Origin of the sequence: Corynebacterium stationis, assembly GCF_001941345.1 — a bacterium.
In the GTDB taxonomy this organism is placed as follows: domain Bacteria; phylum Actinomycetota; class Actinomycetes; order Mycobacteriales; family Mycobacteriaceae; genus Corynebacterium; species Corynebacterium stationis.
Map to the genome: position 1 here is coordinate 341187 of NZ_CP009251.1, position 461373 is coordinate 802559.

The window sequence follows — 461373 nt, forward strand, 5'->3', positions numbered from 1 at the left end:
GCACTTACTTCTCTTCGCCACGTGGGTCGCGCACGCCGATTAGTGACCAACCCAGATGCGCAAAAACGCCGCGCGATGGCGATTAATCTAGCCGAAGATGTCTTTCACGGCTCCCAAGCTTTCCAATCTGCTCAGGCGCTCATCAAGCTGGTTAATGACGAAGCTAAGTCAGACGGTGCAGAGCGGGAAGAAAAGGAAGTTTCCAACTTGGAAGTCGCCTATGGCGCCGGCGGAAAAGGCAAAGGCACCGGGCGTGAAAACCGCGACCTAAAATCTGCGGTTAAGCGATTGCAAGACCAACACAAATTGCAGCAAACCCGCCGCCAGCGTGACTATCTGGACTTAGTGCTCATTGACCTGGCTGGTATTTACCGCGATGCCCTCATGCGCAAAGTTGGAGCCGACGTGGAGCTCACGCATCCAGATTTCGAGGGACTAGCTGATGAGCTTGCCGCCCGCGTGAGCGAAGAAGGACTGTTAGCTTGCCAGAACGCGATTTCGAAGTGTCGCGAGCAAATGGGCCACAACGTCACCCAGCAAATTGCCTTCGATGGACTCATCGGAAGACTGCGTCTAGCTTGTAAAACGCGCTGATAGCCCGGCTGATTTCACGCCTGCAATGTAGCTAAGCTATTCTTTATAGGCGCCGATTTCTGTAATTGGCGCAGGCCGCTTTAGCTCAGTCGGTAGAGCGTCTCACTCGTAATGAGAAGGTCAGGAGTTCGATTCTCCTAAGCGGCTCACATTGAAACCCCAGTTCAGAACAAAACGTTTCTGGACTGGGGTTCTTTTTTAATTTTACCAGTTCGAAAAGTAGGGGCAGAGAAGTCCCAGGTTGACCAAGGCGGATATGCATGCAGGATGAAGAGGCTTCATGAAATTGCTACTTTTCCAGTGACTCAAGCCTGGTAGCATCTCAGCCAGCGACACCAACCCTAGAAAGATTAAGCTGGGTTCCCGATTGGGAGTAGGGCTACGGGCCGAGAATTCCTTTGCTGCCGTCGTTAGAGATTCATGAAACCGCGACTAGAGCATGCGCGGTACGACTTTGCCGGTGGGGTTGCGTGGAAGTTCATCGCGGAAGTGCACGTCGCGGGGAACCGAGTGATCGGCAAGGTTGTCGCGGACGAAGTCGCGGATGGATTCATCGGTAAGCGACTGGCCAGCCTCATCCCCATTACGTACTACCCACACGGCGACGCGGGCGAAGGTGTCTTCGTCTTCAACGCCTTGGGCGTGAACATCTTTGATGCCGGGCATTTCTTCCAAGACTTCAATGACAGATTGTGGGTGAACGTTTTCGCCACCGACGATGATCATGTCGTCGGCGCGGCCAACCACGTGCAAGTGGTTATCTTCATCGATAAATCCAAGGTCACCGATGGATACTAAGCCTTCATTCTTTTTTACCTGCTTATCCGGGTTCGTGTAACCAATCAGAGCAGTCTCGTTGAAGAGGAAAATCTCACCGATTTCACCGCGTGGCTTTTCTTTGCCGTCTTTGCCTAAGATGCGCAGCTTGGTACCGGAGGCAATCTTGCCGGCGGTGGTGGGATCTTGGGCGACCTGCTCAGCGGTCGCAGCAGATGCCAATGCGAGTTCGGTAGAACCATAGGCGTTGCACAGGATTGGCCCGAAGCGCTCGTGCACATCTTTGACCAGCTGCGGGGACACGGCGTTGCCGGCAGAAGCGATGAAGCCCAAAGTAGAAGTGTCGTACTTCTTCTCCGGATCTGCTTGGATCATCTCTTTGTAGAACACAGGAGAAGAAACCATGCCTTCGAGTTCATAACGCTCAATATCATCGAGCACGGTCTCTGGGTTAAACAGGCGATGGGTGACAATAGTATTACGCGCACCAAGGCCAAGGTTTACAGCGGCCCAACCCCAGGTGTGGAACATCGAGGCGGTGATTTGAACCTTTTGGTCCGCGCGCCACGGGATGGTGCCCATAAGAGTTGCGACCACGACGGGGAAGACCGGCTCGTTGCGCATGATGCCCTTAGGAATTCCGGTGGTGCCCGAAGACATCAACACGATCATTCCATGATGGGGAAAGAGCGGCAGCTTGATATCGCGAAGTAGTTCAGGGTGCGCCACGATATCCTTCATCAAAGGATAGTTGTGTTCAATAACCTCGTAAGGCTCATTCCCGGTGCCTTGGGTAGCGGTATCGAAACCAATGATGACGGGAATGTCATCCAAAATCTCGGTCGGCATGCGTCCAGCAAACTCATCATCGATGACAAGAACGTTGATGCCGCATTCCTTAATAGATCCAGCGAGCTGTTCCTTCGAGGAGCTGACATTGAGTAGATAAATAGAGGCACCGGCGTAGCCTTTAGCCGCCATCGGGGTGACAATTCCGCGGCCGTTACGCGCCATGACGCCCATGCGAATCTCATCAAGACCCAGCGTTAGAAGGTATTTAGCTAAAGTTTGGGAGTCATTGCGAAGCTGACGGTATGAAATTGCCCCGGTGTCATCGATAAGAGCAATGCGTTCGGGGCAAGTAGCGTAGCCCTGTTCGAGCTCACGTGCGGTGGTCAGGCGGTAGCGCGCCAGGTTTGCGGGAAGCACGGCTGTTGCTTTAAGGCCGTGCGCACCAATGATGCCGGAATTCACCAATGCTGGGACGAGCTCAGCAACCCCTTTGGCCTGGAACATTAACTCCTGGATTCCCTTGGGGGTAAATAGTGCTGAAACGTTTAGTGCCATAGCTACGATGAAGTCCTTGTAATAGAAAATAAAAAGAAAAAGTTGATCCCCCGAGGGGTTAATCGCTCGGGGCTTCCCGGACGTTTCTTTTGTTGCTAGTGTGACAAATGATAAAGATGTTACGATGGTTGCGAAACCTACGCTAGCGAATATAGTGTACTTTTGTCAGGGAATACAAACGTATCTGAGGAATCGAAGGCCAAAGAATTGAAGAAACTTCGTACATTACTTGCTGCGGCGCTCATGGCGCTGACTGTTGTGGCAGCCCCGACCGCCTCGGCGGCTGAAAGAAATCTAGTAGCCTTCGGTGACTCGCTGCTGGCGGATCCCAGTGCCGACATTTATCTGTCTACGCGGGTAACTTCCTCGACAGCAAATGGTGCGAACTGCCCGTCAGGCAATAACTACGCCAAGCGTACGGGCGCCAAACTGGGCCTTCGCGTGCGGGACCATTCCTGCTCCGGTGCAGTGTCCATGTCCCCCGGGCCGCAGATTTCCACCCAGGTTTCCACCGCAATTCGTACTGGTTCCCTGAATCCATCGACGCAGCGCGTTATTTTCACTTCAGGTTTCAACGACACCTACAACAACCGCAACCTTACCCGTCAGCAGCTGCGGGATCGTTTTGTGCGCACCACCGCGCCGCAGATCGAGCGCATCAAGCGCGCAGCCCCTAATGCCCGGATTCAAATCGTTGGCTACCCAACCATTGGCTCTGGAAATTACTACTGCTTAGTTCACGTGTCCTCGCGCCCATCGGATACCACTTTGTTGCCAGAAGTTCGCAGCTGGGAAGATTCTGCGCAGTGGATGCAGGTTGACCTTGCGCGCGCGACGGGCACTGAATTTGTAGACCTTAAGGGCGCTACCCGTAACAACGGCATGTGCGCTAATGCTAGCCAGCGCTACTTCGCCGGATTGATTGATTTTACGGCTGGTGACGGCAATCTTCCTATTCACGTCAACGCCCGTGGACATGAGGCGCTCGCGAGTATTTTGGCGCGTACCTAAATAACCTCAGCGCATAGTCGTTCTCACCGTCGCATCTCTCAACGGGGGAACGATTTTTATTTTCCGCCGGAAGCTAAGTTTTCAGATAGTCTGGCTACATGAGCGAAAACGTAACCGGAGTAATCGCCCGCGAAAAGGGCGCAGAAGTAGAAACTGTCACCATTGTTATCCCTGAACCAGGCCCTAATGACGTCATCGTCAAGATCCAGGCTTGCGGTGTCTGCCATACCGACTTGGCTTACCGCGACGGCGATATTGAAGACGCTTTCCCTTTCCTGCTCGGCCATGAAGCCGCAGGCGTTGTAGAAACCGTCGGCGAAGATGTTACCCACGTTAAAGAGGGTGACTTTGTCATCATGAACTGGCGCGCAGTGTGTGGCGAATGCCGCGCATGTAAGAAGGGCGAGCCAAAGTACTGCTTTAACACCCACAACGCATCCAAGAAGATGACCTTGGAAGACGGCACGGAACTGACCCCAGCGCTGGGTATCGGTGCATTTGCAGAAAAGACCCTTGTACACGAGGGCCAGTGCACCAAGGTCAACCCAGAAGAAGACCCAGCAGCAGCGGGCTTGCTCGGCTGCGGCATAATGGCAGGCCTTGGCGCTGCAGTTAATACCGCTGATATCCAGCGCGGGGAATCCGTTTCAGTATTCGGCCTCGGTGGTGTAGGCATGGCAGCTATCGCAGGTGCCAAGCTCGCTGGAGCTTCGAAGATTATTGCTGTGGATGTCGATGAGAAGAAGCTGGAATGGGCGAAGGAATTCGGTGCTACCGATGTTATTGATTCCTCGAAGCTATCTGGCCAGGGTGAAGACTCTGAGGTTGTAGCCAAGATTCGTGAGCTCACCGGTGGTTTCGGCACCGACGTCTCCATTGACGCCGTGGGCATCATGCCGACCTGGGAGCAGGCGTTTTACTCCCGCGACCACGCTGGCCGCATGGTGATGGTGGGCGTGCCAAACCTCACCTCCCGCATTGATATCCCAGCCATTGATTTCTACGGCCGCGGCGGCTCCTTGCGCCCAGCATGGTACGGCGACTGCCTGCCAGAGCGTGACTTCCCAACCTATGTGGATCTGCACCTGCAGGGACGCTTCCCACTGGGCAAGTTCGTTTCGGAGCGTATCGGCATCAACGATGTTGAAGAAGCCTTTGGCACGATGAAGACTGGCGACGTCCTGCGCAGCGTCGTGGAGATTTAAAAGTATGGATTTACAGCTACAAGATCAAGTAATCCTCGTCCTCGGCGGCAATGGCACCATCGGTGCAGATGTGGTGAACGTGCTGAAATCCGAAGGGGCCATTCCGCTGGTGGCTTCTCGCAGCAGCGAGCTCTCCATTGATGCCTCCGATGAAGCTTCAGTGCGGGCAGGCATTGAGAAAGTCGTCACCGAGTACGGGCGTTTGGATGGGTTGGTGGTTTCCTCCGCACCAGCGGCGCAAACCCTTGACCCAGCCAAGGCAGATGATCCGGAACAGGTTCTTACCGCTATCGATGGCAAAGCGATGACCTTCCTGCGTACAGCAAATATTGCGCTGGATGTCATGAAGAAACAAGGCTACGGGCGCATCATTGCGCTATCTGGCAAGAATTCTTATGTCACCGACAGCACCACGGCCTCGGCGCGCAATGCGACGCTTAATGTCATCGTCAAGAACTTGGCGGATCAAAATGCCGGCAGTGGCATTACGGTCAACGCCATTAGCCCGGGCTTTGTCATCGAAGATCCCAATGCTGGAATCGACCGTGCGGATGGTCAGACTTCACTGCGGGAAGTCGCAGACACCCTCGTGTTTTTACTGTCTCCAAAGATGGCGTCAATCTCCGGGGAAATCATCTCCGTGGGCCATAAAGCGAAGGGAGTAATTCTTCCGTAGATAACTGCAGATAACTGTTGAGAAATATTCGTTCCTAGGCATTGAGAATCCTCTTCAACCTCCAGCGAAAGGCAGATTCATGAAGATTGAAAAGTTTGTTACCTCCGGAAAATTCCGTCTCGACGGCGGCGAATGGGATGTGGACAACAATGTCTACATTCTTGGTGGCAAGGGTGGTGTTTACATCATTGACCCATCTCATAATGCTGAGCAAGTCATTGATGAGGTAGGCGATCGCCCAGTGCGTGGCATCATTTTGACCCACGCGCACAATGACCACTGTGAGCTTGCACCCCAGCTGGGTGAGCACTACGGTGTTGAGGTGCACCTGCACCCAGAAGATGATGAGCTGTGGAAGGAAAGCAATGGGGATGCACCTTATGTCCCGTTGACTGATAATCAGCAGTTTGAGCTTGATGGTGAGAAGATCACGGTCTTCCACACCCCAGGCCACTCACCAGGTTGCGTGGTACTCCACCTCCCGCAGGATAACGTGCTGCTATCAGGAGATACCTTGTTCAACGGTGGTCCGGGTGCCACTGGCCGCAAGTACTCCGACTTTGATGTCATCATCGAGTCTTTGCGCAACGTAGTATTCAACCTGCCGGGCAATACCAAGGTCTACCCAGGCCACGGCGATGAGACGACAGTTGGTGCGGAAGCAGCGCGTATCGATGAATACGTAGCGCGCGGCTACTAAGAATTGCTCCGGTTAAACCGAGCGAATCGTAACCCTAACCGGGTTACCAGCACTTAGGGTTAACCTGGTACGGGTTTAACCCTCTCGGGCTGCGGTGCGTAAATATGCGCCGTAGCCCGATTTTTCTAATGGTTCCGCTAGCTTTTCTAGTGCTGCGGCGTCGATGAAGCCTTCGCGGTAGGCTGCTACTTCGGGGGAGCCAATGACAGCGCCGGTGCGCTTTTGGAGCACTTCTACATAAGAAGATGCCTCAGACATGGAATCCACGGTGCCGGTATCGAGCCACACATCGCCGCGCAGAAGCTTTTTCACGTGCAGCTTTCCTTGCTGCAAGTAAGCGTCATTGATAGCGGTGATTTCTAATTCCCCGCGGGCAGAGGGCTTAATTGTCTTGGCGATATCGACAACGGAATTATCGTAGAAATATAAGCCCACGACAGCATGATTGGACTTAGGATGAGTAGGTTTTTCTTCAATCGATAATGCGTGCCCGGCTTCGTCGAATTCCACAACGCCGTAGCGCTGGGGATCAGAGACCTCGAATGCAAAGATGATGCCGCCTTCAGGATTGCGGCATTGCGCTAGCGCAGTGGAGAAGCCGTGGCCGTCAAAGATATTGTCACCCAATACTAAAGCGACGTGGTCCTCGCCGATGAAATCTTCTGCGATGATAAAGGCCTGCGCTAAGCCCTCAGGACGCGCCTGCACGGCGTAGCTGAGCATGAGGCCGAGCTGGGAGCCATCGCCAAGCAAGCGCTCAAAAGCCGCCGAGTCCTCCGGCGTGGTGATGATGAGGATTTCCCGGATCCCAGCCTGAATCAGCGTGGACAGCGGGTAGTACACCATCGGTTTGTCGTAGATCGGCATTAATTGCTTCGATATGCCCTTGGTAATGGGGTACAATCGCGTACCGGAGCCGCCAGCGAGAATGATACCTTTCATAGCTATAAACCCTAGCGTCTAGCTTTCCAAAAGCGCGAGGTACAAGGCCAAAGAAGCACGCCAATTCGACGGCTTGAAGCCAGTGGCTTCAATCTTTGATAAATCAAAGGTGGATTCTGCCGGGCGAGGTGCTTCCGCTTCCGGTGCAGGCTGACCTTTTTCCGCAGCTTGCTGGGCACGGTGCGTGTTGTATTGCGCAGTCGTTGCGGAATGCACTTCAGCGGGGTCGTGGCCAACACCAATGAACACAGCCATGGCGATTTCATCGCGTCCCACGGCATCACCTGCAGAGGAGAGGTTATAAACGCCGTATTCAGCTTGGGTTTCCAGCAGGTGTTTAATGCCTTTGGCCAGATCTTCAGCGTAGGTTGGCCTGGCCTTTTGGTCGTTGATGACTACCGGTTCAATATTGCGCTTAGCTAACGATGCCATCGTGGACATGAAATTATTGCCATCGCCAAAGACCCACGAGGTGCGGATGACATAATGCCGGGGTGCCGTTTGTGCAGCAGTATCACCAGCAGCTTTCGATGCCCCATAGGTCGATAGTGGCGACGGTATTTCTTCCTCCGTGTGGATTTCACGAGTGCCATCGAAGATGTAGTCAGAAGAGACGTGCACGAGCGTAAGATTATTCGCCGCAGCGATTTTCGCGAGCCGCGCTGGGGCAGTGGCATTGGTCTCCCAGGCACTTTGGCGATCTATTTCGGCGCCATTGACATCGTTATACGCCGCGCAATTGATAATCGCGTCGTACTGGCGCCACGGACGCGCGGTAGCGATATCGGGGGCTGTGATATCGAATTCTTGCCGGGTAGCAAATTCCACGTGCGCAGCATTCTTATAAACTTCGCGCAGAGCACGCCCCAGCTGGCCATTCGCACCGGTGACGAGGATCTTCCGCGGTGGCATCGGGGTGACATCGACAAGCTGCGGGTGGTTGCGGTCCTTGTCAGAAATCTCCGTCGGGGTCAGCGGCCAAGAAATCATGTCGAGGTTTACTGCCGTGTAGTCAGCGTCAGGAGACCAGTGATCGGAGACTAGGTAAGAATAAGCAGTGTTGTCTTCTAGGGCCTGGAAACCATTAGCCACCCCGCGGGGGACAAAGACCGCCTTGTCAGGGCCAATTTCTTGCTCCACTACCCTGCGATAAGTATCTGATCCTTCGCGCAGATCGCACCACGCGCCAAAGACTTTGCCGTGTGCAACGGAAACCAACTTATCCCAGGGCTCAGCGTGCAGACCGCGGGTAACGCCTGCCTCGGCATTGAAAGAAAGGTTGTGCTGCACAGGGGAAAAATCCGGCAAACCAGCCTTGCCCATGGTCAACCGCTGCCAATTTTCTTTAAACCAGCCTCGATTATCCCCATGGACATCGAGGTGGATGATCTTCAAACCAGCAATCGCAGTGGATTCAATGTGCACGAAAAATAGCCTTTCTTTCTCTTTTGTTAAAAACTTCTGGACAGACTACTGACCTTGTGCAGCATAAGTAGATTCCACTTTTTCCTTAGCATCTTGCCACCACGCGGTATTCTCGCGGTACCACGCGATGGTATCGATTAACCCCGCGCGCAGATCGGTATAGCGCGGGCGCCACCCTAATTCCTCACGCAGCTTGGACGCATCCATGGCGTAGCGCTGGTCATGGCCAGGGCGGTCTGCCACAAGCTCATATTGCCCCGGAATATCCATGAGCTCACAAATCAGCTCAATGACCTCGCGGTTATTGACGTCTTTTTGATCAGCACCAATATTGTAGGTCTCGCCGAATCTCCCGCGCGCGAGAATCTCCAGCACCGCCAAGTTGTGGTCTTCAACGTGAATCCAGTCGCGGACTTGCTCACCGGTGCCATAAAGCTTGGGTGTGCGACCAGATAAAATATTGGTGATTTGCCGCGGTATGAACTTTTCGATGTGCTGGTAGGGGCCGTAATTATTTGAGCAATTCGACACGGTTACTTGCAGCCCAAAGGACCGCGCCCAGGCACGCACCAGGTGGTCCGAGCTAGCCTTTGATGCCGAATACGGCGAGGAGGGAGCATAGGCAGTGGATTCAGTAAATTTTGTGGGCGCGCCGATTTCTAGATCCCCAAAAACCTCATCGGTGGACACGTGATGCAGATACACCGAATGCTTACGGGCAGCCTCAAGCAGCACGAACGTCCCCATAATATTGGTAGTGATAAACGGTGATGGGTCATGCAAAGAATTGTCATTGTGTGACTCTGCTGCAAAGTGCACGATGACATCAGTGTCTTTGACTAAAGAATCCACCAACGCAGCATCAGTGATATTTCCTTCGACAAACTTTGCGCGGGAACCAGCCAAATTGGCGCGGTTGCCGGCATAAGTTAGCTTGTCGATGACAGTGACCTCACATTCTGGCCACTGCTTTTCCACTAGGTGCACGAAATTGGCGCCAATGAATCCCGCTCCGCCTGTTACCAGCATGCGAGAAAATGAACGCGGCTCAGTACTGGCGTGAACATCCTTGATGTGAATATCCTGCGGGGTGGAATCGAAAGTGCGCATGAGAAATAAGTCTAGCCGTTGATAGTTCTTTAAGGCTTAGGCAGGAAACTTTGGTAGCTGCTTGTGGTTGAGCCAAACATCGAAAAGCTCGGCGACCTCGTCCAAACTAACCCCGGCCTGAAGTGCTGCATCATCGACGTGGCCAAAGAAGTCTTTGGGTATCACGGTGCTATTGCGGCCGGCCTGTAAATAGTTGCGAACAGCGCCGAAGAAAGCCTCATCACCTAATAAACGGCGCAGCGCATGAATGGTGATAGCCCCGCGCTTATACACGCGGTCATCGAACATATCGTGCGCGCCTGGATCGGCTAGCAAAAGGTTTTCCGCCTTACGGCTTAAGACCAAATAGTGGCTGCGTGCGACCTCATGCGCGGAATCCGTTCCTTTGTGCTCTATCCACAGCCATTCGCAGTAGCAGGCAAAACCTTCATTGAGCCAGATATCCTTCCATTCGGAAATTCCGACGGAATTACCAAACCATTGGTGCGCTAATTCATGCGCGATGAGCCGCTCAAAGCGATGATTGCCAGCGATGTGGTTGGAACCAAAGATGGATAAACCTTGTGCTTCAAGTGGAATTTCCAGCTCATCTTCGGTAATGACCACCTGATAATCCGGGAAGGGGTATTCCCCGAAGAGGGTTTCATAGAAATCGAGCATCTCTTGCTGCTGTTTGAATTCTTCCAGCACACGCGCACGCAAGTGCCCCGGGGCCCAGGCGGTGGTATTGCGACCGAGTTTGAACTCGGTAAATTCGCCTATCTGCATCGTCGCAAGGTACGTCGCCATGGGGCTTTTGACCTTATAGTTCCATTCTGTGGCACTATTGCGACGCTTCTTCGACACCAAAGTGCCGTTGGATATCACAGTGAAGGGATCATCGGCGGTCACACGGATGTCATAGGTGGCTTTTTCACTGGGGGTGTCGTCACACGGGAACCAGCTCGGCGCGCCATTGGGCTGTGATGCAACGAGAGCACCAGACTCGGTTTCTTCCCAGCCGATTTCACCCCACGTCGTGCGGATTGGCCGTGGGTTGCCGCCGTAGCGCACGGTGAGAACAAACTCTGTTCCTGCTTCGATGGCCTCATCAAAAGTGACGCGGATCTTGCCGCCGGATTGGCGAAAGCGTGTAATTTTAATGTGCTTATTAGCCGAGATGCGACGCGCGGCCATCGCTCCGCCCAAATCTAGCGTGAGATTGTCTAAGTCCTCTGCCATGGAAATGTGCAGGTGGGCAACGCCGGAGAGTAAATTCGGCTCAACCCGGTAGACCAATTCCAAATCATAATGGTAGATGGAAAAGCCGACGTTGTAATCAATACCGGTGTAAGGGTCTGTAAATTCCCCGGATAAACGCCGAAGGGCGGTAGAAAGCAGCGATTTCATGATGCTGCAATTCTACCGCCCTTTAGGTTTCTACCTAATCTGGCTCAACTCGAATTAGGAGAGTGCCTTTTCAAATACTGGCCACGACTTCTCCAAGTCTTCGCGCCAGCCCGGCCAAGAGTGGGTGCCGGTGTCGCGGAAGTTGTAGGTAGCTGGGATGTTCTGGCTCTTCAGTTTGGCTTCCAAGTTGTGAGTGCAGTGGTTTACGCCAGCTTCGATGATGCCGCCTTCAATCTGCAAGGTAGCTGCGCCAACGGAAGCTGCGGTTGGGTCTACACCCTGCTTGGTGTAGTAGGAAGGCATGTCAGTCTCACCTGGCAGGCCATTGCCCGAGGAGATGTACAGTGCGGTGCCACGCAGCTTGTCGGAGTTCAGCAGCGCATCATTATAGCGATTGGTGCGAGATCCCATCTTGCCCCACATCTGCTCTGGCTCGCCACCGCCACGGTTCACAGTCAGGCGCATAGCCTCGTACTCAAACGGAGTGGAGGTACCAGCACACCCGGCATAGGAGCCAACTGCATCGTAGAAGCCCGGGTTGTGCTGAGCCAATAATAGGGAAGAGGTAGCAGACATGGACATGCCTGCAATTGCGCGCTTGTTATTGGACTGCAGACGCTCTTCCAGTGGACCAGGTAGTTCCTTGGTCAAGAAGGTCTCCCACTTCTGCGGGCCCTTCAGGTAGCTCTTATTAGGGGTGGTGTTCCAGTCGGTGTAGTAAGAAAACGCACCGGCCTGGGGAATAACGACGTTTACGTCTTTATCGGCGTAGAAGTCTACTGCCTCCGACTGGTTCAACCAGTCTGTATCCTGCTCAGCGCTGCCTGCGCCGTTGAGCAGGTAGATCGTTGGACGGTCTGGGTTTTGAGCCCGAATGATGGCGAGCGGAACCTTACGACCATCCATTGCTGGGGAGGTCGCTTGAAGCTTGAGCACCCGCTCATCATCTACGTACTTTTGGTACCACTTCTGCCCTTCAATTGTGGAGTCAACTTCCAATTCCTGAATCTCAGACAGTGCAGTGTCTCCAGCGATATCAGCAGGAGTTTTTTCTGCTGCCGTTGCCACAGGTGCGGCCAGCATGGCCCCAGCGACGGTGAGCGCCGCAGCCAGCGATTTCATGCGTTTCATGGTGTTAATTATTCCGTTCTGTGTGAGTTAAGGGAATGGAAGGTTCCGATTAATTCTCTGCTAGTTCTTCACAACGCGCAAACGTAGAAGAAATCCCTACGAAAACAAGGCGTCGCTTCATTTCTATCAGATACCTGAAAAATGACTAGGTGCGAGATATTATTCCGCTGTTTAATTATCGCAGACTATCCAGATTTCGTTATCAGTTCCCAAAATCTCCTAGGCTAACGGGCTTTGGAGCTGGAAAGGGGAGTTTCTCAAAAGCCTGTTAAAGAAACCTGTATGACTTCTAGCAAAGATGGAGCATAAGAGAAGGGACACAGACAGCTTAACAGTAGAATGGCAGGACTGCTGGTGCGAATGTGACAAATATGTCATAATCTTTTCAGGCTCTTGACGGCGCGTGGACCGAATCCCAAAACCGAAAAGTTCATTTATCATGGACCAAATCTCAATTTTGGCTTCTGGGCAAAGCTTGACGCGCTGACTTTAGGGTCTTTTCTTTTGCTGGGGTAACAACCCCGGCATTTCAATCGTTAGTACTAAATGTCAACGCGAAACCTTGAAATGCAGTGTGAGTCTGAGCGTTAGCTGGATGCTAATGTTGACCACATTCGCGCACGATAGGTCGCCACCGGTAAATCCACACAATACGAAAGAACATCACATGAGCTTCCTCGATAACTTGATCGTTGCCTTCACCACCGCTATCGGCCCATTCGTGCATATGGGTTCCGCTGCATCCTCGAACCTGGCTTTGATGCTTGGGTGGATCTAGCCCCTTCAGAGACATTTGCGTGAGCAGTCGTCCGTGACTATTTACCTCATTTTGGGGTGATAGGTTCCCACATACCACCCAGTCCAACTGGGTGGTTTTGTTGTTTTATCCCCAGTGCTTGCGCGTCAGGGCCCAGAAATGGCTAACAAAAGGCGAATAAGTCATCCCGATGCAGACATTTCAATAACGATTTAAGTACCCTAGTAGGCGTGACTAATGAACATTATGACGTAGTAGTAATCGGTGCGGGCCCTGGTGGCTACGTATCCGCCATCCGTGCAGCGCAGCTGGGAAAGAAGGTTGCGGTAGTAGAAAAGCAGTACTGGGGCGGTGTGTGCTTGAACGTTGGTTGTATCCCATCCAAGTCACTGCTTAAGAATGCTGAAGTAGCGCACACCTTCAACCATGAGGCTAAGACCTTTGGCATCTCCGGCGACGTGAGCTTCGACTTCGGAGTCGCACACCAGCGTTCCCGTAAGGTTTCTGCGGGCATCGTCAAGGGTGTCCACTACCTGATGAAGAAGAACAAGATTACCGAAATTGACGGACTTGGCTCTTTTAAGGACGCTAAGACCCTCGAGATTACCGAGGGCAACGACAAGGGTAAGACCATTACCTTTGATAACGCCATCATTGCTACCGGCTCTGTTGTTCGTTCTCTGCCAGGCGTAGAGATTGGCGGCAACATCGTATCTTACGAAGAGCAGATCCTTGACGAGGAAAAGCCAGATTCCATGGTTATCGTCGGCGCAGGAGCCATCGGTATGGAGTTTGCTTATGTTCTTGCGAACTATGGCGTGGACGTCACCATTGTTGAGTTCATGGACCGTGTTCTTCCAAACGAGGACAAGGATGCCTCCAAGGAAATCGCAAAGCAGTACAAGAAGCTTGGCGTTAAGCTTTTGACTGGGTACAAGACCACCTCTATCAAGGACAATGGCGACGACGTCACCGTTGAAATTGAGTCCAAGGATGGTTCCAAGAAGGACACCTTGACCGTGGACCGCTGCATGGTTTCCATCGGCTTTGCTCCTCGCACCGAGGGCTACGGCCTGGAAAACACCGGCGTGAAGTTGACCGAGCGTGGCGCTATCGACATTGATGATCGCATGCGCACCAACGTTGACGGCATCTACGCTATCGGTGACGTCACCGCTAAGCTGCAGCTCGCACACGTTGCTGAGGCGCAGGGCATTGTTGCCGCAGAAACCATCGCTGGTGCAGAAACCCAAGAACTGGGCGACTACATGATGATGCCACGCGCAACCTTCTGTAACCCACAGGTTGCATCCTTCGGTTACACCGAAGAGCAGGCTAAGGAAAAGTTCGCTGATCGCGAGATAAAGGTTGCGACTTTCCCATTCTCTGCAAACGGTAAGGCAGCAGGCCTGGCTGAGACCGCTGGCTTTGTAAAGCTAGTTGCAGACGCTGAGTTCGGTGAACTGCTCGGTGGACACATGGTTGGCGCCAACGTTTCTGAGCTTTTGCCAGAACTGACCATGGCACAGCGCTTCGACCTAACGGCTGAGGAAATTGGACGCAATGTCCACACCCACCCAACCTTGTCTGAGGCAATGAAGGAAGCTGCCCACGGCATCGCTGGCCACATGATTAACCTCTAAAAGCCGGTCGGCTTTTAGCAGATGACAATCAAATAGAAGGATAAAACCTTCAAGGTGGTGCACCTACACAGTGTAGGTGCACCGCCTTTTTGGTTGATTTTTCTAGTACGGCGCTATCGAACTGCGGTGGGCATCGATTTCCAGGGGTTCGTTGATTGCTGGAAAAGCTCGTTGCGCACAATTTTCGCGGGGACACATACGGCAGCCGATGCCGATTGGGGTGGCAACAGACATATCGCTTAGGTCGAGCCCTTCGGCATAGATGGTGCGGTCAGCATGGCGGGCCTCGCAGCCAAGACCCACTGAGAACATTTTGCTGGTGTCTTTGAATTGCCCTTGCGGGTGCCGGATTGCTCGCGCAACCCACAAATAGTTACGACCATCGGGCATTTGTGCAAGTTGACGGGAGATAACACCGGGCTGTGCAAAAGTTTCATACACATTCCACAGTGGGCAGGTGCCGCCTGAATTGGAAAAGTGTACGCCGGTTGCAGACTGGCGCTTCGACATATTTCCCGCACGATCCACGCGAACAAAGGTAAATGGGATACCGCGCTGATTAGGCCGCTGCAGGGTAGAGAGCCTAGATGCGACGGTTTCATAACCGACGCCGAATGCCTGGCACAGGTACTCGATATCGTATCCACACTGTTCAGCTTCGGTATGGAAGGTGTCGTAGGGCATCAAAGTCGCTGCAGCAAAATAGCTTGCGATGCCACGTCGCGCCAGGTTCAAAGAGGCTTGAGAAGTAAAGGGCTCGGAATCGGTGAGCTCATCGAGCATGTTACCCACTTCCATAAAGGATAATTCCGAAGCCATGCGAAAAGCACGCTGCCCTTCCGTAAGCCGGCTAGCTAAAGCCAGGACCCCAGTCTTGGCATCAAAACTATGTTGCGTGCCATCGAGCGGGGAGGTTGTGATGACTTCGACGTTGTGTTTATCCTTCAGTCGAGCAACCAACGCTCGCTCGGTATCGCGAATCCTAAACTTCGAGACTCCTAATTCAAACGAGAGACCTTCGGCAGCATTATCTAAATCATCAAGATAATTCTGCCGGGCGTAGAAGAAATCACGAACTTCATCATGTGGCATCGATAAAGCCTGCGAACCATCCCGCGTGCGGCGTGTATCCGTAGCTAAAGAAAGCTTGTCCCGTGCATTGCGGTAGCGCCGATGAATATCCACCATGATGCGAGCAACCGAGGGGTGGTTGTACACCAATTCACTTAGCTCTTGGAACTCGACCGGGGTGGGGCAAAGCTCTTTGTCCTGAACGACGTCTTGGATTTCGGCGAGCAACCGGGAGTCATCGTCACGCGAGAAAAATGTGGCGTCGACGCCGAAGACTTCAGTAATCCTTAACAAAACCGGAACGGTTAACGGACGGACATCATGTTCGATTTGGTTGACATAACTAGCTGACAACCCCAAGGTAGCTGCCAGCGAAGCTTGGCTTAAGTCTCTTTCGCGGCGCAGTTGTCGCAACCGGGAGCCCACGTAGGTCTTACTCATGCAGGCAACGTTACCCAATGCAAATAACAGTTATCAGGAAATTAGCAAAGTTTGTGTACTTAGGCTTCACGAATTTGCAAATATGGGCGTGATTAGGTGTTTGTTGAAAGTCGTTGGTGTAGTGAGGGGGAGGGGTGGGGGAGTACTTACTAAAGTATGACACCGATCGGGGTGGATACCTCACCCTTGGGATTGCCTGTGCTTAACCTCACAGTCCGCTCAGGTTTTACGCAATGCCAATGTTCCTTAAAGGGACGATCCCAAGCGTGCGGCGGTATTTATCGCCAGAAACGAAGGTAACCCTAACCTTATATATGGGCATGTGTCAACAAGGGGGTGCCTGAAAACCTTCGAAAAGAGCTATATCAACTGGTAAACGCCGGTTATTCCTGCGTAAGGTATTAGCGACAATGGAGGTGTCATGACTGTTAAGAATCCGGACCGTGAAGCCATAGATCACGGCCACATTACTAATGAGCCACTTCGCGCTAAGCCGTCAATTCCGTCTTGGGTGCTGAAGCTGACCATGGCTGTAACAGGCCTACTTTTTGCTTTGTACGTTGTCGGCCACATGGCCGGTAACTTGAAGCTTTACGCACCAGCGCATGGCGGTGAAGAAGCGCTTGACGTTTACGGTGAATTCCTGCGTAGCATCGGCGAGCCACTCTTGCCGCACGGTACTTTGCTGTGGATTATCCGCATCGTATTGCTTGCTGCCCTGTTCGGCCACATTTATGGCGCGGTTGCATTGCACAGCCGTTCCAAGAATTCCCGCGGTAAGTTCAAGCGCACCAACCTGATGGGCGGCCTGAGCTCGTTTGCAACCCGCACCATGCTGGTAACTGGCGTTGTGCTGTTGCTCTTCATCATCTTCCACCTCTTGGACCTGACCATGGGTGTAGCTCCAGCTGCTCCAGATGCTTTCGTAGCTGGTGCTGTTAAGGCGAACATGGTGGCAACCTTTAGCCGCTGGCCAGTCACCATTTTCTATGTACTGGCAATGGTGTGCCTCTTCTTCCACCTGACCCACGGCATCAAGCTTGCAGCTAATGACCTGGGCCTGACCGGTTACAAGACTCGCCAGACCTTCTTGTTCCTGTCTTATGTCATTCCCGCCGTCGTTTGCTTGGGCAACATTGTTATGCCACTGTCCATTGCTTTTGGCTGGGTCAGCTAGGAACCAGGACTGATAGGAAAGTTTGAATAACCCCATGACTAATACTGAACTCTTGCGCGAGCACCCAGATTTCTCGCACCCGAAGTCTATCGTTGACGGTGTTTCTGCCGGTCGAATCCTGGAATCCCACGAGCCACACGGCGTTCCTATGAAGGACATGTGGAACTACCACAAGGACCACATGGAACTTGTGTCTCCACTGAACCGTCGTAAGTTTACCGTCCTCGTTGTCGGCACCGGCTTGTCCGCAGGTGCAGCAGCGGCAGCACTTGGCGAGCTGGGCTACAACGTTAAGGTCTTCACCTACCATGACTCCCCACGTCGTGCGCACTCCATTGCTGCGCAGGGTGGTGTGAACTCTTCACGCTCGAAGAAGGTTGACAACGACTCCGCTTACCGTCACGCAAAGGACACCGTTAAGGGCGGCGACTACCGTTGCCGTGAGTCTGACTGCTGGCGCTTGGCGATGGAATCCCCACGCGTTATTGACCACATGAACGCAATCGGTGCGCCGTTCGCCCGTGAATACGGCGGCACCTTGGCTACCCGTTCCTTCGGTGGTGTGCAGGTCTCCCGTACCTACTACACCCGCGGACAAACAGGTCAGCAGCTGCAGCTGTCGACGACCTCTGCGCTTTACCGCCAGTTGGGACTCGGCAACGTGGAGCTTTTTGCTCACCACGATATGCAGGACGTTATTACCTTTGAGGACAACGGTAAGAAGCGCGCCGGCGGCATCGTTACCCGTAACTTGATCACCGGTGAGCTCAAGGCTCACACCGGCCACGCAGTTGTCTTGGGTACCGGTGGCTACGGCAACGTCTACCACATGTCCACTTTGGCTAAGAACTCGAATGCAGGCGCCTTGATGCGTGCATACGAGCAGGGTGCGTTCTTTGCTTCCCCAGCATTTATTCAGTTCCACCCAACTGGTCTGCCTGTGAACTCTTCTTGGCAATCCAAGACCATTTTGATGTCGGAGTCGCTGCGCAATGACGGCCGCATCTGGTCACCCAAGAAGGAAGGCGACGACCGCGATCCGAACTCCATTCCGGATGAAGAGCGTGACTACTTCCTAGAGCGCCGCTACCCAGCGTTCGGCAACCTCGTTCCCCGTGACGTTGCATCCCGTGCTATTTCTCAGCAGATCAATGCCGGCTACGGCATTGGCCCACTGAAGAACTCCGTTTACCTTGACTTCCGCGACGCCATCCAGCGTCTGGGTAAAGACACCATCCGTGAGCGTTACTCCAACCTCATTGAGATGTATGAGGAAGCAATTGGTGAGTCTGCATACGAAACCCCAATGCGTATTGCACCTACTTGCCACTTCACCATGGGCGGTCTGTGGACCGACTTCAATGAGATGACTTCCATTGATGGTCTGTTTGCAGCAGGCGAGGCATCGTGGACCTACCACGGCGCTAACCGCCTAGGCGCTAACTCCCTGCTTTCGGCATCTGTAGATGGTTGGTTTACCTTGCCATTTACCATTCCTCACTACTTGGCTAACCACCTCGGTGAGGAAAAGCTGCCAGAAGATTCTGCAGAGGCGCAGGCAGCTGTTGAGCGTTCACAGGCTCGCATCGACAAGCTGATGAACATCCGTGGTGAAAACCCACACGGTCCTGCGTATTACCACCGCCAGCTCGGTGAGATCCTGTACTGGGGCTGTGGCGTTTCTCGTAACGTCGAAGACCTTAAGACTTCGATTGAAAAGATTCGCGAACTGCGCAAGGACTTCTGGGAGAACGTACGTATCCCAGGTGCTGCTGATGACATGAACCAGGTACTCGAGTACGGTGCCCGCGTTGCGGACTACATCGACCTCGGTGAGCTCATGTGTATTGACGCTCTCGACCGCGATGAGTCCTGTGGTGCTCACTTCCGTGATGACCACTTGTCCGAGGACGGCGAAGCTGAGCGCGATGATGAGAACTGGTGCTTCGTGTCCGCTTGGGAGCCAGGCGCGGCCGAAGGCGAATTCATCCGCCACGCTGAACCACTGTACTTTGATTCGATCCCGTTGATGACTAGGAACTACAAGTAATGAAGCTGACTTTAAAGATCTGGCGTCAGGCTGGACCAACCCACGACGGTAACTTTGAGACCGTTCAGGTCGATGACGCCGAAGAACAAATGTCAATCCTCGAACTTCTGGACCACGTCAACGACCAGATTATTGAGCGTGGCGAAGAGCCATTCGCTTTTGCATCTGACTGCCGTGAAGGCATCTGTGGTACCTGTGGTTTGACCGTAAATGGCCGCCCACACGGTCCTGGACAAAACACTCCTGCTTGTCAGCAGCGTTTATTCCAGTTCACTGATGGCGACACCGTAACCTTGGAGCCTTTCCGTTCCGCGGCTTACCCTGTCATCAAGGACATGGTTGTTGACCGCCGCGCTCTTGACCATGTCATGGAGCAGGGTGGCTACGTCTCCATGGATGCAGGTACTGCACCAGATGCAGACACCTTGCACCAGAACCACGAGACCGCAGAGCTTGCTCTGGACCACGCGGCCTGCATTGGCTGTGGCGCGTGTGTCGCAGCTTGCCCAAACGGTGCAGCGCACCTGTTCACCGGTGCCAAGCTGGTTCACCTGTCCCTGATGCCTTTGGGTCAGGACGAGCGTGGCCGGCGTGCTCGCAACATGGTCGACGATCTGGAGACCAACTTCGGTCACTGCTCCCTCTATGGTGAGTGTGCCGACGTTTGCCCTGCAGGTATTCCGTTGACTGCTGTGGCAGCTGTTACTCGCGAGCGTGCTCGTGCAGCTTTCCGCGGCAAGGATGACTAAGCTATAGTTATCTATAGAAAATAGAAATACACAAGGTACGAGAAAGAGATATGAGCCGCCATGAGTGCACATAATCCCGCAGTAGCTGACTTCCGCAGCGAGACCTACCCTAAGTTCTCTGGAAAGATTCAGGATACTTACATTGAGGGCTATGTCCCTAGCTCCTTGTCGGCACCCCACTCCTCGCTCCAGCGCACTTCCACTTGGTTGGGCATGGGTTTGTTGATGGGTACCCTGCCACCCGCAGGTATCTTGATTTGGGCCCTTGGAGTGATGACAGAGCCAGCCGGTCTTCAAAGCGCTCAGCAGCACCAGACTCTGCTGTGGATTGGTATTGTTGTCACCGTAATTGTCGGTGTAGTTGCTTCTTTCTTGATCTGGTACGGTCGCCGTTACTACCGTCAGTACCGCGCGGAGACCGGTCGTAAAGACTAGTTCTTAGGTCTTTCACCTCCTTGCAGAACCCGCTGGTTTTACCAGCGGGTTTTGTGATCGCATAGACTAAATTGGATTAAAAGTTTTAGGTTTCAACAAGGATTTCGGAGAGACATCACCATGGGGAAACACCGCGCCGTAGACCCGGAAACAACCGGTCCGGAGATCGCGTTGCAGCGCGAGGAGGTGGCTACTAAGCCATCCAAGTCCCAGCCGCCGGCACGGCGTGATGACTTCCGGAAAGTTCCGGGCCCCTCACCGGAGGTAGAGGCACAACGCCGTCGTACCTTAAGAAATCACAAGATTTTCGTTACGGCATTGCTTATTGTCGCCGCGATTATTTTCCTCGCGTGTTCCTGGTGGCAAAACCAGGAAGGCGGCGCGCCGACCTGGGCAGGTTATGTCCGCGCTGCTGCTGAAGCGGGCATGATTGGTGGTTTGGCGGACTGGTTTGCCGTAACCGCACTGTTTCGTCACCCTTTGGGCATTCCTATCCCGCACACAGCCCTGATTCGGGAGAAGAAGGACTCCGTCGGAGAAGCTCTTTCGGATTTTGTGGGCGAGAACTTCCTCAACGCCGAATTGATTACCGATAAGGTGTCCCAGGCTAATCTGCCTGAAAAGCTCGGCACTTGGTTGTCGCAGCAAGCCAACGCAGAAAAGGTTGCACGCGAGGCGGGGCGTTTAACTGCGAATGCAGTTCGCGCCTTAGACCCAAAAGATGCCGAACTGCTTATTCAATCGCAGTTGATTGACAAACTCGCGGAGCCACAGTGGGGGCCGCCATTGGGCAAATTGCTTGCAGGGCTTATCGAAGACGGCAAAGTTGAGCCTGTCGTTAATGAGATTATTGACTGGAGCCACAAGAAGGTTCTGACCATGGAAGATTCTGTGGTCACCTTAATTGATGAACGCATGCCCAACTGGGCGCCACGTTTTGCCCGTTCTTTGGTAGGAGAGCGCGTTTATAAAGAACTGGTTTCATGGGTTACTGATGTCAAAAACGATGACGAGCACGAAGCACGCCAGGCAATTCGCCGCGGGTTAAAGAATTTCGCCGCGGACTTGCAGTCCGATCCAGAGCTCATCGCGCGCGTGGAGTCTTTGAAATCAGACATTATGGGCTCTACTCCAGTTCAAGGTGCAGCGGAAGCTATCTGGGCTAAGGCCGCCGAAGCGATCATCGACCAAGCTGAAACTACCGATTCAATGTTGCGGCAAAAGATTGTGGAGCTGTGCTTGAAGTGGGGTACCAACATCGTGGAAGACCCACAGCTGCGTGAGTCTTTGGATAAACGCATCCAAGGTGCTGCAAGATTTTTGGCTGATAACTATGCGTCCGAGGTCACCAGCATCATCTCGGAGACCATTGAGCGCTGGGATGCAGACGAAGCCTCAGACAAAATCGAGCTCATGGTGGGCAAAGACTTACAGTTCATTCGCCTCAATGGCACGATTGTCGGTGCGATTGCCGGATTGGCTATCTATACGGTCAACCACCTGCTTTTTGGCATCTAAAGTTTTCAGATTGAAGAATATCGGGAGCGTTGAGTGACCTGTGCCGCTAATATGGAAAGCACACTAACGCGAACGAGGAGAAAATCATGGCAGACCCAACATCCCCGTATGATTCCTATGATGACGCAGTCAACGCAGACCGCGATGCTGAGGGGGCAAAGCACCGCAAGGACGAAGACACCGACGCTGGTGCGAATGAGACCTTAGAGTCTCTCAAGGCAGCAGGTACGTCCGCGCTTGGGGCGGCTAAGGAATTTACCAACCGTTTCCGCGAAGACCGTGCAGCAAACGCGGATGGTAACGAAACTCCAGAAAGTGTTGAATCTCCGGGTGAGGAGAAGAAGGGTTCTTTCTTCGACCGCGCTACGGATTTTGCGAAGGATATTGGTGGATCTGTTCGCCGAGCAGCAGAAGGTACCCGTGATACTGAGGCTTTTAGTGAAGCTAAAGAAAAAGCTGGCAGTGCCTTTGGGGTGGTGCGCGAAGAAGCAAGCGATGCCGTTAACAACGTCAAGTCGCGCATCAATGAGCGCCGAGACGCAAAGTCTGTTGACGACGCCCAAGACACGAAGCCACAAAAGGGCGATGACGTAGCTGATCCAACTGCAGAAGTGGTCGAAGGTGAAATTATCTCTTCAGATAATGACACTGACAATCAGACTGGAAATCCTAATTCTTAGTCCGAGCACCAATCTTTCTTTGCCCTCTACCGCCCACTAGGTGCATTGGGTATTAGGCTGCTAGGATCACTAAGAGTATTGCGCGCCTAGAAACTTCTGGGCGCGAACCACCTTTAATGATTGAGACTTGACTGACGCATCATGGCTTTTGCAACTAATTTTATTTTTTTCGTGAGTGTCTTCCAGAATAATCTGTTTCGCGCGCTCGCTATTGCAGCGATCGTTGGTCTCATCATGGTGGTGATGACCCGGGAGGATGCTTTTCCTGCTGGTGACCGTCAGCCGAAGATGATCTGGGCAGCAATCTTGGGCGGCTCTGCTTTCGCAATGATTTTGCCGCTGCCGATTTTGTCTTGGGTAGGAGCGGTAGCCACCGGTGTTTATTGGTTTGATGTGCGGCCGCAGTTGCGCTCCATCATCAACGGTGAATACAACTACTAGTCAGTAGAACTGTTCTGAGAAAAGAAACCATAAAAGGACAGGGCGCAGAGTACTCTGCGCCCTGTCCTTTTATACGAGTAAGCAGGGAATACTGTGTCTGATTTTCATGCTCTATCGCTGCTGGGGGCATCTGCACAGCAGGTAGAAAAGGTAGTAAAAGAGCTAGGTTCTTTGCCGCATATTGGCAACCAGCGCGTTCGCCTCGTTGTAGATCCGCCGCAGGTAACGCTAGTTGTTCAGTTGCTCAAAGAAAGCCAGCTGCCGGTCATTGTCGTTAGTGTTGCGGGATATCCCACGGGCCGGCATCACACCCTGATTAAAGCCTCAGAGGCGCGCCTAGCAGTGCAATCTGGGGCAGAGGAAATCTGGGTCAGTGTTGATGACACCATCACGGATTCAAATACGCATTTAAGTGAATTCATTACTATCCGGGAAGCCTGCCCAGACCCTATTGAGCTGGGGCTTATTGCGCCTGCCGGTGCCAATGCTGAGCCAAGTGCTCAATCTGCCGTACAGGCAGCGAGCTTGGCGGCATTTCAGCGCATCGTCTCCACCCCCGGTGCGCCGGCTTTCGAAGAAGCCGCTAGCCCCCTGGAGATAGTCGAGGTAGACCTTTAGCTTGCCGGTGCTGGTTCTTCCACTGCATCGACAGTTTGAGACATCTGGCTATTCATTTCTTTGAAATTGACGTTGTCGCCAGAGACACGAATAGACACTGCGCCGTCAATGATGGTGACATCTTCGATTGTTAAATCACCGGTGAACTGTTCCTGCATTCCCTTGCTTAGTCCTTCAGAGATGGACTGCGTTGCTTGTTCTGGCAAGGACATGCCAAAGAGCGTGGAATCAGTAGCTTCTAGTTGAATCTGACCATTGGCAGCTGAAGGGCGCAAAGAGATAGTGGCGAGCCCGCTGCCCAATTCGAAGTCCAGCACGCCAGATTCACCATTGGCGGTGATATCAGTGACGACAACGTCGCGTAGCATATCCACCCCAGACTCATTGGCGATGGAGTCTTGGAACGTTACTAGCAGGTAGTCCTCTGGAATAACCGTGGCGGCGATCATATGTCGCGCAACGGGATCGTCAGAGACGGTCATGCCTTCTATTTCAATGGTGGATTCCGGCTGACCGGTAATGACATCACCGTTAATCTGCAAGGTCGATGGCGTGTGCAAATTCAGCTGGGAGATTTCGCCTTTAGCTAAGCCGAAAATCAGCGGAGAAGAACCGAATGAAACCTCGGGTTCTTCCGATACCTCAATGCCATCTGCTTGCGCGGAGGCATGAAATTGTTCTTTAACCTGTTTTGCGGTGAACCAACGCATGCCGAACTCAGCCAGCAATACGATGATGAGCAGCACCACCAGTATGCCGACGATGATTTTCCACGCGGTTGAGCCCGCTGATTTAGTCTTTGCCATAGCTACCAGTGTGACGCATGTGCACTACTTTGGGCAACGCGAGGCACATGTCAGGGGGCTAACTCACAGCTAACCTGCAGGGGCTACAACGTCCCAGTCCACGGTGAGTACACAATCGCGGATTCGACGTCGGATAGGGTGGAGTGCAACCCCCTGCGCAATCATCAATTTACGAGCCTCGCGCCAGCGAATCCGCGGACCATGCGGGGCCCAACCAGCAGCTTGCGCCCAGGCGGCGTCGGCAGCCTGCAGCAGCTCATAAATTGGCTCGCCCGGTACGTTGCGGTGAATAAGTACCTTGGGCAAACGCTCGGCCAATTGCGAGGGAGTTTCCACATCAAATGGGTCCCACGCCAAAGTTAAAGTCTTAGGGCCATTGGCATCTAATAAAATCCAGGTGCTGCGTCGCCCGAGTTCATCGCAGGTGCCTTCGACGAAGAAACCTCCCGGTGCCAGGCGCGAAGTTACAGACTCCCAGGCCGCAGGAACCTGGTCCACGTCATACTGGCGCAAGACATTAAAGGCACGCACAAGCTGCGGGCGGTAGTTGCGCAATTCGAATCCGCCTAGTTCAAAGTTCACGCCATCGCGCGGAGGCAAAACCCGCTCGGGATTAATCTCTAATCCGGTAACGCGCACATTCGGATTCACGGTGCGCAGCCAGCGGGCCCACTCCACGGTGGTGGTGAAAGACGCGCCATAGCCCACATCTAAAGCCAATGGTGCATCCGTCATGCGCAGCAAGGAGGAGATTTCAGGGTGATAAGCCATCCACCGGTCGCAGCGCCTTAGCCGGTTGTGGTTGGTGGTGCCGCGGGTAATAACGCCAAAAGGCCGACCAGCAACCGCGTCAGCGCGCAGGTTATGTGCATGGTCGGCCATGGAAAAATAAAGCCCGTGTGCTTAGAAAAGTCGAAGTGGAGAAAACCTTAGAGGTTCTCAGAAATCCACTGATCAGCGAGTTTAGCTTCGTTGCCGAAGAGCTCTTCTAGTGCTTCAGCAACCTTAGGTTCAATAGCAGCACCCATCAATGGGATGTTGATGGAGACGTCAGTGGTGTAGTTCAGGTCGGTCTTCTCGCCTGCGCCAACCAGGTTGATATCGCCCTTGAAATCTACTGGGGTGCCCTTGACATCAGCGTTGAAAGCGGTGGTGAACTTCTCCGCATCCAAGCCGCCGATGTTGAGCACGCGCTTGACCTTCAGAGACTGAGAGACCATGGCGCGAACAGCTTCTGGCAGAAGGGTGGTTGGCAAAACCTCGAACAGGGTTACTTCTTCAGTGGTGAACTCGTTGACCTCACCTGGTTCAGGGGAGAGGTTGGCGGTAATGAACTCCCAAAATTCCTTGGTGGAGTATGCCTTGTGCACCTTTTCAATGGGGTGATTGATAGTTACGGTGTTTTCGCTACGGGTTGACATGCTTAACAGACTACCTTGGTAAGGGTGAACGATGAATTAATGACCCAGCACCTGAAAGAATTCGTCGGCGTGGAAATAGATACCACTTCTACTTTCGCCGACATGACCACGTTGCGCGTGGGCGGAAAACCCCGCTACACCGTGCGTTGTAGCAATGCGGATGCCGCAAGCTTTGTCGTCCGCGTGCTTGATTCAGAAAATATCCCCTTGGTCATTGTTGGGGATGGCTCTAACCTTTTGGTGGCGGATGCGTCCATGGGCCAGGCGGATTTAGATTATGTCGTGGTCTCACTGGATTTTCCACACATTCAGGTCAACCAGGATTCCGGCATTGTGCGCGCGGGGGCTGGCGCCAATTGGGACAAAGTGGTGGCAGAAGCTGTCGATGCAGGCCTCGGCGGCATTGAGTGCCTCTCCGGTATCCCGGGGCGCGCTGGTGCCGTACCGGTACAAAACGTGGGCGCTTATGGCACCGAAGTATCAGATGTCTTAACCTGGGTGCGCTTGTATGACCGTAAGACGCAAGTTGATGAGTGGGTTGAAGCCTCCACGTTGAATCTGCGCTATCGCTACTCGAATATTAAATTTACCCAGCGTGCCGTCGTATTAGCCATTGAGATGCAGCTGACTACCGATGGTTTATCCGCACCGCTGAACTTCCGTCAGCTGACCGAGAACCCCGGTGAGCGCCGGCCGGTCAAGGAGATACGTGACACCGTATTAGAGCTTCGTCGCGGCAAGGGTATGGTCTTAAATCCCAACGATAGGGATACCTGGTCTGCGGGTTCCTTCTTTACCAACCCAATTGTGCCGGCAGAAAAGGCCGACGAGGTCGCGCAGCGTGTTGCCGCCAAGCTTGGCGATGAAGTCGCCGAGACCATGCCACGCTTCGATGCTGAGGGCGGCAAGAAGCTTTCAGCTGCGTGGCTCATTGAGCGCGCCGGGTTCAAGCGTGGTTACCCTGGTATCGAGGCGCAAGCTCGCTTGTCGACGCTCCATACCCTCGCGCTCACCAACCGCGGTGAGGCAACGTCTAAGGACATTGTGGACTTGGCGCGCACCATTCGCGATGGCGTCTTCGATGAATTCGGCGTCAAGCTCGTTCCTGAACCAGTTTGGCTCGGCACCGAAATCTAGGGCGAAAATTTAACGGGAATCAGGAGAGCCTATTGTGGTACATCTTGTACAAGATGTACTAATCGAATTATGAGCACTGAAGTAACTACCAGCGAGTTTCGCAATGAACAGAGCCGCTACCTCGACGCTGCTCAGCGTGAGCCCGTTTCAATTCTCAGCCGTGGGGCTCGCCGTCGTGCAGTCGTTGTCTCTCCTGATTTCTTCGATCGCGCAATTGAAGCTCTTGAGGATATGGAAGGTATCCGCGCTGCTGCGGCTGCCCGTCGAGAGGGCGGCGAAATGACTCTTAAAGAACTCAAGGCTGAGTTCGGTCTGGATTAATCTCTAAACAAATGTCCGAATCCAAATACTCGGTGTCGTTTAGAACTGCAGGGAGGAAGCGGCGAGTACCGCATTCGGGTCGGCTCTTATCGCGTGGTTTATGAAATTCAAGATAAACAGCTAATAATTCTCGTTCTTAATGTGGGGCATCGCAGAGAGATATATCGATAGAAAGACTGCCCACACGTTTGCAATCAACAAGGTTCAAACGTGTGGGCAGTACTTTTATTTATCAGCCTGATGCTTGTCGAATTCAGCAAAAGCTGTCAGGAGATCCAAGGTTGAACCCCGCTCAGCTTTGTTCTGGACGGGCTCTTCAACCTGTGTCAAAAGAGGAGTGTAGGAACGGTTGGTAGTGTTCTCAAGTCCGATGCCAATACACTCGGCATAGGGCTCTTCCTCAACGGGGCCAATTGCCCAGCATGTCCCGGTGGTCGCGATCATCCACGTGCCGGCAATGACGAGGATGAACAAGCTCCCTCCTGGTTGGATGTGGTTTCCCACAGTACCAATTCCGGGAGGGAGCTAATTTCTCTTGCGTGGCGTTAGCCTGTTAACTGCACCTTACTTAGCCGGAGGGAAAGTGCCTTCGGCGGTGAGACGGATGTCGTCGTCAAGCAAGAGCGCGATTTCTGCGGCCTTGTCTGCGGCGACTGGGCCGTAGTTCTCAATCTCTACAGTGCCAGCTGCCTCAGGCAGGCGGCGGCCGTCGATGACCTCGAACAAGGTCTCCTTGCCAATCATGCCGGCTTCGAAGCGAGCAGCACCAGCAGCCAGACGAGCATTGGCCTTCTCGCGCCACTCGTTAGCAGCCTCAGCAGATACCTGCTGAGCAACGGCAGCCTCGAAGACACCTGGGTGAGCGTAAACCAGCAGGGCGCCGACGTGGCCGAAGCCCAGGGAGGTCAGAGCTGCGGCCTTCACCGGACGGTTAGCTGCTTCCACATCAAGTGGGGAACGCAGCCAGACCAGGTTCTTCGCCTTAGCCTCAATCAGCGGGTCAACACAGTCTAAGGACTGGTTGGCTGGGATGCGGCCAGTGCGGAAGACGTCAATCAAACCACCGGTCTGGAACAGTGCTGCACCAGCCTTGGAGTGACCAGTCAAGGTCTTCTGCGAGATGACGAACAGTGGCTGGTCCACGTCGCGGCCAATAGCTGGCCACAGGATGGAGTGTAGCTCCGACTCGTTCGGGTCATTAGCGTTGGTGGAAGTGTCGTGCTTGGACAGAACCGAAACATCGTTCGGGGTCAGACCAAGCCCTGCCAGGCCCTTGGCTAGACGGGAGTTCTTACGTCCACGGCCAGCACCCAAAGCACCCAGACCTGGAGCAGGAATGGAGGTGTGTGCACCGTCTCCGTAAGAAGCCGCGTGAGCAACTACAGCGTAGACCGGAAGACCCATCTCACGAGCCAAGGAACCACGAACCAGAAGCACGGTACCGCCGCCTTCTGCCTCGAGGAAGCCGCCACGACGACGGTCATTCGCACGGGAGATGAAGCGGTCATCGATGCCCTGGTCGGTCATCTTCTTGGTCTCAGCGGTTGCATTCATGTCGCCGAAGCCGGTCAAAGACTCAACCTGAACGTCATCAATACCACCGGCAACAACCAGGTCAGCCTTGCCCAGAGCAATCTTGTCAACGCCCTCTTCGATGGATACCGCAGCGGTTGCACAAGCACCGATTGGGTGAATCATCGAACCATAGCCGCCAACCAGCGACTGCATGGTGTGCGCTGCAATAACGTTTGGCAGAGCTTCCTGCAGGATGTCGGACGGACGGTCCTCGCCGAGCAGACGGGTAACGAATACCTTGTGCAGGGATTCCATGCCGCCGATACCGGTACCTTGCGTGGTTGCAACCTGACCTGGGTGGATTACCTGCAGCAACTCAGCTGGGCTGAAACCTGCTTGGGTAAACGCATCGACTGCGGTGACCAGGTTCCATACGGCCATGCGGTCGAGAGCATCCAGCATGTGATCTGGGATGCCCCACTTGGCAGCATCGAAGTGGTCAGGCATCTGGCCCGCAACGGTACGGGTCAAGGTTGCCTTGCGTGGAACACGCGCGGTTGCGCCCTTGAGGCGGGTGACTTCCCACTCGCCGTCAACTTCACGCAGCTTGGTGAAGCTTGGGTCTGCTTCTTCAATGTCGCGTGCTTCTTGCTCAGATGCAACGGTGAAGACAATATCGCGGTCCAAGAATACGGAGGTCAGGTCAATGGAGCCCTGGTCAACCATGTTGTTCTTGTCGGTCAGGGTACGGATACCGGAGCGAGCAACAACCTCATCGCGGAAGCGGTTGTAGATATCCGCTTCGTCGACTTCGTTGCCCTCTTCGTCGTACCAGGCTGGACGTGGGTCATTTGCCCACTGCACCAGACCGGTCATCCATGCCAACTCCAAAACGCCAGCTGCAGTCAGGTCAACAGCACCGTCGCGCTGCAGGCCGTATTCTGCCTCGAAGCGGGTACGGCCGGATCCCCAGGAGGAAACCTCGCCGACACCTGCGATGACAACCATGTCATCAAGGTCGGTGGTGACATCGCCAACTTCGCCTTCGGCAAGTGGTGCGGGAAGCTCGACTTGGCGCGTGTTTGGCAAAGCAGCGATGGTTGCCTTTTCTGCTTGGAGAGTGCTGTTCGATTCGTTAGAAGCGGACGCACTCTCTGCCTCTTCGCGGACCTGCGCTGCAAGCTCAGAGATGGAAATCTTGGAAGAACCAAGGCCACCGGTCAGATCCAGCTCGAGTGGAGCCTCGGCTGCCTGTGCGCGGGACTCAGCGGATGCCAAAGACATCAGCTCAGAAGAAATCTCCTCTGGGTCCCAGACGTGGATGCCAGCTTGTTCTGCAGCTGGAATCAGGATGTCGTTGCCACCCATCAGGGAAGTACCGGAAACCCAGCCAATCTTTGCCTGCGCCAGGGTAACACCTTCTGGCCAACCTGCTTCAGCAGACCACTTCGCCAAGATAGCGTCCAAGGCTGCCTTGACTTCGCCGTAAGCGCCGTCTCCGCCGAACATGCCGCGGTTCGGGGAACCTGGCAGAACGATGTGGCAACGGGTATCAACTGCTTGCTGCGCAAGGTTGGACAGACCAGCAATCGTGCGCTCAACCGACCACAGCAGCAGACGGGTCTGGTTTTCAGCCTGTGGGCCAGCATCAGCAACTGAACCAGACACGGAAGGTGCGGCGAATGGGAATGCCAAGGTTGGGGTCAGCGCTGGCTTGGTGATCTTGACTTCGTTGCCAACAGATTCACGCTGCTCAGTACCAATCCAGTCGATGAGAGCATCGACATCGCGGTAGGAGCTCAAGTTCGCAGGAACCACCCACAGGGCAGCGCCTGGAATTGCGTGTGCAGCATAGAGCTTGCGGGCGAATTCCTTACGGGATTGGCTTACGCGTGATGCGGTCATAATGACGGTGGCGCCGCCTTCAAGCAGACGCTCAACCAATGCGGTTGCAATCGAGCCAGGGGCTGCACCGGTAACCAGTGCGACATCGCCAGCGAACTCACCGTCGAGTTCCTCGCGTGCGGCAGCAGCAATAGCCTGCAAGGTAGCAGCCGGGGTGGCCTTCGCGTGTGCGCCGGTGGCAGCAGCAGGGTTATTAGCCCACCACTCCGCCTGCTTGGCGATGGTCTCTCCGGTTCCACGGAAACGCTCCGCTGGAAGATCCAGCTCACCGAGTGCTACGCGCGCAAGGTCTTCACGCGCTGATGCCCAGCGGTCATCGAAAAGCACTGCGCGCTTCGCGTCGAAGGATGGGGTGACGGTCTTTGCCCAACCGGAACCAAGCTCGGCCTCGACGGTCTCGAACAAGGTGTTGTCGGTCTCTGGGGTCTCTGGTGCTTCTTCCACCAGACCCAACTGGGACAGGACCTGACGAGCAGCAGTTGCCAGAACACCGTTTTCACCGGTGACGGTATCTGCATAAGCATCCAGTGCTGCGGAGTCAACAACTCCACCGCCGCCGCCAGCTCCAGCCGAGCCCATGGACACGGAAGTGCCGTGAGCTGCTGCGACAGCCTGAACTGCGGCATCGACAAGAGCGTCAACGTCAGACTTGGAAGAAGCTGTGGTCGGAACGGTAGACAGGGAGCCACCGCGCACGGAGTCCTCATCGCGGGAGCCGAGCAAGATTTCGGCCTCAACGTGTGCAGCCCAGGACTGGGGCAAGCCCCAGGTGCCGGTAACGCGCTCAGAGATGTATGCGGGCTTTACACCTGCTGCACCGGTGAGCTGGCGCAGACGTGCGGTCACAGCCTCGGAAAGGACAACGCCGAATGGGGAGTAGCCCGGAGCTGCAGTCTTGACGCGCTCACGCAGGGTAGCCACGTCAGCATCAGCAGCACCATCAATAGCTGGTACGCCGATTTCTGCGGACATATCCATGAGCAACTGGTTACGGCGGGAAGAGACACCATTAGTGAGCTCTTCAACCGTATCGGTGTCATTGATCTGGTCCTGGCGGATCTTGTTCTGGAATGCGAACAGAACCATAATCGCCTCAGCTGCGCTAAATGGCAGGTCCGGAGCGTCAGCCGCAGCAGTACCGCCAGCTGGAGCAGCGGAAGGTGCCGGTGCGGCAGCAACGGTCTGTGCCTCAGCAGAAGGAATAGACTGAGTGTTGTCAGAGGCAGCCGCTGCCGACGCCTCAGCGGTATCCCCGCTGAGACCAGCCGCAGAGGTGGACGAGGTTGCTTCGCCTTCTTCAGCATCGAAGGTTTGAGCTGGTGCTTCTTTCACGTCTTGCAGCATGACCTGATCCTGGTCGCGCTCAACGTTGAATACTGGCAGGTCAACGCCCGCGATATCCATGGAACGCTTAGCCAGGTTGGTCAAGGTAGGCGATGCCGCGAGACCAACTTCAATGATCTGGTCTACTTCATCAAAGAGCAGTTCCTGGGTTTCAATCCAGCGCACTGGTGATGCGAACTGCCAGGACAACAGCTCAATCATGAGCAGACGAGCAAGGGACTGCTCATCGAGGTCTTCGACCTTGAGGTTGTCCAGCTTGCCGGAAGGAGCCAGTGGCTTAACCTTCTCGATGAATTCCTGGGTGAGCTCGAATGGGGAAGCCACCAGGTTTGGCACATAACGGCCAACCAGTGCGTCCAAGTCGAGGGTTTCTGGCAGCAGCTCATCGAGCTTTTCAGCGAACGCTGGAACGCCGCCGCGCAGAACCTGGGAGTGGAAAGGCACGTCAATGCCAGGAACCGTGACATATGCGCGGTCCTTGACGGAGTTAGCCTTCTTCTTCAACGCCGCAAGACCTGCCTTGGTACCCGCGATGGAGTACTGCTGGCCAGCGATGTTGTAGTTGACGATTTCGAGGAATTCGCCGGTTTCTTCAGCGGTCTGAGCAATGTATGCCTCAACCTCATCAGCTGGAACACCAATCATGTTTGGACGCAGTGCGCCCATGCCGTAGTTGGAGTTACCGTCTTCGTCGCGCTCAACCAAGGTGCCCATTGCGGAACCACGGGAGTAAACGATGTCGATGACTGCTTCGAGGTCGAAGATATTCGCCAACGATGCCAGCGCGGTGTACTCACCAAGGGAGTGACCGGCATACATGGAGTTGGTACCCAAAGCGCCAGCTTCGCGCAGACGCTCAGTCTGAGCGTAAGCAACAACAGCAAGCGCAACCTGGGTGAACTGGGTCAGGTGCAGGACACCGTTCGGGTGGATGAACTTGGTGCCGCGAACAACCAGCTCGGTTGGGTTGTCGTCGATGATCTGACGGATGGAGAATCCCAGTGCGGTGCGGGTGTGGCGGTCAGCACGACGCCATACTTCGCGTGCAGCTGCCGATGCATCGCGGTCACCACGGCCCATGCCCTCAGCCTGGATGCCCTGGCCTGGGTAAACATAAGCGGTGCGTGGCTGCGCCATCAGAGCCTGACCGCGAGATACTACCTCGCCGTCGATACGACAGGTGACCTCGAATGCAGCGTGGATGCCCTTGCGGCCAACGCGCTCGACGGTGATCTCAACTTCATCGTTAAGCTGCACCATGCCGAACATGGAGTAGGTCCAGCCCACAACGGTGCCGTGGTTGCCAGCGAGGTGCTGAGCGGTAGCCGAGAGCCACATGCCGTGCACCAGTGGTGCCTCGAGGTTGACCAGGCGAGCTGCGTTGGTGGAGGTGTGAATTGGGTTGTAGTCACCAGAAACCAGCGCGAATGGGGTCATATCCGCAGGTGCGGTGACATATGCGCGGTCGACGAAGGAACGTGGAGTGACCTCTACCTTGTCCTGGGACTTTCCGCCGCCCCATGCTGGAGCAGGAACCGGAACGGAGGTACCAGTCGCGCGACCACGGATGGCGAAGCGCTGCATCTGTGTTGCCACGACTTCTTGGGTCTGTGCATCGCGCAGTTCCAGCTCAACGGTGACAATACGGCCAGCGTTGGACTCAGCGATGGATGCACAACGGGAAGTTACGTCAATGCGACGGCCTTCGCCCTTTGCGCCTTGTGCCAGTTCGTCGAGAGGAACGCGCACGTCCACGACGTGGTCAAGGTGAACTGCGTTGAGCAGGCCTTCAATGACTGGGAAGTCGGTGCCAGCTGGCTCGCCGTGTTCTTCGGTCAAACGGCCGGTGCCCAGCGCGGTGTAGATTGCTGGCCAGCAAGGTCCAACCAAAGCATCTGGGGCGCCCGCATTGACGGTGCCCAGTGCAGCGCCGGTAACCGCGGTGTGTGCGGTCAGCAAGGTGGAAGGCAAGGTGAAGGAGTATTCGACCAGGCCGTATGGGTTTTCTTCAGAAACAGAACCTTCGATGACCTTTGGCAAAGCGGTGATTTCATCGCCGGTCTCGGAGATAGAACCAACACCAGCAACGCCTGCGAGCAGGTCAAAGACTGCCTTTGGCAGACGTGCATCATCTACAACTGGGGACGCACCGGTTGCTACTGCCTCAGACAGTGCAACCGGGATATCGACGTGCTGGACGTAGAAAGGGCGCTGCTCTTCAGGCAGGTTATCCCAGTAAGAGTCAGAGTTGATGCGAATTGCAAAGCCTTCGCCATCATCAACGATGTCGAATGCTTCTTCTGGCAGCTCATATGCAGGGTTAGCAATGAGGTGGCCGTGCCACATAATGGTTGGCGCGTTGCGCAGGAACTCTTCTGCGTTCTTGGCAGAAGCCAAGCGGGAGTAGAGCTCAACTGGCTTGACGCCGGCATCGTTAAGCGCTGCGGTGGTGGCATCTTCGAAGCGGCCCAGCAGCTCAGCTACTGGCTCATTCTTCTTGGTAATACCTGCAACCGCGACTGGACCAGGAATGATACGAACGCCATCAGCGTCGTAGCGTGGGTCCTGTGCCTGCCACAAGGTGTCCTTTGCGAACCATTCCTTAAGGTCACCGTCAATAGCGGTGGTCCATGGCATTGGCTTAACGTGCTTGCGGATAAGGGTTGGGAACCAAGCCTCATCACGAGTGTTGACCTTGGTGATCTTCGCATTCGGGTAAGCAGCAATAAGCTTTGCTACTGCCTCTGGTGCGTTCTCGGAATCTTCGAGTGATGGGAATAGGGTAGGGATTTCACCGTGGTCTGCTTCGTTGAGACGAGCCTCAACGCGCTGCAGGAGATCGTGGAAACGGTCGTGCCAGGTTGGATCAACCCATGGGTAGGCCTGTTCTGCGAAGCGGGAAACCCACTGCTCGTAGGTCATTTCGGAGACGTCGCCGAAGTAAGGCTTCGAGGTCTTTGCCAAAGCCGCGATGATTTCATTACGACGGGAGTCGTATTCCTCGATTGGGATCGAGGTGATCAGGCGAGATGCCTTCGCGAACGAGTTATCAATCTCGTGCAGGTCAGCCAACAGGTGAGACTGGGAGGAGGAAACGCCGCCGTCAGCCTTCAAACGGCCAACCCAGCCGCCGTTGGTATCTGGGGTGATACCTGGGGTGTCAACGAGCAGCTGCTTAACGTCATCGTTAGCGGTTGCTTCCTTGGTTGCCATGGCTACGGTGCCCAAGAAGACACCATCAACCGGCATGATTGGAAGGCCGTACTTGGTGGACCAGGAACCGGTCAGGTACTCGGATGCGCGGTCCGGGGAGTAGATGCCGCCACCGACGGTGATGGCAAGGTTGTCATGCTGGCGTGCTGCTGCATAGGTAGCAAGCAGCATCTCATCCAGGTCAACCCAGGAGTGGTGGCCACCAGCGTGGCCGTCTTCGATCTGGACGATGACGCGGTGAGAAGGGTTATCTGCAGCAATTGCGATGCAGTCCTGAATCTGCTTGGTGGTACCTGGCTTGAAAGAGATATAAGGGAAGCCATCAGCGGTGAGCTGATCCAGCAATTCTGTTGCTTCTTCTGGCTCAGGGATACCAGCGGAGATGGTCACACCGGTAAAGGCAGCACCATTTGCACGAGCCTTAGGCACGATACGTGCCTGACCGAACTGCAGGTTCCACAGGTAGCGGTCGAAGAACATGGTGTTAAACGCTGCGGTGCGGCCTGGCTCTAAAAGCTCCATCATGCCATCTTTGTTGATGGTGAAAGCTTCGTCAGAGTACTGTCCGCCACCGGCCATCTCTGACCAGTAGCCACCGTTTGCTGCTGCAGCAACGATGCCTGGATCCATGGTCGTTGGGGTCATGCCGCCCAAGATGATTGGGGACATACCGGTCCACTCAGAGAAACGGGTCTGAGTGTAGGACTTGCCGTTAGGCAGGGAGATGAGCTTTGGTGAGAACTCTTCGTAGTTCACAGCGGTTGGCAGCTCGGTGCCTGGGGTTGCCAGGTTATCGCGCTCAGCGGCGGTAGCAGCTGGAATAACAACCTTGCCGGTGCCAGTGATCAGTGGTGCGGTCAAAGAAGACAGGCCACGATCCAGGGAAATCAGATAGTTACTGTTGAGAGCGTTCACGCTCTCAACCCAGTTGTGTGGCTGAACCAAGATGGAATCAGCGAGCTCACGCGCAAGATCTGCATCCAGGCCACACTGGGTGGCGTATTCGACGGTCAGATCCGCTGCTGCCTGCAAGGAAGCGTGGTGGAAAGGAAGAGCAACGCGCAATACGTCAAAGACTGGGTTGATCTCAGAACCACCAATCAGACGCTCTTCGAGCGCCTCATTGTAAGACTCAGCTGCCTGCGCAATGTTGGACTCGGTCTTTGCCAAGTCTTCTGGGGTGCCGGACAGTGCGAAGTGTACGCGGCCGTTAACTACAGCAATAGCTGCGTCACCAGCGAGGTACTCTTCGATCATCTCGCGTGGCACGCCACGTACAGACAGCATGTGGGAGCGGGAGTCATTCGCGCCCTGGGTGACAGCAGCTGCAGTACCCATCAAAACTGCCAAGGCCAGGGCCTGGCGTGCATCCTTCACGGCTGCAACGCCCAAAGAGCCCTGGGAGTGACCAGCAAGCTGCGCGGAATCTACATCCACGCCCAGCTCGCGCAGGTGCTCGATGGCACCGATTTGTCCCAAAACAATGCCTGGGATGGAGTATGCCGGGTATGCGTCATATTCCTTAGCCACTGGGCTTTCATCAGCCGGGGTGTTAGCTAGTTCTTCTAAACGCTCATAAACTCCTGGGCAAGAAGACGCGATGATGCGTGCTACCGGGCCGGTGGTCGTGCGTACTTCTTTTAAGATGTCGCGCAGCTGTGCTGCCTGGTGTGGGCTGGCTGCGGCATCGGCGATGGCCTTTTGCCATGCAGAACCCTGACCTGCAAACAGCACTGCCGGGGCAGTGCTGTCATTAGACAAGGTGTGCAAGGGGGTCAACGACATATTAAATAGTCCTCTTTAAACGTATCGGTGAAAGGTTTATGGCTTTTCCCTAAGCCAGAAAATATGACGCGATAGGCGTCCGGGGTTTGCTACACGAAAACAAACTATCGCGATTACGCCACCGTAGCCTACTTAGGCGTAAGTTGGCGGCCTCACACGCCCAAATGTGAGGTTTTTCTCATATTTATAGAATATGTAACCGATCGATGTCTGACCACGTCAATCACCATGAAAGAGCTCGCCAAATTTCCCGGAGTTAGACTTAAAATCTGCCTGTAATGCGCCTGAAATTGTGCTGAAAATGCCTGTCTTTTCGGCCAGTAAATGCGATGCGAACAACAGGACTAGAAACGGATTCATGGGATGTCGAGGCCGTAAACCCTTCTCGGTGGGATACATGCTTAAAGCCCCGTTTGAGTAGCGAGAGGGACAAGAAATCCAACTCAACACTCAAACGGGGTTTTGTTTTCTTAAGCTTTAAATTTCTGCGTTTAGAAGGTAGCTGCTTCTTGGCCAGCTGCAGCACGTTCCGCGGCGATAGCGTAGATGCGGCCGCGGCAGGCATACCATCCGGCGATGAGGATTGGAATGATGACCAAAAGTCCTGCAACCGTCCAGGTTCCCACTGGGTTATCGAACGCCATCAGTACCACGATGAACACGAGCGCTACTAGTACGAACCAGCTGGAATATGGTGCGAAAGGCATGCGGAAGCTCGGGCGTTGGAGCTGGCCACGTTCTGACTTCTTTACCAATGCGATGTGGCAGAGCATGATCATGCCCCAAGAAGCGATGATGCCGATGGCTGCGAAGTTAAGAACAATTTCAAATGCCTGAGCTGGAACGATTGCGTTAAGGACAACGCCGACGGCTGCGACGACTGAAGTGATGACGATTCCGCCATAAGGAACACCATTGGCGCTGATGCGTCCTGCGAACTTTGGCGCAGAACCGTTCAACGACATCGAGCGCAGGATACGGCCGGTGGAGTACAGTCCCGCATTCAAGGAGGACATTGCTGCGGTGAGAACCACGAGGTTCATGACCACGTCCATGCCGGGAACGCCGATGGCGCCGAAGAAAGTAACGAATGGGCTTTCGCCTGCTTTGTACTCAACATAAGGAAGCAGCAGCGACAGTAAGATCAAAGAGCCTACGTAGAAGATAGCGATGCGGAAGATAACAGTATTGATTGCCTTCGGCATGACCTTCTCAGGGTTTTCTACCTCGCCTGCGGCGGTGCCCAAAAGCTCAATGGATGCATACGCGAAGACCACGCCCTGCATGAGAACCAGAACTGGCAGGATGCCGTTAGGCAAAATACCGCCGTTGTCTTGAATGAGGGACCAGCCGGTGGTGTGGCCTTCAATAGGGGTTCCGAAGACGACAAAGTAGCAACCGGCTACCAGGAAGGCAGAAAGTGCGACGACCTTGATGAGTGCGAACCAGAATTCCAGCTCGCCGAGCGCACGAAGAATAAGGAAAGCCAGCTCGCCACAGATGGCGTAGCTGATGACAATTCCGGGACCAGCTTGGGCAAGGCGGCCGCCGGCACCCATGAACAGTCCGGTACCAATGGCACCGCCGATAGCGATCACGTTGACCTGACGGGTGCTTAGCCCCTTGTGGTAGTCACCATCGCCAGCAGTGATTGCAGATTCAGTTGCGGAATTTGCCGGCTTTGTCGTGGCTGCAGAGCCTGAGACTTGAGTCGTTGACATAGTGTGCCTTTTCTTTAAAGGAATGAAACGGTTGGGGTGTCTATTAACAGAGCTTAGGGCTGCTTTTTGACGATCCCATCAACAGCAACGCGTACTGCGGAAAGGTGGAAGGCCATCGCTTCTTCAGCGGCGTCTTTGTCTTGAGCGGCAATCGCTTCGACGATGATGCGGTGTTCCTTGTCGGAAGGTTCTCTGCGCCCGGAGACCACGTTGACGGTCTCGGACTGACGCGCCAGGGATTCGCGAATATCGCGGACAATCTTGGTAAAGACCGAGTTTTTGCTAGCGCTGGCGATGGTTGCGTGGAATTCAGTATCCAATTCAACCCACGCGACGTGATCGTCTTCGGCCTCCATCTGCTCCATGATGTCTTGCAACTTCTTCAGGTCATCAGTGGTTCGGCGCAGCGCAGCGAGGCCAGCGGCGGGGACTTCAATGTGCGGACGGGCCTCGTGAATGTCGGTTGAGGAATAGTTGCCGAGCACTAAGTCGTTCGCAGGCGTTGCAGAAATGACAAAAGTGCCTCGGCCAGTTTCGGTTTTAGTTAGTCCCAGCGTTGCCGAGGAACGTAGCGCTTCGCGGATGACCGAGCGGCTAACGCCAAAAGATGCCGCAAGTGAAGCTTCCGAGCCCAGCTTTGAGCCGATGGGGATTTCTCCGGATTCGATTCCTTGGCGAATGGAGTTGAAGACTTCCTCGGCAGCACTGGTGCGCGAAAGCACCGGCTGTCGGGGTGTCCAGCTGTCAGACAGGTTCATACCGGAAGTTTGTGCACTGTGATGCGCCTTACGTCAACAGCCAAATGTTGTATGCGCTGATATTCTGCTCAATCTAGCCTGCGTAACAGCTACGTTTTAAAATTTCACGCAGCTGGATTCCTATTGCACATAGCGTGTGCGTGGCTCGGCCAGGAGATGCTCTGCCATATACGGCTGGGTGAAGCGCACATACCCGTGTGAGGAAGGCTCAATGAGCTCTTGCTTAATTAGTGCCGCGCGGATTCTGCTGATGCCGGTGGTGGTCTTCTTCAACAGCCCGGCGATTTCACTAATGGACTGTTCCTCACCGCCCAAACGCGCCATTGATCGCAAAAATTCACGCTGTAAGTCGGTGACATGCCGCAGCGCTGGTCGATGCACCTGCGAGCCGAAAGTATCAATTGCCTCTTTGAGGATGGCATCGATAGTTTCTTGCGCGACTTCCTCTTCTACCTGGTCTTTAGTTACCCGCCACGCATGCGCGCCAATGAGCTGAACCAAGTAGGGAAACCCGAATGATGCGGTGGCCGCGCGCCGGGCAGCAGCATCGCCAAAGTGGATACCGGAGCCATCAGCGGTAGCGGCGAGAAGATTCACGGTGTCATCGGCAGTCAATGGGCCTAGCTCATAGGCACTTGCACGGCGTAAGAACGTGGTGCCCGGCAAGTCCAAGAGGTCCCGGGTGCCAACCGTTAGGCCTGCGAAGGCAAGAGCGACAGGAAGTTCATCCTTGATGAGATTCTGGAAGGCTTGCGCTACCGCAGCGAGATCCTCACTCGGGGCGTCTTGGACCTCATCAATCGCAATGAATACGCCGCTTCCACTAGTGTATTCCAGAAGTTGCCGGATACGAGTTTCTACCGTGGGTACAGGTTGCAGCTGCCCGTAACGGGGATCGAGTTCGGTTTCTACACGGCCTAGACCTGCGACACCAAGCGACTTCAACCGGGTCTCCGCCTGTGGGTTGAGCCTGGCAATCTGCGCTGGAATAGCCGTATTAATAAGGTGCTCGGCCATGCTCGTGCTACCGATGGCCCGCACTGAGATCCACCCGCGAGCTTCGGCAATATCTTCGAGCTCCGTCAACAGAACTGTCTTGCCAATTCCGCGGGTACCGCTGATTAACATCGCGCGATCAGGATGGCCCACGGGGCTGTCGAGAGCTTCCGCGAATCCTTCTAAAATTACCGTTCGTCCTGCCCAAAAGCGTGGCGAGGCACCAAAAGTAGGACGAAACGGGTTCGGAGTTTCTGCTGGAAGCTCAGGACTTTTAGAACGCGGGGACATATGTACAAGTTACATAAATTATTTCTCGAGCAGCTTAAGCAAGTCCGCCTGAACTTCACGGCGGCGAATCTTGCCCAGCTGGTCTTTGGCGAGCTCTTCGAAGTGGTAGAAGGTGCGCGGCACTTTGTAGCGGGTAAGGCGTTCACGGGAGAAGTCCTTGAGGCCTTCTGGATCCAAAGCCGCACCATCGCGCAAAGTCACACACGCAACGACGTCTTCGGAGCCATCGTGACGCGGACGGCCAACCACGGCAACATCGGTGATATCGGGGTGGGTAAGCAGAATTTCCTCGACCTCCGCCGGGTAGACATTGAATCCACCGGTGATGATGATTTCTTTGATGCGGGCTACCAGGCGGACAAAGCCATCTTCTTCCATTACACCGACGTCACCGGTGCGGAACCAATCACCGTGGAAGGCTTCTTTAGTGGCTTCAGGCTTGTTGAGATAGCCCTTAAAGACCTGCGGCCCGCGAACCAGCAGTTCGCCTTCTTCACCATCGGGCATAGTTTCATCTAGGTTCTCTGGGTTAGCAATGCGCACTTCGGTATCAGGGAAAGGAAGACCAACATAGCCCGGACGGGTCTTGCCGTTCATGGGATTACCACAAATAACTGGGGAGGTTTCAGTCAGACCGTAGCCTTCCACCAGCTTGCCGCCGGTAAGGTTTTCCCAGTCCTCAACGGTGGAGACTGGCAAGGTAGAAGCACCGGAGAAAGCATTGTCGATGCCCGTGATCTCGATATTCTTCTCATTCGCTGCGGCAATGATCTTCTCGTATAGCGTCGGTACGCCCGGTGCAAAAGTTGGAGTGTGCTTCTTCAAAACATCGATGATGAGTGGGATCTGTGGTGCTGGGAGCAAAACCATCTCAGCCCCAACATAAGGGCCAAGGGTTGCCACCATGGTGAGGCCATAGACGTGGAACATCGGCAAAGTTGCGAGGAAGCGCTGTTGCTTATCGCGCAGTCCCGGGACCCAGGCATCACCCATGACAACCATGGAAGCCATGTTGCCGTGGCTGAGCATCGCGCCTTTGGGCTGACCCGTAGTACCAGAGGTGTACAGAATCAGCGCAGTGTCTTCACGCGTGACTACGGGGTATTCAATGTCCTTGCCGGAACCGCCAATTGCGTGTGAGCACAAGGTGGACCAGGGCACGGTGTTCGGAGCATCGCCGGTGAGAGCATCGCGCTTGGACGTAATCGGTGGAACTGGAATGCGCAGCAAAAGCTGCATACGCCGTGGCATGGCTTCCGTCATGTTGACGGAGATGATGGTCTCCAGCGGGGTTTTCCCACGCAGCTTTTCTAATGTTGGTGCGGCCTTGTCCCAGGCAATGGCAACACGCGCACCGTGGTCATTGAATAGACCCTCTAATTCATGTGCGGTGTAGAGCGGGTTATGCTCCACTACCGTTGCACCCAGCTTTAATACGGCATAAAAGGCTGCGATGTGCTGCGGGCAGTTCGGTAAAACCAAAGCCACGCGGTCGCCTGGGCGAATGCCAAAAGCTTTCAGGCCTGCGGCGGCAGCGTTTACCTGGTGGTCTAAGTCGCTATAGGTTTGAGTGCGGCCGAAGAAATAGGTAGCAGACTTATTGCCATTCTTTTCTAGGTTGTTGTCGTAAAAATCAACCAGCGTGTCATCGCCATAGTCCAAGTGTGGCTCGGTCCACGCTGCGTAATTGTGGATCCAGGCTTTGGTTTGAAATGCCGACATAAGACGTCCTCCCAGGGATATTTTATCGATGGTGCATCTGCAACGGTCAGCGCGAAAAGCTTAAAAGGCTAACCCGCCGTAAGGCGAAGAAGAGTGTGCTTCTTTTTAAGTTTAATGCACCACGGTCATATCGCCGGGGAGGACGACTTAATTACTTGTTGCCAAGTAATTACTTACTTCCGAGCATCTTCAGAAGGTCTTGCTGGACTTCGCGGCGGCGAATCTTGCCCAGCTGGTCTTTCGCTAGTTCGTCGAAGTGGTAGAAAGTGCGAGGCACCTTGTAGCGAGTAAGGCGCTCCCGAGCGAATTCTTTCAGGCCTTCGGGGTCGAGAGCTGAGCCATCGCGCAGCGTGACACAGGCGACGACATCTTCAGAGCCGTCTTCACGCGGGCGACCAACAACGGCAATGCTTTCGATATCGCGGTGGTCGGACATGGCCTCTTCAACTTCGGCCGGGTAGACGTTGAAGCCACCTGTGATGATGATTTCTTTGATGCGGGCAACAAGACGCACAAAGCCATCTTCTTCCATCACGCCGGCATCGCCAGTACGGAACCAATCGCCGTGGAAAGTAGCGGCGGTTGCCCCAGGGTTGTTGAGGTAGCCCTTAAAGACCTGCGGACCGCGAACTAGCAGCTCACCTTCTTGTCCATCCGGCATGAGCTCATCGAGGTTGTCTGGATTAACAATGCGTACTTCGGTATCTGGGAAGGGAATACCGACATAGCCCGGACGGTGATTGCCATCCATCGGGTTTGCGCAGATAACTGGTGCGGTTTCTGTGAGACCGTAACCTTCTACCAACAGCCCACCGGAGAAGGCCTCCCACCGTGCAACAGTGCGAACCGGCAGGGTAGCTGCGCCGGAAAACGAGTTAGCAATAGGGTGTTGGGTCTTGTCCATGCCCTTTTCCTCGGCCGCCGCCAAAATCTTGTCATAAAGCGTCGGCACACCTGGAGCCCATGTTGGAGTGTGCTTTTTAATGACATCCATGATCAAAGGAATCTGCGGGGCAGGCAGCAAAATGATCTCTGCGCCAACGTAGACGCCCAGTGCCACCACGGTGGTCATGCCGTAGACGTGGAAGAAGGGTAAAGCGGCGAGGAAGCGTTCAGGTTTGTCACCGAGACCTGGAACCCAGGCTTTGCCCATGACGCAGTTGGCCAAAATATTGGCGTGTGAAATCATTGCGCCTTTCGGCGCACCGGTTGTACCCGAGGTGTAGAGAATCAGTGCAGTGTCATCGGCAGTAACTTCATTGTTTTCAAAGTCTTTGCCGTTGCCGCCAATGGCTGGGGAGATAAGGGTTGACCAAGGGACAGTATTTGGAGCATCGCCCGTTAGCGCATCACGCTTAGCAGTAATTGGTGGAATCGGGATGCTCAGAAGCAGCTGCATGCGCCGTGGCATAGCTTCAGTCATATTGACTGAAATAATGGTTTCTAAGTCCGTGGTTGCGCGAATCTTTTCCAAGGTTGGGGCCGCTTTGTCCCAAGCAATAACAACGCGTGCACCGTGATCCTTGAACAGTCCTTCGAGCTCATGAGCGGTGTATAGCGGGTTGTGCTCAACCACGGTCGCGCCGAGTTTTTGAATAGCGAAGAAAGCCGCAAGGTGCTGTGGACAGTTAGGGAGCACAATGGCGACACGGTCGCCAGGGCGAATACCGAAGGCCTTAAGTCCTGCTGCTGCTGCACGAACCTGTTGGTCAAGCTCTTTGTAGCTTTGCCCGCGCCCGAAAAAGTAGGTTGCAGGTTTATCTGCGTTGAGCTCAAGGTTGCGGTCATAGATGGACGCTAAAGTGTCATCGCCATATTCAAGTTCGTGGTCAGTCCAAGGGGCATAGAGTTTGGTCCAGGCCTTGGTTTCAGATGCTGACATGCGGGTCCTTCCAAATGTTCGGGCTCGCGGTGATGCGATTGTGTCCGGTCTTCGTTGTTTATCGACGCCGAAACAACAGTTGCATTTAGACGCCTAAATATTTTGCGCTCTATAATACATTGCAAACATGACGGAAACCTCATATTTGGACGGTTTGTCACAGGAAAGTTTCTATTTCTACCCCCAATTACAGAAAAATCCCACAGGGATTGCCCCTGTGGGAAAATTGAAACAGCTATTACTTGCTTTGCTTGTTTAACCGGTCAATGAGGTCCTGCTGGACTTCGCGGCGGCGAATTTTCCCCAGTTGGTCTTTGGCTAGTGCTTCGAAGTGGTAGAAGGTACGCGGCACCTTGTAGCGGGTAAGAAGCTCCCGTGAGAACTCTTTGAGGCCTTCGGGGTCAAGTGCGGCGCCATCACGAAGCGTTACGCAAGCAACGACATCTTCGGAGCCATCCTCACGCGGGCGGCCCACTACGGCGGCTTCTTCCACGTCAGGGTGGGAAAGCAGGGCTTCTTCAACTTCAGCGGGGTAGACGTTGAAGCCGCCGGTGATGATGACTTCCTTCAAACGCGCGACCAGGCGGATGAAACCGTCTTCTTCCATGACTCCTAGATCCCCGGTGCGGAACCACCCATTGTGGAAGGCTTGCTCGGTGGCCTCAGGGTTGTTGAGGTAGCCCTTGAAAACCTGGGGGCCGCGAGCGATGATTTCGCCTTCTTCGCCATCAGGCATTACCTGATCAGGATTTTCTGGATTCACAATGCGGATTTCAGTGTCCGGGAAAGGAATGCCGACGTAGCCGGGCCGGCGGCTATCGGTCATCGGATTGCCAATAAGGATGGGGGAGGTTTCCGTAAGGCCAAAGCCTTCCACCAGGCGGCCTTGGGTGAGCTCTTCCCAATCTTCCACGGTAGATACTGGAAGGGATGCCGCGCCGGAGAAAGCGCTGCGAATGCCCTTAATCGCAATGCCCTTGTCTTTAGCTGCTTCCACGATTCGGCTGTAGAGAGTGGGCACGCCGGGAACCCAGGTGGGTGTGCGCTTTTTCATGATGTCCATGATCAGCGGAATCTGTGGTGTTGGCAGAAGAACTAGTTCGCCGCCGATGAACTGCGCCAGGGTCAGGTTCATGGTCAGGCCATAAGCGTGGAAGAAGGGCAAAGCGGCGAGCATGCGCTCGTCCTGATCGCCAAGCCCTGGAACCCACGCTTTGCCTTGTGCAATATTGGCAAAAAGTGAACCGTGGGTAAGCTCAGCGCCTTTGGGCTTGCCGGTGGTACCGGAGGTGTACATCACCACGGCAGTGGTATCTGGCGTAACTGATGGTTCGGATTCAATATCGCTGCCGTCGCCACCAATGGCATTGCCAATAAGGGTATCCCACGGAACGGAGTTGCGAGCTTCGCCCGTGAGCTGGTCGCGCTTTGCTTTCAAAGGCGGGATTGGAATACGCAGGGCGATCTGCTGCAAGGTGGGCATCGCGTCAATCATGTTGACGGAAATAACCGTTTCCAAATCAGTGGTGCCACGCAGCTTTTCCAGCGTAGGGGCTGTCTTGTCCCAGGCGATGGCGATGCGCGCGCCGTGGTCCTGGAACAGGCCCTCTAATTCGTGCGCGGTATACAAAGGGTTGTGCTCAACTACCGATGCTCCCAGCTTCAGCACCGCATAAAATGCCGCTACGTGCTGCGGGCAGTTCGGCAATACCATCGCGACGCGGTCGCCAGGACGCACGCCGAAAGCTTTAAGTCCGGCGGCCGCGCGGCGAACTTGGCGGTCCAGATCGATATAAGACTGGCTGCGGCCAAAGAAGCTTAAGGCAGACTTGTGGCCGTTGATAGCCAGGTTATTGTCATAGACGTCCAGCAAGCTGGTGTCGCCATAGTCTAGAGAATGGGGGGTCCATTCGGGGTAGTGCGAAAGCCAGGTCTTATTTTCTGAAGCAGACATTTCATCCTTCTAATCTCATTGAGAAATCAAAGTATTGAGCAGCGCAGCATGGACAGGGAGTCACTATCTGTCTCTCACCATACCGTTGGTTACGTAAGTGTTTATTTGCTCCAGTGTAGCTACATAAACCTGAGGATTTACTCAGCAACGAAGGTAAAATAGATCACGGATAAAACTATTTCTCGATTAGATCAAGTTTAGATTCATCGACACATAGCGCAGGCTGGCAGTGATTCAGGCATTAATGCAGGTGTGGTTTAGTAGTTGTGGTTTCTGTTATTCAATGTGTGCGCAACCGGGTGAAAGTCTAGGATATCCGGTATGAGAGTCGCCATGATTTCGATGCATACTTCGCCGATTGCCCAGCCCGGCTCTGGCGATGCCGGCGGGATGAATGTCTACGTGCTGTCGATTGCGACGCAGCTCGCACGCAAGGGCGTAGACGTGGATATTTTTACGCGTGCGACCCGCCCGAGTCAGGGGGAGATTGTAGAAATTGAGCCGCACCTACGCGTGATCAATATTGTGGCCGGTCCATATGAGGGCTTAAGCAAAGAGGAATTGCCAACCCAGCTCGCCGCATTTTCTGGCGGCATGGTGCAATTTATTAAGTGCAATAACTTGTACTACGACCTTATTCACTCGCACTATTGGCTTTCTGGCCAAGTGGGCTGGTTACTGCGGGATTTGTGGGGCATTCCCTTGATTCATACTGCGCATACCTTGGCGGCTGTGAAGAATGCCTACCGCGCGGCTGATGATTCGCCTGAATCAGAGGCCCGCCGTATTTGTGAACAGCAATTATCGGATAACGCGGATGTCTTGGTGGTCAATACTGAGGACGAGAAAAATGAGCTCATTGCGCATTATGATGCCAATGATTGTCATATCTCTGTGATTACTCCGGGTGCTGATACTGAGCTCTTTACCCCAGGAACAGATCGCAACACTGAGCGCAGTCGCCGTGAGCTGGGTATTCCATTGCACACCAAAGTGGTGGCTTTCGTTGGACGGTTGCAGAAGTTCAAGGGCCCTGAGGTTTTGATCCGCGCGACCGCCGAGTTATTTAAGCGAGATCCGCAGAGGAATTTGCGTGTGGTTATCTGCGGCGGAGCATCGGGTGAGACTTCGAATGTGCAAAATTATCACGATTTAGCGCGTGAGCTGGGTGTTGCGCACCGCATTCGTTTCTTGGATGCGCGTCCCCCGCAGGAGCTAGTTGCGGTGTATCAAGCAGCGGATATCGTGGCGGTTCCTAGCTACAACGAGTCTTTTGGGCTGGTCGCAATGGAAGCGCAGGCAACTGGCACCCCAGTGGTCGCAGCGCGCGTTGGTGGATTGCCGATTGCAGTGGATCACGATGTCACCGGCTTGCTTATCGATGGCCACGGGGCCTCGCAGTGGGCAGATGCCTTGGCGCAATTGCTGGACGATGACGAGAGGCGCATCCATATGGGCGAGCAAGCTGTGGAACATGCCGCGAAATTTAGCTGGGCGGCTTCCGCACAAGAGCTTTTAAAGGTGTACGAGGAAGCCACCAAAATCGACATGTCAGAATGTCACGGACCGCGCCAGGCCGCAGGTATTTAAGCCCAAGGGCTCTCTTGAGCGGAAATTCGCTACCCAGATCACAGAAATAAAAAGCCCCTCAAGGCTCATTTCGTGGCATGCTTGATGACATGACTAACGGAAAGCTAATTCTTTTACGCCATGGCCAGTCCACCTGGAACGAATCCAACCAGTTCACTGGCTGGGTAGATGTAGATCTGACCGAAAAGGGCGAGGCTGAGGCAAAGCGTGGCGGTGAGATGTTGGTAGAGCACAACATCTTGCCTTCTGTTGTGTACACCTCCTTGCTGCGCCGTGCGATCCGCACCGCGAATATTGCGCTTAATAAAGCTGATCGCCACTGGATTCCAGTCATTCGTGACTGGCGCTTAAACGAGCGTCACTATGGTGCGCTGCAGGGCTTGAACAAGGCTGAGACCAAGGATAAGTACGGCGATGAGCAGTTCATGGAGTGGCGTCGTTCCTACGGCACCCCACCACCAGAGCTTGCGGATGACGCTGAGTACTCCCAGTCTGAAGATGCCCGTTACGCAAACCTGGACACCGTTCCTCGCACAGAGTGCTTGAAGGATGTCGTGGAGCGTTTCATCCCGTACTTCAAGGAAGAAATCCTGCCACGTGCCCAGCGCGGTGAGACCGTTTTGATTGCAGCGCACGGTAACTCCCTGCGCGCATTGGTGAAGTACTTGGACAATATCTCTGATGAGGATATTGCAGGTCTGAATATTCCAACCGGTATTCCACTGGTCTACGAAATCACCGAATCGGGCGAGGTTGTAAACCCAGGTGGTACCTACCTTGATCCAGAAGCAGCAGCAGCTGGTGCGGCAGCAGTAGCAGCCCAAGGCGGCAAGTAAGAAAAGCGTCAGCTGGCACAACGACCCCAGGGAGAGCATAATTTCCCTGGGGTGCTTTCACGTTAGACCCAAGTTTAAAACACAAGGAGATCAGTGGCCGTAGTCATTGCATTTATCGCAGGCGTTATCGTCTGCCTTGCCGCAATGCCAGTTTCGCGTTTTATCCAGCGTCGGATTTTAAGCTCACGGCAATCAAGTTCGATTGAGGCCAACCAAGTCACAACCGTCAGCCAGGTTTTGCATCTAGCTATCCAAGGCGCACCCACTGGGGTCACGGTGGTGGATCAAAGTGGCGATGTCATCTTGTCTAATACCGCTGCGCATGAAATGACGATTGTGCACGACCGCAGCATCAATCCGGAACTGTGGCGTGTGGCCGAAAAAGTCTTTGATGATAAAGAAGAGCGCACCATCGATCACTCCGTGTCGAAGCGTCGCACGGGCAACCGCGTGCTGCAGATCCGGGCGCTGGTGAAGCCTTTAACGCTTATCGATGACCGCTTTGTCATCATCTTTGCCACCGATGAATCCGAATCCACCCGCATGGAATCAGCGCGCCGGGACTTTGTTGCCAATGTTTCCCATGAGCTAAAAACGCCCGTTGGCGGTATCGCGCTGCTGGCTGAGGCGCTGTTGGATTCTCCAGATGATCCAGAGCATGTGGAGTATTTCGGATCCCGGGTACAAAAAGAGGCCTACCGCATGGCCGATATGGTCAATGAGTTGATCGCGCTGTCGAAATTGCAGGGTGCGGAGGCTCTACCTGAGCTGGAACCAGTGTCTGTGGATGCGGTGATTAATGAAGCCATCGTGCGTAATCAGCTCACGGCTGAAGCACATGAAATCCAAATCACGCGCGGAGTCAGCGTAGGCGCTTTTGTTAAAGGCGATAAGGCTTTGTTGGTGACAGCGGTATCCAACCTGATTTCTAATGCCGTGCATTATTCGCCCGAGGCCATGCCGGTGTCGATCTCGCAAAAGCGCGTCAATGATGATGTCGTGGCAATTCGCGTCACAGACCGCGGAATCGGTATTGATACTGAAGACCAAGCGCGCGTTTTTGAGCGCTTTTTCCGTGTTGATAAAGCCCGATCTCGGCAAACCGGAGGTACTGGCCTAGGATTAGCAATTGTAAAACATGTTGTGGCCAATCACGGAGGAAACATCAAGTTGTGGTCTCGTCTTGGCACCGGCTCAACCTTTACAATTGAACTTCCTATTTATCACGAGCCCGAACCGGAAAAGATTCCAGCGGTGACCGATAATGAACATGAGAAGACTCCGAAGGCTGACCTGCATTCCGCAGTTGCCCGGGAAGCTTCTCGTCGAAAGGATAAAACCTCATGACGACCATTCTCATCGTTGAAGACGAGGAATCGTTGGCGGATCCGCTGGCATTCCTGCTTCGAAAAGAGGGATTTGAACCAATCGTTGCGCACGATGGGAAAACCGCATTAGAGGAATTTGAACGCCACGATGTGGACATCGTATTACTTGATTTGATGCTGCCTGGCATGTCTGGCACGGATGTGTGTAAGCAACTGCGCGCGACATCTTCCGTGCCGGTCATTATGGTCACTGCACGTGATTCAGAAATCGACAAAGTTGTTGGCCTCGAACTTGGCGCTGATGACTATGTCACCAAGCCTTATTCTTCTCGTGAACTTATTGCACGTATCCGCGCTGTACTGCGCCGCGGCGGAGACGCAGTGGAAGTAGAAGAAGAATTTGAAGAGCAGGTTCTCGAAGGTGGCCGCGTGCGTATGGACGTGGAGCGCCACATCGTGTCCGTCGACGGTGAACCTATCTCGATGCCTCTAAAAGAATTCGACCTGCTTGAATACTTGCTGCGTAACGCTGGACGCGTACTTACTCGCGGTCAGCTCATTGACCGCATTTGGGGAGCTGACTATGTCGGAGATACCAAGACTCTCGACGTACACGTCAAGCGCCTGCGCTCCAAGATTGAGCAAGAGCCATCTCGCCCTCAGCACCTGGTGACGGTGCGTGGCTTGGGATATAAGTACGAGGCTTAAAACCTCGCTTATCTTGGCAGCAGGGCCGGCTTGGTAGATTTCTACCAGCCGGCCTTTGCGCTTGCTGGGTGCAAAGGCAACTCAATGTTTGCGGCCTTGGCTGCACCGCGAAGCTCTGCGCGCTGCTGGCAATGTGCAGCTAGAAGCTCATAAGCCTTTTTACCCATCAACGCGGTCAGCTCAGAAATGTGGGAACGCCACATAGGTTCGGGGGAGTTGTGGCAGGCGGAATCTGTGGTGCAGTACCAGTCAAAATCCTCGCCGCCATTGCCCCAACCCCGGCGGTCGTATTCGCCCAAAGTGGTGCGTAGGATTTCTTGGCCATCGGTACGCTCTTCCCATTCTTCATGTCGGCGGATAGGAAGTTGCCAACAAACCTCAGGCTTTACAACCGTAAGTTCTTGGTCCTCTGCCATTGCCCACTGGTGCAATGCGCAGCCGGCGCCGGTGGCCCAGCCCGCGCGGTTGGCAAAGATGCAGGCACCATCTTGGACTTGGGTTTTCAAGGCGGGTTCTGGCTCGCCATCATCGTCGTCGAGTTCATCCCATACGAGCCATGGCTCAATTTGGAGGGGATCTTCGGCCGATAGGAAGGCGTCTGTGTCGGCTGGACGATTTTGCCAATATTTTGCTGGCATTTGTGCCACGGCATCGTAGAGCTGATCCCGGTCGGTTTCGTCAGCCATGAAAGCGCCGTGCCCACAGCAACCCACATCTGGGTTTTCTGAGTCAATACCGAAGCATCGCTCAGTGCCGAATTGGCACGTGTAATGAGACTCTAACCAGGTTAAATCCACGCTAAATACGTGGAACTCATCATCGGGATCAGTAAATTCAAACCATTCCCGTGGAAAGTCCGGCGCTAACTCGCGGCCTGCGCGGATCGATGCGGCCGCCGGAGAAAATTCGGGGAAACCTAGGTGAACGGTTTTCGACGATGGTTGATACTGCTGTAAAAAATCCGGGCGATTCACACTTACCAACGGTAGACCTACTACGCTTAGGGGTGTGCGATTAGGTGTATTAGATGTCGGAAGCAATACTGTCCATCTCGTGGCAGTCAACGCCACCGTTGGCGGTCGCCCGACCCCGATGAGTGACTGGAAGACTCCGTTGCGCCTTGTGGAGCAATTGGACGACGACGGTAACATTCACGCCAAGGGCGTCAAAAGGCTTATCTCCGCAGTTAAAGAAGCTTCTGAGCTGGGCAAAAAGCTGGACTGTGATGAGTTCATCGCCTTTGCTACCTCCGCTGTGCGTTCTGCGCCGAATTCCGATGAGGTGTTAGCCTTAGTCGAGAAAGAAACAGGCGTCCATCTCGAGATTTTGTCCGGTGAGGAAGAAGCGCGCCTGACTTTCTTGGCGGTGCGTCGTTGGTATGGCTGGTCAGCCGGTCGTATTACCAACATCGATATCGGCGGTGGCTCGCTCGAGCTATCTACAGGTTCAGACGAAGAGCCAGAGATGGCATTCTCCTTGGACCTGGGTGCCGGGCGTTTGACGCATAACTGGTTCGATACTGACCCACCTGCCAAAAAAGATGTGCAGGCGCTGCGTGATTACATCGATGCTGAGCTCGAGGATGCAGCAAAGCACATGAAGACTCTAGGTCCAGCCCGCTTGGCGGTTGGTACCTCGAAGACTTTGCGCTCCTTGTCACGCTTGACGGGTTCGGCACCTTCTTCAGCTGGTCCGTTCGTCCAGAGAACGTTGACGGCTGCCGGTTTGCGTCAGCTGATAAACTTTATTTCTCGTATGACTGCGGCAGACCGTGCCGATCTGGAGGGCGTAAGTTCCGACAGGTCGCACCAAATCGTTGCTGGTGCCCTGGTGGCTGAAGCATCGATGCGTGCATTGGGCCTAGAAAAGTTAGAAATCTGCCCGTGGGCACTGCGAGAAGGCGTAATTTTGCGCCGGACTGACAAGGGACTGGATTAAGAACATGGCTGAGGATAAGCAATTAACAGTTGCCGAACTGCTTGCTCGAAGCTCGAAAGAGCGAGAGCGCCGCGGCAGTGCGGGTGCCTCTGAACAGGGAACTGACGGCAAGGAAGTTCCACGCCGTCGACGTCGCCGCAGCTTAGATGAAGGCGGTATCTCTGTCGCGGAGCTCACCGGATCAATTAAGCGCGTGCAGTCGGAGCCAGCACGTTCCCGTCACTCTGAAACAGACACATCCGCTGCCGCCGCAGCTTCAGCAGCTCAAGCAGCGAAAAAGCCTACGCAACCTTCGGCGTCGAACGCCCCAGCGGATTCTGACACTTCAAAGCCTGCAGACGCCAAGTCGGTGGGCGCTAAATCTGCTGATGCCCCGGCAGCTTCCGCCAAGACTGCTCCTGCTGAGCCAAAGACTCGTGCTGCCAATGCGGCGAAACCTGGTGACAAAGCAGATGCGAAGGCGGCAGATGCTTCTGTAGGCAAGGAAACTCCTGCAGCAGCTAAGCCACAGGTTGCGAGCGAAGCTGAAGCTGAAAAGAAGGCTGATACTCCGAGTAATGATGACACCACTGTCATTAGCAAGGTAGAAGCAGATTATTCGAAGTCTGAGCCCCAGAAGCCTGAGGCGCAAAAAACCGCAGCAAAGCCAGCAAAAGTGAAGGCTGATACGGCGAAGCCAGCAGCAAAACCAGCTGAGGCGAAGGTCGACGAGACCACTGTGATGCCAGTGCAAACTGCTGCGCCTAAGCCGGTTGCTTCTGCAGATGCGCCACAAGTGGAAGATGCTGCAACGGGTGAAATCCCAGTGGTGCCTGCAGACTCACACGGTGATGCTGCAGTGGCTCAGCGTGAAGACGAAGATTTTGAGGATGAAGAAGACGGCAAGCTAAGCGCAGTATCCATCGTGGTACTCGCGTTGATCGGAATTATCCTCGGCGCAATCGTATTCAAGGGCTTTGAAGTCCTGTGGGGACGCTTTGACCGCATCATCGTTTCGATTCTCGCGCTAGTTGTTACCGGTGCAATGGTCGGTATCGTCCATGCCCTGCGTACAGCGCGTGATTCTGTCTCCATGACCTTGGCTGCTGTTGTCGGGTTGGTTCTTACCTTTGGCCCTTTACTGATTATCATCCTGTAAAGACTTACCTCGGTCAGTTTAAAAAGCCGGTTGCTACGAAATGGTGGTGGCCGGCTTTGTCAATATCTGGCACGCTAGATCGCATGACAAAAATTGCAGTAATCGGCGGTGGCCAAATCGGTGAAGCTTTAACCGGTGGGCTTATCGCATCAGGATCTGATGGACACGACATTGTAGTCACCAACCGTCGGGCAGAGCGCCGAGAAGAGTTTGAAGAAACCTACAAGGTAAAAACTACGGACAATAACCAAGAAGCGGTTAAAGGTGCCGATGTTGTCTTCGTTTGTGTAAAGCCTTATGCAATCGTGGATATGCTTGCTGAGATCAACGACAGTCTCGCGAAGAACGCAGTGGTTGTTTCGATGGCCGCAGCAATTACTCTCGATAAGCTTGAAGGGGCAGTGGGGGCACAGGTTCCAGTGGTGCGCTCGATGCCAAACACGCCGATGTTGGTGCGAAATGGCATGAATATCGTCGTGCCCGGAAAAAACGTCACTAGCGAGCAGCTAGACACCGTAAAAGAGCTCCTATCGACGGTGGGCAAGGTTTTGGAAGTCACGGAAGACAAGATGGACGTGGCTGCCGCGTTGGCAGGCTCTGGACCGGCGTACTACTTCCTCGTCACTGAAGCGCTCATCGATGCCGGCGTAAATTTGGGTCTGACTCGTGAGCAGGCATCAGAATTGGCTAATTCGACCGCAGCTGGTGCTGGCCAACTGTTGGTGGAATCAGAGCAAAACGCCAGCAGCCTCCGCTACGGAGTCTCGTCTCCCGGCGGCACCACAGTCGCGGCATTGCGCGAACTTGAAGAGTCCGGTATCCGCGGTGCTTTCTATCGCGCTATCGACAAGTGCGTTGAACGTACCCGCTCGATGAACTAGAGACCTTGTCGGACGAGCGCATTGTAAACAATGTGACAAATCTGACTCAAGTGTTCTGAGGGCTTTGTGGTTCCCCAGTTATTCGCAGGGTAAATAACGTACGTGTGATACCCACGGGGGTAAAATAAATAGTTGTGACGGGAAATTTTTGCACTTGAGTCGCATTAGTCACATGTTTCACGTTAGGCTGGTTCCAGCACGAGCGTGATCATCCTGTGGGAGGGGAAGCCTACAGCGCGTTTCGGGCTGAAAGGTATTGAATTATGGCTAATGAAGATAAAGGAACCTTTCTCACTGTCGCAGAGGTCGCAGACATCATGCGTGTCTCGAAGATGACTGTGTATCGATTGGTTCACGCAGGTGACCTGCCAGCTGTTCGCGTGGGACGTTCTTTCCGCGTTAACGACAAGGCAGTTCAGGATTACTTGAATAACTCCGTCTACGACGTTGGATAATCCATCCTGCACAAGCTCTCGCAGCGCCCTCCTCTTTGTGTCTCACATTTATTGTGGACAGAAGGTGGAGGGCGCTGTTGTATGCCATGGAATCTCTCTAAAATAGGGGCGTTTTGGTTAGCTGGTACATCAATCAGTAGAATGGTTGGCATTCGTGTCAGCGCCCGCGCGCCGATTCTGGCTGCGGCCTGCTAAAGAGTGCACCTTGAGCGGGCAAGGAGCTGACAGGTTTAGTACGTACTAAAAGTTCGAAAGGAAACCTCCTATGGGTTCAGTTATTAAGAAGCGTCGTAAGCGCATGTCCAAGAAGAAGCACCGCAAGATGCTTCGTCGCACCCGCGTGCAGCGTCGTAAGTTGGGCAAGTAAATCTTGCTTGCAAAAGGCTCTGAGTCTCCACTTCGGTGGGAGCTCAGAGCCTTTTTCGTGAAATACCGCGTATTAGGTGTTACCGGCTGCAGGTGGTGGGTGCACGCGCCCCAATAGGATTATTGCTCCTTACCGCCCCGTTTGAGTAAGAAGCGCCAGCTGCCAAACGAGAACGCTGCGGTAACTAGAGCGGGGAGGCCATAGGCGCGAATAGCGCGGCGTACTGAGCGATAATCACGGATGAGCCAATCTCTATCTTCTGCGATATCGCGTAATTTCCGGTCGGGGTTGATAGCAACAGCGGTGCCGACCATGGACAGCATCGGCACGTCATTGGCAGAATCAGAATAGGCAGTACAGCGGGGAAGATCGAGGTTTTCGATGGTTGCCAGTGCCGCCACTGCATGACGTTTGCCAGGCCCGTGCAAAATATCGCCGACTAACTTGCCGGTGAATTTACCGTCTTTGACCTCAGCTACCGTGCCAAGCGCGCCGGTAAAACCAAAGCGATGCGCGAGAATCTGGGCCAGCTGCACAGGCGTTGCCGTCACCAGCCAGACTTGCTGGCCAGCATCCAAGTGCATCTGTGCTAACTCACGCGTACCTGGGTAGGCACGCCGGGCCATCGAGTTATCAACGATTTCTTCGCACAGGGCCACCATGTCTTCGACCGAGCGGCCTTTGAAAAAATCCAGCGCCAATTCGCGGCCTTTATCCACATCTTGGGCATTTTCTTTGCCGGAGATACGGAATTTCAGCTGCTTCCACGCAATGGTTCTGATTTGTTTGAAGGTTAAAAACCTTTTGCGCGCAAGCCCAAGACCAAAAGAAATCAGCGAGGAACCCTGAATCAGAGTGTTATCGACATCGAAAAAGGCCGCGGTGCCGCTATCGATAGGAATATCGGGATCTGCGGCTGTGATGTGTTTGGCACCGGCGGCATCAAAAGAGCCGGAAACAGAGTCAACACCCTTGGCATAAGAATCTAAATCGAGGTCATAGACCTCATTAATAGCAGCGGCAGCGGCTGCTTCACCAGCTTCACGCTGCGCTTCATCATCAATAGGCGGCAGGTAGGTATTTTCTAGGAAATTACGCAGGTTGCCGCGGCTAGCTGTCCAGTTGGCTAAGAAATCGCGAGGAGAATCTGGAAAGCCGGGAGGGGTAGGGTGAGATGTCATCGCGTTCCTGGGGAAGAAGTTAAAACTTAAAGTCTTTCAGTAATGTTTCTATAGTAATGGTTTTCAGCCCACCCGTCTTGTTCAAAGTAGCAAGCGGAGAATTTAAGGAGGAGCGCTATCCATACCGTCGAATTGATGGTTCGCACCACCTGCGGATCGTGCAAGCGTGTACATGAACAAATCACACCAGTTGTTGCTGCAGCAGGTGCTGAATTAGTGGTGCGTAATGTTGACCACGATCCGGAGCTCGCGGCGGAATACGGTGACCGTGTACCGGTTGTAGTAGTTGATGGTGAAGAATTTAGCGCCTGGGAAGTCGACAACGAAGAATTAGCTGCTGAGCTTTCTTAAAACACGTGCGCATAGGCTGCAGTTCGGGATCCGTCGCCTAAAAGGGTATCCTTTGGTTTGATGTAAGTTATCGTACTTTTTATTGATATGCGTAGTGCTGCGTGTGACACGCTGAAATCCCCTAATGACGCTGCCTTTGGCGCCAGCTTTAAAGCCCGGATAAAGCTTTGAAAGTCATCGCTGTCGTTGCTGTTGTCGCTGCACTCGTACACGTGGAGGAATGTTCATGAGCATGCTCGTTGTGGGAATGTCCCACCAGTCAGCCCCAGTGGCACTGCTTGAACGGCTCAGTATGGATGACACGGTTCGCAATGATACGTGTGAAGTTTTAGTGTCAAAGCCTTCATTGTCTGAGGCAATGATTGTGTCAACGTGCAACCGTTTAGAGGTCTACACCGTGACCAATTCTTTCCACACTGGTGTCCAAGATGTGGTGAAGGTGCTAGCTGGTAACTCCGGCGTAGATGAAGATGAGCTGCGCGGATACCTATACGTGCGCTATGCCGATGCCGCAGCAGAGCACTTGCTCACGGTTACCGCTGGGCTGGACTCGATGGTGGTCGGCGAACAGCAGATTATTGGCCAGGTGCGCACGGCTTATCAGCTAGCAGCAGAGCAGGGCGCGGTAGGGCCGCGCATCCATGCGCTCGCGCAGTCTGCGTTGCACACCGGCAAGCGCGTGCATTCGGAAACCGACATTGATGAAGCCGGTTCTTCCATGGTGTCTTTCGCCTTCGATCAGGCCATGATGGCCATGGGCGCGGTGGATCTCAAGGGCAAGACGGCTCTAGTGCTGGGCGCGGGCGCGATGTCTTCCTTGGCTGCGACGCAGGCGGGCCGGTTGGGCATCGACAAGCTCATTATTGCCAACCGCACTTTTGATCGCGCGGAACGCCTTGCAGGTCATGCACACGAGGCAGGGGTCCACGCTGAGGCCATCGAGTTTCATCGGCGTACCGCAGTGCTTGACGATGTCGACGTGGTCATCTCCGCCACCGGTGCCCAAGAATTCACGCTGACCAAGCAAGATATTCCAGCGGGGCACAACTTAATGATCATTGACCTGTCATTGCCGCGCGATATTGATAATGCCGTGGCAGAGCTAGACAACGTTACCTTGATCAATATCGAGCGCCTGAGCAATTCGCTCGATGCGGCCGATACTGAAGTCGCAGGCGGCGCCGACCCCCAGGTGGCAGCGCGCGCTATTGTGCGGGAAGAACTCGAGGCATATAGCTCTGCACAGCGCGTACGCGAGATTGTTCCAGCGGTTGCAGCTTTGCGCCGCCGCGCGGCTGATGTCGTGGAATGCGAATTAGGTCGTCTGCAGCAAAAATCCCCCGATTTAACGGATGAACAAATTGGTGATGTCTCCCAAGCCTTAAAGCGCGTAGTAGACAAACTTCTCCATGAGCCGACCGTGCGTGCGAAGAAACTCGCCGCAAATTCCGGTACCGTGAGCCATGAAACTGCACTTCAAGAACTATTTGGACTGCAGCTTGAAGGCTCCGGTGTATCCGTAGATGTCAAAGAGCTCCCCGAAAATCTTGATGCTTCCGTTTCCGGAAAGGATGTTTAACCATGGCTGAACTGAAAAAGATTGGCACCCGCGGATCCAAACTTGCCACCACCCAGGCAGGACATGTGCGCGACTGGATTACAGATAATGGCACGCCTAGTGAATTACATATTGTGACCACCGAAGGCGATATCAATATGGCGCCGGTTGAGCGCATCGGTGTTGGGGTATTTACCCACGCTTTACGTGAAGCGCTGCATGCACAAGAATGCGATATCGCCGTGCACTCTTTCAAGGATCTGCCGACCGCGCCCGATGAGCGCTTTCACCTCATCGTGCCCAAACGCGAAGACAACCGTGAAGCACTTATCGCACGCGATGGTCTGACCTTGGATGAACTTCCTCAAGGTGCCAAGGTCGGCACCTCGGCGCCACGACGCATCTCGCAGCTCAAGGCGCTGCGCCCGGACCTGGATATCCGCCCACTGCGCGGCAATATTGAAACGCGCATGTCTTATGTCACCGATGGCGAACTCGATGCCGTCATGTTGGCTTATGCCGGCCTAGTGCGCGCGGGCTACGCCGATCGTGCAACCCAGGTATTTTCCCCTGATGTGCTGATGCCGGCACCAGCACAAGGCGCACTGGCTGTGGAGACTAACGCTGAAGATGCAGAGCTGGTCAACGCGATTAATTGTATTGCAGATGCCAAGGCCGGCCTGCAGGCAGCAGGCGAGCGCGCCATCTTGCGCCGCCTGGAGGCAGGATGCACCGCACCGGTGGCTGCAACCTCTGTGATTGATGAGGATATTATTACCGTCCACGGCGGCGTCTTTGCCCTCGACGGCTCCCGTCAGGCAGTCGCCTCTGAAACCGGACCGTTGGAAAATGCTTATGAAATCGGCGTGAAGGTCGCGGAAGCACTTATTGAACAGGGCGCTTTTGAAATCATTGAAGCCAGCTAGGAGCCATTAAATAGGTGTGAGATGGCACCTGATATAGGCGCGGGTTTTGATTGCTGCCTATTCAACTTATATGGTGTAAATATCACAAGGTCTATTGCGGATGTTTTATCGGCTCCCTTTAAGGGCCCCCAGGGTTGGAAAACCCTGGGCTTTTGGCCGTAATGACCAGTTCATATTTTCCGTTTTCCACATTGGCTCAACGGTCTTTAGCGCACAGCGCAGTCATCGGCACGTTGTAGATGGTGGCGTGTGATAAAGACCGTCCTGATCGCCGTTGATATTAGAAAAGAACCTTTAATGAGCAATGCCGTGCCCCAGCTTGGCAAAGTTATCTTCGTTGGCGCAGGCCCAGGAAATCCTGAGTTACTGACCGTTCGCGCCCGTGAAGTGCTAGCCCACAATGCGATAGCGATCGTAGACCCTGAGGTATTAAACGGCGTAAGAGACATAGTCGGTACCGCTTTACCTGTTCCGGAAGACAAGCTCGCGGCTCATGAAGCTGAATATGAGCAGATGGTGGCGGACGCGAAGGCGCAAGGCGCACGCCGCAAGCCACCGCGTCCAGCGGCACCGACTGCTGCGGAATTGCGCGAAGCAACTCCTACCAACGGTGAATCCGGGGTAGAGGCCAACGTTGCTGCAGTCCAGCAAGGCTTGGAAGACGCTCAGGCTTTTGCTGTGGAGTACTCGCATCCAGAATCTTTAGACGTTATTCGTCTGGTATCCGGCAACCCTTTAAACCGCGCCTCCATTAAGGCGGAAATCTCCGCTGTGGCTGCTGCCGGTCTAGAGTTCCAGGTCGTACCAGGTATGTCTTTGCCTTCGACCGTGCCCTCTTTTGCTGGTCTGGCTTTAGGCTCCACGTACACAGAAGCGGATGTCACCGATGGGGATGTGGACTGGGACCTTTTAGCCCAGGCGGCGCAACCTTTGGTTTTACAAGCAACAGCTGAGCATCTGCCTTTGATTTCCCAGGAACTTTTGTCTCGCGGATTGCCGTCAGAGATGGAAGCGTTTGTGACTGTGCACGGCACCACCCGTTTGCAGCGCACTTATGAAACGAACCTGGGGACCATCGGCAAGCTTAATGCTGAGTTAGTAGGGCATTTAGTGATTACTTTGGGACGTAGTTTTGATGACCGCACGAAGTACTCGTGGTGGGAAAACCGCTCCTTGTATGGCTGGCGCGTCTTAGTGCCACGCACCAAGGCGCAAGCGGCAGCGATGTCTGCGCGCTTGGCCTCCTATGGTGCAATTCCGCAGTCGGTACCAACGATTTCTGTGGAGCCACCCCGCAACCCTGCGCAGATGGATCGCGCAATCAAGGGCATTGTGGAAGGCCGCTACAAGTGGATCGTGTTTACATCGGTCAACGCCGTGACCGCGGTGTGGGACAAGATTGCTGAACTTGGCCTGGACGCGCGTGATTTCGCCGGTGTTAACCTCGCTGCCGTGGGGGAGAAGACCGCCGATGCCATCCGCGAAAAGGGCATGAGCCCTGAGGTCTTGCCAAAGCCCAACCGTCAAAATGCTGAAGGTCTGGTGGATGTATTCCCGAACTTCGTCGAGGATATCGACGCTGTCGGCCGCGTACTTTTGCCACGCGCTGATATCGCCGGCGAATCCCTAGTTACTGGCCTTGAAGCTTTGGGCTGGGAAGTTGATGACGTCGTGGCTTACCGCACTGTGCGCGCGGCACCGCCATCAGCTGAAGTTCGCGACATGATTAAATCCGGTGGCTTTGATGCCGTGGCCTTTACTTCGGGCTCCACCGTGCGCAACCTTGTTGGCATCGCCGGCAAGCCGCACCAGCGCACCATCATCGCGTGCATTGGCCCATCGACGAAGGCTGCAGCAGAAGAGATGGGGCTGCGCGTTGACGTTGTCCCAGAAGTCGCCGACGTGCCAGCGCTTGTCGATGCTTTGGCCGACCACGTCGCCGCCCTTCGCGCCGCAGGCAACCTGCCTGCACCGCGCAAGAAACGCCGCGCGCGTAAGAAGACGGTTAAAGTCGAAGGGTAAAGAACTAAAGTTCTTTACCTAGATATAAGTAAGGTTTTAGCCTTATACCGCAAGACAAAGGAGCCTGATTAAAGGTGAGCTATTTTCCACAACGTCGTCCCCGTCGTCTCCGCCAAAACCCTGCCATGCGGGATTTGGTTGCGGAAACACAGCTTTCACCACGCGATCTCATCTTGCCGATGTTTGTGGCCGATGGAATTGATCAACCCAAAGAGATTTCTTCCATGCCGGGCGTCTACCAGCACACTGAAGAGTCTTTGATCCAAGCCATCCGCGAGGCCCAGGAAGCCGGCGTGCGCTGCGTTGACCTCTTCGGCGTTCCACGAGAAGAAGACAAAGATGCTCAAGGCTCCCCAGCGTGGGATCCAGAAGGCATACTAAACCGTGCTTTGACCCGGGTGCGCAAGGAATTCGGAAATGACATTTTGATCATGGCTGATACCTGCCTGGATGAGTTCACCGACCACGGCCACTGCGGCGTGCTCGATAGTCAAGGCCGCGTCGATAACGATGTAACACTCGAGCTGTACGTCGCTATGTCCATCGCGCAGGCGCGCGCTGGTGCACATATCGTGAGCCCTTCGGGCATGATGGACGGCCAAATTGGCGCTATCCGTGAAGGCCTCGACGCTGCAGGCTTTGAAGATGTTGCAATCATGGCCTATTCCGCCAAGTATGCTTCGGCCTTCTTCGGACCTTTCCGTGAAGCAGTCGGTTCTTCTTTGGAAGGCGACCGACGCACCTACCAACAAGACCCTGCGAATTACCGCGAGTCGATGTTGGAAGTAGACCTCGATATCGAAGAGGGTGCGGACTTTGTCATGGTCAAGCCAGCTCTTCCTTACCTCGATGTACTGGCTGGTACGGCTGAACGCTCGCCAGTGCCAGTTGCGGCTTACCAGGTCTCTGGTGAGTACGCGATGATTAAGGCCGCTGGTGCAAATGGCTGGGTTGATGAGCAAGCCGTTATGATGGAGTCTTTAATCTCGATCAAGCGCGCTGGCGCTGACCAGATTTTCACCTACTTCGCTACTGAAGCAGCACGAATCTTAAACCAGCAGGTTTAAAACAAGGAGGCCTCCCCACAGTGATTTCCGTGCCATTGACTGCCCAGCAGCGCTTTGCTGCTTCGCAGGACTTAAACCCCGGCTCTCCGGAAGCTTCTTCGGAAACGGGCGGGAATCCCGGGGAGGGTGACACCCACGGTAGCGGGAATCAACCTGCGCCGACTCCTCCTGCCAAAGACAGCAAGCCGGCAGATGCTAAAAGGCCGGAATCAGCTCAGTTGCTCATCAACGTTATGGGCGGCGCGCTGATTCTGGAGTTTATCCACCAGGTATTTTCTTTCATCCTGGCGGTGTTGAACTTTGATGTTCTCAAAGCCACCGCAAAACGCACCGTGGGGGAAGAGTCAGCTTTTTCTGACACCCTGATTAACCTCACCGCATGGGGTTCGCTGGCGATGACCACGCTTATTTCCCTGGTTATCATCGCGGTGCTGGCGTCCATGGTGTGGCTTTTTAATAAACAGTCCAAGCACGCTGGTACAGCGCGACGCATGCTGTTTATCTTTTCTTTGTATTTTACTTTCCGTCTCTTCCTGGTATTTATGACCAGGCCTGCCACGGGCACGGATTCTCCCGATTGGCTCTATGTCATCGATGGGTCTTTGCAGATTCTCGTCGGCGTTGCCGCAGTTCTAGTGATTGTCTTTGCTAATCGTTCTGAGACTTTGGAATACACCGGCGAGATGGAAAAGCTTCGCCAGCTCGAGCAAGAACAAAGGAAGCTACAAGAACAGCGGGCTCGGGAAGCCAGAGAAAAGCTCAACAATGCCGATAAATCAGGCAAGTCCGGCAAGTCGGGTAAGGCTGGCAAGAATTCGCCGAAGGTGCACGACGAAGCAGACTATGGCACCTTCAAAGGCATGATTGGTCGCTGGTTTAAAGGCGGCAAAAATGACAAGAACGACAAGAACGATAAACACGACAACACCAACGGCAAAAACTAGGTCGTCTAATAAACTTGGCCGTGGGTAAAATTGTGGCCAACTAGCGAATTAAAAGCCTTAAAGGAAGCACGCGATGGATGATTACGATCGACGGCAAGGCCCGGTTGACTACAACCGCGCATACACTCCGCCACGCGTGCCGCAGGAAGTTTCGCCTGCGTCTTTGCGCTGGGCTTATTGGGCACTGGTAGCAGCTGCCGTAGTGATGCTCTGTGCGGGACTATTCGGCATTTTTGAAAACGGTCCCGAATCTGGAATGGATGAACCAGGCGCGGTAAAATTCAACCGCTATTTGATTGCCGGGTTCAATATTGTCGGCGCCATTATCTTCTCCGTCATTTCTCCGCAATTGGCGCAGGGCTCCAAATTGGGCCGCCGCATCATCACCGTCACCGCAGCCATCGTGCTATTTATCATCGTCGCAGGTTTCCTGATCGGTGTCTCGGGCTTCTTCTTAGTTATCATCCCGGTGCTCATCGCCATCGCGCTATTACTGATGTTTAGACCTGCCGCAAATGACTTCATCGCGAAGAAAGCTGGTAGCCCAACTTGGGATTAATAGCCGCGCCACACTGCATGACTCATACTTTTGGACGATAGTGGGGCATAATGTCATGTATGTCGAAACGTAACCTCACCAATGCTCCCTTGCTTGATGCTGCAGCTGGTAAGACCCCGTCACGCCCGGCCGTATGGTTTATGCGCCAGGCTGGTCGTTCACTTCCTGAATACCGCACAGCACGCGAAGGCATCTCGATGTTGGATTCGTGCTTCATGCCAGAACTCCTCGCCGAAATCACCCTCCAGCCAGTCCGCCGTCATGATGTCGACGCGGCGATCTTGTTCTCCGATATTGTTGTCCCGCTCCGCGCCGCAGGAATCGGCGTAGACATTGTTGCCGGCCGTGGACCGGTCATGGATAAGGCGGTACGCACCCGCTCCGATATCCACAATCTTCCAATCTTGGACCACCACGTCGACGAAGTCGCCGATGGCATCAAGATCATTTTGGATGAACTCACCGATACCCAAGCTCTCATCGGCTTTGTGGGCGCGCCCTTTACCTTGGCTTCCTACCTGATTGAAGGTGGTCCATCTAAGAACCATGAAATCACCAAGGCGCTCATGCACTCCGATCCGGAGACCTGGCATGCCTTGATGAAGCGCCTGGTGCCAACGATTATCAACTTCCTCGACGTTCAAATCGAGGCAGGCATTGATGCCATGCAGCTCTTTGACTCGTGGGCAGGCTACCTCAACCGTGATGACTACCGCGAGTACGTGCTGCCATATTCCACGGAAATCCTGGAGCATGTTGCAGGTGTTGTCCCACGCATCCACTTCGGTGTGGGCACTGGCGAGTTGTTGCCAGCGATGGCTGAAGCAGGCTCGGAAGTCATGGGTGTGGATTACCGCGTGCGTATGGATGAAGCAGCTGAGCGCATCCACGCGGCGCACGGTGCACACGCATTGCAGGGTAACTTGGATCCTGCACTGCTTTTCGCTGGCGATGATGCGGTTCGTAAGGCTGTACGTTCTATTCGTGACCAGGTGGCCACTGCGCAGGCCGCAGGCCACGCAACCGGACATATCTGGAACTTAGGACACGGCGTATTGCCCACCACGGATGCTGAAGCGATTACGCGTGCAGTAGCAATTATCCACGAGGAGGGTTAAATGAGAATTGCCATTGTTGGCGCAGGTCTAGCGGGATTAACCACCGCATATGAGCTTCGAGGCGGAGACTTAGGCGCAGATGCGCATATCGATGTCTTTGAAGCCTCGGATCGCATTGGCGGCAAGCTGTTTACGGTGCCGTTTAATGATGGGCCCGTCGACCTTGGCGCTGAGGCATTTTTAGCACGCCGCGAAGATGCTCTGGAATTTTTTACCGAACTGGACCTCGCCGATTCTCTGGTGGAACCTTCCGGCAAGTCCTCGTTGGTGTACTCCCAAAGCAACCTGCAGGATCTCCCACGCGGGGGAGTCATGGGTATTCCATCAACCTCCGCGCCGGTAGCCCACCTGGTCAGCGAAGAAACCGTACGTCGCATCGACGCGGAAAATGATGCAGAGGCAATCGATTGGACCGTGGGTGAAGACCGCAGCATTGGCCAACTCGTGCGCGAGCGCTACGGCGATGAAGTAGTCGACCGCATTGTCTCATCACTTCTGGGCGGAGTGTATTCCTGCCTCGCTGATGATTTAGGTGTACGTGCAACCGTGCCGCAGCTAGCAGAAGCACTTGATTCCTTGGCACAGGCCGGGGAAAAGGTCACCCTCTCGGCTGCAGTGGCGCAGATTGAGAAGTCACGGCCTGCGCCTAGCGATGGCCCAGTAAAGCCAGTCTTTAATGCCTTTGCAGGTGGCTATGCCGAACTCTATGAAACCTTGGCGGAAAAATCACAAGCAGATATCCACCTGGATACCTTTGTTTCTGGGATTACGTTTGATGCCAAGACGTCGAAATACACCATCACGGGCCAGGGTGTCCCCGGTGATACGGAGGCTTATGACCGCGTTGTCGTGGCAGCGCCAGCGCCAACGACTGCGCGTTTGCTGAGCAAGGTTGCTCCCGAGGCAGCCGCTGCGCTCAAGCCCGTAAAGCTGGCCAGCTCCGCGGTCGTGGGATTGAAATTCGATTCCGATGCTGGCTTGCCCGATAACTCCGGGGTGTTGATTGCTGCGGATCAACCTGGCGTGCACGCTAAGGCTTTTACCTTTAGCTCGAAGAAATGGCCGCATCTGAAAGAGCGCATCGGTGATGGTGCACTGATTCGGGCCAGCTTCGGACGCTTTGGCGATGACGCCCTCGCGCGTGAAGAAGAAGATACGTTGGTCGATTACGCCCTAGATGATCTACTGACCATTACTGGCTTTGATGCGCGCGCTGCGGGCGTGAGCGAAATCTACACCCAGCGCTGGTTCGGCGGGCTGCCACGGTTTGATGACAACCACCTAGCGACCGTAGCGACCGTGCGTGAAAAGATCGCTGCGCAGCCAGGCCTAGAAGTTACCGGTGCTTGGGCTGGGGGAGTGGGCGTGCCAGCGGTTATCGCTGATGCCCGTGCTGCTGCGCAGCGGATCCTGGGTAGCTAAAGCTTCGGCTTAAAACCTGGCAAAACAAACCCCAGCCTGCTTTTCTTCGGGAAAGTGCAGCGCTGGGGTTTAATGATTTTTAATCCTTGCGGTAGACGAAAATAGAGGAGAAGTCCTCATCGCCGTGGCCGAGTTCTTGTTGGCGTTCAAAGTTCTTGATGGCAGCTTGAACTGCAGGCAGTTCTTGCTTGGCGGTATCCACCATCAACTTAGAGTCTTTGCACAGCGCATCCACGGTGAAATCACCCGGGGCAGTCTCACGTTCGCCCAGGATAAACGGTGCCTTCATATTCTTCATGAAAGCAAGGCCCGTGATATCGAGCATCTTCAAGGTCTCTTCTTCACCCAAGCCTTCGGCCTCGCCCAGTGCCAAAGCTTCGAGAACACCCTGCGCGGTGACTGAGAGCGCTAAGTTAGCCAACAGCTTGCCGGTCGCAGCTTTCGCAGCGGAATCCACGCCGATGAGCTTGTTCTCACCAGCCCATGGACGAGCAATCTCTAATGCCACCTCGCGGCGGGCATCATCCGGGGTGCCTACATAGACACCCAATTCGCCATTGCGTGCAGGAATCAAAGAACCAACGACTGGCGCGTGGACATAAGAATCAACCGCGTCTGCGAATTCGCGTGCTGCCTCTGGAGAGACGGTGGTGGTATCAATCCACGTCACGCCCGGCGGAATGAGGTGCTGTGAGATAACAACCTCACGGATATCATCTGGTCCGAAGAGGGAGGTAATAATGACCTCGGCACCATCAACGGCAGCAGCAGGCGAATCCGCGAGTTGTGCTCCTTCATCAACCAATGGTTGCGCGCGCTCGGGTGTGCGGTTCCATACGGTTACTTCGTGGGATTTCATCACATGGAGCGCTAATTCTGAGCCCATGCGTCCAGTACCTAAAAATGCAATCTTCATAGTTGCCCATTGTGCCAAAGATTGCCAAAGTAGGATCTTATGGCATGGATCATTTTAGTTCTCTCGGGTGCATTTGAATCAGTATGGGCAATCGCGCTTTCCAAATCTGATGGATTTACCCGCCTGTGGCCGGTGGTGACCTTCTTTATCGCTGCAGCTATTTCCATGGGTGGGCTGGCATGGGCGATGAAGTACCTGCCGGTCGGCACAGCCTATGCCGTCTGGGTAGGCATCGGCGCATCCATAACCGTTATTTACTCTTTTGCTACCGGCCAAGAAGCCGTGACTGTCCTCAAGATTGTTTTTCTGCTGATGATTGTGGCAGGGATAATCGGCTTGCGCGTGGTTAATTAAGGTACGACCAGGCGGAAATCAGGCAGGTTGGTGCCGGGGAGTTTCAACACGGGTCCCTTCTTCGCCGGTTCCTGTGGTGCTGGAGCTGGCGCAGGTCGCGGAGGAGCAGGACGTGCTGGTGCAGGCGCAGGTTGCGGTGCTGGTTGTGGCGGCGGCTGCGGGGCCGGGTGCTCCATCACGGGAGCCGCCGGAGCAATTGGGGCGACCGGAGCAACAGGTTCTGCTGGGGCAGCAGGCTGCGGACCCTCTGGTTGATTTGCTTCTGGAGAGCGCGAAGCGCTCGAAGAAGCGGACGTTTGCTGTGATGTCGGTGACTGTTCGAGGCGCTTCACAAACTCCGGGTTGCGCGATATAGGCTGTGGTAAATGCGCTGGTTGCCACGATTGCACGTCATGCGAAGCGGTACGTGTGACCGGTTCTTCCTGTGCGCAAGCGCTTAAACACACGCCTGCCAGCCCAAGCATTAACCCAACTAGCAGCGGATATCGCTGGCGGTGGGTGGGTGAAGAAGGGATGGATGGAACATCGACAATCATTGCGAAACCCCCGAAATATTTTCTGCAACTTAATTGTGAGTCTAACCTGAGAAAATCAAAGCTGCATCACAGCAATTACTCAAACTTTTGTATGGCGGCAAAATACGTACAATGAGGGCTATGGCTTCTTCCCCGGACTCCTTGAATTCTTCTCAAACTTCTACTTCTGCGCAGTGGTTTTCCCGCGCCACTAAGGTCACCCCAGGCGGTGTGAATTCCCCCGTACGTGCCTTTGGTTCCGTCGGTGGGCAAGCGCGCGTGATTGCCTCGGCAAAGGGCTCGCAGCTCACGGATGTCGACGGCAACACCTTTGTTGACCTGGTCGGCTCTTATGGCCCGATGATTCACGGCAATGCACACCCTGACATCGTTAAGGCTGTGCAGGAAGTAGCTCAAGATGGCTTGAGCTTCGGTGCTCCTACCATCGGGGAGACCTTGCTGACGGAAGAAATTATTTCCCGTACCGCTGCGGAAAAGGTTCGCCTGGTCAACTCCGGTACGGAGGCCACCATGTCTGCTGTGCGTTTGGCACGTGGCTTTACTGGCCGCGCGAAGGTCCTGAAGTTTGATGGCTGCTACCACGGTCACGTGGATGCGCTCTTGGCTGCTGCCGGATCGGGCGTTGCTACCTTGGCTTTGCCAGATTCACCTGGTGTCACCGGTGCGGCTGCGGCAGATACCATCGTTGTGCCTTATAACGACTTGGATGCGGTCAAGCAGGCTTTTGCTGATAACCCAGGTGAGATTGCCTGCATTATTACTGAAGCTGCCGCCGGCAACATGGGCACGGTAGCACCCGCGGAAGGCTTCAACCAGGCACTGAAAGATATCGCGCATGACGATGGTGCCTTGCTGATTATCGATGAGGTTATGACCGGTTTTCGCACCTCGCATCAGGGTTGGTTCGGCGTGGACCATGTTGCCGGTGATTTGGTGACCTTCGGCAAGGTTGTCTCTGGTGGCTTGCCCGCTGCTGCTTTTGGTGGCCGCGCAGACATCATGGATTACCTCGCACCGGTTGGTCCGGTCTACCAGGCGGGTACGTTGTCCGGTAACCCAGTGGCCATGGCATCGGGTTTGGCATCGCTCAAGCTTGCCGATGAATCCCTGTACCCACGCCTTGCCGCGCATGCAGACCGCCTGTCGGATTTAATCTCTTCGGCACTTTCCGCTGAGGGCGTAGCGCACCACATGCAGCGTGCATCTTCGATGCTTTCTATTCGCTTTGCCGAAGGCGAAGGCTGCAACTTCGATGACATGAAGGCGGCTGATACCTTCCGCTTTACCCCGTTCTTCCACGAGCTTTTGAATGCTGGCGTCATGGTTCCGCCAAGCCCATTTGAGACCTGGTTTGTATCTGATGCCTTAACGGACGATGATTTTGAGGTAATCGAAAAGGCTCTCAAGCCTGCTGCCCAGGCAGCTGCTCAAGCGGAAGGATAATCCAGCTGTGACGAAAACTCTCGTCCACCTCGTGCGCCACGGCGAGGTCCACAATCCCGATAAAATTTTATACGGCCGCATTCCTGGCTATCACCTGTCGGCACGTGGGCATTCCATGGCGGCACGCACGGCAAAAGCCTTTGAAGGCCACGACGTCGCATATTTGGCGGCATCGCCGTTGCAGCGCACCCAGGAAACCGCGCAGCCTTTTGCCAAAGTCACGGGGCTTGATGTGGAAGTTGATAAGACCCTGATTGAATCGGGCAACCGCTTTGAGGGTCTGCACGTCAAGGGTCTGCGTTCGGCATTGTGGAATCCGCAGCGGTGGCCGCTTCTGCGAAATCCACTGCAACCAACTTGGGGTGAGCCATTCTCCGAAATTGCTTCGCGCATGATGGATGCCGTGGAACGTGCACGAGTTGAAGCTGAAGGCCGTGAAGCTATTTTGATCAGCCACCAGCTGCCGATTGTCATGGTGCAGCGGACGGTCTTAGGTTTGCGTCTGGCGCATGCGCCGTGGAACCGTGAGTGTGATTTGGCATCCGTGAGCACGTTGGTGTTTGACGGTGAGCAGATTATTGACATTTTCTACTCTTCACCTGCCCAAAGTATCTAAATATACCGCACCATTTACTTCTAGAAAGTCTTCTTCATGTTTGCTTCTAAGCGCCTAGCGTCAGCAGTTATGATCGCTGCCGCCAGCGTGGTCTTAGCCTCGTGTGCTCAAGATTCTGAGAATGCCCAAAATGCCGTTGCTACTGGCGCGACCTTTGAATTCATCACCCCTGGCGGCCAGCAGGAGATTTTCTATGACGAAGTAGACCGCAAGCCTTTGCAGTCTTTCTCAGGCGAATCCCTGATGGATGAATCTGAGACTATCTCCTTGGATGATTATGAAGGCCAGATTGTGGTCTTAAACTCCTGGGGACAATGGTGCGCACCGTGTCGCGCAGAAGTCGATGACTTACAGCGCATCCAGGAGGATTTGGAAGAGCGCGATCTGGGCACCGTGTTGGGCATCAATGTGCGCGACTACAACCCGCAGATTGCCCGCGATTTCAAAGAAGATAATGGCGTAACCTTCCCGTCTATCTATGACCCACCATTTAGAACTGCGGCTGCACTCGGTGGTGTTCCTACCTCCGTGGTGCCGACGACTATTGTCTTGGACTCTCAGCACCGCCCAGCGGCAGTGTTCTTGCGAGGTATTACGGACAAGGAAATCACAGAGGTCGTTGATAGTCTCGAACAGGAACAGGCGAGCAAGTAAGTGACTGAAATTGGAAGCGCCTTCGCAGACGCCGCCGCAGGTGGGCCGCTGCTTTTGGGGCTATTGGCTGCTGCTGCCGCTGGACTAATCTCTTTTGCCTCGCCCTGCGTGGTGCCGCTGGTACCGGGCTATATGTCTTATCTTGCAGGCCTTGTCGGTGGGCAAGTGGAGTTTAAAAATAACCAGCCGGTGGTCACCAAACAACGCCAATGGGCAGTCGTCGGTGCCGCGCTGTTGTTCATTGTGGGCTTTACCGTCGTCTTTGTGCTCGCGACCGTGTCTGTCTTCGGCGCTATTTCGATGCTTACCCTCAATGCTGATGTGCTCATGCGCGTTGGTGGCATAGTCACCATCTTGATGGGCATTGTCTTTATGGGTGGCATTGGCTTTATGCAAAATGACACCCGCATGGCTCCGAAGCGCTGGACCAATTGGCTGGGTGCGCCGCTTCTGGGAGGCGTCTTTGCCCTGGGGTGGACACCGTGTCTAGGCCCAACACTGGCGGCAATTATCTCGGTCTCGGCTGGTACCGAAGGCATGACCGCGATGCGTGGCACGTTGCTAATCATCGGCTACTGCTTAGGGCTGGGTTTGCCCTTCTTGCTCGTCGCCTTGGGTTCAGCACGCGCGATGCGCAGTATCGAATGGATGCGCAAGCATTCCCGCATCATTCAGATCATCGGTGGCATCACCATGATCATCGTTGGTATTTTGCTCGTCTCGGGCGCATGGGCATATTTCATCAACTGGGTTCGTCAATGGACCGTCGAATACGGCATGACGCTGATTTAAGCGTAAGGAATAGGAGACCGTCCACATTATGAAGAAAATCAGTACCGCCCTCCGCAAGGCCTGGCACTGGCTGACCAGTATGCGCACCGCGTTGGCACTGCTGTTTTTGCTTGCACTTGCCGCGATTCCCGGATCGCTTTTGCCACAGCGTGATTTAAACGAGTCCAACGTTAATGACTTCATTGCGTCAAATGGGCGCGTGGCAGAAATCTACGACAAGCTTCAGCTTTTCGATGTTTTCTCCTCCACCTGGTTTAGCGCGATCTTCGTATTGCTTACCATTTCTTTGGTGGGCTGCATCATCCCGCGTTCGTGGGATCACTACAAGGCGTGGAAGACGCCACCAACGCGTGCGCCGAAGAACTTAAACCGCATGCAAATGCATGCCAAGGGCGAGTCTGAGCGCAGCTTTGAGGAGATGCGCACGCAGGTGAAAACCCGGCTGAAGAAGTGGCGTGTCTCGGAATTTTCTGCTGAAGAAGACCGCGCGGGTGCGTACACGATTTCCGCAGAACGTGGTTATGGCCGTGAGTTGGCAAACCTGATCTTCCACATCTCTTTGGTAGCAGTATTGCTCACGGTCGCTTTCGGCCGCTTGGTCTACTACGAAGGCCAGGTCATCGTGATTACCAATACTGGTTCTACGGATCTGGAACAGTCGACCGAATTTTGCAATACTTCCTTGTCGAACTATGACAGCTTCCGCGCGGGCCCGCTTTTCGATGGCACCGGTCTGCACGAATTCTGCATCCAAGCCCATGACTTTGTGGCGGATTACCTGCCTAATGGCCAAGCAGAGATGTTTACCTCGAATATCTCCTATGCCAAGGGTGAGGACATCTTTAATGACCCAGAGACCTGGGAAGATTACCAGCTTAAGGTCAATCACCCGTTGCGTACGGATAACAACCGCATTTACTTGCAGGGACATGGTTTTGCCCCAACCATCACCGTGGAATGGCCAAATGGCGAAAAGCGCACCCAAACGGTGCAGTTCCGTCCCGATGACCCAACCTTCTTCCTCTCTTCTGGCGTGATGCGTTTCGATCCACCAGCGGGCATGTACCCGGACCTTTATGATCGCCGTCAAAACCAGCTGGCGATTCAAGGCCTGTTTGCTCCTACTGCGAGCTGGGATGGCGACAACGGTGAGCTGTTGACTTCGAGCTACCCATCCATGACTGACCCAGCCATGGCGGTGGATATCTACCGTGGTGATGCTGGCCTGGACACGGGCACCGCGCAGTCCATCTTCGACTTGGATTCCACTTTGGTGCACTCCGGTCAGCTGCAGCGCATCGACCGCGTGAACCTGACAATGGATGAGTCAGTGACCTTGGACGATGGCACCACGGTAACTTTTAATGGCGCCAATGAATTCGCGAACTTCCAGGTTTCTTATGACCCAACCCAAAAGTGGGTTTTGGTCTCGGCGATAACCATGTTGGTGTCTTTGGTCTTCTCTCTGGTCATTAAACGCCGCCGCATCTGGATTCGCCTCCGCCCATTGGATGTCGCATCCAATGGAAGCGCCGGAACAGGGATTGAGATGGCAGGTCTGGCTCGTACCGACCGCGCAGGCTGGTCCGAGGAATTCGACGAACTCTACCGCGAGCTTCTCGAGTTGCCCGACCCGGACGAAGTCGAAGAGGACGAATTATTCTCTGAGGACTAAAACCCTCATTCATAGTGCTCAACGCCCTACACCTCATCCATCTAAAGTTGGTTAAGGTTAGACAAAAGTAGTAGGGTGATGAACATATAAGCCGCTTTGTGGTGGTCTAACTCCGATAGGTAAGAAAAATTGATGCCGGTTAATCAGAATCTGTCCAGCTTTTCAGACATCGCATTTCAGACAGCATTTGTTGTTTATGCGGTCGCGTTGATTTTGTCTCTCATTTATTATGGGCGACTTAATGGCGTAATTGATGCGCGTCGTCAGCGTTCCGAAGCGACAGTCAACGCTAAGAAGCTGAAGGCGCCCGTAGCCGCCCACGGCGTTGCTGGTGCTGACAGTGTCAGCAGTGCGGATAGTGCTGAAGGCTCCGGAAGTGGCACGGCGGGTGTATCTGCTGCAGATCTTGCGAAGCAGGAATCTAAAGTTGACCGCCTCGGTGGAATGACGCAGTCACTGTTGTGGGTTGCTATTGCTTTGCATCTCGCATCGATTGTGCTGCGTGGTCTTGCGGTCAACCGCTTCCCGCTGGGCAATCTTTATGAATACATGATGATGATTACCTTCGGCGCGCTGCTTGCGATGATGGTTGCTATGCAACGCAAGGAATGGCGCACCTTGTGGCCATGGGTTCTCACCCCGCTGCTCGCGTTGATGTTTTACGGCTCCACCAAGCTTTATGCAGAATCCGCACCAGTGGTACCGGCATTGCAGTCCTACTGGCTGCCAGTACACGTCACCATTGTTTCTCTCGGTGGTTCCCTAGGTATCGTTTCCGGTATTGGTTCTGTCTTGCACCTGCTGCGTCGTTGGCAGCCAAAGGGTAAAGAGCATGGTTTCTTTGGTGCGGTTGCAAAGCCATTGCCGTCAGCGAAGAAGCTCGACCAGCTGGCGTACCGCGTCGCGGTGGTTACCCTTCCAACCTTGGGTCTGGGCATCGTGTTGGGCGCTATCTGGGCAGAAGCTGCCTGGGGTCGTTTCTGGGGCTGGGACCCGAAAGAAACTGTCTCCTTCGCAACCTGGATTCTGTATGCTGCCTACCTGCACGCGCGTGCAACCCCATCCTGGGCGAAGTTCGCGCCATGGATTAACGTTGTTGCGCTATCCACGATGATTTTCAACCTCTTCTTCATCAATATGGTCGTATCCGGACTCCACTCCTACGCTGGGCTAAACTAGTTGTTATGACGAACCCAACCCGCAAAAAGCAGGGCAAGCCCGCCAGCGATAATCACACGCTAGTTGAGCTTGGTCAGCGCCTCGCACAAAGGCGCCGTGATTTTGGGATCGTACAACAAGATTTAGCTAAGACCGTTGGAGTTTCACGCTCCACGCTGCACACCATTGAACACGGCGGCGAAGGCGTGCGCTGGGAAAAGGTTATTGCTGTAGCCCAAGCTCTCGATTTCGATATTAAGCTGGTGCCCCAAAACCCAAAGGCTTAGCGGCTTAAGCACTAAGCCTGGGGACTATCTTCGCCGGAATCGGGTTTCTCCCCAGGATTCGGAGTATCGGGAGAATTAGAAGTATCCGGAGTATCTGCAGCGTTATTTTGATTCTTGGGCTTGGGCGGACGCTTTTCTTCTGCTGCGCGCTCGCGTTGGCGGCGCTGTTTGAAGGCTTCTTTTTCTAATTGCCACAAGAAATCTTCATCGTCGTCGGGTCCCTTAATTTCGCGTGGCGGCGCCACCGTCGGGGTTTTCTTCTGGTTCCAGGAGCTAGGTCCAAAGGCTTTCCAGACTAAAACCACGGCTGCGATAAGCAAGAGCAATAATATAATCCGACCCATGTAGGCCATTCTACGTGGCGAAAATCTCAGGAGGTAAACTAAGTGCCTGTGGATGATCAAGCACCAATTCCGGACCCCGAACTTCGCAAGAAGTCGCGCCGCGCAGTAGTAAAATACGGGCTCGCGCGCCTTGCCCTGTTCATTATTCTCACTGTCGTTATTCAAGTAGTGGCAGTTGTCATTGATGCGCCGATCCCGCTGGTATTTACCGCGCTGCTCGCACTCTTTGTAGCATTGCCGCTCTCGATGCTGGTCTTTTCCCAGTGGCGCCTAGAAGCTACTCAGTCCATTGCCGAATACTCCCGCCAGCGCCAAGAGCATAAGGCTTGGGTGCAGCGCGAGCTCTCCGGACGCGGCAACGAGGAAAACGACTAAACCCCGAACTCTGCGCCAAAATCCGCCCAGCGGGCTTTCACGGGCTGGGCACCAAGGTGCTCCAACAAGGCTGCGCGCCACCATCCCCAGTCATGTCCGCCGTCATAAACGTGTAATTCATGCGGGATTTCGCGCGCCTTTAACGCCATGGCCAGCAGGTGTGCTTGATTGACCATCGCGCCCTCACGCACCCCGACATGGATGTCGAAGTTGGTGTCGTGCGGAAGTGCTTTGGGCTTGGTTTTATAAAACTGGTCTATTAGCCACCCATGAGAAGGGTGCTTTAAATCACGCGGGGTGCTGCCTTTTGCGGGGCTCCACCACAAGGATGGGGACTGCGCGATGACCGTGGAGTATTTCTCCGGATTTAACAGGCCGGCATACAGCGCGGATAGCCCGCCGAGGGACTGTCCGGCGATGGTGTTGTCATCGGGATTTAGCTCCATCCCACGCTGATTTGCTTCATTGTGAATCCAGGTTTCACCAATGTCGCCGACCTTTTCTAGAAATTCCGGATTGGCCTTGAGCTGCTCAACCCGGTGCGCATTGTCGTGATTGGCAATTCCTAAAACAGCAACTGGTTCCATGCCATGGGCGACAGCCCTTTCGAGTACGTAGGGCAGGTCGAATTTGAAGAACCAGGTTTCGGCATCGAAAAGCGTGAGCACCCGGCATGGCTTCTTCGCAGCAGCGCCAGAAAATTCATGGGTGGGAAGATACGCAAAAATCTTCAGGTCTGGGTCTTCGAGATAAGCGGTAATAACTTGCCCGTGCAGCCGATGATTGTCACGATTCCAATGGTCTTGGTTCGGGGCCAGCGGACCTGAAACAAGTTTGGTGCCGCGGCCTTCCTCATCAACATCAAGCCTACTGCGCATTGAAATGTCTGAAACGCTGGCATGATCCGGATAAGCCGTGCGAACTTGCTGGCGGACACGGGTGTGCGGTGGTTGGTCAATGACTTCGTCATCGTCTGTAATCAACCGGAAACTATAAGCTCCCAAGTAGGTTGGGGTAATCGGGATGGTGCGCACCCAAATAGAGGTGCCGGGCACATACCGCATCAGGCCGTATTCGTAATTTTCCTTGTCCGTAATCCGGTTGAGATTCACGTGCACGGCGGTAACTTTTTGAGATTCCAACTCTAACTGCCAATGCCGGGAGGCAAGTTGGCGCACATCAACGGCGAAGGTGACGGTGTTGGTCTTGTCATCGATCTCGCCGGATTGCCATTGCGTGAGCATGAATGCGCGTCGGAGCTCGTCGGGTTCCAAACCCGTGAGTTCGCGGACCAGCCTGTTTTCAATAATTTTAGCAAGCTGTTCTGGGCTCCTGCGGGATTTCGCAGTGGGCTTTTTCGCGTGTGCTGAGTTCTTCGGTTTGGACACAAGACATACCATCTAGCTGATAGGAAGACTTAACGTCCAAACAATAGCGCGATAATCAGCATCACCGGAAGGGATGCAAAGGTGGTGATGAACACGGTATCGCGCGAGATAGTTTGGCCGCGTTCAAATGTAGCGGCGTAGTTGTAGACATTTTGGGCCGTAGGCAGCGCACACAAGATGGTGCAGGCATAGACCAGGTCGGTTTCAAGCCCTAGCAGGGTAGCGGTGATAAAACCTGCCAGCGGCATGCCGACAAGCTTCAAGGTGGTTGCAGTCAGTACAGCAGGGCGGGATTTCACATCAGAAAGTACGCCCGCACCGCTAATCGATGCACCAAAGCTCATCAAGACCATCGGAATGGCCGCACCGCCCAACAGTGCGATTGGCTCAGCCACAGGATCGGGGACTTCCCAGCCCATTACTGCGACGATAAAACCGGCGAAAGAAGCCAGCACAACCGGGCTTAAAAGCCCCGTCTTGACGGCACCGAAGAAGGAGCCGCCGCCCAACATTCCCAGGATGACCGGGGTATAAAACATCATCTGCAGCAACATGATGGGGACTACGTGGGTGGCATCACCAATGACGTAGATACTGACCGGCAGGCCGATATTGACAGAGTTGAAATAGCTTGACGATGCCGCACCAATTCCAATTCCCGCGATTCCTTGCCGGAAGAAAATCACCCCATAGATAACTGAGACCAGCACCGTGGCAATCGAAATGACCAAGGTGACTGGGGTGAGGAAGTTTTCTGGGTCGGCTTTGGAGACGGCATCGAAAAGTAGCGCGGGTGTCGCAGCATAAAAAGCCACCCGGTTGAACATCAAACGCTCTGAACTAGAGCGAATGATTTTTGTGCGCGCTAGAATCCAGCCGGTGAAAATCACGGCCAAGATGATGGCGAAGCCAGTAATAACCCCCAGCATTGTTTAAACCACCGCCACAGCAAGAGCGGATAGTACTGCCCAGATGAGCATGGCGCGCCCGGTGAGACCAAGCACAGGAATGAGTTCTTTGCCCTTCGCGCCGCGGTTGACCGTGCGTACGGACTTCAAAGCGAACGGTATGTAGACCAGTGCGACCAGTGCCGCCCAGGAGCCGAAGGCAATGAGGATGGTGTAGAGAACCGGCAGCGTAAGCAACACGGTAAAGAGCAGGCGGGAGCGGGCATCGCCTAAGCGTACGGCGAGGGTGATCTTCCCGGTCTGTGAGTCCGATGGGATATCCCGGATGTTGTTGGCCAAGTTCACTGCAGCGCTCATGCCACCAACACCCAGCGCCAACAGCAGGCCGGTAAAGGAGACTCTGCCAGCCTGGGTAAATTGGGTGCCCAGTACCGCGACGAGGCCGAAGAAGACGAATACAGCGACTTCACCCAGCCCGCGGTAGCCATAAGGGTTTTTCCCGCCGGTATAAAACCACGCGCCAGCGATACACAACGCGCCGATAAGGATAAACCACCACGCGCCAGCTGCCAGCGAGAGCCAGATGCCAGCTACGGCTGCAACCGCAAAGCAGCTAAAAGCTGCGAACTTCACGTGCTGGGGTTTGGCTAATCCGCCGCCGGTAAGCCGCTGCGGGCCAGTACGGTCATCATCGGTGCCGCGAATGCCGTCGGAATAATCATTGGAGAAGTTCACGCCAATAATCAGAGCCCACGCGACAATAAGCGCTAAAAGCCCTCGGCCAAAGTGGAACCCGCCGACCGCGGCGGCAGCACCAGTACCTGCCAAAACAGGGGCAAAAGCATTTGCCCAGGTGTGTGGGCGCGCGCCCTCAAGCCAATTTTTCGCACTAGACATAGCGTCCATTGTCTCACGGTGCGCTGTTGCGCGTTGACAGGCGTATTAACTTGTGCTTTTCGACGCCGAGCTTCGTCGCAGCCAGATAAGAAAGTTAGGTTGCTAACGTCGCGGCCTAAATACCTTGCCCCAGCTAGTGGTGCGCTAGTTAGAGGTCTACTGTTTATGGAGATTTATCCACCCTGTCTTATCCCCTTGATGCCTTCGTGAAAAAGGAAGGAGCTTTCGCATGTCTAATCTCGCTGCTGCTGAATCTCGTGAATCCCGTTTCCTCATTGTTCCTTTGACCGCCATGAGCTTTGCGGCTTTTGTGTATGTCACTTTTGAGATGTTCGCCGTCGGGTTGATTAGCCCTATGGCGCGTGACTTAGATGTCTCTGAATCGCGCATTGGTTTGCTGATGACCATTTACGCTGGCGTTGTCGCGGTGGTTACCATACCTGCGATGATCTGGTTGGGGCGTTTTGATAAGCGCACCATTTTCCTTGCGACCTTAGGCTTTCTCATTACCGGCATCGTGGTCCAAGCGCTCACCGTTAACTATTCGATGCTGGCGGTTGGCCGCATTACCGCCGCTTTGACGCATGGCGTGTTTTGGGCTCTCGTAGGGCCTATGGCCGCGCGCATGTCGCCGGGGCATACCGGCAAGGCAGTGGGCATTGTATCGGTGGGCTCCACCATGGCGCTGGTGGTGGGCTCACCGTTGGCTACCTGGCTCGGCGGACTTATCGGCTGGCGCCCAACCACCTGGGTATTAGGCGCGCTTACCGTTGCCGCGCTGATGGTCTTGCTGCCCACGGTGCCCTCGCTACCACCTTTGCCTAGGGATTTAGCGAGCCAGGAAAAGCGTTCGATGCCGTGGGGACTTATTTCCCTGGTGCTCTTTTTGATGCTGGCGGTCACCGGTGTGTTCGCTGCTTATACCTACCTGGGATTGATTCTTTCGGAGACCGCCGGCGCGGGCTTCGTCTCCATCGGTCTTTTCGTCTTCGGCGCGCTGGGGTTACTCGGCGTTACCGTGGCGACGCGCACCGTCGATCGCCGCATGCTGCGCGGCAGCGTGCATACCACCGCGCTATTTCTCATCGCTGCGATTTTAGGCCAGTTGGCTTTCGGGCTTTCAGGGGTCCTCTCCACGGCGTTGATCTTCTTGGCGATCATCGTCTTCGGTGGGGCCTATGGCGCGCTGCCGACTTTGGGCACGACCATCTTCTTGCATGCGGGTCGTCATAACCCGGATGCGGCGTCCTCTTTGTATGTCGTGACCTATCAAGTAGGCATTGCCTCCGGGGCTGCTTTGGGCGCGGTGGCTGTCGATGCTTCTTGGACTGCCGGCACCTTATGGATTATGGCGGGATTGTCTTTGGCTTCTACGTTGGTTCTCGCCCTATGGTCGCGACCACTGTTGCGCTAATTCGATGACATGTATCGCGAGCAGTTTGATTTATATTCGCTGTTAAGCGATTCGTTGCAAAGCTAGCAATAAAGGTCAGTGCGATATTCACAAATGTTCGCAATCCGTATTTCCTATAAGGCGATAGATTTAACTAGTGTTTTCTGGTTAGAAACTACTCCCGACAATCTCACACGAGATAGCTAGGCAAAACGATGACTGCAGTATTGAAACGCAATACTCAGAATCTCACCGAAGAAGAAATCTTTGACGCGCACGCTGGTGGCAAGCTCTCGATTGCTTCGACCCGCCCCTTGCGCGATATGCGCGACCTTTCTTTGGCGTACACCCCAGGTGTGGCCAAGGTATGCGAGGCTATTGCTGTCGACCCAGAAGTTGCCCGCACGCACACCGGCGTTGGCAACACCGTTGCTGTTATCTCCGATGGCTCCGCAGTTTTAGGCCTGGGCGATATCGGACCGCAGGCCTCCCTGCTTGTCATGGAAGGTAAAGCACAGCTGTTTAGCGCATTTGCTGGTTTGAAGTCAGTTCCCATCGTCCTGGATACCCAGGATGTTGATGAGCTGGTGGAGACCATCGCGCGCTTGGCGCCTTCTTTTGGTGCAATCAACTTGGAAGATATCTCTGCACCGCGTTGCTTTGAGATCGAGCGCCGTCTCATTGAGCGCCTCGACATCCCAGTCATGCACGATGATCAGCACGGTACCGCCGTGGTTATCCTCGCCGCACTACGCAACTCTTTGAAGCTGCTCGGTCGTGAGCTTGCAGGCCTGAAGATCGTCATCTCTGGTGCTGGTGCTGCCGGTGTAGCAACCGTCGACATGCTCACCAATGCAGGCGCGACCGATATCATCGTGCTGGATTCGCGTGGTGTTATCCAAAAAGACCGCACCGACCTTTCGCCGACCAAGCAGGCGTTGGCTGCCAAGACCAATCCACGCAACGTTACTGGCGGCGTCAATGAAGCCTTTGAAAGCGCAGAGCTTTTCATCGGCGTGTCTGGTGGCAGCATCGGTGAAGAAGCCGTGAAGTTGATGGCTCCCCAGCCCATCATTTTCACCCTGGCAAACCCAACCCCAGAAATCGATCCAGAGATCTCACGGAAGTACGCCGCGATTGTTGCGACCGGCCGCTCTGATCTGCCGAACCAGATCATCAATGTCCTGGCTTTCCCAGGTATCTTCGCTGGTGCACTCGCTGCGAAGGCCGCGAAGATCACCCCAGAGATGAAGCTGGCTGCTGCCGATGCCATTGCGTCCATCGTCGCAGACGAACTCGAGCCAGGCTGTATTGTGCCAGAAGCTATCGATGGCCGCGTTGCTCCAGCAGTTAAGGCCGCAGTCCAGGCTGCTGCTGAAGCGCCGGGCGCTTAAAGCCCAAAGCGGCTTAAGCGCGATAAACAAGGACTCGATAGCCCGTAAGTAGTGGAGGATTTACGGGCTATCGAGTCTTTTGTCTACCTCAGGTCTTTAGCTACCGGATTGTTGGCTGGCAAAGAGTGCTCCTTGCTCGAGGATTACGGATTTAAACGCCATCTCAAGCGGGGAGAGGGCTCGCTCTTCCCGCTGCCCGAGGAGGGTTCGCCGCTGAGGCGGAGTTCCTTCGATTTCAAGCACTCTTACATTCGGGTGCTGCACGGACAAGGCGCTGCGGGGTGCGATAGCAATTCCAATACCGACGCTGACCATTGCCTGGGTTTCTTGGTAATCGTTGGCGTACATGCTGATTTGAGGGCGGAAACCTGCCCTGGATCCAGAACGCTCGATAACTTCGACAACCGGGTGGTCGTCACCTCGCGCCACCCACTTTTCAGTGGTTAACTCGGAGATCTTTACTGAAGCTCGGTCAGCTAATTTATGGGATTGTGGAACGAGAATTACGAAGGGCTCGGTGAATACTTCGACGAGTTCTATCCCCTCGGTGGTGAGGGGATTCCACGGATAGTCCCAAAGCAATGCCAACTGCACTTCTCCTTCCTCCAAACTGCTGATTAGTTTGTTGAGGCGGGCGCTTCGTATCGATAGATCAATATTTGGATAGCGGCTATTGAATTCGTTGATTGCTAGCGGAAGAAAAGATGCTGCTGTAGTGGGGAATGCGCCGATAGACAAGCTGCCGACTCGCCCAGCTGCTAGGTCAGAGATATCTGCTCTTGCGGCAGCGAGCTGGCGGAGAATTCTTCTCGTGTGCTCTGCGAGAACAAGGCCCGCCTCAGTCGGGACTAGGCCGTTCTGAGTGCGCCACACCAGTTGGAGTCCAACCTCTGTTTCGAGCTTCTTTAACTGTTGCGAGACTGCTGATGGGGTGAAGGAAAGTTCATCCGCAGCATCGCTCACGGACCCTAGTTCAATGACCTTCGCGAAGGTTTGGAGACGGCGAACATCGTACATTTTTGAAGTTTCCCTCCAGTACTACCTAAATAGTTATTTAACTCCGTTAAGAATTACTTAATTCCGAGGTTGAGTGGCCCTAAAAGCTCGGAATGGTTGAAACTAGGATACCGCGTCAACATCAAACAGCAATTTATTTTAAGTATTGCTTAAAAGACATCAAAATACTTTACATTGACTTAAATCTCTTGTGGGTTGAAACTTGCTTTAGTTCAAAAGTGAGAGGAGTTACACAAGATGGAAATTCAAGCGCGTTGGATGCGTGGCGGTACAAGTAAGTGCTGGGTGTTCGAGTCTGAGGAACTGGAAGCGCAGAGTTCGACCGTGGATGATGTACTATTGCGTGCTTTCGGTAGTCCCGACGTGCGACAGCTAGATGGTGTTGGAGGTGGAACCTCAACCACGAGTAAAGCAGTCATTATTTCTCCGAGTGAGGATCCTGATATCGACATCAAGTTTTCCTTCGCTCAAGTCGGCATCGAAGAGGCAAAGGTTGACTGGGGGAGCAATTGCGGGAACTGCTCAGCAACAGTTGGCTTGTACGGAATTGAAACGGGACTGGTTAAGGCAGAGCCAGGTGTGACACGTATTCGTGTGCTTAATGAAAACACCAACCAGGTGATCGTTCAGTCATTGGACACACCTAACGGAAAACTAGTGGAATCACCAACCGAAACTATGCCCGGAACTAAATTTGCTGGCCATAAAGTAGTTCTCGGGTTCACCGACCCTGAAGGTAAGACAACCGGTGCGCTGTTTCCAACTGGTAACAAGATGGATCAGATAGAAGTTGGTGGACGAGTTTTCAATGTGACCTTGATTGACGCGGGTGCTCCAGTGGTCATGGTGGCAGCGAGTGATTTTGGATTGGCATCTGAGAATTATGAAGATTGGCCTGCAACGGTTGCTTCGCAGCTGGATCTTCTAGATGAAGTACGGCGTAAAGCCTCGGTCATGATGGGATTGTCAGATTCGTTGGAGTCGGCAGCACGGGCAATTCCAAAGATCGGTGTTGTTACTCCTTCGACTAGCGAAGGGTCGGACCTGAATATCTTGATGCTGTCGATGGGAAAGCTGCATCCAGCAATCCCGGTTACAGGAAGCATCGCAATTTCCAAGGCAATTCTTGAAGAAGGAACGGTAGCCCATTCTGCTTCTGCCCAGCCAGAATCTTTGAGAATTCTGACCCCTGTCGGAGTGATTGAAACTAAAGTTTCTAAAGATGATTTTGCTACCGAAATCGGTGTCGTGCGTACCTCGAGGACTATCGCGGACGCAACGCTCTTTCTGCCGGAGCACGATGAGGTTGGTCCACGAATTGAGGTTGCGTGATGTCTCGTATATTTGAAAATGGAAAGAAAGCAGTCACTGGAGCTGTTCTTGCAGCTGTGACATTCTTGGTCGGTTGTGCCCCAGCACAATCCTCCTATAATCCTTCGGGCAACGGCATCATTGACGTCGTTGTTCCATACGGCACGGGTGGCGGTACGGATACGTGGGCTCGATTCATCACGCCATACTTCGCTGAAAAGCAGGATGACGTCAATCGCTATCAGGTGGAGAATATTCCAGGTGGTGAATCAATTACCGGAACCAATGCTTATGTGCAGGCAGGTGTTCAAACAGGGGATCAAGTAATGGTTGCTTCGGCTACCACCTATTTCCAAAGCATGCTCGGGCACCCAGCGGCTGAGTTCAAGTTCTCTGAGATGGAGCCATTGGCATTCAACGGCACCGGAGCTGTGCTCTGGACGAGTGATAAGAGTGGCATTACCGACATTGATAGCTTGATCAACCATGAGGATGAAGTCCTGTACGGCGGGATGTCGGCCACAGGTTTAGACCTGGTTCCATTGCTTGCACTTGAAGCTTTGGGAGCTCCCGTTAAAGGCGTCTTCGGAATGGAAGGACGTGGTCCGAGCCGCCTTGCAGTCCAACGAGGGGAAACAGACCTGGACTTCCAAACAACAGCTTCCTATTTATCCCAGGTTGGTCCGTATGTAGAAACCGGTGAAGCTCTTCCTCTGTTTAGCGTCGGCATCTTGGAAGACGGCGAAGTCGTCCGAGATCCAAACCTCCCTGAAATCCCAACTTTTGAAGAAATCTATCAAGAGTACGGAGGAAAGACCGAAGAACAGCGTAAAGCATATGAGGCCTATCGCGCGTTTGTAGTCCCAGGCTTCTTCTACCAGAAAGGGCTTTGGGCAAACGAAGGCACAGATCCAGCGGTCGTAGATACCTATGACCAAATGATTGATGAACTTAATGCAGACTCTTCGTTCAAAGAAGAAGCTAACTCAGCATTGGGTGGGTATGACTTGCTCTCCGGAAAACAAAACCGCGATGAATTTAGGAAAGCGCTAAAAATCGATCCGGAGATTATGAGCTATACCAATGAAATTCTTGCGAATAAATATGATGCACCGGTTCACGGATAGGAGGTTGGAATAATGTTTGATGCAGCTTTACAAGCGCTTTCACAGTTCGCCGACCCATCGATGTGGCTGTACTTAGGTGCGGGTGTCATCGTAGGCATCATCATCGGTGTTATCCCAGGTCTGGGAGGCACGGGAGCGGTTGCAGTACTTCTTCCTTTCGTATTCATTCTTGAGCCAAATCAGGCCATTGCGATGATTATTGGTGCAGTAGCAGTGGTCCACACATCTGACGTGATTACCTCAGTTGTGTTGGGCATCCCCGGGTCCGCAGCCGCCTCGGTGTTCTTGCTTGATGGACATGAAATGGCGAAGAAAGGCCAGGGCGGACGTGCCTTGTCCGCGAGTTTCATTGCTTCGATGATCGGCGGAATTATCGGCATCATTGCGCTAACCGTCATCGTTCCCATTGCACGACCAGTTGTCACAGCATTCGGCTCTCCCGAAATCTTCGTCCTCATTGTTATGGGTATCTTCCTAACCGCAATGTTGTCAAAGGGAAATGTCATCAAGGGACTTTTGATTTCAACGTTCGGTTTGGTTCTCGGAATGGTTGGTGTCTCACCAATCTCCGCAGAGTATCGGTTTACTTTTGGCTCGGAATACCTCACTGATGGTATCGGCCTCGTGGCCGCAGCTCTGGGTATTTTCGGCTTGGCTGAAATCATTGACCTCACTGCGCAGAAGACCAAGGTCGCCAAAGGCGGTATGGATCTCGGCGGTGGATGGAGCCAAGGTATTCGAGATATTGCAAAGCATTGGACGGATGTTATTCGTGGGTCTGCTGTCGGTGTTGGTGTCGGTTTCCTGCCAGGCGTCGGTGCAACTGCAGGCTCATGGTTGGCATACGGACAAGCTCAAGCTTTTGCATCAAGGAAACCTGGAACGAATAACTTCGGTAAAGGCGACCCACGCGGCGTCATTGCGCCATCCGCAGCAAGTAACGGTATCGAGTCGGGTTCCCTGATTCCGACATTGCTATTCGGCGTTCCTGGTGCAGCGCCATTCGCATTGCTGTTGGGTGTTCTTCTAATCTTTGGTATCCAGCCTGGTCCTGGTCTGATTACAAATGAACTGGATCTTGTTTACTTCATCGTTTGGGCTTTTGCTATCGCCAGCGTCCTAGGTGCTGCCGTAGCTTTCGTTGCTGCGAAGCCGTTGGCTCGTTTGAGCTACGTGGCCTTCCCGATTCTTGCTGCAGCTCTTATTCCGTTGTTGTTCTTCAGTGGATTCCAGGAGCCTCTGAACCTCAACGTCTTCTACATGATGCTTTTGCTTGGTGTTGTGGGTTGGATTTGCAAGATGACAAATATCCCGCGAGCACCATTCCTAATCGCATACGTGTTGGCAGAACCTTTTGAGCGGTACTACTTCCTGACAGTTAACGTGTTCTCCCCAGCAGAATGGATGACGCGTCCGTTCGTGATGGTTGTAATCTTGATTCTCGCGGGTGCAGTAATCATTCCATTCGTCCGGAAGTTCTTCCGCAAGACAGAAGAAGGAGTTGAAGAGGTTCAGGTCTCGGAAAAGTCGGACTTGCCTGTTCCAATGAAGCTGGATATTGCGGTTTCGCTAGTCATGTTAGTATTCTTCGCTGCTACCATCGTTATTTCGTTCCAGTTCTCAAATAGCGGTCGACTCTTCCCTCTGGCTGTCGGCATATTGGGAGTTGTCTTAGGCGTGCTAAGTATTTTCCGTGACATTAGAGTCGGCAAGGACGTCAAACTAACCGCTGGTGAAAAAGACAATTGGCGAGCCAGAGTCATTATTGTCTTGGCTTCCATTGCATGGATTGTCGGTTACATTTGGCTAATCTTCTTGTTTGGAATGCTCATCGGAACTGTAGCTTTCTCTCTTGTATTCTTACTGGTAGTTGCTCGGATGAGATTAATACCTACAATCATCTACACTCTTTGCATTGGTGCAGCTATTTGGGTACTCGCAGAATACGCACAGCTGGTGTTGCCCGTTGGATATCTCCTACCTGTTTAACCTGTATGGCAAAAGAGCTCGTGCACCGAGAGTGTACGAGTTCTTTTCTTCACGTCTGCGTTCATCGGTCCTCGACGAGACCGCGCAAGCGGGCAAAGATGCCCGCTCCATCATGGCCAATGCCGTCGTGTTGGAACACATTGGTGACTTCGAATCTCAGGTCGCCGTAGGTCTGCGCGGTCTTTAGTGATTCTTCGAAAGGCACGTAGATGTCATCGAGGTATATTTCAGCAGCGGAGATGGGGGCATCACCAAGCACTGCGGCATCATAGGGCGAGGATTGCCACTCATGCGCTGCTACTGCCATCGCTGCTTCTTTATCGGGAATAAGAGCCGGATCCTCGTCGAATTGCCACGGGAAGATGTGCTCGCCGGTGAGATAGAACTTATTAGCCGTACGCGGATCGAGACTCTCTTCGAACCCCGGGATTTCTTCACGCATGCGGTGCGCCGACCAATTGGTGGCCTTTTGCCCACCGACGCCGCCATAAATGCTTTCGTGGATTGAGGCATACAGAGGATTACCGGCAAAAGAGACTTGCGCGCCGACGGTGTTGAGGAAATCCGTGCGCAGGCGCTTTTCGCCGCCGTGGGCGTGGAAAGGATTTTCCAGCAGATACGCCAGCGAGTGGAATCCGACTCCGCGGCCTAGATTGATGCCGATGGTGCGAAAGCGTCGTGCCGATAGTCGCTCGCCGGTCGGCAGAATTTCCGCTGAGTCTTCCAAGTGTGCGCAGATTTCGCGAATGCGATCTTCCGCCCACGGATACTCGCGGTAGAAACGATCGTGGCGTACCTGTAGCTTGGCAAAGGTGGTGCGATATAAATCATCGACGCTTTTCTCCAGCGTCGGCAAACCACCAGTAAGGTAAGCGTGCTCAACGGATTCGGGGTGGCGGGAAAGATACGCCGTAATACAGAAGCCGCCGAAAGACTGGCCAAAGAGCGACCACTTGTCGATGTTCAAATGCTTGCGCAGCGCTTCTGCATCCTCGACGATGTACTCCTGGCGCAGTAAGTTCAGACGCTTCGCATCCGCTGGGTTTGCCGAATCGATGCGGTGCGAATTCCCTGTGCCGCGCTGGTCAAGCAAAATAACGCGAAACTCTTTGAGCATTTCCCCAACCAGGCCCGAAGCATTCAGTGGTCGAGGAGCGGGCGATCCCGGTCCGCCTTGCAAATACACAATCGCGGGTGCGTCGTGCTTATCGGGGGCAACAATCTCGCGTGCGAAAAGCTCGAAAGTCTCACCATCCGGGGCATTAAAAGGATCCCAGGGGACCTGGATGGTGTGGGTGAAAAAGTCATAGCCGAAATGTCGATTAGTGCGCATAACACCTAACATTACGGCGAAAATAGTTTCACTACCGCCTGTCGGTCAATCTTGCCGGGGCCAGTGACTGGCATCTCCGGTAGCTGCTTGAGATCTTTCGGCAGCTGCCAGCGTGGAGTGTGTGCTTCTTCGAGTGCTTCTAAAATATCGGTCATCGACGCATTGCCGGTATAAGCAGCGACAATTGCCTGTCCCAAGCGCGAGTGGGGGATGCCCACAACACAAGCCTGGTCGACGCCGGTAACTTTTAGCATCGCGTTCTCCAGCACCTCTGGGTGCAGCTTGAGCCCGCCAGAATCGATGATGTTATCCAAGCGCCCTGTCACGGTGAGCACGCCATTTTCTAAGACACCGCCATCAGAGGTTTGAAACCACCCGGGCTCCGCGAAAGCTTCATGGCCGGGCGCATTGCGATAACCATGCGCGATGGTTGGCCCACCTAGATAAATGCGGCCCTCATCCACGCGTACCTGCGCGCCGGGCAAGGCTACTCCGTCATAGACACAGCCACCGGCAGTCTCAGAAGAGCCATACGTGGTCACAACATTGATCTGCATTCTGGCTGCTGACTCCAACAACTGCGGATTAGTGGCAGCACCGCCGACCAAAATTGCATCATAGGATTGCAAAGCTTCGATACCCACCTGGGTATCCATTGCCTTGGCCAGCTGCATCGGAGCGAGCGAGGTATAAGTGCGCTCGCCCGTCTCTTTTAACTCCCGGGTAGCACGCGCGAACTCGGAGATATTAAAGCCGGCGGAGACATCGATAGCCAAGGGCTCCACCCCTGCAACCATGGAGCGAATAAGCACCTGCAGTCCGGCGATATGGTGCGCTGGCATCGCGAGCAACCAGTGCCCCGGCCCGCCCAGGTACTGGTAGGTCGCATCTGCACTAGAGATCAGATTATGCGCCGTGAGCTGTGCGCCCTTCGGAGTACCAGTCGAACCTGAGGTGGGCACCACCAATGCGATATCCGCGTCGATTTCTTCGCCCGCGCGCTGTGAATTTTTCAACAGCGTGGACTTGGTCTTATCCGCAGCGGGTAAAGGTAGGAGCGAATAGCGGCCCGTAATGGCTAATTCCAGGTCAGGCAGGATAGCTAGCGGATCGGCAGGTGAGATAGGTAAAGGACGAAGAACATGTGGCACGACTTAAAACCTTAGTCAGTTAATGCCAACTTTCGCGGTGCGACGTGGAACGATAATGAAACGAAGAACAAGAATTATGACAAAGATTCCCGCGTAGGTCACGGCCATAAACGCCGAGGTTGACGCGTTCGCGTGATAAGCCAGCCAGAAACCAACCGGTGCGGTGCAGATGGAAACGATGCAGGCGATAAGAAACATCATCGGCACACGATTGGTGAGAAGGCGAGCGCAGATGGCGGGAAAAATCATGAGCGCGATGACCAACATGGCACCAGCTGCGTGGAATGCAACGGTAGCAGTGGCGGCAACCAATGCCATGAAGATGGTGTGCAGGGCCCGTGTGCGGATGCCTGCGACACGGGAGTAGCTGGGATCGAAGGTCGCGGTAGTCAGCCGCGGCATGGTGGCCAAGATGAAAGCAGCATTGACGGCGGCTACAGCCAGCATGATGAGGCTATAGCCGGGATTGGTAAAAGCAACCAGGTTCAAGTCACCGATGAGCACTACGTGAACATCTAAGTGCACATTAGACATGCGAGTGGAAATCAGAATAATGCCGGCGGAAAAAAGTGCAGGAAAGATCAGACCGAGTGCCGCATCATTAGTGATGATTCCGCTTCGTCCCAACCAATCGGTGCCCAGGGCAACGGCGAGACCACCGAGTGCGGCAGTCAGTAGCAGCCAGGGGGAATCGATATCGGAGGTAAAGAGATATCCGACGGTGATGCCGGGTAAGACGGCGTGGCCGATTCCATCGATAAGCATGCTGTCGCGCTTTAAAACCACGAAGACTCCTGGAATCGCGCAGGCCAGCGCTGTGGTAATCGCTAATATGCAGGCGCTAAGAGCTAAAGACATGAGTGGAGCGCACCTTCTTTGCTGTGAGGGAAGCGGCTGCGATGAGTCCTTGAACCAAGACAATCGCGGGGCCGGTGGGGATGGATCCAACTGCAGTTTCGCCCGCGGCAATAGAGAAATACGTGCCGAGTACAGCCGAAAGTCCGCCGATTGTCCCAGAGCAGGCGATGAAAGGGATTAGCCGGTTGGTCCATTGCCGTGCGGCGACGGCAGGCGCAATGACGACTGCGACCATCAGCACGACGCCAACCACTTTGACGCCGATGACGGTGATTGCTACCAGGGCGATAAATCCCAAAGATCTGACGATATTTAATTTGATGCCCGCTAGCTGGGCGAAAGGGGCGTCAAAGACGACAGCGGATTGCTTAAGGTGTACCAACGAAAGAATAAGCAATACACCGCCGCCGATGACAAGCGCGGATTTCACATCGGAGCGGGTGAGCGTCGAGGCATTGCCCAAAAGGTAATTTTGGATTCCGGCTTTGCCGGGGATGGGATTACGGGAAATGTATTGAAGCAATAGCATGCCGAGTGAAAAGAAAGTCGTTAATGTTGCCGCCATCGCAGCATCCCGATGAATCACCGTGCGGTCAGTGATAACGGAGATAATGGCGACGGCTACTAGGCCCGTGAGGATAGAGCCTGCGATGAGCAGCAGGGGATTGCGGCCATCTAAGCCAAAAGTGGCGACGAAAAGGAATACACCGAGGAGACCAAGCAAACTGGAGTGCGCGATGGCATCGGCGATCAACGCTTGGCGCTGGACCAGCACCAAAGGTCCTAAGGCGCCGGCGCAGACACCGATGATGACCGTACCCAAAAGCGCTTGGGTATACGTGTAGTCCGTGAGGAGATCAAAAGGGTTCATAATGGGGGACTAACGTGGGAGGGAAAAGAGCTGGGAGATGGCGGTATCCGTTAGGGTTTGCTGGGTTGGACCGGAGGAAATGATGCGGCCGGTACCAAGCAAGATAACGTCATCACAATAATCAGCGACTTCAGCCAGGTTGTGATGAACCAGCAATACCGTGACGCCACTATCGCGTAAATCGCGCAATACACTGACGATGGCGTCTTGACTTACGGCATCCACGCCGGCGAAAGGCTCATCGAGGATGAGCAAGTCTGGGTCAGTAGCAAGCGTGCGCGCCAGCAGTACCCTTTGTCGTTGCCCGCCTGACAATGCGGCGATTGGTCGTTTGGTTAAATTTGCAGCGCCGGTGCGCTCTAATGCCCGATGCGCTGCGGCTTTTTCTTCTTTGCCAGGCCAGCGATACCACGGTAGCCGGGCGCTAAGTCCCATGATGGCGAGATCTTCCACAACAGCGGGAAAAGACCAATCTAGTGCAGCTTGCTGCGGCATATACCCGAGCCGGTCACGAAAATGTTCCAGTGACTTGGCATCGAAAGTGATGCGCGCGCTGGGCTCAGCGCGAACGAGGCCAACGGCTGCTTTGACGAGAGTGGATTTACCTGCGCCATTCGCGCCGACAAGACCGGTTATACGGCCGCGTTCGACATGCGCGCTGATTGAGTCCAGTACTTTATTGGCGCCATAGCTAACAGAGAGATTTTCAATGTCGATCATTTACTTAAGCCTTCTGCCACTGCTTGAGCATTGTGGGCAAAAGCCCCCAGATAAGTATCAGTTGGCTCAGTCGCACCGAGGGTATCTGCGAAGAGTTCTTCATCAGAGACCTCCACTGCCCAGCCGCGGGATTCTACCGCTTCGCGCAGCGCGGTAATGGCCTGCGGATTGGCCTGGTTGTCCTGGAAGATAACTGGTATTTCTTTCTGTGCAATCAGATCCGCGAGTTCTGAAATCTCCTGGGGTGACTTTTCAGCATCGGTACTGACAAAGTCCGTGGCGTGAACTTCAAAGTCAAAAGTGTCGCCAAAATAGTTAAACGCATCATGGCCGGTAATAAGGGTGCGAGAGGAGACGTCGGCAAGCATTGCTTCCGCTGCTTGGGCCGCGGCTTCGATTTCTTCCGAGTAGGCCTTGGCATGGGCATGGTAGGAATCCGCGTTAGCGGCATCGACTTCGGCTAGCTTGTCACCAATGTGGCTTACAACCTCGGTCCACAGCTCCGGCGAGTTCCAAATATGAGGGTCATAAAGCTGCTCACCACCGTCGCCTTCCTCGTCCCATGAAAGAAGCTTGGAGGGATCCAATTGTTCACCGACCGCCAGCTGCCGCTCACCGAGCGACTCCAGCTGCTCAATCATCTGCGCTTCTAGGTGCAATCCATTCCACAGCACAAGGTCTGCAGCCTGCATTTGCTCGATGTCTTTGGTGGAGGGCTGGTACGTGTGTGGGTCACCGCCCGGGCCGACCATGGTGATGACATCAGCATCTGGGGCGAGGTTTAGCGCCGCATCCGCCAGGTAGCCCGTGGTCGCATAGATCGTCAACGGTTCAGAACCGTCAGCTCCAGTTGCGTTTTGCGCAGTGGTTGCAGAACATGCCGTGAGCGCACATGTAGCGCCAATGGCGCTAAGTCCTAAAAATATTCGTTTCATTTCCATCCTTGAATGTTTAAGTTCAACAGGTTGAACACTTGAAAGCATACGGATGAAGATTTGTTTTTAAAACGGTTTGTTTAGGATGGGGGTATGCACGTGACAGATTTGCCGGAGCGCACGCAGGACTACCTCAAGGAACTGTTTGACCATGAAGAGCGCAACGGGGTAGACCTTCCACTCGCGCTAGGCGATCTGGCGGCCGCGTTGAATCAAAAGCTGCCGACGGCTTCCGAGGCTGTCAAGCGTCTTGCCGCCAAGGAATTAGTGGTGCACGAGCGCTACCGCGGGGTGACGCTAACGGAATTGGGGCGCGATTTATCGCGGCAGGTCGCGCGCCGTCATCGCCTGTTAGAGACCTTCCTGGTGGAAACTTTGGGCTATACCTGGGATGAAGTCCATGATGAAGCGGACGTGCTGGAGCATGCCTGTACCGACCGCTTTATCGCGCGTCTCGATGCCCACCTGAATCACCCCACCCGCGACCCGCACGGGGATCCGATTCCGCGTGCCGATGGCTCCACCGACCCGCTTTCTACCTGCACTCTTGCGGGGCTTTCGGTGGGTCAAAAAGTCATCATGGAGCAGGTCAATGATGACGATCCTGAGCTACTGCGCTTCCTTGCAGCACAAAACATGCGCCCTGGTACTGAGGTTGAGCTAGTGCAACCCCCACTTGCCGGGCTGCTGCATATTAGCGTTGATGGTGGCGAACCCTTTGCGCTTGCTGAGGTGGCCGCACATGAAATTACGGTGCGTTCGAATACGGAATAGCTTCCAGTCTTTGCCTGTCCGATCCAGCGGATAACTTGGGTGCATGGATAAAGGGCAGGTGATAGAAATTGCAAACAATTTCGACCCTACGTATCAGTGGGTACCTTCGACTCAACTGAGTAGCGGCGGTTGGATTTTAGAGCCAGCTGATGCTCGAATCGTCATAGACGACGGCTTGGTGGTCACGAATGGTGGTCTCCCCGGCATGTATATCGACTCTGAGGGGCGTCCGTACATGATGTATGGTCCGCCTGGGGGCTGGCCGCGAGAAGCTATTGAAGCTCTGAGTGAATTGACCGAGACGGACGAAAGCGAATATATCGAGCTGTTTGACAAAGATTAATTCAACGGCGCGGGAAAAACGGGGACAACATAATCAAGTTGACTCCCATTCGTACAGCCGCTGCGGATTGCCTTCTCATAAGGGATTGAGGATTAATCGACATTAATCGCGGGAAAACCTAAAAGGCCGGCACCTGAAGGTGCCGGCGGAAAATAACGCGGACTCATTGCGGAACCAAGCCAGGTGAAGTGCCTTGGTAGATTGTCCGGGATTTGAGGTTAGGCAGCTACTGGAGTCTTGGCTGCAGCTTCTTTGTTCTTGAAGATGAAGTTGTCTGCGGCGTACTGGCCAGGGCCTGCTGCGAGAAGAATTACTGCAACAGCGGCGATAACCATAACTAGCTCCCAGCCGTTCTCGGTAACCATGACGCCGGAGCTGAAGTGGCCGCCCCAGATACCGGCGCCAACCATTTGCAGTGCAACGAGTGCGGCAGCAATGCGGGTAATCAGACCGATGAGAATCAAGATGCCACCGACAAGTTCAATGGCAGCTGCGATAGGTGCTGCGATGCCAGCGGCAGGAACACCCATACCGGTGAAGGCTTCAGTGGTTCCCGCAATGGTCCACTCGTTGAACTTCTGCCAGCCGTGGGCAATGAGAACTACGCCTAGGATGATGCGTGCAATGAGGAGGCCGGCGGACTCAGTTGGAGACTTAAAGGTTGAAGTGAAATTCAGCATGGCGAAAGTGTAAACCATCGATGTTGTCGCGTCAACTTAAAGCTTTAACTAATTTTCTAACGTCTTCTAACGCAGCTTGGAAGTAGCAGCGTGTCGGGGTAATTTTGCGGTAGATGGCGTCGACAAAGGTCGGCGCAAGGTACCCCACAGCCCCGAGTGAGTAATTCGCGCGGGGCTGTTGTATTTCCTAGTAGTAGTAAGGGAATTCTTCCCAATTCGGGTCGCGTTTTTCTAGGAAGGAGTCGCGGCCTTCGACGGCTTCGTCGGTCATGTACGCCAGGCGGGTGGCTTCGCCGGCGAAGACTTGTTGGCCCATGAGGCCATCGTCGGTGAGGTTGAAAGCGAACTTCAGCATGCGCTGCGCGGTGGGGGATTTGGTGTTGATTTCGCGGGCGGCTTCGATGGCTTCTTGCTCGATGTCTTTGTGGTCAGCCACGATGTTAACCGCGCCCATTTGCTGCATGCGTTCAGCGGAGTAGGTGCGGCCTAAGAAGAAGATTTCGCGGGCATATTTTTGGCCAACCATCTTCGCGAGGTAGGCAGAGCCGTAACCGGCATCGAAGGATCCGACATCGGCATCGGTCTGCTTAAAGGCAGCTTCCTGGCGTGATGCGATGGTCAGATCACAGACCACGTGCAGGGAGTGCCCGCCGCCGGCAGCCCAGCCGTTGACCACGGCGATGACAACCTTCGGCATGGTGCGAATCAGGCGTTGTACTTCCAAAATGTGCAGGCGCCCGCCCTCCACCTTTTCGCGGGCCGTGTCGACGGTGTCAGCAGTTTCGCCGTCGGCATAGCGGTAGCCGGAACGGCCGCGGATGCGCTGGTCACCACCGGAGCAAAATGCCCAGCCGCCATCTTTTTCACTCGGGCCATTGCCAGTTAAAAGCACGGTTCCGACATCTGGGGTACGCCGCGCGTGGTCAAGAACGCGGTAGAGCTCATCGACGGTGTGCGGGCGAAAAGCATTGCGGACCTCAGGGCGGTCAAAAGCAATACGCACGATGCCATTGGCGCGGCCTTCGCCGGTGTGTCGGTGGTAAGTGATGTCGGTGAGGTCGGAAAAACCTTCTACCGCGCGCCACTGGGAAGCATCAAAAGGATTATCAGTGCTATAAGTTCGGGTTGCAGTCATGCACTCTAATCTAGTCGCCGCCTAAAGTAGTCAGCATGCAGATCGACGATATCTTAGACCGCGCGCACGTTGTCGCACTTCCAATGGCTGTAAAGTTCCGCGGAATCACCACCCGCGAAGCATTGCTTATCGATGGCCCCGCCGGCTGGGGCGAATTTTCCCCCTTCGTAGAATATGGCCCTGAAGAATCCGCGCATTGGCTCGCCGCAGGACTCGAGGCAGCTTATGAAGGCTTTCCGGAACCTGTGCGTGACACCGTTGAAGTCAACGGCACCATCCCGGCAGTAGCGGCAGAAGAAGTTCCAGAGGTCATGTCGCGTTATCCCGGCGTGCGCACGTGGAAAGTCAAAGTCGCAGAATCCGGGCAAAGTCTTGAAGAAGACATCGCGCGCGTAAAGGCTGTGCGCGAATACGCGGCGGTGCACACGCCGAACTTGGTGGCCAATATCCGCATCGATGCCAATGGTGGCTGGAGCGTCGAGGAGGCGATTGCCGCAGCGAAAGAAATGATGCCGCTGGATTACATGGAACAGCCCTGCCGCACCACGGAAGAGCTCGCGCAGGTACGCCAGCAGCTGATGCGCAATGGGCTCTTTGTGCGCGTTGCCGCTGATGAATCCATCCGCAAGGCCAGTGACCCCTACCGGGTGGCGGAATTGCAGGTGGCGGATGTAGCCATCGTTAAGCCTGCTCCACTAGGTGGGGTGCACAAGACCTTGGAGATTGCGCAGAACCTTCGCGCACGCCACATGGATGTCACGGTGGCTTCTGCCTTGGATACGGCCGTCGGAATTTCCATGGGACTGGCAACGGTCGCTGCGTTGCCGAAGATCTATGACGATGAAGATATCGATGTCGTACCTGCCGCTGCCGGGTTGGCCACGGGCTCGCTGTTTGTCGAAGATGTTGCCGCACCGCGCACGCTTGTCGATGGCTCCCTTCCCGCCGCGCCCGTTGCCGCCGACCCGGATCGCGTAGCTGCCCTAGCTGCGAGCCCAGAGCGCCGCGACTGGTGGTTTGAGCGTGTCCGCGCGAGCTATGAATTTTTGAAATCAAAATAATTTTGACGTCGTTGTCCTGCACTTATGGCGTGAAACTATCGAAGTTTCACGCCATAAGTGTTGAGGGCGACCTAACCTACCGCTAGTCTGTGGCTCATGACTCACGGCAAAGTTTGGGCAAGCGTGGTCATGGCGGTGGGGTTAGGCATAACGAGTGCTCCTATTGCCATGGCTCAAGGCAGCCAAGAAAATACCGTTCCTCCAACCATGGTCATCCTGGATGCATCGGGCTCTATGGAGCAAGCTGATGCCGGCGGGAAAACCCGTATGGATGCAGCTAAAGAAGCAGCGCATACTTTCCTAGATGGCGTTTCTGATGATTCGGAGCTGGGTTTTATTACCTATGGCACGGGCACATCTAATGCGCCGGAAGAACGGGAAGCCGGCTGTAAAGATGTCACCACCTTAGCGCCGCTGGCCAGCGGACAGGTAGATGATATCCGCGGGGAAGTCGATGATATCGAGGCCTCCGGCTATACCCCGATGGGTCCTGCGCTGCGCCAAGCTGCCGATGAGCTTCCCGATGAGGGGGCCCGCAATGTTGTGTTGGTCTCTGACGGTCTGGACACCTGCGCACCACCGCCCGTATGCGATGTAGCCAAAGAATTACATGAACAAGGCATTGACTTAATCATCAACACCGTGGGTTTCTTGGTTGATGATGAAGCACGTACCGAGTTGGAGTGCATCGCGGAAGCCGGCGGCGGACAATACCTGGATGCTAATGATGCCGATAGCTTGGCCGAATCCATGCGCGTTCTGCACACGCGCTCCATTAATGCTTATGAGACTGACTTAGAAGAATACGAAGGCTCCGATAGCGAGACCACACCGACGGAGATTCCTGCGGACGTCGACACTTTTTCTTCGCCGTTGCACTACTCGGGTGCCGCGCTGAATAGCATCAACGGTGATGCCCAGTACTGGCGCGTACCGGTGGAAGAGGGCGAGCGCCTAGCTATTTCCGCATTGACGGTGCAGCCCCCGAGCTTTGGTGGGCTTACCGATAACCGCTATGGAATGAGCCTGGAGTTCGACGATTCATCCTGCCTAGGCGACACATGGAGCCAGGTTGAGCCCAACTCGGCTCAGGGCACGCAAACAGCAGCTGGCATTACCAAGATCACCGGCGAAGACTGCGGTGCAGATGGCTACGTGGACTTTTCTATCTCGCGCCGTGGCAATTTCTTAAAAGGCCAAGACATTCCGCTGGAGCTAAAAATCACCCGCTTTGCTGGCGAGGACACAAGCGGCGTGCCGGACCCTGAAGAGGAGTCGGAGGTACCGGAAATAGAAATCCCAGACGATACCGTAACCGCCCAGCCAGGCACCTGGTTTGATGATGCTGCTGAATTACCCGATGGCAATGAGCAAGGCGTCAGCGCTGATATCGTTCCTGGCGAGACCCACTTTTACAAGGTTCCCGTCGAATATGGGCAGCGTCTTGCTGCAGCGATTGCCACCGAAGGAACTGATGTTGAAGGCGGCCGTGGCATTTCAGTAGATCGCTTGGACATCAAGGTCTACAACGAGGCGCGCCAGCCGGCGATGAATTCTGAAGGCATTACTTTAGAAACTGAATCCTCAACTACTTTCGGGCACGCAGCACCACTGAATTACCGCAACATCGAAGACGGTACTGTCCCAACCAGGATGCTCTTCCAAGATGGCTCGCAGTACATTTCCGTGAACTACAACAGGCTGTCCAACAGCGACAATGAAGAAGTCGGTGATGGTGAGCAGCACACCGCGCGCTACTCGCTCGCCGCTGTCGCCGAAGGTGAGCCGCAACCCGGCCCGACCTTTAGAGAAAAATCATCAGATTCTCCTGATGCCGCCGGCGCGAAAGAACCATCAGATTCTTCCGACCCAGCTACTGAATCGGTAGATGCAGCTGCAAGCAGCGAAGGAATGGGCGTAACTACATGGGCGCTGATTGCCCTAGCCGTTCTGGTCATCGCGGGTATTGTCGGAGGATTCATTGCCAAGACCCGAAAGACTGGCACGAAATAGTGCAGCTGCGAAGCAGCAAACTATTTCAGGTTCTGAGAAGATAAATACTCCAAGATGGCCTTGACGCGGCGGTTATCCTCTGAGGCGTCAAGGCCTAATTTCATGAAGATATTAGACACGTGCTTGGCAACAGCAGCGGACGACAGCACGAGCTTCGCGGCGATGTCTTTATTGGAAAGCCCCTGCGACATCAGCTCGAGTACTTCTTGCTCACGCGGGGTCAGGGTGGCAAGCCCGGAGCGCGAGGTGGACATCAACGCGCTCGCTACCGTCGGATCAATGACGGTGCCGCCGCTGGCGACAATTGCCAAAGAGTCTAAGAATGAGGCGACTTCACTAATGCGGTCTTTGAGCAGATAGCCGGTACCACCGGTGGCATCGGCGAAAAGCTCGGAGGCATAGACCGGCGCGACGTATTGGCTCACCACCATTACGGCTAAGTCAGGGTAGGTCTCCCGCAGGGTGACTGCGGCTTGCAGGCCATCATCGGACATTGATGGCGGCATGCGCACATCGGTGATGACGACATCAGGAACTTGGGTTTTGACAACTTCGATAAGTTCCGGCGCGCTAGCGGCCTGGCCGATAATTTTGTGTCCGCGACGCTCTAATAACCCAGCGATACCTTCACGCAAAAGTGCGGAGTCATCTGCCACCACGATGGAAAGTTCTGCCATTGCTTTCTCCTTATTTGCCGATATGAAAAGTGGGTTGCCCGCGGTCCAGAAGTAGCGGAATCCGCGCCGCTAAACTTGTCGGCCCGCCTTCGGGCGAGGTGATTTCTAACCAGCCGCCAAAGGCGTCGAGTCTATCGCGCATCCCGGCAAGACCCGCGCCGGGTTTAAGCCGCACCCCGCCGGGGCCTTGATCGACCACGGTGATGTGTAAGTAGTGATCTGCAATGAGCAAGACTGACACTTCAGCACCCGGGGCGTGCTTGGCGGCATTGGTTAATGCTTCGGCGCAGAAGAAATACCCAGCAGCCAGCACACTCGGCGAAAGCTGGGGCAGTGGATGCGGTGCCGAGACCAACACGTGTGGCCCGTAACCCGCGGCCATATCTTTAACAGCGGCAACCAAACCACGCTCGGCTAAGACCTGCGGGTGGATCCCATGCACGGTTTTGCGTAGCGCCTCAAGTCCTTTGTTCAAATCCTGCTGGGCAGCATTAATCAACTCCGCGACGTCAGCCGGTGCGTCCAAGAGCGCTTCGCCCAATTTGATAGACGCCGCCACTAGGTATTGCTGCGTGCCATCGTGTAAGTCGCGCTCAATGCGTGAGCGCTCCACTTCGTAGGCATCGGCGATAGCGCGCCGGGATTTGGTCAGCTCAGCAATCTTTTCGGCCTGAGCTTGCTCGCTCGATTTGCCAGATTTATCGCGGTTGCGCTTTCTCCACATGCATCCCAGGGTAGTGCCAGCACTACCTGAAAGTGCAACGCTGGCACCATGGTTTCTATCTGCCCGAGCGAGTGAAATAGAGACCATGGAAAACAACACCGCAGCCGTTCTGCATTTAAACGATGTCACCAAAGACTTTGGTGGCGCGCCCGTACTGTCTGGAATCACACTCGATATAAACGCCGGCGAGACCGTCGCCATCATGGGACCTTCGGGCTCCGGTAAGTCCACGCTCTTGCACTGCATGTCCGGGGTGCTCACCCCCACCTCCGGACAGGTGCTGTTTAAAGACGCAGTGCTTTCCGATGCCTCCGACGCCGCCCGGTCCCGTACCCGCCTGGCTGATTTTGGTTTCGTCTTCCAAGACCACCAGCTACTGCCAGAGCTCAGCGCGCTCGATAATGTAGCGCTGCCAGAGATGCTCAACGGAACCTCGCGCTCTAAAGCACGTGCGAAAGCACAAGAATTGCTCAACCAGTTGGGCCTTGGCTCCATGGTGGACCGTCGCCCAGGGCAAGTCTCTGGCGGCCAGGCCCAACGCATCGCGATTGCGCGTGCACTGGTGACCTCCCCAGCGGTTATCTTCGCCGATGAACCCACTGGTGCACTCGACCAGGCCACGGGCCATGAAGTCATGCAGTTGCTGACTGCCGTGGTGCAGCGCACCGGCGCGGCATTGGTCATGGTCACCCATGATTCCCGCGTGGCCGATTGGATGGAGCGCCGCATCGAAATCCGCGACGGCATCATCCACGACGATCGTTTGGTAGGAGGCCGACGATGAAAACCAGCACTTTAGTCCTTGACTTACACAAAGCAGCGCTTCGAACCCGTACCGGCACAGGCCTGGTCACCCTAGTTGCGATTATCAGCCTGACCGTTAGCTCCACCATCGCCTATCTGGTCGCCGGCGGCACCTGGATGTTTTACCAGCGCTCGTTGCGCCCCCAGGATTTCCATGTCGTCCAAGAATCTTTGGCCAATGGCCCCGACGATCCAATCATGTCTACGTGGGTCATCATGGCTCTTTTTGCCTGTGCCTTCCTGGTACCCACGATTGTCTCGCTGACTGCCCAAGCAGCCGTGCTGGGGGCATCGGGACGCGAAAAGCGCCTAGCTACGCTACGCCTGATTGGCCTATCATCTGGGGATATCACCCGCATGACAATGCTAGAGACCGCAGCCCAAGCGGCCATCGGTATCGTGCTCGGCGGATTTTTTAGCGTGCTGCTCGCACCAATTTTTAGCAACATGAAATTCCAAGATGTCTACATCCAAACATCAGAGCTCATCTTGCCCTGGTGGGGATATCTCACCGTTGCGGTCGTGGTCTTTGCGCTCGCTGTCACCGCGTCGGTAGTAGGTATGCAGCGCGTTCGCGTGGAACCTTTGGGTGTTTCGCGTAAAGAAATGCCACCGGCATTGAAGTACCGCAGCGTCATCCTCTTCGTGATATTCACGGTGTTTACGCTCATTATGGTTGACCGCACCTCCATGAGCTCTGGCATCGCAGCGATGGCGATTGTCGCAGCAGTGGTCTCTATCAACGTCATGTTAATTAACTGGGTGGCACCATTTTTGTTGCAAGTCTTCTACCGCATGGTCTCGATTATGCCGGGTACCTCGCACTTCGTGGCCAGCCAACGTATTGCTGCCGATGCCAAAACGACCTGGCGCCGCAGCGCCTCCATGGCTTTTTTCGGTGTCATCGCCGGCTATTTGGTAATTTCTCCCGTGGGTGAGGATGGTTTGACCGCGATGATGAGTGAGGAACCTGGAATCTTCATGATGTTCCGTGATTTAGCTATGGGCGGCGTTCTCACCCTGGTCTTCGGCTTCATCCTGTCCGCCATGTCAGTATTTCTGGGCCTAGCCTCGCAAATCTTTGAACAAGCTCACCTGTCGCGCTCCTTGCACCTGATGGGAGTTCAACGCAACTTCTACTTCCGCACCCAAGTCTTTGAAACGCTCGGGCCCGTCGTCATTGTTTCTCTCATTGGCTTTACCTTTGGTGTCATGCTGGGAAGCGTCATGCTCTCTAGCGGCATCGCAGATGTGAACTTCCCGATGCGCCTGTCGATGGCCGGTTCGATTCTAGGCATCGGTTGGCTCTTCCCGCTCGCTGCAATTGCCGCGGTGGAACCACTGCGAACTCGGACGTTAAATGTGGGGCGAAACAATGATTAAAAAGATTCTGCTTTCTGTCTTCGTTGTCATTATTGCTGCCGTGGTTGCCACTGTGTATTTCCTCGGCCCCACGATGGGCGCGATGCTAGTGGGTCGGCCTATTTTCTTAGGGCACGACAGTCCTAAGCGCTACGGCGAAGCGATACTTACCCTGGCCGAAACCCAAGGTATCTATGCGGACTCCCAAGATTTTGCTCGCGCGAAAGTCGAAGCCCAGGCAGCGATAAAAACCGCCGAAACTCGGGAGGAGCTATACGCTCCTTTGCGAAAGGCGGTGCAAGCTGCCGGCGGCAAGCACTCGAATCTCCTTACACCTCAGGACAACGCCGAGGCGGAGGAGGCGATTGCTGGGGATGAGCAGCCGAGCATCGATAAGCACGGCGATATCGTCACCGTAAAAGTGCCAGCCGTGAGCCGCAAAGCAGATGTGCAAAGCTACGCCGATACCATCGCGGCAGGCGTTGAAGATGCTGCTTGTGCCGTTGTTGACCTACGCGGCAATGGCGGTGGCGATATGGGGCCGATGCTCGCTGGGCTCTCGCCGCTTCTACCAGATGGCAATGCGCTTTACTTCCACTCGGCGATGGGCGATAGTCCCGTGACCGTCGATGGCACCTCAACCTCAGGTGGCGGAACAAGTTTGAGCGTCGATGCGCAGAAGAACACTGATATTCCGATCGCCGTGCTTGTCGATGCTCACACGGCCTCGTCTGCCGAAGCTACCATGCTGGCCTTTAAAGGCTTGGAAAATGCTGTGTCTTTTGGCCAGCCCACCGCAGGCTATGCCACGGCCAATGCCGTCTATGACTTCCCGGATTCTAGTTCGCTGATGCTGACAATCGCGCAGGATATGGACCGGAATGGCGAAGTTTACGGCGATGAACCGGTTGAACCTGACCGTGTTGTTGATGATGCGGCTGCGGCCGCGCAGGCTTGGCTTTTGCAACAAGGTTGCCGGTAGCGTGTGAAGGCATGAATGATCGACCACGGCAATATTTCCCCGGCGAAGACGGCCCAAACCCCGCGCAGCAGGACTATAACCAGCAACCCCAGAACGCGCAGCAGCCGGAGGGATACTATGACTTCCCTGAAGACGAGTCCGTTTATCCCGCAGGTGGAGGTTACGACACTGGTCACGACACCGGTTCCGACGGCAACGGCCTTACCGTGACCTTGGGCATTATCGCCGCGCTTGCGTTGCTGGCTGCTGGTGCCCTGCTGTTTCTGTGGCGCTCTTCAGCCGCAGAAGCAGATAAAGAGCCACCGCCGCCGGTAACAGAAACCGTGACGGAGACTGAGACGGAAATGCAGACCGAAACTCAGACCGAGACGGAAACAGAAACCACCACGGTGACTGAGAATCCGATCCCAGATGTTTCCGATCTGCCCGAGGTACCAGAGGACCCCGATGAGGTTGAAGACTGGATCAACGACCTTTTTGGACAGCGGCAATAAGCAATTTGGTTAAGCACAGTAGATTAGAGGCATGAATTCAACGTCTTTGAATCTTGCACAGGCCATCGCCGCGCAACTGTCTCGGCACATCACCGATGTTGTGATCTGCCCGGGCTCGCGGAATTCTCCATTGTCTTTGGCGCTTTTGGCGCGTGAAGACTTACGCGTGCATACCCGCATCGATGAGCGCACTGCGGCTTTCTTTGCCCTTGGTTTAGCGCGGGTATCTGGCCGCCATGTCGCAGTAGTGATGACTTCTGGCACGGCCGTGGCCAATACTTTGCCGGCGATGGTTGAAGCGCACTACGCGCACGTGCCGCTGGCGATTGTTAGTGCTGACCGTCCAGCACGTTTAGTGGGCACGGGCGCTTCGCAGACTATTGAGCAGCAGGGGATTTTCGGTGTGTACGCCGATACTGTGCAGGTCACTGAACCTGCGGATATCCCGCAGATCGCTGAAGCTTTTACCTCCCAGCGCCAAGTGCATATCAATGTGGCTTTTGACGCGCCATTGTTGGGCGAGACCGCGCTGGATACGCCGACGGATATCACTCAAAAGCGCGCGCCGGTTCCTGGCTGGGTCAACCACGGCGAAGTAAAAGTGGATCTCTCGCGCAACACTTTAGTAATCGCTGGTGATGAAGCGTGGGCTGTGGAGGGACTAGAAGATGTTCCCACCATTGCAGAACCTACCGCGCCGGCGCCGTACCACCCAGTGCACCCGGCGGCTGCCCGTGTCTTTAGGCAAAACCAGGTCTCTGCCAATGATTACGTGGTCAATACCCGCGTTGAACAAGTTATCGTGGTCGGCCACCCCACGTTGCACCGCGATGTCATGGCGTTGATTTCAGATCCTGATGTGGACTTGATTTCGCTCTCACGCACGACTGATATCACCAATCCTCGCCGTGTGCAGTCGAGCGATGCACACGCCACTGACACCAAGACGCGTATTGGCACCACCGTGACGGTAACCGGCACACCGACCTCGGATTGGATGAAGATCTGCGAAGGCGCTGCGGTTGCAGGCTCAGATGCCGTGCGCGAAGCACTAGAAAATACCGACCACGGCTTTACCGGCTTGCATGCGGCCGCCGCGGTTACAGATACCTTGGCCGTTGGTGATGCACTCTTCGTCGGCGCATCCAACCCAATTCGCGATGTATCCTTGGTGGGAATGCCTTTTGATGGCGTAGAGGTATATTCGCCGCGCGGTGCCGCAGGAATTGATGGCTCGATATCGCAAGCACTTGGTGTTGCCATTGCTACCCAAACCCGCGAGCGTGATCTTGCGCGTGCACCGCGCACCGTGGCGCTGCTAGGCGATATCACTTTCTTGCACGATCTGACCGGCATGATTTTAGGACCGGAAGAAATCCGTCCGGAAAACCTCACCATCGTTATCGCGAATGACAACGGCGGCGGCATTTTTGAATCGCTTGAAACCGGGCGGTTGTCATTGCGTGGAGACTTTGAAAAAGCCTTCGGCACCCCACACAACGTGGATATTGAGCCGTTGATTGAAGGCTTTGGCGTGGACTATCGCCGTGCCGATTCCGCGCAAGAGCTCCTGGATACGCTGGCGGAACTAGCAGAATTTGCCGTGGGTATCACCGTGGTCGAAGCTCGCGTGGCACGCGATACGCGCCGGGGATTGCACGCTGAAATCTCCTCGAAGAACGCGTATTAATCCTCATGCGGTTTCGATTCCGGCGCAGGCTCAACCAGCTCATCGTGGCGCTTTATGCCGTCGCCATTTTGGCAGCAGTCGCGATGGTAGCTGGTCCGTTTCTCAATGACTTAAAGATTGCGGCGAACCCGCAGCGGGCATTGGGCACGGTTACTGGCGTGGACTGGATGCGCACCGCCGTGGAATACCAAGACAGTGATGGCATCTACCATCAGCCATCTTCCGGGCTGCTGTATCCCACGGGGCTTGCCGCAGGTCAGCAAGTGTGGGTGACTTTCTCCGGCGATGATCCTGAGCTCGTCAAAGTTGAAGGTCGCGAATGGACATTGTCCATCATCCCGGCGATATCGGTTGCTGTGGTGAGCTCGATTGTGGCTGGCGGGGCATGGTGGCTGGTCAACTATCGGCGCTCACGCGACGTCGTTGAGCAAGATGAATAGTGCGTATTGGACAGTAACCAACATCACTGCTAAAAGCGGCGTGGGTGACTACGATGGGTCGGGTGTGCGCCAAGCTGCGCAAATGCTGGATAGCTAAGAAATTATCCACAATTTCGTGCAGATTTTACGCAAATATAACCTTATTCGCCGAAGATGAGAGATTATGCGTGTAGCGATTGTTGCGGAGTCCTTCTTGCCCAATGTCAATGGAGTAACTAACTCCGTGCTGCGAGTATTAGAGTACTTACACGCGCAAGGACACGAAGCATTAGTTATTGCCCCCGGTGCGCGCGATGGGCAAGAAGAAATTGCTGATTACCTAGGATTTCCCATCCGGCGGGTGCCCACGGTTAAGGTGCCGCTGATTGATTCTTTGCCGGTGGGTGTTCCTACCTCCGTCGTTGATAGTGAGTTGCGCGCTTTTCGCCCCGATATCATTCACCTGGCTAGCCCCTTTGTACTCGGCGCGGCAGGAGCATTCTCAGCTCGGCAGCTGCGTATCCCGGCCATCGCGGTGTATCAAACTGATGTTGCAGGCTTTGCGACGAAATATCAGCTCTCCGCATTAGCCTTCGGGGTGTGGGAATGGCTGCGCACCATCCACAACGCCTGTCAGATGACCTTGGCGCCGAGCTCTTTGACGATTGCTGCGCTAGAAAAGCACAACATTAAAAATGTGCGCCACTGGGGCAGGGGAGTCGACGCGAAACGTTTCCATCCCTCGAACCGCTCTGACTCCTTGCGCGCTGTGTGGGACCCGACGGGCAAGAAACGCATCGTTGGCTTTGTTGGACGCCTGGCCGCAGAAAAAGGCGTGCACCGGCTGTCCGCGCTCAATGACCGCGAGGATATCCAGCTCGTCATCGTTGGTGATGGGCCAGAACGCCCGTTGCTGGAAGCGCAGTTGCCCACTGCTGTCTTTACTGGAGCGCTCGGCGGCAAAAAACTTGCGCAAGCATATGCATCGCTGGATATTTTCGTCCACGCTGGAGAGTTTGAAACCTTCTGCCAGGCGATTCAGGAAGCGCAAGCCTCTGGCGTTCCCACCATTGGCCCGAATGCCGGAGGGCCGGTAGATCTTATCGATGCAAGCTATAACGGCTACCTCTTAGAAGTAGACACCTTCATTGAGGATTTGCCCGCGGCTGTCGATGCCATCGATAGCCCCGAATTTGGGATTCGTGCTCGGGCCTCTATTGAGAATAAAACCTGGGAGGCGCTGTGTGCTCAGCTCGAGGGCTATTACGAGGAAGTATTAGAGTCCACGCGCAAGGTCCCGTTGACGATTTTGGGGCAGCGCCCAGAGCTGCCGCGGTGGGCTGCGCGAGCTCTCGGTGCGCGCGTAGCTTAAACTTAACCGCGTGGGTAAAAAGGCAGATTTAAACAAGAAGCCCTTTGACGTTGCATCCATGTTTGATGCCGTCGGGGAAAAATACGACATCACCAATACGGTGTTGTCTTTCGGGCAAGACCGCCGGTGGCGCAAACTGACGCGCAAGCGATTGAACCTGCAGCCAGGGGAAAAGGTGCTCGACCTGGCTGCAGGCACTGCCGTGTCAACGGTGGAACTATCCAAGTCTGGGGCATGGTGCGTCGCGTGCGATTTCTCACGCGGAATGCTGGCTGCGGGCACTGATCGCGATGTGCCCAAAGTCGCCGGCGACGGTATGAAGCTGCCTTTTGCTGATAACACTTTTGATGCCGTGACCATCTCTTATGGACTGCGCAATATCCACGACTTCGAGCTGGGCCTGCGTGAGATGGCGCGCGTGACTAAACCCGGTGGACGCCTGACCGTGGCGGAATTTTCCAAGCCGGTTATTCCCGTCTTTGGCACTTTCTACAAAGAATATTTGATGCGGCTTTTGCCACCAATCGCGCGCTTCGTTTCCTCAAACCCGGATGCATATGTCTACCTGGCAGAATCCATCCGCGCGTGGCCAGAGCAGGAAGAACTAGCAGCGATCATCAACCGCAATGGGTGGACCGATGCCGGCTGGCAAAACCTCACCGGCGGAATCGTTGCCCTGCACTCCGCGGTAAAGCCTGGCTAAAAAGTCGAATCCCACAGCGGGGAGCCTGCCCGCGCGGTAGAAACCGCTGTGCCTGCGGTGCGCCACAAGCGCGCGGTGAAATCCCGGTCTTCATCGGTGATGAGATTGCCCATCAACCGTGCCGCTACGTGCATAGGCCCGCGTAGACCAATCGGGCCGGCAAGTGGCAAAAACTGCGGGTAGGTAAGAACTCGCGCCAAGGTGCGCGCGAGCATGAAGGCCTCACCATAGTGCTGGCGCAGAAGATCTGGCCAGACCAAGGTGAGGTCTTTATTTGTGCCCAAAATTTCCGTAGCAAGTGCCGCGGTTTCGAGCCCATAATCAATACCTTCGCCGTTGAGCGGGTTCACGCACGCGGCAGCATCGCCGATAATCATCCAGTTGGCGCCCGCCACATTGGACACCGCGCCACCCATGGGGAGGGCAGCGGATGTGATAAATTTCTCATCGCCAAGCTGCCACTCAGCTCGCTGCTGGCTCGCATACTGCGACAACAGCTTTTTGGTATTGACCTTCGCCGGACGCTTATTCGTCGACAGCGCACCGCAGCCTAAGTTGACCGAGCCATCACCAATCGGGAAAATCCAGCCATAACCAGGCTGCACCACCCCTTCTTCATCTCGTAGCTCCACATGTGAGTGCATCCAGGGCTCGTCCGAAAACGGTGACTCACAATAGGAGCGCGCAGCGATGCCAAAGACTTCGCCCTTGTGCCAAATACGGCCCAGCTTTTGCCCAAAGGTCGAGCGCACACCATCAGCAACGATGACTTCTTTCGCGCGAATCTTTTTCTCACCCACCCTAAACTCCACCAGGCGATTGCCCTCAAGCCGTGGATCTGTCGCGGGTTCTCCGGTTAAAAGGTGGGCGCCGGCGGCAACGGAGGCATCGACAAGCAATGCGTCTAAACGGTGCCGCTGTAAAGCAGTCCCCTCAACACAGGGGTAGGTCGAAGGCCACGGCGCGGTAGCGGATGTCCCAAAGCCATGCAGCTTCAAACCCTTGTTGCGATAGGAAGAATTAACCTCCACGCCTAACTGGTTAAGCTGATGAAGACCACGCGGAGTAAGGCCATCACCACACGTTTTATCGCGCGGAAATTCCGCAGAATCAATCAAAACCGTTTCAAAACCACGGCGCACGGAATGCAGCGCAGCCGCCGCTCCACTGGGGCCCGCGCCGATGACCGCAACCTCATAATGCTCAACCATGCAAACTATTGTCGCACGCGGGTACCCTGAAGTGCGTTATGCGTCTAGTTTGGACTACGGTTATTGTTTGTCTAAATATAGTTTCATCGAGCACAAGGACCTGTAAACAATGAGCAATCACGCCGTGGATCTGGGGGATGACCAGCTCAATGATCGCGTTGCTGCCGGCGTTGCCGCCGTTGAACGCTTGCTGCACGATGAGACTAACCGTGGGGCGTCCTTTGTATCCGATAAAGCACAGCACCTGTCTGAAGCTGGTGGGAAGCGTTTTCGCCCCATCATGTCGCTGCTAGCGTCTGAATTCGGACCGGAGCCTGGCAACCCCCGCGTTGTCAAAGCTGCCACCGTGGTGGAAATGGTGCACGTGGCAACGCTGTACCACGACGATGTCATGGATGAAGCCGACCGTCGCCGTGGAGTGCAATCAGCAAATTCGCGCTGGAATAACTCGGTTGCGATTTTGGCCGGTGATGCACTGCTGGCCCATGCCTCACGCCTGATGAGCCAACTCGATACCCATACCGTTGAGCATTTTGCCGAGACCTTCGAAGAACTTGTGACCGGGCAAATGCGCGAAACTATCGGTGCGGGTGAAGCGAATCCGATTGACCACTACATGAAGGTCATTCAGGAAAAGACCGCCGTGTTGATTGCTTCGGCAGGCTACTTCGGCGCCTACCATGCTGGGGCCTCGAAAGAACACGCTAAGGCGCTGCGCACCATTGGTGGGGCGATTGGAATGGTTTTCCAGATTGTTGATGACATCATCGATATTTTCTCCGAATCTCATGAATCCGGAAAGACTCCGGGCACAGACTTGCGTGAGGGCGTCTTTACCTTGCCGGTGCTTTATGCCCTCGAGGAAGGTTCTGAAGCCGGTGCGGCGCTGCGTGAGCTGTTGACGGGGCCTTTGGAGGCCGATGAGGACGTCAACCGTGCATTGGAGCTGCTGCGCGCGAGCAACGGCCGTCAGCGTGCCCTAGAGGTAGTGAAGCACTATCTCGATGTTGTGACGACTGAGTGCGAGGCGTTGCCAGATATTCCTGCGACCCGCGCGTTGCGTAGCCTAGCGTCCTATACTGTCGCCCGCGTCGGCTAGTTGCGATTTAGCTGCTATGACCAGCCGATTTGCCATATAGCTAGGGGTGCATAGTAGAGTAATGAACCGCACCGAATAGTGCCTGCCAGGTTGTCCGAGCGGCCAAAGGAAGCGGACTGTAAATCCGCCGGCGTACGCCTTCAGAAGTTCGAATCTTCTACCTGGCACCAAATTTTAAGTTCAGCCCCGATTGAGATTTCAGTCGGGGCTGAACTGTTTCTTTTTCACGGTGGTTGGGGGTCAGTGCTCAGGGGTTTTGGAAAAGGGATCGCCGAATTGCCCGACTAGCCCGGATATCTAGTCGGGGGTGTGCGTGATTGCTGCTTTGCGGCGCAGGGGCTGTTAGATGAGGTTCATCGCTCCCATGCTGCTCACGTGGTGGGTGTTGCCCACAAGCTTTCCGCCTGGGGTGTGCAGGCGGACTTTGCCGCGGTGGCGTCGCATTCTTCCGTGGCTCGGCTTCCCTTTTCCTCGCTTATTTTTTCTTTTCGGTGACCCGGGATTAGCCGGGTCATCGTCGTCGTTGACGCCGTTGTGGTACTTACACAGCATCGTCAGGTTCGAGGGTTTGGTGTGTCCACCATGTTTGTGAGCGTCGATGTGGTGCACTTGGCATCTATCGGCAGGTACGGTGCAGTCTGGCCAGGGGCAGACGAGGTTCTCTGCCATGGCTAGAGTGCGCAGTTTGTCTGATGCGAATCGGGCTTCGTACAAGTTCACCGGTCCGGCGGTGGGGTGGAAGAGCCCGACGTAGAGCTTGTCGCCAAGCGCGCCTTCCATCGCAGCGTTGATGAATTCAGAGCCTGTCATGGTCGTGCCGTCGGATAAAGCAACAACGACGTCCTCGCCTTTGCCGCAGGAGACTTTCGCGAAATCATCAAGACCAATAGCAATCACAGTGCGGTATTCCGGCTTGATAAGCCCGGTGCCGCCTCCTTCGACGAGGTTCCAGAAGGGCTCCAACAAAGCTTCAGAGCGAGGTTGGTCATCGTCTTTGATAGCGGCGTCAAGCGTCTTTTCTAAATCGGTAATGCGGCGTTGGGTATCGGTGATGCTGATGGTTCGTAGGCCATCGATAGCGCGGCCCACGCGCACCCCGGGTTTCTTTTTGGTGTCGCCGACTTCTTCGGTGACGCGTTTCTTGGCGTAGGCTTCGACGTCTTCGAAGGTGCCTTCAAACGCGATAAGTTCGGCACGCAGTTTCCACGCGGCACCGCGGGTGTTGAGTTTCTTGGCGTGTTTGTTGACCATTTCTAAGTATTCGAGGCTTAATTGCCTCGCTTCGGCAAGCGCGACCGAGTCGCGCTGCACCTTGGGAGAATCAGCAGGACCAAAGAAAACTGTGGCTAGCCGGGTGTATTTTCGCGCCGTGTTCAGTGGCATCAGGTCACCGGCGAGGTCGTGTGGGGAGCACTCGTAAACGTCGCGGAGGATGGTTATTCCGCTGGTGTAGAAGAGTTTTATTATTTGTTGTCCGTTCATAACTTCGACACTAAAACGCCTTTGCAAGCCCGCGCTAGGGGAAGCTTGAAAATCTGTGGATAACTACGTTGACGCGTCACGCAACGGGCAAAGTTATCCACAGGCGAGTTGCTTTGCGTAACTTGAGTACACAAAGAAACCGCCCTTAACCAAAAGATTTTGGCTAAGGGCGGTGCTAATTGGGTGGCTTTAGGCAGACAGTGGAATGACACCAATGCCGATTGCCGTTGCGAGCATGACGACGGAGACCACTACCGCGCGCCACAGCACCTTCTTGTGGTGGTCGCCGAGGTTGACCTTGGCCAAAGACACCAGCAGCAAGATGGCTGGAACCAGAGGAGACTGCATGTGCACAGGCTGACCGGTAATGGATGCCTGGGCCATCTCTACGGGCTCAATGCCGAAGTGGGATGCGCTTTCTGCCAGGACAGGCAGGATGCCGAAGTAGAAGGCGTCGTTCGACATGAAGAAGGTCATCGGGATGGACAGCAGACCGGTAATTGGTGCGAGGTAAGAGCCCATGGACTCCGGAATGATGGAAGTAATCCAAGAAGCCATTGCTTCGACCATGCCGGTGCCGGAGAAGACACCCACGAGTACGCCAGCAGCAAGGACCATCGAGACCACGCCGACGATGGAAGAAGAGTGTGCCAGCATCTCGGTAGCTTGGTCTTTCACCTTCGGGAAGTTGACGGCTAAAGCCAGTCCAGGGCCGACCATGAAGACGAATGCCAGTGGCAAGATATCAGCGACCAAAGCCACCATGACCACGACGGTTAGCGCTAGGTTGAACCAAATCAGTTTCGGGCGCAGCGTGGAGCGGTGTGGGTCCAACATGGTGTCGGTCAAGCCATCGTGCTCGTCTTCGTCGATAGCGCTGAGCGATACGTGTTCTTCGTCTTCTTCGCGGACATCGACTGCGATGCCACCGCCGCTACCGTCAGGTTGGATATCGTGAGGCTGGCCGTCGCCAGAGCGGCCAGTAGAAGAGCCACCAGTGGCACTAACGCCGTCAGTTTTGGAGCCGCCACGCAAGTCGTCGCCGTTGAAGCGAGACGCGTCCACAGAACCGCCCAGACGCTTGCGCTCAGAGATGCCCAGGAACCATGCGAAGGCGAATACGACAATGACGCCAACAACAAGCGATGGAACCATCGGAACAAAGACCTCAGCAGGGTCGAGGCCCAAAGCTGCGGCCGCGCGAACTGTCGGACCGCCCCACGGCAAGATATTCATGGTGCCATTGATAAGACCCGCGACCACGGTAAGAACCACGGGGCTCATGCCCAAGCGCAGGTACAGCGGCAGCATCGCAGACGTGGTGATGATGAAGGTGGTGGAGCCATCGCCATCGAGTGAGACCACGCCGGCCAGCAACGCGGTACCCATCACGATTTTCGCGGGGTCGTTGCCCAGTGCGCGCGTGATGATGCGGATGAGGGGATCGAAGAGTCCGACATCGATCATGATGCCGAAGTACATGATGGCAAACATCAACAGCGCAGCGGTGGGCGCCATGTCCTTGATGGCTTCGATGACCATGTCGCCGATGCCAAGGCCTGCGCCGGCAATCAGGCCGAAGATGGTGGGCACCAAGATGAGCGCGACCATCGGGGTGGAACGGCCAATCATGATGAGCGTCATGAACGTGAGGATCATGGCGAACCCTAAGCCGACGAGGATTCCGTCGGATAGAGTATGCGTTGGCACGTAATCAGCTGCCAACGTAACAATGGTGGGGGAGAACATTCTGGCTCCTTGCACGGGGAAAGATTGCGGTAGCTTCAGTAGCACTGCAGTGCCCTGGAGAACGCCACTTAGCCTAAAGTGGTCTTAGTCACTGTCCAAGCGTTTGGCGCGTAAGGTAACTAATTGTGCAATTTCATCTTTGAGTGCATTTAGTGCACGTATTTTGTAGCTCGTGGTTTCCCGTGCTCAAATGGGACTTTGCTTGGTAAAACATGAAGGATTTCAGTTATGCGCTTTGCCACCCGCGTACTGCTTTTGCAACTGTTGACGGTGGTCGCAGTTGTCAGCACTAGCACCATCGTGTTCATCTTTTTGAGCATGGAGCAGCTTCGCGATGAAGCAGAGACCTCCGCGTTGATGATCGCGCGCACTATTGGCGCGGATCCGCAGGTGCGCGAACTGGTGGCGGAAGAGTCGGCGGATCCAGAAAATCCATCGTCAAGCGTGCTCGCGGAAGGGGAACTGCAGCTCTATGCCACTGCTGCCGCGGATTCCACTGATGCATTGTTTGTGGTCATCACCGACGATAATGGCATGCGGCTTGCGCATCCCGATGACCACCAGTTGGGCCAGCAGGTCAGCACGAGCTTTGCTGACGCGCTAGCGGGCCGCGAGGTGGTGGCCTGGGAGAAAGGCACCTTGGGCGAATCGGCGCGTGCGAAAGTGCCGGTCTTCGCGCCTGGTACGAAGAATCCAGTCGGCGAAATTAGCGTCGGCTTTGAACGTGCGGGTGTCTTTGATGACCTTCCGCGTAAGTTGCTGTTTATCGGGGCGGCGGCACTGCTGGCGCTGCTTATCGGAATCATCGCCATGTTCGTGCTGCGCAAGCGGTGGGAGCAATTAACTTTGGGTGTGCAGCCGGAAGAGCTTGTCGTGATGGTGCAAAACCAGGCCGCGGTGCTCGACGGTGTCGGCGACGGCGTCATCGCGCTTGATACGGCAGGGGTTATTCGCTTGAGCAATGGCTCTGCCAAGCAGATCTTTGGCCTGCAGGACGCCGAAGGCCATGAGCTTTCAGATTTGGGGCTGCCGGGCGATGTCATCGATGACCTGCTGGCAGGAAAGGCACGCGACGGGATCGTTGTTAACGGCCGCGTGCTCTTCTTGGAGGCACGGGCGGTAGACCGCGGTGGGCAATCCCTTGGCGCGGTCATAATCATTAGAGACCGCACTGACGTCATGGCATTATCCGAGCGTTTGGATACCGTGCGCACCATGACCTCAGCGCTGCGGGTGCAACGCCACGAATTTGCCAACCGTATGCACGTAGCAGCGGGGCTGATTGAGTCAGGCCGCGACGCGGAAGCCACGCAGTTTCTGCGCGCTATGTATGCCCGGGGGCCGGTGGAATATCCACTCTTGGGCATGGATCTTCTCTCCGAGCCCTTCTTGCAGGCTTTCTTAGGTGCTAAATCGCTCGAGGCTTCCGAGCGCGGGGTGACCGTGCAAATTCGCGAAGAGACTTTAGTGCTCGGCAAGGTAGTGGAGGTCGAAGATATTGCGACGGTGCTTGGCAATCTCGTCGATAACGCCATCACTGCGGCTTTGGGCAACGAAGATTTGCGCCTGGTGGAGGTGACGTTGATGGATGAAGCATCGGAATTGGTCATTGTCGTTGCAGACTCCGGATACGGAATCCCCGAAGGTGCTGACCCATTTGCGCCTAAGGCACAGGCAGCTGATGGGGAGCAGATCCCAGCGGACCAAATTCATGGCCGCGGAATTGGGCTGACTCTTTCACAAGAAATCGCGCAACGACGCGGCGGGGAGATTTGGGTGATCGAAAGAGGTGGTGAGCCTTCCGGACGCGGTGCAGTATTTGGCGCAAAGTTACCCGGGGTGATGGAACAAACCGACAGTGTGAATTACGTTGAAGTGCGAGAGGAAGAAAACTAATGACAGATCGCACATGGTCAGTACTCGTAGTCGACGACGATTTCCGCGTCGCAGGCGTGCACGCAGACATCGTGGAGGCCGCACCAGGCTTTAGCGTGAGCAACACAGCGCGCTCGCTCGCGGAAGCGACGGAAGCGATTAAAGTCTCGCCGCCAGATTTGATGCTTGTCGATGTCTTTCTGCCCGACGGGGACGGCATCGAGCTAGTCCACCACAGCGGAATTGATGCCTTTATCCTCAGTGCCGCCGATGAAGCAGCAACGGTGCGCCGCGCGATGCGTGCGGGCGCCTTGGGCTATCTGGTCAAGCCTTTTCAGCGCGCAACGCTGCTGGAGCGGTTGGACCGCTACGCGCGCTATCGCCATGTACTGCAGGGCAAGCGCGGCAAGCGTCAGGACAAAATTGACCAAGCGCTATCGATTTTGCACGGCGTGGCACCAGTGATGCCTCCGTCGAGTTCCTCAACGGAGCAGTTGCTTCTCGATGCCCTCGGTGCCGGCGAGCTGTCTGCTGCCGAAGCCGCGGAAATTGCTGGGGTCTCGCGTCCTACCGCGCAGCGTCGACTAGCGACCATGGCGAGTCAGGGAATAGTCCAGATTCGACTTCGTTATGGCGCGGCTGGGCGCCCGGAACACTTGTACTCCAAGATGGACTAAAATAAGCGTTATTGAAGGCGTTGAAAAGACGGAATGAACTGCGGATTTGTGTTTGTATGTCGTTTCGGGTTAATCTTTTCAAGGCTTCAGAGAGAGCGCGAAAGCGAATAATCAAAGAAGCTAAGCCCCCTTAGCTCAGTCGGCAGAGCGTTTCCATGGTAAGGAAAAGGTCGACAGTTCGATTCTGTCAGGGGGCTCTGTTCATTTATGACGAGGATTTGTATCCTGGTTTATAAATGGCCTCTGGCGGTGTAGCTCAGTGGTAGAGCAAGCGACTCATAATCGCTGTGTCGCGAGTTCAATTCTCGCCATCGCTACCGGGTAAAGGCTCCCGCATCTTCGGTTTGAACATTGAAGAAGTAGGAACCCTTTTTCTATCCCAGATGATGACTCTGGTAAGGTGTACATCGTCTTCCAAGGGGCGTGGCGCAATTGGTAGCGCAACGGTCTCCAAAACCGTAGGTTGCAGGTTCGAGTCCTGTCGCCCCTGCCAAGTAAGTAACTTAAGGCCCGGCCAGCAATGGTCGGGCCTTAAGTCTATCTTTCGATTGGCCGCTATAGTGGGCTTTGGTAGACTCGTTCGGGTTCAACAAGATCTGGATAGGATCTTGGTACGTATTTTTCTTGAGGAGCATTCTCGCTGTGACTGACAATTCTGGGGCGCAACGCCCAACAGGCAAGCGTCAACGTACTGGTGCTGCTGAGACGTCCACGGATGCTTATCAGAATAAGCGCGTAGTACGCGGCGAAGCCGGCGAAGGCGACAGCAAGCCAGGCGGCGGTGTAGCAACATTTGTGCCCGAGGTCGTCACCGAGATGAAAAAGGTGGTGTGGCCGACCGCGAAGGAAATGCTGCAGTACACCTTGGTGGTCTTTGGCTTCCTCATCGTCTTGACCGCCCTTGTCTGGGGCGTCGATGCGCTTACCGGTATGGGCGTAGAGTGGCTGCTAGTTCGCTAGAGCTATACAAATTGGCTTTTTTACCGTAGAATATCGCTTAAGTTAACTATGATCCCGCTTGTTCCTTCCCGTGGAACGGCGGGATAATTTATTGAAGATGGAGCATATTATGACCGAAAATAACGAGGACACCGGCAACAACATCGGTGACGCTGTTATCGAATCTGTCCAGGAGCAGGCAGCAGAAGCTGCCGAGGCCACAGAATCTAACGATGCCACCGAGGCCATGGACACCGTTGAGGCACCTCCGGCAGAGGTAGAGGCTGTGGACGCAGACCCTGCTGAAGCTGAGTCTGCTGAAGCTCCGTCCGCTGAGGAAGAGGCTGAATCCGCTGAGACTGAAGCCGGCGAGGTGGACGCGGATGCAGACTACCGTCGCCGTTTGCGCAAGTACACCAAGGAACTGAAAGAGCTTCCTGGTCAGTGGTACATCATTCAGTGCTACTCGGGTTATGAAAACAAGGTAAAGACCAACCTGGACATGCGTGCGCAGACGCTGGAAGTTGAAGACTCCATCTTTGATGTGGTTGTTCCAGTTGAGCAGGTTATTGAAAACAAGGACGGCAAGAAGAAGCTCGTCAAGCGCAAGCTGCTGCCTGGCTACGTTCTTGTGCGCATGGAGCTAAATGACGCTGCATGGTCGGTTGTGCGTGACACCCCGGGTGTTACCAGCTTCGTGGGTAACGAAGGCAATGCCACCCCAGTCAAGCACCGCGACGTTGCGAAGTTCTTGCTACCTAAGGAAGGCGCGGCATCGGCAGGCGAAGCAGCGGCAAATGCAGCCGAAGGCGAGCAGGTCATCTCAATGCCTGAGCAGGAAGCAGCGAAGAAGTACGCACACGACTACGTTGTGGGCGAAGCGGTCACGATCTTGTCTGGCCCATTCGCATCGGTTTCCGCAACCATCTCTGAAATTGATGAAGAGACCGGCAAGATGGTTGGCCTAGTTTCCATCTTCGGCCGTGAGACCCCAGTGGAGCTTTCTCCAACGGAGATTGAGCGCATTAACTGATTTGGGTAATGCCTAGGGTCTAGATTAGGCTTGGTCGACGTGTGTAAATTTTTACGCACGTCGATTTTTCATTTATCCCCGGTGGCCGCACAAGGTGGCATCCGGACGGGTCCTACTATTCATCGTGGTGGGGTAGCCCGGTATCACGGAAAGAGGTAATTCGATGGCTCCGAAGAAAAAGAAGAAGGCCTCAGGCTTTATCAAGCTGCAGATCGAAGCAGGCGCTGCTAACCCAGCTCCTCCAGTTGGTCCTGCACTGGGTGCACACGGCGTCAACATCATGGAATTCTGCAAGGCTTACAACGCTGCAACCGAATCCATGCGCGGCAACGTCATCCCAGTTGAGATCACCGTCTACGAAGACCGTTCATTCGACTTCATCCTGAAGTCCCCACCAGCAGCTAAGCTGCTGCTGAAGGCTGCAGGCATCAAGAAGGGCTCCGGCGTTCCACACACCGACAAGGTCGGCTCCGTGACTTGGGATCAGTGCAAGGAAATTGCAGAGACCAAGAAGAACGACCTCAACGCACGTGACATCGAAGCTGGCGCAGCGATCATCGCTGGTACCGCTCGCTCCATGGGCATCACCGTTGACGGCGCTCCAGAGTAAACAACTTCATGTGGCAGGGCCAGCTTCGGCCCGCTAAACACCACACCAATCCACCAACTCATTTTTAAGGATTTGATTCAAATGAGCAAGAACTCCAAGGCATACAAGGCAGCTGCAGAGCTCGTTGACAAGGACCGTCTCTACCGTCCAATCGAGGCTGCAAAGTTGGCTAAGGAAACCTCCTCCAAGAACTACGACGCAACCGTTGACGTTGCTTTCCGCTTGGGCGTTGACCCACGTAAGGCAGACCAGCTGGTTCGCGGCACCGTATCTTTGCCACACGGCACTGGTAAGGACGTTCGCGTTGCTGTCTTCGCTGAAGGCGAGAAGGCAACCGAGGCAGAGGCAGCAGGCGCAGACATCGTCGGCACCGAAGCTCTTCTTGAGGCAATCAACGCTGGCAACCTGGACTTCGACGTTGCTATTGCAACCCCAGACCAGATGGCTAAGGTTGGCCGCGTAGCTCGCGTTCTGGGCCCACGTGGTCTGATGCCTAACCCTAAGACCGGTACCGTTACCGCTGATGTTGCTAAGGCAGTTGCAGACGTTAAGGGCGGCAAGATCTCCTTCCGCGTTGACAAGGCAGCTAACCTGCACGCAATGATCGGTAAGGCATCCTTCGACGCTGAGAAGTTGGCTGAGAACTACGGCGCACTGCTCGACGAGCTGCTGCGTATCAAGCCTGCTTCTTCCAAGGGTATCTACCTGAAGAAGGTTACCTTGTCCACCACCAATGGCCCTGGTATCCCAGTTGACTCTAACGTTCAGAAGAACTACGCAGAGTAATTTCTTAGCCACGCATCATGCTGGCTAAAGCCTTAGGCGCCTTCACTTCGGTGGGGGCGCTTTTTGCGTCGTAAGGTGGGAGGGAAGATGTCAGGTTTGTCATATCCGAGGGGGCTGGTCGGGGCCAGCCTGAAACTTGCTGAGGGCACATTGCTTGTCGATGCCCCCTGGTACCGCGTGGACTATGCTGAAGTAATTGGCCACGGCGAGGATGATTTTCAGCGCGCGGTGGATAATCTCTTCTCGTGGCGTGCGCATCGTGCGGCACACGTGCGCGTTGATGGGAAACCAAGTGCCGGCGAGGCGGTGCAATTGCATTTTGGGCCGACGGTATCGCCGTGTCGGATTATCTCCGTAGAGCGCAGCCGCCATCGGGCGGTGTTGGTATATGGAACCATGCACGGGCACATCGAGTGCGGTGAAGAAGCCTTTATCGTGGAGCTGAGCAAGGGCGGTGAAGTCACCGGACGCTGCGTGGCTTTTTCGCAGCATTCGTGGTGGTTGGCCAGGGTGTTTAGTGGCCCGGCATCCATCGTCCAGCGATGGGCAACTAAGCGCTACGTGCGGGGGATGGGCCGCGATTTGGTAAATGTGGTATAGACGCGTTAGAGTAAAACCCGAAGTTTGAACGGACGCATCTGACTGCAGATGGCGTTCGTGCTCAAGTTTCACCGAAGACCGTAGGTTATCTGAACTATTCGGATCGAAGGACCCCGCACTCAATGGGGCAGCCCACGCAGGAGACGCTTGTTGCACTCTAGTCATTAGTTTGGCTTGATTGTGTGCCTCGTGCTCTTGCACGGGGCTTTTTTGATGCCTGTCATCAAATTTGCTCCGGCGGAACAAAAGAGATGTTTTGAAAGGAGGCGAGTAAGAAAATGGCAAACCCAAAGAACACTGCGGAATTGGCTGAGCTGAAGGAGAAGATCGCTGCATCTTCCTCCATCGTCATCACCGAGTACCGCGGCCTGACCGTTGCACAGCTTCAGGAGCTGCGCACCAACCTGGGCTTTGATGTTGATTACTCCGTCGCCAAGAACACCCTCTTCAAGATCGCTGCCAACGAAGCTGGCATCGAAGGCCTTGACGAACACCTCTCCGGCCCATCCGCATTTGCCTTCATCAAGGGCGAAGCAGTTGATGCCGCAAAGGTTATGAAGAAGTTCGCTGATGATAACGACGCACTCGTTCTCAAGGGCGGCTACATGGACGGCAGCGCTTTGTCTGCTGACCAAGTCAAGGCTATCGCCGACCTGGACAACCGCGAGACCACTCTCGCAAAGCTGGCTGGCGCAATGAAGGGCAACTTGGCAAAGGCCGCTGGCCTGTTCAATGCCCCTGCTTCTCAGGTTGCACGCCTTTCGGCTGCACTGCAGGAGAAGAAGGAAGCTTAAGTCGCACACCGCGTGCGCAACACAATCTACAACTTGTTGGATTTAGAAAAATCCGACTGAAGAAAGGATGCCTACCATGGCTAAGCTCACCAAGGACGAGCTCATTGAAGCGTTCAAGGAAATGACCCTCATCGAGCTCTCTGAGTTCGTTAAGGAATTCGAAGAGGTCTTCGACGTAACCGCTGCTGCTCCTGTAGCTGCTGTTGCTGCTGCACCAGGTGCAGAGGCTGCTGCTGAGGAAGAGAAGGACGAGTTCGACGTTGTCCTGACCGACGCTGGCGCAAAGAAGATCGGCGTTATTAAGGCTGTTCGCGAAATCGTTTCCGGCCTGGGCCTGAAGGAAGCTAAGGAGCTCGTTGAGGGCGCACCTAAGGCTATCCTCGAAGCTGCAAGCAAGGACGACGCTGAAGCTGCTAAGGCTAAGCTGGAAGAAGCTGGCGCTTCCGTCGAGCTCAAGTAATTTTGAGCTTAATTGCACATTCCCCCTAGGTGACTGTTGGTTTATTCCAGCAGTACCCAGGGGGAATTTCCCGTTTTAGGGGTTAGCTTCACGTCTAACCTTGGCCTGTGAGGAGTTCGTGGGCTGTGCCAAGCGTGTCGATTGCGAGCGTGGTATCAACCCGTACGAGTGTAAACGCGCTAATAATAAGGCCCGTGATGGCATCAACTAAACGGGTTTGTTCAGCGCCACCTAGTTCGGGGCGGGCGGCGCCGACACCCCGGGCGATAGCGCCGCGTAGTTCGTCGAGATAGTCGGTGATGACGCGGCAGATTTGTTCATCTTGCGCCAATCCAGAGCCCGAAGCATTCACTAAAAGACAGCCCGGGGCGTGATCGAGAGCTTCGAAGGCGTGGCCCAAGCCTGTTATGTAGTCGGTTAAAGCAGTGGGGGAGACTGCATCGACAAGCAAAGGGCGAAGACGGGGCCGAACAACTTCCTCGAGGTAGTTATCCACGGCGGCATCGAAAAGCCCGCGTTTGGAGCCGAAAGTGTTGTAGATGCTGGAACGGTTAAGCCCCGTTGCCTTTTCCAAAGCTGGAAGCGCGGTCTCGGCGTAGCCATCGCGCAAAAACACATCACGTGCGGCCTTGATAGCTGCTTGTTTATCGAATGCTGCAGTGCGTGACATGCATGCTCCCTTGCGCTTTACTTGCTGGTATTGACCAGCAGACTAGCTGAACTGACCGTTTCAGTATATATTTGAACCGTTCAGTTCAAAAAGCGACGTCTTGATTGCCACACTCACAGAAAGTCACCGCCATGGCTATTGCAGGCCTAGTACTCACCGGGGTTGCGGCCCTTATTCACGTCTATATCTTCTATCTTGAGTCACTTGCTTGGACAAGCAAACGTGCTCGTGCCACATTTGGCACCTCCGTTGAAGAGACCCAGAGCACGAAAGAACTAGCCTTCAATCAAGGTTTTTACAACCTCTTTCTGGCGCTCTCGGTAGCTGCTGGTTTGTTCTTTTGGGGTTTTGGCAATCACACCGTTGGTTCGACACTGATTTTCGTCGGTGCTGGGTCTATGGTTGCCGCTTCTGTTGTTCTGTTCATTTTTAGCGCTGATAAGCGTCCTGCCGCGTTGAAACAAGGATTAATTCCCGCGCTCGGCATCCTCTTTTTGGCGCTTGGCCTAGCCATTTAGCAGCATCACAACACTATTTTCTAAAGTTTAGGAAGTACATCTACATGTCCAATTCCACAAGCACACAAATTCAGTTGGTTAATCGCCCAACCGGTTGGCCTACCCACGATGATTTCCGCACTGCAACCATTGAATATGGCGACTTAGAACCTGGCCAGGTGCGCGTGCGCAATGAGTATGTGTCGGTTGATCCGTATATGCGCGGGCGCATGAATGACACCCGCAGCTATGTAGCTCCCTTCGCATTGGGGGAGACCATTACCGGCGGGGCTGTTGGCCGCGTGATTGAATCTGAATCTGATGCCTTGCCAGTGGGCACCCCTGTTCTGCACCAGCATGGCTGGAGCGATGTTATCCAGGCTGATGCGGAAACCTTCCGCCCCGTGCCAGATATTGAAGGCCTACCTCTATCAGTACACCTGCATATTTTGGGAATGACTGGTTTGACTGCATATGTAGGCTTGACCGCGATTGCAGGCATGAAAGAAGGTGATACTGTCTTTGTCTCCGGTGCTGCTGGCGCCGTGGGTACCGCGGTTGGCCAAATTGCCAAGCAGCTGGGCGCGAGCCGAGTTATCGGTTCTGCTGGTTCGGCCGAAAAAGTCGCTCTGCTGACGCAGAAGTACGGATATGACGAGGCCTTTAATTACAAGGAAGGCAATGTCCGCGAACAGCTTCCTGTCTCCGCACCCGACGGTGTCGATGTCTACTTCGACAATGTCGGCGGTGACCACTTAGAAGCTGCTTTAGATGCCATGAATGATGGCGGTCGTATCGCGCTATGTGGAGCTATCTCAGGCTATAACACCACCGACCGCACGCCAGGGCCTGACAATATGGCAAATATCATCACCCGTGGCTTGAAGCTGGAAGGCTTTACTTTGGCGAACTACCTGCATCACGCTCCGGCATTCCGGGAGAAGATGACCAAGTGGTTCGCTGAAGGCAAGATTGCCTATGACGAGACCGTAGTCGACGGCATTGAAAATACCGTCGACGCATTTCTGGATATGATGCGCGGGGCAAATACCGGCAAAATGTTGGTGCGAATTTAGTTCTTACGCCGCGGCCAGAAGGTGCCAAAAGCGCCCAGGGCAATGAGTACACCGCCGCCAATCAACAGGCCAAGACGAACGTTGTGCGCGGTGGCTTCGCGCGGTACCTTCCCTGCCTGGGCGAGCATCGCCGAGCGGTCTTCGTCTGAGCTCGCTGCTTGAAGTACTAGCGCATCGTGGTCAGCGTTGCCTTCGCGGTCGGCGTAGTAGTCATGGATGTCGACATCGAGGCCAACCAAGAGGCCGGTTTCTTGATCGACGTAGAGATCACGCGTGCCAGAGTGGAAGAGGTAGCCGGCCTCGGTGCCGCCGTCTTCGGTTTCTAAAGTCGTGGTGTTGAAAGCGCCAGCGTAGAGCGTGGCTACATTTTCAGGTGCGATGTCCTGGTGATAGCGGTATACCGTGCGGCCATCGATATCGAGTTCTTCTTCAAAGACTGCGTCGCGGGCAGCTCGCAACGTCGGGTCGAATGCAGGATAGGTGGTCTTTTCCGCATTTGACGGGAACTTAAACCAATAGCCTTCCACGGCAGATGTCGCCATAGGCGAGGCCAGTTGATAGCTGATATCTGCCTCACTGGTGGCCTCACCAGTGACGCGATCAATGGAATAATTCCAAATCTGGGCTTGTACCAGGTTGGAAATCGCGTCGTCCTCGGCGTGGCCACGCAAAGTCGATTCACCAATGCTTACTGTCGCATTATTGGCATCTGCCGGTTCCTGAAGATCCACATGCATCTGATAGGTCACAGGCCCTGTGTACTCATCGGTGCCGTCTTCACTAAATTCTACAGCCGCGCCATCCTCGTCGGTCAGCGTGTACGTTGCGCCAGATAAGTCGAGGGGTAAACGGGCGCTAGCGTGAAGAAACTGCGGAGCGATAATGCCTGCAACCAGCAGTGCAGCGCCGAGACCTAGCAGCACAATGGAGATAACTCGAGACTTTGGCAGCATGGGTATGTAGTCTACCTTCCGCGTGGACAAAGCCGACGCGCGCGGGGCGCATTTTTAATAATCTCTACAATGCGTGGTAGATTGCCGCGGTAGGACACCCCATGCAATGTGGTACTAGTTCGCGCACGTTTGATTTATTCCTCCGTGAGCCCAAGCTCATTTTCCGCTGGGCGCAAGACCGCAGGCTGATCAAGCCTTGTCTGTGGTTGGGAATCCGCGCAGCGCATGCACTACAATGATCCGGAGTAGCACATGCATTAGTCGGTGTTAAATAAAAAAGTCAAGTCTGACTTTACATGGGGGCAAAGTTGGACTAGGCTATTTCTTTGCGCTGGAATCCGGATCTTCAGTGCGCATTTAGCCTTGGCGAGCAGCGATGGTAAAGCTGATTTGACAGGGTGATTTTGTGCTATCTGAACCCGACTATTCCACAGCAGACCGAATGCTAAATCTACCAGCGGTTTTCGTTCCTCAAGGTGGTTCTTGAGAGGACGTTCCGCGTGAGGTGCTGGAAGGACCCATCTTGGCAGTCTCCCGCCAGACCAAGTCAGTGGCCAATATCCCTGGAGCCCCGAAGCGTTATTCGTTCGCTAAAATCAGCGAGCCAATTGCGGTTCCCGGCCTCCTTGATCTACAACTTGAATCCTTTGCATGGCTCATCGGCACGCCTGAATGGCGTGAGCGTCAGCAGGAAGAACGTGGTCAAGACCATGTCTCCTCTGGCCTCGAAGATATCTTGGCAGAGTTGTCTCCAATTCAGGACTACTCCGGCAACATGTCTTTGTCGCTGTCTGAGCCACGCTTTGAGCCGGTGAAAAACACCGTCGATGAGTGCAAGGAAAAGGACATCAACTACTCTGCACCGCTGTATGTCACCGCAGAGTTCATCAACAACGACACCCAAGAAATTAAGTCCCAGACTGTTTTCATTGGGGACTTCCCAATGATGACCGATGAAGGCACCTTCATTGTCAACGGCACCGAGCGTGTTGTTGTTTCTCAGCTGGTACGTTCCCCTGGTGTCTACTTTGACCAGACTATTGATAAGTCCACGGAGCGTCCTTTGCACGCCGTGAAGGTCATCCCATCCCGCGGTGCATGGCTCGAATTCGACGTGGACAAGCGCGACACCGTTGGTGTGCGTATTGACCGTAAGCGTCGTCAGCCAGTCACCGTCTTGCTGAAGGCATTGGGCTGGACCGAAGAACAGATCCGCGAACGCTTCGGCTTCTCCGAGTTGATGATGTCGACTCTGGAGTCTGATGGTATTGCTAACACCGACGAAGCTTTGCTGGAGATCTACCGCAAGCAGCGCCCAGGTGAGCAGCCTACTCGCGATCTTGCACAGTCCTTGCTGGACAACTCCTTCTTCCGCGCAAAGCGCTACGATCTCGCACGCGTTGGCCGCTACAAGGTCAACCGCAAGCTGGGTCTTGGTGGCGATCATGAGGGTCTGATGACCCTGACCGAAGAAGACATTGCAGTCACGTTGGAGTACTTGGTTCGTCTGCACACCGGTGAGCGTGAGATGAAGGCACCTAACGGTGACATCATTCCAATTAACACCGATGACATCGACCACTTTGGTAACCGTCGTCTGCGCACCGTTGGCGAGCTGATCCAAAACCAGGTTCGCGTTGGTCTGTCCCGCATGGAGCGTGTTGTGCGTGAGCGCATGACCACGCAGGATGCTGAGTCGATCACTCCTACCTCGTTGATCAACGTTCGTCCGGTATCGGCAGCTATTCGTGAATTCTTCGGTACTTCACAGCTGTCGCAGTTTATGGATCAGAACAACTCGCTGTCGGGTCTGACCCACAAGCGTCGTTTGTCTGCGCTGGGCCCGGGTGGTCTGTCCCGTGAGCGCGCTGGCATTGAGGTTCGAGACGTTCACCCATCTCACTACGGCCGTATGTGCCCAATTGAGACTCCCGAAGGCCCGAACATTGGTCTGATCGGTTCTTTGGCTTCTTATGCTCGCGTGAATGCCTTCGGCTTCATCGAAACTCCTTACCGCAAGGTGGAAAACGGTCGCGTCACCGATGAGGTTCACTACCTCACCGCTGATGAAGAAGACCGTTACGCTATCGGCCAGGCAGAAGTTGAGCAGGACGCTGACGGCAACATCATTGATGACCGTATTGAGGTTCGCCTCAAGGACGGCGATATCGGCGTGACCGATGCCAATGGTGTTGACTTCGTTGACGTTTCACCTCGTCAGATGGTCTCTGTTGGTACCGCCATGATTCCTTTCTTGGAGCACGACGATGCTAACCGTGCACTGATGGGTGCGAACATGCAGAAGCAGGCTGTTCCACTGGTTCGTGCCGAGGCACCTTATGTTGGTACCGGTATGGAGCTGCGTGCTGCATACGATGCTGGCGATATGGTCATCACTCCAAAGGCGGGCGTTGTTGAAAACGTGAACGCTGATCTCATCACCATCATGGATGATGAAGGCATTCGCGATACCTACATGCTGCGCAAGTTTGAGCGCACCAACCAGGGCACCAACTACAACCAGACGCCTTTGGTTAACATGGGCGACCGCGTTGAGGCTGGCCAGGTTCTGGCCGATGGTCCTGGTACCCACAATGGCGAAATGTCCTTGGGTCGTAACCTGCTCGTGGCATTTATGCCATGGGAAGGCCACAACTACGAGGACGCAATTATCTTGAGCCAGCGCGTTGTGGAAGAGGATATCCTGACCTCTATCCACATCGAAGAGCACGAGATTGACGCTCGCGATACCAAGTTGGGTGCAGAAGAGATCACCCGTGAGATTCCAAACGTGTCCGAAGATGTTCTTCGTGACTTGGATGACCGCGGCATCATCCGCGTCGGTGCCGATGTTCGCCCTGGCGACATCCTCGTCGGTAAGGTCACCCCAAAGGGTGAAACCGAGCTGACCCCAGAAGAGCGTCTTCTGCGCGCAATCTTCGGTGAGAAGGCTCGTGAAGTTCGCGACACCTCCATGAAAGTTCCACACGGTGAAACCGGCAAGGTCATTGGCGTTGCTCGTTTCTCCCGCGACGAAGATGATGATTTGGCACCTGGCGTCAATGAAATGATCCGCGTCTACGTGGCTCAGAAGCGTAAGATCCAGGACGGCGATAAGCTCGCTGGCCGCCACGGCAACAAGGGTGTTGTCGGTAAGGTTCTGCCACCAGAGGACATGCCATTTATGGCAGACGGTACCCCTGTTGACGTCCTGCTTAACACCCACGGTGTTCCACGTCGTATGAACATTGGTCAGGTTCTGGAGCTGCACTTGGGCTGGCTGGCACACACCGGCTGGAAGGTTGACACCGAGGATCCAAAGAACGCTGAGTTGCTCAAGACTTTGCCGCAGGAGCTTTACGATGTTCCAGCGGATTCCTTGACCGCAACCCCAGTGTTCGATGGTGCTACCAACGAAGAGATTTCTCGTCTGCTGGCGTCTTCGAAGCCTAACCGCGATGGCGACGTCATGATTGACGAAGACGGCAAGACCGTACTCTTTGATGGTCGTTCAGGTGAGCCGTACCAGTACCCAATTTCGGTTGGTTACATGTACATGCTGAAGCTGCACCACCTCATTGATGAGAAGATTCACGCCCGTTCCACTGGTCCTTACTCCATGATTACCCAGCAGCCTCTGGGCGGTAAGGCACAGTTCGGTGGACAGCGCTTTGGTGAGATGGAGGTGTGGGCAATGCAGGCTTACGGCGCTGCCTACACCCTGCAGGAACTGTTGACCATCAAGTCCGATGACGTTGTTGGCCGCGTGAAGGTCTACGAGGCAATTGTTAAGGGCGACAACATTCCGGATCCAGGTATTCCTGAGTCCTTCAAGGTGTTGCTCAAGGAGCTGCAGTCCCTGTGTCTGAACGTGGAAGTTCTTTCCGCAGACGGCACCCCAATGGAACTTTCCGGCTCTGATGATGACGATATGGAATCTGGTTCTTCCATGGGCATTAACTTGTCCCGTGATGAGGGCTCTTCCGCAGATATCGCTTAACTAGTGCTATGCGTTCTCGGTGTGAAAGCACCGGGAACGGACGAAACGTTATTAAGAACTAAAAGCCAATCAACTTCCTCCGTCTTAGGAGGATGAAAGGGAGACGTTACGTGTTCGACGTAAATCTCTTCGACGAGCTTCGTATTGGACTGGCCACCGCCGACGACATTCGCCGTTGGTCTAAGGGCGAGGTTAAGAAGCCTGAGACCATTAACTACCGCACCTTGAAGCCAGAAAAGGACGGCCTTTTCTGTGAGCGTATCTTCGGCCCTACCCGTGACTGGGAGTGCCAGTGTGGTAAGTACAAGCGTGTCCGCTACAAGGGCATCATTTGTGAGCGCTGTGGCGTTGAGGTCACCAAGTCCAAGGTTCGTCGTGAACGCATGGGCCACATTGAGCTTGCTGCTCCAGTGACCCACATCTGGTACTTCAAGGGTGTCCCATCCCGTTTGGGCTACCTGTTGGACCTGGCTCCAAAGGACCTGGAGCGCATCATCTACTTCGCAGCTAACATCATCACCTCTGTTGATGACGAGGCTCGCCACAACGACCTGTCGACTCTTGAGGGCGAAATGCTCTTGGAGAAGAAGGACGTAGAAGATGACGTCAATGCTGAAATTGCAGAGCGTGCATCCAAGCTGGAAGACGACCTGGCTGCTCTAGAAGCAGAAGGCGCTAAGGCTGATGCTCGCCGCAAGGTTCAGAATGCTGCTGATAAGGAAATGCAGCACATTCGTGAACGCGGTGAGCGCGAAGTTGCACGCCTCGACGAAATCTGGAACACCTTCAACAAGCTGGCTCCAAAGCAGATGATCATTGATGAGACCATCTACGAAGAGCTGGTTGACCGCTACGAAGATTACTTCACGGGCGGCATGGGTGCAGAAGCTATTCAGACCCTGATCCGCAACTTCGACCTCGATGCAGAGGCGGAGGAACTGCGTGATGTCATCAACAATGGCAAGGGTCAGAAGAAAATGCGCGCGCTGAAGCGTTTGAAGGTTGTCGCAGCATTCCAGCGTTCGGGCAACGATCCAGCTGGCATGGTTTTGGATGCGATCCCAGTGATCCCACCAGAGCTGCGCCCAATGGTTCAGCTTGACGGTGGCCGTTTCGCGACCTCCGACTTGAATGACCTGTACCGTCGCGTTATCAACCGCAACAACCGTCTGAAGCGCATGATCGATCTCGGCGCGCCTGAGATCATCGTGAATAACGAGAAGCGCATGCTGCAGGAATCTGTTGACGCGCTGTTCGACAACGGTCGTCGTGGCCGCCCAGTTGCTGGCCCAGGTAGCCGTCCACTGAAGTCCTTGAGCGACTTGCTCAAGGGTAAGCAGGGTCGTTTCCGTCAGAACCTGCTGGGTAAGCGTGTTGACTACTCCGGTCGTTCGGTAATTATTGTTGGTCCTCAGCTGAAGCTGCACGAGTGTGGTCTTCCAAAGCTGATGGCACTGGAGCTGTTCAAGCCATTCGTTATGAAACGTCTGGTTGAAAACGACTATGCGCAGAACATTAAGTCTGCAAAGCGCATGGTTGAGCGTCAGCGTCCAGAGGTATGGGACGTTCTGGAAGAAGCTATTTCCGAGCACCCAGTACTTCTGAACCGTGCACCAACCCTGCACCGTCTTGGTATCCAGGCATTCGAGCCAAAGCTGGTTGAAGGTAAGGCTATTCAGCTGCACCCACTGGCTTGTGAAGCTTTCAACGCCGACTTCGACGGCGACCAAATGGCAGTCCACCTACCACTGTCCGCAGAAGCACAGGCTGAAGCTCGCGTGCTGATGTTGTCCTCGAACAATATTTTGTCCCCAGCATCCGGTAAGCCACTGGCTATGCCACGTCTGGACATGGTTACCGGTTTGTACTTCCTCACCATGAACAAGGGCGAGGATGAAATCGGTGGCAATGGCCGCTACGCACCAGCTGATGATAATGGCCCAGCGCAGGGCGTGTACTCGTCCTACGCTGAAGCGATCATGGCTTATGACCGTGGCGTACTTGGTCTGCAGGCACCGATCAAGGTTCGTATTGATCACCTGCGTCCAACCGAAGCAATTGAGGCAGCGCAGTTCCCAGATGGCTGGACCAAGGGCGAATCCTGGATGGCTGAGACCACCCTGGGACGCATCATGTTCAATGAGCTCCTGCCATGGAACTACCCCTACCTTGAAGGTGTAATGGTCCGTAAGGGCGGCTCCAAGGACATTGTCCTGCTTGGTGACGTCATTAACGACCTGGCAATCAAGTACCCAATGATCACCGTTGCACAGGTACTGGACAAGATGAAGGATGCCGGTTTCTACTGGGCAACCCGTTCTTGTGTCACCATTACCATGCACGACGTTCTGGTTCTTCCAAATAAGACCGACATGCTTGAGTCTTACGAGAAGGAAGCAGAACGCATCGAGCGCAAGTACTGGGATCAGGGTGCGCTGACTGAGCGTGAGCGCTACGACCGTCTGGTTGAGCTGTGGAAGAATGCAACCGACTCCGTGGGTAACGCGGTTGAGGCACTGTACCCAGATGACAACCCAATTCCGATGATCGTTAAGTCTGGTGCAGCAGGTAACATGCGTCAGATCTGGACCCTGGCCGGCATGAAGGGCATGGTTGTGAACTCCAAGGGTGACTACATCACCCGTCCGATTAAGACCTCCTTCCGTGAAGGTCTGTCGGTTCTGGAGTACTTCAACAACTCCCACGGTTCCCGTAAGGGTCTGGCGGATACCGCTCTGCGTACCGCTGACTCGGGCTACCTGACCCGTCGTCTGGTTGACGTTGCGCAGGATGTCATCGTTCGCGAAGACGACTGTGGCACCCGTCAGGGCGTTCGCGTCCCAATCGGTGAGGAAATTGCAGAAGGCACCTACGCTGTTCACGAGCTGTGGGAGACCTCAGCATCTGGCCGCGTTGTTGCAACCGACGTCAAGGATGCTGAAGGCAACGTTGTTGCTGAAGCTGGCTCGGACCTGACTGAGGAACTGACGGAGAAGCTGGTTAACGCTGGCATCACCGAAGTTAAGGTACGTTCCGTACTGACTTGTCAGACGCCAGCTGGTGTTTGTGCGAAGTGCTACGGCAAGTCCATGGCTTCTGGCAACTTGGTTGATATCGGCGAAGCCGTCGGTATTGTTGCTGCTCAGTCCATTGGTGAGCCTGGTACCCAGCTGACCATGCGTACCTTCCACCAGGGTGGTGTCGGTGGCGATATTACCGGTGGTCTGCCACGTGTTCAGGAACTGTTTGAGGCACGTAACCCGAAGAACCGTGCACCAATTGCATCCGTCGACGGCACGATCTCTTTGTCCGATGAAGGTAACTTCTGGACTTTGACGATTACCCCAGATGACGGCTCGGATAACGTGGTCTACGAGAAGCTGTCGAAGCGTCAGGGCCTGGCTCAGGTTCGTCGTCCGATGGAATCCAACCCGAACGCAATGATCGAGCGCTCCCTGCGCGACGGTGACCACGTCACCACCGGTCTGCGTCTGATGCGCGGTGCTGCTGACCCACACGACGTGCTTGAGGTTCTCGGCCGCCGTGGTGTGGAAAAGCACCTCATCGACGAGGTTCAGGCTGTTTACCGCGCCCAGGGTGTAGCCATCCACGACAAGCACATCGAGATCATCATCCGTCAGATGCTGCGTCGCGGTACCGTTATCGATGCTGGTAACACCGATCTGCTGCCAGGTACTCTGGTTGACCTTTCTGAGGCTCGCCAGATCAATGCTGGTATGCAGGCAGAGGGCAAGGAACCAGCTCAGCTGCGTTCTGAGATTATGGGTATTACCAAGGCTTCCTTGGCTACCGAGTCTTGGCTGTCTGCGGCGTCCTTCCAGGAGACCACCCGCGTGCTTACCGATGCCGCTATCAACAAGCGCTCCGATAAGCTCATCGGCCTGAAGGAGAACGTCATCATTGGTAAGCTGATCCCAGCTGGTACTGGTATCTCGCGTTACCGCAACATCTCCGTCAAGCCAACCGAGGCAGCACGCAATGCGGCTTACTCGATTCCGACTTACGGCGATTCCATCTACGGTGACGACGGCTTCGGTGAATTCACCGGCGCTTCCGTCCCACTGGATGAGGACTTCACCTTCTAGTCCAACTCCCGTGTTCAACGGCTTCAGCTGTTTAACACCGCAGCGCCCGCGCTACTGATTGATTTTCGGTAGCGCGGGCGCTGCTTTGTTATTTGCGCAGGTTATACGGGCTCTGGTAGGTATTGAAGGGCATCATATTCATTTACGGGTGCTCGCAAGCAAAGTGCGGGCTGAGACCTTGGCGCAGGCGCTGGGAAACCGTCGAACTTGAACCGGATAATGCCGGCGAAAGGATAAAGAAGTGGTTACTCAAGTTAACCCTGCTCGCTCTTTAAACTGGCGAGTGGTAGATATCATCGTTGCCTCCATCCTCGCAGTTGCCTGCGGGCTGGTCTTCGTCTTTTGGAACTCGGTGGGATACGCCTGGTTCATGGCGATGGATGCGCTCACCCCGGGCCTCGGTGGCATTGCCACTGGCATTTGGCTTGCCGGTGGTGTAATCGGCGCGTTGGTTATCCGTAAACCCGGCGCAGCGATTTATGTAGAAACTCTAGCGGCGACTGTCTCCGCGGTATTTGGTTCCCAGTGGGGACCAGAAACTCTTTACTCTGGTCTTGCCCAAGGCTTAGGCGTAGAGATTGTCTTCGCAATCTTCCTCTACCGCCGCTTTAGCCTGATGGTCGCCATGCTCGGCGGCATTGGTGCCGCGCTTGGTGCATTTGTGCTGGAGCTTTTCACCTCAGCAAATATCGCCAAGTCGTTGGAATTTAACCTGATCTACCTGGCTTGTCTCGTCGTCTCGGGAGCTATCTTGGCCGGTGCCTTGAGCTACTTTACGGTTAAAGCTTTAGCGAAAACCGGGGCCCTGGATCGCTTTGCTGTGGGACGGGAACAGCGCGCGCTGTAATGTCACAAATCTTATTGCGCGGTACCACGTGGCAGCACGCTGGTCGCCGCACCCCAGCTATTTCCGATATTGATATCCGCGTCGAACGCGGTGAACGAATCTTGCTCGCTGGTGATTCCGGCTCGGGCAAATCGACGCTGCTTTCAGCACTGGCCGGAGTACTCGGCGGGGATGATGAAGGTACCCTGCGTGGCGAGCTCACCATCAACGCCGCCGCAGTGGGTTTGGTTTTGCAAGACCCGGACTCTCAGGTTATTGCCTCGCGCGTTGGCGATGACGTGGCTTTCGGCTGCGAAAATCTCGGCCTTCCACGCGAGGAAATCTGGCGTCGTGTGCATCAAGCATTGGAAATGGTCGGCTTAGATCTAAGCCTTGAACATCCCACCGCGCGGCTCTCCGGCGGACAAAAACAGCGCCTTGCGCTGGCAGGCGTAATCGCCATGGGAGCCGAGGTGATTTTGCTCGATGAACCCACAGCCAACCTTGACCCGCAAGGTGCAGCCGATGTTGTCGCAGCCGTTGACCACGTGGTTAAAGAAACCGGCGCAACTCTCATTGTCATTGAGCACAACTATACGCAGTGGGAACACGTGTTAAACCGCGCCATTGTTTTAGAACACGGAAAGCTTATCTACGACGGGGAAGTGGCTCCAGCTGTCGCCGCACGGCGCATTACCGGGTTGCCCACGGCATCGCCAGTACCTGCCGATGCTCCGGCAGCGCTGTGGTCGCATAACCTTGCCACCCGTTTTGGTCCGGCCCGCACGCTGGCCATTCCGCAGGGTGCATCGACGGTGATCACTGGCGCCAACGGTTCTGGCAAAACTACCTGGTTGATGACGATGGCAGGGTTGATTTCTCCGGTAGCGGGGAAGTTGGGCTATTCCGAAGAGATTCGCCGCGGCTTGGCAAAAAACCCACACGCGTGGAGCTCTGTTCAGCTGGCGCAGCGCATCGGCTTTGTGTTTCAAAACCCTGAGCACCAATTCGTCGCCCGCAGCGTGATCGAAGAAATGCGGGTGGGGCCCAAAGTGGTCGGATCCCTAGTAAGGGGATCTAACCAGGGAGTAGAAGAGCGCATCGACAAGCTCTTGCAACGCCTGCGGCTGGAGTCTTTGGTTGAAGCCAACCCCTTTACCTTGTCTGGCGGCGAAAAGCGCCGACTATCTGTGGCCACTGCTTTGGTCACCGCACCGAGTGTTGTCCTTTTAGACGAGCCGACTTTCGGCCAAGACCCGGAAACTTTTAAAGAACTGGTCTTTATGATTCGCGAACTGGTTGATGAGGGCATTACTGTCGCATCGATTACCCACGATGAACTATTTATCAATGCTTTGGCCGATGCCCACCTGGTGGTGAGCGCGCATGCCTAATGTTTTAACCGGTGTGAACCCGTTGACGCGGTTGGCGGTCATTATCTTGGTGACGACACCGCTGCTGTTGTCTGTGGACTGGGTGAGCGCGGCCGTCTCTCTTGTGATTACCTTACTATGCGCGCCGTTGTGCCGGGTGAGCTGGTGGCGTCTACTCAAAATGTCTTGGCCGCTGATAATCATCGCGCCGATATCGGGGATATCGATGCTGCTCTATGCCCAAGAAGGTGGGAGGGAGTATTTCTCCTTCTTCCTGGCCACGGTGACCGATAATTCCATCGAACTAGCGGTGGCGATGATGTTGCGTGTGCTTGCTGTCGCATTGCCGGTGATTGTGCTGGCGCGAGATATCGACCCGACGGAATTAGGCGACGCCCTGGCGCAAATCCTGAAACTTCCCGCCCGCTTCGTCATCGGTGCGGTAGCCGGCGTGCGCATGCTGACCCTGTTCAAAGATGATTGGCAAGCAATGGGGCAAGCTCGTCGTGCGCGGGGACTTGCTGACCGCGGGCGCATCAGCCATCTGGTGACCATGACTTTTGGGCTATTGGTGCTTGCCCTGCGCCGCGGTGGGAAACTAGCTACGGCCATGGAAGCCCGCGGATTTGGCAAGCCCGTCACTACTTCGCCGCGTACCTGGGCGCGGGAATCGAAGCTCGTGCGTAGGGACTGGATAATCATGGCCATCGGAGTGCTACTCGCGAGCTTGCCGGTGATAATTTCTGTCGTGTCAGGCTCCTGGCGCTTTTTGGGCTTGTAGAAATGCTTGTAAAATAGAAAGCGTAAATCCGGACAAAAGCAGTCAATCCGCTAACATGGATTAGATAAAGTTCTAGCTTAAATCGTGTGGCAAAAGCATTTGAAAGGTGTGGCTAGGAAAGTCTTAGTGGCTGATCCCAACTCCATGACACTGATTATTAACACCACCATTGACCCAGCGACGCAGTCTGAGGGCGTGCCCAGTGGATTTCTGCCGGTCGAAGCTAGCCAAGCAGAGCCGGCGACACGTGTTCCCGGGCAAGACATCCAGGATGAAGACCCACCGGAAGTTGTTGAAACCAAGTCTTTTTTGCAGGCACAAGACCTGTTAGAAGAAAATATTGACCGCCTTGCACAAGGGCGCAATAAGCCAATGAAACCGGTCACCGTGCTTATCGATGGCCCCTCAGGCGCCGGCAAGACCTGGTTTGCTGCGCGCCTGGCGGAACATATGGGGTGGCAGACAGTCCACCTGGACGAGTTCTACCCCGGTTGGCACGGGCTGCAAAAAGGCAGTGAGATGGTCAACAGCCAAGTTCTGCGGAAAATGAATCCGGGCTTTTGGCGCTGGGACTGGAATGCGCATGCTCCTGCCGAGTGGTTTAGCCTCGACGGCCGTGACAATTTGATTGTCGAAGGTGTAGGTGCGATTAGCGTTGACAATATTGCCGCTGCGTACAAGCGTGGTTCGGTAGTAACCGTCATGGTAACGGGCCCGCGCGAAGCACGCAGAACCCGCGCCTTGGATAGGGATGAGGGCTATGAAGACTGGTTTGAAACGTGGGAAAGTCAAGAAGCAGAGCACTTCGCGAACTTGTTGGAGACTGACCTCAAGCCAGACCTGTTGTGGCAGTGGCAATACGCTGCGTCGTAGTGGCGTCTTCGGCCTATCGGCGCAGATCAGCGTGGTCAAAGACTGTTTGTAAAACCCCACTGGCTTTGGTAGTGTCGGTAAAGGTTCGTTGCATTATGTGACGAAGAGTCTGATCCTTTTCTCAGCAAAACACACCAGTCAGTTGTGACTCGGTGGGGAATAGGTATCTGGACACGCGGAAGGACCCCGGAAAAGAGTCCTTATTTTTGCGTGTTTAGGCACCTGTTTCTCACCGGAGAGCATCTACAAGTGAGTTATTAAAAGCTGAGGCAAGTAATTTCTACCGATAAGAAAGACTGATAATGCCAACTATTCAGCAGCTGGTCCGCAAGGGCCGCAATACTCCGCGCACGAAGGTTGCTACCGCTGCGCTGAAGGGTTCCCCTCAGCGTCGTGGCGTTTGCACCCGCGTGTACACCACCACTCCTAAGAAGCCTAACTCCGCTCTGCGTAAGGTTGCCCGTGTGCGCCTGACCACCGGTATTGAGGTTTCCGCATACATCCCAGGTGAGGGCCACAACCTGCAGGAGCACTCCATGGTGCTTGTTCGCGGTGGGCGTGTGAAAGACCTTCCTGGTGTTCGCTACAAGATCGTCCGTGGTTCTTTGGATACCCAGGGTGTCAAGGACCGTAAGCAGGCCCGTTCCCGTTACGGCGCAAAGAAGGGACAGTAATAAAAAATGCGTAAGAATGCTGCTCCAAAGCGTCCCGTCGTCAAAGACCCAGTTTACAACTCTGAGCAGGTTACTCAGCTGGTAAACAAGGTTCTCATCGACGGCAAGAAGTCCACCGCAGAGCGTATCGTCTACGGCGCTCTCGAAATCTGCCGTGAGAAGACCGGCACCGAGCCAGTAGGTACCTTGGAAAAGGCTCTGGGCAACATCCGCCCTGACCTTGAGGTTCGTTCCCGTCGTGTTGGTGGCGCAACCTACCAGGTCCCAATCGAGGTTCGTCCAGACCGTGCTAACACCTTGGCACTGCGCTGGATGGTCACCTACACCCGTCAGCGTCGTGAGAACTCCATGATTGAGCGTCTGGCAAATGAGATCTTGGATGCATCCAACGGTCTGGGCGCTTCTGTTAAGCGTCGCGAAGACACCCACAAGATGGCTGAGGCTAACCGCGCCTTCGCTCACTACCGCTGGTAGTTTGTGGCTGACCATGACCCGAGCACCACACCGGTTAAGTTCGTGTTGCATTGCTTGTCGATGCAACATCCCAAGCACGTTGAGTGACTGGGCCGGATAACTTAAAAAATGTGACTGCTCGGGTTATTGTTTTCAATGCACAGAGATCAATCTTGCATCCCGTTGACAACCTGAGTCTGTGGCGTGGGAGTTATTAAGGTAAATTTCACCTGAAAATCCCTCCTACGGGCTGCTAAAGGCCGCAATAAATGGCAAGATTGATCAAGAACTACTGTAAGTAACTGCGTTCGTGTTAAAGAAGCTTTCTTTCAACACTTACGTCACAACAAACGAGTTGGGGTATTAACCGTGGCACAAGAAGTGCTTAAGGACCTGAAGAAGGTCCGCAACATCGGCATCATGGCGCACATCGATGCTGGTAAGACCACCACGACCGAGCGTATCCTCTTCTACACCGGTATCAACCGCAAGGTAGGCGAGACCCACGACGGCGCATCCACCACTGACTGGATGGAGCAGGAGAAGGAGCGCGGTATTACCATTACCTCCGCTGCTGTTACCTGTTTCTGGGAAGGCAACCAGGTCAACATCATTGACACCCCGGGTCACGTTGACTTCACCGTTGAGGTTGAGCGTTCCCTGCGTGTTCTCGATGGCGCAATTGCTGTTTTCGACGGCAAGGAAGGCGTTGAGCCACAGTCCGAGCAGGTTTGGCGTCAGGCTGCGAAGTACGACGTTCCACGTATCTGCTTCGTTAACAAGATGGACAAGATGGGTGCAGACTTCTACTACACCGTCGGCACCATCGTTGACCGCCTGGGCGCAAAGCCATTGGTTATGCAGCTGCCAATCGGCGCTGAAGATGACTTCGACGGCGTTGTTGACTTGCTCGAAATGAAGGCTCTCATGTGGCCTGGCAAGGTTGAGATCGGCACCGAAGCTACCGTTGCTGAGATCCCAGCTGACCTGGTTGACCGTGCCAACGAGTACCGCGAGAAGCTCGTTGAGACCGTTGCTGAGTCTGATGAAGAACTCATGGAGAAGTACTTCGCTGGCGAAGAGATCACCATCCCTGAGCTCAAGGCAGCTATCCGTAAGCTGGTTGTTAACTCTGAGATCTACCCTGTGTACTGTGGTACCGCGTACCGCAACAAGGGCATCCAACCACTGCTCGACGCAGTCATTGACTACCTACCAAACCCACTCGATGTGGGCGAGGTTCACGGCCACGCTGTCGGCAATGAGGATGAGGAACTGGTTCGTAAGCCATCCATCGACTCCCCATTCTCCGGCTTGGCTTTCAAGCTTGCTGCGCACCCATTCTTCGGTCAGCTGATCTTCGTCCGCGTTTACTCGGGCAAGGTCACCCCAGGTGATGAAGTACAAAACACCACCAAGGGCAAGAAGGAACGCATTGGTAAGCTGTTCCAGATGCACGCCAACAAGGAAAACCCTGTTGAAGAGGCAGTAGCTGGTAACATCTACGCCATCATCGGCCTGAAGGACACCACCACTGGTGACACCCTGTCCGACCGTGCAAACCCAATCATCCTGGAGTCCATGGACTTCCCTGATCCAGTTATCAAGGTTTCCATCGAGCCAAAGACCAAGGCTGACCAGGAGAAGCTGGGTACCGCTATTCAGAAGCTTGCTGCTGAGGACCCAACCTTCACCGTTGAATTGGATGAAGAGTCCGGCCAGACCGTTATCGGCGGCATGGGCGAGCTGCACTTGGACGTTCTTGTTGACCGCATGAAGCGCGAATACAAGGTCGAAGCGAACATTGGTAACCCACAGGTTGCTTACCGCGAGACCATCCGCAAGTCTGTTGAGTCTTTGGACTACACCCACAAGAAGCAGACCGGTGGTTCTGGTCAGTTCGCTAAGGTTATCGTCACCATCGAGCCTTACAACCCAGATCCAGCTGAGCTGGAAGAGGGCGAGTCCGCAACTTACAAGTTCGAAAACGCTGTTACCGGTGGCCGTATTCCTCGCGAATACATCCCATCCGTCGACGCTGGTATCCAGGATGCAATGCAGTACGGCTACCTGGCGGGCTTCCCACTGGTTAACGTCAAGGCAACCCTGGAAGACGGCGCTTACCACGACGTTGACTCCTCGGAAATGGCCTTCAAGTTGGCTGGTTCCCAGGTTCTGAAGGAAGCTGTTGCTAAGGCAAAGCCAGTCCTTCTGGAGCCTGTCATGGCAGTAGAGGTCACCACCCCTGAGGAATTCATGGGCGATGTTATCGGTGACATCAACTCCCGTCGTGGCCAGGTTAACGCCATGGAAGACCGCGCTGGTGCCAAGCTGGTTAAGGCTAAGGTCCCATTGTCTGAGATGTTCGGCTACGTAGGCGACCTGCGTTCCCGCACTCAGGGCCGTGCAAACTACTCGATGGTCTTCGACTCCTACGCTGAGGTTCCATCCTCCGTTGCTCAGGAGATCATCGAAGAGCGCACCGGCGCTAAGTAAGCTACCTGCTTACCAGGCTGTCTGACTAAGGCTGGGTTGGTTCTTCGCCAGTTGAACCGACCTTAAGTCCAGGCGGCATACTGGGAGGGTAGGGGTCACGCTGAATTAGCAGGTCACATCCTGTTGCTTGAGCTGGCCGTTACCCTCCTAGGATCCGAGATGATTCTTGTAGAGGACTAACGTCCGCACAAATCTTCCGCGGGATGCTCAAATCACCTTTAGCTGGTTTGAAAAATCCGTGGCATAAATCTAGGATCGTGTAACTGGCACGAAAAGAAAGCGTCATCGGCGCTTGGGAACATCTTTTTAAGATATTCCTCAAGTGCCGTGACATCTGTCAACCACGTGGCTGCGAGAGTCGTAGTCACAATGAAGTCCAGGAGGACATACAGTGGCAAAGGCTAAGTTTGAGCGTTCGAAGCCGCACGTAAACATCGGCACCATCGGACACGTCGACCACGGTAAGACCACCACGACCGCAGCAATCACCAAGGTACTGGCAGACCAGTACCCTGAGGAGAACGAAGCGTTCGCTTACGACATGATCGATAAGGCTCCTGAGGAGAAGGAGCGTGGTATTACCATTAACATCTCCCACGTTGAGTACTCCACCCCTAAGCGCCACTACGCACACGTAGACGCTCCAGGCCACGCCGACTACATCAAGAACATGATTACCGGTGCTGCTCAGATGGACGGCGCTATCTTGGTTGTTGCTGCAACCGACGGCCCAATGCCACAGACCCGTGAGCACGTTCTTCTTGCTCGCCAGGTTGGCGTTCCTTACATCCTCGTTGCACTGAATAAGTGTGACATGGTTGACGATGAGGAAATCATCGAGCTCGTTGAGATGGAAGTTCGTGAACTTCTGGCTGAGCAGGAGTTCGACGAGGAAGCTCCTATCGTTCACATTTCCGCTCTGGGCGCCCTGAACGGCGAAGAGAAGTGGGTACAGTCCATCGTTGACCTGATGCAGGCTTGCGATGACTCCATCCCAGACCCAGTTCGTGAAACCGATAAGCCATTCCTGATGCCTATCGAGGACATCTTCACCATTACCGGTCGTGGCACCGTTGTTACCGGTCGTGTTGAGCGTGGTCAGCTGAACGTCAACGAAGACATCGAGATCATCGGTATCCAGGAGAAGTCCCTCTCCACCACCGTTACCGGTATCGAGATGTTCCGTAAGATGATGGACTACACCGAGGCTGGCGACAACTGTGGTCTGCTTCTGCGTGGTACCAAGCGTGAAGAGGTTGAGCGCGGTCAGGTTGCTATTAAGCCAGGCGCTTACACCCCTCACCGCAAGTTCGAGGGCTCCGTCTACGTCCTGAAGAAGGAAGAGGGCGGCCGCCACACCCCATTCATGGACAACTACCGTCCACAGTTCTACTTCCGCACCACCGACGTTACCGGTGTTGTGAAGTTGCCTGAGGGTGTCGAGATGGTCATGCCTGGCGACAACGTCGACATGTCTGTTGAGCTCATCCAGCCAGTTGCTATGGACGAGGGCCTGCGCTTCGCTATCCGCGAAGGCTCCCGTACCGTTGGTGCTGGTCGTGTGACCAAGGTTGTTGAGTAAATCTTTACTCTCTAACTAACGCATAATCCGCTTTCTTCCTCCGGGAAGAAAGCGGATTTCGCTGTTTTACCTACTTGCCTAGCTTCAGCTCGTCGTCGCACCACGGTGTAGGTCGCACCACGGGGTAGTCGGGCTTAGCATGGCAGCCAAGCCCGTCAGCCCGGTAGCCGAGCTGCGGCACGCCTAGCCTGAGGTGCGTAGACCTGTCGCAAGCCCGTTCATGGTCACCTGGATGGTCTTAGAGACCAAGAATGTATCCTCGCCCGCGCGGTAGCGGCGCAGCAACTCAATCTGGATGGCGTTGAGCGGCAGTAAGTATGGATAGCGTCGCTGTACTGAACGCTCCAAACGCTCATTACCAGCCATGAGCGAATCATGACCAGTGATGCGGAAGAATACCTCTTTGGTTAATTCGTATTCGTCCAGGATGGTGTTAAACACGCGCTGGGATACGGCGGAATCATCGACAAGCGTGGAGTAGATCTGTGCGAGATTCATCGACGCTTTCCCCATGACCTGCGCCATGTTGTCGAGCACGGAACGAAAGAACGGCCATGCCTGATAAAGCTTGCGCAAATCTTGCCAGCGGGTCTCGTCTTCGCCAGCCCAGCGCATGATGCCTGTGCCCACTCCGAACCAGCCCGGCAGGTTAACGCGCGACTGCGACCATGACAGGACCCATGGAATCGCGCGCAAGTCACCGATGGATTCGGTCTGCTTGCGAGCAGTTGGGCGTGATCCCATATTGAGGTCGCCAATTTCGTGCAATGGCGTGGATTGCGTGAAGTAGTCGATAAACCCGGAGTCATCGCGCACCAATTGCGCATATTTCTCACCGGCCAGCGAGGCGATATCCCGCATGATGCCATAGGCGCGTTCAGGCTCTTTTAGCTTTTCAGTATCCAGTAGAGAGGCTTCTAGCGTGCCCGCGACAAAAGCTTCCAGGTGGCGGCGCGCGGTACTCGCTGTGCCGTAGCGGGCAGAGATGACCTCACCTTGCTCGGTAATACGCACGCTGCCCCGGACCGCACCTTCAGGCTGGGCCAAGATGGCATCGTACGTCGGCCCGCCACCGCGACCCACAGCACCGCCGCGGCCATGTGAAAAGCGCAACCCGATGCCGTGCGTATCGCAGGCCTTGACGATGGCTAGCTGCGCATCATATAAAGCCCAATTCGCAGACAAATACCCGCCGTCTTTATTGGAGTCGGAATACCCCAACACGACTTCTTGGACGTCTTCGCGCCCGCGCAAGTATCCGCGGTAAAGGTCAACTTCCCATAGTTCTTGAAGGATCTCCGCGCCAGCCTTCAAGTCTTCAATGGTTTCAAAAAGCGGTGCGATGTCCACTGAACCCACGAGGCGTTGCTGGGCTGGGTTAAAGCTTATGATGCCTACTTCTTTGAGCAGTACCATCGGTTCCAAAATATCGCTGACTGTACCGGTCATTGAAACAATGCAGTGCGGGACAACACCTGGCCCCAGTAACTCGACGGCCTGGGCTGCTGCCCGGAAGATCCCTAGTTCGCGTTCCGTGTCTGCACTGAAGTCTTGTGACCACGGGAAGACCAGTGGGCGAGCAGAGGTGAGCTCAGCTACTAGTAGTTCACGCTTGGCGCTCTCATCCAGGCTGGCGTAGCCGGCATCTGTTGCAGTAACGCCCGCGGCAGCGAAAAGTTCGTCCAAGACGGCCTCGAAAGACTCCGAGTTCTGACGCAGATCCAAAGCATTGAGGTGGAAGCCAAAAGTATCCACGGCAGAAAGAATTCGCAGCAGCCTATCGTCGGCGATGATCGCATCATTAAATTGCCGCAAAGACCGGTCAATAACCTGCAAATCCGCGCGAAACTGGGTCGGGGAGGCATAAGGTGAAAATTCCCCAGACTCAGCTGCGGCTTCTCCTGCAACGGCTGCGCGGGTAGCTACCATGCGTCCGTGCACTCCGTGGATTGCCCTGCGGTAAGGCTCATCGACGCGGCTTGGAATATCGTTTCTCCCGCGCGTGGCCAGTTCTTGTAATTCCGCGGAACTTTCTGAATAGCGGTCTGATAAGCTCAGTTCTTTTTCTAGTGCTGCGAGCTCATCAACGTAGTATTCCAGGATGGTATCCGCGGCCTGTCGCGTCGCGTAGGTCAAAGTATCGCCGGTGACATAAGGATTGCCATCGTGGTCGCCGCCGATCCATGACCCTGTGCGCACAACTTGCCGGTTGGGCACTGATGCGCCGAAGACATCGCGAAGCCCGGCGATGGTGTCGCGGTTAATCGCCGGCACCTGCTCTAAGAGGCTGCGCTTGAAGTAGCGCAGACCTACGTTTACTTCATCTTCGATCTGTGGCCGTGCAATGCGAATTAACGCGGTTTGCCACAGGATGGTCATGCGCAGGTGAGCCTCGCGTTCAATCTCAGCAAGACGGGCTTCAAGCCGTGCTGTTTGCGGTTGGGCCAAGATGCTGTGGCGCTCACGCAATAGCGCCACGATGCGCTCCTGGACATCAAATACCGTACGACGCCGTGTCTCCGTGGGGTGTGCGGTAAAAACAGGGGAGACTTGCGCGGCATCCAAGATACGGGTGACATCACTTGTTTTGATGTCTTTCGCCGCCTTGAGCTTGCCCAAAACCCCATGCAGGGAAGCATCGGGAGCCTGTGCACCAGCATCCTCGCGGGCTGCAAGCGCCGTTTCATCGTCGAGGTCCTCTGCGATATTCGCCATCAGCGCAAAGTGGCTGAAAGAACGCGCAACGAGGTTGATGCGGTTTTCATCGATAGTCCGGAAGGTCGCCAGCAAGGCCTCAGCTTTTTCCTCACCGCGCGCCACCCCGAAGGCCAAGCGGCGAGTGCTTTCCACCAACTCAAATACATCTTCGCCTTCTTGCTCGGCAATTACTCGGCCGAGGATGCGTCCTAGCAGTCGGATATCATCGCGCACCTGTTCACTCATTGCAGTGGGGTTCCTTTCCAGCGAAACGTCAGTGCTATTGAACATAGTCGCTGCGTTGCGCTTGCGCGGCGGAATTTACAAAACGGGTGTAACAAAATTAGCAACGAACGTGCTTTCTGCAATCCGTGCATCGACGTTTAAGGTAAGTGGCATGAACGATCCCACCCGTTTAGATGAAGTCCTGCGCGCGGTAAAAGGCGCGTGGGCTGGCCAGCCGGATTTGAGTTTGCCAACGTTGATGGCAATGGCAGCCACGCAAGGCATTGGGTGGGGCAGTAGTGATGACGAGCTCGTTGATTATCTCGCGGAGCTTGCGCAGCAATATCCGGCGGAGCTTAAACCTGGGGACCTGGCTGATGGCTCGGGGTACATGCTGTCCTTAATGGATAATGCCATGAGCATTTCGCTTATTGATGCCCACGTTATCGTCCACGCCCCACACCGTAAACAAACCGTGGTGTGGAAATTTGCCTCCTTCCGCACCATGTCGCCAGGATTTCCATTGGTCATTACTGATGGGGAAGGGATCGACCACCGCCTAGGAGTAATCGAGCGCATTATCCGCATGGATATACAACAAAAGCGCGAGAGCCTGCAAGGGCTTACTCGCGCCGAAATTGGGGATGTCGTCCACGTTGTTACTACCGACGATGGCACGACTATTAGATTGTCGCGGCGTGTAGATATTGTTGCAGCTGCAAGGCGCAGCCTGGAGGTGGAATCCCAGCAGTGGACGAGGGTTGTTCAGCATTCACCGTTGGTTATTGAACTAGCGGGAGGAACCACGATGAACCTTGGAACCCCCGCAACCGTCTTGCTCGCTGCTACTTAGAGACCTTGTCGAAGTGCAGGTTATAGACCGTGCGCACCGCGGCATCGGGAAAAGCTGCGCGGAAGTCACGTTCGGTCTCTTCGACCAAGCGGCGTACATCAGTGAGCTCCGTGGTGGCCCGCGCCAATACGGTAAAGGTCAAAGTTTGCTGCTTTTCGATGACATTTACTTTGCTCTTGGCACTTTGAATACCAGGCTGTTGCGCCAATGATTGCGCAATGCCTTGACCCGCGCTATTGAAAAGCGTGGTGACAGAACCTGCGTCATCACTAACAGCAGACTCGACGGCGTTGAAGCGGTGTGAGCGCACGTTAGTGATGGTCAGCCACAGACCGAGAAAAAGCGCGATGATACCGGTGGCAATCAAAACGTAGATATACCAGCTTTGTTCGGGGATGCCAGCCCACACATCGTGTTGTACCCACCTGGCCAGTTCAGTGGCAAAGGCGACGTTGAAGTACATCAGTATGGGCCAGATTCCCAATACGATGAGCACCAGCGCCAGCAGAATGAAGATTGTGCGGTCTAGTCCGCGTAATGCCTTAGACATTGTTTCCCAACTCCTGCTTCTTTTCTACTTCGACGCTGACTTCAATTTTGGTGCCCAGCTGCGAAAGTGAATGCTTAACGCTGTCGCTGACGCGCTGAGCAAGCATCGGATCATCGACATCGCCAGCAATGGTGACTTCGACTTTGAGGCCCTTTTTGGTATTGCCCGTCGTACGCGTTTGCGCGGTGCTTACACCCGGCAGACGGCGAGTTGTGCCACTGACCAAACGCGCAATATCTACGTTGCGAATCCACATCGTGGCCCCAGAACTTTCAGTACCTTCAGTACCTTCAGTACCTTCAGCAGAGGCGATCACGGGAACATGCGTCATTCGTCCTGGGCGCACGGCGATGATAAAGAAGAGCAGACCGACTACGACAGACGCAACGCCTGCCCAAACCATCCACATCGGAAGTGGTGGAGTGCCAATTAAGTCAAAGACCGGAGCGGTCCACAGGGAACGCGTGGAGTCGGAATAGCTGACCCACACATCACGCCATGCCAGACACGCAAGGGCGATTAACGCAAGGCCCAGCAAGATAGCGAGCCAACGTACTGGCGGAGACATCCGGGGCTGCACGCGGGCAAATTCGGGCGTGCGGTTATCAAGCTCAGTGTGTGCGGCTGTCACATAGCCATCAGCTGACGTCCGCGCCGGGGTTTCATTCTGCGGCGCTGCGACTTCCAGCGTGGTTTCGGTATCTGCGACTGCTGTGTCAGCGGGGACACTGTGTGCGGACTTGAATTCCACGGTTTCAAACGAGGACTGGTTACTCGACGTCTTATCACTCATGACCGAGCTCCTTCCTCATCGTTTGAACCTTCACTGTGCACTCCGGAGCCTGGTGTCCACGGCGTCACCTGAGGGCTAAAGACCTCCACGGGATGAACTTCAATGTGGCGAAGCTGCGGGGGAGTAGGGGCTGAGATGTGCGATGGTTCAGGATTCGCGGATTCTACGTGAATCTCACGCAATGGTGTTTCTGGTGCAACCTCAATGTCTTTGAGCTGAATCTCGCGCGAAGTAAATTCCGGCACGGCAATCTCCTCCACATGCTTGGTGATTTCACCGCTGGGACGAATCTCCTTCGCACTAGGCGCTTCTACCGAACGCACTGACGTTGGAAGAGGAGCCTCGACTGAGTGGACCTGCTGTCTGCCTACCCATTGGTCTGGATCGAATCCCCGTACGTTAGTAGAGGAAGACCGCGTGGTGGGATGAACAATGCGCGTGGGGCTGACCACCGGAATCGCCGCATGAAAATCAACCGGTCCGTTGACGACAGAGGCGGCAACACGCGCACTTGGTTCCAAATGACCCACCGTGACATTGACGCGGGTGGTGGTGTAGCCGGTAAATTGTGCCAGCGCGGCGATAATGGCGGCGCGGGTTTGGGCCGCAACTTCCGTGACTGGTGAAGGCCATGCAACCGCAATAGTCGTATCAACCGCGGTCATTGATGCATCCGGGTCAGCTTGCACGATGCTGCGCGGATACCCACGACCAGCAATGCCCGCGAGCTTCGGATCAATAGCCACGGTTCCCGGAACGGACTTGATTGCTTGGGCAACAATGCGCTCTAAAGTGCGCACGCTAATCTCTGTGGTGCCCGGGGCGTTAGCAACGTGGACACCACCGGCGACCGCTTCTGGTGCTTGTGGTGTGGTTGTCATTAGCCTCTGCCTTTACCAACGACGTTGTTCCAGATTTCGCCCAAGTTAATGCGGCCATCGAAGTGCGCGCCGATAACTCCGCCGACAGCACCCAAAATGACGGCCAAGAACAACAGGGACCAAGCATTGGTGATGATGGCGATCGCTAAAATAATGCCCAGCGCGACGCCAATATAGGTGTAGTTGTTCATAAGAACTCCTTCGCTACGTTAATGAGAAAATGGCACGGCTTAAACGTGCGTGCCCAAAGTGGCGTCGGCAAATATGACATCAACCCGCTTGAGCTGCGGGCACGCAGCCATCGCCGCGCGCCGAATTTCGGTGCCTAATTCCTGCAAAACTTTTTCCGCAGCAACATCGACCACGACGTGAATCTCAATAGCCGTGTCTTCGCGCGGGGAGGGTTTGCGGATTCCGCCTACCCGAGCCCCGGCGAACAGCAAAGAGATTTCGCCGAAAGAACCAGCGGACAAACCCGCTACGCCTTCAAGGCTGGTCACGGCTTCTTTGATGCGCTGTGCAGCGTCGAGGTCTAGCTGGAAACGCTGCTGCGTTTGTGAAGAAGGACTAGGAGATGTCATATACCTTGACTTCCGTTCTACTACTTACGCCTGGACCTTAATTAGAAGTGATTGATCGCAGGAGTTTGCTGCGCTGCCACAGCAGCGTTGTTGTTGTCAGAATCCTCCTGGGAGTCTTCGACCTTTTCATTAGGCAGCTTCACATCGTGGACAACTACGTCGACACGTTCTACATCCAAGCCAGTCATGCGCTCAATCGCGTTGATGATATTGCGGCGGATAGCTTCTGCGAGTTCGTGGATAGCAACGCCGTATTCGGCGATGATTGCTACCTCGATGGAGGAAACACCTTCTGCAACAGTGACGGAAACGCCCTGACGTACGTCTTCATTACCACCGAAAGATTCGCGAATGGTGCCAACCAGGCGTGCACCGCCACCGCCGAGAGCAGCAACACCAGAGACTTCGCGTGCTGCAATACCAGCAATCTTGGATACGACAGCGTTGTCAATAGTGGTTGTGCCGTACTCGGTCTCCAAGTTTTCATTGACCTTGCGTGGAGTCTCTACCGCTTCAGTGGTTGCGCCAGTGGTGGCTTCGGCAACAGTCTTTTGGGTAGGAGTTTCGTTGTTGTTCGCATTGTTGGTGTTATCGGCCATGATATTTCACTCGCTCTCGATAGATTGTTGTAGACACTGTGGAAATTTCTCATCTAGCGCCTTTGCACAAAGGCGAATGACCAAAAGTCTACGCAAATTCGCAGGCGCGGGAGGTTGAGTGGAAATATCTTTAGCGAAACTAGACAGAATCGTTACCGAAGTTTTTCCCGCAAACATATAAACGCGGTTGGTCGCATGGCTTATCGATGCAGTTATATCTGCGCTGGATGTGCGCAGTCGTGAGTTGAATAACGTTTTAAAAAATGGTTTGGAAAACGGCCCTGAGCATGATTTAATACATAGGTTGCCTTAACACGTCGCAATGAGCACGGTTTCACCGTGTAAAGAACGGCGCTGGTGAGGTGAACATGACACCTTCGATGTCCGTACGAAAGTACAACGACGGGAAGGCTGGCTATATCGGGCGATGTCCGCGCTAAAGCAGAGACAACCCGAGACGCCAGACCGGAGAGGGAGCATGGCAAATGAACAGCGGCAGTATACGTAAGGGATTTTTGCGTGCCACGCATAATGCGTGATTACACCATCCCCTTCCGGATTTTGGCTCTTTATGAACCAGTACTGTGCCTGTGCTTTTGCCAGGTTGCAGTAGCTGTTATGTAAGTCAGAATCAAACTGGCGTTGGAACCAGGCTCTTTGCCCGGACAACGTTATAGAGAACATCGAGAAGCAATTTCCCACCGCTTCGCGCCCCGGATACGCCGGGGAATGTGAATGTGGGGAAGCGAGGAAGAGGATAAGCGTGGCGGGACAAAAAATCCGCATTCGGCTGAAGGCCTACGATCACGAGGCAATCGACGCTTCTGCAAAGAAGATCGTTGAGACGGTAACCCGCACGGGTGCTCGTGTTGTCGGCCCGGTGCCACTACCGACCGAGAAGAACGTATACGCCGTTATTCGTTCTCCACACAAGTACAAGGACTCTCGCGAGCACTTCGAGATGCGCACCCACAAGCGCCTCATCGACATTCTCGACCCAACCCCGAAGACTGTTGACGCTTTGATGCGCATCGATCTTCCGGCAAGTGTCGACGTCAATATCCAGTGATCGACGAATAAAACTTTGGTGGAGAAATAATAATGACTAACGAGATCAAGGGCATTCTGGGCAAGAAGCTCGGCATGACTCAGGTCTTCGACGAGGAGAACCGTGTAGTACCGGTAACCGTCGTCGAGGCTGGGCCATGCGTTGTGACCCAGATTCGCACCGTAGAAAACGATGGCTACAACGCCATCCAGATCGCCTATGGCGAGATCGACCCACGCAAGGCAAACAAGCCAGCATCCGGCCACTTCAAGAAGGCTGGTGTAACCCCACGTCGCTACGTAGCAGAAATCCGCATGGATGATGTCTCTGCTTACGAAGTTGGCCAGGACGTCACCGTTGACATCTTCGAAGGCATCACCTTCGTTGACGTCACCGGCACCTCCAAGGGCCACGGCTACGCTGGTGCTATGAAGCGCCACGGCTTTGCTGGACAGGGCGCTGCTCACGGTAACCAGGCTGCTCACCGCCGCGTCGGTGGCATTGGCGGCGCTGCTACCCCAGGCCGCGTCTTCAAGGGCAAGCGCATGGCTGGCCGCATGGGTTCCGATCGCGTAACCACGCAGAACCTTAAGATTCAGAAGATCGATGCCGAGTCCAACCTGCTGCTCATCAAGGGTGCTGTCCCTGGTGTTCGCGGTGGCCTCGTCACCGTCAAGACCGCAGTGAAGGGCGGTGCACACGCATGAGCAACCTTAAGCTAGACGTTCTAACTGCTGAAGGTAAGACCAATGGCTCTGTCGAGTTGCCGGCCGAGATCTTTGACGCCGAGGTGTCCATCGCTTTGATGCACCAGGTTGTCAACGCTCAGCTTGCTGCTGCTCGTCAGGGCACCCACTCGACCAAGACCCGTGGTGAGGTTCGCGGCGGTGGCCGTAAGCCTTTCCGCCAGAAGGGTACTGGTCGCGCACGCCAGGGCTCCATCCGCGCACCGCACTACACCGGCGGCGGCGTTGTTCACGGCCCTAAGCCACGCGACTACTCACAGCGCACCCCTAAGAAGATGATCAAGGCTGCTCTCTTCGGTGCTCTGTCTGACCGTGCTCGTAACGAGCGCATTCACGTAATCGAAGAATTGGTAGCTGGCCAGACCCCATCTACCAAGTCTGCAAAGGCATTCATCGAGCGTCTGACCGACCGCAAGACTGTCTTGCTGGTTGTCGGCCGTGAAGACCTGAATGCTCGTCGCAGCGCCAACAACCTGCCTAACGTTCACATCCTGGACGCTGGTCAGCTGAACACCTACGACGTTCTCAATGCTGATGACGTTGTGTTCTCTGTTGAGGCTCTGCACTCCTTCATCAACCGCGCAGGCGGCAAGGATGAGGCTAAGGAGGCCAACAATGTCTAAGATTGTTAACCCACGCGACATCATCCTCGCACCAGTAGTGTCTGAAAAGTCCTACGGTCTGATGGAGCAGAACGTTTACACGTTCTACGTTGCAACGGATTCCAACAAGTCCCAGATTAAAGATGCCGTCGAGAAGATCTTCGGCGTGAAGGTCGACTCCGTGAACACCGCTAACCGCGAGGGCAAGCGCAAGCGCACCCGTACCGGCTTCGGTGTCCGTAAGTCCACCAAGCGCGCCTACGTGACTCTCCGTGAGGGCAGCGACTCCATCGACATCTTCGGCGCAAGCGCCTAAGAGGAAAGTCGAGAGGTAAGGAATAACTATGGCTATTCGTAAGTACAAGCCGACAACTCCGGGTCGCCGCCAGAGCTCCGTTTCCATGTTCGAAGAGATCACTCGTTCGACCCCGGAAAAGTCTCTGCTGCGCCCAATTTCCAAGACTGGTGGTCGTAACAACCACGGTCGCATCACCACCCGCCACATCGGCGGTGGCCACAAGCGTCGTTACCGCGTGATCGACTTCCGTCGTCACGACAAGGACGGCATTCCGGCAAAGGTCGCTCACATCGAGTACGACCCAAACCGCACCGCAAACATTGCTTTGCTGCACTACTTCGATGGCGAGAAGCGTTACATCATCGCTCCTAAGGGCCTGAAGCAGGGTGCTGTCGTTGAAGCCGGCGCAACCGCCGACATCAAGGTTGGCAACAACTTGCCATTGCGCAATATCCCAACCGGTACCATCATCCACTCCGTGGAGTTGAAGCCAGGCGCTGGTGCAAAGCTTGCACGTTCCGCTGGTTCTTCTATCCAGTTGCTGGGTAAGGAAGGCAAGTACGCAGTTCTGCGTATGCCATCTTCCGAAATCCGCCGCGTTGACATTCGTTGCCGCGCAACCGTGGGTGAGGTCGGCAACGCTGACCAGATGAACATCCGCTGGGGCAAGGCCGGTCGTATGCGTTGGAAGGGCGTTCGCCCAACCGTCCGTGGTGTTGTTATGAACCCAATCGACCACCCACACGGTGGTGGTGAAGGTAAGACTTCCGGTGGTCGCCACCCAGTGTCCCCATGGGGTCACAAGGAAGGCCGCACCCGTAACCCGAACCGTTACTCCAACAACATGATCGTACGACGTCGTCGTCCGAACAAGAAGCGCTAAGAGGAGGTAAACAATGCCACGCAGCCTTAAGAAAGGCCCATTCGTAGATGAGCACCTCCTCAACAAGGTGGATGCTCAGAACGAGGCAAACACCAAGCAGGTCATCAAGACCTGGTCTCGCCGCTCGACCATTCTTCCAGATTTCATTGGTCACACCTTCGCCGTCCACGACGGTCGTAAGCATGTCCCAGTGTTTATCGATGATTCCATGGTCGGTCACAAGCTCGGTGAGTTCGCACCAACCAAGACCTTCAAGGGTCACGTTAAAGAAGACAAGAAGGGACGTCGATAAGCGATGAGTGACACCATCACCTCCGCATCCGCAACGGCCCGCTTCGTTCGCGTAACCCCAATGAAGGCACGTCGCGTTATTGATTTGGTACGCGGCAAGTCCGTATCCGAAGCTCTCGCAATCTTGAAGTACGCACCTCAGGGCGCTGCTAAGCCAGTCGCAAAGGTTGTAGCTTCTGCTGCAGCTAACGCTGAGAACAACTTCGGCCTGGACCCACGCACCCTGGTTATCTCCGAGGCTTATGCCAACGAGGGACCAACCATGCGTCGCTTCCAGCCACGCGCCCAGGGCCGTGCATTCATGATCCGTAAGCGCACCAGCCACATCACCGTGGTGGTCGAGAGCCAGAAGGAAGGGGCCAAGTAATGGGCCAGAAAATCCATCCTCACGGCCTACGTTTGGGCATCACTTCCGACTGGAAGACCCACTGGTTTGCCGATAAGGACTACGCAAACTACGTAGCCGAAGACATCAAGATCCGCGAGTACCTCTCCAAGGGTCTCGAGCGTGCCGGCATCGCTGACGTTGTCATCGAGCGCACCCGCGACCGCGTCCGCGTCGACATTCACACTGCTCGTCCGGGCATCGTGATTGGCCGCCGTGGCGCTGAGGCTGACCGCATTCGCCGCGAGCTGGAAAAGCTCACCGGCAAGATGGTTGCCCTCAACATTCTTGAGGTCAAGCAGGTTGACGCAAACGCTACCTTGGTTGCACAGTCCATCGCTGAGCAGCTCGTTAACCGTGTGGCTTTCCGCCGTGCAATGCGCAAGGCAATCCAGGGCGCTATGCGTCAGCCACAGGTTAAGGGCATCAAGGTCCTGACCTCCGGTCGTTTGGGCGGCGCAGAAATGTCCCGTACCGAGCGTTACCACGAAGGTCGCGTTCCATTGCACACCCTTCGCGCAGAGATCGACTACGGCTTTGCAGAAGCTCACACCACTTTCGGCCGCATTGGCGTCAAGGTGTGGATCTACAAGGGCGACGTTGTCGGTGGCGTGCGCGAGTCCGAACTGAACGCTCCGTCCCAGGGCCGCAACCGCGGTGACCGTGGCGGCCGTCCACGCCGTGGTGGCCAGCGCCGCCAGCGTGCACAGAAGCAGGAGGGCTAATTCATGCTTATCCCTAAGCGCGTAAAGTACCGCCGCCAGCACCGCCCAAACCGTAGCGGTCTGTCCAAGGGCGGTAACCGCATCACTTTCGGTGACTACGCAATCCAGGCTCTGGAGCCTGCTTACGTCACCAACCGTCAGATTGAGGCAGCACGTATTGCCATCAACCGCCACGTCAAGCGTGGTGGCAAGGTATGGATCACCATCTACCCAGACCGTCCTTTGACCCAGAAGCCACTTGGTGTTCGTATGGGTTCCGGTAAGGGGCCAGTTGAGAAGTGGGTGGCTAACGTTAAGCCAGGCCGTATTCTCTTCGAGATGTCCTACCCTGATGAGGCAACCGCAGTTGAGGCTTTGCGTCGTGCAGGCCAGAAGCTGCCTTGCAAGGTCCGTATCATCAAGAAGGAGGACCAGTTCTAATGGCACTAGGTACCCCTGCCCACGAGTTCCGCGAACTCGACAATGCTGAACTGGACAAGCGCCTTGCGGATGCGAAGGAAGAACTGTTTAACCTTCGCTTCCAAAAAGCAACCGGTCAGTTGACCAACAACCAGCGTGTTGGCGCGGTTAAGCGCGACATCGCTCGCATCTACACCGTTCTGCGTGAGCGTGAACTTGGTCTTTCCGTCGTTCCGGAAGCTGAGGCATAAACATGAGTGAGGCAATTGTGAACGATACCCAGAAGAACAAGGGCAATCGCAAAAACCGTACCGGCATCGTTGTTTCCGACAAGATGAACAAGACCATTGTTGTCGAGTTGGAAAACCGTAAGCAGCACGCACTGTACGGCAAGATCATGCGTAACAACCCACGCGTGAAGGTCCACGACGAAGACGAGACCGCCGGCATCGGCGACCGTGTTCTGATTCAGGAATGCCGTCCTTTGTCCAAGGACAAGCACCACCGCCTGGTTGAAATCGTAGAGAAGGCTAAGTAATACTTACACCCTCTTCACGGCTTCACCGCGAAATATAGAAATGGCCTACATGAGTAAATCATGTAGGCCATTTTTCTGTCCTGTGCACTATTTAGCTAGTCTTGGGTCATGCCAAGCGAACATGAAAGAAGTAGTTACCGCCAAGACTTAATTGTCGCGGCTGCCGTAATGCTCGTGTGTATTGTCGGCTTCCTATTAGTTGAGCATCCCGGTGTTAAGGCATTCTTTGTATCCATGTTCGTTATTCGTCTCCTTTTTGCCGCTCGACAGTACATTCGTATTGACAAGCTTAAAAAGTCACGCAGCGATCTGCCCTAGATACGTTAAGCCCCTTTCCATTACCTAGGTATCGACGTCGTGGAAAGGGGTTTGTTGAGTTAATGAGCAAATCATGTGTGCCCCTGCTTCCTGCTTGGAGCTAGCTGGTAACCTCGAGGCATGCTATCTGAGTGGGAGACAAAGCAGTTCCGGTGGAGTTTGTGGGGCTCTCTTGTTGCCATGTCGGCTTTTATCGGCGGCCTAATTTTCGCCGATGGGATGCCCGCGACAGGAATCCTTTTAGTATGCTTCGTTCTCCAACTGGGTATCTTCATTCAACAATATCGCCGTATGGAAAAGCTAAAGAAGTCCCGCAGCAATTTGCTGTAGATACGCGAAACCCCTTTCCAACACCTAGTCAACTAGGAGTCGGAAAGGGGTTTGTTGTGTCTATACCGCGGTCTATTTCTTCACTTTAAGCAGTGAGGAAACGACGAGCTGCGAATGCAGCAGATCCCAAAACAGAGATTGCAGCCAGAGCAGCCAGTACGCGCGCTACGGTGTTGTCGCCGGTTTCAGCGTTGATACCGCGGTCACCCAAAGTGGTGGTTTCGCAGTTCTCGCTATCGCCCTCGCGTTCACCGTTCTCGTTGTACTCGCACTCTTCACGGTTGTTCTCGCCACCTGGGGTGCGCTCACGGTCGCGGTCACGATCGCGCTCGCGGGCTCCGTCGGAGCCTTCGTAGTCACAGCTGTAGCCGAATTTCTTCGCTGCAGCCTGGTCAGACTTGAACTCGTCCTGCTCGGACAGCTCGCCGTCTCGGTTAGCGGTGTCGGTGACGTAGTGCTCGCCGTCTTCGTGTAGGAACCAAGTGTTGCCTTCAAACTCGAAGGACTCTGGACGCTCTTCGCCCCACTTGATGTTCAGGGTCGCGCCGTCATCGTCGGCGCACTCTACGCGGGACTTGGAGCCACCGTCGTAAGGGGTTTCGCCTTCACGCTCACGCTCACGCTCGCGTTCACGTTCGCGCTCGTTTTCGCGATCGCCATCGTTGTTTTCCTCGTTGACGCCACGATCCCCCAGGGTGGTGGTTTCTTGCGGGACCGCGCCTTCAGATGCATATGCTGGAACGCCAGCAAATGCGATTGCGCCAGTTAGCGCTGCTGCGGCTAGGGAAGTGCCAAAACGCTTCATACTGTTTCTCCTAATTACGTTGTGTGTAAATGCGCGGAACGAGATCCACAGAGGCCCCACACGCACTATCAGAGACAATACCAACACCATTCACATATGCCACACAGCGACACGCCGGAAACTATTACAACTTCATTCACATCTTTAACATGGGTAACAGTATGTGTCTTGGTGTCGGGGTTAAATGGCATCCACAACGCGGGAGTATTGCCAGCCCACAACGGCATTCTTGACTGCCGCCTGCAAAAGGTTCGCCGGTTGGATACAACTAATGGTTAGCAAACGCCCGGGTGTAGCTGAGGTGCCCCAGATCTCGTCTGACTGTGATAATCCTGACTTTTCTGGCTCGTGTAAGTCGGTTGCTTCATAGACCAACCACAAATCGCCCGATTCTTCTGTGCGGATAAAAAGCTCATCACCGATATGGACCTGGTGTTTGTCCGCACTGCCGTCGTATAGGTCGTTGAACACTGCTGGTACGCCCGCGCCGGTATGCCCAGCAACCACCACAATGTCAGAAGCGTCAGTGCCTGGTAGGGAATAAGGCCTGTCATCTGCGGTATAGGTACACGCCTTCGACATGGAGTCTGGGTCGATTGCGCCATCAGTAGTTGCACAGCTTTCCTGTTCAAATTCCGCGCGTAAGTCCAAGGAAGGGATATACATCTCCACGGGTTTCGAGGGATTCACGGAAACATCAAGTGGGGCAGGGGACGTGGTAGTTGCAACTGGCTCAGCGACATCTTCTTCACCGCCGCCTGAAAAGACAGCGGTGAGCAGGCTTGCGATGATAACTACCAATAGCGCAATCGCAATATAAAGGCGCATACGTGGTGGAATGCGGAAGATGGCATCGACAAGCTTTTGGCGAAAGGTCTTGCGCGGGCCAAGCGTGCCCCGACCGCGTTGTTCACGAGACGGCGGACGCTGATATTGCGGCGAAGGGGTGCGCGAAGTAGTGCGCCGGGAATAGTTGCGCCCTGAAGTCATATTCTGTGCCCACCTTGTGTCACGATAGAAGTTATCCCCTTATATTAGGGCTATCATGTGAGCTTATGGACCAAGGCGCGTTATCACCACAGCCGCGAGGGCCCCTGCGTGATGAGCTCGGGGCAGCGAAATACCGACACGAGGCAATTGCTGCGATCATGCGGATAAGTTTCGACAAGGGGCTGCAAGTTATGGCCCACCGGCGTGAGCGTGCGCCATTTGCTGGCAAGTGGGCTTTGCGATCGGGGCCTTTGGAAGTTGATGAAACCATCGAGCAGTCCATTCGACGCCATATCGGTGTTCCTGTGAACTTTATGGAGCAACTAAGTACCCACTCGGCGCTGGATCGCGACCCTTTCGACCGCACTATTGCGACTGCTCACGTCGGCCTGGTCGCCTGGGACGAGCTTGGCGATACATCCTTCGTCGACTTGGACCAAGACTGGGCTTTTGACCACGGCGAGATTGTCGCTGAAGCGGTAGCGCGACTGCGCGGCAAATTGTCTTATACCAATATTGCTTTTGCGCTTTGCCCGGAAGAATTTACTCTCGCGGAATTGGCGCGGGCCTATGAATCGGTATTGGGATATCCAGTTGCGGTCAGCAACCTGCAACGCGTGCTCAAACGTCGCGGGCAGTTGGAATTGACAGGAAACTTGTCTCGTCCTGGCCGTGCAGGTGGCCGTCCGGCCAAACAATTTCGTTTTGTGCGACGCGAACTAGTGGTCACGGATCCGTTCGCGGCATTCGCGCCAGCAGCCGCAGGGCTGGCGGAAAATTAAGCCACCCGTAATGCTGTGCCTTTGGGGTGTGTTGAACCATTGGCGAAATTCACCCCAGCGTTTTGACCTGCAGGTTAGGAGATTTGGAGTAGGGGGTGTGGGTGTGGTTTAATGCTTAGGTTGCATTGGGCGGTAAATGCGCGGTGTGGTGCGTTTCCGAACCACGCTGTATTTACTCGAATGGGCTTGTGTCTCATTCCCGTCAGTGCATTGAAAGCAAAAGACCGCGTGTGTCAAGGTCGGAAATTTTGGCACACATTAATCCAGGTCAGGAGACCCATAGTGATTCAGAAAGAATCGCGTCTGCGAGTCGCTGATAACTCTGGTGCACGTGAAATTCTGTGCATCCGTGTTCTTGGCGGATCCGTACGACGTTTCGCTGGCATTGGCGACACCATCGTCGCAACTGTCAAGGAAGCAACCCCAGGCGGCAACGTAAAGCAGGGCGAAGTTGTTCGCGCTGTTATTGTCCGTGCCAAGAAGGAAACCCGTCGTCCAGATGGTTCCTACATCAGCTTCGACGAGAACGCAGCTGTCATTTTGAAGAACGACAGCGAGCCACGCGGTACCCGCATCTTCGGCCCTGTTGCTCGTGAACTTCGTGACAAGAAGTTCATGAAGATCGTTTCACTTGCACCGGAGGTGATCTAATCTTATGAAGATTCATAAGGGAGATATGGTGATTGTCATTTCGGGCCCAGACAAGGGCGCGAAGGGCAAGGTCATCGAGGCATACCCAAAGCGTGAGCGCGTCCTAGTAGAGGGCGTTAACCGCATCAAGAAGCACGTTGCAAACTCTGCTCCAGAGCGTGGCGCAGAGTCCGGCGGCATTGTTACTCAGGAAGCTCCAATCCACGTTTCTAACGTTGCGATTGTTGACTCCGAGGGCAACCCAACCCGCGTCGGCTACCGTTTTGATGAAAACGGCAAGAAGGTCCGTATCGCGCGTAGCAACGGGAAGGACATCTAAAAATGAGCGAGAACTACACCCCTCGTCTAAAGACTCGCTACCGCGAGGAAATCAAGGATGCTCTTAACAAGGAGTTCTCCTACGACAACGTCATGCAGATCCCTGGCGTCGTCAAGGTTGTTGTCAACATGGGCGTCGGCGACGCTGCCCGTGATGCCAAGGTCATCAACGGTGCTTTGGAAGATCTGACCCTCATTACCGGTCAGAAGCCACAGCTGCGTCGCGCAAAGAAGTCCATTGCAAACTTCAAGCTGCGTGAAGGCATGCCAATTGGTGCTCGCGTTACCCTGCGCGGCGACCGCATGTGGGAATTCCTCGACCGTCTGCTGACCATCGCGCTGCCACGTATTCGTGACTTCCGCGGTCTGTCTGACCAGCAGTTCGACGGCAACGGCAACTACACCTTCGGTCTGTCTGAGCAGACCATGTTCTACGAAATCGACGTGGACAAGATTGACCGCCCACGTGGTATGGACATCACCGTTGTTACCACCGCTACCAACGATGAGGAAGGCCGCAAGCTGCTTCGCGAGCTTGGCTTCCCATTCAAGTAAATAGCGTTTAAGAAATCCGCTAGCCCTGATAAGTGGCTGGCGGATTTTTTGATCGCGGAACACTGCCTGTGGATAACTCACGCAGTTAGTTGACACGTCATGTGAGTAACTGGCCAAATTATCGAGCGTCGGTGGATTGTGTTTGCGCTATCAACTTAGGTTAAGGGCATGAACACATTTCAAACAGACATAGTTCAAGACGACCTAGTACCCAGCGACCCATACCAAGCATTCGTTTATTTTCAGTCCCACGGGATGGAAATCCTCCGAGAAATTTTTGGATACCCAGCGCAGGAGCTGGCTGATGCAGGAATGACCCTAGATACGGCACAGAGTTACACCGAGCTCGCAGATGTATTCTTCGGCCCCACCAACTCACCGCGCTTGCAGCAGCTAACTGTCGAGACGGCACAGGCACGTGGATTGAGCATGGACCAACTTCTCATGATCGACCGGCATGCTCAGAGTCTTCACATTCAGGATGCGGCGTGGATGCTGCGTGCGGAATTGATAGCTTTTGACGGTTGCTACGATGAAATGGATGCATACGCCTTCGCACGTGTGGAATCTCTCGGTGGCATCAAGGCGAAAAGATGGATGCGAGCCACTATGGTTGCCGATACGCGTCGGCGTATTGCAAAGTTGAAGAAGGCCTTGGGGATCATTGGGTCTGCGAGCCAAGCCGAAGTGGGACTAATTCGGTCACGCTGTTAGTCACCCACTAAAGTAGTACAAATCAAAAACATCCTCCGTGCGGCTAGGGATCATGTGGCTTTTGGTCATGTAACTCTCTAGCCGTGGGACCGTTCGACCGGGAAGACACCTATTTTGAGTTTGAATGAATCAGTTGCAGCTGCTGTTGACAAGAAAGTTATCCTGTTTGACCAGGATCAGCCGAGGTTTTTGACCCGTGGCGTATTAGCGGGGGCCTACCTGGCTCTCGGCACGGCGTTCGCGGGTGCAGCCGGACACGCTGTTGAGCAGCTTGCGCCAGGTTTGGGAGCGATGGTATTTGCCGCGCTATTTGGCCTGGGCCTGTTTGCGATCGTGGTCTTAGGAGCGGAGCTGGCCACAGGCTCGATGATGTTTTTCAGCTACGCCGCAGCGACCAAACAAGTCAGGTGGGGCAAGGCCGTGTGGATTGTCTTTCTCACCACGGTCTACAATCTCATCGGCGTGATTCTGATCGGTGCAGCCTTGGGGGTTTCGGCCAAGTTCGCGGATATGGATCCGTCGCACTTGTTGTCCACCATTTCCAGCGGCAAGGTAGAAAAATCTGTTCAGGGAATGTTGGTCGAAGCGATGGTGGCAAACTTCGTAGTCAACATGGCTATTATCGGCGGCATTTTATCTAAAGAAGTGGTCTCTAAGTTCTTTGCGATTGTGCCAATTATTGCGATATTCGTAGGGCTTTCTACCGAACACGTCGTCGCAAATTTCTGCGTCATGGTTATTACCTTGTTCGCCTCGGACCCGATCCCCGCAGCGATGACCGTTGGGTCTGTTTCCCTTAACTGGGTAGTGGTGTGGGCCGGCAACTTCCTCGGCGGCGGTATTTTGATGGGCGGAGTTTACGCGTGGCTTAATAAGGGGCCACAGGAGTATCGCGATTAGCTTTTAAACGGCCGGAGTAAAGGTTGAAACGGTTACCGCGTGCAAAACCCACTAGGTTCATCCCCAGATCGCGGGCGGTTTCAACCGCGAGCGAGGAGGCAGCGGATACGGCAATCAACGTGCCAAACCCCGCCATCGCAGCCTTTTGCACCAGTTCAAAAGACGCTCGCGAACTCATCACCATAATCAGGTCGTTGGCTGGCAGCATGCCTTCCATAATCAAGTGTCCGATGACTTTATCGGCTGCGTTATGTCGTCCGATATCCTCGCGCACCACAATCGGATTGCCCTCATAATCAAAGGCGCCGGCGGCATGGATTCCGCCGGTCTTGCGAAATTGCTTCTGAAATTCGCGCAACTTCTCCGGCAGGGTAGCAGCCAGTTCCGGATCCAAGCCCACCTCGGGGATGGGGTGATAAAGCTTATGCGTCAATTCTTCAATGGATGAGGTGCCGCATACGCCGCAGGCGGAGTTTGTCATCGTCAAGCGAATTGCTTCAGGCGCCAAAACGACGTTATTGGCTAACTGCACGTCCAGAACGTTATATGTATTCTCGCCCTGCGCATTCGTGCCCGCGCAATACCGCGCCACGGCGATATCTTCCACCGTGCGGATATGGCCTTCCGAATGCAAAAAGCCATGGGCAAGCTCAATATCATTGCCCGGCGTACGCATGGTGGTGGTAATTGTCTGCTGCCCGACGCGAATCTCTAGCGGCTCTTCGGCGGTAACACTATCGGCACGGGTATCTTCTTCCCACCCAGTGCCATCGTTAGTCCGCCGCATGCGCGTAACCGCGAAGTTTTGGTTCAATCGTCCTGCCATGTGTTCTCCTTAAATTTCCTGTTGCTCACTATGCGTCGCATTAATCAACGCGCTTAGCTTTTCGATGTTCTCCTCGACCTCCTGTGGAGTCTGCGAGGCTAAACCAACCAAGAAGGAGGTTAAAGGCGCAGCCGGACGCGAGCGATTGTGCGCGACATCCCGGGTTAGTGCTAGCAATGCGCGAATGTGTGGGGTGACATCGTCAGGCGCAAGACCGAGTGCGGTGGATGCTTCCACGAGCCATTCATGCGCGGTCTGCACCGCTTGGTCATCAGAGGACTTACTCATACCCACACTGTAGTACTTCTAGAGAAAATCAAAACATGTGAAATTCACCGCAAGTGTTTTGGAAAACGCCAGCTAAAACGGTAATGTAGCACCTCGGACTAGCACCATGAAGGCGCTGACGCGGTTCACCTGCGAAAAGCGGCTTTGACTAGCTACTCCGAGCACGATTTTAATACATCTACTTTGTTGTAGGCCCCTCGCCAAATTAAGCGGCCCGTGTATGCATCAAAGGGTAGCGAGCGCCCACCGGTACTGACCGATGGGAGCGTAAGTAGCCCGAAATCACACGGAAAACGCAGGTGAGTTACGGGAACCGCGACAAGAAAGGCAAACGGTCACCTAACTATGACCATGACAGATCCAATCGCGGACATGCTGTCACGCGTGCGTAACGCAAACCATGCGCAGCACGACACCGTGTCCATGCCGACCTCCAAGATCAAGGCAAACATTGCTGAGATCTTGAAGCAGGAAGGCTACATCGCTGACTACTCCGTCGAAGGACACAACCTGTCCTTGGAGCTTAAGTACAACAACCGTGAGCGTGCCCTGTCGGGCCTTCGCCGCGTGTCTAAGCCAGGTCTGCGTGTGTACGCAAAGTCCACTAACTTGCCAAAGGTTCTAGGCGGCCTCGGCGTGGCTATCATCTCCACGTCCAACGGCTTGCTGACCGACCGTCAGGCTACCGAGAAGGGCGTAGGCGGAGAAGTTCTCGCCTACGTCTGGTAATAGGGAGGTATGCACAATGTCACGAATTGGTAAGGCACCCATCGCTTTGGCGAATGGCGTAGAAACCACCATCAATGGCCAGGCCATTGAGGTCAAGGGCCCTAAGGGAACCCTCAACGTTGAGATCCCTGCTCCTATCACCGCTGTCGTTGAGGACAACGAAATTCGCGTTGTCCGTCCAGATGACCACCGCGAGAACCGTGCACTGCACGGCCTGTCGCGTTCCCTCATCAACAACGCAGTCGTTGGTGTCACCGAGGGCTTCACCATCAAGATGGAAATCTTCGGTGTTGGTTACCGTGTAGCACAAAAGGGTAAGGACCTGGAGTTTGCTCTGGGTTACTCCCACCCGATCCTCATTGAGGCTCCAGAGGGAATTACCTTCGCTACCGATGGCACCACCAAGTTGTCCATCTCCGGTATTGACAAGCAAATCGTCGGACAGATCGCTGCGAACATTCGTCGTCTGCGTAAGGATGATCCTTACAAGGGCAAGGGTATCCGTTACGCTGGCGAGCAGGTCCGTCGCAAGGTCGGAAAGACGGGTAAGTAAGCAATGGCAAACACTGAAACCGCAAAGCGCACCCCAGTCGGTAAGGACATCTCCACCCGACGTCGCGAAGCACGTGCTCGTCGCCACTTCCGCGTCCGCAAGACACTGCGTGGTACCCCAGAGGCTCCACGCTTGGTTGTCCACCGCTCCTCCCGCCACATGCACGTCCAGGTCATCGACGACTTGGCTGGCCACACCTTGGCTGCAGCTTCCTCCATGGAAGCTGATGTGCGCGCACTGGAAGGCGACAAGAAGGCTAAGGCATCTAAGGTCGGCGCACTAGTTGCTGCTCGTGCCAAGGAAGCCGGCATCGAAGCCGTCGTCTTCGACCGCGCAGGCTACAAGTACCACGGTCGCGTCGCAGCTCTTGCAGACGCCGCTCGCGAAGGTGGTTTGAAGTTCTAATGGTCAACGGAAACATCAACGGAAGGAACGCCTAATGTCGGACCGTGAACAGCGTGACGGCGGACGCTCCGCCGAAAACAACAACAACCGTGGCGGCCGCGGCCGTCGCGACGATCGTCGTAACCAGCAGGACAACGAGCGCGATAAGTACATCGAGCGCGTTGTAACCATCAACCGCGTCTCCAAGACCGTGAAGGGTGGACGCAACATGTCGTTCACCGCACTGGTCATCGTTGGCGACGGCCAGGGCATGGTTGGCGTTGGCTACGGCAAGGCTAAGGAAGTACCTGCTGCAATCCAGAAGGGTGCAGAAGAGGCTCGCAAGAACTTCTTCCGCGTTCCAATGGTTGGCGGCACCATCACCCACCCAGTCCAGGGTCGCGACGCAGCCGGCATCGTTATGATGAAGCCTGCAGCTCCTGGTACCGGTGTTATCGCTGGTGGCGCTGCTCGTCCAGTTCTTGAGTGTGCTGGTATCCAGGACATCCTGTCGAAGTCTCTCGGCTCCGATAATGCCCTCAACGTCGTCCGCGCAACCGTGGATGGCCTAAAGCAGCTGGTCCGCCCTGAAGAGGTTGCCGCACGTCGTGGCAAGTCCTTGGAAGAGGTCGCTCCAGCCCGTATGCTGCGCCAGCGCGCAGGACAGGAGGCATAATCCAATGGCTCTGAAGATTACACAGGTAAAGGGCCTGGTAGGTACCAAGCCAAACCACCGCGCAAACATTGAGGCTTTGGGTCTTAAGCGCATCGGCCATTCTGTTATTCAGAAGGACACCCCGATCATCCGTGGTATGGCCAACAAGGTACGTCACCTGGTCACCGTCGAAGAAGTGGCAGGGGAGTAGATAAACCATGGCTGATATCATCAAGCTGCATGATCTGCGCCCAACCAAGGGTGCAAACACGCCAAAGACCCGCGTCGGCCGCGGTGAGGCTTCAAAGGGTAAGACCGCTGGTCGTGGTACCAAGGGTACCCACGCTCGTAAGCAAGTTTCGGCTGCTTTCGAAGGTGGTCAGATGCCAATTCACATGCGTCTGCCGAAGCTTAAGGGCTTCAAGAACCCAAACAAGATTACCTACCAGGTAGTCAACGTTGCGGATTTGGCAGAAGCATTCCCACAGGGTGGCGACGTCGCAGTAGCTGACATCGTTGCCGCTGGCCTGGTCCGTGCTAAGCAGCCGGTCAAGGTTCTGGGCGAAGGCGAAATCAGCGTCAAGCTGAACGTCACCGCAGACAAGTTCTCCAAGTCTGCAGTAGAAAAGATCGAGGCTGCTGGTGGCTCGACCACCGCAACCAAGTAGTAGGTCAATTTAAGACCCACTAGAGGGCCTTATGAGAGCGCAATGTTCTCATAAGGCCCTTTCGCTGTTTTCATCCCTTTCCTGGCATAGGGGCTTTGAGAAAGGAATACGTCACATCGACGAGAACTTGTCGCTGCAAGCAGGTAAAGTTGAGCGAGCATTAAACCGTACCTAAGTACCACCTAACTATTAAAGGCTGGTACTGTTTGACTGTTGTGTAAGTTGTGCTCATTATGAGCAACAATTGATAGCGAAACTAAACTTAGTGTGCTTTCCTCCTGCCAGACCTTGGCCCGGTAGGGAAGTCTCAGGAGGCATCTGTGTCCGCCATTATTCAGGCATTTAAGGACGCCGATCTCCGGAAGAAGATCATTTTCACCCTCATAATGATCATTGCTTACCGGATCGGTGCCCAAATCCCGACCCCGGGAGTGGATTACGCAAGTATTTCAGCGCAGCTGCGGCAGCTCACCCAAGAATCGGGCGACCTTTACTCGGTCATTAACCTGTTCTCCGGTGGCGCACTGCTGCAGCTGTCTATCTTCGCCATCGGCATCATGCCGTACATTACGGCGTCGATCATCGTCCAGCTCCTCACGGTTGTTATTCCGCACTTCGAGCAATTGAAGAAGGAAGGTCAGTCCGGCCAGTCCAAGATGACGCAGTACACGCGTTATCTGACTCTGGCACTGGCACTTTTGCAGTCCGCAGGCATCGTGGCTTTAGCGGATCGTCAGCAGCTTCTCGGCCAAGGGGTAGAAGTGCTGGATCCAAACCGCAACCTGTTTACGCTCATTGTCATGGTCATCGTGATGACTTCTGGTGCTGTGCTGGTGATGTGGATGGGCGAGCTGATCACCGAAAAGGGTATCGGCAACGGTATGTCGCTTTTGATCTTCGCCGGTATTGCTACTCGCCTTCCAACCGATGGTCTGCAGATTCTGCAGAATAACGGTGGCCTTGTCTTTGCGATGGTCGTTATGGGCATCATCGTGCTTGTTGTTGGTATTACCTTCATCGAGCAGGGCCAGCGCCGCATCCCAGTGCAGTACGCCAAGCGTATGGTTGGCCGTCGTCAGTATGGAGGTTCTTCGACCTACCTGCCACTGAAGGTTAACCAGGCTGGTGTTATTCCAGTCATCTTCGCATCGTCGCTGATTTACATGCCGGTGCTGATTACTCAGATCGTCAACTCGTCACAAGCAACTCCGCCGGATAACTGGTGGCAGCGCAACGTCGTCGCATGGCTGCAGGCACCATCATCCTGGCAGTACATTTTGATGTACTTCGTGCTGACGATCTTCTTCTCGTACTTCTACGTCTCTGTTCAGTACGATCCAGCAGAGCAGGCCGATAATATGAAGCGCTACGGCGGCTTTATCCCAGGCATCCGCCCGGGCCGTCCAACTGCTGAATACTTAGGCTTCGTCATGAACCGCCTGCTATTCGTCGGTGCTATCTACTTGGCCCTGATTGCCGTGATGCCAAATGTCCTGCTTGATATGGGCGTTGGCGGACAAGGCTCGGGTGGCGGCATGTCTGCCTTCGGCGGTACCGCTATTCTGATTCTTGTGTCTGTAGCATTGACAACGGTGAAGCAAATTGAATCCCAACTACTCCAATCCAACTACGAAGGACTTCTAAAGTAATGCGACTCGTACTCCTCGGCCCTCCCGGCGCTGGCAAAGGCACCCAGGCAGCAATCCTGAGCGAAAAGCTCAACATCCCACACATCTCTACCGGCGACCTGTTCCGCGCCAACATCGGCGAAGGCACCCCACTAGGTGTTGAGGCTAAGAGCTACATGGATGCTGGCAAGCTCGTACCTACCGACGTCACCGCACGCATGGTTGAAGACCGCCTGTCGCAGGACGATGCCGCAAACGGCTTTTTGCTCGATGGCTTCCCACGCACCGTTGAGCAGGCAGAGATTCTCAAGGACTTGCTTGCTAAGAAGGACCAGGTTCTCGATGGTGTATTGAACTTCCAGGTATCTGATGACGTCGTCGTTGAGCGCATGCTTGCCCGCGGCCGTGCAGATGACAACGAAGAGACCATTCGTACCCGCATGTCGGTCTATCGCGATGAGACCATGCCACTGATTGATTACTACGGTGAGAAGATCATCGACATCACCGCTGAGGGCACCATCGAAGAAATTAACGACTCTGCGATGAAAGCTATCGGCAAGTAAATGGGACGACGCAGCCGTAAAAACCTCATTCCTGCGCGTACCGCAGGTGAGCTCGACGCCATGCAAGCCGCCGGTGAGATTGTTGGCCGGACTCTGCAGGCCGTTAAAGCGGCTGCCAAGCCTGGTGTTTCGACCATGGACCTAGACCTCCTGGCGGAACAAACCATACGTGAAGCAGGTGCTATCCCTACCTTTTTGGGATATGGGGGCTTTACCGGCAGTATTTGCACGTCGGTCAATGACGTCATCGTGCACGGTATTCCGAATGAAGAACACATCTTGAAAGAGGGCGACTTAGTCTCCATCGACTGTGGCGCGACCCTTGATGGATGGGTGGGGGACTCCGCGTGGTCTTTCGGTATCGGGGAGCTTGCGCCAAATGCGCAAAAGCTTAACGATGCCACCGCGTGGATCTTAGAACAAGGTATCCAAGCTATGCAGCCGGGCAATCGCCTGACGGATGTTTCCCATGCTATTGAATTAGCGACTTATGAAGCTGAAGATAAGTGGGACGTGGAGCTTTTCATTGTTGATGGCTTCGGGGGCCATGGTATTGGCCGCACTATGCATGAAGATCCTTTCTTGCCGAATGAAGGCAAAGCCAACCGTGGCCCTTTGATTCAAGAAGGTTCCGTTTTGGCGATTGAGCCGCTGATTACTCTTGGCACTGAAGATAACTTCGTTGATGCTGATGATGAGTGGACCGTCTACACGGAAGATGGTTCGTGGGCTGCACACTGGGAGCACACCGTTGCTGCGACGGCTAATGGTCCGCGAATTTTGACGCCGCGCTATTAAATAACTATGCGAAACTTGGCAGGAAGGTTTATACTTCTTGCCATGTTGAAAACCAGCTTTGCAGGTATCCGTCGCTCGGTCGTAGCGCTTGCTGCTTCGGCAGCTACCGCGGTCGCGCTCTTGGGAGCATCTCCGGCTGCGCAGGCCCAGTCCGCGCTTCCGCAGGTTCCCGATTTTGCTCAAAGTTCCACCGATATCACCTTCGATGAAGTGCTCAAGCAACCACGCGAAAATGCGTGGGCTTCACGTAACGCTTTCTTGAAGCAGGTGAGCGAGTTTGACCCCAACGCCGCTCGTCAAATCAAGCCAGTAATTGATAACGCTCTGGATATCACCTTCCCTGGGCTGCGTGCTCAGAAAGAACGTGAAGAAAAGCAGCGCTTGGCTGCTATCCGTAAGGCACGTGCTGCAGAGGTAGCTGCTGAAAAAGCACGCGCTGAACAGGCAGCACGCAAGGCTGAGGCCGCTCGCAAGGCCCGCTCCTTCAACGTTGGTCCTTGTCCAGCTGACGCGGACGTGTGCGTCGACGTCGATGGCCGCCGTACTTGGCTGCAAAACAACGGCAAGGTTAGCTATGTTGCACCTTCCATGGCTCCTGGCAAGCGCGGTCAAGATACCCCACGCGGCACGTTCTACGTCAACCGCAAGGTAAAAGACGAGATCTCTTACGAGTTCAACAACGCACCAATGCCATACGCAATCTACTTCACCAACAACGGACACGCCTTCCACATGGGCGACCCAGCGTATGACTCAGCGGGTTGTGTTCGTCTCCCACAGCAGGCCGCCCTGCGCTACTGGGACAACCTGCAAATCGGCGATAAGGTCTTCATCTACTAAGAGCTTTTCATCTCGATACCGCACAGCTTCATTCGCGCGGGCTTCCTAAAATTCGGAAGTCCGCGTTTGTTTTGCTGCCAGAACCGGTGGCAGCAGTTCACCAGCGAGAAAGATAGATTTGCATATTTGGAAAACCGCTGCTTAACGCGTAAGCTATGACGATGGTGTATGCGCACGTGCAATCACGTGTTGGCTGCATCAGGTAGTAGACATTTAAAAATGCAGGTAGCCGGCTTAAAACGGCTGCCAGAAAAGTAGAGGTTATGGCTAAGGAAGGCGCAATTGAGGTAGAGGGTCGCATTGTCGAGCCGCTGCCAAACGCAATGTTCCGTGTCGAGCTCGATAATGGGCACAAGGTTCTTGCTCACATTTCCGGCAAGATGCGTCAGCACTACATCCGTATTCTCCCAGAGGACCGCGTAGTGGTGGAGTTGTCTCCTTATGACCTGACCCGCGGACGCATCGTCTACCGCTACAAGTAAAAACCGAAAGCCTCCTTAATCAGGGGTGCCCGCAAGGTCGGGCGCTCTATTTATACCTCAGGCCACGGTGGCCAGAGCCTGCACCACAATGTTGCCCATAGACCCGGTCGGACCGGGCGAAGCGTGACATGGTGCGGGGCGGTTAAGGAGAAAACCACCGTAACAACCCGAAAGGACAAGCCACATGGCACGTCTAGCTGGTGTTGATCTTCCACGCAACAAGCGCATGGAGATCGCGCTCACTTACATTTACGGAATCGGCCCAAGCCGTTCCAAGGAGCTGCTGGAAAAGACCGGCATTTCTCCTGACCTGCGTACCGATAACCTGGATGATGACCAGTTGTCGGCACTGCGTGACGCAATTGAAGCTTCCTGGAAGGTAGAGGGTGACCTCCGCCGTCAGGTTCAGGCTGACATTCGTCGCAAGATTGAAATCGGTTGCTACCAGGGTCTGCGCCACCGTCGTGGCCTGCCAGTCCGTGGTCAGCGTACCAAGACCAATGCGCGTACGCGTAAGGGTCCTAAGAAGACGATCGCAGGAAAGAAGAAGTAATAAATGGCTCAGAAGACTCAGTCCACGTCGCGCCGTTCCGGCCGTCGTGTAGTCAAGAAGAACGTGGCCCAGGGCCACGCTTACATTAAGTCAAACTTCAACAACACCATCGTGTCCATCACGGACCCATCCGGTGCTGTTATCTCTTGGTCCTCTTCCGGACAGGTTGGTTTCAAGGGATCCCGTAAGTCCACTCCATTCGCAGCGCAGATGGCAGCAGAGTCTGCAGCACGCAAGGCGATGGAGCACGGCATGAAGAAGGTTGACGTATTCGTTAAGGGCCCAGGTTCGGGCCGCGAAACCGCAATCCGCTCACTACAGGCCGCCGGCTTGGAAGTTTCGTCCATCTCTGACGTAACTCCTCAGCCACACAATGGCTGCCGACCACCGAAGCGTCGCCACGTTTAAGGGAAGGAAGAGAAACTAAACTATGGCTCGTTATACCGGCCCCGCTACTCGTGTATCCCGCCGTCTTCGCGTCGACTTGGTCGGCGGCGACATGGCTTTCGAACGCCGCCCATACCCACCGGGACAGGCTGGCCGAAACCGCATCAAGGAATCTGAGTACCTGCTGCAGCTCCAGGAGAAGCAGAAGGCAAAGTACACCTACGGTGTGCTTGAGCGTCAGTTCCGTCGCTACTACGTAGAGGCAAACCGTCAGCCAGGTAAGACCGGCGACAACTTGGTTGTTCTGCTGGAAACCCGTCTTGATAACGTCGTCTACCGCGCAGGTCTGGCACGTACCCGTCGTCAGGCACGTCAGCTTGTCTCCCACGGTCACTTCACCGTGAACGGCAAGAAGACCAATGTTCCTTCTTACCGCGTATCGCAGTACGACATCATCGATATTCGCGAGCGTTCCCAGAAGATGGAATGGTTCGAAGAGGCTCAGGATCGTCTCGGCGAAGCTGTTGTACCAGCTTGGCTGCAGGTTGTACCTGAATCCCTGCGCATCCTCGTGCACCAGCTGCCCGAGCGCGCTCAGATCGACGTGCCGCTGCAGGAGCAGCTCATCGTCGAGCTTTACTCGAAGTAAACTGTTTATCCGTACGGTGCCAATTACGGCACAGTGCGGTTTGCACAGGAATCAATCGGATTCCTTCCATAATTTTCACCCTCTACCGGCGTCAAATAGCGGTCGTCGACAAGGAGAAGTTCCATGCTTATTTCACAGCGCCCACAGGTTACCGAGGAGTTCATCGATTCCTCCCGCTCCCGGTTCGTCTTCGAACCACTGGAGCCAGGTTTCGGCTACACCATCGGTAACTCCATGCGTCGTACCCTGCTGTCTTCCATCCCTGGTGCAGCAGTAACTTCCATCAAGATCGAAGGTGTTCTCCACGAGTTCACCACCGTCAACGGTGTGAAGGAAGACGTTTCTGAAATCATCTTGAATGTTAAGAGCCTGGTGCTTTCTTCTGACTCTGATGAGCCAGTAGTTATGTACCTGAGCAAGGAAGGCCCTGGCGCAGTCACGGCTGGCGACATTCAGCCGCCAGCTGGTGTGGAAATCCACAACCCAGACCTGCACATCGCAACTCTGAATGACACTGCGAAGCTGGACATGGAACTCGTCGTTGAGCGTGGCCGTGGCTACGTTCCTGCAGCACCAACTTCTGGTGACATCGGACGCATTCCGATCGACCAGATTTACTCCCCAGTGCTGAAGGTCTCTTACAAGGTTGAAGCTACTCGTGTTGAGCAGCGCACCGACTTTGACAAGCTGATCATCGACGTGGAAACCAAGAACTCAATTTCTGCTCGTGACGCCCTGGCTTCTGCCGGTGGCACCCTGGTCGAACTCTTCGGCCTGGCTCGCGAGTTGAACACTGCAGCTGAAGGTATCGAGATCGGACCATCCCCACAGGAGTCCGAATACATCGCGGCTTACAGCATGCCAATTGAGGATCTGAACTTCTCCGTACGTTCGTACAACTGCCTGAAGCGTCAGGAAATCCACACCGTCGGTGAGCTCGCAGAGTGCACCGAATCGGACCTGCTGGATATCCGCAACTTTGGACAGAAGTCCATCAACGAAGTGAAGATTAAGCTGGCTAACCTGAATCTGGCTCTCAAGGACACCCCTGAGGACTTCGATCCAACCCAGCTGGAAGGCTACGACGCTGAAACCGGTGACTTCAAGGATCCGGCTGAATCCGAGTAAATAGCAATTGTGCTCGACCGAGAAAATATTCGGTCGCGCGCTCTACCTAATCCGCACACGAGGAGTACTTAAATGCCTACCCCTAAGAAGGGTGCCCGTCTCGGCGGCTCCGCTAAGCAGCAGGCTCACCTGCTGAGCAACTTGGCTGCTAGCTTGTTCGAGCACGGCGCAATCAAGACCACCGATGCGAAGGCGAAGATCCTTCGTCCATACGCTGAAAAAATCATCACCAAGGCTAAGGGTGGAACCCTGGCTGACCGTCGTGCAGTGTTGAAGCTCATCCCACACAAGGATGTAGTTGCACACCTCTTCGACGACTTGGCGCCACAGTTTGAAAACCGTGCAGGTGGCTACACCCGCACCGTTAAGCTGGACAACCGTTCCGGCGACAACGCTCCAATGTCCCAGATTTCCCTGGTTCTTGAGGAGACCGTTTCTGCAGAGGCATCCCGCGCAACCCGCGCAGCTGCTTCCAAGAAGGCTGAAGAAGAAGCTGTTGAAGAAACCGCTGTAGAGGAAGCTCCAGTAGAGGAGACCGCTGCAGAGGAAGTTCCAGCAGAAGAGGCTAAGGAAGAAGAGAAGTAATTCTCTAGCTTTATAAAGCTTCAAAGGGCCCTGTACTAAAAACCATTTGGGATTAGTACAGGGCCCTTTTTTCATGCGCTTGGCTGCTTATTCAGCTAGCGCGGAAGAATTAATTAAGGCAGGAAATTCTGGAACTGTGGCCAGAAGTTGGCGATGCCAGCGATGATAGCGGCGATGATGCCTACGCCCAGGATGGCCTGCTCGTTCTCGGAAGAACCTTTGTCCTTGTCGCCTTCGGACTTATCGGAGCTGGTGAGCTCCTTGTTGCCCTCTTCAGATCTGGACTTCTGGTCATCCGGGGTGTCCTCGTCGCCGTTGGAGGAACCAGAGAAGATGCTGTCGTCAGAGGACAGATCCTCAATGCTTGCCTTGATGTCGGAGGAAGTGCCCTCTCGGTCCTCTGCAGCGCCAGCAACAGCGGTGAAGTTCTTGAACTTCTTCATTCGAGTATTTCCTTCCGGACTTTAAAGTCCTTGTGTGAGCAAAGTGGCACATCACAACGTAAGTCGCTGTTGTGAAGCAAGAGACATGTCCGCAAGCCGTATTGCAGCATGGTTAAGCCCGCGTCTACTGTTAAATTCGATGACAAATCACCAATATTTCAGGTGTTTACTGACTCTTTAGACATTGTCCACCGCGAACGTGGCAGCGATGGAGTTTTTCAATCGCCCTCATGCGGGGGTAGGATCGGGGGCTATGACTGACTCTAGCGACCTTGTCCGGCTGCGTTTCGATATCGCCTACGACGGCACCGATTTTCATGGTTGGGCAAGCCAGAAAGGCGACTTGCGCACGGTGCAGGGGGTCCTGGAGAACAGCTTGTCGATGATTTTGCGTCATCCAATTGAACTGACCGTTGCAGGACGCACTGACGCCGGGGTGCATGCCGCGGCTCAGGTCGCGCACGCTGATGCCCCGCGTGAGAGCCTGAACCAACGCAGTATCGATGGCGATCCAGCCAAATTGGTGCGTCGTCTAGCCAAGCTTGTCGATGCCGATATCCGCGTCCAGAATGTCAGCTTTGCGCCGGCAGGTTTTGATGCCAGATTCTCGGCGCTGCGTCGGCATTACCTGTATCGCATCACCACAGACCCAGCGGGAGCTTTGCCAACGCGCGCTCGCGATACGGCTATGTGGACAAAGCCGGTTGACATTAACGCGATGCAGGACGCTGCTACGGCCCTGGTGGGCCTGCACGATTTCGCGGCCTTTTGCAAGGCCAAGCCCAATGCGACCACCATTCGGGACTTGCAGGAATTTTATTGGGTCGACGCTTCGACGCCGACCGAGCCCAATCTTTATGAAGCACACGTTAGTGCCGATGCCTTTTGCTGGTCGATGGTGCGCTCACTTGTCGGCTGCTGCTTAGCCGTAGGAGAGGGGCGTCGGGATATCGATTTTGTAGGGGCGATGTTGGAGGAGACCGCGCGGTCGTCTTCTATTCCTGTTGCCGCAGCAAAGGGATTATCACTCGTGGGTGTTGAGTACCCAGACGATGTTGATTTGGCTACCCGGGCTGCTGTCACTCGGGATAAAAGAAGCGCTGCCAAAGATCTCACTGGAGGCTAAGCTAGCAGATACAGCACTGGCATTTCGGGGGAGAGTTTCGCTGTGTCTAAAATCTTGCCAACTACTAAAGCACAGGTATCAGGACATAAATTTCTGGTGCGGCGAATGCAGCACGCACTAGTGCTGGGTGATATCAGCATGATTCATGACCCACTCGCAGCCAGACGGCGTGCCTTGATATTTGGCACCGTCGCTGTCGTGTTGATTGCCTTAGGCTCTGGGCTTTTGGCGTGGTTGCGGCCCGATCCGAATCCTGGTCAGGCCGAACTTTTAAGCTCTGAGCAAGGCCAGCTCTATGTCCGCGTGGATGAGGTAGTGCACCCAGTTGCAAACCTTGCGTCTGCACGCTTGATTCTGGGCAAAGCTGCCGAGCCGGTCACGATCGGTGCTACGGCACTGGATGATGTTTCATTGGGTACGCCGTTGGGCATTGTCGATGCGCCCCTTGCGCTGTCCACCCCACCGCAGTTAGAGCAGCTGGGGCCGTCACAACCGCATTTGTGGGCAGCGTGCCTTGCCCAACCCCGGTTTGATGAACCACCGTTTATCACCAGTGCTACCCGTGATAAGCCACAACGCGGACATGAACTCATCGTGAGTGTCGGTCATGAATTACAACCTTTAGCGCAACCAGCAGCAGCGTATCTCAGCCACCAGGGCCGCGACTGGCTGGTTTCTACTCAAGGCAGAGCACTACTGCCGGATGCCGATAGCGCCGATGGTCGAACTATCCGTCGTATTTTAAAACTAGACAATCCCGTGGATGTTCCACCCGAGTTTCTCAATGCTTTTACGGAAGCCCCGCCAATAGAGATTCCTGACTTCCAGCTCTTACGTGCGGGAGACGAGCTGTGGGCTGAAGTTGGCAGTGATATAACCGAGGTAACCTCGACCCAAGCCGCCATTTTGGCTGCAGCGGGAGCCACTACCCGTATGGTCACGCACGCTGAGCTGGCAGAATCTAGAACGGTCTCGCATCCAGCTATCGATGCATTGCCTGCCACCGTGCCGAGCATCTTGGATAGCGTTCAACCTGGCACTAGCAATGAGGACCAGGACTGGTTATGTGCTGACTCAGAAGGTTCTGCAGTGTCCCTGGCGCCGGTGAAAAATGCAGTGGAGCTTTCAGGCGATAGCCCGGCGCGCTATTTCACCGGACTGACTGGTGGAGCGGTGGCGGTCGATACCGGATCGGGGCTGCACATCATCGAAGAAACTGGCCGGCGCCACGAGTTGCCCGATGTCGAGCACGTCGATGCTTTGGGCGTTGCCGTTCACGAGGCTGCTTGGCCGATTGTCCGCTTACTTCCGGAAGCTTCGCCGCTAACACGTGAGAGCGCTGTCGCCGCGAGTTATTAATTACTCCGGTAATAAATAGCGCAAGAAGGACCACCGCACCGGTTGCTGTAATCAGCATTTTCAGACGCGCCGGAGCCGGCGATTCCTCAGCAGTTTCGGGGGATAAGGCTACGGTGCGTATCTCCTTGGGCATACTTTCGGGCAGATACCCTAGTGCTGCGAGTGGATCGTGAACGTGATGGGCTGACTGTGCGGAGGCGTAGATAATCTCACGAATCTCCGCCGGGGTTAAATGCGGATTGCGTTCTAGAAGTAGTGCGACGGTGCCGCTAACCGTTGGCGTGGCATAACTTGTGCCATTAAAGCCACCTTCGGTGCCATTTTTGATTGCTCCGCGCATCCATCCGGTGCCGTTAGGATGCGCAGCAATATCGACCGTGCCAGGTGCTGAAACCCATTGTCCTTGTGCAACAGGGAGGGAGTATTCGGCTAATTCATACGCGCTGGATAAAGCGGCAACCGTAATGACGGTATCTTCGACCGCAGGATAGACCACCATGCCAGGCTCGCACTCGCCATCGATATTGCCCGCTGATGCCAGAACCACCACTTCTTCATCTTCGGCACGGCCCAGAGCCTCGGATAGCCCATGCGAATCCAGTGTGGCGGCGCGTTCTTCGCTGATACACGCCACGATAGACAAACTAATGACGTCAGCTCCATTATCGATAGCAGAGTGCACCGCCTCAGCCATCGTTGCTAAAGAACCTGAGCTTTCCGAGCCCGGGGAATTGCGATAGTGCTGGGAGGATTGCCGGATAGATAATAAGGTCGCATCGGGAGCAATGCCCATATCGCGGGCACCGATGACACTGGCAACCACAGTGCCGTGGATATCGCAGTCATTCAAAGACTCGGCATTATCCGGTGTGACTAAGTCCTCCCCAGGCTCAAGCCGTGAAAATTGTTCATGCCCGAACACCCCCGTATCAATAATTGCGACTTTGACCCCGCGTCCTGTTGCCAAAGCATGCAGACGCGAGCGATAGTCCTGCTGTTGCGGGCTAAACCCCGGCCCTTCAGCAGAACCGATAGGCACAGCGCAGGGAACATCTTGTGCCATTGCGACGGGGGCCATTGGATACAGCGGTTCCAATGGCCCGAAGGGATCGAATGACTCGAGTGTCATATGCGGTAAGGCCACTATGCCCACGATGGCTGCCAGTGCGATTTTTACCTTGCGCATTAGCCCAGCCCCCGGATGAAGTCGAATAATCCGGCTACGTGCGCGGCCATTGGCAGACACAGCACCAAAGCTGCTGCCTCAAGACGTTCGCACCACTGGACCATAGTCGGTGAAGCTTGTGAAATCCGCGGCGCCCACCACGGCGATAAAAGCGCTGCAACAAGGGGAAGGCACGCGGCGATCCACAGTAGGGGATGGACCTGCCCGTAATAGTCTGCGACTGCCACAACCACGGGCGCAGATAATGCAGAGCACGCAGCCAACACCGTTAGCGACCACTGCACCATGAGGTGCCGATGCCTGCCAGCATGCAGGACAACTGCAGCGCACAGCATCAAGCACAATAAAGTACTAATAATTGGGGTATTGGCGCTGGTGAGGGCAAGATATCCCACAGCGCTAATGGCAGCGGCGCAGACACCTAAACACATGCCTTCATAAATAAAATGAGCTTGAGCAGAACGTTCATCAACATCATCGATAAGCTCATCTGAGACCGCCAAATCTTGCCCAGCCGTGGGCAACTGCGGGACGCGTAGGCCAGCAAACATCGTCGACAGTCCCGGCGCGCTGGCAAGGATAGCAATCGCCGCAGCAATAATTGCGCCGTCGCTGTGCGGGGCACTAAGCCCTGCAAGAAATAACATCACCGCGATGACACCTGCCGCACTGGTGGTGCGCGCATGCGCAATACCTAATACATGACATCCCACAGCCACTATCGCGCACATCAGCGCGGCTGCGTAGAAGCCAAAGCTCAACTCGCGCGCAGACTGTATGGTCCAGCCTGCTGCGGAATTACCTGCAATTGCTGTACCAGCAGCAATCGCGGCCGAAGAAATAATCAGCCATCCTAAAGGCAACCGCCGCTTCCACACCGCTAACACCGCCGCGCCGACCGTAACTATTAGTGCTGCCAACGCCACTGCCAGCGCGAGCGATTGCCCGCTTAGAAACCCTCCAACTGCACCAGTTGCGATTAGCGCTACAACCGACCACAACAGCACGATTCCGCGCGGTGCATCTGCAGTGGCTGAATCCACGAGCGCCTCCGCCGAATCCCGAATCACGGGTGCCGGGGTGTCTTCGGCAGGAGACAGGAGCACCACGGAGCCATCGACAAGCTGGGTAGCAAACAGCGGTGCCGATTGATCCACGGGCCTTCCGCCAGCCGTTGTAGCCCGCCACGGCTTAGTCACCGATGGCGCCCCGATAAAGTCTGTGACCTCCGCGAGTAGTTCATTAAAAGACGATGACACCGGCAAAGCCAGATCGGCTTCTTTGCGGAATTCACCAACATGACAGCGCACAGTAACGCGCACACTTTGTGAAAAATTCACTATTTCCCCCGAAATGAATATGAAAGTTGCAGGCTCCCCACCTTGCCCAACCGCCTCTATTGTGGCTTACTAGTGGGGGCGTGTCCACACCGACTGGGTGGGCGCATGCTTCTTCGGGGGAAGAGGGGGAAATTAAATGGCGGTCATTGAACCGGTGTCATTTGCGTTGCGCGATCCTGCGCCACCGTTGCCCACGGGCAGCTTAGATGCAGAAGCTGTCCCGCAAGCTACGCGCAGCCAACCGCTGCCTTTAGTGCGCATACTTATGCCGCTGGTGATGGTCGTGGCGATGCTGGGCATGGTGGCGATGATGGTGCTTTCTTCACAAGGGCCACCTAACCCGCTGATGTTGATGTTTCCGGTGATGATGCTGGCGAGTATGGCGATGATGTTTAATCCCCAAAGCGGTAATGATCCGGATGAGTCCCGGCGCACCTACCTGCGGCATTTAGCATCGTTGCGCACACAGGCCCTAGACAATGCGCAGACCCAACGGCGCCACGGACTGCATCGCCACCCCGCGCCGGGGGACCTGCAGGCGATGGTGAAATCCACCAGGATGTGGGAGCGCGCAGTCGACGATGAAGATGCATTTGAAGTACGGGTGGGGTTGGGGCCGGCAGCGCTGGCCACGCCGATTAACGTGGCAGAATCCGGTGCGACCGAAGACCTTGACCCGGTGTGTGCGGTGAGTTTGCGGCATACTTTAGCCGCGGTGAGCACGGTGGCAGATATGCCGGTTGCGTTGCAGCTGCAGGCTTTTCGCTTCCTCGGCCTAGCAGGTGAGGGAGCGCGTGAGGTCGCACGGGCGATAGTGTTGCAACTAGCAACATTCCATGGCCCGGAAACGGTGGGCTTTCGCGCAATTGGGCAGGGGTGGGACTGGCTAAAGTGGCTACCGCACACGCGGCGGCCAGAAGCCGCGCAGTTTACATGCTTGCTTGTCGATGACACCCCGACCACCGGAATTGAGCCTTTCATCGACGACGCCAGCATAGATTGCATCATCGATATCGCTTCTCGGCGCACGACAGCTTTAGGGATTCGCGCTGAGCAAGAAGGGCTTTTCTTGCTTGTCGATGAAGCTTTGCGCGTGGTTACGGCGACCGGCGATGAAGAACTCGGCATCCCGGATAAGGTGAACGCGGAAACCGCACTGACCTGTGCCCGCGCTATGGCTGAGTGTACGCGGCCTGAGACGACTGGCTCTGATACACGCGTGGATTTCCTCAGCCTGCTGGGCTTTGCTGATGTCTCTGAGATGTCGGGTCCTGCGCTGTGGCCAGGGCGAGCCGGATCCGCCCGTCTCGCCGTGCCGATCGGCCTTTCGCCGGCACAAACTCCAGTGATGATTGATTTGAAGGAATCCGCGCAAGGTGGCATGGGCCCGCATGGGCTATGTATTGGAGCTACCGGTAGTGGTAAATCCGAAACCTTGCGCACCATTGTTTTAGCTCTTGCAGCAACGCATTCACCAGAGGAATTGAATTACGTACTCGTTGATTTCAAAGGCGGTGCCACCTTCCTCGGGTGCGACCATCTGCCGCACACGGCAGCGGTGATTACCAACTTAGAAGATGAAGCCGCACTGGTAGAGCGCATGTATGACGCAATTTCGGGGGAGATGAACCGGCGGCAAGAACTCCTGCGTGAAGCGGGAAATTTTGCCAACGTTAGCGAATACACTGCCGCACGTGAACAAGGCCGCACGGATTTAGCACCACTTCCTGCCCTGGTGATCGTGGTGGATGAGTTTTCGGAATTGCTGATGCAACATCCTGACTTCGCCGAGCTCTTCGTCGCTGTCGGACGCCTAGGTCGTTCCTTACATGTTCACCTGTTGCTTGCTTCCCAACGTCTGGAAGAAGGCCGGTTGCGCGGGCTGGATTCTCACTTGTCATACCGGTTGGGTTTAAAGACTTTCTCCGCTGCCGAATCTCGCCAGGTTTTAGGAGTTCCTGATGCATATCATCTGCCGAGCGAACCCGGCGCGGGATACTTAAAAACCGATGCCGATGCGATCGCGCGATTCCAGGCCTTTTACGTGTCCGGCGGAATCACCCGGCGCAGTACTAGTACTTCCACGAACACTGACGTGTATCGCGGAATCATGGAATTTACTGGCTGGGAAGAAGATATTTTCCCAGGCCACACTGAAGATACTTACGTGGATAATTCCACGACATTGCTAGCTGAAGTCGTGGATGCCACCCGTGCTGAAGCCGTGGCGCGCGGGCAATCCGCGCATCAAATCTGGTTACCACCATTGCCACCAGCAATTGAACTCTCCGCCGTCGCGGCCGATTTTCACCCGCACCGCGATGCGCGTAGTCGCGACTCACGCATCCACGCACCCATTGGCATTATTGACCGTCCGTATCATCAACGCCAAGACTTGCTCATGGTGGATTTAACTTCCGGCCACTTTGCGTTATGCGGCGGCACCCAGTCAGGGAAATCTACTGCCATGCGCACCATCGTTGCATCTCTTGCAGCGGCCTATTCACCCGACTTCTTACGCTTTTATGTCATTGACCTAGGTGGCGGGGCATTAAGCGCTTTGCAGCGTTTACCGCACGTAGCTGGGGTTGCAGGACGCCATGATGCAGAGAAAGTCCGGCGCATCGTCGATGAAGTTACGGGATTTATTAACGCTCATGAATCGCGCCACACTTTTCTGGTGGTTGATGGCTGGCATGCTATTGGTACCGCGGGCGCGGATTTCGAAGATATAGCGGAAGCTATTACCAAGATTGCAGCCGATGGACCATCTGCCCGGGTGCACGTGATTATCTCCACGCCACGCTGGACAACCATGCGCCCTGCCATCCGTGACCTCATCTCGGAGCGGTTAGAGCTTAAACTCGGCGAGCCGATGGACTCGCTGTTTGACCGCAAGAAACAACAAGGCCTCCCCAGCGCGCCGGGACGTGGAATTACCCCTGCTGGTGAGTTCTTTTTATGTGCGCGCACATCAAACCAAGATATCGCGCACATCGAATCTACATGGTCAGATATCCAACCGGTGCCACGATTGAAGATGCTGCCTGAACAGCTTAGTGTCAGCGACCTTCTATCCCCAGAAGTTGATTCCAGCACCCGTAGCGAGGATGGAATCCTGTGGGCTGTGGGAGGACGCGACTTGGATATCCAAGCGTGGGATACTCGCCGCAACTTTGTAGTAATTGGCACCTCTGGGGTGGGCAAATCTTCAGTGCTTGCAACATTATTGCAGGGCATTGCCGCCAAGTCACGGGAAGAAGCACGCATTGTGCTCATCGATGAACGCCGCAGCCACCTCGGCACCATCGATGAGTCGATGCTTGCCGCTCATTCAGCAACCTCAGCCGCTACGGAGAAAGCCTTGCGTGACTGCGCGACCACGCTAAAAGCCCGTTTGCCCGGCCCAGAGATTACTCCAGCGCAACTAGCGGCACGCAGCTGGTGGTCGGGTCCAGATATCTATGTGGTGATCGATGATCTCGAGTTGATTAGCGATATGGCACTTGCACCACTCGTCGAGTTATTACCGCATGCCCGCGATATTGGTTTGCATGTAGTCGTGGCACGAAAATCAGGAGGAATTGGCCGCGCGCTCTTTGGACAATTTCTCTCACAGCTGCGCGATACCCAACCGGAAGTCTTTGTCATGGACGCTGCCCGTGATGAAGGCACGATGTTTGGCATCAAACCAGCGGCCCAGCCTCCTGGACGTGGGCAGCTAGGTATCGGCGGAGAACTCGTCGGCCTATGCCAGGCTGCGTTACCGCAACACGCGGTAACGCAGGAAGCTGTCAAAGTAGCTGAAGGATAAAAATGTCACTGTATGAATCACACACCATTGACCTGACCATCACAGTTTTAGATACCGCCACCATCTTTGAAGGCCCAGAATCCATCTATCGTTATGACCTCCCTGGTACCGCAGTCGTTGAAGGGTGGGCGCTATCTGGGGTGATGGAGCAAGCTCAAAAATTACTCCCCGCCCAATGGCCAGAGGTATCCATAGCAGTGGTCGCGGACTCTTCCGGGGGACCGATGTCGCATGAAGCGGTTAAGATTATCCGCCGTCAACTGCAGGTGCACAATGTCACTCTTGTTGACCGCGAACCGGTCGCCGTAGGTGCAACCTATGACGAGCCGCCACAAAGAGAGCAGAGGGAACCGCGGGAAGAGACCGAAATTGTTCGGCCTGCACTCGAGGAAGAGACCTTATTATCGCGCCTTTTGGATAACAAGGGCCTCATGGCGATTATCGCTGGGGTAGTTGTGGTCGTGATTATGCTTGTCTGGCTGCTGCTACGAGGCAGCGGTCAGCAACAACAAGAAGCACTTGCAGGCACCGTTAGCATTACCGCAACACCTGGGGTGACAACACCAGCGGTTACCACCGCCGCCCAGACTCCCACGACGTCATCATCGGCGCCAGCACACCAATCGATTGAAGCTGGTGGATTACGGGTGTTACTGCCCGAAGGCTTTAGCCACACCGAAGAAGATGGACTAGTTACCGCAATTGGACAAGATCCGAATCTGCGCATCCTGATGGTCATGGATCCGCTATATGCAGTGCCCGCGAATGCTTTATTCGCCGAGGTCCGCGCGCAAATTGATAGCGATGAGACTCTTTCCGATCCCCATGAAGCCAATGGGCGGTTGAGCTATATCGAAAGGCCCGGCGATGACTCTGAAGTGAAGTGGACTACCTGGGTCGAAGATGACCAGCAAATATCTCTTGGCTGTCATACCCGCGAGGAGCCAAGCATGGCGCAGCGCGCCGCCTGTCGCATGGCGTCGGAATCGATAGAAACCGTTCCTGAACGATAAGTTCCTGAACGATAAAACGTGCCTTAAAGAAAAGGCACGGAACCTTCCGGAAGATGTGTCAGTCCAATGTAGTTAAGGAAACACGGTAGCAACACAACTGCGGTTTCCGATGGACACTGTCACGCCGATGATAAACCCACAGAAGGGGAAAGCACCATGACCCAAATGTTTAAAACCGAAGCAGAAGTAATGATTGCGACCGCAGGTCGCGTGGATACCACCAATGATGAAGTCGCCGCTGAACTCACCCGCTTGCAGGGCGTAGTTGACCAAGTACGTGCAAGCTGGACCGGTTCCGCACAGGTGTCTTTTGACAACCTGATGAACCGCTATGACGCCTCCGCGCAGCAACTACAGGAAGCACTGACCTCTATCAGCGAAAACATTCGATCGAATGCTCGCAACTTCGACAGCGTCGAGGCTCAGAACCAAGATGCTTTCAACAACGTCGGCGGCGGGCTCGCGCTCTAAAAAACACACCGCACAATCAACTGGATTTATACCTCTATATATAAGGACAAGAAGGAACTAGCCATCATGAGCGAAATCAAATACCAATTCGGCGCTATCTCCAATGCTGCAGCAGATATCAACTCCACTTCCTCCCGCATCAACGGCCTGCTCGATGATCTTAAAGGTGTCATCGCACCGATGGCCGCAACTTGGGAAGGCGAATCCGCTGCCGCGTATAACGAAGCGCAGGCCAAGTGGGACAAGGCAGCAGCGGAACTCAACACCGTGCTGGCTACCATCTCTAACACGGTCTCGCAGTCCAATGACCGCATGAGTGATGTCAACCGCCGTGCGGCAGCAAGCTGGGGATAACTGAATTCATTAATCATTCATTCAGTTTTGAACTAATGTCCCAGGCGGGATAATGCACCAGGGCGCTGTTCGAAGAAGTGAGCTTTTTGAAGGCTGGGGCTTGGCATCGAAAAGCAAGGCACTTTCAGCGTCTCTGGTGTGTTTTGGTTTTTGCGGGCGTGGACATTATGCTGTATACCCTGTGTGCTTTGTCGGCGGATGTCGGCGCACGGTCAGCAGGTCTCCACCGGCCGCTGCTTGACTGTGTATGAGCACGTAGCGCTGGCCGGCAGCCCCCAGAGACAACTCCAAGGAGTCATTTTGTCTACTTTCCACCCAAAGAGCGGTGACATTACCCGTAAGTGGTACGTCATCGACGCAACTGATGTGGTTCTGGGCAAGCTTGCTTCCACCGTGGCAGACATGCTGCGCGGCAAGCACAAGCCTCAGTACGCACCAAACGTTGACTGTGGTGACCACGTCATCATCATCAACGCTGAAAAGATTCACATTTCTTCCAACAAGCGCGACCGCGAAATGCGCTACCACCACTCCGGTTACCCGGGTGGTCTGCGCTCCATGACCCTGGGTCAGTCCCTGGACGCCAACCCAGCGCGCGTAATCGAAGAGGCTGTTACCGGCATGATGCCGCACAACAAGCTTTCCCGTTCCTCTGCAAAGAAGCTTCATGTCTTCAACGGTGCAGAGCACCCATACGCCGGCCAGAAGCCGGAGACCTTCGAGCTTAAGCAGGTGGCACAGTAATGGCTGATAACGAGAACTTCGAGAACAACGTAGCTGACGCTGCTGACATCGCTGCTGCGGCTGCTGCTACCGAAGAATTCACTAACACCATTGGTGATTCTATCGCTCCAGAGGCAACCGCTGAGACCGAAGCTGAGGCTCCAGTCTTGCACGAGGGCCCAATCCAGACCGTTGGTCGTCGTAAGCGCGCAGTTGCTCGCGTACGCATGATCCCTGGTTCCGGTGAAATCGTCGTTAATGGCCGTAGCCTGGACGACTACTTCCCGAACAAGCTGCACCAGCAGGACATCTTGCTGCCACTGACCTTGCTGGACCGTGAAGGCCAGTTCGACATGAAGGTTTCCGTCAACGGCGGTGGCCCAACCGGTCAGTCCGGCGCATTGCGTCTGGCTATTGCCCGTGCACTGAACGTTTACAACCCAGCTGACCGCACTGCCTTGAAGAAGGCTGGCCTGCTGACTCGTGACGCACGTGCAGTTGAGCGTAAGAAGGCTGGTCTGCACAAGGCACGTCGTGCTCCGCAGTACTCCAAGCGTTAATCTTTCGCTTTTTATTCAACTCACCCGTTGTTGTTTCCTTTCCGGAAGCAGCAACGGGTTTGTTGTTTTTGTGCCTGCATGTGGGGGCACGATAGAGCTTGTTGCCGCCCCAAATCAACAAATCAGACATACACCAGGCATAATCTATAATTATGACTCGACTTTTTGGTACTGATGGCGTTCGTGGCTTGGCTAATAAGAAACTCACCCCGATCCTGGCGTTGAAATTAGGACAAGCCGCAGCTGAGGTCCTAACCGCGGACCGGGAATCTTATGAGCTGCGCCCAACCGCAATCATTGGCCGTGACCCGCGCGTATCGGGAGAAATGCTCGACGCTGCCATTGCGGCTGGTCTAGCATCGCGCGGTGTGGATGTTGTCCGGGTCGGCGTGCTGCCAACCCCAGCGATTGCATTTCTCACCGATGACTACGGCGCAGATCTGGGCGTGATGATTTCCGCCTCGCACAACCCTATGCCAGATAATGGCATCAAGTTCTTTGCCGCTGGTGGTCGCAAACTTCCCGATTCGGTCGAAGACCAAATCCAGTCCACCATGGAGCAACTTAGCGATGATGGCCCAACGGGCACGAAGCTGGGCCGGATTATCTCTGAATCTCCTGATGCTCGTGACCGTTACCGCAAGCACCTGCGCGAAGCGGTACCGGTGGACTTGTCGGGTTTAAAAGTAGTCGTTGACGCGGCCAATGGCGCTGCCTCCCGCGTTGCTATTGAGGCCTACCGCGAAGCCGGTGCTGAGGTTGTACCTATTCACAACAAGCCCAATGCTTTCAACATCAATGAAGATTGCGGTTCCACCCACATTGATAAAACACAAGAAGCAGTGCTTGAGCACGGCGCACACTTGGGCCTAGCCCACGACGGTGATGCTGATCGCTGCCTGGCTGTCGATGCCGAAGGCAACGTAGTTGACGGTGATCAGATCATGGCAATTTTGGCAGTCGGTATGAAAGAAGAAAACAACCTGCGTTTCAACACGCTCGTTGCCACTGTCATGTCAAACTTAGGTCTTAAGCTCGCGATGAAAGAGCAAGGCATCGAGGTTCGCGAAACCAAGGTCGGTGACCGCTACGTGGTCGAAGAACTCATTCGCGGCGATTACTCCTTGGGTGGTGAACAGTCCGGCCACATCGTGCTGCCGGAGGATTGTCCTACGGGCGATGGCATCTTGTCTGGTCTTTCACTTATGGCTCGCATGGCGAAGACCGGCAAGAGCCTGAAAGAGCTGGCGTCGGTGATGACAGTTTTGCCGCAGACACTTATCAACGTGCCAGTGTCCAATAAGTCCAAGATTTTGGATTCTCCAGAAGTACTGACCGCCATTGCGGAGGCAGAAGAAGAACTCGGTGAATCTGGCCGCGTTCTGCTGCGCCCATCGGGTACGGAGGAGCTTTTCCGCGTCATGGTCGAAGCCGCAGAGGCTGAGCAGGCCCGCAAGGTTGCAGGCCGCCTAGCTGCGATTGTTGCAGCTGCCTAGAGTTTAGAGATCTAACTCCGTTTTCTTGCCCTTTCCCGGAACCTTCTGGTTGCGGTGGCAGTCCAATATGGATAACGCACGAAATTTGTGTATTTGCCACTTAAAACCATAAAGGGGGAGGGCTTTCGCGTGTCTGACATAGACTTCGACTACTCAGAAGCCGTTGGGAAATTGCAGGGGCTTATCGATGCCACGGCTTCGCGCCAAACAGCGCTTAACCGGCAGGTGCCGCATTTTCCGCAGGCTGCTGCCGGGCGTGATTTCACCGGCTATGCCCAAAGCATCCAGTCGATGCTCGCGCGAATTCATCAACGGCGAAATAATCAGCTGCACAATATCACTCGCTCTGCTATCGCTGCGATTGGTGAATATGACGTGGTGAAAGCAACCGATGATGATTCAGCTGCAGTATTTAGTCGATTCAACATTGAGGGTGACCAATGAGTGCTGTGTCATCTGTGTCATCTATGTCTTCCATGTCCTCAATGGCAGCGGGAAAGCTCGCCGATTACCATGCGGCGGTCGCGCAATTTCAGGCAGCTTCTTTAGGTGCTTACCCAGGGCCATCGACGCCCTTTGATTTTCTCCAGCAAAAAATAGGCGCCGTTGATGGACTCAACCCGCAGGAATTAATTACTGGCACTAAAGCAGCTGTAGGGCCGGTGACCGCAGATGCACGCGGTGGTAAAACCACGACGGGCGGGCGAGGAATCGGGGGATTTTTCCTGGAGATGGCCACGGGTGTGCTGGGTTCTTTTGGTGGCGGGGCACTGTTGGGTTTCTTCGACAAGCTTGCGACCGATGATGAGGAAGATGACCAGCAATGCCGGAACTTGGTGAAAGACTCTGAGCAGTGTGCGGAGACTATCGAAGATATTTGCACGACTTCAGATACCGCAATGTCGGAGATACTCGAGCCGGCTACGCATCTAATTTCAATTCTCACTCAGTTTATTCGGCGAACCCCCATGGGAGCTCTTGCTTCTGCGGCGGTATCGGTGGCGGGCAACCTGATTGAAGATACCAATGAACAGATCATTGGCACCTGCCAAGACCGCGATGACAGCGTGGAGAAATGCTACGAAGAATTCCTCCGTCGCTGTGACGGCATTAGTGAACGCCCATTACCGTGCGAGCCACCTGAGACCACAGAGTGTCCACTGCCAGTCCAACCGGCTGGGGAGCACACCTGCGAACCGCCACCCAAAGAAGTCGAGCCGTGTCCAGAAGAACCGGCTCCGAAAGATACGAAGCCTGTAGGAACAAAGCCTGTAGACACTAAGCCCGTGGAGACCGCACCTGGTGAAACTAAACCAATTGAGACCAAACCTGTGGAATCCAAGCCTGCACCGGAGACACCCAAACCACAGCCAGAGACTCCGCCGAGCAAAACTCCAAACGCCCCGGAGAGTAAAGACTGCGATAAGCCGAAGCAAAAGCCCGAACCCAAGCCTGAACCTAAGCCCAAGCCCAAGGCGTGCCCACCGCCGGAACCTGAGTGCGTTGAGGAACCAACTAAGCCTGCGCAGCCTTCCACACCGCCAGAGCCAACGGTGCCGGCAGAACCACCGGCGCCCGAAGAGCCCTGTGTACCTGAAGACTCGTGTGAGCCGTCTACGAGCTGCTGCGGAATTTTAGGCTTGCTCGGCGTTGGCGTCGCCATTGTCGGCCTAGGAGCATTGATGTGGGGGATTGCTGAGTGCCTAGAGAACATTGGTGACACACCCGAGCCAGAACCCGCACCAGAGCCGGAACCAAAGCCAGAACCGGAACCAAAGCCAGAACCGGAACCAAAGCCTAAACCTCAGCCGGACGATTTATCGAAGGTGCCCGAACCAACGCCTCCTCCGAAGAAGCTTTCTGCGGTTTCCGGGGCGGCGGATGTTCACGTAGATAATGTGCCGAGTGCACAGGCAAATGCGCAACCTGCACCACAGCCAACACCTCAACAAACCCAAGAACCTCAAGCAAGCTCCGCAGGAAGCGCAGCTGCACAGTCAACCCCTAGTTCACCGGCACGGAAGGCAGGCGCGTGGTAATGGATTTCGAAGATTTTGCTCTACAGTTTCGCAAGCGTGCAGCAGCCCGCCTGACAGAGTTTGAAGCAACGCTAGAAAAAGCCCAAAAGGATTTAGAAAAGTCTGCTGAACGAGAAGCAGCACGCGCACGCGAGGCTGCGCAGAAGAAAGCAGCAGTGGCTGAAGCCGGTGGTAGTTCGCACATGCAGAATCGTCCGTTGGACTACCGGACACCAGCAGTACCGCAAGGCACACCGCCGCAGAAACATCCATATAAGCCGGGACACATACCAGCAAATGGGGAAGCGATAGCTTCAGAAAAGCAGCAAGCCCCGGCGCCGCCGAAGGCGCCAGGGCAAGATAAACCAGGACGGGTTAAGACCGGGCAGGTGAAGTCAGTACTGCGAAGAGGCTAAAGAAGTAGGCTTCTAGTCCTTGTTGACCGGAGCTAGCGCGCCGGCAGATGGTTCGCCGGCGCGGTTGGCAAGGTCGTCGTCAAAGAAGCTTTCGACGCCTTTGGCTGTGGCCTCAGGGTCTGAGAAATCAGAATAAGTCTTGTCGCCTTCGAGCTGGTGCAGCAAGAAGCCGACCATGAGACCGCGAGCTACCTCAGCCTGTGATGCTTGGAAAGCGCCAGAGCCCAGTGCGAGTTTGAAGAAGAAGTCTTCCGAAAAACCTTGCTGGGTGCCCTTTTCTACCTCGCGGTAGGCAACGTCGCCGCCCCAGTTATAAGCCAGCTTGGCTGGGTTACCGGCGTTGAAGATATCGGAACGGCCCGAACCGATGACCAAGCCAGGGATTTTCAGGCTGCGCGCTGCGGCATCTGCGGAAGGCGCGGACTGCGCAGGATAAAATGCGCCGACGGCCTTAACCTTGTCATTATCAACCGCAGCGAGCACTGCAGCAGCGCCACCCATGCCGTGGCCAATAAGTCCTAGCTTGTGTGGGGAGACGGTGATATTGCCGTTGCCGAGCCTTACGCCAGCGGCAACCTGCAGGCTAGATTCCAAGTCAGCAGCTAGGTTGCGGTGGTTAGGAATTAATCCGGTTTCAGTATCCGGGGCGACTACAACAATGCCCCAGCTTGCTAAATGCCGCAGGGTTGCGTGGTAATCCTTGACGTGTTTGCGCCAGTCATGGCCAAAAGCTACGGCCGCGAGGCCTTTGCCTTCCGCCGGGGTGTAGACCTTGCCAGGCAGGCCGGCGTAGTCAAGATCGCCGACGAGCACGCGGTGGCCTCCACGCTTGGACAACGTTGCCAGGTGTTTCTTCAAATTCGCAGACACACTACCCAGGATAGAACAAACTACTAACGCGTGATGCATAAACATCCCAGCCCCGGGTGAAATTTTGCCCACACCACGGATTTCTGACCGCCGGTTTTTCCTGGTATCGCCGAATTTGTAGAAACCGTGCCGATTCTCGTGGTGAAAGGATGAGAAAACCTGTTGTAAAGTTTGTGGTTATGTGTGGAATCGTAGGATATGTCGGTCGCTTTTCCGAGAACCGAGAGTACTTTGCCGAGGACGTTGTCCTTGAAGGTCTTCGTCGGCTGGAATACCGCGGGTATGACTCAGCAGGACTTGCTGTGTACTTTGATGGTCAGCTCCAGTGGCGTAAGAAAGCAGGCAAGGTAGCGGCGTTGGAGGCAGAAATTGCTGCGCGCCCGCTACCGAACTCGGTGCTGGGCATTGGCCACACCCGCTGGGCTACTCACGGTGGCCCAAGCGATATCAACTCGCACCCGCACGTTGTTGCCGGCGGCAAACTCGCCGTCGTACACAACGGCATCATTGAAAATTTCGCTGAGCTGAAAACCAGCATGCAGGACAAGGGCTACCACTTTGTCTCCGATACGGACACTGAAGTTGCAGCCGCGGTTTTGGCGGACTTGTTTGAGCAAACCGGCGAGCTAACCCTTGCTATGCGTAAGGCTTGCCAGCTTTTCGATGGCGCCTTTACCCTTCTGGCTATTCACGCCGACCAGCCAGATCAGATTGTGGCTGCGCGCCGGGATTCGCCATTGGTTATTGGCTTGGGCGAGGGCGAGAACTTCCTGGGCTCCGATGTCTCTGGCTTTATTGACTACACGAAAAAGGCCGTTGAGATGGACAACGATCACATCGTGACGGTCACCGCTGATGAAGTCGTCATCACCGATTATGACGGCAACCCACAAGAGGGCAAGCGCTTCGATATTGAGTGGGACGCTGCCGCTGCCGAAAAGGGCGGCTTTGCCTCCTTCATGGAAAAAGAAATCCACGACCAGCCTGCTGCCGTGCGCGATACCTTGATGGGGCGTGTGGATGAAAAGGGCAATTTGGCTATCGATGAATTGCGCATTGAAGAATCGCTGCTGAAATCCATCGATAAGATCATCGTCATTGCCTGCGGCACCGCGGCTTATGCCGGTCATGTGGCGCGCTATGCCATCGAGCACTGGTGCCGCATTCCGACCGAGGTAGAGCTCGCGCACGAGTTCCGCTACCGCGATCCGATTGTCAACGAAAAGACCCTAGTGGTCGCGCTGTCGCAATCGGGTGAGACCATGGATACGCTCATGGCGGTGCGCCATGCCCGCCAGCAGGGTGCGAAGGTTATTGCGATTTGTAATACCCAAGGCGCATCCATCCCACGTGAGGCTGATGCAGCGCTTTATACCCACGCTGGTCCGGAAATCGCTGTGGCTTCCACCAAGGCTTTCTTGGCGCAGATTACCGCGACTTATGTCTTGGGTCTGTACTTGGCGCAGCTGCGCGGGAACATGTTTGCCGATGAAGTTGAAGCCATCTTGGATGATCTGCGCGCGATGCCTGAGAAGGTCCAAACCGTCATCGACGGCAACGAAACCGTGACTTCTTTGGCTAAGAGCATGCAAGATGCCACCTCCGTGTTGTTCTTGGGCCGTCACGTCGGTTTTCCAGTGGCACTCGAAGGTGCGCTCAAGCTCAAAGAAATTGCTTACCTGCACGCCGAAGGTTTCGCAGCGGGCGAGCTCAAGCATGGGCCTATCGCACTGGTCGAGGAAGGCCAGCCGGTCTTTGTCATCGTGCCTTCTCCTCGCGGGCGGGATTCCTTGCACGCCAAGGTTGTCTCCAACATCCAAGAAGTCCGCGCGCGTGGGGCTATCACCATCGTCATTGCCGAAGAAGGCGATGAAGCTGTGGAAGCCTATGCCAACCACATCATCCGCATCCCGCAAGCACCAACGCTGATGCAGCCGCTGTTGGCCACGGTGCCTTTGCAAATCTTTGCCTGCAAGGTCGCAGAAGCCAAGGGCTATGACGTGGATCAGCCACGTAACCTGGCTAAATCGGTGACAGTGGAGTAGCCGACCTACAATAAACCCATGTCGCTACTTTCCACTCGAATCAATTTGGATGCCATTTCACATAACGTGCGACGACTAAAAGAATTGGTCGGCCCGGATGTTCGCTTAATGTGCGTGGTCAAAGCAGACGCTTATGGCCACGGTGTCGAAAAAGTCGCTCCGGTCATGCTCAAGGCTGGCGCAGATGTTTTAGGCTGCGCCACCGTGGATGAAGCCGTAGCGCTGCGCAAACTGGGCATCGATGCCGAGTTAGTAGCGTGGATGTGGGAACCTGACCAGGACCTCTCGGATGCTTTAAGCTCCAATATCGTCATCGGCGTGCCATCGCTTGCGCATGCACAGGTCTTGGTCGATATTGAGGTACCGGTCAAGGTTGTTATCAAGGTCGAAACCGGGATGCACCGCAATGGCGTCGACCCAGCACAGTGGGATGAAGTTTTTACCGTGCTGCGCGACGCTGAGCACATTGAGGTCACTGGTTTAATGTCGCACTTAGCCTGCGCTGATGAGCCAGATAATCCACACACAGATATTCAAGCAGCGGAGTTTCAGCAAGCTGTTGACCGCGCGCGCGAGCTGGGCCTGGAATGCCCGATTAATCATCTGGCGAATTCACCAGCGACACTAACGCGCAAAGATTTGCACTTTGACCAGGTCCGCGTCGGGCTTGCCTGTTACGGCCTTGAGCCGGTCGCAGGGCTAGATCATGGGTTGGAACCAGCGATGACCTGGGCATCCAATATCATGAACGTCAAGCCCATTAAAAAAGGCGAGTCATCCTGCTATGGCCTGACGTGGACAGCGCCTGCCGATGGCTACCTAGCTGTCGTGCCCGTGGGCTACGCCGATGGTCTGCCACGCTCTATCCAAGGTTCTTTGGAAGTGACTATCAGCGGTAAAAGCTATCCGCATGTCGGCCGAGTCTCCATGGATCAGATCGTGGTTGATTTAGGCGAGAATCCATTTGGGGTCAGCCCAGATGATGAAGTCATTATCTTTGGCGAAGGCGGGCAAAGTGCTACACAGCTTGCCGATGCCGCAGGCACTATCAACTATGAAATCGTCTGCCGTCCCACAGGACGCACGAAGCGTACCTATGAGGGAGGCATTGACCTGTGAGCTTTGCAGAATCCGGAAGCATAGAATGCGCAACCGCAGAAGAAACCCAAGCCTGGGGTGAAAAACTCGGGCGCAACCTCAAAGCCGGCGACGTGGTGATTATGGATGGGCCTTTAGGCGCCGGGAAGACCACCTTGACCCAAGGTATCGCCCGCGGCATGCAGGTCAAAGGACGCGTCACCTCACCAACTTTTGTTATTGCCCGCGAGCACCGCTCGTTGGTCGGCGGTCCGGCGCTGGTGCATGTCGATGCCTACCGCATGCTAGGTGAAGATGGTGCGACAAGCGCGGATCCGCTCGGTGAATTAGATGCCTTGGATCTTGATACTGAACTCGATGAAGCAGTCGTGATTGCTGAATGGGGCGGGGGATTGGTTGAGCAAATCTCCGAGCGCTACTTGCTGATCACTTTGGACCGGGAATCTGCAGTAGTAGACGATCCCGAATCCCAGGCACGCATTATCCACTGGCGCTGGTTTTCAACCCCTTGACGAAGGCGCGTACTGTTAAGCAGTGAATATGCATACCCCATGCGCTAAACAAAACATGCGCTTATTGATTGCGTTTACTAATTAAAGGAGTTCCATGATGACGGAAAAGACCAAAGCACTCATCGGCGTAATTGTGGCCGGCTGGTTAGTCGTGCTCATGGGCCTGGTTGCCTTCAACGCCACCCGTGCTGAGGCCGCTATCACGGGAGACCTCGAATCCAGCATCGAGAAAGTCGATGAAATCGGGTTGCACGGTACTTCTTTGGCACCGCTTGATATCTGGGGCGAAAATATCAGCGCCGTTATGCCAATCTGCCCAGGCGTGACTGAAGAAAACATTGCGCAGCTCGGTGTTGACCCAGCGATGTTGACCTTTGAAAATGGCCAGATCCCAGAGCACAGCAACTACATGCTGGTGTTGCCAACTGAAGGCGCACCGATTGCAGAGAAGTACTTCCGCCAAGACATTGACCTGTGCGGCCAGCTGCAGTCTGTGCAGCCAATTAACCCAGCGGCCTTGGTGACTTTCATCAAGGATCCTAACGATACTTGGCTCATGGTTGGATAATGCGCGTTCTTGCTTTAGACACGGCTACCCCGGACCTTGTCACCGGAGTAGTCGACTTGGAATCAGGACAGGTTACTGAACAAGTCATTGAAGATACCCGCCTGTTGAGTGAGCAGTTGATGCCGGCGGTCGAGGGAGTCATCGACAAGCTTGACCGCGGCTATGCGGATATCGATGCCTTCGCAGTGGGCGTAGGCCCTGGTCCATTTACCGGCCTGCGCGTCGGGATGGCCACGGCTTCTGCACTGGGGCAGGCGGTGGGCAAACCAGTCCACGGCGTGTGCACCCACGATGCGATTGCTTTTGAACTCGCGAAAAACTTTTCGGGTCCTGCAACTGCGCTGGTAGCCACCGATGCACGCCGTAAAGAAATTTACTTTGCCTTTTACAGGTTAAACGGTGGCAATGCCACCCGCCTTGGCGAGCCTGATGTGGTCCGCCCTGAAGAACTTGTGATTCCCGAGGAACTTCCCGTGCAAGAAGTTGATCTCGTATCTATCCCACCGCACTTGCTGGAGCGTTTGCCAGAAGTTTTCCATGCTGCTGAGGTTGTAAATCAGCGTCCCACCGCGGCAGGCTTGGTCGGAATGGCCCAAGCTGCCGTAGTTGACGTTGCGGAGGGGATGGCTACAACCCCGCAGCCTCTGGTGCCGCTGTATCTGCGCCGTCCGGATGCAAAAGAACCAGCTGCGAAACCACGTTCCGCAGCGATTCCAGAAGTGGAGCTGTAGATGAAATTGCGCGAGCTGGTCCGCGGTGACGCTGCGCGCTGCGCCGAGCTGGAGATGCAGCTATTTGCAGGCGAGACACCATGGTCGAAGGAAAATTTTGAACTGGAATTCCAGCAGCCTTATAACTTCTACCTGGGCGTGGAAGATGAGAACCAATTAATCGGCTACGCCGGAATCGGGCTGCGTGGGCATGCAAAAGACCCAGAGTTTGAAATCCTGACCATCGGCACGGACCCGGCACACCAACGCCGCGGGGTTGCGCGGATGATGATGGACAATATCTGCCACATCGCAGACTTAAAGCGTGCGCCAATATTTTTAGAAGTCCGCGTCGGCAACGATCCCGCCATTGAGATGTATAAGGCCTATGGCTTTGTGCACTTAGGCATTCGCCGCAACTATTACCAGCCTTCAGGCGCAGATGCGCACACCATGAAGCGTGATATTTCGGCAGAGAAAACAGCAGGAAACACATCGGAGAAACCATGATTGTCTTAGGTATTGAATCCTCCTGCGATGAAACCGGCGTGGGCATTATCAATCTTGATGAACACGGCAACATGGAAATTCTTGCGAACACGGTTGCCTCGTCGATGCAGCAGCATGCACGTTTCGGGGGTGTGGTTCCAGAGATTGCCTCGCGCGCGCACTTAGAAGCCATGCCGCAGGTGATGCAGGCGGCATTGGAAGAAGCCGGAATTGAAAAGCCTGATGCCGTGGCCGCCACCGTCGGTCCGGGCCTGGCTGGTGCGCTGCTAGTGGGGGCATCAGCAGCCAAGGCTTATGCCTCCGCCTGGGGTGTACCTTTCTACGGCGTCAACCACTTGGGCGGACACGTAGCAGTAGCCAATTTAGAAGGCGGGCAATTGCCGCATTCTGTAGCCCTTTTGGTCTCCGGTGGGCACACACAGTTGCTCGAGGTAGATGCCGTGGGCAAGCCGATGAAAGAGCTGGGCTCCACGCTTGACGATGCCGCCGGCGAAGCCTACGACAAAGTCTCTAGGTTGTTAGGCCTGGGATATCCGGGCGGCCCCGTCATCGATAAGCTAGCTGCGCGCGGGGCCGCCACGATTGATTTTCCCCGCGGACTCAACCGTGCGGAAGACCTGCGTGGACCACACCGCCATGATTTTTCTTTCTCGGGCTTAAAAACCGCTGTTGCTCGCTACGTGGAAAAAGCAGAGCGCGAAGAACGCGTGATTTCTGTGGAAGATGTCTGCGCCTCGTTCCAGGAAGCCGTGTGTGACGTGCTTACCGCCAAAGCGATCCGTGCGTGTGAAGATACTGGCGCTCGCGTGCTATTGCTCGGCGGCGGGGTAGCAGCGAATTCGCGGCTGCGTGAACTTGCTGCCGCCCGGTGTGCTGATGCTGGGGTGGAATTGCGCGTGCCGAGATTTGAACTGTGCACCGACAATGGCGTGATGATTGCGGCACTCGCTGGGCAAGTTATCCACGAAGGTGCAGCTCCCTCAGGCTTGGCAGTGGGGACTGACACTTCGCTAGACGTTGAAATTCCCGTTGTTTCTGCTAGTTAATAGCTTAACCAGCGCGAAGTTACAAAGCAGACTAAGTTTATAACTGATTATTGCAATGATTTAGAAAAACCCTGTGTGTTTAAGGAGCGTGGGCTCGTCCATGATTACTGGATTCCTTGTCAACCCTGACCTGACCCGCCGCAAGATTGAATTTGAGCTAGAGCACGCCAATCAGTTTCTTGGCGGAGCGACCGAAGATCGCGTAGCCGTTGCATTCCAAGAAGATGGATCGCACTATGCCGCGCTTTTTAACGCCGAAGCTAAAGCCGAAGGCGCAGAGCCCAACCCGGTTGCTTCCTTGGCACGTAATACTGCAGATACCGGCAACCCTTCCTTCTTGCAGGACCCGCTGCGCGCGATTTCTGGTGCGGTTATCTTCGTGGAATCTGAAGGTGGCGACGTCACCGATGAGATCATTGAGGGCGTTGAAAACTCCGTCCGCGCGGTAGAGAACTACCGGGAAGATTTTGAGGAAGAATACCGCCTGTGGCGTGCGGCGGTTATTAATTCAGGTCGTGCTGAGGCAGCTGCAAAGCGCCAAGCGCAAACTGATACGCAGTAGTTGCAGGAGTTAATGCCTGCTTTAAGCAGAAGATGATTCCGGGGAGTTCGCGGCCAGCGAACTATTTGTGCCCAAGCTTTTGTTGAGAGCTGGCACTTGCGCGGGTAGAGTGCTAATCAAGGTTGTTTGACCCACAGTTGTTCACCCGCGACGACGGCTGTGCTGGACTAATGATGCAACCGGCACAAACGCAACTTCAAGATTTCACATGGAGGAATCATAACCATGGCAAACATCAAGCCACTTGAGGACAAGGTACTCGTCCAGATCGTAGAAGCTGAGACCACCACCGCATCCGGTCTGGTTATTCCAGATTCTGCTAAGGAAAAGCCACAGGAAGCTACCGTCATCGCAGTTGGCCCTGGCCGCGCGAATGACAAGGGCGAGCTGACCCCAGTGGGTGTTAACGAAGGCGACACCGTTATTTTCTCCAAGTACGGCGGCACCGAACTGAAGTACAACGGCGAAGAATACTTGCTGCTGTCTGCACGTGACCTGCTCGCTGTTATCGAGAAGTAAGTAAGGCGGTTTAGCCAAACATGGCAAAGCTGATTGCATTTGATCAAGAAGCCCGTGAGGGCATCCAGCGCGGCGTAGATACTCTCGCCGACGCTGTGAAGGTCACCCTTGGCCCACGTGGTCGCAACGTCGTGCTGTCGAAGTCTTTCGGTGGCCCAACTGTTACCAATGACGGTGTCACCATCGCGCGTGATATCGACGTTGAGGATCCTTTTGAAAACCTCGGCGCACAGCTGGTCAAGTCCGTTGCGACCAAGACCAACGACAACGCTGGTGACGGCACCACGACTGCTACGCTTTTGGCACAGGCTTTGATTTTTGAAGGTCTGCGCAACGTTGCTGCGGGTACCAACCCAATTGAGCTCAACCGCGGTATCGCGGCTGCTGCAGAAAAGGCAGTGGAAGAGCTCAAGGCACGTGCGACCCCGGTTAACTCTGCGACTGAGATTGCGCAGATTGCTACCGTGTCTTCCCGTGACCCAGAGGTCGGCGAAATGGTCGCTGGCGCTATGGACAAGGTGGGCAAGGACGGCGTTGTGACCGTTGAAGAGTCCCAGTCGATTGAGTCCAGCGTGGATATCACCGAAGGTATCTCCTTTGACAAGGGCTACCTGTCGCCATACTTCGCTACCGAGGAAGAAACTTCCCAGGCGATTTTGGATGACGCGCAGATCCTGTTGGTCCGCAACAAGATTTCTTCTCTTCCAGATTTCTTGCCACTGCTGGAAAAGATTGCGGAATCCAACAAGCCAACCCTGATTATCGCTGAAGATATTGAAGGCGAAGCTCTGCAGGCGTTGGTTGTCAACGCTATCCGCAAGACCCTGAAGGTTGCTGCGGTGAAGGCACCTTACTTCGGTGAGCGTCGCTCGGCGTTTATGGATGACCTGGCTGTGGTTACTAACGCGACTGTCATTGACCCAGAGGTTGGCGTCAACCTGAATGAGTCTGGTCTGGAAGTTCTCGGCCGTGCACGTCGCGTGACCGTGACCAAGGATGACACAGTGCTTGTCGATGGCGCCGGTACCGCCGAAGCCGTCGAAGAGCGCCGCGCATTTATTCGCCGCGAAATTGAGCGCACCGATTCCACTTGGGATAAGGAAAAGCTCGAAGAGCGTCTGGCCAAGCTCTCTGGTGGCGTCGCGGTTATCCGCGTTGGCGCTGCTACCGAAACCGAAGTCAATGAGCGCAAGCTGCGCGTTGAAGATGCAATCAACGCAGCTCGTGCAGCTGTCGAAGAAGGCGTTATCGCCGGCGGCGGCTCCGCTTTGGTACAGATTGCTAAGGGCTTGGAAGAGTACGCCAACGAGTTCGACAATGAAGCCAAGATTGGTGTCTTGTCGGTTGCTCGCGCGCTGACTCGCCCGTCTTACTGGATTGCATCCAACGCAGGCCTGGACGGCGCTGTTGTCGTCTCCCGCATTTCAGAGCTGCCTAACGGTGAAGGCTTCAACGCTGCCACCTTGGATTACGGCAACTTGATTGCTAGCGGCATCATTGACCCAGTCAAGGTCACCCACTCCGCTGTGGTGAATGCTTCTTCGGTTGCCCGCATGGTGCTGACCACTGAAGCATCGGTTGTGGAAAAGCCAGCTGAAGCAGCGCCTGCTGCAGCGGCCGGCCACCACCACCACTAAAAGTGTCATAATCTCGGAAGCGTCCTGTTGACTTTGAAAAGTCGCAGGGCGCTTTTGCCTTCCTGGAGATCGGTTATATCTTGACCTCGCAAATGTATGTTGAGCAGGGAACATGAATGTAAACTTGCGCAAGTGATTGGTCAAGAATATATCCGCGTTGTCGGCGCAAATGACAACAATTTGAAAAATGTGAGCATCGATATCCCCAAGCGTAAGCTCACCGTCTTTACTGGCGTGTCTGGATCCGGCAAGTCCTCGCTGGTCTTTGACACCGTCGCTGCCGAATCCCAGCGGTTAATCAATGAAACCTACCCAGGCTTCGTGCAAGGTTTCATGCAATCTCTCGCACGTCCTGATGTGGAGCACCTCGAAGGCCTTACCGCGGCGATCATCGTCGGCCAGGAGCCGTTGGCTGCGAATACGCGCTCAACGTTCGGCACCGTCACCGATATCACCGGCATGCTGCGCGTGCTCTTCTCGCGTATCGCAGAACCGCACGTGGGTGGACCAGGTGCGTATTCGTTTAATGTGCCATCGGTAAGCGCGCAAGGCGCGATGAGCGTCAATGACGGCAAGAAGACCGTCACCAAGTTTGAACGCACCGGCGGTATGTGCCCGCATTGTGATGGCACTGGCCGCGTGTCTGATATTGACCTGACGGCCGTGGTGGATGAAAGCCTCTCGCTCAACGAGGGTGCGATTTTGGTGCACGGGCTCAAGGTAGATTCCTGGTCGTGGAAGACCTGCGCCGATTCTGGTTTCTACTCAGCCGATAAACCGGTCAAGGACTTCACCGAAGCCGAAAAGCACAAGCTGTATTTTGCTGAGGATGAGAAAGTTAAATCCAGCGGCATCAACATGACCTATAACGGTCTGGTGCCACGGCTGAAGGGTTCTTTGTTGGCCAAGGACCCAGATTCTTTGCAGAAGAACCTGCGTGAGTATGTTGACCGCGCGGTGACTTTCGTGTCCTGCCCGGACTGTGGCGGCACGCGTTTGGCGGAGCATGCGCGGACTTCGACGATCAACGGCAAGTCCATCGCGGATATCAGCGACGTCGAGTTGGGTGAAGTTCTCCAGTGGCTACGTGGAGTCGATGACAAGCGCGTTGCCCCGCTCGTCGATGTCTTAGCCTCATCCCTTGAAACCGCCATAGACTTGGGATTGGGATATCTTACTTTGTCGCGGCCTTCGGGCACGTTGTCTGGCGGTGAGGCACAGCGCTCACGCATGGTGCGACACTTGGGTTCCGCGCTGACCGATGCCACCTACGTATTCGATGAGCCCACCGCTGGCTTGCACCCAGCAGATATTGAGCGCATGAACCGTACCCTGCTGCAGCTGCGCGATAAGGGCAATACAGTGCTGGTCGTTGAGCACAAGCCAGAGACCATCGCGATTGCTGACCACGTAATTGACCTTGGTCCACGCGCTGGTACACACGGCGGCGAAATTACTTTTGCCGGCAGCTTTGAGGAACTCAAAGCATCGGATACCGTGACCGGCAAGCATTTGGGCGACCGCGTTCCGGTTAAAGACGAGGTGCGCAAAGCAACCGATGTAGTCGCGATTCGCGGGGCATCGCGCAACAACTTGGACAACGTCGATGTGGATATTCCACTCGGTGTGCTCAGCGCGATTACTGGTGTGGCCGGTTCAGGTAAGTCCTCACTGATGGCGTGTTTGCCGCAGGACTTGGTGGATTCCGGACGCATCCTCTTTGTCGATCAATCTGCGATTCGCGGTTCACGGCGTTCCAACCCCGCAACCTATACCGGCGCGCTGGATTCTATCCGTAAGGCATTTGCTAAAGCCCACGGTGTGAAGCCGGGGCTGTTTTCGGCGAACTCCGATGGCGCCTGCCCACATTGCAACGGCGCCGGCGTGGTCTGGGTGGATTTGGGCCTGATGAGCAGTGTGGACGTGCCGTGCGAGGTGTGTGAAGGCCGTCGCTTCAACGATGAGGTCTTGGGCAACGAGCTCGCAGGCAAAAACATCGCCGATGTACTAGAGCTGCCAGCAGAACAAGCCGCGGCCTATTTCAAGGATAAAGAATCGAAGGTCCCCGCAGCCGCCAAGATTTGTGACACCCTGGTCAGCGTCGGATTGGGCTATATCACCTTGGGGCAGGCGTTGAATACGCTTTCAGGCGGTGAGCGGCAGCGTCTCAAACTCGCTGTACACCTGGGCTCGAAGGGTGCTGCAGATATCTTGGTGCTCGATGAACCCACCACCGGTTTGCACTTGGCAGATGTGGACATGCTGCTGGGGCTTTTGGACACGCTGGTGGAGTCAGGAAACACAGTGGTCTGCGTGGAACACCACCTAGCGGTAGTAGCTCACGCAGACCACGTGATTGACCTTGGCCCAGGCGCTGGCTCGGAAGGCGGCACCATCGTCTTTGCCGGTGCGCCAAAGGACCTGATGAAGGTTGAAGAATCACAGACCGGACAGTATTTGGCTAGCTACGCTTAATACCAATCCAGCGGTCGTCGGTGAATTCTTCAATCGCCCAGTCACCATTGAAGCGGCCCAGACCGGAGTTCTTCATTCCACCGAACATTACGTGCGGCTCATCATTGACCGTGAGGTCATTGATGTGCACCATTCCAGATTCGATCTGCAGTGCTACCTGCGAGGCGTGGTCAATGTCGGTGGAGTAGATGGCTGCGGATAGTCCGAATTCTGGGTCATTGGCCAGCTCGATGGCATGTGCTTCGTCATCGGCTTTCATCACGCCGATGATGGGGCCAAAGATTTCATCGCGGGCAAGTTCCATATCGCGGGTGACATCCGTAAAGACGTGCGGCGAAATCACACGACCCGTGATATCACCTTCCAGCGCTACAGTCGCGCCTTCTTCCTTGGCCCTCGTAATCTTGGACTTCACGCTCTCTAGCTGACTGTCGTTGATGATTGGGCCCACCACGACCTTGTCATCAGAAGGATCACCTGCTGAAATATTCTTCGCAGCTGCGACGAATTTCTCAACGAACTCGTCGTACACCGCGGCATCGACAATCACCCGGTTGACGGCCATGCAAATCTGGCCCTGGTGCAAGAATGAACCGACGGCGGCATCGTGTGCTGCCTTGTCCACGTCGGCATCGGCAAGCACTACCAGCGGAGCATTACCACCCAGTTCGAGCGAAACATTCTTCATCGGCCCGCCGTTGATAGCAAGCTCGCCGACGCGGCGTCCCACCGGGGTAGAGCCCGTAAAAGAAATCAGCTTCGGCACAGCGTGCGTGACAAAGTCATCACCGATTTCTGAACCAGCGCCGGTGACATTGCCTATGACCGCAGCAGGCACGCCCGCTTCCTCAAAAATGCGCGCGGGGATAAGCCCACCGGTAATCGGAGTATCACTCGCAGCCTTAATCACTACCGCATTGCCTAGCGCCAACGCCGGTGCGACCGAACGAATAGAAAGGTGCAACGGGAAATTCCACGGGCTAATGACACCCACAACGCCCTTGGCCACGCGATAGACACGGTTTTCTTTGCCAGGCGTATTCGATGGCGAAATACGCCCGTGCATGCGCGCCGGGAAAGATGCAGCTTCGCGCGTAATGCCGGCCGCGAGAGTTACTTCTAGATTCGCTTTATCGCGGGTCGAGCCAGACTCAGCAATGAGCAGCTCAACGATTTCCTCGCGCTTTTCTTCTAGTAGCTCCGCGGCCCGGTACATAATCGCCGAACGCTTAGCAGGCGCTAGCGCAGCCCACTTGGGCTGTGCCTGCTGCGCTGCGACATAAGCCTCATCGACATCGGCTGCCGAAGCCAAGGGAATCTCCGCGATTACCGAGTCGTCATAAGGGTTGAGATCAGTAGTACTGCGCTGTGAGCTGCCTGTGCGCCAGGTACCGGCGATTAATTGTTGCTCAAGCTCAATGCCAGAAAAAGTAGACATGTGGGGTACTTCCTTAGCTTTTCGACTACAAACGGTGAAGGCCGTTATGGCCCCCACCATACTGAATGCTGGAAGTATCGTGGGCTGGATTTCTAGACAGTGACCTTCCGCTTGCGCTCACCGCGCAGCGCAACCGAGCGCTCGGATTCGCTCATTCCGCCCCACACACCATAAGGTTCAGCTGATTTTAGAGCATGATCGCGGCACAGCTGGAGAACTGGGCAGTCTGCACAAATTGCTTTCGCTCGGTTTTCCCGCTGGGAACGAGCCCGGCCGCGCTCGCCGTCAGGATGGTAGAACACATCCGAATTTTCTCCCCGGCAAGAACCATGTAGCTGCCATTCCCAAAAATCAGCGTTGGGTCCTGGAAGCAGATGTGGCTGTGACACGGTTTTAGACTCCTTATTGGAAATAAGAACGACAGAGGTTTAAAAAATGCCAAAATAATGGCCAGGAGGTAGTGTTTCGCGAAGGGGTAAACAAAAAGTAGCCAAATGGTTGCTTTTGTGTGCCCTTACCCAGGAAAAACAGGATTTCTCCCACTTGACCTGCATGATTGTCCAAGGTTAAAGGTAAATGAACTCTTTTAGTGCAGGTCGTGCGCGCTCGTTTTCTGACAAAATGCAGGTAACTTGTTAGGCTATTACGGTTTGTGTGAGGCACAAGGGGACTAAGATTTAGATTTACTGGTTACGCAGCGAAGGGCAAAAGGAAACGTGAACGATACCGAAAAGGAGCTAGCGGAGCTTGTCCCGCTGGCTGTGGACGGCAGTCGTCGTGCGATGCAGGACATACTGCGGATCATTTACCCGCAGGTCCTGCGCTATTGCCGCGCCCGTATCGGGGGAGGGCGCCAACCCACTGCTGAAGACGTCACCCAAGAAATTTGCTTGGCCGTAGCTAATTCAATTTCTACTTACGTAGATAAAGGCCGCCCGTTTATGGCGTATGTCTACGGAATCGCTTTTAACAAGGTCACCGACGCGCACCGGGCGATGGGCCGAGACCGCACTTTGCCCACCGAAGAAGTGCCGGATGAAGTGGATCAAAGCGATAATCCAGAAGATTTCGCATTACTTAACGATGGTAGTAACAGAGTCCGTTCTTTACTCGATACATTAAGTGACAAGGCCCGCAACATTATCATCTTAAGAGTGTTCGTCGGGCTGTCTGCGGAAGAGACCGCGGAGGTCTGCGGAAGAGACCGCGGAGGTTGTAAATTCCACCCCCGGCGCTGTACGCGTTGCCCAGCACAGGGCACTAGCGCAGCTACGGAAGGTAGTAGGCGCAACCAACGAAAACTGACGGAGACTTAAATCTTTATCCATTGTTCGTTATAAATCGATAGTGACATAAATAAAATGACTAATCGCCAGGGAAAGGGGGAGTAGACATGGTTAAGAAAAATAATGATGGGCCGGGTTCACCTGAGTCCATGGCTGAGCAGCTTCAGCCGCTGATCGACGATGATGCTTTCATGACCGAGCTTTCCTTAGGTAATGATCCTTCAGATGGTGCGGATGAGCTTGCTGCACTGTTTTTGGAGCTGCGTGAAGACGTTGAACGTCAAATGCCTGCTGCGCCGAAGGTTGAGGGCGCGGATTTAGAACCTGAAGTTATCTCTTTGTCGAGCGCACGCAAGCGTCGCCGCAGAAACCGTCCGCTTATGAGCGGACTAATCGGTGCGGCTGCCGCAACCGTGTTGATTGCTGGCTCAGGTGCCGCAATCTACAACGCCGGTCCTGGCTCGCCGCTATACGGCATGAACCAGAGCCTGTTTAGCTCTTCTGATGATGCCTTTGTGGAGCTTGCGAGCACCTTGGAAGAGATGGATGCGGCAGCTGCTTCTGGCGATTTAGCGGGCACCCGCGCGCTGTTGGAAGAAGCACGTAATCTCGCAGCCCGAGCGCAAGGTGATCGTCGCGCTGCGGAAAGCGAAGCTAGTGAAGCCAGCCGGGCATCGCGTGCCAATAAGGCTAATACCACCACGGTGACGGAAACTGTGCGTGCTCCTGAATCTTCGCCGAAGTCGCAGACGCCAGAACCAAGCGCAACGCCAGAAACAGAGACCACCACGACCACGGTGGTTGAGCGCTACACCGATACCGTAGTGGAGACCACCACGGTCTACGACAACACGGTGCCTAACCCGTTGCCTTCGCCGACGGAAAACCCCGAGCCCACCGAAGATCCGGATAGCCCCGATGATGGGCTCGCGCCACCGCAGGTACAGCGTTAAGAACAAAGCCTCTGCTTCCTCCCGAAATACTGGGAAGGAGCAGAGGCTTTGAAGCTTTTAACGGAAGCGGTGCGAGTGCATGCCGTCGATAAAGCCCACCGCATATTCCCACGGCACGTAGCGGTTAGGGTCGGGCTCGGCGCCGGGCTCGTGGACGGCCGAGAGCTCATCGTTAAGCATGCTCTTCATATTTGAAGCCATGATGTCCCACTCATAAAAGTGGGGCTCTTCGCAGTCCTCACAAAACATGAAAATGCCATCAATTCCACGTGGGGACAGGTGCTTGGCAAACTCTTGCACAAGCTCTAAATCGCGGTTCAGAGCAAAGCGCTCTTCCGCGGTCAATGGCTCTACGTGCTCATCATCCTCAATGAAAGATGCCGGATCATTGGGATCATCAGCAAAGGGATCTTTGGGCATATTGGCGAAAAAGTTCACACTCCGAAGCCTAGGTAATACTTTCGGTTTAGGCAATTATCCAGGCACACCTTATTAACTGCATTACACGGATATGTATATCGCGCCGATAAGGATTAAGGTAGTGAAAAAGAAAAGCGTGTGCGAAGGAGAAGACCCGTAATGACCGAAAATCGTGTTTCTACCGGTGGAGATGACCCAAATAAGGTTGCACTGCATGGCTTGACGTTTGATGACGTGCTGCTGCTACCTGCCGAATCCAATGTTGTTCCGTCGGAAGTAGACACTTCGGCGCAGTTCACCCGCAATACTCGTTTAGGTATTCCTTTGGCATCGGCTGCGATGGACACGGTTACTGAGGCGCGCATGGCTATTGCCATGGCACGCCAGGGTGGCATTGGTGTCTTGCACCGCAACTTGTCCTCGCAAGAGCAGGCGGAGCAGGTCGAAATCGTCAAGCGCTCTGAGTCCGGCATGGTCACCGACCCTGTGACCGCGAATCCAGACATGACTATCCAGGAAGTTGATGACCTGTGTGCACGCTTCCGCATCTCTGGTCTTCCTGTGGTCAACGAAGACGGCACCTTGTTGGGCATTTGCACCAACCGCGATATGCGCTTTGAGCGCGACTATTCCCGCAAGGTTTCTGACATCATGACCGCTATGCCGCTGGTTGTGGCAAAAGAAGGCGTCAGCAAGGAAGAAGCCCTGGATCTGCTGTCGACAAACAAGGTAGAAAAGCTACCTATCGTTGATAAAAACAACAAGCTGGTCGGTCTGATTACCGTTAAGGACTTTGTAAAGACCGAGCAGTTCCCGAATTCCTCCAAGGATGCTTCGGGCCGTTTGCTAGTAGCAGCAGGTATTGGTACCGGCGAGGAGTCTTATGAGCGTGCAGGCTTGCTTGTCGATGCCGGCGTGGACGTTCTCATTGTCGACTCCGCACACGCGCACAATAACCGCGTGCTGGAAATGGTCTCGCGCGTCAAGAATGACTTCGGCTCCAAGATTGATGTTGTCGGCGGCAACCTGGCAACACGCTCGGCAGCAAAGGCGATGATTGAGGCTGGCGCAGACGCCATCAAGGTGGGTATTGGTCCTGGTTCTATCTGCACCACCCGTGTGGTTGCTGGTGTTGGTGCACCACAGATTACCGCGATCATGGAAGCAGCTACCGTGGCTTCTGCTGCGGGCGTGCCTTTGATTGCAGACGGCGGCATGCAGTACTCCGGTGACGTTGCTAAGGCTTTGGCTGCTGGCGCGGACTCGGTCATGCTGGGCTCGATGTTCGCAGGCACCCTGGAGGCTCCTGGTGACATCGTGATTGTCGGCGGCAAGCAGTACAAGCGCTACCGCGGCATGGGTTCGATGGGCGCTATGCAAGGCCGTGGCCTCTCCGGCGAGAAGCGTTCTTACTCCAAGGACCGCTACTTCCAGGCAGATGTGCGAAGCGAAGACAAGCTGGTTCCAGAAGGCGTGGAAGGCAAGGTTCCTTACCGCGGCGAAATTGGTCAGATTACCCACCAGATTGTGGGCGGTTTGCGCGCGGCAATGGGCTACACTGGCTCCGCTACTATTGAAGAGCTGAAGACCAAGCAGTTCGTGCGTATTACCACTGCTGGCTTGGCCGAGTCGCACCCGCACCACCTGCAGCAAACTGTAGAAGCTCCGAACTACCGTTAAGGATTAAAAATAATTCATGCGTGACTACGTTGAAATTGGTATTGGCCGTGAGGCGCGCCGAACCTATGACTTAGCTGATATCTCTTTGGTGTCGAACCGCCGTACTCGTTCCTCCTCGGATGCGAGCACGCAATGGCATATTGATGCCTACACGTTTGATATTCCGGTGGTTTCTCACGCAACGGATGCTTTGGCTACCCCTGAGTTTGTTATCGAGATGGGCAAGCAAGGCGGCCTGGGTGTTATTAACGCTGAAGGTCTGTGGGGCCGCCACGAAGACCTGGACGGGGTCATCGCGGAGGTCTGCAAGAGCTCAGACGATCTTTCGGTGCTGCAGGAACTTCACGCAGCTCCGTTGAAGCCGGAGCTTTTGGCTGAGCGTATTTCTCAGGTTCGTGATTCGGGCGTGACGGTTGCTGTGCGCGTGTCTCCGCAGAATGCGCGTGAGATTGCACCAATCGTTATCACGGCTGGTGCTGAGTTGCTGTTTATTCAGGGCACGCTGATTTCTGCTGAGCATGTTTCTACCGGCGGTGAGCCTTTGAACTTGAAGGAGTTCATTGGCACCTTGGAGGTTCCGGTCATTGCTGGTGGCGTGGTGGATTACACCACTGCTTTGCACTTGATGCGCACCGGTGCTGCAGGTGTTATCGTCGGCGGCGGCGTGAACACTAACGCTGAGACCGTCGGCATCGATGTGCCTATGGCAACTGCCATCGCCGATGTCTCCGCCGCCCGCCGCGACTACCTCGATGAAACCGGCGGCCGCTATGTGCACATTCTGGCAGACGATGACCTTAATTCTTCTGCCGATATGGCCAAGGCTATTGCGTGTGGTGCAGACGCAGTTGTGCTGGGGCCGCTCTTGGCGCAGGCTGCGGAAGCCGGTGCTGGTGGCTTTTACTGGCCAGCGGTTGCTGGTCACCCGCGTTTCCCACGCGGCGTTGTGGACTACGCTGGCGATCCAATGTTTGACCTGGATGGCATGGAGGGCAATAACAAGCCATCTTTGGAAACCGTGCTGTACGGTCCATCCAATGAACCATTTGGACAGCTGAATCTGGTTGGCGGATTGCGCCGCGCGATGGCCAAGTGTGGCTACACGGACTTGAAGTCCTTCCAGAAGGTTGGACTTGCGGTTCGCTAAATTAGCGCAAAGGCCGTTCGGAGATTTTCTTCCGAACGGCCTTTTTCGATCCCTAAAGCGGTTCCTGCCGCTAGCTGCGCACGTTGCTTACGCGCCGAAGGCGCTGGCGCAGACTGCGTTTGCGGGCCGGCTGATAGATGGGTTCTTCCACGTCGGGTTCGGGGACTTTCTTGGATGGTTTGGCCACGGTTTGGATGATGGAAGCCAGAACCACCAGCAGGATGGCGGAGATCTTCAACGTGCTGAGGTTTTGAGATAGCAGAATCCAGCCGAAGAGTCCGGCGAAGACGGGCTCGAGTGAGATGAGGATGGAAAATACGTTGGGCTCCAGCCGACGCAGTGCGACCAGTTCGAGGGAGTAGGGAACCAGGGACGCCAGGATGGCCGTGCCGATGGCAAGGGCGAAGAGGTTCCAGTCAGTAAACACCACCAGTGCCTTAGTGCCAGATAGCGGCGCGAGCAAGATACCACCGATAATCAGCGCGACTGCGAGCCCTCCTTGGCCTGGGACCAGGGTGCCGACATTTTTAGAAGCCAGGATGTAGCAGGCCCAGAATGCCCCGGCGATGAGCACGAAGATGACGCCGAGCAAGCTCAAGGACTCCCCGGTGAAGGAATCCAGGCCGAGTAAGACCATGCCGAGCAGCGCTAGAGCTACACAGGCAGCGTCGCGGAAAGTGCGCGATAAGAATGCGGCCAGCGCCAGGGGACCTAGGAACTCAATAGTCACCGCGGTGCCCAGTGGGATGCGGTCGATGGCGTTATAGAAAAATCCGTTCATCATTCCCAAGGAGGCGCCGAAAAGCGCGACGCCAACCCATTGTTTGCGCGTCCAGGTATGAAACTTCGGGCGCGTTATCACCATCAAGATCGCACCCGCCATGAGAAGGCGAATCGACGCTGTACCCCAGGCGCCGGCGTGCGGGAAGAGCTGGATGGCTAATGCCGCGCCGACCTGCAAAGAAATACAAGAGCCGATGATGCATAAAACTGCGTATGGATTGGTCATACATGTATTTTGCGATAGATCATTCTGTTAGTCTATCTACAATTAATAGCGTTAATAGTTAAGATTTTCTACCAAATAATTCGATGAGATTCTTCGGAGCGAAACATGCTCGATTTACACCGTTTGCGTATCTTGCGGGAGCTGCGCAGGCTCGGCACAGTAACGGCTGTGGCGGAGCTTTTAAGCTATACGCACTCGGCGATTTCCCAGCAGCTCGCGCAGTGTGAAAAGGACGTCGGGGTCAAACTCTATGAGCGCTCGGGCCGTCGGATTGTGCTCACTGAGCAGGGAGAGCTGTTGGCAGATTATGCTGATGAGCTTTTAGCGCTTGCCGATGCCGCCCAGTCCGCCGTCCTCGACTCCACCTCGCAGGTCCGCGGGCGGATTCGCGTGGCAAGTTTTCAAACGGCCTTGGCGTCGATTTTGCCCTCGGCACTGGATTCACTGAAACATAAGTACCCGGATTTGCGGCTGGAGATTAAGCAGCTCGATATTGAAAATGCGATGCCGGCATTATCCAAAGGAACCGTGGATTTGATTTTGGGCGAGGACTATCCCGGGGTGATGCCGCTGACGGACAACACCGTGGACCGTGAGCATTTGATTGATGATGAATTGGTACTGATCACTCCGCAGGATTCCACCCTGACGTTCCAAGACGTGGAGGAGTTAGCCGGGCATGAGGGCCAACCCGGCGTGAGCTTTGCTTTGGACTCTGTGGAGTTTTCTCTGCGCAGATTCTTTCAGGCGTATTGCTTGCAATATGGGTTTGAACCCAAAGTGGATTTTGAAACTCCAGATCCGTTTCTCCAGACCTATCTGGTGCGTACGGGCCATGCGTGTTCGGTGACCTCGGCGCTTTTCGGCCCGTTGCAGCCCGGCGTGCGCTTTGTTCATCTCCCGGGGCGCCCGCACCGCACGTTGTACACGGCTGTGCGTGCTGGCCGCGCGCAGCACCCAGCACTGCGCGCACTGCGAGAAGCGTTGGCTGAATCCGCCGCAGAAATCGCAGCACAATCGGTAGTGGAATCCGAAGCGGAGCCGGCAGCGGAGCCGGGAGCGAAGCCGGGAGCAGACCATGGCAGTAGCTGAAATCATTGCGGCGTTTAGTACCGCCATGAGCCCGCGCTACTTGTTCGTCGTGGTGTTTATCGCAGCAGGCATCGCCATGTTCAAGAAGGTCTCACCATGGCTAGCTACGTATGTGCCAGCCAGTCTCGTGCTCGCGCAGGCGGTGACCACCTTGTTGAAATACATCATCCAGCGCCCCCGCCCGCCGATAGAAGAGCAGCTGGTTTACACCCACGATCCGTCTTTTCCATCAGGGCATTCTTCCGCAGCTTTTGCGATCGCCATAGCACTAAGCGTTTTGTGGCTGAGCAAGACCTGGCGCGTGAAATACCCGTGGGTGTGGGTGGTCGTGGCGGTGGTGGGGGCATCGGCAAGCGCTGCATCCCGGCTGTACTTAAAGGTGCATTGGCTAAGCGATGTGATTGCCGGTGCCAGCATTGGGATAGCGGCCGCGATAATCGTGTGGATGGTTTACCGCCGCAGGCCGCGGGTGCGTTAAACTACCTGTGTGACTCAACCTGCAACAACTCCGCGCCCAGTCCTCGTGGTGGATTTCGGTGCCCAATACGCACAGCTGATTGCTCGTCGCGTACGTGAGGCATCGATTTACTCCGAGGTAGTCCCACATTCCGCTACCGTTGAAGAGATTAAAGCTAAAAACCCTGCAGCTTTGATTTTGTCCGGTGGCCCGTCCTCTGTTTATGCCGATGGCGCCCCGCAATTAAAGCCTGAACTGCTCGAGCTTGGTGTGCCAGTCTTTGGCATCTGCTACGGCTTCCAGGCCATGAACCATGCTTTGGGTGGCAACGTTGCGCAAACCGGTGACCGTGAATACGGCCGCACCGAAATCACCCATACCGGTGGTGTGCTGCACGACGGCTTAGAAGAAAACCACAAGGTCTGGATGTCCCACGGTGATGCTGTGGATAAGGCACCTGAGGGCTTTACCGTGACCGCATCGTCGGCTGGTGCGCCGGTTGCAGCGATGGAATGCGTGGCCAAGCAAATGGCTGGTGTGCAATACCACCCCGAGGTTATGCATTCCCCACACGGACAGGAAGTACTCGTTCGCTTCCTCACCGAGGTAGCAGGGCTAGAGCAGACCTGGACCTCGGCAAATATTGCGCAGCAGCTTATCGATGATGTCCGCGCGCAAATCGGCCCTGAAGGCCGCGCTATTTGTGGCCTGTCGGGCGGCGTGGACTCCGCAGTCGCTGCAGCGCTCGTGCAGCGCGCCATTGGCGACCGTTTGACCTGTGTGTTCGTGGACCACGGTCTGCTGCGCGCCGGTGAGCGTGAGCAGGTAGAAAAGGACTTCGTGGCTTCGACTGGTGCGAAGCTGATTACCGCGCATGAAGCTGATGCTTTCTTGTCTAAGCTCGCCGGTGTTACCGATCCTGAGGCTAAGCGCAAGGCTATCGGCGCGGAATTCATCCGTTCCTTTGAGCGTGCCGTGGCTCAGGCTTTGGAAGAATCTCCTGAAGACTCCACAGTGGACTTCCTGGTCCAGGGCACCTTGTATCCGGATGTGGTTGAATCCGGCGGCGGTGACGGCACCGCAAATATCAAGTCCCACCACAACGTTGGCGGCCTGCCAGACGATGTCGAATTCGAGCTCGTCGAGCCACTACGCCTGCTGTTTAAGGACGAAGTCCGCGCCGTCGGCCGCGAGCTCGGCCTGCCTGAGGAAATCGTTGCCCGCCAGCCATTCCCTGGCCCTGGCCTAGGCATCCGCATCATCGGTGAAGTCACCGAGGAGCGTCTAGAAATCCTGCGTCAAGCAGACCTGATTGCGCGTACCGAGCTGACCAACGCTGGCCTCGACGGTGATATCTGGCAGTGCCCAGTCGTACTGCTTGCCGATGTCCGCTCCGTGGGAGTCCAAGGCGACGGCCGCACCTACGGCCACCCAATCGTGCTGCGCCCAGTGTCCTCCGAGGATGCCATGACCGCCGACTGGACCCGCGTTCCTTACGACGTCCTAGAGAAAATCTCCACCCGCATTACCAACGAAGTCAACGACGTCAACCGCGTGGTCGTCGACATCACCTCCAAGCCACCGGGAACCATCGAGTGGGAGTAAAACTTCTAGGAAGTTTTACTTAGAAGAGTAGGACAAAGCCCCAGCCAGATATTTATCTGAACTGGGGCTTCGCCTTTAGTAGGTGGTGACTGTCTGCTGACTTCCTAGAGCTAGTTAACGGCCAGTGTTGGTGAGAGCCTTGTCGGCTTCCTCGCTCATGAAGCCATAATCAATGGTGGTGGTGCCGATACCGGCGTCGATATCGATGGTGAGCTTGGCATCATCGTGGTGTAGTTCAACACAGTTGCTTTGACCAATCCCAGAATCACATGTCACATTGACCGGAGTATTTTCTGGCAGATCCAGGTTGATTGCACCGATACCGCCATCGATGGTGACGGTGCGGTTCTCGGTCATGTTATCTAAGCCCTCAGTCTGTGAGAGGTCGAGGGTAAAAGTGCCGATTCCCATGTCGTAAACATCTGTGAGGGCTGCTTCATTGGCTGGAGTATATGAGCTCGTTCCCCAGTTCGAAGAAGTCCAACTTGGGCTATTAGCTGTGAGACCGAAGGCGAGCACGATGCCGCCGATAATTAGACCCCATACCGCGATAACCGCGCTGATGATGCCGAGTACACGACCCCAGCGACGCTTCTTCTTCGGCTGTGGCTCCTGCACAATCGGATCTGGGTCAGGCAAGTGCCAGGTATCAGGTGCCGCGCCTAGCGGATCCCAGGCCGGTGGGGTGGTGCGGCCATCGGGGAAGGGGTAGCCATCGATAGGCTCGAACATCGACAAGTCAATGTGCTCATCCCGTGGTGGCTCGGCGTGCTGTTGCGGGGTAGCCAGCAAACCTGCCGGTGCGTCCGGGCGACGTTTGTGCAGCAAGTACCAGCCACCGACACCGGCCGCGATAGGTAGCAGCATGGTCAGCGAACTCGAGGAGAAAATCAGCGGAAGGATAAAGCCTACAGCGAAGATAATCGCCAGGGTCATGCCCAAGGACTTCTCCGAAGTGGATTTACCATCAGAATTTTTTGGAAGGTCCTTCTTCTCTCCAAAGGCATCCTCAAAAGGTGAGGTGGTCTTGGAGTAGCGCGGCATGAACATCCACGCCAGCAGGTACAGGGCAATCGAACCGCCCCAGCAAAAGGCCGTGACGACGAAGACAACGCGAACCAGGGTGGGATCTATCTGATAGCGAACCGCGATGCCCTCGGCCACACCGGCAATCTTGCCGCCGCCACCTTGATCGGATGGCAGGCGTACTGGGCGTGATGCCCACATTTCTTTGAACTGCTTCTTTACGTCATCGAAGGTGGTCTTGGGGGCATCGCTAAGCGATGCGTTATCATCGCCCTGCTTATCTGACTTTGGGCTCTCTGACCGCATCTCAGTGAAAGCAGAAGTGATGCTGTCTTTGGCTTCAGTAAAAGCATTGGTGATTTCTTCCATGAAATCAGGCTGTGGCTTTTTACCGTTCGCGCTTGTTTGGGTGCTGTCCGCTTGCGCGTTGTCCGAAAGATTCGATGGTTTCTTGTACGGATTGGATTGGGATGATGCTCCGTGGGCATCTGGGCCGTATGGGGAAGGCTCGTAGGAAGTCATGAGTTAATTATCAAATCCACAGCAAAAAATTACTATCGGGGACTGCCCTGATCTTTTTGATTCAGGGTTCTCCCCGATACCCTCGGGGGCATTGGCCGTGCCACAATAAAGCCATGACCACTCCTGCGCCTTATGCAACTGCTGAGCGCCCTGAACCATATCCACGCTTAAAACGTGCCTCTGATGGCAGCGTGGTGGCGGGCGTCGCTTCTGGTGTGTCCGCACACCTGAATGTGGATGTGCTTCTTGTCCGTTTAGTCTTTGCGGTAGCGGCTTTGGCTTCTGGCGTGGGCTTGTTCGTCTATGCCGGGTTGTGGATGCTGGTTAAAGCTGGCGATGTTTACCCTGTTACCGGTGCATTTAGCGACCGTTTCGCGGGGAAGCTGCCGCGCGGTGTCAACAGCTTAATTATTGCTTTTGCCATTGTGGGGCCAATTCTCTTTGCCACTCTGGGCGCGGGATTGTCCCTGTTTGCCCTGCTGCCGCTGATTATCGTGGCAGTTGGTGCTTTCTTAGCGTGGCGTGCCTATGACCGCGGGCTCAGCGGTACCACCGGCATTATTAGCGTGGTCTCTGGTGCGGTGCTGGTCTTTTCCGGCGTGCTATTTATGGTCTTAAGCTGGCAGGGCAATGATTCTTTCGGCTCTGCTGTGTTGGCTGTCGTGCTGACCTTAGGCGGTATCGGTGCGCTGGTGGTACCGCTGGGCATTCGCATGTGGAATCAACTCAGTGAGCAACAAGCGGCGAAGGCAGCGTCCGATGAGCGCGCGGAGATTGCCTCGCGTTTACATGATTCGGTGCTGCAGACCCTCGCTCTGATACAAAAGCGTGCCGATGACCCCCAGGAAGTCGCACGCCTCGCCCGCGGGCAAGAGCGTGAGTTGCGCGGCTGGTTGTTTGATTCGGAAGAAAAGACCTCGCAATCTGTCTTTGCCGCATTAGATACTGCCTGCGGTGAGGTTGAGGATCTGTTTGGTATTTCAATTCGCCCGGTGACCGTCGGCGAAGACATCCCGCTGGCGGAAGACACCAAACTTACGGTGATGGCCGCGCGCGAAGCTATGGTCAATGCCGGCAAGCATGCCGGTGTGGATTCCGTTGATGTCTACGCCGAGCACCTCGCCGGCGAGCTTTCTATTTTCGTTCGCGATCGCGGCGCAGGTTTTGATTCGGAGGCTGTTCCCGAAGACCGCCACGGTATCCGCGATTCCATCGTGGAACGCATGAACCGCATCGGCGGCACGGCGAAGATTAAGTCCACTCCAGGTGAGGGCACCGAGGTCACCCTCACCATCGCGAGTTAAAGGTTTTTTATTTTTATGCTTCGAGGGAGCGTCGTTTAGCTGCCGTGTAACCTTGTGAACATGGTGAATGTCTTTCTGGTTGATGACCATTCCGTATTCCGTGCCGGGGTGCGTGCTGAACTAGGAAATGCTGAAGGTATTTCCATCGTTGGTGATGCCGGCACGGTAGCTGAAGCAACCAGTGGAATTACAGAAACCAACCCAGATGTCGTGCTTTTGGACGTGCACATGCCAGATGGTGGGGGACTGGCGGTGCTGAGCAATATCACCAAAGCGCAGCTAGGTGAAGATGGTCCGAAGTTTCTCGCGCTATCAGTCTCTGATGCAGCAGAAGATGTTATCGCGTTGATTCGGGCTGGCGCGCGTGGGTACGTAACCAAGAATATTGGCGGTGCGGAACTCGCAGAGGCTATTGAGCGGGTCCATAGCGGCGATGCGTATTTCTCCCCACGGCTGGCAGGTTTTGTCCTCGATGCCTTTGCCTCCGGTGAGCCGGCACCCGACCCAGCGGGTGGTCCGGACTCGGAACCAGAACCAATTTCAGATCCGGTCGTGGATGCACTTACGCGCCGCGAGCTCGAAGTGCTGCGGCTTTTGGCACGTGGCTATACCTACCGCGAAATTGGTCAAGAGCTGTTTATTTCAATCAAGACGGTGGAAACGCACGCCTCGAACATCTTGCGCAAGACGCAGCAGTCGAACCGCTATCAGCTCACGCGCTGGGCAGCGGATAGGGACTTGGATTAGTCCTAGCCGTTTTGGGGATTTTTATGGGTAAAAATCCCTTTGTTCTGCCCTTATTGCAAAAGGGCGGGATAGTTATAGGGTAGTTTTGTGCAGTTTTAGGCTGCTTTTAATGGCATTGAAAAGTGTTCGATTACCCTACCAGCGTTTTCGAACATATAGTTGCAATGTGTCCGTTGCAGGTTGCATACTAATACCGTGAATCAAACAAGTGTTCGCTACGGTGGGATTGAAGGATCTTCTGCCGTTGACCTGGAGGGCCTCAGTCGCAGTGAGTGTGTTGCTGCGCTGCGCTCGCGTATGGCCGCACTTGGATCTGGGCAGGCGCCGGAAATTGAAGAATCCGCAGATGAAGACGTTATTTCTGTGCCTACAGGGCTTACTTCTGTACTGCCGGGAGGTGGCATTCCGCGGCGGCAGGTGATGTCGTTGTCTAATTCGCCGGCGCTGGCGGTCGAGATTATTTCGCACGTTACCGCCGCTGGCGGGCATGTTGCGGTGGTTGGATGGCCAGAATTGCTGCTCGCACAGGTTGTCGAACAAGGGGATTTATCGCGCGTGGTGACTATCCCGGACCCGGGTGCTGATCCCTGGAGCATTACTGGCGTATTAGTCGAAGGCATGGACGTGGTGTTTCACCACGGCGCGCCGGTGGAACTTAGCCCCGCGCGGGCACGGCCACTCTTGGCCAGGCTGCGCGCTGGGCAAGCGGCTTTGGTCACCATCGATGCGCGATTGCCGGGCACCTCGTTACACATGGACGCGAATGTGGTGGGCTATCACGGGATTGGTCGTGGCACCGGAAGAATCCGGGGCGTTGATATTGCGGTGCGGACAGAAGCGAAAGGCATGCGCCCGAAGTCCACAACAATTTTCTGCGGGAAGCAGGCAAGTACGCCACGGCCGGATAGACCACGTCCAAAGCTGAGGGCAGTATGAGTGATGGACAACCTCGTATTGCAGCCCCGCGCATTGCAGCGCTGTGGTTTCCGGACTGGCCCATTCAAGCTGCGCAGATTGAAGATTCCTCGCTGACAGGTGCCATCATTGTGGTGCGGCACCACCATGTGGATGTGTGCAACCGCGCGGCCCGGGCGGCCGGGGTCAAGCGCGGGATGCGGTTGCGGCAGGCGCAAGCCATTTGCAGTGAAGCCACGGTGGTGGAAGCCAATGAGGACCGTGATGGCGCGCTGTTTGCGGTCATCGCTAGCTCTTTGGATGATGTGGCTTCGTCGGTGGAGGTGTTGCGCCCGGGGCTGGTTATCGTCGATGCCGGTGCGGCGGAGCGGTTCCACGGTGCAAAGGCCATGGAGATGCTCATTGACTCCGTTGCGCGCCAGGGGGTGGACACTACGGTAGGTGTCGCGGATGAAATCGCTACGGCGATCATTGCCGCGCGAGATCAGGAAACAGGACAGGTAGTAGCTCGTGGGGCTTCTAAAGATTACTTATCGATGCAACCTGTCTCCGTATTATCCGCCGAAACCGCATTGGGGATTCCGCATGAGTTAGTACAGCAGTTTCAGCAGCTGGGCCTGCGGAGATTAGGCGATGTGGCGAATTTGCCCCTGCACCAGGTGGTCAACCGTTTCGGGCCACCGGGTGCGCGGGTGCATGACATCGTGACCGCACGTGCGGATCGGAAAGTTGCGCCTGAGGAAGCGCGCAGTGACCTGTCTGTCGCGGTGATTCCTGCGGACCCAATTGCGCGCGTGGACTCGGCGGCTTTCGCCGCGCGCCAGTTGGCGGCGAAATTACATGAAAAGCTCGCGGCTGCAGGCGTGGTGTGTCTGCGGTTGAAAATCCGCGCGGAGTTTAATCGTGGGCAGGCGCTCGAGCGTATCTGGCGCACGCGCGAAGCATTAAGCGAGGATGCCACGGCAGACCGCGTGCGCTGGCAGCTCGACGGTTGGCTCACCGCTGCGCGGGCAGCGGACGCAGGAGCGGCAGATGGGCATCCCGCAGACGATGCCGAGTCTGAGGGTGCCGGCATCATTGAGCTGTCTTTGGAACCGATGGAAACCAGCGCGCCAGATTTCATTGGCCAGTTGTGGGGCAGCGGTAGCTCCGATGAGCATGTTAAAAGGGCTATCTCTCGTGTGCAGTCGACGCTGGGCACGGATAAAGTCCTGCAGCCCTGGGCAGCCGGTGGCCGGGGAGTGGCAGAGCGGGTGGATTTTGTGCCCTATGGCGATGAAACCCCACAGAAGGGCGACAAACTGTGGCCCGGGCAGATTCCAGGGCCTTTGCCGGCTCGTCGTGGCGGAGGGCCACAGCACCCCGCGTCACGCATTCGGCTTATCGATGCCACCGCGAAAGACGTCGTCGTCACCGCTGAGGCAGTGCTGTCCTCGGTGCCTTATGCCATCGGCTGGGGCAAGCATCGCTACAAGGTGGTGGGCTGGGCAGGGCCGTGGCCTGTCGATACCTTCTGGTGGCAGCCACAAAACGCAGAGGCCGCAGAAAACCCACGGCGGGTGGCGCGGTTGCAACTGGTGGGCAAGGCCGAAAATGAGCCCTATGAAAGGGCGTGGTTATTGCAGTGGGTCGCGGGGCAGTGGAGAGTGGAAGCTACCTATAGTTAGCTACCTACAGCTAACGCAGGATATCGATGACGATGCGCTTGGGGTCTTCTAAAACCTGTACCGAATAGGGGCGGGCTTCATCCAGGCAGATGAAAAACTGCGAGCGCCCCTCATAGGTGCCGGTGCTGATGACCTGGGAGATGAATCCATCCTGGCTGGAAACGGTATGAAGCTCCGGGTCTTCCATGTTGAGCTCATGCGGGTAGACGGTGCCATCGATATTGACGTTAAGCGTGGTACGCCCATCGTGTTGCACGAGTGCGCCAGAGCCTTGCTGCATGGGCTTATCCGTGTAATCAATAAACCAGCCCGGATCGCCATTGCCGTCTAGATCTAGAACCACGCGCTCAAAGCTGTCGTGAATCCCAAGACGGACATCAGTAACTAGCAGCTGGGCAGGTTTATTGGGACGCGAGGTTTTCATCGCGATATTGGTATCGCCCAGCGGAGAGATCCCCGATTTGGTAGACGCCGCCATGGTGACTTGGTCTTTGCCCTCCACGCTGCATGCACAAAGCGTCAGTGATGTTGTAAGCAGCAACGCTGGCACCACGCGGAGGGATTTATTCATGAGAAATACAATAATCGGTAATGCAAAGGATTGCGAACTTTCTAGTACCAAATTTTCTTAATGCTTTTGACCACCTAGGTAGAGTGAAAATATGACTTTCTGTTCTGATGTTCAAGGCGAGCCGCTTGCAGGAAGCGCGAAGCAAGGCCGCGCCTATGTGCTATTTGAGTGGCCTGGTGGGTGGTCCCGTGACGTGTTAGACGGCAAGACCTTTTCTAAAGATCTCACATCGGCGCTGAAAAGAAAGCTCAAGGAAGCAGGAAAGGGCGCTGGCCTGCAGCTTATTCGCCGCCCCGGCCGCGCGGGACGCGATGTCGGCCAGCTGCACCGCTGCTATTTAGTCTGGGCTGAGCAAGAAATCATGGAATTAGTACTGCTGGAAGACCCGGAAGAAATCCTTACTCTGGATTTGTCGGGGCCGGGTAAAAATGGCGCCGAGGTCATCGATAAGCCTGTGCTTTTAGTCTGTGCCCATGGCAAGCGCGATGTCTGCTGCGCGGTCAAAGGTCGCCCGCTGGCCGCCGAGCTCAGTGAGCATTTTGGTGAAGGCCTCGTCTGGGAAGCCTCGCACATGAAAGGCCACCGTTTTGCCGCCGTGAGTTTGCTGATGCCCTGGGCTTATTCCTTCGGCCGCCTAAACGCAGAGGCCGGCAAGCAGCTGGTTGAGGCAGCACTAAAGAAAGAATATTTCTTCCCCGGTAACCGCGGCAATGGCCAGCTGGCACCGCGCGCCCAGGTCGCAGAGCTAGCGGTGGCGCAGCAGCTTATCGATGCCTCCGAGACCCTCCACTACGGCGACCTTACCGTGGTCGATGAGGAGCCGAAAGGCAAAGACCATCAGCCCGTGGAAGTAACCCACGTAGACGGTCGCAGCTGGCGCGTGGAGCTAAAGAAAAAGGAAGTCCCTGGTGTTATCTCCTCGTGTGGAGACAAACCAAAGACTTCCTCAGTCTGGGTGGCTGCGCGAGTTATCGGCGCATGATCTTGGCAGATAGCCAGTTGCCGAAGAACTGTGCAGCCTGAACCAGGACGATGATGATAAGGGTTGCTACCAGGGTGACTTCCCACTCGAAGGCTCGGTAGCCGTAGACAATCGCGAAGTCACCCAGCCCGCCGCCGCCGACGTAGCCGGCCATCGCGGACATATCAACCACACCGATGAATAGGAAGGTGTAGCCCAAGACCAGTGGGCCAAGTGCTTCAGGGATGATGACGGTGGTGATGATTCGCCACGGACCTGCACCCATGGCGCGAGCAGCTTCAATCACGCCAGGGTCAATGGCGACCAGGTTTTGCTCAACGATACGAGCAACCGCAAAGGTCGCGGCGATAGCCATGACGAATGTTGCGGGGTTGCGGCCAATCGACGTGCCCATCACAGCCAAGGTGACTGGCTGGACAAAGGCGAGCAAGATGATGAACGGAATCGGGCGAACAAAGTTCACCAGCACGTTCAACACGGTGTAAACCACGCGGTTTTTCAAGATACCCGAAGGTCGCGTGGTGTAGAGCAAAATACCAATAAACAACCCCAAAATGCCCGCCACCAGCATGGTGACAATGACCATGATGAGGGTGTCTTGGATAGCGGTGGTTAAAGTGCTGCCCAGGCGATCCCAGTCGGCTTCTGCCAGATAGTTGATGTTCATCGGGTGATCTCCTGAATATCGGTCGTGGCGTTCAAGGTGTTGTAGAAGTTCTGGATTGCAGCCTGTGGGCCGTTAAGGCGAACAGTCATCTTGCCAAAGGAATGCTTTTGCAGCGTGGTCACACCACCGTGGACGATGGAGATATTAACGCCGGCGTTGCGAGCATCGGCAGCCGCGCCAAAGAAGCCGGAGTCCTCAGCCAACTCGATGGTGAACAGGCGGCCATCATAAGCCAGCAAGTCATCGGCTTCGACTTGGTCAGGAGTATTACGCAGCGAGGTAGCCACGAAACTTTGCGCCACGGAAGTCTGCGGATTGGAGAAGACCTCATAGATAGAGCCCTGTTCCACGACGACACCGTTTTCCATCACCGCAACTTTGTCAGCGATAGAACGAACAACTTCCATCTCGTGAGTAATCACCACGATGGTGATGCCGAATTCCTTGTTGACTTCACGCAGAAGCTCGAGCACCTCCTTGGTGGTGGAGGGGTCAAGGGCGGAGGTGGCTTCATCGGCAAGCAATAGCGTCGGGTTGGTAGCCAACGCACGAGCGATACCCACGCGCTGCTTCTGGCCGCCTGAAAGCTGCTCCGGGTAGTTGCCGCCACGGTCAGCCAGACCAACGAAGTCCAGAAGCTCAGCCACGCGCTTTTTACGCTCAGCCTTACCCATGCCCTGCAGCTTGAGTGGATACTCAATATTGCCCGCTGCCGTGCGTGAGGTAAACAGGTTGAACTGTTGGAAAATCATACCGATATTCTTACGAATTCCGCGCAATTTAGACTCCGGCATCTTCGCGATGTCGGTGCCGTCCAGTAACACGCTGCCCGAAGACGGCTGATCCAGTCCATTAATCATGCGCACCAGCGTGGACTTACCGGCACCGGAATAGCCGATAATGCCCATGATTTCGCCTGCCTCAACGGTCAGCGAAACATTGTCTAGTGCTTTAATCTCAGCTTTTTTCTGTTTGAAAACCTTGGTGAGATTGCGGAATTCTACCCGCGTTCCAACAGTGCTCATGGCTTTACTCATTTCAGTTGGAAACCCCGTCAAGCGCGATTCGCCGACGGGGTGTTCGATGTGTACTTAAGAAATCTTAGCTGTTGCGCTCTGCTTCTTCGAGGCGGTCCAAGATTTCTTGCAGCTCTTCCTGAGTGCGCTCTACCTGAACGGAAGTGCCCTTGGCATCTTCATCGACAGCAGCCTGGACTTCTGGGGAGTGCCAGAGTTCAGCCAACTTCTTGATGGTCTCGTTGTCTGCGTCTTCTGCGCGGACTACGAAAGCGTTGATGTAAGGCTCAGCCTCTGGGGAGTTTGGATCGTCTTGGAAGACAGCCAGGTTAGGGTCAATGCCTGCGCGGTCTAAGAAGGAGTTGTTGATGATTGCTGGGGTGCCCTCGCCGTAAGCGGATGGGGTCTGTGCAGCGTCAACTGGGGTGATCTGAACCTTGGAAGCCTCGGTGTCGATGTCAGCTGGGGTTGGGGTAACCAGACCCTCTTCCTTCAAGGTGATCAGGTCAGCCTGGACCAGAACGTTGATGGCGCGACCCTGGTTGGATGGGTCATTCGGGATAGCGATGGATTCGCCCTCAATGCCGTCGATGGAGTCGTGGTCCTTCCAAAACAGTGCCAAAGGAATGATTTCGGTGGCCACGATTGGGGTCAGATCCGAGTCGTTGCCGACGTTGTACTCAGCCAGGAACTTCAGGTGCTGGAAGTTGTTGGTGTCCAGCTGGCCCTGTTCCAAAGCCTGGTTAGGGGTGGAGTAGTCAGCGAAGTTCTCGATTTCGATATCGATGCCTTCAGCTTCAGCTGCCTCTTCCAGCGCAGCCCATGCCTTCTTGGCGGCATCGGTGGTGCCTACGCGGATTGGGCCGTCTTGCTCTGCGGACTCGGAATCGCCGGAAGCGGAGTCGGAGGAATCAGAGGAGCAGGCAACCAGGCCAGTTGCAGCGATAACTGCTGCCGAGGTAGCGGCTAGTACGCGACGAATCTGCATGTTTATTACGTCTTTCTTTTCAAAACGGAGGTTGTGGTAACAGGGATTATTGGTTTATTGCTGGATTGAAATTAACAACTAGCGAACCGCTTTGTCTATTCGACGTTTTATTCACGATGGTTGAAATAGGTGTTTTCGCTGCCTGTAACCAGCTTATATAGCAATTTTCACGCTGCTGAATATTAATAGACCGCACTGTTTCTCGGTACTTTTTGCTAAGGCGCCTGCTGGCTGTCACGAAAAGGCTGCTCGTTTCTTGGCGATTAGAACAGGCGTTCGTATCGGGTGTAGTGTTTTCGCTATGAGGTTCAACGGCGGAAGTCAGCTGTCTTGGTCGCGCATTGAAAGGATTTTATCCGGCCGGCTAGGACCTACTCCCGTGCGGGTTTATGACGATTCGCCACAGCTTATCGACGCCACCCCGCGCCGCCCTAAGACTCAATCTCAAGTACCTTTTGCGGAACTACATGCCATCTCATGCTACTCCTTCTTGGCCGGTGCTTCCGAACCGGAAGAGATGGTGGATAGGGCAGTTGAACTGGGGTTAGAAGCTTTAGCGGTGGTGGATCGTGATGGCTTTTATGGCCTGATGAAATTTGCTGAAGCTGCCGCTTTGCGTGGGCTGCCGACGGTCTATGGAGTGGAGCTGTCCATCGGCAAAGGTCTGCTTGCGATCGCGCGTGGGCCAGAAGGGTATCGGCGTCTATCGCGACTGGTGGCGCAGGCGCGGATGGCGACGGGTGAAAAAGATGAAGTGCGTTATCCTCCGCTTGCGGAAGTTGCCGAACACTTAGGCGAGGAGTGCGTCATTGTCGTTGGGTATGAGTGGGCCGATGAGGTTGATGGGCTGATAGCGGATTTCGGCGCTGAGAATGTGGTGCTGGAATACGCTGCGACGCTAAGACCAGAAGATACTGACCACCACGACATAGTAGATGCCATGCGCGCGCGACATCAGCTGTGCGCGATTGCTACCGCGCTGCCGGCTGCCGCGACGCGAAAGGATGCGCGCCTGGCTGCGGCAAAGCACGCGCTTTTTCGCCGGGAGTCTTTGGAACAAGCAGAATCTACCCAACACCCCATGGGGGCGCAGTGGCTGCGCTCAGGCGAGCAGATGCGCATGCTTATGCCCGACCGCGCTGAGGAAATCGCCTTTACTGTTGAGCTTGCCCGAGCATGCGCCTTTACCTGGGATGCACTCGCCCCGAATCTACCGCACTGCGGGGTACCCGAAGGCTTTGATGAGATGAGCTGGCTACGCGAGATGGTCGCCCAGCGTGCCCCGCGGCGATACCGCGCGCACCCAAAGTCGTGGAACAAGGCGAAGAGGCAGATTGAGCATGAGCTGGGGGTCATCGAAAAGCTAGGCTTTCCCGGCTATTTCCTGATTGTCACCGATATCGTGGATTTTTGTTCCCGCAACAGTATCTTGTGCCAAGGCCGTGGCTCTGCGGCGAACTCCGTGGTGTGTTTTGTCCTCGGCATTACTAATGCAGAGCCGATTTCCGCGCAGCTGCTGTTTGAACGTTTCCTTTCCCCGGACCGCGATGGCCCGCCCGATATTGATGTTGATATCGAATCCGGTCGCCGGGAAGAAGTCATCCAGTACGTCTATGATTTCTACGGCCGCGACCGTGCGGCGCAGGTAGCGAATGTGATTACCTACCGCCGCAAGGGTGCGCTTCGCGATGCCGCGCGTGCCTTGGGCTACCCACAAGGCGCCGGCGATGCGTGGTCGAAAGGTATTGCGGATCCTCCCGAAGACGTCTCCCACCTCGCCGAGCAATTTCGTGGCCAGCCGCGACATTTAGGTATTCACTCGGGCGGCATGGTCTTATGCGACCGCCCGATTGCCGATGTCGTGCCCATGGAGTGGGCGCGCATGGATAATCGTTCGGTGCTGCAGTGGGATAAAGACGACTGTGCCGCAGCCGGGCTGGTGAAATTCGACCTGCTGGGCTTAGGCATGCTCGAAGCTATTCACCACATGGTGGACTTGGTGAAAGAAACCCGCGGCAAGACCATCAATCTCTGGGAGCTGGACCTTGCGGACCCGGAGGTTTACGCGATGTTGTCGCGTGCCGATGCCGTGGGTGTCTTCCAAGTCGAATCCCGCGCGCAGCTAGCAACCCTGCCGCGTCTTAAACCCCGCCGCTTTTTTGACCTAGTGGTGGAAGTTGCCCTGATTCGTCCCGGCCCCATCCAAGGTGGTTCGGTGCACCCGTATCTGCGCCGACGCAATGGGGAAGAAGAGGTGAGCTATGACCATCCGGTGTTGGAGAAGTCCTTGGGTAAGACCTTAGGTATTCCGCTGTTTCAGGAACAACTGATGCAGATTGCTGTCGATGCCGCCGGCTTTACCGGCGCCGAAGCCGACGAGCTACGCCGCGCGATGGGGTCGAAACGCTCCCCAGAGCGTATGGATGCCTTGCGCCAGCGCTTTTTTACTGGTTTGTGGGAGACCAACCAGATTGAGGGCGAGGTCGCCTTGACCTTGTGGAATAAGATTGTGGCGTTTGCGGCCTATGGCTTCCCCGAATCGCACGCGCAGTCTTTTGCCTCCCTGGTGTATTTCTCGGCATGGTTTAAGCACTATTACCCGGCGGAGTTCTGCGTGGGTTTGCTGCGCGCGCAGCCCATGGGGTTTTACTCGCCGCAGTCGCTTATTCAGGATGCCCGTCGGCATGGGGTGCGCATTTTGCCTGTCGATGTCAACGCCTCTGGCACCGAGGCTCGCCTCGAAGCGCACTCAGATGGTGCTTTTGCCATTCGCGTAGGCCTCAACCTTGTGCAAGGACTGAGCAAAGTCACTGATCGGATTGAAGAGAATGCGCCGTATAAGGACATGGCGGATTTAGCGCGCCGGGCTGATTTGAACACGGCGAATTTGGAGGCACTGGCAAAAGCGGGCGCGTTGGATTGCTTTGGGCTAAGTCGCCGGCAAGCGTTATGGAATGCGCGCGTGGCGGCAACGGAACGTGAGGGCATGCTGCCGGGGCTAACTATTACTGAAGCACCCGCGCTGCCCGGGATGAGCCTGATGGAGCTGGTTGCCACCGACATTTCCTCGACGGGTGTTACGCATAATCTGCAACCGATGCAGCTGATTCGCCCGCCGGGCGTGTTAACCGCGGCGGAGCTCAAGACTGCTGAGGACGGCTCGCGTATTCGCGTGGCGGGCATCGTCACGCACCGGCAGCGCCCGCAGACCGCGAGCGGTGTGACCTTTTTCGGCCTCGAAGATGAAACCGGGCTGATTAATGTGATGGTGACCCCGGGACTGTGGAAGCGCAACAAGGTCGTCGCACGCACGGCAAAGGCTTTGGTGATTCGCGGAATTGTTTCTAATGCCAATGGCGCAGCAACAGTTACTGCCGACAAATTGGAAGCACTTGATGTGGGCAGTTTCTTCTCACGCGGCAGCCGAGATTTCCACTAGACGTGCGAAGGATTCGCGCTTTCGGGAAAAGAGATCGCCGAATTGGCTAACTAGCCCGGTTGACTAGTTAGCTTTCGCTAGCTGCGGGGATCGCCCTGGTTTTAGATGAGGTTCATCGCTCCCATGCTGCTCACGTGGTGCGTATTGCCCACAAGCTTTCCGCCTGGGGTCTGCAGGCGGACTTTGCCGCGGTGGCGTCGCATTCTTCCGCGGCTCGGCTTCCCTTTTCCTCGCTTATTTTTTCTTTTCTGTGACCCGGGATTAGCCGGGTCACCGTCGTCGTTGACGCCGTTGTGGTACTTACACAGCATCGTCAGGTTCGAGGGTTTGGTGTGTCCGCCGTGTTTGTGGGCGTCGATGTGGTGGACCTGGCATCTATCGGCTGGTACGTTGCAGTCCGGCCATGGGCACACGAGGTTCTCTGCCATGGCGAGAGTGCGAAGTTTGTCTGATGCGAATCGGGCTTCGTACAAGTTCACCGGTCCGGCGGTGGGGTGGAAGAGCCCGACGTAGAGTTTGTCGCCGAGTGCGCCTTCCATTGCGGCGTTAATGAACTCAGAGCCCGTCATGGTCGTACCGTCGGAAAGAGCAACAACGACGTCCTCGCCTTTGTCGCAAGAGACTTTCGCGAAATCATCGAGACCAATGGCAATCACGGTGCGGTATTCAGGGCGGATAAGCCCGGTGCCGGTGCCTTCGATGAGGTCCCAGAAAGGCTCCAGTAGGGCTTCGGAGCGTGGCTGGTCTTCATCTGTGATCGCAGCATCAAGCGTCTTTTCTAAATCAGTAATACGGCGCTGCGTATCGGTAATACTAATAGTGCGCAGGCCGTCTACAACCCGGCCAAGGCGCACCCCGGGTTTCTTTTTGGTGTCGCCGCCTTCTTCGGTGACGCGTTTCTTAGCGTAGGCTTCGACTTCTTCGAAGGTGCCCTCAAACGCGATAAGCTCGGCACGCAGCTTCCATGCGGCGCCGCGGGTGTTGAGTTTCTTGGCGTGTTTGTTGACCATTTCTAAGTATTCGAGGCTTAATTGCCTTGCTTCAGCAAGAGCTACTGAATCGCGCTGCACCTTGGGAGAATCAGCAGGACCAAAGAAAACTGTGGCTAGCCGGGTGTATTTTCGCGCCGTGTTCAGTGGCATTAGGCCATCGGCTAAGTCATAAGGGGAGCACTCGTAAACATCGCGGAGGATGGTTATTCCGCTGGTGTAGAAGAGTTTTATTATTTGTTGTCCGTTCATAACTTCGACACTAAAACGCGAACGCAAGTCCACGCTAGGGCAAGACAAAAAACCTGTGGATAACTACGTTGACGCGTCACGCAACAGCCAAAGTTATCCACAGGAAGCCCATTTATGGAGGAATTGAGAGTAGTTTGGAGACTTCTGGGGCTGCCACGCACGACCACAAGGAGACACTTTCCTATCGCGGGGCAGTAGGGAATTCCACTAGGGTGGGGCTTTATGAACTCACGCGATGTCGTACCCGATGGCATGAATCCGGTATCCAGGAAACTGATCAAAGCACGTTATATTGTCAATCTTTCTTGGATGGCGTTTTTTACAATTGCAGCGGGCGTCGCGGGGTATTTTTTGCACTGGTCCTTTTATATTATCGCCGGTGTCTTTGTCGCGTTGATTCTATGGCTGTTGTGGCTCATTCCTTCCCAGGTCAAACTCATGGGCTGGCAAGAAACTGATGATGAGCTGCTGATTACTAAGGGCCGTTTGTGGCACAGGTTTACCGTCGTGCCCTATGGCCGTATTCAATTCGTGGATGTTTCCTCCGGACCCATTGCACGCATGTATGGATTGAAAGCCGTCAAACTGCACACCGCATCAGCTGGCACCGATGCGACCGTCAAAGGCCTCGAGGCAGATACCGCCGATGCTCTGCGTGAGCGCTTGGCCGATAAGGCGCGCGAGAGGATGAGCGGTCTATGAGCCACGACTTTGAAGAAGAACGTAGTGAGGCTCCCGAAGACGTTGCGGTGATCGATGCAGATGCCGCACCTGCCGATGCAGGCTACCGGCGGGTACACCGCCTAACCCCGTTGCTGCGCTTTTGGTCGGTAATTCTGGCCATGATCACGGTCTTTGTTTTGCAGGTAAATCTGGAAGTGCTGGGTGATATCTACGCTTTCTTCAACGATGGTCACTTAGGTGAAGCAATGCGGGGTACTGCCATTGCGGTGGGCGGTTTTATTCTGCTGTGCCTGATTTTGTGGTTTGTTTCTGGTATCTGGTGGCGGCGCTTAGGATTCAAGCTTGGAGAAGAAGAAATTTCTTTGCGGCGGGGAGTGCTATCGAAGTCACTGCGCTCTGCCCGTTATGACCGCACGCAGGCTGTCGACGTGGTAGAAAATCTCATCGCGCGCATCTTTGGCCTGGCGGCGGTGCGCGTGGAAACTGCCGGCGGTACCTCGTCAGCGATTGAAATCGCTTACCTGAAGAAATCCGAAGCGGAAGATTTACGCTTGGAAGTCCTTGCTCATGTGCATGGCGTCGTCGAGGCAGCGCTTGACGATGAACCAGAGCAAACCAACGAAGCGCAAATCAACCCAGATATTGTCCCCGAGATTCCTATTTGGCGGTCAATCGCGGCGGCAACTTTGCGCGCCACCACGATTTTTACCGTGGCTTTTGTCGTCGTCATTATCGTCACCCCGGTGCCGTTGAGCACTGTTGTTCCGATTCTGGTCGGTATCGTCCCCTCCGTGTGGGGACTGTTGGATTCTTCCTGGCGTTTTAATGCACAGGTCAACGAGGAAGAAAATACGCTCAATATTGCCTACGGTTTAGCCGACCGTCGCCGGCAATCCATCCGCATTGAACGTATTCACGGGGTGCGCATTACCCAGCCGCTGTTGTGGCGGTTCTTTGGTTGGTACGAAGTCAATGTCTCAGTAGCAGGCTATGGACAAGCCAGCGGTGGCAAACAATCTGGTTCCACGCGCATCCTTCCCGTCGGCAGTAGGGATTTGGCGCTGACATTATTTGAACGCGTGAGTGACTTAACCGCAGAACAAATCGCGACGTACGCACAGCCCGAAGGGCATACACAGGCCGATTTCACTTCGCCACAGCGTGCGGTCTGGTCGTCGCCGCTGGACCATACTAAGCAAGCGGTTACGCTGCTTGACGATGACACCATCGCCATCGCGCACGCAGGCCGGATCAACCGTCGAGTAATCGCGGTGACTACCTCGCACATCCAAGAGCTGACCTTTAAAGCAGGACCAATTCGTCAGATGCTGCGCTTAGGCACCGTGAGGTTTGAGATGGTCGCAGGTCCTGCCACCTTAGCGGGAGAAGACTTAGAATTTACTGCCTGCGTGGAAATAATGGATAGGCTTCGTGCCCGCAAGCTTCCCGCCATGACATCCGCCAGCCAACCCACCATCGCCGAAGTCGAAGACAAGGAATAAGCGGGTTAAGCCGCTTCGAAACGGATCTTGAGCCCAAGCGCGTGAGCAACCTTGATAATGGTGCTCAGGCTTGGATTTCCGTCTTCGCCAAGAGACTTGTACAGACCCTCTCTGCTCATGCCAGATTGGCGGGCAATCTCGCTAAAGTTTCGCGAGCGGGCGATATATCCCAAAACTCGCTTGATTGCTGCTGAGTCATCACCGTCTTCTTCGAGAGTTGCCTCAAGATACGCAGCAATGTCCTCTGCTGTATTGAGGTAGTTGGCTGGGTCCAATGGCATGAACGTTTCATCAAGAGTGCTCATGATTGATTTCCCTTCTGATTTCGCCATGTTTCGGCAATTACTAGCGCTGTCTTAATGTCTTCTTTTTGAGTTGATTTATCTCCACCGGTTAGTAAGAGAATCAGCCTGTCTTGTTCACGAATGAAATACACCTATATCCAGGGCCTAAGTTGATGCGTAGCTCTGAAATCCCCATTCCAACGGGTTTAATATCGCCAGGATTACCCGCGGCCAAACGTTCGATAGGTTTCAATATTCGAGCTGCAGCCTGGCGATCCTTTAGTTTTCTCAGCCAGTTGTCGAACGATGAGGAAGTGCTCACTTCAACCAGGGTGCCAACTGTAGTTCACGACTGGATGGTGGGCAAGGGATATCAGTGCCTAGACGCCGCCAGGAAAACCTAGTTGGCGCCAGGCTTCGTACACTGCGGTAGAGGCGGCGTTGGATAAATTCATCGAGCGGCGCGCGGGGACCATCGGGATGCGAACCTCTTCGGTGATACGGGGATGCGCCAGGTGTTCGGCGGGCAAACCACTTGGTTCGGTGCCGAAAAGTAGTATGTCCCCGTCGGTGTATTCGACATCACTGAACCATTTAGTTGCAGAGGTTGTAAACGCGAATACCCGCGCGCCGGGCAACGCTTCCATGCACGCGTCAAAGTCGGCGTGGATTTTTAGATCTGCCAGGTCATGGTAGTCAAGGCCTGCGCGTTTGAGGTGCTTATCGTCAAAGTTAAAGCCCAGTGGTTCCACCAAGTGCAGCTTGGCGCCAGTCACCGCTGCGGTGCGGATGGCGTTGCCAGTATTAGTGGGAATGACAGGATTATCGAACACGATGTGTAACGGCATAACCATAAGTTTAAGATGGGTGCATGACTGCAACCACTTTGGATGGAAAACTGTACCGCGCCGAGCTATTTGAAGACCTCAAAAAGCGAGTTGCCGCACTGGATAAGCAGCCAGGGCTGGCCACCGTTTTGGTAGGTGAAGATCCAGGTTCACACTCTTATGTGAAGATGAAGCACCGCGATTGCGAAGAACTTGGAATCGCGTCGATTCGTAAAGACCTGCCAGAAGACACCACCCAGGAAGAGCTTGAAGCAGTCATTGCGGAGCTCAACGCCGATGACAATGTCACCGGCTACATCGTCCAGCTGCCGCTGCCGAAGCATCTCAACGAAAACCGCATCCTGGAATTGATTGACCCGGAAAAAGATGCTGACGGTCTGCACCCGGTAAACCTCGGCAAGCTGGTCCTCAACGAGGACGCACCACTGCCATGTACGCCAAATGGCTGCATTTCTTTGCTGCGTCGCTACAACGTTGAAATTGACGGCGCCAAAGTGGTTGTCATCGGCCGCGGCGTGACCGTGGGCCGCCCAATCGGTTTGATGCTCACCCGCCGCAGCGAAAATGCCACGGTGACCCTGTGCCACACCGGTACTAAGGATCTGAAGGCAGAAACCTTGGAAGCTGACATCATCATCGCTGCAGCAGGCAAGCCACACATGCTCACCGCCGACATGGTCAAAGAAGGCGCAGCTATCTTGGACGTGGGAGTCTCGCGTGTCGATGGCAAACTTGCCGGCGACGTACACCCTGACGTGTGGGAAAAGGCCGGATTTATCTCTCCGAACCCAGGTGGCGTGGGCCCATTGACCCGTACCTTCCTGGTTTCTAATATCGTCGAGCGCGCAGAGCAGCTCGCAGCCAAGTAGCTCAAAGTAAAGCCCGTAAGAATATGCTGTCAGTGTCGAACCCGCACGATATCCACGTGAAGCCTTCGCCTTTACCAGGCTGGCTACAGTGGGTATTTATCGCGCTGTTTGGCCTCGGCGTTGTGGCTTCCGGCGTGATGAGCCTGATGGAGCATTGGCGCCGCGCTACTTTCCTGTTAGGCGCCGCCATGATTTGGCTCGCAGTCGTGCGCAGAACCTGTGATTCTGACCGGGTAGGCGTATTCGCCGTGCGCTCGCGCCGATTCGACATGGCATTTTCTACTGCCCTCGGCGCAGCGCTTGTGTGGCTCTCAGCTTCGGTGGATGCCCTCGGAAGCTAATGCTCACGGGATGCGCGCTCCCCGAAGCGCGCTCCTGCTAGATGATGTATTCGTCGCCTAGCCGGTATTCCACACCATCGACACTTTCTGTCGCATTAGGCAAGGACTGCTGGATAAAGTTGCGCAGAATCCGGTCCATTTGGCGGCCTTCGACCAAGAAGGCGTCGTGGCCGACAGGGGAGGACAGCTTGGCCATCGCCAACAGGTTGCCTAGGTTGCGGGAGATGTGTTCTTGCTGGTGATACGGGTATAAGATATCTGTATCCACGCCCACCACCATGGTCGGAACTTCCGATGAGGCCAAGGCCTTATTGAGACCGCCTCGCCCGCGGCCAATGTCGTGCCGGTTGAGGGATTCAGTCAAGGTGACGTAGGAGCCTGCATCGAAACGCTGCGTTAGCTTCGCTCCCTGGTAATCCAAGTAGGAATTCACGGCAAAGCGCTGATCGAGCTTGCGATAGGGGCCGAGCGGATTTTCCCCCGCCTGCGCGGAAGTTCCAAAGCGCTCATCGATTTCCATCTCCCCGCGGTAGGTCAAGTGCGCAATGCGTCGTGCCGCAGCCAAGCCTTCAGCAGGGTATTCGCCGTCGTAGTAGTCACCACCTTGCCACAGCGGGTCGCGCTCAATAGCAGAAATCTGCGCCGACTGAATACCAATCTGCCAGGCCGAAGCCCGCGCCGACACGGCAATAACGCACGCTGCCTGGAGCATCTCCGGATACAGCAACGTCCATTCTAAAGTCCGTGCTCCACCCATGGAGCCGCCAATAACGGCATGAACCTCGGTGATTCCCAAAACATCCAGGAAGCGCTTTTCGGCCTCTACCTGGTCGCGAATGGAAATAGCCGGAAAGCGCGAACCATAGGGCTTGCCATCGAAGTCCGAGCTCGGACCGGTTGAGCCGTTGCAACCGCCTAAGACATTGGTGGCAATAACGCACCAAGAATCCGTGTCCAGCGCTTTGCCTGGCCCCACCAGATCACACCACCACGTGGCTACATCAGAGTCGCCTGTGAGTGCATGCTCAATGAGCAGCACATTGGAGCCGCGGAATTCACCCCAGCGCTGATATGCGATATCAACGCTGGCGATGTCAGCCCCGGCTTCAGTGGTGAAAGAGCCGATGGGGATGGTCGTCAAAACGCCTTCATCGGCAAGCAAAACGTGCGTTGAAACCATTAGATTGCGGCGAATCCCAACTCAAGGTCAGCGATGATGTCAGCAATGTTTTCAATACCGACTGACAGACGGACGGTGGACTGGGTAATACCAGCAACACGCAGTCCTTCTTCATCGGACTGGGAGTGCGTGGTGGTTGCAGGGTGGACAACCAGCGAGCGGGTATCGCCGATATTGGCCAGGTTGGAGTGCAGCTTCAAAGCGTCGATGAATGCCCACGCTTCGTCCTTGCCGCCGTCGATTTCAAACGACAGGACGGAGCCGGTGGAGGTGTAGCCGAGGCGTTCTTTGACTTCCTTGTACGGGCTGGAATCCAGGCCGGCGTAGTTGACCTTGGTGACCTTGTCGTGGGCTTCAAGGTACTCGGCTACCTTTTGGGCGTTTTCACCATGCTTGTCGATGCGCAGTTGCAGCGTTTCCAGACCCGTCAGCGTTACCCATGCGTTAAATGGTGACAATGCGGCGCCGGTGTCGCGCAGGATGCCAGCACGGGCTTTGAGTGCGAATGCTGGTGCGCCAAGGTCCGCATACTTTAAGCCGTGGTAGGCAGCATCTGGGGTGACGAAGTATGGGAAGACTGGCTTGCCGTCTCGCTCAACGGTCCAGTCGAACTTGCCGCCGTCCACGAGGATGCCGCCGATGGAGGAGCCGTTGCCGGAGTAGAACTTGGTGGTCGATGCAACAACGATGTCAGCCCCAAGCTCCAGCGGGCGTGCGACCGCAGCGGTAGCGATGGTGTTGTCCACAATCAGTGGCACCTGGTTGTTGTGCGCAACCTCTGCAACTGCTGGGATGTCCAGGATGTCAGCGATGGGGTTGCCGAAGGTTTCTGCGTAAAAAGCACGGGTATTAGGCTTGACGGCATCTGCCCAGGACTGTGGGTCATCTGGGTTATCAACGAGGGTGACTTCAATGCCTAGGCGCGCCAGGGTGATGGTAAATAGGGTGTTGGTTCCGCCGTAAAGGCGTGGGGAAGAAACAATGTGGTCACCAGCCGAAGCTAAGTTGATAAGCGCTGCGGTCTGCGCTGCCTGGCCCGAAGCGAAAGCGACGGCGTCCACGCCACCTTCCAAGCTAGCGATGCGTGCCTCTAAAGCACCCGTGGTCGGGTTGGTCAGGCGGGTATAAATCGGGCCGGCATCCGAGAGGTTAAAGCGATTTGCCGCACGTTCAGCGGAGTCAAAAACATAGGAAGTTGTTTGATGGATTGGAACATTACGGGAATTTGAGTTGCCGTCGAGGTCCTGTCCCACGTGCAAGGCACGGGTTTCTAGAGACCAGTTTTCAAAGTTGCTGTTATCGTATTTCGTCATATCAGGCACCGTACCCGTGCGGTGCGGCACCTTTCACTTTTAAAAATAAAGACGCTGGCAGATAAAGAATATAAATAGACAAAGCGGTATTGTTTTCCGCAATGAGCGGTCTAAGTAAACTTCATTCCATGCGCGTTTAGGGCCTCCAAATACGGGGCGCCGAGTGCGGTGGCGGGAGTAAGAATGCCACCAGACACCTCTGGCATTCCGGCGGGTTCGGTGGCTAGGACTACGGCTGCTTCGCCCAGCATCATCGAGGTGACGCGATATCCCGGATCGCCGTGTGCTGTCACCGTGGTGCTGTGCACTGCGCCAGTTGTGCTTAACCCGTAGTGGGTAATGCGAAACCCGCCGTCGTCTAGCTTCTTTGGTCCCTCTCCGGGCTTGGGTAAAAAGCGGGCGAGACGTTTATTCATAACCACGGCAAAGCCCAGCGCAGTGACAGCGAATAATGCGTGGGCTTTGATGCGGCCGAGTAAGCCTTTACCCGTGGTCATCGCTTCGCGGTAGTGTAGCTTGTCGCCGTAGGCGTAGCCGGACAAAGTATTCGACCGGCGCACGATGCGGGTATTAAACATCGCCATGAAAAACGGTCCAGTCCATTGCTGTGTGAGTGAGTCGAAGGAGACCTCGAGGTCTTTTTGCTCGCCTAGGTCTGGCTCGAGTTTGTGGTTGGGGGAGAGCGTATACGGGCTGTGCAGAATAGCGCCGCCTTTTTCCATCTTCTTGGCATCCGCGCTAACTGCTCGCATGGAATCGATGGTGCCGCCCGATAGCCCGCCGGACAGAAACTCCACGGCCATCGTGACTTTGCTAAATGCGGTCTGCGATACCTGATGCAGATGAAACATGCCCATGTCTGAGGGAACAGAATCGAAGCCACAAGAATGCACAATCTTTGCACCGGTGACCTGCGCGCTCTCATGCCTCTTATCGATGGTGCGTCGAACAAACAGCGCCTCCCCACACAGATCGACGTAGTGGGTGCCATTATTGACGCAGGCCTCGACAACTTTGTCGCCAAAGTAGGTATACGGCCCCACAGTGGAGATGAGAACCTTAGCGCGCGCGGTTAATTCACGTAGTTCATCGATACGCGATGCATCCGCAACAAGTATGGGCAGCTTAATACCTGATGTGTGCGCTAGTTCTTGGAGCTTTGACTCATTGCGTCCGGCAACCGCAATGGCAAGCTCCGGATGGGTGTCTACCAGATACTGTGCGGTGAGCTTTCCAACAAAGCTGGTGGCACCGAATACGATGATGTCGAATTCGCGCGCGTTACTGGGATGTGTCATGCATCCAAGTCTAAAGGCTGTGAAAGATCCAAGGGGGTTCCTTCTTCAAGCCGGGCGTAGCCAGGGACCTTCATCTTGATCATGACGTTGTCGTAGAGCGTGCGGCCAAACTTACTCAGCACGCCATCGTGGATCGGGATGGTGCGGGTCGCTGAGACGGTGCGGGCGTAGGCAGCGGCTTCAGAGTTTTTCACCCACGGCGCGGAAATCGGAAGCAGCAAAACTTCAACATTGTGTAGACCCTTGATGTACTGATCGCCGGGGTGCAGGACGCCGTTGAAGTAATAACCTAGGTTCACTGGGCGCGGCAGGCGTGGATGGATCTCGTGGTGTAATCCGCCTACTGCCTGGATGGTGATGCCTAAAAGTTCAAAGGATTCACCGGGGCGGAGAACTGTGCCCTCACCAATTAATCCAACAGCGTCAGCTGGGCCCCAGACTGGCAAGCCAGATGCTTTCACGGTTTCAGCGTCCACGTGGTCTGGATGTGAGTGGGTCAAAAGCACAGCGTCTGCCGAAGCTAAGATGGAAAGGTTCGAGGCCGGGCCAGGGTCAATGACAAAGACCCCCTGGTCTGTGGAAACGGAAGCGCAAGAGTGTCCATGGAGTGTAAGTTTCATACCACCAGCCTAGATAAAACTTCCAATCCAGTGACGCACCTCAGGATGAGGCAATAAGTCTAACCTAAGGTTTGACCTGCATAAATGTGGCAAAATAGACATGCAATAAATCTCGTTCGGGGATATAGTGAAGTTATGACTCAGTACACTGTTCCTGGTTTGTCCGATGTTGATTCCAAGAAGCTCTCTGAAGAGCTGCAGGCTCGTCTGAATGATTATAATGACCTGCATTTGATTTTGAAGCATGCCCACTGGAACGTTGTGGGACCAAACTTCATTGCTGTTCATGAGATGCTTGACCCACAAATTGAACTGGTTCGCGGCTACGCAGACGAAGTCGCTGAACGCGTCTCCACCCTCGGCTTTGAGCCACTGGGTACGCCAAAGGCGCAGGCCGAGGATCGCACTCCGTTGAAGTACGACCTCAACCGCGCTAACACCCAAGATCACCTCGCGGCTATCGATGAGGTTTACACCACCGTCATCGAAAACGTCCGTGAATCCTTGAAGGTCTCCGGCGATATCGACCCAATCACCGAAGACATCTTCATCGCACAATCTGCTGAACTGGAGAAGTTCCAGTGGTTCGTGCGCGCACACCTCGACAACGCTTAAGCGATTAGAAAAAGCGGAGGCCATCCGCAATTGGGTGGCCTCCGCTTTGCGCTGTGTAATGGACTTCGAAGTATTAGGCGCTTGGGGTATTCAGGCCGCGACGAACTAGCAGTGGGGTGAGGTCCTTGTCGCGGCCGCGTAGCTGTGAGTAGACCTCGGAAAAATCACGCGAGGCGCCGGTCGACAAGATGAGGTCGCGGAACTTTTGACCCGCGCGCCGGGCATCGGCATCAGAGACTTCTGCCGATGCGAGGGTATCGACCGACGCCACAGCGTTGTCGGAAGGGGCGGCGGCGTTTTCTTCGCGGAACCACTCGAAGCCATCGGCATCGAGGGCCTCTGCCCACAGATACGAGTAGTAGCCAGCGGAGTAGCCGCCGGCGAAGATGTGCTGGAAATAGGTGGAACGGTAACGCGGCGCGATGGCATCGATGTCCATGCCGGCTGCGTCTAGAGCATCTTGTTCAAAGTCGGCGATAGCTTCAGGGGTGGATTCGAGCTTGGCTGCTTCCTCAGGAGAGAGCGAGTGCCATGCGAGGTCAATGATGGATGCTGCGACGTATTCGGCGGTGGCGAAGCCTTGGCCAAACTGGGAGGCCTTGGAGACGGCATCGAGAAGCTCGTTGGGGATGACCTCACCGGTGTCCACGTGGCGCGCGTAGTTTTTCACCAGCGCCGGATCGAGTGCCCAGTTTTCGTTGATTTGCGAGGGGAATTCCACCCAGTCACGCGGAACGTTGGTGCCGGAGAAGGTGGGGTAGCGGACGTCGGAAAGCAGGCCATGCAGAGCGTGGCCGAACTCGTGGAAGACGGTGTGCAGCTCATCGAGGCTCAGCAAAGGCGTGGAGCCATCTGCTGGGCGCGATATACCCATGACGTTGATAACCACCGGGCGGGTCTGAAGAAGATGCGACTGCTCCATAAAGGTCGACATCCATGCGCCACCGCGCTTGGTTGGGCGGCCGAAGTAGTCCGTGAGGAAAAGACCGATGCCAGTATTGGGCTCTTGCTCTTGGCCATCGTCGAAGACTTCCCATACGCGCACGCCCTCGGCATAACCTTGTAAATCATCGCGCGGAACCACCGTGATGCCGTAGAGGCGATGGGCGGCGGCGAAGACGCCATCGACAAGCACTGCGTCCAACGGGAAGTATTTGCGCAGCTCATTTTCATCCAAGGCGAAATCACGCTGGCGCACCTTGGCTTCCCAGTAAGGCCAGTCAGCGGGGCCGAAGCTTTCGCCATTAAGCTCTGCTTCTTCGGCCAAAATCTTGTGCTCGCCGGCCGCATTGGTATTAATGGCAGGCACCAAACCGCGCAGCATGTCACCTACAACCGATGCTTCCTTGGCGGTTTCTTCAGCAATGACGTAATCCGCGTGGGTGTCATAGCCCAGCAGCTGGGCGCGCTGTGCACGCAGTTGCGCCATCTCCACCAGCACTGCGGAATTGGTCTCCGTGCCGCGTAGACGGGCGGCATCGTAAAGCGCTGCGCGGGCGTCCGGCGTTGCTAGGCGCTGCTGCTCGGACTGCACCGACGGCAACTCCAGCGGGAAGACGTAGCCTTCCTTGCCGAGTTCTTTGGCGTACGCCGCTGCTGCATCGATGCGATCTTGCGGCAAACCAGCAAGCTCCTCGGCGTTATTAAACTGCACCGCACGGGCGCGGGTATCTGCCATCAAGTTACGGCCAAATTCCTCCGACAAGATGGACAGGCGCTGGTTGATTTCTGACAGGGTGTGCTTGTCGGCATCGGAAAGCTCTGCGCCCTTGCGCGCGAATGTGCGCAGCAGGTGCTCATGTAAGCGCTGCGATTCCGTATCTTCTGGTGCCGTGACGGACTTGAAGCGCTCGTACAGTGCTGCGTTCTGATAAATCGCATCCAGGTGCGCTGAAAGCTGCGGGTAAATATCCGCGGCAATCTCTTCCATTTCCGCGGTGATATCCGTGCCAGAGAGGTTGCCGAAGACCGACATGACCCGTTCGAGGTCGCGCCCGGAACGCTCCCAAGCTTCGACGGTATTAGCCCATGAAGGTGCTTCAGGATTATCCACAATGGCAGCAATTTCTGCCGCGTGACGTGAGAGTGCTTCAGCGAAAGCTGGACGGTAATGCTCAACGCGAATTTCAGCAAAAGGTGGTAGCTGATACGGCAGTTGAGAAGGATTAAGTAGTGGGTTAGCCATAAGAGACCAATCTACCCGTGCCTACCCGTGAAACGACGACGTCCTCTTGACCCAGTGCCGGATCAAGAGGACGTCGTCGGGTTTAAGACGCGATGTGGTCTAGATGTCGCGTCTAGGGAAGAACTACTTCTTCAGAGATTCCAAGATCTCGTTGTAAACGGAGGAAGGACGCATGACTTCTTCAGCCTTGCTCTCGTCGAACCAGTAGTAGCCGCCCAAGTCTGCAGGCTGGCCCTGGATGTCGATGAGCTCCTGCGCGATTGCGTCGAGATTCTCATTGAGCTTGGCGGAGAAAGCCTTGAAGCCTTCTGCCAGCTCAGCATCATCGGTCTGCTTAGCCAGTTCTTCTGCCCAGAATGCTGCGAGGTACAGGTGGGAACCGCGGTTATCGATTTCCTTGACCTTGCGGGAAGGGGAGTAGCCTTCGGTCAGCAGACGCTCGGTTGCGTTGTCGAGTGCAGCAGCAAGGACGCCAGCGCGCTCATTACCGTGGTTCTGCTGCTCGTGGCGGAAGGACTCCGCCAGCGCCAAGAACTCACCGAGGGAGTCCCAACGCAGGTGGTTTTCTTCCTGGACCTGCTCAACGTGCTTAGGAGCAGAGCCGCCAGCACCGGTCTCAAACAGACCGCCGCCAGCCATCAAAGGAACAACCGAGAGCATCTTTGCAGAGGTGCCGAGCTCCAGAATTGGGAACAAGTCGGTGTTGTAGTCACGCAGAACGTTACCGGTAACGGAGATGGTGTCCTCGCCGCGACGGATGCGCTCGACGGTGACCTTGGTTGCCTCGATTGGGGAGAGGATTTCAATGTCCAAGCCCTCAGTGTCGTGGTCGCCCAAGTACTTATTGACCAAGTCGATGAGGTTGCGGTCGTGTGCGCGCTCGGTGTCGAGCCAGAAGATGGTCTTCATGCCGGACAGACGTGCACGGTTGACAGCGAGCTTGACCCAGTCCTGGATTGGGGCATCCTTGGTCTGGCATGCGCGCCAGATGTCGTTTGCCTCAACGTTGTGGGAGATCAGAACATCACCAGCGGAGTTTACAACCTGAACTTCGCCGTCAGCTGGGATCTTGAAGGTCTTGTTGTGGGAGCCGTACTCCTCAGCCTTCTGAGCCATCAGGCCAACGTTAGGGGAGGTACCCATGGTGGTTGGGTCGTAAGCGCCGTTTTCGCGGCAGTCTTCAATAACTGCCTGGTAAACACCAGCGTAAGAGGAGTCAGGGATGACAGCGAGGGTGTCCTGCTCTTCATCGTTCTTGTTCCACATGTGGCCGGAGGTACGGATCATCGCTGGCATAGAAGCGTCGATGATGACATCGGACGGAACGTGCAGGTTGGTAATACCCTTGTTGGAGTTGACCATTGCCAGGTCAGGGCCGTTTTCCAAAGCGGCATCGAAAGCAGCCTTGATTTCAGCACCGTTGTCGAGCTTCTCCAGACCGGAGTAGATAGCGCCCAGGCCGTTTTCGCCGTTCAGGCCAGCCTCGAGCAGCTGCTCACCGTACTTGTCGTAAACGTCAGCGAAGAATGCGCGCACAACGTGGCCGAAGATGATTGGGTCGGAGACCTTCATCATGGTGGCCTTCAGGTGTGCGGAGAAGAGAACGCCCTCTTCCTTCGCGCGGGCAACCTGTGCCTTCAAGAACTCATCGAGAGCCTTGGCGGACATGAAAGTGCCGTCGATAACTTCCTTGTCCAAAACCTTCAGGCCGTCGAGCAGAACGGTCTCAGCGCCGTCGGTGCCAACCAGCTTGATGGTCAAGGTGTCATCACCATCGATGATGACGGACTTCTCATTGTGGCGGAAGTCGTTTGCGTCCATGGTTGCAACGTTGGTCTTGGAATCCTTCGACCATGCGCCCATGCGGTGTGGGTTTGCCTTAGCAAAGTTCTTGACAGCCTGTGGTGCACGACGGTCAGAGTTGCCCTCACGCAGGACAGGGTTTACAGCAGAGCCCTTAGCTACGTCGTACTTATCCTTGGCGTCGTCATACTCTGGAAGGTCGAAGCCAACAGCCTGCAGCTCGGCAATAGCCTTGCGCAGCTGAACCTCAGAAGCAGAAATATTTGGAAGCTTTACGATGTTCGCTTCCGGGGTCTTAGCTAGCTCACCGAGCTCGGACAGTGCGTCTGGAACCTCGGTCTCAGGGAACTGAGCCAGGATACGAGCAGCCAGTGAGATATCTGCAGTCTCTACCTCGATGCCAGCAACGGAAGCGAATGCTTCAACGATTGGCTTGAAAGAGTAGGACGCAAGCAATGGTGCTTCGTCAGTACGGGTCCAGATAATCTTTGCCATGCTTCTCCTAAAAATTAATGTTTTGGAAAATGTTCAACATCCAAGAATACCGGTTTACCGTATCTTTTGGGAGCAGTAGCCCCCTTTTGCGATAAGGCCGGACTAAGTGGTGCGCACAAGCAGCTCTTAACCGAGCGCTTTGACACCGGTTTTCCAGTACCCCATGAAGGAAACGCGGTGGCGGGAAATGCCCGCGCCTTTAACCAACATGCGACGAATAGTGGTGACCATGCCGGCTTCACCAGCGATCCAGAAATAAGTATCTGCAAAGCGTTCAGCAACAGTTGAAGCTGGTTCGGTGGCATCAGTATCGTCGTCGAAAGAACTATAAGCAGGAGTTTCCCAGACCAGCGGGGCAGGCTCGGCGTCATCGCTAGTCGATGGCTCCGGCGGGGTGCATTCACCGCGTGGGTTCTCAACTTCAAAAAGCCGCGCTGCAGATTCAACCAATAGGTCACCGTACGCGTGCTCTGGGGTGCGTGGGACCCAGTTGACTGTGAGATTTGCGGGGAAATCAATCTGCGGGATATCTGCGCTATCGACCAATTCGCAGTACATGGTGCCGGTGAGTTCCGCGGGCCATTCATCGGCGATGCGCAGCATAGCTGGCAGGGCAGTTTCATCACCTAAAATGACAACATTTGTGGCTTCGCCAGGCTGAAATTCAATGCCCGGGCCGGATTCGTCGTCTTTTTGTGGTGCCACAACATAGAGCTGATCGCCAGGCTGTGCTTCAACCGCCCAGGTGGCTGCGGGACCGCTATCGGGAGTGCCTACGCCGTGCAGAGCGAAGTCAATATCGAGCTCAGCTTCACCGTTTGCACCTTCGTCGTGCTCACCTGCTCGACGAAACTCGCGGATGGAGTAGGTGCGCATGCTGCCGCGCTTGTCCGGGTCAATGGCTTTCCATTCGTCGTACCAGTTTTCCTCACCGGTCATCTTTGGCAGGCCGTGGTCACCCGGGATGACTAGTTTGATGCGCAAGTCCATGATGTGACCTGCGGGGCCCATGTCATCTAAGCCAGTAAAAGTTACCCGCTGGAAGTTAGGGGAGATGCGTTCGGAGTTTTTGACGGTTGCGAGAAATGGGAAAAATGCCATTGAGAATCTACTTATTCCTTAGGTGGTGGCGGCCAATAGGCATGACCGCTGGTTGATCGGAAACCGGGTCAGTGATGATGACCGAGTCGATTCCGAATACGGACTTCACATTTTCTTTGGTGATGACTTCGCGTGGATGCCCATGCGCGAAGACCTTCCCGCCAGAAACTGCAACGAGCTCATCGGAATAGCGTGCGGCCAGATTGAGGTCGTGCAGCACCATGACGATGGTGGTGCCACGATCGCGGTTGAGCTCAGTGAGCAAGTCCAAGACATCTAACTGGTGCTTGACGTCTAAGTACGTGGTGGGCTCATCGAGAAGCAATGTATCTGTGCGTTGTGCTAACGCCATGGCAATCCACACGCGTTGGCGTTGACCACCGGACAGCTCATCGATGGAGCGTTCAGCGAGATCGGAGATACCGGTGGTTTCCAAGGCTTCTGCAACGATGTCGTAGTCTTGCTGGCTCCAGCGCCCTAGGATGCCTTGGTGCGGGGTGCGGCCGCGGCCAACTAGGTCTGCGACGACGATGCCATCGGGAGCAATCGGGGTCTGCGGCAAAAGGCCGAGCTGGGTTGCGAGCTTACGAGTCGGGATGTCATGGATGGACTTGCCATCGAGGACAATTTCGCCCTTGGTCGGGTTTAGCAAACGCGACATGGTGCGTAGCAGCGTAGATTTGCCGCAGCCATTTGGCCCGACAATGGAAGTTACGGTACCTCGCTTGATGTCGACGTTGAGCGTGTCTAAAACCGTGCGCTCACCGTAGCCGACCGATACATCTTTAACGTGTAGAGCGGTGGAATCCAGCTGCTGCGCCGTCGAGGCATGTTCATTGATATTCATTGCAGTCATGAATGTCCTATCGCGAGGATCGAGTAAGTAGATACATTAAGAAAGGCGCACCAATCGCACCGGTGATAACGCCAGCAGGGTAGCGGGTGCCAAAGAGGTATTGGCCAGCCAGATCCGCGACTAGCACGAGCAATGCGCCGATGAGCCCCGCGGGGAGAACGAGGGAGGCACCGGGTTTGAAAATCCGTGAAGCGATGGGGCCTGCCATAAAGGCGACAAACGCGATGGGGCCGGTGGCAGCAGTAGCCAGGGCGATGAGTACGACAGCACCGACGAATAACACCACGCGGGTCAGCGTTAAATGAGTGCCGAGACCGCGTGCTAAATCATCACCGAGTCCCAAGATGGACAGCAGGTGCGAGCAGGCAATCATCAGCGGTGCGAGCACGATGACGGTCAAGATAACCGGCAGGCCGCGCTCCCAAGTCATGGTGTTGAGCGAACCGGTAATCCAGCGGGTTGCGGTAGCCAAATCCCAGGCAGCAGCATGCGAGAGCACATAAGAAGTCCACGCCTGCATAATCGCTGCGCAGCCAATACCGATGAGGATTATGCGGGTACCAGTAAAGCCGGACTTCATGGACAACAGATAGACAGTCAGCGCGATTACCAGCGAGGCGATGGTCGACATGATCGACACTGCGGTCTGACCGAGGCCGAACATGATGATGCCGGTTGCGCCAGCAGCCGATGCACTGGCGGAAATTCCAATGATGTCAGGTGAGGCCAGTTGGTTGCGCAGCATGGTTTGGAAAATCGTGCCGGCAATACCGAATGCTAGGCCGACGAAAATCGCTACCGTTGCGCGCGGAAGTCGCAGCGCGCCGACAGTAAAGCTGGCGCCAGGCACGGTTTCACCCATGACAACGGCTAGGACGTCTTGCAAGCTATAGAAGGTCTCGCCAATCATGAGCGAGGCTAACCAGACGCCGATGACCGCGATGACAAGCAACGTGACTAATGCCCAGTATTGGTGTGCGCGCTTTTTGCGGCCTGCGGCTAAAGATGTTGCAAGTTCCGTGGTTGCTGCGGAGTTGGGCTCGCTTGAAGAAGTGGTTTGCGTGGAAGTGGTCATTAGGCAAGCTCCCGAACCTTGGTGTTGCGAACAATCCAAATAAACAGCGGGGCGCCGATAAGCGGAACCAAAATGCCCACTGCTAATTCCGAAGGACGGGTGACCACGCGGCCGATGGTGTCAGCAATGGTGAGCAATAACGCTCCGGCAAGACCGGTCAGGGGCAGCAGCCAGCGGTGGTCAGTGCCGCAGACAAGACGAATCAGGTGCGGAACAATCAAACCGACAAAGGCAATCGGGCCTGCGAGCGCGGTTGCAGTACCGCACAAGATGACCGCGCCAAAGGTGGCGACCAAACGGGTGGTCATGACTTTGATGCCCAGGCCGGTTGCGACATCATCGCCAAGCGCTAATGCGTTAAGCCCTGGTGCGCAGCCTAAAACGACAAGCAAACCAACGGCTAGGAAAGGTAGCGATAAACCCAGATTGGGCCACTCGGCACCGCCGACGGAACCAATTTGCCAAAAGCGGAATTGATCCATGACATCGGCGCGCGGCAGCAAAATTGCAGAGACCAAGCTTGAAGCTGCCGCAGCGGTGGCAGCACCAGAAAGCGCGAGTTTCAGCGGGGTGGCACCACCGCGGCCCAAAGAGCCCACGAAGTAGACAAAGACCGCGGCCGCCAAAGAGCCGACCATAGCGGCAATCATGGTGGGCACTGGGCGTGAGAGCCCAAAGAAAGCAATGCCCGTGACAACCGCGAGTGAGGCGCCAGAGAGTACGCCGAAAATACCCGGATCGGCCAACGGGTTGCGGGTGATTCCCTGCAAGGTAGTACCTGACATCGCCAGTGCTGCGCCGACGAGTAGTGCCATAACCGTACGCGGCATGCGCGCAGCGGCGGCGGCTTGTTCCGCTGTTTCAGTTGCGCCGCCGATAGCAGCGATAGCGTCTTCCACCGAGATGGAACGAACACCAAACATTACGGAGGCAACGCACGTGATTGCTAAAGCGATTAGCAATCCGATTAAAACTGCGATGCGCATGCCGAGGGGGTGCTTTTTTCCAGCGACTCCTGCTTGGGAAGCACGGGCTGCTTCAGCCAGCCCAGATGCGGTTGAAGAATGGTGCGCTTGAGCCTGTTTTTGAGCTTCCGCTGATTTTACTGACGCTGCGAGGTCTACCACTTGAAAATCTTTCTTAGCTTCGGCGAGTCAGTTACTCAGCTTCGAAAGCAGTATTTAGAGCTGCGAAGTAGTCATCGATACCCCAAGGGATAGACAGTGGGGATGGGTTAGCGGATGCACCCAGTGGGCCATTTTCCAAGAAGACAACGCGGCCTTCAGCAATCGCTGGGATCTTGGAGGTCAGCGGATCTGCCTGCATCTTTTCTAGTGCTTCCTTATCTGCTGCTTCATCACCTGAAGAGTAGGAGATGAAGAAGTCGACGTCGTCGAACTGCTCTGGGTTCTCAGTCGAGACTTCTTCCCAGAAGGAATCGGAGTTTCCGGTGTAGTCCTTCACGATTTCTGGGGTTTCAAAACCAGCTTCCTCCAAGAAGCCCGCGCGTGGATCGTCCAGGGTGTAGAAACCAATCATGGATTCGCTCGAGGCGCCGCCGAAGGAGGTAAACAGTGGCTTCTTGCCTTTGAGCTCTGGGTAGTTCGCCATGGCATCATCGACCTGCTTCTTTAGGTCTTCATTGAGCTTTTCGCCTTCATCAGCCAGGCCCAGGCCTGCTGCGTCCAAAGAAACCATGTCAAAAGCAGAAGTGGTCCATGGCTTATCTGGGTATGCCACGACAGGGGCGATCTGAGACAAGGTGTCGTAATCTTCCTGGGTCAGGCCAGAGTATGCAGCCAAGATGACATCAGGCTGGGTATCGGCGACCTGCTCGAAGGGGATGCCGTCGGTTTCATCGAAAAGCACTGGCTCTTCGCCGCCGAGTTCTGCAATCTTGTCTTCGGTCCATGGCATGATGCCGTTTTCATCATCATCGCCCCAGGTGGACTTGGACATGCCTACTGGAACAATACCGAAGGCGAGAGGAACCTCGTGGTTTGCCCATCCAACGGTGGCAACGCGCTCTGGCTTGGACTCAATGACGGTTTCTCCAAGTGCGTGCTCCACGGTGATGGGGAACTGGGACTCATCCGCCGGGTTGTTGGATTCTGCGTCAGACCCGTTTCCGTCTGCGGACTCGGATGCTGCAGAAGAGTCAGTATTTGCAGAATCGGAGCTTCCGCTGTCGGAGCAAGCAGTTAGCGAAAGTGCTGCGATGGCAGATACAGCAGTGAGACGAACAAGTTTGGATGTTTGCACGATGTGGTCCTCCGCGTAAATAGGTAGGCTAGACTGCCTTAATTTGTCTAAGGCTAACCTATGTTAATCGGCAGGCAACCGCTTTTGTCAATATGATCACTCTGTGAATCTCAATAGCGCAAACCTATTGCTGGTATTTAGGACTTGCGTGGTCAGTTGCACACCGGTAGGTGGTTTTGATGGTGTGTCACTTGACATGCGGATATAAGGCTAGCTTCGGTAAGGTTTCCCGCGTGAGAGACAAGCGGATTAATGATGAAAATGCGAAGCAGTTTGGCCTAAGTGATAATGCGCACACAGGCCAACCTTTCGATGGGTATGAGGAGCCGACTTATGGGGAGGTAAGCACTGAGGAAACTGCCGCTGAAGTTGCGGCTCGGCGTGCGCGGATTCGGCGCCGTCCACGTCCTCTGCAGACCTCTATTTCTAATACTCGTCGCATCATCGTAGTGATTGTCTTAGCGATGGGTGGGTTTGCCATCGGCACCACGGAGTTCGTGTCGATGGGCCTTTTGCCCATGATTGCTAGCGACCTGGAAATTTCTGAAGGTCAAGCTAGTCATATTATTTCCGCTTATGCCTTAGGTGTAGTTGTTGGCGCGCCATTGATTACGGCGTTGACCGGCAAGATTCCGCGCCGACGCCTGCTGCTGTTTCTAATGCTGGCATTTATTATCGGCAATGGTTTAGGTATCTTTGCTGAAAATTACTCGCTGCTCATGGTGGCGCGTTTTATCGCAGGTCTGCCACACGGCGCGTATTTCTCGGTCGCTGGTCTATCAGCTGCGTCGATGGCTCCGGCTGGTGCGCGCGGTAGAGCTGTCGCGATGGTGGGCATGGGTCTGTCTGTGGCTACCGTGCTGGGCGTTCCTGCAGCACAAGCGCTGGGGTCGGCCTTGGGCTGGCAGGCGGCCTACGTGCTTGTGGTCTTAGTAGGTCTTGTGACTCTGGCTGGATTGTGGGTTTTGATGCCGCATATGGTGAGGATGCCCGCGACCTCCGTGAAGACAGAGCTTGGTGCATTTAGTCGCCCACAGGTATGGCTTTCTTTGGCGATGGGTGCGATTGGATTCGGCGGCATGTTCGCCGTGTATACCTACATCACCTGGACGATGACGGAACGCGCTGGAATGGCAGAAAGCCTCATGTGGCTGGTGCTGATGGTCTACGGTATCGGTAATGTTGCCGGTAACTACTTCGGTGGCTGGCTGGCCGACCGCAGCTTGGAAAAGGGCATTTTATTCTCCCTGATTACAATCACGTTGATTCTCGTGGCCTTCTTCTTTACCTCCCACAATCCAATCTTGGGCACCATTAACTTTGGACTTATCGGATTCTTTGGCGCATCCCTGACCCCAAGCCTGCAGATTCGTCTCATGGATGTTGCCGGCGATGCACAAACTTTGGCAGCGTCGTTGAACCACTCGGCATTGAACCTGGCTAATGCGGCTGGTGCTGCCATCGGTGGCGTTGTCGTGGGGGCTGGCATGGGATATGCATCCCCAGCGCTTGCGGGTGCGGCGCTTTCTGCGGTGGCAATTCTGATTTGGATTGGCGCTCAGTTTGTCAAGAAGTGACGTTACTTTTTTCAAGTAATGTCACCGAAGGCGTACCGAAGATGTACGGAGTATGCGCAGGATAAGGCTGATGCAGCAGGGAAGCCTGGCTGGTAGCTAGAATGTTGCCATGTCTTTAACTATCGCTTCGGTCAACGTCAACGGTATTCGCGCTGCCTGCAAGCAGCGCAATGAACTCAACCTGGGAATGAATGAATGGTTGAAAGAAACCAGCGCCGACATCGTGCTCATGCAAGAAGTGCGCGCTAATCCAGCCCAAACTGAGCTGGCTTTAAAACCAGCGCTGGAAGCAGGCTGGCACCTGGCCATGGCTGATGCCCTAACCCCAGGCGCCAAGGGACGCGCCGGGGTCGGAATCTTATCGCGTACTCCATTAACGGATGTTGAGATCGGATTCGGCTCCTTCCTGGAAGCTGGCCGTTGGATTGAGGCCACCACCGCTGGTGTGCGCGTGGCTTCGCTCTATCTGCCATCGGGTGATACCAACTCCCCGAAGCTGGATGAGAAGTACAACTTCCTAGATGAATTCGCGGAAATCTTAAAAGACCGTGCAAGTCAGCACCCAGAGATGGTCATCGGCGGCGACTGGAATATCTGCCACCGCGCTCAGGACCTGAAAAATAACAAGCCCAATGAAAAGAAATCTGGCCACTTGCCAGAAGAGCGCGCCTTTATGGACCACGTTTTCGGCGCGTTCCCAGACGCTGAACCACAGGTGAAAAAGGGCCTTGGTGACTGGCTGGGAATCATTGATTATGAAACCAAGACCAACTGGGAAGCAGCTGCGGATCCGCAGTGGTTCGACGTGGCGCGCCGACTAGCGCCTGAGGTAGAAGGCCCTTATACCTGGTGGACCTACCGCGGACAGGCCTTTAACAATGATGCAGGCTGGCGCATCGACTACCAGGCGGCAACCGATGCGATGCTGCAACGTGCACAGCGCAGCTGGGTGGAAAAGGCCCCAAGCGTTGAAGAGCGCTGGTCTGACCACTCGCCTTTGATGGTGGAATACAGCTAAGTGCGATTGGGGGGTAAAGCTTAGTTTTTAGCTATGAGGGTGCTAAACTACCTGTGAACAATATTTGGTGAAGCTGGCTTTATCCTGATTTCACGTAGCTACCGTCATGACAGCAATGGAGTAGACCGTATGTCGCAAGCAATTCTTTACTACGTCCTCGGAGTCATTGGGCTCGTCGTGGGTATTTGGTGGTGGACCGTAGTTGGTCCGTCCTTCGCTTTCCTTGCTCCGTTGATCGTTATGTCCGCAGGTGGCGCATTCCTCGTCGCTGGCCTTGCAACAACCCTTGACGTTTACTCTCCAACGAGCCGCAAGATTTAAGAATGAACGCTTGTAAATAGCGTGATTTCTTAAACTTTCCTTCATAAAGCGCCTTGGCCGGATAGGCACACAAATTTCGTGTGTTCCGGACAAGGCGCTTTTGCGGCTTTTCAGAGCCAAGTAGTGCGCAATTTTTACAACACATTAAGGTATTTACTATGACTGAACCCACTTCCTCACCAGTAGCTGCTCCGACTCCACAGCCTGGCGATCGCATCTTGTCCGGTATTCAGCCCACGGCTGATTCTTACCACCTAGGAAATTACCTCGGTGCGCTTAAACAGTGGATTGATTTGCAGGACGGCTTTGATGCTTTCTACTTCATCCCTGACCTGCACGCGATCACCGTGGAACAAGACCCAGCGGAATTGCGCGAGCGCACCATCGCTGGTGCAGCACAGTTGATTGCTTTGGGCATTGACCCGAAACGTTCTACTTTGTACGTGCAATCGCAGGTGTCGGCGCACGCGGAGCTGACGTGGGTTTTGCAGTGCATGACCGGTTTCGGTGAGGCTTCGCGCATGACGCAGTTTAAGGACAAGGCGACGCGTCAGGGACAGGACCGCACCTCGGTAGGTCTGTTTACCTACCCAGTGTTGATGGCAGCAGATATCTTGCTCTACTCGCCGGATTTCGTTCCGGTGGGTGAAGACCAGCGTCAGCACCTGGAATTAACGCGTAACTTAGCTGAGCGTTTTAACTCTCGCTACGGTGAGACCTTCCGCGTACCTGAGGCTTATATTCCGCAGGGCTCGGCGAAGATCTACGACCTGCAGGATCCAACGGCCAAGATGTCCAAGTCAGGTCCTAACCCCAAGGGTCTGATTAATCTCTTGGATGCGCCGAAGACGTCGGCAAAGCGCATTCGCTCCGCGGTCACTGATGATTTGGGGGTAGTGAATTTCGATCGTGAAAACCAGCCTGGTGTATCTAATTTGTTGGCGATTCAGTCGGCGTTGACAGGCGAAGACATCGACAAGCTAGTAGCGCGTTACGACGGCCAAGGGTATGGACAATTAAAGGTCGATACCGCCGATGCGCTGGAAACTTTCGTCACTCCACTGAAGGCTCGCTTTGATGAATTGATGGATGATCGCGGTGAAATAGAGCGTTTGCTTGCCGATGGCGCCGATAAAGCCACCGAAGTTGCTACACCACTTTTGGAAAACGTTTATGACAAAGTTGGGTTTCTTCCTGCACGCCGACGCTAAATCCGATCTACGCTAGGTAAAAGCCCGCTGAACGTTTCATAGAAAGGCCTTGACAATGGCTGCTCCAACGAAGCCTCGTGACAACAGGACTGATGAATCCGGCATTGAACGTACCCGGCAGGATGAGCCAGGCGCGGTTGATAAAATTCGCGAACGTTCTGGCTTTGTCGACCACATCATGCGCATGCAAAACCGGTACACAGCGCAGGGCGGCAACCAGTTCTCAGCCGGCGTTACCTACTATTCGGTCTTGGCGATTTTCCCTCTCTTCATGCTCATGGTGGCTGTGGTGGCAACCGTGCTGGCCAACCGCGATGACTTGATGCAGCAAGTCCAAGACGCCATTACCGGTGCAGTCGAAGGTGACTTGGGCGAGACCATTAACCAGCTGCTGGTTACTGCCATTGACCAACGCGGCGCCATGTTCGGTGTGGCAGGTCTAACTACCTTGTGGTCGGGACTGGGATGGATGAATAACCTGCGCATCGGTATTTCTGCCATGTGGGGACTCGATGCCAACGAAGGAGGCGGAAACTTCCTAGTCAAGAAAATCAATGACTTGCTCCGCCTGATCGGTTTACTCATTGCTTTGATCTTGGCTTTTGGCGTTACTGCTGCTGCTACCTCGGGCATTATCCCGAAAGTATTTGACTGGATTGGCCTAGACCACTTCCCAGGCATGAACTGGATTATCTTCGCTGCTGGTCTGGCTATCGGTTTGTTGGCGAATTTCTTGGTGATGTGGTGGATGATCGTGATGCTGCCGCGCACTAAGGTGCCGTTGAAATCTGGTCTTAAGGGCGCAGCGTTGGGTGCCATCGCGCTTGAAGCAATCAAGCAGCTTTCCACCGTCATCATCTCTTCGGCTACTGGTAACCCAGCGGGTGCAGTCTTCGGCCCAGTAATCGTGCTGATGGTCATGATGTACCTAATCTGGCGCGTGGTTATGTACATCAATGCCTGGACGGCGACCACTGAAGAATCTCTGGCCTTGGAAGAGCCAGCTGTTCCAGAACCAGCTGTCATCCGGGTGCGCCAAGAGATCTCTTCGGGTCCTTCTACCGGAGCTAGCTTCGGGGTTGGCGCAGCTATCGGTGCGATTGGTGCCGGTGCGGTTGCACTTCTGCGCCGTAAATAAACCTTCCGCCCAACCTTGATAAATGAGGTTGGGGTAAGGGCCAGGGGAACCATTGACGTTGGACGATGCCCCTGTTGGATGTCTATAACGCACGCTATAGTTGGGCATATGAGTCACAGTTTTGCTCCCGATCTGTACAAGCACATGAAGCTTGATAGCGCCGATGAGTGCGCGGCCTTAGGTATTTTGCTGGCTGCACGCGATGCAGACTTAGAAGGCTATGGTGTGACGGCAAATGATCCACGCCGGAAGGAGATTCAACTGTGCTACTCCATCTTGTCCAAGCCCGAGGTGCGCAAGCACTATGATGATGCCCTTTCGGCTGGCCGTAAAATCACCTGGCCAGAAATTGAGCATCTCGCTAATTTCGGGAGCTGGCCTGATCCGGTTACGCGTATGAACGTGAGCGAAAACCCGCCGCAGACTCACGGCTGGTCGAGTCCGCAGGGAAGCCCCCAGCAAGGGCCGCAGAGGCAGTCCTTTATTCCGCCGCAGCCCCAGCAACAGCCACAACAGCAGCCGCAAGCCCAATCACAGCAGCAGCCTCCGTATGCGGCGCCTTATGCACAGCCCCAGCAGCCGGCGCAAAGCCCGTACGCGCAGCCTTTCAATCCGTATCAGCAAGCCAATTATCAGCACCAGCAGATGGTTCCGCAGCAGGCACAGGGTTTATATCAAACTCCAGTGGATAGCCGGATTGCAGATCGACCGTCGTCGAGCACGCGCGTGGGAATGGCCTTTTTAGATTATTTCTTGCTGTCGATTGTGCCTTTGGGGCTGCTCGCCGGTGACTCGATATTCGCCAGTGTTATCGCCGGAGTGTTGATGGCAGTAATTTTTGTTGGCACCGAGGTTGCTTTCGGCGGTTCCCCAGTGAAGCTGATGATGGGCTACCGAGTGCGCGATGTTGATACCCATGAAAAGCTCAGCATCGAGCAATCCATTAAACGCCAGTGGTTTAGGAGCATCCTGATTGTGCCAGGACTGGGTCAAACCATCGGTTTCATCGGTGCGGTAGTAACGCAATTTACTATCAACCCGGCTAACGAGCAGCGTGGCGCCCACGACCGCTGGGCGAACGCAGAAGTAGTAAAGAAGAAATAATCACAAGAACCAGCACTGCTACACCGGCCACAATCAGCCACGGCATCCAGGTTGGGTGAGTGGGGCTTTCTGCTGCTGATGCCGCATCGGTTACTGGTACATTTTCTGCATTCGCCGCTGTTGCGGTAGGAGCAGGTGTTTCTTCTTCTTTGGTGATCTTTTCTGTTTCCTCCAGTGATGAGACGCCTTGGCCAGCGGGAATCTTATAGGCTTCATCGAGAAGCATTTGTGCTTGCTCCCAGGCGCGGGGACCGTGATCGATGGTGGTGTCCAAAATGACCGCCATCAGCCGGCGCCCATCGCGGTCTAAGGCACCAACGAAGGTGTGGTTGGCGTCATCGGTATAGCCAGTCTTGCCGCCAATTCCATCGGGGTCATTCATAAAGAGGCCATTGTCATTGCCCAGCTCATAGCCTTCTAAATCACCGTAGCCGGGAAATTTCACGCTGTCGGTGCCCACGATGCGGGCAAAAGTGGGGTTTTCAAAAGCTGCCGTATAAAGCAGCGCCATATCGGCTGCCGAGGTAGACATACCGGGTGCATCGAGGCCAGAGTAGCTAGCAGCGAAGGTAGAGCGTGCGCCCAGATCGGTTGCGAGCTTGTTGATCTTGGTTAAAGTTTCCTCATCGCCGCCGAGCTGTTGCGCCAACGCGTGCGCAGCATCATTGCCAGAAGCCATAAGCAGGCCTTGCAAAAGCTGCTCGACGGTATAGCGGCCCCCGGGGCCAAGGCCCACGGCGGAGCCATCGATAGCTGCATCTTCGTCGGTGCCAATGACGACCTTCTTCAAATCTAACTCTTCGATAGCCTCGAGTGCGAGCAGGACTTTAAGAATAGAAGCCGGACGATAGCGGCCGTGGGGATCTTTCATCGCTACAATCTCCCCGGTATCAAGGTCTGAGACCATCCACGCGGATGCGCGCACGTCATCATTGACGTCGAATCCAGCAGGAGCTTGCACACCACAGTTGGAATCTTGTACCTCCGGCAAAGGCGCTGGGGATTGCTGACCAGGAGCTACTACTTCTGAGGTTGTGACAGGTTCTGGGGGAAGCAGTGCTTGTGGGCAATTATCAGTATTGGGTGCTGCCTCGCGGGTCGATGAAGCAGGGGCGTCGTCTTCCTCGTCACCTATGGGGGAGTCATCGAAAAGCCCATCAAATACCCCAGTGAGACCTTGCTCTGTGGGTTCTAATTCTTGCGCCAACACCGCCGGGGCAGAGGTACTAAGAATCGCCGCGCTGGCTGCGGTGGCAACAACGGTATTTAACGAGAACCGCAAGCGTCGTGGAGTAGTTCCAGTACCAGCGGGTTTAGCTTCGGAAGCGGTATCGCGAGAGGAAAAGACAGTCATTGTATGCAATATCTTAGGCTCAGGCTTAGGATGGCTCCCATGTATGACGCACCTTTAATTAGCCCAGAAAACAAAGATTCTTCCGCCGACACTTTGGCTTCCTTGCCCAAAGTAGCCCTTGCTGCCAAGGTTGCCGCAGGGCACAGTGTTTCTGACGCCGTGAAAACTGTCTTAGACAAGCTGCAGGCCGATAATGTGATTTACGCCGAGTTGCGCTTAAACCCGAATGATTTTGTAGACGCACACGATGCATCGACAAGCGAAGCATTGCTTAGCGATGCCATCGCGCAAGCCACTTCCGCGCTTCATTCCCACGACGTCGATGCACGCATTATTCTGAGCGCCGATACCCAAGCAGCGAATGTCGCAGAGATTGCCGATGCTGCCATTGCCCACGACGAGGTCGCAGGCTTTGCACTGGTGGGTGACAATGTTGCGGCTCACGCAGGCGTTTTAGACAAGCTGCAGGCTAATTTCGTACCATTTGTCATCGACGGTGGCTTTGACGATATTGAAGCTGGCGTCAAAGCCGGTGCCACTCGCATTTCCGCAGGTGTTGATATCATCGATGACTTTAGCGCCACCGTCGAAGGTATTTCCCCAGGCAAGCTGACCAGCTGGATTCGCGACCGCCACATTGCCGTGGAAATTACTCCCGATGAAGATATTGCTGCCGAGGAAGTAGATTCTTTGGCGGATCACCCATTGCCACTATTGCAGCAATTGGGCTTTACCTGCGCGGTGGGAGAATCCGCATTGACAGAGCAATTTGTCTCACTTAATGAAGCTTTAGGTTATGGCCTGGAGGAATTCTTTGAGCTGACCGTGGCTGCGATGCAAAATAGCTTTAGCACCCAGGAACATCGTCAGCATCTTATCGAAACCGTGATTTTGCCTGCTTATGAAGAACTTTCTGACACCGAGTTTGCCGAAGACACCCAAGAACCCGAAGACGAGGCCTAAGACACGCAAAATTGCGGGCGCTGCCGTGGCCCTTGGCGTGGGTGCTTTTAGCGTCGGGGCTTTAGGAGCGGGGCTCAAGGTTTATAAGGAAAGCCGGGAGCCGTATCTGCGGCAGGTGGATCCTGAGTTGCGGACTTGGTCGTTGTATCTTCCCAACCACGTTATTTCGCCGGCGTTGATGTTATTTATCATGGGTTTGGTCTCCAAGATTGATGCGATTAGAGAGACCGACCGTGACGTTGACATCCGCACAATTGAAGGTGAAAGCCCCGATGATGGGCATCCGTTTAGCGCGCGGCATATTGTGCCGCAACGAATAGCTGATGCTGGAGCAGATGCTTCAGCATCTATGCGCCCGGCGATGATATGGACGCATGGCGGCGGGCATCTGATTGGCACTCCGGGATTTTATGACCCGCAGAATGCGAAGATTGCTGATGAGCTAAATATCTCGGTATTCGCGCCGAGCTACCGGAAAGCGAATCAAGCTCCTTTTCCTGCTGACCTAGATGATTGCTATGCGCTGGTGCGTTGGGTGCAAGACAATGCTGAAGAATTGGGAGTTGACCCGCAGCGCATTGCCGTGTGTGGCGATAGCGCTGGTGGTGGTCTAGCAGCGGGCATCGTGCAGCGGGCGATCGATGACGGGCACTCCGTTGCCTTTCAAGGATTGGTCTATCCCATGCTGGACCACCAAAGCGGCAATGCCTCTAGCGCGGGATTTGATGCCCATGAGCGCTCATGGGGGCAGTTTATCTGGACCGCGCGGTTAAATGCTGCAGCGTGGAACCTGTATTTAGGCAATGACCATTCGGACTCAGAATTAGCGCCCTATGCGTCACCGCTGTATCGCGAGGACCTCGTAGATTGTCCGCCGACGTGGATTGGCATTGGGGATTTGGACTTGTTTTACCCCGAGGCTTTAACCTTCGCGCAGCGCTTAGATAAAGCCGGCGTTCCCGTAGAATTTATTTCTTACGATGGTGCCTATCACGGGTTCGACCACCTGGCGCCACAGTCAGAGAAAACAGCAAAGCTTCACGCAGACCTTATTGCGGCGCTGCGTGAAGCTTTGGAAACGGATTAGCTGGCGGCGTTAGAACTTCGAAAAACGCTTCGTCAGCATTTCTTCGAGGCCCTTCCACGCTTCTGCGTGATCATTGAAGGGCTTGGAAGGAACATAACCTGCGGTCTCGGTTGAGCCCAGCATGTAGCCCAAGTAGTCCTGGAAACGTGGGTGCTGCAGCATATACGAGTTAATCGAGTCATCTCCGGCCCAGTCAGCAGCATCCGCGCAGATTTCATAGCAGCTGCTCATCTGCTGTGCATCGACAGCTTCTGGGCCCTTGGTGATATCACGCACGATGCCATTGAAGGTGTACTGGTTATCTGGGTGAACTATAAATTCGAGTTCGCCGGCATTTGCCGCGGTGACCAATTCTTCCCAGGTGGAAACGCGTGCTAGGTCGTGATCATCATTTTCCATGATCCAACGCATGAGCTGCTTGGACGATGGGAAGGTAAAAATTTCGCCCCACTTGCCCAAAAAGACGGGGGATTCACCGATATAAGTGCGCAGGGTGTAAACCGAACGCGCATCGATGGTGATTTTGACCGGGTCGATACCGGCAGCAGCCCACGCGGAACCATCATAAGGATCTGCCGCCTGCTTTTCTTCCTTGCGCTGCTGTTCGAATCGTTCGCGCTTTTCTTGAGCAGCCTGTTTCGCAGTGGAAATCTTTGATGCAGCCGAGGTAACCGTTTCTTCGTTGAACTCAGTAGAAGGCACGATGCGGATCTGGGCGTCGAGGTCATCAATGACTTTTTGCCAATTGGTCAAGACAATGCGACCAATTGCAGTCCATTCCTGCAAACCTTGCTCGCCAGAGAAATGGTCCAAACCGCGTGAAGCGTTGCGTAGCAAGGAGTGGCTGGCGAAGAAAATGCTGGTTTGTTGCGCAGCAGTAACTGACGCGATGACCTCTGCCATCTGGAAATTGCGTGCCACAGCGGAGATATTGGTGTGGCTCGGGCGGCCGGCTAAAAATTCTGGAGTTCCGATGAGATCGTAGGTATCGCGCTCTTCGGGGCTGACGCGGTTTGCTGGACCCTGGTTAAACTCTTCCCATTCCGGGTGGTCTTTAAGATCATGTGGTTCATCAGATTCAATGAAGGTCAAAAGCTCTGCTTCAGTGCGAAAGCCCAAGACAGTTTCATCATCGCCCAATAGGGCCTGCCATTCGGTGCCTTGCTGGCGCCATTTCGGAGCCCAGAGGGTGTAGAAGTCGCCTTCAGTTAAAGAAATTTTAATCGGAACAATCGCGCGTGAGCTCATGGGCGATAATTCTACCCAAAGCCTAAGAAGTCGGACGCCAGAAGCCCTTGAATTCCATCCCCATGTTGGAGGTTCGCAGTGGATTGACCTGAACCGGGTCGCCGGCTTCGACAATTTGTCCATCACCGGCATACATAGCAACATGCCCATCCCAGACCACTAGATCGCCTTTGACCAGCTCGTCGGCGCTGACCTGGGTGCCTATGGTTTGTTCTTCTGCCAGGCGCGGGATGTCTACCCCGGCTGCGCGGTAGGCATATTGGGTAAGACCTGAGCAGTCGAATCCCTGTGGGGTAGTCCCACCCCATACATACGGGGTTCCGACCATAGATAGCGCAGTATCCACGGCCTTTTCACCCGCCGCAGACCCCGTGGAAGAACCAGATGTAGATGAAGTACCGGCGACAGACCCTGCCGCATCCTCTTCGGCCATGGGGGTTATGCCCGGCTCCAATGAACCTGCAGCCGTGCGTCCTGCGGGAGTAAAACCTGCTTGCCCAGAGACTGCTTGAAGTTCCTTTAACGCGGGTTGTCCGCCATCGACGTGTGAGGAAACCGTACGCGTCGCGATCTCAGCCAACGGTGCGCTAATCGCCGCTAGCTCATTGATAAGGCTGCCGGTACGCGCCACAGCCCGGCCAAGATATTCCATTGCCAACGCTTTTAAGGCTGCCTCAGCGCTAAGGCGCGCAGCGGGGTGGGGAACCAATAATCCGACGGCTAATGGCACAGCGCGCGAGGCCAATTCCATAGCGAGCCCAATGAGATCCTGCGCGCAGGCGCCAATTAAGCCGCTCGCTTCACCGGCGATGCGGCGGATAGTGTCCTGATCTTTTTCCAGCACACCGGCAGCACTTAGCATCTTGCTGGGATCGGTTCCCGCAATGCTTGCAAGCGGTGAGACCGCAGAGATATCTGGAACATTTACTAGGGAAAGCTGCGGGAGGGGAGGCGGCTGCAGGCCGGCAACTTTCGCGATGGTATCAACAATGACATTCATCTTTATCCCACCTGGAAGCCATCAAACGCGGAACTTGCGGCAGAATCGGTGGCCTCGGCGGCATCGGCAAGCGCAAAGCCACTGCGGGCAATATGCGCGACATCGCTATGCAATTGCTGCGAGCGCGCGGTGAGGTTATCCAAGGCCTGGTTGAGGGTGCCCACAAAATCAGCCAAGGTGGAATCAGTGGGCATGACAGCCGGCTGCGGCGGGGTAAAAGCCGCGGCCACATCCAAATCGCGGGCGAGCGAGCGCGTGTACTCTAGGTCAATTTCAAAAGTGTGAGGTGGGTTCATACTCAATTAAGACTGCGTGAATATAAGAATGGTTCCCGCGATGATTTACGATGTAGCTTATGGATATCCACGTAGTAGACCACCCACTTGCTTCATCTCGTCTGACGCTCATGCGCGATGAGCGCAGCGATAACGCAGCATTTCGTGCAGCCCTGGCTGATCTTGGCGGAATGTTAGTCTATGAAGCCTCTCGCAATCTGCCCGTTGAGCACTTCGAATGCAATACCCCAGTCGCTGTAGCCGACGGCACGCGTTTGCTTGACCCACCGATTATCGTGCCTATTATTCGCGCGGGTTTGGGCATGATTGACCCAGCACTGTCGATGATCCCAGATGCTCAAGTTGGCTTTATCGGCATGGCGCGCAACGAAGAAACTCATGAGCCAGTTCCGTATTTGGAAGCATTACCCGAAGACCTCAGCGGACGCACCGTCTTCCTGGTTGATCCGATGCTGGCCACCGGTGGTTCACTGCTTCACTCTTTGAAGCTGTTGGTGGACCGTGGCGCAACCGATATTGTTGCTATCTGCCTGATTTCGGCACAGCCTGGTGTTGATGCCCTCGCGGAGTCTGGCTACCCAGTGCGTTTGGTTACCGCCTGCATTGATCCTTCATTGGATGAAAATGCCTACATCATTCCAGGCTTGGGGGATGCTGGTGACCGACTTTACGGTCCGCGCAACATCGATTTATAAAAGCGCACGCTCGGTGCCTAACGTGCGCCGAGCCATTTGTGCAACACGCACAGTGACATTTTCAACGTGGAAAGATCGCCAAAGCTAGGCTAAGCTCGCAGACGTCCATGACTGCCAGGATCCTGGGGGGAGCCTGGATGCACGTCAGGGGCGTCTTCTAGCTTTAATTGATAATTTTTAAGCAATCTTTTTGGACAGACCTTGGGGGGTGAGGTCCATGGCGCCAAGCGTTGGACGTTTGCTGTGGGCAAGTTATGGTTTTCGGTTTTCGCAAAACCTGAAAAAGATTCGACGAAAACGCGGAGTGACGCAACAAGCATTGGCTGAAATTGCCGGTTTGTCGCGGACACAAGTGTGCAATCTGGAACGCAATGAAAATAACTCTGGAACTAGTGCGGATCCGGCGCTGTCAACGGTGTACAAGTTAGCGTTGGCGTTAGAGGTTCCACCGGCTCTGTTACTGCCGCAACCAGAAGACAATGTGAAATCTGTGTGCGCAACACCTGCACCTCGGGTGACGCAAGAAAAAATTCAGCCCGCAGAACTTGCAGAGATTGCACCTGTCGATGCGATGCCCGCAGGCAGAGTACAAGCACTTTTGGTGAAATCTGCACCAGTACATCCAGCACCTAGCCAGCAGCATTTAATAAGCAGCGAGTTACAACAAGAAGGCGAGGGGAGCGGGTCTTCGTTAGAGAAACTAGCGCCATTTTCTCCCGAGTACACGGCGCATAAACGACTCGTAGCGAGTGCAAAGCACAGTGGCTCAGCACCTAAGACAGCGCATTCACAACGCACCAAAACTACCCGAAGGCTGCGAATAGATGGTGTGCAGTTATCTTAAATTCTTTTTAAAATCACAGGTTGGCACATAGGTTGGCCTATCCTTGCACTGGTTGGATTTATGAACCGCACGGTCTAGTTGTAGAATCGGACGGAGCACAACAAATCTATTGCGCACCACTTTTGGGGCGCCGGGTGTATCAAGGAGGGTCTGACTATGACGCAGCCGACCGTTTCGGAATTCGTCAATGACTGGTTTGATACTCACCGTTCGGAGATCATTGGCTGGCGCCGGCATATCCACAGCCACCCAGAAACGTCCAATCAAGAGTTCGAGACCACCAATTATCTCGCCAAGATTTTAGGCGAGTACGGCGTTGAAGCTCAGCGTTTCCCAGAAACCGGGCTCATGGTTGATATCGGACCTGATACCGAAGAAGGCCGCATTGCTTTCCGCGCGGATATTGATGCGCTGCCGGTACAAGAAGTAACTGGCCTCGAGTACAGCTCCCAAACGCCTGGGGTATCGCACTCCTGTGGACATGATGTGCACACCACCATTGCTTTGGGCGTGGCTTGCGCGGTGGCAGATTATAACCGCGAATTCCCGCTGAGCATTGGTGTGCGCGTTATTTTCCAGCCCGCAGAAGAAGTCTGGGTCGGTGGAGCAACTGACGTTATTGAATGGGGTGCGCTCGAAGGCGTGCACTCTATCTACGCCGTGCACGTGGAGCCCAAGCTGCGGGTTGGTCGCATCGGACTCCGCGCCGGCGCGATTACCTCTGCCACCGATATCGTCGAAATCGATATCAAAGGCCCCGGCGGGCATACCTCCCGGCCGCACCTGTCTGCTGATGTCATCTACGCCATGAGCAAGGTTGTTACTGATTTGCCGGCGCTATTATCGCGCCGGGTGGATCCGCGCACGGGCACGGTTTTGGTCTTCGGCACCATTAACTCTGGCTATGCTCCGAATGCCATTCCACAAACCGGTTCGATATCCGGCACGTTGCGCACCGCCGATATTGGAATCTGGCGCGAAATTTCTGGCATCTTCCAGGAATTGGTTGAGCAGGTCCTTGCCCCAACTGGGGTAAAACATGAGCTGACTTATCATCGCGGTGTTCCGCCGGTGCTTAACGATGATGTAGCAACCGCGCTGATTGCATCGGCAGCTAAGGCGATAGACCCGCAATCAATCGTGCAAGCTCCGCAATCTTCTGGTGGCGAAGATTTCTCGTGGTACTTAGAACACGTGCCAGGCTCCATGGTTCGCTTGGGCTGCTGGTCTGGTGATGGTGATATGCACGACCTGCACCAGGGAGACTTAGTTGTGGATGAGCGTGCAATTGGCGTGGGTATTAAGTTATTTAGTTCTGTGATTAGCCAATTTATGACGGCTATTGAAGAAGAAGCCGCCAAATCCTAGCGCTATTTTCTTTCATAGGCTGCTCCAACGGTTGCCCTGGCTAAGAACTTTTAACCTTTAACAGTTAGACTCTAAGGGAATAAATCCCCATGACTTTTAAAGGAGTCGGTTAAACATGGCTGAGCACCAAAAGCGCATTGTTATCATCGGCGGTGGCCCGGGCGGTTATGAAGCCGCGCAGGCAGGCGCCAAGTATGGTGCAGATATTACTGTCGTTGAAGATCAGGGCATGGGCGGCGCAAGTATCTTATTGGATTGTGTTCCTTCTAAGTCTTTTATTGCGGGCGCAAATATTAAGACTGACCTCCGCCGTGCTGATGATATGGGGCTTAGCGGAGGCTTTTCCAACACTGAGGTGGCCTTGCAAGCGCTTAATGAGCGCGTGACGGCACTTGCTAACCGCCAGTCCGATGATGTGCGGGCACGTACTGAGGAACTCGGTGTTCGCATCATTGATGGCCGTGGACGCTTTGACAAGGACCAGGTACCGGCTTCCAGCGGTGGGCACAAGGTTACCGTTACCCACAACGACGATGGACATGAAGAAGTCCTAGATGCAGACCTGGTTTTGATTGCCACTGGTGCGACGCCACGCGTACTGCCGGGGGCAAAGCCTGATGGTGAACGTATCTTGACTTGGCAGCAGGTCTATGACATTACTGAGCTGCCTGAACATCTCATCGTTGTTGGTTCTGGCGTCACCGGTGCGGAATTTGTTTCCGCCTTTGCTGAGCTGGGCGTGAAGGTCACTATGGTGGCTTCCCGCGATCGTATTTTGCCGCACGATGACGCCGATGCTGCAGATGTATTGGAAAAGGTTCTGGCAGAGCGCGGCGTAGAGCTGGAAAAGAACTGCCGCGTTGATACCGTCACCCGCACCGAAGATGGCGGCGTTGTAGTCAAGACCACCGATGGTCGTGAGATTTACGGTTCGCATGCTCTGATGTCCATTGGTTCGGTTCCTTCTACGGCTGAGCTTGGCTTGGAGCACGTCGGTGTGGAAACCGCACCTTCTGGCCACATCATGGTCGACCGCGTATCGCGTACCAATATCCCAGGTATCTACGCTGCCGGTGACTGTTCTGACCTGTTCCCGCTAGCTTCTGTTGCTGCGATGCAGGGCCGTATTGCGATGTATCACTCTTTGGGCGAAGGTGTTTCCCCACTGCGCCTGAAGACTGTTGCAACTGCTGTGTTCACCCGTCCGGAAATTGCTGCGGTTGGTTTTACCCAGAAGGAAATCGAAGCCGGCGAGGTTGCTGCGCGTACCGTCGTGATGCCGCTGTCAACCAACCCTCGCGCGAAGATGCGTTCGCTGCGCCACGGTTTTGTGAAGCTGTTCTGCCGCGCGACCTCTGGCCGCGTCATCGGTGGCGTTATCGTTGCACCAACTGCTTCCGAGCTGATTCTGCCTATTGCCGTTGCCGTGACCAACCAGCTGACTGTTAACCAGCTGGCTGACTCGATGGCTGTCTACCCATCCCTGTCCGGCACCATCACTGAGGCGGCCCGCCGCCTCGTTGCCCACGACGATCTGGAGTAGGTTCTCGATCGCCTGCTCAAGTTGCTAACTAAAAGAAAATTCTTAGAGATCCAGTGTCCTCAAGTACAGATCACAAATGTGCGAGTGACCCCAGGATTCTCTAAGATTTTCTATTTGCCTGTGAAATACAGTGGCCTTGAAAGCACTTATCTATGATTCCCTACTGAAAGAAACCGTAGACTGGCGATATGCATGTGATTCGACCTGATATTGAAGCATTTAGACTTCCGAACGATGAGAAAGAGAAACTTCCTGACTACATGGTCTTTTTCTGGAGGGAAGTTGAGGAGCAAGAATTCGACTGGAAATACTTAATCCAGGATTATGTCGTAGTCGAAGGAGCAGAAGACGCGTGTGAAGTGATCTCTTGGGCAAAAGATCAAGCGAAGGGCCGTATTATCGCGGTATATCTGATGGCTTATCCCAAGGTATCTCGCGAACCGTCTGTTGCCCAGCTAAGTCGAGTTTATGGCGACTATCCTGAAGGAGAAAAGCATCGTGAAGATGACTTTTTCGAATTCACGGTTTGATATCTCTTCCATTTTTGGGAAGGATTCGAAAGTCCAGAAAAGGGCTTAACAGACAACATATGCTTGTTTGACATATGAAGCGGTTCCTGTTTGAGGCCGTGCACCGAAGGGCGCGATCCAGTTGATATAAGTCGATGCCTTGTAGTGGTGCTTCTTTCCGTCACAACGCATGGATACGTTTTCTTTCCAAGATTTCTTATGCAAGACCCGAGGGCCAGTACTCGTCTTGCTTGTTTTATTATCACGGATGAGACGAACGAATCCATCGATTTCGGGAAGCGGGACCTGGCACGTGATTCGGGCCTGGGAATTTACTGTGCCAGGAACATGGTGAGAGTGATGAGGCGTATCAAGTGATCCTTTACACCGAACAGGCACGACTCCAGCTTTCGTGGTCAAATTGGCACGAGCAGACTGTTCCGACGGATAGGAGTTCGGAACTTTGTGTCGCAGATCTTGGTCGCTTTGTTGGGCAGTCGGATCAGCATTATCCGGTTCCGTTGGATCGTCATTTGCAGGTATTTCGACTGTGAAATCGAAGTCGTAATCCAGCTGATTAAACTCTTCTGGAGAGGGCGTATCGCCTGTCAGTATGAGAGGAGCTGTGACTTCAGGGGTCTCTTTAGCAGTTGCTAAAGGCGTAGTAAAAGACAATATCGTGAGGATTGTGATCGCGTACGCGAGAGTTCTTTTCATGCGTAATGGTTCCTAAACCGGTAGGGAGATTTGAATCTCTATTTAAGCACGAGATCGAGCCAATTTGAGCAAACTTATCGGTTCCTACCACTGTAGTGAGCAACACGTAGTATCCAATTGTTTAGTGTGGATTCCTTGGCTTGCTATGGAAGTCACTACTAGCGTGGACTACAACGCGCTAATTGCGAAATTGTCGTTGGGTGGACCTCTCCACTCCGAGCATATGACCGTTCGCGGGGGAGCGGTTTGCGTCATTATTAAGGGGAAAGTACAGAAGTGTTTATTAGTATTCCATTATGAATGAAATTAGGGATAGGGGAAGGCTCCAACAACGTAGTTGCGGAGCCAGATCAGATATTGCCGGTGTACGAAAGTACCAATGCTTAAAATGTAGGTGATTGACGCCTCGCCTAAATGTGAATGCTGCTCGGCGAGAATGGTGTTCAGAGAAGACCTTGTTCAGGTGGGATGCTAGTTTTGCTAGAGGCCAACTGCAGTGACGGCGTGCTGAGCTTGCTCCGGGGTGAACTTCTCGCCGTAATCAGAGGTGAGCTGGTTGAGCAATTCAGTACCCGACATTGGCATGAGTTCCTGGTAGCTTTCAGCGGCCTCAACAGCCTCGGCGTTCCAGTCTGCGTCAACGGTATCTACCGCGTACTGCGCTTGTTCGGGGGTGAACTGCTCGCCGTATTCAGAAGTGAGCTGGTCGTAGAGCCCCTGGTAGGAGAAGTGGCTGAACTCAAGGTAGTTCTCTGCGGATTCTAGAGCTTCTTCGTTCCAATCAACGGTGACAGTGTCCACGGCGTATTGGGCTGCATCGGCTGGGTACGCATCGGCGTATTCGGAGGTCAGCTGGTCATAGAGACCCTGGTACGAAAAGGAGCTGAAGTCCAAGTAACGCTCGGCGGAACGTAGCGCATTTTGGAATTCTTTAGAGACATTGTCGTCAACACCAGCGGCATCAGAGTTAGGGGTTTCTGCTGCGGTGTCTGCGTTGGCGTCTGCGCCAGCTGCGGCGTCTGGTTCGGTTTCGGCTTCTGCTTCGGCAACCAAGTCGACGCTCTTGTTGGTATCGGCGGAATCGGCGGTGGTGGTGGCTGCGTCATCGTCATCATCATTGTTGGTAAAAGCACTGAAGAGAACAACGACTGCAACGATACCGACGCCCCATTTTAGAAAGCCGCGCTTTTTCTTCTTAGGTTTCGCGGAGTCTTGCGGGGCGAAATTAGGGGACTGGGAATCCTGGGGAAAGGTCCCATAGGGGTTGGGCTGGGAGCCAGACATACTAAGACATCCTTTGATAAGTGATAGGGAGGGAATAGGTACTCATGCAGCTACTGCTTGGGTACGTCACTTATGATGTCAAAGGCGCTAGACAATGCCCTGAGACGAGCTAGAATTTATGTGCTAACCATTCGAAATGGGACAGGTAGAAGCACCTGCCGGTGTTCGAACAGGCCTTAAGAAATGCTCAGTTCTGCCAACGCGTGGTCTGCCTGCTGGTCGGTAAACCGGCCGATGGTATCGGAGACCAAAATATCGCGCAACTCCTCAGGGGTTATATCAATATTGTCATTGCTCCAGTAGGATTCGGCGGCTTCAACGGCCTCGGCATCCCAATCGGCTTCGACGTTATCTACCGCATACCGCGCCTGGGCATCAGTGAAGTTATCTGCTGACTCAGCGCTGAGCTGGTGGTGCAAACCTTCATAGGAATAGTGACTGTGTCGCAGATAGCTTTCGGCGGACTCTAAGGCTTCGGCATTCCAATCGGCATCGATGTTATCCAGTGCGTATTGCGCAGCTTGGTCAGTGTAGACCTCGCCATATGGGCTGGTGAGGTATTCGGCGAGCTCGGATTCAGAATAATGACCTTGCTCAAGTGCTTCGCGGGCAGCGACCAAGGCTAACTCTCCATCGGTCGATGCATTGAGCTCATTGATGCGGTTGCTACCTTCCTCGATGGCACCGCTGATTCCATCAGTAATGCCATCCTGGACTTTTTCATCCATCTCTGAATCCCACACGCTGTTAAAACCAATGGCGCCGCCGATAACAATCACCATGGCAGCAATAGCAATGATTTTATTTCGATTCCCGCCGGATTTCTTCTGCTTTTTCTCTGGCTTCCGGTCGGAGGCAAACACCGCATTCTGCTTGAGAGATTCTTGGTATTCGGCATAACTTTGGGTGGAATAATCCGCCTGTGGCTGCTGCTCATAGTTTGGGCCGGACATAAGATTCCTCCGCGGGAGATGAGTAAAAACTTTAGTAGATGCTGATTCTACGCTAGATCAAACGGCGTATCCGAGGTGGTGTTGAGATTAATTGCATGCTCGCGGCCCTGTTGTGGGAAGGCGCGTTGCGGGCATGCCTCACGCGGACAAATCGTACAGCCCGGGCCGATAGGTGTAGCCGAGGCAGGGGAGAGGTTCAGCGCATCGGAGTAGATGAGCTTATCGGCATGCGAGATCATGCAGCCAAGCCCCACTGCGAATTCTTTGCGTGGGGTGCCAAAGGATTTCACCTGGCCTTGCACATGCCGTGCAATCCATAAATACGTGTGCCCATCGGGCATGGTGGCGACCTGCCGGGTAATGCGGTTCGGCGTCTCGAAAGCGCGGTGAATTGCCCACAACGGACAGGAACCGCCAGTGCGGGAGAAGTGAAAAGACGTCGCAGACTGGCGTTTGGAGATATTGCCTGCGCGGTCAGTGCGGATAAACACAAATGGCACGCCACGCGCACCGGGGCGCTGAAGCGTCGTTAAGCGCTGCGCGGTGGTTTCAAAACCTGTGCCGAAGATCGATGCAATCCGGTCGATGTCATAGCGGGTATTTTCTGCAGTCTCTAAAAATTCTGTATACGGTAGCGTGACCGCAGCAGCGAAATACTGCGCGAGCCCATAGCGCCCAGTTTGCCTGGCGAGACCTGTGGGAAGTTCGTGCACCAGGTTATCCAAGACTTCGGGGTAGGCGAGAAGGCAATATTGCATCGCTAGTTGGAAGGTCAGTTGGGCATCGGAAAGCCCTGCACGTAATGACAGCTCACGCGAGGAAGCTTCAAAGATGCGGCGCTCGGTTTGCGCGGAGCGGCCAAAGCGCGTGTGCACATCAAATTCACGGTCCAGCAGGTTAGCCAAGTGATTAAGGCGCAAGATTTTATCGCCCAATTTCCCCGCGAGTTCTTCTGCCAACACATCTAATTCATGGATGTAGTTATGTGATTCAAAGAAGAATTTCTGCACCATATCGAGCGGAGAAGTCGGTTCTTCCTGCGGATCCGTTTGCGCAACAGACACCAACTTCGGCATCAGCTCCGGAAACCGGGCGGCTAAATCATGCAGAGTGTCATCTTCTACCGTGGGAAATAAAGAACGCAGCTCATTAACGACGCGCAGGTCTTTATCAGAAGAAAAATAGGTGCTATCAACATTGAATGCCTCGGCCAGCTGAATCAGCACGGTAACAGTGAGAGGGCGCTGGTCATTTTCCAGCTGGTTGAGGTAGCTGGTGGAAAGGTTAAGCTGCTTGGCCATCTCCACCTGGGTGAGTCCATGAGTCTTTCGCAGTGCATGGATCCTTGCCCCCGCATAGTGTTTGCTCATCGCATGCCTTTCTTCAAAACCCTGTAGTACCTGCGGGTTACGCAAGTTTTGCAAGTTTTACAATTTAACACCACATTATTACACAAGCCCAGCCTATGGCGTAGGTCATTGGCTAATCTCTAGTGTGATGGGTAGCTCATATATTGGACGTGTTTGAAGAAAAGGACTTGTAAAAGCGAAATGATCGAGCATTCAGTACGTACCCATAAGTCAGCAGAAGACTTCCCACTTGAGGAGCACTTGGCCTACAAGATTGCTCAGGTGGCGGCCGATCCGGTTGAGGTTGGGCAAGAAACCAAAGACATGATCATCAACCGCATCATTGATAATGCATCGGTTGCGGTGGCTTCGGTGATTCGCCGTCCAGTAACTTCCGCGCGTGTGATTGCACAAGGCCATGAGGTGGCAGAAGGCGGCGCGACCGTCTTTGGCGTCGATGGCAACTACTCCGCGGAGTGGGCAGCGCTTGCTAATGGCACTGCCGTGCGTGAGTTGGACTTCCACGATACTTTCTTGGCCGCGGATTACTCACACCCCGGCGATAATATCCCGCCGATTCTGGCCGTAGCGCAGCACAAGGGCCTTGATGGCAAGGCGCTATTGCGCGGTATTGCTACCGGCTATGAAATTCAGGTCAATCTCGTGAAAGGTATTTGCCTGCACGAGTGGAAGATTGACCACGTGGCGCACCTTGGCCCATCGGTTGCAGCGGGGCTGGGCACCATGCTGGATTTGGATGTAGATACCATCTACCAAGCTATTGGCCAGGCGCTGCACACCACCACGGCAACGCGTCAGTCCCGCAAGGGCTTAATTTCTTCCTGGAAGGCCTACGCGCCAGCGTTCGCAGGCAAGATGGCGATCGAAGCCGTTGACCGTTCCATGCGTGGGGAAGGTGCACCAGCTCCGATTTGGGAAGGTGAAGATGGCTTCATTGCTTGGATGCTGCATTCGCCAGAGCGCACCTACACCGTGCCGCTGCCTGAGGCAGGCGAGGAAAAGCGCGCCATCTTGGAGACCTATACCAAGGAGCACTCTGCGGAATACCAGTCCCAGGCACCGATTGACCTAGCGCGACGCATGAAGGCCACCTTGGCAGACAAGGGGCTTGCCACCGCCGATATTGAATCCATCGTCCTGCACACCTCGCACCACACGCACTATGTCATCGGCACCGGCGCGAATGACCCGCAAAAGATGGATCCGAATGCCTCGCGTGAGACCCTAGATCACTCCATCATGTACATCTTTGCCGTAGCTCTGGAAGATGGCACCTGGCACCACGTGGATTCCTACGCGCCAGAGCGTGCGAATCGCCCGGAGACCATTGAGCTGTGGCACAAGGTTTCCACTGTCGAAGATGCCGAGTGGACCCGCCGCTACCACTCCCATGACCCGAATGAGAAGGCCTTTGGTGCCAAGGCGGTCATTACCTTCAAGGACGGCACGGTTATTGAAGATGAAATGGCTGTGGCCGATGCCCACCCATTTGGTGCACGTCCCTTTGCGCGCGAGCAATACATCGCTAAGTTCCGCACGCTTGCTGATGGTCTTGTGTCCCCCGAAGAGCAAGACCGCTTTTTGGCAGCGGCTGAAAATGTTGAGAACTTAAGCGACCTGCGTGAGCTCAACGTCCGGCTGACCGATGAAGCGCTTGCACAGGCACCGCAGACTCCAGAAGGGATTTTCTAAATGGCAGGCCTATTTGGCTCTACGAAATCTAATGCCCAGAAGCGCGCGGAGTTTCGTGCATCGCTAGAAAGCTCCGAGCTAACCAAGCTTCCGGGGGCCTTCAACCCACTGACCGCCCGGCTTATCCAGGACATCGGCGGCTTTGAAGGCGTGTACATCTCCGGCGCGGTGTTAGCTAATGACCTGGGCCTTCCCGACATTGGCTTGACTACCTTGACCGAGGTTGCGCAGCGCGCCGGGCAGATTGCGCGGGTTACGGACTTGCCAGTGCTTGTCGATGCCGACACCGGCTTCGGTGAGCCCATGTCCGCCGCACGGACCATCGCCACGCTAGAAGATGCCGGACTGGCGGGCTGCCACTTGGAAGATCAAGTCAATCCCAAGCGCTGTGGGCACCTTGATGGCAAGGAAGTCGTGCCGACCGATTTGATGGTGCGCCGTATTACTGCCGCGGTCAATGAACGTCGCGATGAGAATTTCATCATCTGCGCGCGCACTGACGCCGCCGGTATCCACGGTATTGAGGAAGCCATCGAACGCGCTAAGGCTTATGCCGATGCTGGCGCGGACATGATTTTCACCGAAGCTTTGTACACCGAAGAAGACTTCGCGAAGTTCCGCGCGGCCGTTGATATCCCGCTGCTGGCCAATATGACCGAATTCGGTAAGACCAAGCTGCTCTCGGCGCAGAAAATCCAGGACCTTGGCTATAACGCGGTTATCTGGCCGGTATCCACCTTGCGCGTGGCGATGGGGGCAACCGAAGAATTCCTCCGCGATATGCAGTCAGAAGGGCTGCAATCCGAAGAATGGCTAGACCGCATGCAGCACCGCTCCCGGCTGTATGAACTTGTCCGCTATCAGGAATATAACGACTTCGACCAGTCCGTCTTTACCTACTCCCAAGAAAACTACAAGCCTACTTTTTAAGGAGAACACCATGTCTGAAACCCCAGAAATCCGCAAGGGCCTCTACGGCGTCGTCGTTGATGAAACCGCCGTGTCCAAGGTTGTCCCAGAGACCAACTCTTTGACCTACCGTGGCTACCCGGTCCAAGAGCTGGCGCGCTACTGCAGCTTTGAGGAAGTAGCCTACCTGCTGTGGAATGGCCGTTTACCCAAGCAAGAATCCCTCATCCGCTTCTCTGCGCGTGAAAAGGCCCTGCGCCACCTCGACCGCCACCTCATCGACCTGGTGATGTCCATGCCGCTGTCTTGCCACCCGATGGACGTGCTGCGCACCGCAGTTTCGTTTATCGGCGCCCAAGACCCAGATGCCTACACACGCAACTCAGAGCATGTGCGCCACTCGGCGCTGGAGCTGATGGCCAAGCTGCCGACGATCGTCGCGTTGGATATTCGCCGCCGCCAGGGCAAAGGCTACATTGAGCCTTCACGCAAGAAGGGGTTTGCAGAAAACTTCCTGTGGATGGTCTTCGGTGATGAGGAGGGATCGCCTGCGAATTCCCGCTCCGATATCGAAGCTTTTGATAAGTCGTTGATTCTCTACGCCGAGCACTCTTTCAACGCCTCGACATTTACTGGCCGTGTAGTGACCTCGACCATGTCCGATACCTACTCGGCAGTAGTGGCTGCTATCGGCGCGCTCAAGGGCCCGTTGCATGGTGGTGCCAACGAGGCCGTCATGCACAATATGCTGGAGATCGACGACCCATCGAAAGCTGAAGCCTGGGCGAAAGAAAAGCTCGCCAACAAGGACCTGATAATGGGCTTTGGTCACCGCGTCTACAAAAAGGGCGATTCTCGCGTGCCAACCATGGAAGCGGCATTTAAGGAATTGGCAGAAGAGCATGGCCAGACCAAATGGGTAGAAATCTACGACATCTTGGCTAAGACGATGGAGGAAAATACCTCCATCAAGATCAAGCCGAACCTGGACTTCCCAGCGGGTCCTGCGTACTACATCCTCGGTTTCCCAATTGAGTTCTTCACGCCAATCTTCGTCATGGCGCGCATTACCGGCTGGACTGCGCACATCGTGGAACAAAATGAAAACAATTCCCTCATCCGTCCGCTGTCTGCTTATGTAGGCGAAGAGCAGCGTTCGGTTCCTCCACGCTCCTTCTAAAACCCTTGTTAAAGACTCGGTTGGCTTAAGAAGCGGAACAAATCCCGTATTTGGCAAATTTTGTTAAGTACGGGGTTCGCTTCTTGTTTACGGGCTTGACATGCGGCGAAGCCATGCCGTAGATAAGCGAGATGTCGTACGACAATGTCCACAATCTGCTGGTTGAGGCTTCTGTGTCCGGTGGCAGCGGAAAACTAGTGTGCCGGTCATGGACGTAAATCCACATCCACATAAGGTAGCTAGAATTCAATTTTGCGAAAATGTTTTGTGGAGCCACCAATAGACGTATAGTTATGGACGTCACCCTAGATGCGTCTGTGTTTAGGAGATGCTCTTATTCATCCCAGTCAGCACGATTGGTACTGCGTAACCACCACCCCGGTAAGAAACTGGTGAACAAAGAAAAATCCAGTTTCGCGGTACTTTAATTTTGCTGGCTTTAGGAAAGGACATGTAACCGTGGTCGATTCCGCGCTTCCATCGTTTAAGAAGATTCTGGTCGCAAACCGCGGCGAGATTGCAGTTCGTGCATTCCGTGCCGCATATGAGACCGGTGCAAAGACTGTTGCTATTTATCCGCGTGAAGACCGTAACTCCTTCCACCGCGCATTTGCGGATGAAGCAGTTCGCATTGGTGTTGAGGGACAGCCTGTTAAGGCTTATCTCAACATTGATGAAGTCATTCGCGCTGCTAAAAAGTCAGGCGCGGACGCTATTTACCCCGGCTATGGATTCTTGTCCGAACGCGCCGAACTTGCGCGCGCTTGTGATGCTGAAGGCATTACCTTTATCGGCCCGTCCGCGGACACGCTGGATCTCACCGGCGATAAGGCAGCAGCAGTTGAAGCGGCCACCGCGGCTGGTCTTCCAACCCTGCACGACTCCGTCGCGTCCACTGACGTGGACGAGCTTTTCGCTGCGTCTAAGGATTTTGAATACCCGATGTTTGCGAAGGCTCTAGCCGGTGGCGGCGGCCGCGGCATGCGCTTTATTGAAAATGAGAAGGAATTCAAAGAGCGTGTCGCGGAAGCCTCCCGTGAGGCTGAAGCAGCTTTCGGCGATGGTCGCGTGTACCTCGAGACTGCTGTAATTAAGCCACAACACATCGAGGTGCAGATCCTGGCTGATGGCGAAGGCAATGTCATGCACCTATTTGAGCGCGACTGCTCGGTGCAGCGTCGTCACCAGAAGGTTGTCGAGATTGCTCCGGCGCCATTTTTGGACCCCGAGCTGCGTGACCGCATCTGCCAGGATGCGGTGAATTTCTGTAAGCACATCAACTACAAGGGTGCTGGCACCGTTGAGTTCTTGGTCGATGAGCGCGGCAACCACGTCTTCATTGAGATGAACCCGCGCGTGCAGGTAGAGCACACCGTGACCGAAGAGGTCACCGGCATCGATATCGTAAAGTCCCAGATGCAGATCGCCGCTGGCGCGACCTTGGAAGACTTGGATCTGCGCCAAGAAGACGTCAAGCTCAATGGCTTTGCGTTGCAGTGCCGCATTACCACCGAAGACCCTAATAACGGCTTCCGTCCAGATACCGGCACCCTGACCGCCTACCGTTCTCCAGGTGGCGCTGGTGTCCGCCTGGACGGTGCGACTTCCGTGGGTGCGGAAATCTCGCCGAACTTCGACTCTTTGCTGGTGAAGATGACCTGCCGTGGCAAGGATTTCCAGCAGGCCGTGCAGCGTACTCGCCGTGCCCTTAAGGAATTCAACATCGCTGGTGTTGCTACCAACATCGGTTTCTTGCGCGCGCTGTTGCGTGAGCCTGACTTTGTGTCCAAGCGGATTGACACCAGCTTCATCAACAGCCACCCAGATCTGCTGAAGGCTCCTCCTGCATCCAATGAGCAAGACCGCATCTTGGAGTACTTGGCTGATATCACGGTCAATAAGCCAAATGGCAAGCGTCCAACGGATATTCGTCCTTTCGATAAGCTGCCAAAGATCGACCGCCAAAATATCGATCTGCCACGCGGTTCACGTGATGAATTGCTGGAGCTGGGACCAAAGGGCTTCGCGGAGAAGATTCGCTCCCAGGACGCGCTGGCCGTTACCGATACCACCTTCCGTGACGCCCACCAGTCGCTTCTAGCAACGCGTGTGCGCGGTACCGCGCTGGTGACCGCAGCTGAGCACGTCGCGCGTTTGACCCCAGAGTTGTACTCCGTTGAAGCCTGGGGCGGCGCGACCTACGACGTCTCCATGCGTTTCCTCTTCGAGGATCCATGGCAGCGTCTCGACCTTCTGCGTGAGGCTATGCCAAACGTGAATATCCAAATGTTGCTGCGTGGCCGCAACACGGTGGGCTACACGCCATACCCAGATAGCGTGTGCCGCGCTTTCGTGCAGGAGGCAGCGAAGTCTGGCGTGGATGTCTTCCGCATTTTCGATGCGCTTAACGATGTCTCCCAGATGCGCCCAGCCATCGAAGCGGTGCTGGAGACTAACACCACCGTCGCCGAAGTTGCGATGGCGTACTCCGGTAACTTGAGCGATCCGAATGAGAAGCTCTACACGTTGGATTACTACCTGAACTTGGCGGAAGAAATCGTCAAGTCCGGTGCACACGTGCTGGCGATTAAGGATATGGCTGGTCTGTTGCGCCCAGATGCCGCTGCGACTCTTGTGACCGAGCTGCGTAAGAACTTTGACTTGCCAGTTCACGTACACACTCACGACACCGCTGGTGGCCAGCTGGCGACCTACTACGCAGCAGCATTGGCCGGTGCAGACGCCGTCGACGGTGCCTCGGCACCGCTGGCAGGTACGACCTCGCAGCCATCGCTTTCGGCCATCGTCGGCGCGTTTGCGAACACGCCTCGTGATACCCAGATCGAGCTGGAAGCAATCTCGAACATGGAGCCTTACTGGGAGGCCGTGCGTCAGCTGTACGCGCCTTTTGAAAACGGTATCCCTGGCCCTACCGGGCGTGTGTACAAGCACGAGATCCCAGGTGGTCAGCTATCCAACCTGCGCGCGCAGGCCTCGGCTCTGGGCCTGGCGGATCGCTTCGAGGTCATTGAGGACAACTACGCAGCCGTCAACGAGATGCTGGGACGCCCAACCAAGGTCACCCCATCGTCCAAGGTTGTTGGTGACTTGGCCTTGCACCTTGTGGGTGCAGGTGTGGCGCCAGCTGATTTTGAAGAGAATCCAACCAAGTATGATATCCCGGATTCGGTTATTGCCTTCCTCCGCGGCGAGCTTGGTACTCCTCCAGGTGGCTGGCCACCGTTGCGCGATAAGATCTTGTCGGGCCGCAACGGTGAGCTTCAGCTTTCCGATGTTCCTGCAGAAGAAGCCGCTCACCTCGAATCCGATGATTCCGCAGAGCGTCGCCCTGCGCTTAACCGCTTGCTGTTCCCGAAGCAGTGGGATGAGTTCAATGAGTTCCGTCGCCACTACGGCAACACGGAAGCTTTGAACGATGCTGACTTCTTCTACGGCCTCAACGAGGGCGAAGAGCGCATCATCCACCTCTTCCCAGAAGGTTCTAACGATCGTGCTGATTTGAAGCAGATGGTTGTGCGTCTGGATGCAGTCGGCGAACCAGATGAAAAGGGCTTGCGTTCAGTCATCTTGAATGTCAACGGGCAGATTCGTCCGCTGAAGGTCCGCGACAACTCTGTTGAGTCCGTAACCTCCACGGTGGAAAAGGCCGACACGAAGAATGACGGCCATGTCGCCGCACCATTCTCCGGTGTGGTCAACCCAACAGTGCAGGTGGGCGACGAAGTCAAGGCCGGCGATCAGGTTGCTGTCATTGAAGCGATGAAGATGGAAGCATCCATCTCCGCTACCAAGGACGGCAAGATTGAGCGCGTTGCTATCGCGCAAGCTACCAAGGTTGAAGGCGGCGACCTCATCGCTGTTATCAGCTAGACGCTAGTCGCACATAAAAGCCCTCTGCCTCCCATATTTAGGGAAGCAGAGGGCATTTTCATGCTCTGGATACGAATTAGAAGTACTTGATCATCGCCCCTGGTGCGGCGTTAGGAATAGCGATGTCTTCAAAGCCGGCGCTTTCGTAGAGCTTACGGGCGCGCGGATTTTCCGAATCTACCCACAGTGCAATAGCCGGGGCATCTTGTGCGCGCGCAAGGTCGACAACATTTTTTAACAGAATCTCGCCCAAACCTTTGCCTGCATAACGGCGTTCCACAGCGATGCATAGCTCCGGAATGGTTTCCGGATCGAACGCGGTTGCCCACAAGTTTTCATCATGCGGGTCAGCGCCAGGTTGCTGCGCACCCATAAACGCCGCACCCTTGTTCTCCCCGGTGAAATAGCGCAACCAGGCCCCACCCGCTGGTACCTCGTGGTCGGATACGGCGATGACCCCGCCATCGACAAGCGGCGACCAATCATCTACATACCGTTCAACGTCCGGGATATGGGACTGCGGCAGCGCGGCACTCTCATCGCCAAAGACGGAAGTGAGATACAAAAGCCGCAATAAGTAGGTACGGTCTTCTTCCTGGGCAAGCCGAACACGAAGCTGCGTGTCATTTACATTGCTGAGATCCATATCCTCGAGCATAACCAGAGTGAGGGGGTATTCGCACGTGCTTATCGATGCAAAAAGCTGCAGCACACCATATCCGGTGCCTGCAGCTTGATGCGTTTGCTAAGAAGCTAGTGCAGCTTACTTAATCTCGAGGATTGGGTTGCCCTTGTTGATCTGGGAACCAGTTTCAACAGCCAAGTCGGAGATGATGCCGGACTTGTGTGCCTTGACTGGGTTTTCCATCTTCATGGCTTCCAGAACAACGATAACTTCGCCTTCTTCAACCTCTTGGCCGTTTTCGACGTTGACCTTGATGACGGTGCCCTGCATTGGCGCTACTACGGTGTCACCGGAGACAGCGGCCTTGGCACCAGCGCCGCGGCGCTTCTTGGACTTCTTACGTGGAGCTGCACCGCCACCAACAACCAAGTTGCCAGGCAAAGCGACTTCGACGCGACGACCGTCTACTTCAACAACGTACTTCTGTGCTGGCAGCTCGTCAGATTCTTCGGCAGCTTCAGCTGGGTCGACGTACGCAGGTACTTCGTTCTTCCACTCTTCTTCAATCCACTTGGTGTAGATATCGAAGCTCTCGCCATCACCAATGAACGCAGGGTCTGCGGTAATTGCCTGGTGGAAAGGAATAACCGTAGGCATGCCTTCGACCTTGTACTCGGAAAGGGCACGACGCGAACGAGCAAGTGCTTCTTCACGGGTTTCGCCCCAGACAATCAGCTTGCCCAGCATGGAGTCGAACTGACCGCCGATGACAGAGCCCACGCGCATACCGGAGTCGACGCGGACGCCAGGACCAGCTGGTTCTTCGTAGCGGGTGACAGTACCTGGTGCTGGCATGAAGCCTGCGGCTGCGTCTTCACCGTTGATGCGGAACTCGAAAGCGTGGCCACGTGGGGCAGGGTCTTCCTTGATGCGCAGCTCTTGGCCTTCAGCGATGCGGAATTGCTCGCGCACCAGGTCCAAGCCGGTGGTTTCTTCAGTGATTGGATGCTCTACCTGCAAACGGGTGTTGACCTCGAGGAAGGAGATGAGGCCATCGGAGCCGACCAGGTATTCCACGGTGCCGGCACCGTAGTAGCCTGCCTCGCGGCAGATACGCTTTGCGGACTCGTGAATGGAGGCGCGCTGCTCATCGGTCAAGAATGGGGCAGGAGCTTCTTCGACGAGCTTCTGGAAACGACGCTGCAAGGAGCAGTCGCGGGTACCAGCAACAATGACGTTGCCATGCTGATCGGCAAGTACCTGAGCCTCGACGTGGCGTGCCTTGTCCAGGTAGCGCTCAACAAAGCACTCGCCGCGGCCGAAGGCACTAATTGCCTCACGCGTTGCGGACTCGAAAAGCTCTGCAACCTCAGACTTTTCATAAGCAACCTTCATACCGCGGCCACCGCCGCCGAAAGCTGCCTTAATAGCGATAGGCAAACCGAACTCTTCAGCGAAAGCCTCTACCTCAGCAGCATCTGCCACTGGGTCCTTGGTTCCTGGGGTCATCGGTGCTTCTGCGCGCTCAGCAATGTGGCGTGCAGTGACCTTGTCACCCAGATCTGCGATGGACTGTGGTGATGGGCCGATCCAAATCAGGCCCGCGTCGATTACAGCTTGCGCAAATTCTGCATTTTCAGCCAAGAAACCGTATCCCGGATGGACGGCATTTGCTCCTGACTTCTGCGCGGCATCCAACACCTTGTCAATGGCCAAGTAAGACTCTGCGGAAGTCTGACCGCCAAGGGCAAATGCTTCATCCGCAAGCTCTACGAATGGTGCATTTGCATCCGGTTCTGCGTACACAGCCACTGACGCGATGTCGGCATCGCGGGCGGCGCGAATAATGCGGACCGCGATTTCGCCGCGGTTGGCGATCAGAACCTTGGTGATCTTTCGGGATTCAACTGCCACGGCTAATAGACCTTCCTAAACATAACTACTTTGAACTCTAACTATTCTTACACACAGAAACATGAGAATACCGTCATATTTTGCTTTTTCGCAACAAACCATATTGAAAACGCCCGTACCTGCGCAAATGCTTGCGGATACGGGCGTGTCTTTGGTTACATCTGGCTCAAAGGGCCTTGACGGCCGAGATTCAGAGGTGCAAAACCGCTTGCTTTACTTCTCGGTTACTTCTCAGTTACTTCTCGATGGGCATGCGAACCATGTTGCCCCACTCAGCCCACGAGCCGTCATAATTCCGAACATTGTCGAAGCCCAGGAGGAACTTCAGAACAAACCACGTATGGGCAGCCTGCGCGCCGACGTGAGAGTACAGAATTACTTCAGAAGCAGAACGCAGGTCGGCGTAAGTCTTTTCCAGTTCCGCAAAGGGGCGGAAGGTGGCATTGGGATACGTTGCTGTGTCCCACTTGATGTGGGTAGCGCCCGGGATATGTCCGTGGCGGAAAGTCGTGCCGTACTGGGAGTCGCCATTGGTGGAAAAGACAGTCGGCTCGCCATTGAATTCCTCGGCGCTACGGGTATCAATCAGCGCCCGGTTTGCTTGCTTGTCGACGAGCTCCGCGACAAACGCGCGGTGCGCCGCATCATTGCGTGGCGTCTCTGGATAATCCGACTCAGGGAAGTCTGGAACCGCGTAGGAGGTATCGCGCTCTTCGGCCATCCAGGAGTCACGACCACCATTGAGTAGGCGAACGTCCCCATGGCCGTAAAGCTCAAAGATCCACAGAGCGAAAGCAGCCCACCAGTTGGATTTATCACCGTAGATAACAATGGTGTCATCGCGCTTGATGCCTTTAGAGCGCATTAAGTTAGCAAATCCCGCGGAATCCACGACATCGCGGGTATTTTGATCTAATAGTTCAGTATGGAAGTTGATCCTCGTGGCGGTAGGGATATGCCCGATATCGTAAAGCAGGGAATCTTCGTCAACTTCAATAACACGTAGTCCCTTGATGCCTAAACGTGCGGAAAGCCATGGTGCTGATACCAGGCGACCGGGGTGTGCATAATCCTGAAAAGGAGGGTGCGGATCAAATTCGGTCACGTTGGCGGCCTTTCTTTCGGGGGATACTTTCATGTGCTCCAATGCGTCGATTCAATATTACAGTGCTCGGCCTTGAATGGTCACTTGGGATGGCAAAATGTGGTATCGGCTACAGCAAATCACGCATGCTCATTGACGCAGTTTGGCGCTTGCTGAAAAATCTTTATCTGACCTTGATTTTCTTAATTCCTATCACGCTAAAGGCAGTGGTTACCCCCATAAAAATCGCAGCCGTTCTAAGTGCACACAACACTCTTTCATAGACTACTTTTCTCTAGGGAGGGTGCGGCTAAAAGTGATGAGCCTTGGCAGTACCCGCTACTTATCACTTTTCCTCACTAGCCCTTGAAGGGAGTGTTTCCCCATGCACAAAGCAATTGTGGTTTTCGAAGTCGAAGGCGGATCGGACAAATATTTCAACGGTCACCGTAAAGACACCATGCCGATCGTCAATTCCATTCTGGATGCCGGCTGGCACGCGGAGGTCGTGTATTTCCGCCCAGAATGGAGCGAAGACATCTTCACCTATGTTTCAGAAAACTTCGATGCCTATATCTCCCGCGTCAATCCCGGCAATATCCCCAGCGGCGAAAAGGTCTACTTCGAACTGCTCACTCGGCTTTCTGAAGCAGGGCTCGTGGGGATGTCTACTCCCGAAGAGATGATGGCCTATGGCGCGAAAGATGCTTTGGTCAAGCTCAACGAGACCGCCCTGGTTCCATCAGATACCGCGGCATACTACGACGTGGAAACATTCCACGCTACCTTTCCTATCTCTTTGTCATATGGCGAACGTGTTCTGAAGCAAAACCGGGGTTCCACTGGCAGTGGTATATGGCGCGTGCAGATTGAAGACAAGGAACTCGCCGCGAGCATCGTGCCAGGGACCCCGTTGCCGCTGGATACGGAACTCAAATGCACCGAGGCAGTGGATAATCACACGGAAATTCGCCAGCTTGGAGAGTTCATGAATTTCTGTGACCGCTACATTATCGGTGATAACGGCATGTTGGTGGATATGCGCTTTATGCCGCGCATCGTCGAAGGCGAAATTCGCATCCTGCTCGTAGGACCCGATCCAGTATTCGTTGTACACAAAAAGCCCGCAGAAGGCGGCGATAACTTCTCTGCTACATTGTTCTCTGGCGCTACCTATAGCTACGACAGTCCTGAAGCCTGGCCGGAGTTGGTGGAGATGTTCGCCGCGGCACGCCCGGTTATCGCCGAAAAGCTCGGCGGAGACAATATTCCGTTGGTCTGGACTGCTGATTTCATGCTTGCCGATGCCGCCGACGGCCATGACACCTATGTCCTTGGAGAGATCAACTGCTCGTGTGTGGGCTTTACCTCGGAGCTCGACATGGGTATCCAGGAAAAGATCGCGGCTATTGCTATTTCGCGCGTTGAAGAAAAAGAAAGAGCTCTTGCCCACGGCGACCGTGGTGGTCACGACGGACAAGAACTCCTTTTGAGCCACTGACGAAATGCAGTAAAGAGCGAAGTTGCTTTAGCTCCTACTGCTTATTGATTAATTCTGCTGCGCGTTCGCCGATCATCATGCAAGTGATGTTCGGATTGACAGCGACTAGTTGTGGCATGACGGAGGCATCGGCCACACGTAGACGGTTGACGCCCTTAACGCGCAGTTCAGGATCTAGTGGCGACATGTCATCGTCAGCCGAGCCCATGCGGCAGGAGCCCGCTGGGTGGTAAACCGTGTTGTGGGTCTTCGCAATGTAGTCGGCGATTTCCTCATCGGTTTGCACCTCCGGACCAGGGGAGAGCTCACGCTTGACTACATCGGCAAGCGCTGACTGCGACGCAATCTTGCGGGCCAGCTTGATGCCTTCGACCGCAATGCGCATATCGTAGCCTTCCTCATCGGTGAAGTAGCGAGGATCGACAGCTGGCTTATCGCGAAAATCATTCGAGCGAAGACGCACCGTGCCACGGGACCGCGCGTGGGTCACGTTAGGCGTGAGCGCGAAAGAATTTTCTGCGGTTGGGTAACCCTGACGCAGGGTGTGCATATCAAAAGGCACGGAACCGTAGTGCATCATCAAATCCGGCAGATCGGTGTCTTGGTCGATCTGGGTAAAAATACCGATTTCCCACCACTGAGTTGAGTCAGAAACCATGTCAACCGTGGTTTCAAAGTTGATGACAGCTTCTGGGTGGTCCTGCAGGTTAGAACCAACACCAGGAGAGTCAACACGCACATCAATGCCAACCTCTTTAAGGTGTTCAGCTGGGCCGATACCGGAGAGCATCAACAGCTGAGGCGTGTTAATCGCGCCAGCAGAAATGATGACCTCACGCTTTGCGTTGAGAACTGCACGGCGGCCAAAAACATCACGCTGGTATTCAATTCCAGTCGCGTTGTTGTCTTCGTCGAACAATGCGGGAAACCCACATATCGGTGAGGATATCTAGATTCTCACGGCCCTCAATTGGGTGAAGATAGGACACAGATGAAGACGAGCGGGTGCCATCCTGCTTCGAGTTGATCTGGAAGAAGTTTGCACCGTGCTTGACGGTTTCTCCCTTGTTGAACTCTTTACGCGGAATGCCGACCTCTTCGCAGGCATCAAGAACAGCGACGCCAACCGGGTCAGTTGCCGGAACAGTCATGAGGTTGACCGGACCATCATGGCCATTTTGCTCGCCCTCGTGGTCATTAGTTTCTAGCTTCTTAATCAAAGGAAGCACATTCTCGCGGTTCCAGCCGGTTGCACCAAGCTTCTCCCAGAGATCAATGTCTTCTGCAGGAGTGTGGAAAGCGATGCATGAGTTGTGGGAGGAACAGCCACCAAGCACCTTTGCGCGGGAGTGGCGCATGAAAGAATTGCCATTTTCTTGCTTTTCGATGGGGTAGTCCCAGTCGAGCCCCGACTCCAGCAATTCTGGCCAGCGGTTGAGTGTGAGCACCTCATCATGCTTTGAATCGTGCGGGCCAGCCTCAAGAAGGGCGACGGTCACGTCAGGGTTTTCACTCAGACGAGCAGCCAATGCGGCGCCACTCGATCCACCACCAACGATGATGTAGTCATAGTCCTTCTGATCAGCCATTAAATTCTCCTTTTCGGTCTTTGCTTTTCTTGTTTGGTCTTGCTTGGTCTTGCTTAGTTGCTGCTGGTCTTATCTGGGAACCAACCCGTGACCGCAGGCTCAGTGTTTTGATAGATGTGCTTTGACTGCTGGTATTCCTCAAGCCCCGATGGTCCCAATTCTCGGCCTACACCGGACATCTTGAACCCACCCCACTCAGCTTGTGGCATGTAGGGGTGGTAGTCATTGATCCAGATGGTGCCGTGGCGCAACTTGGTAGAAACGCGGTGTGCTGTGCCCTGGTTGGAAGACCACACAGCGCCGGCCAATCCATAATCGGTGTCATTGCCCAGAGCAATGGCTTCAGCTTCAGTTTTGAAGGTTTCCACTGTGATGACAGGGCCGAAACCTTCTTCCTGCACAGCAGGGTTATCGGATTTGACCTGGTCAATAACAGTTGGGGCATAGAAGTAGCCGTCGGCTAGTTCATCTCCGCCCCAGTGACCGCCACAACGCAGACGTCCGCCGGCTTCGACGCCACGCTCGACGTAGGAAGTGACCTTGTCTCGGTGCTGCTTCGAGATGAGTGGACCGGTTTCTGCCTTTTCGTCGAAAGGACCACCCATGACAATGCCTTCAGCGCGGCGTACGAGCTCATCGACGAATTTCTCGGCGATGGATTCTTCAACAATCAGGCGGGTACCAGCGGAGCACACCAGTCCGGAATCCAGGAATCCGGCATTGAGCGCATTATCCACGGCGGCATCGAAATCGGCGTCAGCGAAGACGATATTTGGGTTCTTACCACCAAGCTCGAGAGCTACCTTCTTTACGCCTTGTGCCGCGGATTCTGCAATCTTCTTGCCGGTCTCCAAACCACCGGTAAAGGAGATAAGGTCAATTTCGGGATGGGAGGAAAGCACCGAGCCGACATTGGCGCCGTCGCCCATAACTACGTTTGCTACACCAGCTGGAAGACCAAGGGAATCCAGAACATCAGCAATCAACAACGTGGTTGAAGGCGTGAGTTCTGAAGGTTTAATAACAAATGAATTACCCGTTGCCAGCGCTGGTGCAATCTTCCATGAAGCCTGCAACAGTGGGAAGTTCCACGGCGTAATCATGCCGCAGACCCCCATTGGTTCATAAGCTACGCGGGATAGAACCGTAGGGTCACCGGCATCAACGATCCGGCCTGGGTTGGAATCAGCGATCTTGCCGTAGTAACGGAAGCAGTTAGCGATATCGTCCATATCGCCTTCGGCTTCAACAAGACGCTTACCGGTATCAAGTGCCTCTGCGCGGGCGAATTCATCTTTGCGGCGTTCGATTTCCTCAGCCACCTTGATTAGGAAATCGCCACGCTTGGAAGCTGCAACACCGGACCACACGCCAGATTCAAATGCCTCGCGTGCTGCCAAGATGGCCTTTTCTGCATCTTCTTTGCCGCCCTCGGCTACCTCGGCAACGAATTCTCCGTTGGCAGGGCAGGTGATCGTACGAGTGGCGCCGGAAATGGAGTCCACCCATTCACCATTAATGAAATGTTGATTCTTAGACAATTTCAGTACTCACTTTCCTAGTTAGAGTTAGTGTCATTTTCCGTTAGCTCGGAATCGACGGTACCTGTTCCATCCCACTCCGTGGGGGCCTCGGCTTCGACACCGGTAAAGGACGTGCCCGCGGTACCACCCATGGCCATGTAGGTGAGGTGGGTTTCATAGGAACTGACAACGTCTGCGATGACCTGCTCTTTTGTGAAATCCATGACGTTGACGCCACGGGTGCCGCGGGCGGTAAAGACCTCCACCGTGTGATAGCTTTTGTCTTCTTCGTCATGGTTCGGCGCCCACGCTGGGGTGGCATGCATAACAGGGCACAGCTGATACTTGAAGTCTTCTTGTTCGGGGAACTTCACTGTTACATCAACAAATGGCATGCCGTCTTCTGCAGATTCACCTTGAGAAAGCGTGACATCCGCGCCTAACTCACGAAGCTCAAGCGCAACCGTCGCTACGGCTGGGGTACCGGTCTCTTCAACGAACTTCCGCGCTTCCTCCGGCCCGGGGAATGCCATGCGGCCGGCAAGACGCTCTTGCCACGGAAGCGGTTCCGTGCCGGCGGCAGTACCGCGGGTTGCTAGAGCCACGGATTGAAGCCTGGAATCAAGGCTGCGGGTCTCTGCACGCAGCGCCTTGAGCACACTCGCCATGAGCAGGTACATCACCACTGAAAATGGCAGACCAATCAACACGGCCGCCGCCTGGAGGGTGTAGACACCGTTAATAAACAGCATTACTAAAGTAAGAGCACCAGTAATAACCGCCCACACAATGCGCAGCCACGGTGCGCCATCGGAGTCGCGTAGCGATGCCTTCGAGGTCATATTGGCCATGACCAGGGAACCGGAATCTGCCGAAGTGATGTAAAAGAGCATGCCGACGAATACTGCGATAGCGATCAGCACAGTGCCACCCGGGTACTGCGATAGTAGATTGAAGAAACCTGATTCGGGGAGGTCGACAGCTTCCTGGAGGAAGGCGTCATCGCCTGCCCGGAAGTAAGACAGCGCTGCGTTGCCGAAGATGGACACGAACAGCAGGATGAATCCGAATGGAATGATGAGCACGCCGAAGATGAATTCACGCAGCGTGCGTCCCCTCGAAATACGCGCGAGGAACAGACCTACGAATGGCGCCCACGCCATCCACCACGCCCAGAAGAACAGAGTCCAGTCACCCAACCACTGTTCGGCTGGGTAGCCGGGCGCTCCCTCTGTATAAGCGAAATTATTGAGCAGCATGCCGGGGAAGCGACTGAAGAAATCACCGATATTTTGAACCAGCTGGCCAAGCAGCTCAGCGGTCTTGCCGGTAATCAAGATCCACAGCAGCAGACCGAGCGCGAGCAACACGTTGAGCTCGGAGAGCCGGCGAATACCTTTATCAACACCGGAGACGGTGGAGAAGATTGTGATAGCTACCGCCAAAACGATTAGAGCAACCTGCACAGTAGCGTTTGTGGGAAGACCAAAGAGCTCCGAAAGACCGTAGTTGAGAAAGACAACTCCGATTCCCAAGGAGGTGGCAATACCAAAGATGGTTCCCAACGTTGCTGTGATATCGACAGCATTACCGGTCGCACCGTGGATGCGTTTGCCGAAGATGGGAGCCAACGCTGAGCGAATACTCAGCGGTAAATGGTAGCGATACGCGAAAAGCCCCAGGGCAACGCCCATGAGCGCATACATGGCCCATCCCGGAATACCGTAGTGGAACATGGTCCAAATCGCTGCCATGCGGGCGGCTTCGTCCGAGAGCGGTTCTGCTTCGGGCGGCGTAAGAAAATTTGTTGCCGGCCCCGCGATGGAGAAGAACATCAGGTCGACGCCGATACCGGCGGCGAACAACATCGATGCCCAAGTGAACATCCGATATTTGGGCCGAGAATGATCCGGTCCGAGCCGGGTATCGCCCACTCGGCCGAGGGCGATGATAATGACGAAAAGTACGATGATCCCCGCGGTGAGGATGTAGTACCAGCCAAGATTCGCAGCAATCCAGTTCATGGAGCCGAAAATCACTGTTTCTGCCTGCCCCGGAGCTATCCAAGCCCACAGGACGAAAGCAATGATCAGGCCCGCAGTTATGAAAAATACGGGCTTATTGACAGTTGAATGCTTGAATTCGTCTGAAGAACCAGTACTTGTCGGATCCTCAGAAGTGTCTCTTGAATGAGACTTGGCAAGGTATGCCATGAAACCTCCGTAATCCTTTTGCATGAAAATACCTGCGCAGGCACTCGTACTACGGTAGGGGGTTTCTAGCTCTGAAGCAAAAATAGATATATTTTATATTTTGGCGGCATTCCCGAGGGAAAACCTATATAATACCAAGAAAATTTTTCAATCCGGTAGCTAGGTATGCCTGCAGATTGATAGCGCAATAATACCGACGGGAATCTTCCGAGCTGTGCTTCAACGGAAAGCGGCGCTCAAAGAAACGTCGAAGATTCTCATGGTTGCCAAAGCCGGAATGCTGCGTCGCCGCGGTAGCGCTGTAGCGTCTGAAGGGCATATCTTGGGTTGAATGCAGCCACATACTTTCCATTCAGCATCCCGGTGGTATGTCTAATTCTTGCTGGAAGAGCCTGCCTAGGTGGCGAGAGTTGCCTGAGACGGCTTGCGCCACGCTTCCTAAAGAATGCTTTTCGTGAGGTTCAGTCTCAAAGGCGTCTAGGGCTTTGGGACAACTGGCTTGCTTACCACAGGGGCGATGTGCCAAACCACCATCTCTGTGGTGATGGTCCGGGCAGTCTACGTGCGGTGGCCTTTATCCGCGAAGGAATATGCTCGGTCGAAGTCAGTGAAAATGTCCGTAGAGGTGCTAAAACGGCAATGGTCAACGCGCGATGTATCTGGGTCTACCTCAACCTGGGGATAGTGTTTGTCCAGCTCAAGAATGCCTCGCCAATGCATAAACTTCTGATAGGACTCGTAGCATTCATATTCGAAACCAACTAACAGACTGTCTCGAGCAATCCCTTCGGTCTTGGCTGCGCGTGAAGCCAATCGGCGCCCGGATGATGAGGTAGTCCAACAGGGCTTCCTCTACAGGCGCTGGTTTAACAGCATTGGCAAGGGGGACTCCGCTGGGCCGGAGACGTCCATTAGCCTGGCTCTGGGAAACGCCAGAGCCAGGTTTTCTTCGAATTTTGCCCTAATTCTAAGAAGCGCCGGCACAGCATGTCGTTTTCCTGCTGCTGTGATCCAAGTAACATGGATTCAGTGTAGTGTGGTGTGGAAAGGTAAAGCGGAGCAGTGAAACCACACTATCGATATGACGCATATCTTTCTCAAGGAGTATGACGTGGCAGAGATTATTTCCGGTGTTACTATCCCCGATTCCAAGCTTGCCCAGGAAGCTACTGAGCTCGTTCGGGAATTTGCATCCCAGCTTATCTATGATCACTCGCGCCGGGTGTATGTATTGGGCGCACTGCGCGGGCAGCGAGATGGCATTTCCTACGACCCGGAGCTGCTGTATGTCGGTGCGATGTTCCACGACTTAGGCTTGACGGATAAATACGCGCGCAATGACCAGCGCTTCGAAATTGACGGTGCCGATGAGGCACGCCGCTTCTTGCTCTCTCACGGCGTGGGCGATGTGGATGCGGATAAAGTGTGGAACGCTATCGCGCTACACACCACCCCAGAGATTCCACTGCACATGGCAGCCGAGGTCGCCTTGGTTACCCGCGGTGTTGAACATGATGTCTTGGGCATTGGCTTTGACACCATTACCGAAGAACAGCGTGCCGAGATCGTGAAAGTGCACCCGCGTCCGGATTTCAAAAATCGAATCCTGCAAGCCTTCACCAACGGCATCAAGCACCGTCCCGAAACTACCTTCGGCAACGTGAAAGCCGATGTCTTAGAGCACTTTGTCCCGGGGTTTGAACGGGGTGACTTTGTAGAAGTTATCCGGTCGAATAAATGGCCCGAGTAGAAATACGTTCGACTCCGAAGAAAATCCTTAGAATTCTTCGTACACCGCTGGATCTTGGTTCTTGATCCGGCCGTCGTGACGCCCAAGCGCGGTTATGGCCGCGATTTCTTCGGCGCTGAGCTCAATGTTTACAGCATTCAGGTTGGACTTCTGTCGCTCCGGCTTGGTGGAGCGCGGTATGGGAACGATGCCGCGTGCGTGGTGCCAGGCCAGCGCGACCTCGCCACCGCCGACGCCGTGGCGTTGGCCAATCTCAACCAAGGTAGGTTCTTCGACCAGGCCGCGGCCATTGCTTAACGGACTCCACGCTTCGGTGATAATGCCGCGGGCATCGTGCCATTCCACCAGCTCTTGCTGCGGGAAGTAGGGGTGCAGTTCAACCTGGTTCACTGCGGGCAGCTCGCCGGTTTCTTTCTCTAGGCGCTCCATGTGCTCAGGTAAGAAATTGGAGACGCCGATGTGGCGCACAAGGCCGCGGTCGCGGGCATCGATAAGCGCTTGCCAGGCTTCAACATAAAGATCTTGATTCGGATTTGGCCAGTGGATGAGCAATAGATCTAGGTAATCGACGCTGAGGCGGTAGAGGCTTTCTTCAATGCGCGGGCGCGCGAGGTCGAATTTGTGAAAGCGGCCCGGTAGCTTGCTGGTCACGGTAAGCTCCTCACGCGGAACGCCAGAATCACGCAGTGCTACGCCGACCGCGCCTTCATTTTCATAGTTGTATGCGGTATCAATTAACCGGTAGCCGGTCTGGATCGCCGAGGTCATCGTCTCGACACCAGCAGCGCCATCGAGATGCACCGTGCCAAAGCCGATGGGGGGAAGCGAAAGAGAAGAATCATTAGTAACCATGCTCGCCACCCTAATGAAAAAGCCTGCATATCTCACTGCTTGAGGAAGAAACGCAGGCTAGTGGGGTAAAACGCTAATTATTAATGACCGTCGAGCAGCGTTGCCACGGACGCGGGGTCGGCATCGGAAAGCATTTGGCGAAGACGGTCATATTCTTCCGTTTCACCGATAGCCTGAGACGCGTGACCTAGCGCGGCAATAGCGCGCAGTACCCCTTGGTTAGGCTCGTGGTCAAAAGGAACCGGGCCCCAGCCCTTCCAACCGTTGCCGCGCAGGCGGTCGAGCCCGCGGTGATAGCCGGTGCGCGCGAAAGCATAGGCAGTAATGAATGCAGCAGGTTCTGCGGTGGTATCTGAAGAAGACTGGGCGGCTTTCAACTCCGCCTCAGCCAGCTCAGCCCACGCATAGGGGCTGGCAGGAAACTTCGCCGCGAGTTCTTGTGGAGTGTAGTTGGAAGCCTCCGCCTGGGCTGGGTCTTCCGGCAACTTTACGGGTGGTGGGGCAAGCATGTCATTAATTTCCATGCCTACCAATCTACCTGCCGGTGTTAGTTGGTGACGGCACTCATCGTGGCATCAGTTGGTTGCGCAGGTTGCTGGGCAGATTCTGTCTGGCCGCTATTCCATAATTCACTCACGGAAAGACCAAAGGAATACAGCGCGCGGCGAACAACCGGCAGCGATAGCCCGATGACCGAGGAAGGGTCGCCCTCGATGCGATCGATGAACCAGCCACCGATTGCTTCGAGAGTAAAGGCGCCTGCACACTCTAGCGGCTCCCCGGTTGAGGCATAGGCCCGGATATCAGCCAGGGTGGCCTGTGCGAAGCGCACAGTGGTGCGTGAGGTCTCTACATGGACTTGGTCTCCCCAAATGATGCAGTGGCCTGTTAAAAGCTCTGCGGTCTTGCCTGCTTGTTGCTCCCAGCGGGCGACGGTGGCGTCAACGGTGTGTGGTTTGCCTTGCAGTGTGCCATCTAAAAGCAGCATGGAGTCGCCGCCGATGACGATGTCGTTGGGAAAGTCTGGGGCGATTTCTTGTGCTTTGGCCATCGCCAGTTGGGAGACGACCTCAGCTGGAGCAGCATCACCGAGGGATTCGATAAGGCTTGCTTCATTCACGTGTGCCGGGCGCAGAACCGGCTCAACACCCGCGCCGCGCAGAATGGATGCGCGCGAAGGTGATTGAGAAGCGAGAATAATTTGCATGCGGGGAATTCTAGATCACCTTTGGTGCCTACACCTAAAAAGAAGCGGTGGTGCACAGATTTTGCAATCGTGTGCACCACCGCTTTTACGCGAAGACTGAGCGAATTCTAGTAGAAACGAACATTTCTAAACGCAGCTGGGTTAAATTGCAGCTGGGAGTTGAAACGGTCCTCGGGGCGGCCCCACAGGTTGCGTTCGCCGTGCTTGGAAACGCCTGCACCAGCAGCCTCGCGGCGGGACTGGTTGGAAAGCTGCGCAAATACTGCAGTTAGTGCCGCGATTTCACTTGCCGAAGGATTGCCTTTGACCACGTTAAACAGTGGTGCTGAGGGAGCCTTGGCGGCGGAGTCAGTAACAGTTGATGTGGTCATTTCTTTCTACTTTCCTTTTAAATACGGGTTATAGCGTGATGTTGCCGTGCTTTTTCAGCGCTGCGGGAACTACCTTGCGCTCAAGAAGGCGCAGGCCTTCGATGAGATGACCGCGGGTGGCATCAGGGGAGATAACTGCATCCACCATGCCGCGCTCGGCGGCCTGGTAAGGACCCATGAACTTATCTTCCAGCGCTGCCTTTTGCTCTTCAGTTGCATCAGCACCGTAGATGGACTCAGCCGCCTGGGAGGTCTGCGTTACCGCGATTTCTGCGGTCGGCCAGCCATAGGCTAGGTCTGCCCCGAGGTCTTTGGAACCCATGAACACATAAGCAGGTCCGAAGGCCTTGCGGGTGATCACCGTGATTTTGCCAACGGATGCTTCTGCGTAGGCATAGGCAAGCTTGGTAGCACGACGTACCAATCCAGCCTTTTCCACCTCCACGGAAGGGATGAAACCAGGGGAATCTACGAAGGTCACCACAGGGGTGTTGAAAGCATCGCAGGTGCGGATGAAACGCGCGGCTTTTTCTGCAGCTGCGGAATCAATGGCGCCCGCACCAGCTAGCGGCTGGTTGGCGACAATGCCTACGCTGCGGCCTTCGATACGTGCAAAACCGGTAAGCACGTTATCGGCAAAGCTGCCGCTTATCTCGAAAAACGATGCTTCGTCGACGATATTGTCAATGACGTCGCGCATGTCATAAGCGGAAGAATCCTCATCTGGGATGATGCTCAACAGCTTCTTGTCGTCTTCGCTGATATTTTCTGCAATCGAGCCAGCCATAATATCTGCCTCAGTGCGAGGTGCCTCCGCGCGGTTATTCACCGGCAGGTAGCCCAAAACATCGCGTGCCATAACCAGTGCTAGCTCATCGGACTCAGCAACAAGTTGCGCGGTTCCATTATCAGCATGCACGGCAGCGCCGCCTAGCTCCGCAGCGGTGACTTCCTCACCAAAGACTTGAGCCACCGCACTAGGGCGTGCTTGATGCAGTGCTGACTGCGTGGTCATGATGACAATATCGGACCAACCGGGAAGGAAAGACGCCATGCCCTCGGTATCGCCGACAACGATAGAAACCTGTGGAATCAGACCCGAGGCGGAAGTTGCACGAGCCATAATGCGGCCGTACATGCCTAAGGTGACAATGCCTTCTTCCACACGTGGGCCAGCCGAGGCGTGAATACCTACGATGGGAACACCCGTCTTGAGCGCGAGGTCATATAACTTGATGACCTTTTCGCCGTAAACCTCGCCTAAGGTGCCGTCAAAGATAGTTTCATCTTGGCTAAAGACACAGACCTTGCGTCCATCGATTGTGCCATAACCTGTCACTACGCCATCGGTCAATGGCTTATTGTGCTCACGGTTAAAATCCACCGAACGGTGGCGTGCCAAAGCGTCAGTTTCTACGAAAGAACCGGCATCGAGCAAAGCGTCAATTCTTGTCCGGGCAGTCAGCTGGCCTGCATCGTGGCCTGCGTCATCTGCGCCATCACCTAAAGGATGAACCGATTCGGTGAGACGACGATCTAAGTCTTCGATCTTGCCGGCTGTCGTTTTCAGATCCGGTTTATTAGTCATAAACAGCTAGTTTACAACCCCGACTAGCTTCGACATAGCGAGGCCAATCGGGGCGCAACTTCTTACAGCGGAATATTGCCGTGCTTGCGTGCAGGACGGGCAACGTTCTTGTCTGCGTACAGACGCAGGTTGCGTGCCACCATCTGACGGGTTTCGGAAGGCAAGATAACTGCATCGATAAGCCCGCGCTCTGCAGCCTTATATGGGTTGAGCATGTGGTCTTCGTACTCGCGCTCGAAGGACTTCGCCAACTCTGCTACATCCAGACCCTTCTCATGTGCCTGCTTGAGCTCCTTGCGGTAGATGAAGCCGACAGCGCCGGAAGCACCCATCACCGCAATCTGCGCGGTTGGCCACGCCAGGTTAACGTCAGCGCCCAGGCCCTTGGAACCCATCACGCAGTATGCGCCGCCATAAGCCTTGCGCATGGTCACGGTGATCTTAGGAACGGTTGCTTCACCGTAAGCGTAAAGCAGCTTCGCGCCGCGACGCAGAATACCGCTGTGCTCCTGGTCCAGACCTGGCAAGAAGCCCGGTACGTCCACCAGTAGAACCAGTGGGATGTTGAAAGAATCACAGGTGCGGATGAATCGAGCAGCCTTCTCGGAGGAGTCGATGTCCAAGCAGCCAGCGAAGACGGTTGGCTGGTTTGCAACGAAACCAACAGTCTGGCCTTCGATGCGGCCAAATGCCACGACAACGTTTTCTGCGCGCTCTGCCTGAATCTCCAAGAACTCGCCATCATCGCTCAAAGACTCAATGACTTCGCGGACGTCATAAGGCTGGGTTGGGGAGTCTGGAATGATCTCATCCAGCTTGAGGTCCTCTTCGGTGATTTCCTCTTCGAAGTCGGTGAGTTCCAACGGCGCCTGCTGGCGGTTGTTGGAAGGCAGGTAAGCCACCAGGTCGTGTACCCAGTCCAAAGCCTCTTCATCGCTTTGTGCGGTGTAGTGGGAGTTACCAGCATTGGTCATGTGTGCAGATGCGCCGCCCAGTTCTTCCTGGGTAACTTCTTCACCGGTAACGGTCTTAATAACGTCAGGGCCGGTAACAAACATCTTGGACTTCTTGTCCACCATGACGACGAAGTCGGTCAAAGCAGGGGAGTAGGCGTTACCGCCGGCGCAAGCGCCCATGATGACAGAAATCTGTGGAACTACACCAGATGCCTTGATGTTTTGGTAGAAGGTCTGGGCAATCCAGTCCAGGGAGACGGAGCCTTCCTGGATACGTGCGCCAGCGCCTTCATAAAGACCAATCAATGGGCGGCCGGTGGTAATAGCCAGCTCCATAATCTTGATCATCTTTTCGCCGTAAACCTCGCCCAGTGCGCCGCCGAAGACGGTGCCGTCCTGGGAGAAGATGCAGACTTCGCGACCGTCGATGGTGCCCCAGCCGGTAACGATACCGTCGGTGACAATCTTCTTTTTGGACATGCCGAAGTCGGTGGTGCGGTGCTTAGCAAGCATGTCGGTCTCAACAAAGGAGCCTTCGTCGAGCAGGTAGTCTAAGCGCTCGCGAGCGGTGAGGCGTTCTTGGGCGTGAACCTTCTCAACCGCAGTCTCACCCATGGGCAAGGTCGCTTCAGCGCGGCGACGCTTTAGTTCGGCAAGTTTGCCTGCGGTGGTGTTGTCGTCTTCCAAGCTGTCTAGATCCGTGAAAGGTGAGGAAATGGTCATGTTTCGAAATCCTAGACTCTATCCCCGCCAACGTCCACCATTCAATCCCAGTGATTTCCGTCACAAAACTAAATTGTGCTGGTCAGGGCTTTAAGAATCTTCGAAAAAAGATGAGAATTCCCTCGTGTTTTGACGAAGGTCACTTATTTTTCCCTCCAAAAGCTACTGCGCGGTAAGCCAGAAAAAGCCAAAAGCGGGAATCATATCGCCGCTGCGAATCTCGGTACCGGCCTCTACTGAGCCGATTTCCACGCGTCCGATTCCGCTGAGATTTGCCAAAGCTTGCGGAGGAATAGCCAGCGGGTGAGGCGCAAAATTATATAAGCAGACCAAAGGCGCTGAGCTTAAAGGATCTGATGCAATAACGCGGTCTTCGGCCTTCAGTGTGCGCGTGATAGCTAACAGGGCAGGCTCCGCGACTTCAATTGCTTCATAGTTACCAATGCCAAGTTCAGGATGGGCCTTGCGTGCTGCAATGAGCGAGCGGGTAAACCGCAGCAGCGAGTACGGGTCGTGGCGTTGTTCGGCCACCGAAATGCCCTCACCACCCACGATGGGGCGCTTGGGCGTATCGGAGGTAGTAAATCCCGCACCAGGGCCTGGTTCCCATTGCATCGGGGTGCGCACGGCATCCCGGTCTTGCAGCGAGGAATCATCGTGCATGCCGAATTCTTCGCCGTAGTACAAAAATGGCGCACCAGGCAGTCCGAACATCAGCGCAAACATCAGTTCAATCTTCGTGCGGTCATTATCCATCAAAGGCGCCAGGCGCCTAGCGATGCCCAAATGTGCACGCATCGAGTCGTCCGGCAAAAATGCCGAGTACAACAGGTCACGTTCGATTTCGGTGACCATCTCTAAGGTCAGCTCGTCGTGGTTGCGCAGGAAATTGCCCCATTGCGCGCCGGCTGGCAGATGCAGCAGCTCCGGCATGATTTCTACAATCGGGCTAGCTTGACTCGTCGCAATAGCCTGATACAGCCTAGGCATCAGCGGGAAATTAAACACCATGTGCACCCGGTCGCCGTCGCCGAAATACTCCCGCGTCTCTGCCGGAGGCTGATTCGCTTCGGCCACCATAAAAGCATCGGGGTAGTGCTTGTCCATGTGCGCACGCAGCTTTTCGATGAATTCCAGCGTCTCCGGCAAGCTCTCACCTCCCAGGCCATCGCGCTCATAAAGGTAAGGAATAGCATCAAGGCGGAAGCCATCAAGGCCTTTGTCCATCCAAAAATCGATGAGGGATAAGACTTCCTCATGCACGTCGGGGGTTGTCGTAATTTAAATCCGGCTGCTCTTTGTAGAAGCGGTGGAAGTAGTACTGTCCGCGAACTTCATCGAAGCTCCAGTTGCTGGTTTCAGCATCGGTGAAGATGATGCGGATTTCTGGATAGCGGTGCGGGTCATCGCCCCACACGTAGTAATCGCCATACCGGCCGTGGGGATCCTTGCGGGATTCCTGGAACCAATGATGATCCATGGAGGTGTGGTTAAGCGCTAGATCTGTAATCAACTTCATGCCGCGGGCATGAACTGCGGCGATGAGATCTTCGAAATCTTCCATGGTGCCGTAATCCGGGTGTACGGCGCGGTAATCAGCAATGTCGTAGCCATCGTCACGCAGCGGTGAAGCATAAAACGGCGAAAGCCACAGGCAGTCGATGCCTAGCCACTGCAGGTAATCGAGCTTTTCCGCAATGCCTTTTAGCGTGCCGATGCCCCTGCCCTCAGTGTCGTTAAATACGCCCACCAGGATTTGGTAAAACACGGCATTTTCATACCAACGGCGCGGAATATGAGCGTGTGTCATGGCTATTTCCAGCGTTCGTCGTAGTTGTCTCGAAAGTACTTTTTCTTCCTGCGGTAACACTGCCAGAAGGCGAACATAAAGCCTGCGGCAACAAACCCGGGCCAGATCAATGGATCGTCAGTAAAGACATTCATGATTGCTTGCACGATAGCGAGCACGGTCATAAAGCCAAGAAAGCCCAGTCCGGTATCCCATATGAGCTTGGCCTGTTCGGGATGGTATTTGCCAGACATGTTGCAGCCTTTCTGCTTAGCCCTTGACGCCACCGGCGGTAAGACCTGCAACGATGCGGTGCTGGAAAACGAGCACCATGATAATCAGCGGGATGGTCACCAAAGCTCCTGCTGCCATGGTTGCGGCATAGGGGTACTCGAATGCAGAGGGGCCAGAAAAGCGCGCGATGGCCACGGTCACCGGCTCAGTTGCGGTAGTGGAGAGCTGGCGCGCAAGCATGAACTCATTCCACGTGGTGATAAACGCGATAATCGCAGTCGTAAACAGTGCTGGTGCGGCAAGTGGTAACAAGATGAGGCGGAAGGCTTGGGCCTTGGTAGCGCCGTCGACACGCGCGGCTTCTTCCAATTCCCACGGCAATTGCCTAAAGAAGCTGACCAGGGTGTAAATCGTCAACGGCAGTGCGAAGGAAATATTAGGGATGATCATCGCTCGGTAGGTACCGATCCAGCCTAAGTCACCAAAGAGTTGGAATAGTGGAGTGACCAGCGCGATGCCGGGGAACATCGACGCAGCCAAGATGATGCCGGTGACAATACCTTTGCCGGGAAACTCCATGCGCGCGAGAACATAAGCGGTAAATACACCGATGGCCACGGCTAAAGCAGTGGTGCACAGCGAAATCAGCAAGGAGTTGCCGATCGCGCCGAGAAAGTCATTGCCTTTATCGGTAGCCAGGGCGTCTTTGAAGTTGTCTAAGGTGACATGCGTTGGCCACGGAGTGGTATCGAAGGTGTAATTCGAGTCGCGTAGTGCTGTGACCACCATCCAATAAAACGGAGCCAGGCCCCAAAACATGATGAAGATGATGCCAGCGTAGTGGCCGACCTGAGAGATCTTGGACTGTTTCATTAGCGCTCCTCCCTCGCACTCGGCGTGGCTGCGATAGCTCCAACAGGTATCCCGCCATCGTCGTCGTTGGTAGCAGCGTCGCTTAGCTCGTTTTCTGCTGGCTTTTTTAATCGCTTTGGCTTGTCGATGCCCGTCCCGCCCGCAATATCAGCACCCAAGAACTTGATGAGGATGAATGCGACCGCGAAGATGAGCAAGAAGATGAGCGTGGACATGGCTGATGCGGAATTGAAGTTGCCCTGGCGCATGTCTTCGACCACGAGCTGGGAGATGGTAGCGGTAGGGGAGTTGGAAGAGCCAGAAATCATAATCACCGGCAGGTCGTACATGCGCAGGGCATCTAGGGTGCGGAACAAGATTGCGACCATAAGTGCTGGTTTAACCAGTGGCAAGGTGATGTGGATGAAGGTTTGCCAGCGCGATGCGCCGTCGATGCGTGCGGCTTCGTAGACATCTTTGGGAATCATTTGGAGACCGGCCAAAATTAGGAGGGCCATAAAAGGGGCGGTCTTCCAAACATCGGCGATAATAACGGCTAGTCGTGCGGCCCACGGGTCGGTAGTCCACGCGATATTCTGCCCCAGCACGGAGTTGATGATGCCTTGCGGGGCAAACATGAATTGCCAGAGCTTGGCGGTCACGGCGGTGGGAATTGCCCACGGGATGAGTACGGCTGCGCGGACGAGTCCGCGTCCGCGATAGTGGCCATTCATAATCAGCGCCATCATGATGCCCAATAGGGTTTCTAAAATCACCGTGGTGACGGCGAAGAAGAGGGTAATTTTGACGGCCGGCCAAAAGTCCGTGGCGATGACCCCAGGCGGGCAGACCGATACTTCACCGGTCGGTGACATACAACGACTAGTGACCCAGTAGAGATAGTTTTCTAATCCGGCAAAGGCGCCTTCGACAAAAGTGCCGGTTTCGGGGTCGAGGCGGCGGTTGCCTTGGAAAGAGAGCATGATGGCGCGGATGACTGGGTAGCCAATAACCACGGCCAGAGTTAAAAGCGCAGGCGCGATCAATAACGCTGCGGGAAGGTACCGCTTGGCACGGGAAGTTTTCACAGAAATAGTGTCATTCCTTTGTTTGCTTGTGCACTTCGGTAAAAGAGCCCTCCATCATGGCAAACACTGTGCTGGTGTTGCTGGTGCTGCCTGTCACTTCATGCTCGCCTCAGTGCGTGTTGCCACTTGTTTGTTTGCCTAAAGACATTAGCACCCGCGCGGGACGGAGATAGAGTAAAGCCTTGAAGTCTGCTCACCTAGATGAGGGGGCAAGCGCCCGAATGTGCTTGCCGGCTGGAGCGAGACCTACCCCGAAAGGGCGCAATTTTGGTCAAATAACTCACCCAAATCGCCATTCGGTGATGTTAGGTTGCATAATTGGTGGGTGAGTTATAGCTCACAATTCTGTTGGGGTATAGAAAAGAAAGCCTCACAACTTTCCAAGGAGGATATGTGGCACGGGCAATTATCGTGGGTGCGGGCATGGTTGGTTTGGCAACCGCATGGCATTTGCAGGAACGTGGCTATGACGTCAAGGTTGTTGACCGCAAGGGCGTTGCAGCTGGTTCATCGTGGGGCAATGCTGGCTGGTTAGCGCCGGCTAAAACCATTCCGCTGGCAGAAAGCGGCCTGTGGGGACAGGCTCCATCTTTGCTGTTAGACCCAGATGCTGCACTATCGATGCCATTTAAAGTCGATGTTCGCTTGTGGTCATTCCTCGCGCAGTTCATGGCACACGCTTCGGATTCCGCGTGGGATAAGACGATGGAAAAGCTCACGCCGATCGACAAGGTCGCTCTCGATGCCTTCGACGAGTTAGAACTCGGCGGCGTGGACGCAACGTCCCACAAGGGCCCATTTGTCATTGGTTTCCAGTCTGAGTTAGACTCCCGTGGCTTCTTCAAAGAAATTGCTGGCGCTATTCGCTATGGCCAAGAAGTAGAGATCAACCGCGTGGAAGATCCACAGTCCATGGTTCCCATCCTCTCGGATGAAATCAAGGCTGTATACCGCCTCGAAGGTCAGCGCTTTATCGAGCCTGGCCCATACGTTGAAGCAATCGCTAAGGCCGTGACCGACCGCGGCGGCGAGGTTGTTACCGGCAAGACTGTCGAATCTGTCGAAGGCGGCGCTAAGGCAGCGGTAGTTTACGCTGACGGCACCCGCGAAGAAGCCGACAAGGTTGTTGTCGCTTCCGGTGCATGGCTATCCGACTTGGTCCGTGACCACGGCGTGAAGGTGCCAGTGCAAGCTGGCCGCGGTTACTCCTTCTCGGTAGCTACCCCAGAGCCCATCAAACACTCGGTCTACCTGCCGCAGCAGCGTATTGCATGTACTCCTTACCAGGGCCGCTTCCGTATCGCCGGCACCATGGAATTCCGCGACCCAGACGATCCACTGATCCCACGTCGTATCGAATCTATCGTCAACAACTCCCGCGTTGCCTTCCGCGACGTAGACCTAGATGACCGTCAAGATGAGTGGGTAGGCTCGCGCCCAGTGACCCCAGACGGACTGTCTCTAATTGGTGAAACCAAATCCAAGAACGTCTTCGTTGCCGGTGGACACGGCATGTGGGGCGTTGTCCTGGGCCCTGCGACCGGTAAGTACCTGGCAGAGCTGATTGACACCGGCGTGACCAATGATGTCATCAAGCCAATGGATCCGCTGCGCAAGAACCTCACCGCAGCTAATCCTTTCAAGAAGTAATAGCTAACAATTAACTACAGATAAAAAGCTCCTCTCCCTGACCAAGCGTAAGTTGAACTGACCCCCGAAAGTTAGACTGGGTTTAGTTTACCCCTTGTAGTGTTCGATGAACGGCATGATTTCGATATTCCATTGGAGTCATGCCGTTTAGTCGTTCTTGCCGGCGTTGTGTGTTGTACCAGGTGATGTAATCATCTATTTCAGCGATCAGGGCGTCGACACTGTGGAAGACTTCGCCGTGAAACATTTCAGCTTTGAGATGGCCAAAGAAATTTTCCATCACTGCGTTGTCGTAGCAGTTGCCTTTACGCGACATTGACTGCACACCGTGATGCTTTCCAATGAGATCACGCCAACTGGAATGCTGATACTGAAATCCTTGATCGGTATGCACTATGAGCCCTTTAGCTGGCTTTTCTAGCTCAAAGGCAGCTTTTAAACTCGCAGCTGTAAACGCCGTCGTCGGTGACGTAGACACCGTGAAACTTATAATCCGACGGTCACACAGGTCCATAAGCGGAGATAAATAGACTTTGCGGTTTGCTACCCGAAACTCAGTGACGTCACTGACCCACTTTTGATTCGGCTGGTCGACATCAAACTCGCGATTTAACAGATTCTCAGCAATGTTGCTGCTGTGTCCTTTAAAAGAATTGTAGCGTCGCCGACGACGTATCTTCGATGCCAGACCTTGCTGCTTCATGAGTTTATAGACCAGCTTCTTGTTGACCACTGTGCCCATATGACGTAGTTCTATGCACATACGGCGGTAGCCATAGCGTTGCCGAGACTGGTCAAATATATCCTTGATTGTCTTCTTCAGCGGTGCGTATTTATCTGGCTCATTAAGTCTGGCTTGGTGATAGAAATAGGTCGACCGTGCCAGACCCGCGGCTAAAAGTAGATCGTCAAGGCGGTACTGCGACTTAAGGGTGACAATGACTTGAGTTTTTAGCCGTGCCCCTGATTCCTTAAGTCCCGCAATTTTTTTAAATAAGCATTTTCGGCACGAAGCTTTTCAACTTCACGACGAAGTTTCGTTTCCTCAGTCAGCGGCACCGGTATCGCACTGTTGGTTGGACGGCCCTTCTTCTTTGGTTTTAGCCCGTCGTATCCATCTTTGCGAAATGCACGGACCCAAGTCCTAACAAGTTCGCTGGAGCTTAAGTTGTACTGCCGGGCAAGAGCCATGTATGTCTCGCCTGCTAGAGCACGATCAACAATGCTCTTTTTCGTCTCAAAGGAGTAGAACTGCTTCGTTGGTTTTTCCACAAGACATAGCCTGCCATGTAAGGACCAACGACGAAATAGGTGGCGCACAACTTCACGACTGACTTTCAATCGATTTGCTGATGCGGCATACCCGTAGCCTTCCTCAAACAGCTCTACCAGGTGAAGTCGTTGAGAAGGCGATAGTGAACTTCGTACACGCATAGAAAACTCCCCAAAAATTGGTGTCTGATTAATCAGTCCAACTTTCAGGGAGCAGTTCAAAGTCGGGGAGAGGAGCTTTTGCGACTAGCGCAAAAGCAGAAAGCGTAATTGCGCGAAGCCCTGTGTACTAGGACGCAGATTCGATTGCCGTCTTCATGTCGGCGGTGGCGTCGTCGACAGACTTGCCATCGGTAAGCGCTGCGTAAGCGTTATCCTGGATAGCCTTAGAAATAGCTGGGTAGAACGGGGAAACCGGACGTGGAGAAGCGTTTTCCAAAGATTCCTTCAGCGCTGGCAGGTATGGGAACTGCTCGATGAGGGACTCATCATCGTAGATAGAAGCTAGAACCGGTGGGAAGGAAGCTTCCGCAAAGGAGGTCTGGTTTTCTTCATTGATGACGAACTCGATGAAGTCGCGAGCCGTGGCCTTGTTCTCGGAGTTCACGTTGATGCCGTTGTTGTAGCCACCCAAGGTGGAAACACCAACGCCGTCCTTGCCAACTAGTGGCTGTACTTCGACCTTGCCTGCGGTTGCTTCAGCTTCCTCGGCATTGGTGTACATGTAAGGCCAGTTGATAGCGAAAGCGGAATCGCCTTCGGTAAAGGTCAAGTTGGTCTCTTCTTCGGTTGCCGCGGTGGACTCACGGGAGATGGTGCCATCTTCGTAGGCATCAACGAGAGCCTGCAGGCCAGCCTTGGCCTCATCGGAGTCAACGGTGACGTTGCCGTCTTCGTCCAAGACCTTGCCGCCCCAGCCTTCCATGAAGCCAATGGTGTTCACGGTGAGGCCTTCGTATTGCTTAAGCTGAGTGGTCAAACATGCGGTGCCATCTTCGAGTGCTTCACACGCAGAAGCGAGCTCATCAAAGGTAGAAACCTCATCTGGTGCCAACTCAGTGTTGCGGAAGAGCAACTGGCCGTTAGTGTTTTGCGGAAGTGCGTAGAGGGTGTCGTTATAGGTTGCAGATTCCACGGTTGCTTCGAGTAGCTCGGAGGTATCAACTTCCAAGTCACCTTCTAGCGGTGCAAGCCACTGGTTCGCAGCAAAGTCGGCGGTCCAAATAACGTCCAAGGCCATGACGTCGTAATCAGAGTTGCCAGCCTGCAGGGACTGCACGAGGGTTTCGCGCTGCGCGTCAGCTTCACCTGCGAGCTCCGACAAAGTGACTTCTTCATCGGGGTGTTCTTCATTCCACTTTTCGATGATGGGAATGAGCTTATCCGTGTCATTTTTACCCATGGCGAAGGTAATCGGACCGCGGCCTTCAGAACTGGAGTCGTCGGAAGCTGCAGCATCCTCGCCATTATCGGATGCGGAATCTGTTGAAGAATCAGAGGAACATGCAGAAAGAGCCAACGCTGCAACAGCGGTGGTGACTACCACGCCGGTGCGAGTTGAGCGGAAGATGGACTTCTTCATAACGGTTGCTACCTTTTCTTTAGTGGAACACCAATTAAAATCACCCTAAGATATAGGCACTACCAAACGGTAGGTTTTAGGGAATTTCCCCCGCCACGGGGGTAAGCGTGGGGTGAAGTTTCTCGATCCAGTGTGCTTGTCGATGCACGTATGCTTGACGCATGGATAGTCGCACTGACACTTTGGATCTCGAAAGAATTCGCGCCGAGGTTGTCGATACAGGTTTGTATCCGGTAATCGAGCACGCGGCGCAAACCGGCTCGACCAATACTGATTTAATGCAGGCGGAAACCGTGGCGCACGGCCAAGTGCTGCTTGCCGATGAACAGGTATCGGGCAAGGGCCGCTTGGGCCGCGTGTGGTCCGCGCCAGCGCGGACACAAACTATTCAGTCAGTAGCATTGCTGCCTACTTCTTTAGAGCACTTAGGTCTTTTGCCCCTCGCTGCGGGCTTGGCCGTGACCGATATCGTCGACGGCGCACGTTTGAAGTGGCCGAATGATGTGCACATCGACGGCAAAAAGCTGTGCGGAATTTTAAGCGAGGCCGGACCGGTCGGCGGGGCATCAAGCGCTGCGCAAGGCAGTGCCTTCGGTACTTCTGCTGCGGGCAGTGGACCTGCCGCGCGGGTGATTTTGGGTATGGGGCTCAATGTGTCCTTAACCAAGGAACAGTTGCCGATAGACAACGCCACCTCCTTGGCACTGGAAGGACTGGAAACCGATCGCACGGAGCTTACGATTTCTTTGCTGCGCGCATTGCACACGCGCCTTGCGCAGTGGGAGCGCAATGACCCGCAGATGATGCAGGATTACAGGAAAGTATCTGCATCGATAGGAATGAATGTGCGACTTGAAGCACCAGGCGGCAACATCTACGGAGAAGTTTTAGGTGTGGCCGATGACGGGAGAATCAACGTCGGTGGCGAATACTACTCCGCAGGCGATGTGATTCATCTTCGCCCTGATAACCGCTAACTAGTAAGATAAACGCCCATGAGCATAGTAAAAATGGGACGCGGTGAGGTCAAGCATGTCGACGTCACCGCGCCCTATCGTGCTTTGCTGTGGCCAGTACTGGAATTAATCCTGATTACCGGCATCTGCTGGATCGCCATTGGCTGGTTAGACGTCCAAGTCAACAACCAAGGATTAGATGTCGCTTTGCGCAATGCCGTGGTGGCGCTATGGGCAGGGCTTTCGCTGTGGCGCTTTGTGTTGCCGGTGACGCGACTGCGCCGCAAGCGTTTTATCATCACCAACCAGCGCGTCATCGCTCGCGCCCCGACTCTGCAAGGTCAAACGGATTCCATTCCTTTGCACGATATCGTCGGCGTGCGCCGTCGCCGTGGCGGAATCTCTTTAGCCATCCGCGGCTATGACCGCGCGATCCATTTCCCGGATGTGCCGAAAACGAAGCGCATCGAAAAGCTGCTCAATCAGCAACTGTCTGAACTCGCCTCTCCCATCTGGCGATAGTGAGGGCTTACGGGGGAGGATACAGAGCCGAACACGGCTTTTTAGAGCCTTGCCGCTATTATGAAACGCGTGAGTGAACAAGCAGGAAACCCAGACGGAAACCCTCAAGCACATGTTCCCGGCATGCCGGTTATCGCCGTTATTGGTGATGGCCAGCTAGCTCGCATGATGCAAACCGCCGCCATTGAGCTCGGCCAATCGCTGCGCCTTCTTGCCGGCGCACGCGATGCCTCTGCGGCACAAGTATGCGCGGATGTAGTGCTTGGTGATTACACCAACTACGACGACTTGCTCAAAGCCGTCGACGGTGCCACCGCTGTCACTTTTGACCATGAGCACGTGCCTAATGAGCACCTCACCGCGTTGATCGATGCAGGCTATAACGTGCAGCCACAACCTGCTGCGCTGATTAACGCCCAAGACAAATTGGTTATGCGCGAGCGCCTCGCCGAGCTGGGCGCACCCGTGCCGCGCTTTGCGCCGATTGAATCTGCCCAAGATGCGTACGATTTTTGGACCTTGACGTCCGGGCAGGTCTGCCTGAAGGCGCGCCGGGGTGGCTACGACGGCAAAGGCGTGTGGTTTCCGAATAATGAATCTGAGCTGACTGCTTTGGTCTCTGACCTTTCGCGCCGCGGCGTGGCCTTGATGGCTGAAGAGAAGGTTGCGCTGGTCCGCGAGCTTTCCGTGCTGGTCGCGCGGACTCCCTCGGGCGAGGTTGCTACTTGGCCGCTGACTGAGTCTGTGCAGCGCAACGGTGTGTGCGCTGAAGCTGTCGCGCCAGCCCCAGGAGTTGACCCGCAGCTGCAGCAACGCGCTGAGACACTGGGTGAAAAGATTGCCACCGAGTTGGGTGTAACTGGTATGCTCGCGGTAGAGCTTTTTGCATTTGCGAATGAGTCCGGTGCGGAAGATATCGCGGTTAATGAACTGGCAATGCGCCCGCACAATACCGGCCACTGGACCCAAGATGGTTCTGTGACCTCCCAATTTGAGCAGCACCTGCGCGCGGTGATGGATGAGCCACTGGGGGATACGTCCACGCTTGCCCCAGTCACCGTGATGGCCAACGTCTTAGGCGCTGACGAAGACCCAAGGATGCCAATGGGCGAGCGTGCCCGAGAAGTGGCGCGCCGCTTCCCGCGAGCCAAAATCCATCTCTACGGCAAGGGGCATCGCCCAGGCCGTAAGATTGGCCACGTGAACCTCACCGGTGAGGACGTAGAGGCAACCCGTCGCGATGCGCGCTTGGCTGCGGATTTCCTCGTGAACGCCGCGTGGTCTGATAACTGGTCCGCTAAATAGCAAGATGTATCAAGATATATAAGGAAAGAAATGACTGCACCGCTAGTTGGGCTCATCATGGGCTCTGATTCTGATTGGCCAACCGTTGAACCAGCAGCTGAGGTTCTCGCCGAATTCGGTGTTCCTTTTGAGGTGGGCGTGGTCTCTGCGCACCGCACGCCGGAAAAGATGCTGGATTACGCCAAGCAAGCCCACACTCGCGGCATCAAGGTGATTGTTGCTTGTGCCGGTGGGGCAGCGCACCTACCAGGCATGGTGGCTGCAGCAACTCCTTTGCCAGTTATTGGTATTCCACGTGCCTTGAAAGATTTGGACGGTCTGGACTCTTTGCTGTCTATCGTGCAGATGCCAGCTGGGGTTCCGGTTGCGACCGTGTCTATTGGCGGCGCTAAGAATGCTGGCTTGCTCGCCATCCGTACCCTGGGCGTGCAGTACTCAGAATTGGTTGAACGCATGGCCGAGTACCAAGAAAATATGGCCAAGGAAGTTGAGCAAAAAGACGCCAATCTTCGCGCCAAGCTCATGGGGGACTAGACCTTAGCGTCATGCACCAGGCCGATCCCATCGTGGTACTAGGTTCCCGGGTGACCAATGGTCAGCCCGGGGCCTTATTGGTGTCGCGTTTAAATAAAACGCTGAAGCTTGCAGCAACCATGCCGGATTCCGCAGTTATTGTCTCCGGCTGTGGGGAAGCAGCCGCGATGGCCAGATATCTCATTGCGCATGGGCTGGAGCCTGCGCGCATCGTGCAAGAACCAGCGGCTACTAGCACCAATGAAAATTTAGAGAATTGCTTCGCGGTCGTTGAAAACGCCACGGCGCTACACGTTGTCACCAATGAATTTCATAGTTTGCGCACGCGGCTGTGGGCATGGCATTTGAACATTCCCATTAAAATGCACGTCGCGCTGACGCCGGTAAAGCACCGACTGCGCAACTACTCGCGTGAAATACTTGCCACCCCGCATTCTGCTGCGCGCATTGCGTGGCGCAAAATTCGCGCGCGCTTTTAAGAGCTTGTGAATATTCTTCTCAGCAAACTTCGCAAAATACTGACCCCAAACTAGTGTGCGGAATCATAATCGAATTTGCCACCGCGCTGTTTCACACTACAATTTCGTTCAAGCCACAGAACGCTAAACCACCCACCATTCCGGTTTAGCGCTGCACGATGTCCCCACCCAGAGGACAGAGGCCATTTTTATTGGCTTTGGTGAATTTTTAAGAAGCAGAAATCTTTAGTTATCTGGGAGCAATCACTATGTCTGAAAAAGACGATGCCTTACAAGCATCCATGACCACGAAAGAACGTGCGCGTGAGGACCGTTCTGCGGCAATTGCAGTGACTGCTTTCCCCGTGTTTATTTTGCTCGGAACTGTACTCGCCTGGATTTTCCCGGCACCGTTTCTACCGTTAAGTGATTACATCAATCAATTTTTGATGGTGATCATGTTCGGCATGGGATTGACCCTAACAATCCCGGACTTCAAAGAAATTGCGCGACGTCCGCTGCCAATTTTGATTGGCGTTATTGCGCAGTTCGTCATCATGCCGCTAACCGCAGTCTTCGTAGCCAAGGTACTGGGACTTAACCCTATGCTGACCGTTGGCCTGCTCATGCTTGGTTCGGTTCCCGGCGGTACTTCGTCGAATGTGATTACCTACCTGGCGCGCGGCGATGTCGCCCTATCTGTTGCGATGACCTCAGTGTCTACCTTGGTATCTCCAATCATGACGCCAATATTGATGCTGCTTCTCGCAGGTGCACAAACCGATGTTGATGGTGCCGGAATGGCATTGAGCCTCGTCCAAACCGTCTTGGTTCCAGTCATCGGTGGCTTGGTCTTGCGCTACCTGCTAGACCGCTGGATCGGCTACATTGCGCCAGTTCTGCCATGGATTTCTATCGTCGGTATTGGCGGCGTGGTTTTCCCGACCGTGGCTAATAACGTGGACCTGCTGGTTCAAATGGGCGTTATCGTCTTCGCAGCGGTGCTCCTGCACAATGTGCTCGGCTACACCTTGGGTTTCTTTACCGGCAAGGCGCTGAAAATGCCAGCTTCTTACAATCGCACCATGGCTGTTGAGATCGGCACGCAATCTGCGGGTCTAGCCTCTGGTATGTCTGCGAAGTTCTTTGCTCCAGAAGCTGCCCTGCCTGGTGCGTGTGCTGCGGTGCTGCACAACATTACTGGCGCAGTCTTTTCAGCAATCGCACGCAGGTTCCCAACTGAGGATGAAGTTTCAGTTGCAGCGCCTGACGATGCCAAGGCAACCGCACCTGTAAAGGCCTAGCCCACAAGCCTCTTCTGATCTTCCTATCACTCACTTAGCTCCGAAGCATTTCCCAATAATGCTTCGGAGCTTCTTTTCGTTGTGCCCGTTAACGCCATTCCGGGATCTACGGGGAAAGGGATCGCCGAATTGGCTAACTAGCCTGGTTGACTAGTTAGCTTTTGCTAGCTGTGGGGATCGCCCTGGTTTTAGATGAGGTTCATCGCTCCCATGCTGCTCACGTGGTGGGTGTTGCCCACAAGCTTTCCGCCTGGGGTGTGCAGGCGGACTTTGCCGCGGTGGCGGCGCATCCTGCCGCGGCTCGGCTTCCCTTTTCCTCGCTTATTTTTTCTTTTCTGTGACCCGGGATTAGCCGGGTCACCGTCGTCGTTGACGCCGTTGTGGTACTTACACAGCATCGTCAGGTTCGAGGGTTTGGTGTGTCCGCCGTGTTTGTGGGCGTCGATGTGGTGAACTTGGCATCTATCGGCAGGTACGGTGCAGTCTGGCCAAGGACAGACGAGGTTCTCTGCCATGGCGAGAGTGCGAAGTTTGTCTGATGCGAATCGGGCTTCGTACAAGTTCACCGGTCCGGCGGTGGGGTGGAAGAGCCCGACGTAGAGTTTGTCACCGAGGGAGCCTTCCATTGCGGCGTTGATGAACTCGGCGCCGGTCATGGTCGTGCCATCGGATAAAGCGACGATGACTTCGTCGCCTTTGCCGCAGGAGACTTTCGCGTAATCCTCGAGACCAATGGCAATCACGGTGCGGTATTCCGGCTTGATTATCCCAGTGCCGGTGCCCTCGACTAAGTCCCAGAAGGGCGTGAGCAACGCTTCAGAGCGTGGTTGGTCCTCATCGTGCTTGATGCCAGCATCAAGCGTCTTTTCTAAATCAGTAATACGGCGTTGGGTATCGGTAATACTAATGGTGCGAAGGCCGTCGATGACTCGGCCGAGACGCACCCCGGGTTTCTTTTTGGTGTCGCCGCCTTCTTCCATGACACGTTTCTTGGCGTAGGCTTCGACTTCTTCGAAGGTGCCTTCGTAAGCGATAAGTTCAGCGCGGAGTTTCCATGCGGCGCCGCGGGTGTTGAGTTTCTTGGCGTGTTTGTTGACCATTTCTAAGTATTCGAGGCTTAATTGCCTTGCTTCAGCAAGAGCTACTGAATCGCGCTGCACCTTGGGAGAATCAGCAGGACCAAAGAAAACTGTGGCTAGCCGGGTGTATTTTCGCGCCGTGTTCAGTGGCATCAGGTCACCGGCGAGGTCGTGTGGGGAGCACTCGTAAACGTCGCGGAGGATGGGTATTCCGCTGGTGTAGAAGAGTTTTATTATTTGTTGTCCGTTCATAACTTCGACACTAAAAGCCGCCGCAAGCCCGCGCTAGTGCAAGCTTGAAAATCTGTGGATAACTACGTTGACGCGTCACGCAACTGGCAAAGCTATCCACAGGCGGGCGCGAAGAGGCCGAATCACACCATATTTTTGTTGATGTTGACACATCCCCCGCGTGGGGGTGTAGTAGTTCACAATATATTCAAATTATTCTATGGTTAACACTGTGTGAACCTGCAGCTAGTGGACCTAATTAGTGCTTGCTCTTTCTTTTCGCCTCCTGATCGGAGGTATTTATTAGCGGAATTACGTCAAAATTCCGCCAGAAGTACGGCATATTAATTCCAATGTGGATCCCACAAGGCCCCTCTAATTGGACCCCTGTCAAGGAGAAAATTTAAAATGACTTCTTCCCGCCGACGGGCAAAATTTCTTGCCCCAGCTTTTGCACTAATGACCGGCCTTGCGCTTACCGCTTGCGCGAGCACTGGTGAGGACTCCGGCTCCAATGACGCGAGCGGTGACTCTGGCGCAGAGTCTTCATCCGGCGCCCTCGTGGTTGGTACCACCGATAAAATCACGCGCCTTGACCCCGCTGCCTCCTATGACAACGGCACCTCCCAGGTAGCGCGTCAGGTCTATGGCTACCTCATGGAATCTGAACCGGGTTCTGAGGACCCAACCCCTGTGCCATCGCTAGCTGAGAGCGGCGAATTCACCTCACCTGGTGAATTTACGGTGAAGCTCAAAGAAGGTCTGACCTTTGCCAACGGCAATGAACTTACCTCTTCGGATGTGAAGTTCTCCTTCGACCGCCAGATCGCGATTGATGACCCGAACGGCCCAGCATCATTGCTCGGCAACTTGGAATCGGTGGATACTCCAGACGATCTGACCGTGGTCTTTAACCTCAAGCAAGAAAATGACCAGACCTGGGTAGGCGTTCTGAACTCGCCAGCTGGTCCGATTGTGGATGAAGAAGTATTTTCTGCAGACTCCGTTCTGGATAACCAAGAAGTAGTAGATGCGGAGCCATTTGCAGGGCAGTACACGATTTCTAACTTCTCCGAAAATGAGCTCATTAGCTACACCCCGGTTGATACCTACCAAGGTGTTCTGGGGGAAGCGCAAAATGACGGCATTGACGTTCGCTACTATGCGGACGCTTCCAATATGAAGCTCGATATTGAACAAAATAATATCGATGCCGCCTACCGTTCACTATCTGCAACCGATATTGAAGACCTCCGCAACGCAGATGGCGTGCAGGTCATCGACGGCCCCGGCGGCGAAATCCGCTACATCGTCTTCAACTTCAACACCCAGCCATTCGGTGCAACAACCGAAGAAGCTGATGAAGACAAGGCACGCGCCGTACGCCAGGCAGTCGCCGCATCGATTGACCGCGCAGCGATTGCGAAGGATATCTACCGCGATACCTTCGCGCCGCTGTACTCTGCAATCCCTGATGCGATGATTGGTGCCACCGAGCCGGTCAAGGACATGTACCTCACCTCCGATGGTGGTCCAGACGTCGATAAGGCAAAGCAGATTCTGGAAGACGCCGGTATTACTGAAACAGTCAACCTGGCGTTGCAGTACAACCCGGACCACTATGGGCCATCGTCAGGCGATGAATATGCGATGATCCGCTCCCAGCTTGAGGACACCGGTCTTTTTACCGTTGACCTGCAATCCACTGAGTGGGTGCAATACCAAAAAGACCGCGTCCAGGATGTCTACCCGCTGTACCAGTTGGGCTGGTTCCCAGACTTCTCTGATCCAGACACCTTCCTGACCCCATTTTTCACTAAGGACAACTTCCTTGGAAACCACTTTGACAACGACGAGGCAGATGCCTTGATTCGTCAGCAGGCAGTGACCGAAGACCAAGCAGAGCGTGAAGAACTACTGGGTCAAGCTCAGGAAATGATGGCTGAAGAACTCTCTACCGTGCCATTGCTGCAGGGACGCCAGTTCGCATTCGCGGCAGAGGGCGTAGAAGGCGTTGTCCTCGATGCTTCTTACCTGTTCCGCTACGGCTCTTTGTCGAAGTAAGCACGTCCTACTCCCCGGCGCAGTCCCTTAAAGCGAAAGAAAAGTAGAGCTATGACAATCGCAGCCCCCGAAGTGGTTGCGGAAGAGCAAGAAACGGATAAGGCACGTGGTGGCGGTTTTTTGCGCTACGTCCTTATCCGTTTCTTGTTGATCTTCCCCACAATTTTCATCCTCGTCACCACGGTCTTTTTCCTCATGCGTTCCACCGGTGACCCAATTACAGCGGCTCTAGGCGGTAGGCTTTCCGCCGCGGACCTAGAACGCCGCATTGTCGATGCCGGCTACGATCGCCCACTTTTGGTGCAATACTTTGAGTACCTGGGCGAAATCGTCCGCGGCGACTTTGGAACTACCTTTACCGATGGCCGCGAAGTAACCGCCATCTTGACTCAATATGGTGCGGCCACATTTGAACTGGTGCTTTATGCACTCATCGTGGCGCTAATCATTGGTATTCCTTTGGGTATGATTGCCGCGCGCTTTCGTGACCGTTGGCCCGACGGTATCCTGCGGGTCTTTACCATCCTGGCTTATGCCACGCCGGTATTCTTTGTCGGCTTGCTGCTGAAGCTGATCTTCTCCGTGCAGCTGGGCTGGTTTCCCATCTCCGGGCGGGTGTCGACTTCCGGCGCGAGCACTTTGAACCGAATTACAAATCCCACACCGTTTTATTTGCTTGACGCCATTCGGCTTGGCGATGTCGACGTGATCATTGATTGCCTACGTCACGCCGCCCTGCCGGCGTTGGCCTTAGGACTGTTAATTGGTGGCGTGTTCTTACGTCTGGTGCGCACCAACTTGATTGGCACCTTAGAGCGTCAGTACATCGAATCCGCTAGGTCTCGGGGTGTTAAAGAATCCCGCTTGGTGACTACCCATGCGCTGCGCCCGGCACTTATCCCGGTGATCACGGTGATGGGTATGCAGATTGCTTTGTCCTTGGGTGGGGCAGTGCTGACCGAGACCACCTTTGAGTGGAACGGCCTAGGTTTTGTGCTGGTCCAATACATGCAGGCTCGTGATTTTGTCGCGGTGCAAGGCATCGTGATGCTCATGGCTGTCATCGTGGCAGTTACTAACTTCATTGTTGACATCATCGCCGCGCTCATCGACCCGAGGGTGAGGTTCTAAGAAACCATGGCTACTAATCAACCTTCTTCACAGGCGCCCTGGAAGCGCTTGCCGATTATCAAAGACGTCATCCGTTCAGCTGGTCTGCAGCGCGCAATGCTGATTGCTGGTTTGATCATCACCATTGGGTTTTTGATCACCGCGCTTTTCGCACCGTTGATTGCTCCGTATACGTGGGCGCAAACCTCGGCGGAATTCGGATCTTTTGGCACCCAACAGCCACCGTCTTCCACCAATATCTGGGGAACCACGGTGTCTGGATTCGATGTCTTTTCCCGCGTTATTTGGGGAACCCGCACGGCCGTGGCAGTCATCGTTGCTGCGGTGGCAGCGTCGATGATTCTAGGTGTGCTCTTGGGGCTGGTCTCGGGCTATATCGGAGGCTGGCTCGACCGCATTTTGGTCATGATCGCTGATGCGGTTTATGCATTTCCCTCCCTGCTTTTGGCCATCGTCATGTCCATTGCACTGACCGGTGGCCGGTCCAGCGCAATCGGTGGTATTGCGGCGGCAGCACTATCAATCACGGTGGTGTTTATTCCGCAGTACTTCCGCGTTGTGCGCGCCGAAACCGTGCGGCTGAAGGCAGAGCCTTTTGTCGAATCAGCGCTTGTGGTCGGTGCCTCGCACTGGCGAGTAATGATTGTGCACATCTTCAAAAACGCCACGCGCACCCTGCCGCTGATTTTCACACTCAATGCTGCTGAAGCGGTGCTAACGCTCGCAGGCTTGGGCTTTATCGGCTTCGGTATTGAGCCCACCTCTGCTGCGGAATGGGGCTATGACCTGAACCGTTCAATCTCCGATGTCACCTCTGGCATTTGGTGGACTTCCATTTTCCCAGGCTCGGCCATAGTCCTGGCAGTTCTGGGCGTGACGCTGGTGGGGGAATCGCTCAATGACTTAAACGACCCACGTCTGCGCATTCGCCGCAAGCGCAAAAAGACCCACGGTTCCCGATTCGATAGCGACAACGGCGAGAGCGTCCACGAGGTGAAAAATGTCTAACCCACAAGCAGCTGACCGCTCCATTAACCGCGTCAGCATCGAGAATCTCAACGTCGGATTCGACACCGATGGCGGATTCGTGCACGCCGTGCGCGGGGTCAACCTGGACGTCGGGCAAGGCGAAATTGTTGCGCTCGTCGGCGAATCTGGCTCCGGCAAAACCGTCACCGCGCGCTCCATCTTGTCACTAGTGGGCGATACTGCACACTCGGAAGGCATCGTCTTGGTCGAAGGCCAAGACGTGCTGGCTAAAACCGGGCAAGAACTACGCAAAATGCGCGGAAGCGATGTCTCCATGGTCTTTCAAGAACCGTCGAGCTCTCTCAATCCCGTCTTTCCTATTTGGTGGCAGATGGCCGAAGGATTGCGCGCGCATAATCCAAAGATTAAGCGCAAAGAAATCCGCCAGCGGTGCATTAAAGCTCTGACCGCCGTAGGCATTCCGGATCCGGAAAAGCGCATCGACCGCTACCCACATGAATTTTCAGGTGGGCAAAAGCAACGCATCATGATCGCGATGGCGCTAGAACTGGGGGCGAAAACCATCGTGGCCGATGAACCAACCACGGCTTTGGATGTCACCGTGCAAGCAGAAATCCTGCAGCTGCTGCGAAATCTGCGTGATGAATATGGAACCTCCATCGTCATCATTACCCACAACATGGGTGTGGTTGCTGATCTCGCTGATTCCGTGGCCGTGATGTACGAGGGCCGCATCATTGAACGCGCACCCGTCCGTGAACTTTTCGCGAATCCGCAGCAAGACTACACCCGCAAATTGCTCGCTGCGGTACCGCACTTGGGCGAGAAATCTTTGACCGGAAATTACACCGCCGAAGATTTCCGCGAACTAGATTCGCGCGAAGTCATCGTGGAAGCCAAAGGCCTGGAAATTACTTACCCGGGACGCTTAGGCGCACCAGCCTTTAAGGCCGTCAAGGAAATAGATTTAACCATCCGACAAGGTGAGGTTTATGGTCTGGTGGGAGAGTCCGGCTCCGGTAAGACCACCATCGGCCGCGCCATGGTGGGGCTAGAAAAGGCCACCGGCGGATCGCTGAAAGTACTCGGCCAAGAGATGCGCGGGGTGAAAGGAAAAAGCGTGCGGGAGTTGCGCAAGCGCGTGGGCTTTATTTTCCAAGACCCCGCGACGTCCTTTAATCCTTATTTCACTATCGAGCAGTGCATTGCGGAACCTTTGCTGATCAACCGGCCAGAGATCTCTGCCTCGCAGCGTCGCGACCGGGTAAAAGAATTGCTCGAAGCGGTGGAACTGCCGGCGGCTTTTGCCGGACGCTATCCGCATGAGCTTTCCGGCGGTCAGCGTCAACGCGTATCGCTGGCGAGGGGATTGGTGCTCAATCCCGAGCTGGTAATTGCCGATGAGCCAACGTCAGCGCTGGACGTCTCGGTCCAAGCGGTGGTCTTGGAGCTTTTCCAGTCGCTGCAAAAAGAGTTTGGCTTCGCCGCGCTGTTTATCTCCCACGATCTGGCAGTTATTGACATGGTCTCGCATACCGTGGGTGTCTTGTACCACGGCGAGCTGGTGGAATCTGGCCGCGGCGTTGATGTTATGCGCACGCCACAAGATGAGTACACCAAGAAGTTGGTGGCATCCCTGCCAGTGCCCGATCCAGTGGAGCAAAAGAATCGCCGTGAGCTTCTAGCATCGCTGCGTAACGATGCTTCCTAGGACTCAACACTTTCCACGGCATTCGATGCGGCTTTCTTTAAAGCCTTATCGATGCCGTGTTTGAGTGTTGGACGGGAATGCTTCAAGGGGTGGGCAATAGCGCGCAGCCCCATATATGCAATCTGATCAGCGGCCTGGTTAAGCGGATCGCCGGCGTGGCCGAGCACTCTGCGAATTTCTACTTCGCAATGGCCGTGGAGGTTTTTCCAAGCTTGATCAAAGCGCGAGCGTGACGCTGGGCTCAGCCCGCGCCACCTGCGCGCCCGCGGATTTCTTCTGCGCGAGTTCTGCTCGCGCGAATTCCGTGAGCCATTTCGGCGGGTATCTGATTTCTCGCCGGAGAGAATATAGTCCACGGCCTCTAGTGCGGCGACGGAATCTGATTCAATGATTGCCTGTTGGGCACCAATTTTGTGCAGGTACTTCAGAGCCAAGGTAAGGGATTCTAATTCCAGCTCATCGGTGGAAGCTCTAGATTCTTGAGTGTGCAGTTGATAGTCGCCGGTGCTGGCAACAAAACACATGGCTCCTTTATAAACGGTATCGGAGGAGGCATCGGTAGCAATGCGCACCAGTTCATCCTCAGCAACTTGGGCTTTGGCCTGCGAAAACTGGGGCCACCAAAAAGCTGGGGTAGTGGGTACCGGAGTGGACTGAATATTCTCAGGGCGCTCACCGGTTCTTTTCGCCTCGCGCAAAGCAGCGTGGTCGTCTTTCTTACGCTGCATGGCGGCGCGTTTACCGGCGCGGTTCTTCTCCGAAAAACTTCCAGTGACCAGGTAACCACGGTCTTCTAGAACGGCGCGCAATAAAGTCTGTCGCCGGCCAGTAACAATCCAGGCTTGTCCGGGAAGATTTTTTAAAGCGTTTTTCAACTCCGCGATGGTGCGTTCTACAACATCACCTTTGGTAGTGCGGCCTCGGCGGACAAAGCGGGCGCGCTTGGAATCAACCGCGATGACCCAGCCTTCGATCTTTTGATCTTTTGCGGATTTCCACGGCTGGTCCCACAAAGCAATGGCGACGTGGATGGGGCGACGAACCATATCGTCGGTGACCTGGCGCGTTTTATAGGTGCGCGATTGCGTACCAAGCAGCGCTTCTAGGTCAAGACGTGGATCGGACATACCCACTAGTAAACCGCATCCTTGCGTACTAAGCACATCGTGGCGCGTGTAAACGCATACGGCATACCACTTGACGCTGAAGTTGTGGGTTTCCACCCCCGGGGACTAACCCTGTGAAACTCACCCCCGAAACCTCACCCTTCCCGTTCAATGGAAGTAGGCAAGTGCAGGTCACGACAATTTTCTACCAAAATCCAAGTACGCTCAGCGCACTTTAATGAAAGGAGTAGCCGAACCACTAGTGTGATGTGTATTAACCCCGGCCATATCGTGACGCCCGTAACCCCATCCGCACGACGTGGTCAGCAAGGATAAATTCTCAGGAGGATTTTGCGATGTCAGAACCAGTGACACCTTTGACCAACGTTGGAGTCGGTGACGTGTGGGCACCCCGTGCATTCCCGGAATACCGCACCACGATTAAGCGCAACCCAGGCAATGACCTCATCATGGTCAATGAGCGCCTCGGCGAAATCACCGGCCCAGTATTCGGTGAACAGGACTTGGGTGGTCTCGATAATGACATGACTTTGGTCAACGGTGGCGAAGCCGTCGGCCAGCGCATCTTGGTCCATGGCAAGGTCACCGGCTGGGATAATAAGCCCATCCCCAATACCTTGATCGAGGTATGGCAGGCGAATGCTGCTGGACGCTACCGCCACAAGAACGACTCCTGGCCAGCACCTTTGGACCCACACTTTAATGGTGTCGCCCGTTGCTTGACTGATGCTGAAGGTAACTACAGCTTCTATACCATCAAGCCTGGTGCCTACCCATGGGGCAACCACCACAATGCATGGCGCCCAGCGCACATCCACTTCTCGCTGTACGGTCGCCAGTTCGGTGAGCGCCTGGTCACTCAGATGTACTTCCCGGATGATCCAATGTTCTTCCAAGACCCAATCTTTAACTCGGTGCCAAAGGGCGAGCGTGAGCGCATGATCTCCGTCTTCGACTATGACCAGACCCGCGAAAACTGGGCACTGGGCTACAAGTTCGACATCGTCTTGCGCGGCAAGAACTCCACCCCGTTTGAATAAGCCGACCCAGATTTAAAAGGAGCAGAAAATGCGTATTGATAAATCTCCGAACGGTGAGTTCCGTTACGGCGAACCAGTTGTTGCAGACCAGGATGAAGCCGAATTCGGCGTGACTCCATCCCAGACCGTGGGCCCTTATGTGCACATCGGTCTGATCCGTGAAGGATCCGAGATCATCGCTGAGGGCGAAGATACCGTCGAAATCACCGTGACCACCATTGATGGTGATGGAAACGCGATTGCAGACTCGATGATCGAATTCTGGCAGCCTAATGCCGAGGGGGTATTCAACTCTGAATATGACCCACGTGCAGAAAATGTCAGCGCCGAGGGCTTTCGCGGTCTAGGTCGTGCTTTTGCCGATGAGACCGGTACCTCGACCTTGCGCACCATCATCCCGGGCCAGTTGGATGTCATCGAAGGCTATAGCCCAGCACAGCAGGTAGAAGCACCGCACATCAAGGTTGGGGTCTTTGCCCGCGGCATGCTGGAGTGCTTGTACACGCGTTTGTACTTCCCAGAATTTGCTGAGGCAAATGCGCAAGATCCTGTCTTGCAGCTTGTCGATGAAGCACGTCGCGACCTGCTCATCGCGCAGAAGACCGAGAAGGGCTACCACTTTGATATCTACGTCCAGCACGTAGATCCGGCACAGGAAACCCCTTTCTTCGACATCGTGGCCGAGAACTAGGCCCGCATTACTGTAGGACACATGACATACCCGTATTCACGCAGCACCTATTCCGATATCGCAGGTGGGGACACTGCTGTCCACTCGTTGATTTCAGATGAGCAGTTCCTCGGAGCTATCGTTGAATTTGAAAAAGCTTTGGCCACAGCCGCATATGACTGTGGTTACTTGACCGAATCGGAACATGCCGCGGCTGTTTCGGCGATAGATTCTTATGAGCTGGATGTAGAAGAGATCTCGCAGCTTTCTGCAGCGGGAGCGAACCCTGCGATTCCCATCGCTAAGCAGCTCAAAGCTCTCGCTGGTGAAGAAGGCATCAAAGGCATCCATACCGGCGCTACCAGCCAGGACGCCATTGATACGGCTCTGGTATTGGTGTTCAAACGCGGTGTCGCAGAGCTTATCGATGCCACCTCGCACACCATGCGCATACTTGCCGGGTTGAGTGAGCTATTCGCTGACACCCCAGCTGTGGGCCGCACCCTGGGCCAAGCTGCGCAGCCGATGACTTTCGGGTTGATTGCGGCGAACTGGCTGGAAGCACTCCATGATGCATGCCAGGAAGTTGAGCGCGCTAGTGCATTACTTCCTGTGCAATACGGTGGCGCGACTGGAACTTTGGCCGCGACCCATCCTTATGGCGTGAAGATTCATGACAAGCTCGCGAACATTTTAAAGCTCGAATCTCATCCACGAGTTTGGCATACAAACCGTGTACCTTTTGCCCGCTTGGCCTCGTCTCTAGCAGTGCTAGCTGGTGCCATCCGCAAGATTGCGGGCGACATCGTGTTCATGTCTGCCACCGAAGTAGGGGAGCTAAGAGAAGCTACCCCGGGTGGTTCTTCTTCCATGCCGCACAAGGCCAACCCAGCGGCCGCGATTGCTGCTGATGGATATGCCCGGCGCGCGCCGGGGCTTGCCAACACCATGTTGGAAGCGATGGATTCACGTATGCAGCGTGGTACCGGTAGCTGGCATGCCGAGTGGGCGAGCTTGCGTGAGCTGGTTGCGGTTACGGCTTCTGCACAGGCTCGTCTTTTTGCCAGTCTCAATGGCATCGGCATCAATAAAGAGGCGATGGAAAACAACCTGCTTGATACCGGCGCCGTTGGCCATGCGCAGGAGTTGATCCAAGACATTCTTCATCGCGCGGAGTCGCTTCAAGATCCGCACCGCGAAGATGATTGTTCGTACTGCACGCCGTGGCAAGACGCGGTTCGTGACAGCAATAAATTTACTAAGGAATAACAATGACTCAGCAGAATCCAGGACCTGACTATCAAACCGGACGCCAGGCAGCACACGATACCGGCATGGCTAATCGCCGCGCGGTCTTGGGGGATGCCCACGTTGATGCTTCGGTGGAGAAGATGACCCCGGTGACGGAAAAATTCCAGGACTTTATCACCCGCACCGCGTGGGGCGATGTCTGGCAGCGCGATGGGCTTGATTTCACCGAGCGCCGTTTGCTCACCATCGCTATCTTGACCGCGGTGGGCAATGACGGCGAGCTAGACATGCACATTCGTGCTGCACTACGCGCTGGCGTAGATGCGGACAAGATTGGTGAGGTGCTGTTGCACACCGCCATTTATGCAGGTGTTCCTAATTCCAACCACGGATTCGCTTTGCTCAACGCTGCAGTTAAAGAGCTTGAGGGATAGATAGTTATGCGTACTTCTATTGCAACGGTCTGCCTATCCGGCACGCTTGCTGAAAAGCTCCGCGCTGCTGCCGATGCAGGCTTTGACGGCGTAGAAATCTTCGAGCAAGACCTCGTTGTCTCCCCGCATTCCCCTGAGCAAATCCGGGATCGGGCAGCCGAATTGGGCTTGACTTTAGATTTGTACCAGCCGTTTCGTGACTTGTTGAGCGTGGAAGAAGACGTCTTCCAGGACAACTTGCGCCGGTTGGAATCCAAGTTCCAGCTCATGCAGCGCCTGGGCATGGATCAGATTCTGGTGTGCTCCAATGTCGCGACCGCAACGGTTGATGATGACGATGTGCGTGTGGATCAGCTTCGTCGTGCCGGCGAGTTGGCCGAGCGTTATGGCTGCTATATCTCTTATGAAGCTTTGGCGTGGGGTAAGTACGTCAACACTTATCAGCATGCTTATGACATCGTTGCCAAGGTGGATCATCCACATGTCGGCACGTGCCTAGACTCATTCCATATTCTTTCGCGCGGAGATGATCCCAGCGGTATCGCGGATATGGACCCAGCAAAGATTTTCTTCTTGCAGCTTGCCGATGCCCCCTCGATGGAAATGGGCATCTTGCCCTGGTCGCGTCACCACCGGGTATTCCCTGGCGAAGGCGATTTTGACTTGAAGTACTTCATGGAGCAGGTCGCGAAATCTGGCTACGACGGTCCTGTGTCTTTGGAGATTTTCAACGATAAATTCCGCGAAGCTGACGTTGCGCGCACCGCGATTGATGGTCTGCGCTCCTTGATTTGGCTGGCGGATAAAACTGCTGGACGCGTGCCGGATTCGCAGATGGAATTTCCGCAGCTTGCCGATGCCCAAGCACCTCGTGGCTTTGACTTCGTCGAATTGCGCACGGGACGTCTTGGTGAAGTTACCCGGGCTTTGCACCAGCTGGGCTTTAGCCTGGGCGGCTACCACCAGTCCAAGCCGGAATTTCAGGCGTGGGTGCAAGGCGATGTTCGCATCATCGTTGAAGATGAGGGCCCTACCGGGGGCGCGACAGCGGTGACCGGGCTCGGTGTCATCGTTGATGATGCCACTGCAGCAGCTGAGCGCGCGATTTCGCTGAAAGCGACCCCCGTGCCTCGTGTGACTGGGGAAGATGAAGAAGACCTTCATCCGGTTTATACCCCGAGCGGATCGGAGCTGTACTTCTGTGGGCCTGGCCCGGATGGAAAGGGTCGCACTTGGGTTCCAGAGTTCGGCTTTGGCCCAGAAGATATCACCAGCGGAAATGCCGATAAGGCGCTGATTAACTCGGTGCACCACATTGCATTGGCGCAACCGCGCCACACTGCTGCTGAAACCAGGCTGTTTTACTCTTCTGTATTGGGCTTGGATTCTGCGGCGCCGGAATTCCTGTCTTCGCCAGCAGGCCTTGTGCACAAGCAGGCCATCGAGGGGGAGAAGGTTCACTTTACAGTCTCTGCTGCGCCAGAAGGATCGGAGCAGGGCGGATTTTTTGCCGAAAACTACCCGGAGCACATCACCTTCCACACTGATGACGTTTTTGCCGTCGCACAGCGTGCTGTTCAACGTGGTTTGAAGATGCTGGCTATTCCAGAAAACTACTACGACGATTTAGCAGCCCGCTTCGGCTTAGAACCTGCTTTCATAGCGCGTATCAAAGAGTTCAATATTTGCTACGACCGCAGTGACAATGGCGAGTATCTGCACTTTTACACCGCGCCTTTGGGCAACACCTTCTTTGAGGTTGCAGAACAACGCGGTGATTACAGCGGCTTTGGCTGGGCAGATGAACCCATTCGCTTGGCTGCGCAGTATCGCGCCTTGCGTGACGATGTCCGCGGCATCCCGCGCTAACCCGCCACATCCTTTAAAGCACAAAATTTGAATCGCAAAATTCTAAAACACTGAAAGTTTAAGAAAATATGACAGATAAGACCCTACTGCTTGGCCTGATTGGCCACGGCATTGCCAAGTCTCGCACTCCAGGGATGCAAGAAGCTGAAGGCTTGGCGCAAGGAATTCCTACGACCTACCGCATTATCGATACCGGCGAAGCGCCAGCCAAAGACTGGGCGTTGAAGGATCTTTTGGATGCCACACGCACCTTGGGCTTTAACGGGCTCAACATCACCCATCCGCACAAGCAGGAAGTCTTGGAATTTCTGGATGAGGTTGACGAGCGCGCGGCAAAGATTGGTGCGGTCAACACCGTGGTAATCCGCGACGGCAAGTTCTACGGCTACAACACTGATGTCACGGGCTTTGGCCGCGGACTAGAGCAGGGACTTCCTGATGCCAAGATGGACAATGTCGTACAGGTTGGCGCTGGGGGAGCAGGCAATGCCGTGGCGCATTCGGTGATTGCAGCGGGTGCGAAGAACCTGTTCGTAGCCGATCTTGACCCGCAGCGCGCGCAGCAGTTGGCAGAAAATGTCACCGCATCCTCGCCCGTCGAAGCGGGAACCTTTACCGTTACCGGCGTTGATATGGCCGATGTGGAAAAGTACATCGTCGAAGCTGACGGCGTCATCAATGCAACTCCCGTTGGTATGGCGCAGCTACCAGGCACGGCTTTTGATACCTCCATCTTGAAGCCTTCGCAGTGGGTCAGTGACGTTATTTATCTGCCGTTGGAGACGCAATTGCTGCGTGAAGCTAAAGAAATTGGCTGCTCCGTCATTGATGGCTCGGGCATGGCGGTGGGACAAGCCTTGGATGCTTTCAAGTACTTCACCGGCCTGGATGCTTCTGCGGAGCGCATGCGCGAGACCTTTATCGCGCAAGGAGAATAAAACCTCATTTGGAAGCTCGGGCTTTGAACGTATAGTTGATACATGGCGAATTCAAAGTCCGGCGAAACCGTTCTTGAGCGCTGCGTTCGGGTGCTCGAGGCTTTTGATATTTCTCACTCATCGTTGACGGTGAGTGAGATTTCTCGTCGAGCGAATTTGCCGATGTCGACTGCCCATCGGCTCGTCGCCGAGCTTGTCGAGATCGGGCTTTTGGATAGGCGCGAAGAAAAGGCTCTTGTTATGGGGCAGCGTGCGTGGGAGATTTTTGCGCGCAGCAACCCGGTTGAGGAGCTCCGTTTTCGCGCGTCCTGTCTTAGAGGGGGTGCACTCAGCGGTGCAGCAGTTTACCTCGCTGGCAGTTCCGCAATTCGATGATGACCAGGTGCTCTTTATTGAGCGTTATACGCGTTTCGGGGACGCGAAGATCCGTGCGACTCAAGGCGGGCGTATGGATTTATTTGATAATTCTAATGGCATCATCTTTTTAGCGCATGCGCCTTTTGATGTGCTCGAGCGCGTATTTTCAAAGCCGATGGTGTCCCAAACCGATGGCAAAACTTATGACCCGGATGCGGTCCAGGAGCAAATAGAATTTGCCCGCCGCACGGGTTATGCGCGAATTGCTAATGGCATGGTGCGCGAGAATGTCGCTTATGCCGTTCCTTTGATGGGCGCAGATGGCCGCGTAGTGGCTGCCATTTCAGTAGTCGGGCGTGTTGAAGAATGCGATGACGATGTTATTTTGACCGTGCTCGCGGCATCAGGAAACCAGCTTTCGCATGGTGATAAGCCTTTGATTCTACCGCGCTTTCCACGCCATGGTCGTGCTTAGCCGGCGCGCACAGCTCCTGCACATAGCCTGTGGTTCGTGATATGAACTACTGTCCCATAGGCGAATCGGGGGAGATCACCCCTTGCTACCCCCGTTTGGAAACTCATGGCCCTTGAGCTGTATCTTTTCCATACTTCGAGTTCGGCTGCCGCACCAAAAACAATGTATTCCATTGAATGGAAAACAATTAGGAATGTGTTGTGCCTCTCACTAGATTACTCGTATCGCTGTAAATCCCGTTAAGTAGGGAGAATGGTTGTGACTAAACAAATCGTAGGCACACTGCCCCAGGCGTCAGCCGCCAAAACATCTGTCGAAGAATCGGCGCATGCCCATCGTCAAAGCCCTCGCAAAGCAGCTCTAGCTTCTTTCCTTGGTTCCACTCTCGAGTATTACGACTACGTGCTCTACGGCACGGCATCGGCTTTGGTATTTAGCCGTTTGTTCTTTGATTCCAACAACCCCACCATGGCCACCATTGGTGCACTGATGACTTTCGGTGTTGCGTACATTGCCCGTCCTTTGGGTGGTCTGGTTATGGCGCATATCGGTGACCGCATCGGACGCAAGACCGCGTTGATGATCACCTTGATGATCATGGATATTTCTTCTATCGCCATTGGCCTGCTGCCAACGTATGAACAGATTGGCATTACCGCCACTATCTTGCTGCTGGTCTGCCGCATCGCCCAGGGCTTCTCTGCAGGCGCAGAATCTGCCGGTGCATCGACAATGACCATGGAGCACTCGCCAGAAGGCAAGCGCGGATTTTTTTACTTCCTCCGTCATGCTGGGCTGTTCCGCAGGTAACGTACTGGCCGCTTTGGTCATGGTTCCGGTCATGATGATGCCCGAAGATGCCATGATGTCGTGGGGCTGGCGCATTCCATTCCTGCTTTCTGCACTAGTGCTGGCAGTTGCATACTTCGTGCGTACCCACCTGGAAGAAACCCCAGTCTTTGAAGAAAATGAAGCAGAGACAGCTGAGCGTAAGGCACCTGCTCTTGAGGTGCTCAAGAAGCAGCCATTGGATGTTGTTCGCGTCTTTTTCATCACCTTCTTCTCTGTCGTGCAGTCCACCTTCATGGTCTACGCGCTGAGCTACGCAACTGAGCACACCAATATTGAGCGCTCAACCATGCTGGTTGTTAACGCAGTAGCGATGGGTATCTCCATGATCACCATCCCGCTGGCAGCAATGCTGGGTGACCGCATCGGCCGCAAACCAACCTTGCTTATCGGCGCAGTCGGCTGCATCATCACCACGTACTTCTACTTTGATGCGCTGACGAATGAAAATATCGTTCTTGTATTCGCACTGTGCATCATCAACCAGGGCTTCTTCTACTCCTGCTGGAACGGCGTGTGGTGTGTCTTCTTCCCAGAGATGTTCGCTCAAGAATACCGCTACACGGGTATGGCAATGGGCAACCAGCTCGGCCTGGTTCTGACCGGATTTGCTCCCGCCATCAGCGCGGCAATCTATGTCACCTTCAGCTGGCAGGGCGTTGTCTACTTCGTCGCAGGCTGCATCCTCATCTCGTGCGTATTTATTATCTCCACTCGCGAGACCGCTTTCACCAAGCTCGAAGATCTCGGACGAAAGTAAGACAATGTCCCAGAACAGTCTCCGCGTCGGAATCATCGGTTGTGGCGTAATTGCTAAAAATCACGCCCTCGCTTTTCAGGCCCACCCGCAAGTTCACGTTGTTGGCGTCGTTGATATTGATATCAATCGCGCCCAGGAATTTGCTACGCAGTGGAATATTGCTCAAGCTTATTCGGATGTTGAGGAGCTTTTAAGCTCCGGTATCGACGCGGTGACAATCTGCACGCCGCACCCCACTCACGAAGCACTTGTTATGCAAGCTGCCGCTGCCGGGGTGCACGTCATGTGCGAAAAGCCGCTGTCAACGGATGACCAGGCCACCCAACGCATGGATGCAGCGTGCGAAGAAGCTGGGGTGTTACTCAGCGGCATGTTCCAACGACGCTGGTGGCCAGCAGCCCAGGAAATTAAAGCGGCAGTCACTAAAAACCCAGCGATTTTGGGACACGTGCAAGTCGCCTTGCACCGCGAGCTGAGCTACTACACCAAAGATGCGTGGCGCGGGAGCTGGGATGCTGACGGCGGCGGGGTCTTGATGAACCAAGCCGTGCACTACATTGACCTTTTGCTGTGGTTTATGGGCGAGGTCGTAGAAGTGTCCGGTCGGATCAATTCCTTCAAGCATGCCGCAAATATCGAGGTTGAAGACTCTGCGGTGGCCACTCTAACCTTTGCCTCCGGGGCAATGGCCACCTTGAATTTGACCACCTCGACCACGCCATCGTTAGGCGCTAGCGTGCACGTCACCACGGATAAGGGCAGTTCTTTGACCTTATTGGAATGGCCAGAAGGCGCTGAAGCACGGAAGATCACCAACGGTCACGGCGATGAAATCGAATCCTTGCCGGCCTATCCACAGGGGGTGTTCCCGAACGTCGATCTGCGCACCATCAATGATCAACACATTGGCTTTCATACCAAGCAGATCGCGAATTTCGTTGATGCCGTATTGGGGGAGCAAGAATTGCTTGTCGATGGCCCCGAGGCCACCAAAGCCCTGCGCACCCTACTTGCTATCTATGAATCCCATCGCACTGGACAGCCCGTAAAACTCTCCAATGCGCCGTGGCCTACAGTCGTCACGGTGCCTGAGTCCGTGCACATTTAAGCGCTTTAGACAGTCAAGGATTAGTAAATTGAGTACACGTGAGCTGGGAGTTGCTCCTTTATCCACGCTGACAACGCCACCGGATGAATTTATCTACCTGGCGCATGAAGTGGGCTTTGAATTTGTCGGCCTGCGCGTTATCCCCGTAACTCCGCAGGAACCGCAATATGATCTCTCACCTGGTTCGAAGCTGCATCGCAAAGTAACCCAGGCCCTGGAAGATACTGGTCTGAAGGTTAAAGACGCCGAGTTTATCTTGCTCAAGGGCACAGATCAGCGCACTGAGTGGATGACTGCTTTTGAACGAGCTGCTTCCTTAGGTGCGCGCACGCTTACGGTGGCAGTCGGCATCACTGATATGGCAAAGACCGCAGAGATTGTCGCAGAAATGGTAGAAGCTGGTAAAGAGTTTGGAATTACTCCAGCTATCGAACCGATTTCCTACCAGGGTGTAAACAGCCTCGACCAGGCAAAGCAGCTAGCTGCGACGGGGAGTTTGATTCTCCCAGATACCTTGCATCTGCACCGCGGCGGCATGAGTCCGCAGCAGCTTGCCGAAGTCACCTCGTATGTCCCACTGATTCAAATCTGCGGTGCAGAAGCGCAGCGACCAGCAACGCGTGAGGGATTGGTTGATGAATCCCGCGGGGCACGTCTGGCACCTGATGAAGGCGCTAACGATGTCGTGGGCTTTGTGCGTGCGCTGCCACGCGAGATCCCTGCCAGCGTGGAATCGCCTAATGATTCCTTTGTTAATGAGCATGGCGCACGCGCCTGGCTGGAAAAGCTTTTCCGCGCAGGCCAAGCAGTTATCGAAGCAGCAGAGGCTGCCGATACCGCAAATCCTTAAATCCCTTTAAAACCCTGAAAATCCCCTAAGGAATATGAACATGGCTAATTCTTCTAATTCTTCTACTTCTTCGGCTCCTTCCGAGTCTTTTGACGTAGTCATCGTCGGCTCTGGTGCCGGTGGATTATCTGCTGCGGTCACCGCGGCTTATCACGGTCTTTCGGTATGCGTGGTGGAAAAATCCGAGGTGCTAGGCGGCGCTACTTCATGGTCAGGCGGATGGGCGTGGACTCCTGGCACGCACTTTGCCAAACAAGATGGAGTAGTAGAAAGCAAGGAAGAATTCCAGACCTACCTGCACAGTGTCTTGGGTGAGCGCTACGACATTGAAGCTAAGAATATCGATGCCTTTTTGGAAGCTGCCCCTCACATGGTGGAGTTCTTTGCCAAGAAGACCTCCCTGGATTTCACCCCGGGCGCAAAAATCCGCGATATCTACGGCCAATTGCCATCCGCTGGCACCGGACACCGCTCAGTTGGTCCGAAGCCTTTTGATTTGAAGGAAGTTAAGCCATCTTTGCGCAAGAAATTGCGTCATCAGCTGTATGAAACTTCCTTCTTCGGCATGGGCATTATGGCAGGCGAAGATCTGACCAAGTTCTTATCTGCTTCCCAATTAGATCCGCGCGGATGGATCCACGCTGCGCGTCGCGTCATAACGCACATCTTTGACCTTCTCTTTTATGGCCGCACCATGCACCTGGTCAACGGCACTGCGCTGACGGCACGTCTGGCTAAATCTGCTGATGACCTAGGCGTGGAACTGTGCACCAACACCACGGCCCTAGAGCTTATTAAATCTGATTCCCGGATTTCCGGCGTGAAGGTGCAAGGTGAACAGGGCAGCTACATCCTCGAAGCGACAAAGGGGGTTGTACTGGCGACTGGCGGCTTCCCGAATAACGTGGAGCTGCGCCGGGAGCTATTCCCCAAGACCCTAACCGGTCAAGAGCACTTTACGCTTGCACCTGAGACGACCACGGGCGATGGCTTGCGCATGGCGCGCGAGGCCGGCGCGCACTTTGTCGACGACAACCACTCGGCGGCTGCGTGGTGCCCAGTATCGCTCGTGCCCTATTTCAACGGCAAGACAGGCGTCTTCCCACACATCATGGACCGCGCTAAGCCAGGCTCCATTGGCGTTACCAAAGACGGCAAGCGCTTTGTCAATGAAGCCAACGGCTACTTCGACTACGTCGACGGCATGATTAAAGCAACTAAAGACGGTGACCCCGTCGCCTCCTGGCAAATCGCCGACGCCAGCTTCGTGCGTAAATACCCCTTAGGAATGGCGAAGCCTTTCCCTATGCCGCTGTTTCCATACCTTGCCTCCGGCTATCTAAAAAGGGGCAAGACCATCGAAGAACTCGCCCGCAAATGTGGCATCGACCCGGAAGGGCTCAAGGCCACGGTCGAGGAATTCAATGCGAATGCACGCGCCGGTAAGGACCCAGAATTTGGCCGCGGGGAAACAGAATTCAACCGCTATGGAGGAGACCCAAAGGTAGGGCCCAACCCGTCGTTGGGACCCATTGAAAAGGGACCATTCTACGCGGTGAAAGTTCACCCAGGCAGTTTCGGTACCTTCGCCGGAATCGCCGCGGATGAACACGGCGCGGTATTAGATAAGGAAGGAGAAACAATCGAAGGCCTGTTTACGGCAGGCAATGACCGTAATTCCATCATGGGTGGCTTTTATCCCGCCGGCGGCGTCAACCTTGGCCCCGCATTGGGATTTGGCTACATCATCGGCCGCACGCTAGCCGGTGCGAAACACTATGAAGTTAGTGGAAAAGAATCGACGCTATAAAAGTAACTATCTCGCGATAGTGTGAGTAAATCTCACACCTTTAACCCCAAGGACTACTGACATGACTGAAATGCCAGCTACACCTTCTTGGATGGGCGCACCGAAACGCCCAGCCATTCTCAAATGGTTATCCAAAATCGAAGAAGTACTCGGAGCACTTCTTGTACTTCTGATCTTTGTTCTTCTGACAATCCAGGTATTCCAGCGCTACCTACCTGTAGCCACCCAGCCGTGGATTGGGGAAGTATCCCGCTACGCACTGATGGCCTTGGGCTTTATGCTCGTAGGCTCATTGATGGGGCAAGGCCGTCACCTCAGCATCGAAGCCATCATGAATGTCGGACGCCCCGAGTTCAAGCGTTTTGTTGTGGTGATATCTTCCATCCTCAGCGCCATTATCTGCGCCGTGCTGGCGCAAGACTCTTGGGCACTGATTTCCTCAGATACCGGACAAACGCTGCAAGTAACCGGATTCCCGATGTGGATCTTGTACATCATCCCTTTCTTCGCTTTTGTCTCCGGCACTGTTCAGGCGCTGGCCAACATTATTTGGGCGCCTGTAGAAAATATTGAAACCATCGAAGAAGAAGCATTGCGGGCGGTGGACGCCGAGACTTCGGTCGCTGTTTCCACGAACTCTCCGGGTGACAAACTCGACGGCGGAACCCTTAATGAGGAGGCGCGTTCTTAATGACTATCGCAATTTTGATTATTGCTATCGCCATATTAATGGCCATCCGCGTGCCCGTGGCACTCTCAATTTTGGCCCCCAGCTTGGTGTACATGCTGGCGACTGGAAACAGCCCCGGATTTACCATGCGCATTGCAGCCGATGGCATCGCCAGCTTCCCGCTACTGGCCGTCCCACTATTTATCCTGCTGGGCACCGTGGCGAACTACTCCGGTGTTGCGGATCGCCTCTTTGATTTCGCAGAATCCTTGCTCCACCGCGTAACCGGCAACCTCGGTTACGTCAACGTGATGGCTTCTGTCGGCTTTTCCTGGATGTCTGGTTCGGCTTTAGCCGATGCCGCAGCGATGGGCAAGACCCTGGTGCCCGCAATGGAGCGCGCCGGGTTTAAGAAATCCTTCGCTACCGGTCTAACTGCTTCCTCATCACTGATTTCGCCAGTGATGCCGCCGTCAATCCCGGCTGTTATTTATGCTTCGGTCGCAGCAGTCTCCACCGGCGCGCTCTTTGCAGCCTCAGTTCTTCCGGCGCTGCTGCTGGCTGGAGCATTGCTGGTCGTCGTGGCGTTTTATATTGCACGCCATAAAGATGAACTCGTGGGTTCTGCAGATGAACCGCGTCCAATCGGGCAGGCCACCGTACGCGTATTAGGTGCATTGCTAACACCCGTCATCATCTTGGGCGGTATCTTGGGCGGATTCTTCACTCCGACTGAAGCAGCTGCTTTGGGTGCGCTCTACATCATCATCTTGGGTTTTATTTACAAAAAGCTCACCGTGGCAACTCTATGGAAGGCCTTGCGCGAAACCGCAGTAACCACCGCGTCGATCATGTTGATTATCGTCGCCGCTACCATCTTGGGCTGGATTCTAGCCCGTGAGGAAGTTCCACAGGCACTGTCGTCGTTGATGACCGGCAACCTAAATTCTGCTACGGCCTTCTTGCTTGTCACCGCCGTATTGCTGCTTATTTTGGGAGCTTTTATCGATGCCACAGCCTTGCTTCTTATCACCGTGCCTATTCTGTTGCCGGTGGCCACTGAGTTTAACGTTGACCCGATTCACTTCGGCGTGGTGACTATCCTGGCGCTGATGACGGGTCTACTCACCCCGCCAGTGGGAACAGTGCTCTTTGTAATGAGTTCGGTTCTACGCATGCCGGTTGGTGACGTATTCCGCGGTGTTATTCCATTCCTTGTGCCAATTGGAGTGGTCTTGCTCTTGCTGATTTTCTTCCCCGCCATTGTCACCGTCGTTCCCGCCGTAATTGGAATGTAAGGAGAAATTCCGATGACTAAAAAATCTATTTCCACTGCGAGCTGGGGCGCACTTGCTGCTGGTGCAGTGCTTGTCGCCGGTGCACTAGTTGGAACCAGCGTCATTCATGATCACGCCGTGCGCGGTTCGGAGCAACTGACTTTTGCCAATAGCTATAACCTCAACCACCACCACAACGCGTGCGGTACCGCGCTTGTGCAACAGCAACTCGTTGCCAGTGATTCCGAGCTGCAGCTCACGGTCTTTCCATCGAGTCAATTAGGCGGTGACGCAGAACGCGTCGCATCTTTGCTGGATGGCGATATCGATATTGACCTGCAGGGCTCTTCGGCTTTGGCGTCTGTCTATGAACCGATTGGCGTGATGGACATGGCCTATGTCTTTGACAACCCGGATCACCTCTTCGAATGGTTCGATTCGGAAGCTTCTCAGCAAGTCAAAGACGATTTTGAAGAAGCGACCGGCGCAAAAATTTTAGGCGTTTGGTACCTGGGAGATCGTACTTTCTCTGCCAATGCTCCGGTGCGCACTCCAGAAGACCTCCAGGGCTTGCGTTTGCGGTATCCAGAAACTCCCGCGCACCTTGCATCGGCTGCGGCGGTCGGTGCAGAACCAGTCGCTGTGGCTTTTGAGGAAGTCTATCTTTCCTTGCAGCAAGGGCTTGTCGATGGCCAAGAGAATCCCATCTCCCTGACCGCCGAAAACTCACTCGATGAGGTCGTGGACTATGTCAGTCTGTCCCGCCACGCGGTGGGCTCTCAGCTCATCATCGTCGCGGGAGATACTTGGGAGCGGCTAAGTGAACAAGAACAGGCTGACCTTCAAGCTGCAATCTCTGATGTGCGCGCCCAAAACCGCCAGTGTGCTGATGAGGATGAGCAAGAAACCATGACGCGCTGGAAGGAACAAGGAACGCCGGAGATTATCGAAGATGTCGACCGCGAAGCCTTTATGGAAAAGGCGCATGCCTACTGGGAAGAAAACCTAAGCCCAGAAGAATTAGAGGTCTATAACTCTATTCGCTCGGTGAAGTAGCGCTCCTAACCGGCGAGCTGCTTCGCGCAAGGTGTCTTCACCTGCTTGGGAATAAGATAAGCGCAGCGCATTGCGTCCGCGGCCATCGAGAAAGAATGCGGTGCCTGGGATAAATAAAATGCCTTCCTCCATTGCCTCATCCAATAAACCGGCTGAGGCATCAATAGTTTCTGGCAGTTCCACCCAGATGAAAAATCCACCAGTAGGGTTGACCCAATTACAACCTGCAGGAAGGAATTCCTGCAGGGCTGCATCGAGAGCCTGCGCACGACGGTGGTACATGTCAACATTGGCGGCTAAGACCGCATGCCAATCGACCTCGCGCAGGTATTTCGCGGCAACGGATTGGCTCAACGGGGAGGGACAAATTCCGGAAGCTTCGGCCGCTGGTACCAAGCTGGCGTGCACCATGGCTGGGGCATCAGCCCACCCAATGCGAATACCGGGCGCGAAGATCTTCGACAGGGAACCTAGATAAATCACATTATCTGGGTCGAGCGTGCGCAGCGCTGGAGGAAGCTTGACCCCAAAGTTGATAAGACCGTAGGGATTATCCTCGACGATGAGGATACGGTGGGCACGGCAGAGCTTGGCGATGTCTTCCCGTCGCTTGTGCGACATCACCACGCCTGAAGGGTTGGCGAAGTTGGGAATGACATATAGGAGCTTGATATCGGACCCAGTGGACTGTGCATGAGCAATGGCTGCCTCGATGGCATCGATGGTAATGCCTTCATCGTCGCCTTCTAGCTGAACCACATGTGCCTGCATACCGGCAAAGACATTAAGCGCACCAGAATAAGAGGGTGCAGCTGCCAAGACCGTATCACCGGGGTTGAGGAAGAGCTTGGCTACCAAGTCCAAAGACATCTGCGAACCGGATGTCACCAGAATGTCTTCAGGAACAGTCTCGATGCCTTCTAACGCCATGGTCTTTTGGATTTCAGCGATGAGATCCGGCTGACCCACCGTTGTGCCGTACTGAAATGCAGAGAGGCCCTGTTTGATCACGACGTCGTTGCTTATGCGGGTAATTTCCTCCCACGGCAAATGCGTCAGTTCCGGGTTGCCTCCCGCCAAGGAGATGACATCAGGGTTCATCTCCATCTCAAAGACAGCACGAATGGGCGAGGGCGCAAAGTACTGCGCACGCGTAGCAAAACGCTCATTGAGGGGGAGGAGACTAGTGCGCTTTGAAGCAGACATCAGTGATATTCCTTTTCATCTCATCACCGCCAGTGCAGGTGGGTGGCGGTAGATAACACTTGCGCTCTGTTTGAGCGCCCAGTGCAGTGCTTCCTTTCAATGCTATCTAATGACTTAGCGCGAAATGCTGACTTTGTCATGAATATCAGTTATTGCGGGTGTCGCTTTATCAGACACCGTGCCCACAGTTCTTAATATTCGGCCCAGGGCTGCCGATTTACAACATATCTTCAGGCTCTAAGAGCCGCCGTGTTAGGGTTGATATTCGGACAAATCAAGATTCTGAAGTAGACCGAGCCCTCCAGTGGTGGTGATATTTGTTACTTCATCGCAATTTGTGCACTAAAGTGGCACATGTCCTAATCCCTAAGTAGGAAGTAAAATAACGTGACTACCTCTCAACCCCAATCGAATATGAATTCGGGCGCGACGCCAGTGGAGTCAGAGGAGAAAGCATCCAAAAAGCGGCGTTTGAGACTGCAGACGGATCCTTTCATTTTCTTCGTCTCGGGCGGCTTTATTGTGGCCTTTGTTGCGCTGACTCTCGCATTTGGAGAGCGCGCCCGAAACGTGTACTCCGTTGTCTCTGGTTGGCTATTAGACAACCTTGGCTGGATGTACATTGGTGGCTACTCCCTTATGTTCGTCTTCCTAATCGGTATTTTCGTATCCAAGTACGGAAACCTCCGGCTGGGAGACGACGATGAGAAACCCGCCTACTCCGTGCCAGTCTGGTTTGCGATGCTTTTTGCGGCCGGTCTAGGCGCTACCTTGATGTTTTGGGGCGCAGCTGAGCCTTTGCACCACAGCTTCAACCCGCCGCGCGGCGATTTCTTGCCGATGAGCCAAGAAGCCATTGACCAAGCATTTGAATTTACGTACTACCACTTTGCCGCACACATGTGGGTACCTTTCGTGCTTCCAGGCTTGGCCTTGGGATATTTCATTTACAAGCGCAAGATGCCAGCACGTTTGTCGTCGACATTTTCGCCACTGCTTGGTCGCAAGGTGTACGAATGGCCAGGAAAACTTATCGATGCCCTCTCGATCATCGGTACTGTCTTCGGTCTCGCGGTCTCTGTGGGCCTTGGCGTGCTGCAGATCAACGCAGGTATGAACATCATGTGGGATGTCCCGCTTATCTCCGGCGTGGAATTAGCGATCATCATTGTTGTTACCATCGCAGCGTCCGTATCTGTTGCTTCTGGTCTCGATCGCGGCATCAAGATTTTGTCGAACCTTAACATTGGTGCGGCCGTCGTCCTGATGGTTTTCGTCCTGCTGATGGGACCGACGTTGACGCTGCTGCGCCATACAGTCGAAGGGGGATGCGGACTGTTTTTAGGATTGTTTCGGTTATGAAGCTATCAGGTTTCGGTGTGCATGGATGCTTATTCCGCCGAGAGAGTCTTTAATTCTGACTTTGTTGTAAAACTCAATGTAGGAATTTACTGCTTCTTCAAGCTCATCTACCCTGTGCCAAATCTTGTGGTAGTACATTTCATTTTTCATCCGGCCAAAGAAGCCCTCACAAGCTGAGTTATCTGGTGAACACCCTTTTTTGGACATAGATCTAATGATTCCGGCCGTTCGGGTTATGGTTATCCAGCTATTGGCGCGGTAGTGAGTGCCCCGGTCAGAGTGCACAACAAGCTTGTTCAACGCTGTTGGTGGATGGGATTCAAGCGCTTCTATAAGGGATTTCTCTGCTATTTCCATCGTGGGATGGCGACCGGTTTTCCATCCGACAATCTTTCCGTCAAAACAGTCCACAATGGCCGAGAGATAAACTTTTCCGTTGCTGGCTACAAACTCGGTTATGTCGGTCAACCACAGCATGCTTGGCTCGTCTGCATGAAAGTTTCTTTTGACGATATTCGGCGGCGCTGGAGTTATTTCCCCTGCGTAGCTGGAATATCGAATTTTCCTTCGCGGGCTACGAACTGGGATTGCCATCTCCTGCATTAGCCGGCGGACGACCTTTTCGCTAATAGTGATACCCTCATGACGCAATACCCACCAAGTTCTGCGATAGCCGTAAGTAAAGTGGCTTTCCTCAGCTATTTCAGCAATGCGCAGCCTGACATCTTGTAGCGGGTCTAGGCGAGCCTGGGCTGCGAGTTGATAGTAGAACGTAGAGGTAGAAAGGCCTGCTGTTTCCAACAGCATGGGAAGCGGAAGGTGGTTTCGGAGTGCGTCAACTACCAGAGTCTTCTGAAGATTGTTCAGTGCTCCCGGAGTGACGCTGTCGTCTTTTTTTATTAACATCAGCTCCTCAGCCATCACTGCTTTTTCAACCATCAATTGAGCTGCCAGCTTCTTTAGCTCTTTTGGATCGTCTGGTAGCGAGGCTTTGAGAGATTTCTTGGTCGGGATTTTTCTTTCAGTTCTTCGTTCTTCGTTGGACATCAGGCCCCATTCGCCGAGTTCACGATATGCTTGCGCCCAACTGTATACGCTCATCTTCGTATACAGATCGAGTTTGTCGGCGATTTCCTGAGGACGTAGGCCCTCTTTGTACATCTGCACAGCTTCAAGCTTGAGCTTCCAAGGATAGGAACGTAGCTTTGTGGCTTGCTTGCGTGGCTTAGGACCCGGCTTGAGAGGCTCCCGCAGCCATTTGTACATTGTCCAACGGCCTGGGTAGCCCAGATTGCGGATCGTTTCCACGACAGATTTGGTTCGTCGATACTCCGCGACAGCCTTCTTGCGTTCTTCTAGGGTGTAGGAACGGTTCACTAGGAAAACCTTTCAGGATTCCGTCCGCATCCCCAAGCGTTCGGTAACTACGGCTCGTCCTTGCCGGAGATGATGTTCTGGACGGATTCCTTTGCTGAGAATCCTGGCTGGCAGGGTACTTGGACCGTCTTCTACTGGGCATGGACTATTTGCTGGTCACCATTTGTCGGTATGTTCATCGCGCGCATCTCGCGTGGCCGTACCGTGCGTGAATTCATCGGCGGCGTACTAGCGTTGCCAACTGTTTTCGTGGTCATCTGGTTTTCTATCTTCGGCCGCGCGGCGATTGAGATGGAACTATCTGACCCCGGGGTTCTTACTGGACCGGTGGTCGAAGACGGCGATACTCCTGTCGCACTATTCGCGCTTTTGGAGCAGTACCCGATTTACGCCATCTCTGGTTCTTTGGCAATCTTTGTCATCGTAATTTTCTTCGTTACCTCGATCGACTCCGCAGCCCTTGTCATAGACTCATTTGCCACCGGTGAAGAAAATAAGTCCCCCGTGTTCTACCGCATCGGTTGGGCTATTGCTGTTGGCGCGGTGACCGCTGCGCTGCTGTTTATCAACGACACTGGTATCGAAGCCATACAAGAAGTCGTCATTATTGTCGCACTGCCGTTCTTCATCATGATGTTTTGCATGATGTACTCACTGCTGAAAGGCATGGGGGATGATTATGCGGCAGAGCGTCGCATCGCCACGCGTCACTGGGAGAAGACAGATAGCCCCGAAAAACTTGAAGAACATGAATCCCGTCCTGCCCCTGGTTTCGATGCTGACGGTAACGAGCTAGGTGTACCTGAATTTGCCTATGACGAAGAAGGACGTTTCCATATTCCAGGCCATGTGGTGGTTGACGGCGATGTTTATCTCGGCGGCGACGTCGACAATGAATATGAACCGGAAACCCCGCCTGAAGGTCCAGGAAACGAGGCAAAGGCCTAACAAAGTTTAAAGCTTTGCGCGTATTATCTTTGGAATAGATTCTTGCCTTAAAGCGGTCAGGTGCATTGGATAGGCGGCCGCTTTAACCGCGGCAAGCTTATGGAAAATCCAGGATAAATTTGCTGCCCAAGTGCGATTCCCATCTGAGATGGACTCCGCGCTTGGGCAGTTGCCGTTTTACTGGGAAAGGCAAGTATCCGGTAGCTAAGACCGCTACTGTCGCTGCCTTGTTGCTCACTGTTGCTAGAAGGAATGAAAGAGCATTTCTGCGAACTAAAATTCTGCTTCTCGTGGGGTGTGGAAATGACATCACAGACAACGGCGCTAACACACGTTGCATCCCGGTAATCCTCATGTGCTCATCTTGCGCAAGCGTTCCCGTATAAGGAGCGCCGAGCGCCGCATACTGCCGGTCATTGACCTATCCGTTTTAGTTCCTGGCTTGTCACAATGGTGATGACGTGAGTCGCTGCTTCATGGTGTTCCGTCTTAGCCAAACTAAAACCTTGTACGTGGGGAGAAGGGCTTAAAATTTAAGACTTTTAATTTTTAATTCATAGCCGCTGAACAGTCGCTTTCTACCGAGAATGAAATTAATTGCTTGTCGGGCTTGAAATTACGTGATAGAGATAAAGAGTCCATGCGGGTGCCACTAAAAGTGGCTGAGATCGGGCTAGTGAAGTCCGAGACCGTTGAACCTGATCCGGTTAATGCCGGCGTAGGAAATAGGAGACTTCATTGTCTGATCGTAATGTAAATTTGCCGACCCCTTTGAACGCGACCAACGAGGCTCAGGGTGCGCAGACATCCGAACAACATCCAGCTCACAGCCTGTCGTGGCTCGAAGATGTTGAACACGGAATCAGAGTGCCAGTAACCGCAATTGCCCAATCTGATTCCCCAGATGGCACGCCGAATGAACCGTTGAAGGTCTACCGGACCATGGGTCCTGGCAGCGTTCCGGAACAAGGCCTTGCGCCTTGGCGCGCCGAGTGGATAGCCGCATTTGGCGACACGGAAACCTATGAAGCTCGTGGTGCACGCCTCGAAGATGATGGCCGCACCGCTGTACGCCGTGGCGCGCCGTCCCAGCAGTGGCAGGGAAGCAAGCCGGTGCCCCTGCGCGCGAAATCCGGTAAACGGGTAACCCAGATGCACTACGCGCGTAAGGGTGAGATAACGCCGGAAATGCGTTATGTGGCGCTGCGTGAAAACGTCGACGTGGAGCTCGTTCGCAGCGAGGTCGCCGCGGGCCGGGCGATCATCCCTGCGAATATCAACCATCCCGAATCGGAGCCGATGATCATCGGTAAGCAATTTTTGGTGAAGATCAACGCCAATATCGGCAACTCTGCCGTTACCAGTTCCATTGACGAAGAAGTCGCCAAGCTGGAATGGGCGTCGAAGTGGGGCGCGGATACCCTCATGGATTTGTCGACCGGAAATGACATTCACACCACGCGCGAGTGGATTCTGCGCAATTCACCCATTCCGATTGGCACAGTCCCGATTTACCAGGCATTGGAGAAAGTCGATGGCGACGCCAATGCGCTGACCTGGGAGATCTACCGGGACACCGTTATTGAACAGTGCGAGCAGGGCGTTGATTACATGACCGTCCACGCGGGCGTGTTGCTGCGGTATGTGCCGCTCACCGCCGACCGAGTTACAGGCATTGTCTCCCGGGGTGGCTCGATTATGGCCGGTTGGTGCCTCGCTCACCACGAAGAAAACTTCCTGTACACCCACTTTGATGAGCTGTGCGAGATTTTCGCCGCTTATGACGTGGCATTTTCGCTTGGCGATGGCCTCCGTCCCGGCTCCATTGCCGATGCCAACGACGCCGCGCAGTTTGCCGAACTAGACACCCTGGCTGAGCTGACCCAGCGCGCGTGGGAATATGACGTACAGGTGATGGTCGAAGGGCCAGGGCATATTCCGCTGCACAAGGTTCGCGAAAACGTCGAGCGGCAACAAGAACTCTGCAAAGGCGCACCTTTTTATACGCTGGGCCCGCTGGTAACAGATATCGCGCCGGGCTATGACCACATCACCTCCGCTATCGGCGCAACCGAAATCGCACGCTATGGCACCGCGATGCTGTGCTATGTCACCCCGAAAGAACACTTAGGTCTTCCCAACAGGGATGACGTAAAGACCGGCGTGATTACCTATAAAATCGCAGCGCACGCAGCAGATGTTGCCAAGGGGCATCCCGGTGCCACCGCGCGTGATGATGCCCTGTCCAAGGCACGCTTTGAATTCCGGTGGAATGACCAGTTCTCGCTTGGTCTGGACCCGGTAACAGCCCAGGAATATCACGATGAAACTTTGCCGGCAGAACCAGCAAAGACCGCACACTTTTGTTCAATGTGCGGTCCGAAGTTCTGCTCAATGAGGATATCGCAAGATATCCGCGACACCTATGGCAGCGCCGAGGCCCAAGCTGCTATTGCTGGCATGCAGCAAAAGAGCCAGGAATTCCTCAACGCGGGAGGGCAAGTCTACCTGCCACAGCCGACCATCGGTGCCCCAAAGTAATCAGCTGACTAACAAGCTGGCTTTTAGACCACCTTGTGGGTCAGGTTTGCTGGACGGGTGTAGGTGTTGACCACAGGGGACCACTGGATTGCGTCATCGACAATCTTTTCTAGGGTCTCACGGTCAGCATCGCCGTCAACATCAACGTTGACCTGGACATCGGAAACACCTGGGCGCTTATCATCGCTCAAGTCGCCAACGCCCCAGACAGGGGAGACGTCAATGTTGGATTCGATATCGATGTCGATCTTGGTCAGGGTAACGCCACGGTGGGTAGCGATTGCCTGGATGCCCACGGAGATGCAAGCTGCTAGGCCGGCCTGGGCGATTTCGGTTGGGTTCGGCGCGGAGTCATCGCCAAGCAAAGCTGGTGGCTCAGACACCAAAACTGGCTTCAGGTCGCGAACCTGGGTGTAATTGCGGAAGTGTCCATCAGCCTCGGTGTGAGTCTTGATGACCTTCTTGCCGCCTTCTGGGGTATCGATATTCTTCTGACGCAACGACGCCAGCTTGTCGGCATCGATAGCCTCGAGTGGTTCGCCGGCCTTGTGATTAGGGGTGAGATCAGACATTAAAAATTCTCCTTCTTTCGTGGAATGTTTCCCACAATACGCGCCTTGAATGTAAATCGCTAGACAGCTTGGTTCATTTTATTCACACCGAGCGTTATATTAAATGCGCTCGTGGCGGCCTTGTCGGCTTCTTGAATAAACCAGGAGTCGGTCCCTGGCAGTGGTGGGGAAATAGTGGTGTCCGGGTACTGCGCGTGCGCGGGGATACCGACCATGTGTAGGCGTGGGTCTTCGTGGCCTTCGGCATCAAGCACGCGGCGCGACTGCGGATGTTGTGCGACTGATGCGGTCGGCAATTCCGTGCCATCTTCGGCGATATCGCTAAAGGCAACGACGCGCTTTTTCTCTACTAAGTCCTTCATGAAGGAATCCACCGGCATCTTGCGGATATCTGGCTTGTGCACCCAGGCGTCGAAAAGCGTGGTGCCGCGATAGCGCACGCCGCCGGAATAGGGTGAGCTCATGGTCCATTCACCGGTAGTACGGTCGGTATCGAGCAGCGGATAGCCACCGATGAACTTCACGACGCCTGCCTCCACGAGCGCCATGAGCTGACGCGTGCGGAAGATTGGTGGGCCGGAGCACGCCAGTTGCGCCAGCGCAATGGCCTTATCAAACATGTGGTGGCGCGATTCCACGGTGTATCGCCCTTCCGCCCCCAGCACCTGGGAGGGCTTGCGGGAAAAGCCCAAAGACCACAGGGCAGCACGCACTGGGCTATCTTGTCCCTGCTCGGCATCGCGCAGGTCTTCTTCCAGGCGCTGCATCACATACGCGGTGAGCTCTTGCGTGTTATCGAAGTTGGCTGGCAAAAGATGCATCCAGCGCAGCAGTGAAAAACGCTTGGTGGTGTACTTTTCGATGACCTCATCCATCGCGCTGACGCCATTAAAGACCACACTGGCATCAACCTCAGCGTCATCGATAGCCTGCACAATGGTGTCCAAGTCGGCCTTGAGTGCTTGTGGTTCTACGCGGGCCAAAGTTTTGACGTATGCGTGGTAAGCATCGCGCAGGACCGCTGGCCAGACCTCCACGTCATAGTCGATAGAGCGACGACCCTTACGATCGGAAAGATCCGCAACAACCTTCTTTAAACGGGGAATCTCCGCTGCTGGTGGCAATCCACCATCATCAGACTGTGGCATAAACGGGTAACCGCGCCTGGAGCTCGCGTAATACGTTGGCTCTTTACCGGTGGCAATATAACGCAGCCCACTGGCCGCATCTGGGTCCTCGACAAACTGCCCACCGCGTTCTTGCGTGGTCAAAATCAAAATATCGAAAAAGCCCATCCCTAAGCCGCGGGAGAGTACCTTTTCATTGTCCTTGATGGAACTAACATCCTGCTCAATTGGGTTATTTGCCCGAATCCAGTTGAGGCCTGGATGAGTGTCCAAAGTTTCTTTGATCCACTTTTCCTGCGCGGCTAGGCCCTGTTCTTGCCAACCTGTAACTGCAATGGTTGCCGAAGCTTCGACAGTTTCACCGTTATCTAAAGTGATGATGTCATAATTATCAGCTTCTTCGATGCTGGTGGCACGGGCCTTGTGGCTACGTACAGTGACCCACGACGGAATATCTTGCAGAACAGACTGATAAAACCACACTAAGTAATAGCCGTACAGCGCGCGTAGGGGATAAGACTCCGGGCGGAGTTCTTCTAATTCTTCGCGGCTAAAGCGCTCCCAAAGGCCATCGTCAAGCGGATGCTGTGTGACGTAATCCCGCTTTGCGCGGGTTACCTCCTCCTCGTGGCCTAAGTGCAGGCGCACCCACTCATAAATGGTGGGGCCTTCCACCACCGGCGCCTCCACCGTCGCGCCGGGCTCCGAAAAGAGTGTCATGCCGTGTGCGAAAGTATTCATGCACAGCGCCTTGGTCTGCGTGGTATCCCAAATCCGGCCACCGCCATGCTGTGCGTCATCAATTAAATGTAGATGGAATTCTTGCGGCGGGTTTTCCACCACATTAAAGTGCGCAACAAGCCGCTCCAGCGTCGATACGCCGCGCGGCCCTAATCCGATGAGCGCAATGGAAGGCGAAATAGTTGGCATAAAAGTTTCATCCCTAAGATTCATAGACCATAAAGTCTGTCGTTTCTTCCGTCGACTATACCAACCTGTCTACTAAAATTAGTAAGAGCGGTTCATAAGTAATTCTTCTTTGACTATTTGACCGCCAGCTAGGCGCCTGACCACCAGCTCCGGTCTGCAGCAAAATCCGGAATTTCATTCAGAATGGCCAAGAATATAAATGGCCACTAGCAGAGCTTGTTGAATTAAAACTTCGAATAGCGCAGCAGTTCCTATTCTCTAGGTAGGAGAGTGCCGCTGATTGCGCGGTGCGACATTGTAAGCCTCTCGCCAGATTCGGGTGTACTAAGCGGCAAAACTATTGACTGTCTTGGGTTAGGGATTGGAGGTACCAGAATGCCTGCCGCCCCTTATCGGCCCGAACGGCCTATTTTCGCGATTCTTAATGATATAGCCGCAGGTGGGCGAAGCTCTTCTCCGCATATGAGGAGGCCTAGATTTTCACAATCGATACGAAAATAACAAGTTGTCCCAATCTGATTTACAGCGGGCGTGGATACAAGGGTGTGAAGCTAGCCCTGAAAGTAGGCAATCGCGAAGCTGGCGCCTAAAGTAGCTCCCTGTGTTCACCGTCGCAGCAGTCATTGTCGTAGCCATCCTCATCGGCGCTTTCTTCCAGCGAATTACAGGCCTTGGGGTAGGGCTGGTTGGTGGTCCGGTTCTATCTATCTTTCTGGGGCCGGTTGCTGGCATCACCATGGTTAACGGGCTATCGATTATCAACGCAGTTAACAATGCTTGGGCGGTGCGTAAGCAGACGGACTGGCGCAAGTTCCGACTCATTTCGGGAGCGTTGGTGGCGGGATCTTTGCCGGCTGTGGCCGTAATTTTCTTTCTTGAGGGGCCGTGGCTGCTGGTGGCTATCGGTGCGTTTGTGCTGCTGGCGCTGGGTATCTCTCTTTTTCCGGCCGATAAATTTAACGTGTCGCCGGATGCCAAAGGCCCACTTTTGGCATTCGGTGCAGTCGGTGGATTTATGTCAACCATCGCGGGTATTGCAGGACCCTCTCTTACGGTGTATTCGCGTATTACTGGATGGGACTATCGGGAATTTGTGGCGACGCTGCATCCCGTTCTGGTTGTCGCGAATACCGTTTCTTTCCTGTTGAAGCTCGTCTTACTTGGCGGGGTCGATTTCACCGGTACTCCGCTGTGGCTGTGGGTGCTTGCCGTTGCGATGCTTTTTGTGGGGGCCTGGCTGGGCGACCGCGTAAGCGCCCGAATTTCCACCTCGATGGCGCGCTCTCTTGCTACTGCCTTGGCGGCCGCAGGAGCGGGCGCCGTATTGATTCGTGGGCTTATGCAGTTAGCGTAGGCTTCAGAGTTTTCCCAGGAGCAATGCTGCGATGCTAAGTGAGATTGGTTCTCCATTACTCAACAGCCCATAGATAGGTACGCTGAGTAAAATCAGCGCGGCGAGATATGAAGCCGGGGGTACCTCGCCAGCAAGCCCTACGCAAAGCACCACGATCTGCCTATCCCGGTCGATGCTGCGGACCAAGCCACTGCGCAGCGGGGCGGTACGAGCCGAAAGGGCTGCGAGCGAGCCACTGGACGTAGCGCGTGACGATGTTGAGGGCACTGCGGATATTTTCCGCTTTTCCGCTTTTCCGCGGGAAGTAAGGGAAGCGCTGTCGCGCTACGAAAAGTTCGCTATGGTTGCCTTGACCGGCAGTGTCGGCAGTGACAGAGGCTGTCAGTGGCACCTTAAAGCGCGTGCATCCGGAACTCGGGACAGGAGTGTAGTGCGGTTACCCGCATCGTGGTGGATGCAGAAGTAGAAACTCAGCTGGTAGAAAAATTAGTCAAGCAGATTATCACGCTGATGGTTGGGAACCCATCTGAAGGCGAGCACATCGAGCAGGGATTCTTGCCGTTTGCACAGCAAGAGACCGCAGACCGTGACGGCTTTATCGCGCCAACTGTTCTTGCTAATGTCCTGCTAGACATCGAAGCAGCACAGGAAGAAATCTTCGAATCCGAAGACGAAGCGATCAACCGCGCGAATCAAACCCGCATGGTTTGGGTGCGTCGGTATGAGCCATTGATGCAGCGCGCTCTATCATGTACCACGCAAGATCGTTGTAGGTACCGTAGGAGTCAATTCCTACCTCGTGCTGGCCAATGAGGCTCACATTCGGATTAACCACGCCCGTCATGCACGCAAGTGCGTGCTTAACGGAAGCGCAACGTATGAGGTAGTCAAACGCACAAAGGCGTGGCCTAGAGACTTTCCTCGGACCAGATCTTCGCTATTTCATAAGCACAATTAGCGTCCTACTAGCGTGGTTTCAAAGTTATGCATATCGGGGCGGTAGCAGTGATTGCCTAATTCGATGACCTGCCCGGAATTGTCCAGGGCTACACGTTCAACGGTGAGCAGCGGGCCGCCGTCATCGACATGCAGCAGGCGGCTTTCATCACCAACCGCGCGCCGGGCGCCAATCTTTTGATTCGCAATCTTTAAATCCACACCGCGGCGGCGCAGTGCATCGTACATGCCGCCGTCTTCTAGCTCTTCGCGGGTGATGTCATTAAAGGCTGGGGGAATGTGGTTTTCCAAAATCGCCACGGGGGTATCACCAGCGGAGCGAATGCGGCGAATGAACAGAACCTCATCACCAACAGAGACACCAAGCTTTTCCGCGATAGTGGAATTCGCCGCCAGCAAGCGATGCTCTAAGACTTCGGTCTTTGGATCCAGGTTGGCGTTTTTCAAGTCATTGTAAAAAGACGTCAGCTCTACCGGACGCGTCACGTGGCTTTGGACCACCTGCGTGCCCACGCCACGGCGGCGCACCAGCAAGCCCTTGTCCACGACTTCTTGGATGGCGCGACGCACGGTAGGGCGGGAGACGCTGAGGCGCTTAGCCAAAGAGATTTCGTTTTCTAAGCGCGTGCCGGGAGGTAAAACGCCATCGCGAATTCCATCTTCCAGGCATTGTGCTACCTGGAAGTAAAGCGGGACCGGGCCGTTGCGGTCTAGGTCTTTAAAAAGTTCGGCGGGCCAGACCGGTGCGCTGGATGTCATGGGCTTCCTTCTCTGCTCGTCTACCTTTTCGCATGCAATACGTTAGGACAATTGAACAATATTACTTTGACGGTGATTTGTCCAGAGCTTTTAGGGCTTTAGACCTGGGAGGAATTCACCTATCAGTTGGTTTATCTTGCGGTTTTGTAAAACGACGGTATCACCCGGCGTGCGAATTCGTGCAGTTTTAGAACTTTAAATGTGGTTTTTGTCAGTTTACAAGCCGTCTTTGTTAGCTGTTTTAAAGATTAATGCACCCAGTGGGGTGGTGTAAATACGCTGTTCGGGGGCAAAGTAGGTGCTAGCCAGGCGGGGTGATGTGCGTGATGAGCTGCAGATATGTGTTCGTCCTGCGGATGGAAAAGAATTTTTAAAGAACCCCTTGCGGCTTCATTTGAATGTGCTATTGTCAGGACATGCGGCCGTGAGGGTCGCCACAATAGATTTAATTTGAGTGAGAGGTTGCAGGAGTCAAATGGCGTATTTAACTAGCGCTCACGAAGTTCTGGCCATCGGCAGGCTTGGCGTGGATATCTATCCACTACAGTCCGGCGTTGGGCTAGAAGAGGTATCTTCTTTCGGCAAATACCTAGGCGGATCCGCAGCAAATGTCTCTGTTGCAGCCGCACGGCACGGGCACAATTCCGCACTGCTATCACGAGTAGGAAATGACCCACTGGGTAAGTACCTGCTCAATGAGCTGGAAAGGCTCGGGGTAGATAATCAGTACGTCGCTACTGATCCGACTTATAAAACCCCGCTGACTTTGTGCGAAATTTTCCCACCAGATGATTTCCCGCTGTACTTCTACCGCGAGCCCAAAGCTCCGGATATGTGCATCGAGTCCTCTGACGTCAAACTCGAAGATGTCCGCGATGCAGAAATCTTGTGGTTTACCCTGACCGGTTTAAGCGAAGAGCCAAGCCGCGGCGCACATCAGGAAATCCTGAACACCCGCGCCCGGCGCAAGCACACCATCTTGGACTTGGACTACCGCGACATGTTCTGGAATTCCAAGCAGGAAGCAACAGAGCAGGCACACTGGGCACTCGAGCATGCCACCGTTGCGGTCGGTAACAAGGAAGAATGTGAGGTCGCCATCGGCGAAACCGAACCAGAACGCGCCGGCAAGGCGTTGTTGGAACATGGCGTGAAGTTGGCCATCGTTAAGCAAGGCCCCAAAGGCGTGCTGGCCATGACTGAAGATGAAACCGTCGAAGTGCCACCGGTGTGGGTCGATGTTGTCAACGGCCTCGGCGCTGGCGATGCCTTCGGTGGCGCGCTGTGCCACGGTCTGTTGTCCGACTGGCCACTCGAAAAAGTCCTGCGCTTTGCCAACGCGGCAGGCTCGGTGGTTGCCGGACGCTTAGAGTGCAGCACCGCCATGCCAACCACTGAAGAAGTTGAAGCAGCCCTAAGTCAGAAGGTCTAGAGATGACTGCACCACAAATTTCACCAGCGAGCTTTGAAAAGCTCCGCACTATACGTGCTGAAGACCCCAATGCGGTTGCGGAGAGTTTCCGCAGGCGTAAAAAGCGCACTTTGCTTGGCGATGATGGGAAGTTGTTCATCGTCGCCGCCGACCACCCGGCGCGCGGGGCATTGGGCGTCGGCGATAACCCCACCGCCATGGCCAACCGATATGAACTGCTAGAACGCATGGCCATTGCGCTGTCACGCCCCGGGGTAGACGGTGTGCTGGGAACGCCAGACATCATCGATGACCTGGCTGCACTGGGTTTGCTAGACGGGAAAATCATCGTCGGTTCCATGAACCGGGGTGGACTGCGCGGGGCATCTTTTGAAATGGATGACCGCTACACCGGCTACGACGTGGCGAGCATGGCTGAACGCGGCATCGACTTTGCCAAAACCCTGGTGCGCATAAACCTAGAAGATGCCGGTACCTCACCAACATTGGAAGCCACTGCGAAAGCGGTCAATGAAGCCGCTGCAGCGCAGCTGCCGATTATGTTGGAGCCCTTCATGAGCAACTGGGTTAACAACAAGGTCGTCAATGACTTAAGCCCCGATGCCGTCATCCAGTCCATCGGCATTGCAGCAGGTTTAGGTAATGATTCCTCCTATACCTGGATGAAACTTCCAGTGGTCGAAGAGATGGAACGCGTCATGGAAGCAACCACCATGCCGACCTTGCTGCTCGGTGGCGATAACGGCGGTGACCCAGATGCAACCTATACCTCCTGGCAAAACGCCCTGTCTCTGCCAGGTGTTCGCGGACTCACCGTGGGACGCACTTTGCTCTACCCGCACGATGACGATGTCGCCGCTGCCGTCGATATCGCAGCGAATATGGTCCACCCGTCCTTAGTACCTTCCGCCTGATTTCTAACCCTGTACTTCCATCCCTTAAAGGAACACACATGTCTGAAAAGCTCATTAACCACTGGATCGATGGCAAAGAAGCCCCATCGGCCTCCGGCAACACCGCAGCCGTATACAACCCCGCAACCGGTGAAGTCACCGGCCAGGTAGCACTAGCCAACCAAGAAGAAATTGATGCCACCATCGCATCCGCTGCCAAGGCCGCGAAGGTGTGGGGTGGGATGTCCATCGCCAAGCGACAAGCCGTTATTTTCAAGTTCCGTGAACTGCTCAATGAACGTCGCGGCGAATTGGCAGAGATCATCACCGCTGAACACGGCAAGGTGCTCTCCGACGCCATGGGGGAGATCATGCGCGGCCAGGAAGTTGTGGAGCTGGCGACCGGCTTCCCACACCTGACCAAGGGCGCTTTCAACGAAAACGTATCTACCGGCATTGATGTCTATTCCATCAAGCAGCCACTCGGTGTTGTCGGCATCATCAGTCCATTTAACTTCCCAGCCATGGTGCCCATGTGGTTCTTCCCAATCGCAATTGCCGCCGGCAACGCGGTTATTTTGAAGCCTTCCGAAAAGGACCCATCTGCAGCACTGTGGATGGCGAACCTGTGGACTGAAGCAGGCCTGCCTGATGGTGTCTTCAACGTCTTGCAAGGTGACAAGCTGGCTGTCGATGGCCTGCTCAATAGCCCAGAGGTCTCCGCTATCTCGTTTGTGGGCTCCACCCCGATTGCGAAGTACATCTACGAAACCTCGGCGAAGAACGGCAAGCGCGTGCAGTCGCTCGGTGGCGCGAATAACCACATGTTGGTGCTGCCTGATGCTGACCTGGACTTGGTTGCTGACCAGGCTATCAACGCTGGTTACGGCGCTGCTGGTGAGCGCTGCATGGCTGTATCGACCGTGCTGGCGATTGACTCTATTGCTGATGAGCTCATCGCCAAGATTGAAGAGCGCATCGCTACCTTGCGCGTCGGCAACGGTGCCGGCGATGAAAACGGTGAGCCACACTTGGGCCCACTCATTTCCGAAGCACACCGCGAGCGCGTGTCCGGCTACGTCGATATTGCGGAAGCCGACGGCGCAAAGATTGTTGTCGATGGCCGCAGCTGCAGCGTGGAAGGCCATGAGGAAGGCTTCTTCTTCGGCCCAACGCTTATCGATGACATCCCCACCTCCTCCCGTGCCTACAAAGAAGAAATCTTCGGCCCGGTACTGTCGGTTGTTCGTGTTGCTTCCTTTGATGAGGCAATCGCACTCATCAACTCCGGTGAGTTCGGCAATGGCACCGCAATCTTTACCAACGATGGTGGTGCGGCGCGCCGCTTCCAGCATGAGATTGAAGTCGGCATGATTGGCATCAACGTCCCCATCCCGGTGCCAGTTGCCTACCACTCCTTTGGCGGCTGGAAGAACTCACTCTTTGGCGACGCCAAGGCCTACGGCACCCACGGATTCGACTTCTTCACCCGGGAAAAGGCGATCACCAGCCGCTGGCTCGACCCAGCAACCCACGGTGGCATCAACCTGGGATTCCCACAAAACGACTAGCTAAGTGAGCAGGAGAGGACATGAGCACAATGGGCACTGAGGAACGTTGGTTTCATAAAAAGGGCGATTTGGCTAGAGCTGGGTGGCAAACCGTTGTTGACGCCGATACCCCGGGATGGCAGTACACAGGCATTCGCATCGCAGAGCTTTCCGATGGCCAGTCTCTATCCTTAGACGATCTGGGCGTGGAGAGGATCTTCATCCCGCTCGCCGGGCACTTTCAAGTTGCGCACAACGATGAAGTGACCACGCTGAATGGACGCAAGTCTGTCTTTGATGGGCCCACTGATGTGCTCTATCTTCCAACGAATACTGCTGCGACGTTATCCGGTGAAGGCCGGGTAGCAGTGGCGGAAGCACCAACCAAGGAGCCGAAAGAGTGGAAGTACATTCCACCAGAGGGCACCCCGGTGGAGCTGCGCGGCGCCGGCCGTTCTAGCCGCCAGGTGCACAACTTCGGCACTCCGGAGGCACTCGATGCTGCACGGTTGATTGTGTGCGAAGTGATCACCCCGGGTGAGAACTGGAGCTCCTATCCACCGCACAAGCACGATGAGTACAAGCCGGGGCATGAGTCCAAGCTGGAAGAAATCTACTACTTCGAATCCGCTCCTTCACGCGTGGGCGGAAACCCCGACGCTGCCGATGGCGCCTTCGGAATGTTTTCTACCTACTCATCACCGGCCGGCGATATTGATATCAACGCCATGGTTTATACCGGTGATGTGGCCCTTGTTCCTTATGGCTACCACGGCCCAGCTGTGGCAGCACCCGGCTATGACTTGTACTACCTGAATGTCATGGCAGGACCTGATCCAGAACGCATCTGGTTAATTAATGACGACCCTGCGCACGCATGGGTTCGTGAGACTTGGAATGGGCAGGAATTTGATAACCGCCTGCCTTATGAACACCGGGAAGGCTAAATAAATGGCTGCTACAAAAACAATGACGGTCAGTCAGGCACTCGTTGAGTTCCTGGGGCACCAGTGGACCGTTGACGGTGAGCACCGCGAGCGCACCATCGCCGGCATGTTCGGCATCTTTGGCCACGGCAACGTTGCCGGTATCGGCCAGGCACTGAAGCAGTACAACGTGGATGAGCCAGAGCTCATGCCGTACTACCAGGCCCGTAATGAACAGGCGATGGTTCACCAATCCGTCGGCTATGCGCGTATGCACCGCCGCCGGGGCACCTATGCATCGGCAGCTTCTGTCGGCCCAGGTGCAACCAACCTGCTCACCGGCGCGGCGCTGGCTACCACCAACCGCCTGCCAGCGCTGCTCTTGCCCAGCGATACTTTTGCAACACGCGTGGCAGACCCTGTTCTCCAGCAACTCGAGCAGCCGTGGGATATCGGGCTGACCGTCAATGACGCATTCCGTCCGGTCTCGAAATTCTTCGACCGCGTGCAGCGCCCGGAACAGCTATTTTCCATCGCGTTATCGGCGATGCGCGTACTGACTGACCCAGCTGAGACTGGTGCCGTGACGATCGCCTTGCCAGAGGACGTACAGGCAGAAACCTTCGAGGTCCCGCTTGAATTCCTGCAGGACCGCGAGTGGCACATCCGCCGCCCACGCCCGGAGCGTGAGGCCTTGGCGCGTGCTGTCGAGGTCATCCGTAATGCGAAGAATCCAATGATCATCGCAGGCGGCGGCGTGCTGTATTCCTCCGCAGAACAGCAGCTGCAGGCCCTGGTTGAGCAGACCGGCATTCCGGTCGGCACTTCGCAGGCAGGCGGCGGCGTGCTGAATTGGGATCACGCGCAAAACCTCGGCGGCGTCGGTGCTACAGGTACCTTGGCTGCGAACCGCATTGCTGGCGAGGCGGACGTCATCATCGGTATTGGCACCCGCTACAGCGACTTCACCACCGCTTCACGCACCGCGTTCCAAAACCCAGACGTGAAGTTCGTCAACATCAACGTCGCGTCTTTCGATGCCTACAAGCACGGTTCGCAGCTTCCAGTCATCGCCGATGCACGCGAGGCCATCACAGAGCTTATGGATGCCTTGCAAGGATTCCGCATCACCGAGGACTACGCGCGTTCTATCGCGGAAGCTAAAGCCTCCTGGGATGCCGACGTGGACAAGGCTTTTGCACCCTCGAAGCTGGCTCTTCCTGGACAGCCAGAGATCATCGGTGCGGTACAGGAATCCACTGCACCAGAAGATGTCATCATTCAGGCGGCTGGCTCTTTGCCAGGGGATTTGCAAAAGCTATGGCGCGTGCGCGATCCACTCGGCTACCACGTGGAATATGCCTTCTCGTGCATGGGATATGAAATCGCTGGTGGTATCGGCGCCAAGCGTGGCCTCGATGCGGTGGGCGATGACCGCGACGTAGTCATCATGGTTGGTGACGGCTCCTATTTGATGCTGAACTCTGAACTAGTTACTGCCGTTGCCGAGGGCATCAAGGTGATTATCGTGCTCATCCAAAACCACGGCTACGCCTCCATCGGGCACCTGTCTGAAACGGTTGGTTCGCAGCGCTTTGGTACCTGGTACCGCGAGTACGACGAAGAGCACAAGAACTTCCAAGGCGAGCAGATTCTGCCCGTTGATCTGGCCATGAATGCCCGCAGCTACGGCCTTGATGTCATCGAAGTCGAGCCCGGGGAGAACTCCATCGAAGACCTGAAGAAGGCCATGGCTACCGCCAAAGCTTCTGACAAGTCCACCTTCATCCACATCAACTCCGACCCGCTTATCTACGCACCTGATGGCGCCGGCTGGTGGGATGTCCCGGTTTCTGAAACCGCGACCTTGGAATCGACCAACACCGCCCGCGAGGAATATCTCAAGCAACAAGCCTTCCAGCGCCCGCTTCTTGGCTAATCCGCCTGACCACAAAGTAAGGAACAACAATGACCACCTCTGTACCTTCTGATACCAAAGCCGCCTCCGTCGCCGGTGAAAACCCTGGCCTGCGCATCGGAACCGCACCTGACTCCTGGGGCGTCTGGTTCCCCGATGACCCGAAGCAGGTCCCGTGGGACCGCTTCCTGGATGAAGTAGTCAAGGCTGGCTACACCTGGATCGAGCTCGGCCCATACGGCTACCTGCCCACCGACCCACACCAGCTGGAAGACGAACTGGGCAAGCGTAATCTCAAGCTTTCTGCCGGTACCGTATTCACCGGTTTCCACAAGGGTGAAGAACAGTGGAAGCGCGCCTGGGACCAAGCACTCGATGTCGCAGGTCTTGCTTCCAAGCTGGGCGCTGAGCACCTAGTTGTCATCCCTGACCTGTGGCGCTCCGACGCCACTAGTGAGGTATTGGAATCACGCACTTTGGACGATGAAAAGTGGGCTAAGCTCGCCGCCGGCCACGACCGCTTAGGCAAGGCATTGCTGGAAGAATTCGGCATGAAGCAGCAGTTTCACTCCCACGCTGACAGCCATATCGGCACCACCCGCGAGGTTCTGCGCTTCTTGGAGGAAACCGACCCACGCTACACCAACCTATGCCTGGATACCGGCCACTTTGCTTACTACGGCGGCGATAACGTCAAGCTCATCGAGGACCATCCAGAGCGCATCGGCTACCTGCACTTGAAGCAGGTCGATCCATCATTGCTTTTCGATATTTTGAAAAATGACGTGCCATTTGCCGATGCCGTTGCTCAAGGCATCATGGTCGAACCACCGCATGGTGTTCCTGACCTGGCGCCAATCATTGAAGCTGTTTCGAAGATTGACTCCGATATTTTCGCCATCGTTGAGCAGGATATGTATGGCTGCGATGTGGACTACCCATTCCCAATTGCTGAGCGCACCCGTAAGCACATCTTCGGCTGCACGCACTTCGCCCGTATCAAGTAAACGAAAATCCACCAACCTAAAATTTTTAAGGAAATCATTATGACTAAGAGTCTTCGCGTCGGCGTCGTTGGTGCCGGAGCAATGGGTGCGGACCACATCGATCGCATTAACAACCGCACCTCCGGTGCTCACATTTCCGCCATCGTTGAACCAGATGCAGGCCGGGCCGCCAAGGCGGCTGAAAATGCGCCAGGTGCGAACACTTTCTCTAAGATTGAAGACGCCATTGCTGCCGATGCAGTCGACGCCGTTCTGATTGCCGTTCCTGGCCAATTCCACGAGCCGGTCCTTGTTCCAGCGCTGGAAGCCGGCCTACCCATTCTGTGTGAAAAGCCGTTGACCCCTGATTCTGAGTCTTCACTTCGCATCGTGGAGCTTGAGCAGAAGCTGGACAAGCCACACATTCAGATTGGTTTCATGCGCCGCTTCGACCCGGAGTACAACGAGTTGCGCAAGCTGGTGGAGTCGGAAGATGCCGGCGAGCTCCTCATGCTTCGCGGCGTGCACCGTAACCCAACCGTGGGGGAGAACTACACCCAGGACATGTTGATCACTGACTCCGTGGTGCATGAGTTTGATGTCATTCCATGGCTCGCAGGCTCACGTGTGGTCAGCGTGGAAGTTAAGTACCCCAAGACCAACTCCCTGGCACACGCGGGGATGAAAGAACCAATTCTGGTCATCATGGAATTGGAAAATGGTGTGCTGGTGGATGTGGAAATGAACGTGAATGTTCAATTCGGCTACCAAGTCGCTACCGAAGCAGTCTTTGAAAAGGGGCTGGCCCGAATAGGTCAGCCAGCAGGCCTGCAGCGCTGGAGTGCTGGTCAGTTCTCCGTGAAGGATCATGAGGACTTCACCACTCGTTTCGCAACGGCATATGACCGCCAGATTCAGTCCTGGGTGGATGCAGTTCATGAGGGTACTTTGGTGGCTGGTCCAAATGCATTCGATGGCTACCTGGTGGCATTGTCCTGCGAGGCAGGCGTCAAGGCTTTGAACGAAGGTGGCGTTGTTCCAGTTGAAGCAGAATCACGCCCTGATTTCTACGCATAAATTTTCAAAGATTCCTGTTTAAGAAGGAGAATCCCTTATGGTTCGCATTGCTTTTGACCCAACGCCTTTGCATCACGACTATGACTTGCTGGAATTTCCAGATGTCACCGCACGCTTGGGCTATGAGTACATGCAGATCACTCCGCATGTGGACTTTGGTCCTTTCTTCCGCCATCCCAAGGCTGACGATGATCTGGTGCAAGCGCTAAAGAAACGCGCCAAGGACGCGGGCGTCAAAATTCCAGCCATCTTGCCGGTGCACCGTTTGTCCTGGCCTGATGAAAACCTGCGGGTAGCTGCGGTGCGCAATCTCAAGCGCATCATTGAGCTGGCAGTGGATCTGGAAGTAGACACCCTGAATACGGAATTCTCGGGCCGACCAGAACGTCCTGAGGAATCAGAAGACGCTTTCTACCGTTCCATGGAAGAACTCCTTCCCATTTTGGAGCGCGAGGGCATCAAGTTCAACATCGATCCGCACCCGGATGATTTTGTCGAAGACGGCGTTGAAGCGTGGCGCGTAATCCGCGGCTTGAATTCCAAGCAAGTGGGCTTTGTCTACGTTGCGCCGCATACCTTCCATATGGGAGACCAACCAGAAAAGATTCTCACCTCAGTCGGTGATCGTCTCGGCGCTGTGTATTTGTCAGACTCCTTCGACCATCACAAATCCCACGGTCTGCGCTACATCACCAACCCACCGGGTAATGCAGTCCGCGTGCACCAGCATCTCAAGATCGGTGATGGTGACGTTGATTTTAACGAGCTGTTTAAGTTGCTTCGGACCACCGGCTACCTAGACCGCGAGGATGCCCTTCTGGTATCCAATGTCTTTGCCGAAGATGAGACCTTCCTTGATGTTTCGCGCTACCAGCTGCAAAAGATCAAGGAGTTGGTCGACAACGCTTAAGCGCTAACAGCCTAGGCGTTAACAGGCTAGACGCTAACACCAGATACGGCTCGGGAATCCTCCAGAAATTGCAAGGACTCCCAAGCCGTTATGCATTTCATCTCCACGGAAGGAGCACGCTTATGGCTCAGACATGGTCATTTAGCGTCTCTATTGCCTTGCTCGCGGCCGGGGCACTGTTTCTAGAGATCCTCGACGGCACAATCTTGACCACGGCGATTCCTGCCATCGCGAGCGAATTTGGTGTGGGCGCAGGCGAGGTCAGCCTCGTGCTGGTGGCCTATCTAGTAGCGGCAGCCGTCGGCATCCCTGCGGCCGGGTGGCTATCAGATCGCTTCGGCGTGCGGTCAGTTTTTCTGCTGGCACTTCTTGTATTCACTGTCGCGTCGCTTATCTGCGCACTTGCTCCTAACCTAGGCCTGCTCATTGCGGCACGTGTTCTGCAAGGCCTCGGTGGTGCGCTCCTTGTGCCGGTTGGGCGATTGGCCGTTATTCGCGGAACAGATCCCAAAGACTTACTCGATGCCATCGCATTTTTAACTTGGCCTGCGCTTGTCGCACCAGTTATTGCACCGGTGCTGGGTGGTTTGATTACCGACACCATTGGCTGGCGATGGATCTTCTTCATCAACGTGCCACTTGGAATAATCGCTCTTATCGCGGGAGCGTTCATCCTGCCTAAAGACACAAAGGTTTCCACAGGGCGTTTCGATGCGGTGGGGTTTATCGGCGTTGCCATCATCATGGTCGCGCTAACTATCTGCGCAGAACTTCTCACAACCGAAGTAGACCACCGCGGGCTGTATGCCCTGACACTGGTTGCCATTGCCGCTATCACCACGGGGTTCATCACCTGGCGGCTGCGCACCCCGGGGCGGCTTTTCGATGTCACAGTGCTGCGTATCCAGACGTTTCGAGTAGGGAATGCATCGGGAAGCATCTACCGGCTGGTTATTACTGCCTTGCCGTTTATGTTTACCCTGTTATTCCAACTGTCTTTTGGCTGGTCTGCGACCATGGCAGGCGTGATGGTCGTGGCGCTTTTCGCAGGAAACGTCGCGATTAAGCCTTTTACCACGCCAATCATCCGCAGGTTCGCCTTCAAACCAGTGCTGATTTTCTCTAATGCCGCTGGTGCCATCGTTCTAGCTTCATTTCTGTTCGTCACGGCGGAAACACCGCTGGCAGTCATCGGCGTCTTGTTGTTTGTCTCCGGAGCGCTGCGCTCGTTAGGGTTTAGCGCCTACAACACTCTGCAGTTCGTGGATATCGGACCTGAGCAAACCAATAACGCCAATGTTCTATCGGCAACGCTGCATCAGCTCGGTATGTCTCTCGGCATTGCCGTCGGCGTCATAGCTATTTCGCTTGCGCCGACTTTCGCGTGGGCGTTTCCCCTCGCAGCCGCGCTATTCATATTGCCTCTCTTGGGCGCTGCGATGCTGCCACCAAGTTCCGGCGCTAGTGCCTTAGAAACCAAACAACCGAGATACCCCAAGATTAAAAGTGACAAGAAAGTAAGTGAAAACCTATGAATGTCCGTATTGGATTAGTTGGTTATGGAACCGGTGGGCGATATTTTCACGCGCCCTATATTGAAGCCTCCCCGCATTGTAAATTAGTGGGTGTGGTGGCACGTTCTGAAGCCTCGAAAGCAAAGGTCGAAGAAGATTTCCCTGGGCTTCCGACCGTTGATTCATTGGAGGCATTAGTGAATCTTGGTGTTGACGCGGTGGTTATTTCTACGCCACCCGATACGCGCCGAGACCTGGTTTTAGAGGCGATTGACGCAGGGGTGGCAGTGGTGGCTGATAAGCCCTTCGCCCCAAATGCTCAGGCCGCGCAAGAGCTTGTCGATGCCGCCGAGAAGGCCGGGGTTCTCCTCAACGTTTTTCACAATCGTCGCTATGACACAGACATCGTCACAGCCATGAAAATCAGGCATTCGCTTGGGCAGTTGCACGGTCTGGACTTGCGTTTTGATCTCAATGAGCGGGATTCTTTGGAGCTGGGGCCTGAAGGAGGTCTGCTTCGGGATTTAGGATCCCACGTAGTCGACCAGGCATTGATGTTGATGGGACCTGTACGTGAAGTAACTGCTCATCTCAGTTTTATCGAAAGCGCCGAAGGACTCACAGATAAGAGCTTTCGCATCATCATTGAGCATGGTTCGGGTGCTGTATCCACGATTTCTGCGAGCAAGGTAGATTGGCTGGTATCGCGTGAGATTCGCCTAATTGGCGAACATGGTGCGTATGTCTCCGATTTTCGTGATGTGCAAACCGAAGCCATCAAGAAAGGACAACGCCCGGCAGGAAAACGTGATGCGTGGGGCTATGAATCCCACGACAGGTGGGGCCAGCTGCGCACTGCCAGCGGCGTCGAAACGGTACGTTCAGCGCAAGGTGATTACACCAATTTCTACGATGAGCTTGCTCGCGCGATAGAAACCAAGACATCTGGTCCGGTTCCTGCCCAGCAAGGAGTCGAGGTTCTTAAAGTCTTGGATGCTGTGGTCGAAAGCGCGAAAGAAGGCCGAGCAGTTCGCATTCTTTAAGTGGTATTTTTCAAAAGGGATCGCCGAATTGGCTAACTAGCCCGGTTGACTAGTTAGCTTTTGCTAGCTGTGGGGATCGCCCTGGTTTTAGATGAGGTTCATCGCTCCCATGCTGCTCACGTGGTGCGTGTTGCCCACAAGTTTTCCGCCTGGGGTGTGCAGGCGGACTTTGCCGCGGTGGCGGCGCATCCTGCCGCGGCTCGGCTTCCCTTTTCCTCGCTTATTTTTTCTTTTCTGTGACCCGGGATTAGCCGGGTCATCGTCGTCGTTGACGCCGTTGTGGTACTTACACAACATGGTCAGGTTCGAGGGTTTCGTATGTCCGCCGTGTTTGTGGGCGTCGATGTGGTGAACTTGGCATCTATCGGCTGGTACGTTGCAGTCTGGCCAAGGACAGACGAGGTTCTCTGCCATGGCGAGAGTGCGAAGTTTGTCTGATGCGAATCGGGCTTCGTACAAGTTCACCGGTCCGGCGGTGGGGTGGAAGAGCCCGACGTAGAGTTTGTCGCCGAGAGCACCTTCCATTGCGGCGTTGATGAATTCGGCGCCAGTCATGGTCGTGCCATCGGATAAAGCGACGATGACTTCGTCGCCTTTGCCGCAGGAAACTTTCGCGAAATCATCAAGACCAATAGCAATCACAGTGCGGTATTCCGGCTTGATGAGCCCGGTGCCGGTGCCTTCGACTAAATCCCAGAAAGGCTCCAACAAAGCTTCAGAGCGCGGCTGGTCGTCGTTGGTGATGGCAGCATCAAGCGTCTTTTCTAAATCAGTAATACGGCGCTGGGTATCGGTAATGCTAATGGTGCGTAGGCCGTCGATGACGCGGCCGAGACGCACCCCGGGTTTCTTTTTGGTGTCGCCGCCTTGTTCGGTGACGCGTTTCTTGGCGTAGGCTTCGACTTCTTCGAAGGTGCCTTCAAACGCGATAAGTTCAGCGCGGAGTTTCCATGCGGCGCCGCGGGTGTTGAGTTTCTTGGCGTGCTTGTTGACCATCTCTAAGTATTCGAGGCTTAGTTGCCTCGCTTCGGCAAGCGCGACCGAGTCGCGCTGCACCTTGGGGGAATCAGCGGGCCCGAAGAATACTGTGGCTAGCCGGGTGTATTTGCGTGCCGTGTTCAGTGGCATCAGGTCACCGGCGAGGTCGTGTGGGGAGCACTCGTACACATCGCGGAGGATGGTTATTCCGCTGGTGTAGAAGAGTTTTATTATTTGTTGTCCGTTCATAACTTCGACACTAAAACGCCTTTGCAAGCCCGCGCTAGTGCAAGCTCAAAAACCTGTGGATAACTACGTTGACGCGTCACGCAACAGCCAAAGTTATCCACAGACAGTACCAAATGGCAGGTATTATTCGCGCGGTGCTGCAGTGGTGCCGCGTTCAATGAGTCTTGGTACTAGCGTGTGCTCGACATCGGAGTAAGACTTCTTTGATTCAAGTTTGTTTAAGAGTAAGTATGCGGCGTTTAGTCCCACGCCAATACTGTTGTCGTCGATGGTGGTTAGGGAAACTAATCGTGACTGCGCTAGGGGAGTGTTGTCGTATCCAACAACTGACAAGTCTTCTGGCACACGAAGGCCGCGCTCACGTGCCGCCCCTAGAACGCCGATGGCAGTGATGTCATTGGAAGCAAAGAAAGCCGTGATTTCAGGATGTGATTCCAGAAGTAACAAAGCTTGGGTATAGCCATAATGCTCCGTTGCAGGCCCGGGAGTTTCATTGGCTAGTGGCACTAGACCGTGTTCATTCATCGACGCGATATAGCTTGCTAAACGCTTCTGTCCAGCACCGCTGTGAACGTTGATGTGCGCAATGTGTTTATGTCCCAGTCCAATGAGATGTTCCGTGGCAAGTTTGGCGCCTAAGAAGTCATCATTCGACACAGCGTGGGTGGCAAACTGCGTATCGCTTTCAAGAGGAGTGAATCGGGTGCCGGCCACGACAAAAGGCGGCATGTTTTCAGGCAGTGATTTTTCTGCAATGTCTTGGGCGATGATGATTCCATCGGGGCGCATGGTTAGTGCATGCGTGATGGGATCGGTATCTGAACCAGACGTTAAGGAGTCAATAACAGACATCCTATACCCCTGCGGGGTGAGGATCTCACTAAGGGATTGAAGCATGTCAATGAACCAGGGGTTGGAATAGTCATCGATAAGCACGGCGACCAGATTACGGCGCTTGGCTGCTAAGTCCGATGCAGCGCGATTGGGCTGGTAACCGAGCTTTTTAATTGCGTCATTGACCGCAGTAGCAGACCGGGCGCTGACGTTGTCAGAGCCGCGAAGAACTAAAGAAACCAGCGATTTTGAAACGCCAGCTTCCTTCGCAACATCATAAATTGTGGGCCGTGTACTGCTCATCTAAATAATCATACTCATGATCTATTGACAGGACATAGTTTCAACTATAGTTTTATTGGAACGCTCCAAATAAAGGTTCTGGATCACATTATAGGGGCGAGATAAACCAAAGCACACCTCTATTTAAGGAGTCACCATGGCTGAGCAAGTAAATAACTCACAAGAGATCCGCGTCGCCGTCATCGGCGCGGGCATGGCCGGCAAAGCACACGCGGCGGGGTACCTGACCGCGCCAGCAACCTATGACAGCACACTGCCCAAGGTCCGCCTGGTGTCTATGGCTGATGCCAATGCAGAACTGGCAGAATCCACCGCGGCACGTTTCGGCTTTGAGCGCTTTGATACCTCCTGGCAGGCGATTGCTGAAGCCGATGACATTGATGTGGTCAGCGTTGTGGTGGCGAACTTCCTGCACCGTGAAATTGTTGAGGCGCTGCTTGCATCCGGCAAGCACGTGCTGTGTGAGAAGCCGTTGTCGGACAACATCGAAGATGCGCAAGCTATGATTCGTGCGGCTGAAGATGCGGAAGCCAAGGGTGTCATCGCGCGTATTGGTCTGACCTACCGCCGCTCCCCAGCGGTAGCGCATATTCGTGACCTGGTGCTCTCAGGTGAGCTGGGTAAAGTGCTGCACTTCTCCGGCCACTACTGGACAGACTATGGCTCCAACCCAATGGCGCCGATTAGCTGGCGCTACAAGGGGCCCAACGGCTCCGGCGCGCTGGCCGATGTGGGCAGCCACTTGACCTACCTCGCGGAATTCGTGGCTGGTTCAGACTTCTCAGAGGTTCGCGGCGGGCAACTATCGACTGTAATCACGCAGCGTCCGAAGCCACTGGGCGCCGTGGTTGGCCATGAAGGTGGCGCGGTCTCTGATGAGTTCGAGCCTGTAGAAAATGATGACGTGGCGTCCTTCTCCGGCAACTTTGCAGGTGGTGGAACCGCAACCATCCAGGTCACCCGTATCTCGCAAGGCCACCCAAATACCTTGGGCTTTGAGCTGTTCTGCGAGAAGGGCTCGGTATTCTTCGACTTCCGCAAGCCAGGCGAGTTCCACATTTTCACCCCGGCAACCTCTTCTGATGCTTCCCAGGAAGCTGGCTACCGCACGGTCACCCTGGGTCCCAACCACCCATACTGGCGCGCAGGTCTAGCTATGGATGCTCCAGGCGTAGGTATCGGCCAGAACGAGGGTTTCGTGTTCCAGGCACGTTCCTTCCTCGAGGAAGTCGCAGGCATTTCTGAGGCAGACAGCTTGCCACGGTGTGCAACCTTGGAGGAGGGATTGCACAACATGCAGCTTATCGCTGCCATCTCGCAGTCCGCCGCCGAAAACGGTTCAACCGTTGCTGTCCCAGTCCAAAACGCAGCCCGCGTAAACGCCTAAGAAAGATAGGTACCTTTGATGAAGCTTGGTCTCTACAACGCGATCTTCCACGACCGCTCCCTGCCAGAAGCACTAACCGCGATTAAGGATGCCGGGCTTACCGGTATTGAGCTCAACACCGGTGGCTTCTTGCCAGCGAAGCATGTTCCAACCATCGATGACATTCTCGTAAGCGACGACGCCCGGGATGAATTCCTTGGTCAGTTTGAAGGAACCGGCGTTGATATCTATGGCTTGAACTGCAACGGCAATCCACTGCACCCAAACCGCGAAATCGGTGAGAAGCATGCCGAGGATATCCGCCGTTCCATCCGCCTAGCTGAGCGCCTAGGGCAATCCCGCGTGGTTACTATGTCTGGTCTTCCCGGAGGTGAGCCGGGTGCACAGCGTCCGAACTGGATTGTGAATGCCTGGAACTCGGCGGCGCTGGATGTCTTGGACTACCAGTGGGATATCGCCGCTGACTTCTGGCGTGAAACTGACCGCTTGGCCGCTGACCACGGCGTCAAGGTTGCACTCGAGCTGCACCCGCAGAACCTGATTTTTAACTCGGCGGATGTGCACAAGCTCATTGAGCTGACCAAGGCCACCAACGTAGGCGTTGAGCTGGATGCCTCGCATTTGTTCTGGCAGCAGATGGATCCAGTGGCTGTCATTGATCACCTTGGTGAGCTGGTATTCCACGCTGCGGCGAAGGACGTGCGCATTAACAAGGAATGGGCGCAGTTAAACGGTGTGTTGGATAACAGCTTCCGCCGCCTCGATCCATCAGAAGAACGAACCAATTTGGGCGGCGATGAATGGGCAAATGAATGGCCAAAGAATTCCGCCTGGGACTTTGTTGCTTTGGGCAAGGGTCATGATGTGAAGTACTGGACGGAGTTCCTCCGTGCCTTGCACCGCATTGACCCAGACATGCTAGTCAACATTGAGCACGAAGATGTCGAACTCGGCCGCGAGGAAGGCGTCAAGATTGCCGCCGATGTCCTCAACGCTGCCAACGATGCTCTTGAGGCTTCCCTCTAGAGCCCAAAACACTTGCCGATGATGCCCTGGTTCTTTCGACCTCCTAAAAGAATCTGGGCATCTTGTGCTTTTATATCCACTTTGCATGAAACGGAGAAAGACATGTCTACTGAACGCCGCACACTCAATATCGGGGTTATCTCACTTGGCTGGATGGGCCGCCTGCACGCGCGTTCCTACCTGGCCGTTGCCCAGTACTTCACCGAACTGCCTGTCAGGGTGGTTCTGCACACCGCCGCTGATCCGGATGAAGGTGGACGCAACTACGCCTATGAAGCGCTTGGCTTCCAAAACACAGTCAGTGACTACAAGGAATTGCTTGGAGATCCAGAGATTGATGCCGTTTCGATCTGCTCGCCAAACTTTCTGCACCATGAAATTGCAATGGCAGCGATTGAAGCAGGAAAACCCTTCTGGATTGAAAAGCCCATGGGTCGCGGTGCTGCTGAATCACAAGAAATCGCGACCCGTGCGTCGCAAGCTGGCCTGGTCACTTCCGTAGGATTCAACTACCGCCACGTGCCTGCTATCGCTGAAGCGCGCCGACTGGTGCGCACCGGGAAGATTGGCACTATCAACAATGTGCGAGTTAGCTTTAAAGCCGACTACTCAGCTGATCCATTGGGTGCTTTGACCTGGCGCTTTAAAAAGGAACTTGCTGGTTCCGGTGTACTGGGCGATTTGATGTCACACGGCTTCGACCTGGCGCAGTTCATCGTGGGGAAGTTAGATTCCGTCACTGCGACTAATGGCATCTTTATTCAGCAGCGACCATTGCCTGCAGGTGGTGCTGCTAGCCACTTTTCCCAAGGTGTTGATTCTGCGCCAAAGGGCGAGGTGGAAAACGAGGACTACACAGCCGTTCTGGGACGCTTCGAGTCTGGAGCTATCGGCGTGTTCGAGTCCAGTCGTGTTGCTGTCGGACCGCGCGCGGAATACATCATTGAAGTTTACGGCTCGAAGGGATCTTTGCGTTGGAATTTCCACCGACTCAATGAATTGGAGCTCGCTGATTCCCATGATGGCTATCGGACCATCATGGCTAGCCCAGCCTATGGGGAGTTCTCCCGCTTTCAGCCTGGAGCTGGCACGAGCATGGGTTTCGATGATCTTAAGACTATCGAGGCGTATTTGTACCTTCGTTCCATCTTGGAGGGTAAACAGTACGCCCCGTCGGTCGGTGATGGCTGGGCCGCTGCGGAAATCGCTGATGCGGCTCTCGAAAGCGCGGAGTCAGGGCAGTGGGTCGACATCAAGTCAGTTGACGCTCCCACTACTTATGACCGTTAGATTATAAAGATTTAAGCAGTTCCGCTGTTGTCGTTAGAGTAACCATCGGCGACAGCAAACCAAGCAGGTCTAGAGTTTGCTTCTGTGCTTCATCGCTGACTGCACCGCAGGCATCAGTTACGATAGTGACTGAACGGCCAGCATCGATTGCTCCCAATGCGGTGGATAGGACACAGCATTCGGTTGCGACACCGCAAATAACTAACCGCGCTTCCAAAGGCGCGATATCGGCTAATTCAGATCCCCACTTAGAAAAAGTAGGCAACGAGATAGTGGCATGCTCTGGTCGTGTTTCTAGCGTGATGTCCCATTGCTCCGAACCTTTATCAACCCGGAAGCTCGACCATCGGTCGTAGTAGTCAGCCCAAGCGCCTTGTTCTTCAGGATCTCTGACGAACTTTGTCCACACCACGGAGTTTTCGAAAGCGTCGACAAGCTGAGCTACCTTTGCTTCTACTTCCTCGTATCGAGGAATAAACCAACCGCTACTTGGCTCAGCGAATGCAATTTGCATATCAATTACCGCAAGCGTTGGGGAATTTTTCTCACGCATACTAGTTCTCGTCCTCCTTTCCATCTACACCGCTCGGTGCCACAATGGCCAAAGAGTGGTTCTTGCACCCCATGGAAATATCGTTGTTACGTCCACGAATAGCGTGAATAGCCAAATATGTTAGAGCAGACGCGGCAGCACCGATGAAGTAGGTGACATCGCCCGCACCCTCAATGAGTGCAGCAAAAGGCCCGGTACCAAGCGGGGTGGTCCAGAACAATGCTGAAACCAAGCAACCTACTAGCCAGGAGATGCAACCCCACGAGATCTTGCGTTCTGGTTGGTCTAGCTCGGCGATGGCCTCTGTCATGTGGTGACGGGTTCGAATGTAGTAATCAACCAGCAAGACCGTTGTAAATGGAACTACCAAGTAGCCCAGCATTGACAGGAAATCGTAGAAGCTGCCGTAGGGATCTCCCTGCATAAGCAGCGTGATGCCAAAGCTGATGAGTGCGGTGATGACAACACCCATGGTGCGACTCACCGGAACGCGAATAGTCAGCAAGGAAAGTGCACCGCCGTAGAGGTTCATGGCACTGACCGGAATCGTGGAGAGTACAACGGTGAGCATGGCCAGCCATGCCCATGAACCAGTGAGTTCAGCAACGGCTTCTACTGCGCCGAGGTCTCCCGCGAAACTGGAGACCAAAACGCCGATACTTCCAAGCCACAGCAGAGATAGGAACCCACCGCCAGCAGTGTACGCCACGATTTTCCCCTTAGATACGCTGCGCGGGAGGTAACGGGAGAAGTCAGATGCAAATGGCGTCCAGGTCATCACATAGATGAAGAAGAAACCTGCGAATGTAACCCAGTCAGCAATTCCGCCACCGTCAGAACTTGGTGCAGCGGCACCAATTTCGACCTCGGTCAGTGCGAGCACTGTAATTACAGCAAACAACACTGTGAGAACGACCGTGGCGATCTTGTTAACCAGGTGGATTAGGTTATGTCCCCACACGGCAAAGAGTGCCTGGAATACGAACAAAATGAGCGAGCCAATCCAGAAGGGAATTGCGAAAAGCTCCTGCAGTGCAAGGACTGCAAAAACGGTATTAACCGCAACCCAGCCCACTGCGGATACGTTGGTCAGCAATGCCACCGGTACGAAGTTGGCGAAGAACCCCATTGGTCCGCGTGCCTGAACCTGCTGCGGTACGCCGAATCGCGTGCCGATACTTGCGAGTATTCCCATGACAAGAGCACCGGCAAGGCTACCGACAGCTACGGCAGATAAACCTTGGACTATTGAAAGACCCAAAGAGCTAGCAAAGAATCCCGAGACCAAAACGGCGAGCACCATATTGGCAGCGAACCAGAGGGTGAACTGGGAACGTGGATGTCCGTGACGTTCAGCATCTGGGATGGCTTCGGTGCCGTACGGTTCAGCCTTAGTTAGGGAGCTACCGTACTTAACACTAGTGGCTTCGGAATTGCTTAAATCAGCGGTAGGAGCCTCAACGTCTTCTGGAGGGGTAGCGATGGCTTGGCCATCAAGTTGTGCGGTCATAATCATGCCCTTCTTTGTGATTGCAGCCATTCTTGGCCAATTCTTGAGATTCAAATCACTTGTATGCAAGATACCATAAAATGGAAAGAAGGCAAGTAATTTTTAATTTTATATGAAGATAGTGCGCTTCTTCCTGCACGTTAAAGTTTTATTCGGGGTTGGCGGGAAACTTTTTAATGTATACAAGAGCTTCTTGTGGGCATCGAAAAGCAACAAAACATGAGTAGACCCTGAATCGGAACTTCCAATTCAGGGTCTTTTGGGCTGCGGGTGGGTTAATGCTTAATGTCTCTGCCTTTGCGGATTTCCTTATCAAAGATGACGCCGCTGGTGACGTCTTCATCAATTTCCTCAAGGGTCCGCCCGCGGGTTTCGGGGACAAGCGCGTAGATGAAAACTAAGGCGACCACGCCGATGCCGGCGAAGAGGAAGAATGTACCGGTTAGGCCGACTGCTTCCATCAAGGTTGGGAAGAAAAGTCCCAGGAAGGCGTTGGTCATCCAGAGGAAGAATACCGAGATGCCGATTGCAGCGCCGCGCATTGCCAGTGGGAAAATTTCGGACAACATCACCCAGGTGGCGACGTTGAGGAAGGTCTGCATCGAGCCTACGAAGATAACTACCAGCGTCAGGATGACATAGGGGCGAAGTGGGTCACCAACTGGGAACATGAAGGACGCGATACCGATGAGTACGTGGGAGACCGTGGTCAAGGTGTAGCCGGTAATCAAGGTGGTGCGTCGGTTGACGCGGTCCATCATCCACAGCGCGATGAAAGCGCCTACTACAGCAATTACACCTGGAGCGATGTTTGCAATCAGTGCTGCATTTTGGGAAAAGCCAGCTTCGACTAGGACAATCTGACCGTAGTACATGATTGAGTTAATGCCGGTGAGCTGTTGGGCAACGCCTAGACCGATGCCGACGATGAGGATTCGCACTAGCCATTTATTAGTCAGAATCTCTTTGAAACTCATCGCTTTTTCGGAAACCTTTTGGTCTTCCTCTGCCATGACCCGGACGTCAGCAACCTCGGCGTGGGCGCGGTCTAGGGGGCGTACAGTTTCAAGAACCTTACGCGCTTCATCGATGCGGCCCTGTTCAACTAACCAGCGTGGCGATTCGGGAACTCGTAGCATTCCGAAGAAAAGTGCGATTGCAGGAATTGCGGCGATAGCAAGCATGTATCGCCACACGCCTTCGTGGTGACCCCACACGTTACCGATGATTGCATTAATGACAAAGGCGGCTAGCTGGCCGACAACAATCATTAATTCATTGCGGCCAGCAAGTGAACCGCGAATTTCAAATGGGGCTAGTTCCGCCAGGTAGACCGGAACAACCGTGGAAGCGCCACCGACGGCCAGGCCTAGGATGACGCGGCCAACGACCATGATTTCAAAATTCGGCGTGAATACACAGACCAAAGCGCCAATGAAGAAAGCAACTGCGAGAAGGATGATGGTCTTGCGTCGTCCCCACTTATCGGAGACACGTCCGAGAACCATTGCGCCAACTGCTGCGCCGAAGAGAAGGGAAGATGTGACTACGCCTTCAGTAAAAGCTGTTAGTCCGAGCTCTGCGGTCATTGGTGCTAATGCACCGTTGATGACGCCAGTGTCGTAACCGAAAAGTAGGCCACCAAATGTCGCAATCAGTGCGACGTAGAACAATTTCTTGCGGTATGGCCCCTCCGTCAACGGAGGAAGTTTCCTGCTTGTATGCGGTTCTTCTGTGTCAGCAAACGCACTTACCATTATGTCTCCTAAGTATCCGGTAGCCGGCTAGGCAGGGAAGGGAGCCTGCACAGGATATGCAGAGAGTGACTCCCATCACCAGTTGAAATGATTGTGTCATTCTCAATATGTCCTGTCAATCATTTATGACATAGTTCTTTGGTTGCTCGTCCGAGGCTAAAGGTGGGTGTGTGGGCCCTCTTGGGGTGTCAGTGTTGTGTAAATGCTTGAAGATTTAAGCACCTCGAATTCGTAGCCTGTGTGTTGAGGGAGATATAGTGCCGATATTTTCGGGTGAAAAATCGCGGAGTTTTTGTTTCCAAGGTCGCTCTGTGGGGGTAGCGGGGGTGGGTATTTGAGAGAGTTTGCCCTATTTGTTCGGTGACATTGTCAGGCCGTCGCGAGAGCAAATATCCGAATGATCTAACAAACTTTTGTCTATTGGGTGCTGAAGGGGAGCCGTTGTGTGGCCGCCCCTGAGCAGTCGATGAATTAGATTTGGGCGGCGATGGCCTCGGCGAGCGCCAAATCTTCCCATGGCATGCCAGTGAATTTGAAAACCACTGGTGTATTGCGGTGTAGCTGGACCTCGCTGCGGACGACCTGAGCGAAGGTTGCGATGGAATCTTTATCGAGGTTGCCCTCATCAACCGCCTGGATGATGTCGCCGGCTTCGCGGAAAGCCGCGGCTTCTTCTTCCATAATGACCTGGGCGCGGGCGAGGAGCGCGCCGGGAAGTTCGCGGGCGTCGGGGGAGTGCGAGCCTACAGCAACGATGACAGCATCATCACGCACATCAGTATCCTCGATGACTGGCTGCGGCGAAGTAGTGGTGGTGATGATTAATTCTGCATTGCGGATAGCCTCGTGGGCAGCATCGCTTCCTGCTTGTAGCCAGTTGTCCAAGTCATCAGGCTGGGTGCGGCTAATGAAATTGATATTGGTTTCGCGGATGTCCTCGCATACAGATTCCACTGTCTTTGCGTGCGCACGTCCTTGTGCGCCTACACCGACAATGACCACATCGAGTGGCTGTGAAGAAGTAGTAAGTAAGTGAGATACCCCTGCGAGCGACACAGCCGGTGTGCGTAGGTTAGTCAGAGCAACGCCGTCGATGGTAGCGGTGGGTTGCAATGTGGAGCCATCGAAAAGCACATAAATGCCGTTGACACTAGGAATGCTTGGGTCTGCTGTCTTACCGGGGATGGAAATAAGCTTGATGCCAAACCCTGTCGGCGAATTAGAAGGCATCAATAGAAAGTCACCGTTGGTGATTTCTGCTCGGCTGCGTTCCAAATCTGTCGACGGATCAAAACCCTGTTGGAGATAGTCGCGCAGTGCCTGAACTGCCTGCTTGGGGCTTAGCGTCTTTTCAACCTGCTGGGCGTCAATATGAGTCAGCGTCATCGCGGTGCCTTCCGTTGTTGGATGTTTAAATCCACTGTATTAGACACTGTGCACAGTCGTGGGCGGATTAGGCAGCAGCGTTGACGGAGCCGGATTGCCGCGGGTCGCAGTAGTGGTGAAATTTGCGACCGTGCCGATATAGCGCTCATCGGAGGCTTCAATCGGAGTGCCGTCGAGGGTACAAGAGCGACGACGCACCCGCAGCAGTGGTGTGCCTGGCTCGATGCCGAGCAACGTGGCATCTTCCTGTTCTACCGCCATGACATCAACGGTGCGCGTGGCGTAATTGATATCCATGCCGGAATCTGCAAGCTGTTGATGGATTGATCCGGAGTCAGGATCAAATGCCAGGATGTGTTTTCCCACCTCCAGCGGATAGTTAAGGCGCTGCACCATGACTTTCTGCCCGTCCATCAGCCGCAGACGGTAGACGGAGACAATCGGAGTGCCCTCGGGAATTTCTAATAGCACTGCCAACTCTGCATCCGCGAGGCGTCGCATGACATATTGCGTTTGTTGTCCAGGCTCAATACCGGAAGCGTGGCACCACTGCGTAAAGGATAAAACTGCGTCAAAGCATTGCGTCGGCACAGTATCTAATACACGCGTCCGGCGGCCTTGACCGGACGATACAAGGCCTTCATTGCGCAGTGCAGTGATAGCTTGCCGAATGGTGCCGCGTGCGCAATCGAATTGCTGGCACACCTCGGCCTCGGAAGGAATAGCCGCGCCAGGGGGTAAAGAGCCGTTTTCAATCTGCTTGCGCAGATGCGCGGCAACTATTTGGTATTGCTGTTGTCGGCTCACTAGTCAAGCTCCTAGGTGACATGGTTGAGGTTTAAAACCACTGGTTCACAGTGCTTTTCGATGCTATCTCATTGCTGCTGCAGACAGCAGAAATCCCTGCCCTCGTCGCACGGATCGTGGACGGGGACAGGGACTTGGACTACGCCTTATTTACACGGGGTCTTTAGCCTCGGGATTTGGCTCTGGACTTTCTGAAGATTCCGGGGTTTCTGGATCCTCTTGGTCACTCCACCTTCCGCGTTCGTGGTCGAACTCAATTTCATTACCGTGCTCATCGGTGCGCTGGTACCAATCGGTGAGCTTTTCAGAGCTGGAATCGAAATTGGCGCCAGCTCCGCGTCCGTCAGGAGCGGTACATACTGATAGCTCAAAGTCATCGCCATGTTCTTCAAGGCCTCGAACCACCGCATTTTGGACTGCCGCGGCTGCATACTTGCGGCGAATCGCTGCTGGGTCAGTCATTAAATCCTTGATGAAGCCGATGGTCATGAATATCAGAACAACAGAGAATGGCAGTGCGATAAGGATCGTCAGGTTCTGCAATGCGGTCAACGTGGTCACGCCGCCGGCCAACAGCATGACGACGGCAATGCCCATCATGCACAAACCCCAGAAGACAACGACCAACTTATTTGGCTCTGGGTTGCCCTTGGACGACATCGTCCCCATCACGACGGATGCGGAGTCCGCGGAGGTGATGAAGAAAATTGCCAGCACCAAGATAAGAATGAAAGGAGTAATAGCGTTGAGTGGGAGTTGATCGAAAAGCGCGAACAATACTTGCTCATTGCCGGCCGAACCATCGAAAAGCGGCAAGCCGCCCAGGTGGAAGTTGACGGCAGCACCACCGAAGATGGTGAATGCCAAAATCAGGATGAAAGTTGGTGCAGCGATAGTAATCAACGCGAATTCACGCAGTGTACGACCGCGGGAAATGCGTGCGATGAACATGCCGACAAAGGGAGTCCAGGCAATCCACCATGCCCAGTAGAACGCAGTCCAGCTGCCCTGGAAATCGATGGTCTCCTGGCCCCAGGATAAGGACTTGCCCATCATTGGCAGGTACTGGTCAATGTAGGTAGCGATGCCTGAAGGAATCAGGTTGAGCAGGAAGAGGCTTGGGCCGAAGATGAAAACGAATCCAATCAGGCACAAGGTCACCGTGATATTGATGTTGGAAAGGTAGCGGATACCGCGGGCAACACCAGTAACCGCACTGATGATGAAGCAGACTCCCAATACCCCGATGATCATGATGACAATGTTGTTGGTGATTTCGCTGGCGCCGGAGATAATTTGCACACCCTGGGAGATCTGCGTTGCAGAAAGTCCCAGCGTTGCCGCGGTACCAAAGAGGGTGGCAATGATGGCCATCATGTCGATGATTCGTCCCACGATGCCCTCATGTGGCTTAGAGCCCAACAGGGAGCGGTACGTCGAGCTCAGCAGCGAAGGTCGGCCGCGGCGGTAGGTCGAGTATGCCAACGCTCCGCCAACGAGTGCATATAGTCCCCAAATTGCTAGACCCCAGTGGAAGTGCGACTGCGCCATTGCTTGGTGTAGTGCCGCTGGAGTAGCTGGTTCAGCAGTGTGAGGAGGAGGAGACAGGAAGTAGGCCAGTGGCTCGGAGGGGCCGAAGAAGAAGATACCAACACCGATACCAGCGCCGAACATCATGGCTACCCAGGAAAAACGGGAAAACTCAGGTTTCTCATCGTCTTTGCCCAGTGGAATGGCACCGAAGCGGGAAAACGCCAAGAAGAGCATGACGAAAAGACCAAGACTCATGACAAGGTTGAGCAGCCACGCAACATTGTCCATTGACCATGCATAAGCTGATGCGGAAACATTTGCCACCGATTCAGGGTTGGAAACACCCCAGATGATGAAAGAGACAATGGCGATCGCAGTAACAGAGAAAACTAGCTTGTCGATGCCAAAAGAGTTCTTTTGATCCTCAACGCTCAGCCCAGGTACTAATCCTGGGTGCAAGTCATGCGGGTAGAGTCCGACCGCTGACAGGCGGCCACGCTGCCGCACAGCGTGAACAGGCCTTCCTTTTTCGGGACCGGCTTGTTCGGCGGGGTTATTGACGGTGGTAGACACTGAAACTCCTTATGTATTCAGTAGGTCGATTGCATCTAATGCTCTTTGTCGCTGCATGTGCGAGCCGTGACCACGTCGATGCCCTCGTGGGGTGGCAATAGAGGAAGGAGAAGCCCCCGGGATTTAGTCCATTGAGTCGAGGTTGAGGCTGTCGTAGAACTTGCCAGCCTTGTAAATTAGCGGCTCGGATTCGCTTGCTTCAGCCGAGAGCACACGTCCGATGAATACGGTGTGGGTAAGCGCCTGGAAGCGTTCCTTGATTTCTACTTCGATAGACGCTGCCGAATTCGTGATCATCGGCGAACCATAATCACCTTCGTGCCACTCAACCTGCGAGAACTTATCCTTATCTCGGGAAGCAAAGACGCCCAAGGTGTCGCGCTGGTCGCGGCTCATGATGTTGATACCCATGTACTTGGAGCGGAACAGCGAAGGGTAAGTCGATGAGGTCTTCTGGACGCAGACCAGAACCAGTGGTGGGTCCAAAGACACCGAGTTATAGGAGTTTACGGCCAGTCCACGCGGAGCATTTTCTTCATCGCGTGTGGTCACCACGGTCACGCCGGTGATGAACTGACGGTTAAACGCCTTGAGTGCTTCCCGGGATGGTTCACCGGAGAAGTCTTCGTTGACGGATTCGACATCAAAGTCATCGAAAGCTGCACGCAGCGACTTCAGACCCATATCCGACAGCAAAGCGTGTGCGTCCCACGTGACGCGCTCGTGGTCGATCTTGCCATCCACGAACGTAATCAGGTTGGAACCGTAGGTGGTTACTTCAGCGCCGGTTGGTGGGACACCACTGAAAGACTCAGTGAAAGTGCCGGTGGAATGCCAGTAGATGGCACCGCGGTCTTCTTCAATCAGAATCTGATCGATGGTGGTCGTCAGATCCGGAAGTGCGGTTCGAATGTCCAAAATCTCTTGTTTCACACGGTCAATGTCTGAAACTTTCTGCGACTGGGTGCCTTTACGCGTGTAGGAATCAGTGATGATGTCGTCGAAAGCGTCGACGTTACCTTCATCCCATGCCTTAGACCAGGCCGCGACGATTTTGTCCTTGATTGGCGAATGCATACATGCCCTCCTGTAGGCCAGTTAACACTTATGTTCACAATGTGATGTGCACACCTGTTGTATGCAACAAAACCATAGCGCGCGTCACATTGAACGTCAACAACGAATTTGAAAACGGCTTTAACCTGCCAATTTAGGAAAGTTGTTGACTTGGATGATGTGAAGATGTAGCTTTCAGGTATGCAACAAACTGTGATTCAAGGCAATAGGGACTCCCAGGATGAGCCAACTCTCTTTGAGAAGGTTCGCGCTCGTATCCTCAGCGGTGAGTTTGAACCTGGCAGCCTGGTCCCCGAGGCCGGGCTGGCAGATGATTTCGGAGTCAGCCGCACGCCAATTCGGGAAGTCTTGAAGCAGCTCGAACGACAAGGCTTAGTGGAAATTCAGCCGCGGGTAGGAACGTTTGTACACAAGCCAACTCGTCGCGAAATCGCTGAGCTTTTCCAGCTCAAAGAGGTTTTAGAAGGGCTTGCGGCAGGGCTTTTAGCTCGTCGCGGGCCGGTGCCGGAGCTTGATATCTTGCAGCGCAACTGCGAGGAGTCGGAGCTGGCAGTTGAGCAGAATAACTCCAAGCGATATGCAGAGCTCGTTCACGAATTCCACTGGACGCTGGTCCGCGGCGCTGACAATAAGAAGCTGTATGAGCAATACGAGTGGATGATGCATCAGCTTGTATACCACCAGCTGGTGCTGAAAACAGTGACAAAGCCCAGCCGCTTGTTAGCTTCCAACTCGGAGCACCACCAGGTGCTGGAAGCCATTCGAGAAAAGGATGCCATGGCCGCGGAGTTCGCAATGCGCAGCCACGTGCATACCTCTAGCCAGCTCGCAATGGTTCCCGAGGAAGTGAAACAGACAACGTCAGAACCTTTTTATCTCCACTAATGCGAGACAAAAGAAATAAACACTGTGCATTTATAAGAAAGGCCGGAATCATGACCACCACGATTGCATCCCACCCAGAGTTCTTGCTCTTGGCGCAGAAGCTGGGAGTACGAAAGATTTCTCTGGTTCGAGATGAAATTAGACAGGAAGCTGGAGTTTCACTCGACCAGCCAATCCAGCAAGCAGCTGCCATTGCTGTCTTGCCTAACCCCTGGGCAGGGAAGGGCGTTGATAGTGACCTTTCCGAAGAAGTAGAAAAGCTGGCCCCAGTACTCGCCAAGGTTTTAGCAGACAAGCTTATCGATGCCCTCGGCGGCGCCGATAACATCGAAGCCTTCGGCAAGGCCGGCTTGGTGGGAACCAATGGCGAGGTTGAGCACGCAGGTGCACTCATCCACACCCCGTACTTCGGAAATATTGTTCGCGAGTTGTTGGAAGGAACTTCCGTGCTGTGCTTTGCAGACGGCCGCGGTATTCCTTCGCAGAGTATCCGTGTCCCTATCTGGCACAAGACTCATGCAACATCGCGCAACCACTATCAAACCATGGACGTGCACTTGGCGGATGCGCCGCATGCCGATGAAATTTGTGTCATCGCTGCAGCTTCTACAGGTACTCGACCATTCCCTCGCATTGGTGACCGTCGTACTGATGGCAATGTCACTACCGAAATTTTGAAAGGACTCATCTAATGGAAATCCGTAAGATCACCACAATCACTGAAGAGATTCTCACCGAAGGCGGTAAGGAAGTTGACCCAGTAATCAACATTGCTGTGGTGGCTGCTGTCATCAAAAACCCATGGCACGGCCAGGGTTTCGTAGAAGACCTTAACCCAGGTATTGACGAAGTCGCATCGGATGTCGGTGCAGTTCTCGCTCCTCGCGTGGTTGAATTGCTCGGCGGCAAGCTGGAAGCATACGGCAAGGCAGCTATCGTTGGTCTTGATGGCGAAATCGAGCACGGTTCTGCTCTGATTCACACGTTGAAGTTCGGCAACCACTTCCGTGATGCAGCAAACGCCACCACCTTGCTGCCAGCAGTAGAAAAGCGCGGTACCACAGGTATCGTCTTCGATATTCCGCTGAAGCACTTCACCGATGCCACCATTCGCTCCCACCACCAGACCTTCGAGTGTCGTGTTGCAGATGCACCACACGCAGATGAAATTCTGATTGCACTTGCTGGCTCTTCCGGCGGTCGCCCACAGGAGCGCCTGGCAGCACTGAGCACCGAGCAGTAATGCCATGAACGCCGCAGCATCATCAGCCAAGCCAACTATTGTTCTCCTCCACGGGGTAGGGCTTGATAAGAGTGTGTGGAAGCCAGTTCAAGAATTATTGGACTTTGATTCAATAGCGCTTGATCTTCCAGGCCATGGCCAACAGCCACCGCTGACAAGCACCGCAACTTTATCCGAGTTGGGTGATGATGTTGTGGCACGGCTTCCCGAGGACCCAGTCCACCTGGTTGGGTTCTCGCTTGGAGCTTTAATCGCTTCCAATATCGCAATCCGCTTCCAAGACAAGATCACATCTTTAACCTGCGTGAACGCAGTATGTGATCGCACTCCGGAAGAATCCGCACAGGTAGCAACCCGTCTTCAAGCTGCACGCGATGACTTCGCAAACAGCATGAGTATCGCGTTAGAGCGCTGGTTCCCAGAAGATACCCCGCAAAACCGCGCGCTGCGCGAGGAAACCGACAAGGTCCTAATGGCCAATGACGTCGCTTCCTACTTATATGCCTATGAAGTATTTGCCACCGGCGATAGGGAATTGGTCGTGGATCTAGCAACCATCACCGCCCCAACCCTGGCTATCACGGGCGAAAATGACCCGGGTTCGACTCCCGATATGAGCTATCGGATTGCGAAGTACATCCCGAACACGCGGGTGGAAATCGTTCCCGAAGCTCGGCACATGATGCCAGTAACCCACCCGGACGTCCTGGCTCAACAACTTAACAACCACGTTCAGCAAGCAGAAAGGATAGCGTAATGACTACCCGTATTAATCATTTCATCAACGGAGAGTCCGTAGCTCCCAGTGAGAATGACTACCTGGAAAGTACTAACCCTGCGACGCTGGATGTGCTCTACGAATTTGCGCGCGGTAGCGAAAAGGACGTAGAACGCGCAGTCAATGCTGCTGACGATGCCTTCCGTAACCCAGCGTGGGCTGGTCTCACCCAGACCCAGCGTGGACATCTTTTGCGCAAGCTTGGCGATGTCATCGGTCAGAACGCTGATGAGCTCGCACGCCTAGAAAGCTTGGATAATGGCAAGCTTTTGCGTGAGATGAAAGGCCAGCTGAAGGGCGTTCCGGAGTACCTGTACTACTACGGAGGGCTTGCCGATAAGATTCAAGGCTCGCAGATTCCAGCGAACTCCCTGGATATCATCAACTTCACCCAGCGTGAACCACTCGGTGTCGTCGGTGCGATTACTCCATGGAACTCACCTTTGACGTTGACCATCTCCAAGCTGGCTCCAGCACTCGCAGCTGGTAACACCCTGGTTATCAAGCCAAGTGAGTACACCTCTCGGACCATTGTCCGCCTGGCTGAACTCGCCTATGAAGCTGGTTTCCCAGCGGGTGTCGTCAACGTGGTCACGGGTCTTGGTGGGGAAGCAGGTGCTGCTTTGGTCAGCAACCATAAGCTCGCGAAGATTTCCTTTACTGGCTCCACAGCGACCGGCTCATCGATTGCCGCGCAAACCGCATCGCGCTTTATCGGCTCGACCCTCGAGCTCGGAGGCAAGAGCCCCAACATCGTCTTCGAAGATGCCAATGTTGCTAATGCGGCAGTCGGTGTCATCGCTGGTATCTTCGCCGCCGCAGGTCAGACCTGCATTGCCGGCAGCCGCGTCTTCGCGCACCGCAGCGTGTACGACGAGCTGGTAGAACGCGTAACTGAGCGCGCCTCTACCATCATCATCGGCGACCCGCTCGAGGATAAGACTGAGCTTGGCCCACTGGCTTTCAAGTCCCAGCTGGAAAAGGTTGAATCCTATGTCGGTATCGGCGTGGATGAAGGCGCGACCCTGCGTTACGGCGGCAAGCGTCCTGATGTTGGACTGCCTGGCTACTTCTTCGAACCCACCGTGCTAACTGAAACCAACAACGACATGCGAGTGTGCCAGGAAGAAATCTTCGGACCCGTAGCAGCAATCATGCCTTTTGATACCGAAGAGGAAGTTCTGCGCTTGGCCAATGACACCGAGTATGGCCTGGCGGCTGGTGTGTGGACCTCGAACCTGCAGCGCGCAATGCGCATGTCACAAAAGTTGGACGCCGGCACCATCTGGCTCAACACCTACCGCGCGATGTCACCGATGTCTCCACGTCAGGGATTCAAGAACTCCGGTGTAGGCATTGAGCACGGACTGGAATCCATCAATGAATACACCCGCCTCAAGAGCGTGTGGATCAACACCAATGAAGACCCAGTAGCTGATCCATTCATCTTGAGGAGCTAGGGACATGCCGTCGATTGCCATCTCCATTGCTAAAGGGCGAACACCGCAACAGATTAGAAATCTGATTGATGCCGTTCACAAAGCAGCCGTAGACACCGTCGATGCGGTCGACGAAAACGTCGTGATTGTGGTTTCAGAAATTGAACACGAGCACTACAGCCGCGGCAATCTCACCATCAAGGAATCGCGTGCAGGACTAGGCAATACCGCCGAGACTGCCAACCAGAAATAACAGCAAGAAATTTAAGGAGCTTTACAATGCGATTTTCACTCTTTATCCACATGGAACGCTGGGACGACTCTCTGAGCCATGAAGAGCACTGGAAGAATTTGGTTGAGCTGGTGCAGATTGCTGAAGCCGGCGGCTTTGGAACCGTGTGGATTGGTGAGCACCACTCGATGGAATACACCTCTTCACCGAACCCCATCGCGCAGCTTTCTTACCTGGCGGCTGTAACCTCCAAGATTCGCTTGGGCGCCGGAACCATCATTGCTCCATTCTGGAATCCAATCCGCGCTGCTGGTGAGACCGCTTTGCTGGATGCACTCAGTGGTGGCCGCGCCGAAGTTGGCGTTGCTCGTGGTGCTTACCAGTTTGAGTTCAACCGCTTGCTCGACGGCGCTCCAGCTGCTGAAGGCGGCAAGTACCTGCGTGAACTTATCCCCGCGATGCAGAAGCTGTGGGCAGGCGACTACACCCACGATGGCGATATCTGGAAGTTCCCAGTTTCTACCTCCGTGCCAAAGCCAGTGCAGGCCGCACCACCGGTATGGGTTGCTGCACGTAGCCCAGAGACCATGGAATGGGCAGTTGGCCAGGGCTGCAATATCCAGGTCACCCCGTTGATGAAGGGTGATGAAGAAGTCGAGGACTTGATGAACAAGTTCAATGCTGCGCTGGAAGCAAACCCAGAGATTGAAAAGCGCCCTGAGGTCATGGTTCTCAAGCACACTCACGTGCACTCGGAAGATGAACCAGAAGGTTGGAAGCCAGCGGCTGAAGCCATCAACAAGTTCTACCGCACCTTCTCCGCGTGGGCTTTTGGCAAGGAAGACCCAGTCAATGGCTTCTTGGAGCCACAGCCAGAAGAGCGCTTTGCAGAGCGTCCTGAATTTACTCCAGAGTCACTGCACAAGACCGCGATGATTGGTACCCCTGACGAGGTCTCTGAGCGTATCGCTCACTACCAAGACTTGGGCTACGACGAGTACGCATTCTGGGCGGACAACTCCATGAGCCACGAAGAAAAGAAGCGCTCCCTGGAGCTATTCATCAAGGAAGTCGTTCCACGCTTTAGCTAGTTCCTATTGGCGATACGGTAAATCCACAGAGGAGGTAAAAAGATGCTGACCATCAAAGGAAAAGTCGTTCACGGTGACAAGCGCGGACGAGAGCTCGGTTTCCCGACTGCAAATATTTCCATCCCGGAGTCCATGCGCGCTTATGAATATGAACTCGACGGAGTCTGGGCGGGAATCGCTGAGCTCGATGCAGATAATTACTGGCTGACCACTGTATCCATTGGAAGGCGCCCGACCTTCTACAATGCAGATGGCGAATTCCTGATGGAAGCATATCTACTGGATTTCGCGGGCGACCTCTACGGTAAGACATTGAACGTCAAGCTCTATGAGTACCTCCGTGGCCAGGAAAAATTTGACGATATTGATTCCCTTGTGGAGACAATGTGGGGTGATGTGCGCGCTACCCGCGACTTGCTCGGGCAAACTATCAAGCCAGTAGATCTCCACTTCCTTTAAGCAACCGTACGTCCCTCAACAAAGACCTTCTTGGGCATAGGCCTATGCAAAGCCCATTCAAATTGGATGGGCTTTTCGCCTCTGTGGCAGACATAGTCAATCTTGCCCAGGAAAGCATAGGCAGCTGCTGTACCCACCTCATTGTCACTGTGGAACCGCGTCGCCATGACAATGCTATTTCCGCGCTCTTTGTGGTGGATGTAGCGCTGACCTGACGGACTTGCCAGCGTGGTGCGGTTTTGAGATTCCCAATGTAAAAGCTCCGGCGAGATCGGATAGTCGCGGTAGTCGGTGGCAGCACTTGTGCCTGCTCGCTTTTTAAAAGTCACGAGGAAAAGGTCAGTGCGCAGCTTTTCGATGTATCGTACGCCCTCGCGCGGCAATGAAATCATGTCTTTCAAAGGTTTATCTTCTAAAGCACCGATGAGCTCGGCCAAGGAGTAATCCGCATGAGACTGCAAGATACTTACCCCAGAAGCCTGCGGAATAACGCGGGAAGCACTAATGCCGTATTCCGTAATCTGGCGTAGTTCTTCGCGCACGGCAGGGAAGCCGCGCAGGAGATTCACGGCATCGGCGAAGCCTGCCGGAAGAAGATTTTGCGGTTGGTTCGCCCAGAAAGACAGCACGAGCATCCGCGCATAGGAGCGCAGTTCTTCATCGAATGAATCAGGGTCAGGTCCTACCGGATCTAATACACGCAAGTAGTTCTCTGCCCGCGCGCGGTCGTTGATGTGCAGCATGGTGCGCAGCCTTTTCAGCAGAAACTCTTCCGTAGTGCGGTCTTGTTCTGGAACTGGAACAAACGCTTCGGGGGCATCGATATTTTCTGTCTCGCGCACCAGCCGTGTCCAGGAATATTGATTGGAGCTGCGGGTTTTATATAGGTCTGAAATTGGGATGCCGGACTCGGCGAGAAACTCTGAGAGATCCGTGGTGTTAATATCCGCTGCCAGTGCTTTGATTTTCTTCAAAGAACTGCTGGCGGCATTGCGGATATTTTTCAATACCTGTTCTTGGGTTACGCGGTCCAAGCTGATGTTGGACCCAGCAGGCATGGAGCGAAAGCCTGCTTCGATTTCCTGGATGAGGTGAGTGCCACGCTTTTTGGTGAGTGCTTGGTAGCGCTCGGTGAAATCGAATTGGTTATTTTGCTGGCCGATGAAATCTAAAACCACGCAGGCATCTTTGCCGTGGGAAAGCCTCAACCCACGGCCGAGCTGTTGGACAAATAGTACCGGCGATTGCGAAGGACGCAGCAGTAACAAGGTGTTGAGCTCAGGGATATCGACGCCTTCGTTGAAAAGATCGACGGAGAAGATCGCCTTGATGACCCCGCTGCGCAGATCCGCGATGGCCTGTTGGCGCTGGGGAAGGGGAGTACCGCCGTGGACAGCGCGAGCAGGCAGGCCGAAAGCGTTAAACTGCGCGGCCATGTATTCGGCATGTGCAACAGAGACACAAAAGCCTAGAGCTTTGAGCTGCGAGATATCTAAAACGCGCTTTTGAATCTCGTTGATAATAAATTTGGTGCGCTTTTCACCGGCGTGCACATAAAGGTCACTTAGCTCCGCGGTATCGTATGCCTTCTGCGTACGATTCCACGTTAGACCGCTAAGGTCCGTGCCATCGGCGATTCCGTAGTAGTGCATCGGCGTAAGTAACTGCAGGTGCAAAGCATCCCACAGGCGCAGCTCGTGGGCTACGCGGTAATCAAAGAATTTCTGCACATTCTCGCCATCGGACCGCTCCGGGGTAGCGGTTAACCCGAGCAGTTCTACGGGCTCAAGATGATCTAATAGACGCCGGTAGGTCGCAGCTTCAGCGTGGTGGAACTCATCGATCACGACAAAATCAAAGTGCTTCGCTGGTAATCTATCCAGCACCGACTGCTTGAGCGATTGCACGCTGGCGAAGACAAAATCCCACTCGTGCGGGCGTTGACCACCCACCAAGAGTTCGCCGAAACCAGGATCGGATAAAACTTCGCGGTAGGTTCTTTGCGCCTGCTTGAGAATTCTTTCCTGGTGCGCGATAAAGAGCAGCCGCGGGCGTCGCCCTGAAGCTTCACTGAAATTTCGATAATCCAGCGCCGCCACCACGGTCTTGCCTGTACCCGTTGCCGCAACCAGCAGATTCCGGTGCCGGTCTTTGACATTGCGCTCTGCATCGAGTGCTTCGAGCATTTCCTGTTGGTATGGATAAGGCTCCACGCGCAGCCCGGATAATTCCAAACATTCATTTTCTCGCACGCCACCGCTACCGCCGCCACGTGCCTCGGCAAGGCTTTTGTCTAAACGGGAAAAATCACGGTCGGGTTGAAATTCTACGAAGTGGTTATCGTGCCAGTAGGAATCGAAGGTCTTGATGAACTTGTCGATGATTTCCGGGGTCGCAGGACTCGAGCCGCGTACATTCCATTCCCAGCCATCAATCAAGGCCGATCGCGAGAGGTTGGAGCTGCCGATAAAAGCAGTATCGAAACCAGAATTGCGACGAAACAGCCAGGCTTTGGCGTGTAGCCGCGTGCTTTTGTGCTCGTAGCTAACACGAACCTTCGCGCCATAGCGTTCAACCAGTGCTTTTACCGCAGCTGCTGCGGTAGCGCCGCAGTAGGTAGATGTAATCACCCGCAGAGGGATCCCACGGTCGCGTAAAAATTCAAGCTGGTCATTGAGTACCGAGATGCCGGAATTTTTCACAAATGCGCACAGCAGATCCACCGAATCAGCGGTTTTAATCTCCCGAGCTAACTCCGTAGACAGGTTGGTATCGCCAATAGCGTTAGTAAATAAGGCGCTGGAGTGGAAAGGAACCTCGGGCAGGGCGGGGGCTGCAGCTAACTCGGTATCGAAGATGGCATAGAGCAGCTCTTCAGAATCAATGACCTCATCGTTGCCCAAAACCTTGGTGATGGAATTGATAAGCGCTAGCCGCTCCGCTGGGCTACCCAGCTCAGCCAGACGCTGTTCTAAAACCCTGGAAATGCCCCGCGACACGGCAACGTGGTAGCGGTGCGCGTTAACTTCATCGTGCTCATCGATAAGCCGAATGCCGGCAGTCGGGTGCGCGCTCTTCGTGTGCGTTAGTCTCTCGCGAACCCGCGCGGTAACTGGGGTTTCATAGACTCCGAAAGGCAAGACAGAATCATCATGGTTGCTGCTCATAGACGATCCACCACCATGTTCACCGCGGGGATATCGGCTGGTGCCCACTGCAAGGATAGGGCTTCTTCTTTTCTCACCCACCGGGTTTCATCGTGGTCTAGCAGCTGCGGAGTGCCATCGAGGATCTCGCAGTAGTAGGTGGTTAATTCAATGGTGGCAAAGTCATACTCGTGCGTTGTGGTGGTGATTTTTTCGCCCACATGCGCGCGAAGAAATAATTCTTCGGAAATCTCCCGGGCAAGAGCTTGCTTAGCGCTCTCGCCAGCTTCGATCTTGCCGCCGGGAAATTCCCAGTACCCAGCCAAAGATTTTCCGGGAGCTTTGCGGCAGGCAAGAACTGTGTTGTCACGGCAAAAGACGGCGGCCACAACGCGAATGACTTTACTCATTCCTCCATTATGGACCACCGCCTGGAGTTTGCTGTGATTGAAAGTGCTCTAGAAGGGCACCCCGCAGCGGAAGATGACATTGGCAAAAGGCGTGGTATCGCCGGTGCGAATGATCAGCTTGGCACCTGTAAGCGATGCTTTGAGCTCTTCATGGCTGATATAGGTCACCGCGGTATCAGCCAGCTTGCCGGTTTCTTGCACCAAAGAGACAAACTCCGCAGGGCTTTCCGATGCCACCGTAGCACCCTCCACGACTAACTCCGCCATGACCGCGCGCATGACATCGTCCATGGAAGGCAGGCCAAAGGTGATGCTCAAATCGACGACCGCGACATCTTCTGGCAAGGGCAGACCAGCATCGGCGAAGACTAGCGCGTCAGTGTGTCCCAGATGGGAGAGTGCTTCATTAAGCTGCGGGTTTAAAAGACCGCGTTTAAGCATCTGTCACCTCTCCTAAAACATCTGCCGGCTTGGGATAGGAGGCTTGCGCACCATTGCTGAGCGTGGAAGTAGCACCCACGCGTGCGGCAAAAGTTGCTGCTTGTACGAGGCCGTCGCCTTCCAACAAACGTGCACACAGCGCACCTGCGAAAGCATCCCCCGCGCCAGTGGTGTCCACGGCTGTGACCTTCGGCGTTGGAATATCGATGAGTTCATTATCAGCTGCTACCAGTGCACCTTGGGCGCCGAGGGTGAGAACAACGGAGTTAAAGCCGGCATCGACAAGCGCTTGTGCGAGATCTTGTGGTGCATCCGATGCAGCCTGTACTCCCAGCTGGTCCAAGATAAGGCCTGCTTCGTGCTCATTGGCTAGCAGCGGGTCGGCTGCGAGCAAGGCATTTTTATCCACCTCAATAACAGGCGCGAGGTTAACAATAACCCGGCCTTTGGCGGCTGCGACGGCAGCGGCGAAACCATCGGAAGGGATTTCGCCCTGCAACAGCACGAACTCGGCTTGCGCAATCGTAGCGCTGCGCTCGGCAACGAAGTGAGAATCGACATGCGCATTCGCGCCGGGGATAACCACGATGGTGTTCTCGCCATCATCGGAGACGGTGATAATGGCAAGCCCCGTGGTGTCATCGACTTCTGCGACCTGCGAAAGATCCACGCCGGAATCGCGCAGGTGCTTCAGCGCTGGTTCGACATAAGGATCTTTGCCCACGGCGCCGACGAAGGACACATTCGCGCCCAGGTAAGCCGCAGCCACTGCCTGGTTTGCGCCCTTGCCGCCAGCGGTGATGCCACCACCAGAACCCAGCAGGGTTTCACCGGGATTGGGGTGGCGAGCAACGCGAGCGGTGAGGTCAGCGTTGATGGATCCGACTACAGTTAAAGTTTTCATACTCAATGGATTTACTTGAACTCGGCGACGTTCTCGTTGGTCACGGTGACAACCTCAACCGGAACCTCTTCCTCAGCGGTGCCGCCTTCTAAGATTGCTGCTGCCTGCTCAACTGCGCGTGCGCCCAACTCATCTGGCTGCTGCGCAATGGTGCCTTCCAGCTTGCCGTCTTCGACAGCGGTGAGACCATCGGCGGTGCCGTCGAAGCCGAAGACCTTTACTTCCTCGCCAGCGCGGGCGCCCAAGGCTTCAATCGCGCCCAGCGCCATCTCATCATTTTCTGCGAAGATTGCCTTGATATTAGGATTTGCCTGCAGCAGGTTAGTGGTGACATTCAGGCCTTCAGTGCGGTCAAAGTTCGCGGTCTGCTTGGCCACAACCTCAATATCTGGGTACTCGGCAATGCCTTCTTCAAAGCCCTGGCCGCGGTCGCGGGATGCGGAAGAACCAGCGATGCCCTGCAGCACGAGGATTTCGCCTTCCTCGCCGATGGCCTTGGCAAGTGCATCGGCAGCCTGCTTGCCGCCGGCAACGTTATCGGAAGCCACGAAACTTGCTACCTCACCGGAGTTGGAGGAGCGGTCTACTGCGATAACTGGGATATCAGCGTTGTTTAGGGACTGCACGGCAGAGCCCACGGCATCAGAGTCAGTGGGGTTGACGATGACCACATCGGCGCCGGAGGTCTCAGCATTGCGCAGCTGATCCGCCTGGGTAGCGGCGTCATCGGAAGCGTCCTGGATATCCAAGTCGATGCCGAGTTCGTTTGCCTTCGCTTGCGCACCATCGCGCAGTTCGACGAAGAATGGGTTGGTCTGCGTGGACAGCGCCAGCGTGACCGAGCCGCCGTCAGCGCCATCCGAGCTTTCGCCGCGGTTACATGCAACAGCGGAGACAGAAAGGGCTGCGATGGAAGCGATGGCCAGGGACTTACGGGCAGTGGTGGAAAGAGTAAACATGTGGATGATTCCTTTGAAGTTGGAGGGAGAAAGAAAGCTTGGGTGGATGCTGCGTTATTGCGCAGTTTTGTTACGGATGACGTCGAAGCCAACGGCCAGTGCGATGACCAAACCGATGACGATTTGCTGCCAGAACGAGGACACGTTGAGCAGGTTCAGGCCATTGCGGATCACCGCCAGCAGCAGCGCACCGACGAGCGTTCCGGTTGCGCGGCCTTGGCCACCGGCGAGCGATGCACCACCGATGACGACGGCAGCAATCGCATCGAGTTCATAGCCCACGCCGGCCTGCGGCTGCGCGGAACTTAGACGTCCCGCCATGACCAAACCAGCGAGCGCTGCGAAGAGACCGGAGAGACCAAAGACAATGATCTGGATGCGGCGGACTGGCAGGCCCGACAGGCGTGCGGCTTCGAGATTGCCGCCGATGGCATACATCGAACGGCCTAGTACGGTGCGCTCCAGAATGAACCAGCAGACCAAACCTGCAATCACCATCATGACAATTGGGATGGGGATGCCCGCGACGGTCGAGCCCAACCAGTTCACCGATGGTGCGGTTGCAATCGGGGAGCCATCGGAGATGACTAAGGTGGCACCGCGGGCAATCGACATCATCGCCAGCGTTGCAATAAAGGAGGGGATTTTGCCATAAGCAGTAGCGATGCCACAGATTGCGCCGGCGGCAAGACCTGTGAGAAGGCCGATAATGAGCGATAACCATCCCGGCAGGCTCAAGTCCGTAAAGAAGGATGCGGAGACCATCGCGCCGAGTGCGGCAACCGAGCCCACCGAAAGGTCAATGCCGGCGGTGATGATGACAAAGGTCATGCCGAAGGCCAAAATCGCCACGGTGGCGGCCTGAATTCCGATGTTGAGGAAGTTATTAACGGTTAAAAAGTGCGGGGTCGCGATGAACAAAGCGATGCACAAGATGAACAGTCCGACTAAAGCGCCGTTGTTCATGATCCACGTCAAAACCTTGTTTGGTTTCTTCGCGGGCTTTTCTGCCGCGGGGGCAGCAGAATTGAGGGCGGTGGTCACTGGGAATCCTCCTTTAAGGTGGCAAATGCTGCGGCGTGGTCGCTGTCGTGGACTGATTCGGCGCTGGCCGCGGATGAAACGTTGGAAACCGCGAGCGCCATGATTTCGTCTTGGGTGGTGTCTTTGGGCAATTCGCCGGCGATTTTCCCGCCGGACATGACTAGGATGCGGTCGGACATGCCGAGGATTTCCGGTAGGTCGGAGGAGACCATCAGCACGGCACCACCGCCTGCGGTGATTTCATTGATGATGTTGTAGATTTCCACCTTCGCGCCGACATCGACGCCGCGGGTGGGTTCATCCAGCAACAACACCTTGGAATTCGCCAGCACCCAGCGGCCAAAGACCGCCTTTTGCTGGTTGCCGCCGGAGAGATTGCGGATGGGCTGGTCAATATGAGCCATGCGGATGCGCAGCTTTTCCGCGACTTCACTCGCGCGGCGCTTTTGCCCCGAGCGGTCCGCCAGCCCAGCTTTGCTAGTTGCGGCCAAGGTGGCATAGCCGAGGTTTTCATTGACCGTGCCATCTAGCACCAAGGCTTGGCCCTTGCGGTCTTCCGGAATATGGCCAACACCAGAGCGAATAGCGCCTTGGATATCGCCAGATTTAAGCTTTTTGCCGGCAACTTCCACCGAGCCCGAGTCATATTTATCCGCGCCGGCAATAGCGCGCACAACCTCGGTGCGGCCCGCGCCTACCAATCCTGCCAGGCCGACGATTTCGCCAGCGTGCACGGTAAAGGAGATATCGCTAAACTTGCTTGTCGATGTCAACCCCGCCACATCCAACAGCGGCGCGCCGGGTTCGGCAACCTCACCGCGCGGGTATTGCTCTTCGATGGCGCGACCAACCATGTGCTGGACCAAAGTATCTTCATCGGTTGAGGCTGGAACTTCAGCGACGAATTCGCCATCGCGCAAAATGGAGATGGTATCTGCAATACGTGCAAGCTCATCTAAGTGGTGCGAGATAAACACCATGGCCACGCCCTTGGCTTTGAGCTCATCGAGAATGGTGAACAGCGCGTCGACTTCTTTGCCCGTCAATGCGGCAGTGGGTTCATCCAAAATCAGGATGCGCGCATTCATCGATAGTGCCTTGGCGATTTCAATAAGCTGCTGCTTAGCAATACCGAGCTCACCCACGGGCTGTTTGAGCGGCACATCCAAACCAATCAGGTTCAACGCTGCTTGCGCCTGGGCATTGAGGTGCTTGCGGTTGACCATGCCAAAGCGCTTCGGTGCACGGCCGAGCATGATATTTTCGGCCACCGATAGCGTGGGCACCAAATTCAGCTCTTGGTGGATAGTGGCAATACCGTGCGCTTCGGAGTCATTGGTCGAAGCGATGGTGGCCTCGGAGCCATCGACAAGAATCTTGCCGGAATCTGGCTGGTGCACGCCGGCAATCATCTTGATCAGCGTGGATTTACCGGCGCCATTTTCCCCGAGCAGTGCTTGGACTTGTCCGCGGCGAACAGACAAGGTGACATCTTTAATCACGTTGACCGGGCCAAAGGATTTAGAAACGTTAACTAGCTGTAAAACCGTGTCGTCGGTGTGGTCGGGCATTAAGTGCACCTCCTTTTAGTATTAGGGAGAAAATTCAATGGATTCACGGGCGATGAACCGGGTTTGTACCACGGCTCCTTCCGGCGGGGATTTACCGGCGAAAGAAGCAACGAGGTTACGCAGTGCCGTGCGGCCCATCTCTTCGACGTTTTGGTCAATAATCGACACCGGCGCTGGTTGAATGCGCATGAAGACGAAGTCATCAAAGCCCACGAGAGCAATTTGCTTACCGATGTCCACGTTTTCCCTATACAACGCTTCCAACGCACCAAAGGTCATCATGGAGTCACCAGCGATAAGCGCCGTGGGCTGTTGCTCTAACAGCTTCTGCGTGCCGGTAAAACCTTCTTCATGCAGATAGCCACCGTGGTGAATGATCTGCTCTAAGCCGAGCTCTTCGCAAAAACGCTGGAAGCCTTTCAAGCGTTCTAAACCAGTCGAGGTGGTCTGCGGACCAGCCAGGTAGCCAATCTTTTTATGCCCGCGCGATGCCAACGCTTCTAGTGCTGCCTTAATACCTGGTGCGGAATTTGAAACTACCGCGGGGATATTGCTGCCGTGGATATATCGGTCAATAAATAACAGGGGAGTAGAGCGCGCGACGTGCTCTAGCATCTCTACGGATTTGGCGTGTGGAACTGCGATGATGCCATCGACTTGGCGCGCACGCAGCGCTTCAATGGCTTCAGTAATCTTCGGGGTATTTTCGCCGCTGCTGGTGATGATCGTGGCATAACCAGCCTGGTTTGCTTCATCTTCAATCGCCGCCGCCATCGCGGAAAAGAACGGGTTGATAAGGCTGGGGACCACCAGGCCGATAGCGTCAGTACGCGAACTTTTCAGCGCACGCGCTTGTGCATTAGGGCGGTAATCCAGTTCTTTAGCGATGGCTTGGATAGTTTCCCGAGTCTTTTTCGCAATCGCCGGATTATTAGCCAGCGCCCGGGAGACAGTGGATACTGAAACCCCACAGGCGCGGGCGATGTCCCGCAATGTGGTCGGAGCAGTCACCATGCCATGCTCCTTTGCGTGAGTCGAGGTAACCGGTTCTATGTCGTGCAAACGTTTGCATTATTTGTGAACCTAAACCTAGTCAGTACACATTTGGACTGTCAAGTGTCGCAGCTCACCAACTTGATTTAAGCCTACCCCCGATTTCCCGCACGGTAGCTAGGTGACCAGCGGCGTGACGTGAATATCTGGGGGCAAAATGGTGGGTTCTGTCATCTGGTCTGCCTATGATGAGTGCGTGATTCAAAGGTTTAGTTCAACGGGACTTTTGTCCGTGCTGTCAGTTGTAGCGCTGATGGGCTTGGGCCTAGTTGAGCTTTCCGCGTTGCGAGATTTGGTCTCACGCCTCATCCCGATTTTTGTATTTGTCATCGCAATTTCCATCGTGGTCAACATTTCTTCTCAGGTAGGGCTCTTTGATGAAGTGGTCTCCAAGCTGGAGAAGATCGCTCCCAAACACCGGCTGTTGCGGCCAGTTACCCTGTGGGTTTTGCTAGTGCTTCTCGCCGTGGTGGTCACGATATTTCTGTCGCTTGATACCACCGCGGTAATGATCACCGCTCTCGCAATCCCGCTGGCCAGACGTAATAACATCCCCGTCATCGGCGTGGCGTTTACCGTGGTGTGGATAGCCAATATTGCATCGATGCCGCTGCCGGTTTCTAACCTGACTAACCTGCTGGCATTAGGCTCAGATGCTTTCTCAGGCACGCTCGACTACTTGTCTTATGCCTGGAAACCCGCGTTGGCGGCGATTATTCTCGTCGTCGCCGCAGCCGCCATCATCACCTTGTTCTACGCGCGTATCTCACAAGGGAAAGAGGAAGTTCGGGGGCAGGGGACATCGATAAGCAAGCACCGCAACCTGTTGATTATCTGTGCCGTGGTGGTTGCGGTTTTGATGCCGGTTTTAGCCTCGCCCATTCCGTACTGGTTAAGCACCACTATTGCCGCGCTTCTCATCATGGCAGCGTGCGTGAGGCACAATAAGTATCTGCTTTCTGTTGATTTGGTGCCGTGGAATTCCTTGCTGCTGGTCACCGTTGTGTCCGGCGTCGCCGCGCTGGTGCACACCGTCGGTGGGGCTGGATGGCTGCGTGATTTAACCGCTGGCGCCGAGGGCTTTGTGGAACTTGTAGCCATTGCCAGTGCCGGTGGCGTGGCTGCGAACGTGATGAATAATATCCCGGCGTTCTTATTCTTAGAGCCAATGGTGTCCACCCCAGTGAGCTATATTGCCCTGCTTATCGGCGTTAATGCTGGCCCAATTATCACGCCGTGGGCGAGCTTGGCGACGCTACTATGGCACGACCAACTACGCCGCGCCGGGGTGGATATCAAATGGTCAACCTTCATTATCCTGGGATGTATCTTGGCACCGGTGGTTGTGCTGCTGTCTGTCGCGACGCTTGTCTAGCTTTAGCTGGTTTAGCCTGGGTAGCTGAGCATTCGCTGCGGGATAATGCCCACCTGGTCACCAATATTTGGCCGCTGCGTGCTGGTGGTACGGAAAGTGTAAGCACCGGCCTTGGCGGTGATGCTGAAGCGGTCGCGTTCAAAGAGCACGGACTCAATCGTGGCGGGGACTGCGCCGTCGGTGTCAGGGGAGACCAGCTGCGTATCGGCGGGCAGGACTGCGAGCTTTACCGCGTTGGAATGCGCCACACTTTTCGACGCTTGCTCGATGAGGTTGGCGGGCCAGGTGGTGCCGAGGGCATCGGTACGCGCGCCCGCGGCGGTGAGCTGTGCTGGAATGATGGTGGCATCGGAGATGAATGCGGCTACTTCAGCAGTATCGGGCCGTACCAGCAGCTCTTCGGGCGTGGAAACCTGCGCGATGCGACCTTCTTGCAACACCACGATGCGGTCTGCAATGGCGAGGGCTTCATTGCGATCATGGGTGACGTGGACTGTGGTAAGACCTTCGCGTTTGGTGAGTGCGACCAGTTCGCGGCGCAAGCTGTCGCGTAAGGGTTCGTCGAGGGCGGAGAGGGCTTCATCGAGAAGCAGCACGGTGGGGTCGGCGATGATAGCGCGGGCGAGTGCGACGCGTTGCCGCTGCCCGCCGGAGAGGCTTCCCGGCTTGCGCTTTCCAAAGCCGTCAAGTCCCACGAGTTCTAATGTGCGCTGAATCTTTTCTTTGCGCAGCTGAGCTGAGTCTTTGGTGAATTTCAGCGGGTAGCCGACGTTATCTGCCACGCTCATGTGCGGCCACACGGCATGCTGTTGAAAAACCATGCCCATCCCACGCGATTCCGGGGAAACCCCAGTTAAGTCCTTGCCGCCGACTTCGACCTTGCCCTGGCTGGGGTGAACAAATCCGGCGATAGTGCGCAGCAGGGTTGTCTTGCCGGAACCAGAAGGCCCGACCAGCACGATGAACTCATGCGGGGCGATATCCAGGTTGATGTCTTCAAGGCCTTTGGTCCCGTCCGCAAAGGTCACGGTGAGGTCTTGAAGGTGAATGGCAGACATGAGTTATGAACCTACTTTCGGAGACTTCAACGTGACAGATAGCGCGATGATGCCCACCAGCATGAACATCAAAGATAGGGCAGAAGCCTGGTTATAATTGCCAGCTTGCTGCAGGTTGAACACCTGCACGCCCAAGGTGGTGGTGCCCGGTGCGATGAGCAAAATGGAAACGGTGAGCTCGCGCACCGCAGTGACCAGAACTAGAACCGCGCCGGAGATTGCCGCGGGGATGGTCATCATCGCGGTGGTGCTAAAGATTGCGCGTACTGGACCCGCGCCGGAAATCCGGGCGGCTTCCTCCACGGCAACGGGAGTGTTCTGCAGTGGCGCGCGAACCGCCTGCAACACCAGGGCAGTAAAGGCGCAGATATAAGCGCCAAGAATAACCCACACCGTGTTGTAAATATCGGTGTAGCGGCCAAATATAAGCCACGCGACACCGATGATAAGACCTGGTAATGCCGTTGGTAGCAGCACCAACAAGGTCAGCGCAGTGTTACCAAACAGCTTGGTGCGCGTGACCAAAATACCCACGAGCCAGCCCAAAAAGCCGCAGGCAATCGCGGCCGAAACAGCCAGGAAGACGGAGTTCTGGAATCCGTCAATTACGCGTGGATTGCCAATGGCGTTGGCGAAGTTATTAAGCGAGATATTCTCCAGCGTAAACGGCACACCTGGTGCGGGAAGCAGCGCGCGGTACGCCAAGCCCACGATGGGTGCCACGGTAATAATCAACGCCACAATCCAGGTGATGATGCTGACTGGCAGGCGCGCCGGGCCGAGTTCCATGCGTGCTGAAGCGCCGGTGTCTTGTAGTGAGGACGCGGAGAAGCGGGCGACAATGTGGTCGGCGAACACAGCGGCGATACCGAGGAAGAGTAGCACCACGCCAATGGTGGAGACTACCTGCAGTGGATTGTCCACGGTGCCGGAATCCATGAAGCGATAGACCATGGTGGCCAGCGTTTCAAAGCGCGCGGGGGATCCTAAAAGGGCGGGAATTCCGAAGTCAGAGAGGTTTGCCACGGCCGTGAGCGTAAATGCCGACAGCAGCGCTGGGCGCAGCAGCGGCAATGTAATGGTGCGAATGGTTGTAAAGCTAGAAGCACCCGAAATGCGTGCGGCCTGTTCCAAATCGCCCGGCAACGAGCGCAATGCGTTGGAGACGATGATGTAGACCATCGGATAGGAATGCAGAATCAACAGCACCGTGACGCCATCGGCGCCGTAGATGTTCCACACTTCGTGCCCGAACCAGCGGTTAAATCCTTGTGCTGGTCCAAACAGCTGCATCCAGGCGATGGCACCGATGAACGGCGGCACCAGAAGTGGCGACAGTAGAAGCAGCCGCAGCCACTTGCTGCCATAGGTATCGAGGCGGTCAATGACCAGCGCGATGGCTGTGCCAATGATGACCGCGCCGATGGCGGATAGCAGCGTTGTGTACAGCGAATTCCACGCTGCAGTACCCAGTCCTTGATCAAGCAGGATGGGAATTTGGTTTCCGCCCAGCGCGAGACTGACCACCATGGACAGTGGAATAAGAAAGAATCCCGCGATGATGAGCCAGACGCCAAGGCGCAGGACGGAAAGTGAGGAGAGTAGTCGCATCAAAAGGAAATGAAAGGTCGAAGGTGAGAAATCTTAAGCTAGTGAGACTACTTCATCGCATCTTGGAAGGTAGCGACTGCGTCATCTTGGCCTTCGGTAACAGCGTCTAGGTCTGGGTTGAGCAAATTGATGTCCGCGAGTGCTGGGGTACCTTCAGGAGTGTCAACGGATTCACGAACTGGCAGGTATGCCTGCTCAACAGCGATTTCCTGTGCTTCTTCAGACAGCAGGAAGTTGATGTAGGTTTCTGCTGCTTCCTTGTTTTCAGAAGCTTCGAAGACACCAGCTGGCTCAGAGATGTACGGCGCACCCTCAGATGGGTAAGAAGCTGCGATTGGGGAACCTGCAGCAGCCAAGTCACGCACGAGGTAGTCCACAACCACACCAACTGGGCGGGAACCCGATGCAATCTCCTGGGAGGTTGGGCCGTTGGATTGCGCGATCATTGGCTTGTTCTCACCAAGTGCCGTAATCCACTCTTCACCGAGCTCCTCAGATTCCAGCCAGACCGAAGCGTTGAATGCTGCCGCGCCAGAAACTGCTGGGTCAGGCATGACCAACTTGTCCATGTACTGCGGGTCAATCAGATCCTGCCAGGACTGTGGTGCCTCATCTTCGCTGACCACATCGGTGTTGTAGGCGATGACGGTGGGGATGATTCGGGTGCCAACGTAGAAGCCCTCTTCATCGATGACTTCTTCCATGACACCTTCGGTATCAACGTTCTGTAACTCAGCGAGGTCACCATCAGCTGCGTAGCCCTCAAAAGTAGGCGAGTCTGCAGCCCACAAAACGTCAGCCTCGATGTCACCGGATTCCTTCTCAGAAGCGATACGTGCATTTAGGTCGCCAGTGCCAGCGCGGTAGACCTCAACGTTGATATCGGGGTGCGCTTCCATGAACGCAGCGTTGATCTCGTCGACCTTTTCTTCCGGCTCAGAGGTGTAGACGGTAATGGTGACCTGCTCATCGCCAGATGCAGCGGTGGAGTCAGCGTCGGTGTCGCTGCCACCTTCAGTTGGCTCGGAGCACGCTACCAACACAAGGGCAGTAGCCGCAGCGGAAGCAACAGCGAGGGATGAGCGGAAGAAAGAACGAGACATGAAAGCTCCTATAGGGAATGTGGTACTAACGAAGATTCGATAGTGCCGCATGAAAAAGACCGTAAGGTACACAATTGGTTAATCAGAGCTTAATAATCGCACACTCGGCGTGCGAGATTCACCAAAATGTGCAATTCCCGTGATGGCTCTCTCTTTCGCTTTTGCTTTTCGATGCCTAACTTGCAGGCAGTGAGAAGTCCTTATCCGCAATCACATTGATCAGAGCTGAGCGCTTATCTTCTCTCACTGCCTTCAACGCCTGCTCAATTGCATCAGCAACCTCGTCATTCAAGCGTACGGTTTGCCCGAACGCGCCGTAACCTTCAGCGACCTTTGCAAAATCCGGATTCTTAATTTGAGTACCGGAGATGCGGCGAGGGAAGTGGTTTTCTTGGTGGTCTCGAATGGTGCTGAACTCTCCATTAGAAACCACGACAATAAGGATCGGGGCGTCATATTGAACTGCAGTAGCCAGTTCTTGGGAGTTCATGAGGAACTCACCATCGCCGGCAATGGTCACCACCGTGCGCGAAGGATCCTCCAAGGCTGAGGCCACAGCTGCGGGCACGCTGTAGCCCATCGAGCCGTTCTTGACGCTGAGCTGCGATGGGTACTGCTGGGTAGGCAAATAGCGCTGTGCCCAAATGCAGTGATTGCCCGCGCCGAAGGTGAAGAGCGCGGAATCATCCAACTGCTTTTGCAGCTGTTCAAAGACGACTTCCAAATTCACTGTCCCTTCTTTGGTATCCCGCAGCGGCGAATCTGTATCCGGCGTGGAAAACTCCGCGTGGTCCGCGCGTGCTTTTTCAAACCAAGCGGTACGAGCGGAGGCATCGGCAAGCGAAAGCGAATCAAGAGAAGCTACGAACTCAGTTGGAGTGGCCACGATGTGGTGAGCCACTGGGCCAGAATTACCTTGCAGAGCTGTATCAACATTGACGAAGATATTCTTCGCAGCAGGGGATTGGCGCAGCTTATATCCGTCGGTCGGGACATCAGTGAACAAGGCGCCAATGCCGATGACGAGGTCAGCGTTATTGAAGAGTTCAGCGGCAGCATCGGAGCGGCCATAGCCCAACCATCCTGCATTGGCAGGGCTGTTGAAGGCAACGCGGTCCGAAACCCGCCAGTCATGCAACACCGGAATCTTGTTAGCCTCTGCAAACTTGGTCAAGGTCTGAGCTGCCTCAGGAGTCCAACCTGGCCCTCCTGCATAGAGCACTGGACTTTGAGCTTTGCCCAGTTCTTGTCGCAAGTATTCAATGTCTGTGGTGGACACCGCGCCTTTGCTAACCGGGATGGGAGCTGCTCGGACACCTTCGAAAGGTTCATAGAGAACATCTTCGGGAAGACCGATGACGACTGGTCCGGGGCGTCCGGAGGTCGCTGCGTGGAAAGCCTGAGCAACAATCTCGTGTGTACGTGAGGGGTCATCCAAGACAAAGACCCTCTTGGTCTGCGTGCCAAACCAAGCCTTCGGATCAAATTCTTGGAAGGACTCGCGGTCGCGGTCAGAGTTAGGGATCAAACCGACAAACAACACCAGCGGCGTGGCATCTTGCCATGCAGTATGGATTCCGACGAATGCATTCGCTGCGCCGGGGCCACGGGTGACCATGGCAACGCCTGGAGTATTGGTCAGCTTGCCATGCGCCTCAGCCATGTAGGTCGCGCCGCCTTCATGACGGCAGACGATGGTTTCAATATCGGTTTCATACAAGCCGTCAAGAACAGGGAGGAAGCTTTCACCAGGGACTTCGAAAATCCTTTTCACATCGTGGGCCTGCAGTGCTGACACGATGGCTTGTCCGACGTGCATGTGGCTGCTGCTGGTGGATGACATTGGTGTGACCTTTCAAAAAATTCTTAGATAGAAGGAGATTAGGTAGAGCGCTGGGTGATTAGGCTTCTTGGCGTACGACGTTATCTTTAACTCGGTACTTCTCTCCGACGAATCCGCCAACTGCGGTAATGAGCGCAACGATAATCAAAATGACAATGCCAGGTATTGAACTTGGCTGTTCATTGGTGGAATTCATCCAGGTAGCCAAGAACGGAAGCAGGCCAGAGATTGCGCCGGCAATATTGGCGCCAATTGCGACACCGGAGTAGCGCATTTCTGGAGGGAAAAGCTCGGACAAGAGCACCCCAGAAACAGAGTAGGTCACGGTGACTGCAGAAATGCCCAAGCAGACAGCGAATGTCAGCGCGATGGCATTTCCGGAATCGATCATGGTCCAAATTGGCCAGGACAGAAGTGCGGTGGCGACGCCACCCCAACCGATGATGCGGCCCGGCCCAAACTTCTCACCGAGGCGGCCGAAGAAGATGTTGATGAAGATCTGGCAGATTGCACCCAGCAGAGTCGCATTAACAACCATCTGGCGGTCGAGACCTAGGGTCTCGGTAGCGTAGCTCAGAACGTAGGTACTCATAACGAAGAATCCGCCGATGCCCAACAATGCTGCTGCGGTTGCTAGTGCAAGTTGTGGCAAGTAATCGCGGAAGAGATCCTTGAGTGAACCCTTCTTTTTGTCGCCTTCTTCAACTGCACTGAGTGCTTCAAAGACCGGAGATTCTTCAACCTTCATACGAATCCACAGTGCAACGCCGAGGAATGGGAAGGCGATCAGGAATGGAATACGCCAACCCCACGAGTCAACTGACTCTTCTGGGAGCATGAGGACCAGGGCAAAGATACCGGAGGACAGCAACGTACCAACAGGAGAACCAATCTGGACCAGCGCCGCATAACGTCCGCGCTTTTCTTCTGGTGCGTGCTCAATTGCCATGGTGGTCGCACCACCCCATTCGCCACCGACGGCGACACCCTGGAACAGTCGGAGCACAGTCAGCATGACTGGTGCCCAGACTCCAATGGAACCGTAGGTGGGGAGCAAACCGATGATGCCGGTGGCAATACCAATGACAACAATGGAGATAATCAGTGCTGGACGGCGGCCGTACTTGTCGCCAATTTGGCCGAACAGGACAGCGCCCAGAGGGCGTGCCAAGAAGCCAACACCGAAGGTAGCGAATGCTGCGAGTGTGGCATTCGCGCCGCCGACACCTGCAAAGAAGAGGTGGTTGAACACCAGAGCGGAAGCAGTGCCGAAGAGGAAGAAGTCATACCACTCAAGTGCCGTACCGATGAAGGCTGCACGCGCAATACGGCCAACTTCTTTAGGATCAACTTCTACTTCAGCGCCTTGAGCAATTTGTTCTTTGAGCTCGGCTGCTGACGGCTGACCCGATCCCGGTTGATGGTTTGTCGACGAAGTCACTATGTGATCCCCTTTTATGTTCGGAATGTCGATTATGTATGTCTCAACACTCTAGGAACTGTGACATAGGTTTCAAGAGGTTAGTTTAAATACAGGTAATCGGCAAACTTTCAGCCCCGAAAATTGTGCTATTGCATATTTCTAATCGTGGGAGGACAGTGCGACAATCGCGAGGGCAGCATGTTTGGGCACGGTGATGTCTAATCCAGATTGGGTTGTAAATTGTTTAATTCGGTTGATGACAGTGTTGCGGTGACAAAACGATAACTGGGCGGTTTGTTTGATAGAACCGGTCTTGAGGTAGGCGTCTACCGTGGCGAGAATTGGATCATCGTTGCTTCTCAGCTCATTTGTGTAGGCGGTTATTTCTTCGATTCTTCGCCCGTAAACTGAGGTGAGCGCTTTGCGTGCTACTGCCCACATGACATTGGTGATTGATTCCAGCTTTTTGGGGCGACCATAGGAGCTAAAGACTACTGAGGATGAGCGCACCGCACGTCGTACTTCGGACAGGCCGACAACGGTCTCAAAGCGGATTCCCGGAAACCGTTCAACATCGAGGATGTGCGTTTCAATTTCGGCGTCACCAGTTTGCCAAAAGGCTGCGTAACTTGTTCCAAAGCTTTGGCAGAAGATTCGTCCTGACGCCGTTGCCTTTTCAAGGGCTGAATGAGCTTCATCGGCGATGGATGGATGGAAGACCACTACTTCGCATTGCGTTGATTCCTCGATTTCCAGAATGTGGGAAATTTCGGTGAGGCCACGCTCACCGAGGGAATCTGAAGAAAATAGGCGGTCCAGGTAGCGGGAGTTAATAATGCGGAAGTCTTGCGCGGTGCGTGCTTCTTCGCGCTGAAAGGATGCGCGTACGTAGAAAGCGTATTCCGTGATGACGTAGTTGAGCTTTTCTACATGCTCTATTAGGACGGGCATGGATTCATCGCTGGCAATTCGTTTGAGGTAATTCCAAATGATTTTGAAATCCAAGTGGATAGCGTCGACCAGTAGTGGAAGGTCAACACCTTGTCGAGCTCGGCGATGGCCAAAGCTTTCGGCATGTACCTTGAGTTGAGCTTGTTCTTGCACGGAAGTAGTAGCGCGCAACAACAGAGACAAGACTTCGAAAGCCGTTGACCGAATCTCGGAATCGGGGATCCCAGAATCGCCGTATAGGCCGATCTCGTTGAACTCATGTAGGAAGTCCTCGACGATTTGAGGGATGTGTTCTAGGGCTTGTGAGATGAGGTCTTCCCATTGGCGTTCGTGCATATGCACAACGATAGCTGTAAATCATTGGTGGATTTACAACTTCTTGAGAAAAATCCCAATCCGCATCTCAAGGGGACTACTTTGAGCCCTAGATCACAAACAAAAGCTAAGGATTTAGAGTCTTGATGCAATCTCCTTTGAATCATTCACCCGTCACCGTCATTGATAACGCCCAGTTTCTGACCCAGGATCCGCAGAATCCTGATGCTCAGGCAGTCGCGATCATTGAGGGGAAAATTGTGGCATTGGATGATGCCGCGCGTCAGTTCAGTCATGCAAAGAATATTGATGCTGGTGGTGCGGTAATCACGCCGGGGTTTAATGATGTGCATGCGCATACCGTGTGGTTTGGCCAGACACTTCTAGAAATTGATTTGAGCCACGCCAGTGCTCCCGAAGATGTATATGAAACAATCTCGCAAGCACTAGACGTAGACGAATCCAATGGCTCGGAGAAAGCCGATAAGTGGATTATTTCCTCGGGTTTCAACCCGAACTATCTCGAAGGCGCCGAACTAGAGATTCACAAGCTCGATGATGCTGCCGGAGGACGACCGCTGCTGATTAAGCACAACTCTGGACATGCCTACACCGTAAACACTAAGGCTTTGGAAATCGCAGGAGTCGATCCTCACAGCCCTCAGGCAATCGAAGGCGGAGAGATTGTCACCGATTCTGAGGGCAATGCCACCGGGCTGCTTGATGAAAACGCCATGCGCATTATCCAGGATATTCTCCAGCCAGAAGCAACGTCTGACTTGGTACAAGCGCTTGAGCGAGCGACAGCTCACTATGTATCTGAGGGACTTACATCGGTTACAGACGCAGGTGTCGCTGGCGGATGGATAGGTCACTCTCCGCGTGAAATCGCTGCGTACCAGGAAGCGAAGCTACTTACTCGCATGCAGCTGATGCCAACCATCGATGTCCTGCATGATTTAGAGGGACACACTAGCGAGAAGACTGCTTTCGGTATAGATACTGGCCTTCGCACTGGGTTTGGTAATGAACGACTGCAGATTGGCCCAACCAAGATTTTTACCGACGGTTCTCTCTTAGGCACAACCGCTGCGATGAGCGAGGACTACCAGTGCTGTTCGCACCATGGATACTTCCAAGGTGACGTGAAGGTGATGAAATCTCAAGCGCTTAAAGCAGCGTCACTAGGGTGGTCCTTAGCGCTGCACGCGATTGGTGATGCCGCGGTGGAGTTCGCAATAGAGGTCATTACTGAAGCGACTTCTCGTTACGGCCAACCTTCGATGCCGCACCGAATTGAACACGGTGGTGTGGTGCAAGATTCACAAATTAAGAAGATTGCAGAGTCTGGAATCATCTTGGTTCCTCAACCCCGTTTCATTCGGGAATTCGGTGATTCGATGGCTGCCAAGATTGGCGAAGTTCGCACTAATCTGTCTTATCCAGCAAAGCGTTTGCTCGATGCAGGAGTTGTTTTACCAGGAAGTTCCGACCGTCCAGTGGCCAACGGCTCGCCGCTGAAAGTCATGGAAGCCTTCGTGCTCCGTGAAACTGAAACTGGAGAAATCTATGGTGCCGATGAGCGAATCACTGCGGCTGAAGCACTCTATGCCTACACAGCAGGCTCTGCCTTTGCCACTGGTTGGGCGGGAAAGAAGGGCCAAATCAAACCGGGACAGCTCGCTGACTTGGTGGTGCTGGGGGACAACCCGCTGGAAGTTGAACCAAATGGGATTAGCAATATCGACATTGTTGCCACCATGGTTGGCGGCGAATTGGTACACGGACAGTTTTAACCGCAAGCAAAGAATCGATTTGCTCTACTGAAAGGAACAGCATGACTCAGGATTGGAATGAGCGATTCCTCAAGGACTTTGAAGCTATGAGCGCCAACGGCGCAACACCAGGAGGCGGAGTGGAACGCCAGGCTGCGAGTGAGGGAGATATTAAGAACCGTGAGTGGTTCGCTTCTCTCCTCAGTGGCTTAGGCGCGAAAGTTACTTATGACGACATTGGTAATCAGTATGGCTTGTTCGAATTTGATGCGGCGTTACCTTATGTCGGTCTCGGATCTCACCTAGATTCCCAGCCCCTAGCCGGGCGCTTCGATGGCGCCTACGGAGTTCTTGCCGGCGCACATGCAGCAGCGCGCCTCGTTGAGCGAATTAAAAAATCTGGGGAGAAGCCAACACGCAACATCGTGGTCATCAATTGGTTTAATGAGGAAGGCTCCCGCTTTGCGCCGTCGATGATGGGCAGTTCTGTATTCACCGGCAAGATGGATCTCAAGACCGCATTAGAGTCCACGGATCTATCCGGAACTACAGTTAAGGAAGCCATCTCTCAAGCCAACTGGCAACCGGTCCAGACACCGCCGAAGGTTTCAGAATATGCAGAAATTCACGTGGAACAGGGTAAAGACCTCGAACACGCAGGAAATCAGATTGGATTGGTGACCGCGACTTGGGGCGCACGTAAATTCCAGCTAACGGTTAACGGCGAGCAAGGCCATACTGGCTCCACTCTCATGGCTGACCGTAAGGACGCACTTTTTGGCGCCTCCCTCGTGATTGCAGAAGTGCGTCGCTTAACCGACAATTATGAGCCCGGACAACTACAAGCTTCAGTTTCTCAGCTCACGCTGGAACCAAACTCACCAGTCACCATCGCGCGTGAAGTGAAGTTCAACGTTGACCTGCGCTCACCAGACTCTCAAGTATTGGAGTCAGCACAGGAGCAACTTAACTCCATCATCGCATCGGCAGAGGAGGAGTCTAAGACCGCAATCGAGCGTGAACAGACACACTATTGGGACCTCAATCCATATCCAGCCGCAGGCATTGAACTCAGCCGCGACGTAGTTAAGGAACTCGGGATTTCCCACCAAGAAATCTTTACAGTGGCTGGCCATGATTCCACCAACATGAAGGATCTGGTCCCAACCGTCATGTTGTTTGTCCCCAGCAAGGATGGAATCTCTCACAACGAAGCTGAGTACACGACACCTGAGGACTGCCTTGCCGGCGTTGAAATATTTACCGAGGTTGCGGCAAAACTTATTTTCTCTTAGTCCAGGTCGGTGTCGGTATCTTGGACAACTGCGAAGAGTAGTTCCGCAAAGACTGTGGGCTCTGAAAGGTCGACTTCGCAGAGCTGTTCAATTTGTGCGATGCGGTTGCGGGCGGTGTGGCGGTGGATTTTGAGTGCTTCGGCGGTTTGGTTGAGCTGCCCGCCTTTTCTTAAGTAGACGGATAATGTGCGGGCTAAGTCCAGATTGCGTTCGGCGTCGATGGTGCGCAGCACGTTGATGGTTTCGCGGCGTCGGCTGGCCAGTGCGGCGCGTACGACTTCGGAGTTGAGCCAGGGCATGGATTGGCTGCGCGGGGAGAGATATTCACCCAACGGAAGTGGGCGAGCACGCGCGACGAGTTCCTCAACGTGATCTGAAGACAGTTCGGTGGCGTGGATGCGTTTGCCAATGGCCACGCGCAAGCGGCGAAGTGAGCCGGCGAAGAGGTCGAGCATTTCTTGTAGTTCGGCATCGCCGCGGAATAAGACTAGAAAACTCAGTGGGTCTAATTGAGCGACATAAAGAAACTGCCCGCGGTCTTCCAGGTTCGCATCTAGAGCGAGCTTGCCGCGCTCAAGGCTGCGGGTGTCATCGGCGAGTGCCACTACCGGGCGCGTGAAACCTTCCTTGTCACGCGGAAAATCCAAGGTCGTGGGCAGCATCTGCGAAGGTGAGGTGGTATCCGGCAGGCCTAAGCTCAAACGCAGGGCAAAAGAATTGAGCTCATTGCGTGCTTGGCGCAGCTCCACCGGGCGAGCAAGCAACATGTCTGCCAGGCCAGCGCAGTGCCTGATTAATGAGCGATCTTCGGCGTTGATGGGATGATCAGAATCCACCTTCAGCGTGTGCTGCCGCTCGCCATGGGAGGTCATCTCATAAGAACTGAAGTACTTACGTTTGGCTGGTGGGGCGGTAGAAGCCACTACATCGTCGCGTTCATTAATGATGGAGAGCTCAACATCAATGAAATAAGCAGCCTCATGCAGCAATTCCGTGAGGTTACCGCGGGTAGCAGTATGCGTGAGTTTTTCCTGCGCGGCCAAAAGCCGGCGCTGCGCAATATCGTTGCGGCGGCTTTGTTCCTGGTGGACTGCAGCAACGATGGAGATAAATGAGATCTGACGTGGGACCTCAAATAAACCAATGCCAAGTTCCTGTGCGGCCGCAATTACCGACTCCGGCACAGTAGGAAATATCAGACCCGTACCAATACCCACCGCCACCGCACCGGCCTCAGCCAGGTGGGCAAGGTAGGCAGCGAGCTCATCCTCGCGGTTGGCAAACGCAATTGCAATGGTGAGAACTACAGAATCCTGCTGAATGAACTCCGTGGCATCTTCCAACTCATTGGTCTGAACACCAGAAAATGTGGCGGCAGTGGACGGGCAGATCGGGTTGACTTCCAAGGCGCCTTGGTTGAACAACCACTCAAATTCCAGCATCCAGCAATGTCCATTCTGTATATCCGAACCACAATCTTTCGCCATAGTGTACATGGTGCGCAACACAGTGAGTAGCCATACTGAGTGAGAACACAAAGATTGAGCCTTTGAAGGAGGAAGCATGAAGGACTTCGATTACCACCTGCCGCAGGAGCGTCGAGTAGTCACTGATGGAATGGGAGAAAAGAGCGCTGCGATTAATGCGCGCCGAGAGGCAGCCATTGCCCGTGCCCTGACCCCAGGTCTGCCTGGATATGTCGTTGCTGCAGATGGTGGTGTCCTGGTTGATGCAGATGACAACTCATACATCGATTTCGCATCCGGCATTGCTGTGACGTCCGTTGGTGCTTCCAATAAGCGAGTTGCAGATGCTGTGGCTAAGGCCGCCGCACAATTTACCCACACCTGTTTCATGGTCTCCCCATATGAGTCCTACGTGGCGGTGTGTGAAAAGCTGAACCAGCTCACCCCCGGTGACCATGAGAAGAAATCTGTTCTTCTTAACTCCGGTGCTGAGGCAGTAGAAAACGCGGTCAAGATTGCCCGCAAGTACACCGGCAAGAATGCCGTGGCAGTATTTGATTACGGCTACCACGGTCGCACCAACCTGACCATGTCCATGACGGCTAAGAACAAGCCTTACAAGACCGGTTTTGGCAGCTTGGCTTCCGATGTTCACCGCGTACCAATGTCATACCCAGCGCGTGATGGCTTGAAGGGTGATCAGGCTGCTGCACGTGCAATCAAGGTGCTGGACCAGCAGGTTGGACCTGAAAACCTGGCGTGTGTTGTTATCGAGCCAGTTCAGGGTGAGGGCGGTTTCATCGTTCCTGCTGAAGGCTTCTTGCCGGCGATTGCGCAGTGGTGTCGTGACAACGATGTTGTCTTCATCGCTGATGAAATTCAGTCCGGCTTCGGCCGCACTGGACAGTGGTTCGCGTCTGAGAATGAGCAGGTCATCCCAGACCTGGTAACCACCGCTAAGGGTATTGCTGCTGGTATGCCCCTATCTGGTGTGACTGGCCGTGCGGAAATCATGGACAGCCCAATCCCAGGTTCTTTGGGCGGTACCTACGGCGGCAACCCAGTTGCTTGTGCCGCAGCGCTCGCTGCCATCGAAGAATTCGAGACCCATGATCTTCCAGGTCGCGCACGCGAAATCGAAGCAATCGTTCGCGAGTACTTTGAGCCATTGCTCGAGCTGGAATCCGTCCTGGATGTCCGCGGACGTGGCGCCATGATGGCTATTGAGCTCATTAACGGTGAGGTCACCAATGAAATTGCTGCTGCATGTAAGAAGCAGGGCATCCTCATCTTGACCTGTGGTCTGGACGGCAACGTCATTCGTTTGCTGCCTGCGTTGACCATCCCGGAGCACCTGCTGCGTGAAGGTCTGGAAATCCTTACCACGGAAATCCGCGAGGCTCTCGCCTAAAATTCCATACTTGTCCCCCTGACCAGCGTCTAGTTTCGCAGGGCCGGTCAGGGGAACACTCATTTCAAACAGGGGATGAAAATTTGAATAGCAACAACATCAAGTTTGATGAATCTATCAATCCATCGAAAGAAACTGAAAGCCGCATCACGCCGTGGCAAGCTGTCGCTCTGATCTTCGGTACCAACATCGGTGCTGGTATTTTGAGCCTTCCTTATGCCGGCCGCAACGGTGGCTTCCTAGCGCTGTTCATCGCACTCGCAATCGCCGGTATTTTGACCACGCTGTCCATGATGTACGTGGCAGAGGTGTCACTGCGCACCAACAAGCCGCTGCAGCTGTCTGGTCTGGCTGAGCAGTACTTGGGCCACTGGGGACGCTGGCTGGTATTTGCCGCGATTGCGGTCAATGGCACCGGCGCGCTGATTGGTTATGCCGCCGGTTCAGGCGAACTGCTGGATAACCTGTTGGGCATACCGCCGACTATCGGTACGCTTTTGTTCTTCGCACTGGGTACATTCATTATGTACAAGGGCCTGGAAGCAACCGGTGTTGCCGAGGCCGTCATCACCATCGCGATGGCCGCCATTGTGGTCATCTTGGTGATGTGGACCTTCATCGGGCCTGGTATTGAGTTTGAGAATCTGTGGATTTTGCGTCCTTACTTCATCATCCCGATTATGAACCTGGCTGTGTTCACCTTCATGGCGCAGTACGTTGTGCCGGAGCTTGCCCGCGGTATGCGCGATAATCACTCGGACAAGATTGTTCCAACCATTATCGGCGGCATGGTCGCTACCGGTATTACCCTGGCTGCGGTTCCTTTTGCAGCGCTCGGTCTGCTGGGTACCAATGTGTCTGAGGTCGTCACCGTTTCTTGGGGTGAAGAGCTCGGTCCAATTGCTTATTACCTGGCTAATCTCTTTGCGCTGTTTGCAATGATGACGTCATTCCTCGCCATCGGCTACACCACCATGCGTAACGTCTTGGACATCTTCCACTGGCCACAGCATGGTTGGCAGCGTGGTGTTGCCGTTGCCATGACCGTTGGTCTGCCATTGATTATTACTTTCGCGGGTTTTGGCGGATTCGTCTCAGCTTTGAGCTACGCCGGCGGTATTGCGGGTGTAGTCATGTCCATCATCCCGGTGATGTTGCTGCACGCTTCCCGCAAGTACGGCGACCGCAACCCAGAATGGTCGCTGGGTTGGACCGCGCATCCGATCCTCCAAGCGACCATCATCATCGTTTACGGCCTGGCGTTCCTCTATTCCATTGGCAGCATCTTTGGAATTGTTCCCGCCGGCTGGGCGTAGCCTAGGTTAGCTCCCACATCTTCAAGTGGGTTTCCAACACTACAACGTTGGGGCCAGACTCTGCATCAAGTGCTTGTGACAGTACTTCTTGCAGGGTCTCTTTTTCTGCCCTGAACGCTGGAACGCCGAAGGACTCTGCGAGTTTTACAAAGTCAGGACGCGCGAGCTCCGTAGCGGTAGCTTTGCCGAAAGCTTCATTCATGTACTCGCGCAAGATGCCGTAGCCGCCATCATCCACAATCAGCCAAGTCACCGGAATATCATGCTGGACTGCGGCTGCTAGTTCTGAAGTGGAGTAAAGGGAAGAGCCGTCACCGGCCAGCGCAAAGGTGCGCTGGCCCAGTCCTAGTGCGCCGCCCAAGGCGGCGGGGAAGCCATAGCCTAGGCCACCGGCGCCTTGTGCCGAGTGGAATTCGCCGTCCTTGGCATCCCACACATTCCACGCCCAATAAGCAGCGATGGTCATATCCCAATAGGTCTGCATGTCATCCGGCACAGCCTCCCGAATTGCATCCATGACCTGCTGCTCATGCTCCAGTCCAAGCTCGCTCATGCGCTCTGCCACCTTGGTGTTTACTTCAGCTGCCTTGTCCGCGCCAGCATGCGTTGCAGTATCTACCGCTGGAAGCAGCTGCGCCAAGAAAGTGGAGATATCCGCGCGAATACCCAGTGAAGGATGATTTGAAGACAAGACCTTGGACTCAGCATCCACCTGGATGATGGTGCCAGTTGGCTTCATAGTGAAGTAATTGGACGTCACCTCACCCAGGGAGCTGCCCAACACTAGCAGGGTTTCAGCACTATCCATCAGGTCTGTGACATGGCGGTCTTCGATAAAATGCACGGCCAGTGGATGATCCAACGGCAGGGCAGTGTTACCACCGACAGTGCACACCACCGGCGCATCAATTTTTTCCGCCAACTGCACTAGCAGTTCACCCGCGCCGGAGCGACGCACGCCGCCGCCGGCAACAATGACGGTGGAGTTCGCGTTAATCAGTTCCGCCGCGCGGCTCACCAGTGCGTGGTGTGCTTCCGGCTGGTTGATCTCCGCCGCGGTGGTCGCGGCGGTAATCGCCGGTAGCCCATGCGCGGTGTCCTGAGATTCCAACAAGATGTCCTGCGGGACCTCCACCCACACTGGCCCCTGCGGCGCAGTCATTGCCTCACGGTAAGCATCTTCCAGAACGCTTGGAATGGCAGCAGCCTGCTGCACCGTCGCCTGATATTTGGTTACGTTGCGCACGGATTCTGTCTGTTCATCCAGCTGGTGCAGCATGCCTTTGCGGCGCGCGCCCAGGCCCGCGGCCGGAATCTGCGAAGACACCACAATCATTGGCACGCCAGTGGCATAAGCCTCCTGGAGCCCAGCAAGCGAGGTCAGCGCGCCGGGGCCAGTGGACAAAAACAGTGCCGCCGGGTTGCCGGTCGCACGTGCATAACCCTCAGCCGCAAAGGCTGCATTGTTCTCCATGCGGCTGGAGTAAAAGTTCAAAGAACTGCGCGACAGGGCATCAAAAAGCCCCAATGCGTGCTGGCCAGGGATGCCAAAGACATCCTTGATGCCCAGCGCTTGCAGGGTTTCAACAACCAGGTCGCCGCCATTGCGAGTAGTCATATGTTCTCCTTCTTGTCTTCGCGCAGTGCCTAAGCGCGCTGGGTATTCGCGCGCAGGTCAGCCATCAACGTAATCAAGTCATAGGCCACGTGTGATGCCGCAACACCGGTAATTTCCGCATGGTCGTAGGAAGGAGCAACCTCCACGACATCAGCGCCAACAATGTTGAGCCCGCGCAGGCCACGGATGATTTCCAGCAACTCACGCGAGGTCAGTCCGCCAGCTTCGGGGGTGCCGGTGCCAGGGGCATGAGCAGGATCAAGGACGTCAATGTCCACAGAGATGTACAGCGGGCGCTTGCCCACGCGGTCACGCAGCTTAGCGATGATTTCATCCACGCCCTGACGGAACACGTCCGAGGAGGTAACAATGCCGAAACCAAAGCGGCGGTCATCTTCCAAGTCCTTCTTGCCATAGAGCGGGCCGCGGGTGCCCACGTGGCAGATGCCCTCTGTATCCAACACGCCTTCTTCCACCGCGCGGCGAAATGGTGTGCCGTGGGTGTAGTCCGCACCGAAGTAGGTATCCCAGGTGTCCAAGTGGGCATCGAAATGCAGCAGTGCAACCGGCTCTTTCGCGCGCGCCGATGCCGCACGCAGCAGCGGCAGTGCAATGGTGTGGTCACCACCGATGGTCATCAGTGATGAACCATCCGCGGTGAGATCCATGGCGTCTTGCTGGATAGCCTCAATGGCCTCATTGATGTTGAAAGGATTAACCGCCATGTCACCCGCGTCCACCACCTGGGTCTGCGCGAAAGGCGCAGTATCCGTCGCTGGATTGTATGGGCGCAGCAGGCGGGAAGACTGGCGCACATGGTTGGAACCAAAGCGCGCACCGGGGCGGTAGGAGACACCGGAGTCAAAAGGAACGCCGACTACCTTGATGCCAGCTTGTCGGTCCTGCGCCTCAATATCGCGTAAGCGCGGCAGTAGGGCATAGGTGGATTCGCCACTGTAGCGCGGAACCAAGGCCGAATTAACTGGGCCGATGTGGCCGCCTTCTTCAACGCGTGGAATCTCTAGCATGGGATGAGCGTCCTTTCTTCAAGCTGTGTTTAGGTTTATGAGACCCCGGATAAGACCCACAGCACCTCGGCGCTGTCACCGGTGGGGTTGTGCCAGGTATGGGGTTCGGCCCCGGGGAAGGTCAGGGTGTCGCCGGCTTCTAAGGTGAATTCCTCTGCGGAGGTTTTAACAACGAAGCTGCCTTTGATGACATGGATGGATTCAATATGGCAATCCATGGTGTAGGGCTCTTCTTCACCGTGGCCGTGGGCTTCTACTGACATGTGGATGATTTGAATTTCACGTTGGGTGCGTGGAGTGAGCAGGCGTTCGATGATGCCGGCGCCGCCCAAGTCGACCCGTGGGGCAGCATCGAATTTCACCACGGATACTTCGGGGCTATCGAGCAGCTGGCCTGGATTGATGCCTAAGACTTGGCACAAGGTGACCAGTGATTGCACTGATGGGCTGGTCAGGTCGCGTTCCACGCGGGAGATGAATCCCTTGGAAAATCCGGTGCGCTCTGCAACCTGATCCAGGGTGAAATGCCTGCGTTCGCGCAGTGCGCGCAGGCGGCTGACCAGGGCAATGTCGCTTGCGACGGGTTCTATGGGAAGAGACTTCATCCTTTTACCTTAGTGAAATTCGTTCAAAACAGCTGTTGCCTATTTGGCAACTAATGTTTAGTATAGGGTCACATATTGTGATGTGCAATACAGATTCGCGGAAAAGAAAGCTCAGCTACTAAACGTTAAAGAGGGATCTTCATGGAATGGCTCAACGTTGCAGTTTTGGCTCTATACCTAGTCGGCATGATTGCCTTCGGAGTTTGGGGAGCACGTAGAATTAGCAATACCGCTGACTACCTTGTTGCCGGGCGCAACCTGGGCGGAACTTTGTACGCGGGCACGATGGTGGCCGTCGTTCTTGGTGGTGCTTCAGCTGTGGGTGGAATCGGTCTTGGTTATGCCTACGGCATCTCAGGATTCTGGCTCGTGACCGCCATCGGCGTCGGCGTATTGGTGTTGAGCTTGGCGTTTGCGCCGGCATTGCAGCGGCTGCGTATCTTCACGGTCTCGCAAATGTTGACCTTGCGCTATGGCACTGAATCCACGCAAGCGTCCTCGCTCATCATGTTGGCCTATACATTGATGCTGGCCGCAACATCTTCCGGAGCTTATGCTTCGGTTTTCGTGGTTCTCTTCGGATGGGAGCGGTGGCTTTCCATTCTGGTCGGCGGCGCCGTGGTGTTAATTTATGCCACTGTCGGCGGTATGTGGTCGATCACCTTGGCAGATATGGGGCAATTTATCATCATGACCATTGGTGTCTTTATGCTGATGTTGCCGATTTCGCTGTCGCAGGCAGGCGGCTGGTCCGGACTGCAGGGCCGCTTGGATGCTGAGTTCTTTGATATCGGCGGCATGGGTCTGCAATCCATCATTACCTACTTTGTCATCTACACACTGGGGTTATTGATCGGCCAGGATATTTGGCAGCGCGTGTTCACTGCGAAGACCCCAGGTGTTGCTCGTTTGGGTGGTACTGCGGCTGGTGTTTACTGCATTCTCTTCGGCGTGGCTGGCGCGATCATTGGCATGGCTGCAGCCGTTCTCTTACCGGGCATCGAAGTTCGTGATGATGTCTTTGCATCCGTTGCTTTGGAAGTTCTGCCTGTCGGCATCGGCGGCATCGCTCTTGCCGCTGGCGTGGCTGCGATGATGTCCACTGCCTCGGGCGGGTTGATAGCTGCAGCTACCGTGGTTCAGGCAGATGTCATCCCGCTGTTGAAGGGGATGTCGGAAAAGCGCGGACCCCGCAAGCTAACGCCTATGGAAGTGGTCAAGGTTGCGGATGCTTCGGCAGCACGCGCGGAGCAAGCCGAAGAAGACGTGAATATCAACCGCCGCTGGGTACTCATCTTTGGCGTCATCGTGCTGTTTATCGCCATGGCGGTACCGGATGTGGTCGCGGCGTTGACCATTGCTTATGACATCCTCGTCGGTGGTCTTTTGGTTGCCATCATCGGTGGGCTGGTATGGAAGCGGGGTACCGGCGCAGGCGCAACATGGGCGATGATTACTGGCTCCGTGGGCACGCTCATCACCATGGGTGTCCTGGAGATTCGTGCAGAAAACCGCTTCGATGGTGTCTTTGCTAATGAGCCAATCTATGTTGGTCTGATTTTGTCAGCATTCGTCTACGTGGCGGTATCGCTTGCTACCAAACCAACCGACCCAGAAGTGCTGGCCGCATGGATTAAGCGGACCAAAGAAGGCGCGCCTTCCCTGGAACAAGTTGAGGAAGACGCGCGCGGAATTGAAGAGGAACTGTTGAAGAAGGTCTAGGACTTTTCGAAGTATTGGCGAATGATTCCAATGCCACGTTCAATATTAGCTTGCGAGGCCGCAAACGATAGGCGAATGTGGTGTTCGGCGGCGGGGCCATATTCGGCACCAGCGCGCACTAGTACACCGCGTTCGGCCAGCTCGGCGGCTACCTGGGAAGAGGGCTTGTCCAAGTCATAAGAGAAGAATGCATAAAACGCGCCTTCGGGCTCGAAGAGTTGGACGTGGGGGACATCGTTAAGCAAGCGAACCACCAGGTCGCGGCGCTGGGCGTATTCTTCCAACATCGGTGTGACCACAGACTCCGGCAGAGATACCGCGGCGAGCGCTGCCAGCTGCGACTGCTCCGACACTGAGCCGTTGAAGGTGCGGTGCATCTGCGCAATCGCAGCGATCAAATCTTTCGCGCCCGCGATGTAGCCGACGCGGAAGCCCGTCATGCAGTATTTCTTGGAAAAGGTCTGCACGTATAACGTGCGCTCCTGCAAGCCGGGAACCTCTAAAGCGGAGGTGAATGGTTCGGCGGTATAGGTGAGGGCCGAGTAGGCTTCGTCGGAAACGACGAGGGTATCGGTGGCATCGAGAAGCTGTGCAAGCTTTTCCAGCTCATCGCGGGTATGCACGATTCCATTGGGATTAGAAGGATTAGAAAAGACCGCCATCTTTGCGCCGTCAAGCGCCGTGGCAAGCTGGTCAAAATCAAAGTGGAGGTCCTTGCCCATGGGAACAAATTCCACGGTGCCGCCGGCCAAGACCACCTGGTCGGCGTACAAAGAATAAGCCGGCTGCGGGATGACCACCTTGTCACCTGGTTCAATCAACGCGAAAAATAGCGCGCCCAGCCCGGCGGTCGCTCCGTGTGTCACCACAATATTGTCCTTATCCCAGTCCGATGGGCGGGCGGGAAGTGCGGTGAGAAGGGCATCGCGAAGCTCTGCAATGCCGTGCTGATCCGTGTAGTTGGTGCGGCCTTGGGCGACTGCTTGCGTGGTGGCATCGATAACCGCCTGCGGTGGGGCGAAGTCCGGCTCGCCCAACGCCAACGACACCGCGCCGGGCGGCACCACCCCAAGCGGCGGGCGAAGAGATGCTTGACGCTGGTCAAGGATGCGTTGAGCGATGAAATTCATGCCTTCTCCTTATTCAATCTCAGAAAGATCGCCGGGGGTGGTCTCTTCGATGGAATCCAAATCGCCGAAGTATTCCTCAATGATGGCGTCGAGCTCGCCAGAGTCTTTCATATCTGTGAGAACCTGATTGACGGCGTCGACGGATTCTGTGTCGTCTTTTTGCAAGCCAATGCCGTACCACTCGTTGGAGAAGAATGAGCCATCGGCTTTGGTCATGTCGAGGACCTCGAACTTGCCGTCATATTGTCCGGCGTAGCCCGCGAGGATCGGCGCATCTGATGTCAGCGCATCAACATTGCCCTGGGACAGCGCTTCGATGCAGCTGGAATTGGTGTCATATTCTTGCAACTGGACGCTCGGGATTTCTTCCTTCACGCGCTGTGCTGGCTTGGAGCCGGCAGTGGAGCACAAGATTTTGCCGTCGAGGTCTTCTAGTGACTGGATGGAGTCATCGTCTGCGCGTACCAGCAATGCTTGGTGGGTCAACAACAGTGGGCCGGCAAAGTCCACGATTTCCATGCGGTCCGGGGTAATGGAATATCCGCCTTGAATCAGGTGTGTCTCACCGTTGCGCAGCAGGGTTTCGCGTTGGGCAGCGGGGGTTTCTCGGTACTGGATATTTGGGGTATCCCAGCCATTTTCTTCAGCCAGGGTTTCCACAATCTTAGTAGCGATTTCTGTCTCAGCGCCCGTGTAGGATCCGTCGCCTTCACGCAGGCCGATGCCCGGCTGGTCGAATTTCACGCCGAGGATAACGTTGCCTGATTCAATTGCACCCAGCAGTCCACCCTCTGATTCGCCGGACGAAGAGCAGGCAGCAAGGGATATGGCAGTGGTACCGGCCAGCAGTGTTGCCGCGATTTTATTCTTAGACATGAGGATGTTCTTTCTTTTTGGCTTGGTTAGTAGGGAAGCCGTGATCTAGCAGGTTCACGCGGTCCTTTTCTGGCACCGGTTCAATTTCGCCGGCGGCAGCAGCCTCGCGGTAGGAAGAGATCTCTTTGCGCAGCGGCTTGGCCAGCAGGTAAATGCCCAGCAAGTTTGGGATGGCAACGAGGAAGAAAGTGGCGTCAGAGAAACGCACCACGGTGTCTAGGGAGACGGAAGCACCAACGACAATCATGATGATGTAGATGACGCTGTAAATCTGCTTGGCCCTTTTGTTGTCATTGAAGATGTATCCGAAGTTGACCTGGCCGTAGTAGCAGTAAGATAACACTGTGGAAAAGGCGAAGAGCACAATGCAGGCAGTGAGTACGAAGGTAAAGCCATAGGAAACAGTTGCAAAAGCATTGGTAGCCAAGGTGATGCCGTCTGCGCCGGTGTTGAGGTGTTCACCAGTAACAATAATGGCTATAGCGGTGAGCGTACACACAATGACGGAGTCCAAAAACGGCTCCCATGCAGCAACCAAGCCTTCTTCAGCAGGACGACGGTTCTTGGTCACGCCGTGTGCCAAAGCCGCGGTACCAACACCAGCGACGTTGGAAAACAGTGCACGCTGAATACCGATGATGGCCACACCCAAAATGCCGCCGGAAACACCTTCTGGGGTGAATGCTCCTTGGAAGATCTGCACGAAGGCATTCGGAATCTCAGAGAAGTTAAAGCCCAGAACCACGAAAACAGCAACCGCGTAGAGCACGGACATCACCGGAACCAGGCGGCTGGTGGCGTTCGCGATGGAGTTAATTCCACCGATGAGCACGACCGCGGCCGGGATCGCGATGGCAAGACCCACGATCCAACCATTGCCGAATAGGAAACTGTCTTCGCCACCGGTGATATCAGTCAGGTGCATAGCCACCTGGTTGGCTTGGAAGATGTTGCCAGCACCCATAACCGCAAGCGCCATGCCGATGGCATAGAAGTAGCCCAGCGACAGACCGAGCTTTGGCTTGCCGATGGACTTTAGACCGTATTCCAAGAAGTACATCGGACCGGCGGCTACCGTGCCGTCATCGTTGACACGGCGAAACATCTGGCCCAAGGTGGCCTCGGCGAGTTTGACGGCCATACCAAGCACGCCAGCTGCAGCAATCCAGAAAGAAGCGCCGGGCCCGCCCATGGTGATGGCGACGGCAACACCGGCGATGTTGCCTAGACCAATCGTGCCGGCGAGTTCTGTGGCAAAGGCTTGGAAACTGGTCACTTGGCCGGGGTCGGATTTCTTGGCCAGCATTCCGCGCACGGCGCGAATGGCCTGTTTGGCGTCTTTGATAGGGCGGACGCGCAGATAGACGTTACAAAATACGCCACCGGCAACAAGCCACACGACTACGAGCGGAAGATCCGCTCCGAGAACCGGTACGGAGAAGAAAACCGCCTTTTCCAGAAAATCTACGAATGGGCCAAAGACTGATTGGATGGCGCCGTCGATACCGCCGGGGTCTTCCTGGGCGAGGGTGTGGGTAGTTAATATGGAGCTCAACTTCGGACCTTTCTGATTGATTAGCAAGGGGAGGAAGTGTGGAGACACTCGAATCACAAATTGACATGGATTGCACAACCCTTATTTTGTGATGTGAGATACATACTAGGTTATCGATAACCCATAAGTGAAGCCTTTTCTGAAAACTTTCCTATTCGGGCCGAAAGTTCCCACGGTGAAGCGGGGGCCAATGCTTGTGGCTGATTAGGATTAAACCGAGTACAAACGAGCAGAGGTTAAGGGGTGACTGGGAATGGCGCCTGGTGATGAATGGGCCAAGCGGATAGAGCAGGTGGGGCGTGAGGCCGCACTGAGTCAGTCGACGTTAAAGCAATCAACGCAGACGTTGATTCGTCAGTTGCTATTTTCCGGAATCATGGTTCCTGGGGAAATCTATTCGGCCAATTCTTTGGCCACCCATTTGGGTATTTCTAATTCTCCTGCGCGCGAAGCGATGATGGCGCTGGCAGCTAATGGATTGCTAGAGCCGGTTCGTAATCGCGGCTTTAGGGTGGTGGAACTCTCCGAGCATGATCGCTTTGAGGTTTATGAAATGCGCGTGCTCATTGAGGTGGAGGCGGTGCGCCAGGCTGCGATCCGCGATATCGGCACGGAGGTGATCGAAAATATTGTAAGGCTTGCGCAGGAGTCCATTGAGGCCTTGCCTGCAACGAATAAAGAACCAGCTTTGCCGTATCTCAATGCGGATCATGACTTCCATATGGCGCTGGTGGATGCCGTGGGCAATTCACGCTGGTCAAAAATCGTCTCTAACCTGCGCGACGAGTCTCGTGTCAATGATGCCTATCGGCACTTGGAGGATAATCAAGGATTGCAACACTCGGCTCAAGAGCATATCGAGATCGCTCAGGCGATCCGAGAGCGGGATCCGGAAAAGGCGGCCGCGCTCATGTTAAAGCATCTGGAATATGCCCGCCCACACGGCTATTCGCCCGCAAATTAGCGCCTAACCCAGCTACACCCCTCGTCCTCCTCCAGCATTTCTGCAGGTAGATGAGGGTCTTTGATTTTTCTTCTCGAAATCTATTGCGCAGCTCACAACTTTCAAGTTAGAGTTATCGATAACAGATAACCGGTCAGATATGGCGCTTGCCATAAAGTGTGGGAGGAGGAAAAAGTGGTTGATGTAAAGGTTCCGCTCGTACCGAACTACGCGCAAACACAACCTGAGATTGCCAACATCGTCATCATCGGTGGAGGAATCATGGGCATGAGCACCGCGTGGCACCTGGCATCGCGGGGTGTCAAGGGCATTGTCGTGCTTGAACAACACGAAGTGGGTAGAGGATCTTCTGCCAAACCGATGGGCGGGGTGCGGGCGAACTTCTCCGACCCCATGAATGTCATCTTGGGCAAGCGTTCTTTAGATACCTTCCGTACTTGGAAAGAAGACTTTGGTACCAATATCGAACTTGCCAAAGTCGGCTACCTGTTCCTCGCGCGCACTGAGGAAGAAGTGGCCAATCTGGAAGAAGCTACGAAAACCCAAAATGACCTGGGCGTGAATTCTTCGATGATTAGCCCGGAACAGGTCGCTGAGGTTAATCCCTTTATTGACCCAAAGGCTATTTTGGCTGGATCGCTTTCACCAGATGATGGCTATGCCTGCCCGGCAGCCGCAGTTGCCGGTTACATGCGTGCGGCAATTGCCATGGGCGTAACCGTCATGGACCACACTGAGGTGCTGGATATCGCCACATCCGGCGGGGCGATTGAATCAGTCACGACCCAGCGCGGAGTAATCCGCACAGAGCAGATTGTCTGCGCCGCCGGTGCTTGGTCCGCGAAGATCGGTGAGATGGCCGGGCACACCTTGCCGGTGGAACCGGTCCGCAGAATGATCGGACTGACCACGCAGATGCCCCAAGCCCATCCCACGGTGCCCTTTACTTTGGATCTGTCCACCACCATGTACATGCACAACTATTACAACGGCATGCTGCTGGGCATCTCGCATCCCCAAGAACCTGGCTTCAACCGCGATTACAGCTTTGAGTGGCTTGATGCGTTTAATTCCGCGGCGAAGATTTTCGCGCCAACGCTTCAAAACCCGCAGCTAGATTCCGGCTGGTCTGGGTTTTATGAAAACACTCCAGACCGCAACGCGATTATCGGCGCATCAGATCGCGTGGCGGGTTTCTACTACTGCACGGGATTTTCCGGTCACGGATTCCTCCAAGGACCTGCCGCAGGCGAGTTCATGGCAGACATCATCCAAGACCGCGAATCCTTCCTTCCTCATGACGGATATTCCACGTCACGTTTTGAACAAGAGCTCAATTCAGTCATCGAAAAGAACATTATCTAAGGAACAGGAAGGCAAACAATGGTCTTTCAAGAAACATCAACGCTTCGCGCACGCTTCGCACGAAGTCTGTCAGATATGTACGGCCGCGAAGTTCCCGCTTACACCACGTTGGTGGAGGTATCCGAGGCAGTCAACACCGACTTCATGGACAAGATGGGTGCGGAAGCAGAACGCTTGGGCAGCATCGGCCGCGTAACTGCTGAGCGTCACGGGGCTATCCGCGTCGGTTCGCCAAAGGAAATGAGCCAGGTGGCAGCGGTCTTCGCCGGTTTCGGCATGTACCCAGTGGGATTTTATGACTTGCGCGATGCCGCGAAGTCGTCCGTGCCAGTCGTGTCCACGGCTTTTCGCCCGACCGACAAGGATGAGTTGGCAAAGAATCCTTTCCGCGTGTTTACCTCTATGCTGGCAGCCGATGACCCGCGCTTTTTCACGCCGGAGCTGCAGGAAAGGCTGCAGGGATTCATCGATAAGCGAAGCATCTTTTCCGATGAACTAGTCGCGATGGCCAATAAAGCGGCAGAAAATAAAGGGCTAGAGGAGCACGACGCGGATAAGTTCATTGAGCTGGCCACGGCAGCATTTGAGCTTAACGATGAACCCATTGATGAACAGTGGTACCGCGAACTCGAGGCAATCTCGGCTGTGGCCTCGGATATCGGCGGCGTGCGCTATACCCATATCAACCACCTGACCCCGCGCGTGCTGGATATTGATGATTTGTACAACCGCATGGAAGCCCGCGGCATCACCATGATTGATGAAATCCAAGGTCCACCGGATTGGGATGGCCCCGATATTTTGTTGCGGCAGACTTCTTTCCGCGCGCTCGATGAAGAACGGATTTTCAAGTTCGCCGACGGTACGGTGGGCCCGGGTGCGCTGCGGGTTCGCTTTGGCGAGGTCGAGCAGCGCGGCATTGCGCTAACGCCGAAAGGCCGCGCGCTGTATGACACCATGAACACCCAGGTGGATGAAAAACTCGCGGCTGACTCGGATAAAACCCGCGTGGAACTTGCCCGCGAGGTGTGGCAAGCCAACCTGCCGAATACGGAGAAAGGCCTGCGTGAGCAGGGACTAGGCTACTTCACCTATGAGGTGACAGGGGAAGCTGAGCCGGGGGAGTACACGGTTGAGCAGCTTATCGATGCCTCCGTTCTCACCGCCCAACCCATTGTCTACGAGGACTTTCTTCCGCGCTCGGCGGCAGGCATCTTCCAGTCGAACCTGAAAGATGAAGGTACCCGCGATAACCAGCAGCAGGGAACTGACTATGACCTGCAAGCAATGTCGAAGATTGTCGGGCGCGAGATTGTCGAGCCTTATGAACTCTACAAAGCCCAGGAAGCAGCCTCCTTGGATGCTGCCGCGCAGCAACTAGGCATAACCATCCACCCCACTCCCGCACTTAACAACTAGTGAAAAGGAACCATTTTCTATGACTACTCAGACTCACGACCAGCTTCTTTCCACCATCCAGGATGCTTTGAAAGCGTGTGGCTACACTGGTTCGCTGGAAGGCGGCAACCTGCAAACCCGCACGCCATTGACCGGCGAGGACCTTTTTAAAATCCAGGGCACCACCAAAGAGCAGGCAATGGAGATGATCGCGGCTGCCGATGAAGCCTTCAAATCCTGGCGCGATGTTCCAGCACCCCGCCGCGGCAATGTGATTAAGCGCTGGGGCGAGCTGTTGACTGAACATAAGCATGACCTGGGAATCCTCGTTCAAGTGGAAGCCGGAAAGTCTATTTCTGAGGCTGAAGGCGAAGTCCAAGAAATGATTGATATCTGCGATTTCGCGCTCGGCCAATCCCGCATGCTCTATGGCAAGACCATGCCTTCGGAGCGCCCCGGGCACCGTTTGATGGAAACCTGGCACCCCATCGGTGTGGTCGGCGTGATTTCTGCATTTAACTTCCCGGTGGCTGTGTACTCGTGGAATACCGCAAATGCCCTGGTCTGCGGTGACACCGTCGTGTGGAAGCCATCGGAGATGTGCGCACTTTCCGCCCTCGGTGCGCATGCTTTGTTGGCGCGTGCCATTGAAGACTGCGGTGAGGACCAAAACATCAGCCACCTCATCCTTGGTGACCGCACCGTCGGCGAAGTACTTCTCGATGACCCTCGCGTCGAACTTGTCTCCGCCACTGGTTCTACCCGCATGGGTCGCGAAGTCGCGCCACGCGTCGCCTCGCGTTTCGGTCGCTACCTGCTGGAACTCGGCGGCAATAACGCAGCCATCGTCAGTCCCACCGCGGACCTCGACCTAGCATTGCGCGGCATTGTCTTCGCCGCTGCCGGTACCGCTGGCCAGCGCTGCACCACCATGCGCCGTCTCATCGTGCACGAATCCATTGCGGATAAGTTGGTGGACCAAATCGTCGCCGCCTACAAGACACTCACCATCGGCGACCCGCGCGATGAGTCCGTCCTCGTCGGCCCACTCGTCAACCAGGGCGCATTCGACGGCATGCAGAAATCCCTCGAAGCAGCCAAGGAACAAGGCGGGGAAGTACTCGTCGGCGGCAACCGCGTTATCGTCGATGACACCGAAAAGTCTTTCTACGTCGAACCAGCCGTGGTGCGCATGCCTGAGCAATCAGAAATTGTGCACAATGAAACCTTCGCGCCAATTCTCTATGTTCTGACCTACTCGGACTTCGATGAGGCAATCGCCCTGCACAACGCTGTGCCTCAAGGTCTGTCCTCGGCTATCTTCACCCAGGACAACTCCGAGGCAGAGCTCTTCTTGTCTGCTTCGGGCTCCGACTGCGGTATCGCCAATGTGAACATTGGTACCTCCGGTGCTGAAATCGGCGGCGCATTCGGTGGTGAAAAGGAGACTGGTGGCGGCCGCGAATCCGGCTCCGATGCCTGGAAGACCTACATGCGCCGCGCGACCAACACCATCAACTATTCCGGCGAACTTCCACTGGCTCAAGGAGTAAAGTTCCTCTAATGTCCTCTGCCATGCCACAGCGAACCATCAAGTTTGACCGTCTGGACCCTTCAGTGTTCAAGAAGATGGCGCGTTCTGGCATGCGCGAAGATATGACCACGCGTGCCGCCTATTCCTCCGACGCGTCGGTTTTCCGCCGCATTCCGAAGGCAGTGATTGAGCCGAAGTCGGCGGACGATATTCGCGATGGCATCGAAATCGCGAAGCAGCGTGGCTGGTCGATTATCTCTCGCGGCGGCGGCACCTCGGTTGCGGGTAATGCCATCGGTACGGGGTTGATTATTGATACTTCGCGGTATTTCAACCGCATCTTGGATATCGACGTCGAAAACCGCACAGCCACCGTTGAGCCCGGCGTCGTCTGCGACGGGCTGCGCGACGCGGTCGCTGAATTCGGGCTGACCTATGGCCCTGATCCGTCCACGCATTCACGCTGCACTATCGGTGGCATGGTCGCCAATAATGCCTGCGGTTCGCACTCGGTTGCCTACGGCACCGCGGCAGAAAACCTCGTATCGGTCACTCTCATGCTGGCCAATGGTGAGGAGGTTACTTTCGATGGCAGTGGGGTAAGCGACGCAGGCATCGATAAGCAATTGCATCAGCTTGTCGATGCTAACGCTGACCTCATTGATACCGAACTTGGCCGATTCCCGCGCCAAGTATCCGGTTACGGACTGCACTATTTGCTGGACAAGCACGGATTTGATGCGGCGAAGGCGATCGCGGGTTCGGAAGGCACTGTTGGTGTTATTACGAAGATGACGGTCAAACTCGTGGAAGTACCCCAGGCTAAAGCCTTGGCAGTCCTGGCTTTTGAGACCGTTTACGATGCAGCATCGGCGGCGGCGAAACTGCGTCTTCCAGGTGTTGCGACCATTGAAGGCATGGGCGGTGACCTGCTTGATGCCCTGCGCAGCAAGCGCGGCCAAGAGAAAGCCGGCGGGAACCTGCCTGGCATCCGCAAGGGTATTCCCGCGGGTGGCTGGCTGTACTGCGAAGTCGGAGGCGATACCCTTGCTGAGGCCGAAGCGTTGGCTGAAACTGTCGCTGCCTCGGTGGATACTGTCGACACCGTCGTGGTTTCCAACCCGCAAGAAATGCGGGAATTGTGGCGCATCCGCGAGGCTTCTGCGGGCGTGGTGACGCGTCTGCCTGATGGCGGGGAAGCATGGCCAAACTGGGAAGACTCCGCTGTGCCACCGGAAAACCTCGCCGATTACTTGCGCGACCTCTACGCGCTGATGGATAAGTACTCCCTGCGTGGCATTCCTTTTGGCCACTTTGGTGAGGGCTGCGTGCACGTGCGTATCTCCTTCGACTTCGGCAGCGATGAAGGCGTTGCGATATTTAAGGAGTTCATGAACGAGGCCGCCGAGCTGGTCTCTTCTTATGGTGGCTCTTTGTCCGGTGAACACGGCGATGGCCGTGCGCGTTCCGCGCTGCTGGACCGGATGTACTCCGAAGAAATGTGTGATTTATTCAAGAAGTTCAAGAACATCTTGGATCCCGATGGGCTATTTAACCCCGGAGTTCTCGTCGACGCCGACGAGGTCACCGACGGGCTCCGCATGGCTCCTGGCCAGCGGAAATTTGAACTCACCCCGGTGCACAAATTCAGCCATGACAAGGGTTCTATGGTCAATGCCGTCAACCGGTGTGTTGGCGTCTCCGCCTGCCGCTCGGAAGAAAACTCCATGTGCCCGTCTTTCCAGATCACTGGCGATGAAGTCCATTCCACCCGCGGCCGTGCGCGTCTTCTATCGGAGATGTTTCGTGGGGAATCAGTTGCCGATGGCTACAAGTCTGAAGAGGTTCTCGAAGCCCTCGACCTGTGTCTTTCGTGCAAGGCTTGCGCGTCCGAGTGCCCTGTCAACGTGGATATGTCGACCTATAAATCAGAGTTCTTGCACAAGCACTACCAAGGCAAAATCCGCCCGATGGCGCATTACATGATGGGTTGGCTCCCGCTTCTCGGCCATATTGCGCACAAGATTCCGCTGCTCCCACGGCTTATCGATACATCCATGCGCACGCCAGGACTCAAAACCCTTATCGCGAAAGTCGGCGGGCTGGATACCTCGCGCCCGCTCATCCGCTTTGCTCCGACGTCGCTACGCAAGTGGCACAAGAAACGCAGCACCAGTTCCGCCACTAAGACTGTGGTCTTGTGGCCTGATTCTTTCAATGCCTCGCTGGATACTTCACCTGCGACCGCGGCGGTTGAGGTGCTGGAATCGCTGGGATACAACGTCGAAATCCCGCAGGCTTTTGTCTGCTGTGGTTTGACCTGGCATTCCACAGGTCAACTGGATATGGCCCAGCGGGTACTCAAGCAGACCGCCAAGGTGATGAAGCCTTATCTGGACCGCGGATTAACCGTCGTCGGCATTGAGCCATCGTGCACGGTCATGCTCAACGGCGAAGCAACAGAGCTTATTGATGACCCCGCCATCACCCAGCTCGCTGGGTCTACCATGTCTTTCGCGGAGTTCGTTGCGCCGCTAATCAAAGAAAAGGTGGATGCCGGCGAAATCCGGCCAGCCAACATTAGCGCGCTGACCCAGGTGCATTGCCATGAGAAATCGCTCGGTGACCCACAGCATTCCGCACAGCTTCTCGAGGCCCTCGGTGTCTCGCAATCCGATATCGAAACCGGTTGCTGCGGTTTGGCCGGGAACTGGGGCTTCGAGAAGGGGCATGCTGAGATGTCCATGGCACTGGGGGAGCGCGAACTTTTCCCCAAAGTCCGCGAGGCTGGAGCCGACGGAAACGCTGTCATCGCCGACGGCTTTTCCTGCCGCACCCACATCGACCAGGGCACAGGTGTTGCCCCTCAACATATTGCCGAGATTGTAAGAGACGTGATGAAAGGCGAGTAAGTAGGGCGTGATACTTATTAAAGGATCAGTTTCCCTGACTGATCCTTGAAATATTTGAATATGGAGGACCTTGACATGGAGATGTCAAAGATTGCTGAGTGGACCCTATATCAGGAGGTCCCAGTTCCCGACGACGTCACATCAATTTTGACTCGTGGCGAAGAAGCCTTAGTGGCTTATGAAACATTCCGTGACTCGGCCATTTTCACCACGAAGCGACTCATTATGCGTGATGCCCAGGGCCTAACGGGTAAAAAGGTTGAAATTTATTCTCTTCCATACAAGGCCATCGACATGTGGTCCACTGAAAATGCCGGCACCTTCGATTTAGATGCAGAAGTAGAACTATGGACTCGCGCCGGGCATATCAAGATCAAGCTGAATCACAAGATTGATGTTCGCCAGATTGATTCCTTGATTGCCCACTGCGTGTTAAACAGTCAGTAGATGATTAATCTTTTGCTGCTTGTTTTGCTGGCCACCAGACTTTCGGTCCGATGTCGGTAACGAGGCCGGGAATTAGCAGGGTGCGCACGATGAAGGTGTCCACTAGCACGCCGAAGGCGACGATGAACGCGAGCTGGACCATGAACATCAGCGGAATAACAGACAATGCTGCGAAGGTTGCCGCGAGGACTACGCCGGCTGAGGTAATAACTCCGCCGGTAACCGTCAGTGAATGCAGCACTGCTTTTCGTGTGCCCATGGTTGGGGTTTCTTCCTTGGCTCGGGTCATCAGGAAGATGGTGTAATCCACGCCGAGTGCGACGAGGAAAATGAAGCCATACAGCGGCACCGTCGGATCCGCGCCAGGGAAGTTGAACAGACCGTTGAACACCAGTGCGGATACACCCATGGCGGCCGCGAAACTGATTACCGTGGACAACAACAGCAGTACCGGAAGCAATAGTGCGCGCAAGAGAATAATGAGCACGATGAGAACCACGGCGAGAACCAGCGGGACGATAACACGCAGGTCACGCTCGGCGGTGAGGTTTGAATCCAAGGCTGTGGCGGACTCACCACCGACCAAGACAGCGCCGTCGAGGACGGAGAATTCATCGCGAAGCTGTGCGACCGTATCTTGTGCCTCGAGAGAATCTGCTTCCTGATTGAGGATGGCTTGGATGTACACCTGCCCGTCGACCACATTTGGATCCAGATTCATCGGCGGAGTATTCGCCGGCGCACCCGACTCAGAAGTCAGTGTGGCTTCGGAGACTTCCGGATGCTCATCCAAGATTCCGAGCACTTCATCCTGCAATTCTTCCGGAGCAATGATGGAAGCAGGTGAGCCGGCACCGGCATCAAAATGCTCATTGAGGACTTCTTGGCCAGCCTTGGCATCAGTGTCAGAGAGCAAAATATCCGAGTTGGAGACACCGGTGGCATTAAGCAACGGCAGCCACGCAGCACCGATGAAAAGGAGCACTAGCGTGCCAGCCCAGACCTTACGCGGGCTGCCCTCTACCAGGGAGGCAACCTTGTGCCACAACTTGTGCGAGTTATTTGCCGCATTTTCATCGCTCGAGTACTTCGGCGTGACCGGCCAAAAAGCGATACGGCCGAACAGGTATAGCAGTGCGGGAAGCAGCGTCAGCGCGGAGACCCACGCGAAGAAAATACCGGTTGCGGCAATAGGCCCGAGGGAGCGGTTCGAGTTTAAATCGGAGACCAGTAAACACAGTAGAGCGATAGCCACGGTTGCAGCAGAAGCCGTGATCGCGCTGAACGATGCCTTCCATGAAGCACGCAACGAATCCGCAACCGATTCTTTGCGCTGCAATTCTTCACGTTGGCGCGCAACCATGAGCAGCGAATAATCTGTCGCAGCACCAATGACCAGAATGGACAAGATGCCTTGGGCTTGGCCGTTGAGAACAATAATCCCGGATTTAGCCATCCAGTAAATAGTCAAAATTGATGCACACAGCGCTGCCACGGCGGTGACAATAACAATGATCGGCAGCAGCGCAGCGCGGTAAACCGCAACCAGAATAATCAAAACCGCAACAAGTGCGACAATAAGCAAAATACCATCGATACCCGCGAAAGCGCCCGCTAAATCGGAGCTAAAGCCCGCTGGTCCCGTGACATAAAAATCACCAAAATCAGAAGGAGCGAAACTGCTGTCAGAAATTTCGGCGGTGAGTTCTTCAACTACCTCGGTGGGATCGGCTGATTCTGTATCAATCAACGTGATGTACTGAACGGCCGTGCCGTCTTCAGCAATCTGCGGGCCAATGACCTGCATGACCCCATCAACCGATTCTATTTGCTCCGTGCCGGAGGCAAGCGCAGAATCATCGACCTCACCTACTTCACCGGCGATGATGGCCGGAATTCCTTGGCCGTCTGAGAACTCCTCAATGAGGTCACCGACCTGCGTGGACTCAGAACTCGCTGGAAGGAATGTAGATTTGTCGTTGGTGCTAACTTCGGAGATTTTCCCGAAAGTTGGCCCGCCCAAGCCGGTGATGGCCAGCCAAATGATCACCATGACTAGGGCAGCGAGGGCGTTGAATATCCGAGCCTGTTTCATTCTACCGAGTCTACGGGAAAACAGTACTAGTCCAGTACAGCTTCACTCGTATTCACCGCATCGGCGGGGTCTCGTCCCCATACAATCTATCACGGGATTCTTGCTTCATTATGGGACCGGTATTCCGCATCTAAAAGAACGATGTCTTTGGCGATGAGTGCCGTGTCAGTTCGAGTCTTCGTCGCTACTGCGGAGCCTGTCGCTGTAACTTCCCCGCTTTTCCTCTTGTCCTACTTGGTCATTCTTTTTGGAAAGCCTCACCAACACAATAATGAGTAGAGCATTGACCGCGATACCGGAATCATTTTCCGTCTTGCTAAACCGAGCATGGCGCAGCACGGTTGCTACTGCCACAGCAATCGGTGGGACGGCAATCGCGGTGGCAACCACACCCATTGGAAGCGGATTACCAGCAGTGATGTGCCCACCACCGAAGAGCAACACCGTCTTATTGAGAGGTCCCCCCATACCGAAAGCGACCATTGCGCCCAACAAGAAGGTGGAGGTGCCTTGCATCCCTGGAGAGGGCGACCGTGAGGGCATCGAAAAGCGATGCAATAGGAACGCCAGTGAGATAGATAAACAGCAGGCCAACTACCACGGTAGTAATGATCGCGATGCTAATAAATGGCCAATTCGGGGCGACGAACTTATGCACTGGAAGCTTCTTAATTCCGAGCGCGAGGTATTCGGACAAAATGCCGGTGACAACACCGCGTATGAAACCAGCATTAGCTTCAGGCCATAAGGATCGCTATTGACGGCGATAAGACCAGTAATCAGACCAGGCGCGAGACTAGGGCAGTCCGCGATACCAACCGCAATATAGCCGGAAAGCACCGGAACCTTCAGAGAAAACGCTAGATCACCGATTTTGGAGATGAAAAGCCACGGGGGAATCCTCCGAGGTGCCCAAGATCTCAGCGGACGGAACGACGCCGATAGAAAGCAATAGTGCGAGAAGAAGACCACCGGTGACCGCGAACGGAATCATGTGGGAAACACCGTTCATCAGCGCTGTGTACAGTGTGATTCCAATACCAGGAGTGGAGGTTTCCTCCGCGTCGGCATCTTCCTGGTAAGCGGCTTGGGTAAACGTCGCGGCGTTGAGTGCCTTGGAGATGAGCTCTTTCGGGGACTTGATGGCCTCACCAACACCGGTTGCAACAAGCGGCTTGCCGATGACAATCGCGTCAGCATTTTTGATGTATTCGGCGGTGAAGTGTCCTTCGACGCCGATGGAGCCGTGGGTTTGAATCTTGATGTCATAACCCAGCTACGCGGCGGCAGCTTCAAGGTTTTCTACCGCCATGTAGGTGTGGACGATTCAGGCGGGGCAGGCCGTAATCGCGAGGATGAGAGGGGCTTGCTCTTGTCAGTCATTCCGCCCATTTAAGCACTTAAGAAACCATGTCCCAGACAGTTGCGAGAAGAACCAGCACACCCATCACCATGACAAAGTAGTTGGTCTTGCGGCTGCGGAACTTCTGTAGTGCATCAACCTTGTAAATCGCGAACATTGGCAACAAGTAAGTCATCAGCGCGAAGAAGACTCCGCCGACCACAGAAATCATGTCCAAGATGGATGGATTGAACACGGCCACGATGGAAGTGACAACAAAGATGAACAGGTAAACCCACAAGTCCATCTTGCGGTTAGAAATCTTCTTGGCGGACGGGAACACCAGTCCAACCAGGTAGCGGGTACCTTCCACCGTGCCCAAGGAGTGACCGAAGTAGGAGGATGCAATCGCGCAAATCACCACGATGGGTGCCATGTAAGCCATGAACGGGGCGCCGGTGACGTTTGCGAAATAAGACAGCACAGGCAGGTTCTGCTCATTAGCGGTATCCATGCCGTCCGCGCCCATGGCTAGTGCGCTGGACCAGACGAAGAACATGGTGAACACGGTTAGCAACACAACGGAGCTGCGGATGACCTTGGCGGTCTGCTTACTGTGGTTAGCGCCGTACTCATTTTCCATATCGAGCACGAACTGCGAAATCGCAGCAACAAAGGAGAACGCAAAAACCAGAACCGGCAAAATCAGGATCATGGCGCTGACCATTCCGCCGGCATCCTTTGGGCCTGCCTCCATAAAAGATGCGATATCCCACTGCGGAATCAGGTAAAGGGAGACAGCAGCCAACGCGATAATCAGTGGGTAAACCACAAACTGCGCGACAAGCAACATGATCTTGTCACCAAAAGCCAGCGCCAGCGTCATCAAACCAACCAGCACTGGGGCCAGGAACCAGCGGGAGAGAGACGGGCCATCAAGCTGATTGACCACGAAACTGTCCACGGTGTTGACAATGCTTACACCGTAAATCAAAACCACGGGGAAGAACGTAAACCAGTAAATGATCGCGATAACAATACCGGCGTTCTTGCCAAAGTAGTCCGTGAGAATCACCAACACGTCCTCGCCCTGGAGACGAGACGAGCTCATCATCCACGAAAACGCGAGGTGCGCTAAATAGGTCATCGGACCAATGAGCACCGTAGCGATGAGCAACGGCCAGAAACCGAAGCTTCCGGCAGAAATAGGCAAAAACAAGATACCGGCACCGACTGCGGTGCCGAAAAGCGTGATGGTCCAGGACCGATTCACTGCGCCTTTAGTTTCGGGCTCTTGAATAGCCTGCGTAACAGACATCTAATGAATGCTCCTTGTTGTTGTGCAACTAACCCAAAATTATCCTCAGTGATGATATGTTTTATCCCACCGACCAATCCACTATATGGTAGAAATCACGTTATGGGAAACTTGGGATTTGTCGAAAACTTGGCATTGTTGCCCACATGCGTTCTAGCCTGGGGTGCAGATTGCTAGACAAGGAGAAAAATTGTGGAATACAACAGCATCACCGTAGAAACTCGCGACAAGGTTGGTCTGATTACCCTCAACCGACCGAAGGCACTCAATGCTCTTAATAAGGAGATGCAGGCTGAGGTTATCCAGGCCGCGCGTGCTTTCGATGAGGACGAAAACATTGGCGCGATTGTTCTCACCGGTTCGGAGAAAGCCTTTGCTGCCGGCGCTGACATCAAGGAGATGGCGCCGCTGTCGGGTGTTGATATGTACAAAGCTAACTGGTTCGCTGATTGGGAGCAGTTCATGGCTGTGCGCACACCGATTATTGCGGCGGTCAATGGCTACGCACTCGGTGGGGGCTGTGAGGTTGCGATGATGTGCGATTTTATCATCGCAGGAAGCAAGGCCAAGTTCGGTCAGCCGGAAGTCAACCTCGGCATCAGCCCTGGTATCGGTGGCTCCCAGCGTCTTACCCGCGCGGTGGGCAAGGCCAAAGCCATGGAAATGTGCCTGACCGGCCGCATGATGGATGCTGAAGAAGCAGAGCGCAGCGGCCTAGTTGCGCACATTGTGGAACCAGAGGAGCTTTTAGACAAAGCACTTGAGACTGCCCAAACCATTGCTTCCAAGTCGCAGGTTGCAACCTCAATGATTAAAGAGCAAGTCAACACCGCTTTTGAAACTACGTTGTCCCAGGGACTACTGTTTGAGCGCCGTGGTTTTCACGCGCTATTTTCTTCGCAGGATCAGAAGGAAGGCATGGCAGCTTTTTCTGAAAAGCGCGATGCCGATTTCACTAATTCCTAATAATCCACCGGATAATCGTGGACAGGTAGCCAGCGAGCCCCAGCAGCGTCAGCAACCTGATGAGCTGCACGCTAACGACCGCAGGCCCGGAGCCACCCTCATGCGCGAGCGCGAGGACGGTTTCTAGGCCACCCGGGCTGGTGGCCAGATAGGCATCGAAATAGGTGACGTCCATCCACCAGCTCAACAGCAGGGCAGTAGCGGCGCAGGTTGCGATGGTAATGATGATAAACAGCAAGGTCATCGGCAGCTGACGGGTAAAAATCTTCAGCACCTGCACTGATAGTCCGCCGCCGCAGAACCAGCCGATGATCAAAAACGCAATGACCGCCACGAAATTAGGCATGACCAGCGCATCTGGGATGAATTGGCCAGCCACAACGGTCAGCAGCAGCGGTGCGAAGATGTGGGGTGCAGGAAAGTGCAAGAGCTTACCGATGTACGGTCCCACCAACGCAAAGACTACCAACAATAGGGCACCCCACCAGGTGCCAGTCTCTTCTGCGGCACCAGTGGCGGTGACATTAAAAATAGATGTCACCAGTGGCAGCGAGAGCGAAACAATGAGCAAGCGCAGATATTGAGAGAGCGCCACGAGACGAAAATCGGCGCCGGTTTCCCTGGCGATCACCGGCAGTGTTGATGAACCGCCGGGGAGCATGCACAGGATTCCGGTTTGTGGAGAAATCTCTTTCACGCTTTTTGCCAGGACCACGCCAGCGCTCATGCCGAGCGCCACGGTGATGATGGAAACCGCCAGCCCCGGCAGGACATAGGGGGTAACTTCACCAATGCCGATACCGACTAAGGGAAGCCCCGCCAAGACACCGATAACGCCGCGACCAGCTTTTTCTACGTGGGAGTTAAGAACCAGCTCTTCACGGTGTACCAATGCCATGCCGCCGGCAACGATGATCCCTGCAAGAATCCACGCCGCGGCAACGTTGAAGTAATCAAAGAGCAGACCTAGAGCAATTGACGCGGGTACAACGAAAATCCACGTCAATGTACTTCTCATCGCTCTATCAACACTCCATCCGAATCGGCATAAACCATGGCACCGGGGGTTACTTTAATACCCGAAATGTCTAGTGTAACCCCGACCTCCCCGGTGCGCTCTTTCTTACTGCGCTTCGGGTTCGAGCCCATCGCCAGCACACCCAGGTCGATTTCTGCTAGCTCCGCCCGGTCGCGAATCGCGCCGACGATGACTACGCCAGCCCAGCCGCTTTCCTGAAACATCTTCGCCATGTTGCCGCCCATCAGCGCGCAGGTGATTTTCTCTTGACCATCAACCACCAGGACGCGACCTTTACCAGGCTGTTTCATCAGTTCTTTGAGCAGCTGGTTATCCTCATCGACGCGCACGGTCTCAGCTGGGCCAGAGAAATGCTCAGTGCGGCCGAGGTTTTCGAAGTTCAATGGGAGAGAATCGACCTTTTCGCCCAGTTCATCATAGTTATCGCTTTCTTGTTGTGAGGGAAAGAATGGAAGGGATGACGCCGCCATCGACAAGCAATTGTGCTTCGTTGCCTGTTTCGACGGCCGCCGTGGCCTGGTAATTCACCGTCGAGCCATCAACCTTGGTGACGGTGACCGGGACCTGGCACCGCGGGCTGACCTCGACAGCTTCGACGCGGATGCTGTCACCCGGTTCTAGGTCCACGAAGTCGCGGGGAATCTCCAGCGGCAAAATGCCCATGCCAATGAGGTTTGAGCGGTGAATGCGTTCATAGCTGGTGGCCAACACAGCACGAACCCCCAGCAAGCGCTGGACTTTTGCGGCCCAGTCGCGTGAAGAACCCATGCCGTAGCGGTCTCCTGCGACCACGACCACCGGCTGGTTTTCCTCCGCGTAGCGCCCGGCGGCATCCCACACCCGCATGAGATCGCCACTCGGACTATGTACGGTCATCGCGACACCAGGGGCATCCGTCAAAGCGTTCTTCACAGCGCGCGAATAGAAGGCAGCGCGTGCCATGACCTCCCAGTTGCCCCGACGGGAGGCAAAAACATTCAGATCGTCGCGGTCCTCGCCGCGCTCGACGAGGAAGTCTGCGACGAAGGAGTCTTTCGGAATCGCGCTGGCAGGCGAGATGTGGTCGGTGGTGATGTCATCGCCAAGCACTAGCAGCGGATACGCGTCATAGGTGCCCAATAGCGACTGTTGGTCCAAGTCCGCGAAAGGCGGCGGGCGCAAAATCGTGGACTTCTCATCCCACGGAAACAGCGGGCCATCAGGAGCATCAATTTCATGCCAAAGTTTGTTGTTGGATGCCTCGTAGAAATCGGTCCCGAAATCATCTGGCGCCATGGCCGTGGTGAAAGTTTCATCAATATCGTGCGGGCTGGGCCAAATCTCGTGCAGATAGACCGGATTGCCATCGTGGTCTGTGCCCAGAGGCTCGGACGAGATATCAATATCCGCCCTTCCTGCAAGGGCGAAAGCGATGACCGATGGTGGGGACATGAGGAAGCCATAATCCAAATCGGGGTGCACGCGGCCGGGGAAGTTGCGATTGCCGGACAGCACTGCCACGGGCGTGCCTTCTTGCTGGGAAATCTCAGAAGTCAACGGGCCTGAGTTGCCGATACAGGTGGTGCAACCAAAGCCGACGATGTCGAAACCAATCGCAGACAGATCTTCCAATAGCCCGCCGCGCTCGAGATAGCTTGCCGCGGCAGGGGAGCCCGGTGCCAGCGAGGTCTTGACCCACTTCGGTGGAGTCAATCCTCTTGCCCGTGCATTGCGAGCAAGAAGTCCTGCGGTAATTAATAGGCGTGGGTCGGTGGTGTTGGTGCAGCTGGTGATAGATGCAATGGCCAACGGGAAGGCAGGTGACTCAGGCTCGGTTTCTGCCATTACTTCGGCAAGCGTATTGATTCCTTGCAAGTCCTGCGGGCGACGTGGACCGGCGGCAGACGGAAAGACCGTGGCGAGATCCAACTCTAAGGTCTGGTTGAAGGTAGGGTTTGCCTGCGGATCGAACCACAAGTCAGCTTCCTTGTAATAGGAGCGCACGAAATCGATGTGCTCGGCGCTGCGGCCGGTCATCGCAAGATAGTCCATGCCGGCTTCATCGACAGGGAAGTACGCGGTGGTCGCACCAAACTCAGGAGCCATGTTTGCCACAACTGCGCGGTCGCCAACAATACTCCATCCTGGTTGGCTCCCCAATCGCGATTGGTATGTACTCGCTGATGGGCCTTGTCCTGGTCGCAGCGTTCGTGCGCCGCTTCCAGAACAAGCGCGCCGACGCGAAGCGCGAGAAAGAAGAAATGGCTAACGTTTAGTTCTTGCTAGTTCGCAACAAAGTACATCTGCTTATTGACGAACTCATCCATCGCTAACGGACCCAACTCACGCCCGAAGCCAGAGCGTTTGACGCCACCGAAAGGTAGCTCAGCGCCCTCGCCTGCGGGCGTGTTTACATTTGCCATCCCGACCGCCAGTCGCTTTGCGATGGCTTCGGCGCGCTCCGAATCTTCAGAAAATACCGCCCCGCCCAAACCAAAGTGGCAATCATTCGCCAGCTCGAGCGCCTCTTCATCGCTTTCAACTTTGTATACGGCAGCGACTGGTCCAAAGAATTCCTCATAAAAAGAATCCGAGTCACGCGGAATCCCCGTGACGACAGCGGGGGAGAAGTACGCCGTATCGTCTGCGAGAGCCCCACCTGCATGCAACGTCGCGCCTTCTTGTAGTGCAATTCTCAATTGCTCATCCAGTCGCTCTGCTGCAGCACGCGACGACAACGGACCATAAACATGTGTGTCCGTCCCATCCATTTCCTGCGGATCCACGGGCTTCATCTGCTGGGCAATCTCAACCAATTCCGCCACGAATTCATCGTAAACATCAGCCATGACGATAAGCCGCTTATTGGAATTACACGCCTGGCCCGTGTTGTACATGCGAGTTTCCCACGCCAATCGCGCCGCAGCCTGCACGTCTTTCGTGTCGAGCACGATATACGGATCCGAACCTCCCAACTCTAATACTGCCTTCTTGAGATTCTTTCCCGCCTGCGCACCGATAATCGCCCCTGCGCGTTCAGAGCCCGTCAGAGAAACACCCTGGATGCGAGGGTTAGCAATCATGTCCGCAATCTGATCATGTGAAGCGAAGACGTTGTTATAAACCCCTTGCGGTAGACCCGCATCGCTTAAAATCTGCGAAATTGCCAGCGCCGACCGCGGGCAGATCTCCGCATGCTTCAAAATGATCGTATTGCCCAGCATGAGGTTCGGTGCAGCAAACCGTGCAACTTGGTAATACGGGAAATTCCACGGCATCACACCCAACAGTGCGCCAATGGGCAAGCGATGAATCATCGCCCTGCCCGCAGAATTCGTCGGAATTTCCTGGTCAGCAGCAAAATTAGGCCCGTTATCCGCGTAGTATTTGAAAATTTCCGCCGCAAACTCGGCCTCTTCGATGCCTTCTACCAGCGGCTTTCCCATTTCCTCGGCGATGATTTCTGCGAGGTCGCGCTTCCTGGCATCGAAAAGATCTGCTGCCTTCGCCACCATCGCCGCACGCTTTTCGATGCCCGCCTGCCCCCACGACTTCGACGCCTCATCAGCGGTGATTACGGTATTTTCAATTTCTTCAGTAGTTGCAGTTGGGAAGGTTTCAATCGCTTCATCAGTAGTTGGGGTTTGCACTCTATAAGTCACGGCCAAACACTCCTTCGCATCGCCTGTTAGAGCCCATTGTGCCAAAGCAAACGGTGGCGTGCCGCAAGAACTCAAAACGTTGCCAATTCGTTACTTTGTTCGACTGGCGGGGTGGTGTCGGTTGTGTTTATTATGGTGATAGAAAATGAGTTCGATACAAGTGAGAGTGTAATGAGCCGCCCCTTCTATGCAGTTAATAACCCTAATAAACCGTTAGCCAGACTTTATTCCACAGCCCGTTGTGCAGAATTTAACGCCTGGATGCAGTTAATTCCTGCGTTCGAAGAAGATTTCGATTTGACAAGTGAAGAGTGCGCCCGTCATTATGGACAAAGTGCTCATAAGGTGGGGCAGATTTTCCTCGCATTACAACGAGTTATCTTTGAGCTTCCCAAGCTGCATGCCGTGCTCCAAGACCATTGGCATTTAGATTTTCCACGCATCATCGCCATCGATGCAGCATTATCAAAACTAGGACCACATCCCGATTCCGAAGTAATTGAAGAACTCGACGAGAAAATCGCCGAGTTTCTAACACCACGAGTTGTAAATCAACACCTTCCATCTTCCAACCGCATCGGTCGGCGCGTACGGGAGATGGTTCATGAATACGATGACCGCGTACCGGTAACGGACCCGCGGCCGCAGCGCAGAATGGTTAAGACAAAGTTGACCGCGAACTCTTCGTCGTTAGCTGTGGAAGCTCCACACGAAGATATTCAAAAAGCCGAAGACTGCATGAAAGCCACCGCAGATGCGCTGGGGGTTTCTCGTGCGGAGGCTATGTTGCAGGTATTAACCGGCGAATATGAAAGTAGAAAAGCTGAAACTAAGCTGGTGCTCTTTTCTCCGAAAGGTATTGAAGGAGCACCCGCTTATCTCCAAGGCTTCGGGTGGGTGGGCCCTGAGACCGTCGAGCGGCTGCGCGAAGGCGCTACCGTTATCGATGCCGATGAGGTAGCGAATGCAGAAACCGCCAGCTACAAACCCACCGATGCGATACGCGCTTTCGTGGAAGGACGCGACGGGACGTGTCGTTGGCCAGGCTGTAGTGTTCCAGCGCAAAATTGCCAGCTCGACCATCGCCACAATTTCGACGAAGGTGGTCCCACGTCGCCTTCGAATCTATTCGCACTCTGCCAGCATCATCACAACGTCAAAACCGATACCCGCGCAATGTACATCGTGGACCCTATCTCCGATGTCATCTACTGGCTTTTCGAAGACGGTACCTGGGTTTCTGATACCGCGGAGGAAGGTCCAATCGGACAGGGCTCCAAGCGGTGGATGCAAACCTATGGCCAGAAGTTGGTAAAACGCCGTCAAAATGCGCAAGAAAAGGCGCATGAGCTTGCCGATGAAATTGATGACTACTACCGCGAACGCGCCAAGCAAGACCAACTGGAACAAGAACAACGAGACATCATCGATGAGCTGTGGGTAGATGACATCAAACTACTGCGCGCGATGCTGGGGCAAGGGGAGTTCTCTGGTGAGATTCCACTTCCTGGTCACCTTAACGTCTTTCTAATTTTGGAAGCGGCGCAAAGGTTGGGTCTTGATTTTGAAGCTGCCGATGAAGTGGCGCCATGGGTTCGTGTTCATAAGAAGATTGTCGAGCATGAACGCCAAGAAAATGAGCGCAAGATTCTAGAAGAAGCCGAAGCGATGGCTCACGAGTTGGCCTTAAAGATTCTCAAGGAAAAAGAAAACGAGGAGAGAGGCGAAAACGACGAGGCCGAAGAAGAATTGGTGAAGGTTCCGCAGAATCCGGAAGACCCACCGTTCTAAGAAATACGTAAAGGTGGATAATGGAGAACATGAATCAACGGTCTTTAGTATCGCGCTACGTCGTTCTCATGGGAGTTTCGGGTTCCGGAAAATCTTCCGTGGGAGAAAAGTTGAGCCCTTTGGTGGGCCTGCCTTATAAAGACGGTGATGATATGCATCCGCAATCAAATATCGACAAAATGGAATCAGGCACCCCGCTTAATGATGAAGACAGGGCGCCGTGGTTGAAAAATATTGGTGAGGAACTCGCAGCCTCGGATGGTTTGATGATTGGGTGCAGTGCATTGAAGCGCTCCTACCGCGATCTAATCCGCAGCTACTGCCCGGAGGCAGTATTCGTACATCTGGCGGGAGACTTTGAGCTGCTCAGCGAACGTATGAAAGTGCGCACCGGCCACTTCATGCCGGCGTCGCTGCTGAAGTCTCAGTTTGAAACTTTGGAGCAGCTGGAGCCGGATGAAAAAGGCGTTGTGATTGATATTGCGCCTTCAAAGGAAGAGGTTGTGCAAGCCGCTGCTAACTACTTGGCAGGATCGCCCACAGAATCAGGACGACGATAAAACCGATTACGGAAATAAAGACCTGGTTTAAGGTCCAAGTGCGCAAGGTTGTGGAGACATCCATGCCCATGAGTCGGCCGACCAGCCAGAAACCGGAGTCGTTGACTAGGGAGGAGAATACGGAACCGGCGGCAGTGGCCAGAACCAACAGCGCGAGCTGAATCTCGTTCATGTTAGCGGCTTCAACGGCTGGGGCCATGAGTGCAGCAGCGGTGGTCAATGCAACCGTTGCGGAGCCTTGTGCCACGCGCAGGGCTGCAGCGACGAGGTATGCCGCGAAGATGACGGGGATGCCAAGGTCTGACATGGAATCAGCAAGCGCATCGCCGATACCGGAGGTGCGAAGGACACCACCGAACATGCCGCCGGCACCAGTAATCAGGATGACGGAACAGATTGGGCCCAAAGCGCCATCCATGAGCTTTTCGATGTTTTCGCGATCCTTCGGGCCAAGCACCGCCATGGCGATGATCAAAGTCAGAAGCAAAGCGATCGGGGTTTGACCGATGAAGGTGAGGATTTCTGCAAAGGTGTCTGTGGCATCGATCGTGCCAGCAACCGAAAGAGTGTTGACACCGGTGTTGCAGAAGATGAGCAGCATCGGCAGCATCATGACGCTGATGACCTTCAGCGGCGAGGCAGCGGTCGCGGGGTCGTGGTCGCTTTGCTCACCGAGCAGGGCATCGCTGACTTTGAAGGTGAATTTCTTACCGAGGAAGAGACCCCATAAGTAGCCGGAGACGTACCAGGTTGGTAGCGCAACGATGAGCCCTAGGCCGAGGATGTAGCCGATATCAGCGCTGAAGAATTCAGCAGCGGCAACAGGTCCTGGGTGCGGCGGCAAAAATACGTGCATGACTGAGAATGCACCGGCAGCGGGCATGCCGTAGGCAAGGACTGGTCCATCGAGGCGTCGCGCGACCGCGAAGATGACCGGGAGCATGACGATGAGCCCGGCGTCGAAGAAGATTGGAAAACCCATGATCAAAGACGCGATACCCAGTGCGAGCGGGGCGCGTTTGGCGCCGAAGGCGTTGACGAGGGCATCGGCGAGCGATTGTGCACCGCCGGAAGCTTCAACCAGTCTGCCGATCATGGCGCCAAGGCCCACGAGCAAAGCAACTGAGGCGATGGTTGAGCCAAAGCCATCAATCATGGTGGGCACAACACCGGCGATGGGGATGCCTGCAGCGATAGCTGTAAGCGCCGAGACGATGATGAGCGTGACAAATGCGTGGATTCGGAACTTGATGACAAGTAACAAAATCAGCACGATGGCTGCTAGCGCGATTCCGAGCAGGGGTCCTGCGGACATGGTGGGTTCCCAGGTCTCCATATAGTTCTCCTTATCTAAATGTTTCCCTGAGAATACACCGTGAGCGTTGTAGCATTAGAATATGAAATTTTGGGAGGAAGGCAAAGACCCAGATCCACGCTTCACCTTGGCGAATGAGCGCACATTTTTGGCGTGGATCCGGTCGTCTTTGGCCTTTCTAGCTGGTGGTATCGCGATTGAGATTTTTAATATCGAAGGCGTACCTGCCTGGATTAACTCGACAGTTTCATTCGTGGTGATTGTTACCGCAGCATTAGTAGCTGTTGGAGCAGCTTTTCGATGGGCCAAGGTTGAGCGCGCCATGCGAACCGGCAAGCCGATGCCTGCTCCAAGGCTAGTGCCAGTTTTGTCGGCTGCGGCGGCGATAGGCTGCGTCTTTGGTCTTGTGGTGATTTTGCTGTGAAAAATATGATGCGGCACCCCGATCCAGGTTTGCAACCAGAGCGCACCGTTATGGCCTGGACACGTACGTTGGTCTCATTCCTGGTGGTCGCGGGGTTAAGCATGCGTGTGTCAGCATCAATCCATGATGCAGCCTTTATTGTGATCACGGTTATCGCCGGAATTGCAGCGCTAAATATTGCGGTGCGCCAATCTGGGCGTTATCGGCGCACTAATGATGGACTGGTGCAGGAAAAAGTTAAACCTCAGGCGACATCTGTCATCGTCATGTCTGCGGCAGTGGCTCTTTTGGCTCTTGTCGTCTTGGCGATGAGGCTGATCTAAAGCAGCACAGTTAAGGTTAGGGACTATGAATAAAATCGGCATCATGGGTGGAACCTTCGACCCGATCCACCACGGCCACTTGGTGGCAGCCAGTGAGGCTGCATATCGCTTTGACTTGGATAAGGTCATCTTCGTGCCCACGGGGCAGCCGTGGCAAAAGGCAGACCGTGATGTCACGGATGCGGAGCATCGCTATTTGATGACGATGGTGGCAACGGCCTCCAACCCCCGGTTCACGGTATCAAGGGTGGATATTGACCGCGTGGGGCCGACATATACCATCGATACGCTGCGCGATATCCGCGAGTTTTACCCAGAGGCAGAGTTGTACTTTATTACTGGGGCGGATGCGCTAGCTTCGATTATGTCGTGGCGCGATTGGGAAGAGATGCTGGATATGGCGCACTTTGTTGGTGTGACCCGCCCTGGCTATCCGTTGACGCGCGACATGGTGCCGGAAGGTCAGCGCGATAATATTGAGCTGATTGATATCCCCGCGATGGCTATTTCCTCGACGGATTGCCGTGAACGTGCCCGGGGTGGGGAACCAGTGTGGTACTTGGTGCCGGACGGGGTAGTGCAGTATATTGCGAAAAATCACCTGTATAGCCCAAATGAAGGTAAAGCGCTGTAGATCGCTGTAAAGTTATTACCTGCTATACATATCGAAAAGTAAAGGATATTTGTGAGTATTACTGACGCAGCCCGCCGGATGGCGGAGTTGGCAGCGCATGCTGCTGATGAAAAGTCCGCCAGCAACATCGCTGTTTTTGATGTCTCTGACGTTTTGGCTATCACGGAACTTTTCGTCATCGCGTCTGCAGACAATGAGCGCCAGGTGCGTTCCATTGTTGAAGAGGTAGAAGATGCTTTGACGGCCGAAGGTTTCGAGCCGAAGCGTCGCGAAGGCGTGCGGGAAAACCGCTGGGTATTGCTGGATTACGGCTTTACCATTGTTCATGTTCAGCGCGAGCAGGAACGCGAGTACTACGGACTGGACCGTCTCTACCATGACTGCCCGCTCATTGAGATTGAAGGCATTGAACCGGCAACGCGTCCGGGTACGTGGGATAATATCCGCGATGCCCAGTCAATCGATGACATTCCTCTGGCTGAAAAAGAGCCGGAAGAAGACGAAGAGTACTAGGCTAATTTTTCATGGGTCGCCGTCTAATCCTGATCAGGCATGGTCAGACTGTTTACAACGCCACCGGTCGAATGCAGGGCCACTTGGATACAGCGCTGTCCAATGAAGGTGAGAAGCAGGCTGAAGCTGCCGGGCGACTGCTGAAAAATCAAGGAATCACGCGCATTCTTGCCTCCGATTTGTCGCGGGCTAGGGTGACGGCGGAGCTCGTCGGCAAGCAATTAGGCGTCGACGTGGAAGTGGATGCGCGCCTTCGCGAAACCCATTTGGGTAAGTGGCAAGGCATGACTTCTGCTGAGGTCGATGAGCAATTTCCAGGTGCGCGCGCCATCTGGCGCCATGACCCCACTTGGGCGCCACCGGGCGGGGAATCACGCGTTGAGGTGGCCGAACGCGCGCGTCCAGCCATTGATGATTTGATGCGTGAATATGTTGATTGGGACGGGCATACCGTCTTAGTCGTAGCGCATGGTGGTGCGATTTCGGCGTTGACCTGCAATCTAATCGCATTGCACAGTCAGCAGTATCAGATGCTTTCTGGTCTGAAGAACACACATTGGGCGCAGCTTACCGCCCGGCCATCTTTTGATCCGCAGCATCCTAATGCGCCAGTGCGCTTTAACTCTGACAACGTTGAAAACGCCAACTGGTATTTTGACGGCTGGAATATGGGCGCCCACGTTATTGGTGGCGCGGGGGCTGATATTTAATGCCGGTTCGAATAGTGACCGACTCATCCGCAGGCTTGCCCGATGAGATTATCGCAGAATTAGACATCACGGTGTGCCAATTGCACGTGATGGAACATGAAGATTCGGAAGCTACGACTTCAGCACTGTCCGCGCTGGAGATTGCCGCGGAATATGGCCGGCAAATGGAACGCGGTGGCGATGAAGGCATCGTCGGGCTGCACTTGGCCAAAGAACTATCGTCGACCTGGTCGGCAGCGGTTACTGCATCGGGAGTATTTCCTGATAATAAGGTGCGCGTGATTGAATCTGGCACCGCCGGCATGGTGCTGGGGGCGGCGGCGATGGCTGCTGCCAAGCTGGCAAAAGATGGCGCTGATGTCGATGAATGCTACGAAGTAGCGGAAGATACCCTCGCGCGTGGTAAGACCTGGGTCTATTTGAACTCCACCGATGAGATTCGCCGTTCCGGACGAATGTCCACAACAACGGCGATGATCTCTACCGCGCTGTTGGCTACTAAGCCCATTATGGCGCTTAACGATGGCAAATTGGAGCTCGTTGGCCGCACGCGCACGCAGACTAAAGGTTTTATCAAGCTGGTGGATCTGGTGGCATCGGAAGCCGGCGGCAAGCCTGTGTTTGTAGCCTTGCAACACAATGATGCGGAAGAAGAAGCAGAGATGCTGCAGGAACTTCTGGAACAAGCGCTGCCGGAAGGCTCCAGTTTTATCCTGACTGAGCTCAATGAAGTAATCGGGGTGCACGTGGGCGCGGGCGCGATTGGTGTCTCTGCGGTCTACTCAGTCTGATGGCAAACGCTTCGTCGATGAATCTGTGTCTTATCATCGCTTCGTGCGCGCGATGTACGACAACAAGGTGGTGCCGGCCTGGCTCATCGTTGATGCCCGCACCCTGGCCAAGTACGGCCTAGGCATGATCACGATGCCACATCTGCCGAAGTTCCTGCTGAAGAAATACATCGATTCCGGCTACCTGCACTCCGGCAAAACTCTCGAAGCATTGGCCAAGAATATCGGCGTCGACCCGCAAGGCCTGCGCGCGGAAGTAAAACGCTTCAATTCCTTTGCCGCATCGGGCGTGGATGAGGACTTCCACAAGGGCGAGCTGCTCTTTGGTCAGGTCGCTGGGGATCCAGAAAACACCCCTAATCCCAACCTGGCTCCGATTGAAAAAGGACCCTTCTACGCAATCAAAGTAGTTCCCACGCCACTGGCGACGTCTTTTGGAATCAGCATCAATGAACATGGTCAGGTCCTGGCCGAAGATGGCTCGGTAATTAGCGGTTTATACTCCGCGGGCAACGATGCGCAGTCGGTTATGGGCTCCGAATATCCGGGCGCGGGGGCGCAGGTCGGTGCCGCGATGACCTTCGGTTGGGCGGTCGCAAAGCACGCGTCTGTGGATAACTCTGCATCTTCGGTGACGTGTCATTAAAGTTATCCACAGATTTTGAGCCTGGGGCTATCGCGAAGTATTGACTTCGTCTTAGTCTCAGGTCATGAACCGAATTAGTGACCGTTTATCAGAACTGACCGCACCAACTGGTGAAGAACCTATCCTCGATGTTTCCTATCCGACCCCGCGTTTGAAAATCGCGCCATGGCAGGCCATTGTCGCCGCCTTGGCAATTATCATCAGCGTTTTATTATGGCTGGCGCTTACATCTCCGCCCGATTCAGATCAGCTCCCAGCCCTCGAAGCGGCCGAGCCCGTCGCGGCATCGGAAGAAGCGCTGCCGGAAGAGGTGGTGGTGTCACTCGTCGGCGCGGTAGAGCGCCCTGGCATCATCACTCTGCCGCAAGGTGCGCGCATCGCGGATGCCTTGGAAGTCTCCGGACTCGCAGCTGATGCGGATATCATTTCCATCAACCATGCACAAGTGCTTGTCGATGGCGAACAGATCTACGTCCACAAAATCGGCGAAGCCCCTCCTACAGGTACCGAAGCAGACGGCGAATCTGGTGGCGGCGATAGCTCAAAGATCAATCTCAACACCGCTTCGGCGACTGAATTAATGCAGCTACCTGGGGTGGGCGAAGTAACTGCAGAGGCGATTGTTTCACACCGCGATACCGTGGGGAAGTTCTCCGCGATCGAAGATCTTTTGGATATCAGCGGCATTGGTCCGGCAAAATTTGAAAAGCTCCACGAGCTTGTGACTGTGTAGAAACACATGCGTGAGCTTCGTCTGGTGCCCTCGGCGCTTACTGTATGGGCAGTGGCGCTTTTGGTCTTGTGCGGATATCTGCCAGTAGCAGCAATTGCGTTGCTGATTGCCACGGCTGGGATGGTGATATTTAAACAGTTCGGACAGGCGATTCTAGTGTCCGCACTGGGGCTGGTGTCCATGTTAGTGACCCACGTGCGTATGCGCCGTGCGCCGGACGAGATATCCATGGGCAGGGTGACGATGAGTCCGACGGAGACATCGTCAGGCTTTCTTATCCGGCTGCACGCTGAAGGCGCTACCTATCCTGTCTTTGTTGAAGAACTTCCCGAGGGCATCGATACCGGCTCCATCGTGGAGGTCAACGCGCGCTGGAGTGAATCCAAATCACCGAGTGTTTCCGGCGTCATCGGCAATGGAGAGGTGGTTGAGTTCTCTGAAGCCGATGGAATCGCGATACGCGTCTCTGACAATTTCCGCGAGGTAGTGCAAGCATCTGTTGGTGAGGCCTCCCAAGGGTTGATTCCAGGCATGGTGCTCGGGGATACGTCGTTGCAAGATACCGCGCAGCAAGAACTGTTTATTGATACCGGTCTTTCGCATCTCTCCGCGGTATCAGGCGCCAATGTTGCAATCGTGCTGACTGCTTTCTTCTTGTTGTGTCGCTGGGTCGGATTAGGTCCACGCGTGCAGGTCATTTCTGCCGGCTTCGCGCTCTTTGGCTTCGTGGTCTTAGTCGGAACCGAGCCCTCGGTCCTGCGCGCGAGCGTTGCCGGAGTCGTTGGCCTGTTGGCGGTGGTAAATTCCTCGCGGGCGGAGCCGATTCACTCACTCTGTATTGGTGTCATCGGGCTGATTGTGTGGGATAGCGATATGGCCGCGAGCTTCGGCTTTGCGCTCTCGTGCGCGGCCACGGCATCTATCGTGGTGCTGACTCCCATGATGCACCGCGTGCTTGCACCATTGAACTGGCCCGATGTCCTATCCCGCGCACTGGCCGTCGCGATTGCCGCTGACTTTGCCACCATGCCGATCGTGGCGCTGATGGCCGGTGAAGTGTCCCTGGTATCTGTGCTAGTCAATGTGCTGGTAGCGCCCGTCTCCGCGCCGATTACCATCGTGGGGCTCATTGCCGCAGGTCTTGCACAGTTGCCTATCGATGCCCCCGCCATCCTTCTGCTGAAACTCATCGAACCGTGCACCTGGTGGATTTATCACATCGCGGCCGGCGCGCAGCAGCTTCCACTCGCCGTGATTGCCGCGTCACCCATCGCGGTGCTGCTTGCCTACGGCTGGATTATCGCGGGCCTTGTCTATGGACATCCGCGAAAGACCTTCGCTGTCATCGCCACGCTGCTCATTATCTTCGGCGTTAATTTCCAACCGCGCCCGCAACCATTGGAGATTAGACAAGTACACACCGTAAACCGTGAAGAAGATATCGATAACGTTCCTGCTGGCACCCAGGCGATTGTGGTCCTCGATGGTGAAGGACAAAAGAGCACCCGGGGAATCCAAACCCCTGACGGCATCCCGGTGCTCTTTCCGAACCGCGATGGGGAAGTCACCGTGTATTCGGATGGAACCCAGCACGCTGCGGACGGGAGATTTTAGGTGTTCTATGATGGTCTGCATGGAACCGGTGCACCTGATTGTGGGCGATGATGAATTTTTGGCAGAGCGTGCCCGCAGGTCTATCCAAAAAGCGGCGGCAGAAGAAACCGGGGAACAGCCGGAGCTGAAGATTCTGCGCGCGGCAGAAGTCACCGAATGGGAGTTGATTGAGGCGACTAGCCCGTCGCTCTTTGGGGAGACCCGCGTGATTGTCATTGCGGATACGGAGCGAGTTGGCTCGGCGCTGATCAAACTCATCGTCGATGCGGCGAAAGACCCCGCGCCGGGCATGACGATGGTGATTAACTTCGCGACGTCGCGGAAGAACCTCAAGAACCGCAAGAAGCCGCCGGAGCTGATGGCGAAGCTGCAAAAGCTTGCGCGCGTGCATGAGGTCTTTAGCCTCTATGACAATGAGGTCAAGCCCTGGGCGACGCGTGAGTTCGCAGCGCACGGGATTCGGCCGACTCCAGATGTTGTGGATGCGTTGCTCTCAGGTGTGGGCTCGGATCTGCGAGCGCTCGCGGCAGCGATTTCGCAGCTGGTAGCTGATACCGGTGGCAACGTCACCAGGCAAACAGTCCAGCGGTACTACGCCGGTGTTGCTGAAGTAGAAAACTGGGATATCGCTGATGCGGCGGTGGCAGGGCGCGCGGGCGAGGCCATCGCTACGTGTCGTCGTGCGCTGCAATTAGGCGCAGAACCCGTGGGCATTGCGGCGGCGCTGGCGAATAAGGTCGGCGTGATTGCCAGGCTGTATACCGCGCGTGGGGACAAGTTCTCTTTGGCAAAACAGTCGGGACTGCATCCTTATGTCGCGGAGAAAACCGCGCCGATTGCTAGGCGCTGGTCGGGCGATAATATCAGCAAGGCCGTCATTATTGTTTCTGACCTCGATGGACAGGTCAAAAGTTTAGGCCGCGATGGTGCGGACTATGCGGTTGAGGCGGCCGTTAGGCAGATCGCGCAGCTTGCACGATAAACTAGACGGCATGAGTGAACAAAATAGTGAGCAGGAAATTGCCGAGTTTGCGAGCAAACTTTTTGACTTAGCGCGCAATGGCGATATCACCCTGGTTGAGTACATTAAGCAGGGCGTTAGCGTAGATATGGTCAACCAAGACGGCCAGTCTTTTGTCATGCTCGCCGCATACAACGGGCATCCGGAGCTGGTCAAGGCTTTGGTCGAAGTAGGAGCAGATGTGAACCTGCTTAATGATCGCAACCAGTCGCCATTGGCGGGCGCTATTTTCAAGAAAGAAGACGCCGTCATCGACGCCCTACTAGAAGCGGGTGCCAACCCGAATGCTGGTACTCCCAATGCGGTTGATACCGCCAAGATGTTCGGCCGCGAGGATCTTCTGGGACGCTTCGAGTGAGTTTGTCCTCCCTTGCCACAATCGTTGCTTTAAACCTGTTGGGGGCGCTAAGCCCAGGCCCTGACACCATCCTGATTACGCGCCTGGCGACGAAATCTCGTCGTCATGCCGTCGCTGCGGTGACAGGTATTCAAGTGGGCGTTTTGATGTGGACCTCGCTCACCGTACTGGGCGCGGCAGCCTTGTTGACGGCATTCCCGCAGCTTTTAGGTCTGGTGCAGCTACTCGGCGGTAGCTGGTTGGTCTACATGGGGTATTCCACTTTCAAAGCAGGGTGGGATTCGCGCAGCGCGGTGCCCATGTCACTGGCGGAGCAGGAAGCCCAGTTGGGTCGGCTGCGGCATACCTTTCGCACAGGCTTAGCGACGAATCTCTCGAATCCCAAGATCGTCTTATTCCTCTCGGCGTTGATTGCGCCACTTTTGCCGGCGAGTCCATCGATAGGCGTAGCGATCACGCTGATTTTGGCGATGAGCTTTTCTTGCTACGTAATGTTCGTCATTATCGCTTTCGTGGTCTCCACAAAGGCCGTACGCCGTAAGCTTTTGGCGGCCGGCCCGTGGATTGATATCGCCGCTGGTTCCTTCTTCATGATTGCGGGTGTAGCACTGGCAATCACTGGATTGCGCGATATCGTCGGCTTTTAAAGCTTAAGCTCTTCGGTTGTTGCCAGCGACCATACCCACTGCATCCACGACAACACGGTGCCCGCGCGGCGGGTGACGGTGGATGCGGATAGTTCCAGGTTCGATGCCTCCATGATGGACACAATGGTGGCGCGGTCGGGAACTTCTCCTTTTTCTAGGGCTCTAGCTAATACCACGTGGAAGACTTCATGGCGCAGCAGCGCTTTGATGAGTGCTACGTTGCGGTCGTTGCGCTCACTGGCCATAACCTTCGCGCCGAAATCCGTCAGTGACCACATGCGGTTGGTATCGTTTACCAGCCCCAGATACTTCGCGGCGCCGGTGTAATAGTTGGTTTGGCGCGAGGTGAAATCATAGTTCTCAGTAATCGCCTCAACACTGAGCTCAGAATCTTGCAGCTGCTCGCACAGGTTAATCACGCGCGCGAAGCTATCGGCCTGTGGGAAGGGGATAGCTTCCGGCTCCGCCATGATGGGCACTGTCTTGAGCAGCTTGTCGATGACATCTAGCGTGATACTCGACGGTGTCAGCGTATAGCGCGCCGACTTTACAAGCCGAATGGATTCCGGCCGCAGTATATCGTCGAAGTCGAAGCGGTAGAGATGGAAAATGCCGTTGGAATAGACCTGATAGATAGGTGCGACTGGCTTAGACAGGCTTTGAGAAAAGCGCCGGAAAGGGAAGTAAAGCTGGCGGATATTGAAATCATCCGAGAGATGGTTCTTGGCTTCAATAAGTCCCAGCACATCCGCTGATTCCAAGCCGGCATCAATTTCCATCTGCGCCTTGGACACCTGGAAATCACCGCAGGCAAGGCGAACATCAATGCTCCCGGTAGACATTCTGCCCGCTACGGTGGCTTGCAGCGTAGATGTTTCTAGAAAGTCATCCAGGATATGGGAGAGCGCGGATGCATTTAAAGCTGCTGATTCAGAGGTGATGTCAACCGGATTCAGCGATTCAATATCATCCGGAAAAGGCATATACCGGACGGGGCCAAGCGTTTCTGGTTCAGGAAACTTCGCAAAAAGGTCGAACTTGCCCACTAAGTACTCAAAGCGCGAAAGCGGAATGATATTAAGGCCGAGTTCTTTAAAAATCCAAGGCCTGGCCGCTGTGGAATCATGCTTGGCCATCAAGCGGGGTTCGCGAAGAGAGAGCTCTTTAAGTTCGGCGGCGGTGATGCGGAAGAAGCCGGCATCGTTAAGCTGCTTGTGCCTAAAAACCCGCAACCAGCCATAGTCATTGCGCCCTAGCGTCTGGCTGCTTTTTACGCCGAAGTGGGTGCGGAGCTCAGCTTCACTTGTCATAGTTTCTTACTAGCACCTCATCGACTTTGCCGCGCTTGGATGCCACGGAATTAATCGCGCGGGATGCGCCTACGATATCCACGTGGTAATCCGCGTACAGCTCACGAATGAATTCCGTGGCGGAATTAGACAGCATCCACTTCACGCCGCGTGCGGTGAGCTCATCGCACAGCTCTTTGAGCTCCGCTTGATTGTCGCGGCCGAACCCACCGGCGGCATAACCAACAAAGTTACTGGTGACATTGACCGGGTCATAAGGCGGATCGAAGTAGACAAAATCGCCGGCCTGGGCTGCCGAGACGGCATCTTTGAAATCGCCATTTAAAAAGGTGACGTCGTTGTCACGCAGGTAGATGTTGATGGCGTTGAGAGTCTTTTCATCACAAATGAGGGGCTTTTTATAGCGCCCAAAAGGCGAGTTGAACTGGCCGGCCTGGTTGACGCGATACAGCCCGTTGTAGCAGGTCTTGTTTAAATAAACCGTGCGGGCAGCGCGCTTCACAGGGGAGAGCGCAGCAAATACTTCGGCGTCACGGTCTAATGCACGCAGCTGGTAGAAGAATTCCTCCTCATTGGGATAATTCTGAAGCTCCGCGATGAGCGCTTCTACATCCGTGCGAACCACGGTGTACAAGTTGACCAGCTCAGCGTTGAGGTCATTGACCACAGCCTTTTCTGGAGCCAGGGACCACAAAACCGCGCCACCACCTAGAAAAGGCTCAAAATAGGTTGAGTAGCCCGTTGCCGGTAGGGCAGCGTGAATATGTGGCAAAAGCTGGCGTTTTCCGCCGACCCACTTTACCAAGGGCTTCAGGTTCGTCATCGTTAAAGTATCTTAGCCGCCCCGCCGGACTAACCCAGCATTAGTTCGAACATCATTAGAAAACACCTGGTGCCCCACACAATTGCTTGCATGGGGCACCAGGTGATGCTTTAAGCCAAGATTAGTTCATCTTGTTGAAAGCGGCAGCCATACCGGACTTCTTGTTAGCCGCGTTGTTGCGGTGGAAGACGCCCTTGGATACGGACTTGTCCAATGCGCGGGAAGCCTTGCGCAGCTGTGCCTCAGCACCAGCCTTGTCGCCAGCCTCAACCAAGGCGCGGAACTTGCGGATCTCGGTGCGGACTGCAGAGCGAACGGACTTGTTACGCAGACGTGCCTTCTCGTTGGTGAGAACGCGCTTTTGCTTGGACTTGATATTTGCCATGAGATATACCTCTTGTAAATCTATAGTGATTGGATATTTAACCTCATGTGCACAGCTCCCAACTTCCCGAAGGGGAAGTTTTGGCGATTAACGAGCGGACCCAAGGTCCTGACCGCTAGCGCAATCGCGCACAAAAAGTTAACTAACCTGGATACAGTACCAAGGGCTGGGGCAAATATTCAAATTCTTATCCCCAGTGGAATTTCTGGCGCAGACGGTTGGCAATGCGCTCAAAGCGGCGCTCCGGGAACAAGATGCCTTTGCGGCGTACTTGCTCTTCCGATACTTCTAGTACGCGGTCGAGACGCACCCAGCACTGCCGGCGCGAATCATCCCATTCACCTGAGCCGATGGCCAACCAGGCTTCATCGTCAGCATGCGAAGCATTAGGGGAGATCAAAAGTCCCAAAACCGTGGAGCGAGTACGACCTACTAATAAAATGGCGCGCTCCGTCGGTGGCGAGCTGGGGCCTTCAGTTGGTGCCCACACCCACACGACTTCGCCGGAGTCGGCTTGGCCGTCCATATCGGGCGCGAAAAAGATCGAGCGTGCGCGTGCCTCGGTGTGCTCAACACGAATTTTGGCAGGTTTGCGGGGATCAGTCCCGCCATGTGTTCCGTGCATGCCTAAGCGCGCATTGATGCGAGAAAGTCCAAGGTCTAAAGGCTCTTTCACCTCAATGCCAGCGACCTTGCGCAAGCGGGACACAAAGGTGTTATTCATATTCACCATCCTAACTCCTATTTTATAGGTTGTCTTCGGTATGGTTGGTACAAGCTTTCTTTATGTGCATGGAAATGGAATAGGAACCTTTTGACTAACAATTTTGCCGTTTCGACGTTGACGGATCCCTCCCGGATCCGGAACTTCTGCATCATCGCGCACATTGACCATGGTAAGTCGACGTTGGCAGACCGTATTTTGCAGCTGTCTAATGTTGTTGCAGCGCGCGATATGCGCGATCAGTATCTGGACAACATGGATATTGAGCGCGAACGCGGTATCACCATTAAGGCGCAGAACGTGCGTTTGCCGTGGATTCCTCGCTCGGGTGAGCACAAGGGGCAAGAAATTGTCCTGCAGATGATTGACACCCCAGGTCACGTTGACTTCTCTTATGAGGTATCGCGCTCTTTGGATGCGTGTGAAGGAGCCATTTTGCTTGTCGATGCCGCCCAGGGCATCGAAGCACAAACGCTGGCTAACCTTTATATGGCGATGGAAAATGACCTGGAAATCATTCCAGTGCTCAATAAGATTGACCTGCCTAATGCAGAGCCAGAAAAGTATGCGCTGGAAATCGCGAATATCATTGGCGTGGAGCCAGAAGAAGTATTGCGCGTTTCCGGTAAGACCGGTGAAGGCGTACCGGAGCTTTTGGACAAGGTTACTGAGCTTATCCCTGCGCCGAGTAGTGATTTCGGCGTGGATGCGCCCGCACGCGCGATGATTTTTGACTCGGTCTATGACACCTACCGCGGCGTGGTTACCTACATCCGCATGGTGGATGGCAAATTGGAGCCGCGTCAAAAAGTCCGCATGATGAACACTGGCGTGGAGCTGGATATCTTAGAGCTCGGTGTGGTTTCCCCGACGCCAACACCGGTCAAGGGCCTAGGGCCTGGTGAGGTTGGCTACCTGATTACCGGCGTGAAAGACGTGCGTGAGACCAAGGTGGGTGACACCGTCACCTGGGCCGCCAAGGGCGCGGATGAGCCGCTGACCGGTTACGCCGATCCGAAGCCAATGGTGTACTCGGGTCTGTTCCCAATTTCGCAGGCAGATTTCCCGGCTTTGCGTGATGCGTTGCAAAAGCTTCAGCTTAACGATGCCTCGCTGACCTACGAACCAGAAACCTCCGTCGCGTTGGGCTTTGGTTTCCGCTGTGGCTTCTTGGGCCTTTTGCACATGGAAATTACCCGTGACCGCCTGCAGCGCGAGTTCGACCTAGACCTGATTTCCACGGCGCCTTCGGTAACCTACCGTGTTTTGAGTGAAGATGGTTCGGAGCGGATGGTGCACAACCCTTCGGATTGGCCAAGTGGCAAAATTCCGGAGGTCTACGAGCCTATCGTGAAGATGACGATCATCGTTCCGGAGGCTTATGTGGGCCCGACGATGGAGCTGTGTCAGACCAAGCGTGGACAGATGCAGGGTATGGATTACCTGTCTGAAGACCGCGTGGAGTTGCGTTATGTCATGCCTTTGGGTGAGATTATTTTCGACTTCTTCGACATGCTCAAGTCTCGTACGAAGGGCTATGCTTCCCTCAACTACGAGGAAGCAGGTGAGCAGGAGGCAGACCTAGTCAAGGTTGATATCTTGCTTCAAGGCGAGCCAGTTGATGCGTTTTCGGCCATCGTGCACAAGGACAATGCCAATTACTACGGCAATAAGATGACCAAGAAGCTTAAAGAGCTCATCCCGCGCCAGCAGTTTGAGGTGCCTATTCAGGCTGCGATTGGCTCGAAGATCATTAGCCGTGAGAATATTCGCGCGATGCGCAAGGACGTGTTGTCTAAGTGCTATGGCGGCGATATTTCCCGTAAGCGCAAACTGCTGGAGAAGCAGAAGGCCGGTAAGAAGCGCATGAAGGCGATTGGTTCGGTCAACGTTCCGCAGGAAGCATTCGTGGCGGCGTTGTCCACTGATTCGGAATAAAACCGAAATAAACATCGCTAGACTTGGTTGGCATGGAATCACCTTCTGGAAATCCTTATAGCCAACTCAAGCCAAAGCGTAAGCTTCCACGGCAAGGGCAGCAACTGCCGCCTTTGCCCTACGTTGCCTCGACTATTGAGGGGCGCAGTGCCGGTGAGGTCTTTCGGGAAACCGGCACCGCGATGGTCGAAGAGCTCCAAGAATTGCGGCGCACGCTGCACCGTCATCCAGAAATCGGATTAGAGCTCCCGCGTACCCAAAAAGCGGTTTTGAATGCGCTGGAGGGTTTACCACTGGAGATTACCCTCGGCCAAGATTTAAGCTCGGTGACCGCAGTCATGCGCGGCGGCAAGCGCGGCGAACGCCCCGTCTCGGTGCTTTTGCGCGCGGACATGGATGCCTTGGCGGTGAAAGAACGCACCGGCAGTCCTTTTGCATCCACCAATGACTATATGCACGCATGTGGGCATGACCTGCATACCGCGGCTTTGGTGGGTGCCGCGCACATACTGTCCAAGCACCGTGAAGAAATCGCAGGCGATGTCATCTTCATGTTCCAGCCGGGCGAAGAAGGTCCCGGCGGGGCAGACATCATGATTGAGGAAGGCGTGTTGGATGTTGCCGGGCGCCGTCCAATCGCTGCCTATGGCCTGCACGTGGGCCCGCAAGACCGCGGGACTTTCCATTACATCAATGGCCCGACAATGGCCTCGTCTTCGAACCTAGCCGTGACAGTCTATGGCAAGGGTGGGCACGGTTCGCGTCCGCACGATGCCGTGGATCCGGTGACCTGTTTGGCAGAGATCATTACCTCCCTGCAAACCGCGATTACACGCCGCTTCGATGCACTTGAACCCATCGTGTTGACGGTGACCAATCTGCGCGCGGGCGATGGTGCTTTCAACGCGATTCCGGATCAGGCATCGTTCAGCGCGACAGTTCGCGTGCTGCGTGATGAGCAGATCAACGCCGTGCGCCAAGTGATCGGCGAAGTCACCTCCAATATCGCCGCTGCGCACCGCTGCTCCGTCGAAGTCGATTTCGAGGTCCTGTATCCCACCACCAAGACCAACGCGCGTGAGAACCAATTCGCAGCGACCGTGTGGGGCGCGCAATTTGGGCCAGACTCCATCCGCCAGTTTGAGGCACCAATGATGGCGTCTGAAGATTTCGGCGCGGTCCTTGCACAGGTCCCCGGCTCTTTCTTCTGGCTGGGCACTGCAAACCCGCAGACCCCTTATGCGCAGCGCGAATGGAATCACTCGCCGCTCGCGCGTTTCGATGACTCCATTTTGGGGGATCAGGCAGCTGCGTTGGCATCGATAGCCTTTGAGCGCCTTGCCACCGAAGACCAGCATCCTTCGACGATCACAAAGGCTGCCCGTACAGCGGTAAAAACGGGCAGCCCTAGTGCGAAAGCGGGAGAGCCAGTGAAGGCTCCAGAGGATTAATCCTTCTTTGACTCGTCTTCGTAGCCATCGGCCCATTTACCGGTGTCGAAGTCGTAGTCGACGTTGTCTCCGTCTTCATCGGTGCGCTGGTACCACTCGGTGTAGCGCTCAGAGGTGGAGTCGAAGTCAGCGCCGGCGCCGCGGCCCTCTTCTGCCGAGCGCACGGTGAGCTCAAAGTCATCGCCGTGTTCTTCCAGACCGCGAATAACCGCGTTGGCGACCGCCGTTTGCGCGTAGGTGCGGCGGATAAACATCGGGTCGCTGCGCAGGTCTTTGACAAAGGCGACCATCATCACCAGAAGCACCACACTAAACGGCAACGCGGATAGGATGGTCAGGTTCTGCAGACCGGAAAGTACATCTTCGCCGCCGGTGAGCAGCATGACGATTGCGATACCCATCATGCATAGCCCCCAGAAGACTACGAGCAGTTTATTCGGGGTCGGGTTGCCCTTGGACGACATTGTGCCCATGACCACCGAAGCTGAGTCAGCGGAGGTGATGAAGAAGATCGCCAGCACAAAGAGCAAGATAAACGGGGTGATTTGGCCGAGCGGGAGGTTCTGGAACATCGCAAAGAGCACAGCCTCGCCGCCTTCTGAGCCGTCGAAGCCTTCGACACCTTGCTGATGGAACGTAATGGCGGTGCCGCCGAAGACGGTAAAGGCCAAAATCAAAATCAAGGTTGGCGCAAATACGGTAACGACGGTGAATTCACGTAGCGTTCGGCCACGGGAGATGCGAGCTACGAACATGCCGACAAATGGTGTCCATGCGATCCACCAGGCCCAGTAGAAGGCGGTCCAGTAGGACTGGAATTCGATGGTTTCATCGCCCCAAGACAAGGATTTTGCCATCATCGGCAACAGCTCGTTGATGTACATCAAAATACCCGAAGGCAAAAGGTTGAGCAGCAAGAGTGTCGGGCCGACGATGAATACGAAGAGCACAAAAGCCAAGGTGAGCGAAATATTGATGTTGGAGAGGTAGCGCACCCCGCGTGAAACGCCGGACACGGCAGAGAAGATAAAGCCAATACCCAAAATCGCGATGATGATAACCAACGTGGTGTTGGTGGCAGGACCTGCGCCGGAGACGATTTCCACACCTTGGCCAATCTGCACGGCGGAAACACCCAAGGTTGCAGCGGTGCCGAACAAAGTGGCAATCAGCGCGAGAATATCAATGAGTTTGCCCAGTGGGCCATCGGTGTCACGCGAGCCAAAGAGCGGCTTGAAAATAGAAGAAATCAAGGTCACGCGGCCGCGGCGGTAGGAAGAATAAGCAATCGCGGCACCGACTAGGGCATAAGCTGCCCAGGGTGAAAGGCCCCAGTGGAAGTGCGATTGTGCCATCGCTTGGTGCAAGGCTTCGACGCTATTGCCGTCGACGGTGTGTGGCGGGGGAGTGATGTAATGTGACAGCGGTTCGGAAGGCCCATAGAAAAACAGCCCCACGCCGATGCCCGCACCGAACATCATGGCTACCCAGGAAAATCGCCGGAATTCTGGCTCTTCGTCGTCTTTTCCTAGCTTGATGCGCCCGAGCTTGGAGAATCCCACATAGGCCATGACCGCGATGGCCATGATCATTGTGAAGTTCAGCAGCCAACCGGCATTAGTTATAGCCCAGCTAAAGCCTGTCGATGCAGCCTCGGAGACCTGGTCGGGGCGCCACACGCCCCAAATGATGAAGCTAACAATGAGTACTGCGGTGACGGAGAAAATGATTTTGTCGACTGCGAAGCGGTTGCGTTGTTCTTCAACCGGGATACCTGGAACCAGGCCAGGGTGCATGTCGTGGGGATAAATTCCAACGGTAGTTTGGCGACTACCGCCTTGGGGAGGTTGCGATGGTTTATCGCTCATGCTGATCCTTAAGAGATCGATTACAAAATTATATAAATTAATGAGGGCTATCCATTATTCCGAAAAACCCAGGACAGCACAATTTTTAGGCTCAAGTGTGGGAGATTGATCAGCTTTAACCAGAGCCGTTCGCCATTAGTACTACTTAGGAAAATTCCATCGTTGTAAGCTATATTGGTTCGTGGAACTTAAATTTATACCTCGAAGTGAAAGTGGGTTTAGCGCTCATGAACTCCCCTTCGGAAGGATCACACGCTGCGGAGATCGCTTGCTTGGAAGAAGCCTTCGCGGTCTTTGAGTACTCGGAAGAGCACTTGCTCGATGGGTCATTTTTATTGGACGTGCATTCGAGCTAGTTAGCTCTCAAGCTACGTAACAGAAAGTAGTGCTTGGGTGTAGCTATGCTGGGGGTTTTCCCATATCTGCTCAATGGGGCCCTGCTCAACGATTTCCCCTTCATGCATCACCGCTACGTGTGTGCAGAGCTGACGCACGACGGCTAAGTCGTGAGAAATAAATAGCAGAGTCAAATCCAGCTGCTCGACTAAGGAATTTAAAAGATCGAGGATCTGCAAGCGCACGGAGACATCGAGCGCGGAGACTGCTTCATCGGCAAGCAAAATATCAGGATTGCCAACAATTGCGCGCGCAATGGAGATTCTTTGACGCTGCCCGCCGGAAAATTCATGCGGATAGCGCGTGGCGTGCTCGGGTAGAAGACCTACTGCTGTGAGTACTTTGTCCACCTGGGCGGTGACATCGCGTTTTTCCGGCAGCCCTTCGGCGATAATCGAGCGCACGGTCATGCGCGGGTCTAAAGAGCCCTGGGGGTCTTGGAAAACCATCTGCAGCGAGCCGGACACGGTGACATTTCCTGAGGTCGGCTGAGTCAGCCCTGCAATCATGTTCAGCAGGGTGCTCTTTCCGGAACCGGAGCCACCGACTAGACCCCAGCGGCTGCTGCGGGGGATTTCTAAACTGACCTGGTGTGCGGCGGTATTTGTGCCGTAGATTTTGCTCACGTTATCGAGGCGCACGGCAATCTCCGTTGCGGCAGCCGGGTGCGTTGTGGGGCTACCAAGTTGGGAAGCCGCGATAAGTTCTTGGGTATAAGAATGCTGCGGGTTGTGAAGCACATCGGCGGTGGCACCAGATTCGACAATCACACCTGATTGCAGCACGAGAGTTTCGGTGCACATGCGCCCCACAACGCCTAAGTCGTGGGTAATAAATAGCAAAGACAGGCCACGATCCTCCACCAGCTTTTCTACCAGGTTTAAGATTTCTGCTTGCGTGGTGGCATCGAGTGCGGTGGTGGGCTCATCACAAATGAGCAGGTCTGGATCTTGTGCGAGCGCCATGGCAATCATGACGCGCTGGCGCTGCCCGCCCGATAGCTGGTGCGGATAGCGCGAGCCGAAGGAGGAATCCAGGCCAACTTCTTCCAACAACCGTGTAGTAGCTGCTGTGGAGGCGGGGATTTGCTTGGAGACTTTCATTAGCGGGTCTAGTGCGCTCATGGGCTCTTGGAAGATCATGGCGATCTTGTTACCGCGCAGCTTCGACATCTCGCGGTCAGACAACCCGAGCAGCTCACGGCCGTGGAAAGTAATCGAGCCGGAAGTACGCAAAGCCTGTGGCAAAAGCCCGATGATGGACAAAGCCGTCAGTGACTTGCCGGAGCCGGATTCGCCGATAAGACCAACGCGTCCGCCGCGGGGGATTTCCAGAGATATCCCCTCCAGTAGTGGAGTGGAATTGGTGCTGACCTGTAGATCGGTGATCTGAAGAATAGGAGTATCAGTCACGATTAATTCCTCCGGGTGAGTTGACGCGGGTCTAAGATATCGCGAAGGCCATCGCCAAGCAGGTTAAACCCCAAAACTGTCAATGCGATGGCAAGCCCTGGCCACAGCGTTAGCGTGGGGTTAACCGCCAGCAGCGATTGGGCATCTTGAAGCATGCGCCCCCAAGATGCGGCGGGTGGGGCGGTGCCTAATCCGAGGTAGCTCAGCGCCGCCTCTGCCAGGATGGCGAGCGCAAAATACACCGAAGATTGAACGATAACTAACCCAGAGATATTCGGGAAGACGTGACGGTAGGCAATCTGAAATTCGGAGACTTTAGAGACACGCGCCGCTGCGATGAAGTCTTGCGACATCACCTGCAAAGTGCCAGAGCGTGACACCCGGGCAAAAGAGGGAATGCCGGCGACACCGATGGCGATCATGGCCGTTAGCGTCGAAGGTCCCCACACAGCACCGGCGATAATCGCCAGCAACAGCGCCGGGAAAGCCAGCAACAGGTCAGCGCTGCGCATAACCAGGGAGTCGAGGAACTTCCCCTGGCGCATACCGGCGGCAATACCCAGCGGTACGCCAATGGCAGCGGAAATCGCAACGGCGATAATGCCGACAAAAAGCGTAATCTGCGCGCCCACCAGCAAACGCGAAAGCACATCGCGGCCGAAGCGGTCGGTGCCCAAAAGATGCTCGGCGCTACCTCCTGCTAAACGCTCTGTAGGAATCGCGAGCAAGGGATCATAAGGAGTCCACACTACAGACACCAGGGCTGCAAGTACCGTGGCACCGACAATAATCAAGCCGATCCAGCCCGTGACAGATAGTCGTCGCAAAAGGCTCATGAGCGTGCTCCTTGGCGCAGGCGGGGGTCGATTAGGCGGTAGGCGGCATCGGTAAGCGCATTAATCGTCAAGGTAAATGCCACGAGCACCATGACCAGGGATTGGACGGTGGTTAAATCGCGGACGGAGACTGCATCGAGAAGCATGGAGCCTAAACCTGGAATGACAAAAACCTCTTCGATGACCACGGCGCCGACAATCAGCGTGGTAAATTGCACGCCCGCCACCGTAAGCACCGGCAGCGCAGCATTACGCAGGCCATGACGCCACAAGGCCCTGGTAGTGGATTGACCGAGTGCGCGCGCGGTGCGGATGTAGTCCTGGTTTAAAACATCCAAAATGGCCGAGCGGACATAGCGGGTTAAAATCGCGCCCTGCACCAGCGCCAAAGCAATCACCGGCATGACCAAGTGGGAAAGGAAGGAGCCCACGCCCTGATTGGGCGGCGACCAGCCATTAGCCGGCAGCCAGCCTAGCTGCACAGCGAAAATCGCGACCAGGATAATACCCACTAAAAAGCTTGGGATGGCGATGCCCAGCTGCGTGAGAGCATTGCTTATCGATGCCTTCCGCTGCGCCGTCCACATCCCCAAAGGAATCGCAATCACCAAAGCGAGTAGCAATGCCACACCGACCAAGATGAGGGAGACCTGCGCGCGGTCAATAACTTGCGCGGTGATATTTTGCTGCGAAGCCAAGGAAACTCCGAAGTCCCCGGTGAGAAGACCACCGAGCCACTGGCCATATTGCGCAAGCAGCGGGCGGTCCAAGCCCATGGTGGTGGTCAATTCCGCAACGGATTCCTCGGTCGCGTTCACACCGAGCGCCACGCGCGCCGGGTTGCCGGGGACGGCGCGCATGAGAAGGAAGATCAACACGGAGGCAGCAGCCAGGGTCAGCATGTAGCGACCCAGCACTTTGAGCAGCGTCACTGAGCGTCCTCCTTGAGGTTCCGCAAGACCATGGCATCAGTAATAGCATTGACCTGCAAACCGGAAATGCCCGGGTCAGAGATAACAATATTGGGCATATTCATCAAAGTCAGCGCCGCCGCATCATCCATGATGGTAAAAATCGCATCAGACATAAGCGCGTGGTAGCGCTCCGGTGAATCCGCAGTATCGGCCGCGGCTAAAAGCTCCCGTGTGGCTTCGGAGTCGTAGCCCAAGTAATAGTCCGGGTTGCCGAAAAGTACTGGGACATCGTGCGGTTCGACGTGCGAAATCAGCGACATCTGATAATCCTGCGCACCCATGACCTGACCTAGCCACACCGCAGGAAACTCAGCGGATTCCAGAGTGACATCAAAACCAATCTCCGTCAGCTGCGAATAAAGCAGTTCGGATGCAATTTGCGCATAGGGCACCGTGGGGATGGTCAAGGTCAGCTTGGTACCTTCAGCGCCAGCTTCACGCATCAATTCTTGGGCACGGGCCGGATCGAATTCATAGAAATTCTTCTCGCTAAACCACGGGTCCGTCGGTGGCACAGGTTGCCCGCCGGTATCTTCTGCTAGGCCTTCCCAAATCACTTCATTTAACGCCGCGCGGTCCACGCCGTAGGCTACAGCCTGGCGGATGCGGGGGTCATCGAAAGGCGCTGCGTTATTATTCATCGACAGCAAGATTTCGCCATTGGTGGTGCCGACCTCAACAGCAAATTCCTCAGGCAGGGTATTGAGCAGCTCCGGGGTTTGCATAGACCAGACCACATCAACTTGGCCGGCCTGCAAAGCATTCAGCGAGCTTAGTGCATCCGGGTAAAAGGAAATGGTGACAGCAGAGGCTGCCGGGGCGCCCCAATAGTCTGGGTTGGGTTTGAGTGCTATAAATTCCCCGGTGGAAAACTGCCGCAGCTGATAAGGGCCGGTGCCCACCGGTTCGGTTGCTAGCTTATCGATGCCCCCTGGGCTCATCATCGCACCAACCGCCGTCGACATATTCCACAGCCAGGACTGCGAAGGTTGCTCGAGTGTGACTTTTAAAGTGTGCTCATCTTGGACCTCAGCGGCTTTTACCGGTGCCATCTGCGAGGCGATGCCATTGGACCATTCGTTGAGTACGTAGTCGATGGAGAATTTTGCAGTCTCGGCGTTGAATTGATCGCCATTGGAAAAATACACGTCATCGCGAAGATGAAAAGTATAAGTGGTGGCATCGCCGCTTACGTCCCAGGACGAGGCCAAGTGGGGGATGATGTTACCGGATTCAGGATCGATGGTGACGAGGGTTTCGTAGACGTTGTCCATCAACGCGGCGGGAATGGCTGCGCCACCGGTGGTGGTGAAATCCAGCGAGGTCGCTGAAGATGTCGTGGCAATGGTGATCGCAGAAGTGCTGGAGCTTCCGGAGTCTTCAGGATTGACAACCGCGGTATGCCCGGCGGCGCAGCCGGTCAACACCAGTGCGCTGGCGGTCAGTGTTAGAAACCGAAGCCGATTTCTAGTGGGCGAAGTCATACAGGAAGAGTAACCAATGCCGACTAAAAAGTGGAATTTACCTACTTGGCAAAAATTTCAGAATTGCGCATGGAAATATTCAGCGGGGAAGGGGTGCCAGCTATGCAGTTATAGGACAATGTCAGGCCTTCAAAAAGCTGCTGCATTTCCGTGTATTCAACCGGGGTGCCGCTATGATCCGAGAGTGAAATCTTAGAAAAAACAGTGGGCGAGCCCGTTGCAATCTCCAACAGTTTGGCGTCTTCTTCACTAGCGATTGCGCCGTACATTTCACGGCGGCCATGGTCGAGCCCGAGCCCGACGTCGCGAAGCTTGGCATGCAGGGAACCTTCATCGGGATCCATGTAGAGGACGTGCTTTCCTACTGGCAGGCGAAAGTAGCTGCGTTCAACCGTGATAGGGCGGCCATTGGCAAAGCGGACGCGGTGCACAAAGACCACGGGGTCTTCCTCTTTGATGGCGAGCATCTCAGCTACATGAGCAGGAGCGGGGCAGCGCGCCATCCACAAAGTCTTGGAGCTTGCTTCCCAACCGTTGGATTCAATCCAGTCGTGGGTAGAAATAAAAGTCTCAAAGGTCTCAGTTTTTTCGTGCCCAAGTACTACAGAACGGCGACCGCGACCTGACGAGATAAAGCCCTCCGTCCGCAACGAGGCAAGAGCCTGTCTTACCGGGCCGCGAGATGTATCGAACTCCCCGCAAAGCTCAGCCTCGGATGGCAGAAGACTACCCGCTGGCATCTCACCTGACAGGATTCTGCCGCGTAGGTGTTCGGCAATTTTTATATGCTGCTGAGGCACACGGCGGGCAGACATCGTGAGTGGCTCCTCTTTAGGGTACTTCGAGCCCCAAAACTTACTTCAGGCAGTGGGGCAGGGTTGAATATGGGTAGGTTAGGCTCCTGAAAAGCCTTTATCTATCAATCAACCACTATTTGGTGCTTCTTCGGCAGTTTAACAAGGTCTTCCCCAGACGGCAGTTAGAGGGGGTGAAGCCAGCGGGGGGCATCATCTCTAACTGCCTGAATCTCCGAAAGCTGTTATTTAGTACCCCATGCATCGGCCAGGATCTCTAAGCTTTGCAAGGTCGAGGCGCGTGATGTGCCCTGTAAAGAGATCATGAGTTCATCAGCAGCAGCGAGTTCCTGGAAGTCGGTGAGGTAGTCGCGGATGTCGTCCTTGGTACCGATGGCAGAGTAGCGCAGCATATCGAGTACCTGCTGTCCCTGTGGGGTTGCAACGATTTGTTCTACCTGCTCGTCGGTGAGGTAACGTCCGCGGCCGACCATGGTGCGCACGCGGTTGAAACACACCTTTTCAAAAAGCTCATTGGCTTCGTCCTGGGTTTCGGCGGCGGTGACGTTGACGCCGGCGATGACATAAGGGGCATCCAAGACCTCAGAGGGCTGGAAATTCTCGCGGTAGTAGCGTGTCGCCTGCTCTAGGTGCGTGGGCGCGAAGTGCGACGCGAAAGCATAAGGCAAGCCGTACTTGGCAGCTAGTGAGGCACCAAACATGGATGAGCCCAGAATATATAGCGGCACATTGGTGCCAGCGCCAGGAACAGCCTGCACACCAGGGATAGGCGACTTATCCGCTAGGTAGGCCTGTAGCTCGCGGACGTCTTCGGGGAAGCGCTCAGCGGCATTGTAGTCACGGCGCAGTGCACGCCCGAGCGTCTGCGCATCGGTGCCAGGGGCGCGGCCCAGGCCTAAATCGATGCGGTCGGGGTACATCTCCTCGAGGGTGCCGAACTGCTCGGCGATGACATAAGGGGAGTGGTTCGGCAACATGATGCCGCCGGCGCCTAAGCGAATGGAGTTGGTCTTGGCACCGATGTGCGCGATTAGAACCGCGGGACTAGAAGAGCTAATCGATGGCATGTTGTGGTGCTCTGTGTACCACATGCGCAAGTACCCAAGTTCTTCTGCGCGCTGCGCCAAATCGACGGAGTGCTGGATTGATGCTTGCGGGGTTTCACCTTCATAGATTGTGCAGAAATCCAGCACGGACAGCTGCGCGCGCGAGGTGTTTTTCGGTTCAGTCATTAAAATCTTCTCCAACAATCCTTTTCGAGTGCATAAAAAATCCTGCCAACCAGGATGCGGGTGGCAGGAGGCTAATTTTGCTTAAAAATTAGCCAGACGCTAAGGAAATAATTACTTGTTCATTATTTCCTAGACGGCCTCACGTCGTGCATTCTTGGTGGCGATATCAATAACGACACCAATGATGATGACGATGAAGGTAGGCGTAATCCAGCCTAAGTCCAAATCCTGACCCGGCGATAGGTTCAACACCGGTTCCAAGATATTTGTTCCCCAGCCCTGTGCGGCGATGGTTGTCAGTGCCGACCAGATGACTGAGGTCCACAGCGCCAGGCGGTAGGTCCAGTAGAAACCAACGACCTTGCGTACCAGTGGCTGCACCAAAGTCAGCACGATCAAGGTGATCGCTGGTGGGTACAAGAAGACGATGAATGGAACCG

Annotated in this window: 423 protein-coding genes, 5 tRNA genes, 6 pseudogenes and 2 riboswitches (2 of these 436 running past the window's edge); of the genes and pseudogenes, 269 read left to right on the forward strand and 165 right to left on the reverse strand. The window is 54.9% G+C overall.

Translation table 11 applies throughout. The annotated features are described in order from the left end of the window. Together CSTAT_RS01710 and CSTAT_RS01715 are read left to right on the forward strand one after the other, a co-directional pair. Window positions 1–594, forward strand: partial view of a DNA polymerase III subunit delta' gene (locus CSTAT_RS01710; protein ID WP_075722266.1) — the final stretch only. The gene continues 654 nt to the left of window position 1, outside the view; the window shows 594 of its 1248 coding nt (coding positions 655–1248); the start codon falls outside the window, past its left edge; its stop codon occupies window positions 592–594. A 74-nt stretch (window positions 595–668) separates the two neighbouring features. Further along, window positions 669–741 (forward strand) — tRNA-Thr (locus CSTAT_RS01715). 285 nt (window positions 742–1026) lie between these two features. On the opposite strand, the gene CSTAT_RS01720 is transcribed toward CSTAT_RS01715, so the two are convergent. Beyond that, the gene (locus tag CSTAT_RS01720; protein ID WP_211273022.1) at window positions 1027–2718 is read right to left on the reverse strand and encodes an AMP-binding protein; all 1692 of its coding nucleotides are present in this window, start codon (window positions 2716–2718) and stop codon (window positions 1027–1029) included. 243 nt (window positions 2719–2961) lie between these two features. Here CSTAT_RS01720 and CSTAT_RS01725 point away from each other — a divergent pair, with 243 nt between their 5' ends. The 4 genes from CSTAT_RS01725 to CSTAT_RS01740 all read left to right on the forward strand — a co-directional run bounded on the left by CSTAT_RS01725 (window position 2962) and on the right by CSTAT_RS01740 (window position 6310). Next, a complete protein-coding gene (locus CSTAT_RS01725; RefSeq protein ID WP_075722268.1) occupies window positions 2962–3729 on the forward strand; it encodes a GDSL-type esterase/lipase family protein in 768 nt (255 codons plus the stop codon). 98 nt (window positions 3730–3827) lie between these two features. Next, window positions 3828–4934 (forward strand): S-(hydroxymethyl)mycothiol dehydrogenase, encoded by a 1107-nt coding sequence (locus CSTAT_RS01730; protein WP_075722269.1) that lies wholly within the window; start codon window positions 3828–3830, stop codon window positions 4932–4934. 4 nt (window positions 4935–4938) lie between these two features. Next, window positions 4939–5610, forward strand: a complete 672-nt coding sequence (locus tag CSTAT_RS01735; RefSeq protein ID WP_075722270.1) for an SDR family NAD(P)-dependent oxidoreductase — start codon at window positions 4939–4941, stop codon at window positions 5608–5610. A gap of 79 nt (window positions 5611–5689) precedes the next feature. Next, a complete protein-coding gene (locus CSTAT_RS01740) occupies window positions 5690–6310 on the forward strand; it encodes an MBL fold metallo-hydrolase (RefSeq protein WP_066792318.1) in 621 nt (206 codons plus the stop codon). Window positions 6311–6385: 75 nt separating this feature from the next. On the opposite strand, the gene rfbA is transcribed toward CSTAT_RS01740, so the two are convergent. From rfbA to CSTAT_RS01765, 5 genes are all read right to left on the reverse strand, one after another. Beyond that, window positions 6386–7252, reverse strand: coding sequence for a glucose-1-phosphate thymidylyltransferase RfbA (gene rfbA / locus CSTAT_RS01745; RefSeq protein ID WP_075722271.1), 867 nt, complete (start codon window positions 7250–7252; stop codon window positions 6386–6388). Window positions 7253–7270: 18 nt separating this feature from the next. Further along, window positions 7271–8677, reverse strand: a complete 1407-nt coding sequence (locus tag CSTAT_RS01750; protein ID WP_075722272.1) for a sugar nucleotide-binding protein — start codon at window positions 8675–8677, stop codon at window positions 7271–7273. 45 nt (window positions 8678–8722) lie between these two features. Next, the gene (gene rfbB / locus CSTAT_RS01755; RefSeq protein ID WP_075723763.1) at window positions 8723–9706 is read right to left on the reverse strand and encodes a dTDP-glucose 4,6-dehydratase; all 984 of its coding nucleotides are present in this window, start codon (window positions 9704–9706) and stop codon (window positions 8723–8725) included. Between the two features lie 117 nt (window positions 9707–9823). Continuing rightward, window positions 9824–11176 (reverse strand): M1 family metallopeptidase, encoded by a 1353-nt coding sequence (locus CSTAT_RS01760; RefSeq protein ID WP_075722273.1) that lies wholly within the window; start codon window positions 11174–11176, stop codon window positions 9824–9826. Between the two features lie 54 nt (window positions 11177–11230). After that, complete coding sequence (locus CSTAT_RS01765; RefSeq protein WP_075722274.1) at window positions 11231–12307, reverse strand: alpha/beta hydrolase; 1077 nt, start codon at window positions 12305–12307, stop codon at window positions 11231–11233. A gap of 987 nt (window positions 12308–13294) precedes the next feature. Between CSTAT_RS01765 and lpdA the strand changes: the two genes are divergently transcribed. Further along, window positions 13295–14707 carry a dihydrolipoyl dehydrogenase gene (lpdA, locus tag CSTAT_RS01770; protein ID WP_066792323.1) on the forward strand — a complete coding sequence of 471 codons (1413 nt, stop codon included), beginning with the start codon at window positions 13295–13297 and terminating at the stop codon, window positions 14705–14707. 102 nt (window positions 14708–14809) lie between these two features. Here the strand turns inward: lpdA and ramB are convergent, their stop codons facing one another. Then, window positions 14810–16219 (reverse strand): acetate metabolism transcriptional regulator RamB, encoded by a 1410-nt coding sequence (gene ramB, locus CSTAT_RS01775; protein WP_066792324.1) that lies wholly within the window; start codon window positions 16217–16219, stop codon window positions 14810–14812. A gap of 421 nt (window positions 16220–16640) precedes the next feature. Here ramB and CSTAT_RS01780 point away from each other — a divergent pair, with 421 nt between their 5' ends. The 8 genes from CSTAT_RS01780 to CSTAT_RS01815 all read left to right on the forward strand — a co-directional run bounded on the left by CSTAT_RS01780 (window position 16641) and on the right by CSTAT_RS01815 (window position 23887). Then, entirely contained in the window at window positions 16641–17396 is a 756-nt protein-coding gene (locus tag CSTAT_RS01780) for a succinate dehydrogenase cytochrome b subunit (protein WP_075722275.1), read from the forward strand. A 34-nt stretch (window positions 17397–17430) separates the two neighbouring features. Next, window positions 17431–19446, forward strand: coding sequence for a fumarate reductase/succinate dehydrogenase flavoprotein subunit (locus tag CSTAT_RS01785; protein WP_075722276.1), 2016 nt, complete (start codon window positions 17431–17433; stop codon window positions 19444–19446). Beyond that, window positions 19446–20195 (forward strand): succinate dehydrogenase/fumarate reductase iron-sulfur subunit, encoded by a 750-nt coding sequence (locus CSTAT_RS01790; protein ID WP_066792328.1) that lies wholly within the window; start codon window positions 19446–19448, stop codon window positions 20193–20195. Before CSTAT_RS01785 ends, CSTAT_RS01790 begins: the two co-directional genes overlap by 1 nt. Before the next feature lie 60 nt (window positions 20196–20255). Then, window positions 20256–20630: a hypothetical protein gene (locus tag CSTAT_RS01795; RefSeq protein WP_066792329.1), complete on the forward strand. Its 375-nt coding sequence runs from the start codon at window positions 20256–20258 to the stop codon at window positions 20628–20630. A 120-nt stretch (window positions 20631–20750) separates the two neighbouring features. Next, window positions 20751–22148: a DUF445 domain-containing protein gene (locus CSTAT_RS01800; RefSeq protein WP_075722277.1), complete on the forward strand. Its 1398-nt coding sequence runs from the start codon at window positions 20751–20753 to the stop codon at window positions 22146–22148. Between the two features lie 86 nt (window positions 22149–22234). Next, on the forward strand, window positions 22235–22828 hold the full coding sequence (locus CSTAT_RS01805) for a CGLAU_01105 family protein (RefSeq protein ID WP_075722278.1): 594 nt from the start codon (window positions 22235–22237) through the stop codon (window positions 22826–22828). Window positions 22829–22969: 141 nt separating this feature from the next. Further along, window positions 22970–23269, forward strand: a complete 300-nt coding sequence (locus CSTAT_RS01810; protein ID WP_066792332.1) for a DUF2516 family protein — start codon at window positions 22970–22972, stop codon at window positions 23267–23269. A gap of 93 nt (window positions 23270–23362) precedes the next feature. Then, a complete protein-coding gene (locus CSTAT_RS01815; RefSeq protein WP_075722279.1) occupies window positions 23363–23887 on the forward strand; it encodes a hypothetical protein in 525 nt (174 codons plus the stop codon). Here the strand turns inward: CSTAT_RS01815 and CSTAT_RS01820 are convergent. The 3 genes from CSTAT_RS01820 to CSTAT_RS01830 all read right to left on the reverse strand — a co-directional run bounded on the left by CSTAT_RS01820 (window position 23884) and on the right by CSTAT_RS01830 (window position 26114). Further along, complete coding sequence (locus CSTAT_RS01820; RefSeq protein WP_066792334.1) at window positions 23884–24693, reverse strand: LmeA family phospholipid-binding protein; 810 nt, start codon at window positions 24691–24693, stop codon at window positions 23884–23886. The two genes, CSTAT_RS01815 and CSTAT_RS01820, sit on opposite strands and share 4 nt — an antisense overlap. A 69-nt stretch (window positions 24694–24762) precedes the next feature. Further along, complete coding sequence (locus tag CSTAT_RS01825; protein WP_075722280.1) at window positions 24763–25575, reverse strand: class I SAM-dependent methyltransferase; 813 nt, start codon at window positions 25573–25575, stop codon at window positions 24763–24765. 47 nt (window positions 25576–25622) lie between these two features. Next, window positions 25623–26114: a DUF2505 domain-containing protein gene (locus CSTAT_RS01830; protein ID WP_066792336.1), complete on the reverse strand. Its 492-nt coding sequence runs from the start codon at window positions 26112–26114 to the stop codon at window positions 25623–25625. 24 nt (window positions 26115–26138) lie between these two features. Here CSTAT_RS01830 and CSTAT_RS01835 point away from each other — a divergent pair, with 24 nt between their 5' ends. From CSTAT_RS01835 to CSTAT_RS13895, 3 genes are all read left to right on the forward strand, one after another. Continuing rightward, the gene (locus CSTAT_RS01835; RefSeq protein WP_066792337.1) at window positions 26139–27251 is read left to right on the forward strand and encodes a UDP-N-acetylmuramate dehydrogenase; all 1113 of its coding nucleotides are present in this window, start codon (window positions 26139–26141) and stop codon (window positions 27249–27251) included. Window positions 27252–27320: 69 nt separating this feature from the next. Then, window positions 27321–27572: a type II toxin-antitoxin system prevent-host-death family antitoxin gene (locus CSTAT_RS01840; protein WP_075722281.1), complete on the forward strand. Its 252-nt coding sequence runs from the start codon at window positions 27321–27323 to the stop codon at window positions 27570–27572. Window positions 27573–27617: 45 nt separating this feature from the next. Further along, window positions 27618–27743 carry a type II toxin-antitoxin system RelE family toxin gene (locus tag CSTAT_RS13895; RefSeq protein WP_083640881.1) on the forward strand — a complete coding sequence of 42 codons (126 nt, stop codon included), beginning with the start codon at window positions 27618–27620 and terminating at the stop codon, window positions 27741–27743. Window positions 27744–27797: 54 nt separating this feature from the next. On the opposite strand, the gene CSTAT_RS01850 is transcribed toward CSTAT_RS13895, so the two are convergent. From CSTAT_RS01850 to CSTAT_RS01885, 8 genes are all read right to left on the reverse strand, one after another. Beyond that, window positions 27798–28046 carry a hypothetical protein gene (locus tag CSTAT_RS01850; RefSeq protein ID WP_075722282.1) on the reverse strand — a complete coding sequence of 83 codons (249 nt, stop codon included), beginning with the start codon at window positions 28044–28046 and terminating at the stop codon, window positions 27798–27800. Window positions 28047–28136: 90 nt separating this feature from the next. Beyond that, entirely contained in the window at window positions 28137–37334 is a 9198-nt protein-coding gene (locus CSTAT_RS01855) for a type I polyketide synthase (protein ID WP_075722283.1), read from the reverse strand. Window positions 37335–37825: 491 nt separating this feature from the next. Continuing rightward, complete coding sequence (locus CSTAT_RS01860) at window positions 37826–39055, reverse strand: amino acid permease (RefSeq protein WP_075722284.1); 1230 nt, start codon at window positions 39053–39055, stop codon at window positions 37826–37828. Window positions 39056–39108: 53 nt separating this feature from the next. Next, a complete protein-coding gene (locus tag CSTAT_RS01865; RefSeq protein WP_075722285.1) occupies window positions 39109–39813 on the reverse strand; it encodes a FadR/GntR family transcriptional regulator in 705 nt (234 codons plus the stop codon). Between the two features lie 120 nt (window positions 39814–39933). Further along, window positions 39934–41100: an ATP-binding protein gene (locus CSTAT_RS01870; RefSeq protein ID WP_075722286.1), complete on the reverse strand. Its 1167-nt coding sequence runs from the start codon at window positions 41098–41100 to the stop codon at window positions 39934–39936. A gap of 18 nt (window positions 41101–41118) precedes the next feature. Beyond that, window positions 41119–42822 carry a long-chain-fatty-acid--CoA ligase gene (locus CSTAT_RS01875; protein ID WP_066792345.1) on the reverse strand — a complete coding sequence of 568 codons (1704 nt, stop codon included), beginning with the start codon at window positions 42820–42822 and terminating at the stop codon, window positions 41119–41121. 169 nt (window positions 42823–42991) lie between these two features. Next, a complete protein-coding gene (locus CSTAT_RS01880; RefSeq protein ID WP_075722287.1) occupies window positions 42992–44704 on the reverse strand; it encodes a long-chain-fatty-acid--CoA ligase in 1713 nt (570 codons plus the stop codon). A 238-nt stretch (window positions 44705–44942) separates the two neighbouring features. Then, window positions 44943–46658, reverse strand: coding sequence for a long-chain-fatty-acid--CoA ligase (locus CSTAT_RS01885; protein ID WP_075722288.1), 1716 nt, complete (start codon window positions 46656–46658; stop codon window positions 44943–44945). A gap of 321 nt (window positions 46659–46979) precedes the next feature. On the opposite strand from CSTAT_RS01885, the gene mshA reads away from it, so the two are divergent. From mshA to CSTAT_RS01905, 4 genes are all read left to right on the forward strand, one after another. Beyond that, window positions 46980–48248 carry a D-inositol-3-phosphate glycosyltransferase gene (gene mshA / locus CSTAT_RS01890; protein ID WP_075722289.1) on the forward strand — a complete coding sequence of 423 codons (1269 nt, stop codon included), beginning with the start codon at window positions 46980–46982 and terminating at the stop codon, window positions 48246–48248. 89 nt (window positions 48249–48337) lie between these two features. Further along, complete coding sequence (locus CSTAT_RS01895) at window positions 48338–49084, forward strand: phosphoglyceromutase (RefSeq protein ID WP_066797330.1); 747 nt, start codon at window positions 48338–48340, stop codon at window positions 49082–49084. A 93-nt stretch (window positions 49085–49177) separates the two neighbouring features. Next, window positions 49178–50431, forward strand: coding sequence for a sensor histidine kinase (locus tag CSTAT_RS01900; RefSeq protein WP_066792349.1), 1254 nt, complete (start codon window positions 49178–49180; stop codon window positions 50429–50431). Next, window positions 50428–51120, forward strand: coding sequence for a response regulator transcription factor (locus CSTAT_RS01905; RefSeq protein WP_066792350.1), 693 nt, complete (start codon window positions 50428–50430; stop codon window positions 51118–51120). Before CSTAT_RS01900 ends, CSTAT_RS01905 begins: the two co-directional genes overlap by 4 nt. A 41-nt stretch (window positions 51121–51161) precedes the next feature. Here CSTAT_RS01905 and CSTAT_RS01910 read toward each other — a convergent pair whose 3' ends face one another. Further along, complete coding sequence (locus CSTAT_RS01910; protein WP_075722290.1) at window positions 51162–52094, reverse strand: DUF3109 family protein; 933 nt, start codon at window positions 52092–52094, stop codon at window positions 51162–51164. Window positions 52095–52128: 34 nt separating this feature from the next. Between CSTAT_RS01910 and CSTAT_RS01915 the strand changes: the two genes are divergently transcribed. The 5 genes from CSTAT_RS01915 (at window position 52129) to CSTAT_RS01935 (ending at window position 55899) form a co-directional block, all read left to right on the forward strand. After that, window positions 52129–53058: a Ppx/GppA family phosphatase gene (locus tag CSTAT_RS01915; protein WP_075722291.1), complete on the forward strand. Its 930-nt coding sequence runs from the start codon at window positions 52129–52131 to the stop codon at window positions 53056–53058. 4 nt (window positions 53059–53062) lie between these two features. Continuing rightward, complete coding sequence (locus CSTAT_RS01920; RefSeq protein WP_075722292.1) at window positions 53063–54196, forward strand: hypothetical protein; 1134 nt, start codon at window positions 53063–53065, stop codon at window positions 54194–54196. Window positions 54197–54279: 83 nt separating this feature from the next. Further along, on the forward strand, window positions 54280–55077 hold the full coding sequence (proC, locus tag CSTAT_RS01925; protein ID WP_075722293.1) for a pyrroline-5-carboxylate reductase: 798 nt from the start codon (window positions 54280–54282) through the stop codon (window positions 55075–55077). Between the two features lie 263 nt (window positions 55078–55340). Then, window positions 55341–55532 carry a helix-turn-helix domain-containing protein gene (locus CSTAT_RS01930; RefSeq protein WP_006823560.1) on the forward strand — a complete coding sequence of 64 codons (192 nt, stop codon included), beginning with the start codon at window positions 55341–55343 and terminating at the stop codon, window positions 55530–55532. 265 nt (window positions 55533–55797) lie between these two features. Continuing rightward, a complete protein-coding gene (locus CSTAT_RS01935; RefSeq protein WP_003855542.1) occupies window positions 55798–55899 on the forward strand; it encodes a 30S ribosomal protein bS22 in 102 nt (33 codons plus the stop codon). 119 nt (window positions 55900–56018) lie between these two features. On the opposite strand, the gene CSTAT_RS01940 is transcribed toward CSTAT_RS01935, so the two are convergent. Further along, entirely contained in the window at window positions 56019–57080 is a 1062-nt protein-coding gene (locus CSTAT_RS01940) for an HAD-IB family hydrolase (RefSeq protein ID WP_066792354.1), read from the reverse strand. 135 nt (window positions 57081–57215) lie between these two features. On the opposite strand from CSTAT_RS01940, the gene CSTAT_RS01945 reads away from it, so the two are divergent. The 9 genes from CSTAT_RS01945 (at window position 57216) to CSTAT_RS01985 (ending at window position 67047) form a co-directional block, all read left to right on the forward strand. Then, window positions 57216–57431 carry a glutaredoxin family protein gene (locus tag CSTAT_RS01945; RefSeq protein ID WP_066792355.1) on the forward strand — a complete coding sequence of 72 codons (216 nt, stop codon included), beginning with the start codon at window positions 57216–57218 and terminating at the stop codon, window positions 57429–57431. 226 nt (window positions 57432–57657) lie between these two features. Beyond that, on the forward strand, window positions 57658–59010 hold the full coding sequence (locus CSTAT_RS01950; RefSeq protein WP_075722294.1) for a glutamyl-tRNA reductase: 1353 nt from the start codon (window positions 57658–57660) through the stop codon (window positions 59008–59010). Between the two features lie 11 nt (window positions 59011–59021). Further along, complete coding sequence (hemC, locus tag CSTAT_RS01955) at window positions 59022–59915, forward strand: hydroxymethylbilane synthase (RefSeq protein ID WP_075723764.1); 894 nt, start codon at window positions 59022–59024, stop codon at window positions 59913–59915. Between the two features lie 297 nt (window positions 59916–60212). Next, complete coding sequence (locus CSTAT_RS01960) at window positions 60213–61937, forward strand: uroporphyrinogen-III synthase (protein WP_075722295.1); 1725 nt, start codon at window positions 60213–60215, stop codon at window positions 61935–61937. Window positions 61938–62011: 74 nt separating this feature from the next. After that, window positions 62012–63004, forward strand: a complete 993-nt coding sequence (gene hemB, locus CSTAT_RS01965) for a porphobilinogen synthase (RefSeq protein ID WP_075722296.1) — start codon at window positions 62012–62014, stop codon at window positions 63002–63004. Window positions 63005–63024: 20 nt separating this feature from the next. Further along, window positions 63025–63948 (forward strand): cell envelope integrity TolA family protein, encoded by a 924-nt coding sequence (locus CSTAT_RS01970; protein ID WP_075722297.1) that lies wholly within the window; start codon window positions 63025–63027, stop codon window positions 63946–63948. A 73-nt stretch (window positions 63949–64021) separates the two neighbouring features. Beyond that, a complete protein-coding gene (locus tag CSTAT_RS01975) occupies window positions 64022–64507 on the forward strand; it encodes a hypothetical protein (protein WP_075722298.1) in 486 nt (161 codons plus the stop codon). Window positions 64508–64566: 59 nt separating this feature from the next. Next, window positions 64567–65625, forward strand: coding sequence for a uroporphyrinogen decarboxylase (gene hemE, locus CSTAT_RS01980; protein ID WP_066792360.1), 1059 nt, complete (start codon window positions 64567–64569; stop codon window positions 65623–65625). Then, window positions 65626–67047: a protoporphyrinogen oxidase gene (locus CSTAT_RS01985; RefSeq protein ID WP_075722299.1), complete on the forward strand. Its 1422-nt coding sequence runs from the start codon at window positions 65626–65628 to the stop codon at window positions 67045–67047. Between the two features lie 79 nt (window positions 67048–67126). On the opposite strand, the gene CSTAT_RS01990 is transcribed toward CSTAT_RS01985, so the two are convergent. Beyond that, a complete protein-coding gene (locus CSTAT_RS01990) occupies window positions 67127–67963 on the reverse strand; it encodes an NAD(P)-dependent oxidoreductase (RefSeq protein ID WP_075722300.1) in 837 nt (278 codons plus the stop codon). 39 nt (window positions 67964–68002) lie between these two features. Here CSTAT_RS01990 and CSTAT_RS01995 point away from each other — a divergent pair, with 39 nt between their 5' ends. Further along, window positions 68003–68317, forward strand: a complete 315-nt coding sequence (locus tag CSTAT_RS01995) for a DMT family transporter (protein WP_066792363.1) — start codon at window positions 68003–68005, stop codon at window positions 68315–68317. On the opposite strand, the gene CSTAT_RS13760 is transcribed toward CSTAT_RS01995, so the two are convergent. Further along, entirely contained in the window at window positions 68314–68649 is a 336-nt protein-coding gene (locus CSTAT_RS13760) for a hypothetical protein (RefSeq protein ID WP_244892877.1), read from the reverse strand. The genes CSTAT_RS01995 and CSTAT_RS13760 overlap by 4 nt on opposite strands. Before the next feature lie 315 nt (window positions 68650–68964). Here CSTAT_RS13760 and hemL point away from each other — a divergent pair, with 315 nt between their 5' ends. The 7 genes from hemL (at window position 68965) to CSTAT_RS02035 (ending at window position 75478) form a co-directional block, all read left to right on the forward strand. Continuing rightward, window positions 68965–70296 carry a glutamate-1-semialdehyde 2,1-aminomutase gene (hemL, locus tag CSTAT_RS02005; RefSeq protein ID WP_075722302.1) on the forward strand — a complete coding sequence of 444 codons (1332 nt, stop codon included), beginning with the start codon at window positions 68965–68967 and terminating at the stop codon, window positions 70294–70296. Window positions 70297–70303: 7 nt separating this feature from the next. Continuing rightward, on the forward strand, window positions 70304–70912 hold the full coding sequence (locus CSTAT_RS02010; RefSeq protein WP_066792366.1) for a histidine phosphatase family protein: 609 nt from the start codon (window positions 70304–70306) through the stop codon (window positions 70910–70912). A gap of 36 nt (window positions 70913–70948) precedes the next feature. Then, entirely contained in the window at window positions 70949–71566 is a 618-nt protein-coding gene (locus CSTAT_RS02015; RefSeq protein ID WP_066792367.1) for a TlpA disulfide reductase family protein, read from the forward strand. Beyond that, window positions 71567–72358 carry a cytochrome c biogenesis CcdA family protein gene (locus CSTAT_RS02020; protein ID WP_066792368.1) on the forward strand — a complete coding sequence of 264 codons (792 nt, stop codon included), beginning with the start codon at window positions 71567–71569 and terminating at the stop codon, window positions 72356–72358. Window positions 72359–72386: 28 nt separating this feature from the next. Beyond that, a complete protein-coding gene (locus tag CSTAT_RS02025) occupies window positions 72387–74033 on the forward strand; it encodes a cytochrome c biogenesis protein ResB (protein WP_066792369.1) in 1647 nt (548 codons plus the stop codon). 132 nt (window positions 74034–74165) lie between these two features. Continuing rightward, the gene (ccsB, locus tag CSTAT_RS02030; RefSeq protein ID WP_075722303.1) at window positions 74166–75212 is read left to right on the forward strand and encodes a c-type cytochrome biogenesis protein CcsB; all 1047 of its coding nucleotides are present in this window, start codon (window positions 74166–74168) and stop codon (window positions 75210–75212) included. A gap of 5 nt (window positions 75213–75217) precedes the next feature. Continuing rightward, entirely contained in the window at window positions 75218–75478 is a 261-nt protein-coding gene (locus tag CSTAT_RS02035) for a helix-turn-helix domain-containing protein (RefSeq protein WP_066792371.1), read from the forward strand. Between the two features lie 11 nt (window positions 75479–75489). Here the strand turns inward: CSTAT_RS02035 and CSTAT_RS02040 are convergent, their stop codons facing one another. Further along, window positions 75490–75822: a hypothetical protein gene (locus tag CSTAT_RS02040; RefSeq protein WP_075723765.1), complete on the reverse strand. Its 333-nt coding sequence runs from the start codon at window positions 75820–75822 to the stop codon at window positions 75490–75492. 42 nt (window positions 75823–75864) lie between these two features. Between CSTAT_RS02040 and CSTAT_RS02045 the strand changes: the two genes are divergently transcribed. Continuing rightward, window positions 75865–76197, forward strand: a complete 333-nt coding sequence (locus tag CSTAT_RS02045) for a DUF4229 domain-containing protein (protein WP_066792372.1) — start codon at window positions 75865–75867, stop codon at window positions 76195–76197. Here CSTAT_RS02045 and CSTAT_RS02050 read toward each other — a convergent pair. From CSTAT_RS02050 to CSTAT_RS02060, 3 genes are read right to left on the reverse strand one after another with little or no spacing between them, the layout of a single operon-like run. After that, entirely contained in the window at window positions 76194–77585 is a 1392-nt protein-coding gene (locus CSTAT_RS02050) for an alpha/beta hydrolase (RefSeq protein WP_075722304.1), read from the reverse strand. The two genes, CSTAT_RS02045 and CSTAT_RS02050, sit on opposite strands and share 4 nt — an antisense overlap. A 29-nt stretch (window positions 77586–77614) precedes the next feature. After that, complete coding sequence (locus tag CSTAT_RS02055; RefSeq protein WP_066792374.1) at window positions 77615–78514, reverse strand: AEC family transporter; 900 nt, start codon at window positions 78512–78514, stop codon at window positions 77615–77617. A 3-nt stretch (window positions 78515–78517) separates the two neighbouring features. Then, the gene (locus tag CSTAT_RS02060) at window positions 78518–79399 is read right to left on the reverse strand and encodes a 1,4-dihydroxy-2-naphthoate polyprenyltransferase (protein ID WP_075722305.1); all 882 of its coding nucleotides are present in this window, start codon (window positions 79397–79399) and stop codon (window positions 78518–78520) included. Window positions 79400–79619: 220 nt separating this feature from the next. On the opposite strand from CSTAT_RS02060, the gene CSTAT_RS02065 reads away from it, so the two are divergent. Further along, on the forward strand, window positions 79620–80804 hold the full coding sequence (locus tag CSTAT_RS02065; RefSeq protein ID WP_075722306.1) for an MFS transporter: 1185 nt from the start codon (window positions 79620–79622) through the stop codon (window positions 80802–80804). 194 nt (window positions 80805–80998) lie between these two features. Further along, window positions 80999–82177 (forward strand): NAD(P)-dependent malic enzyme, encoded by a 1179-nt coding sequence (locus CSTAT_RS02070; RefSeq protein ID WP_075722307.1) that lies wholly within the window; start codon window positions 80999–81001, stop codon window positions 82175–82177. Window positions 82178–82273: 96 nt separating this feature from the next. Here CSTAT_RS02070 and CSTAT_RS02075 read toward each other — a convergent pair whose 3' ends face one another. Beyond that, window positions 82274–83194 carry a LysR family transcriptional regulator gene (locus tag CSTAT_RS02075; protein WP_075722308.1) on the reverse strand — a complete coding sequence of 307 codons (921 nt, stop codon included), beginning with the start codon at window positions 83192–83194 and terminating at the stop codon, window positions 82274–82276. Window positions 83195–83431: 237 nt separating this feature from the next. Here CSTAT_RS02075 and CSTAT_RS02080 point away from each other — a divergent pair, with 237 nt between their 5' ends. Genes CSTAT_RS02080 through CSTAT_RS02090 form a run of 3 tightly spaced genes read left to right on the forward strand, consistent with a single transcriptional unit; the run spans window position 83432 to window position 87621 of the window. Further along, window positions 83432–84526 carry a PrpF domain-containing protein gene (locus CSTAT_RS02080; RefSeq protein ID WP_075722309.1) on the forward strand — a complete coding sequence of 365 codons (1095 nt, stop codon included), beginning with the start codon at window positions 83432–83434 and terminating at the stop codon, window positions 84524–84526. Beyond that, the gene (locus CSTAT_RS02085; RefSeq protein ID WP_075722310.1) at window positions 84526–85632 is read left to right on the forward strand and encodes a type 2 periplasmic-binding domain-containing protein; all 1107 of its coding nucleotides are present in this window, start codon (window positions 84526–84528) and stop codon (window positions 85630–85632) included. The genes CSTAT_RS02080 and CSTAT_RS02085 overlap by 1 nt, the downstream gene beginning before the upstream one ends. Before the next feature lie 12 nt (window positions 85633–85644). After that, entirely contained in the window at window positions 85645–87621 is a 1977-nt protein-coding gene (locus tag CSTAT_RS02090; RefSeq protein WP_075722311.1) for a tripartite tricarboxylate transporter permease, read from the forward strand. 61 nt (window positions 87622–87682) lie between these two features. Here the strand turns inward: CSTAT_RS02090 and CSTAT_RS02095 are convergent, their stop codons facing one another. From CSTAT_RS02095 to CSTAT_RS02120, 6 genes are read right to left on the reverse strand one after another with little or no spacing between them, the layout of a single operon-like run. Beyond that, on the reverse strand, window positions 87683–88954 hold the full coding sequence (locus tag CSTAT_RS02095) for an alpha/beta fold hydrolase (RefSeq protein ID WP_419186541.1): 1272 nt from the start codon (window positions 88952–88954) through the stop codon (window positions 87683–87685). 11 nt (window positions 88955–88965) lie between these two features. After that, window positions 88966–90105, reverse strand: coding sequence for an o-succinylbenzoate--CoA ligase (menE, locus tag CSTAT_RS02100; protein WP_075722313.1), 1140 nt, complete (start codon window positions 90103–90105; stop codon window positions 88966–88968). A 15-nt stretch (window positions 90106–90120) separates the two neighbouring features. Next, a complete protein-coding gene (locus tag CSTAT_RS02105; RefSeq protein WP_075722314.1) occupies window positions 90121–90963 on the reverse strand; it encodes a metal ABC transporter permease in 843 nt (280 codons plus the stop codon). Next, window positions 90947–91834 carry a metal ABC transporter permease gene (locus CSTAT_RS02110; protein WP_075722315.1) on the reverse strand — a complete coding sequence of 296 codons (888 nt, stop codon included), beginning with the start codon at window positions 91832–91834 and terminating at the stop codon, window positions 90947–90949. Before CSTAT_RS02110 ends, CSTAT_RS02105 begins: the two co-directional genes overlap by 17 nt. 9 nt (window positions 91835–91843) lie before the next feature. Then, a complete protein-coding gene (locus tag CSTAT_RS02115) occupies window positions 91844–92554 on the reverse strand; it encodes a metal ABC transporter ATP-binding protein (protein WP_075722316.1) in 711 nt (236 codons plus the stop codon). Further along, on the reverse strand, window positions 92551–93495 hold the full coding sequence (locus CSTAT_RS02120; protein WP_419186542.1) for a metal ABC transporter substrate-binding protein: 945 nt from the start codon (window positions 93493–93495) through the stop codon (window positions 92551–92553). The genes CSTAT_RS02115 and CSTAT_RS02120 overlap by 4 nt, the downstream gene beginning before the upstream one ends. Before the next feature lie 87 nt (window positions 93496–93582). Here CSTAT_RS02120 and CSTAT_RS02125 point away from each other — a divergent pair, with 87 nt between their 5' ends. After that, window positions 93583–94263, forward strand: a complete 681-nt coding sequence (locus tag CSTAT_RS02125) for a metal-dependent transcriptional regulator (protein ID WP_075722318.1) — start codon at window positions 93583–93585, stop codon at window positions 94261–94263. Window positions 94264–94306: 43 nt separating this feature from the next. Then, complete coding sequence (locus CSTAT_RS02130) at window positions 94307–94606, forward strand: hypothetical protein (protein WP_075722319.1); 300 nt, start codon at window positions 94307–94309, stop codon at window positions 94604–94606. A gap of 218 nt (window positions 94607–94824) precedes the next feature. Here CSTAT_RS02130 and CSTAT_RS02135 read toward each other — a convergent pair whose 3' ends face one another. Both CSTAT_RS02135 and CSTAT_RS02140 read right to left on the reverse strand, forming a co-directional pair. Beyond that, complete coding sequence (locus tag CSTAT_RS02135; RefSeq protein ID WP_066797346.1) at window positions 94825–95286, reverse strand: DoxX family protein; 462 nt, start codon at window positions 95284–95286, stop codon at window positions 94825–94827. 187 nt (window positions 95287–95473) lie between these two features. Further along, on the reverse strand, window positions 95474–96421 hold the full coding sequence (locus tag CSTAT_RS02140) for a 1,4-dihydroxy-2-naphthoyl-CoA synthase (protein ID WP_075722320.1): 948 nt from the start codon (window positions 96419–96421) through the stop codon (window positions 95474–95476). Window positions 96422–96456: 35 nt separating this feature from the next. Here CSTAT_RS02140 and CSTAT_RS02145 point away from each other — a divergent pair, with 35 nt between their 5' ends. Together CSTAT_RS02145 and CSTAT_RS02150 are read left to right on the forward strand one after the other, a co-directional pair. Then, window positions 96457–97482, forward strand: a complete 1026-nt coding sequence (locus tag CSTAT_RS02145; protein WP_075722321.1) for an o-succinylbenzoate synthase — start codon at window positions 96457–96459, stop codon at window positions 97480–97482. Between the two features lie 96 nt (window positions 97483–97578). Next, window positions 97579–99495: a vWA domain-containing protein gene (locus CSTAT_RS02150; protein WP_075722322.1), complete on the forward strand. Its 1917-nt coding sequence runs from the start codon at window positions 97579–97581 to the stop codon at window positions 99493–99495. A 20-nt stretch (window positions 99496–99515) separates the two neighbouring features. On the opposite strand, the gene CSTAT_RS02155 is transcribed toward CSTAT_RS02150, so the two are convergent. Both CSTAT_RS02155 and CSTAT_RS02160 read right to left on the reverse strand, forming a co-directional pair. After that, on the reverse strand, window positions 99516–100172 hold the full coding sequence (locus CSTAT_RS02155) for a response regulator (protein ID WP_075722323.1): 657 nt from the start codon (window positions 100170–100172) through the stop codon (window positions 99516–99518). 10 nt (window positions 100173–100182) lie between these two features. Next, entirely contained in the window at window positions 100183–100896 is a 714-nt protein-coding gene (locus CSTAT_RS02160) for a sensor histidine kinase (protein ID WP_075722324.1), read from the reverse strand. Between the two features lie 85 nt (window positions 100897–100981). On the opposite strand from CSTAT_RS02160, the gene CSTAT_RS02165 reads away from it, so the two are divergent. From CSTAT_RS02165 to CSTAT_RS02200, 8 genes are all read left to right on the forward strand, one after another. Then, entirely contained in the window at window positions 100982–101680 is a 699-nt protein-coding gene (locus tag CSTAT_RS02165) for an ABC transporter ATP-binding protein (protein WP_066792391.1), read from the forward strand. Then, window positions 101677–103083 carry an FtsX-like permease family protein gene (locus tag CSTAT_RS02170; RefSeq protein WP_066792392.1) on the forward strand — a complete coding sequence of 469 codons (1407 nt, stop codon included), beginning with the start codon at window positions 101677–101679 and terminating at the stop codon, window positions 103081–103083. The genes CSTAT_RS02165 and CSTAT_RS02170 overlap by 4 nt, the downstream gene beginning before the upstream one ends. Beyond that, window positions 103076–104044, forward strand: coding sequence for a S41 family peptidase (locus tag CSTAT_RS02175; protein ID WP_075722325.1), 969 nt, complete (start codon window positions 103076–103078; stop codon window positions 104042–104044). Before CSTAT_RS02170 ends, CSTAT_RS02175 begins: the two co-directional genes overlap by 8 nt. Before the next feature lie 11 nt (window positions 104045–104055). Continuing rightward, window positions 104056–104538, forward strand: coding sequence for a hypothetical protein (locus tag CSTAT_RS02180; RefSeq protein ID WP_066792394.1), 483 nt, complete (start codon window positions 104056–104058; stop codon window positions 104536–104538). Between the two features lie 31 nt (window positions 104539–104569). Next, window positions 104570–106228 (forward strand): 2-succinyl-5-enolpyruvyl-6-hydroxy-3-cyclohexene-1-carboxylic-acid synthase, encoded by a 1659-nt coding sequence (gene menD, locus CSTAT_RS02185; protein WP_075722326.1) that lies wholly within the window; start codon window positions 104570–104572, stop codon window positions 106226–106228. Window positions 106229–106233: 5 nt separating this feature from the next. Beyond that, window positions 106234–106668 (forward strand): DUF3592 domain-containing protein, encoded by a 435-nt coding sequence (locus tag CSTAT_RS02190; protein WP_075722327.1) that lies wholly within the window; start codon window positions 106234–106236, stop codon window positions 106666–106668. Window positions 106669–106831: 163 nt separating this feature from the next. Further along, on the forward strand, window positions 106832–108019 hold the full coding sequence (locus CSTAT_RS02195; RefSeq protein ID WP_075722328.1) for a glycosyltransferase family 4 protein: 1188 nt from the start codon (window positions 106832–106834) through the stop codon (window positions 108017–108019). Between the two features lie 10 nt (window positions 108020–108029). Then, the gene (locus CSTAT_RS02200; protein WP_075722329.1) at window positions 108030–108722 is read left to right on the forward strand and encodes a demethylmenaquinone methyltransferase; all 693 of its coding nucleotides are present in this window, start codon (window positions 108030–108032) and stop codon (window positions 108720–108722) included. On the opposite strand, the gene CSTAT_RS02205 is transcribed toward CSTAT_RS02200, so the two are convergent. Beyond that, a complete protein-coding gene (locus CSTAT_RS02205; RefSeq protein WP_075722330.1) occupies window positions 108719–109933 on the reverse strand; it encodes a geranylgeranyl reductase family protein in 1215 nt (404 codons plus the stop codon). The genes CSTAT_RS02200 and CSTAT_RS02205 overlap by 4 nt on opposite strands. A gap of 109 nt (window positions 109934–110042) precedes the next feature. Here CSTAT_RS02205 and CSTAT_RS02210 point away from each other — a divergent pair, with 109 nt between their 5' ends. Both CSTAT_RS02210 and CSTAT_RS02215 read left to right on the forward strand, forming a co-directional pair. Continuing rightward, on the forward strand, window positions 110043–111032 hold the full coding sequence (locus CSTAT_RS02210; RefSeq protein ID WP_075722331.1) for a polyprenyl synthetase family protein: 990 nt from the start codon (window positions 110043–110045) through the stop codon (window positions 111030–111032). A gap of 84 nt (window positions 111033–111116) precedes the next feature. Further along, a tRNA-Tyr gene (locus tag CSTAT_RS02215) sits at window positions 111117–111202 on the forward strand. 172 nt (window positions 111203–111374) lie between these two features. Here CSTAT_RS02215 and CSTAT_RS02220 read toward each other — a convergent pair. Further along, window positions 111375–112514 carry an HNH endonuclease gene (locus CSTAT_RS02220; RefSeq protein ID WP_075722332.1) on the reverse strand — a complete coding sequence of 380 codons (1140 nt, stop codon included), beginning with the start codon at window positions 112512–112514 and terminating at the stop codon, window positions 111375–111377. A gap of 189 nt (window positions 112515–112703) precedes the next feature. After that, window positions 112704–114263 (reverse strand): CitMHS family transporter, encoded by a 1560-nt coding sequence (locus CSTAT_RS02225; RefSeq protein ID WP_075722333.1) that lies wholly within the window; start codon window positions 114261–114263, stop codon window positions 112704–112706. 228 nt (window positions 114264–114491) lie between these two features. Here CSTAT_RS02225 and CSTAT_RS02230 point away from each other — a divergent pair, with 228 nt between their 5' ends. The 12 genes from CSTAT_RS02230 (at window position 114492) to rplL (ending at window position 122037) form a co-directional block, all read left to right on the forward strand. Beyond that, window positions 114492–116159, forward strand: coding sequence for a sensor histidine kinase (locus CSTAT_RS02230; RefSeq protein WP_083640608.1), 1668 nt, complete (start codon window positions 114492–114494; stop codon window positions 116157–116159). Next, entirely contained in the window at window positions 116159–116815 is a 657-nt protein-coding gene (locus CSTAT_RS02235; protein ID WP_075722335.1) for a response regulator, read from the forward strand. The genes CSTAT_RS02230 and CSTAT_RS02235 overlap by 1 nt, the downstream gene beginning before the upstream one ends. 124 nt (window positions 116816–116939) lie before the next feature. Then, window positions 116940–117012, forward strand: a tRNA-Thr gene (locus CSTAT_RS02240). Window positions 117013–117060: 48 nt separating this feature from the next. Beyond that, window positions 117061–117132 (forward strand) — tRNA-Met (locus CSTAT_RS02245). A gap of 100 nt (window positions 117133–117232) precedes the next feature. After that, window positions 117233–117308, forward strand: a tRNA-Trp gene (locus CSTAT_RS02250). A 149-nt stretch (window positions 117309–117457) separates the two neighbouring features. Further along, window positions 117458–117775 (forward strand): preprotein translocase subunit SecE, encoded by a 318-nt coding sequence (gene secE, locus CSTAT_RS02255; protein WP_075722336.1) that lies wholly within the window; start codon window positions 117458–117460, stop codon window positions 117773–117775. Between the two features lie 109 nt (window positions 117776–117884). Beyond that, window positions 117885–118787, forward strand: coding sequence for a transcription termination/antitermination protein NusG (gene nusG / locus CSTAT_RS02260; RefSeq protein WP_075722337.1), 903 nt, complete (start codon window positions 117885–117887; stop codon window positions 118785–118787). Window positions 118788–118950: 163 nt separating this feature from the next. Continuing rightward, window positions 118951–119397 (forward strand): 50S ribosomal protein L11, encoded by a 447-nt coding sequence (gene rplK / locus CSTAT_RS02265; RefSeq protein ID WP_066792407.1) that lies wholly within the window; start codon window positions 118951–118953, stop codon window positions 119395–119397. Window positions 119398–119478: 81 nt separating this feature from the next. Beyond that, on the forward strand, window positions 119479–120183 hold the full coding sequence (gene rplA / locus CSTAT_RS02270) for a 50S ribosomal protein L1 (RefSeq protein WP_075722338.1): 705 nt from the start codon (window positions 119479–119481) through the stop codon (window positions 120181–120183). Between the two features lie 87 nt (window positions 120184–120270). After that, window positions 120271–120783 (forward strand): DUF1990 domain-containing protein, encoded by a 513-nt coding sequence (locus tag CSTAT_RS02275; protein ID WP_075722339.1) that lies wholly within the window; start codon window positions 120271–120273, stop codon window positions 120781–120783. A 278-nt stretch (window positions 120784–121061) separates the two neighbouring features. After that, entirely contained in the window at window positions 121062–121577 is a 516-nt protein-coding gene (rplJ, locus tag CSTAT_RS02280) for a 50S ribosomal protein L10 (RefSeq protein WP_075722340.1), read from the forward strand. Between the two features lie 76 nt (window positions 121578–121653). Further along, entirely contained in the window at window positions 121654–122037 is a 384-nt protein-coding gene (gene rplL / locus CSTAT_RS02285) for a 50S ribosomal protein L7/L12 (protein WP_006823198.1), read from the forward strand. 94 nt (window positions 122038–122131) lie between these two features. Here rplL and CSTAT_RS02290 read toward each other — a convergent pair whose 3' ends face one another. After that, window positions 122132–122707 (reverse strand): TetR/AcrR family transcriptional regulator, encoded by a 576-nt coding sequence (locus CSTAT_RS02290; protein ID WP_075722341.1) that lies wholly within the window; start codon window positions 122705–122707, stop codon window positions 122132–122134. A 131-nt stretch (window positions 122708–122838) separates the two neighbouring features. Here CSTAT_RS02290 and CSTAT_RS02295 point away from each other — a divergent pair, with 131 nt between their 5' ends. Both CSTAT_RS02295 and CSTAT_RS02300 read left to right on the forward strand, forming a co-directional pair. Further along, window positions 122839–123225, forward strand: coding sequence for a DUF1304 domain-containing protein (locus tag CSTAT_RS02295; protein WP_075722342.1), 387 nt, complete (start codon window positions 122839–122841; stop codon window positions 123223–123225). Between the two features lie 44 nt (window positions 123226–123269). Next, complete coding sequence (locus tag CSTAT_RS02300; protein ID WP_075722343.1) at window positions 123270–124280, forward strand: NADP-dependent oxidoreductase; 1011 nt, start codon at window positions 123270–123272, stop codon at window positions 124278–124280. On the opposite strand, the gene pgfA is transcribed toward CSTAT_RS02300, so the two are convergent. Further along, window positions 124277–125233 carry a cell envelope lipid trafficking protein PgfA gene (pgfA, locus tag CSTAT_RS02305; protein WP_066792413.1) on the reverse strand — a complete coding sequence of 319 codons (957 nt, stop codon included), beginning with the start codon at window positions 125231–125233 and terminating at the stop codon, window positions 124277–124279. The two genes, CSTAT_RS02300 and pgfA, sit on opposite strands and share 4 nt — an antisense overlap. Before the next feature lie 505 nt (window positions 125234–125738). Here pgfA and rpoB point away from each other — a divergent pair. The 10 genes from rpoB (at window position 125739) to tuf (ending at window position 142397) form a co-directional block, all read left to right on the forward strand. Then, window positions 125739–129233: a DNA-directed RNA polymerase subunit beta gene (gene rpoB / locus CSTAT_RS02310; RefSeq protein WP_075722344.1), complete on the forward strand. Its 3495-nt coding sequence runs from the start codon at window positions 125739–125741 to the stop codon at window positions 129231–129233. 110 nt (window positions 129234–129343) lie between these two features. Further along, complete coding sequence (locus tag CSTAT_RS02315; RefSeq protein WP_066792415.1) at window positions 129344–133339, forward strand: DNA-directed RNA polymerase subunit beta'; 3996 nt, start codon at window positions 129344–129346, stop codon at window positions 133337–133339. Between the two features lie 134 nt (window positions 133340–133473). Further along, window positions 133474–133590: riboswitch (TPP riboswitch) on the forward strand. Beyond that, complete coding sequence (locus CSTAT_RS02320; RefSeq protein ID WP_075722345.1) at window positions 133581–134186, forward strand: ECF transporter S component; 606 nt, start codon at window positions 133581–133583, stop codon at window positions 134184–134186. (Overlaps the previous riboswitch by 10 nt.) Then, a complete protein-coding gene (locus CSTAT_RS02325) occupies window positions 134186–135559 on the forward strand; it encodes an ABC transporter ATP-binding protein (protein WP_075722346.1) in 1374 nt (457 codons plus the stop codon). Before CSTAT_RS02320 ends, CSTAT_RS02325 begins: the two co-directional genes overlap by 1 nt. Then, window positions 135552–136319: an energy-coupling factor transporter transmembrane component T family protein gene (locus tag CSTAT_RS02330; RefSeq protein ID WP_075722347.1), complete on the forward strand. Its 768-nt coding sequence runs from the start codon at window positions 135552–135554 to the stop codon at window positions 136317–136319. Before CSTAT_RS02325 ends, CSTAT_RS02330 begins: the two co-directional genes overlap by 8 nt. Before the next feature lie 126 nt (window positions 136320–136445). After that, complete coding sequence (locus tag CSTAT_RS02335) at window positions 136446–137192, forward strand: nucleoside/nucleotide kinase family protein (protein ID WP_244892878.1); 747 nt, start codon at window positions 136446–136448, stop codon at window positions 137190–137192. A 302-nt stretch (window positions 137193–137494) separates the two neighbouring features. Beyond that, a complete protein-coding gene (gene rpsL / locus CSTAT_RS02340; RefSeq protein ID WP_003848060.1) occupies window positions 137495–137866 on the forward strand; it encodes a 30S ribosomal protein S12 in 372 nt (123 codons plus the stop codon). Between the two features lie 6 nt (window positions 137867–137872). Further along, entirely contained in the window at window positions 137873–138340 is a 468-nt protein-coding gene (gene rpsG, locus CSTAT_RS02345) for a 30S ribosomal protein S7 (protein WP_066792418.1), read from the forward strand. Window positions 138341–138688: 348 nt separating this feature from the next. Beyond that, complete coding sequence (gene fusA / locus CSTAT_RS02350; RefSeq protein ID WP_075722348.1) at window positions 138689–140815, forward strand: elongation factor G; 2127 nt, start codon at window positions 138689–138691, stop codon at window positions 140813–140815. 391 nt (window positions 140816–141206) lie between these two features. Further along, complete coding sequence (gene tuf, locus CSTAT_RS02355) at window positions 141207–142397, forward strand: elongation factor Tu (RefSeq protein WP_066792420.1); 1191 nt, start codon at window positions 141207–141209, stop codon at window positions 142395–142397. A 183-nt stretch (window positions 142398–142580) separates the two neighbouring features. On the opposite strand, the gene ppc is transcribed toward tuf, so the two are convergent. Continuing rightward, window positions 142581–145340 (reverse strand): phosphoenolpyruvate carboxylase, encoded by a 2760-nt coding sequence (ppc, locus tag CSTAT_RS02360; protein WP_083640611.1) that lies wholly within the window; start codon window positions 145338–145340, stop codon window positions 142581–142583. Window positions 145341–145491: 151 nt separating this feature from the next. Between ppc and CSTAT_RS02365 the strand changes: the two genes are divergently transcribed. Further along, entirely contained in the window at window positions 145492–146172 is a 681-nt protein-coding gene (locus tag CSTAT_RS02365; RefSeq protein ID WP_075722350.1) for a hypothetical protein, read from the forward strand. Here CSTAT_RS02365 and CSTAT_RS02370 read toward each other — a convergent pair. From CSTAT_RS02370 to CSTAT_RS02395, 6 genes are read right to left on the reverse strand one after another with little or no spacing between them, the layout of a single operon-like run. Further along, window positions 146165–146722 (reverse strand): hypothetical protein, encoded by a 558-nt coding sequence (locus CSTAT_RS02370; protein ID WP_066792423.1) that lies wholly within the window; start codon window positions 146720–146722, stop codon window positions 146165–146167. The two genes, CSTAT_RS02365 and CSTAT_RS02370, sit on opposite strands and share 8 nt — an antisense overlap. Next, window positions 146715–147515: a DUF6286 domain-containing protein gene (locus tag CSTAT_RS02375; protein ID WP_083640613.1), complete on the reverse strand. Its 801-nt coding sequence runs from the start codon at window positions 147513–147515 to the stop codon at window positions 146715–146717. The genes CSTAT_RS02370 and CSTAT_RS02375 overlap by 8 nt, the downstream gene beginning before the upstream one ends. Beyond that, the gene (locus tag CSTAT_RS02380) at window positions 147512–148396 is read right to left on the reverse strand and encodes an Asp23/Gls24 family envelope stress response protein (protein ID WP_075722351.1); all 885 of its coding nucleotides are present in this window, start codon (window positions 148394–148396) and stop codon (window positions 147512–147514) included. The genes CSTAT_RS02375 and CSTAT_RS02380 overlap by 4 nt, the downstream gene beginning before the upstream one ends. Then, a complete protein-coding gene (locus CSTAT_RS02385; protein WP_066792426.1) occupies window positions 148396–148587 on the reverse strand; it encodes a hypothetical protein in 192 nt (63 codons plus the stop codon). Before CSTAT_RS02385 ends, CSTAT_RS02380 begins: the two co-directional genes overlap by 1 nt. Before the next feature lie 39 nt (window positions 148588–148626). Continuing rightward, a complete protein-coding gene (locus CSTAT_RS02390; protein ID WP_075722352.1) occupies window positions 148627–148977 on the reverse strand; it encodes a hypothetical protein in 351 nt (116 codons plus the stop codon). A gap of 41 nt (window positions 148978–149018) precedes the next feature. After that, window positions 149019–149576 carry an Asp23/Gls24 family envelope stress response protein gene (locus tag CSTAT_RS02395; protein ID WP_075722353.1) on the reverse strand — a complete coding sequence of 186 codons (558 nt, stop codon included), beginning with the start codon at window positions 149574–149576 and terminating at the stop codon, window positions 149019–149021. Window positions 149577–150339: 763 nt separating this feature from the next. On the opposite strand from CSTAT_RS02395, the gene rpsJ reads away from it, so the two are divergent. From rpsJ to CSTAT_RS13410, 12 genes are all read left to right on the forward strand, one after another. Continuing rightward, complete coding sequence (gene rpsJ / locus CSTAT_RS02400; protein WP_003848085.1) at window positions 150340–150645, forward strand: 30S ribosomal protein S10; 306 nt, start codon at window positions 150340–150342, stop codon at window positions 150643–150645. A 29-nt stretch (window positions 150646–150674) separates the two neighbouring features. Then, a complete protein-coding gene (gene rplC / locus CSTAT_RS02405; RefSeq protein ID WP_088859182.1) occupies window positions 150675–151331 on the forward strand; it encodes a 50S ribosomal protein L3 in 657 nt (218 codons plus the stop codon). Beyond that, complete coding sequence (gene rplD, locus CSTAT_RS02410; protein WP_066792430.1) at window positions 151328–151993, forward strand: 50S ribosomal protein L4; 666 nt, start codon at window positions 151328–151330, stop codon at window positions 151991–151993. Before rplC ends, rplD begins: the two co-directional genes overlap by 4 nt. Next, window positions 151986–152288: a 50S ribosomal protein L23 gene (rplW, locus tag CSTAT_RS02415; RefSeq protein ID WP_066792431.1), complete on the forward strand. Its 303-nt coding sequence runs from the start codon at window positions 151986–151988 to the stop codon at window positions 152286–152288. The genes rplD and rplW overlap by 8 nt, the downstream gene beginning before the upstream one ends. A gap of 28 nt (window positions 152289–152316) precedes the next feature. Then, window positions 152317–153153, forward strand: coding sequence for a 50S ribosomal protein L2 (rplB, locus tag CSTAT_RS02420; protein ID WP_066792432.1), 837 nt, complete (start codon window positions 152317–152319; stop codon window positions 153151–153153). Between the two features lie 13 nt (window positions 153154–153166). Next, window positions 153167–153445 carry a 30S ribosomal protein S19 gene (gene rpsS / locus CSTAT_RS02425; RefSeq protein ID WP_003848093.1) on the forward strand — a complete coding sequence of 93 codons (279 nt, stop codon included), beginning with the start codon at window positions 153167–153169 and terminating at the stop codon, window positions 153443–153445. 3 nt (window positions 153446–153448) lie between these two features. Next, window positions 153449–153811: a 50S ribosomal protein L22 gene (gene rplV / locus CSTAT_RS02430; protein ID WP_003848094.1), complete on the forward strand. Its 363-nt coding sequence runs from the start codon at window positions 153449–153451 to the stop codon at window positions 153809–153811. After that, window positions 153811–154554, forward strand: coding sequence for a 30S ribosomal protein S3 (gene rpsC / locus CSTAT_RS02435; protein ID WP_003848095.1), 744 nt, complete (start codon window positions 153811–153813; stop codon window positions 154552–154554). Before rplV ends, rpsC begins: the two co-directional genes overlap by 1 nt. 3 nt (window positions 154555–154557) lie before the next feature. After that, window positions 154558–154974, forward strand: coding sequence for a 50S ribosomal protein L16 (gene rplP / locus CSTAT_RS02440; protein ID WP_066792433.1), 417 nt, complete (start codon window positions 154558–154560; stop codon window positions 154972–154974). Then, window positions 154974–155204: a 50S ribosomal protein L29 gene (rpmC, locus tag CSTAT_RS02445; protein WP_066792434.1), complete on the forward strand. Its 231-nt coding sequence runs from the start codon at window positions 154974–154976 to the stop codon at window positions 155202–155204. The genes rplP and rpmC overlap by 1 nt, the downstream gene beginning before the upstream one ends. Before the next feature lie 2 nt (window positions 155205–155206). Beyond that, complete coding sequence (gene rpsQ / locus CSTAT_RS02450) at window positions 155207–155491, forward strand: 30S ribosomal protein S17 (RefSeq protein WP_075722354.1); 285 nt, start codon at window positions 155207–155209, stop codon at window positions 155489–155491. A gap of 108 nt (window positions 155492–155599) precedes the next feature. Beyond that, window positions 155600–155809, forward strand: coding sequence for a hypothetical protein (locus CSTAT_RS13410; protein ID WP_156845082.1), 210 nt, complete (start codon window positions 155600–155602; stop codon window positions 155807–155809). Between the two features lie 415 nt (window positions 155810–156224). Here the strand turns inward: CSTAT_RS13410 and CSTAT_RS02460 are convergent, their stop codons facing one another. After that, window positions 156225–156944, reverse strand: coding sequence for a hypothetical protein (locus tag CSTAT_RS02460; RefSeq protein WP_075722356.1), 720 nt, complete (start codon window positions 156942–156944; stop codon window positions 156225–156227). Window positions 156945–157124: 180 nt separating this feature from the next. Further along, window positions 157125–157934 (reverse strand): sortase family protein, encoded by an 810-nt coding sequence (locus CSTAT_RS02465; protein ID WP_075722357.1) that lies wholly within the window; start codon window positions 157932–157934, stop codon window positions 157125–157127. Window positions 157935–157999: 65 nt separating this feature from the next. On the opposite strand from CSTAT_RS02465, the gene CSTAT_RS02470 reads away from it, so the two are divergent. The 6 genes from CSTAT_RS02470 (at window position 158000) to CSTAT_RS02495 (ending at window position 161854) form a co-directional block, all read left to right on the forward strand. After that, window positions 158000–158716: an NUDIX hydrolase gene (locus CSTAT_RS02470; protein WP_075722358.1), complete on the forward strand. Its 717-nt coding sequence runs from the start codon at window positions 158000–158002 to the stop codon at window positions 158714–158716. A 282-nt stretch (window positions 158717–158998) separates the two neighbouring features. Beyond that, window positions 158999–159367, forward strand: coding sequence for a 50S ribosomal protein L14 (gene rplN / locus CSTAT_RS02475; RefSeq protein ID WP_066792439.1), 369 nt, complete (start codon window positions 158999–159001; stop codon window positions 159365–159367). Between the two features lie 4 nt (window positions 159368–159371). After that, on the forward strand, window positions 159372–159686 hold the full coding sequence (gene rplX / locus CSTAT_RS02480; protein WP_003848104.1) for a 50S ribosomal protein L24: 315 nt from the start codon (window positions 159372–159374) through the stop codon (window positions 159684–159686). A gap of 2 nt (window positions 159687–159688) precedes the next feature. After that, complete coding sequence (gene rplE, locus CSTAT_RS02485) at window positions 159689–160240, forward strand: 50S ribosomal protein L5 (protein WP_066792440.1); 552 nt, start codon at window positions 159689–159691, stop codon at window positions 160238–160240. Window positions 160241–160408: 168 nt separating this feature from the next. Beyond that, complete coding sequence (locus CSTAT_RS02490; RefSeq protein WP_075722359.1) at window positions 160409–160954, forward strand: hypothetical protein; 546 nt, start codon at window positions 160409–160411, stop codon at window positions 160952–160954. A 114-nt stretch (window positions 160955–161068) separates the two neighbouring features. After that, the gene (locus CSTAT_RS02495; RefSeq protein ID WP_075722360.1) at window positions 161069–161854 is read left to right on the forward strand and encodes a formate/nitrite transporter family protein; all 786 of its coding nucleotides are present in this window, start codon (window positions 161069–161071) and stop codon (window positions 161852–161854) included. Here the strand turns inward: CSTAT_RS02495 and fdhD are convergent. Together fdhD and CSTAT_RS02505 are read right to left on the reverse strand one after the other, a co-directional pair. Next, the gene (gene fdhD / locus CSTAT_RS02500; protein WP_075722361.1) at window positions 161823–162680 is read right to left on the reverse strand and encodes a formate dehydrogenase accessory sulfurtransferase FdhD; all 858 of its coding nucleotides are present in this window, start codon (window positions 162678–162680) and stop codon (window positions 161823–161825) included. The two genes, CSTAT_RS02495 and fdhD, sit on opposite strands and share 32 nt — an antisense overlap. A 9-nt stretch (window positions 162681–162689) precedes the next feature. After that, window positions 162690–162968, reverse strand: a complete 279-nt coding sequence (locus CSTAT_RS02505) for a DUF6457 domain-containing protein (RefSeq protein WP_075722362.1) — start codon at window positions 162966–162968, stop codon at window positions 162690–162692. Between the two features lie 345 nt (window positions 162969–163313). Between CSTAT_RS02505 and rpsH the strand changes: the two genes are divergently transcribed. The 16 genes from rpsH (at window position 163314) to rplQ (ending at window position 173573) form a co-directional block, all read left to right on the forward strand. Beyond that, window positions 163314–163697, forward strand: coding sequence for a 30S ribosomal protein S8 (rpsH, locus tag CSTAT_RS02510; RefSeq protein ID WP_066792445.1), 384 nt, complete (start codon window positions 163314–163316; stop codon window positions 163695–163697). Window positions 163698–163713: 16 nt separating this feature from the next. After that, complete coding sequence (gene rplF / locus CSTAT_RS02515; RefSeq protein ID WP_066792446.1) at window positions 163714–164250, forward strand: 50S ribosomal protein L6; 537 nt, start codon at window positions 163714–163716, stop codon at window positions 164248–164250. 3 nt (window positions 164251–164253) lie between these two features. After that, window positions 164254–164655 (forward strand): 50S ribosomal protein L18, encoded by a 402-nt coding sequence (gene rplR, locus CSTAT_RS02520; protein WP_066792447.1) that lies wholly within the window; start codon window positions 164254–164256, stop codon window positions 164653–164655. 34 nt (window positions 164656–164689) lie between these two features. Then, complete coding sequence (gene rpsE, locus CSTAT_RS02525) at window positions 164690–165310, forward strand: 30S ribosomal protein S5 (protein WP_066792448.1); 621 nt, start codon at window positions 164690–164692, stop codon at window positions 165308–165310. A gap of 4 nt (window positions 165311–165314) precedes the next feature. After that, complete coding sequence (gene rpmD, locus CSTAT_RS02530; RefSeq protein ID WP_066792449.1) at window positions 165315–165500, forward strand: 50S ribosomal protein L30; 186 nt, start codon at window positions 165315–165317, stop codon at window positions 165498–165500. A gap of 7 nt (window positions 165501–165507) precedes the next feature. Continuing rightward, window positions 165508–165957 (forward strand): 50S ribosomal protein L15, encoded by a 450-nt coding sequence (rplO, locus tag CSTAT_RS02535; protein ID WP_066792450.1) that lies wholly within the window; start codon window positions 165508–165510, stop codon window positions 165955–165957. Window positions 165958–166277: 320 nt separating this feature from the next. Then, window positions 166278–167606: a preprotein translocase subunit SecY gene (secY, locus tag CSTAT_RS02540; protein WP_075722363.1), complete on the forward strand. Its 1329-nt coding sequence runs from the start codon at window positions 166278–166280 to the stop codon at window positions 167604–167606. Beyond that, window positions 167606–168151: an adenylate kinase gene (locus tag CSTAT_RS02545; RefSeq protein ID WP_066792452.1), complete on the forward strand. Its 546-nt coding sequence runs from the start codon at window positions 167606–167608 to the stop codon at window positions 168149–168151. Before secY ends, CSTAT_RS02545 begins: the two co-directional genes overlap by 1 nt. Next, window positions 168152–168949: a type I methionyl aminopeptidase gene (gene map, locus CSTAT_RS02550; RefSeq protein WP_075722364.1), complete on the forward strand. Its 798-nt coding sequence runs from the start codon at window positions 168152–168154 to the stop codon at window positions 168947–168949. A gap of 42 nt (window positions 168950–168991) precedes the next feature. Further along, the gene (locus CSTAT_RS02555; protein WP_075722365.1) at window positions 168992–169789 is read left to right on the forward strand and encodes a L,D-transpeptidase; all 798 of its coding nucleotides are present in this window, start codon (window positions 168992–168994) and stop codon (window positions 169787–169789) included. Window positions 169790–170052: 263 nt separating this feature from the next. Beyond that, entirely contained in the window at window positions 170053–170271 is a 219-nt protein-coding gene (infA, locus tag CSTAT_RS02560) for a translation initiation factor IF-1 (RefSeq protein WP_003854422.1), read from the forward strand. 184 nt (window positions 170272–170455) lie between these two features. Next, a complete protein-coding gene (gene rpsM, locus CSTAT_RS02565; protein ID WP_066792455.1) occupies window positions 170456–170824 on the forward strand; it encodes a 30S ribosomal protein S13 in 369 nt (122 codons plus the stop codon). Window positions 170825–170827: 3 nt separating this feature from the next. Then, window positions 170828–171232 (forward strand): 30S ribosomal protein S11, encoded by a 405-nt coding sequence (gene rpsK / locus CSTAT_RS02570; protein ID WP_066792456.1) that lies wholly within the window; start codon window positions 170828–170830, stop codon window positions 171230–171232. A 22-nt stretch (window positions 171233–171254) separates the two neighbouring features. Continuing rightward, the gene (gene rpsD / locus CSTAT_RS02575; protein ID WP_075722366.1) at window positions 171255–171860 is read left to right on the forward strand and encodes a 30S ribosomal protein S4; all 606 of its coding nucleotides are present in this window, start codon (window positions 171255–171257) and stop codon (window positions 171858–171860) included. Window positions 171861–171983: 123 nt separating this feature from the next. Then, window positions 171984–172988 carry a DNA-directed RNA polymerase subunit alpha gene (locus CSTAT_RS02580; protein WP_075722367.1) on the forward strand — a complete coding sequence of 335 codons (1005 nt, stop codon included), beginning with the start codon at window positions 171984–171986 and terminating at the stop codon, window positions 172986–172988. A 72-nt stretch (window positions 172989–173060) separates the two neighbouring features. After that, on the forward strand, window positions 173061–173573 hold the full coding sequence (gene rplQ / locus CSTAT_RS02585) for a 50S ribosomal protein L17 (RefSeq protein WP_075722368.1): 513 nt from the start codon (window positions 173061–173063) through the stop codon (window positions 173571–173573). Window positions 173574–173686: 113 nt separating this feature from the next. On the opposite strand, the gene CSTAT_RS02590 is transcribed toward rplQ, so the two are convergent. Then, on the reverse strand, window positions 173687–174016 hold the full coding sequence (locus CSTAT_RS02590) for a hypothetical protein (protein ID WP_075722369.1): 330 nt from the start codon (window positions 174014–174016) through the stop codon (window positions 173687–173689). Between the two features lie 253 nt (window positions 174017–174269). On the opposite strand from CSTAT_RS02590, the gene truA reads away from it, so the two are divergent. Next, window positions 174270–175142, forward strand: a complete 873-nt coding sequence (gene truA / locus CSTAT_RS02595) for a tRNA pseudouridine(38-40) synthase TruA (RefSeq protein WP_075722370.1) — start codon at window positions 174270–174272, stop codon at window positions 175140–175142. A gap of 42 nt (window positions 175143–175184) precedes the next feature. Continuing rightward, window positions 175185–176501, forward strand: coding sequence for a type VII secretion protein EccB (gene eccB / locus CSTAT_RS02600; RefSeq protein ID WP_075722371.1), 1317 nt, complete (start codon window positions 175185–175187; stop codon window positions 176499–176501). Between the two features lie 193 nt (window positions 176502–176694). On the opposite strand, the pseudogene CSTAT_RS02605 reads toward eccB, so the two are convergent. Continuing rightward, a pseudogene (locus CSTAT_RS02605) lies at window positions 176695–177687 on the reverse strand (S8 family serine peptidase); the annotation flags it as partial. Beyond that, window positions 177687–179027: a type VII secretion integral membrane protein EccD gene (gene eccD, locus CSTAT_RS02610; RefSeq protein ID WP_244892879.1), complete on the reverse strand. Its 1341-nt coding sequence runs from the start codon at window positions 179025–179027 to the stop codon at window positions 177687–177689. The pseudogene CSTAT_RS02605 and the gene eccD, both read right to left, overlap by 1 nt. Before the next feature lie 136 nt (window positions 179028–179163). Here eccD and eccCa point away from each other — a divergent pair, with 136 nt between their 5' ends. From eccCa to CSTAT_RS13765, 10 genes are all read left to right on the forward strand, one after another. Then, entirely contained in the window at window positions 179164–182841 is a 3678-nt protein-coding gene (gene eccCa / locus CSTAT_RS02615) for a type VII secretion protein EccCa (protein ID WP_075722374.1), read from the forward strand. Between the two features lie 2 nt (window positions 182842–182843). Continuing rightward, a complete protein-coding gene (locus CSTAT_RS02620; protein WP_075722375.1) occupies window positions 182844–183854 on the forward strand; it encodes a type VII secretion-associated protein in 1011 nt (336 codons plus the stop codon). 156 nt (window positions 183855–184010) lie between these two features. Then, window positions 184011–184325, forward strand: coding sequence for a WXG100 family type VII secretion target (locus CSTAT_RS02625; protein ID WP_066792466.1), 315 nt, complete (start codon window positions 184011–184013; stop codon window positions 184323–184325). A 66-nt stretch (window positions 184326–184391) separates the two neighbouring features. Next, complete coding sequence (locus CSTAT_RS02630) at window positions 184392–184679, forward strand: WXG100 family type VII secretion target (RefSeq protein WP_006823267.1); 288 nt, start codon at window positions 184392–184394, stop codon at window positions 184677–184679. Window positions 184680–184979: 300 nt separating this feature from the next. Then, window positions 184980–185423 carry a 50S ribosomal protein L13 gene (rplM, locus tag CSTAT_RS02635; protein ID WP_066792468.1) on the forward strand — a complete coding sequence of 148 codons (444 nt, stop codon included), beginning with the start codon at window positions 184980–184982 and terminating at the stop codon, window positions 185421–185423. Continuing rightward, window positions 185423–185962, forward strand: a complete 540-nt coding sequence (rpsI, locus tag CSTAT_RS02640) for a 30S ribosomal protein S9 (protein ID WP_066792469.1) — start codon at window positions 185423–185425, stop codon at window positions 185960–185962. The genes rplM and rpsI overlap by 1 nt, the downstream gene beginning before the upstream one ends. A 152-nt stretch (window positions 185963–186114) precedes the next feature. Further along, window positions 186115–187458: a phosphoglucosamine mutase gene (glmM, locus tag CSTAT_RS02645; protein ID WP_075722376.1), complete on the forward strand. Its 1344-nt coding sequence runs from the start codon at window positions 186115–186117 to the stop codon at window positions 187456–187458. 129 nt (window positions 187459–187587) lie between these two features. Continuing rightward, window positions 187588–187902, forward strand: a complete 315-nt coding sequence (locus CSTAT_RS02650) for a hypothetical protein (protein WP_075722377.1) — start codon at window positions 187588–187590, stop codon at window positions 187900–187902. Further along, the gene (locus CSTAT_RS02655) at window positions 187899–189497 is read left to right on the forward strand and encodes a hypothetical protein (protein ID WP_156845083.1); all 1599 of its coding nucleotides are present in this window, start codon (window positions 187899–187901) and stop codon (window positions 189495–189497) included. The genes CSTAT_RS02650 and CSTAT_RS02655 overlap by 4 nt, the downstream gene beginning before the upstream one ends. Next, window positions 189497–189892 (forward strand): hypothetical protein, encoded by a 396-nt coding sequence (locus CSTAT_RS13765; RefSeq protein ID WP_075722379.1) that lies wholly within the window; start codon window positions 189497–189499, stop codon window positions 189890–189892. Before CSTAT_RS02655 ends, CSTAT_RS13765 begins: the two co-directional genes overlap by 1 nt. A gap of 12 nt (window positions 189893–189904) precedes the next feature. Here CSTAT_RS13765 and CSTAT_RS02665 read toward each other — a convergent pair whose 3' ends face one another. Beyond that, window positions 189905–190762, reverse strand: a complete 858-nt coding sequence (locus CSTAT_RS02665) for a dienelactone hydrolase family protein (protein ID WP_075722380.1) — start codon at window positions 190760–190762, stop codon at window positions 189905–189907. A gap of 179 nt (window positions 190763–190941) precedes the next feature. Here CSTAT_RS02665 and glmS point away from each other — a divergent pair, with 179 nt between their 5' ends. The 11 genes from glmS to CSTAT_RS02720 all read left to right on the forward strand — a co-directional run bounded on the left by glmS (window position 190942) and on the right by CSTAT_RS02720 (window position 202444). Then, window positions 190942–192807, forward strand: a complete 1866-nt coding sequence (gene glmS, locus CSTAT_RS02670; protein ID WP_075722381.1) for a glutamine--fructose-6-phosphate transaminase (isomerizing) — start codon at window positions 190942–190944, stop codon at window positions 192805–192807. A gap of 18 nt (window positions 192808–192825) precedes the next feature. Continuing rightward, the gene (gene alr, locus CSTAT_RS02675) at window positions 192826–193926 is read left to right on the forward strand and encodes an alanine racemase (protein WP_075722382.1); all 1101 of its coding nucleotides are present in this window, start codon (window positions 192826–192828) and stop codon (window positions 193924–193926) included. Next, entirely contained in the window at window positions 193923–194417 is a 495-nt protein-coding gene (tsaE, locus tag CSTAT_RS02680; protein ID WP_066792477.1) for a tRNA (adenosine(37)-N6)-threonylcarbamoyltransferase complex ATPase subunit type 1 TsaE, read from the forward strand. The genes alr and tsaE overlap by 4 nt, the downstream gene beginning before the upstream one ends. A 94-nt stretch (window positions 194418–194511) precedes the next feature. After that, entirely contained in the window at window positions 194512–194985 is a 474-nt protein-coding gene (locus CSTAT_RS02685; RefSeq protein WP_075722383.1) for a hypothetical protein, read from the forward strand. After that, entirely contained in the window at window positions 194985–195716 is a 732-nt protein-coding gene (gene tsaB, locus CSTAT_RS02690; RefSeq protein ID WP_075722384.1) for a tRNA (adenosine(37)-N6)-threonylcarbamoyltransferase complex dimerization subunit type 1 TsaB, read from the forward strand. The genes CSTAT_RS02685 and tsaB overlap by 1 nt, the downstream gene beginning before the upstream one ends. Then, on the forward strand, window positions 195717–196205 hold the full coding sequence (rimI, locus tag CSTAT_RS02695; protein WP_075722385.1) for a ribosomal protein S18-alanine N-acetyltransferase: 489 nt from the start codon (window positions 195717–195719) through the stop codon (window positions 196203–196205). It abuts the gene before it with no gap. Continuing rightward, window positions 196202–197251 carry a tRNA (adenosine(37)-N6)-threonylcarbamoyltransferase complex transferase subunit TsaD gene (tsaD, locus tag CSTAT_RS02700; RefSeq protein ID WP_066792481.1) on the forward strand — a complete coding sequence of 350 codons (1050 nt, stop codon included), beginning with the start codon at window positions 196202–196204 and terminating at the stop codon, window positions 197249–197251. The genes rimI and tsaD overlap by 4 nt, the downstream gene beginning before the upstream one ends. A 100-nt stretch (window positions 197252–197351) precedes the next feature. Further along, window positions 197352–197813, forward strand: coding sequence for a hypothetical protein (locus CSTAT_RS02705; protein WP_066792482.1), 462 nt, complete (start codon window positions 197352–197354; stop codon window positions 197811–197813). 225 nt (window positions 197814–198038) lie between these two features. Further along, on the forward strand, window positions 198039–198332 hold the full coding sequence (groES, locus tag CSTAT_RS02710; RefSeq protein WP_066792483.1) for a co-chaperone GroES: 294 nt from the start codon (window positions 198039–198041) through the stop codon (window positions 198330–198332). Window positions 198333–198352: 20 nt separating this feature from the next. Then, on the forward strand, window positions 198353–199969 hold the full coding sequence (gene groL, locus CSTAT_RS02715) for a chaperonin GroEL (protein WP_075722386.1): 1617 nt from the start codon (window positions 198353–198355) through the stop codon (window positions 199967–199969). A gap of 135 nt (window positions 199970–200104) precedes the next feature. Then, window positions 200105–202444, forward strand: coding sequence for an ATP-binding cassette domain-containing protein (locus CSTAT_RS02720; protein ID WP_419186561.1), 2340 nt, complete (start codon window positions 200105–200107; stop codon window positions 202442–202444). Here CSTAT_RS02720 and vdh read toward each other — a convergent pair. Beyond that, on the reverse strand, window positions 202431–203882 hold the full coding sequence (gene vdh, locus CSTAT_RS02725; protein ID WP_075722388.1) for a vanillin dehydrogenase: 1452 nt from the start codon (window positions 203880–203882) through the stop codon (window positions 202431–202433). The genes CSTAT_RS02720 and vdh overlap by 14 nt on opposite strands. Window positions 203883–203974: 92 nt before the next feature. Next, window positions 203975–204271, reverse strand: coding sequence for a WhiB family transcriptional regulator (locus CSTAT_RS02730; RefSeq protein ID WP_075722389.1), 297 nt, complete (start codon window positions 204269–204271; stop codon window positions 203975–203977). Between the two features lie 327 nt (window positions 204272–204598). Here CSTAT_RS02730 and CSTAT_RS02735 point away from each other — a divergent pair. Continuing rightward, window positions 204599–205187, forward strand: a pseudogene (locus CSTAT_RS02735) (sigma-70 family RNA polymerase sigma factor). A gap of 88 nt (window positions 205188–205275) precedes the next feature. After that, a complete protein-coding gene (locus tag CSTAT_RS02740; protein WP_075722390.1) occupies window positions 205276–206121 on the forward strand; it encodes a hypothetical protein in 846 nt (281 codons plus the stop codon). A gap of 57 nt (window positions 206122–206178) precedes the next feature. On the opposite strand, the gene CSTAT_RS02745 is transcribed toward CSTAT_RS02740, so the two are convergent. Further along, complete coding sequence (locus tag CSTAT_RS02745) at window positions 206179–206559, reverse strand: DUF5319 domain-containing protein (RefSeq protein WP_066792488.1); 381 nt, start codon at window positions 206557–206559, stop codon at window positions 206179–206181. A gap of 141 nt (window positions 206560–206700) precedes the next feature. Here CSTAT_RS02745 and guaB point away from each other — a divergent pair, with 141 nt between their 5' ends. Both guaB and CSTAT_RS02755 read left to right on the forward strand, forming a co-directional pair. Further along, a complete protein-coding gene (gene guaB / locus CSTAT_RS02750; RefSeq protein WP_066792489.1) occupies window positions 206701–208221 on the forward strand; it encodes an IMP dehydrogenase in 1521 nt (506 codons plus the stop codon). A 16-nt stretch (window positions 208222–208237) separates the two neighbouring features. Continuing rightward, window positions 208238–209368: a GuaB3 family IMP dehydrogenase-related protein gene (locus tag CSTAT_RS02755; protein ID WP_075722391.1), complete on the forward strand. Its 1131-nt coding sequence runs from the start codon at window positions 208238–208240 to the stop codon at window positions 209366–209368. A 70-nt stretch (window positions 209369–209438) separates the two neighbouring features. On the opposite strand, the gene CSTAT_RS02760 is transcribed toward CSTAT_RS02755, so the two are convergent. Next, window positions 209439–210377, reverse strand: coding sequence for an EamA family transporter (locus CSTAT_RS02760; RefSeq protein ID WP_075722392.1), 939 nt, complete (start codon window positions 210375–210377; stop codon window positions 209439–209441). A 105-nt stretch (window positions 210378–210482) separates the two neighbouring features. Between CSTAT_RS02760 and CSTAT_RS02765 the strand changes: the two genes are divergently transcribed. Genes CSTAT_RS02765 through guaA form a run of 3 tightly spaced genes read left to right on the forward strand, consistent with a single transcriptional unit; the run spans window position 210483 to window position 213531 of the window. Next, on the forward strand, window positions 210483–211469 hold the full coding sequence (locus CSTAT_RS02765) for a LysR family transcriptional regulator (RefSeq protein WP_075722393.1): 987 nt from the start codon (window positions 210483–210485) through the stop codon (window positions 211467–211469). Beyond that, entirely contained in the window at window positions 211456–211947 is a 492-nt protein-coding gene (locus tag CSTAT_RS02770; RefSeq protein WP_075722394.1) for a phosphatase PAP2 family protein, read from the forward strand. The genes CSTAT_RS02765 and CSTAT_RS02770 overlap by 14 nt, the downstream gene beginning before the upstream one ends. Before the next feature lie 9 nt (window positions 211948–211956). Then, window positions 211957–213531, forward strand: coding sequence for a glutamine-hydrolyzing GMP synthase (gene guaA / locus CSTAT_RS02775; protein ID WP_191374215.1), 1575 nt, complete (start codon window positions 211957–211959; stop codon window positions 213529–213531). A 114-nt stretch (window positions 213532–213645) separates the two neighbouring features. Here guaA and CSTAT_RS02780 read toward each other — a convergent pair whose 3' ends face one another. Further along, on the reverse strand, window positions 213646–215079 hold the full coding sequence (locus CSTAT_RS02780) for a PspC domain-containing protein (RefSeq protein ID WP_083640618.1): 1434 nt from the start codon (window positions 215077–215079) through the stop codon (window positions 213646–213648). Window positions 215080–215192: 113 nt separating this feature from the next. Between CSTAT_RS02780 and CSTAT_RS02785 the strand changes: the two genes are divergently transcribed. The 4 genes from CSTAT_RS02785 to CSTAT_RS02800 all read left to right on the forward strand — a co-directional run bounded on the left by CSTAT_RS02785 (window position 215193) and on the right by CSTAT_RS02800 (window position 219712). After that, window positions 215193–216383, forward strand: coding sequence for an ATP-binding protein (locus CSTAT_RS02785; protein ID WP_075722395.1), 1191 nt, complete (start codon window positions 215193–215195; stop codon window positions 216381–216383). 60 nt (window positions 216384–216443) lie between these two features. After that, window positions 216444–217130 (forward strand): response regulator, encoded by a 687-nt coding sequence (locus CSTAT_RS02790; RefSeq protein WP_066792495.1) that lies wholly within the window; start codon window positions 216444–216446, stop codon window positions 217128–217130. 195 nt (window positions 217131–217325) lie between these two features. Beyond that, on the forward strand, window positions 217326–218066 hold the full coding sequence (locus CSTAT_RS02795; protein WP_075722396.1) for a hypothetical protein: 741 nt from the start codon (window positions 217326–217328) through the stop codon (window positions 218064–218066). After that, window positions 218063–219712 (forward strand): Y-family DNA polymerase, encoded by a 1650-nt coding sequence (locus CSTAT_RS02800; protein ID WP_075722397.1) that lies wholly within the window; start codon window positions 218063–218065, stop codon window positions 219710–219712. The genes CSTAT_RS02795 and CSTAT_RS02800 overlap by 4 nt, the downstream gene beginning before the upstream one ends. 10 nt (window positions 219713–219722) lie before the next feature. On the opposite strand, the gene CSTAT_RS02805 is transcribed toward CSTAT_RS02800, so the two are convergent. Further along, entirely contained in the window at window positions 219723–220283 is a 561-nt protein-coding gene (locus CSTAT_RS02805) for an AMIN-like domain-containing (lipo)protein (RefSeq protein ID WP_075723769.1), read from the reverse strand. A gap of 91 nt (window positions 220284–220374) precedes the next feature. On the opposite strand from CSTAT_RS02805, the gene CSTAT_RS02810 reads away from it, so the two are divergent. Further along, window positions 220375–221265 (forward strand): sucrase ferredoxin, encoded by an 891-nt coding sequence (locus CSTAT_RS02810; protein WP_075722398.1) that lies wholly within the window; start codon window positions 220375–220377, stop codon window positions 221263–221265. Here CSTAT_RS02810 and CSTAT_RS02815 read toward each other — a convergent pair. The 3 genes from CSTAT_RS02815 to CSTAT_RS02825 form a co-directional block, all read right to left on the reverse strand. Further along, entirely contained in the window at window positions 221252–221932 is a 681-nt protein-coding gene (locus CSTAT_RS02815; protein WP_066792498.1) for a methionine ABC transporter permease, read from the reverse strand. The genes CSTAT_RS02810 and CSTAT_RS02815 overlap by 14 nt on opposite strands. Next, window positions 221929–222957, reverse strand: a complete 1029-nt coding sequence (locus tag CSTAT_RS02820) for a methionine ABC transporter ATP-binding protein (protein WP_105323371.1) — start codon at window positions 222955–222957, stop codon at window positions 221929–221931. Before CSTAT_RS02820 ends, CSTAT_RS02815 begins: the two co-directional genes overlap by 4 nt. 76 nt (window positions 222958–223033) lie before the next feature. Then, a complete protein-coding gene (locus CSTAT_RS02825; protein WP_075722399.1) occupies window positions 223034–223936 on the reverse strand; it encodes a MetQ/NlpA family ABC transporter substrate-binding protein in 903 nt (300 codons plus the stop codon). A gap of 301 nt (window positions 223937–224237) precedes the next feature. On the opposite strand from CSTAT_RS02825, the gene CSTAT_RS02830 reads away from it, so the two are divergent. Next, window positions 224238–227375 carry an error-prone DNA polymerase gene (locus tag CSTAT_RS02830; RefSeq protein ID WP_075722400.1) on the forward strand — a complete coding sequence of 1046 codons (3138 nt, stop codon included), beginning with the start codon at window positions 224238–224240 and terminating at the stop codon, window positions 227373–227375. 101 nt (window positions 227376–227476) lie between these two features. Here CSTAT_RS02830 and CSTAT_RS02835 read toward each other — a convergent pair whose 3' ends face one another. Continuing rightward, window positions 227477–228616 carry an HNH endonuclease gene (locus CSTAT_RS02835; RefSeq protein ID WP_075723770.1) on the reverse strand — a complete coding sequence of 380 codons (1140 nt, stop codon included), beginning with the start codon at window positions 228614–228616 and terminating at the stop codon, window positions 227477–227479. 222 nt (window positions 228617–228838) lie between these two features. On the opposite strand from CSTAT_RS02835, the gene CSTAT_RS02840 reads away from it, so the two are divergent. Further along, window positions 228839–229318 carry a PH domain-containing protein gene (locus CSTAT_RS02840; RefSeq protein ID WP_244892880.1) on the forward strand — a complete coding sequence of 160 codons (480 nt, stop codon included), beginning with the start codon at window positions 228839–228841 and terminating at the stop codon, window positions 229316–229318. Then, a complete protein-coding gene (locus CSTAT_RS02845) occupies window positions 229315–230802 on the forward strand; it encodes a PH domain-containing protein (protein WP_075722401.1) in 1488 nt (495 codons plus the stop codon). Before CSTAT_RS02840 ends, CSTAT_RS02845 begins: the two co-directional genes overlap by 4 nt. A gap of 5 nt (window positions 230803–230807) precedes the next feature. Here the strand turns inward: CSTAT_RS02845 and CSTAT_RS02850 are convergent, their stop codons facing one another. The 3 genes from CSTAT_RS02850 to CSTAT_RS02860 form a co-directional block, all read right to left on the reverse strand. Then, complete coding sequence (locus CSTAT_RS02850; protein ID WP_075722402.1) at window positions 230808–231107, reverse strand: addiction module antidote protein; 300 nt, start codon at window positions 231105–231107, stop codon at window positions 230808–230810. Between the two features lie 100 nt (window positions 231108–231207). Continuing rightward, on the reverse strand, window positions 231208–231408 hold the full coding sequence (locus tag CSTAT_RS13770) for a type II toxin-antitoxin system RelE/ParE family toxin (RefSeq protein WP_244892881.1): 201 nt from the start codon (window positions 231406–231408) through the stop codon (window positions 231208–231210). 58 nt (window positions 231409–231466) lie between these two features. After that, entirely contained in the window at window positions 231467–231934 is a 468-nt protein-coding gene (locus tag CSTAT_RS02860) for a tRNA (cytidine(34)-2'-O)-methyltransferase (RefSeq protein ID WP_025387122.1), read from the reverse strand. A 23-nt stretch (window positions 231935–231957) separates the two neighbouring features. On the opposite strand from CSTAT_RS02860, the gene CSTAT_RS02865 reads away from it, so the two are divergent. Further along, the gene (locus tag CSTAT_RS02865; protein WP_006821417.1) at window positions 231958–232803 is read left to right on the forward strand and encodes a bifunctional methylenetetrahydrofolate dehydrogenase/methenyltetrahydrofolate cyclohydrolase; all 846 of its coding nucleotides are present in this window, start codon (window positions 231958–231960) and stop codon (window positions 232801–232803) included. Between the two features lie 23 nt (window positions 232804–232826). Then, complete coding sequence (locus tag CSTAT_RS02870) at window positions 232827–233144, forward strand: DUF3017 domain-containing protein (RefSeq protein ID WP_066792504.1); 318 nt, start codon at window positions 232827–232829, stop codon at window positions 233142–233144. A 37-nt stretch (window positions 233145–233181) separates the two neighbouring features. Here CSTAT_RS02870 and metX read toward each other — a convergent pair whose 3' ends face one another. The 4 genes from metX to CSTAT_RS02890 form a co-directional block, all read right to left on the reverse strand. Next, the gene (gene metX, locus CSTAT_RS02875; protein ID WP_075722403.1) at window positions 233182–234324 is read right to left on the reverse strand and encodes a homoserine O-acetyltransferase MetX; all 1143 of its coding nucleotides are present in this window, start codon (window positions 234322–234324) and stop codon (window positions 233182–233184) included. Beyond that, on the reverse strand, window positions 234324–235637 hold the full coding sequence (locus CSTAT_RS02880) for an O-acetylhomoserine/O-acetylserine sulfhydrylase (protein ID WP_075722404.1): 1314 nt from the start codon (window positions 235635–235637) through the stop codon (window positions 234324–234326). Before CSTAT_RS02880 ends, metX begins: the two co-directional genes overlap by 1 nt. 110 nt (window positions 235638–235747) lie before the next feature. Continuing rightward, window positions 235748–236935 (reverse strand): saccharopine dehydrogenase family protein, encoded by a 1188-nt coding sequence (locus tag CSTAT_RS02885; protein ID WP_075722405.1) that lies wholly within the window; start codon window positions 236933–236935, stop codon window positions 235748–235750. Further along, window positions 236932–237555, reverse strand: a complete 624-nt coding sequence (locus tag CSTAT_RS02890; RefSeq protein WP_066792508.1) for an MBL fold metallo-hydrolase — start codon at window positions 237553–237555, stop codon at window positions 236932–236934. Before CSTAT_RS02890 ends, CSTAT_RS02885 begins: the two co-directional genes overlap by 4 nt. Before the next feature lie 135 nt (window positions 237556–237690). On the opposite strand from CSTAT_RS02890, the gene dps reads away from it, so the two are divergent. Continuing rightward, window positions 237691–238170 carry a DNA starvation/stationary phase protection protein Dps gene (dps, locus tag CSTAT_RS02895; protein ID WP_066840306.1) on the forward strand — a complete coding sequence of 160 codons (480 nt, stop codon included), beginning with the start codon at window positions 237691–237693 and terminating at the stop codon, window positions 238168–238170. Between the two features lie 73 nt (window positions 238171–238243). On the opposite strand, the gene CSTAT_RS02900 is transcribed toward dps, so the two are convergent. From CSTAT_RS02900 to CSTAT_RS02930, 7 genes are all read right to left on the reverse strand, one after another. Beyond that, a complete protein-coding gene (locus CSTAT_RS02900) occupies window positions 238244–240355 on the reverse strand; it encodes a M3 family metallopeptidase (protein ID WP_075722406.1) in 2112 nt (703 codons plus the stop codon). A 123-nt stretch (window positions 240356–240478) separates the two neighbouring features. Then, window positions 240479–242653, reverse strand: coding sequence for an NADP-dependent isocitrate dehydrogenase (locus CSTAT_RS02905; protein ID WP_075722407.1), 2175 nt, complete (start codon window positions 242651–242653; stop codon window positions 240479–240481). 126 nt (window positions 242654–242779) lie between these two features. Further along, window positions 242780–243754 (reverse strand): siderophore-interacting protein, encoded by a 975-nt coding sequence (locus CSTAT_RS02910; RefSeq protein WP_075722408.1) that lies wholly within the window; start codon window positions 243752–243754, stop codon window positions 242780–242782. 7 nt (window positions 243755–243761) lie between these two features. Then, window positions 243762–244610, reverse strand: coding sequence for an ABC transporter ATP-binding protein (locus CSTAT_RS02915; protein ID WP_082869516.1), 849 nt, complete (start codon window positions 244608–244610; stop codon window positions 243762–243764). 7 nt (window positions 244611–244617) lie between these two features. Next, window positions 244618–245685, reverse strand: a complete 1068-nt coding sequence (locus CSTAT_RS02920; RefSeq protein WP_075722409.1) for a FecCD family ABC transporter permease — start codon at window positions 245683–245685, stop codon at window positions 244618–244620. Then, window positions 245685–246671, reverse strand: coding sequence for a FecCD family ABC transporter permease (locus CSTAT_RS02925; RefSeq protein WP_075723771.1), 987 nt, complete (start codon window positions 246669–246671; stop codon window positions 245685–245687). The genes CSTAT_RS02920 and CSTAT_RS02925 overlap by 1 nt, the downstream gene beginning before the upstream one ends. 172 nt (window positions 246672–246843) lie before the next feature. Next, entirely contained in the window at window positions 246844–247950 is a 1107-nt protein-coding gene (locus CSTAT_RS02930) for an iron-siderophore ABC transporter substrate-binding protein (protein WP_419186562.1), read from the reverse strand. Between the two features lie 230 nt (window positions 247951–248180). On the opposite strand from CSTAT_RS02930, the gene CSTAT_RS02935 reads away from it, so the two are divergent. The 6 genes from CSTAT_RS02935 (at window position 248181) to CSTAT_RS02960 (ending at window position 254316) form a co-directional block, all read left to right on the forward strand. After that, complete coding sequence (locus CSTAT_RS02935; protein ID WP_244892882.1) at window positions 248181–249524, forward strand: MFS transporter; 1344 nt, start codon at window positions 248181–248183, stop codon at window positions 249522–249524. Window positions 249525–249633: 109 nt separating this feature from the next. Beyond that, complete coding sequence (locus CSTAT_RS02940; RefSeq protein ID WP_075722411.1) at window positions 249634–250542, forward strand: exodeoxyribonuclease III; 909 nt, start codon at window positions 249634–249636, stop codon at window positions 250540–250542. Between the two features lie 129 nt (window positions 250543–250671). Next, window positions 250672–250863, forward strand: coding sequence for a hypothetical protein (locus CSTAT_RS02945; RefSeq protein ID WP_066840313.1), 192 nt, complete (start codon window positions 250672–250674; stop codon window positions 250861–250863). A 158-nt stretch (window positions 250864–251021) separates the two neighbouring features. Beyond that, a complete protein-coding gene (gene trpS, locus CSTAT_RS02950; RefSeq protein WP_075722412.1) occupies window positions 251022–252074 on the forward strand; it encodes a tryptophan--tRNA ligase in 1053 nt (350 codons plus the stop codon). A 55-nt stretch (window positions 252075–252129) separates the two neighbouring features. Continuing rightward, the gene (locus CSTAT_RS02955; RefSeq protein ID WP_075722413.1) at window positions 252130–253212 is read left to right on the forward strand and encodes a YhjD/YihY/BrkB family envelope integrity protein; all 1083 of its coding nucleotides are present in this window, start codon (window positions 252130–252132) and stop codon (window positions 253210–253212) included. 108 nt (window positions 253213–253320) lie between these two features. Then, on the forward strand, window positions 253321–254316 hold the full coding sequence (locus tag CSTAT_RS02960) for an RDD family protein (protein WP_075722414.1): 996 nt from the start codon (window positions 253321–253323) through the stop codon (window positions 254314–254316). Here the strand turns inward: CSTAT_RS02960 and CSTAT_RS02965 are convergent. Next, the gene (locus CSTAT_RS02965) at window positions 254255–255670 is read right to left on the reverse strand and encodes a D-alanyl-D-alanine carboxypeptidase family protein (RefSeq protein WP_083640621.1); all 1416 of its coding nucleotides are present in this window, start codon (window positions 255668–255670) and stop codon (window positions 254255–254257) included. The two genes, CSTAT_RS02960 and CSTAT_RS02965, sit on opposite strands and share 62 nt — an antisense overlap. 39 nt (window positions 255671–255709) lie before the next feature. Here CSTAT_RS02965 and CSTAT_RS02970 point away from each other — a divergent pair, with 39 nt between their 5' ends. Both CSTAT_RS02970 and CSTAT_RS02975 read left to right on the forward strand, forming a co-directional pair. Then, window positions 255710–256633 carry an amidohydrolase family protein gene (locus CSTAT_RS02970; protein WP_244892883.1) on the forward strand — a complete coding sequence of 308 codons (924 nt, stop codon included), beginning with the start codon at window positions 255710–255712 and terminating at the stop codon, window positions 256631–256633. Beyond that, entirely contained in the window at window positions 256572–257720 is a 1149-nt protein-coding gene (locus CSTAT_RS02975) for an alpha/beta hydrolase (protein ID WP_083640625.1), read from the forward strand. The genes CSTAT_RS02970 and CSTAT_RS02975 overlap by 62 nt, the downstream gene beginning before the upstream one ends. 9 nt (window positions 257721–257729) lie before the next feature. Here the strand turns inward: CSTAT_RS02975 and CSTAT_RS02980 are convergent, their stop codons facing one another. Genes CSTAT_RS02980 through CSTAT_RS02990 form a run of 3 tightly spaced genes read right to left on the reverse strand, consistent with a single transcriptional unit; the run spans window position 257730 to window position 260264 of the window. After that, window positions 257730–258968, reverse strand: coding sequence for a hypothetical protein (locus CSTAT_RS02980; protein WP_075722417.1), 1239 nt, complete (start codon window positions 258966–258968; stop codon window positions 257730–257732). A 22-nt stretch (window positions 258969–258990) separates the two neighbouring features. After that, window positions 258991–259968 carry a C40 family peptidase gene (locus CSTAT_RS02985; protein ID WP_075722418.1) on the reverse strand — a complete coding sequence of 326 codons (978 nt, stop codon included), beginning with the start codon at window positions 259966–259968 and terminating at the stop codon, window positions 258991–258993. Between the two features lie 2 nt (window positions 259969–259970). Continuing rightward, window positions 259971–260264 (reverse strand): transducer protein Htr23, encoded by a 294-nt coding sequence (locus CSTAT_RS02990; RefSeq protein ID WP_075722419.1) that lies wholly within the window; start codon window positions 260262–260264, stop codon window positions 259971–259973. Between the two features lie 59 nt (window positions 260265–260323). Here CSTAT_RS02990 and upp point away from each other — a divergent pair, with 59 nt between their 5' ends. The 5 genes from upp (at window position 260324) to CSTAT_RS03015 (ending at window position 265244) form a co-directional block, all read left to right on the forward strand. Then, complete coding sequence (gene upp / locus CSTAT_RS02995) at window positions 260324–260959, forward strand: uracil phosphoribosyltransferase (RefSeq protein ID WP_075722420.1); 636 nt, start codon at window positions 260324–260326, stop codon at window positions 260957–260959. A gap of 217 nt (window positions 260960–261176) precedes the next feature. Beyond that, entirely contained in the window at window positions 261177–261803 is a 627-nt protein-coding gene (locus tag CSTAT_RS13280) for a helix-turn-helix domain-containing protein (protein ID WP_083640628.1), read from the forward strand. 156 nt (window positions 261804–261959) lie between these two features. Then, on the forward strand, window positions 261960–263171 hold the full coding sequence (locus tag CSTAT_RS03005) for a M20 family metallopeptidase (protein ID WP_075722421.1): 1212 nt from the start codon (window positions 261960–261962) through the stop codon (window positions 263169–263171). Window positions 263172–263286: 115 nt separating this feature from the next. Then, window positions 263287–264714, forward strand: coding sequence for an NAD(P)H-quinone dehydrogenase (locus CSTAT_RS03010; protein WP_075722422.1), 1428 nt, complete (start codon window positions 263287–263289; stop codon window positions 264712–264714). A gap of 188 nt (window positions 264715–264902) precedes the next feature. Continuing rightward, window positions 264903–265244, forward strand: a complete 342-nt coding sequence (locus CSTAT_RS03015) for a hypothetical protein (protein ID WP_066840324.1) — start codon at window positions 264903–264905, stop codon at window positions 265242–265244. Window positions 265245–265289: 45 nt separating this feature from the next. Here CSTAT_RS03015 and CSTAT_RS13420 read toward each other — a convergent pair whose 3' ends face one another. The 4 genes from CSTAT_RS13420 to CSTAT_RS03035 form a co-directional block, all read right to left on the reverse strand. Continuing rightward, complete coding sequence (locus CSTAT_RS13420; RefSeq protein ID WP_156845085.1) at window positions 265290–265940, reverse strand: hypothetical protein; 651 nt, start codon at window positions 265938–265940, stop codon at window positions 265290–265292. A 480-nt stretch (window positions 265941–266420) separates the two neighbouring features. After that, window positions 266421–267224: an Ltp family lipoprotein gene (locus tag CSTAT_RS03025; RefSeq protein ID WP_075722423.1), complete on the reverse strand. Its 804-nt coding sequence runs from the start codon at window positions 267222–267224 to the stop codon at window positions 266421–266423. Window positions 267225–267400: 176 nt separating this feature from the next. Then, window positions 267401–268177 (reverse strand): Ltp family lipoprotein, encoded by a 777-nt coding sequence (locus tag CSTAT_RS03030; protein WP_075722424.1) that lies wholly within the window; start codon window positions 268175–268177, stop codon window positions 267401–267403. A 47-nt stretch (window positions 268178–268224) separates the two neighbouring features. Continuing rightward, window positions 268225–269547 (reverse strand): short-chain fatty acyl-CoA regulator family protein, encoded by a 1323-nt coding sequence (locus tag CSTAT_RS03035; RefSeq protein WP_066792553.1) that lies wholly within the window; start codon window positions 269545–269547, stop codon window positions 268225–268227. 180 nt (window positions 269548–269727) lie between these two features. On the opposite strand from CSTAT_RS03035, the gene prpD reads away from it, so the two are divergent. From prpD to CSTAT_RS03055, 4 genes are all read left to right on the forward strand, one after another. Further along, a complete protein-coding gene (gene prpD / locus CSTAT_RS03040; protein WP_066792554.1) occupies window positions 269728–271239 on the forward strand; it encodes a 2-methylcitrate dehydratase PrpD in 1512 nt (503 codons plus the stop codon). Continuing rightward, entirely contained in the window at window positions 271240–272169 is a 930-nt protein-coding gene (prpB, locus tag CSTAT_RS03045) for a methylisocitrate lyase (protein WP_066792555.1), read from the forward strand. Window positions 272170–272179: 10 nt separating this feature from the next. Further along, entirely contained in the window at window positions 272180–273328 is a 1149-nt protein-coding gene (locus CSTAT_RS03050; RefSeq protein WP_066792556.1) for a bifunctional 2-methylcitrate synthase/citrate synthase, read from the forward strand. A gap of 459 nt (window positions 273329–273787) precedes the next feature. After that, window positions 273788–277219 (forward strand): pyruvate carboxylase, encoded by a 3432-nt coding sequence (locus CSTAT_RS03055; RefSeq protein WP_075722425.1) that lies wholly within the window; start codon window positions 273788–273790, stop codon window positions 277217–277219. A 76-nt stretch (window positions 277220–277295) separates the two neighbouring features. Here CSTAT_RS03055 and CSTAT_RS03060 read toward each other — a convergent pair whose 3' ends face one another. The 3 genes from CSTAT_RS03060 to CSTAT_RS03070 form a co-directional block, all read right to left on the reverse strand. Then, window positions 277296–277865, reverse strand: coding sequence for a GNAT family N-acetyltransferase (locus tag CSTAT_RS03060; protein WP_075722426.1), 570 nt, complete (start codon window positions 277863–277865; stop codon window positions 277296–277298). A gap of 117 nt (window positions 277866–277982) precedes the next feature. Further along, on the reverse strand, window positions 277983–279758 hold the full coding sequence (locus CSTAT_RS03065) for an ATP-binding protein (protein ID WP_075722427.1): 1776 nt from the start codon (window positions 279756–279758) through the stop codon (window positions 277983–277985). 235 nt (window positions 279759–279993) lie between these two features. After that, window positions 279994–280863, reverse strand: a complete 870-nt coding sequence (locus CSTAT_RS03070; RefSeq protein WP_075722428.1) for a sulfurtransferase — start codon at window positions 280861–280863, stop codon at window positions 279994–279996. 41 nt (window positions 280864–280904) lie between these two features. Between CSTAT_RS03070 and CSTAT_RS13580 the strand changes: the two genes are divergently transcribed. Together CSTAT_RS13580 and CSTAT_RS03075 are read left to right on the forward strand one after the other, a co-directional pair. Beyond that, window positions 280905–281126 carry a hypothetical protein gene (locus CSTAT_RS13580; protein WP_169833251.1) on the forward strand — a complete coding sequence of 74 codons (222 nt, stop codon included), beginning with the start codon at window positions 280905–280907 and terminating at the stop codon, window positions 281124–281126. A gap of 101 nt (window positions 281127–281227) precedes the next feature. Beyond that, the gene (locus tag CSTAT_RS03075) at window positions 281228–282343 is read left to right on the forward strand and encodes a Cj0069 family protein (protein WP_075722429.1); all 1116 of its coding nucleotides are present in this window, start codon (window positions 281228–281230) and stop codon (window positions 282341–282343) included. Between the two features lie 34 nt (window positions 282344–282377). Here the strand turns inward: CSTAT_RS03075 and CSTAT_RS03080 are convergent. The 3 genes and pseudogenes from CSTAT_RS03080 to betT form a co-directional block, all read right to left on the reverse strand. Then, window positions 282378–283932, reverse strand: a pseudogene (locus tag CSTAT_RS03080) (GMC family oxidoreductase). Window positions 283933–283985: 53 nt separating this feature from the next. Further along, a complete protein-coding gene (locus CSTAT_RS03085; RefSeq protein ID WP_075722430.1) occupies window positions 283986–285473 on the reverse strand; it encodes an aldehyde dehydrogenase family protein in 1488 nt (495 codons plus the stop codon). A gap of 17 nt (window positions 285474–285490) precedes the next feature. Beyond that, complete coding sequence (gene betT / locus CSTAT_RS03090) at window positions 285491–287668, reverse strand: choline BCCT transporter BetT (protein ID WP_083640630.1); 2178 nt, start codon at window positions 287666–287668, stop codon at window positions 285491–285493. A gap of 1081 nt (window positions 287669–288749) precedes the next feature. Here betT and CSTAT_RS03095 point away from each other — a divergent pair. Then, window positions 288750–289418, forward strand: coding sequence for an HD domain-containing protein (locus tag CSTAT_RS03095; RefSeq protein ID WP_244892884.1), 669 nt, complete (start codon window positions 288750–288752; stop codon window positions 289416–289418). Window positions 289419–289445: 27 nt separating this feature from the next. Here the strand turns inward: CSTAT_RS03095 and CSTAT_RS03100 are convergent, their stop codons facing one another. From CSTAT_RS03100 to CSTAT_RS03145, 10 genes and pseudogenes are all read right to left on the reverse strand, one after another. Then, entirely contained in the window at window positions 289446–290270 is an 825-nt protein-coding gene (locus CSTAT_RS03100) for an aldo/keto reductase (protein WP_075722432.1), read from the reverse strand. Between the two features lie 80 nt (window positions 290271–290350). Further along, complete coding sequence (locus CSTAT_RS03105; RefSeq protein ID WP_075722433.1) at window positions 290351–290794, reverse strand: DUF3151 domain-containing protein; 444 nt, start codon at window positions 290792–290794, stop codon at window positions 290351–290353. Window positions 290795–290817: 23 nt separating this feature from the next. Beyond that, entirely contained in the window at window positions 290818–291477 is a 660-nt protein-coding gene (locus CSTAT_RS03110; RefSeq protein WP_075722434.1) for a Maf family protein, read from the reverse strand. 107 nt (window positions 291478–291584) lie between these two features. After that, window positions 291585–291848 (reverse strand): acyl-CoA carboxylase subunit epsilon, encoded by a 264-nt coding sequence (locus CSTAT_RS03115; protein ID WP_066792574.1) that lies wholly within the window; start codon window positions 291846–291848, stop codon window positions 291585–291587. Between the two features lie 28 nt (window positions 291849–291876). Further along, entirely contained in the window at window positions 291877–293436 is a 1560-nt protein-coding gene (locus CSTAT_RS03120; RefSeq protein ID WP_075722435.1) for an acyl-CoA carboxylase subunit beta, read from the reverse strand. Window positions 293437–293498: 62 nt separating this feature from the next. Beyond that, window positions 293499–295115, reverse strand: a complete 1617-nt coding sequence (locus CSTAT_RS03125; protein WP_066792578.1) for an acyl-CoA carboxylase subunit beta — start codon at window positions 295113–295115, stop codon at window positions 293499–293501. 162 nt (window positions 295116–295277) lie between these two features. Continuing rightward, window positions 295278–296925: pseudogene (locus CSTAT_RS03130) on the reverse strand (alpha-amylase family protein). 2 nt (window positions 296926–296927) lie between these two features. Continuing rightward, entirely contained in the window at window positions 296928–297158 is a 231-nt protein-coding gene (locus CSTAT_RS03135; RefSeq protein ID WP_075722436.1) for a hypothetical protein, read from the reverse strand. A 16-nt stretch (window positions 297159–297174) separates the two neighbouring features. Then, entirely contained in the window at window positions 297175–298011 is an 837-nt protein-coding gene (locus CSTAT_RS03140; protein ID WP_066792585.1) for a carbohydrate ABC transporter permease, read from the reverse strand. Then, the gene (locus CSTAT_RS03145; RefSeq protein WP_156845086.1) at window positions 298011–299078 is read right to left on the reverse strand and encodes a carbohydrate ABC transporter permease; all 1068 of its coding nucleotides are present in this window, start codon (window positions 299076–299078) and stop codon (window positions 298011–298013) included. The genes CSTAT_RS03140 and CSTAT_RS03145 overlap by 1 nt, the downstream gene beginning before the upstream one ends. A gap of 393 nt (window positions 299079–299471) precedes the next feature. Between CSTAT_RS03145 and CSTAT_RS03150 the strand changes: the two genes are divergently transcribed. Beyond that, a complete protein-coding gene (locus tag CSTAT_RS03150) occupies window positions 299472–300728 on the forward strand; it encodes an NAD(P)/FAD-dependent oxidoreductase (protein WP_075722437.1) in 1257 nt (418 codons plus the stop codon). Window positions 300729–300810: 82 nt separating this feature from the next. Here CSTAT_RS03150 and CSTAT_RS13285 read toward each other — a convergent pair. Both CSTAT_RS13285 and CSTAT_RS03165 read right to left on the reverse strand, forming a co-directional pair. Next, a protein-coding gene (locus CSTAT_RS13285; RefSeq protein WP_244892885.1) for an IS3 family transposase occupies window positions 300811–302162 on the reverse strand; the annotation gives its coding sequence in 2 pieces (ribosomal slippage) (window positions 300811–301721 and window positions 301721–302162; 1353 coding nt in all). Window positions 302163–302289: 127 nt separating this feature from the next. Further along, a complete protein-coding gene (locus CSTAT_RS03165) occupies window positions 302290–303582 on the reverse strand; it encodes an ABC transporter substrate-binding protein (protein ID WP_075722439.1) in 1293 nt (430 codons plus the stop codon). A 161-nt stretch (window positions 303583–303743) separates the two neighbouring features. Here CSTAT_RS03165 and CSTAT_RS03170 point away from each other — a divergent pair, with 161 nt between their 5' ends. From CSTAT_RS03170 to CSTAT_RS03195, 6 genes are all read left to right on the forward strand, one after another. After that, window positions 303744–304559: a biotin--[acetyl-CoA-carboxylase] ligase gene (locus CSTAT_RS03170; protein WP_075722440.1), complete on the forward strand. Its 816-nt coding sequence runs from the start codon at window positions 303744–303746 to the stop codon at window positions 304557–304559. 18 nt (window positions 304560–304577) lie between these two features. Beyond that, window positions 304578–305060, forward strand: a complete 483-nt coding sequence (locus CSTAT_RS03175) for a hypothetical protein (RefSeq protein ID WP_066792596.1) — start codon at window positions 304578–304580, stop codon at window positions 305058–305060. 60 nt (window positions 305061–305120) lie between these two features. After that, window positions 305121–306365: a 5-(carboxyamino)imidazole ribonucleotide synthase gene (locus CSTAT_RS03180; protein WP_075722441.1), complete on the forward strand. Its 1245-nt coding sequence runs from the start codon at window positions 305121–305123 to the stop codon at window positions 306363–306365. A 30-nt stretch (window positions 306366–306395) separates the two neighbouring features. Further along, complete coding sequence (gene purE / locus CSTAT_RS03185) at window positions 306396–306899, forward strand: 5-(carboxyamino)imidazole ribonucleotide mutase (protein ID WP_066840352.1); 504 nt, start codon at window positions 306396–306398, stop codon at window positions 306897–306899. Between the two features lie 11 nt (window positions 306900–306910). After that, the gene (locus CSTAT_RS03190) at window positions 306911–307378 is read left to right on the forward strand and encodes a YdcF family protein (protein WP_075722442.1); all 468 of its coding nucleotides are present in this window, start codon (window positions 306911–306913) and stop codon (window positions 307376–307378) included. A gap of 248 nt (window positions 307379–307626) precedes the next feature. Beyond that, window positions 307627–308661 (forward strand): bile acid:sodium symporter family protein, encoded by a 1035-nt coding sequence (locus CSTAT_RS03195; RefSeq protein ID WP_156845087.1) that lies wholly within the window; start codon window positions 307627–307629, stop codon window positions 308659–308661. 188 nt (window positions 308662–308849) lie between these two features. Here CSTAT_RS03195 and CSTAT_RS03200 read toward each other — a convergent pair whose 3' ends face one another. After that, window positions 308850–309992 carry an HNH endonuclease gene (locus CSTAT_RS03200; protein ID WP_075722443.1) on the reverse strand — a complete coding sequence of 381 codons (1143 nt, stop codon included), beginning with the start codon at window positions 309990–309992 and terminating at the stop codon, window positions 308850–308852. A gap of 387 nt (window positions 309993–310379) precedes the next feature. Between CSTAT_RS03200 and CSTAT_RS03205 the strand changes: the two genes are divergently transcribed. From CSTAT_RS03205 to CSTAT_RS03220, 4 genes are read left to right on the forward strand one after another with little or no spacing between them, the layout of a single operon-like run. After that, entirely contained in the window at window positions 310380–312035 is a 1656-nt protein-coding gene (locus tag CSTAT_RS03205; RefSeq protein ID WP_075722444.1) for an ABC transporter substrate-binding protein, read from the forward strand. A 51-nt stretch (window positions 312036–312086) separates the two neighbouring features. Next, complete coding sequence (locus CSTAT_RS03210) at window positions 312087–313166, forward strand: ABC transporter permease (protein ID WP_075722445.1); 1080 nt, start codon at window positions 312087–312089, stop codon at window positions 313164–313166. 6 nt (window positions 313167–313172) lie between these two features. Then, on the forward strand, window positions 313173–314174 hold the full coding sequence (locus CSTAT_RS03215) for an ABC transporter permease (RefSeq protein ID WP_075722446.1): 1002 nt from the start codon (window positions 313173–313175) through the stop codon (window positions 314172–314174). Beyond that, entirely contained in the window at window positions 314167–315867 is a 1701-nt protein-coding gene (locus tag CSTAT_RS03220; RefSeq protein WP_075722447.1) for a dipeptide ABC transporter ATP-binding protein, read from the forward strand. The genes CSTAT_RS03215 and CSTAT_RS03220 overlap by 8 nt, the downstream gene beginning before the upstream one ends. Here the strand turns inward: CSTAT_RS03220 and CSTAT_RS03225 are convergent. Continuing rightward, window positions 315864–316994 carry an RNase H family protein gene (locus CSTAT_RS03225; RefSeq protein WP_075722448.1) on the reverse strand — a complete coding sequence of 377 codons (1131 nt, stop codon included), beginning with the start codon at window positions 316992–316994 and terminating at the stop codon, window positions 315864–315866. The genes CSTAT_RS03220 and CSTAT_RS03225 overlap by 4 nt on opposite strands. A gap of 335 nt (window positions 316995–317329) precedes the next feature. Between CSTAT_RS03225 and pcaH the strand changes: the two genes are divergently transcribed. The 16 genes from pcaH to CSTAT_RS03295 all read left to right on the forward strand — a co-directional run bounded on the left by pcaH (window position 317330) and on the right by CSTAT_RS03295 (window position 332408). Then, window positions 317330–318034 carry a protocatechuate 3,4-dioxygenase subunit beta gene (pcaH, locus tag CSTAT_RS03230; RefSeq protein ID WP_066792615.1) on the forward strand — a complete coding sequence of 235 codons (705 nt, stop codon included), beginning with the start codon at window positions 317330–317332 and terminating at the stop codon, window positions 318032–318034. Between the two features lie 28 nt (window positions 318035–318062). After that, window positions 318063–318725, forward strand: a complete 663-nt coding sequence (gene pcaG, locus CSTAT_RS03235; RefSeq protein ID WP_075722449.1) for a protocatechuate 3,4-dioxygenase subunit alpha — start codon at window positions 318063–318065, stop codon at window positions 318723–318725. Between the two features lie 21 nt (window positions 318726–318746). Continuing rightward, complete coding sequence (locus CSTAT_RS03240; RefSeq protein ID WP_083640633.1) at window positions 318747–319973, forward strand: lyase family protein; 1227 nt, start codon at window positions 318747–318749, stop codon at window positions 319971–319973. 2 nt (window positions 319974–319975) lie between these two features. After that, entirely contained in the window at window positions 319976–320389 is a 414-nt protein-coding gene (gene pcaC, locus CSTAT_RS03245; protein ID WP_066792619.1) for a 4-carboxymuconolactone decarboxylase, read from the forward strand. A 6-nt stretch (window positions 320390–320395) separates the two neighbouring features. Beyond that, window positions 320396–322258 carry a sugar phosphate isomerase/epimerase and 4-hydroxyphenylpyruvate domain-containing protein gene (locus CSTAT_RS03250; protein ID WP_075722450.1) on the forward strand — a complete coding sequence of 621 codons (1863 nt, stop codon included), beginning with the start codon at window positions 320396–320398 and terminating at the stop codon, window positions 322256–322258. A gap of 68 nt (window positions 322259–322326) precedes the next feature. Next, on the forward strand, window positions 322327–323196 hold the full coding sequence (locus CSTAT_RS03255; RefSeq protein ID WP_075722451.1) for a shikimate dehydrogenase: 870 nt from the start codon (window positions 322327–322329) through the stop codon (window positions 323194–323196). Between the two features lie 42 nt (window positions 323197–323238). Continuing rightward, window positions 323239–323571 (forward strand): helix-turn-helix domain-containing protein, encoded by a 333-nt coding sequence (locus CSTAT_RS13775; RefSeq protein ID WP_244892886.1) that lies wholly within the window; start codon window positions 323239–323241, stop codon window positions 323569–323571. Then, window positions 323531–324028 (forward strand): IclR family transcriptional regulator domain-containing protein, encoded by a 498-nt coding sequence (locus CSTAT_RS13780; protein ID WP_244892887.1) that lies wholly within the window; start codon window positions 323531–323533, stop codon window positions 324026–324028. The genes CSTAT_RS13775 and CSTAT_RS13780 overlap by 41 nt, the downstream gene beginning before the upstream one ends. A gap of 258 nt (window positions 324029–324286) precedes the next feature. Beyond that, the gene (locus CSTAT_RS13785; RefSeq protein WP_244892888.1) at window positions 324287–324838 is read left to right on the forward strand and encodes an MFS transporter; all 552 of its coding nucleotides are present in this window, start codon (window positions 324287–324289) and stop codon (window positions 324836–324838) included. Beyond that, window positions 324816–325637, forward strand: coding sequence for an MFS transporter (locus CSTAT_RS13790; protein ID WP_244892889.1), 822 nt, complete (start codon window positions 324816–324818; stop codon window positions 325635–325637). The genes CSTAT_RS13785 and CSTAT_RS13790 overlap by 23 nt, the downstream gene beginning before the upstream one ends. Before the next feature lie 4 nt (window positions 325638–325641). Then, a complete protein-coding gene (locus CSTAT_RS03270) occupies window positions 325642–326745 on the forward strand; it encodes a Gfo/Idh/MocA family protein (protein ID WP_075722452.1) in 1104 nt (367 codons plus the stop codon). Window positions 326746–326773: 28 nt separating this feature from the next. Then, window positions 326774–327595, forward strand: a complete 822-nt coding sequence (locus CSTAT_RS03275; protein WP_169833252.1) for a sugar phosphate isomerase/epimerase family protein — start codon at window positions 326774–326776, stop codon at window positions 327593–327595. Between the two features lie 34 nt (window positions 327596–327629). Continuing rightward, window positions 327630–329405, forward strand: a complete 1776-nt coding sequence (locus CSTAT_RS03280) for an FAD-dependent oxidoreductase (RefSeq protein WP_075722453.1) — start codon at window positions 327630–327632, stop codon at window positions 329403–329405. A 61-nt stretch (window positions 329406–329466) separates the two neighbouring features. Beyond that, window positions 329467–330096, forward strand: coding sequence for a TRAP transporter small permease (locus tag CSTAT_RS03285; protein ID WP_066792637.1), 630 nt, complete (start codon window positions 329467–329469; stop codon window positions 330094–330096). Then, window positions 330096–331373 carry a TRAP transporter large permease gene (locus CSTAT_RS03290; RefSeq protein ID WP_075722454.1) on the forward strand — a complete coding sequence of 426 codons (1278 nt, stop codon included), beginning with the start codon at window positions 330096–330098 and terminating at the stop codon, window positions 331371–331373. The genes CSTAT_RS03285 and CSTAT_RS03290 overlap by 1 nt, the downstream gene beginning before the upstream one ends. A 12-nt stretch (window positions 331374–331385) precedes the next feature. Then, complete coding sequence (locus CSTAT_RS03295) at window positions 331386–332408, forward strand: sialic acid TRAP transporter substrate-binding protein SiaP (RefSeq protein ID WP_066792641.1); 1023 nt, start codon at window positions 331386–331388, stop codon at window positions 332406–332408. Here CSTAT_RS03295 and CSTAT_RS03300 read toward each other — a convergent pair. Beyond that, window positions 332373–333614 carry an aminotransferase-like domain-containing protein gene (locus tag CSTAT_RS03300; protein ID WP_075722455.1) on the reverse strand — a complete coding sequence of 414 codons (1242 nt, stop codon included), beginning with the start codon at window positions 333612–333614 and terminating at the stop codon, window positions 332373–332375. The two genes, CSTAT_RS03295 and CSTAT_RS03300, sit on opposite strands and share 36 nt — an antisense overlap. Before the next feature lie 414 nt (window positions 333615–334028). On the opposite strand from CSTAT_RS03300, the pseudogene CSTAT_RS03305 reads away from it, so the two are divergent. Next, window positions 334029–334937: pseudogene (locus CSTAT_RS03305) on the forward strand (BCCT family transporter); the annotation flags it as partial. Between the two features lie 33 nt (window positions 334938–334970). Here CSTAT_RS03305 and CSTAT_RS03310 read toward each other — a convergent pair. After that, entirely contained in the window at window positions 334971–336353 is a 1383-nt protein-coding gene (locus tag CSTAT_RS03310) for an IS3 family transposase (protein WP_075722456.1), read from the reverse strand. A 33-nt stretch (window positions 336354–336386) separates the two neighbouring features. Here CSTAT_RS03310 and CSTAT_RS03315 point away from each other — a divergent pair. Further along, a pseudogene (locus CSTAT_RS03315) lies at window positions 336387–337301 on the forward strand (BCCT family transporter); the annotation flags it as partial. 632 nt (window positions 337302–337933) lie between these two features. Then, window positions 337934–338043: riboswitch (TPP riboswitch) on the forward strand. Window positions 338044–338072: 29 nt separating this feature from the next. Continuing rightward, window positions 338073–339842 (forward strand): phosphomethylpyrimidine synthase ThiC, encoded by a 1770-nt coding sequence (gene thiC / locus CSTAT_RS03320; RefSeq protein ID WP_156845143.1) that lies wholly within the window; start codon window positions 338073–338075, stop codon window positions 339840–339842. A gap of 23 nt (window positions 339843–339865) precedes the next feature. Here the strand turns inward: thiC and CSTAT_RS03325 are convergent, their stop codons facing one another. Together CSTAT_RS03325 and CSTAT_RS03330 are read right to left on the reverse strand one after the other, a co-directional pair. Continuing rightward, the gene (locus CSTAT_RS03325; RefSeq protein WP_075722457.1) at window positions 339866–340414 is read right to left on the reverse strand and encodes an OsmC family protein; all 549 of its coding nucleotides are present in this window, start codon (window positions 340412–340414) and stop codon (window positions 339866–339868) included. A 59-nt stretch (window positions 340415–340473) separates the two neighbouring features. After that, window positions 340474–342471, reverse strand: coding sequence for an FAD/NAD(P)-binding protein (locus CSTAT_RS03330; protein WP_075723777.1), 1998 nt, complete (start codon window positions 342469–342471; stop codon window positions 340474–340476). Window positions 342472–343072: 601 nt separating this feature from the next. Between CSTAT_RS03330 and CSTAT_RS03335 the strand changes: the two genes are divergently transcribed. Both CSTAT_RS03335 and CSTAT_RS13795 read left to right on the forward strand, forming a co-directional pair. Continuing rightward, window positions 343073–343825, forward strand: a complete 753-nt coding sequence (locus CSTAT_RS03335; protein WP_075722458.1) for a sulfite exporter TauE/SafE family protein — start codon at window positions 343073–343075, stop codon at window positions 343823–343825. Between the two features lie 447 nt (window positions 343826–344272). Next, window positions 344273–344638 carry a hypothetical protein gene (locus CSTAT_RS13795; RefSeq protein WP_075722460.1) on the forward strand — a complete coding sequence of 122 codons (366 nt, stop codon included), beginning with the start codon at window positions 344273–344275 and terminating at the stop codon, window positions 344636–344638. Window positions 344639–344779: 141 nt separating this feature from the next. Here CSTAT_RS13795 and CSTAT_RS03350 read toward each other — a convergent pair whose 3' ends face one another. Further along, complete coding sequence (locus CSTAT_RS03350) at window positions 344780–345541, reverse strand: GntR family transcriptional regulator (protein WP_066792656.1); 762 nt, start codon at window positions 345539–345541, stop codon at window positions 344780–344782. A gap of 475 nt (window positions 345542–346016) precedes the next feature. Between CSTAT_RS03350 and iolC the strand changes: the two genes are divergently transcribed. The 10 genes from iolC to CSTAT_RS03400 all read left to right on the forward strand — a co-directional run bounded on the left by iolC (window position 346017) and on the right by CSTAT_RS03400 (window position 357790). Then, a complete protein-coding gene (iolC, locus tag CSTAT_RS03355) occupies window positions 346017–346973 on the forward strand; it encodes a 5-dehydro-2-deoxygluconokinase (RefSeq protein WP_075722461.1) in 957 nt (318 codons plus the stop codon). A gap of 2 nt (window positions 346974–346975) precedes the next feature. After that, window positions 346976–347887 carry a class I fructose-bisphosphate aldolase gene (locus CSTAT_RS03360; protein WP_075722462.1) on the forward strand — a complete coding sequence of 304 codons (912 nt, stop codon included), beginning with the start codon at window positions 346976–346978 and terminating at the stop codon, window positions 347885–347887. 38 nt (window positions 347888–347925) lie between these two features. Then, a complete protein-coding gene (locus CSTAT_RS03365; protein ID WP_066792660.1) occupies window positions 347926–349437 on the forward strand; it encodes a CoA-acylating methylmalonate-semialdehyde dehydrogenase in 1512 nt (503 codons plus the stop codon). A gap of 29 nt (window positions 349438–349466) precedes the next feature. Continuing rightward, the gene (gene iolB, locus CSTAT_RS03370; RefSeq protein WP_075722463.1) at window positions 349467–350363 is read left to right on the forward strand and encodes a 5-deoxy-glucuronate isomerase; all 897 of its coding nucleotides are present in this window, start codon (window positions 349467–349469) and stop codon (window positions 350361–350363) included. A gap of 4 nt (window positions 350364–350367) precedes the next feature. Beyond that, window positions 350368–352281, forward strand: coding sequence for a 3D-(3,5/4)-trihydroxycyclohexane-1,2-dione acylhydrolase (decyclizing) (iolD, locus tag CSTAT_RS03375; protein ID WP_075722464.1), 1914 nt, complete (start codon window positions 350368–350370; stop codon window positions 352279–352281). 29 nt (window positions 352282–352310) lie between these two features. After that, entirely contained in the window at window positions 352311–353267 is a 957-nt protein-coding gene (locus tag CSTAT_RS03380; RefSeq protein ID WP_066792666.1) for a sugar phosphate isomerase/epimerase family protein, read from the forward strand. Window positions 353268–353306: 39 nt separating this feature from the next. After that, window positions 353307–354323, forward strand: coding sequence for a Gfo/Idh/MocA family oxidoreductase (locus CSTAT_RS03385; protein WP_075722465.1), 1017 nt, complete (start codon window positions 353307–353309; stop codon window positions 354321–354323). A gap of 37 nt (window positions 354324–354360) precedes the next feature. Further along, window positions 354361–355233, forward strand: coding sequence for a sugar phosphate isomerase/epimerase family protein (locus tag CSTAT_RS03390; protein ID WP_066792670.1), 873 nt, complete (start codon window positions 354361–354363; stop codon window positions 355231–355233). Window positions 355234–355355: 122 nt separating this feature from the next. Further along, window positions 355356–356768 (forward strand): MFS transporter, encoded by a 1413-nt coding sequence (locus CSTAT_RS03395; protein ID WP_083640641.1) that lies wholly within the window; start codon window positions 355356–355358, stop codon window positions 356766–356768. Continuing rightward, a complete protein-coding gene (locus tag CSTAT_RS03400) occupies window positions 356765–357790 on the forward strand; it encodes a Gfo/Idh/MocA family oxidoreductase (RefSeq protein WP_075722466.1) in 1026 nt (341 codons plus the stop codon). Before CSTAT_RS03395 ends, CSTAT_RS03400 begins: the two co-directional genes overlap by 4 nt. Window positions 357791–357877: 87 nt before the next feature. Here CSTAT_RS03400 and CSTAT_RS03405 read toward each other — a convergent pair whose 3' ends face one another. Together CSTAT_RS03405 and CSTAT_RS03410 are read right to left on the reverse strand one after the other, a co-directional pair. Then, the gene (locus tag CSTAT_RS03405) at window positions 357878–359017 is read right to left on the reverse strand and encodes an HNH endonuclease (RefSeq protein WP_075722467.1); all 1140 of its coding nucleotides are present in this window, start codon (window positions 359015–359017) and stop codon (window positions 357878–357880) included. A 123-nt stretch (window positions 359018–359140) separates the two neighbouring features. Then, window positions 359141–360154 carry a LacI family DNA-binding transcriptional regulator gene (locus CSTAT_RS03410; RefSeq protein ID WP_075722468.1) on the reverse strand — a complete coding sequence of 338 codons (1014 nt, stop codon included), beginning with the start codon at window positions 360152–360154 and terminating at the stop codon, window positions 359141–359143. Between the two features lie 136 nt (window positions 360155–360290). Here CSTAT_RS03410 and CSTAT_RS03415 point away from each other — a divergent pair, with 136 nt between their 5' ends. The 3 genes from CSTAT_RS03415 to CSTAT_RS03425 all read left to right on the forward strand — a co-directional run bounded on the left by CSTAT_RS03415 (window position 360291) and on the right by CSTAT_RS03425 (window position 363857). Further along, window positions 360291–361541, forward strand: coding sequence for a Gfo/Idh/MocA family protein (locus CSTAT_RS03415; RefSeq protein WP_075722469.1), 1251 nt, complete (start codon window positions 360291–360293; stop codon window positions 361539–361541). An 18-nt stretch (window positions 361542–361559) separates the two neighbouring features. Then, complete coding sequence (locus tag CSTAT_RS03420; protein ID WP_075722470.1) at window positions 361560–362567, forward strand: sugar phosphate isomerase/epimerase family protein; 1008 nt, start codon at window positions 361560–361562, stop codon at window positions 362565–362567. 102 nt (window positions 362568–362669) lie between these two features. Further along, window positions 362670–363857 (forward strand): Gfo/Idh/MocA family protein, encoded by a 1188-nt coding sequence (locus CSTAT_RS03425; protein WP_075722471.1) that lies wholly within the window; start codon window positions 362670–362672, stop codon window positions 363855–363857. Window position 363858: 1 nt separating this feature from the next. Here CSTAT_RS03425 and CSTAT_RS03430 read toward each other — a convergent pair whose 3' ends face one another. The 7 genes from CSTAT_RS03430 to CSTAT_RS03460 all read right to left on the reverse strand — a co-directional run bounded on the left by CSTAT_RS03430 (window position 363859) and on the right by CSTAT_RS03460 (window position 373053). Next, window positions 363859–364410: a cysteine hydrolase family protein gene (locus CSTAT_RS03430; protein ID WP_075722472.1), complete on the reverse strand. Its 552-nt coding sequence runs from the start codon at window positions 364408–364410 to the stop codon at window positions 363859–363861. A gap of 1 nt (window position 364411) precedes the next feature. Continuing rightward, window positions 364412–365950, reverse strand: a complete 1539-nt coding sequence (locus CSTAT_RS03435; RefSeq protein ID WP_244892891.1) for a purine-cytosine permease family protein — start codon at window positions 365948–365950, stop codon at window positions 364412–364414. A 245-nt stretch (window positions 365951–366195) separates the two neighbouring features. Beyond that, window positions 366196–367677: a sugar porter family MFS transporter gene (locus CSTAT_RS03440; RefSeq protein ID WP_066792687.1), complete on the reverse strand. Its 1482-nt coding sequence runs from the start codon at window positions 367675–367677 to the stop codon at window positions 366196–366198. 471 nt (window positions 367678–368148) lie between these two features. Then, window positions 368149–369063, reverse strand: coding sequence for an ornithine cyclodeaminase family protein (locus CSTAT_RS03445; RefSeq protein ID WP_075722473.1), 915 nt, complete (start codon window positions 369061–369063; stop codon window positions 368149–368151). A gap of 39 nt (window positions 369064–369102) precedes the next feature. Continuing rightward, on the reverse strand, window positions 369103–369870 hold the full coding sequence (locus CSTAT_RS03450; protein ID WP_075722474.1) for a GntR family transcriptional regulator: 768 nt from the start codon (window positions 369868–369870) through the stop codon (window positions 369103–369105). A 150-nt stretch (window positions 369871–370020) separates the two neighbouring features. After that, complete coding sequence (locus CSTAT_RS03455) at window positions 370021–371910, reverse strand: BCCT family transporter (RefSeq protein WP_075723778.1); 1890 nt, start codon at window positions 371908–371910, stop codon at window positions 370021–370023. Between the two features lie 189 nt (window positions 371911–372099). Next, the gene (locus CSTAT_RS03460) at window positions 372100–373053 is read right to left on the reverse strand and encodes a flavin reductase (RefSeq protein ID WP_066792693.1); all 954 of its coding nucleotides are present in this window, start codon (window positions 373051–373053) and stop codon (window positions 372100–372102) included. 180 nt (window positions 373054–373233) lie between these two features. On the opposite strand from CSTAT_RS03460, the gene CSTAT_RS03465 reads away from it, so the two are divergent. Genes CSTAT_RS03465 through CSTAT_RS03500 form a run of 8 tightly spaced genes read left to right on the forward strand, consistent with a single transcriptional unit; the run spans window position 373234 to window position 379180 of the window. After that, a complete protein-coding gene (locus CSTAT_RS03465) occupies window positions 373234–373938 on the forward strand; it encodes a GntR family transcriptional regulator (RefSeq protein WP_066792699.1) in 705 nt (234 codons plus the stop codon). 50 nt (window positions 373939–373988) lie between these two features. Continuing rightward, entirely contained in the window at window positions 373989–374630 is a 642-nt protein-coding gene (locus CSTAT_RS03470) for an amino acid synthesis family protein (RefSeq protein ID WP_066792701.1), read from the forward strand. Next, window positions 374630–375181: an amino acid synthesis family protein gene (locus CSTAT_RS03475; RefSeq protein WP_066792703.1), complete on the forward strand. Its 552-nt coding sequence runs from the start codon at window positions 374630–374632 to the stop codon at window positions 375179–375181. The genes CSTAT_RS03470 and CSTAT_RS03475 overlap by 1 nt, the downstream gene beginning before the upstream one ends. Window positions 375182–375185: 4 nt before the next feature. Then, entirely contained in the window at window positions 375186–375938 is a 753-nt protein-coding gene (locus CSTAT_RS03480) for an alpha/beta fold hydrolase (RefSeq protein ID WP_075722475.1), read from the forward strand. Continuing rightward, window positions 375938–377419 carry an aldehyde dehydrogenase gene (locus CSTAT_RS03485; RefSeq protein ID WP_075722476.1) on the forward strand — a complete coding sequence of 494 codons (1482 nt, stop codon included), beginning with the start codon at window positions 375938–375940 and terminating at the stop codon, window positions 377417–377419. Before CSTAT_RS03480 ends, CSTAT_RS03485 begins: the two co-directional genes overlap by 1 nt. Window positions 377420–377423: 4 nt before the next feature. Further along, a complete protein-coding gene (locus CSTAT_RS03490) occupies window positions 377424–377651 on the forward strand; it encodes a tautomerase family protein (RefSeq protein ID WP_066792709.1) in 228 nt (75 codons plus the stop codon). Window positions 377652–377677: 26 nt separating this feature from the next. Beyond that, a complete protein-coding gene (locus tag CSTAT_RS03495) occupies window positions 377678–378721 on the forward strand; it encodes an LLM class flavin-dependent oxidoreductase (RefSeq protein WP_066792711.1) in 1044 nt (347 codons plus the stop codon). A gap of 42 nt (window positions 378722–378763) precedes the next feature. Then, window positions 378764–379180 (forward strand): riboflavin kinase, encoded by a 417-nt coding sequence (locus CSTAT_RS03500; protein WP_066792713.1) that lies wholly within the window; start codon window positions 378764–378766, stop codon window positions 379178–379180. On the opposite strand, the gene CSTAT_RS03505 is transcribed toward CSTAT_RS03500, so the two are convergent. The 8 genes from CSTAT_RS03505 to CSTAT_RS03540 all read right to left on the reverse strand — a co-directional run bounded on the left by CSTAT_RS03505 (window position 379177) and on the right by CSTAT_RS03540 (window position 388669). Beyond that, complete coding sequence (locus tag CSTAT_RS03505) at window positions 379177–382347, reverse strand: DUF3427 domain-containing protein (protein ID WP_075722477.1); 3171 nt, start codon at window positions 382345–382347, stop codon at window positions 379177–379179. The genes CSTAT_RS03500 and CSTAT_RS03505 overlap by 4 nt on opposite strands. Further along, window positions 382344–382736, reverse strand: a complete 393-nt coding sequence (locus tag CSTAT_RS03510; protein WP_075722478.1) for a (deoxy)nucleoside triphosphate pyrophosphohydrolase — start codon at window positions 382734–382736, stop codon at window positions 382344–382346. The genes CSTAT_RS03505 and CSTAT_RS03510 overlap by 4 nt, the downstream gene beginning before the upstream one ends. A 48-nt stretch (window positions 382737–382784) precedes the next feature. Beyond that, entirely contained in the window at window positions 382785–383177 is a 393-nt protein-coding gene (gene rbsD, locus CSTAT_RS03515; protein WP_066840438.1) for a D-ribose pyranase, read from the reverse strand. Next, a complete protein-coding gene (locus tag CSTAT_RS03520; RefSeq protein ID WP_075722479.1) occupies window positions 383170–384081 on the reverse strand; it encodes a ribokinase in 912 nt (303 codons plus the stop codon). Before CSTAT_RS03520 ends, rbsD begins: the two co-directional genes overlap by 8 nt. Window positions 384082–384092: 11 nt before the next feature. Beyond that, window positions 384093–385040: a D-ribose ABC transporter substrate-binding protein gene (locus CSTAT_RS03525; protein ID WP_075722480.1), complete on the reverse strand. Its 948-nt coding sequence runs from the start codon at window positions 385038–385040 to the stop codon at window positions 384093–384095. Between the two features lie 54 nt (window positions 385041–385094). Continuing rightward, window positions 385095–386006, reverse strand: coding sequence for an ABC transporter permease (locus CSTAT_RS03530; protein ID WP_233189799.1), 912 nt, complete (start codon window positions 386004–386006; stop codon window positions 385095–385097). A 74-nt stretch (window positions 386007–386080) separates the two neighbouring features. After that, the gene (locus CSTAT_RS03535; protein ID WP_075722482.1) at window positions 386081–387655 is read right to left on the reverse strand and encodes a sugar ABC transporter ATP-binding protein; all 1575 of its coding nucleotides are present in this window, start codon (window positions 387653–387655) and stop codon (window positions 386081–386083) included. A gap of 21 nt (window positions 387656–387676) precedes the next feature. Further along, window positions 387677–388669, reverse strand: coding sequence for a LacI family DNA-binding transcriptional regulator (locus tag CSTAT_RS03540; RefSeq protein ID WP_075722483.1), 993 nt, complete (start codon window positions 388667–388669; stop codon window positions 387677–387679). Between the two features lie 235 nt (window positions 388670–388904). Between CSTAT_RS03540 and CSTAT_RS03545 the strand changes: the two genes are divergently transcribed. Next, entirely contained in the window at window positions 388905–390083 is a 1179-nt protein-coding gene (locus CSTAT_RS03545) for an ArsB/NhaD family transporter (protein ID WP_244892892.1), read from the forward strand. Between the two features lie 11 nt (window positions 390084–390094). Here the strand turns inward: CSTAT_RS03545 and CSTAT_RS03550 are convergent, their stop codons facing one another. From CSTAT_RS03550 to CSTAT_RS03575, 6 genes are all read right to left on the reverse strand, one after another. After that, the gene (locus CSTAT_RS03550) at window positions 390095–391141 is read right to left on the reverse strand and encodes an ABC transporter ATP-binding protein (RefSeq protein WP_075722485.1); all 1047 of its coding nucleotides are present in this window, start codon (window positions 391139–391141) and stop codon (window positions 390095–390097) included. A gap of 3 nt (window positions 391142–391144) precedes the next feature. After that, a complete protein-coding gene (locus tag CSTAT_RS03555) occupies window positions 391145–392752 on the reverse strand; it encodes an ABC transporter permease (RefSeq protein WP_075722486.1) in 1608 nt (535 codons plus the stop codon). Window positions 392753–392799: 47 nt separating this feature from the next. After that, complete coding sequence (locus CSTAT_RS03560; protein WP_075722487.1) at window positions 392800–393855, reverse strand: ABC transporter substrate-binding protein; 1056 nt, start codon at window positions 393853–393855, stop codon at window positions 392800–392802. 175 nt (window positions 393856–394030) lie between these two features. Further along, window positions 394031–395698 (reverse strand): thiamine pyrophosphate-dependent enzyme, encoded by a 1668-nt coding sequence (locus tag CSTAT_RS03565; RefSeq protein WP_244892893.1) that lies wholly within the window; start codon window positions 395696–395698, stop codon window positions 394031–394033. Between the two features lie 58 nt (window positions 395699–395756). After that, entirely contained in the window at window positions 395757–397139 is a 1383-nt protein-coding gene (locus CSTAT_RS03570; protein WP_407065295.1) for an MFS transporter, read from the reverse strand. Between the two features lie 141 nt (window positions 397140–397280). After that, complete coding sequence (locus CSTAT_RS03575; protein WP_075722488.1) at window positions 397281–398408, reverse strand: helix-turn-helix domain-containing protein; 1128 nt, start codon at window positions 398406–398408, stop codon at window positions 397281–397283. Window positions 398409–398533: 125 nt separating this feature from the next. On the opposite strand from CSTAT_RS03575, the gene CSTAT_RS03580 reads away from it, so the two are divergent. After that, a complete protein-coding gene (locus CSTAT_RS03580) occupies window positions 398534–400183 on the forward strand; it encodes an amidohydrolase (protein ID WP_075722489.1) in 1650 nt (549 codons plus the stop codon). 41 nt (window positions 400184–400224) lie between these two features. After that, on the forward strand, window positions 400225–401457 hold the full coding sequence (locus tag CSTAT_RS03585) for a M20 family metallo-hydrolase (protein ID WP_075722490.1): 1233 nt from the start codon (window positions 400225–400227) through the stop codon (window positions 401455–401457). Here the strand turns inward: CSTAT_RS03585 and CSTAT_RS03590 are convergent. Then, window positions 401454–402899 (reverse strand): PucR family transcriptional regulator, encoded by a 1446-nt coding sequence (locus CSTAT_RS03590; RefSeq protein ID WP_075722491.1) that lies wholly within the window; start codon window positions 402897–402899, stop codon window positions 401454–401456. The two genes, CSTAT_RS03585 and CSTAT_RS03590, sit on opposite strands and share 4 nt — an antisense overlap. A gap of 121 nt (window positions 402900–403020) precedes the next feature. Here CSTAT_RS03590 and gabT point away from each other — a divergent pair, with 121 nt between their 5' ends. After that, complete coding sequence (gene gabT / locus CSTAT_RS03595; protein ID WP_075722492.1) at window positions 403021–404334, forward strand: 4-aminobutyrate--2-oxoglutarate transaminase; 1314 nt, start codon at window positions 403021–403023, stop codon at window positions 404332–404334. Window positions 404335–404432: 98 nt separating this feature from the next. Beyond that, a complete protein-coding gene (locus CSTAT_RS03600) occupies window positions 404433–405650 on the forward strand; it encodes an aromatic amino acid transport family protein (RefSeq protein WP_419186563.1) in 1218 nt (405 codons plus the stop codon). A gap of 1 nt (window position 405651) precedes the next feature. Here CSTAT_RS03600 and CSTAT_RS03605 read toward each other — a convergent pair whose 3' ends face one another. The 3 genes from CSTAT_RS03605 to CSTAT_RS03615 are packed head-to-tail and all read right to left on the reverse strand — an operon-like array spanning window position 405652 to window position 408901. Continuing rightward, complete coding sequence (locus CSTAT_RS03605) at window positions 405652–407268, reverse strand: thiamine pyrophosphate-binding protein (RefSeq protein ID WP_075722494.1); 1617 nt, start codon at window positions 407266–407268, stop codon at window positions 405652–405654. 29 nt (window positions 407269–407297) lie between these two features. After that, entirely contained in the window at window positions 407298–408296 is a 999-nt protein-coding gene (gene speB / locus CSTAT_RS03610; protein ID WP_075722495.1) for an agmatinase, read from the reverse strand. 35 nt (window positions 408297–408331) lie between these two features. Next, window positions 408332–408901, reverse strand: a complete 570-nt coding sequence (locus tag CSTAT_RS03615; RefSeq protein WP_075722496.1) for a helix-turn-helix domain-containing protein — start codon at window positions 408899–408901, stop codon at window positions 408332–408334. 141 nt (window positions 408902–409042) lie between these two features. Between CSTAT_RS03615 and CSTAT_RS03620 the strand changes: the two genes are divergently transcribed. Then, window positions 409043–410623, forward strand: a complete 1581-nt coding sequence (locus CSTAT_RS03620) for a sodium:solute symporter family protein (RefSeq protein WP_075722497.1) — start codon at window positions 409043–409045, stop codon at window positions 410621–410623. Here the strand turns inward: CSTAT_RS03620 and CSTAT_RS03625 are convergent. From CSTAT_RS03625 to CSTAT_RS03635, 3 genes are read right to left on the reverse strand one after another with little or no spacing between them, the layout of a single operon-like run. Then, window positions 410620–411753: a pyridoxal phosphate-dependent aminotransferase gene (locus CSTAT_RS03625; RefSeq protein ID WP_075722498.1), complete on the reverse strand. Its 1134-nt coding sequence runs from the start codon at window positions 411751–411753 to the stop codon at window positions 410620–410622. The genes CSTAT_RS03620 and CSTAT_RS03625 overlap by 4 nt on opposite strands. 9 nt (window positions 411754–411762) lie before the next feature. Then, window positions 411763–412629, reverse strand: a complete 867-nt coding sequence (locus CSTAT_RS03630) for a glutamate ABC transporter substrate-binding protein (RefSeq protein WP_075722499.1) — start codon at window positions 412627–412629, stop codon at window positions 411763–411765. Further along, complete coding sequence (locus CSTAT_RS03635) at window positions 412622–414184, reverse strand: alanine/glycine:cation symporter family protein (RefSeq protein ID WP_075723781.1); 1563 nt, start codon at window positions 414182–414184, stop codon at window positions 412622–412624. Before CSTAT_RS03635 ends, CSTAT_RS03630 begins: the two co-directional genes overlap by 8 nt. 253 nt (window positions 414185–414437) lie before the next feature. Here CSTAT_RS03635 and CSTAT_RS03640 point away from each other — a divergent pair, with 253 nt between their 5' ends. The 6 genes from CSTAT_RS03640 (at window position 414438) to CSTAT_RS03665 (ending at window position 422804) form a co-directional block, all read left to right on the forward strand. Beyond that, window positions 414438–415148 carry a GntR family transcriptional regulator gene (locus CSTAT_RS03640; RefSeq protein ID WP_075722500.1) on the forward strand — a complete coding sequence of 237 codons (711 nt, stop codon included), beginning with the start codon at window positions 414438–414440 and terminating at the stop codon, window positions 415146–415148. Between the two features lie 174 nt (window positions 415149–415322). Further along, window positions 415323–416513 (forward strand): NAD(P)/FAD-dependent oxidoreductase, encoded by a 1191-nt coding sequence (locus tag CSTAT_RS03645; protein ID WP_075722501.1) that lies wholly within the window; start codon window positions 415323–415325, stop codon window positions 416511–416513. A gap of 18 nt (window positions 416514–416531) precedes the next feature. Next, complete coding sequence (hglS, locus tag CSTAT_RS03650; RefSeq protein WP_075722502.1) at window positions 416532–417932, forward strand: 2-oxoadipate dioxygenase/decarboxylase; 1401 nt, start codon at window positions 416532–416534, stop codon at window positions 417930–417932. A 19-nt stretch (window positions 417933–417951) separates the two neighbouring features. Next, window positions 417952–419475 (forward strand): L-piperidine-6-carboxylate dehydrogenase, encoded by a 1524-nt coding sequence (gene amaB, locus CSTAT_RS03655; RefSeq protein WP_075722503.1) that lies wholly within the window; start codon window positions 417952–417954, stop codon window positions 419473–419475. Next, the gene (locus tag CSTAT_RS03660; protein WP_083640647.1) at window positions 419475–422357 is read left to right on the forward strand and encodes an FAD-binding and (Fe-S)-binding domain-containing protein; all 2883 of its coding nucleotides are present in this window, start codon (window positions 419475–419477) and stop codon (window positions 422355–422357) included. The genes amaB and CSTAT_RS03660 overlap by 1 nt, the downstream gene beginning before the upstream one ends. Before the next feature lie 75 nt (window positions 422358–422432). Continuing rightward, window positions 422433–422804, forward strand: coding sequence for a PH domain-containing protein (locus CSTAT_RS03665; protein ID WP_075723783.1), 372 nt, complete (start codon window positions 422433–422435; stop codon window positions 422802–422804). A gap of 4 nt (window positions 422805–422808) precedes the next feature. Here the strand turns inward: CSTAT_RS03665 and CSTAT_RS03670 are convergent, their stop codons facing one another. The 3 genes from CSTAT_RS03670 to CSTAT_RS13430 form a co-directional block, all read right to left on the reverse strand. Further along, window positions 422809–424899: an MMPL family transporter gene (locus tag CSTAT_RS03670; RefSeq protein ID WP_075722504.1), complete on the reverse strand. Its 2091-nt coding sequence runs from the start codon at window positions 424897–424899 to the stop codon at window positions 422809–422811. Window positions 424900–425064: 165 nt separating this feature from the next. After that, the gene (locus tag CSTAT_RS13425) at window positions 425065–425415 is read right to left on the reverse strand and encodes a hypothetical protein (RefSeq protein ID WP_156845089.1); all 351 of its coding nucleotides are present in this window, start codon (window positions 425413–425415) and stop codon (window positions 425065–425067) included. Window positions 425416–425764: 349 nt separating this feature from the next. Further along, on the reverse strand, window positions 425765–425911 hold the full coding sequence (locus CSTAT_RS13430; RefSeq protein WP_153301059.1) for a hypothetical protein: 147 nt from the start codon (window positions 425909–425911) through the stop codon (window positions 425765–425767). Between the two features lie 75 nt (window positions 425912–425986). On the opposite strand from CSTAT_RS13430, the gene CSTAT_RS13435 reads away from it, so the two are divergent. Then, on the forward strand, window positions 425987–426295 hold the full coding sequence (locus CSTAT_RS13435; protein ID WP_066792766.1) for a hypothetical protein: 309 nt from the start codon (window positions 425987–425989) through the stop codon (window positions 426293–426295). A 4-nt stretch (window positions 426296–426299) separates the two neighbouring features. Here the strand turns inward: CSTAT_RS13435 and CSTAT_RS03690 are convergent, their stop codons facing one another. Continuing rightward, a complete protein-coding gene (locus tag CSTAT_RS03690) occupies window positions 426300–427559 on the reverse strand; it encodes an SLC5/6 family protein (protein ID WP_066792768.1) in 1260 nt (419 codons plus the stop codon). Window positions 427560–427751: 192 nt separating this feature from the next. Here CSTAT_RS03690 and CSTAT_RS03695 point away from each other — a divergent pair, with 192 nt between their 5' ends. Further along, window positions 427752–428525 (forward strand): enoyl-CoA hydratase, encoded by a 774-nt coding sequence (locus CSTAT_RS03695; RefSeq protein WP_088859194.1) that lies wholly within the window; start codon window positions 427752–427754, stop codon window positions 428523–428525. Here CSTAT_RS03695 and CSTAT_RS03700 read toward each other — a convergent pair. From CSTAT_RS03700 to CSTAT_RS03710, 3 genes are read right to left on the reverse strand one after another with little or no spacing between them, the layout of a single operon-like run. After that, on the reverse strand, window positions 428515–429543 hold the full coding sequence (locus CSTAT_RS03700) for an AbrB family transcriptional regulator (RefSeq protein ID WP_075722507.1): 1029 nt from the start codon (window positions 429541–429543) through the stop codon (window positions 428515–428517). The genes CSTAT_RS03695 and CSTAT_RS03700 overlap by 11 nt on opposite strands. Then, entirely contained in the window at window positions 429540–430034 is a 495-nt protein-coding gene (gene rraA, locus CSTAT_RS03705) for a ribonuclease E activity regulator RraA (RefSeq protein WP_075722508.1), read from the reverse strand. Before rraA ends, CSTAT_RS03700 begins: the two co-directional genes overlap by 4 nt. Then, on the reverse strand, window positions 429985–431649 hold the full coding sequence (locus CSTAT_RS03710; RefSeq protein ID WP_244892895.1) for an aconitase family protein: 1665 nt from the start codon (window positions 431647–431649) through the stop codon (window positions 429985–429987). Before CSTAT_RS03710 ends, rraA begins: the two co-directional genes overlap by 50 nt. A 2-nt stretch (window positions 431650–431651) precedes the next feature. Here CSTAT_RS03710 and CSTAT_RS13440 point away from each other — a divergent pair, with 2 nt between their 5' ends. Continuing rightward, window positions 431652–431819, forward strand: coding sequence for a hypothetical protein (locus CSTAT_RS13440; protein ID WP_156845090.1), 168 nt, complete (start codon window positions 431652–431654; stop codon window positions 431817–431819). A 6-nt stretch (window positions 431820–431825) separates the two neighbouring features. On the opposite strand, the gene CSTAT_RS03715 is transcribed toward CSTAT_RS13440, so the two are convergent. Further along, window positions 431826–433211 (reverse strand): NAD-dependent succinate-semialdehyde dehydrogenase, encoded by a 1386-nt coding sequence (locus tag CSTAT_RS03715; protein ID WP_075722509.1) that lies wholly within the window; start codon window positions 433209–433211, stop codon window positions 431826–431828. A gap of 255 nt (window positions 433212–433466) precedes the next feature. Between CSTAT_RS03715 and CSTAT_RS03720 the strand changes: the two genes are divergently transcribed. Both CSTAT_RS03720 and CSTAT_RS03725 read left to right on the forward strand, forming a co-directional pair. After that, window positions 433467–434996, forward strand: a complete 1530-nt coding sequence (locus CSTAT_RS03720; protein WP_244892896.1) for an HNH endonuclease — start codon at window positions 433467–433469, stop codon at window positions 434994–434996. A gap of 29 nt (window positions 434997–435025) precedes the next feature. After that, window positions 435026–435556: a gluconokinase gene (locus CSTAT_RS03725; RefSeq protein ID WP_075723784.1), complete on the forward strand. Its 531-nt coding sequence runs from the start codon at window positions 435026–435028 to the stop codon at window positions 435554–435556. On the opposite strand, the gene CSTAT_RS03730 is transcribed toward CSTAT_RS03725, so the two are convergent. Further along, window positions 435513–436892 (reverse strand): GntP family permease, encoded by a 1380-nt coding sequence (locus CSTAT_RS03730; RefSeq protein WP_075722511.1) that lies wholly within the window; start codon window positions 436890–436892, stop codon window positions 435513–435515. The genes CSTAT_RS03725 and CSTAT_RS03730 overlap by 44 nt on opposite strands. A 61-nt stretch (window positions 436893–436953) precedes the next feature. Between CSTAT_RS03730 and CSTAT_RS03735 the strand changes: the two genes are divergently transcribed. From CSTAT_RS03735 to CSTAT_RS03790, 12 genes are all read left to right on the forward strand, one after another. After that, window positions 436954–437295, forward strand: coding sequence for a YidH family protein (locus tag CSTAT_RS03735; protein ID WP_075722512.1), 342 nt, complete (start codon window positions 436954–436956; stop codon window positions 437293–437295). Between the two features lie 5 nt (window positions 437296–437300). Beyond that, window positions 437301–437618, forward strand: a complete 318-nt coding sequence (locus CSTAT_RS03740; protein WP_075723785.1) for a DUF202 domain-containing protein — start codon at window positions 437301–437303, stop codon at window positions 437616–437618. Between the two features lie 25 nt (window positions 437619–437643). Beyond that, window positions 437644–438252 carry a nicotinate-nucleotide adenylyltransferase gene (gene nadD, locus CSTAT_RS03745; protein WP_066792784.1) on the forward strand — a complete coding sequence of 203 codons (609 nt, stop codon included), beginning with the start codon at window positions 437644–437646 and terminating at the stop codon, window positions 438250–438252. Window positions 438253–438303: 51 nt separating this feature from the next. Further along, complete coding sequence (gene rsfS / locus CSTAT_RS03750; RefSeq protein WP_075722513.1) at window positions 438304–438765, forward strand: ribosome silencing factor; 462 nt, start codon at window positions 438304–438306, stop codon at window positions 438763–438765. A gap of 11 nt (window positions 438766–438776) precedes the next feature. Then, a complete protein-coding gene (locus CSTAT_RS03755; protein ID WP_066792787.1) occupies window positions 438777–439475 on the forward strand; it encodes a histidine phosphatase family protein in 699 nt (232 codons plus the stop codon). Beyond that, entirely contained in the window at window positions 439475–440266 is a 792-nt protein-coding gene (locus CSTAT_RS03760) for a DegV family protein (protein WP_075722514.1), read from the forward strand. Before CSTAT_RS03755 ends, CSTAT_RS03760 begins: the two co-directional genes overlap by 1 nt. Continuing rightward, window positions 440241–440912 carry an FAD-binding protein gene (locus CSTAT_RS03765; protein ID WP_244892897.1) on the forward strand — a complete coding sequence of 224 codons (672 nt, stop codon included), beginning with the start codon at window positions 440241–440243 and terminating at the stop codon, window positions 440910–440912. Before CSTAT_RS03760 ends, CSTAT_RS03765 begins: the two co-directional genes overlap by 26 nt. Before the next feature lie 64 nt (window positions 440913–440976). Beyond that, window positions 440977–441645: a helix-hairpin-helix domain-containing protein gene (locus tag CSTAT_RS03770; RefSeq protein WP_075722515.1), complete on the forward strand. Its 669-nt coding sequence runs from the start codon at window positions 440977–440979 to the stop codon at window positions 441643–441645. 6 nt (window positions 441646–441651) lie between these two features. Further along, the gene (locus tag CSTAT_RS03775; protein ID WP_075722516.1) at window positions 441652–443259 is read left to right on the forward strand and encodes a ComEC/Rec2 family competence protein; all 1608 of its coding nucleotides are present in this window, start codon (window positions 441652–441654) and stop codon (window positions 443257–443259) included. Between the two features lie 10 nt (window positions 443260–443269). Continuing rightward, complete coding sequence (gene holA / locus CSTAT_RS03780; protein ID WP_075723786.1) at window positions 443270–444241, forward strand: DNA polymerase III subunit delta; 972 nt, start codon at window positions 443270–443272, stop codon at window positions 444239–444241. Between the two features lie 10 nt (window positions 444242–444251). Continuing rightward, a complete protein-coding gene (locus tag CSTAT_RS03785) occupies window positions 444252–444638 on the forward strand; it encodes an ankyrin repeat domain-containing protein (protein WP_075722517.1) in 387 nt (128 codons plus the stop codon). Beyond that, window positions 444635–445285: a LysE family translocator gene (locus tag CSTAT_RS03790; RefSeq protein WP_075722518.1), complete on the forward strand. Its 651-nt coding sequence runs from the start codon at window positions 444635–444637 to the stop codon at window positions 445283–445285. The genes CSTAT_RS03785 and CSTAT_RS03790 overlap by 4 nt, the downstream gene beginning before the upstream one ends. On the opposite strand, the gene CSTAT_RS03795 is transcribed toward CSTAT_RS03790, so the two are convergent. The 4 genes from CSTAT_RS03795 to CSTAT_RS03810 all read right to left on the reverse strand — a co-directional run bounded on the left by CSTAT_RS03795 (window position 445282) and on the right by CSTAT_RS03810 (window position 448527). Then, window positions 445282–446595 (reverse strand): type II restriction enzyme, encoded by a 1314-nt coding sequence (locus CSTAT_RS03795; protein WP_075722519.1) that lies wholly within the window; start codon window positions 446593–446595, stop codon window positions 445282–445284. The two genes, CSTAT_RS03790 and CSTAT_RS03795, sit on opposite strands and share 4 nt — an antisense overlap. Next, window positions 446585–447418 (reverse strand): DNA adenine methylase, encoded by an 834-nt coding sequence (locus CSTAT_RS03800; protein WP_075722520.1) that lies wholly within the window; start codon window positions 447416–447418, stop codon window positions 446585–446587. Before CSTAT_RS03800 ends, CSTAT_RS03795 begins: the two co-directional genes overlap by 11 nt. A gap of 121 nt (window positions 447419–447539) precedes the next feature. Then, a complete protein-coding gene (gene rpsT / locus CSTAT_RS03805; RefSeq protein WP_066792805.1) occupies window positions 447540–447803 on the reverse strand; it encodes a 30S ribosomal protein S20 in 264 nt (87 codons plus the stop codon). 187 nt (window positions 447804–447990) lie between these two features. Then, window positions 447991–448527, reverse strand: a complete 537-nt coding sequence (locus CSTAT_RS03810; RefSeq protein ID WP_191374203.1) for a type II toxin-antitoxin system PemK/MazF family toxin — start codon at window positions 448525–448527, stop codon at window positions 447991–447993. Window positions 448528–448617: 90 nt separating this feature from the next. Between CSTAT_RS03810 and lepA the strand changes: the two genes are divergently transcribed. Beyond that, window positions 448618–450465, forward strand: a complete 1848-nt coding sequence (gene lepA, locus CSTAT_RS03815; protein ID WP_075722521.1) for a translation elongation factor 4 — start codon at window positions 448618–448620, stop codon at window positions 450463–450465. Between the two features lie 32 nt (window positions 450466–450497). Next, a complete protein-coding gene (locus CSTAT_RS03820; protein WP_075722522.1) occupies window positions 450498–451916 on the forward strand; it encodes a M20 metallopeptidase family protein in 1419 nt (472 codons plus the stop codon). Here the strand turns inward: CSTAT_RS03820 and CSTAT_RS03825 are convergent. After that, window positions 451913–453784: a BCCT family transporter gene (locus CSTAT_RS03825; RefSeq protein ID WP_075722523.1), complete on the reverse strand. Its 1872-nt coding sequence runs from the start codon at window positions 453782–453784 to the stop codon at window positions 451913–451915. The two genes, CSTAT_RS03820 and CSTAT_RS03825, sit on opposite strands and share 4 nt — an antisense overlap. Before the next feature lie 227 nt (window positions 453785–454011). Here CSTAT_RS03825 and CSTAT_RS13900 point away from each other — a divergent pair, with 227 nt between their 5' ends. After that, window positions 454012–454140 (forward strand): hypothetical protein, encoded by a 129-nt coding sequence (locus tag CSTAT_RS13900; protein ID WP_257721513.1) that lies wholly within the window; start codon window positions 454012–454014, stop codon window positions 454138–454140. 12 nt (window positions 454141–454152) lie between these two features. Here CSTAT_RS13900 and CSTAT_RS03830 read toward each other — a convergent pair whose 3' ends face one another. The 7 genes from CSTAT_RS03830 to brnQ all read right to left on the reverse strand — a co-directional run. Next, window positions 454153–455592 carry an ATP-binding cassette domain-containing protein gene (locus CSTAT_RS03830; protein WP_083640648.1) on the reverse strand — a complete coding sequence of 480 codons (1440 nt, stop codon included), beginning with the start codon at window positions 455590–455592 and terminating at the stop codon, window positions 454153–454155. Window positions 455593–455594: 2 nt separating this feature from the next. Next, a complete protein-coding gene (locus CSTAT_RS03835; protein WP_075722524.1) occupies window positions 455595–456428 on the reverse strand; it encodes an ABC transporter permease in 834 nt (277 codons plus the stop codon). Beyond that, on the reverse strand, window positions 456425–457360 hold the full coding sequence (locus CSTAT_RS03840) for an ABC transporter permease (protein ID WP_244892898.1): 936 nt from the start codon (window positions 457358–457360) through the stop codon (window positions 456425–456427). Before CSTAT_RS03840 ends, CSTAT_RS03835 begins: the two co-directional genes overlap by 4 nt. Next, window positions 457357–458886 (reverse strand): ABC transporter substrate-binding protein, encoded by a 1530-nt coding sequence (locus CSTAT_RS03845; protein ID WP_075722525.1) that lies wholly within the window; start codon window positions 458884–458886, stop codon window positions 457357–457359. The genes CSTAT_RS03840 and CSTAT_RS03845 overlap by 4 nt, the downstream gene beginning before the upstream one ends. 41 nt (window positions 458887–458927) lie before the next feature. Next, complete coding sequence (locus CSTAT_RS03850; protein ID WP_075722526.1) at window positions 458928–459701, reverse strand: GntR family transcriptional regulator; 774 nt, start codon at window positions 459699–459701, stop codon at window positions 458928–458930. Between the two features lie 224 nt (window positions 459702–459925). Continuing rightward, complete coding sequence (locus tag CSTAT_RS03855) at window positions 459926–460933, reverse strand: LLM class flavin-dependent oxidoreductase (protein WP_075722527.1); 1008 nt, start codon at window positions 460931–460933, stop codon at window positions 459926–459928. A 129-nt stretch (window positions 460934–461062) separates the two neighbouring features. Then, window positions 461063–461373: the 3' portion of a branched-chain amino acid transport system II carrier protein gene (brnQ, locus tag CSTAT_RS03860; RefSeq protein ID WP_066792820.1), read on the reverse strand. It continues 1054 nt past the right edge of the window; the window shows 311 of its 1365 coding nt (coding positions 1055–1365); its start codon lies off the right edge, out of view — the gene reads right to left on this strand; the stop codon is at window positions 461063–461065.

What these genes read in the sequence shown, in the direction of transcription:
- CSTAT_RS03075 (WP_075722429.1), top strand. Translation starts at nt 281,228, where the DNA reads ATGCACAAAGCAATTGTGGTTTTCGAAGTCGAAGGCGGATCGGACAAA.
- holA (WP_075723786.1), top strand. Translation starts at nt 443,270, where the DNA reads ATGGTCTGCATGGAACCGGTGCACCTGATTGTGGGCGATGATGAATTT.
- pcaH (WP_066792615.1), top strand. Translation starts at nt 317,330, where the DNA reads ATGTCAGAACCAGTGACACCTTTGACCAACGTTGGAGTCGGTGACGTG.
- CSTAT_RS02890 (WP_066792508.1), bottom strand. Translation starts at nt 237,555, where the DNA reads ATGAAACTTACACTCCATGGACACTCTTGCGCTTCCGTTTCCACAGAC.
- CSTAT_RS03125 (WP_066792578.1), bottom strand. Translation starts at nt 295,115, where the DNA reads ATGACCATTTCCTCACCTTTCACGGATCTAGACAGCTTGGAAGACGAC.
- proC (WP_075722293.1), top strand. Translation starts at nt 54,280, where the DNA reads ATGACAAAAATTGCAGTAATCGGCGGTGGCCAAATCGGTGAAGCTTTA.
- CSTAT_RS03105 (WP_075722433.1), bottom strand. Translation starts at nt 290,794, where the DNA reads ATGGAAATTAATGACATGCTTGCCCCACCACCCGTAAAGTTGCCGGAA.
- iolC (WP_075722461.1), top strand. Translation starts at nt 346,017, where the DNA reads ATGGCGTATTTAACTAGCGCTCACGAAGTTCTGGCCATCGGCAGGCTT.
- rpsH (WP_066792445.1), top strand. Translation starts at nt 163,314, where the DNA reads ATGACCATGACAGATCCAATCGCGGACATGCTGTCACGCGTGCGTAAC.
- CSTAT_RS03480 (WP_075722475.1), top strand. Translation starts at nt 375,186, where the DNA reads ATGAACGCCGCAGCATCATCAGCCAAGCCAACTATTGTTCTCCTCCAC.
- CSTAT_RS03850 (WP_075722526.1), bottom strand. Translation starts at nt 459,701, where the DNA reads ATGTCTGCCCGCCGTGTGCCTCAGCAGCATATAAAAATTGCCGAACAC.
- CSTAT_RS03700 (WP_075722507.1), bottom strand. Translation starts at nt 429,543, where the DNA reads ATGAGAAGTACATTGACGTGGATTTTCGTTGTACCCGCGTCAATTGCT.
- hglS (WP_075722502.1), top strand. Translation starts at nt 416,532, where the DNA reads ATGGTCTTTCAAGAAACATCAACGCTTCGCGCACGCTTCGCACGAAGT.
- rplK (WP_066792407.1), top strand. Translation starts at nt 118,951, where the DNA reads ATGGCTCCGAAGAAAAAGAAGAAGGCCTCAGGCTTTATCAAGCTGCAG.
- CSTAT_RS02125 (WP_075722318.1), top strand. Translation starts at nt 93,583, where the DNA reads ATGCACGTGACAGATTTGCCGGAGCGCACGCAGGACTACCTCAAGGAA.
- CSTAT_RS02780 (WP_083640618.1), bottom strand. Translation starts at nt 215,079, where the DNA reads ATGACTTCCTACGAGCCTTCCCCATACGGCCCAGATGCCCACGGAGCA.
- trpS (WP_075722412.1), top strand. Translation starts at nt 251,022, where the DNA reads ATGACTGAACCCACTTCCTCACCAGTAGCTGCTCCGACTCCACAGCCT.
- CSTAT_RS03415 (WP_075722469.1), top strand. Translation starts at nt 360,291, where the DNA reads ATGGCTGAGCAAGTAAATAACTCACAAGAGATCCGCGTCGCCGTCATC.
- CSTAT_RS03240 (WP_083640633.1), top strand. Translation starts at nt 318,747, where the DNA reads ATGACATACCCGTATTCACGCAGCACCTATTCCGATATCGCAGGTGGG.
- CSTAT_RS02300 (WP_075722343.1), top strand. Translation starts at nt 123,270, where the DNA reads ATGTCCAATTCCACAAGCACACAAATTCAGTTGGTTAATCGCCCAACC.
- CSTAT_RS02965 (WP_083640621.1), bottom strand. Translation starts at nt 255,670, where the DNA reads ATGACTGTCTTTTCCTCTCGCGATACCGCTTCCGAAGCTAAACCCGCT.
- rplV (WP_003848094.1), top strand. Translation starts at nt 153,449, where the DNA reads ATGAGTGACACCATCACCTCCGCATCCGCAACGGCCCGCTTCGTTCGC.
- CSTAT_RS02910 (WP_075722408.1), bottom strand. Translation starts at nt 243,754, where the DNA reads ATGGCATTTTTCCCATTTCTCGCAACCGTCAAAAACTCCGAACGCATC.
- CSTAT_RS03295 (WP_066792641.1), top strand. Translation starts at nt 331,386, where the DNA reads ATGACTAAAAAATCTATTTCCACTGCGAGCTGGGGCGCACTTGCTGCT.
- CSTAT_RS03725 (WP_075723784.1), top strand. Translation starts at nt 435,026, where the DNA reads ATGAATCAACGGTCTTTAGTATCGCGCTACGTCGTTCTCATGGGAGTT.
- CSTAT_RS03795 (WP_075722519.1), bottom strand. Translation starts at nt 446,595, where the DNA reads ATGACAAGTGAAGCTGAGCTCCGCACCCACTTCGGCGTAAAAAGCAGC.
- CSTAT_RS03565 (WP_244892893.1), bottom strand. Translation starts at nt 395,698, where the DNA reads ATGTCATCCACCAGCAGCAGCCACATGCACGTCGGACAAGCCATCGTG.
- CSTAT_RS02770 (WP_075722394.1), top strand. Translation starts at nt 211,456, where the DNA reads ATGGCAGTAGCTGAAATCATTGCGGCGTTTAGTACCGCCATGAGCCCG.
- CSTAT_RS02365 (WP_075722350.1), top strand. Translation starts at nt 145,492, where the DNA reads ATGAACGATCCCACCCGTTTAGATGAAGTCCTGCGCGCGGTAAAAGGC.
- CSTAT_RS01860 (WP_075722284.1), bottom strand. Translation starts at nt 39,055, where the DNA reads ATGTCAACGACTCAAGTCTCAGGCTCTGCAGCCACGACAAAGCCGGCA.
- CSTAT_RS02325 (WP_075722346.1), top strand. Translation starts at nt 134,186, where the DNA reads ATGTCACAAATCTTATTGCGCGGTACCACGTGGCAGCACGCTGGTCGC.
- CSTAT_RS03460 (WP_066792693.1), bottom strand. Translation starts at nt 373,053, where the DNA reads ATGCATTCGCCAATCAAGGACAAAATCGTCGCGGCCTGGTCTAAGGCA.
- eccCa (WP_075722374.1), top strand. Translation starts at nt 179,164, where the DNA reads ATGGCGGTCATTGAACCGGTGTCATTTGCGTTGCGCGATCCTGCGCCA.
- CSTAT_RS01935 (WP_003855542.1), top strand. Translation starts at nt 55,798, where the DNA reads ATGGGTTCAGTTATTAAGAAGCGTCGTAAGCGCATGTCCAAGAAGAAG.
- CSTAT_RS03140 (WP_066792585.1), bottom strand. Translation starts at nt 298,011, where the DNA reads ATGAAACAGTCCAAGATCTCTCAGGTCGGCCACTACGCTGGCATCATC.
- rpsK (WP_066792456.1), top strand. Translation starts at nt 170,828, where the DNA reads ATGGCTCAGAAGACTCAGTCCACGTCGCGCCGTTCCGGCCGTCGTGTA.
- CSTAT_RS02655 (WP_156845083.1), top strand. Translation starts at nt 187,899, where the DNA reads ATGAGTGCTGTGTCATCTGTGTCATCTATGTCTTCCATGTCCTCAATG.
- CSTAT_RS03195 (WP_156845087.1), top strand. Translation starts at nt 307,627, where the DNA reads ATGTCTGAAAAAGACGATGCCTTACAAGCATCCATGACCACGAAAGAA.
- CSTAT_RS02060 (WP_075722305.1), bottom strand. Translation starts at nt 79,399, where the DNA reads ATGGACGCTATGTCTAGTGCGAAAAATTGGCTTGAGGGCGCGCGCCCA.
- CSTAT_RS02865 (WP_006821417.1), top strand. Translation starts at nt 231,958, where the DNA reads ATGACTGCAACCACTTTGGATGGAAAACTGTACCGCGCCGAGCTATTT.
- CSTAT_RS02785 (WP_075722395.1), top strand. Translation starts at nt 215,193, where the DNA reads ATGACCACTCCTGCGCCTTATGCAACTGCTGAGCGCCCTGAACCATAT.
- CSTAT_RS01805 (WP_075722278.1), top strand. Translation starts at nt 22,235, where the DNA reads ATGGCAGACCCAACATCCCCGTATGATTCCTATGATGACGCAGTCAAC.
- rpsE (WP_066792448.1), top strand. Translation starts at nt 164,690, where the DNA reads ATGTCGGACCGTGAACAGCGTGACGGCGGACGCTCCGCCGAAAACAAC.
- CSTAT_RS03560 (WP_075722487.1), bottom strand. Translation starts at nt 393,855, where the DNA reads ATGTCTCGTTCTTTCTTCCGCTCATCCCTCGCTGTTGCTTCCGCTGCG.
- rpsM (WP_066792455.1), top strand. Translation starts at nt 170,456, where the DNA reads ATGGCACGTCTAGCTGGTGTTGATCTTCCACGCAACAAGCGCATGGAG.
- rplD (WP_066792430.1), top strand. Translation starts at nt 151,328, where the DNA reads ATGAGCAACCTTAAGCTAGACGTTCTAACTGCTGAAGGTAAGACCAAT.
- CSTAT_RS03535 (WP_075722482.1), bottom strand. Translation starts at nt 387,655, where the DNA reads ATGCCCGACCACACCGACGACACGGTTTTACAGCTAGTTAACGTTTCT.
- CSTAT_RS02980 (WP_075722417.1), bottom strand. Translation starts at nt 258,968, where the DNA reads ATGAGCTCACGCGCGATTGTTCCGATTAAAATTTCTTTAACTGAAGGC.
- CSTAT_RS01960 (WP_075722295.1), top strand. Translation starts at nt 60,213, where the DNA reads ATGAGCAATGCCGTGCCCCAGCTTGGCAAAGTTATCTTCGTTGGCGCA.
- CSTAT_RS02390 (WP_075722352.1), bottom strand. Translation starts at nt 148,977, where the DNA reads ATGACATCTCCTAGTCCTTCTTCACAAACGCAGCAGCGTTTCCAGCTA.
- CSTAT_RS02460 (WP_075722356.1), bottom strand. Translation starts at nt 156,944, where the DNA reads ATGAAGCGTTTTGGCACTTCCCTAGCCGCAGCAGCGCTAACTGGCGCA.
- CSTAT_RS03660 (WP_083640647.1), top strand. Translation starts at nt 419,475, where the DNA reads ATGTCCTCTGCCATGCCACAGCGAACCATCAAGTTTGACCGTCTGGAC.
- rplB (WP_066792432.1), top strand. Translation starts at nt 152,317, where the DNA reads ATGGCTATTCGTAAGTACAAGCCGACAACTCCGGGTCGCCGCCAGAGC.
- CSTAT_RS03755 (WP_066792787.1), top strand. Translation starts at nt 438,777, where the DNA reads ATGGGTCGCCGTCTAATCCTGATCAGGCATGGTCAGACTGTTTACAAC.
- CSTAT_RS03325 (WP_075722457.1), bottom strand. Translation starts at nt 340,414, where the DNA reads ATGTCTGATCTCACCCCTAATCACAAGGCCGGCGAACCACTCGAGGCT.
- CSTAT_RS03735 (WP_075722512.1), top strand. Translation starts at nt 436,954, where the DNA reads ATGAAATTTTGGGAGGAAGGCAAAGACCCAGATCCACGCTTCACCTTG.
- CSTAT_RS02080 (WP_075722309.1), top strand. Translation starts at nt 83,432, where the DNA reads ATGGAAATTCAAGCGCGTTGGATGCGTGGCGGTACAAGTAAGTGCTGG.
- rpsQ (WP_075722354.1), top strand. Translation starts at nt 155,207, where the DNA reads ATGAGTGAGGCAATTGTGAACGATACCCAGAAGAACAAGGGCAATCGC.
- CSTAT_RS03510 (WP_075722478.1), bottom strand. Translation starts at nt 382,736, where the DNA reads ATGAGTAAAGTCATTCGCGTTGTGGCCGCCGTCTTTTGCCGTGACAAC.
- CSTAT_RS03165 (WP_075722439.1), bottom strand. Translation starts at nt 303,582, where the DNA reads ATGAAGAAGTCCATCTTCCGCTCAACTCGCACCGGCGTGGTAGTCACC.
- CSTAT_RS01830 (WP_066792336.1), bottom strand. Translation starts at nt 26,114, where the DNA reads ATGTCAACCCGTAGCGAAAACACCGTAACTATCAATCACCCCATTGAA.
- CSTAT_RS02220 (WP_075722332.1), bottom strand. Translation starts at nt 112,514, where the DNA reads ATGAACGGACAACAAATAATAAAACTCTTCTACACCAGCGGAATAACC.
- CSTAT_RS02815 (WP_066792498.1), bottom strand. Translation starts at nt 221,932, where the DNA reads ATGAACATCAACTATCTGGCAGAAGCCGACTGGGATCGCCTGGGCAGC.
- CSTAT_RS03190 (WP_075722442.1), top strand. Translation starts at nt 306,911, where the DNA reads ATGCACCAGGCCGATCCCATCGTGGTACTAGGTTCCCGGGTGACCAAT.
- CSTAT_RS03425 (WP_075722471.1), top strand. Translation starts at nt 362,670, where the DNA reads ATGTCTACTGAACGCCGCACACTCAATATCGGGGTTATCTCACTTGGC.
- CSTAT_RS03500 (WP_066792713.1), top strand. Translation starts at nt 378,764, where the DNA reads ATGCTGACCATCAAAGGAAAAGTCGTTCACGGTGACAAGCGCGGACGA.
- CSTAT_RS01785 (WP_075722276.1), top strand. Translation starts at nt 17,431, where the DNA reads ATGACTAATACTGAACTCTTGCGCGAGCACCCAGATTTCTCGCACCCG.
- CSTAT_RS03120 (WP_075722435.1), bottom strand. Translation starts at nt 293,436, where the DNA reads ATGACTAATAAACCGGATCTGAAAACGACAGCCGGCAAGATCGAAGAC.
- rplJ (WP_075722340.1), top strand. Translation starts at nt 121,062, where the DNA reads ATGGCAAACCCAAAGAACACTGCGGAATTGGCTGAGCTGAAGGAGAAG.
- CSTAT_RS02070 (WP_075722307.1), top strand. Translation starts at nt 80,999, where the DNA reads ATGACTGCAGTATTGAAACGCAATACTCAGAATCTCACCGAAGAAGAA.
- prpD (WP_066792554.1), top strand. Translation starts at nt 269,728, where the DNA reads ATGATCGAGCATTCAGTACGTACCCATAAGTCAGCAGAAGACTTCCCA.
- CSTAT_RS01795 (WP_066792329.1), top strand. Translation starts at nt 20,256, where the DNA reads ATGAGTGCACATAATCCCGCAGTAGCTGACTTCCGCAGCGAGACCTAC.
- CSTAT_RS02905 (WP_075722407.1), bottom strand. Translation starts at nt 242,653, where the DNA reads ATGGCAAAGATTATCTGGACCCGTACTGACGAAGCACCATTGCTTGCG.
- CSTAT_RS03435 (WP_244892891.1), bottom strand. Translation starts at nt 365,950, where the DNA reads ATGGCTGCAATCACAAAGAAGGGCATGATTATGACCGCACAACTTGAT.
- CSTAT_RS01855 (WP_075722283.1), bottom strand. Translation starts at nt 37,334, where the DNA reads ATGTCGTTGACCCCCTTGCACACCTTGTCTAATGACAGCACTGCCCCG.
- CSTAT_RS03495 (WP_066792711.1), top strand. Translation starts at nt 377,678, where the DNA reads ATGCGATTTTCACTCTTTATCCACATGGAACGCTGGGACGACTCTCTG.
- CSTAT_RS03470 (WP_066792701.1), top strand. Translation starts at nt 373,989, where the DNA reads ATGACCACCACGATTGCATCCCACCCAGAGTTCTTGCTCTTGGCGCAG.
- CSTAT_RS01880 (WP_075722287.1), bottom strand. Translation starts at nt 44,704, where the DNA reads ATGTCAGCATCTGAAACCAAGGCCTGGACCAAACTCTATGCCCCTTGG.
- groES (WP_066792483.1), top strand. Translation starts at nt 198,039, where the DNA reads ATGGCAAACATCAAGCCACTTGAGGACAAGGTACTCGTCCAGATCGTA.
- CSTAT_RS02840 (WP_244892880.1), top strand. Translation starts at nt 228,839, where the DNA reads ATGAACTCACGCGATGTCGTACCCGATGGCATGAATCCGGTATCCAGG.
- mshA (WP_075722289.1), top strand. Translation starts at nt 46,980, where the DNA reads ATGAGAGTCGCCATGATTTCGATGCATACTTCGCCGATTGCCCAGCCC.
- ppc (WP_083640611.1), bottom strand. Translation starts at nt 145,340, where the DNA reads ATGAGTGAACAGGTGCGCGATGATATCCGACTGCTAGGACGCATCCTC.
- CSTAT_RS02955 (WP_075722413.1), top strand. Translation starts at nt 252,130, where the DNA reads ATGGCTGCTCCAACGAAGCCTCGTGACAACAGGACTGATGAATCCGGC.
- rpsS (WP_003848093.1), top strand. Translation starts at nt 153,167, where the DNA reads ATGCCACGCAGCCTTAAGAAAGGCCCATTCGTAGATGAGCACCTCCTC.
- CSTAT_RS03050 (WP_066792556.1), top strand. Translation starts at nt 272,180, where the DNA reads ATGTCTGAAACCCCAGAAATCCGCAAGGGCCTCTACGGCGTCGTCGTT.
- CSTAT_RS03200 (WP_075722443.1), bottom strand. Translation starts at nt 309,992, where the DNA reads ATGAACGGACAACAAATAATAAAACTCTTCTACACCAGCGGAATACCC.
- CSTAT_RS02975 (WP_083640625.1), top strand. Translation starts at nt 256,572, where the DNA reads ATGAAGAACTTTCTGACACCGAGTTTGCCGAAGACACCCAAGAACCCG.
- CSTAT_RS02015 (WP_066792367.1), top strand. Translation starts at nt 70,949, where the DNA reads ATGTTTGCTTCTAAGCGCCTAGCGTCAGCAGTTATGATCGCTGCCGCC.
- glmS (WP_075722381.1), top strand. Translation starts at nt 190,942, where the DNA reads ATGTGTGGAATCGTAGGATATGTCGGTCGCTTTTCCGAGAACCGAGAG.
- CSTAT_RS03025 (WP_075722423.1), bottom strand. Translation starts at nt 267,224, where the DNA reads ATGTCTGGCTCCCAGCCCAACCCCTATGGGACCTTTCCCCAGGATTCC.
- rplE (WP_066792440.1), top strand. Translation starts at nt 159,689, where the DNA reads ATGAGCGAGAACTACACCCCTCGTCTAAAGACTCGCTACCGCGAGGAA.
- CSTAT_RS02835 (WP_075723770.1), bottom strand. Translation starts at nt 228,616, where the DNA reads ATGAACGGACAACAAATAATAAAACTCTTCTACACCAGCGGAATAACC.
- CSTAT_RS03525 (WP_075722480.1), bottom strand. Translation starts at nt 385,040, where the DNA reads ATGTTTACTCTTTCCACCACTGCCCGTAAGTCCCTGGCCATCGCTTCC.
- CSTAT_RS13790 (WP_244892889.1), top strand. Translation starts at nt 324,816, where the DNA reads ATGCTGGGCTGTTCCGCAGGTAACGTACTGGCCGCTTTGGTCATGGTT.
- CSTAT_RS01940 (WP_066792354.1), bottom strand. Translation starts at nt 57,080, where the DNA reads ATGACATCTCACCCTACCCCTCCCGGCTTTCCAGATTCTCCTCGCGAT.
- CSTAT_RS01895 (WP_066797330.1), top strand. Translation starts at nt 48,338, where the DNA reads ATGACTAACGGAAAGCTAATTCTTTTACGCCATGGCCAGTCCACCTGG.
- purE (WP_066840352.1), top strand. Translation starts at nt 306,396, where the DNA reads ATGACTGCACCGCTAGTTGGGCTCATCATGGGCTCTGATTCTGATTGG.
- CSTAT_RS03550 (WP_075722485.1), bottom strand. Translation starts at nt 391,141, where the DNA reads ATGTCTGCCATTCACCTTCAAGACCTCACCGTGACCTTTGCGGACGGG.
- CSTAT_RS01720 (WP_211273022.1), bottom strand. Translation starts at nt 2,718, where the DNA reads ATGGCACTAAACGTTTCAGCACTATTTACCCCCAAGGGAATCCAGGAG.
- CSTAT_RS03390 (WP_066792670.1), top strand. Translation starts at nt 354,361, where the DNA reads ATGGTTCGCATTGCTTTTGACCCAACGCCTTTGCATCACGACTATGAC.
- CSTAT_RS02880 (WP_075722404.1), bottom strand. Translation starts at nt 235,637, where the DNA reads ATGACGAAATACGATAACAGCAACTTTGAAAACTGGTCTCTAGAAACC.
- CSTAT_RS03825 (WP_075722523.1), bottom strand. Translation starts at nt 453,784, where the DNA reads ATGAGCGATAAACCATCGCAACCTCCCCAAGGCGGTAGTCGCCAAACT.
- CSTAT_RS02330 (WP_075722347.1), top strand. Translation starts at nt 135,552, where the DNA reads ATGCCTAATGTTTTAACCGGTGTGAACCCGTTGACGCGGTTGGCGGTC.
- CSTAT_RS13900 (WP_257721513.1), top strand. Translation starts at nt 454,012, where the DNA reads ATGAACTCCCCTTCGGAAGGATCACACGCTGCGGAGATCGCTTGCTTG.
- CSTAT_RS02120 (WP_419186542.1), bottom strand. Translation starts at nt 93,495, where the DNA reads ATGGAAATGAAACGAATATTTTTAGGACTTAGCGCCATTGGCGCTACA.
- CSTAT_RS01990 (WP_075722300.1), bottom strand. Translation starts at nt 67,963, where the DNA reads ATGAAGATTGCATTTTTAGGTACTGGACGCATGGGCTCAGAATTAGCG.
- nusG (WP_075722337.1), top strand. Translation starts at nt 117,885, where the DNA reads ATGACCGAAAATAACGAGGACACCGGCAACAACATCGGTGACGCTGTT.
- hemL (WP_075722302.1), top strand. Translation starts at nt 68,965, where the DNA reads ATGAGGGCTATGGCTTCTTCCCCGGACTCCTTGAATTCTTCTCAAACT.
- CSTAT_RS02145 (WP_075722321.1), top strand. Translation starts at nt 96,457, where the DNA reads ATGCAGATCGACGATATCTTAGACCGCGCGCACGTTGTCGCACTTCCA.
- CSTAT_RS03180 (WP_075722441.1), top strand. Translation starts at nt 305,121, where the DNA reads ATGAAACGCGTGAGTGAACAAGCAGGAAACCCAGACGGAAACCCTCAA.
- nadD (WP_066792784.1), top strand. Translation starts at nt 437,644, where the DNA reads ATGAATAAAATCGGCATCATGGGTGGAACCTTCGACCCGATCCACCAC.
- CSTAT_RS02065 (WP_075722306.1), top strand. Translation starts at nt 79,620, where the DNA reads ATGTCTAATCTCGCTGCTGCTGAATCTCGTGAATCCCGTTTCCTCATT.
- CSTAT_RS03720 (WP_244892896.1), top strand. Translation starts at nt 433,467, where the DNA reads ATGCAGTTAATTCCTGCGTTCGAAGAAGATTTCGATTTGACAAGTGAA.
- CSTAT_RS01825 (WP_075722280.1), bottom strand. Translation starts at nt 25,575, where the DNA reads ATGGCCGACCATGCACATAACCTGCGCGCTGACGCGGTTGCTGGTCGG.
- CSTAT_RS03015 (WP_066840324.1), top strand. Translation starts at nt 264,903, where the DNA reads ATGCATGTGATTCGACCTGATATTGAAGCATTTAGACTTCCGAACGAT.
- CSTAT_RS03285 (WP_066792637.1), top strand. Translation starts at nt 329,467, where the DNA reads ATGACTGAAATGCCAGCTACACCTTCTTGGATGGGCGCACCGAAACGC.
- CSTAT_RS03400 (WP_075722466.1), top strand. Translation starts at nt 356,765, where the DNA reads ATGAATGTCCGTATTGGATTAGTTGGTTATGGAACCGGTGGGCGATAT.
- CSTAT_RS01905 (WP_066792350.1), top strand. Translation starts at nt 50,428, where the DNA reads ATGACGACCATTCTCATCGTTGAAGACGAGGAATCGTTGGCGGATCCG.
- CSTAT_RS02385 (WP_066792426.1), bottom strand. Translation starts at nt 148,587, where the DNA reads ATGAACAACTACACCTATATTGGCGTCGCGCTGGGCATTATTTTAGCG.
- dps (WP_066840306.1), top strand. Translation starts at nt 237,691, where the DNA reads ATGACTCAGTACACTGTTCCTGGTTTGTCCGATGTTGATTCCAAGAAG.
- CSTAT_RS03405 (WP_075722467.1), bottom strand. Translation starts at nt 359,017, where the DNA reads ATGAACGGACAACAAATAATAAAACTCTTCTACACCAGCGGAATAACC.
- CSTAT_RS03835 (WP_075722524.1), bottom strand. Translation starts at nt 456,428, where the DNA reads ATGAGCCTTTTGCGACGACTATCTGTCACGGGCTGGATCGGCTTGATT.
- CSTAT_RS03475 (WP_066792703.1), top strand. Translation starts at nt 374,630, where the DNA reads ATGGAAATCCGTAAGATCACCACAATCACTGAAGAGATTCTCACCGAA.
- CSTAT_RS02380 (WP_075722351.1), bottom strand. Translation starts at nt 148,396, where the DNA reads ATGACAACCACACCACAAGCACCAGAAGCGGTCGCCGGTGGTGTCCAC.
- CSTAT_RS02545 (WP_066792452.1), top strand. Translation starts at nt 167,606, where the DNA reads ATGCGACTCGTACTCCTCGGCCCTCCCGGCGCTGGCAAAGGCACCCAG.
- CSTAT_RS02490 (WP_075722359.1), top strand. Translation starts at nt 160,409, where the DNA reads ATGAACACATTTCAAACAGACATAGTTCAAGACGACCTAGTACCCAGC.
- CSTAT_RS03520 (WP_075722479.1), bottom strand. Translation starts at nt 384,081, where the DNA reads ATGAAAACTTTAACTGTAGTCGGATCCATCAACGCTGACCTCACCGCT.
- CSTAT_RS01875 (WP_066792345.1), bottom strand. Translation starts at nt 42,822, where the DNA reads ATGTCGGCATTTCAAACCAAAGCCTGGATCCACAATTACGCAGCGTGG.
- CSTAT_RS02160 (WP_075722324.1), bottom strand. Translation starts at nt 100,896, where the DNA reads ATGTGGAGAAAGCGCAACCGCGATAAATCTGGCAAATCGAGCGAGCAA.
- CSTAT_RS02175 (WP_075722325.1), top strand. Translation starts at nt 103,076, where the DNA reads ATGATTAAAAAGATTCTGCTTTCTGTCTTCGTTGTCATTATTGCTGCC.
- CSTAT_RS02095 (WP_419186541.1), bottom strand. Translation starts at nt 88,954, where the DNA reads ATGCGCACTAATCGACATTTCGGCTATGACTTTTTCACCCACACCATC.
- metX (WP_075722403.1), bottom strand. Translation starts at nt 234,324, where the DNA reads ATGGTTTCAACGCACGTTTTGCTTGCCGATGAAGGCGTTTTGACGACC.
- CSTAT_RS03445 (WP_075722473.1), bottom strand. Translation starts at nt 369,063, where the DNA reads ATGACGCTGACTCATATTGACGCCCAGCAGGTTGAAAAGACGCTAAGC.
- rplW (WP_066792431.1), top strand. Translation starts at nt 151,986, where the DNA reads ATGTCTAAGATTGTTAACCCACGCGACATCATCCTCGCACCAGTAGTG.
- CSTAT_RS03505 (WP_075722477.1), bottom strand. Translation starts at nt 382,347, where the DNA reads ATGAGCAGCAACCATGATGATTCTGTCTTGCCTTTCGGAGTCTATGAA.
- CSTAT_RS03395 (WP_083640641.1), top strand. Translation starts at nt 355,356, where the DNA reads ATGGCTCAGACATGGTCATTTAGCGTCTCTATTGCCTTGCTCGCGGCC.
- CSTAT_RS13410 (WP_156845082.1), top strand. Translation starts at nt 155,600, where the DNA reads ATGCCAAGCGAACATGAAAGAAGTAGTTACCGCCAAGACTTAATTGTC.
- CSTAT_RS02900 (WP_075722406.1), bottom strand. Translation starts at nt 240,355, where the DNA reads ATGGCTAACCCACTACTTAATCCTTCTCAACTGCCGTATCAGCTACCA.
- CSTAT_RS13420 (WP_156845085.1), bottom strand. Translation starts at nt 265,940, where the DNA reads ATGAAAAGAACTCTCGCGTACGCGATCACAATCCTCACGATATTGTCT.
- rplA (WP_075722338.1), top strand. Translation starts at nt 119,479, where the DNA reads ATGAGCAAGAACTCCAAGGCATACAAGGCAGCTGCAGAGCTCGTTGAC.
- CSTAT_RS13580 (WP_169833251.1), top strand. Translation starts at nt 280,905, where the DNA reads ATGCGTCGATTCAATATTACAGTGCTCGGCCTTGAATGGTCACTTGGG.
- CSTAT_RS03670 (WP_075722504.1), bottom strand. Translation starts at nt 424,899, where the DNA reads ATGAAACAGGCTCGGATATTCAACGCCCTCGCTGCCCTAGTCATGGTG.
- CSTAT_RS02130 (WP_075722319.1), top strand. Translation starts at nt 94,307, where the DNA reads ATGGATAAAGGGCAGGTGATAGAAATTGCAAACAATTTCGACCCTACG.
- CSTAT_RS03590 (WP_075722491.1), bottom strand. Translation starts at nt 402,899, where the DNA reads ATGCTGGAATTTGAGTGGTTGTTCAACCAAGGCGCCTTGGAAGTCAAC.
- CSTAT_RS02620 (WP_075722375.1), top strand. Translation starts at nt 182,844, where the DNA reads ATGTCACTGTATGAATCACACACCATTGACCTGACCATCACAGTTTTA.
- CSTAT_RS13280 (WP_083640628.1), top strand. Translation starts at nt 261,177, where the DNA reads ATGGCGCCAAGCGTTGGACGTTTGCTGTGGGCAAGTTATGGTTTTCGG.
- fdhD (WP_075722361.1), bottom strand. Translation starts at nt 162,680, where the DNA reads ATGGCAGGACGATTGAACCAAAACTTCGCGGTTACGCGCATGCGGCGG.
- rplF (WP_066792446.1), top strand. Translation starts at nt 163,714, where the DNA reads ATGTCACGAATTGGTAAGGCACCCATCGCTTTGGCGAATGGCGTAGAA.
- pgfA (WP_066792413.1), bottom strand. Translation starts at nt 125,233, where the DNA reads ATGCTGCCAAAGTCTCGAGTTATCTCCATTGTGCTGCTAGGTCTCGGC.
- CSTAT_RS03255 (WP_075722451.1), top strand. Translation starts at nt 322,327, where the DNA reads ATGACAGATAAGACCCTACTGCTTGGCCTGATTGGCCACGGCATTGCC.
- CSTAT_RS02090 (WP_075722311.1), top strand. Translation starts at nt 85,645, where the DNA reads ATGTTTGATGCAGCTTTACAAGCGCTTTCACAGTTCGCCGACCCATCG.
- CSTAT_RS02505 (WP_075722362.1), bottom strand. Translation starts at nt 162,968, where the DNA reads ATGAGTAAGTCCTCTGATGACCAAGCGGTGCAGACCGCGCATGAATGG.
- CSTAT_RS02230 (WP_083640608.1), top strand. Translation starts at nt 114,492, where the DNA reads ATGCGCTTTGCCACCCGCGTACTGCTTTTGCAACTGTTGACGGTGGTC.
- CSTAT_RS03380 (WP_066792666.1), top strand. Translation starts at nt 352,311, where the DNA reads ATGACCACCTCTGTACCTTCTGATACCAAAGCCGCCTCCGTCGCCGGT.
- CSTAT_RS03330 (WP_075723777.1), bottom strand. Translation starts at nt 342,471, where the DNA reads ATGCCAACTATTTCGCCTTCCATTGCGCTCATCGGATTAGGGCCGCGC.
- CSTAT_RS03760 (WP_075722514.1), top strand. Translation starts at nt 439,475, where the DNA reads ATGCCGGTTCGAATAGTGACCGACTCATCCGCAGGCTTGCCCGATGAG.
- CSTAT_RS01735 (WP_075722270.1), top strand. Translation starts at nt 4,939, where the DNA reads ATGGATTTACAGCTACAAGATCAAGTAATCCTCGTCCTCGGCGGCAAT.
- CSTAT_RS03540 (WP_075722483.1), bottom strand. Translation starts at nt 388,669, where the DNA reads ATGGTGACTGCTCCGACCACATTGCGGGACATCGCCCGCGCCTGTGGG.
- CSTAT_RS03365 (WP_066792660.1), top strand. Translation starts at nt 347,926, where the DNA reads ATGTCTGAAAAGCTCATTAACCACTGGATCGATGGCAAAGAAGCCCCA.
- CSTAT_RS13430 (WP_153301059.1), bottom strand. Translation starts at nt 425,911, where the DNA reads ATGAACGGTGTTTCCCACATGATTCCGTTCGCGGTCACCGGTGGTCTT.
- CSTAT_RS03360 (WP_075722462.1), top strand. Translation starts at nt 346,976, where the DNA reads ATGACTGCACCACAAATTTCACCAGCGAGCTTTGAAAAGCTCCGCACT.
- CSTAT_RS01730 (WP_075722269.1), top strand. Translation starts at nt 3,828, where the DNA reads ATGAGCGAAAACGTAACCGGAGTAATCGCCCGCGAAAAGGGCGCAGAA.
- CSTAT_RS02590 (WP_075722369.1), bottom strand. Translation starts at nt 174,016, where the DNA reads ATGAAGAAGTTCAAGAACTTCACCGCTGTTGCTGGCGCTGCAGAGGAC.
- CSTAT_RS02110 (WP_075722315.1), bottom strand. Translation starts at nt 91,834, where the DNA reads ATGAACCCTTTTGATCTCCTCACGGACTACACGTATACCCAAGCGCTT.
- map (WP_075722364.1), top strand. Translation starts at nt 168,152, where the DNA reads ATGGGACGACGCAGCCGTAAAAACCTCATTCCTGCGCGTACCGCAGGT.
- rpsD (WP_075722366.1), top strand. Translation starts at nt 171,255, where the DNA reads ATGGCTCGTTATACCGGCCCCGCTACTCGTGTATCCCGCCGTCTTCGC.
- CSTAT_RS03225 (WP_075722448.1), bottom strand. Translation starts at nt 316,994, where the DNA reads ATGTCCGATCCACGTCTTGACCTAGAAGCGCTGCTTGGTACGCAATCG.
- CSTAT_RS02885 (WP_075722405.1), bottom strand. Translation starts at nt 236,935, where the DNA reads ATGACACATCCCAGTAACGCGCGCGAATTCGACATCATCGTATTCGGT.
- rplQ (WP_075722368.1), top strand. Translation starts at nt 173,061, where the DNA reads ATGCCTACCCCTAAGAAGGGTGCCCGTCTCGGCGGCTCCGCTAAGCAG.
- rplX (WP_003848104.1), top strand. Translation starts at nt 159,372, where the DNA reads ATGAAGATTCATAAGGGAGATATGGTGATTGTCATTTCGGGCCCAGAC.
- CSTAT_RS01995 (WP_066792363.1), top strand. Translation starts at nt 68,003, where the DNA reads ATGGCATGGATCATTTTAGTTCTCTCGGGTGCATTTGAATCAGTATGG.
- CSTAT_RS01780 (WP_075722275.1), top strand. Translation starts at nt 16,641, where the DNA reads ATGACTGTTAAGAATCCGGACCGTGAAGCCATAGATCACGGCCACATT.
- CSTAT_RS01800 (WP_075722277.1), top strand. Translation starts at nt 20,751, where the DNA reads ATGGGGAAACACCGCGCCGTAGACCCGGAAACAACCGGTCCGGAGATC.
- CSTAT_RS03575 (WP_075722488.1), bottom strand. Translation starts at nt 398,408, where the DNA reads ATGCACGAACGCCAATGGGAAGACCTCATCTCACAAGCCCTAGAACAC.
- CSTAT_RS03110 (WP_075722434.1), bottom strand. Translation starts at nt 291,477, where the DNA reads ATGCAAATTATTCTCGCTTCTCAATCACCTTCGCGCGCATCCATTCTG.
- CSTAT_RS03820 (WP_075722522.1), top strand. Translation starts at nt 450,498, where the DNA reads ATGGAATCACCTTCTGGAAATCCTTATAGCCAACTCAAGCCAAAGCGT.
- CSTAT_RS03485 (WP_075722476.1), top strand. Translation starts at nt 375,938, where the DNA reads ATGACTACCCGTATTAATCATTTCATCAACGGAGAGTCCGTAGCTCCC.
- CSTAT_RS02945 (WP_066840313.1), top strand. Translation starts at nt 250,672, where the DNA reads ATGTCGCAAGCAATTCTTTACTACGTCCTCGGAGTCATTGGGCTCGTC.
- iolB (WP_075722463.1), top strand. Translation starts at nt 349,467, where the DNA reads ATGGGCACTGAGGAACGTTGGTTTCATAAAAAGGGCGATTTGGCTAGA.
- CSTAT_RS01765 (WP_075722274.1), bottom strand. Translation starts at nt 12,307, where the DNA reads ATGAAACGCATGAAATCGCTGGCTGCGGCGCTCACCGTCGCTGGGGCC.
- menD (WP_075722326.1), top strand. Translation starts at nt 104,570, where the DNA reads ATGAATTCAACGTCTTTGAATCTTGCACAGGCCATCGCCGCGCAACTG.
- iolD (WP_075722464.1), top strand. Translation starts at nt 350,368, where the DNA reads ATGGCTGCTACAAAAACAATGACGGTCAGTCAGGCACTCGTTGAGTTC.
- CSTAT_RS03810 (WP_191374203.1), bottom strand. Translation starts at nt 448,527, where the DNA reads ATGAATAACACCTTTGTGTCCCGCTTGCGCAAGGTCGCTGGCATTGAG.
- pcaG (WP_075722449.1), top strand. Translation starts at nt 318,063, where the DNA reads ATGCGTATTGATAAATCTCCGAACGGTGAGTTCCGTTACGGCGAACCA.
- CSTAT_RS01760 (WP_075722273.1), bottom strand. Translation starts at nt 11,176, where the DNA reads ATGAAATCGCTGCTTTCTACCGCCCTTCGGCGTTTATCCGGGGAATTT.
- CSTAT_RS02555 (WP_075722365.1), top strand. Translation starts at nt 168,992, where the DNA reads ATGTTGAAAACCAGCTTTGCAGGTATCCGTCGCTCGGTCGTAGCGCTT.
- CSTAT_RS02210 (WP_075722331.1), top strand. Translation starts at nt 110,043, where the DNA reads ATGAGCAATCACGCCGTGGATCTGGGGGATGACCAGCTCAATGATCGC.
- betT (WP_083640630.1), bottom strand. Translation starts at nt 287,668, where the DNA reads ATGGCATACCTTGCCAAGTCTCATTCAAGAGACACTTCTGAGGATCCG.
- CSTAT_RS02290 (WP_075722341.1), bottom strand. Translation starts at nt 122,707, where the DNA reads ATGTCACGCACTGCAGCATTCGATAAACAAGCAGCTATCAAGGCCGCA.
- ccsB (WP_075722303.1), top strand. Translation starts at nt 74,166, where the DNA reads ATGCCGGTTAATCAGAATCTGTCCAGCTTTTCAGACATCGCATTTCAG.
- truA (WP_075722370.1), top strand. Translation starts at nt 174,270, where the DNA reads ATGACTGACTCTAGCGACCTTGTCCGGCTGCGTTTCGATATCGCCTAC.
- CSTAT_RS01865 (WP_075722285.1), bottom strand. Translation starts at nt 39,813, where the DNA reads ATGAACCTGTCTGACAGCTGGACACCCCGACAGCCGGTGCTTTCGCGC.
- tsaD (WP_066792481.1), top strand. Translation starts at nt 196,202, where the DNA reads ATGATTGTCTTAGGTATTGAATCCTCCTGCGATGAAACCGGCGTGGGC.
- CSTAT_RS03060 (WP_075722426.1), bottom strand. Translation starts at nt 277,865, where the DNA reads ATGGATCTCAGCAATGTAAATGACACGCAGCTTCGTGTTCGGCTTGCC.
- CSTAT_RS03625 (WP_075722498.1), bottom strand. Translation starts at nt 411,753, where the DNA reads ATGAATTTCATCGCTCAACGCATCCTTGACCAGCGTCAAGCATCTCTT.
- CSTAT_RS03430 (WP_075722472.1), bottom strand. Translation starts at nt 364,410, where the DNA reads ATGCGTGAGAAAAATTCCCCAACGCTTGCGGTAATTGATATGCAAATT.
- gabT (WP_075722492.1), top strand. Translation starts at nt 403,021, where the DNA reads ATGAAGGACTTCGATTACCACCTGCCGCAGGAGCGTCGAGTAGTCACT.
- CSTAT_RS03280 (WP_075722453.1), top strand. Translation starts at nt 327,630, where the DNA reads ATGAACATGGCTAATTCTTCTAATTCTTCTACTTCTTCGGCTCCTTCC.
- CSTAT_RS02470 (WP_075722358.1), top strand. Translation starts at nt 158,000, where the DNA reads ATGGACCAAGGCGCGTTATCACCACAGCCGCGAGGGCCCCTGCGTGAT.
- CSTAT_RS03615 (WP_075722496.1), bottom strand. Translation starts at nt 408,901, where the DNA reads ATGAAGTCTCTTCCCATAGAACCCGTCGCAAGCGACATTGCCCTGGTC.
- CSTAT_RS03665 (WP_075723783.1), top strand. Translation starts at nt 422,433, where the DNA reads ATGGAGATGTCAAAGATTGCTGAGTGGACCCTATATCAGGAGGTCCCA.
- CSTAT_RS02850 (WP_075722402.1), bottom strand. Translation starts at nt 231,107, where the DNA reads ATGAGCACTCTTGATGAAACGTTCATGCCATTGGACCCAGCCAACTAC.
- CSTAT_RS01920 (WP_075722292.1), top strand. Translation starts at nt 53,063, where the DNA reads ATGGCTGAGGATAAGCAATTAACAGTTGCCGAACTGCTTGCTCGAAGC.
- CSTAT_RS03210 (WP_075722445.1), top strand. Translation starts at nt 312,087, where the DNA reads ATGACAATCGCAGCCCCCGAAGTGGTTGCGGAAGAGCAAGAAACGGAT.
- CSTAT_RS02825 (WP_075722399.1), bottom strand. Translation starts at nt 223,936, where the DNA reads ATGCAGATTCGTCGCGTACTAGCCGCTACCTCGGCAGCAGTTATCGCT.
- CSTAT_RS03420 (WP_075722470.1), top strand. Translation starts at nt 361,560, where the DNA reads ATGAAGCTTGGTCTCTACAACGCGATCTTCCACGACCGCTCCCTGCCA.
- CSTAT_RS02395 (WP_075722353.1), bottom strand. Translation starts at nt 149,576, where the DNA reads ATGGCCGATAACACCAACAATGCGAACAACAACGAAACTCCTACCCAA.
- CSTAT_RS03730 (WP_075722511.1), bottom strand. Translation starts at nt 436,892, where the DNA reads ATGGAGACCTGGGAACCCACCATGTCCGCAGGACCCCTGCTCGGAATC.
- CSTAT_RS01945 (WP_066792355.1), top strand. Translation starts at nt 57,216, where the DNA reads ATGGTTCGCACCACCTGCGGATCGTGCAAGCGTGTACATGAACAAATC.
- amaB (WP_075722503.1), top strand. Translation starts at nt 417,952, where the DNA reads ATGACTACTCAGACTCACGACCAGCTTCTTTCCACCATCCAGGATGCT.
- prpB (WP_066792555.1), top strand. Translation starts at nt 271,240, where the DNA reads ATGGCAGGCCTATTTGGCTCTACGAAATCTAATGCCCAGAAGCGCGCG.
- CSTAT_RS03630 (WP_075722499.1), bottom strand. Translation starts at nt 412,629, where the DNA reads ATGTCTAAGAATAAAATCGCGGCAACACTGCTGGCCGGTACCACTGCC.
- CSTAT_RS03710 (WP_244892895.1), bottom strand. Translation starts at nt 431,649, where the DNA reads ATGGCTCCTGAGTTTGGTGCGACCACCGCGTACTTCCCTGTCGATGAA.
- vdh (WP_075722388.1), bottom strand. Translation starts at nt 203,882, where the DNA reads ATGTCTACTTTTTCTGGCATTGAGCTTGAGCAACAATTAATCGCCGGT.
- guaB (WP_066792489.1), top strand. Translation starts at nt 206,701, where the DNA reads ATGACCGAAAATCGTGTTTCTACCGGTGGAGATGACCCAAATAAGGTT.
- CSTAT_RS02685 (WP_075722383.1), top strand. Translation starts at nt 194,512, where the DNA reads ATGATGACGGAAAAGACCAAAGCACTCATCGGCGTAATTGTGGCCGGC.
- CSTAT_RS02035 (WP_066792371.1), top strand. Translation starts at nt 75,218, where the DNA reads ATGACGAACCCAACCCGCAAAAAGCAGGGCAAGCCCGCCAGCGATAAT.
- CSTAT_RS03290 (WP_075722454.1), top strand. Translation starts at nt 330,096, where the DNA reads ATGACTATCGCAATTTTGATTATTGCTATCGCCATATTAATGGCCATC.
- CSTAT_RS02800 (WP_075722397.1), top strand. Translation starts at nt 218,063, where the DNA reads ATGAGTGATGGACAACCTCGTATTGCAGCCCCGCGCATTGCAGCGCTG.
- rpsG (WP_066792418.1), top strand. Translation starts at nt 137,873, where the DNA reads ATGCGTAAGAATGCTGCTCCAAAGCGTCCCGTCGTCAAAGACCCAGTT.
- CSTAT_RS02140 (WP_075722320.1), bottom strand. Translation starts at nt 96,421, where the DNA reads ATGACTGCAACCCGAACTTATAGCACTGATAATCCTTTTGATGCTTCC.
- CSTAT_RS03530 (WP_233189799.1), bottom strand. Translation starts at nt 386,006, where the DNA reads ATGAACAACGGCGCTTTAGTCGGACTGTTCATCTTGTGCATCGCTTTG.
- CSTAT_RS02170 (WP_066792392.1), top strand. Translation starts at nt 101,677, where the DNA reads ATGAAAACCAGCACTTTAGTCCTTGACTTACACAAAGCAGCGCTTCGA.
- CSTAT_RS01975 (WP_075722298.1), top strand. Translation starts at nt 64,022, where the DNA reads ATGGATGATTACGATCGACGGCAAGGCCCGGTTGACTACAACCGCGCA.
- CSTAT_RS03215 (WP_075722446.1), top strand. Translation starts at nt 313,173, where the DNA reads ATGGCTACTAATCAACCTTCTTCACAGGCGCCCTGGAAGCGCTTGCCG.
- CSTAT_RS02195 (WP_075722328.1), top strand. Translation starts at nt 106,832, where the DNA reads ATGCGTGTAGCGATTGTTGCGGAGTCCTTCTTGCCCAATGTCAATGGA.
- ramB (WP_066792324.1), bottom strand. Translation starts at nt 16,219, where the DNA reads ATGAGTAAGACCTACGTGGGCTCCCGGTTGCGACAACTGCGCCGCGAA.
- CSTAT_RS03580 (WP_075722489.1), top strand. Translation starts at nt 398,534, where the DNA reads ATGCAATCTCCTTTGAATCATTCACCCGTCACCGTCATTGATAACGCC.
- CSTAT_RS02075 (WP_075722308.1), bottom strand. Translation starts at nt 83,194, where the DNA reads ATGTACGATGTTCGCCGTCTCCAAACCTTCGCGAAGGTCATTGAACTA.
- CSTAT_RS02055 (WP_066792374.1), bottom strand. Translation starts at nt 78,514, where the DNA reads ATGCTGGGGGTTATTACTGGCTTCGCCATCATCTTGGCCGTGATTTTC.
- hemE (WP_066792360.1), top strand. Translation starts at nt 64,567, where the DNA reads ATGTCGAAACGTAACCTCACCAATGCTCCCTTGCTTGATGCTGCAGCT.
- CSTAT_RS01930 (WP_006823560.1), top strand. Translation starts at nt 55,341, where the DNA reads ATGGCTAATGAAGATAAAGGAACCTTTCTCACTGTCGCAGAGGTCGCA.
- CSTAT_RS03845 (WP_075722525.1), bottom strand. Translation starts at nt 458,886, where the DNA reads ATGACTTCGCCCACTAGAAATCGGCTTCGGTTTCTAACACTGACCGCC.
- rraA (WP_075722508.1), bottom strand. Translation starts at nt 430,034, where the DNA reads ATGGCGGCGTCATCCCTTCCATTCTTTCCCTCACAACAAGAAAGCGAT.
- CSTAT_RS02275 (WP_075722339.1), top strand. Translation starts at nt 120,271, where the DNA reads ATGTCAGGTTTGTCATATCCGAGGGGGCTGGTCGGGGCCAGCCTGAAA.
- rplR (WP_066792447.1), top strand. Translation starts at nt 164,254, where the DNA reads ATGGCAAACACTGAAACCGCAAAGCGCACCCCAGTCGGTAAGGACATC.
- CSTAT_RS03175 (WP_066792596.1), top strand. Translation starts at nt 304,578, where the DNA reads ATGAGCATAGTAAAAATGGGACGCGGTGAGGTCAAGCATGTCGACGTC.
- CSTAT_RS01790 (WP_066792328.1), top strand. Translation starts at nt 19,446, where the DNA reads ATGAAGCTGACTTTAAAGATCTGGCGTCAGGCTGGACCAACCCACGAC.
- CSTAT_RS02845 (WP_075722401.1), top strand. Translation starts at nt 229,315, where the DNA reads ATGAGCCACGACTTTGAAGAAGAACGTAGTGAGGCTCCCGAAGACGTT.
- rplL (WP_006823198.1), top strand. Translation starts at nt 121,654, where the DNA reads ATGGCTAAGCTCACCAAGGACGAGCTCATTGAAGCGTTCAAGGAAATG.
- CSTAT_RS02180 (WP_066792394.1), top strand. Translation starts at nt 104,056, where the DNA reads ATGAATGATCGACCACGGCAATATTTCCCCGGCGAAGACGGCCCAAAC.
- CSTAT_RS02830 (WP_075722400.1), top strand. Translation starts at nt 224,238, where the DNA reads ATGAGGTTCAACGGCGGAAGTCAGCTGTCTTGGTCGCGCATTGAAAGG.
- CSTAT_RS01820 (WP_066792334.1), bottom strand. Translation starts at nt 24,693, where the DNA reads ATGGCAAAGACTAAATCAGCGGGCTCAACCGCGTGGAAAATCATCGTC.
- glmM (WP_075722376.1), top strand. Translation starts at nt 186,115, where the DNA reads ATGACTCGACTTTTTGGTACTGATGGCGTTCGTGGCTTGGCTAATAAG.
- CSTAT_RS02225 (WP_075722333.1), bottom strand. Translation starts at nt 114,263, where the DNA reads ATGTTCTCCCCCACCATTGTTACGTTGGCAGCTGATTACGTGCCAACG.
- CSTAT_RS02155 (WP_075722323.1), bottom strand. Translation starts at nt 100,172, where the DNA reads ATGGCAGAACTTTCCATCGTGGTGGCAGATGACTCCGCACTTTTGCGT.
- CSTAT_RS02740 (WP_075722390.1), top strand. Translation starts at nt 205,276, where the DNA reads ATGGTTAAGAAAAATAATGATGGGCCGGGTTCACCTGAGTCCATGGCT.
- CSTAT_RS01885 (WP_075722288.1), bottom strand. Translation starts at nt 46,658, where the DNA reads ATGTCTGCTTCAGAAAATAAGACCTGGCTTTCGCACTACCCCGAATGG.
- speB (WP_075722495.1), bottom strand. Translation starts at nt 408,296, where the DNA reads ATGCTAGAGATTCCACGCGTTGAAGAAGGCGGCCACATCGGCCCAGTT.
- CSTAT_RS02970 (WP_244892883.1), top strand. Translation starts at nt 255,710, where the DNA reads ATGTATGACGCACCTTTAATTAGCCCAGAAAACAAAGATTCTTCCGCC.
- CSTAT_RS03300 (WP_075722455.1), bottom strand. Translation starts at nt 333,614, where the DNA reads ATGTCTGCTTCAAAGCGCACTAGTCTCCTCCCCCTCAATGAGCGTTTT.
- rplO (WP_066792450.1), top strand. Translation starts at nt 165,508, where the DNA reads ATGGCTGATATCATCAAGCTGCATGATCTGCGCCCAACCAAGGGTGCA.
- rbsD (WP_066840438.1), bottom strand. Translation starts at nt 383,177, where the DNA reads ATGCTTAAACGCGGTCTTTTAAACCCGCAGCTTAATGAAGCACTCTCC.
- CSTAT_RS03135 (WP_075722436.1), bottom strand. Translation starts at nt 297,158, where the DNA reads ATGTCTGGCAAATACCATCCCGAACAGGCCAAGCTCATATGGGATACC.
- CSTAT_RS02085 (WP_075722310.1), top strand. Translation starts at nt 84,526, where the DNA reads ATGTCTCGTATATTTGAAAATGGAAAGAAAGCAGTCACTGGAGCTGTT.
- CSTAT_RS02860 (WP_025387122.1), bottom strand. Translation starts at nt 231,934, where the DNA reads ATGCCGTTACACATCGTGTTCGATAATCCTGTCATTCCCACTAATACT.
- CSTAT_RS03785 (WP_075722517.1), top strand. Translation starts at nt 444,252, where the DNA reads ATGAGTGAACAAAATAGTGAGCAGGAAATTGCCGAGTTTGCGAGCAAA.
- CSTAT_RS03220 (WP_075722447.1), top strand. Translation starts at nt 314,167, where the DNA reads ATGTCTAACCCACAAGCAGCTGACCGCTCCATTAACCGCGTCAGCATC.
- CSTAT_RS02925 (WP_075723771.1), bottom strand. Translation starts at nt 246,671, where the DNA reads ATGCGCATCGCAGTTTTAATCGGATTGCTAATCGCTTTAGCAATCACG.
- CSTAT_RS02625 (WP_066792466.1), top strand. Translation starts at nt 184,011, where the DNA reads ATGACCCAAATGTTTAAAACCGAAGCAGAAGTAATGATTGCGACCGCA.
- CSTAT_RS02105 (WP_075722314.1), bottom strand. Translation starts at nt 90,963, where the DNA reads ATGTCTTTAGCTCTTAGCGCCTGCATATTAGCGATTACCACAGCGCTG.
- CSTAT_RS03035 (WP_066792553.1), bottom strand. Translation starts at nt 269,547, where the DNA reads ATGAGCAAACACTATGCGGGGGCAAGGATCCATGCACTGCGAAAGACT.
- CSTAT_RS03250 (WP_075722450.1), top strand. Translation starts at nt 320,396, where the DNA reads ATGCGTACTTCTATTGCAACGGTCTGCCTATCCGGCACGCTTGCTGAA.
- CSTAT_RS01870 (WP_075722286.1), bottom strand. Translation starts at nt 41,100, where the DNA reads ATGTCCCCGCGTTCTAAAAGTCCTGAGCTTCCAGCAGAAACTCCGAAC.
- rpsC (WP_003848095.1), top strand. Translation starts at nt 153,811, where the DNA reads ATGGGCCAGAAAATCCATCCTCACGGCCTACGTTTGGGCATCACTTCC.
- CSTAT_RS03800 (WP_075722520.1), bottom strand. Translation starts at nt 447,418, where the DNA reads ATGACGAACCTGAAGCCCTTGGTAAAGTGGGTCGGCGGAAAACGCCAG.
- CSTAT_RS03605 (WP_075722494.1), bottom strand. Translation starts at nt 407,268, where the DNA reads ATGACTACTCGCAATGGCGGCGACCTGGTTGTTGAAACCCTGCAAGCG.
- rpsL (WP_003848060.1), top strand. Translation starts at nt 137,495, where the DNA reads ATGCCAACTATTCAGCAGCTGGTCCGCAAGGGCCGCAATACTCCGCGC.
- CSTAT_RS03620 (WP_075722497.1), top strand. Translation starts at nt 409,043, where the DNA reads ATGGAATGGCTCAACGTTGCAGTTTTGGCTCTATACCTAGTCGGCATG.
- CSTAT_RS01740 (WP_066792318.1), top strand. Translation starts at nt 5,690, where the DNA reads ATGAAGATTGAAAAGTTTGTTACCTCCGGAAAATTCCGTCTCGACGGC.
- alr (WP_075722382.1), top strand. Translation starts at nt 192,826, where the DNA reads ATGTCGCTACTTTCCACTCGAATCAATTTGGATGCCATTTCACATAAC.
- CSTAT_RS03770 (WP_075722515.1), top strand. Translation starts at nt 440,977, where the DNA reads ATGAACCGAATTAGTGACCGTTTATCAGAACTGACCGCACCAACTGGT.
- CSTAT_RS02765 (WP_075722393.1), top strand. Translation starts at nt 210,483, where the DNA reads ATGCTCGATTTACACCGTTTGCGTATCTTGCGGGAGCTGCGCAGGCTC.
- CSTAT_RS02920 (WP_075722409.1), bottom strand. Translation starts at nt 245,685, where the DNA reads ATGACCACTTCCACGCAAACCACTTCTTCAAGCGAGCCCAACTCCGCA.
- CSTAT_RS03385 (WP_075722465.1), top strand. Translation starts at nt 353,307, where the DNA reads ATGACTAAGAGTCTTCGCGTCGGCGTCGTTGGTGCCGGAGCAATGGGT.
- CSTAT_RS02760 (WP_075722392.1), bottom strand. Translation starts at nt 210,377, where the DNA reads ATGACCAATCCATACGCAGTTTTATGCATCATCGGCTCTTGTATTTCT.
- CSTAT_RS02755 (WP_075722391.1), top strand. Translation starts at nt 208,238, where the DNA reads ATGCGTGACTACGTTGAAATTGGTATTGGCCGTGAGGCGCGCCGAACC.
- CSTAT_RS03555 (WP_075722486.1), bottom strand. Translation starts at nt 392,752, where the DNA reads ATGCGACTACTCTCCTCACTTTCCGTCCTGCGCCTTGGCGTCTGGCTC.
- CSTAT_RS03095 (WP_244892884.1), top strand. Translation starts at nt 288,750, where the DNA reads ATGACGCATATCTTTCTCAAGGAGTATGACGTGGCAGAGATTATTTCC.
- CSTAT_RS03855 (WP_075722527.1), bottom strand. Translation starts at nt 460,933, where the DNA reads ATGACTGAACCGAAAAACACCTCGCGCGCGCAGCTGTCCGTGCTGGAT.
- CSTAT_RS01725 (WP_075722268.1), top strand. Translation starts at nt 2,962, where the DNA reads ATGGCGCTGACTGTTGTGGCAGCCCCGACCGCCTCGGCGGCTGAAAGA.
- CSTAT_RS02115 (WP_075722316.1), bottom strand. Translation starts at nt 92,554, where the DNA reads ATGATCGACATTGAAAATCTCTCTGTTAGCTATGGCGCCAATAAAGTA.
- CSTAT_RS02870 (WP_066792504.1), top strand. Translation starts at nt 232,827, where the DNA reads ATGCTGTCAGTGTCGAACCCGCACGATATCCACGTGAAGCCTTCGCCT.
- CSTAT_RS03740 (WP_075723785.1), top strand. Translation starts at nt 437,301, where the DNA reads ATGATGCGGCACCCCGATCCAGGTTTGCAACCAGAGCGCACCGTTATG.
- upp (WP_075722420.1), top strand. Translation starts at nt 260,324, where the DNA reads ATGGATATCCACGTAGTAGACCACCCACTTGCTTCATCTCGTCTGACG.
- CSTAT_RS03170 (WP_075722440.1), top strand. Translation starts at nt 303,744, where the DNA reads ATGGATAGTCGCACTGACACTTTGGATCTCGAAAGAATTCGCGCCGAG.
- CSTAT_RS13765 (WP_075722379.1), top strand. Translation starts at nt 189,497, where the DNA reads ATGGATTTCGAAGATTTTGCTCTACAGTTTCGCAAGCGTGCAGCAGCC.
- CSTAT_RS02705 (WP_066792482.1), top strand. Translation starts at nt 197,352, where the DNA reads ATGATTACTGGATTCCTTGTCAACCCTGACCTGACCCGCCGCAAGATT.
- CSTAT_RS02375 (WP_083640613.1), bottom strand. Translation starts at nt 147,515, where the DNA reads ATGAGTGATAAGACGTCGAGTAACCAGTCCTCGTTTGAAACCGTGGAA.
- CSTAT_RS03005 (WP_075722421.1), top strand. Translation starts at nt 261,960, where the DNA reads ATGACGCAGCCGACCGTTTCGGAATTCGTCAATGACTGGTTTGATACT.
- pcaC (WP_066792619.1), top strand. Translation starts at nt 319,976, where the DNA reads ATGACTCAGCAGAATCCAGGACCTGACTATCAAACCGGACGCCAGGCA.
- infA (WP_003854422.1), top strand. Translation starts at nt 170,053, where the DNA reads ATGGCTAAGGAAGGCGCAATTGAGGTAGAGGGTCGCATTGTCGAGCCG.
- CSTAT_RS03115 (WP_066792574.1), bottom strand. Translation starts at nt 291,848, where the DNA reads ATGACCACATCAACTGTTACTGACTCCGCCGCCAAGGCTCCCTCAGCA.
- CSTAT_RS03010 (WP_075722422.1), top strand. Translation starts at nt 263,287, where the DNA reads ATGGCTGAGCACCAAAAGCGCATTGTTATCATCGGCGGTGGCCCGGGC.
- CSTAT_RS02960 (WP_075722414.1), top strand. Translation starts at nt 253,321, where the DNA reads ATGAGTCACAGTTTTGCTCCCGATCTGTACAAGCACATGAAGCTTGAT.
- CSTAT_RS03465 (WP_066792699.1), top strand. Translation starts at nt 373,234, where the DNA reads ATGCAACAAACTGTGATTCAAGGCAATAGGGACTCCCAGGATGAGCCA.
- rpsI (WP_066792469.1), top strand. Translation starts at nt 185,423, where the DNA reads ATGGCTGATAACGAGAACTTCGAGAACAACGTAGCTGACGCTGCTGAC.
- CSTAT_RS03775 (WP_075722516.1), top strand. Translation starts at nt 441,652, where the DNA reads ATGCGTGAGCTTCGTCTGGTGCCCTCGGCGCTTACTGTATGGGCAGTG.
- rpmD (WP_066792449.1), top strand. Translation starts at nt 165,315, where the DNA reads ATGGCTCTGAAGATTACACAGGTAAAGGGCCTGGTAGGTACCAAGCCA.
- CSTAT_RS02040 (WP_075723765.1), bottom strand. Translation starts at nt 75,822, where the DNA reads ATGGGTCGGATTATATTATTGCTCTTGCTTATCGCAGCCGTGGTTTTA.
- CSTAT_RS02465 (WP_075722357.1), bottom strand. Translation starts at nt 157,934, where the DNA reads ATGACTTCAGGGCGCAACTATTCCCGGCGCACTACTTCGCGCACCCCT.
- rpmC (WP_066792434.1), top strand. Translation starts at nt 154,974, where the DNA reads ATGGCACTAGGTACCCCTGCCCACGAGTTCCGCGAACTCGACAATGCT.
- CSTAT_RS01950 (WP_075722294.1), top strand. Translation starts at nt 57,658, where the DNA reads ATGAGCATGCTCGTTGTGGGAATGTCCCACCAGTCAGCCCCAGTGGCA.
- CSTAT_RS02630 (WP_006823267.1), top strand. Translation starts at nt 184,392, where the DNA reads ATGAGCGAAATCAAATACCAATTCGGCGCTATCTCCAATGCTGCAGCA.
- rfbA (WP_075722271.1), bottom strand. Translation starts at nt 7,252, where the DNA reads ATGAAAGGTATCATTCTCGCTGGCGGCTCCGGTACGCGATTGTACCCC.
- CSTAT_RS03690 (WP_066792768.1), bottom strand. Translation starts at nt 427,559, where the DNA reads ATGTCTGTTACGCAGGCTATTCAAGAGCCCGAAACTAAAGGCGCAGTG.
- groL (WP_075722386.1), top strand. Translation starts at nt 198,353, where the DNA reads ATGGCAAAGCTGATTGCATTTGATCAAGAAGCCCGTGAGGGCATCCAG.
- rplP (WP_066792433.1), top strand. Translation starts at nt 154,558, where the DNA reads ATGCTTATCCCTAAGCGCGTAAAGTACCGCCGCCAGCACCGCCCAAAC.
- CSTAT_RS01985 (WP_075722299.1), top strand. Translation starts at nt 65,626, where the DNA reads ATGAGAATTGCCATTGTTGGCGCAGGTCTAGCGGGATTAACCACCGCA.
- rpsT (WP_066792805.1), bottom strand. Translation starts at nt 447,803, where the DNA reads ATGGCAAATATCAAGTCCAAGCAAAAGCGCGTTCTCACCAACGAGAAG.
- CSTAT_RS02165 (WP_066792391.1), top strand. Translation starts at nt 100,982, where the DNA reads ATGGAAAACAACACCGCAGCCGTTCTGCATTTAAACGATGTCACCAAA.
- CSTAT_RS02025 (WP_066792369.1), top strand. Translation starts at nt 72,387, where the DNA reads ATGAAGAAAATCAGTACCGCCCTCCGCAAGGCCTGGCACTGGCTGACC.
- CSTAT_RS02150 (WP_075722322.1), top strand. Translation starts at nt 97,579, where the DNA reads ATGACTCACGGCAAAGTTTGGGCAAGCGTGGTCATGGCGGTGGGGTTA.
- CSTAT_RS02790 (WP_066792495.1), top strand. Translation starts at nt 216,444, where the DNA reads ATGGTGAATGTCTTTCTGGTTGATGACCATTCCGTATTCCGTGCCGGG.
- rfbB (WP_075723763.1), bottom strand. Translation starts at nt 9,706, where the DNA reads ATGCTGGTAACAGGCGGAGCGGGATTCATTGGCGCCAATTTCGTGCAC.
- CSTAT_RS02190 (WP_075722327.1), top strand. Translation starts at nt 106,234, where the DNA reads ATGCGGTTTCGATTCCGGCGCAGGCTCAACCAGCTCATCGTGGCGCTT.
- CSTAT_RS02985 (WP_075722418.1), bottom strand. Translation starts at nt 259,968, where the DNA reads ATGAATGTCATTGTTGATACCATCGCGAAAGTTGCCGGCCTGCAGCCG.
- CSTAT_RS13775 (WP_244892886.1), top strand. Translation starts at nt 323,239, where the DNA reads ATGGCGAATTCAAAGTCCGGCGAAACCGTTCTTGAGCGCTGCGTTCGG.
- CSTAT_RS03440 (WP_066792687.1), bottom strand. Translation starts at nt 367,677, where the DNA reads ATGGTAAGTGCGTTTGCTGACACAGAAGAACCGCATACAAGCAGGAAA.
- CSTAT_RS02915 (WP_082869516.1), bottom strand. Translation starts at nt 244,610, where the DNA reads ATGACTGCAATGAATATCAATGAACATGCCTCGACGGCGCAGCAGCTG.
- CSTAT_RS03640 (WP_075722500.1), top strand. Translation starts at nt 414,438, where the DNA reads ATGGCGCCTGGTGATGAATGGGCCAAGCGGATAGAGCAGGTGGGGCGT.
- CSTAT_RS02205 (WP_075722330.1), bottom strand. Translation starts at nt 109,933, where the DNA reads ATGGTTGAGCATTATGAGGTTGCGGTCATCGGCGCGGGCCCCAGTGGA.
- CSTAT_RS03490 (WP_066792709.1), top strand. Translation starts at nt 377,424, where the DNA reads ATGCCGTCGATTGCCATCTCCATTGCTAAAGGGCGAACACCGCAACAG.
- CSTAT_RS02135 (WP_066797346.1), bottom strand. Translation starts at nt 95,286, where the DNA reads ATGCTGAATTTCACTTCAACCTTTAAGTCTCCAACTGAGTCCGCCGGC.
- CSTAT_RS13425 (WP_156845089.1), bottom strand. Translation starts at nt 425,415, where the DNA reads ATGCAAGGCACCTCCACCTTCTTGTTGGGCGCAATGGTCGCTTTCGGT.
- CSTAT_RS03100 (WP_075722432.1), bottom strand. Translation starts at nt 290,270, where the DNA reads ATGGTTACTAATGATTCTTCTCTTTCGCTTCCCCCCATCGGCTTTGGC.
- CSTAT_RS03030 (WP_075722424.1), bottom strand. Translation starts at nt 268,177, where the DNA reads ATGTCCGGCCCAAACTATGAGCAGCAGCCACAGGCGGATTATTCCACC.
- CSTAT_RS02295 (WP_075722342.1), top strand. Translation starts at nt 122,839, where the DNA reads ATGGCTATTGCAGGCCTAGTACTCACCGGGGTTGCGGCCCTTATTCAC.
- CSTAT_RS02805 (WP_075723769.1), bottom strand. Translation starts at nt 220,283, where the DNA reads ATGAATAAATCCCTCCGCGTGGTGCCAGCGTTGCTGCTTACAACATCA.
- CSTAT_RS03410 (WP_075722468.1), bottom strand. Translation starts at nt 360,154, where the DNA reads ATGAGCAGTACACGGCCCACAATTTATGATGTTGCGAAGGAAGCTGGC.
- CSTAT_RS03270 (WP_075722452.1), top strand. Translation starts at nt 325,642, where the DNA reads ATGTCCCAGAACAGTCTCCGCGTCGGAATCATCGGTTGTGGCGTAATT.
- tsaB (WP_075722384.1), top strand. Translation starts at nt 194,985, where the DNA reads ATGCGCGTTCTTGCTTTAGACACGGCTACCCCGGACCTTGTCACCGGA.
- CSTAT_RS02370 (WP_066792423.1), bottom strand. Translation starts at nt 146,722, where the DNA reads ATGTCTAAGGCATTACGCGGACTAGACCGCACAATCTTCATTCTGCTG.
- CSTAT_RS02235 (WP_075722335.1), top strand. Translation starts at nt 116,159, where the DNA reads ATGACAGATCGCACATGGTCAGTACTCGTAGTCGACGACGATTTCCGC.
- CSTAT_RS02820 (WP_105323371.1), bottom strand. Translation starts at nt 222,957, where the DNA reads ATGAGCACTGTTGGAACGCGGGTAGAATTCCGCAATCTCACCAAGGTT.
- CSTAT_RS02990 (WP_075722419.1), bottom strand. Translation starts at nt 260,264, where the DNA reads ATGAACCCACCTCACACTTTTGAAATTGACCTAGAGTACACGCGCTCG.
- CSTAT_RS02940 (WP_075722411.1), top strand. Translation starts at nt 249,634, where the DNA reads ATGTCTTTAACTATCGCTTCGGTCAACGTCAACGGTATTCGCGCTGCC.
- CSTAT_RS02580 (WP_075722367.1), top strand. Translation starts at nt 171,984, where the DNA reads ATGCTTATTTCACAGCGCCCACAGGTTACCGAGGAGTTCATCGATTCC.
- CSTAT_RS03205 (WP_075722444.1), top strand. Translation starts at nt 310,380, where the DNA reads ATGACTTCTTCCCGCCGACGGGCAAAATTTCTTGCCCCAGCTTTTGCA.
- rimI (WP_075722385.1), top strand. Translation starts at nt 195,717, where the DNA reads ATGAAATTGCGCGAGCTGGTCCGCGGTGACGCTGCGCGCTGCGCCGAG.
- CSTAT_RS02810 (WP_075722398.1), top strand. Translation starts at nt 220,375, where the DNA reads ATGACTTTCTGTTCTGATGTTCAAGGCGAGCCGCTTGCAGGAAGCGCG.
- CSTAT_RS03585 (WP_075722490.1), top strand. Translation starts at nt 400,225, where the DNA reads ATGACTCAGGATTGGAATGAGCGATTCCTCAAGGACTTTGAAGCTATG.
- CSTAT_RS01810 (WP_066792332.1), top strand. Translation starts at nt 22,970, where the DNA reads ATGGCTTTTGCAACTAATTTTATTTTTTTCGTGAGTGTCTTCCAGAAT.
- CSTAT_RS03350 (WP_066792656.1), bottom strand. Translation starts at nt 345,541, where the DNA reads ATGACATCCAGCGCACCGGTCTGGCCCGCCGAACTTTTTAAAGACCTA.
- CSTAT_RS01840 (WP_075722281.1), top strand. Translation starts at nt 27,321, where the DNA reads ATGAGCACTGAAGTAACTACCAGCGAGTTTCGCAATGAACAGAGCCGC.